The organism is Streptomyces kryoterrae, assembly GCF_054072135.1.
This window is the reverse complement of sequence record NZ_CM133358.1, coordinates 517,987-968,714: the sequence shown is the minus strand read 5'-3', so window position 1 is coordinate 968,714 and position 450,728 is coordinate 517,987. Positions and strand designations below refer to the sequence as shown.

Below are 450,728 nucleotides of genomic sequence, written 5' to 3'. Positions count from 1 at the left end.
CGCCGTGAACGGGCTGACCTTCGTGGTGCACTCGTCGGCGCCCCCTGCGCGCCCCCTGCGGGACATCTGGAAAGCCATTACCCCAGCAGCGGTGTTGTCCCTGCAGGAGTTCGACGACCGGGAAGGCGAGGCGATGCGGGCGGCGGGCATTGAGGTGATCATGGCGATGCACGGGTTGACACGGGGTGAGCTCCGGCCACCTCTGGTCTCCGAGCAACCCATCGGCGCATTGCAGGCACGGCACCTCGCCGGACCCAACCGCCGCCTCGGCTACGCCTACCCCGATCTGCCGGGACTCGACGTCCTGGCCCAGCCGCGCTTGGACGGCGTCCGCAAGGTATGCGCCGAACTGGACATGCCTGAGCCGGATGTCCGGACGGTCCCCCTCGATGCGCCGGGCGCCGCCGAAGCGGTGAAGGCGTGGCTTGCCGCCGACCCACCGGTCACGGGGATCTGCGCGTTCAACGACAATGTCGCCCTCGCTGTGCTGGGTGGCTTGAGTTACCTCGGGCTTCGCGCTCCGAAGGATCTGGCTGTGATCGGCGTCGACGACATCCCCGGCGCGGCCCTGGCCCAGCCACCGCTCACCACGATCGTCCGTGACACCGACGCCATCGCGCGGGGCCTGGCCCGCCGCGTCATCGACACGCTGGCCGGACAGGAGATTCCCGCCGAGCCCCTCCGGGACGAACTCCTGATTCGAGTCCGCGCATCCGTCTGACCGGTGCGCGGGTGCCTTCGGGTAGCCGGTGGTCACGCCTCTGTTGCAAAGGGCACTCGCGCTTTCGTGCCAGGGCCGTGTCGCGGGAGGATGCTGTCACTCCGGCCGCAGCATGTCAGTCGGGCATCTGGGGAGTCTGTCCATGATGCAGGGCTGATTCAAAGTCCTGGTGATCATGTGGTGTTGCGGGTAAGGGCAGTCCGATCAAGTCCAGTGGGCGGGCGAAGGGCCTGTAGGAGAGCTCGCGCAGGCCGACGGCGATGCTGTGGTGCCCAGCGACACATAAAATGCTGATCGCGAAGCTGTGCAGGGTGATCATGTTCTCCGGTCCGTGCCCGGTGTGGATCTTCGAAACGTCTTCGCCGAACGTGGTGTCTCTTACGTGGTGCACGGCCTCGATGCCCCATTGCGCGCGGGCGAGTTGGCCGATGGCCTGGGGAGATGCCGCACGCGCCGTCAGGTCGGCGATGGCGTAGACGGTCTCACTGGCGATTTTGCCGGTCTTGAGGTCGGTGCGATGCCGGTGGATGGGTGGAATCGGTGCGCGCCCGGCCTCGCGTCTTGAGCGGCCCTCGCTCCCCGGCCGCGGCCAGGATGCCGTCCAGGACCTGGCGCCCCGCATCGGCTCCGACCAGACGGTCACGGAACTCCGAGTAGTCGAACCCGGGATCCGTCAGCTCCAGCCCGAGGGCGTACTTGACGTCGATCCTGGCCCGCACCGCCTCGGCCGCCTGCCGGTCGGTCAGCCCCTCCACAAACTGCAACACCAGTACCAACGCCAGCTGCCCCGGCGACCTCGCGGGTTTCCACCGCGTCGCGAACAGCCCGGCGAACTCCTCGACTCGGAAGAGAACTCCCAGCTCATCACGGATTCGGATGGCCCAGCTCCCTTTCGGGAAGGCCGCCCGCGTCACCCGCCCCGTCTCCACCGGGACCTCCCCCGGCTCCTGAGGCCTCATAGACATGGACACCCACCCCATACGACAACGTCGGCCCCCAAGACCTATCGGGTCTTGGGGGCCGACGTCACGCCGAGACCGGAATATTAACCAACAGCATCAGGAATCGCTCCCGGGCGGGGGCCGTACGGATGTGGCCCCGAGCTGTCCTGGCGGATCGTTGGAAGGCCTCGTCGCATTGTTACCGCACGCCGGTGCGGATGGGGTGCTTGGGCGGCCGTCTCTCTGAGCAGCGTCGGCTGCCCGGGCCGACCGGATCGTCAAGCGGTCGCTGCCACCTCCGTCCGCTGCTGACGCCGCTTGCGTTGCAGGATCGGGTCTGGGACGGGCGCGGCCGCCACCAGTCGCCGCGTGTACTCGTGCTGCGGCTGGTGGCACACGTCGACGCTGGGTCCCTCTTCGACGATGCGGCCGTCCTGCAGCACCAGGGTGCGTGCCGCGAACTCCTTGACGACCGCGAGGTCGTGGGTGATGAACAGGTACGCACAGCCAAGGGTGTTCTGGAGTTCGGAAAGGAGCTCCAGCGCGGCGGCCTGGGTGGTGACGTCGAGTGCGCTGGTCGGCTCGTCGCAGATGATGAGCTTGGGTTGCCTGGCGACCGCTCGGGCGATGGCGATGCGCTGGCGCTGGCCTCCGCTGAACTGGGCGGGGTACCGGTCGGCGGCGTCCTCGGGCAGGCCGACTCGGCAGAGCAGGTCGGCGGTGTGCTCGCGGACTTCTCTACGTGAGCGGGTTGACCCGGCGAGGAGGGGTTCGGCCAGTGTCCGGCCCACAGGCAGGGCCGGGTTGAGCGAACCGTACGGGTTCTGGAAGATCGCCTGTATGTCGGTGGACAGTGCGCGCCGGGCGCGGCCGGTGAGACGGGTGATGTCCCGGCCACCGAGCAGTACGCGTCCGGCGCTGACCGGGGTCAGTCCCAGGACGGCCTTGCCGATGGTGGTCTTGCCCGAGCCGGACTCGCCCACGAGCGCGACCGTCTCGGCCTTACCAACCTCGAACGACACGTCCTCGATGATCGTGTTGGGGGGCTTGCGCAGGCCACGGGAGGGGTAGCGGACCGCGAGCCCTTCGACCTGGAGTATGGGTGTGCCGGTCACGCGATCCTGCTCTCGGTCGTCGCGATGCTGGGTGTGCTGTCGATGAGCTTCTTCGTGTACGGGTGCTGGGGCCGGTAGAAGATGTCCTCGACCGCCCCTTCTTCCACGATCCGGCCCTTCTCCATCACGGTCGCCCGGTCGCAGATGTCGGCCACCACTCCCAGGTCGTGCGTGATCAGGATGATCGCCATGCCGTGCTCGTCACGCAGTGACCGGAGCAGATCGAGGATGCCGGCCTGCACCGTGACGTCCAGTGCCGTGGTGGGCTCGTCGGCGATCAGCACCTTCGGTGACCCGGCCAGTGCCATGGCGATGGCGACCCGCTGGAGCATGCCGCCGGACAGCTCGTGCGGGTGCCGGCGCGCGAGGTCGTCCGGATCGCGCAGGTGGACGCTGGTCAGCAGTTCGCGAACCCGTTGCCTGACGGCGTCCTTCCCGCCCGACACGGAACCAGTACGGCGGACGACCTCGGACAGCTGTGAGCCGATGGTGAAGTACGGGTCGAGTGCCACCATGGGTTCCTGCGACACCAGGGCTATCTCGCTGCCGCGGATGCGCTGCAGTTCCCGCTCCGGCAGACCACTGATCCGGGTACCGGCCAGCCAGGCCGAGCCACCCGTCACCGCCCCGCCCGGGGCGAGCAGCCCGAGCAGCGACAGGCCCGTCACCGTCTTGCCGCTCCCGGATTCGCCCACGAGACCGAAGATCTCGCCGGCGTTCACGGTGAAGCTGACGGAGTCGACGACGGTACGCGGGCCCTGCGCGGTGGCGAAGGCGATCGAGTAGTCGCGCACCGTGAGCACTCCCGCGTCAGGCGGTGTGTGAGAGGTTTCGGCGGTGCCCGTGGCGACCGCCACGGGCACCGGCCGTCGCGACCGGCCGCCGGTTCCTCGCCTTCGTTCCTGAGTGAGGTCGCGCAGTCCGTCGCCGAGCAGCCCGAAGGCGAGGGACATGAGGCCGATCAGGCCGCCGGAGATGAACAGCAGCAAGGGGTTCTGCTCGATGACCTGCGAGGCCTCTCCGACCATGCCGCCCCAGCTCGGGGCGGGCGGCAGGGTGGCCAGACCGAGGAACCCGAGGCCGGTCTGCACCATGAGGGCGATGCCCGAGAAGAGGCACACCTGGACCAGGAGAAGCCCTACCAGGCCGGGGAAGATGTGCCGTGCCATGATCCGTGCCGGGCTGAGCCCGGAGACTCTGGCGGCGTCCACGAACAGTTCCTCCCGCAGGGCGATGCACGAGCTGCGGATGATCCGTGCGAGGCCAGCGGCTGAGAGGACGCCGAGCGTGAGCATGGCGGCGACGTTGCTCTGGCTGAAGATCGCCAGGACGGCGAGCATGAGGATGATCACGGGAACGGAGAGCATGACGTCCATCACGGCCACGATGACCCGGTCGGTCCAGCCGCGCAGGTAGCCGGCGAGGATGCCGAGTGACATGCCCAGAACGATGTAGACGCTCACGGCCACACCCACCCCCAGCAGGGCAGGCCGCCCGCCGTAGAGCAGCCGGCTCAGCACGTCGCGGCCGAGGTCGTCGGTGCCCAGCGGGTGGTCCGCCGATGGACCGCCGCGCGTGTGGAGCAGGTCCTGCGCCAGCGGCGGATGCGGTGCCAGGAGAGGGGCGAGGATCACGGCCGCAGTGATCGCAAGGACCACGGCGAGCGCAGCCGCAGTGAGAGGGCGGCGAAGTATCCCGGCGAAGGGGTTGGTCCACTTCCGTGATCGCACGCTCACGGGCGCATCCGCAGCGGTCATGCCACACGCACCTTCGGGTTCAGGAGGCTGTAGAGAACATCGACGAGAAGGTTCACGGCGATCACCAGCATGGTGAAAATGATGGCAGCGCCCTGAACGACCGGCAGATCGTGCTGGTTGGTCGCGTCCACAACCGTCGTCCCGAGCCCGGGCAGGGTGAAGATGTTCTCGACGAGAATCGTGCCGGGGATGTACGCGATCATCGTGAGGCCGATCGCGGTAGCCACCGGCAGCCCGCAACCGCGCAGGGCGTGCTTCCAGACGATGGACGCGGGCCGGACACCGGAGGCCCGCAGCGTTCTGATGTGGTCGAGGCCCAGGGTGGTCAGCATCGCGTCGCGGGTGATCTTGGCGATCAGGGCGACACCCCCGATCGAGAGAGCGATCACGGGCAGCACGAGGCCGTTCGCCCATTGCCCCGGTGACTGGGCGAACGGGGTGTACCCGGTGGCCGGGAAGATCGGGAACTTGACGGCGAACAGAGAGACGAGCATCAGCGCGAGCCAGAAGTTGGGCAGAGCACTGCCCAGCAGGGACACCACGTCGGTCAGCCGGCGGCTGAAGCGACCACGCGTCGCGCTGTACACGCCGAGCAGCACGCCGACCAGGGTCGAGAGCACGGTGGCCCCGATCACCAGGGTCAGCGTGACCGGCAGGCGTTGCTCGACCATCCCCAGCACGGACTCGCCGCTGAACAGCGAGCTGCCGAAGTCGCCGTGCAGGATGTCGCGCAGGTACAGCCAGTACTGCTCGACGAACGGCTTGTCCAGATGGAGCGCGGCCCTCAGCGCGTCGTACTGCTCCTTCGTCCCGTTGACCCCCAGGACCGTTCGTGCCGGGTCACCCGGCACGAACGACTCCAGGAGGGAGGTGATCGCCGAGACGACCACCAGGAGTGGGATGGACAGCGCCAGCCTGCGGAGAATGATGGGAAACATCTGTCCTCGTCAGTTAGAGACCCAGGTGACGTTCGAGGTCAGCTGGGCGGTGCCCACCGCGAACTTCACCCCGCGCAGCTTGTTGTTGTACATGACGATCGTGTCGGTGGAGGCCACCGGCAGCGCGAGCGCCTTCTGTACGATCACATCGGTGAGCTCCTTCGCCGCCGCGCCGCTGGACTGGGGGTCCGACTTGGCGAGCAGGGCGAACGCGGCATCGACGTCCTTGTCGCCCACACCGAAGACGTTCATGATGCCCGTCTTGGCGAAGCCCGCCTGCTGTGCGTAGAAGTTCGCACCACCACCCTGGCCGGGCGTGAGTACCGTGGCCGCGTACTTCTTCGACAGCAGGTCGTTGATCCAGCCACCGAAGTTGGCGGCGGCCTTCAGCTTCAAAGTCACACCCACCTTGGCGAGCTGATCCTGCACGGCCTGGAGCATCTTGGTCGTCGAGGGGTCGAACGACCCGTAGTTCACCGGGATGGTCAGCTTCGGGTATCCCGCCGCCTTCAGCAGCTGCTTGGCCTTGGCGGGGTCGTAGGCGTATGTCTTCTCGGCTTCGGTGCTGTAGCCGTCGTAGCCGGGCATCGCAGGCTGGGAGAGCGGCTTCCCGTAGTCGCCGTAGACCGCCTTGGTGATCGCGGCTCGGTCGATGGCGAAGTTCAGCGCCTGCCGCACCCGCTCATCGCGCAGTCCCGTGACGACGGTGCCTTCGCGGTCCAGCAGGAACAGGCCGGCCCAGGTGGTGGGGCTCTTGATCGTGGTGAGCGACGAGTCGCCCGCGACGGTCGGCGCCACGTCCGGGGTGCCGTACATGACGTCGATCTGCCCGGACTTCAGGGCCTGCGCTTGCGAGTTGACGTTCGGCATCACCTGGACGGTGATCTTCTTGAAGTGGATGGCGGCCTGGTCGTAGAAGTTCTTGTTCGGAAGGTAGACGTAGTGGTCGCTGGAGACCGACTGTTGGGCGCTGTATACGTACGGTCCGGCGCCGAAGGTCGTGGAGGCCAACTTCTTCGGGTTCTTCAGCCCCGCGGGGCTGATGATTGCGCCGCCCAGGAACTCGGGTGTGAACAGGGCGCCCATGTCGGGGTACGGCGTCGGGCTGCTGACCACCACGGTCGAGTTGTCCGGAGTCGAGAAGGTCAGGGGACGGAAGTAGGCCCCGGCGGGTCCGCTGCCCTTCTGGAAATACTTGATCGAGTTGACGACGTCGTTGGCGGTGATCGGCGTGCCGTCGGCGAACTTCGCCCCCTTACGCAGACTGAGCTGGAACTTGGTGTTCCCGCTGCCCACATAACCCCATTTGTCCGCCAGCCCGGCCGCCAGGGTGCCGTCGGCCTTGCGGCTCAGCAGCGAGGCGTAGGCCGGGTCCGTGTAGTTCAGGCCGGGCCCCACGGCGGCCTGGGCGGGGTCCATGCTGTTTGGCGCCGAATTCAACGCGATGGTCAGGTTCGCCGGGCCTGCGCTGCCGTTGCCGCCGGTGTTGCTGTTGCCTGCGCTGCAGGCGGCGAGCGTGAGTGCTGCCACCACGCCGATCGAGGAGTGGAGGACGGTTCTTCTCTTCATTGAGATCTCCGTGGGGTCGAGAGGGGGGCAGGGGGTGCGGCGGACGAAGTGGGACTCGATCGAGCCACCGAGGTGGGCGGACCGAGCGGCAGGTGTTGGACTGGGTGGCCGCTATGCCGCTACGAAGGAGCGGAGCCATGAGGATCCGCCGCGGTCGAGGAATCTCGGCGCGATAGCTGCAGGAGGTGACGTCGATGCAAAGGCGTTACCTCCAGCGAGCGTCACTCCCGGGGTACCGGGGCGCCACTTACACCTTTAAGTGAGAGTGCCCGTAAACTAACTGTGTCGCCTTCGCTGCGCAAGAGGTTCACGGAGGACGGTCGCGGTGACAGCATGGCGCGGGGCGGCAGGAGCGCGGAGGCGGCCGGTGAACCGCCGCGACAGTGGGGCCGATCAGGCGGACACTCGAACATGAACCCGAAGCGGGTCCTGGATGGGTTCGGCGGAGGTCTGCGCACCGTCGAGGGCGTCGACGATACGGCGGGCCAGGCCCCGCGCGATGGCGTCGGTGTCACGGACGATCGTGGTGAGCGGTGGCTGGGCCAGGGCCGCGCCGGGGATGTCGTCGACGCCGATCACTGCGAGATCCTGCGGTGCCCGCAGTCCCAGTGACCGCAGGGCGGCCAGAACGGCCAAGGCGACAGCGTCGTTGAACGCACAGATACCCGTCACCGGCGGACTGGCGGCGTGCCATGCCTTCACCGCCTCGACGGCACCGTCCGGATCGACGGGCACGGTCCGAACGTCTGGCTCCGGGAGGCCGAGTCCGGCGCACACCTCGCGCACACCGTCCAGTCGCGGACCGGCCAGGGCATCGAGCACCGCCAGATCCGGGTAGGCATAGCCGAGTCGGCGGTGCGTTTGGGCGAGGTGGCGGGCCTGCGCCATTCCGATCCGTTCTTCCGAAACGAGTGGAGCCTGGTGCCCGCTCCGTACCGAGCCGTGCACCGCCATGACGACCTCGATTCCCGCTGCCCGCATGATGCCGGCCTCCGCCTCGGCCTCCGGGAACGCGTCCAGCGCCAGAACCGCTGCAGGCGTCAAGGCTTTCCAGACTTCCCGCAGGGGCCGGGTGGGGTGGGTCGGCGAGTGCACGAGAAAGGTGAGTTCATGCTGGGCCAAGGCGCTGGTCAGCTGCTGGATGAGTCGCCCGAGAACGTGTTCGATCGGCCAGTCGGGCAGCAAGCCGAGCACGATGTCCGAGCGCCCCCTGCGCAGCGAGCGCGCTGCGGCCGACGGTGCGTAACCGAGCCGGGCGGCCGCTTCCCGCACCCTCCGCCGGGTGTCTTCGGGGATCTTCTGGTGTGGGGAGTTGTTGAGGACGTAACTCACCGTCGCGCGGGAGACCTTTGCCTCGCGCGCGACATCCGCACTGGTCACACGTTGCCGGTCGGATCTTCCCGACATCTATCGGCTCCCTCTGGCAGGTCTCTTGCCAAAATCAGCTGCTGCGGTTAGCTTTCCGCTCAGTTTACCTACACGTTTAAGTATCGCGCTTGAGTGACGTCGCGAACTTCTGCTCCTGGCCGGACCCGCCCCGCCAGGAATCCCCCGTCCCTGGTCGCCGGTGCTGACCGAGTGAGGCGCAGCCGCCGCACATCAACCGCCGCACACGCTCGCAGTCGACACATCCCGAAAGGCATCCGCGTGATCCGCCATCACGACTTCCGCTATACCGGCATGACGCTGCGCTCCACGGTGCACATCCCCGAAGGGCCGACGGGCACCCGCTGGCCCACAGTGGTATTCGTGCACGGCTTCACCTCCAACCGGATCGAACTGCCCAACTTCGTCGCCATGTCCCGGCTGTTGGAGGCCCACGGCATCGCCTCGGTCCGGTTCGACCTCTCGGGCCACGGTGAGAGCGACGGCGACTTCTTCGACGTCACGATCACCGGTGAGATCGCCGAGACCCGCGCGGTGCTCCAAACGGTCCAGACCTTCGACTTCGTCGACCCCGAACGGATCGGTCTGGTCGGTATGAGCATGGGCGGGGTGGTCGCCGGCATCGTCGCCGCCGAGGAACCGGGGATCGTCGCGCTGTGTCTGTGGTCTCCGGCCGCCGTCGCCCCCTTTGAGATCGGCAGCGGCTACCTCAAGGGTCGCAGGCTCGCTCCGGAGATCGCGGAGAAGGGTTACGTCGACGCCGACGGGCACCGCATGAGCCCCGCGCTCGTCGAGGACATCGCCGGTCTCGACGTCTACGGGCGCTCGAGCGGGTACGCCGGCCCGGTCCACATCCTGCACGGCGACAAGGACGACATTGGCCCCATCGAGTACGTGCGCCGCTATCTGGACCACTACGACGGCGACGCGCACCTCGAGGTCGTCGAGGGCGCGGACCACGCCTGGGGATCCGTCCCGCACCGCACCACGCTGCACCAGTCCACCCTGCGATTCCTCCGGGAGCACCTCAAGTGATGAAGACGTCCGGCAACGAGGAATCCCACACCATGGACACCACGACAACGGTCGTCGGACTGCGCACCGCGGACGACTCCGGTCTCGTGGCCACCCCATACCCGCAACCCCGTCTGTCCTGGTCTCTGGCGAGCGAACGGCCGGGCGTCCTCCAGCACGCCTACGAGATCCAGGTGTCGACCGCCCCCGCCTTCGACGACCCCGCGTCCAGCGGAGAGGTCGAGTCCGACCTGGTGACCGACCACACCTGGCCGGCCCCGCCGCTGCGCAGCCGCGAGGTCCGCTACTGGCGCGTCCGTGTCCGCACCGATCTCGGACGGACGGAATGGAGCGGACCCGCCCGCGTTGAGGCAGCGCTGCTCGACGACATGGACTGGACGGCCCGCCCCGTCCACGTTCCCAGTGACCGGGGCCATACATCCCCCGGCCCGGTACCGCTGCTCCGCCGGGAGTTCGACCTCCCGGCGGAGCCGGTATCCGCCCGCCTGTACGTGACCTCACTTGGCGTGCACCGCACCGCCGTCAACGGCCGTCCCGTCTCCGACGACCTGCTGGAACCGGGCTGGACCAGCTACCCCAACAGGCTGCTCTACGCCACCTACGACGTCACCGGCCTGCTCCGCCCGGGCACGAACGCCCTGTCCGCCGCGATCGGCGACGGCTGGTACCGCGGCCATCTCACCTGGCACAAGAACCGCAACGTCTACGGCGACACCACAGCTCTGCTCGCCCAGCTCGAAGTCACCCTGGCCGACGGCACCACCGTCACAGTCGCCACGGACGACCACTGGAGGGGTGCGTACGGCGGTCTGCTGGCGGCGGATCTGTACGACGGCTGCGAACACGATCTCCGTCACGAACCGGACGGCTGGCAGCTGCGGGGCTTCGTCGACGACGACTGGGAGCGGGTCACCGCTCTCCCCCTGCCCGCCGGGCTGTCGCAGCGGGCGCACCCGCCTGTGCGGGTCGTGCAGCTCATCCGGCCCGGGCTACGGACCCTGCCCGACGGCACGATCGCCGTCGACGCGGGCGAGAACATCACCGGCTGGCTCAGGCTCCGGGTGGGCGGCCCGGCGGGGAGCACGGTCACGGTCCGGCATGCCGAGGTTCTCGACGGCGACGGCCGCCTGCTGACTAGCATCCTGCGCGGCGCCCGTGCCACCGACCAGTACACCCTGGCCGGCGGTACGGCCGAACTGCGGCCGGAGTTCACCTTCCACGGCTTCCGGTACGCCGAGATCGTCGTCCCGCCGACCGTGACCGTCGAGTCGGTCGAGGTCGAGGTGGTGGCCAGCGATCTGCGCCGCATCGGCGAATTCCGCTGCTCCGACGAGCGCGTGAACACGCTGTACGCCAACGTCGTACGTTCGCAGCGCGGCAACTTCCTCGCTGTGCCCACGGACTGCCCGCAGCGCGACGAGCGGCTCGGCTGGACCGGGGACCTCATGGCCTTCGCCCCGACGGCCTGCGCCACCTTCGACAGCGGCTCGTTTCTCGACAGCTGGTTCACCGATCTCCGCATCGAGCAACGGCCGGACGGCTCGGTCCCGTTGGTTATCCCCGACGTCCCGCTCGGCGAGCTGCCACCGACCGAACTGCCGAAGGCCGGCGGCTCCGCGGGCTGGGGCGACGCCGCCACGGTCGTGCCGGCCGCCCTGTTCGAGGCATACGGCGGGCACGGCATGCTGGACCGGCACTACGCGGCGATGCGCGCGTGGGTCGGGTTCACCGTCGATCACCTGGACGACGACGGGACCTGGAGCGGCAACGCGCAACTCGGTGACTGGCTCGACCCGGCCGCACCACCGGAGGATCCGGCGCGCGCCACCACCGACTCCGGCTACGTCGCCACCGCGTTCGTCGCGCACAGCGCCCGGCTGCTCTCCGACGCGGCCCGCGAACTGGGCCACGTCGACGACGCCGACCGGTACGCGGACCTGCACCGGCGTACCGCCGAGGCCGCCTGGCGCAAGTGGGGCGACCATGCCCGCACCACCCAGACCGGCTGTGCGCTCGCCCTCGAATTCGGCATCGCGCCGGTCACCGAGCGCGCCGACGTGGGCAAGGCCCTCGCGAGTCTGGTGCGCGCCCGCGACGGTCGCATCGCCACGGGGTTCCTGGGCACCCCGTTCGTGCTGCCCGCCCTCACCGGCACCGGTCACACGGACGAGGCGTACCAACTGCTGCTCAACCCGGAGTGCCCGGGCTGGCTCTACCAGGTCGCCCGCGGCGCCACCACCATGTGGGAGCGGTGGGACGCCATCCAGCCCGACGGCACGATCGACGTCGAGAACGCGGGCATGATGCTGTCGTTCAACCACTACGCCTACGGTGCCGTCGCCACCTGGCTCTATCGGTCCGTCGCCGGACTGCGCCCCGCCTCTCCCGGCTACCGCACTCTCGAGATCGCGCCCCGCCCGGGCGGAACGCTCACCTCGGCCGACGCCTCGATCACCACTCCGTACGGTCCGGCGTCCGTCGCCTGGTCGATCAGCGACGACACCCTCACGGTGAGGGCCGTGCTGCCGCCCGGCACCACCGGGCTGTTCAGCGCCCCGGACGGCTGGCGCTGCGCGGAGGCCGTCGAGCGACTCGGATCCGGCAGCCATCTCCTGGCTCTGCGGCCGGCCACCCGCTCCTGAACGTCACCCACCCAAGGATCTCCACCATGGCGACCAATCACGATCACGAACCGGCCGAGTTGGGCCTCGACGAGAAGACCGCGCTGCTCTCGGGCCGGGACATGTGGTCGAGCAAGCCCGCCGAGCGAGCGGGGATCCCCTCCCTCGTGCTGAGCGACGGTCCGCACGGCGTCCGGCTCCAGCGCGCGGATGCCGACCACCTGGGCCTGCACGACAGTCACCCGGCGACCTGTTTCCCGCCGTCGGTCGCGCTGGCCTCCACCTGGGACGCGGAACTGATCGGCCGGGTGGGCGAGGCGCTCGGGCGGGAAGCGCGAGCACTGGGGGTCGACGTACTGCTGGGTCCCGGCGTCAACATCAAGCGCTCACCGTTGTGCGGCCGCAACTTCGAGTACTTCTCGGAGGACCCGTTGCTCAGCGGCGTACTGGGGGCGTCGCATGTGACCGGCGTGCAGAGCCAGGGCGTGGGTGCTTCGGTCAAGCACTTCGCGGCCAACAACCAGGAGACCGACCGCATGCGGGTGAGCGTCGACGTCGACGAACGCACCCTGCGTGAGATCTACTTCCCGGCGTTCGAGCGGATCGTGACCCAGGCCCGCCCGGCAACGGTCATGTGCGCCTACAACAAGCTCAACGGCATTCCCGCCGCCGAGAATCATTGGCTGCTCACCCAGGTGCTGCGCGAGGAGTGGGGCTTCGACGGACTGGTCCTCTCCGACTGGGGAGCCGTCGGTGACCGCGTCGCCGCGCTGATCGCCGGTACCGACCTGGAGATGCCCGGCACTCATCGTGACACCGACGCACTGGTCGCCGACGCGGTCCGTGCCGGCGAGCTGGACGAGACCGTCGTCGACACCGCTGTCGCCAGGCTGCGCACCCTCGCCGAGCGGGTCCGCGCCCAGGCCGACCCGGTGACAGTGGACTTCACCGCGCATCACCGGCTGGCCCGTGAGGTCGCCGCCGACGCCCTGGTGCTGTTGAAGAACCACGACCGGACCCTGCCGCTCTCTCCCAACGGCCGCATCGCCGTCATCGGCGAGTTCGCCACGACCCTGCGCTACCAGGGCGGCGGCAGCTCCCACGTCAACGCCACCCACGTGGACAGCGCGTTGGAGGAGTTGCGTGCGCTACTGCCCGACGCCCAGGTCGATTTCGCCGAGGGGTACCGCACCTCGGACCGTTTCGACGCCGCCCAACTGCTAGAGGACGCCGTAGCGTTGGCCGCAGCGGCGGACGTCGCCGTGCTCGTCGTCGGTCTGCCCGACGCCGACGAGTCGGAGGGCTACGACCGTGAGCACCTCCTGCTGCCGCCCGCGCAGGCCGAGTTGATCCGCGCCGTGGCAGGGGCCGCCCGCCGTACCGCCGTGGTGCTGGTCAACGGCGGTGTGGTCTCCCTGGAGAGCTGGCACGACGAGGTGGACGCCGTGGTCGAGGCCTGGCTGCCCGGTCAGGCCGGCGGCGGCGCCGTCGCCGATGTGCTCACCGGCCGGGTCAACCCTTCCGGCCGTCTCGCCGAGACCGTCCCGTACCGGTTGAACGACAACCCGTCGTTCCTCAACTTCCCCGGCGAGCAGGACCATGTCCGTTACGGAGAGGGCGTGATGGTCGGCTACCGCTACTACGAGACCGCCGATGTGGCCGTCCGCTACCCCTTCGGGCACGGCCTGAGCTACACCTCCTTCGGGCAGACCGACTTCCGGGTCACCCCCACCGGCCCTGACACCGCCACGGCGAGCTTCAGCGTCACGAACACCGGCGACCGCTTCGGCAAGCACGTGGTCCAGGTCTATGTGGCCGCGCCCGAACGGCCGGTCAGCAGCCCGGCCCGGGAACTGCGCGGCTTCGCCAAGGTGGCGCTCGCTCCGGGCGAGACCACGACCGTCGAAGTCGTCCTCGACCGCCGGGCCTTCGCCTACTGGGACATCACCCGCGCCGACTGGACCGTCGCCGCCGGGGACTATCAGGTGCAGCTCGCCGACAACGCCCACGAGGTCGTCGACACCGCCGTCCTGGTCCTGAAGGGCGACAACGTACTGCGGCCGCTCACCCTCGACTCCACCGCAGGCGAGTGGTTCGCCCACCCGACCGTCGGTCCTGCTCTGACGGCGGCGATGACATCCGGACTCGGCAAGGAACAGTCCGATGGAGTCGTGGAGGGAAACGACGGCGCGCTGCTCCTGCTGTCGTCCATGGCGATGCGCCAGTTCACCGGCTTCCTGCCCGCGCCGCTTCCCGGTGAGGTGCTGGAGCAGCTCATGAAGATGAGTGAGGTGTACGCGGAGACCGTCGGCGCCTGAGCCGTCGCGCCGGGTTCCGTGGAACCCGCCCCACAGACGAGCGGTCCGCTGTTCCCTGACACGACAGCGGGCCGCTCCTTACTACCGCAGGGCATCACGCGGGGCGCTACCGCAGGGCGGCGGCGAAGAAGTCGAGTGATCGGTCGACTTCGGCCAGAGGCGGGGTCCGGTTGAGGTGGCCGTGCGGCATGCCCGCGGCCACGTAGGCCGTCACCGGTACCTCGGATGCCGCCAACTGCCGCGCCAGGAGTTCACCGGAGGGTCGGAGATCGTCGTACTCGGAGAGCAGGAGACGTACCGGCGGGAGGCCGTGCAGCGCAGCCGCTCCCGGCAGTGCGTCGCGCGGAAGATCGGTGAGTCTGCCGACGTAGTTCTCCACCATGAACTCGATGTCGGCCGTGGTGAAACGCATCGTCGGCGGGAGAACGCCCATCTCTGCGGCCGTGGAAGCGTCCAGCGCCGGGACGGGGAAGTGTGCGAACGGGTAGGCGAGCAGCAGGAGGTCAGCTGGCGCCACCTCCTCGTCGCGGTCCCGAAGGGCTGCGGCCAGAGCCAGGGCCGCGCCCGCGCTCGCTCCGCCGAGGGCCACGGTCCGGACGCCGGCGGCCGGCTCGGTCCGGAGCCATCGCCACGCGGCGCACACGTCGTCCAACGGCACGGGATGGCGGACGCCGGCTGTGGCGAGCCGGTAGTCGACGGACACCACCAATGCCTGGGCCCGCGCCGCCAGTTCGGATGCCACGACGTGTGCCTCGGGCATGTCGAGGTCACCGGCGAGGAAGCCGCCGCCGTGCAGCCACAGCACGGCCGTGGAGCCGGGGTTCCGCGGTGTGTACGTCCTGACCGGCACCGGCCCGTGTGGTCCGGCGACCTCGCGATTCTCGACAGCGACATCAGGTTGTACCCATTCCGACGGATCCTCCGCGAACCGGCGGAACCGCGACCGGGCGTCCGGGTCTTCGAGGTCGGCGAACGTCAGGTCGGCTATGAGGTGCAGTCGCTCCGCGAGGAAGGGATCCAGGGGCATGCTCGTCAGCTCTCTGTGTGGTTCTCGGCCACGGGAAGGGATAGCAGGGGTGGGGGAGTTGGGACGGCCCGATTCGCTCGCCCGGCCACGATGACATCACGCGAGGGCCCCCGGCGGGAGTTGGGTCGTTTGTAAAGACAAACCAGTCCGCCGAGTGCTCTCAGAGTGCTCTCCGCAGGGTCGGCTTCCGGCGTCGAAGCGGAACCTCGAGCTCGTCGGTGATCTGAGTAGGCGTTTGATATTGATTCGTGCCGACCGTTTCAGCATGTTTTGCCTGATTTTAATGCCAACGGGCATGGCCTGAAATGCCTGGAAGGTCCCTACTGGGGACCCTCCAGCCCATTGCTGAACGGGGCGGAATTCGGGCGGCATGTTCGGACTGAACGGGCGGTCCGGTCGACACCCGGAGTGCGCGAATATGCCCCCTGTAGGGCGAAATGTCATGAAAGGCGCCGATATTAAAGATGACATGCCCATCTGAACATTCCTAAGCGCCCACCCGGAGCCGGGGCATTTCGCGGGCTCTGTGGAACTCGGCAGCCCAATCACGGCCGCTGGTGATCGAAGTCAAAGTTACTCCCGGGTTGGGACATTTCACCCTGGTGGCAAACTTAAACGAGTAAGTATGGTCACGGCAACACGACCGAAAGCTGAAGTGACCCAGCCCTCAAGGCCGAATCCAAGGAGTAGACGCATGACGATGACCCCACCGCCCGGCGCCGGGCCGACAGCCAGTGGCCGCGGCCACAAACGCCGTTCCCGTTGGCTGAACGGGAAGTTCCTGGTGCTCTTCCTCGCCGTCGCCACGCTGCTGGGCGGGGCCGCCCTGGCGGCCCCGCAGTTCCAGGAGAAGGCCAGCGCCATCAACGATGGCAGGGACATCACCTGGGACATCAACGGCGGCCGGGCCGCGTACGACACTATGATCAATGCGGTACGCCAGCGGGCAACCGGGGGAAGGGTCCTGCGAGAAGGAGTGCTGCAGACAAATCCCAACGCAAATCCCTCACGATCCGAGAACATCTTCGCCATCGACCTTCGGGCCAGCAATGTGCCCTCGAGTTCGGATGGGAACAACGTCCGCCTGATCATGCGGGCGCGGGACCTGTTCATCATCGGCTATCAGATCAGAGACGGACGCGGCAGTGGGACTCCTAACTACTTCCAGGGCGACACCCCTGGTCTTCCCAATGAGCTCAGCGACGAGTTCGCGTTTACGGGTAGCTACACTGATTTGGAGCGCGTTGGAAGCCGGAGCCGACGTGGCATGGCGTACAACGAAGCAGCGGTGACGTCGGCGTACACGAGCCTGCGAGACGACCGTAATCAGGCAGCGGTAGCCAGGTCGCTGATGCTCTTCATCATGACCATCGCGGAGGCTGCGAGGTTCGACCCGCTGGATCAGGCTTTCGGACAGGTCTTCGGCGGTCTTCCCGGTGGCGTCATTAGCGCTGCCGAGACAGAGCTGATGAACAGTTGGAGCAGGGCCTCGGGTCAGCTACTCAACGCCCTCAACAACGGGGCGGCCATCAACTTCCGGGTCGACGACCCGGAGACACCGGAAGTCGACTTCAGCGCGACTACGATTGCTGGGATGGCCCTGATTCTCGGCATCTGCCTCCTGAGCGTGTGATCCTGTAGACGGTGCCGTGGTTCGGGAAGTCGTGCGGGAAGTATTTCCACGGGATTCCCGTGCGGTTGACGTACAGGATCGCGTCGAAGACTTCGCGCAGTTCGACCGGGGCTGGTTGGCTGGCAGGGCGGGCCCCTGCCAGCGAGGTACGGACCGCCGCATGTTCGCGAGACATCATCGCTCTTTGGTCGGGTTGCGTCCTCCTGCTGGTGCCTCATCGGCGTCCGGGAGGCTCGGTACACGCCCTCCGGCAGAGGCCCCGAGCGGCGTTGCCCCGTCGGTGGCCGACGCTCCGCGCTTTGCCGACGCTCCGCGCCGACGTCCTCCTCCGTGGGCGGGTGTTTCCGGAGGCAGGCGGGGGACCCTCGACCACCGCCCGCCTCCGGCTCACACGCCCACGCCCACGCCCGGGGTCCCGGGGCCTCGCGGTGCGGGGCGAGGCTCGTCGGGGCCCTGGATCAGGGCGCGGGGTGTGAGTCGTGGGCGTGTCCCAGAAGGCGCCGGGCTCGTTCCAGGACGGGCTTGTCGACCATCCGGCCGTCGACCGTGGTGACGGAGTCCCCGGCGGTGACGACGGCGCGCGCCCACTCCAACTCGTCCTGCGACGGGGCGAATCCCCGGCCGACGGCCTCGACCTGGCCGGGGTGGATGCAGAGTTTGCCGGTGAAGCCGAGGCGGCGGGCGTGAGTGATGTCGTCGCGCAGGATTCCGGCGTCCTTCACCGCGGTGGTGACCCCGTCGACCGGTGAGCAGATACCTGCCGCCGCGGAGGCGGAGACGAGCCTGGAGCGCGCGTAGGCGAGGGCGGCATGGTCGTCCCACGCGACGCTGAGCTGTCCGGCGAGGTCGACGTTGCCGAAGGCCGCACGGGCGACGCCGATCGTGGCGCACACCTCCCAGGCACGTTCCACGCCTGCTGCCGTCTCGATGAGGGGGATGAGCTCGCAGCGCCCGGCGACGCGGGCGGCGATGTCAGCGAGTACGACCGGGTCCTCGGACTTGGGCACCATGACGGGGCAGCCATGGCGGCCCGCCTCCGTCAGGTCGGACTGGAACCACGGTGTTCCCGGCGGGTTGATCCGGAGGACCGCGGCGTTGCCCTGCGCGAGCCATGCGGCGGCACTGAGGCGGGCCTGTGTCTTGTCCTCGGCCGCCACAGCGTCTTCGAGGTCGATGATGACCACGTCAGCGCCACAGGCGGCGGCCTTGGCGAAGCGGTCGGGCCGGTGCCCGGGTACGAAGAGCCAGCTGCGGGCCGATGAGATGTAACTGCTGACGTCGGTCATGCGAAGGCCACCTCCGCCGTGGCGTGCCGGCCCTGTTGGCCAGTGGCGATGCGCAGTTGAGCCCCGTCGTTCGCCGGGGTGCCGGCGGCGAGGAGATGCTCGCCCGCGAAGGCGGGGCTCCGCAGACGGTAGGACAGGGACCGCACCTGACGGGTCGGTGTGTGGCGGCGGACGAGTTCCATCATGAGCAGCACCAGGAGTGGGCCATGGACCACCAGCCCCGGGTAGCCCTCCACATCCCGGGCGTAGGGCAGGTCGTAGTGGATGCGGTGGGCGTTGGAGGTGAGCGCGCTGAAGCGGAACAGCAGGGTCGGGTCCGGCTGGAGGGAGAGCTGCCACTCGTCATCGGCTCGGGGGCGCGCCGACGGTCCGAGCGCCGTGGGAGCGCTCTGCGCGGGGCCGCGGCCGGACCGGTAGACGATGTCCTGTTCCTCGACGAGACAGGTGCGGCCCTCCTGACGGAATTCGTTGCGCTGGGTCACGAAGAGCAGTTCGCCGGTTCGGCCGTGCTTGACCTCCAGGCCCTGCAGGCTGCTGACCCGCACTGCTTTCTCGCCGATGCGCAGGGGTTCGGAGATGGTGCAGCGTCCGCCGGCGAACATTCGCTGTCTGTCGGGGACAGGAGGCAGGAAGTGGCCGTGGGCAGGGTGGCCATCGGCTCCCAGGTCGCGCTGGGCGGGCCAGTCCAGAAAGTAGAGCCAGTGCCACAGGGCGGGCAGTGGGGCTCCGTTGGCCGCGACGGACTCGGGTTCGTCGAGCAGCGCCGAAAGCGCCGCGACAGGTTCTGGGAGCAGCGAGTCCTCACAGGTGACCTCGCCCGGTTGCCAGGACTCGGTGTGCACCTGGAGGGGGCTCTTCTTGAGATGCAACGGTCTGTCCTCGGGAACGGTGTGGTGGACGCCGGGCGCTGCGCCACTCGTCGGCCCGGTCGCCGACTGATGAGCTTGACATGATTGTAAGACAACGACAGGCTTGTCAATAGACTGACGATTGTGCGGCACTGTGGCGGTCACCCCGCGTGAGCCCGACACTGCGACGGACCTTCCCGGTGCGGCGGGTTCAGCGACGAACGCGCTGCTGATGCGGAGCAGTCGCCTCCTTGGCTCTGAACGTCCGGCAGTTCTGGGTGTGTGTCGAGACACCCCGCAGTGCACCCACTTCTGCCGAAGGGAATCACGTTGACGTCATCTCTCCAGCCCCTCAGCGGTCTGCGTATCGTCGAAGGCGCTTCCTTCGTGGCCGCGCCGTCGGCCGGCCTGGCTCTCGCTCAGCTCGGGGCGGACGTTATCCGCGTCGACCCTCCGGGCGGCGGGAGCGACTTCCTTCGGTGGCCGCTGTCCAGCACCGGGGAGAGTCTGTTCTGGGCCGGTCTCAACAAGGGGAAGCGGTCGGTGACCATCGATCACCGCAGTGACAGAGGGCGGGAACTGCTGCTCGCCCTCGCCACGGCGCCCGGAGGCGGGGCGGGGATCTTCCTGGACAACATGGTCGGCCGGCGACGGCCGACGTACGAGGAACTGCGCGCTCGGCGCGAGGACGTCATCCACGTGCACTTCCAGGGCAGGAGTGACGGGTCGCCGGCCGTCGACTACACGATCAACGCGGAAGTGGGAGTACCGCAGATGACCGGTCCCCAGGGCACGGAGCAGCCGGTCAACCACGTGCTGCCCGCCTGGGACCTGCTGTCCGGGATGGTCGCGGCCTCCGGGATTCTGGCCGCTGTCCTCCACCGCGAGCGGGAGGGGCAGGGGGCGCAGCTCGAACTCGCTCTGGCGGACGTGGCGTTGGCCGGCGTGGGCAACATGGGGTGGCTGGCGGAAGCGGAGATGCGGGGTGGGGCGCGAGTCAGGCACGGAAACCACATGTACGGCTCCTTCGGGGTGGACTTCGAGACCTCGGACGGCCGCCGGCTCATGGTGGTCGCTCTGACCGAGGGGCAGTGGCGCGCGCTTCGCGAAGTCACCGGGACGGGCGCCGTCTTCGCCGCCCTGGAGCCGGTCCTGGGCGCGGATCTGAATCAGGAGAGCGACCGGTACCAGTTGCGCGAGACCATCGCCGCCGTACTGAGGCCGTGGTTCGCCCAGCGGGACTTCGGCACGGTACGCGAACTGCTGGATCGCGCCAGGGTCCTGTGGAGTCCGTACCTGGACATGGCCGAGGCGGCTCGCGCGGCACGCGCTGACAAGACGTCGGTGGCGGTGGAAGTGGACCAGCCCGGTATCGGTTCCCTGCTGGCCACCGGCCGGCCGCTGCGGTGGGACGGAAGCGGGGCACCTCCCGTTCCGGCGCCACGCCTTGGCGAACACACCGAGGCCGTGCTGTCCGATCTCCTCGGCCTCTCGGGTCAGGAGATCGGCCGGCTGCACGATGCGGGCGTGATCGATGCGGGGAGCAGCCAGTGTCCGGAAAGGAGGGAGATCTGAACCGGTACCTCACTTGGTTGCCTCGCGACAGCTCGGGCCGCCCGGTGGGTCTGATCTTCCCGCGCGGTACGAGGCCGTACCCTTCCTGAACGTCCGTCGACAGCGGATACGGCCCATCGCCCGTAAATGAACCACGGGCCGGCTCAGGAGAAACAGGGGCGGTGACGGTTGCGGCACTACGCGTTCCACAGTTCGACACATGGAGCGCGAGGCCGACAACGAAACGGCTCTTGGCTGCAGAGCCACAGGACGGCTGTGGCGACCCCTCCGCCCGTCGGGTGACGTGTCCGCGGTCGTCGAAAGTGCCGATGCTGCGGGGCAGATCGTGTGTGATGCGGACGCCGCGCGGCGCTTCCCGGTGAGGCGGTTTCCTCTCCAACGCACTTTGAGGCGTGGAGAGCTGCACGGGCCGGGGAAACCGGTGCGGGGCGCGTCACTGCGTTGGCTGACGGCCGCGGAGGCATGGTTGCGGGAGTCTCCGGCCCTCGTCATTCGGCGCCGTCCCGTTGCTGGTCTCCCGTCGCGTGACCGGCCGACCCAAGGGCGCTGGCCCCGCCGCCGGGCAGCATCATCATCGCCCCCGAGTGCCCAGGGGTAGTCGTCTCGGTCCGGAAATAACTGTCAAAAATCGGTTCAAAATATAGCATGATGGACGATCCGGGGAACCAGGGTCGACCCGATCCCCGCGAGGAGCAGAAGCGGCTCCAGCTCTGCCTGTAGCCGCATCGGTGATGGGTACGCCCACCCGTCTCGGCAGGCGCCGCCGCATCGGCCGCCCTCGGATTCCCACCGAAACCCTTGACGGACAGGCATTGCAAGCATATTAATACGGTCTTACATTAGTCAGCTCTGCCAGAGGTATGGCAAAGGCACCCCTGAAGGAAAGCGACCGGCTGATGAACGTGCAGCGTCAGGGCGTATCCCAAGCGACCGCCCATCCTCCCGGTGGCGGTTCCGCACCGGCGGTAGGACCGGCCCGATCGGACCGGCTCACCGACTTCAAATACCGCTGGCCCGCGCGCTACCGAGCGAGCTGGGCGGCACTCGTGTTTCTCACCGTCACCGTAGTGTTCATCGCCCCGCGGACACTGAGCAGCGCGTCCTTGGGGCTGGTGACCGCGCTGGCGGGCGTGCTCGCGATCGCGGCGCTCGGGCAGACGTTGATCATCATGCTGGGCGCGATCGACCTGTCGGTCTCGGCGATCATGTCGCTGTCCGCCGGGATGGTCGTCCACTATGGTGGCCCCGGGGCGAACGCTCCCGTGGTGATCATGGCGGCGTTGGCCGTCTCGGTCGTGCTCAGCCTGCTGAACGGTGTGCTGATCACGGTGTTCCGGTTGAACGCGCTGATCGTGACGCTGGCGACGTTCGGGATCATCTCGGGCGGGATCAAGCTCTGGACCGGCGTCTCGCTGTCACTGACCGGGCAGGCACCCGAGTCCCTGACGAACGTGGCGCAGAAGACTTTGTTCGGCGTCAATGCCTGCTTCCTGTTCGCCCTCGTCGCCGCCGTCCTCCTCGCCGCGGTATTGGGGAAGACGCGCTTCGGCCGCCGCGTCGCTGCCGTCGGTGTCAACCGGCGGGCGGCGCGCGCGCTCGGCATCCGAGTCACTCTCGTAGAGCTGTCGACCTTCGCCCTGGCCGGGCTGCTCTACGGCATCGCGGCAGTCCTCCTTGCGGGCTACATCGGCACGCCGGACGTCGCCGCCGGGGCGCCGTACCAACTCGCCACGATCACGGTCGCTGGCATCGCGGGAGTCCTGTTCACCGGCGGACCGGCCAGTGTGGCAGGCGTCGTGAGCGCCGCTCTGTTCCTTCAGCTCCTGGACCAGGCGCTGTCCATCATCGGCCTCTCGGCCGGCGAGCGCGCGGTCATCCAGGGGCTCGCGCTCGTCATCGCCGTCGCCGCTATCACCCTCGGCCAGTACGGCGTCTCAGGGATCAGCCGCAGCCTCAAGCTGGTCGTACGCCGCGCTGGCTGATCACGCCCCGTTACCCGCTCAAGCGCAAAGGGATTAAGTCAATGACGATGGACAAGCCCTCCAACGAGCGTCCTCGCAGATCACGCCGTGGTTTCACGCTTGCCGCAGCCACCGCCGCTGTCACGCTCGCGCTGGCTGGATGTTCCAGTACGACGTCGAGCGATTCCTCCACCAAAGGGAAGACGGTGGCGCCCAGCGCGTCCATTTCCGTGAGCCCCGAGGCGGTGGCCGACACGATCAAGCGCACCTTCCTCAAGGACATCCCGCTCAGCTCGCTGAATCCCGCGGTGCAACGGTCGATGCAGGTCGCCGCTCAGCCCGTCACCCCCGCCATGCAGGCGAAGCTGACCGAGTGCCTGCAAACCAACGTCTGTGAGACCGGGCGCGGGTCGCTCACCATCGGGTTCCCGAACGACAACATCAACCCTTGGCGACAGACCTTCCGGGCCGAACTCACCGCGCAGGCCATCGCCTCCCCTGAGGTGTCCAAGTTCATATACAGCTATTCAGCCGATGTGGCCGGCTATCTGGCGAACTTCAAGAGCATGATCGCTCAGCGGCCGGATGTCATCGTCATGGACACGATCTGGGGCGGCGCCGTGCTGCCCGTGGTGCAGCAGGCCAAGGCAGCCGGAATCGTCGTCGTCCAGATAGAGACGCCGGTGCCCGACGCGGTTGCGAAGGCGGTCGACGTCTATGCGCCCGCCGACCTGTGCGGTGCCTACAAGGACGGCGCGAAGCAGGTGGCGCAGCTGGTCGGCAAACCGGGTACGTACGGGCTCTACACCGGTATCCCCGGCAACTCGAGCGCGGCGGCGTGGCAGCCGTGCCTCAACAAGGGGCTGACGGACGCCGGCTGGAAGAAGTCGATCGAGGGCTTCACACAGTGGACGCCGCAAGGCATGGCGCAGGCCGGCAACTCGCTCTACGCCTCGGGTAAGAACCCGGACGCGGTCGCCTACGACTACACGCTGGAGTACTTCGCCACGCCGTATCTGAAGGCGAACCGAACCCCGCCGATTCTGATGTCGGACGTCGTCAACTACGCCTACCTCAAGCAGGTCAAGGAGGCGCAGGCGGACGGCGTCAAGGCGACCGCGTTTGTTGCCAACAGCCGTGTGTGGTACGGCCGCATCGGTGTCACCGCGGGAATCATGAAGAAGCAGGGACAGAAGGTCGACCACCTCGTGTCGATCCCGTACCCGATGGTGAACATCAACGACGTGCTCCCGCTGTACGACCCGGCGATGCCGGCGAACGCGCCGCTTCCCACCCTCTTCACACCTGACCAGGAGTCGGCCGTTCTCGCGGAGGGTTCGTGATCCGCAGAGCCCTTGACGGTCCCGGCCGGGTCGGCGTTGTCCGATCCGGCCGGACCCGAACGTCGATCCACCCAGCGGAGGAGTTCCCGATGGAGAAAACCCGGCTGCCGCTGGCTGTCGATAAGGACGTCCGATCGTCGGCGGCCGTGACACTCACGGGCGTTTCGAAGTCCTTCCCCGGAGTTCGCGCCCTGTCCGACGTCGATTTCGACTGCCGTCCCGGCGAAGTCCACGCCCTGGTCGGCGAGAACGGTTCCGGGAAGTCGACGCTGATCAAGATCGCGTCCGGCGTCATCGAGCCCAACGAGGGCACCGTTCTCATCGGCGGCGAGAAACTGGGCACCGGTGGTGGTGTCAAGCGCGCCCGGCGCCTTGGCCTCATGACCGCCTACCAGGACACCTCGCTCGTTGCCGAGCTGAGTGTCGCCGACAACATCGCCCTCAGTTTCAATGCCGTTGGCAAGCCGAAGCCGACAGACCTGGACAAGATCCTCGCTCGCTTCCAACTCCCTTTCAAACAGTCTGACACGGTGGCCTCACTGGGCCCGGGCGCCCGGCAGCTCCTCGAAGTGGCGCGCGCGATGGCCCACCGCCCCCGCGTGCTGATGCTTGACGAGCCGACCGCCGCACTCGACATGCAACTGGCGGAACAGCTCGGGGAACTCATCAAGCTCTCGCGGGACGAGGGCACCGCCGTCGTCTACGTGAGTCACCGCTTGGCTGAGATCAGGCGTCTCGCCGATCGCCTCACCGTCCTGCGCGACGGCGTGATCCAGGGAACGTACGAATCGCAGGACTGGGAAATCGACGAGATCGTCGAACTCATGGTCGGCACCTCGACCGAACTCGAGTTCCCTTCCCGCGCGGCTCCTGCTTCGTCCCGTACCCGACTGGACGTTCGCGAGCTCCAGGGCCACGGGTTCGGGCCCGTGTCCATTCAGGTCCGGGCAGGCGAGATCGTGGGCGTCGCCGGCGCCGAGGGCAACGGGCAACGCGCGCTGCTTCGAGGCATCATCGGCATCGACCGCACCGGCGGGTCGTCCAGCGTCGACGGCAAGACACTCCATCGTGTCACTCCGGCAACGGCGCTCGACGCGGGCATCAGTTTCCAAAGCGGAGACCGGGCAGCCGAGTCGGTCTTCGCCCCCATGTCCGTCATGGACAACGCGACGATCCAGCTCGGCTCCGACGCCGGACCATCCGGACTGTCCCTGATCCGCAGGCTGCTCCCGGCCTTTCGCCGGGCGACGAACGAGCTGGGCATCGTGGCGGCCTCCCCGTACCAGCCCATCAGCGGCCTGTCCGGAGGCAACCAGCAGAAGACCGTCCTGGCCCGGCCCGCGCTGCGGCCGGCGAAGGTGCTTGTCGTCGACGAGCCGACGCAGGGCGTCGACGCCCACGCCCGCATGGACATCTATCGCGTGCTCTCCGACGCGGCCGCCGACGGAATCGGCGTCCTGGTCAACTCCTCCGACTCCGCCGAGCTCGCCGGACTCTGCGACCGGGTGTACGTCATGTCGCGGGGAACAGTCGTCAAGGAGCTGACCGGGCCGACGACCGAAAGCGAGATAGTCCGAAGCTTCGTCAGCGCGACCGACGTGGCGGAGGCCGACGGGCCGGCCGTAGCCGCAAGCGGCGGGCAACTCAGCCGGATGTTCAATCGACTTTCCGCACACCTGCCTATCGCTGTGCTCCTCGTGCTGATCACGGTTGTCGCCTTGTACGCGGGCGCACACTCGGACGTCTTCTGGACCAAAACCAACCTGGCCAACCTGCTCATTCTGACGCTGCCGCTGGGCTTCGTCGCCATCGGACAGCAAGTCACGATGATGGCCGGCCTGCTGGACATCTCGGTCGGCTCCATGATGAGTCTCACGGTCGTCCTGGCGTCGATGACCTTGTCCGACCTGCGACCATCGTCCGTCCTGGTCACGCTGGGCCTTCTGGCGCTGGCGGTCGCGATGGTCGGAGGGTTCAACAGCCTGCTCATCGAGGTCCTCAAAGTGACACCGATCGTGGCGACGGTGGCGACCATGGGAATCGTCCAGGGCATCGCCATCGTCTTGCGCCCACAGCCGGCCGGAACGATCGCGCCTCAGCTCCTGTCGTTGGTGTCGCAGGGCATCGGCTTCGTGCCGGCCGCGTTCATCGGCCTCGTCGCCATCGCGCTCGCCATGGAGTTCTGGCTCCACAGGGCGCGGCGGGGATTGGCCCTGCGAGCGGTCGGCTTCGACGGCGAATCCAGTCGTCGTGTCGGCGAGCGGGTCTCCGCCGTCCGCGCAGCCAGTCTTCTCGTCTGCGCCCTCGGGGCCGTCATCGGCGGCGTCTTCCTGGCAAGCCAGACCGGCCTGGGTTCCAATGATGTCGGAGCAGGCTATGTGCTTCCCTGCTTCGCCGCCGTCTTCCTCGGGGGAGCCGTCCTCTCCGGCGGCCGCGGCTCCTTCATCGGAGCCCTGCTAGGGGCACTGTTCCTGGGCCTGCTCAACAATGTGACACCGCTGCTCAATATTCCGGACGCCTGGCAGCAGATCATCTACGGAGGCATCCTGCTGTTCGCCATCGCGTCCTACGTAACCCTCGAACGAACTCGCAGTCGACGTCCCCGCCGACTGCCTGCCACGTAGCCGCGGAGGACGATCGTGACTCACCGCCTCACCACACTCATCCCCGGACGCACGTTCGTCGAGGCGCCGCGCTGGCACGACGATCGGATCTGGTTCTCCGAGCTGTACACGTTCAGCGTGATGTCCGCACGGGAGGACGGCTCGGACCTCCGCGTCGAGGCGACCGTCCCGGCGCAGCCCTCCGGACTAGCCTGGCTGCCCGACGGACGGTTGCTCATCGTGTCGATGCGTGATCGCAAGCTCTTGCGCCGCGAGACCGACGGCACCCTCGTGGTGCACGCCGACCTGAGCGAACACGTCGCCGACTTCTGCAACGAAGTCGTGGTCGACCGGCACGGCCGCGCCTACGTGGGCGACTTCGGGTTCGACCTCGACAACCATGCCCCGCTCGCGCCCGGATCGCTGCACCGGATCGACCCCGACGGCCGGATCACCCAGGTGGCCACCGATCTGTGGTTCCCGAACGGGAGCGTGATCACCGCGGACAACGTCTTCATCGTCAACGAGACGTTCGGAAACCGCATCTCCGCCTTCGACCTCACCGACGACGGCCGACTCGTCAACCGCCGCGTGTGGGCCCAGTTCGGGCCGTTGCCCGCGACGACGAACTTCGAGGACGCAGCAGCGGAGTTCCTCGTCAGCCCGGACGGTATGTGCATCGATGCCGAGGGCGCACTGTGGATCGCTGACCTCGCCTCGGAGAAACTCATGCGCCTGCGCGAGGGCGGCGACGTCATCGAGGAGATCTCGCCGGGCGAGATGCCGTTCTCATCCGTCCTCGGCGGCAGCGACGGCAAGACCATGTTCATCTGTGCCGCACCCAACTTCGACGAGGCCGAGCGGCGCACCACCACTCATGCCAAGATTCTGACCACGCGCGTGGCGGTGGGGACAGCGCTGGTGGACGCGGTGAGCCAGGTAGCCAGGTAGCCAGGTAGCCAGGTAGCCCGGTAACTCGTGACGCATGTCGGCGGCGGCAGGGAAGATGTGGTGACCACTCTGCCGCCGCGTCAGCTGCGGACGCTGAACCGCCCCATCACGGCGAGGAGATAGCCGCACGCACCGCGTTGATCAGCTCGACATTTACGTACCTGCGGGCGTTTCGCGTCTGCAGGATCGAGTCGAGCACGCTCTCTGGCTCGACGGCGGCGGCCTGGCAGGTGACCTGTATCGCCGATTTTGCTTGATCGGCCTCGTTCGCGTCGCCGGCCTTCTGCATCAATCAACCGATGCCACCGACCTCGGAGCAACTTCCGGTATCCCTGCTCGTGCCAACAGCCAATTGCAGACGAGTCAGCCCGAATGCCTGCGGGCGCGAGAGGAGGTGTTCAAGAGCAATTTGTGACGACCGACCTGAACACCCTCGTGACCTCAACGTACGTGAAGATCGACGAGCGGGCTAACTCGGCGCGGCGGCCCGGCCGGCTACCGAGGCAAGTCACTCCGACTTACTGTCCCCGGCCGTGATACAGACACTGACCGGCTTCCACGGCGATTCGCACCGGTTGGGCCACGCGCATGCGCGCCGCGGCTAGTGTTCCCCTCCCTGCGGCAGCAGTCGGGTACAACAAGCGGCTGCGGGCTGCGCCGCCGTAGCTCAAGCGCATCAGCCGGGTGCCGGCCAAGGACACCGACTTCTGGCACGGCACCGCGTGGATCACCGACTCGGCGCCGGTGCCCTGCGCTGCCTGCTGGCCCAGTGCCAAGCGCTCGATCGGCGGCTGAAGCCGAGCTCTGCTCCTCGACGACGACGGGATTCGCGGTCGCGACCGAACGTCGTACTTTTCAGGAGAACCCGGATGTTCGCCACGTCGTCGCCGCCGTCGCTCGGCCGAGTTCAACAGGCGCGCACGCCCAGCGCCGCTCTGACCCTGGCCGCCGCTCTGCTCGGTTTCTTCGCCATCACCCTCGATGCCGTGATCGTCAACGTGGCGCTGCCTGAAATGCGGTGCGATCTCGGTGGCGGCATGACGGGTCTGCAGTGGATGGTGGACGGTTACACCCTCGATGGTCGCCACTCTGCTGCTGTCCTCGGGCTCGTTGTCGGACCGGGTCGGTGCGCGCCGGGCGTTCGGGGCAGGTGTGGCAATGTTTGCGGCCGCCTCCGCGGCGTGCGGGCTGGCGCCCAGTCTGGGCGTGCTGGTGGCGGCCAGGCTGGTGCAGGGTGCGGCGGCCGCAGTGACCATGCCGGCCTCCATGGCGCTGCTGCGGGAGGCGTACCCAGAACCGGCCAAGCGAGCCCGTGCGGTCGCCTTGTGGGCCTTTGGAGGGTCCTTGGCCTCGGCAGCCGGCCCCGTCCTTGGGGGTGCGCTGACCCTGATCAGCTGGCGGTTGATCTTCTACGTCAACGTGCCCGTCTGCGCGATGACGCTGCTCCTACTTGCTCGCACCCAGCACTCACCGCGTCGCCCGGCACCGTTCGACTGGGCGGGGCAGACGATCGCGGTTCTGGCCATAGGCGGGCTCACCTATGGCGCCATCGAGGCCGGCGCCGGTGGCTTCGGCGCGCCCGGGTGGTCGCGGCGTTCGCGCTGGCGTTCGTGGCGCTGGCTGTCTTCTTGCTGTCCCAGGCACGCGGGACACACCCGATGGTGCCGCTCGATCTGTTCCGCTCTCGTACGGTGGTCGTCGCGATGGCCGCGGGCTTCGCTTTCATGGTCGGCTTCTACGGCATGCCGTTCCTGGTGAGCCTCTAATTCCGGCAGCAGCGCGGCATGTCCTCGCTAGCCGTCGGCCTGGCGTTCCTGCCGATGATGGTCCTCGGCATGTGTCTGACCCCGTTCTCCGCTCGTCTGGTGGAGAGGCTCGGCCCGAGGTTGCCGATCACGACCGGGTTGCTGTCCATGGCGGTGGGCCTGGCGTTGCTCGGTGTGCACCCGGCGTCGACTCCGGTCTGGGCACTGGCCCTGGTGATGATCCTGGTCGGTCGTCTGGCGGGGCCGCTGGTGAAGCCGCCCGGGATGGCGGTGCTGCTCGACAGTGTCTCAGCCCACCGTGCCGGAACGGTCAGTGGCGTCTGCAACACCAGCCGACAGGTCGGCGGCGCCCTCGCCGTGGCCGTCTTCGGCACGCTGCTGGCCAACCGGGCGACCTTCCTGCACGGTCTGCACATCAGCTTGCTGATCGCAGCGGTGGTGCTGCTGGCCACGGCCGCAGGGAGTCTGCTGCTCAAGCCCATCGGAGACGAGCGATGGCGTTCCGCCGGCGCACTGCCGCAGGGGCCAACTGTTCAGAACGCCAGACGAGCAGGCAGTCGCGCGACGGCGTGCCCGGTTCCGCAGTCCAGACGATGAGGTGCTGGTCGCGGTCGGTGGCGTAGGTGGGCGTGTCCCAGTCCAGGATGAGGTCACCGACGACCGGATGGCGGATCGCTTCGTGCCCACCACTCGGCCGGGCACCTGGTGGGCGGCCCGCCTCTGCCAGAGAAGTGCGCATACTTCGCACCCAAGGCTCTTCGGCCTGAGCGAAAAGGTCCTCTTCGGGGAAGTGCGGGAGTGCGGTGCACTCTCCCCGCGCGATCGCAGCCTGGTCTCCGTCACCACCCTGGTGCGCCCCACCGCACCGGGCAATCCGGCTTCAACTCGCGCAAGGCACTGGAGACCGGGCTGACCGGCGAAGAGCCGGCCGGGGGACTCTAACTCACCTGGCCTTCTACGCCGGTTGGCCCGCAACCATGAGGGCGAAGAGCCGATCGAGGGACGGCTGCTCCTCGAGACTCCAGATGCACCGCAACAGTTCTTCCGCACGCTCCTCGCCGAGACGTGGCTCGACCTGGCCGAGGAACTTTGCGGTGAGCTCGTCGTCGGTCATGGGGTTCTGCGGGTGCCCCTTGGGATTCGCGCCCACTAGAGTCAGTGTCCGCCCGTCCTTGAGTGCTACCTCGAACCGGCATGCCATCCGCCAGGGGAAGCTTGCCGTGTACGCCGGGTCTTCGATCAGTTCGATCGTGTTCGTGACCTCCAACAGGCTGGGGTCGAGGTAACGCTTGGCCTCGAACGTTGCCTCCGTGATCGTGCCGTCGACCAGTGCTGCGGCGATGAGATACGGACCACTGTGGTCGGCGGTTTCCCGACTCAACGGGCGCCACAAGGCTGGTTCTGCTGCCCGCGACACGACGGACTTGCGTTCCATGTAGACCCTCATCGTTGCGATATCACGTGGGTCGACTGTCTCGCGCATCTCCAGCGCAAGCTGAACCGGCAGCTGCATCTCGTAGCGCAACGGCAAGTGCTTGAAGTAGGTGCTCTCCACACGGAAGGCGTGCTCGGGGCTGCCGAACGGTCCGAGTGAGAACGTGTGGTCGAGCTGGCGCATGAATCCGCGAGCGCCTTCGAACGCCATCTCAGGCCCTGTGATGCCTGCTTCAGCGAGCATGGCCGCGAAAAGTCCATTGCGACTGCCGTTCGGCCCGGCCAGACCCTTCCAGTTGGAAATGGAACCCACCCGGGTCTCGTACAAACAGATGTTGGGGACCACGGCGAGCCGGATGGCGTTCGCCGTCTGCGCCCGGGAAAGTCCGAGAAGCCTGGCCGCGGCCGCCGAGGTCGCGATGCTGTGGAAGAGGGGATGGTCCCAGCCGTTGCCGCGGAGCACCACCTCATCGACGAGCTGGCCACAAACCTCGTACGCGATGACGATGCCCAGCAGGGCTTCCGGTCCGCTTGCACCGGCGACCTGAGCTGCTGCGAGAACCCCCCCGAGATTGTCACTGGGATGGGGCCCTGTGTCCCCGTGAGCGTTCGTCTTCTCGGTGCCGAAGTAGTCGTCGTTGAAGTCCAGGCAACGGGTGGCCGACCCGTTGACGAAAGCGGCCATGTCGGGTGTCGTCCGGATGGTGGTTCCCCAGAGGGTGGCGGGGCGCGAGCTGGTGGCTGTCGACGCGACCGCCCGAAGGGCGCCGACGACGTCGGTCTCCTGAGCACCGAGGGCGCATCCCACGGCATCGACAAGGCATCGCTTCGAGGCTCTGAGAGCGGCCTCGCTGACCTGGTCGTAACCCACCTCCGTTGCGAAGGAGGTGAATCCGCGGACGATGTTGTCGGCTATGTCGGTCTGAATGGCACCAGCAGTCATCTGGAGGACCTCGTGATGTTTGCGGGTTCGGTGTTGGACCCGGCAGTCTCGCCCGTTCGGGCGCTAACAACCTAGGCTAAGAGTGACAGTCCTGCAATGGTTTGACATTTCACTCTGGGGTGCCCGGCGTAGTGGCGCGCTTCCACGGCGACATGCGACGCCCTCTCTGATGCTCAGGACGCGGGCTCCCTACGCGAGACGCCGGCTGATCTCGGCGACGTCGGCGACGGATTCCAGATTCTGTGTCAGTTCGATGACAGCCTCCACCTGTTCGGGCGGGGGAGGGTACGCAGCGGCGGCTGCGCAGTCCCGGAACTTCGCTGACAGGTCGTCCCACGCGGTGGGCCGTTCCGGACTGCCCGGATAGCCGGCCCCGTGCCTGGCGAGAGTCCGGCCGTCTGTGGTCGTCATCTCAACGCGCCCCGGGGGCAGTTCGAGCTTCCAGTCAAGGGAACTGTCCTCGACGGGGACGACCTTGGCGGCCATGGCGCCAACTCGCCGGTCACGGAATCCCTCCTCGGTGAAATGCGCGACCCTCACCGACCCGTGAACGCCCGCCAGTGCAACGAGGTACGGGAGGCTGAACTTGGCGTCGACAAGTGTCTGCGGCGCCCTTCGGACGTCCAGAGGGGTGCACATGAGGTTGTGGTAGTCCCCCACGAAGACCCGAATCTCCTCGATGTCTTCTGGCTCCAGGTGGTGCTCGGCCATGAGCTCGATCGTTGCGTGAATATGACTGTGCGACGTTCCGACCGAGGGCCAGAGTTTGTACAGAGTGCCTGCTCCTCGGTAGTCGCTACCGAGTTCAGCCAGCATGGGCCCGCGGTCGTACTCACCGGCGAAGAAGGTGTTGAAGACGCCGGTCGGGCCTTCGAACAGCCGGTCAACGCCGGTCAGGCCCCTTTCGGCCAGCAGCGCGGCTGTGACGGCGCCTCGCGCCGAGAAACCCGCATAGACCCCTCTGAGGTCACTGCCCGTGCCGGCAACGACTTCCATGACCCCGGCGGACTGCTGGCTTGCGATGCCGAGCGCATGCTGGAGGATGGAGCTGGGCAGGCCCAGCACGCGGGACGCCGCGGCAGTCGCGGCATAGATGCCGAGAACGCTGGACAGGTTCCAGTCCCTGCGCCATCCGACGTGGCACCGCAGGCGGGCGAAGATGTCCTGTCCGGCAGCAACGGCAGCGAGCAGGTCGGCGCCGGTCACGGAGCCCCTGCGCTCAGCCACAGCCATGGCGGCCGGCACCACCGAGCTCGAGGCGTGCTGCCCCCAGGGCGTTTGGTCGTCGAAGTCCAGACAGTGGGCCAAGCCGCCGTTAGCGAAAGCGGCGTTCACCGCCGGGACCCGCAGGCCCAGCCCCCACACAGACGCTTCGCCTCGGCCGCCATCCCCCTTCACCAGGCCGAGCAGCGCTTGGGCCGCCGGTTCCACACCACTCGCGGCCAGGGCGACACCGGCGGTGTCGAGGATGCTCATCTTCGCCGCCTCGATCGCAGAGCTGTCCAGGGCGTCGATGGTGACGGTCGCCGCCATCGACGCGAAGTGGTGAGAGACGTCCGGTTCGGTCCTCGACACGATGCACCTCGACCCTTCGGGTATGCAAGATACTTCACAGTATGCCTATGGTCTGACAGTATGCGAGGTGTGATAATCATGACGTCTATTGAATGCTCCGTGCCTCAGCCTGGAGGGTGACCATGACCGTGGATCTCGCAAACAAGGCGGCGTTCGTCACCGGCGCTTCGAGCGGCATTGGGCGGGCCACCGCACTGGCCTTCGCGCGTGCTGGCGCTTCGGTGACGGCGGTCGACATTGACGAAGAGGGCGCAGCGGAAACTGTTCGCCAGATCGAGAAGGACGGTGGAAGGGCGATCGCCTTCACCTGCGACGTGACCTCCGAGGCGGCGGTCGAGGCGGCGGTCGAGGCGACCCTCCGCAACTTCGGCCGACTCGACGCGGCGTTCAACAACGCCGGGATCGAGCAGCCGGTCGCACCCCTCGCCGAGATCGGCGCGTCCAGCCTCGACCGGTTGATCGCGGTCAACCTCAAAAGCGTCTTTTTGTGCATGCAGAGCCAGGTGCCTGCGATGCTCGCAGGAGGCGGAGGCACGATCGTCAACACCGCCTCCGGCGCCGGTGTTGTCGGTATAGCGGGCCAGTCCGTCTATTGCGCGACCAAGTTCGGAGTGGTCGGCATGACCAAGGCGGCAGCTCTCGACTACGCCGCGCTCGGTGTGCGGATCAACGCCGTCTGCCCCGGGATCATCGAGACCCCGATGATGGACCGATTCACCGGGGGCACCGAAGACGGCCGTGTTCGGGTCATAGCGCAAGAACCGATCGGCCGGATGGGGTCCCCCGAAGAGATCGCCGACGCGGTTCTGTGGTTGTCGTCGGATGCGTCGTCCTTCGTGGTGGGCCACGCCATGGTCGTGGACGGCGGGCAGACGGTTTGACGCCGTCCGACCCGAGAGTGGTTCGGCTTGAACGAGAGGGAGATGTGGATGTCCAGGATCGGCTTCATCGGAGTGGGCGCGATGGGATCCTCGATTGCCGGCCGACTGGTGGACGGTCACGACCTCCTCGTCAGCGACCGGAATCCTGCTGCTGCCGCGGAGCTGGTGACTCGGGGCGCCCGGTTCGCGACACCCGAAGAGATCGCTGAGAAGTGCCGGACCGTCTTCCTGTGTCTTCCCGGCCCTCCCCAAGTGAAGGATCTGCTGCTGGGCCCCAAGGGTCTGGCATTCGGCCTCGCGGTGGGAACGGTCATCATCGACACCACCACGGGCACCCCCACCACGGACTCGGAACTGGTGGCAGCGCTCAGGGAACGGCAGGTGACCTACGTCGACTCCCCGATCGCCGGTGGCGTGCGAAAGGCACGCGAGGGAACTGCCACGCTCATGGTTGGTGCCGACCCCGAAGTCTTTGCCGGGATACAGGACCTGCTTCATGAAGTGACGGCCGAAGTGGTCAATGTCGGCCCGGTCGGTTCGGGTCACGCGATGAAACTCGTCAACAACCTGCTCAACGCGTGCAATCGCTTTGCCGCGTTGGAGACCATCCGGCTGGGGGTCGCGGCAGGGGTGAGGCAGGAGGTCGTCGTCGACGTCATCAACAAGTCGAGCGGCCGGAACTACGCCACGGAATACACGTTTCCGCAGCTGCTCTCGGGAGACGCGTACAAGCCACAGGGGTTCACCCTGCAGCTCATGCTCAAGGACATCCGCCTGGCAAACGAGCTTGCGGAGGCCCTTGGTCACACGACTCCGATCGGCAAGCTGGTGCAGGAGTTCACGCGCCAGGCGATCGAACGCTTCGGGCCCACCGCTGACCAGAGCCAGATGATGGCCGAGTGGTACGACGCATGACCGATACCGAATATGCGAACGCGATGACGCCCGACGCAATGCTGATCGACGGCGAATGGCGCCAAGCCTCCGACGGGGGCACCTTCGAGTCCGTCAATCCTGTGAGCGGACTGGTGTGGGCCACCTGCCCACTTGCCACGCGGCAAGACGTGGACGACGCCGTCGCCGCTGCGCGCCGCGCCTTCGAGGACGGGCCCTGGTCGACTTCCACCCCTCTCGAGCGAGCACGTCTTCTGCGCAGACTCGGTGACCTTGTCGCTGAGCATTCCGAGGAGCTTGCCAGGCTTCAGATCCAGGAGAACGGCAAGCTGTGGCGCGAGGTTGCCGATCAGGCCAAGGCACAGGCCAACGCTTGCTACTTCTTCGCCGGGCTTGCCGAGCATCCGATCGGCCATACCCTCGCCGTGAGCATTCCCGACATGCAGGCCTTCACGCTCCGCGAGCCGGTAGGTGTGGTAGCTGCGATCACTCCGTGGAACAGCCCCATCGCCCAGCTGATCGCCAAGCTCGCTCCCGCCCTGGCGGCCGGCTGCACCGTGGTCGCCAAGCCTTCGGAGATCACGCCCATCTCCACGCTCTATCTGGCCCGGCTGATCGAAAAGGCGGGATTCCCTCCAGGTGTCGTGAACATCGTCACTGGCGGCGGTGAGGCGGGGCGTCAGCTGGTGGAGCATCCGCAGGTTGACCACATCTCCTTCACTGGGTCGACTGCCGTGGGGAAGCGCATCGCGGCAACCGCCGGCTCCCGTATGGCGAGGGTGTCCTTGGAACTGGGAGGCAAGTCCCCCAACATCGTCTTCCCGGACACCGAACTCGCCAACGCCGTCAACGGAGTCATGGCGGGGATCTTCGCGGCGACCGGGCAAACCTGCATGGCGGGATCGCGAGTGCTCGTTCACGACTCCATCTACGACGAGTTCGCCGACGCACTTGCCAAGCGGGCGTCGGAGATCAAGATCGGTGATCCGATGGACCCTGCCAGTGAGATGGGCACCGTTGCGTGCCGGTCGCAGTACGACAAGGTTCTCGGGTACGTCGACATCGCTCTGGGAGAAGGCGCCCGCCTTGTCACCGGCGGGAAGCGTCCCGACGACCCTTCGCTGAGCCGTGGCCTGTTCATTGAGCCGACCGTGTTCACGGAGGTCACGAACGACATGCGGATCGCGCGTGAGGAGGTTTTCGGCCCGGTTGCGGCACTGATCCGGTTCCGAGACGAGGACGAGGCCGTGAAGATCGCCAACGACACCTCTTACGGTCTGGCCGCCGGCGTCTGGACAAAGGACGTGGCGCTGGCTCATCGGCTGATCCGACGGCTCCGGGCCGGCAGCGTCTGGATCAACAACTACCGCAAGGTCAACTATGTCGCCCCGTTCGGAGGCTTCAAGGAGTCGGGCGTCGGGCGAGAGAACGGTGCCGAGGCGATGCACGAGTACACCGAGGTGAAGACCGCGTGGATCGCGACCGGGGGAACGATCAAGGACCCGTTCAACCCACGCGCCTGACGAGCGGCGTACCCGCTCAGGGAAGACCCGAGGCCGGGACACGGTCGGAACACATCGAAACGAACGGAACCAGGAGCCACTGTGGATCTGAGCCTGAAAGGCAAGACCGCCCTGATCTCGGGAGCCAGCGCGGGCATTGGCCGAGAGACCGCGAAGACGCTGGCCCGCGAGGGGGGACAGACGATCGTGGTCGCCCGGCGAGCCCCTGAACTGGAGGCGTTGGCCGACGAGATCCGAGCAGCGGGGGACCCGGAACCCGTACTGATCGTTGACGACCTCCTTGATGACGGGGCCTTCGATCGTGTCACGACCAGAGTCATGGACGAGTTCGGCGGCGTCGACATCGTCGTCAACAACCTGGGGCAGGCTCGACCGTTCGACATGGAGACCACCGAAGAGGAATGGAGCGAAGCGTTCCGGCTCAACTTCACGACCCCAAGAAGGCTCACCACGCCTTTCGTGGCGGGCATGAGGGAGCGGGGGTTCGGACGAGTCGTCAATCTCACTGCAACGTCGGAGCCGCAGCATGTGAGTGGCTCACTCACATCCAAGGCGGCCGTGCTCATGTGGGCGAAGGGACTTTCCCGCCTTGTTGCAAAGGACGGTGTGACGGTCAACTGCGTGTCGCCCGGTTACCTGCTGACCGACCAGATAAAGAACAATTTCATCCCTCAGTTCGTCCCTACCGAGAAGGATCAGCAGGACTGGCTCGAGCGGGAGATCCCAACCGGCCGCTTCGGAGATCCCGCTGACGCGGCCAACCTCATCACTTTCCTGTGCTCTCCGCTGGCCGGGTACATCACGGGACAGCGGATCTATGTCGACGGTGGATGGAACCGGCACGTGTGACCGACATGGGGGTCTGACCCTGCGAACAGGCTCTGGTGTTGTCATGTGAGCCCGGTGCGTGGCGGCTTTGACAGCTCGAGGGCGCCCAGGATCGCGGCACGGTATGTGCTTCCAAGACCATGGAGTACGCCCCGCCATCCGTGGAGGCCGTGAATGCCGGCGCATCAACGCTGATCCGGCCCGCCCTTGACCAACTCCGTGAGCACCCGAGGCCATATCCGATGAGGTCCCAGAATGCTGGAGCGGTTGGCCGACGTGTTCCAACCCGTGAGATCCACGCGGCGGACGGCACGAAGCCATCCAGCCGGTCGGCACTGTCGAAAGCGTCCAGGTCGCTGACCGTTGCGGCGATGAACTCGGCGCCCAGCCTCGCACCATGCTGGGCAGGCTGCGGGTTACCTCGGCCGCAGGACGCTCGCGGAACCTCGCTTCGATGAGGCCCGTCCAGCTCGGCGAGGGCCGTTACACCCTTCGCGTGGCGGCCATCATGGCAGCGGCGAGCTACTCCTCCGGCAGTGCAGTGTGCTGGGTCTGGCGGTGTGAGCGAGTGTGGCGGCGCCCTTGGCGGATCGCAGGCCGGCGTCTGGTAGCCCGTCAAGGCATCAACGGACCCCCTCTCAGTGACTGCTTCAACTCTCAGGGTCTCGACTGCGGGTGCGAATCGCCCACTCATGCTGAGCATGAGGGAGGCTTGCCAAGCGAGATACAGCGTGACTATTGTCTGACTGAATCGCGGCCTGTAAAATCTCTAACCATGGTCGGGAACGACCCTGTCGATCGCAGCGCATCCTTAGGAGCGGCATGCAAGGGATCGTGTTTCGAGGCGAGCGCAAACTCGAACTGGTGACTTTTCCGGACCCGACACCGGGACCCAATGAGGTCGTCGTCCGGATCGAGGCGTCGGGGATGTGTGGGTCTGATCTGCACATGTACCGCGGATCCAGGGGTGGGACGCACGGCAAGATCGCTGGCCATGAACCCGCCGGCGTGATCGTCCATGCGGGCTCGGAGGTTCCTGGAAGCTGGATCGGCCGCTCGGTCATGGTTCACCACTACTTCGGCTGCGGCAAGTGCGACCAGTGCCACGCCGGCTGGACTCAGATGTGCCGCAACGGAGCTGTGGCCATGGGCAACACTGCACACGGATCGCACGCCGACCTGGTCAAGGTGTCGTTCAGTTCGATCCTGCCCATGCCTGATGGTTTGTCGTACCTGGCCGCAGCGGCCATCAGTTGCGGTACGGGAACGGCCTGGGGAGCGCTCAAGCGACTGAATCTGACGGGCGACGACACCATCGCGATCTTCGGCCAGGGCCCGGTCGGACTGGCCGCCACCCAGCTCGCCGTCGCCATGGGAGCCCGCGTGGTCGCCCTCGACATCTCGCCCGCCCGCCTGAAACGGGCGCACGAGTTCGGTGCGTGGCGGACGATCAACCCCGCGCAGGTGGAGTCGGTTGCCGACGCCGTCCGCGATGTCACTGGCGGTCGTGGCGTCTCCAAGAGCTTGGAGACCTCAGGTGCGTCATCTGCCGCGCAAGCCGCGCTTCACGTGTTGGACCTGTGGGGTGCCGCCTGCTGGGTCGGTGTCGGTTCGACCATCCACTTCGACCTCACGGAGCACCTGTACAAGCAGATCACCGCGACGACTTCGTGGACGATGTCCATCCCGGCGATGGAGGCCTGCGCCAACTTCGTCGTCGAACGGGGCGTCAACGTCGATGAGCTCTTCACTGAGCGCTGGAAGCTCACTGATTACGCGGACGCCTATGAACTGTTCGATAGGCAGACGTCAGGCAAGGGCGTTTTCACCCCGTAATGACCCCCTGTAAAAAGAAATCTAAATGACCCGTCGCGCCGATCAAAGATTGTCAGCGACGGCTCCGCAGGCACTCGTGTGATGGCGGCCCGCTTTTCCTGTAAACCGGGTGAAAATGTGGTCGATGCAGCACGCAATCCGTAGCAGCGGCGCAGAACGTGTTGCCGTGATGGATCGGACTTGGCTGACTCGCAGCGACGTAACTGCGTCGTTGTCAATCAGTGCGGCTTCCGCATTTTGTCCGGACGATTCAAACAGAGACACGTCAGTCGACGTGACGTATAGAAAGGGAAAATAGAATGGAAGGCCGCATGCCCGAACTCTCCGGGAAGAACGTCCTTATCACTGGCGCCCTCGGCACAATTGGGCAGGCGCTGGTCGCCCGCTATGCTGAAGAGGGCGCCAACATAATCGCGCTGGATCGTCCGGACGCGCCGGATCCGCAAAAGGTACTGGACGGCATCGCCCAGGGCGTGCGTTATTTCGGCTGCGATCTGAATGACTTGACCGGGCTGGAGACCAATGCGGCAGCGCTGGCCGACGAGGTCGGCGGAATCGACGTACTGGTCAACAATGCCGCGCTAGTCATCTTCAAGCAGCATGATGAGTTCACCATCCAGGAGTACGAGGACCAAGTTCGAGTGAACTCGTCTGCCGCCTTCGTCCTGTCACGTGTCTGCTCCAAGCAGATGAAGGCGAAGCGCTACGGGAAGATCGTCAACATCACCTCGCTGACACTGACAGGTCGATGGGATGGCTACGTGCCGTATATCGCCTCCAAGGGGGCCATGTACGGCCTGGTGAAAGGGCTTGCCCGCGAGCTCGGCGAATACCTGATCAACGTGAACGGCATCTCGCCTGGTGCCGTCGTCTCGGAGGCTGAATTCCGGGACCGAGGTGAAAAGCGCGAAGAGTATCACCAGTGGATACTCGAGAATCAAAGTATCAAGCGCCGAATCGAGGCCGTTGACATAGCCAACGCGGCCGTGTTCCTGTCGACTTCGATGTCGGACCTGATATCCGGCCAGAACATTCAAGTCGATGGCGGCTGGTAGTCGGCCGAGATGACTGGGGACCGGACACCAAGCCGTCCCGGAAGGATTATCGAGCCAGACAGAAAAGTCCTGCTGCGGTACCGGATCTCACCCGCCGACAGAGGGGCTTACTAGCTCGATATTTGTGACGGCTCGCCGGTTCAACCGGCGGGCCGTTTGGGTTTGTTCGGAGGTCGATGGGCAAGCTGAGGGGCTCATCTGCTGCGTCGGACGGGCGTCGGGTTCCACGGCCCCGGCGGGGTGATGCTGTTCGCAGGCAACGGTAGAGCGTTGGCCGGGCGGGGGTTGGGCAGGAGGGCGGCCGGCCCTGGTCGTTCATGATCGCCTCGGAACAGGGGCAGTGGGCTGCGAAGCGGAGGATGCGACAGTGTCCGGTGGCGACCGGTTGGGTGGCGGCGGAGAACCTCTCGCTTTGCCCGTCTTTGGGATGTTCTTTGCAGGGATTGAAACATCCAGGGAGGAAACTCTCCCTTCCGGAGGCGAAGTGGACGATGCGATTCTTTCGATGTGACCGGGCAGTGAGTCCCTCCACGGGGGAATTATGCGTGCCAGTGGTTACGGCCAGGCGCGTCCCATCGATCGACAGTAACTGAACCGTAGCTGCATTGCGGGAGGTTTTCCGTGCCTTGAGTGATCTAGGCAACCGCGGAATCCCCAATTTGGAATTTCTGTCGAATCCGGACAATTTGCGCAGGGTTGCATGCATGCTAACGAACGGCGGGGATCCAACTGCTCCCTGCTTGAATCATCTGTGAGAACGCTGAGGGGATCGACGAAGCATGATGACAAAATTCAGGATCCACCGGATCTGGCTAGCTCTAGCGCTATCGCTCCTGGTATCAGTACCCTTGTTCGCTCGGGCCAGTGCGACTGATCGAGGTACGGGATCCCTCGTCGGCGTGTGGCGTATGACCTCTCTGGAAGTTGGCACCGCGGGAAACCTCCAACCTGTGCCTTACTCCGGCCAGATCGTTTTCACCAAGGCCGGCACCATGTCGGTGCAGGCGATGAACCCCGACGTCAACGCTCCGGACACGCCATACACGAAGAATGGGTACGAGGCCTTCTACGGGACTTTCACCGTCAACAAAGCCGGCAGGACTTTTAACGTGGCTGTCAGATCGTCATTGGCGCGTGACCTCATCGGGCAGAGCCTGACGCGCGCGTATCGTGTAACGGGCAACACCCTCGTCCTGACGCCGCCGAATGCGGAAGAAGGCTGGCGTGCCACTTATAAGCGCCTCTGATCGGACAGGACCCGCTCACCAGCCTCGATTGCTAACGAGTCCCTTTCAGCTCTCGATGCTGTTGGCGAATCCGCCTTGGGTGACTCTTCTACTTCGCTCCGTTGATCAATCGATCGGCGGAGCGAAGTGCCGTTAAGTGACTGGCTCGGGTGGCTGCCCTGGGCGTTTGGGTAAGGTGGGCGTTGTTGCGGGCGAGATTCGGCGCGGCACCGGTGAGCTGGTGATCGAGACTGGTCTTCGCGAGCCCGCGATAGCGGTATCTGCGCAGGCTGCAGCGCCCGACGCTTTGGGAGATGGTGCCTTCGCCCCCGGCCTGGATTTTGTAGCGCTCCTTCCAGGTATCGGTCTGCTGCTCAGTGCGGATTTTGCGGATCATCACCTGATCCTGGGTGGTGGAAACGGTAGTGGCTACAATTGTGATCAGGTTCGGGGCGTCTGCCTCGCAGACACCTCAGGTTGCTATGCCGTCAATTTCACGCGATGAGTCCTACGTTCACGGCGCGGTCGCAGAGCCGCTTGTGTCAATCGTTGGCAACGGGTTCGGGGTCGGTGGTCAGAACGTGGTTCGAGCCGGCCGATGAGGTGCAGCAGGGTTCCGGCGACGCCGTAGTAGTCGTCCGAGCCGAAGCAGGAAACGAGCGCCCGGGCTTCCTCTCCTGTGACCGGCCTTGGCATCACGTCGAGTTGCTCGACGTGCCTGTCGATCTCTTCTCCGCTCACGTCCCAGTCGGGGAGCGGGTCATCGACGACGACCGTCCGCACTTCGGGTCTCATGGGCGAAAGATTGACTGTCTTCGTCACCGTGCGCAGGGCGTCGTCGCTGCTCAGGCTGCCGTTGCCGCAGCGAGCGACGGCACGGGGAACGCCTACTGTTCGTCGGAGAGTTCCCGCTTCTGGAGGCAGTGGTAGAGCTTTCCTCCGCGCCTGACTCCAGACCCTCCCGCGCAGCCACAGGAAGTTGAGGAACAGGAAGACGTTCGTGATGTAGTTCCGCTTGGTCTCCCTCGTGTAGCCCCGGAACGGACTACTGCGCGTTTACAGGCTGAGGAGCTCGTTCGGCGCGGTAGGTCGGCGAAAGCAGAATCGGATCAACGGGTCGGATTTTGGTCGACTCTTCGCGCTCCGCGGGGTCTGCTCACCCCTCCAAAACGGGCACGTGTGGCGACACGCTCGGCGCCGTCTTGGGAACCCAGAACACACGCGGTCGAACGCCACCAGGACTGCGGGGGTGCGGCCGTTGGCGGGTTGGGGGGTTAGCGGGAGACGCGGGCTGGGGGAGTCGTGGTGCGCGGCGGGCCGGCCCGGGGCGGGGCCGTGGCCTTGGTGCGCGCGGGACTGGCCGTAGGGGCGGGGGAGGTGGCGTGGTGCCAGCGGGTGCGCACTGCGGTCAGGGTGGCGAGTGCGCGGCGGCTGCCGGTGATGAGCTGGTGTGGGGTGTTGGCGGGGTCGTCGGTGTAGGTGGTGATCCGTTCGGCGACGGTGCGGGCGCGGGTGAGGAGGGCGCGCTGGAGGATTCGCTCGCCCCAGTACTCGGGGGATCCGGCGGGTGTGGAGACCAGGGCCATCAGCTCGCGGGGGGTGAGGGAATCGGTGATCAGTCCGCGGTGCTGGGCCTCGCCGAGGACGGTGACGGGGTCGACCATGTCGCCGCGGTGGACCAGCGCCGTGACGGACTGCCAGAGCGCGGCGTGCAGTGGAACGACGAAGTCCTCCGCCATCAGCCACCGCATCTGCTGCACCTCCTCCGGATGCGCGGTGGCGGTCGCCAGGAGAAGGCGTTCCTCGTTGAGGTCCTCCTCGCCGGCCTGCCGTACGACGTCTGCGGGCTGTGGAGTGCGGGGCAGGGAGCCGGGGTGCGGGGCGAACTGCCCGGCGAGGTCGTCCAGGACGCGGCCGAGCGCGTCGGCCTGCGCGAGGGTGGTGGTTGCCGGGTCGGGCCCGGCGGTGTCAGTGGCGATCCGTGCAAGGCGCTCGGCGTGCAGGCGCAGCGTCCGGCGGGCGTGGTCGGCGCGGATCATCCGGGTGTACGCCGCGACGTGCTTGGGGGTCGGGCAGAACTGGATGAGGGCGTGGAGGTAGGGGGCGCTCAGGCCGGGAGCGTTGGGGCGGGCGAGCTCCAGGACCTGGTTGAGCCAGGCGGTGTTTTTGGCGTGGTCGGCGGGGTCGGGCGGCGGAAGAGCACGGATCGCGGTGAACAGGCTGGCGTGGGAGTGATTGTCGAAGTGGCCGGCTACCAGCGTCCCGGTGTCGGCCAGACGTGGGGGTTCGAGGAGGAGCGCGCCGAGCAGCGCCTGCTCGGCGTAGTGGACCGGCTTCGGCGCTGGTACGAGGTCGAGGTCGTCGTCCTCGTCGGGATCAGGGGTGCGGGGCATCAGGCGGTGAGGGTGAAGTCGTCGGGATTGAAAGGCTTGTTGAGGTGCGGGGCGAGCAGATGCGCGGCCAGGCGCGGGGGGACGGCGTTGCCGATCTGCGAGAACTGCTGTCCCTTGTTCCCCTGCCACGGGTTGTCGGCGGGGAAGCTCTGCAGCACGCCCGCTTCCCGGGCGGAAATCTTGATCGGTTCCGGCGCCGGCTGCTGCTTGCCGTCCGGAAGGCCGGAGGTGGTGTCGGCGACCCAGGTGCACTCGTTGGCCCGGTGGCCGAAGAACAGCGTGCCGGCGGGCTCGTCGGCTCGGCGCACGGTGGCGTTGGCCTGGTTGTTGCTGCGCAGCGACCATGACCAGCGGTGCGCCTCGGCCGTGCACGTGGGGGCCGGTGTATCTGCGGGGCGGTTCTCGCGGGCACCGTGCCGGGCGGCCCTGCCGGAGCCCTCGCGCCGGGAGGCCGGGACGATCTCCGTGGCACGGGGTGTCCAGGTGCCGCGGGCGCGTGCGTCGGTGAGGGTCTTGCGGGAGCCGGAGGGGAAGGGTTCCGGGCCTCCGCCGGGTCCGCCGCCTGCGCAGACGGTGGGCACGGGACGGTCGGTGGCGCCCCAGCCGAGGGCGTTGGCCATGGACACCCAGCGGGCGCGGCCGGGGCCGAACAGGGACTCCGGCTCCGCGGCCTTGGCGTGGGTGGGCGAGGGGGGTTCGGCGGTGCGTGCGCGGGAGGCGAGCAGGATCGCCCGCCTCCTGGTCTGGGGGACGCCGTAGTCGGCTGCGTTGAGGATGCCCGTCCAGGTGGAGAATCCCCAGCTGCGCAGGATGGCCGCGTACTGCTGCCACAGCGGCAGGACGTCGGGGACTTCCTCCATGACCACCCATTCCGGTTCGCCCACGGTGTTCAGGGCGTGCAGGTAGCGCATGGGCTCGGCCGCGAGCAGGGACCGCTCGTCGCGGCAGGCGGCCAGCAGTGCGGCGCGGGTGTCGCGCCCGGCGGCGAGGTCGGCGACGGCTTGGTGGACGAAGGGCTGGTCGACCAGGCCGAGTCGCTTGCCAGCCATGCTCCACGCCTGGCACGGCGGACTCGCGATCAACCCGCGGGTTCTGCCGACGAACGGCCGGACCGGATACATCGCCACATCCGTCTGGATCGTCAACTGCCCTGCCGCGGCGCGGGTTTTGCACGCCCAGGCATCCCACTCCAGGCCGATGTCCCGCACGCCGAGCACCGACAGCGCGTGGCTCCAGCCGCCCGGACCCGCGAACAGATCCACAACGGTCAAGAGGCGAGTCCGAAGTCGTCCTGCACCGGCTCGGCGTCACCGCGGCATGCCCAGGGAGAGCAGCCGTCGATCACACCGTTCTCCAGTTCGTCCACTGCGGCGGCGCGGTCGTCGAGTTCCTCCTGTCGCGCTGCCCACTCGGCGCCCGTGACGTGGTCGACGGGGGCCTGGTCGAGAGGGGTGCGGGAGCGGTGCAGGAACGCCTGCCCGAGCAGCCGGTTGCCGGAGGCGTTCGCACGGGGGTTGCCCTGGCGGATGGCCGCGTCGAACGCGACCACGTCCTCCCATTCCTTCGGGCTCGTGTCCCGGATATTCCTCCACTGCGCGTTGCCGTGAAATGGGCAAGTTATTGAGAATTGAGACAGGGGTGTGACCTTTCTGGGAGGCAGGAAGATGCCAAGGGGCAGGTGGTAGTGCCGCAGCGTGCGGGGCGTTGTCACAGCGAGGTGGTATCCATGCCGCATGAATATTGATCAAGCCGACCCTGCTGCGCTGGCGGTACTTCGTGCGGCGTTCGGCGTGGATGATGGAGGCGAGTCGGCTCTTGGCTGGGAGGCAGTCCGTGCCTTCGAGGCAGAACACGGGATCGTGCTGCCCGAGCCGTATCGGACCTTCGTCGCGGAGATAATGGACGGTTCGCACTCCGGGCCGCCCGAGTACGGACTGCTGTCGGTGGCGGAGCTGCCGGACGACTGGGGCGATGACGAGCAGGAACGCGACCTGAGCAAGCCGTTCCCGCTGGCGGAGGCATGGATGTGGGAGGAAGACCCGAACCGGTCCGAGGATGCCGACGAACTCCTTGAACAGGTCTACAACCACGGCTCGGTCGTGCTCGGCACCCGACGGGTGCGCGATGAACTGGCATCTCATCGTCACGGGACCTCACCGAGGGCACGTCTGACTGATCAGCGACGTCGGTGCTGTCCCCTTCGGCGAGCAGTTCGGGTTCTCCACTGCTGAACCTGGCTTTGCCGGCTGGGTCCGCCATTGGGCGGCGAACAACCCCTGGTATGACGCTGCGTGACTCTTCAGGAGTGTGGCCTGTGGTGGTCCTCTCCAGTTCCGATCGACTTCATGAGCTCCGTGAGAGGGACGAAGCTGTCGGCCGTCCCCAGTTCCCTGGGCGTAGGGCCCGCTGGGGTGGGGGTGTCCGCGAGGCCTTCGGCGAGTGAAGGCAGGGCGGTCAGCGACGTGCGCAGGCCGTGGTGGTCGCGGTGGGAACGGGATGGGAGGCCGGACTGAGGAGCGGAGACTCCACGGGCGGTAGACGCGGTCAGCGGGAGGGCGCGCGACGCTGCTGGGACGGGCCGGCTGGCCGGCCTGGTGAGCCGGAACGGACCGCGGTGACCTGTGCGGGTGGTGCCGGTGGCGGGTGTTGGAGGACGGCGAGCCCGGTCAGCAGGCTGGTGTGACCGGCCTTGGTGAGATGAAGGCGCCAGCTTGCGAAACTCGTGTGGTTGACTTCGCGGCGGACCAGGCCCCGGGATTCCAGGGAGTTGGTCGTGGCCCGGGTGACGTGCAGATTTCCGTCGCAGAAGGCATAGGTGTGGCCGGCCTGCTCGGACAGGGAGACGGTGCCGAGGGAGACCTCGCGCAACACGGCGTACTGCAGCGGGGAGAGCCGCCCGGCCGGCGCCGTGACGGCGGTGGCGTTGTCGGCGGGCGGCAGGACGGGGGCCAGCGACTCGGCGGCGTGGGTGCACGCGGCGGGCACCTGGGCGAGCAGGCTGCGGGCGGCGTGCAGGGGCTTGCTGGCCGCGGCGGTGAGCCGGCGGTCCCATTCCGGCTTCTGCTTCCGGCTGAAGCCGGCGGCCGTGGGTGACGAGTCCGGCGACGATCTGCTCGGAGGCGAGCTCGACGTGGTGGACAGCGGTGACAAGCCGCGACGTCGTCTCGCGGAGCTCTCGGTGCGCGTGGGACATGACCCGGCACGTGCCGGCCCAGGGGCGCAGTCCGGAGGCGATCGCGTCGGCTGTGTCCGCGAGTTGCGCGAGCACACGCAGCTTCAGGGGGAGGCCGACATCGAAGGCGCACCACAGATCATCACGCAGCGCCATGGTCTTGCTGCCGAGCTCGAACAGGTCGCCGAGCGTGCCGCGGGCGGGAGGGATCACGCGGCCGTCCCGAAGTTACCCGGCTGCGGTGCGTGCTTGGCGACGGCGCGGGCGGTGATGCCCTGGGACGCGTGGGCGGAGGCCGCGGACAGCTGCTCGGCGCCGGGCTCCGCGTACCAGGGGCGTAGGTCGAGCATGGCGGCGCGCAGGCCGGTGGCGAAGACGAGGGCGGTGCCCTTGGGCAGGGCGCGGATCGCGTCCGCGGGCAGGATGCGTTCCTGGCGCATCGACACGCTGGTGGACTTGCCCGAATCGGAGGTCGAGGTCGAGGTGGTCTCCACGTCGTGGTCGCCGATGAGCCGGGACAGTTTGTCGGCGAAGTCGGGGTCGTCGATCCCGGAGCCGATCACCTTCACCGTGCTCGCGGACCACATGGCGTCCATGCCCGCGTCGCCCCACACCTTCTGGCCCTGCCGGTAGGACTGCAGGATGGTGATCGGGATGATCCCGCGCGAGCCCAAGTGGCTGTACAGGTCGGGCAGATCGGAGATTTTGCACACGTTGGCGGCCTCGTCGAGTATCGCGAGCATCGGCGGGTCGAGGCGTCCGCCGGCGCGTTCGGCCTGGGCGGTCGCGGCCCGCATGACGGAGTCCGCGCACGCGGCGATCAGCGCACCGGCTCCGCCGCCGCCGTCCTTGGACAGCAGGTAGAGGGTGTCGGCGCAGGTGACGAACGCGGACGGCCGGAACTCGGGGACGTCCTTCTGCGGGGTGACCCAGCGGGCGATCTCGGTGTTGAGGAGGGCGGCGGCGTACTGGCGGGCCGTCTCGTAGATGCCGTCCCGCGTTTCCGGCGGGCCTTCCACGGTTCCCTTGAGCTGGGCGGCGACCGCGGTGAAGGAGTGGTCGCGCAGGATGTCGAGCGGGGTGCGGTCGGCGGGGAACGCCAGCCACTGCATGACGTCGGTGACCGGCCGTTCGTCCAGGGCGGCGGCGAGGAAGAGCTGGGAGAGGATGTTGCTGCCGGCCTTGGACCAGAAGTCGCCCTGTTGGGAAGCGTCCACGGACGCGGTGAGGAAGTGCCCGGCCAGGCGGCCTGCGCCATCGAGGGTCTTGGCGTCGGCGAGCGGGTTCCACCACATCGCCCGTTCGGCGTGGGCGATCTGCTGCGGGTCCATCGACCACGTCCGGCCCACCTCCGCGCGGGCGGCGACGGTGGCCGTGTAGGCGTCGCCCGCCGCCTTGTTGGAGGTGAGCAGGACCGGGCCGGGCGCGTTGAGGACGGACGGGATCGCCAGCGAGGTGGTCTTGCCGGAACGAGGCGCCATGATCGCGACCGCGACGTCCTCGTACCCCATGCGGACCTCGTGGCGAGTGCCCTGGAGGTTGCCGAGCAGAATGCCGGTGTCGGCGGCGTCGATGTGCTTGACGCCCGTGAGACTCGGCCGCAGGGAGCGGGCCTTGGCGGTGATCGCCTTGGCCAGGAGCGGCTCGATGTCCCTCGGCTTCGCCATCCCGGCGGTCTTCTTCTTCCGGCCGCCGCCGGCGTTTGCGTGCCGGGACCACACGACCGCGACGGTGAGGGCAAGGACGATCACCGCGGTGGCGGGGATGATGCGGGTGGCGATGAGAAGGGACGTTTCTCCGGCCTGCGGCCAGAGCCGGTTGGGGTGGAGCAGCGCGTCGGTGGGCTGGTACGGCGCCCAGGGGCCGGAGCTGGTGGCCCGCGCGGCGAGGTTGCCGCACAGCCAGGCGAGATTGGACAGGGGGACGGCGATCGCAAGGGCACCGAGGAGCACCTTGAAGGCGATGTCGTAGCCGTCGCTGCTGGAGGAGGCGGAGGGACTGTTGGGCAAGGGCAGGGTTCCGGGGTAGGGGGGACCGGGTCAGCGCGTACGGCGGGACGGCTGCGGCTGGTGCGGCGGTGGAGGCTGCGCGGGGCGTGCGTGCCGGGCGGCGAGGTATCGGACGCGCTGTTCCAGCGGATCCGGCAGGTCGGCCGGACCGTCCGGCGCGGTGGCGGTCTGGATGTGGGGACGGATCCAGCGCGGCAGGGCCCGCAGATCGCGGCGCAGGGGTGCGGGATCGGCAAGGGCCCGGATGAGCGGGGTGATCAGGTGGGCTGGGGTGGTGGCGTCGAGGCGGGCCTGCCAGACCCAGTCCCCGGGGTTGTCACTGAACGAGGTCGTGATGAACCAACGGTCGGAGCCGTGAAGGACGAAGCGGTCCACCTGGACGTGTCCGTCGGGAGAGGCGAACATGCCGTCGTCGATCTGGTCCCAGTCGGCCTGCCGGAGCGCCTCGAAGGGATCGCTTACAGCCGTCCCGGCGGGTGCGCCATCGGGGACGGTCAGGGCGTCGGTCAGGGCCGCGATGATCTCGACCGGAGTGCGGGCATCGAAGCTCGCGGACCAGGCGGGCCAACCGGGTCCGGGGGCGTGGCGCAGGCTCCACCACGGTGCGTCGGGGGCCGGCTCCAGTCGCAGGAGGGTCTCTTGTCGGGGCTGGTGAGCATGACCCGGGGCGTCAGGGGGTCGTGGCTGTAACTCCAGCCACAGGCGCGGTGAAGGGGGACGGTGATCCAGGCGGGATCACCGCCGCCGGCCAGGTGGCGCGGCCCGACGAAGCCGACCTCCACGGCCTTCGGGGACTTCGGCACGCTCACCTCCGGGCCAAGGACGCCGGGGGAGCGGAGACCGAAGGAACGGGTCGAGGTGCGACGGCTTCCAGAAGCGGCGGGGTGTGCCGGGTGGCCGTGTGGATGGCGAGGATCACGGGGGCGTGCAGGGCCAGATCGTTCAGCGCGTGCCGCGCCTCGGCGTTGCGCGCGTCGATCAGGTCGTCGTATGCCTCTGTCCCCGGGCCGGCAGAGTGCGGCAGGCCGTCGAGGCGGTCGCCGTAGTCCTCTTCGAAGGCGTCGAGCTGGTCGAGAGCGGCTTCGGCGCTCGCCAGATGCCACGGCCAGGGGGACTGGACGGCTCGGGCGGGTAGCTGCTGGAGCTGGACTTCGGCGGTGGAGATCAGCTCGCGGGCGAAGGGGCGGATGAGAGTGGCGGCCGTCCAGGTGTCGGCGTCGCGGCGGGCGGCGCGCCGCCCGTAGGTCTCGTCGTCGTAGGGCCAGCAGTCGGGATCGGTGTGCTGGTCGGAGTAGGCGTCCCACGCGGCCAGGACCTGTTCGCCGGTGCGCAGGAACGCGGCGAGTCGGTCGAGGCGCTGCTGGTCGATGACGCTCGGAGGGAAGGGTGGGGAGGTCACAGGGGGTCTTTCATCAGTCATCGGGTGCGAGCCGCCGAGGCGGCGGCTGGGCCGCCGGGAGCGGCGGAGGGGGCGGTGTCCAGCCGCTGGCGACGTCGGGCTGCGCGCACTTGGGCCTGGATGTACTTGAGGCGCTGCTCGTGGGCGTCTGCAACATCCCTGCCGGTACGGCTGGTTCGCTCGTACTGGACGTCGTGGTGCCACCCTTGCTGGCCCCAGTCGCGCAGCAGCGGTTCGGGGCTGGTCAGGGCCGTGACGAACCCGGCAATGGCGTGCGCGGGTGTGTGTCCGTCGAGCCAGCCGTCCCAGACCGAGCGGCCGTCGAAGGCGGATTCGGCGGCACCGGCGGGGTACTCCCTGGTGCGGACCCGCCAGAAGAAGGAAGAGAGGGGCACGTCGTTGTTGAGGTGGCTGTATTCGGCGACCGCCCGCTGGTCGGGGGAGCGGGCCTCGAAGCCGGTGCCGTTCTCGCTCTGAGTGATCTTCCAGCCGGCGGCGCGGACGACGTCCCACGGTTCGGGCGCGTCCGCGGGTGCGGGGATGAGGAGCGTGTCGGTGAGTCCGGCCAGGATCTCGGCCGGGATCCGCCGGGTGAATCTGGCGGACCAGGCGCGGGAGTTGGGCGGCTGGACGGTGAGGCGCCACCAGTTGCCGGACGGGGCGAACTGGGGTGCGGCTTGCAGCCGGGCCTGCAGATCGGGGCTGGTGACCTCGGTCTCCGGGGACGCCGTGTCGGAGGTGATGGTCCAGCCGGCGGCGAGCAGGGCGTGGGTGACGTGGCGGGCGTCGCCGGGACCTGCGAGGTGCCGGGGGCTGGTGGAATGGAGGATCGTCGACTCGTGGTCGTGCCGGAAGGCGGCCAGCTGCCGCTCGGTCACCGGCATGTACCGCTCCCTGCGGTATCGCCGTGCCCGGTACGGATCGGGGGCTGTTCCAGCAAGCGCAGTGTCTGGTTGAGCGGGTGGCGCAGTTGGTCGACGGCCGTGGCGGCGTCGAGGTACTCGCGCACCAGGCTGGTCACGGTTGCGTCCCACGGGCCGTCCGCGTGCTGGGTCAGGCGGCGGGAGACTTCGCGCAGAACCTGGGCGAGGGTGCCGACAAGGGCGGGGGCGGCGTGGACAAGCGGGGCGAGTAGAACGGCGGCGCCGACGTTGTCGGGGCTGACGCGTAGATGGGCGGTGAGCCGGGCCAGGCTGTGGACAGCCCTGTGGATATCTTCCGCAGTAAGGGCGTCGTCCCAGGTCAGGTCGATCATGAACCTCCGTGTGGCCGAGGGGAGTTGGGGACAGGGGGTCGGACGGGACCGCCCGAGATGGGTCAGCGGCGTCGGGCGCCGGCCGTGGCGTACGGGCCGGTGGTGCCGGACGGGTTGCGGGTACCGGTGGTGGCGAAGCGGGCCCAGGTGGCGGCGCGGGCGGTGGTGATACGGGCCTGCTGCCAGGCGGAGAGCTGGGAGGGCAGGACCGACACGGACGTGGTGCGCACCCGGCTCGTGGGCGGGACGTGCCCGCGCGGACGCATCACCGGCTGCGGGTCGGCCAGCGCCGTGGCGAACGCCTCGACGAGGTGCAGCGGGGCGGTCGGGGTGAACACAGCGTCCCAGGTCTGCCCGTGTTCGGTGCGGGCTCCCGCCCACCACAGGGCCTGGCCGCGCTCGTCCTGCCGGTACTGCAGCCAGGTGTCGCGGCCGGGGTGGACGGCGGTGAACGTCTGGTCCTCACCCCGCTCGCTGGTCCAGCCCTGTTGCTCCAGCTGCGCCCAGGCGTTGGGCGCGTGCGCCAAGCGGGACCGGGTGAGGGCGTCAGTGACGCCAGCCACGATCTCCACCGGGGTTTGCCGGCCGAACGTGGCATGCCACGCCGGCTGAGAGCCGGTGGCCTTGCCGGAGATGGTCCAGCCGCCGGGATCGGTGTGCGGGTCGTAGCCGATGCGGACCGTGCGGTCGGGGCTGTCGAAGACGAACGGGCCACCTCGGTGGGAGGAGTCCTTCCAGCCGGAAGCACGCAGGAACTCGGTGACATGCCCGAGGTTGCCGCCGCCGGCGAGAGAGCGGGGCTCGATGAGGTAGTGCTGCTCTGCCTGTTCGCCCCCGGTGCGCGGTGTGCTCCAGCCGGTCCACTGTTTCCCGCTCACCTGCGTCTCCTCACGACCATGGCGGTCGGCACCGGCTTCGGCGCCGTCGTGGGAGCCGGAGCCACGGTGCTGGCGAGGGCGTTGAGGGCCTCGGTGTGTTCGTCGAGGTCCATGCCGATGTCATGGAGTTCGTTGGCGGCGCGGCCGATGGCGAGCCAGACCTCGGGCGGGAGGAGGCCATGCTCGGACGTGTCCTTGGCGAAGTGGGCCCCGGTGACCATCAGCGTGGTGAATCGGCCAAGGACGCCCTCGTCGCAGTCGAGGACTCGTCCCAGGATCTGGGCTGCCTGGCGCGACGGGGCCTGGGAGAGATGTTCGGCGAGCTGGGTGAGCTGTCGGGCGATGTCGTCAGCGAGGCGGACGGGGTAGGAGATCGGGTCGGTCACGGGCCTCCTGGAGGCAGACGGGTCGGGGTCAGGTGTGGTGGCCGAGGCGCCGGGATTCATCCAGCGCGGGCTCGGGGCGGCCGGTGGCCAGGGGGTTGGCCCTGCCCCGGGTGCTTGGGACGAAGGCGCGCAGGTATCGGCGGAAGAGGAAGACGGCCAGACGGGGTGGACGGTCAGCGGTGATCGGCGGCGGACTTCGGCGTGGTGCGAGGGGTACGGAAACCTCCTGGAACAGGGGTGATGAGCAGGCAACCCGGGGGGTGGTCAGCGGGCGTGGATGAGGGGCGTACGGCCGGTGGAAGGAAGCGGTGCAACGGGCAGTGAACCGGTGTGCCGACGGCCACGGGCTTCGGCGATCCGTGCTTCGAGCTGTGCCTGTTCGTCGTCGTAGCCGCGCGGGGTCTGGGTGATGCGGGTGTAGGGCGCGCAGCCGTGCAGCGGTGTTCCGATGGCCATCCGGGGCAGCGGGTCGTCGCAGGCGAGGCTGTGGGTGAACGCGGCGACGATGCCGGGCGGGGTGTGCGTGCTGAAGGCGGCCGTCCACCATCGGAATCCGTCGACCGTGCAGGTGGCGTGCCACGGGCGTGGCGCACGGTTGGGTGCGGGCTCCTCGGTGAAGTGGACCAGGCCGTCCGGTGACACGGTCGTGGGTGTTGCGGCAGTGGCATCTGTCGTCCACCCGGCCTCGTACAACGGGCCAAGAACAGCAGGCCGTTTGCGGGAGGCCGGGCGCGCCATGGCGTCGACGAGTGCGGTGACGTACTCGACGGGTATGTGCGCGCCGAGGAGTGCTGCCCAGTCCTCCCCGTGAGAGGTGGTGGCGCGCAGGCTCCAGGTCCAGGCTCCCCGGCGGTTGAGGACGACGTGCAGACGGCCGTCGGGGCTGGTCAGGGCGGTGTGCTGGTCGATAGTGGACACGTTCCGCCAGCTGTGGCCGCGTAGCAGCAACTCGGTCAGGTGTTCACAGTCGCCGCCGCCGGCGAGATAGCCGGGTGCCGCCAGGACATAGGGGGTGGGGTGGGGCATGGGCTCCTGTAGAACGGACAGAGGGCCGGGTCGAATTCAGCCGGCGCGACGAGAACGGCGGGGCCGGGACGGCTCGCCGGCCGCGGATGTGCGGGCGGGCGGTGCGGAGCGCTGAGCGCGGACCTCCGCAACGGCGCTTCGGTAGGCGACTTGGTCGAAGAGATAGTCCGGGATGGAGACGACGTACCCGGCTACCAGCAGCGTGGGAACGGCACGGGAGGCGAGCTGCTTCTTCTCGTCCTCCCCGAGGTGGGCGGGGGCCTCGTGCCAGACGTAGGCCGGACCTGCCGGGCCCGCGGGCCGGACGGTCTGGCGTTCGAAGCCGAGCTCGTCGAGCAGCGCGAGGAGCCGCTCGGGGGCGCCGGTGGGGGTGTCGGCGTGGACCGTGTCGGTCAGGGGCTTGCGGTAGATCTCGACGTCGGTGCCTTCGTCGTCGGCACGATTTCCCATGAGGGTGGAACTCCTGGTGTGGTGTTGCGGCTCCCGGAAAAGGGCGTGTCACCGGGTCCGGTGCGGGGCCCGGGCCGGTGAGGCGGGCGGCTGGGCCGGCGCCGTGTCCGGTGCGGACCGGCCAGGCGGGCGGGACAGCAGGACGCCGACGCCCAGCTCGGACAGCCGGTGGCCGACGGCACGGACGGACGCGGCCACCCGGGCCGAATCGCCGTCGGACAGCACGAACATGTGCCGGGCCTCGTCGAAGACGAAGCCGTACTCGGTCAGGGCCGTGGCGACGTCGTCGCGGTCGGGCTCGGCGGCCACGACATCCTCGCCGGACCAGGTCAGCACCACACGGCCCTGCTGGCCGGCCTGGGCGGTGGCGAGGCGGGAGGCGTTGTCCCGCACCTGGGCGAGGGCCGTGTCGTAGCGGGACAGCAGGCGGAGCGAGACGTGCTTGGCGGCACGGAAGGGGTCCTCGTCGACGGCGATACCGTCGGGTTCGCGGACCCCGTGGAACGCCTCGACGGGCAGGCCCTCGGGCGCCATGGCGGCGATGAGGAAGCCGTCGTCGTGGCCCTTGCGGTCCATGACGAACAGCCGGGTGCCGTCCGCGTGCCGGGTCAGGACGGCGCAGTGGTCGACGAGGTGCTCGGCCATGGCATCGGCGACCTGGTCCATGTCCCAGACATCGGCGGTCAGTTCGTCGTGGTCGGTGTCGCCGCCGCGGTCGGGGTGGTACTGGCTGCTCCACTGGCCGGGCAGTTCGCCGGCGAGGACGGCGGCGAAGGAGGCCAGGGAGTCATCGGGCGCGTGCAAAAGTCTCCTCGGGGAAAGGGGCGGGTCATCTCCGGCGGCCGGTGGGGACCGGCGCGGCGGGGAGAACACCGGGGCTGGTGGGGATACGGGGTGGCGAGCAGGCACAGACGGCGGAGGCTTCCGTCTCGCCTGGGCCGGTCTCGGCCGTGCACGGCCGCCGAGCGGGGTGGGGTGCATGCCGGTCGGCGAGCTCGGTGCGGGTGTGCGCGAGGTCGGACCGAACGATCTGGAGCCGCCCGTCGGCGAGGTAGCGCAGCCGCTTCGCGGTGTGCCGGTCGGACGGCTGGCCGAGCCCGTCGCAGAAGTCGGCTGCCGCGATCAGCACGTCGCCCAGGGCGGTCAGGACACCGTCGTGCGTGGCGGTCAACTCCGTGAGGACGTCGGCGGCTTCGTCCGTCGTGGCTGCCTCGCGCAGTCGCTCGGCGAGGTGTGCGACCTGGGCGCCGAGCGGGAGTTCGTATGGTTCGCGGCGGTCGGTGTCGAAGGCTTCGTCGCAGTCGACGTGGTAACCCACCGCGCGCAGCCGGGCGACGGCGCGGGTGGCGATCTGTTGTTCTTCGGCCTCGTGGAGGCCGGTGGGGAGGCGGTGGTAGCGCTCGTGGAGCCGGGTGACGAGGACGAACCCGGTGCGTTCCAGGATGCTGTGGGCTTCGGAGTCTCCTCCGCGGGCGAGGACTTCGCCGGAATGGACGTCGCACCGGAGGGTCAGCAGGCGGTCGGCCAGGGCCAAGGGCAGGAACCTTCTAGTGGGTTGGTCGAGCACGGGCGGACGCGGCCGGGGGTCGCGGGACGGGCTGTGCGGTGGTGGGAAGCGGCCGGTGGGGTGCGGTGGCCAGGTCTGCCGCGGTGGTGTCGAGGTCCTGCTGGATGCCGTACAAGCGGTGGGCGATCCACTCCAGCTGCTGCCGGGCTCGGTCGGCTCCGGGTGAGTCGGGCTGCAGGCCGAGGCGCTGTGCGGTGTGCTCGACGACCGCACGGACGGCGGCCAGCGGCCCGTCAGCCTCATCGCTCACCTGCGTGAGCAGCGCCGAGAACTGCATCGCAGCGCTCAGGACGACGGGCGGCGAGGACAGTGAGTCCGCTACGGCGGAGCGGAGCCTACGGGGTGCGGTGTTCGGGACGGGGAGCAGTCGGAGGTCGGATTCGATGCGCCGTGCCTCGTCCGACAGCCGGCGGAGCAGGGTGTGGGGCTGTTTCTGCCAGGTGCCGTCCTCGCGGATGAGGCTCGCGAGGAGGTCGAGGCGTCCGGGCTGGGCCTGGATGGCGAACCAGCGACAGCCCTGCTCGTCGCCGGGGACCCCGAGGTGCGCGGTGCGGGCGAGGCGGTGGGCGATCTCCGACCACTCGGGTCCGGTGAGCGCCCGGTCATCGGGGTGCAGACGAATTGCCGCGTGCCAGATGGCATCCCGGCCGCCGTGCCGGTCCGTGGTGGCGGGCCACTTCCAGCACGGGTCGTCCAGGTGCTCGGCCCACTCGTCGGACGTCCAGATGCCCGTACCGTCAGGGCGGTTTGAGGCGACGTAGTCCACGTGGCCCGGCCAGTGGGCGATCACCGTGTGCTCGGTTAGCCCCTCCTCGACGCAGACAGGACGGCCCAGGGACTCGGCGAGCGCCTCGGAGGCGAAGTCCCCCAGGGGCGCCACGCGCACGATCATGTACGCACCTCGGCGGCGCCTCGTCCGGCCAACTGGTGGATGTCCTGGCTGGCGGCAATCAGCGATCGCTCGCGGACCAGATCGGCGTGCACGGACACATCGCCGGGCGGCAGCAGGTCCAGTGCGCGGTCGATCGACTCCAGTGCGGCCTGGTGCCGGCCCAGTTGACGCAGCGCACCCGCTTCACGGAAGAGCACGATCGGATCGGTGCGCGCGGCGAAGGGAGGCCGGGTGGCGATGGCCAGCATCCGCTCCGCACGTCCGGGCAGGTAGTGGCCGAGCCACAGGCCGTCCAGCAGCACATGCAGTGTCTTGGGGTGATCACCGGCATCTGCGAGAACCTGGTCCATCAGGGTCAGGCCCTCGGTCTTGGACTGGCCCAGCAGCGCGAAGGCGTACAGGGCGCGGCTGTAGCAGTCCAGGCTCTCGCGGGCTGTGGGCGGCAGCTGGTCGACGAGCGACTGAAGGGTGGGGCAGCGGAAGTCGTAGCGCAGCGCGCTCAGATACAGGTGCCGGTAGGTCCGCGCGGTGATCGGGTCGGGCCCGGGCGTGCGGATCTGCTCCGGACGCAGCAGGCCGAGCACACTGCGTCCGGCGGACCGGGCCGTCCAGGCGGCGTCGGCGCACACCTGCGCCGATTCCTGCCAGGTGGCGTCGAGTTCCCGCAGGTCGCACGCGAGCCGGGCGGGCCACTGGCGACCGGCTGCGGCGTTCCGGGCCCGGCTGTCGGCACGGAGCAGGGTGAGGGCGCGTCCCGGGCGGCGGGCGGGGAGCGTCATCGGCCGCCCCGGGCGTCGGTGATGTGCACGAGCTGGTTGAGATGGGTGAGCGTGTACCAGCCGCAGTCGAAGGAGCCGCTGCCGACGGGCACCCTGGGCAGCACGTAGTCCTCCAGAGCGCGCCGGTGGATCAGGCAGTCGGGGCAGTGATGGGAGAGGTGGATCATGTAGCGGGGGTGGGCGGTGATGAAGGTGCGCTCCTGGCCCTTGGGGTTGCGCAGCCGCCAGCCGTCTTCATCCGTCGGCAGGTGCCAGGAGGGGGCGACGATCGTCATGACGTTGCCCGAGAGCCTGCCGTCGCCGACGCCTGTAGGGATCACGACCGTGTCGCCGTGGGTGAAGTGGGCGTGGGTGATGTCCCTTTCGGCGGTCAGAGTTTCCAGGGAGGGTCTCCAGGCGGAGGGTATGTGGGAGGGATGAGAGGCGTCGGGCACGGCAGCAGGTCCTTCCACGAAGAGCACTCGGTGGCGGTGGGAGGATCAATACTCCGGACGAACTCCGGTTTCGCTAACCGGGGACCGTCGGGTATACGCGCCGGTCGGCTACCGGTACGGGTTCTCGGTGCCGCGGTCGTTCGCGGTTGCGGCGTCGAGGAGTTCGGGCAGGTCGGTGCCCTCGGCATCCCTCTGGTCGATCCACCATCCGGCCCGGGTGATCGCGCGGATCTTCTCCTCCAGCACCGTCCAGTCGGCCTCGGTCCAGGTGCCCTCGGTGACCAGGGCGGCGTACGCGCGGGTGGCCAGCTGGTGGCGGGAGCGTTCGCCCCAGTCCCGGGCGCGTTCGGTGCCTTCCAGCGGCGGCATCTCGAACTGCTCGGCCCACACAGCGGCGGTCTGCTGTTCCTCGGCGCGCCTGGCGACGAGCCACTCCTCCTTGCCAGCACTGTCGGCGTCGCGGGCGGCCTTCCAGCAGGCAGAGCAGTCCCGGGAAGCGAGCCAGCGGGCGAAGCCGGCGCGCTGGTCGGCGGGGCGGTCGGACAGGTCGTGGACGACGTCGTGGGTACAGGTGTGGGTGACGGTCCAGTGCGTTCGGACCCCCGGGGAATTCCGTTTGACGGGCGTTACGTTCGAGGTCGGGCTGCTGGTCTGGGGCTTCAAATCGAGTGCCTTTCGTTGGCGGTTGGGGTGGTGGCCTGCGTCGTTGCGGAGGGTCGTGCATCAGATGCACGATTCATGCGGCGGACGGAGGCGGTCTGGAGTGCTTGGCGGTGGTCTCGGGGACGCTTCCGCCTTCTGCGTCGTCTCAGCGTGTCCTGCGGATGGCGTCTGTGGCCGCCGTGGCGATGGCGACGGGAGCGCTGGAGGGCTGGGGCAGGTGCAGCAAGGTGGTCCCCGGCAAGTGGCGGGACTCCGCGGTGAGGGTGAGCTGGAGTACGGCGCAGCCGGCGGTCGTGAGCTGCTGGACGCGGGTGACGGCTTGAGCCGTTTCGTCGCTGCCGTACCGGGCGTCGGTGACGATCACGAGGAGGCGGCCGGCGCCAGGGCGGCTGAGTTCGAGGCCGTGGTCGAGTGCGTCGATGGCGTCGCCGAGGTTGTGGTGGCCGCCCTTGGCATCGAACGTCGTCACGCGCTCTGGTGCTCGGTGGGTGGGTCGGGTCAATGCGGTCAGGTGCCTGTCATAGGCGATGGTGGCGGTAAGGGAGTCGGGGTCGGTCAGGGCTGCTGCGCGTGCCACGATCCAGGCAGCGGACGCGACGGGCGCGCAGGCGGCACGCATGGAGCCGGAGACGTCGACGGCGATACCCACACGCAGCGGTGGGGTGGGGGAGTTCCGGCGGCGGGTGTGGGTGAACGGTTCCGCGGTGGGGACCGACCCGGCCGCGCGCTGAGCGTCGCGGGCGAGGGCCGCGCGCATGTTGAGGCGGCCGGGCGGGGTGGGGCTGGTGGTCCGCTCCTCGGTCCGCTCGCGGTAGGCGGCGGCACGCAGGGCGCGGCTCAGGCGCGCGGCGGCACTCTGCTCGGCGGCGGTGGGCCTGCGGGTGCCGGTGACCGGGTTGCCGTAGGGCGCCGGTGTGCCGTCGGGGGTGACGGTGGTGCCACGGGCGTTGAAGACCGACTTGGCGGTGGCGGCGGCTTTGCGTCGCTGGCCGGCCCGCTGGGCGCGGTCCTGAGCCTGCGCCTTGGACTGCGCGGCCACGGCGTCGGTCGCTGCGGCCTGTGCCGCGAGGTCGGCGGCGTCGGTGGCTGCCGTGCTGTCCATGACGACCCCCACGGCGCCGGACAGCAGATCGGTGAGGTTCTCCGGCACGGGCAGGGCGGGGGCCGCGGTGTCCAGAGCGTCGCACCATTTTTGAGCGTGCGCGAGCATGGTCGTGGCGTCGTGGTCGGCGCACTGGTGGGCTGCGGTCCAGATGCGGGTGAGGGTGGCCAGCAGGTCTGCGCCCAGCACCTTTTCGCACAGATCGGCGACGGCCCGGGTCTCGCCGGCGTCCAGGATGCCGACGTCACGGCGGCCGAGGACCAGGGCCGCCACGCCGGCGGCGTGCTCGATGCCCTGGAGGGTGGGGTGGGCGATGTCGGGCATGACCAGGGTTCGGGCACTGGTGCGCAGGTACGTGCGGTCCGTGGGCCGCGTGATCAGGTGTGCGCCTTCGACGCGGCTCTCCTCCAGCAGGAGCGCGGCCTCGACGACACGGGGGTTCGCTCCGGCAGGCTGCGTCCAGACGGAGTGGGCCGCGTGCGCGGCCTCGTGGACGAACACTCCCCAGGCGGCGGGATACCGCTCCTCGTCGCCCACGATCCGCGGATGGATCTCGTGGGGCTGGAGCGGGGCGAACAGGCCGGCGTCGAACTCGACCTCGCCCAGAGTGGGGAAGAACGCGGCCGGTGCGCCGCTGCGCGTGCCGGGGCGGCAGGTGACGAGGAGGTCCTGGCGGCCGGAGAGGTCGACCAGCCGATCGCCGAGTTCGGCTCCCACGCGCAGCCACGCGTCCGGGGAGGAACGGGGTTGCGCGGGCGGGGCGCCGTCGTCGTCCCATCGCGCGAGGTCGGCGTCGTCGTCCCGGGTGGTGGCGGGGGACTGGACGTGGTGGTGGGCGCTCATCGCGAGCGGCCCCGGTGTGCGGAGACGGTGCTGCCCGGGGGCTGCCGGACGGCCGAGGCGGGGAGCTGCTTGCCGAGGGTGAGGGGCGCGATCTTCCTGACGCCGGCAGCCTTGATGACGGCGGCGGCGACGGCGTCGCGATCCTCCACAGGAGCGATGCCGACGAGGTTCGCGAGCGCGGCTTTAGTGCCGAGGACGGCCTCGGTCTTCTGGTAGCTGAGCAGCTCCCGCAGTTGGGGGGCCCATCCCAGCTCGCCGAGTTCGACCTGGTGGGCGAGGTGTCGGGCGACCCGGACCACCCGGGCATCGATCCTCAGCGCCAGGGCGAGGTCATAGTCCGTGCCGATCTGGATCTGCACGCTGAACCGGCTCGCGAGCGCCTCCGTCAACACCGCCCCGTGGACGCCGGGATTGTGGCCCGCCACCACGTAGAAGCCCGGCTCGGCCTTGATGGTCTCGCCCTTGTGGGCCTTGACCTGGATCTGCCTGCGCCCGTCCATCGCGGGATACAGCGCCGCCAGGACCTTCGGTGAGATCAAGGTGGCATCGTCGATCAGCAGGGCGCGGCCCTCGGTCATCGCGGTGACCAGCGGACCGTACTGGAAGACGTAGCCTCCCGCGTCATCCTGTGTGTACTCGCCGACCAAGTCGCCGACCGTGGTGTCGCCGTCACCGGCGACGGTGAGCAGGTCCGGGAACGCCGCCTCGACCAGACTCGTCTTGCCGGTGCCCGGAGGGCCGTAGAGCAGCACCGGCACGTCGGCGTCGCGCAAGCGATTCAACGCCTCGACGTCGGGCAGATCGGCCAGCTCCCGGGGGTGGTAGACCTGGCCCCCCGCGCGGCGGATCGGGCCGGGCTGCCTGGGCGCGGCTGCCGCGGGAAGGGTCGTGCGGGCCGTGGCCGCCTGGGCGAGGGGAGAGTGGGTGCCCGGTGGGCTGATCACAGCGGTCTGCGCGGCTGCGCCGGTTTTCACGTTCGCGCGGAACTCCGGTTGACCGGTTCCGCCTTGGTCGGCCTCGCCGCGTCGCACCAGGGTGAGGGCGGCGTTGCGGACGGCGCCGTGGGAGTGGCCCAGCTGCCTGGCCATGTCCCCGATGGTGAGCGTGTCCGCCGGCCGGTCGGCCAGCAGTCGGGCCACCTTGGCCCGTAGTTCGCCCCCCTTGGTGCGCGCTGGACTGGTAGGCGTTCCGGGTGTGGTCAAAACGAGGCCCCTTCAACAGGTGCGGGTGCGGGCGGGGTTGGCGATGCGCTGGAGAGGCTGGCCGCTCTCGGAGCGGATCACGGACTGTGCCGACATCGGCGAACGGGCCAACCGGGGCGTACCGTCGGCGCTCACCGGCCGACCGAGGGCTCGGTCCAGGTGCAGGAGATGGCCGGCGACGAGCAGCTCGCCGGCTGCCGAGCAGGCCCGTGCGTCCGCTCCGTACCGGGTTCCGTCGCTCGGCAGGCGCAGCCTGGCGTCTCTTCGAAGCCGGCCTGGAGCAGGATCCGCCGGGCGGCGGCGTTGTAGCCGGTGGTGGTGATCTCGCCGGTGATGGTGTGCCGGATCGTCATGAACGGCTCTGCTGGTGCTTCGGGCAAGGCGGATCTCCTATCGGTGGTGGCGGGAAAGCGGTGGGGTGTTGGGCGAAGGCGAGGCGGGCCCGGAGCTTCCAGCACATCAACGGTGCGTGGCTGGACCACGAACGATGGGCAATGACTGCCGACATGCTCCAGGGCGGGCCTCACCGCCCCGCAGCTACCTGACTCGCCTTTCCGCACGTTCTGATAGCCGGGTGTACCAACAACTCCCATATACAGGGTCTCCTTGTGTTGGGGTGCGGCGTGGGCCGCCGGTGGGGTCAGCGGGTGTGCGCGGGGCGCGGGTAGGGCTGGGTGAACTGCCGGGCGGCGCGGTCGAGCAGGTCTATGTGGCGTTGCGAGCACCGGGAGGCTTCGGTGGCCAGCGTGCTGTCGATGCGGGAGTCGAGGGTGCTGACGGCGTCCAGCCCGGCGGCGCGGGCGACAGCCAGGCGCAGCTCGGCGTCTACCCAGGCCCGCTGATCGGCCGAGGGGACCGGGGTGTTGTCGTCGCCGGGGCCGGCGAGGCGGGCCAGGTATTCGCTGGCGCCGCCGAGGATCTCGGGCAGCGGGATCTCGTCGGAGGCCATCCAGCGTCCGTGCTCCAGCAGCGTGACGATGGCACAGCGCAACACGGTCATCTCATCGAGGTGCGGCGAGGTGCAGATCTGGCAGCTCCAGTTGTGACAGTCCCACGAGGACGAGGACGAGGACGAGGACGGATCGGGGTCGGGCAAGGCAGAAGGGCCTTTCAGAGCGGGGCGGATGAGGAACGGGTTGGTCGTGACGTCCCCGGGGCGTCAGAGGCTCTGCCGGCGTACGCCGGCAGGCGGTGTGGGCTGGGCGGTCATCGCGGGGCTCGCGCGGCGTGCCGACGGCGGGGCGGCTGCGGCGGGGGGTGCGGGGCGCAGGTCCGGGTCGAGGTCGACCACGTAGCGGGCGGCGATGAGCATGTCCGCTGCCCAGCTGGCGTGTTCGTTTTCCCAGGCGCTGCCGAGGTCGAAGGGCAGCCGGACCCATTGCCCGCGCAGCGTCGGATACGTCAGGAACCCCGCGCGGGCCAGGATGCCGGCGGCGAACGCGTCGTAGTGTCCTTCGACTTCGATCTCGCCGCCTTCGCCGCGGGTGATGCGGATCGGATCGCTGGTCATGCTCACCGGCCCCGTCCCTGCCCGGAAGCCGGGGCGCCGCCGACGGCGGGCAGCGTCGCCGACGCGGAGGCGGCCAGGGCGGTGATGCGGGAAGGGCGTATGGCGGCGGCCTGCGCGATACGAGAACGCCGTACGGCCAGGTCGTTGCTGGTCGTCGGCCGGGGAGGAGCCGATGCGCGGTCGGGTTCGAGCGTACTGTCGGCCTGTACTCGGTAGCCGAGGCTGCGCAGGTCGTGAACGGCTTGGAGGGTGCGGCGCAGCCCGTCGCGTTCCGGCTCGGTGAGCCGGTACAGGCCCGGCGAAAAGGGAACGGGCTCGAATTGCTCGCGGACGAGGTACCAATCGGCCAGATGGGGAGTGAAGCTCGCGTCGGCGGTGGCGACGAAGCCGTGTTCGGGGTGAGTGCGCAAGTGGAAGTGGTGGGACAGAGGGGAATCCTTTCTGCTGGTCAGCGGCGTGGGGCTGGCGGACGGGAAGGGCGTGGCACGGCGAGCTGGGCGGAAGGAACGGGCTCGCTGCCGGGCGGCTGGGCGGGGCTGCCGGGCACAGCGGAACGGGCGATGCGCACGAACGCGTCGCGCGCGCCGAGCCAGGTCTCGATGGCCGGCACTGCCTGCAGCCCGAGTTGCATGCGAACCTCGGCCGGGGGCCGCAGACGCCACGGCTGGGCGGAGTCGGGGTGACGACGGTGCCGCCAGGCGTCGAGCGCGGCCTGGCTCCCGGCGAGTGTCTCGCTCAGTTGGGCCACGATGTCGGCGTCCGCGGAACGGTCCGAAACCGCGGCAGCGCACTGCTGGAGAAGGTCGGGTGCGTGAGTGAGGACCGGGTGGAGGGCCCGCCAAGCGCGCACGGCGAAGGCCCTGTTCGCTGTCGCCACCTCATCCCCGTCAAGGCGGGTGCCGTCGCTGGAGCGGCCGGACTCCCAGATCGCTGTCACGGCGTCGTACTCGGCACGGAGTTCGTCGAGTGCGGTGACCACGGCGTCCAGGCGTCGGGCGTGCAGGGCCTGGTGGTAGGCGGGCAGGAACGTGTCCATGATGGCGTTGGCCGCCCGGCCGGGCCGGCTGGGGAGAACGATGCTGTTCGGCGCGTAGGGGTTGTCGTAGCTGGTGTCGAACTCCAGAGGGGAGGCGAGCGCCCCGACCAGATAGCCGAGTCGGGGATACTCGCCCCGTTGGGCGAGCAGCAGTTCGACTCCGGTGTCGCTGGTGAGCTTCGCCGCGTACGGCACCCGCTGGTCCTCCACTGCCTGGACGAGTTCACCGCGGTCCCACAGCCAAGGCAGCAGGTCCCCCTGCCAGACGGGGTGGCTGTAGATCTCGACCTGGGCGGTCCGCCGGGCAGCAGTTCGGCGATCCGGTCGGCGATGTCGCCGAGGAACGCGTGCCCGCTGACGTTAACGGTGGTGCGGTGGCGGTGGGCGAGAGGCAGCAGCTTCACCGCGGTTGTCCGGATGTCCGGGCCGGGCGTGCTATAGGTGCCGTCGTTGCGTTTGGTGAATCCGGCCTGTTCCAGGGCGGTGTGGGCCCACTTGTACTGCTCGCCGTGGGCGATGGCGACCAGGCCGGCGGCGCGGCTGTAGGCGAGCGTGATCGCGGCAGGAGGGTTCGCAGGCAACTCCGGTTCCTTCGGTGGACTTCAGGGTCGGGCACGCTGCCGTGGCTGCTCGACGGCAGCCGGCTGGGTTCGTAGGCCGGTCGTTCGCGGCGTGGAGGGCCCGGGTGGTGTGGCCGTCGCGCGCAGGTCGGCGGCGGTGTTGCGCAGGCGGGCGCGGGCCGCGACGTATTTCTCGGCCGTCATGATCCGCAGAACCTCGCGGTCGTTGCGCAGATGCGAGTGGGCGAGGTCCGCCACGGCCTCGCGTTGGAAGCCGGTCGTGGCGTAGGTCAGGGCCTCGGCGAGGATGCCGAGGGCTTTCGCGATGCCGGCCGTGGCCCTGGTCAGCCGGACCAGGGCGGCGCGTTCAGGCGGGTGGACCGTGGCCGGTGTGGTGAAGCGTTCCTGCGCGCGTTCGGTGGCCTGCTGCAGATGGTGGGCCAGGACGGCAATGTCATCGGTGAGCGTGACCAGGTCGACGGCCCCGGGATCAGTGGGGAACTCGGCGGCCAGTTCGTCCAGACGCCGGGCCAGATGATCGAAGGTGGCCTGGGTGATCGAGGAGGACATCAGACCACCCCGGCCGTATCTCTCGGCTGCTGGGACGAGAGAGCAGCCCGCAGGGCGCGTCCGTAGCACCATGCGTGCCGTCGAGCACTGGCCTCCAGCACGTCGTAGGAGTCCTGGCGGGTCATCTGGCCGGGGTGTTTGCGGTAGCGGTAGACCGGGACGGGCAGCAGGATGCCCGGCGTGAGGCTGGTGACGCCGATCGCGGCCATGTAGTCCTCGCCCTGGACGAGCCCGCCCATCGGGGCGGCGCGCACGAGTTCGGTGCGGGCGAGGATCGTGGTCGGCCCGATCGGGATTGTGTCTGCAGGGTTCTTCCAGTACGTCCAGACGTCTCCGGCCTCGTGTCGGCCGGGCGGCGTGGGGCAGCGCCACAGGGAGGTCGTGCCGTCCGGGTGGAGATCCTGGCTGTATCCGGCACACCAGCCCACCCCCGTCGCCTCCAGCACATGCAGCCGCACGGCCATCGCGTGGTCGGGGAACATGTCGTCGTCATCCGCCCAGTTGACGTACTCGGTGCGCACCTCGTTCAGCGCGAGGTTGCGGGCGCACGCCGCCCCCACGGGGCGGGGCAGCGGCAGGACGCGGACACGGACATCGTCGGCGAGCGGGGCCGGCAGCCGGTCGGGAGCGGCGCCGTCGAGCGCGATGACCGCCTCCCAGGGCACTTCTTGGCGGGTGAGGCTTTCGTGCAGGGCCGTCAGATGGCCGAGCCGGTCGGGCCGCAGCTGGGTGGCGATGACGACCGTGATGTTGGCGGTTGGGGGGTGCAGGAGGTTCTCCGCGGCAGAAGGGGCGTGAAGGGTCAGCGGCGTGGTGCCGTCGGCGCGGGGGCGGAAGCCGGTGCCGGCGTGCTGGGTGTGGTGGCCCGGGGCGGCAGGGTGGCAGGGATCGGGTGGCCGGGGCGCCACCGGTAGGTTTCGTTGCTGAACCGGGCCCGCAGGTCGGTGTCCCAGGCCACGACGGGGCCGCGGTTTTCCGCGTCGAGCGGGATGACTTCGATGCCGTCGGGATGCAGGACGTATCCCCAGTCCAGGCCACCGTAGGACGTCTCGGTGACGGTCCACGGCTCGAGCTTGGCCGCTCCAACGGTGATCACGCGGACGTTGTCGAGCTTCGTGCTGGGGTGTTCGTCGCCGCCGACGAGTTCGGCGCGCACGGGTTCGGGGGCGCCGTCGAGGAGGTCGGTGCCCAGCTGGGACCAGCCCTCGGGCGCTTCATCGATCAGGTGTCGGCACAGTGCGTCGAGGTCGCCGGCGAAGCGGTACTGGTGGGCGCCGAGCAGCAAAGGGAGGTGGTGGCTGGGGTAGCCGTCCCAATGGACGTAGACGCCGGCATACCCGGTGTCGGTGGGGCGGGCGATGAAGGAACGGGTGGCCAGAATTTCTCCAAAGACGTTCGGACGGTGAGTAGTTGACGCCCAGCTCAGGGGCGGCGGCGCACGGGATGGATCGAGCCGCTGTCGGCGGCCCGGCGGTGCTGCTCGACGACGGTGGGCGCCGGGGCAGTCCCCTGGCCGGGCGGAGTGTCAGTGAGCCGGCCGGTGACGGCGGCCAGCGCACGCTTCAGGCTGCGCAGTGCGGCGTCGTGGCCGAGCGTGATGTCCAGCCGGCTCTCGGCAGGGGCGGCGGTGCCGGGGCGGGGCGCGAGCCGGTGGGCGTCGGCGAGGCCGGTCACGGCCGTGCTGAGGTGAGTTGCGGCACGGTTGGTGTGCGCGAGCGCGGCGGCCAACTGCGCCAGGTAGTCACGTCCCGTGGCGGTCGTCGCGAGGGGGCTGTCGGCCGACAGGCGTATCTCGCCCATGAGGCCGGAGGCGAGGTTGTACACGGAGACGAGCTGCTGGAGCAGGGGCGCGAGGGCCGCCTGCGGACTGCCGGTCTGGGGTGTGTCCAGGCCGGCGGCGGTCTGCTGGATGCGGCGCTGCCAGGTGGAGAGCTGGGTGTGGACGACGGCGTCGTCGGTAGGGCTCACCGGCGCCGTCCCGGGCTCGGCGTCGTGCGCGGAAGGGGCGGGTGGGAGCGCGGGCCGTCGGCGGCGTGCACGGTGATGTGGAAGTCGCGGTGGCGCAGGCGCTGCAGGCTCGTGACCAGCTGGCGCCTGGTCTGCTCGGCGGTGAGGGCGTCGGGCAGGTGGCATTCGCCGGTAGCCGGGTCGAGCAGGAAACCGCCGTACGCGATCAGTTCGATGAAAACGGGGATGTAGCCGGTGCGGATCCGGGGACGCTGCCGGTCGTCGAGGGTGACGTGGACCTGGAAGTGGCCAGGGCTGCTGCGCCGGATCGGGGTCGACGACGCGAGGCGGTAGTCGGTCACCAGCCGCCGGTGCAGTTCGGCGGCGGCCCGGACGGGATCGGCGGGCACAGCGAGGCCACGCGGGGCCTTCAGGCCCTGGACGTGCTGGTGGCTGGTGTTGGCGGGCAGCATCGGCAGCACCAGGTACTGGGCCGGGCGGTGCGGGCGGGGCATGACATACAGCTGCAGGCCGAAGTGGTGCGTCAGCACACTGCGCTGGACGGCGTCCGTCTGGAACGCCGCGTATGGCAGGGGGCCGCTGTCCCAGATCCGGTTGCTGGCCGGGTCCTCGGCGATGGGCACCGCGGTCGGGGAGGGTTGCCAGCCGGGCAGCCGCTCGGCGAGCCCGTGGGTGAACTCGGTTACGTGCAAGGGCGGTTCGGTTCCTTGTGCGGGCGGATCGTGTGAGGGGCGGCGGTCACGAGGAGGCGGACATGCCGTGGGCGTCGGTGCGGCGGCAGGTGTAGCCGAGCAGCGTCGCCTTGCCCGGCGCGGTGGGCACGGTGGCGACGTCGGAGCAGGTGAACGTGTACGTGAAGTACGGACTGTTGCTGGTGCCGAGCCAGGCCCGGTCGTCCTTGCTCGGTATGATCTCCAGCCCGGCGGCGACGGCGTCGCGCTGGGTGTGCGTGTGCGCGAAGACGACGAGGGCGCTGCCGTCGGCGGTCTTGAGCGCGTAGCTGTCGGTGAACTCCGGGGCGGCGGACGAGAATGCGGTGCTGCCCCGAGTGCCGAACTTGTGGATCGTCTTGTCGTGCACCTTGATCTGCCGTGTGGACGTCTTGGTGGCGGCGAAGACCTTCTTGCCACTCATGGCGCCGCCGGTGGCGAAGTTGTCGCCGGTGGCGGCGCGCAGGACACCGACCGGCGCGGCGACGGTCCTGGTGGAGGTGGCGTCGACCGCGCTCGCGTAGCCCTCGGCGTCCAAGGCGATCGTCGGGAGCTGCTTTTTGTCGTCGAGGTCGACGGAGGAGACCATCTCCCACCGCTTCGTCGTGGCCTGTTCGGCCATGACCAGGAGGCGGGGGTACTTGTCGTTCTTGGCGCTGTAGGTGACGGCGGCGAACCAGCGCTGCTGGCCGGCGGTGAACCGCGGGATGTAGACGGTGGTGCCGGCGATGTTGTACGACCACGGCTTGTACTTTTCGCGGTCTGCCTGGGGCAGGCCCTCGTCCTCCTTGTAGTCCGCGATGGACATCGCGTACAGCGGGCCGTCCTCGATGGTGTCGAGCAGCCGTCGGTTGTGGGTGGCGTTCGCCTCGTTGTTGATCTTGGAGTAGTGGGCGATCTGGGCGAGGGCCTCCTGCTTCGTCAGCGCCGGTACAGGGGTCGGCGTGGGAGAGGCGGTACGCGTGGCCTTGGCCGTGGCGTGGCCGGCGTCGGCGCTGCCGGAGGACGTGCAGGCGGACGCGGTGAGCGTGACAGCGACGGCGGCGGTGAGCCAGAGGGCGGTGTGGCGGGCGGACGTGTGAAGGGGAATGAGGTGCTCCGAATCGAAGAGGGGGGTGGGTCAGCGGGTACGGGAGGTGGCAGCGGAAGCCGCGGGCCGGGGCGGTGTGGCCGTGGCCGGTGCCGTTCGGGTGTCGGCGGCGGCCCGCAGTTGCTTCGCGGCGCGGGCGAGATGTGTACGGACCTCGCCCATACGGTCCACGAGCCCCTGGTGTGCGGTGGCGGTCGCCCGGGTGCGGGCGGGACTTGGGGGCTGATGGGTGAGGTCGGCGAGGTGGCCGAGGTGGTGGACGGCCGAGCCGAGGGCGGCGAGCGCGGCACCGGTGGGCTCGGCGGCGGCAGCGAGAGCGAGGGCGGTGCGCCGGCCGGTGGCCGTGACTTGGGCGGGGTAGCGGGTGGCGGCCCGGTGGTGGAACGCATGTTCCCCGGCCAGGTAGCAAAGATGACGGGCGAGGTGGCGGGTCTCGTCGTCGAGGATCTCGCTCAGCCCGGGATCGAGGCGGATCTGGTCGGGCAGCGGGAGGTGGTCCATCACGGTGTTGAGCCGGTCGGCCACGGTGTGGAGCAGCATCCGCTGGTCAAGGTCGGACAGCGACAACTCCGGGATTGTGGAAGCAGAGGGGCTACCGTCGTACGGGGGATGGCGGGTTCATGGGGGCCGGCGGCAGGCCGGGCCCGGTCGTGAGCGAGAGGGCCGGCGAGGTGGGAACGGTCGGTGTGGCGTGGCGGAAATTGACGCCGATGCCCTGAGCGGTGAGCAGCCGGACGGCGGTCTGGATCAGCAGGGCACGCCGGACGTCGGTGTACGAGGCGGGCAGCACGAACGCGAACTGATCAATGTTGTACGAGAAATGGCAGGTGAACAGCACCGTGCGGGCGTCCTTGGGCACTGAGTCGTACGGGGCGCCCACCACACCGTCGGGGTACCAGACCAGAGTGACGCTCTGGTCGACCTCCGGCGCGGCCCGCCGGTGCGGAGGCTCCGGCCGGGCACGGGCGTCACGGCGTACGACGTCCAGCGCGTGAAGATAGCGGGGCAGCAGGCGGCGCGCGACGGCGGAGGCGGCGCGGACCGGATCGTCGGTGACGCTGATGCCCATCGGATCGTTCACCACGCTGAAGTTGTGCTGTTTGACGCCCTGGGGCTTGAGCGCGGCCACCAGGAACCGGCGCGGGTTGCGCGGCCGGGCGGTGACGGAGAGTTGCGCGCCGTCGGGGCCGGTCAGCACCGCACCGTGTTCGAGGTCGTAGTCCAGCAGCGCCGAGTGGGCGGGGCCACAGTCCCAGAGCCGGTCGGCGGTCGGCCACTGGTCCTCGAAGGTCGGATAGGTCTGTTCCTCACTGCGCCAGGTGCCGGGCAGGCGCTCGGCGAGTGCGTCGGCGAAGGCGGACAGGAAGGTCGTGCGGGGCGTGGGCATGGGTTCCTGAGGTGCTGCGGCGGGTGGTTGAGCCGTCGGCGGTCAGCGCCGTGGTCCCGCGGACCCGGGCTGCGGCCCAGGCGGGGCCGGGGGCGTGCCGGGAGCGGTGCGGGTCTGCTTCCGGAGCGCGTCGGGGTCCGGGGGCGGGTCGTAGTGCGCGCGGAGGATCTTCAGATCCGCTTCGGTCGCCATGGCCAGTGCTGAAGCGATGCTGCTGGCGGCGCCGCGCAGCAGCCAGGGCGGTGACTCGGGTTCGGCTCCGCGGTTTTGGCCCTTCCACGTGGCTGTGGCGGCCAGGTGCTCGATGACCTCGTTGAGGAACGGCGTGACGGCGTCCAGCAGGGCGTTGAGGGCGGTGCTGAACTCGGCGGGAGTCTCGGCCGCGTCCAACGCCGTGGTGTAAGGGCTCAGGTCCGGGGTGGGGAAGGGCTCGGGCGGCAGGGTGTGCCGAGTGCGGAAGGCTTCGGCGTCGCGATCGGCCCAGCGGTACAGGTCGTCCCTGGTGGCGGAGCGGGTGTGGTGGGCGTGGATCTGGTCGGCGGTGCGGTCGACGTTGTCGTACAACTCGAAGTCGGGGTGCTGCAGGGGTACTCCAGGTCAGGTGTGTGTCAGCGGTGCCGTCGGGCCCTGTGCGCTGACGGGTGAGCTGATGGGCGTGGCGGAGGCAGGTACTGTCCGCGCGACAAGACGGCGGATCCCGTCGTCGACAGCTGCGTCGAGTGTTTCGGTGACCGGCAGGCCCGCGGCATGGAGCCGTCCGGCTGCTTCGAGGCCGCCGGAGTGCAGGACGGCTTGAGCGCCGACGGCTTGCGCGGCACGTCCGTCGTCGACGGCGTCGCCGATGAGGAGGACGGGGTGGGGGCGGAGGTGGGAAGGGAGGGTCTTGAGGTGGTCGGCGAGCACGTTTGCCTTGGTCCCGTCCGGGCCGCGGCGTCCGTCGATCCGGTCGAAGAAGCCGGTGATTCCCAGCCGTTGGACTTCACCGCGCAAGAGGTCTTCGGGATACAGGGAGAGGAGGGACTGGCTGTGTCCGAGGTCTCGCACACGGGCCAGGACCTGCTCGGCTCCGGTACGGAGTCGCGGTGGCCGGGAGCGCAGGAAGTTCGCGAAGTCCACCTGAGCCTGGGCCCATTCGCTGTCGGTGAGGGGCCGGTTCACCAGCCGGGTGTAGAAGCGGCGAATGGGCAGGACATGCTGTGCCTGGTAGGTGGCGAGGTCGATGGGGGCGGCTTGCAGCCTTTCGAGCGTGTGGTTCACGGCGTCGAGCAGGTCAGCCCGGTCGTCCCTTGAGAGTGCCGTTCCAGTCCCAGACGATGTGGATGGGCATAGGCGGTAATGGCTCCAGCGGGTCACAGGGGCTTGCGGAGGTAAAATCTCTATGCGTTGAAGTTCCGGTTCCGATTCCCAGGGTTGGATCGGCCGTGTTCCCTTGTGGGTGGGGGTTCTTCGCGTGCAGGCAAAGATTTGATGAACCGTCAGCGTGGGTGACGGTTCGTCGGTATGGTCGACTTATGGTCTGTCAGGGTGAACGACCGAGCGCATGAAGCTCGTCGCGCTGCGAGGCGGCGTTCCCGACGAGGTGTTGCGGACTGCTCAGGACGTCGAGGACTTCGAGCAGGAGATCGTCGACGAGTACGCGCTGGCGATGGCCGCCGGTGGGCTCAGTGACGGGCATATCCGCGGCACCCGGGCGACGGTCATCGAGTTCGCCCGGTCGCTGACCGGGCCGCTGTGGGAGGCGACCTTCGCGGAGGCGGACAGCTTCCTGGCAGAGCAGCGGCGGATGGGGCATGCGGTGAGCACCCGCGCGGGCAAGGCCGGAGCGCTGGCGCAGTTCTATGAGTTCGTGATCGCGCGCTATCAGGGGCAGATCCACCGGGCGACGGGCGTGGTCGTCGAGCAGCCGATCGATGAGTTCAACCGGCAGTCCGGCGCGTCGCTGGGAAAGGTTCGGGTGCCGCCCGCCGACGTAGAGGTCGACGAACTGTTCAACGGCTGGCGGCAGTCGATACCCGGGGCCCGCAAGTACCTTCCCGCTGCCAGGGATTACTTCGCCGCTTCGCTGTGGCGCCGCCTCGGGCTGCGGATGAATGAGACGGTCATGCTCGACATCCGTGACTGGCGCCCTGACCTGGGCGGGCTGGGCAAGTTCCACGTGCGGTTCGGGAAGGGCTCGCGCGGGCGCGGCTTCAAGGCGCGCCTGGTTCCGGCGATCAACGGCGCTGATCAGCTCGTCGACTGGTGGCTGGCCGAGGTCCGTCACCAGTTCGGCGACGACTGGGCCGATCCCGATGCGCCGATGCTCCCCTCGGAACGGGATGTTCCGGGAACTTCGCCCCCGGGGTAGCCTGCCGACGCCGTGCGTACGGAAGTTCCTGCGAAAAGCGTCAATATTCACTCGAACTTCCAGCTCTTTCAGTGCATGCGGGCGTCGGTGTCGAAGAGTGCCAGCTCGTGGGGGTGGAGTTGATGTTGGACGATGAAAGATCGTCCGGCGACCCGCCAGAGCCCGCGTCCGCGGTTGAGATGGGCGATGGCCTCGGTCTCCACGGCGGTCAGGCCCAACAGGGAAGCCGCGGCGTGGAGTTGGTCGGTTTCCTGGCGGTAGATGATGCGGGTGGAGCAGTCGGCGAGGAGGCCCTCGGCCAGCGCGCGGCCCCTCGATCCGGCGTCGCCGGCGGTGAGCAGGTCGGACAGGCGGTGGATCACCATCAGGTTGGCGATGCCGAGGCCGCGGGAGAGTTTCCACTGGGACTGCATGCGCTGGAGGAGTCCGGGGTGGCGCATGAGGCGCCAGGCTTCGTCGTAGACGATCCAGCGCCGTCCGCCGTGCGGATCGGAGAGCGCGGATTCCATCCATGCACTCGCGCAGGTCATGGCGAGGACGAGGGCAACGTCGTCGCCGGAGCCGCCGAGGTGGGACAGGTCGATGGTGAGCATCGGCGCGTTGGGGTCGAAGGCGACGGTGGAGGGGGCGTCGAACATCCCTGCGAGATCGCCGTGGACCAGTCTCCGCATGGCGTGGGCGAGGTCGCGGGAGGCGTCGCCGAGGTGGCCGGACATCGTGCCGCCGGCGGTGTCGAGTTCGGCTGGGTTGTTGAGGGTGGCGGCGATGTCGCCGAGCAGCGGGGTGCGTCCGGTGGCGGCTGCGCGGGTGACCACGGTGTCCAGGGCCACGTCGAGGCCGGTGTGTTCCATCGGCATCAGGTCGCGTCCGAGGACGGTGCGGGCCAGGGAGCCGAGCAGCAGCAGGCGGCGCTTGCGGATCTCACCGGCCCAGTCGGCTTCGGAGACGCTGTTGGGGCGGGGTGCGGCATCCAGCGGGTTCAGCTTGCCCGGCAGGCCGGGTCCGAGGGCGACGGAGGTGCCGCCGAGTGCGGCGGCGACGGGGGTCCACTCGCCTTTCGGGTCGCACGGGACGTAGATGCGGTATCCGAAGGCGACCGACCGGAGGGCGAAGCTCTTGGCGAGCGCGGACTTGCCCTGACCGATGACACCGGCCAGCAGGAGGTTCGGGTTGGTGAAGCCCTCGACCTTGCCGTACAGGGCGAACGGATCGAAACAGAAGCTCGCTTCGGCGTGGACGTCGCGGCCGATGTAGATGCCCTCGGCGCCGAGCCCGCCTTCGGCGAGAAACGGATATGCGCCGGACGCGGTGGCGGTGGTCATGCGGTGGGAGGGCAGCTTGAGCTTGTTGCCGCGGGCCGAGGCGGGTCCGGTCCGGCCCGCGGGCGGGTAGAGGGCGAGGGGTGTCTGCTGCTCGGCGGTCTCGGTCCCGCCCGGGTGCGGGGATGCCTCGGCGCGGGCCTTGGCGGCGGCTTCGGAGAGCTGACGGCGAGCGGCCTTGCGGGTGGCCCGGTCGGTGCCGTGCGGGGTGAACAGGGGGGAGGCCGAAGCGCGTCGGGCGCGTCGGGCGGGCCGGTGGGTCATGGCGGAGCGTGCTCGATTCGGCGCGGGGTCTAGAGAGTGCAGCTGGTGGTGTGGCCGTGCAGTGGCGTGGCGAGGTCGGTGGGGGTGGTCTTGCGGCGGATCGCGTGGGAGGCGGCCAGGTGCCGCTGGCAGATGGTCAGCACCAGCGGGCCGTCCGGGAGACGTTCTGGCCGGCACTCTTCGGCTCCGGGGCTTTCGTCGCCGGCGGGCACGGTGTGGAAGGCGTCGTGGACGGCGGCGGTGGCCTGCCACAACCGCAGGTGCGCGGCGGCCAGATGGCGTCCGGCGGCCGGATGTGGGGGCCGGGTGGAGTCGGTCAGCTGGTCGAGCAGTTGGTGGGCTGCGGTGAGGTGGGCGTGCAGCGTGTCCAGGTGCAGGCGGTCGGCCGGTGCGCCGGAGGTGGTGTGGGCGCGGGTGTGGTGGCGTAGACCGGCGGTGGCGGCGCGGAGGTAGGGGTGCGCGTCGGTGGGGCGGGGTGCGTTCAAGGGGGTCCTTGGTGCCGCGGAACGGCGAGGTCAGTGAGGGCGGGAACGGGCCCCGGGCGCTGCGGGGTTCGGTGGCGGCATAGGGGCGGGCACCGTGTGGCTGGTGGCAGCTGGAGCGGAGGGTGAGCGGGAGGGGCCGTCACAGTGCGGTGCGTGCGAGGGGCAGGGCGGCGAGGGTGAATGCCTCGGGCTGCTGGTAGTACAGCCGTCGCAGGTCGACCTGGGCGGTGACCGCGGCGGTTTCGATCTGCGCGCAGGCGGCGTCGAGGGCGGCGTCGGAGTCCGCGCTGACGGTGAGCAGGCCGGTCAGGGCGATGTCGGCGTGTCCGGCGATCAACTGGCGCTCCCGGACCTTGACGTCCGCGTACTCGACCGAGTCGGCTTCGGAATCCACCTGTCCGCGGCGGGCGCGTTCGTTGGCGTCGGCGATGATCGCGGCCTTCTTGCGCTGGACGTCGCGCAGTGCGGACTCGAGCCCCTGCGGCACGTATATAAGGGACAGGCTGCGGCGCACCCCGGCGGTGAACATCAGCCCGTGCAGGAACCCGGAAGTGGTCTCGGTGCGGGGCCAGTTCTCGATCCAGTACGTGGTGTGGCGGGCGCTGTCGGTGCCGAGGCGGTCGTACTCCTCGACCTGGACGACCGGCCCGGCCGCGTGCGGGTCCGCCTCGGCCCGCCCGTTCGGCGACCATTGCTGGAGAGCGGAGAGGGCGTGCGGGTCGTAGGCGGTGCGGATGACCGCGGCGATCTCCCGCGCATTGAGCCAGCCGGTCACCATCAGCCCCGCACTGCGCGCAGCGAGGGCGATGGCCGAGGTGGTCTGCTCCAGCACGGTGAACGCGCCAGGAAGTCCGCCGCCGGCCTGGCTGATGAGGCGCTTGGCGGCCTTGAGGTCCAGGCTGATGGCGAGGTATGCCTCGTGCGGGGCGGCGGCAGGTCCTGCGGAGGCGACGAGCTCGGAGTACACCTGCCCGGCGACGGGGGTGTCGGGCCGGCCGTGCTGGGTCCAGTGGCGGGCGAGGGTGTCGCCGGAGTCGGGGACAGTGCGTTCCAGGACCTGAACGGTGGCGACGTGTCCGGTGCGGGCGATGCCGGCCAGGGCCCTGCCCCAGCTCGCCACGTTCGCGTTCTGCGCGGCCGGATCGAGCAGCGCGAACGCGCGGCTGCTGACCCGGGCGACGGCGGTGAGCCGCTGGTGGTGCGGGTCGTGGACGGCGGCAGCCTGATTGGCGGAGTCGCCGGGTGTGACGACCTTCAACGAGGCGGCCGTGCCGGGCAGGTGCAGCACGCCGTCCTGGCGGGGCCGGGAGACCGGCCGGGCCAGCCACAGCGTTTGGCCGGTGCGGCGGCGCTGGGCGTAGCGAGCGACGACCGGTGCCCAGTCGATCAGTGACCTGCCGTTGCGGCGGATGGCGACCAGTGCGGTGACGACCGCCCACAGCGGGGTCAGGGCTATTGCGCCGAGCAGCCCGGTCGTGACCACCGTGATGAGCAGCAGAGCCAACGCAGCGGAGACGAGGGTGAGTTGGGGGAGGGAGAGGCCGAGGAGGATGCCGCGCCGGGAGCGGTGCGGGAATTTGACCGTGATCGGGGAGACGGAGAGTTCAGACAAGAGCCGGTTTCCGGGATGGCGCGGGGCGGAGCCGGGACGGCGCACCCGAATGCGGAGTGCGGGGCGCCGTCCCGGCGCGGGGATGGGTCAGAGGCCGGTGGGCGGAGGCGGTGGAGTACCGGGCCCGGCCGCACTCGCGGAGTTCGGCCCAGGCGGGGAGCCCTGCGGTGGAGGGGAGGCGGCTGCGGTCGGGGGTGCGGACATGAACCCGCTGCCCTGACCGGTGGATCCGCCACCGGACTGCGGTCCGGGGGTGCCGCCGAGGTGGCCGCTGGTGTCGTCTCGCGGGCTGGTCGGCGGGGGCTGCACAGCCTTCTCCAGACCGCTGGCGGCCCCTGCGCCTGCGGATGACGCGGCGTTCGAACCGCCCGAGTCCGTGCCGGTGTCCGATGTGGGGTTGGCGGCGATGTCGCCGGGGAAACCACCCACGTCCGGACCCTGGGGAGCGGCGCCCGCTCCGGCCGCAGCACCACCGACTCCGGCGGTCGTGACCGCGGCAGCGGCCTTCCGGCCGGCACGTTCGGCGTGCTGGCGGGCGATCTGCGCGCCTGCGCCACCAGAACGGTGCAGTGATTCGGCGTCCGAGCCTTCGGAGGCGGCCCAGTGCACAAACTTGAACGTGGCGTAGGGGCAGAGCAAAACGAGCGTCAGGATGACGATGCCGGCCATGACGTCGGCGAGGGCTGCGGTGCCGTCCTTGGCCTCGGTCTTGCCCATGGCCGCGATTCCGAGGACGAAGATCACGGTCATCAGGAGCTTGGAGACGACGAGGGTGGCGGTGGCTTCGATCCAGCCCTTGCGCCAGCGCCGGGCGACCTCCCAGCCGCCGCCGGCTCCGGCGAAGACGGCGAGGGTGACCATGACGAGGATGCCGACCTTGCGGACCATCATCACGCACCAGTAGAGGAAGGCGCCGATCGCGGCGCCGACACCGACGAAGACCGTCACCAGCCAGCCCAGGCCGGACAGGGAGGCGATCTGGCTCACCTTGACGATGCGCCGCACTGCCGTGGCGATGTCCAGGTTGGCGGCTTTGAACAGTCCGTCGGACAGGGCGTCGACCACTTCGATGGCGACGGTGGTGAAGGCGATCGCGGTGAAGGCGAACAGCACGCCGCCGGCGGTGCCCGTGAATGCCTGGATGAGGGCCTGGCCGTCGCGGCGGATCGCCGCTCTGACAAGTTGTGCGCAGAAGGTGGCGACGAGGACGATCAGCCCGATCGGCAGGATCATCTCGTAGTTGTCGCGGAACCACGTCGCGTTCAGGTCGACCTTGGTGGTGGTGTCGACCGCCTCGGCGGCCAGGTCGGCTGCGGCAGCGGCGAGTTCGCCCGCGCTCTTGGCCATCCAGTTGCCGATAGCTTCGCCAGGATTGGAAGCGAAACTGGCTGCGTCTCCGACGGCACAGAGCTTGTCCGCGAGGGGGAGGTCGCAGAAGCCCAAGGGAGTCACCCCTCCTTTCACAGGTGAGTTGGGGGCGTGTCAGGGCACGACGTGGGGGGCGATGGAGACCAGGGAGCAGTCGGCATTGGGGCGGCACTGCACGGCGAGGGTGATCGAGCGGTCCTCGGCGCCGGCTCCGCCCTTCTTCCAGGCGATCTGCTGCTTGCCGGTGACGGTGACGGCGTAGATGTACGCCTCGGTGATCGCCGACGGGTCGTCCGCCAGGGCCTGTTTGAACGCCGAGGGGTAGTGGGCCTCGGACACGGTGGCGGTGGCGTACTGGTCCTGGTCGGCCATGCGCGACCACAGCACCGGATCCGGCACCTGCGCGGTGAGGGAGGACCAGTCGGCGTACTTGGTCTCCGCCGTCAGCCACGCCCTCATGCCGGCGAGTTGCTGGTCACGGCTGGTGGCACGGGTGTCGTACGACCACAGCATCGCCGCCGCGGCCTGGGCGAAGGCCAGCGGGTCGGCCACCGGTGGCGGCTTTGCCACCGAACCGGCCCCGGCAGACGCAGTCAGGCCGGCGGAGGCCGAGGCGGTGCTGCTCGCGTCGTACGGAGTGCTGGACTTTCCGTCGCTGGTTTTGGTGCGGCTGGTGAACACGGCGACGGTGGTGGCGAGGGCGAGTAGGACGGCGAGGCCGATCGCGATGACTGTGATGCGCCGTCGGGTCGACCAGCCGAGGCCGTAGCCGGACAGGGAGGGGAATCGTTTGGGCATCAGTGGACTTGCGATCCCAGGGCGGAGAAGAACGCGACGATCCCGTTGGCCGCGCCGAGACCGAGGGCGGCGCCGGCCGAGACGACCGCGCCCTTCTTGCCGTTGGCCTCGGCCTGGTGGCCGCCGGTGTGATGGCCCCAGGCCCACACGCCGAGCGAGACGGCGAGCGCGCCGACCACGGCGACGATCGCGAACAAGTTGATCGAGTTGACGACGTTCTTCAGCACGGCGAGGCCGGGCAGGCCACTGCCCGAGGGCGTGATGCCGGGGTCGTAGGCCAGGTACTGCACGGTGTCGAGCAGGTGCAAAGGGAGGCTCCTTGCGCACGCCGAAGCCGACGCGCGGGAATCAAAGAAGAAGAGAGGAGGAGGGCGAGGCAGCGGCCTCGGGGAGGCGGGCCGACAGCCGTGCGGGGACCGGCCAGGGCAGGTCGGCGCACGAGAAGCGGCGCGCACGAGGGCCCAGCGGCGTTCGTGCCGGGCCCGGGGAGCGATCGCACTCCGGCCGGCGCCGCCTCAACGGCGCCTCGGCTCAGACTTCGAGCCGGCCGCCGGGGCGTCCTACTTCGGGATCGGCGGGGTGGGCGCGCCGTTGCTGCCGTACGGGTTCGCGCACTGGTAGATCACGTAGCCGCGGATCTTCTTGCCGTCGGACTTCCGGGTCACCGTGCCCCGGGTAAACCAGGTCTTCTGGCTGCGCTTGTACGCGAACTGGTCGTAGGCGATCTTGTCGTGCCGGTAGGCGACACCCAGAACAGCGCCGGTCTTCGACGGGGCCGTGCGTACCTTGACCGCGCTGCACGAGATGGTCGTGTGGCCGGTGTCGTACGCCTGCGCCGTGGAGGCGGTGGCCAGACCGCCGCCGGCGACGGCCAGGCCCATCGAGGCGGCCACAAGGGCATGCCGGACGCGGTGGTGAACAATCACGCAGATACTCCGTGGTGTTGAGAGATAAAGGGGAGGGAGATGAGGAACTCGTCCTGCCGGCGGGAATCGCCAGAGGAGTGAGGACGCGGCCCCGAGGGATGGAGCGGTGGGCAATCCCGCGCAGGTGCCGTGTCAGCGCTGTGCTGGTGATGGCGGAAGGACGCCCGGGCGGCGGCTAGAGGACACGGCGGGCGGCGAGGATGTCCCAGTCCGCCAGCGGCGTGATTCGAACAGGCTTTCCCGTTCTGGGGGCCTCGATCGCGAGTCCCGAGCCGATGAAAAGGCCGACGTGCTCGGGGCGAGTAGCACTGCCGCGGGAGAAGATCAGGTCACCGGGCTTCAGCGCCTTCGGGGAGACGGCCTTGCCCTCGCTGATCTGCGTGTACGTGGTGCGGGTGAGCTGGATCCCGGCGTGCGCGTACGCCTGCTGGGTCAGCGAACTGCAGTCGCAGCGGCCCATCGGATCCGGACCGCGTGGCGCTGTGCAGGTACCGCCCCACTGGTACATCGTGCCGAGCTGCTGCATCGCCCAGACGATCGCCGTACGTGCCTTCGGGTCGGCGTCCCCCGGGATCGAGTAGCCCTTGGGTACCGAGCCTTCGGGGATGGTGCCGTACCCGGAGCCGTCCTCGGTCGCCGTACACGATGTCGTGCTGGAGGTCGTGTCCGGGTCCGTGCCGGCGGCGTCGGGGAACGTCTGGGCGATCGCCTTCTGCAGGGCGGTCGCCAACTCCTCCCACTTCGCGTAGGCGTCGGGGTAGGCAGAGCGCTGGACCTTCTGCGCGGCCTGGGTGACGGTCAGCTGCTGCCAACCGTCCACCGCGAGCAGGTGCTCGTAGAACTGGGTGGAGGCGTAGACGGGGTCGCGGATCTCCTCGGCGGTGCCCCAGCCCTGGCTCGGGCGCTGCTGGAACAGCCCCAGCGAGTCGCGGTCGCCCGAGTTGAGGTTGCGCAGCCGCGATTCCTGCATCGCGGTGGCCAGCGCGATGATCTGGCCCTTCTTCGGCACGTGGAGGCTGATCCCGGTGGCCACGATGGTGCGGGCGTTGGGGACCTGCTCCTCGGGCAGGGACAGGCCCTCGACGTGGACGTCCTTGGCGGACGCACCATTGAGGATCTTGGTGACCTGCTCGACGACGGCGTCGGTGTCGACGTCGCCCACGCACGCGAAGGACGCGTAGGTGGTCTGCGCGGCCTCGCTGCTGGTGGCCATCAGCATGGCCGTGCCGGCGAGGAGGAGAGGGGAGAGGACGAAGACGCCGATGCCGGCGGCTATGCCCTTCAACCGGGGGCGCCTCCGGAGCGGCGCTTAGGCGTCATCTCATTTGGTTCGGTAGCCTGTCGGTCGTGGTTTCGATCGTTGAGCGGCTGGTGCCGGATGAGTTGTGGGAGTTGTTCCAGCGAGTGGTCCCGGAGGCGCCGTCGCGGCCTCAGGGTGGCGGCCGGCGCCGGTACGGCGACCGTGAAGTGCTGGCCGCAATCGTGTTCGTGGCCACGTCGGGCTGCACGTGGCAGCAGTTGCCGTCCGCGTCGTTCGGTCCGTCGGGAGCGACGGCCCATCGACGATTTACTGAGTGGTCGAAGGCTCGGGTGTGGGCCAAGCTCCACCGCCTGGTCCTCGACGAACTCGGCTCCCGCGGCGAGTTGGACTGGTCCCGCTGCGCGATCGACTCGGTGAACATGCGGGCTCTGAAAAGGGGGAGCTGACAGGCCCGAATCCTGTAGATCGGGGCAAGTACGGCTCGAAGATCCACCTGATCACCGAGCGGACCGGTCTGCCCCTGTCCGTCGGAATCTCCGGAGCGAACCTGCACGACAGTCAGGCGCTGATCCCGCTGGTGCAGGGGATACCGCCGATCCGCTCCAGGCGCGGACGCCGACGGCGCAGACCGGCCAAACTCCACGCCGACAAGGGATACGACTACAACCACCTGCGGCGATGGCTACGCGGACGTGGCATCCGGCACCGCATCGCCCGCAGAGGCATCGAGTCCTCGACCCGCCTGGGCCGCCACCGCTGGACCATAGAACGCACCATGTCCTGGCTCGCCGGATGCCGCAGACTGCACCGCCGCTACGAGCGCAAAGCCGAGCACTTCCTGGCCTTCACCAGCATCGCCTGCACCCTCATCTGCTACCGCAGACTCACCAAATGAGATGACGTCTAACGAGTTGGTGCGTGATAGCGGGTGAGACGTGCTGGTCCGTTGGAGGACCGGTGTTCAGACTTGAGCGGTGCGGTCGGAGACGAGGCCGGCGATGGCGCGGTAGGTGTCGGGCAGGCGGTCGCGCCGGTGGGTCCAGCGCGTCAGTTGCTTCCAACGTTTGTGATCGGCGAGGGCGTGTTCGACGGTGATGCGGTCGGATGAGTGCCAGTGGCGCTCGCGTTCCCACTGTTCGACTCTGCCGGGCAGTGCTCCGGGCCGCGGTTTTCTGGGCGGTGTGATTGCTTGCCCACGGTGGTCACGGCTCAGGCCGAGGTAGCCGTCGTCCAGGAGGACCTCGACGTCGGGGAAGTGCTGGAAGCAGACGGCGATGCCCTCGTTGCGGGCGGCCGTGGCGTCGTGCATACGTCCAGGCCGCAGGGCATCGGTCCACAACGTGCGGCCACGCCAGTCGGCGATGACGGTGGCCTTCATGGTGTTCTGCTTCTTCTTCCCGGAGACGAACGTGCGCCGTCCGCCCCGGTTGGCCGGTGGACGGCGGACCTGGATCTCGGTTGCGTCCAGGCGCAGCTCGATGCCTTCGGCCTGGGCGTAGGCGAACACATCCGGCAGCGTGCGTAATCGCAGGCCGGGACGGTCGGGGACCGCGCACCCCCGCTCGGCCAGGAGCGTGCGTATCTCTGCGATCGCGCGGGTGATGGTGGAGCGGTCGACGCCGAACAGCAGGCCCAGCACCGCGTGCGGCAGGTCATGGCGCAGATGGATCAGCGTGACCACCAGCCGGTCGACGAACACCAGTTGGTGGCGGGCGCCGGCTCCCGCGGCCCGCTTCCTGGTCCCACCTCGTGCAGCATGGCGGCGGCCCTCGAGCCCGGCCTGCCACGGCAGCGCCAACTCCTCCACCAGGAGCGCGAGATGACGCCGAGAGATCCCCGTGAACAGCCGATGCGCCAGCACCGCCCGATTGACCATGATCGCCACACCTGGATCATGCCACCGGCCAGGCAACGACGCCTCACCCGCTATCACGCACCAACTCGTAAGGGCTCGCAGAGAATCAACGTGTTGCTTCACGCATCCGGGCTCGTTCACCTGGTATGGGCATCCCTGACGCGACGCGTGATCAACTGGCTGTCAAGTTCAGGGTGTTGTTCCCGCATCTGGACGAGCGGCAGCGCCGGCTGCTGATGGGAGCCGAGGCCCGGGTCCTGGGGCACGGTGGTGTCCGAGTGGTCGCGCAGGCGGCTCAGGTCAGCGAGACCACGGTTCGCAAGGGCGTGGACGAGTTGGAGGCGGGTGAGGGACCGCTGGGGCGGGTTCGCCGTCCCGGCGGCGGGCGCAAGAAGGCCGCCGAGGTGGACCCGGGGCTGCGGCCGGCCCTGCTCGCACTGGTCGAGCCGGACGTACGCGGGGATCCGATATCGCCACTGCGCTGGACAACCAAGTCGACGAGGAAGCTTGCCGCCGAACTCACCCGCCAGGGGCACAAGGTGAGCGCGGACACGGTCGGGGACCTGCTCCGGGAGGAGGGCTTCAGCCTGCAGGCCAACGCGAAGACCATCGAGGGCGCACAACACCCGGACCGTGATGCCCAGTTCCACTACATCAACGACCAGGCCCGGGAACACATGCGTGCCGGGGACCCGGTGATCAGCGTGGACACCAAGAAGAAGGAGTTGGTCGGCGACTACAAGAACGCCGGGCGTCAGTGGCGGCCCGCGGGCGAACCCGTGCTGGTCAAAACGCATGACTTCCTGGACCGGCAGGGACCGGGCAAGGCGATCCCCTACGGCATCTACGACCTCGCGGCGAACACCGGCTGGGTCAACGTCGGCACCGACCACGACACCGCCGAATTCGCTGTCGCCTCGATCCGGCGCTGGTGGCAGGCCCGTGGCCGACACGACTACCCGCACGCCACCCGTGTTCTGATCACCGCGGACGCGGGCGGCTCCAACGGCTACCGCACCCGGGCCTGGAAGAGTGAACTGGCCGCTCTCGCCTCCGGGACGGGCCTGCAGATCACTGTCTGTCACCTACCGCCCGGGACCTCGAAGTGGAACAAGATCGAGCACCGGCTGTTCTCCCACATCACCATGAACTGGCGCGGCAGACCACTGACCAGCCATGAAGTCATCGTGGACAGCATCGCGGCGACCACCACCCGCACCGGTCTCAAAATCGAAGCCGAGCTCGACCCCGGCACCTACGACACCGGCGTGAAGGTCACCGACGCCGAGATCGACGCACTGGCAATGAACCGGCACCGCTTCCACGGCGACTGGAACTACACGCTCCGCCCCGCCGGTTCTCTCCCAGCCCCACGCCATGAGACAGAACCGGATGCCGCCATCGCCCCAACCGCCCGCCCGGCCGCGCCCCCGGACGGCGTTGACGCCCAATCTCTCCGCGACCCGGAGCTGACCGGCATGACCGCTGCCCAACTCGACACTCTGGTGCATGCGTTGCTCCCCGCGCTCGCGCAACGACGCGAGCAAACCCGCCACGAGCACCGGGGCGGCGAGCGCCGACGGAGGCGAGGTGCCGGCGCCAAGGACAAGCTCTCCGACACAGACCGCATCCTGGCCACCGTGCTCTGCCTCCGCAAGATCGGCACCCACGACCTGCTCGCCCGGCTCTTCGGCGTCACCGGAAGCACTCTCACACGGGCCGTCCAGGAAGCACGCCCGCTACTGGCCGAACACGATCACGCCATCCACCCCTCAACCGCCAGATTCCGCACCCCGACTGACGTGGCCGCCCACCTCGACCAGTACGGAACCCACTCCCTGAAGGAGATCAAACCCGCATGTTGATTCTCTGCGAGCCCTAAGTGGCCGGACCGCGACACCGGACGGACTCAGGTCTGGGGCCGGTGGATTCTGATGGACTGGACGACGACCTCCATGATGGGGCGGTCGTTGTGACCGGTAGGGATCATGGCGATAGCGTCGACGACTTCTTGCCCTTGGACCACTTCGCCGATGATCGTGTGCCGGTTGTTGAGTTGCGGCGCTGGCCTGACGGTGATGAAGAATTGCGAGCCGACGGTGTCCGGGGCTGTGGTGGCCATGGCCACCATGTAGGGCCGGTCGAAATTCAGAGCGGGGTGGAATTCGTCCGGAGCCGTCCAGCCTGGGTCTCCGGTCCCATCGGCTTGTGGATCGCCTCCCTGGATCATGAGGCCGTTGATCACGCGATGGAAGATGGTTCCGTTGTAGAGCGGCCCGAAGCCCAGTGCATCCGTCCGTGGGTCTAGCCACGTCCAGGTCCCCTGAGCCAGTCCGGTAAAGCTCGCGACCGTCTGCGGCGCGTACTCCGGAAACAGCCTCACGACAATCTGTCCCAGCGATGTATGCAGCGTCGCAGTCAGCTCTTCCATCATGGACTTCCATCCTGTCATCTGTGTTTCCACACAGGGAAACAGGGCATCTGTGCAGGTCAGCGCTGAGACACGCCGGTCGTACGATCGAACATCAGGCCTCGCTGCACCGAGCCCGGCTCGGTCTGCAGCACCTCGAAGTCGGTCGACGCGGTTCCGTATCGAGACTCTGCACGGAGTTCCGCGGCCAGGAACGCCCGGCTCGGTAGCGGTGTCGCACAGCAAGCGGGTTCCCGAGCGCTCCGACGCGACGGGGGCAATCCGTCGTGTGGAATCCGGCGGCTCAATACCGAAGATCATGGCGATGGTCAACGAGCTGGCGGTGGAATGGGAGGAGAAGGAGGCCGGCTCCACGTAACCCGGGCCTGCCCCCCCGTAGGTTGCGGGCCAGCGAAGGGGCTACGGCTGCCCGGTCCGCGAGCCCGGCTCGTACACCCGGCCTGCAGCGATCACCGCACGGATCTCCGTGAGGGCATCGAGGTCGGCCAGCGGGTCGCCGTCAACGACGAGCAGGTCCGCGCGGAACCCGGACGCGATGCGACCGGTTGAATCCCCGAGCCCGAGAGCATCGGCCGCATGGACGGTGGCCATGTCGACGATCTGGTCGTTCGGAATGCCCAGGTGCGCGTAGAACGGGAGGGCTCCTGCGAGGGACCGGTCGAACCCGGTCCGCTGCACTCCAGCGTCAGTCCCGGCGATGAGCCGGACACCGGCCTCGGCCATCTCCTGGACCTGCCCGAAAAGGACCTTCGCCCGCTCCTCGCCGAAGACACGCGGCACCATCTGCCAGTGCGGGCTGGTGGCCGGACACACAGCGATGCCCTGGTCGATGATCTTCTTCATGACGTCCTGGCGCAGGCCGAAGCCGTCCTCCGTCATCCAGGTGCAGTGTTCGACGGTGTCCACGCCGGCGTCCACAACCGCAGCGATGCCGTCTGCTCCGTGCGCATGCGCGGCCACCGGTACGCCGGCCTGATGCGCCTCGTCCACCAGGGCCCGCAGCTCATTTGCGGAGAGCTGGCTCTGCCAGCTCTCCGGCCCGTCCTTGGTCAAGCCGCCCCCGGACGCCATGACCTTGATCACGCCGGCACCCTGCGCCAGGTTGCGTCGCACCAGATCACGCACGGCGGCCTCGCCGGACACCTCGCCGCCCAGGAAGTGGCAGTGGCCTCCAGGCGAGGTCAACGGGATGCCCGCCGACACGATCCGGGGCCCGGGCTTGCGGCCACGGTCGATCTCCTCTCCCAGACGCAGAGCCAGGTAGTTGCGGTCGCCCAGGTCTCGAACGGTCGTCACACCGCTGGAGACGAGCTGGTCAGCGCGGCGGCGCATGTCCGCCAGCAACTGGTCGTCGTCCGCAGCGCTGAGCGAGGCCACCGGATCGGTGCCGCCGTCGAACACCAGGTGAACGTGGGCGTCGATGAGCCCGGGCACGACCGTCGCGTCGGGAAAAGCGAGATGCGTTTGGTCCGTGCCCGCGGCGTCGGCGAGCTGCGCGCGGGGTCCGACGGCGGCGATCGTGGCGTCCTCGACGAGGATGGCGCCGTCCTCCAGATATGTTCCGGAACCGGTCAGGACCCGGCCGGCGGTGATCAGCATGTCGTCTCGTCTCCTCGTTCCTGCACGGTCACGCGGTCAGCCGGAGCGCGTCCGACACCGCGATCAGCTGACGGACATCCTCGTCCCGGTCGTCGCCCTTCGGCATGGCCAGGGCGACCGCCTGCCCGGGTGCCGGAACATCGTTCTTGATCATGTCGGCGGCGGCCTGCAGACGCTGGGCCAGCTGGGCCGGCTCAAGATCCAGCAGGGTCATGCCGTCCTCCTTGCCCACCAGGTAGGGGCTGATGTCGACCAGGCCGTCTCGGCATTCCACTATCCGCCGGTGGTAGCGGCGATGGACACCACGTGCCCGCCACCGGTCCCAGAAACCCAACGAAGCGGGACGCAGTTCGTTCTGCGGATAGACCTCGATCAGAAGGTGCCACAGCGGGGCCAGCCGACGGTGGTCCCGGCGCCGGCGCAGCCACAGCCGCGTGGCGGTGATCCGGGCACGGGCCACCGAATAGGAGACGCCTGTGGCGAAGAGCAGACTCGACACCGTCAGCAGGACCGACACGCAGGTATTGACCGGATGCGGCACAGAGCCGCCGCTCCACCGGACGGCGACGAAGACCGCGCGGATCGCGCAGGCCACGGCCATCGCGCCCAGGCTGATCGCGGTCATCCACAAGCCCGTGGAGTAGGGCCGGCGGGACATGCGCGCATAGCGTGCGGACCACCATCCCGCAGCGCCTACCGCGTACATCAGATACAGGCCCGCGACGGTGTAGAAGAGGAAGATCTGGGGGACCGTCATGTCCACCGTGACATACGGCTTGCCGAGCTCCTGCTCCGGCACGGTCATGGCCGCGACGGTGATCGCCGCCGAGACCAGGGCCACGACGGCGGCTTCCCGCCGGGCACGCCGCCGCGCGGTCGGCCCGTCGGCCGAGTACAGGTAGAAGCACATCAGGAAGTAGACCGCCACCAGCAACAACAGGTTCTGAACGAGCCTCGCCATGCCGTACCCGGCCAGGGTCTCGATGCCATGGGCGCCCCCCGGCATGGCCGCTGGATAGGACAGCCCCACGCTCAGCAAGGCGAGGGCCACCGAGCGGGTGGGCGCGTCGTGCGGGGCGCGCGACCACAGGTAGAGCCGCCACACGACGACGGCCGTAATGATCAGCAGCAGGTACGTGCCCATGGACTACACCCACCCTCGCCGGTCGCCCAGCGCGGCCTGGACCCGACGTACCTCCGGGTCGTCTGACAGCGGGGGGAGCTCGTCAAGCACCGAGGACCACTCCAGGATGATGGTGGCCGCGAGTTCGACCGAGCATTCCTCCGCGTCCTCGTAGGAACAGCGGGCGGCGACTCGTCGGATCAGTTTGGGGTCCAGGACGGGAATGAGGGCCGACCAGACCTCGACGAAGTCGTCCGGGGTCACCTCTGCGGCCTCCTCCTGGTCGTCCTCCCACTCGGCGACGATGATGTGGAGGACCTCGTGGAGGATGATCTGCCGCTGGTGCAGCCGGGTCGTCTCCTGCTGGTAGAGGATCACGTCCATCTGCGGCGTATCGACCCACAGCCCCGAGGGCCCCGGCTTCTCCAGCGGAAAGGGACGCAAGACGATCGGGCGTCCGCGCCTCTCACTGAGCGCCCGGACCAGATCCTCCACGTCCAGGGGAGGCCGGACGCCGAGGTCGCGCAGCTCCTGCCGCAGCCGACGGTGAAGGTCGCGTTCCACGGTCCGCCTCTCAGCGACACGCCACCGCGCCAACCGCCGGCGGCTCACCTGCTCCCGCGCGGGCACCGGAGGTTCCGGAGCACCGCGACGTCTTTCTCCCGGAGGCATTGAGCAATCCCTTCGTACCGGCCGGTCGGAGCTCCTATCTCTGAGCCGGACCGTAGCCACCACGTGTCAACGATGTTCGAGTCCCCGGACGGCGCGCATGAAGGTGATCGCGGACGCCGAGACCAGCACCGACCGAAGGACATATGCCGACCCAGCGATCGAGCCGCGAGGACGCGCTCGATCCCCTGAGAACGCATGTGATCGCTGGCGCGAACGAATGGTCGGCCCGGTTGAAGCTCGTCGGTGAGACTCACGGGAACAGTCCTGGACCTTACGTGATACCCATATGAGATCAAGGCCGGAAAGCGACACATTGAAGATCAATGAGGAGTGATAGCGAGTGCCAATAAAATCTACTAAATCACCCATTCTTGAGTTTTGATCATGGCTCTGAGCTGCTGATTCCCTTGTGGTCGTTTTGGTCGCACTTCATGGACGGCGCGCGCTTCTGTTACCGGTTTGAGATATTCCGCAAGAGACTGACCTGGGCATCTAGTGCTAGCGCCGCACAGCTTCGAACCTGTTGGGCAGGTACCTGTGTGGAGGTGGTCACTTCTGTGCTGATCCGCGCGCCGCTCCGCATTACGGTCCGGGCGTGCCTAGCGATAAATTCAGCCAGACACATGAACACTCTGTGTTCTGGAGCGAATACCACTTGTGCACACTGACTACTCTGCGTCCCGATGGAAGCCCGCATGTAGTACCCGTCGGAGTCACCGTTGATGCCGACGCTGGAGTCGCCAGGGTTATCACACGCAAATCAAGCAAGAAGGTCGCCAACATCCAAGCGTTCCGCCCGGGCGAAGCCCACGTGGCCGTCTGCCAAGTCGACGGAGGACGCTGGGCCACCCTGGAAGGAACGGCCGAGGTACTCACCGACGCGGCAGCGGTCGACGACGCCGTGGCTCGCTACGCCGACCGGTACAAACGGAGGCCGACCTCGGACCCCGAGCGTGTGGTCATCGAGATAAGGATCGAGCGGACCATGGGACTGGCCGCACTTTCCCGACCTGCCGTCGACTGACCGTGCCGCGCGAGCTGAAAACCCTGAGTGAGCAGGGCGGGTGGAGCAAGCACGTCGGGTGCGACTGCCCCCGTCCGGTCGCCCCTGGGAACATGAGCGATACCCCGGGCTCCTTGTGGTCTCACCGCTGTATGTGGACGGACCTGCTTCTTCCGGTCGCACTGGGCAGGGAGCCCTGGGCCTGTCTGTCGGCTGGTCGGATCGGTGGATGGTGACGTGGAAATACGACGGGGACGAGGTGACGGGGCCGGTGCAGCACTTGGGGCAGGTGTCGGTGGCGAGCCGTGGGCCGACGCGGGGTTTTACCGGGCGGCGGGAGCAACGGCATCGGCCCGGTCTGGACTCGCCGGTGTCGAGGCCATGCTTCGCGCTGGAGCTGCGCGTCTCTCCTCTCGCGGGCGGAACACCGTCAACTGATCACGCCGGGTCCTCTCAGCGAGTCCGGTCGATGGAACCCGCTGGTCCGGAGTGGGTAGCCACCCAGTTGGCGAGGAGTTTGAGGCGGGGTGCTGGAGCTGCTTCGTGGACGTGGGTGCAGGCTGATCGCGATGCGGTGCAAGCCATTCGTCCTGTTGGCGAGTTGTGGGGAACCACGGCCGTGACAGACGGTGCTGGCGGGTGGCGCCGACGGACGGGTTACGGCCGGCCCGTGCCCGGTCCGAGGCCCCTCAGTTGTAGAAGTCGGCGATCCAGGTCGCGATCCTGATCCGGGCCGTGGCGCGGGTGGTGAAGGTGTGCCGGTGGACGTACTCGACTTTGAGCACGCTGTTGCACGTCTCGCTGACGGCGTTGTCGAAACAAGCCCAGAGGAGTGATGGACTTGCAAGGGGCTACGAATCTTCAGCGGGCCGGGCGCTTCGTAACTACCGTGGCTATGTGGCCACGAAGAACACACCTCCTGCGAGCCAAGCGCTCACGCCGATCTACCCGTACAACGAACCGGGCCAAGCTGTCCTCCTGCACGACGGCCTGATCGGTGGGCTCGGGAGGGCCGATGTTCCTGGTCGCGTCGAGCTCACGTGCTCGAACGGCTTCAACTTTGAGTGGGCAGTTGGCGATGGAGCATCGCCAGGCTTTGCCAACCGAGACGACGTTCCTTTGACGCTGCGCCGTCCTGTTGGTGACATGATCCTGCCTGGGGTCCCTCGGGACATCGGGGGCGGATGGTCGAACGGGGCGATGTTCGGCGACTCCGAGGCTCGCCTGACCCGAATCCTCGTCCATTGGTTCAACCTGCCCAACTGGCACGGCCCGGTGGCGCTGATCGAGAAGACGCCTCGCGGCGAGCACGAGTGGCCGGGCCGATGGTTGCTCAAAGCGAATGGCTGGAAGATCACCCTCGACGTTCGCCCCGACTACCGGCAGGCTTGGCGGGAACTCCACAAAACCGATGTGTACGTGATGACGCACATCATGGAGGTGCGTCGCGCCGATGGCGCCGCCTTCACAGCTGACGAGGCCGACTCGTTGCTGACCGCCCTACACGTCGGGATCTCGTTCGCGCTCGGCCGCTGGGCCGCCCCCATGCTGCCCGTCGGCGAAGACAACGACGAGCAAGTGGTGTGGGAGCAGTGGCGAACCGCCTTCTGCGATCCAGCCCGCCCGAACAGCGACGGCTGGTGGTACGACCAGGACCACGAGTCGTTAGGCGACTTCCTGAGCCTCGTGATCGATGCCTTCGCCGACCCAGACAAGCTCACGCCCCTGCGTTTCCAGATGATGTACGCCATCTCCTCTATGAGGAGCCGTGACTTCGTCGAGCCCCGGATCATCATGGGCACGGCTGGCTTGGAGCACATCATGTGGCAGAGCCTCGTCTTGAGCGGTGCCCTGACCGAGCGGGAGTACAAGCGGCGGCCAGCGCACGATCTGCTGCGCACTGTGCTGCGTGGTGCCCAGATACCGGTCGACATCAACCCTGACCTCCTGCCGGCGGCTGCACAGTACGCCGCCGACGTGAAGGCGAGGGAGAACAAGGAGGTCGATGGGGCCGACGTCGTGACCTGGGTCAGGAATCGGCTGGTGCATCCACAGGAGTCTCAGGAACGGGTCTACGGACTGGACGGGCTGACGCGGGACGCCTGGCTTCTCGCTCGCCAGTACCTCGTGCTGCTGATCCTCAACTCGCTGGGATACAACGGAAGTTACCGCGACCTCACACGAATCCGCGGCTGGGTAGGCGACGTAAGTCCTGTGCCTTGGGCCTGAGGAAACGGGCCAGCCTACCTGCGACCGAACGCGTACACCTCGTGAGTAAGCGGTAGCGCACGCCTGCCAGTTCACCGTCGTACAGCACCATCTCGCGACATCCTCACCGCCATCCGGCACTTCGATCAGATGCCAAGTCACTAGTGTCATGCGCCGGAAATCACGGGATTAAGTCTGTAACCTGTTTTCATGTCGCATCGGGGTCCGCGTGCTGTCGAGGTTGTGCTGTCCGAGGAGGAGCGCGCTGAATTGTCGCGTTGGGCGGGTGGTGGGGCGGGATCTCGTTCGGCCGAGCGCGCGCAGATCGTCCTGTCTTGTGCGGATGGTCAGTCAAGTTCCCAGGTGGCGGCCGACTTGGGCGTGAACGTGGCGACCGTGCGCAAGTGGCGCTCGCGGTTCGCAGCTCACCGGCTGGCAGGTCTGGCCGACGAACCACGGCCGGGCCGGCGCAAGCCGGACCTGGTCCTCACCGATGCTGAGCGCGCGGAGCTAACGCGCTGGGCGCGGCGGGCGAAGACCGCGCAGTTCCTGGCGCTGCGGGCGAGGATCGTGCTGCGGTGCGCGGACGGCGGGACGAACAAGGAGATCGCCGCCGAACTCGGCGTATCGCACGGAACGGTGAACCGCTGGCGGTCGAGGTTCATCCGCTTGCGGCTGGACGGGCTGACCGACGAGCCGCGTCCCGGCAGGCCGCCCTCGATCCTGCTGGACCAGGTCGAGGACGTGCTCACGGCGACACTGGAGTCCACCCCCGGCAAGGACACCCACTGGTCGCGGGCCTCAATGGCCAAGCACTCCGGACTGTCGAGGTCCACCATCGGGCGGATCTGGAAGAAATTCGACCTCAAGCCCCATCTCCAAGACGCGTTCAAGCTCTCTACCGACCCGCAGTTCATCGCGAAGGTCGTCGACGTCGTCGGCCTGTACCACCATCCGCCCGAGAAAGCGGTGGTGCTCTGCGTGGATGAGAAGAGCCAAATCCAGGCGCTGGACCGGTCCCAGCCGGTGCTGCCGATGATGCCGGGCATGCCCGAGCGGCGCACCCACGACTACTACCGGCACGGCATCACCAGCCTGTTCGCCGCCTTCAACATCGCCGACGGCAGCGTCATATCCCAGCTGCACCGCCGCCACAGGGCCATCGAGTTCAAGAAGTTCCTGGTCACGATCGACAAGGCGGTACCCGTCGGCCTCGACGTCCATCTGGTCTGTGACAACTACGCCACCCACAACACCGCTGAGATCGAGACATGGCTGGGGAAACACCCCCGCTTCCACGTCCACTTCACCCCCACTGGCTCCTCCTGGATGAACCAGGTCGAGCGGTGGTTCGGCCTGCTGACGGACAAGCTCATCCGCCGCGGCGTGCACACCTCCGTGAAGGCCCTGGAGCAAGACATCAGGGCCTGGATCGACGGATGGAACGAGAACCCCAAGCCCTTCACCTGGACCAAGACCGCCGACGAGATCCTCAACTCCCTCGCCGACTACCTCACCAAAATCAACCCACCGAGCACAGAAACCTGAGACAGACTTAAGCCCGTGATTTCCGGCGCATGACACTAGTGTGCTGCGCCAGAAATCCTGATGGTTAGTTCTGCTCTGTTTTCTGGCTGACGGTTCCGACCTTGGTGAGGTAGTCGGCGAGGGAGTTGAGGATCTCGTCGGCGGTCTTGGTCCAGGTGAAGGGCCGCGGGTTCTCGTTCCAGCTGTCGATCCACGCGGTGATGTCGTCTTCCAGGGCTTTCACGGACTTGTGGACGCCGCGGCGGATGAGCTTGTCGGTCAGCAGTCCGAACCACCGCTCGACCTGGTTCATCCAGGAGGAACCGGTGGGGGTGAAGTGGATGTGGAAGCGCGGGTGCCTGCTCAGCCACGTCTTGATCTCGGCGGTGTTGTGGGTGGCGTAGTTGTCACAGACCAGATGGACGTCGAGGCCGGCGGGCACCGCCTTGTCGATCCGGACCAGGAACTTCTTGAACTCAATCGCACGGTGGCGGCGGTGGAGTTGGGATATGACGGTGCCGTCAGTGATGTTGAAGGCGGCGAACAGGCTAGTGATGCCGTGCCGCAGATAGTCGTGGGTACGGCGTTCGGGCATGCCCGGCATCATCGGCAGGACCGGCTGCGAGCGGTCCAGTGCCTGGATCTGGGACTTCTCGTCCACGCAGAGCACAACCGCCTTCTCGGGCGGGTGGTGATACAGGCCGACGACGTCGACGACCTTGGCGACGAACCGCGGATCGGTGGACAGTTTGAAGGAGTCCTGCAGGTGGGGCTTGAGGTCGAACTTCTTCCAGATCCGGCCGATGGTCGACTTCGACAGGCCGGTGCGCTGGGCCATCGAGGCCCGTGACCAGTGCGTGTCCATGCCCGGAGTGGACTCCAGGGTGGCCACGACGACTTCCTCGACCCGGTCGAGGAGGATCGAGGGCGGTCGGCCCGAGCGGGGCTCGTCGTGCAGACCGTCGAGGCGTTCGGCAATGAACCGGGCCCGCCAGCGGTCCACGGTCGACCTGTCGATGCCGAGGTCGGCCGCGGCCTGCTGGTTCGTCCCGCCCTCCGCGCAGCGCAGCACGATCTTGGCTCGCAGCGCGAGGAACTGGGCGGTCTTCGCCCGCCGGGCCCACTGCGTCAACTGCCTGCGCTCAGCCTCGTCCAGGACCAGGTCGGCCTTCGGCCGGCCGATCCAGCCGGCGTCCTCAAGCCCGGCCATCCGCTCCGCGGCGAAAGCCCGACGCCACTTGCCCACCGTCTTGGCCTGGACACCGACGATCCGTGCCACACCTGCGTTTGACATGCCGTCAGCACACGCCAGGATGATGCGGGCCTTCTCGGCCGAGCGCCGGTGGGGCAATTCCGTCCGGCGCACCAACTCGGCACGCTCGGCCTCGGACAGCGTGATCTCCACAGCAGAAGGCCCGGGATGCGACATGGCAACAGGGTAGTAACTAACCATCAGGATTTCTGGCGCAGCACACTAGGAGAGCACTACGCCTCCTGCAGAACCGTTCGCAGAACTCGGTTCTGGCACAGATCTTGGGGAGCGGTCGCGGAGCGTCACCTTGGTGTTCGATTGTGAGGGGGCTGGGTTGCGTGAGACCGCGTACGCCTGGGTGCCCGGCAGCCGAAAGTGACGCTCCATCAACTCCCTGATGGTCTCTGCCGTGGTCGGCCGTGAGCGGTGATCGTGCCGGTCATGCAGACCAACGCGTCGTTCTGGGACTCACTCGTGTTCGACGGGATCGACGACGTGGCGGTGACCGCCTTGTTCGGTACGGTCGAGGTGGTGGCGCGGGGCCGGGCGGCCGGCGAGGAGTGTCCGGACTGTGGCCGCTTCTCGGACCGGGTGCACGACCGCTATCGCCGCAGGTTGAAGGATCTTCCTCTCGCTGAGCAGGGCTTCGTGATCCGGTTGGTGGTCCGGCGTTTCATCTGTGGGGCGGCGGACTGTCCGCGTCGGACGTTCGCCGAGCGGTTCTCACGGCTGGCTGCCCCGTACGCACGGTTCACCACTCGGCTCAACCATGCCCTGGAGCGGGTGGGGCTCGCGCTGGCCGGTCGGGCCGGCGCCCGGCTGGCAGCCCAGCTGGGCTTCGGCGCGGGAAGGATGACCTTATTGCGCAGGGTCATGGCATTGCCCGATCCCGCGTTCAGCACGCCACGTGTGCTGGGCGTGGACGACTTCGCGATCCGTCGCGGCCAGACCTATTCCACCGTCTTGACCAGCGTCGAAGACCATCGCGTGGTCGATGTGCTCCCGACGCGTGAAGCCGGGCCGCTGGCCGCCTGGCTGGTCCGTCACCCAGGCGTGGAGATCATCTGCCGGGACCGGGCGGGCGCCTACGCCGAGGGCGCCCGGCGCGGTGCCCCCGACGCTCTGCAGGTCGCCGACCGATTCCATCTGTGGCAGGGCCTCGGCCGGGCCGTGGAGACCTGCGTCGCCGCCCATCGCGACTGCCTGCGCAACCCATCGCCCAGCGGCATGCTGCCGGAGGTCACCGGACATGTTTCCGGTCGACCGCAGGACGAGCCGGAGCCCGCCGGCCGACGCGCTGAGCGAAAGAAGGCGGCACACGCCCTGGTTCACGAGCTCTTGGCCCAAGGCCACTCACGCCGGGCGATCGCCCGACACCTAGGCTGGGGCCTCAGCACCGTCCTCCGGTACGCGAACGCCGCACGCTGGCAGGACACCATCCGCGAGAACCGGCCCCGGCCCAGCAGACTGGACCCCTACAAGCCCTACCTGGAGCGACGCTTCGCCGAGGGATGCACCAGCGTCACCCGACTGCACGGCGAGCTCGTTGCCGACAACGCGCCCGTCACCTACCAGATGGTCCGCGCCCACATCGCCACCCTCCGCAGGGCTCCGGCCGGCGCGGCCCCGCGGCCGCCGTCGGTGCGGCAGGTGACCGGCTGGCTGACCCGGCACCCCATGACCTTGACCGAGGAAGACCGAGCCGGCCTGAAGGAGGTCCGGGCCCGCTGCCCCGAACTGGACAAGGTCGCCGGACATGTCCGCGGCTTCGGCGAGATACTCAGCGACCGCCTCGGCTCGACACTCCCCACCTGGATCGACGCAGTCGACGCCAGCCAGCTACCCGGCCTCACCGGCTTCGCACTGCACCTGCACCGAGACTTTGACGCCGTGACAGCCGGGCTCACCCTGAACTGGAACTCGGGCAGCATCGAGGGTGCCGTCAACCGCATCAAGAAGATCAAGAGGCAGCTCTACGGCCGAGCCGGATTTGAACTGCTCCGCAAAATGATTTTGCTTCAGTAGCTTTCGCGATGGTGTTGGTCTGTCGCCGGTCGGCACGTTGGAGGTCAGAGTTCGGTCGTCTAGATCCCGACAGGGTGCTCACTCGGGGGCAGCCACAGCTGAGGCTGGGAGTCCCGATGCCTCACCTCAGCCTGTTCATCCCAGTGAAATCGGTCATCTCCATCGGGCCACGCAACTTGCAGCACAGAGAAAGGAGGCCGCCGGTAGAACCCGATGGCCTGTCCGAAGAAAGTCCGGTACCAGCGCAGATCAACCTGCCTGAGCGCGACTTGGTGACCGTCGACAACGTCACGATGTCTCTGGCCGTCAGCCAGTACAGCGCCCGCAGCGGACTTCTCTCCAAGCCTGTTGAGAATGCGGTGCATGACGTGGATATCGAGTCCGAACATGGCCAGCTCAGGTGCGCTGTGAGTGTGCGCGAGGCCGATCGTGTAGGCGAATCCGGGACCGATGTCGTCCTCGGGAACCATCACGACGTGCCATCCGTGTCCCTGCACGTTCTCGATGATCGTCAGATCCATGCGATCTGCTTCGTCTCGGTCACCGTAGTCATGGCAGACGATGCAGCGGCACTGGAACGGATCATCAGTCATACGCGGAGGTTACGAGGTGAGTGTTCGAACCGGACAGCCGGGCTCATGACCACCCTTTCAATCGAACGACACTGTCACCCTCTGCGACCGCTCCCCAAGATCTGTGCCAGAACCCAGAACTCACGGACAGCCGGGACGGATTTGCGCGGTTCGAGTCGGGCGGAGAACTCCTTCAACCTGCCCACGGCGTACCAAACTGACGCTGCTTCCAGAAGGCCCATGGCGTCGACGGCCCCTTCAAATCGCTGCCGGCCAGCTGGTCCTCGCCGAACCAGCCTGGCCGATCTCGGACATCGCGTGCCTGTCGCACACCACACAGACGATGAGCGTCCGAGCGCTAACGTCCGGCAGTGATCAGATCTTCGAGCTGGAGCGCCAGCCCGGGACTGGGCTGGGGGATTGCCCCGAGCTCCTCAATGAGCTGGACGTCCAGGTCCTCCAACGCATCCTTGACCGCGGCCTCCGGTACAACCACTTGGTCATCTGGCAAGTCGATGAACACGGTGACTCCGCCGGCCTCTGAGGTCGTCTCGACGACTTCATGTGCGACTGGCGAGTACTGGCAGGGTTCGTGTTCGAGATAGACCATCTGCCTGGCCCAGTGCTGGGCATCGCGCCATTCGCCGCGGCGCAGGTGCAGCAGGTATAGGCACAGCGCTCCGGTGGCTTGGCCGCCGCCAGCCGCGAACTGGAGCCAGAACTGTGCTCCCTCCTCGTGGTCGGCCAGCATGAGCAGACAGGCGAAGGCGAGGGCGCCCCCGGGGTCGCGTGCGTCATCGAAGTGAGCCAGGCGACGGGCGGCATCATCATCGTGGATGACGCCCTGGCACAGGGCTCGGAGGTCGTGAGCCGCCCGCTCATGGAGCATCAGCGGTGCCCACGCTGAGCGGCCCCCCGAGACCATGGCGGGGGACGTTATCGCCTGCATCCAACGCAGTTCCAGCAGCTGCTCTGTGATGCGTTGCTGGGAGCCCTCAAGGTCGGCCGACGTGTAGGTGCCGGCGAAGATGCGAGCCCGAGCGAGCGCTTCTTCGATCGTGCGCGGGCGTTGCGAGCCCATGGTTAGTCACTCCTCATCATCGACGTCCCCGATTTCGTCGATCTCCAGTCCAAGGTCCGCAGCCAGCCGCCGCTTGGCAGCGCGGCGCGTCGAACGGACGGTCGCCTCGCAGATGCCCATGACCAGCGCAGTGCGTTTGGTATCGAAGCCGAGGGCGAACTGGAGCACCATCACATCAAACTGGCGCTCCGGTAAGCGGGCCATTGCCGCATAAAGGCCCAAGCCGTCCTCGAGTTCGGTAACCTGCGCACGGAACTCCTGGCGGAAGCTGTCCAGGATGGGATCGCAGGCCGCGCGTATGGCGCGTTCGAAGGCCAGTGTCGCCTGGGCGGCCGGATCGCGGCCCTGGGCTTCCAGCTCGCTGGCGACTCGCTCTTTGAGCAGGGTCCAGGCCAGAGCGCCGGGGTTCTCGTGGGAGGTCACCTTCTCCCAGATGACCGCCAGGAAGACGAAGGTGGTGTCCACCAGGCGGTCAGCGGCGACTTTGTCGCCCAACTGAACCTGGGCGTACTCGAAGTAGGCCTGGTGGTACAGCTCGTGGAAGGCCCAGAAGGCCGGCGGCATCATGTCGCTCGGTTCGCGCAGGGCGCGCTCATCGCGGTCATCCGGAGGCTGGGCGTTCATCGACGGCCTCCTTCGTCGAGCCCGGGCTGGTCGGGCCGAGCGACGGGCTGCTGTTGCTCGATGAGAGTCGCCGCACCGACCCGTACGCCGGCGCTCAGGAGGCGTCGGAAACCGGAACGCACGTCGGGCGCAAACGCCCGAGCCGCGGCGGCCGAGGCCAGCACAAGGCTGGCAACGTCGTCGAGTGTCACCTGGTGGTCCTCTTGATCTCATGCGGCGCCAGTCAGCAGTTCGTCCCCACTCGTCAACTTCCGGCACCTGGAGCCTCGTTACTCCTGCGAGAAGCAAACCGTGCATGAGGGCCAGTTCGTGCAGAGCGCCTCACCACCACTTTTTAACGGAGAGTAGCTTTCCGGTTACGGCAAATGCCGCACACGGGTTCGCACCATCCCCCGCCCGCTCGCGCCACCGCTTTCGCCACGCCTGTCACCTGTGCATCCATCGAAGCGGCCCCATGCCCGCCGCGGTTTGCGCAAACCCAGAGTGATCGTTCAAATACGCTCATGTGACGGAGGTCACGGGCTCACGGAGCAGCAGGAGCGCTCGGCAAGGTGTGGAGAGCTCCTGCAACTGCTGGTGACCAGCAATTGCAGTGCATTGGCAACCATCGTCTACGGCTCGTCGCTAGCCGTTCTTGGCGAACTCCATGAACGCCGACCAAGCGGCTGGCTGGATGGCCAGGACTCCGCGGCTGCGGGACTTGGTGTCCCGCACCATCACCTTCGTCGGGTCGTTGTCAGCTACTTCGACGCAGTTCTCCGTCCCTGTGTAGGTGCTCGTGCGCCAGTTCGGGGTCACAGGCTGCATGGTGGTGCTCTCCTAGTCGCATGGCATCTGATCGAAATGTTGGTTGGCAGTGAGGATGAGGTCGCGGACGGCGGTGCCGTAGACCGCGGACTGCCTCAAGAGGGCGAAGGCCTTGGTGTACAGCTCGATCTCTCGGGGCTGCGTGACGGAGAACTCTGCCGAGTAGGTCTCAACCAGGACGAGTTTGTCGTCGAACATCGAGAAGCCGTGACCGAGCCAGATCTCCGTGGCGGCTGCACGCGGGACGATGCCCAGACTCACGCGGGGCAACCCCATCAGGGCCAGGAGACGGTCGAGTTGAGCCCTCATAACCTCTGGTCCGCCGACGTTGGAGTACAGAGCCTGTTCGCCGAGGAGCACGTTGTAGATCCGGTTGCCCTCATACAGGTACCGCTGCCGTTCGAGTCGCTTGCCGACAGCGGCCTCGGTGTCGTTGGGGAACTCCAGGAAGCGGACGGCTTGTTGGAAGATCTCGGCGGCGTAGTCCGCTGTCTGGAAGGTTCCCCAGATCATGTTGGGGTGCCAGATTCTAAAGACCTTTGTCCTGGCGTAGACGGGCAGGGACTTCTTTTGCCGGGTCTCGGCGCCCGTCTGCACTTGTCGGCGCCACTCCAGCCACAGCTCGTCGATGTGGCGCACTGTGGCAATCAGGTCATCGATGTGCTGCTCTTGTCGGGTCGCCGTGCACCAGGCCCTGATGTCCTGCTCGCTAGCGTTCTGTTTCCCGTGCTCAAGGCGAGAGACCTTCGACTCCTGCCAGTCGAGTGTGCGCGCCAGGGCCCGGCCGCTGGTGAATCCGGCATCCTTCCGGAAGCCGCGCAGCCGGGCACCCAGTGCCTCGCGGGTTTCTTGTGCTTGGTTGCTCACGGATGGTTCAGGGCTTGTACTCGCGGTGCGGGGTGGCCAGGCCCCAGAGCAGGTCCCGGACACGAACACACTCGGCGACGAGGTCGGGAGTCTCGACCAGCTCGGACCCGAGCACGCGGCCGTCGTTGTCGAAGTGGCCCACGGCCAGGAGGCGGCCGTCGAACAACCACCAGTCGTTGCCGCCTGCGGGGAAGACCAGCTCGGGCGGTACGACGTGCCGAGACGCCCACCGGATCTCCTCGCCGGCCGCCTCATTGTGTGAGGTGGCGGCGTACTCCCACTGGATGTAGGGCGTGTGCGGTTGGGTGACGACGCGTACGCGCCGGACGGTCCTGCCCTCGCCGGTGACGCGCCGGATCAGCTGCGCCCACGGCTCCATGTACGAGTAGTCGACAGACTCTCCGCGGAGCCAGCTCTCGAACGGGCCGTCCTCGTCTGGGACCGAGTAGTCGTCCCTCAGCTCCAGATGGAAGGCGTCCTTCGTGAAGGTCTCAAAGAGCCGGTTGCGCTTGGCGCCGGAGATCAACTCCACGCGGTTCCTCCAGTAGGGCAGTGATCGCGGCTTTGGGAACCTCGACCACGGTCTCGTAGTCCGGAATCTCCATCTGGGACAGGGCCTCGGGATCGGTGACCTCCAGGCCCTGGACGACATACGTGCCAGCAGGCGTCAGGACCATGATCGGGTCCTCCAGACGCCTGAATTCGCCGGCTACCAGTCCGTCCTCCCTCAAAAACTCGAACAACTCCGTCGGTACCTCCACTGCCGTCTGCCCCTCAGGGATGTCGAGCTGCATCAGCAGGTCGTTCGCGAAGATCTTCCAGCCCTGGACGAGGTACGTGTCCCGGTCCGTGGCGTACAGGGTCGGGCAGTCGCCCACGGTGGAGTTCTTACCAAGGAACCGTAGCTGCATGGCGCTCTCCTGTCTGCTGCCTTGCGCTGGTTTGCGCGATACCTCGATGGTCAAGGCCCTGTTCGAGCCCGTCAATCCACTCGCTGCAAACTCGCGCAATCTTCTTGGGAGTTGGATGACAGCCGTTCTACGTTCGTTCTCGAACCCAACCCCGCGCAGGCAGCATCGAGGGGAGAAGCGTGGTGGTGAGCGTGACCGAGGAACCCGAGACCGGCGTCGATAACTTGCCCATCGATGTTGAGTCGATCTCAGGCATCACGGATGACGTGCTGAAGATGGAGCTGAGCACGTCGACCCGAGAAGACATCGACTTCAAGACGACGAGGGGCATCGGTCTCGTGAGTCTGCTCCTGGCCGAAGAACTGGGCGCGAACGACGATGATGAAGTCATGGACCTATTCCGGCAGGCGTACAAGCTGCTGGACCTGACCAACCGCCCCGGCGGACAGACACCGAGCTTCACTGCCTTCTTCTTCATGCGTGACGTAGCCAACCTCACCCGGCGCCTGACGTGGGTCTACGTCGAGAGGAACGGCGGGACACCACAGTGACTCAGAGAAAGCGGCCTGGTGTTGGAGACGAGGTTGAGTACAAGCCCGGATGTCGAGCGATCGTGACAGACGTCAGACATGGCGTGCTCATCCTCCGAGCCGCGGCCCGTTCCGAGTGGCTGGCCGACAATCCGGACCAGCTCGTTGTGACGCGGACTCGGCAGGAGCGCGCCGAGGCCGGGGCATGACCCGTCGCCAGTGGGTCAGAGGCACCTGTCTGCTCTGCCGTCGCGCCGATCAACTCGTGATCTTCATAGGCCCGGTCGAGGTAGGCGGCTCCTCGGCCCCGGCATTCGCTTGTGGCGACTGTTGCGAGTGGTGTCGCCAAGTCGTCTGCTCCTACAACCAGCGGTGGGACGCACGTCCGGCCGTATAGCTCCCACCCCGGCTTGGTTCCCCCGTGCGAGCCGGGGTGGGGCTCAGCCCAGGAGGTATCGGATGCACAAGCTGATCGTCAGTCCGTTCCTGGATGGCTATTTGGCCGTCCAGCCGGGGAGCGCTACCTGTGTGCGACTGCCGGCCGAGCGCTACGAGGAGTTACGGCTGCGTGCCGGTTCCGATGTGCCGGCCTGGCTGGTCGGGACCGCAGCCGAAGCCTGGGATCTCGACCTGGACGGTCAGGCCGCCCAGCAGACGCTCCTGGTGCGCGAGCCAACCGAACTCGCCTTTGCACGGGCGAGCTGGGAGATCAACCTCTACTGCAACTTCGGCTGCAAGCACTGCTATCTCGGCGAACGCCCGCTGGCTGGCCTGAGCTGGGACGACAAGGTCAGGCTCATCGACATCTTCCGCGACTCGGGCGTCCTCTGGCTCCAGATCACGGGCGGCGAGCCGACGGTGGATCCCGACTTCGAGGGCGCCTACCGGTACGCGTACCGCCAGGGGATGATGCTCACGGTCTCGACCAACGCTTCGCGCCTGTGGGAACCCGACCTGTTGCGCCTGTTCCGAGACTGCCCGCCGTACCGCGTAGTCGTCAGCATGTACGGCGCGACGGAGGAGTCCTTCGACGAACTGACCCAGCGCAAGGGCGCGTGGAAGAACTTCCAGCGCGGCATGGCCGCCGCGCGAAATGCCGGTCTGCCCCTGCGAGTGTCCGTCGTGGTCACGGAGGACAACGCCTACGAGGTCGACGTCATGGTGGACCTGGTGAAGGGCTGGGGCCTGGACCACCACGTCTACACCAACATGCAGCCGACCTTCTCAGGAACGGGCGAGCCGCTCCTCGTCCAGTCGACGGAATTCCTTCGCAAGCGGCCGGTCTTTCAGGGCTGCAACGCGGGAGTGACCTTCTTCCACGCCGACCCTCACGCCATGGTCTCGATCTGCAAGATCGGCCGCGACGACCAGATCAACCTTATGGCCGAAGGCATTGATGGCCTTCGCCGACTGGGAGCGATCTCCGATCGGCTCATGCTTCGCACCGGTGGCTGCACGGGCTGCTCGCTCTCCGGCTCATGCCGGGTGTGCCGGCCGCTCGCCAAGGTCTACCAGGAGGCGAAGGCACCACTGAACACCTACTGCCAGCACGGAGAAACCAAGGAGATGGTCCACTCATGAGTCCCGTTCCCGTCGAGATTCAGACCAGCCGCCCGCCGGCTATCCGCCCGGCTCTTCCGAGCTCTTTCGTCGCGACCAGGTCGCTCGTCATCGAGTCGGACGCCGATGCGCTGATGGAGGGCAGTGCCTGCTCTTGCGCGGCTGGCGACGACAACCCCAACTGATCACACCCGTTCAATTGCGCTCAGGCCCCGACGAATCCCCGTCGGGGCCTGAGCCTTGAGCGCGAGATGAGTACCCTGAGCACATGCGATTCCGCTGGGACTGGCTACGTCCAGTGGTGTCGGCGCCCTACGTGCCGACGATCGGACCGGTACACCCGTCCGTCCTCACAGAGGACCTGTTCACGGACACCCTGATCGCAGCCGCCACGGACCGATGGTTCTTGCGCTACGACAAGGACATCCGCTGGTCCGACAGCAAGGACGAGACTGTTCTCGTCGAGGACATCGTTCACAAGCCAGGCGAGACGCTGATCCCCACGCTGTCCCGGCGGGGCGCTGGAATGGTCAAAGTCCATGTCTACGGCATCGAGTCCAACAGCGTGCTCGCCGCCACCGAGCTCGCAAAGAAGCTGGCCGCCGAGCGCGGCGCGGAGAAGGCGCGGATCGTGCGTTTCCTCGGCTCCGAGTCTTCGGGCGGACGCGGTACACGCATCCAACTCCAAGATTTCAGCACGACCACCCTCCCTGCCCCCGATGGCCCTGTTCGTTCCTTCGGCGAGTGGCCGGCGAGTGTACGAGGCACCTTCGCTGACTTCGCTGAGGAGATGGCCGCGGACGGCTTCGCCTTCCTCTACGGACAGATACAGGCAGGGAATGTCGGCCCGGTACTGACCGCTGTCGTGAGCGGCAGGGTGGCTGGCGCCATCGGCCCCATGGAGATCCGGCCCGACGCGATCGGTTCTCCCCAATTGATGCCGCAGTACTTCGGCGTCCTCCAGGGGCATCGCGGTCATGGGCTTGGGCGTCTACTCTGGCGTGCAGCGATGCATTGGGGCCAGGTCAACGGGGCGGCTTACCAGCTCCTCCAGACGGAGGTCGGAGGTCCTTCGGATCGCCTCTGCCGGTCCGAAGGACTGACTTCGCTCGGCTTCACGTACTGGCACGCCGCTTGAAATTGGGACTAACGTCGGCACTCGGCGTCTATCTGGGCATCAGCTAGCACTTACGGACATCACGTTGGGTTCCCATCGAAGACCTTGCCCAGCTCGATCGTGCCGTTGAGGTCAGCGGCCGGTAAAGGCGGGTTCCCTTGTGCGTGATCCCTGCCGCGGCAAGGGGATCTCGCCAGTCACGTGAGCGGTAGCAGGAGCCGTTGTCGGTCAGCACCCGCTGGACGGTGATCGCGGCCTGGGTGAAGAACGTCCGGGCCCGGCCCCAGAAGGCGGTGGCGGTTTCCTTCTTCTCGCCGGTGGGGATCTCGCTGTAGGCGAGACGCAGCTGCATTGCAGGCAGCACAAAACCTTCTCGGCGTCGAGCCAACCTCGGACATTGACGTGTTCCAGGAAGCCGAGTAGCCGCAGCTCACAACTGCAGTTGCCCTGCTGCCCCGGGCCGTACTGCGTCGTGCACCCACCTGTTCGTGCGCGCTCAGCTCCGTGACTGATGAGTTCGTTTTCGGAAGCCTTCATCGACCGCCCCTGGCGATCAGCCCAATCGCGTCCCGAACTGTTCCCCTTGAGATAGGAGCGGTTACCAGCCTTGCCTTCGATCGCTTCATCGCCCTCGCCCCGGGCCTCGACGCGCTGCGCGACTTCGACTGCACACTCAACGCCTACCTCGCCTCAGTCCCCCGGACAGCGGCCCGCTCGACGGCTTCGTTGATTAGCGTCAGTACGCGGCCTGTCGTTGATCGCCTCGGTGACGCTCTTGCCGGTTCCGGGAAGCAGTTGCACGAAACAGGAGCGTCGGACGCCTTCGCACGGGGCGCGGGTCGCAGCTACGCTCCTTGGAGGTGCTCCGCGCGTCGTGGTCGGGGGAAGCGAATCCATGGCCGAAGTCAGAATCGAGACGGTGGTTCTCGATGCGTCAGGAAGTCGGCAGATCGGTACGCGTACGCGTACGCGTACGACGGCCGCTCTCGCCGAACGTGCCGGCGAGGTAGAGGAAGCCATCGTCCAGGCGTCTGCGATCGCGCAGCAGTCGCTGGCTCGGGTGCCTGTGCGTCAGGGCTGGCAGGTCACCAGCATGGACGTGTCCTTCGGGCTGACGTTGGCCGCAGAGGCCGGGGTCATTCTGTCCAAAGCGTCTGCGGAGGCGTCATTCGAGGTGACGCTCACCCTGGAGCGGTCCCAGGATCAGCCATGAAATCCAGGGGCTACTGGGTCGAGTTGTATCAGGACCGGCACCGGCTGGGCGGCGGGTTCCTGGTCACGCGCCGCTTCGTCCTGACTGCGTTGCACTGCTTGCGTGAATTGAACACAGTGGAAGAGGAACTGGACATCCTGTTGGCGGACGGTACCCGGCTCGGAGGCCAGGTTCGCAGGCGGGACAAGGATGCTGACCTTGCCCTGATAGAGATCGACGCGGGCCATCACGTCAGACAGCCGGTACCTGCTGCAGGTGTCGCGCGTGCGGGCATGCACTGGCGCAGTCCGTACCGGCCGGCTCGAAACGACGTCGAGCTCACCGGTCAGGTCGACAGCGTCGGGGTGAGCTACCTGTGTGAGGGGGGCGCGCTGATCGACGCCCTGCAGTTGACGGCCGATCAGCTTCTCGGTGACTACTCCGGCTACTCGGGTGGCCCCGTCGAGACTACGGTCGATGGTCGAGGCACAGTCGTGGCCGGCATTTTGCTGGAGCAGGTTCCCGATCGGGTCGACGCCGGCCGCAACACCAACGTGCTTTTCGCCGCCACTCTCAAAGAGGCGATGCAGCGCTTCGATCATTTCGACGTCCTGCATCTCATCGACGTGTTGCGCCCTGGGCCCTCCCAGCCCGATACACCCGTGCCGGTGGAGCCTGTGCAGGCGACGTCGGCGCGCCGACCGTCAGACCGAGTGGAGTCGGTGATCCAGGCGTTCCAGCAGCTGACTGACCAGAACGCTCTGGATCCTGTGCATATCGCCGAGCTTCGGTACCTCGCGTTGCAAAAGATCTTCAAGGACGATCCGGGCGTGGTGCGCCATGAATGACGTCCTCAAAGACGCAATCCGCTCCGCCGAGCGCGCGTTGCGCGGAGTGGACGCCGAGCGGCCCTCCGTGGAGCGCCAGATGGCGGATGTACAGGCGGATCTGGAACTGCTCAGCCGTCCGGCCGCAGCCGAGGATCTTGCCTATCTCGTCAGCCTGGCCGACGGACTCGGCTTGCATGACGCAGCCGGTGACCTTTTAGAAAGCGTCTCGTCTCACCTGAGACGGGACGCCCTGTCCCTGTCCAGCATGACTGAGTCCGAACTCAATCAGCTGGCTGTCGCTGTCGCCGAGCGCGGTCACCTGGCGACGGCAGCTCGTCTGCTCTCAGCCCTTGCGGGCGAACGCCCTGTGTCCGTGGTCTGCCTTGCCAACCAGGCGGCTGTGAAACTCCGTGCGGGAGATCTCACGGCGGCGGCCGACTACGCGGACCGCACGCGCAGTTCAGGCGAGGCAAGTTCACCCGGGGACCTGAGTGCCCGGTTCCTTGCGACCGCTGTGATGACCGAAGTCAGGCGAGAGGAAGGCCAGCACGAAGAGGCTGACCGCCTGGTCGACGAGCTCAGCGACATTGCCCGGCGGCTCGTCTCGCTCCTTGGCCGTGATCATCCCCGATCGCTGACGACGTTAGTCACCGTGGCGTCGGCGGAATGCGAATCGGCTGCCGTCGCGCACGATGTCGGGCGGTTGGCACGTGCGGCGGATGTGATCGCCATCGCGGTGCAACGGATCTCCGCGGTATTGGGCGGTGAGCATCCACGCGCGGTGTCCGCACTGAGGTGCTTGGCAGCGGCCGAATACGCGCTGGCGCGGGCAACCGACGACGCAGGCTGCATGGAGAGCGCGTTCTCGCTCGCCGCGGCCGCCATCGCGCGCACTGACCGCCGTCGGCTGCCGACGCAGCAGGATGCGGAAGAACTCCGACCGTCGGCGCCTGTCGGCAAATCCCCTGCGGAGCCCCGTACGGCTACGTCGTGGCGTGGTCCAGAGGTGCCCCCCTCCGGCGCGACGGCCCGTCGAAGTTCCGGGGTGGTTCCCTTCACCGGCCCTCGTGTGGCAGTGGGTGTTGAGACGGCGGAGGCGCAGGGCGCGCTGGTGCGCCCGTATGCCATAACGGGGGGCAGGACCCGCCCCGGAACGCCGATTGCCATCGAGGCGCTGGTGAGTACTGCTACGGGGCCATCGGCTTATGGTGCGCTGGCGCCGGAGCAGCAGCGGATTTTGCAGCTGTGTGAGGAAGTCAAATCCGTGGCTGAGGTCTCGGCACTGCTGGGCGTGCCACTGGGGGTGGCGAGAGTGCTGGTAGCCGATTTGGCGGCCGTTGGCCTGGTGGCGATCCATGAGCCGTCCTCCCGAGGAGAGGCTCCAGACGCGGCCTTGCTGCAGCGTGTACTCGATGGGCTGCGCAGACTCTGAAGGGTGAAGTCACCTACTAACCTTTTCGGGTTCCCTTGGGCTGGTGACCTTGGGTGATCACCGCGGTATGCCGGTGTATGCGGTACGCCGACGGTAGAGGCCTTACTGCTGAGCGGCGGGCCGTGCGTGAAGGGATTTGGCTGGAGGCCGGGCAGGGGTTCGCACGAGGTGACAGGACTTCCGACATCGCCAAGGACCTGCAGGTGAGTGAGCGTTCGGTGGAGCAATGGTGCCGGGCCTGGCATGAAGGCGGTGTGGAGGGTCTGAAGCTGAAGGGACTCGCGAAACTGCCGAAGCTGTCGGACGAACGGTTCGCCCTGCTGGAAAAGGAGCTGGCCAAAGGGGTGTGAACGACGGTGATATTCCCCAGTCCGAGCTCCGCGGAATTGGCCATGGCGAACGCGGAGTTGCTCCGCGATGACCAGGCTGACGGCGCCCTTCCCCGCTTACCCGATTCGCACGTACAGCGAGGACGACGGCGTCGACTTGGGGAATTGCGTGATCGCTCACACGTCCTTGGCAAACACGAGGTTTTCCTGGCTCGTCTCCTCACCCAGCGGCTGCGGACGCCCCCCTCTCCAACGGGATCGCGCCAGGTGCCAGCCGTTTATCTGAACCCGCGGCGCCGACTCGGCGGCTCGATCAATGAGGTAGACGACCTTGGCATATGGCACTACCCGCAGAGTCGCTTGCTGCGCGAGCAACTGCGCGAATTGTTCCAGGCAGTGGAGCCGGACGGCGAGTCCTATCGTGCCGCCTTCCATCGTTCGAGTTCCTTGCCTCCCTGACGCCTCTGGACACCGGGCATACCCTCGCGAGCCCGTCCGGCGAGTCTCTTGGCGATGAGGTGTTGGGGCGCGACCAGAACGGCCTGGCACTGGAGATCGAGCGAGATTCGACGATTCCTGGCCGTCCTCCTGGCCGGCCCCTTCAGTTCAGACGCTGAGCGGGCCAGGACGGCTGGCAACGCTCGAGGTGTTCCGTTCGCGGCATCATCCTTGGTGACCGGCGCACGCTCGGCTTCAGTAGTTCCCACAATCAGCCGTCCGGATGGTTGCCCGCGACGGCGGTCTCCGCACGCGGCTCTGCTCCAGGAGACATCAGCTGGCAACGCCATGCAGTCGATACGTCCCAGAGCTCGTTTCCCGACGTCGGATACATCGCCACACCGCATCCTGACGACCTGTCAGGAAAGTCAGCATCAGGTCAGCATTCGTCCTGCCAGAGGTGCCCACAGACGCCCACACTTTAGAAACACGGACGGCCGAGAAGGCACCCCTGCGGCAGCATCGTAGGGGCCGCGCCGCCAGCGATCCTGGTGGCTGGACAAGCTGACCACCGGTCCCGGACGCCCGGGACCGCCAGCTCGGATTTCCCCTGGTCAGCGCACCCTTCCCCGTGGCTTCAGCGGAGTTTCGGGCAGAGTCGGTGCGCGTAGCGGGGCGCCGTCGTAGCCCTTCACCTCGCCGAAACGGGTCCCCTTCGCCCAGTCCTCGCGAGCCTGTACGATCTCTTCTTGAGACCGGCCGACGAAGTTCCACCACATGATCAACTCCTCCTCGAACGGCTCACCGCCCAGGAGCATCACGCTCGCGTCGGACGCGGCGCGCAACGGGAGTTCGGTGCGACCGCAGCCGAGGTAGAGCATCGAGCCCGGCAGCACCGGCACCCCGTCGACGTGCACCTCCCCGGACATCGCCAGCACCCCGTACTCGAAGTCGGGTACGAGCGGGAGCCGTACGTCGGCGTCGGCGGCCAGCGTCAGGTCGGCGCCGACGATCGGGGTGTACGTCGTGCCGGGCGAGGCCGCGCCGTCGAGGTCGCCCAGGATCACGGTCGCCGTCATGCCGGGCGCTGTGACCGTGGGGAGGCCGGCGTGGTGTTCGAAGTGCGGGTCGGTGTGGCGGTGGCCGTCCGGCAGGGCGACCCACAGCTGTGCCCCGTGCAGGAACCGCGCGTGGGACCGCGGGCTCTCCTCGGAGTGGCTGATGGCCCGGCCGGAGGTCATGAGGCCCAGTTCGCGCGGGCGGATCGTCTGGAGGCTGCCGGTCGAGTCACGGTGCAGCACCTCGCCCTCGTGCAGCCAGCTCACCGTCTGAAGGCCCATGTGGGGGTGCGGCGGCACCTGCATGCCGGGCTCGTCGGCGATGTCGTCCGGCCCGTAGTGGTCGACGAAGGCCCACGCGGCGATCATGCGTCGGCCGAGGTTGGGCAGCAGACGACGTACCTCGGTGCCCTCCCCGAGCTTGACGCGCCGGGGGCTCAGCAGCTCACGCACGGGTTCGGCGACGACGAATCCACGGCCGCCACAGATGCTGGGCACGGGCGCGCGGTCAAGGTTGCTCATGGCGCACAACCTAGTCCGGGACCAAGCCTGTACGCACGGGACCGGGGTCTCGGGCTCCACTCATGGCTGCGCGGCGACACATGCCTTCCTTTTCTCGTTCGGTCAGTGAAAGTTTATTCACCAGGACCGCGTGTCTCGGCTAGCGTGTCGCGGGACCGCCATCGGCAGGCGTTCCTGAGGAGTCAACGATGAGTGCAGGCGAGTTTCCCGAGGTCAGGACGGCCGCAGGCGCGGTCCGTGGGCGCCGGGAGGGCGGCCTCGCGGTGTTTCGCGGGATCCCGTTCGCGCAGCCGCCGGTGGGGGAGCTGCGGTTCGCGGCGCCGCGGGCGGCAGAACGCTGGGACGGGGTACGGCAGGCCTTCACGTTCGGGCCGCCTCCGCCGCAGGAAGTGATGGTGAATCCAGGGACCCGGTTCACCGGGGACGACTGGCTGACCGTCAACGTCTGGACGCCCGAGGCGGATCCGGCGGCGCGTCGGCCGGTGATGGTGTGGATCTACGGCGGTGCCTACAAGCTGGGCTCCGCCGACGACCCCGACTACGAGGGCAGTCGCCTCTCCCGCGACGGAAACGTCGTCGTGGTCACCCTCAACTACCGGGTCGGCATCGAAGGGTTCGCCCGGATCGAGGGTGCCCCGGCCAACCGCGGGCTGCTCGACCAGGTCGCCGCCCTGGAGTGGGTGCGCGAGAACGTCACCGGGTTCGGCGGCGACCCCGACCAGGTCACCGTTTTCGGGGAGTCGGCGGGCGCCGGGTCGATCGCCGCGCTGCTGGTCATGCCCAGGGCGCGAGGACTGTTCCGGCGGGCGATCCTGCAGAGCGTGCCCGGCACGTACTTCTCGGACGCGCTGGCCGGGGACATCGCCGAGGCGCTGGCCGGAGAGCTCGGGCTGCGTCCGACGGTCGCCGACCTGTCGGGCGTGGACCCGCGCAAGCTGCCCGAGGCGGGGGCCGCGCTGAGCGCCCGGATGCGCGAGTACGTGCCGAGGTGGGGCGCGGTCGCCCTCACGCCGACCCCGTTCTCGCCCGTCGTCGACGGCGACGTCCTGCCCACCGCCCCGTGGGAGGCGCTGGCCGGCGGGGCCGCGCGGGACGTGGACCTGATCGTCGGACACACCCGGGACGAGTTCCGCCTCTTCCTCATGTTCGGCGGCCTGTTCGGCCGCGTGGACGAGGAGATGGCCGCGACCGTCCTGCGGCTGTTCGGACCCGGGCCCGACCCCGAACAGGCCTACCGTGCCGCGTTCCCGGGCGCCTCGGCGGAGTACCTGTTCGAACTCGTGCAGTCCGACTGGCTGTTCCGCATGCCGTCGTTGAACCTGGCCCGGGCGCAGGTGGCCGGCGGCGGCCGGGCCCACATGTACGAGCTGACCTGGCCCGCCCCGGTGAACGGCGGCGCCCTGGGCGCCTGTCACGGTCTGGACGTGCCGCTGACCTTCGGCAACTTCGGCGACACCGTCGGCGGCCTAGGCGGCATGCTGGTCGGGCCGACGCCGCCGCCCGAGACCGAGGCCCTGTCCGCCCGCTTCCGCTCCGCCTGGACCTCCTTCGCGGCGACGGGCGACCCGGGCTGGCCCGCGTACGACAACGAGCAGCGCCTCGTCCAGCTTCTCGACGCCGAACCGGCCGTCGCCGCCTACCCGGAGGAGGCCTCCCGGCGCCTGTGGGAGCGGCACACCTTCGGTGAGCTGCCGCTGACGACGGCGTAACGGATCGGCGGTCCTCGCAAGGGCCGCTACCGCGCGGCCAACAGCCGCAGCACCCGGTCGGAGACCGGCGCGGGCAGGGCACGCAGCGTGCGCACCAACGCCGTTGTCTGCCAGGGGAAGCAGGCCTGCGCCGGTTCCCGCTCCAGGGCGCGTACGACGTACCGCGCCGCGCGTTCCTGGCTGACCTGGAAGGGCTTGGGCAGGCCGTCCGCGCCGACCCGGTCCGTCCCCACGAAGCCCGGGTGGATCGAGGTGAACCGGATGCCCCTGGGCGCCAGTTCGACGCGCGCGGCGTCGACGAGGGTGCGCACGGCCGCCTTCGCCGCCGAGTACGGGCCCTGGCGGGGGATGCCCATCAGCCCCGCCAGGGAGTTGGTGTGGGCGATCAGACCACCGCCGCGCTGCTCGCCCAACTGCCCGATCAGCGGGACCAGATAGTTGACGACGACGTCGTAGTTCAACGCCATGATCCGTGACACGTCCGCCGTGCTCACCCGGTCCATGGCCATGTCCGGCCCCTGACCGGCGTTGAGCAGCGCGATGTCGACGGACCCGAACTCCGCGACGGCCGCCGCCACGACCCCGGCCGCCGCCTCCGGGTCCAGGGCGTCGGCGGCGATGTCGAGGCAGGCGCTGCCCAGGGCCCGTACCTCCTGGGCCACGACGGCCAGTTCGGGGGCGCGCCGGGCCGTGAGGACGAGCCGGTTGCCCGCCGGGGCGAGTTGCCGGGCCACCGCGGCCCCGATGCCGGAGGAGGCGCCGACGATCAGGACTGTCCGGCCGGTGATGGTGGTCGTGGCTGTGGCGGTCACAGGAAGTGGTGGCCCTCACCGCGGAAGGTGGGCACGGTGTCGACCACCGCGCCGCCGCTGACCAGGTGCAGATCACCGACGCGCTCGCACAGTTCACCGGCCTTGGCGTGCCGCAGCCACACCCGGTCCCCGATGTTCAGCACGCTGGCGGCCCTGCCCACCAGCGGGGTCTGTACCTCCCCGAAGGACTCGGTGGCGGTGACACGCAGCCCGGGAGGCCAGGCCAGCGTGGGCAGCCGGTCCTTGCCGAGCGGCCCGGACGCCACCCAGCCGCCGCCCAGGAGCGTCGCGACCGACGACGAGGGACGCCGTACGACGGGCAGTACGAAGTACGCGGCCGGGACGGGACGGAAGGCGCGGTAGAAGTCGAACAGCCCCGGACCGTACAGGCCGGAGCCCGCCGCGAGTTCGGTGACGGAGTCCTCGCGTGTCGTGGTCTCCAGGCTGCCCGTGCCGCCGCCGTTGACGAACCGCAGCGGTGTCACGGCCCGTACGGCCGCGACCGCGGCTTCCCGGCGGTGGCTCAGCTCCTCGACGGAGGAACGCTGCATCGCCCGGACCACGGCCCGCTTGATGGCGTTGCCGGGCTGGTTGTCGCCCATGCCGGCGACCTGACCCTCGTACCCCATGATGCCCGTCAGTTCGAAGCCCGGACGGGACACGATCTCGCGCGCGAACGCCTCCGCCTCCTGCGGGGTGTGCACCGGGGACCGGCGCGGCCCCAGGTGGAGCCGGCCGCCCGCGAGGCGCAGGGCCGCGTCCAGTTCCAGGCAGACCTGGATACGGGTCTCGCGGGGCCCGGTGGCGGCGTCGATCAGGTCGAGGTGCTCGACGCAGTCCACCATCAGGGTGATGCGGGACGCGAGGCGCTCGTCGGCGGCCAGCCGGCGCAGCGCCGTGCGGTCGGCGGTGGGGTAACCGACGACGATGTCGTCGAACTCCTCGGCCAGCCACAGGGCTTCGGGCAGCGTGAAGCCGAGGATGCCGTCGAATCCCGGGCGGTCCAGGGCGCGCCGGATGAGGGCGCGGGAGCGCAGGGACTTGCTGGCCAGCCGGATCGGCTTGCCGCCCGCGCGGCGTACCAGGTCGCGGGCGTTGGCGTCGAAGGCGTCCAGGTCGATGACGCCGAAGGGGGGTTCGAGGCCGGCGGTGGCCGCGCGCAGGCTGTCGAAATGGCTTTCTGTCGTGGGAGCCGAAGTGGCTCTGGGGGCGGTGGTGTTGACGGTCATCGTTGGGTGTCTCCTTGCTCGGGTACTGCCGCGGGAGCCGGGACGAGGCCCGTGCTGCGGCGCTTGGCCATGGCTGCCACCTTGGGGATCACGAAGCGCATCAGCCGGGGGAACACACCGGCGACCCGCTGTACGCGTCCGCCGATGGCGGGGTGGACGATTTCGACTGGCTTCTTCACGATGGCGTCGACGATCACCGAGGCGACCTTCTCGGGGGTGAGCGGCTTCTCGGCGAAGGTGATGACCGAGCTGGGATCGGCCATCTCCTGCTCCAGCATGGGGGTCCGGGTGCCGGGCGGATGGATGATGCTGAAGGTCACGGGCCCGTCGCGTTCCTCGATGGCCACACTGTGGTGGAAGGCGCGCAGCCCGTGCTTGGTCGCGCCGTAGGTCGTGTAGCCGGGCAGCGGCATGAACGAGCTCATGCTGCAGATGGTGATGATGTGCCCGTGGCCCTGGGCCCGCATCCGGGACAGGGCGGCCAGCATGCCGTTGATCGGACCGAGCAGGTTCACCTCCACCATGTGCCGGTGCTCGGCCGGCGACAACTGGCGTGCGTACCCGGTGTGGATGATCCCCGCGTTGTTGACGAGCACGTCGACGGGGCCGAGTTGGTCCGCCACGGCGTCCAACGCCACCTCCCACGCGCCCTCGTCGCGGATGTCCAGCTCGAACGCGCGGGCGGCGGGGCCCAGTTGACCGGCGATCCGGGTCGCGCCGGGCAGGTCGATGTCGGCGAGGGCGACCCGGTGGCCCCGGCGCACCGCCTCGCGCGCGGTCGCCGCACCGATGCCGCTCGCGGCGCCGGTGATCAGGACGACACTCACCGAGGTCTCCCGCCGCTGGGCCCCGTGTGCGGGGGACGGGCGCCGTCCGTTCGCTGTCCGTGCATGTGAACTCCCGGTTAAATAGGCCGAGTTGACGAGGGGCACGCTCAGGATGGCAGGACGTACGCCTCCAGTCGCGACCCGCTCAGCCGGGCCGCGTCCACCGGGTCGTCGGTCGGTGTGGTGGCCGCGTACAGGGTGTTGCCGTCGGGCCCGGCGACCAGACAGCTCAGGGTGCGCTGGCTGGTGGAGACGCGGTCCAGGATCGCGCCGCCGGGCCCGACCCGGACGCATTCGCCCCGCAGCGCGTTGGCGACCCACGCCGTGCCGTCCCGGCCCGGTGCGATGCCGTCGGGGGCGATGGGACTGGCGGAGCGGGCCGCGATCGCCGGGTGGTCGAGGAGGGCGGAGACGCGCCGGGTGACGCGGCCCGGCAGCCCGGGGTGGTTGAGGGCCCGCCACAGGGCGGACGGGATCAGCGGGGCCCAGGGCCGGGGTGGGCCGAGGCGCCCGTCGGGCAGTACGGGGAGCGCGGTGAGGCGCATCGCCAGGGTCTCGGCGACGAGCAGAGTCGACTCGTCGTCGAGCAGGAACAGGCCGTTCGGGAACACCAACGGCTCGCTCAGGCCCAGTAGTTCACCCTCTGGGGAGAAGCAGGCGAGGGGGGTCCGGGGCGGTCCCGGCGGAGCGTAGAGCATCGAGTTGGGCCGCCGCCGGACGAAGCCGTGGTAGTCGAAGCCGAAGTTGCCCACGTAGGCGCGGCCCAGCCGGTCGACGAACATGTCGTTGACCGAGCCCCCGGCGATGTCCTCGAGGTCGGCGTGCACGACCAGGGAGCCGTCCGGCTCGCGCCGGTACACACAGTTCCCGTCCATCGAGACGACCAGCATCCGTCCGTCGGGCAGCCAGCCCAGACCTCCGGCCCGGCCCGGGACGTCCGCCACCGTCTCGGGCTCCCCCCGGGTGTCCCAGCGGTGCACCGTCCCATGGGCGAGGTCGCAGAACCACAGGGCGTCGTCGTGCCAGCGCAGCGACTCCAGCACGCCGAATCCGTCCAGAACGACTGTGGCCCTCGGTCGCACCCCTGCCTCCTGAGGCTGCTCTTGCCAACGTTCGGTTCACGCTACGGTGGCTCAAAGCGGAGAAGTAAGTCAAGTGTCCTGGACAACTGACTTACTTCTCCTCGGCCGGTTGGTTATCCTGGCGAGCGAACCCACAGGTGGGACCGGTGCGGAGAGGAGAACGCGTGCCCCGCATGGCGGCGAGCGACCGGAGGGCGGAGCTCCTCGAGGCGGCGATCCGGGTCATGGCGCGCGACGGCGTGGCCAAGGCCACCACCCGCGCGGTGGTCACCGAGGCGGACATGACCCTCGGGGCCTTCCACTACTGCTTCGAGTCCAGGGCGCAGCTCCTCGAACTCGTCACCGAGACCCTCACCGAGCGGTACGTCGCCGAGGTCCGCGGCCTGTTCGCCCCGCACAAGGACATCCGCGACAGCGTCCTCGACAGCCTGCACGCGTTCTGGAAGGGCTTCGAGGCCAACCCCGGTGAGCATCAGATCAGTTACGAGCTCACCCAGTACGCGCTGCGCAATGCCGGCTTCGAGGGCGTCGCCGGCAAGCAGTACGAGATCTTCCTGCGCGCCTTCGTCGGCCTGCTCGAACTCGCCGCGGACAACGCCGGAATCGAGTGGACCCAACCCGTGCCGGTGCTCGCGCGGTACGTCCACTCGATGATCGACGGCCTCAACATGACCTGGCTCGTCGACCGCAACACCGCCGACAGCCAGGCCGCGCTGGAACTGCTCGCCGATCACCTGCTCCTGCACGCCCGGCCACGAGGCGTCCGAGCCACGACCCTGTCCGAGTCGTGAGCCGTCCGAGCCACGAATCGCCTGAGCCGTGAGCCGTGAGTCGCCTGACCTGAGCGAAAGGGTGTCCGCATGGCGTTCGCCGACTACCAGAACGAGATCTACCTGAACGGGCTCGGCGGTGTCCTGCCCTCCTTCCCGATGGAGTTCGCCGAGTTGGCGGACCGGGCCCGGTCCGCACTGCCCCCGTCCGTCTGGTCCTACGTCGCCGGGGGCGCCGGCGACGAGCACACCCAGCGGGCCAACGTCGCCGCCTTCACCCGCTGGGGGCTGATCCCGCGCATGTTCGTCGGTGCGGCCAGGCGCGACCTGACCGTGGAGATGTTCGGCACGACCCTCCCGTCGCCGGTGTTCCTCGCCCCGATCGGTGTCATCGGACTGTGCGCCCAGGACGGACACGGCGACCTGGCCACGGCCCGCGCCGCCGCCCGCACCGGAGTCCCGATGGTCGCCTCCACCCTGTCCGTCGACCCGCTGGAGGACGTGGCCGGCGAACTCGGTGACAGCCCCGGCTTCTTCCAGCTCTACACCCCGACCGACCGGAGCATCGCCGAGAGCCTCGTCGACCGTGCCGAGCGGGCCGGGTACCGGGGCATCGTCGTCACCCTCGACACCTGGATCACCGGCTGGCGCCCGAGGGACCTCGCGACCGCCAACTTCCCCCAGCTGCGCGGCCACTGCCTGGCCAACTACACGAGCGACCCGGCCTTCCGGTCCGGGCTCGGCAGCTCGCCCGAGGAGGATCCGCAGGCGGCGATCCTCCACTGGACCCAGGTCTTCGGCAACCCGCTCACCTGGGCCGACCTGGACTGGCTGCGCTCACTGACCGACCTCCCCCTGATCGTCAAGGGCATCTGCCACCCCGAGGACGCGCGCCGGGCCCGCGACGCGGGAGTGGACGGCATCTACTGCTCCAACCACGGCGGCCGGCAGGCCAACGGGGGCCTCCCCGCCCTCGACGCCCTGCCCGCCGTCGTCGAGGCGGCGGGCGAGCTGCCCGTCCTCTTCGACTCCGGTGTCCGCAGCGGCGCCGACATCGTCAAGGCCCTCGCCCTGGGCGCGACAGCGGTCGGAATCGGCCGCCCGTACGCCTACGGCTGCGCCCTCGGCGGCACCGACGGCATCGTCCACGTCCTGCGCGCCCTGCTCGCCGAGGCCGACCTGATCATGGCAGTGGACGGCTACCCGGCCCTCAAGGACCTCGTCCCCGAGGCGCTCCAGGCCGTCTGACCGCCCGGATATCCATTCAACGTTCAACCGATTGGTTGAACGGAGGTTCATCCCGCTGCCTCCACCCCGCTCCGTGCAGCCGACGCGAGGACCCTCTCGCCCGCGTCAGGATCGAACCCCCAGCACAGCTCCCCCCATCGAGAGGCCCCCAGAGTGTCCAGTTTCCTCAGCCGACGACGTGTACTCGCCACCGGAGCCGGAGCCGCCCTGGGCGTCGGCGCGCTCGGTGCCACCGGGACCCCCGCCGCCGCGGCCTCGTCCGCCGGTTCCCGCTCGGCCGGGCCCGCCGAGGAGACCCGGACGCTCGACGAGCTGTACCAGGCCGCGCTGGCCGAGGGCGGCAAGCTCGTCATCTACGCGGGCGGCGACGTCGACAGCCAGGGCAACGGCGTACGCGCGGGCTTCGCGGCCCGTTTCCCGGAGATCGACCTCAAGGTCGTCGTGGACTACAGCAAGTACCACGACGTCCGCGTCGACAACCAGTTCGCGACCGACACCCTCGTCCCGGACGTCGTACAGCTCCAGACCCTCCACGACTTCACCCGTTGGAAGGGGCAGGGCCGCCTGCTCAACTACAAGCCGGCGGGCTTCTCCAAGGTGTACAACGCCCTCAAGGACCCGCAGGGCGCCTGGACCGCCATCGCGGTGATCGGCTTCAGCTATATGTACAACGTCGCGGCGGTCGGCGCGGACGCCCCGAAGTCCCCGCTCGACCTGATCGACCCGAAGTGGAAGGGGCAGATCGCCTCGTCCTACCCGAACGACGACGACGCCGTCCTCTACCTCTTCAAGCTGTACGTCGACCACTACGGCTGGGACTGGGCCGCCAGGTTCGCCGCCCAGGACGTCCAGTTCGCCCGTGGCAGCCACACTCCCAGGCTGGCCGCCACGAGCGGGCAGAAGGCGCTCGGTGTCGGCGGCGGGGGCTCGCTCGTGGCGCCGTCCACGGCACCCGTCCGGTGGGGCGTCGCCGAGGGGCACCCGTTCATGGCCTGGGGCCAGCGGGCCGCGATCCTCAAGCAGGGCCGGAACACCACGGCCGCCAAGCTGTACCTCAACTGGCAGCTCTCCACCGCCCAGCAGCAGGGCGTCACCAACGGCTGGTCGATACGGACGGACATCACCCCCGCCGGTGGCCTGAAGCCCGTCTGGGAGTACCCGAACGCGAACCTCGACGGTTTCCCCCGCTTCATGGCCGACCGGGCGCAGGTCGAGCGCTGGAAGCAGACGTTCGCCCTGTACTTCGGCGAGGTGAAGGGGGATCCGACCCCGGGCGTGCTGGGCCTGCGCCCCGGGGCGTAGCCGAGAGTTGGAGGGGCCGGGAGGGGGCTGCTGGTCCCTCTCCCGGCCTCTCCGTTTCCTTGCATCTTCACACAAGCCATACAGGCGGTCGCTAGACTCGGGGCCCTGTCCGATTGGATCAGTCTGCCCAAGGGGATCTTCCGTGCCCGACCGTGTCCCCGTCCGTACGCCGCTGAGGGTTCGTGCCGGTCGGCTCACGCTGGAACACGTGTCGCATCTGGCGTTCTTCGTCATCGTGGTGTCCGCGCTGCTGCAACTCACCCGGCTCAACAGCGAGTTGTGCTGGTACATCGCGACGGTCAGCGGGTTGCTCGCGCTCACCTACACGGGCGGAGTGATGCGGTGGCACCGGCTCGGGAAGGTCGGGCGGGCGAGCTGGATTCCGCTGCTCCTCGCACTGTGGGGCCTGCTTCTCTTCCTCGTGCCGGCCGGGCTGACCTCCGCCTTCGTGTGGTGTGCCCTGCCGCTGGCGTGCGCCGCGCAGCGTGTGCTCGGCCGCCGGTCCGCGACCGCGGCGCTCGCCCTGATCACCCTGGTCCTCGTCACGGCCCTGGTCGGGGCCGGCGGCCGGTTCGTCATCGACACCGTGCTGGTGCCCGTGGCCGCCGTCTGGGGAACCGTCGCCCTCTACCGTGCCCAGCAACGGGACGCCGAGGCACGCCGGCGTCTCGTCGAGGAACTGCGCGACACACGTGACCTCGTCGCCCGTCAGCAGCGCCGGGCGGGCGTGCTGGCGGAGCGGACACGTATCGCCCGCGATCTGCACGACACCCTCGCCCAGGAACTCGCCGGCGGGCTGATGCTGCTTCAGGCCGCCGACCGTGACTGGGACGACCGGCCCGACGTGGCGCGCACGCGGGTGCGTGCGGTCGCCGACGGACTGGGCACCAACCTCACCGAGACCCGCCGCATGATCGGGGACCTCACCCCGTCCGCCGTCGCCGAGACCGGCCTCGAAGGTGCGCTGCGCGTCCTGTGCGCCCGTTCCCAGGCCGACGGGACCGCGGCCCGGGTACGGTTCCGGTCGGTCGGCGACCCCCAGCCCGTCCTCGACGAACACGTCGCCACCACCCTGTTCCGCGTCGCGCAGAGCACACTTGCGAACGTCCGCGAACACGCCCACGCGGTGAACGTGCAGGTCACCCTCAGCAGACAGCAGCTCGACCGGGTGGACCTCGAAGTCAGCGACGACGGTGTCGGGTTCGACCCGGCCGAGGTCCTCGCGCGTACGTCGCAGGGCCCCGGCCGCGGCTTCGGACTGCCCGCGGCGCGGGCCAGGCTGCGCGAGTACGGCGGTGACCTGGACGTCAGCGGCGCGCCGGGCCGGGGCACCCGGATCCGGGCCACGGTCTCCGCGCGGCCCCGGACCCAGGCGGCTGTCGGGCCCGTCCCCACGGCGACCGCCCGATGACCACGGCCCCGCCCGGCCCGGCCGAGTCGCTGCGCGTCCTGATCGCGGACGACCACGCCGTCGTGCGGGCCGGTCTGCGCGCGCTGCTGGAGGGCGAACCCGACATCAAGGTGATCGCCGAGGCCGGCAGCGGTGAGGAGGCTGTCGCTCTGGTCGCCCGGATGCTGCCCGATGTCGCGCTGATGGACCTCCGCTTCGGCAGTCCTGGGGGCGGGATCGACGGGATCGAGGCGATCCGCCGGCTCGCCGCCGAGGCGCCCGGTGTGGCGGTGGTGATGCTGACCAGCTATGCCGGACGGGCCGATGTCGTACGGGCGTTGGAGGCGGGCGCCCGGGGTTATGTGCTCAAGGCGGGTGCGCCCGAGGAGCTGTTCCGCGCGGTGCGCGGGGCCGCCGCCGGGGCGCTGGGGCTGGCACCGGAGATCGTCGGGGAACTCGTCGGGCAAGTGGTCAGCCCCGAGCACGAGTTGAGCGGGCGCGAGGTCGAGGTCGTACGGCTGATGGCCGAGGGGCTCAGCAACCGGGCCATCGCCGGGGCGCTGTTCCTGAGCGAGGCCACGGTCAAGACGCACCTCGTGCGCGTCTACCGCAAGCTGAAGGTCGACAACAGGGCGGCGGCGGTCTCGGAGGCCGTGCGCCGGGGCGTACTCGAACTCACCTGATGTGGAAGGGAGTTGGAGATGTGTCGGGGGTTGTCAGGCCGTCACCCCCGGGCGGTGAGCCAGTCCTCGTCCGCCCAGGCAGCCGTCTGAGGGATGTGTGATCCGTAGTCCCTCGACTCGTCGAGGCGGGCGCGGACACTCGCGTGCACCCGGGCGTTCGGGGGCAGCCGGCGGCGCCGGTAGGTCAGCAGGGCCCAGACCCAGCCCATCCGGTGCACCTTGCCCAGCGCGTACGCCGGGCCGACCGTCATCTCGCGCCGGTACGCGCCGGGCTTCAGCAGGAGGCCCTTGACCTCGGGGGGCAGGGCGCCGTCCACGACCCACTTGAGGGCGATGGTGGCGAGTCGGTGGTCGTCCTCGAAGGTGCCGCCGACGTCCGAGTGGACCCCCGCGAACCACACCTGCTCGACCCCGTCCGGCAGCGCCGGCTGCTCGCCCGGCGTGACCAGGTACTCGCGATAGGGCGTGCGCTTCTCGTCGATGGAGACCGCGTGCCGGACGTGGAGGGCGCCCGGCACCTGGCGGGTGTGCGGCCAGCGCAGGTTCCAGCGCAGGACGCCGGCCGCCTTCACGGAGTCCCAGATGCCCAGGTACTCGACCGGGATACCCGTCCGGGCCTCCACCTTGATGCTGAACGTGCCCGCGAAATGGTGGAGTTGGGCCCAGTCGTCGGCGGTGAAGGTCTTGTTCCTGGCGTAGACCGACACGGCGTACGGGACAAGGTTCTCCAGACCGGGCCGCAGCAGTCCGATCGCCTTGAGCATTCCGGTGAGCGCGCGGGCCGTGTAGGCGCCCCGGCTGAAGCCGAACACGTAGATGTGGTCGCCCGGTTCGTAGTGCCGCATCAGATACGTGTACGCCTCGGCGAGGTTGACCCTGATCCCGGAACCGAAGGCGAGCCCGAGGAGTTTCGACATCCGGCGGCCCAGGGCCGTCCAGGCGCCCGCCGCGGAGAACGTGCCGACACCGGGGTCGTAGTACGCGATCTGCCGGGCGGGATCGGAGAGGTCCAGCATCTCGTAGAGCCGCACGACGTTCGTGTTGCCCTTCGCTCTCAGCTGGTTGCCCGTGCCGTCCAGACAGATGACGAGGTTCTTGGCCATGGCGGGCCTCACCTTCACTGACGGATGCCAGGACATAAAGGGTACTAGGAAATATAATAGGAGAAATGCCCCATGGGGGCATGCTCGGGAGCGATGGTGTTCCGGAGGATCCATGGCCGGTTCGGTGATCCATCTCGAAGAGGCGGCCGACCCGCCACGCACCCACGCACTGGTCGTCGGAGTCGGCAAGTACCCGCACCTCGACGGCGGCGAGTCACCGGTCGCCGACTCCGACGGGATGCGCCAGCTCAGCTCACCCCCGCTCTCGGCCCGCGCCTTCGCCGACTGGCTGCTCGCCGACTACAACGACCCCGAACGCCCGCTCGGCAGCGTGGCCCTGCTGCTCAGCGAGGAGCACCCGACGCCGTTCACCGACCCCCGTACGCGGACCGAGCACCAGGTCGACGAGGCCACCATCGACAACCTCGTCACCGCGGTCGCCGACTGGTACGACCGGGGCGACAGCCATGTCGACAACCGGCTCCTCTTCTACTTCTGCGGACACGGCATCTCCCAGGGCGAGGACATGGCGCTGCTCGCCGCCGACATCTTCGCCGACCACCACAACCCCCTCAACGGAGCACTGGACTTCGCCGGCCTGATGAACGGACTCAAGCGCTGCAAGGCCGGCCAGCAGGTGTTCTTCGTCGACGCCTGCCGCTCCAACTCCGATGTCCTGATCGAGAGTTCGGGCACCCGGTTCGCCGGCCGCACCCCGCTCGGCGCCGGCGCCCGCCCACTGGACCTGCCCCGGCGCTTCCACATCCCGTACTACGCCACGCTGGCCGGCGAACGCTCGCACGCCCGGCCCGGACAGGTCAGCCTGTTCACCGAGGCCCTGCTGAAGAGCCTCGCCGGGGCCGCCAGCGACGACCCCGAGGGCGACTGGCAGGTCAACACCTCCCAACTTCTCACGGCGATCGACCACTTCATGCACCAGCCGCGCTTCGCCGGCGCCGTCACGGGCGTCCAGGTCCCCTCGGTCGGCGAACTGCCCGTCTTCGTCCTGCACCAGCTGCCCGGCACCCCTGTCGTCCCGGTGTACGTCGGCTGCGACCCTGCCGAGGACAACGCCGAAGCCGAGTTCGTGTGCCGGGAGGACGGACAGGGCGGCCGGGAACGGCTGCGGCGGCCGGCCGACGACATCGACACGGACGACCCCCAGTGCGAGTGGGCCATCGAACTCGGCTTCGGCAACTACGTCTTCGAGGCCCACCTCGGCGACCAGGAGGTGCGGACCAAGCCGGTCACCGTCCGGCCGGTGTTCCGGCGCGTGCAGCTGGGGAAGCCGTCATGAGCACCGGTCTGCGGATCACCGTGACGCTGAGCCTCCACGAGTCCGACCTGCCCGACGGGGCGAAGGTCGTCGGCGACATCCACCCGGCCGACGGCGCCGGCAGCGCCCACCGGGGCGTCCTCTTCCCCTGCGGGACCTCGGCACCGGCCGCCCGCTACGAGGTCGACCCCGGGCGCTACCTCGTGTCCGCCACCCTGCCCTCCGGCGTCGTGCTGTCCAAGGACGCCGAGGCGAGCGAGGGCAGGGACACCCACGTGACGCTGTGCACCGCGCGCTCGCCCTACGAGTCGCACTCCTGGCAGTACCTCATGGGCAACATCGAGCCGTACGGCGCCTACCACGACGGCAAGCCGATCCCGGTGCCCCGGTCCCGGGGGTCGCGCTCCGGGGTGTGGGCGACGGGTGGGGTCGTGCCGCCGGGGAACGCGGTCTGGGTCGGCGATCCGAAGCCGGAGAGCCGGCACTTCGCCACGATGCTCGCCCTGACCGACGGCCCCTCACCGGAACCCATCGCCCTCGACCTGGCCCGCTCGGCGCCGCACACCGTGCCCAGCCTCGACCTGGGGGACGCCACCGCCCGCCTCTACCGCTTCGGCCCGCACGGACCGCTCGACGAACAGGGCACGTCCACCCTCCAAGGGCCCACGGGCCACCGGCAGTTCCTGGTCGTCTCGCTGACCGGCGCCGAGTACGTCGTCACCCTCCCCGCGCCCTGGGGGAACGCGCAGATCGAGGTGCTGGTCAACGAGCGCCAAAGCCCGACCGGCAGCACCGTCTCGGTCGCCGTCCGCGACAGCCGGGTGGGACCCGCCCTCGGCTATATGACCCGGGGCGCCTTCGACACGGCGGCGGCGCTGGTCAAGGACGCCGAGGACCTGCTCTACGCCAAAATGGAGAACCCCCTCGCCGCGGTGGCCGGCGCCTATGTCCTGGTCGGCAGCGAGCTCACCGACGGACGGCACCGCTGGGACGTCTGGCTGGACCATCTGCGCCGTGAGTTCCCCTGGCTGAGCGACGGCTCGCTGCTGTGGGGCATGCGCCATCTGCGCCGTGCCCACACCGAGACCGAGCTGCGCGCGGCCCGGGACGCGCTGGTCGAGGCCTTCGACCGCGGCGTCCCGGTGTTCACGCTGGGCCTGAGCCGCCTCATCCACGGCCTCTCCGAGTTCCCCGACGACCCGGAGTGCGTCACCCGCCTCGACCAGGCCCGTCTGCTGTCCTACCGCGTGGACATGCGCGAGCCGTTCGTGATCGTCGGGCTGCGAGGAGTGCCCCGGTAGCGGGCGAAAGACCTGGTGAGGGAGGCCGCGATGATCCGCTTCACGATGCTGCCCGGTGAGGACGGCGACTGCCTGCTCCTGGAGTACGGCGACGACACGTTCGTCCGGCGGATCCTCGTCGACGGCGGTCGTGCGGGCACGTATCCGCTGATCAGACCGGTGCTCGCCGGTCTCGACGGGCTGGTGGACCTCCTGGTCGTCACCCATGTCGACCAGGACCACATCCTCGGAGTGCTCGCCCTGCTGGACGATCCGGAGCGGTCGGTGGAGATCGGGGACGTGTGGTTCAACGGCTTCGACCACCTGCTCGACACCGAGGGCTTCGGCGCACAGGACGGCGAGAAGCTCACCAGCGCGCTGCTGGCGCGGAAGGTGCCCTGGAACGACGCCTTCGGCGGGCGGGGCGCGGAGGTCGGGCGGCAGCTCGGGTGGTTCGACGACGGGTCCACGATGGAGGTGCTCTCGCCCGACCGCCGACAGCTGGAGCGGCTGGCCCCGGTGTGGGTGAAGGAGTGCGCCGCGCACGGACTGATCCCGGGCCGGGACCCGGACGAGCCGCCCGCCGTCCCCGGCTTCGAGCACTTCGGCGGCGCCGTGGACGTGGAACGGCTCGCCGCGACACCGTTCAAGGCGGACACCTCACCGACGAACGTCACCAGCATCGGACTGCTCTTCGAGTTCGAGGACCGGCGGATCATCCTCACCGGCGACGCGGACGACCGCCGGCTCGTCGACTCGATACGCCCCCGGGCCGAGGCGGCGGGCGGGCGGCTCCACGTCGACGTCCTCAAGGTCGCCCATCACGGCAGCGGCCACAACCTCTCCAACGATCTGCTCGACCTCCTCGACTGCGACCGCTATCTGATCTCCACGAGCGGCGCCCGGCACGACCACCCCGACGACATCGCCATGTCCCGGATCCTCCAGCACGGCGGAGCCCGCAAGGAGATCGTCTTCAACTACCGGAAGCGTGCCGCGCTCTGGGACGTGACCTCCCTCAAGAACCGCTTCGGCTACACGGTGACAGCGCCGGCGCCGGACGCGGCGGACGGCTTCGTGACCTTCGAACTCTGACACCGAGGTCGCTCGGATGGCGGCCCCGGCTTGACAGGCGGACGATGGAAGGGAGTGGAAGGAAACAGGGGGCCGACAGCCATGGAGGGGAATGGGAGGCAGCGGACATGCTGGAGATCAAGACGGTCGAGAAGCCGGACGAGCGGCGCGATTTCCCCCGGGGACACCTCGAAGCCGTACACATGACAGGCCTCGACTTCGCCGTGGGAACCTTCGAACCGGGCTGGCGGTGGTCCGAGTGCGTCGGGCCCGTCGTTGGCACGAAGAGCTGCGAGATCCACCACAACGGTTACGTCGTCCAGGGCCGGATGGGCATCCGCATGGACGACGGCGGCGAGGGCGAAGTCGGCCCCGGCGACGTCTTCGTGTGTCCGCCCGGGCACGACGCGTGGGTCATCGGCGACGAACAGGTCATCGTCCACGACTTCGCGGGAGGCATGGCAACGGATTACGCGAAGGCGCCGGGCAGCTGACCGGCGGCTCACACAGGGAGCAACCGGCCTATCAGCGCGCCGAGTTGGATGGCGTTGCGGCACTCGCGCATCTCCACCAGCTCGGCGTACGCGGGCGCGGCCGAGTCGCCCGTGCCCCACTGCGACCGCGCCTCGGGGTTCAACCAGTAGACCCGGCGCGCCCGTTCGGCCAGGTACCGCACGGCGGGCAGGTTCGGGTCGCTCATGTTCGTACGGGCGTCACCCAGCACGAACACGGTCGAGCGCGAACCGACCGCGTCGGCGTACCGCTGCGTGAACTCGCCCAGGGCGACGCCGTAGTCACTGCTGCCGTGCCAGCCCGTCAGGGTCGCCTCCGCGCGAATGCGCGCGCCCAGCCCCTCGGCGTCGGCGGCGCCGTGCACAAGGAGGCCGGTGACCTCGTCGACACGATTGACGAAGGCGAACACGCGGACCTTGCTGAACTGGTCGTGCAGCGCCTGTACCAGCAGCATCGTGAAGTCGGAGAACCCGGCGACCGAGCCCGACACATCGCACAGCAGCACCAGTTCGGGCCGGGCGGGCCGGCGTCGGCGCAGTACGGGCCGCATCGGCACCCCGCCCGTCGACAGCGACGCGCGTACCGTGCGCCGCAGGTCGATCGAGCCACGTGCGGCCTTGCGGCGGCGCGCCGCCAGCCGGGTGGCCAGCTTGCGGGCGAGGGGTTGAACCGTCCTGCGCAGCTCGGCCAGTTGGGTGCGCCCGGCGAGCAGGAAGTCGACCCGGTCGGCGGTCGGCGCCACCGCCCGCCGGGCGATCTCGTCCCGGCCGCGCCGCTCGGCCACCCGGCGCCGCGCCTCCGCGCCGACCAGCCGCCGGAAGTCCTCGATCCGCCGCCGGATCTCGTCGTCGAGCAACCGGTCGGCGAACCCCGGGTCCGCGGCCCCCTCCCGGAGACTCGCCCGCACCCGGGCCAGCAGCGTCTGCGGCCGGAGCCGGTCCAGCGTCTGGTAGGACGACCAGCCGTCCGACCCCGGCGAGGAGCCGTACCCGCCGAAACCGTCGACCGCCTCGGCGGCCAGCCGGGCCAGCAGCGCCTGGTCGTTCGCGGCCAGCGCGGCGGCGAGCCGGTCGCGCAGTTCGTCCCGCTCCGCGGGCTCCGTGCCGGGCGCTCCGACACTCCGGGGAAAGTACAGGTCGAAGACCGGATCGAACACCGGGCGCTGGTCCGTGCCGTGCAGCAGGGTCGCGGCCAGCCCTTCGCGCAGCAACTCCCGGTCCGCGAAGCCGAGTACGGCCACCGCCTGGGCCGCGTCCACGGTCTCCCCGGTGCCGATCCGTACACCGTGCGAGCGCAGCGCCTGGACGAGTCCCGTCAGCCGTTCGGCGACGTCGGCACCCGAACCGGCGTGCGCCGAGGGGGCGTTCACAGTGCGTCCAGGTCCAACTTGGCGCTCGCCTTGAGGATGTCGTCCTGGTGCTTGAGGAGGACGCCCAGGCTGTCCCGTACGACCGTCTCGTCGAGCGTGTCCGCGCCCAGAGCCAGCAGGGTGCGCGCCCAGTCGATCGTCTCGGAGACCGACGGCACCTTCCGCAGGTCCATCGCGCGCAGCGCGCCCACCACCCGCACCACCGACTCGGCCAGCGACGCGTCGAGTTCCGGCACCTTCAGCCGTACGATGCGGCGCTCCAACTCGGCATCCGGGAAACCGATGTGGAGGAAGAGGCAGCGCCGGCGCAGGGCCTCGGACAGCTCGCGGCTGGCGTTGGAGGTGAGAACGACGAAGGGGCGGCGGGTCGCGGTGATCGTGCCCAGCTCCGGGACCGTGACCTGGAAGTCGGAGAGCACCTCCAGGAGCAGGCCCTCCACCTCGACGTCCGCCTTGTCGGTCTCGTCGATCAGCAGGACCTTGGGGTCGTCGCCGCGAATCGCGGTCAGCAGGGGCCGGGGGAGCAGGAACTCCTCGCTGAAGATGTCCGTGCGCGCCGCGTCCCATGTCTCGTCGCGGCCCGCGCTGATGCGCAGGAGCTGCTTGGCGTGGTTCCACTCGTACAGCGCCCTGGACTCGTCGACGCCCTCGTAGCACTGAAGGCGGATCAGCTCGGCGCCGGCGATCTCGGCGACGGCCTTGGCCAGCTCGGTCTTGCCGACGCCCGCCGGGCCCTCCACCAGGAGCGGCTTGCCGAGGCGGTCGGCCAGGAAGACCGTGGTGGCGACGGCGGGCGAGGCCAGATATCCGGTCTCGGCGAGGCGTGTGGAGACGTCGTCGACGGATGTGAACAACGGGGCCTCCAGCGCGGGCGCGAACGGGTTATCGCCACTATCTAAGCGCTTGTTCACGGCTTGTGTCACGCGTGAATCCGCACGACGGCACTCACGACAGCACTCCGGAACGGGGGCCGACCGCCGAAGTGCCCGACCCCTCAAGCCCGTTCATGTCCGTTCACGTCCGTCAGGTGGATCCTTCACCGCTCACCAGGACCACCTCCAGGGTGCGCGGACCGTGCACTCCCTCGACCCGGTCCAGTTCGATGTCACTGGTCGCGGACGGACCGGAGATCCACGTCAACGGCCGTGCCGGGTCCAGGCGTTCAAAGGCCTGGGGCACGGAGGAGACGACCTGGCCGGGCACGCGGACGACGCAGATGTGGTGGTCGGGGACCAGGGTGATCCGGCGGCGGCCCTGGTCCGGGCCGCCGTCCAGGACGATGGTGCCGGTCTCGGCGATCGCGAGGGCGCAGGCCGTGACGACGCTGTCCACCTCGTCCAGGTCGTACGCGGTGCTCACCGCGCTGTCCTCGACCCGGGCGGTGTCCGCGGCCGACAGCCACTCCGGCGGGAGCCCCGGCGGCACGACCACAGCCGTCGAGCCGTGCGCGGCCAGTATCCCGGCGAGCAGCGCCGGAAGTTCGCCGGCGGTGCAGCGGTGCACGATCGCCCGGTAGTCCGCCAGGTTCTCGGCGAGGAGATCGACCGTCTCCTCGACGCTGCGGTTTCCGTGCTCGCGCGCATAGTCGCGGTCGACGGCCTGGTCGTACGGCGTGTCGTCGCGGGGCACGTCGGAGAGGGCGCGCCGCACCCGGGCCAGGATCAGGTCTCGGCTGTTCACTTGCGGGTGTCCTTTCCGCCGTTCGTGCGCTGCCACCAGTCGCGGAACGGCTCCGCCGGTACGGCCGGCAGATCGCGGGTGCCGCTCCAGGCCCTGCCGGGGCCGGGCAGGGTGCGGGGGTGGAAGCGCCGGGTGCGGGAGGCGAGGCGCTGGCCGGTGCGCAGGGCGCCGGGGTGGCTGAACGCCCAGCGCGCGGCACGCATCGCGGCCCGCTCGGCGGCGTGGCCCTTCGCGGGCTTCAGGACGACCTTGTTGCCCTCCCGCGTGGCCGGACCGCCCTCGACGACGCGTTCCCGCAGGTGCACCAGCACCTCGGGGATGTCGATGGCGACCGGGCAGACCTCGTAGCAGGCCCCGCACAGCGAGGAGGCGTACGGGAGCGAGGCGTCGATCTCGCTCGCGGTGCCCCGGAGCTGCGGGCTGAGGATCGCGCCGATCGGGCCGGGATAGACGGAGCCGTAGGCGTGACCGCCGGCCCGCTCGTACACCGGGCAGACGTTGAGACAGGCCGAGCAGCGGATGCAGCGCAGGGCCTGGCGGCCGACCTCGTCGGCGAGGGTGTCGGTGCGGCCGTTGTCGATCAGGACGAGGTGGAAGGTCTGCGGGCCGTCCCCGTCCGTCGTACCGGTCCAGGTCGACGTGTACGGGTTCATGCGCTCGGCGGTCGAGGAGCGGGGGAGGGTCTGGAGGAAGACCTCCAGGTCCTGCCAGGTCGGCACGATCTTCTCGATGCCGACGACCGAGATGAGCGTCTCGGGCAGGGTCAGGCACATCCGCCCGTTGCCCTCGGACTCGACCACGACCAGGGTGCCGGTCTCGGCGACCATGAAGTTGGCGCCGGAGACGCCCACCTTCGCGCGCAGGAACTTCTCCCGGAGGTGGAGCCGCGCCGCCTCGGCCAGTTCGGCGGGCGTGTCGGTGAGACCCTCGGGGGCCGGGCGGCCCCACTCGCTCATCTCGCGCGCGAAGATGTCCCGGATCTCACCCCGGTTGCGGTGGATCGCCGGGACGAGGATGTGCGAGGGCCGGTCCTTGCCCAACTGCACGATCAGCTCGGCGAGATCGGTCTCGTAGGCCGCGATGCCCTCGGCCTCCAGCGCCTCGTTCAGCCCGATCTCCTGCGTGGCCATCGACTTGACCTTGACGACCTCCGACTCGCCGGTCATCCGCACCAGGTCGATGACGATCCGGTTGGCCTCGTCGGCGTCGACGGCCCAGTGCACGACACCGCCCGCCGCCGTGACCGACTCCTCCAACTGGACGAGATAGCGGTCGAGATGGTGGAGCGTGTGGTCCTTGATCCGCTTGCCCGCCTCGCGCAGCTGGGCCCAGTCGGACACCTCGGCGACGGCTTTCGCCCGTTTGCCGCGGATGGTGTGGGTGGCGTGGCGCAGATTGGCGCGCAGGGTCTTGTTGTTGACCGCCTCGTGGGCCGCCTCCGGGAAGGCGGGCATCCCGACGAACGTACCGCCGCTCATACGCTCGGCTCCTCTTCCGTGCTCGCCAGGATCTCCGCGATGTGCACCGGCCGCATACCGGTGCTCAGCCTGGTCATGGTCCCGCCGATGTGCATGAGGCACGAGTTGTCGGCGGCGCACAGCACCTCCGCCCCGGTCGACTCGGCGTTGCGCACCTTGTCGGTGCCCATCGCCGCCGAGACATCGGCGTTCTTCAGCGCGAACGTCCCGCCGAAGCCACAGCACTCGTCGGCCCCGGGCAACTCGCGCAGCTCAAGGCCCTTGACGGACTGGAGCAGCCTGAGCGGCCGGTCGCCGAGCCCGAGGCTGCGCAGCCCGTGGCAGGTCGGGTGGTAGGTGACGGTGTGCGGGTAGTAGGCGCCCACGTCCGTCACCCCCAGCACATCCACCAGGAACTCCGTCAGCTCGTACGTCTTCGGGACCACGGGCGCCAGCGTGGCCGCGAGCCCGTCCCCGCGCCCCTCGGCCCGCGCCCGTTCACCCATCCGCGGATACAGCTCCCGCACCATCGCGCCGCACGACCCGGATGGCGTCACGATCGCCTCGTACCCCCCGAATACATCGGAGAAATGCCGGGCCAGCGGCTCGGCCTCGTGCCGGTACCCGGTGTTGTAGTGCGCCTGCCCGCAGCAGGTCTGCGCCATCGGGAAGTCGACCTCGACACCCAGCCTGGTCAGCAGTTTCACCACGGCGCGGCCCGTGTCCGGATACAGCGTGTCGTTGACACAGGTAAGGAACAAGGCGACACGCATCGCGGCTCCTAGCGATCGATCATCGGATGAGTGCAGGGTACGCGGAGGTCGCGCGGTGGGGGAATCCCCGTCTCACCGGACTTCGGTGAGACGGGCCTGAGCCGCACGCCAGGCCGCCGGGTCGCCGGAAGGCTCGTAGCGGGTCAGCGGCTGGGTACGGGCGAGCAGCCGGCGCATGTCCGTACGGTCGCCCACGAGTCCGTGGGCCCTCGCCTGGACGAGGACGTTGCCGAGCGCGGCGGCCTCGGCCGGACCCGCCACCACCGGCAACCCGCAGGCGTCGGCGGTGAGCTGGCACAGCAGCGCGTTGCGCGTCCCGCCCCCGACGATGTGCACGGCGTCGACACAGTGCCCGGCGAGCCGCTGGGCGTCCGCCACCGCCCGCCGATGGGCGAGGGCGAGGGAGTCGAGGATGCAGCGTGTGATCTCGCCAGGAGTCACCGGCACCGGCTGCCCGGAGAGCCGGCACGCCTCGGCGATCCGCTCCGGCATCCGGCCCGGCGCCAGGAACGCCGCGTCCCCCGCGTCCACGACGGACCGCAGCCCCGGCGCCTCGGCCGCCGCCCGCAACAGGTCGCCCAACTCCGGGTTCCCCCAGGCCCGTACGCACTCCTGGAGCAGCCACAGCCCCATGATGTTGCGCAGATAGCGGACCGTGCCGTCGAGCCCCAGCTCGTTGGTGAAGTTGGCGGCCCGGCTCTCCTCGGAGAGGACGGGCGCCTCCAGCTCCAGGCCCGCCAGGGACCAGGTGCCGGTGCAGATGTAGGCGAACCGCTCGTCCACCGCCGGAACGGCCGCCACCGCCGAGGCGGTGTCGTGCGACCCGACCGTGGTCACCGGCACCGGCCCGGTGAGCCCGGTCTCCTCCAGTACCTCGGCCCGCAGCACACCCGCCGGATCACCGGGCAGCCGCAGCGGCGCGAACAGCCCGAGGTCGATGTCCAGCTTCCGCGCGATGTCATGGGCCCAGTCGCGCGTGCGGGGATCGATCAGCTGGGTGGTGGAGGCGTTGGTCAGCTCGGTGCCGGCCTCGCCCGTCAGCCAGTACGCCAGCAGATCGGGGATGAGCAACAGCCGCTGCGCGGCGGCCAGTTGGCGGGTGTCTCGGGCCGCCGTCAGCTGGTAGAGGGTGTTGAAAGGCGCGTACTGCAACCCGGTCGCCGCGTACAGCTCGGCGGCCGGGACGGACGCCCACACCTTCTCCGCGACACCCTCGGTGCGGGCGTCCCGGTAGTGCACCGGGTTGCCCAGCAGGGCCCCGTCGGCGTCCAGCAGCCCGTAGTCCACGGCCCAGCTGTCGATGCCGACGGAGTCGAGTGCTCCACCGCAGTGGGTACCCGCCGCCCGGAGCCCGTCGAGCACACCCCCGTACAGCGCGAGAACGTCCCAGCGCAGCCCCTCGGGCACCCGCACGGGCCGGTTCACGAACCGGTGCGCCTCGGCCAGCTCCAGCGTGTCGGGCCCGACCCGGCCGACCATGACACGCCCACTGGACGCGCCGAGGTCGACCGCGGCGTACGACTTCACGGTCCGGGTCATCGCAGGAAGGCGGCGGCCACGCCGGCGTCGACCGGCACGTGCAGCCCGGTGGTGTGCGTGAGCTCACCGCCGGTCAGGGCGAAGACGGCGTTGGCGACGTGCGCGGGCAGCACCTCGCGCTTGAGGATGGTCCGCTGGGCGTAGAACTCGCCGAGCTTCTCCTCCTCGATGCCGTACGTCGCCGCACGCTGCGCGCCCCACCCACCGGCGAAGATCCCGGAACCGCGCACCACACCGTCGGGGTTGATGCCGTTGACCCGGATGCCGTGCTCGCCCAGTTCGGCGGCGAGCAGCCGCACCTGGTGCGCCTGGTCGGCCTTGGTGGCGGAGTAGGCGATGTTGTTCGGTCCGGCGAAGACGGCGTTCTTGGAGGCGATGTAGATGATGTCGCCGCCGAGCTCCTGCGCGATCATCATCCGCGCCGCCTCACGCGACACGAGGAACGAACCGCGCGCCATGATGTCGTGCTGCAGATCCCAGTCCCGCGCGGTGGTCTCCAGCAGCGGCTTGGAGATGGAGATCCCGGCGTTGTTGACGACGAGATCCACCCCGCCGAAGGCCAGCACGGCGGCCCGGAACGCCTCGGCGATCTGCTCCTCGCTCGTCACGTCGACGGTGACGGCGACGGCCTTGTCCGCCCCGCCCAGCTCCTCCGCCACAGCCTGGGCGTTCTCGGCGTTGAGGTCGGCGACGACGACACAGGCACCCTCGGCGACCAGCCGCTCGGCGATGGCCTTGCCGATCCCGCTGCCCGCACCGGTGACGAGAGCGACCCGAGTGGCCAGCGCCTTGGGCTTGGGCATCCGCTGGAGCTTCGCCTCCTCCAGCGCCCAGTACTCGATCCGGAACTTCTCGGACTCCTCGATCGGCGCGTACGTCGAGACCGCCTCGGCCCCGTGCATCACGTTGATCGCGTTGACGTAGAACTCGCCGGCCACCCGCGCGGTCTGCTTGTCCTTGCCGAAGCTGAACATGCCCACGCCGGGGATCAGCACGATCGCCGGGTCGGCGCCGCGCATCGCGGGGGAGTCGGGCAGGGCGTTGCGCCCGTAGTAGGCCGCGTACTCCTCGCGGTACTCGGCGTGCAGCTCCTTCAGCCGAGCGATGGCCTCGTCCAGGGGCGCGGCGGCCGGCAGGTCGAGGACGAGCGGCCTGACCTTGGTGCGCAGGAAGTGGTCCGGGCAGGAGGTGCCCAGAGCGGCGAGGCGCGGGTGCTCGCCGCGCGACACGAAGTCCAGCACGACGTCCGCGTCGCTGAAGTGTCCGACCTGAGGCTTGTCCTGCGAGGCGATGGCCCGCACGTACGGGGCGAGCGCGGCGGCCCGCTCACGCCGCTCCTCGGGCGCGAGGGCCGCGTACCCCTCGATCACCGGGCCGAACGGCTCGGCCTTCCCGCGCTCGGCGAGGAACGCCTCGGCGGTACGGATGATGTGCAGCGAGTTCTTCTCGCACTCCTCGGCGGTGTCGCCCCAGGCGGTGATGCCGTGCCCGCCGAGGATGCATCCGATCGCCTGCGGATTGGCGGCCTTCACGGCGGCGATGTCCAGGCCGAGCTGGAACCCGGGGCGCCGCCACGGCACCCAGACCACGCCGTCCCCGAAACACTCGGCGGTCAGCTTCTCGCCGTCGGCCGCGCAGGCGAGCGCGATACCGGAGTCGGGGTGGAGGTGATCCACGTGCGCGGCGTCGACGAGCCCGTGCATCGCGGTGTCGATGGAGGGCGCCGCCCCACCCTTGCCGTGCAGGCAGTAGTCGAACGCGGCGACCATCTCGTCCTCGCGCTCGACGCCCGGATAGACCCCCTTGAGCGCGTGCAGCCGGTCCAGCCGCAGCACGGCCAGCCCCCCCTCGGTCAGGGTCCCCAGGTCACCCCCGGACCCCTTGACCCACATCAGCTCGACATCACCACCGGTGACGGGATCGACGTCGGTCCCCTTGGCGGACGTATTGCCACCCGCGTAGTTCGTATTACGGGCGTCAGCACCAAGCCGACGGGACCGGGCGATGAGGGCGGCGGCTTCGGGATGGGTTGCCATGCGAGATCAATCCTTACGTAATGAATCAAACGAGGGGGAAGAGGAGCGCCCCGATAGGGGCGCGGGGCTGTATCAATTTGCGGCTACCGCCGCGTGGGCGCGACAAGCCACAACGAACCGGTGGTCCGCGACGAACCGAACCTGCCGGACGAGACGCGGAAGTCACGCCCCCCAACCGGCCTGCTCCCCACCAACCCGCTCCGCAACGATCTTCGCCCCCCACCCGGACCGGGCATACGCAGCGATCGGGTCCCCGTCCAGCCCCAGCTCCTCCCGAACCTCCACAAGCAACGGCCGCACATCCGTGTTGTACGCGTCCATCAACACCGCGTTGGCGGCCAGCACATCCCCGGCCCGCTGAGCGGCACCCAACGCCGACGCATCGACGAGGAGTGCCTTCGCCGTCGCCTCCTGCACGTTCATCACCGACCGGATGATCGCCGGAATCTTCGCCTCGATGTTGTGGCACTGGTCCAGCATGAACGCGACCTCGGGCACGAACCCGCCGCCCCGGATCACCTCGTACATGATCCGGAACAGCTGGAACGGGTCCGCCGAGCCGACCATCAGGTCGTCGTCCGCGTAGAACCGCGAGTTGAAGTCGAACGCGCCGAGCTTCCCCTCACGCAGCAGCGTCGCGACGATGAACTCGATGTTGGTCCCGGGCGCGTGATGCCCGGTGTCGACCACGACCTGGGCCTTCGGGCCGAGCTTGAGGCAGTGGGCGTACGCCGTGCCCCAGTCCGGGACGTCCGTCGCGTAGAAGGCCGGCTCGAAGAACTTGTACTCGAGGAGCATCCGCTGGTCGTCGCCGAGCCGCTCGTACACCGCGGCCAGCGCCTCGGAGAGCCGGTCCTGCCGATCGCGGATGTCGTCCTGACCGGGATAGTTCGTCCCGTCGGCGAACCACAGCTTCAGGTCCTTGGACCCCGTCGCGTCCATGATGTCGACGCACTCCAGCAAGTGACCGAGCGCCTTGCGGCGCACCACCGCGTCCGGGTGGCAGATGCTGCCGAGTTTGTAGTCGTCGTCCTGGAAGGTGTTCGAGTTGATCGCGCCCAGCTTCAGGCCGCGCTCCTCGGCGTACTTGGCAAGATTCGTGTATCCATCGGAGCCGTCGACCTTGTCCCACGGAATGTGCAGGGCGACGGTCGGGGCCACACCGGTGAAGGCGTGCACCTGTGCGGCGTCGTCCAGCTTCTCGAAGGGGTTGCGGGGGACGCCGGGCTGGGCGAACACCTTGAAACGGGTCCCCGAGTTCCCGTACGCCCACGACGGCGTTTCGATGGCCTGGGCCTTGAGAGCGGCCTTCACCGCGCTGAGCTCGGTCACTTCAGGACTCCTGTGACATCCGGTCGGAACGACTGCTGGGAATCAGCACGCGGAACGACGATCTGATGAAACGATTCAGAACGGGAAGCTATGAGCCCCCCGAAGGGGTGTCAAGCCCTCTGACCGATTCTGGCTACCGTGACTTGCCTGTGACCTTCGATTATCGAAAGAATTTCGATACGGACCCATTGACGTGACATGGCTCCCATGTCTAACGTCCCGGCAACCCAGTTGAAACCTTTCACGACGTCGTGAGGCCAGTCCCACCGGCGTCGTCGAGGAGCCCTCATGACCCACCCGTCCGACCCGGGGCCGGCCCCTGTGCTGGCACTCAAGGACATCTCGAAGTCCTTCGGTGCGGTGCGTGCCCTGCGGGACGTCTCCATGCAGCTGTTTCCCGGCGAGGTGCACGCACTCGCCGGTGAGAACGGCGCCGGCAAGTCGACCCTCATCAAGACGCTCGCCGGGGTGCACCGACCGGACGCCGGCCAGGTGCTGCTCGACGGCGCGCCCGTCGTCTTCCACGGCCCCGGCGACGCCCGCGACGCGGGTATCGCCGTGATCTACCAGGAACCCACGCTCTTCCCGGACCTCTCGATCGCCGAGAACATCTTCATGGGCCGCCAGCCCCGGCGCGCCCTCGGCCGGATCGACCACAAGGCCACCCACGCGGCGACCACCGCGCTGATGCGGCGACTCGGCGTCGAACTCGACCCCGACCGTCCCGCACGCGGCCTGTCCATCGCGGACCAGCAGATCGTGGAGATCGCCAAGGCGCTCTCCTTCGACGCCCGCGTCCTGATCATGGACGAGCCGACCGCGGCCCTCACCGGCAGCGAGGTGGCCCGCCTCTTCGGCGTCGTCCGCACCCTGCGCGAACAGGGCGCAGCCGTGCTGTTCATCTCGCACCGGCTGGAGGAGATCTTCAAGATCTGCCAGCAGGTGACGACCCTCCGTGACGGTGCCTGGATCGCCAGCGAGCCGCTGGAGGGCATGACGGAGGACGATCTCGTACGCCGGATGGTCGGCCGCGACCTCGACGAGCTCTACCCGAAGCAGGACGTGGAGGCCGGCGAGGTCGCGCTCAGCGTGCGTCGGCTGACTCGCGAGGGCGTCTTCACCGACGTCTCCTTCGAGGTCCGGCACGGCGAGATCGTGGGCCTCGCCGGACTCGTCGGCGCCGGCCGTACCGAGGTGGCCCGGGCCGTCTTCGGCATCGACCGCTGGGACGCCGGCGAGGTCGAGGTGGACGGCACCCTGCTGACCAACGGAGCGCCCTCCACGGCCATGGCCGCCGGGCTCGCCCTCGTCCCCGAGGACCGGCGCGCCCAGGGCCTGGTGATGGACATGTCCATCGAGCGGAACATCGGCCTCACCGGCCTGCGTACGACCGTCAGGGCCGGGCTCATGGACCGGGGCGCCGAGCGCAGCCGCTCCCTCGACTGGGCCGTCAGGCTCCAGGTGAAGTACGCCCGCATCGCCGACACCGTCAACACGCTGTCCGGCGGCAACCAGCAGAAGGTCGTCCTGGCCAAGTGGCTCGCCACCGGCCCCCGGGTACTGATCGTCGACGAGCCCACCCGAGGCATCGACGTCGGCACCAAGGCCGAGGTGCACCGTCTGCTCAGCGAGCTGGCCGCCGACGGGGTGGCCGTGCTGATGATCTCCTCCGACCTGCCCGAGATCCTCGGCATGGCCGACCGCGTGCTCGTGATGCACGAGGGCCGCCTCGCCGCCGAGATCCCGCGCTCCGAAGCAACCGAGGAAACGGTGATGGCCGCAGCCACCGGGAGGGCCGCCGCATGACGGTGACCGCTCCCAATCCCGCCCCCGCCGCCGAGGTGCCCAAGTCCAGTGGCACCCGGCTGGTGGACCGCGTGTTCAAGATGCGCGAACTCGCCATCCTGGTCGTCTTCCTGGTGATGATCGTCGTCACCCAGGCCGGCAACAGCGAGTTCCTGTCCGAGCAGGGCATCAAGGACCTGCTGCTGAACGCGACGATCCTGGTCCTGGTCGCCACCGGCCAGTCGCTGGTGGTCATCACCCGCAACGTCGACCTGTCGGTCGGCTCCACGCTCGGCATCAGCGCCTTCGCCGCCGGCCTCTACCTCCAGGACGGCGGAAACCCCGTCGTGGCCATCGCCCTGGCCGTCCTCCTCGGCATCGGCTTCGGGCTCCTCAACGGGCTCCTCGTCAGCTTCGGACAGGTACCCGCCCTCGTCGTCACCCTCGGCACGCTCTACATCATCCGCGGCATCGACTCCATCTGGGTCGGCTCCCGGCAGATCACGGCGGCCGACCTCCCGAACGGGTTCGTCGACTTCGGGTCGAGCGGTATCTCGGCGGTCCCGTATCTCGCGCTGATCGCCCTCGCCGTACTCGTCGCCACCGCCTACTACCTCCGGCAGTTCGGCAGCGGCCGTGAGCTGTACGCGCTCGGCTCCAACCCCGAGGCCGCCCGGCTCGCCGGCATCCCCGTGCGCGAGCGGATCCTCACCGCGTACACCTTCTGCGGTGGCCTGGCCGGACTCGCCGGCGCGCTCTACCTCGCGCGGTTCGGCAACGTCGACTCCAGCACGGGCAACGGGTACGAACTCACCGTCGTCAGCGCGGTCGTGGTCGGCGGTGTGGTCTTCACCGGAGGCTCGGGCAGCGTCTACGGGGCCGCGCTCGGCGCGCTGCTGCTGACCTCCATCAACAGCGTGCTGCCCGCCCTCGGCGTCAGCTCCGTGTGGGTCATGGCCATCAACGGCGTCCTGCTCATCCTCGCCATCGCGGTCGACCGGATCGTCGCCCTGCGCGTGGCCTCCGCCCTGAAGAAGAGGAACGCCCGCCATGGCTGACTCGTCGCTCGCGCGCGCCATCCGCGGGACCTCCCTGAACAGGTGGGACTCCGCCGTCGGTGTCCTCCTCGTCGTCGTCCTGCTGCTGTCCTTCGGGTTCGTGGACGGGTTCGGCAACGGGCTCAACCTGTCCTTCCTGATCGGCAACACCCTCCCGATCGCGCTCATCGCGCTGCCCATGACCCTCCTCGTCGTCTCTGGCGAGATCGATCTGTCCGTCGCCTCCACCGCCGGCCTCTCCGGCGCCGTGATGGGTGCCCTGTGGAACCAGGGCCTGACGATCGAGGTGATCATCCCGGTCTGTCTGCTCCTCGGAGTCGTCTGCGGGCTGGTCAACGGGCTGCTCGTCACCCGGCTCGGGCTGCCCTCCCTCGCCGTCACCATCGGCACCATGGCCGCCTACCGGGGCATCGCACAGATCGTGCTCGGCTCCGACGCGGTGACCGACTTCCCCACCCAGTACCTGGACTTCGCCGCCGGACGCATCGGGGACACCTTCATCCCGTACGCCCTGCTGCCCTTCCTCGTGCTGCTCGCGATCGCCGTGGTCGTGCTGCACGCCACCCCGTTCGGCCGCTCGCTGTTCGCGATCGGCGCGAACGAGGAGGCGGCCCGCTTCGCCGGCCTCCGGGTCAAGCGGCAGAAGCTGATCCTGTTCGCGGTGACCGGTCTCACGGCCTCCCTCACCGGGATCTTCTGGGCGCTGCACTACGCCAGCGCTCGCTACGACAACGCCACGGGGCTCGAACTCTCCGTCATCGCGGCCGTGTTGCTCGGGGGCATCGACTTCGACGGTGGCAAGGGAACGCTTGGTGGCGCCATCGCCGGGGTGTTTCTCCTCGGGGCGTTGCAGAACGTGATGAGCCTTCAGGATGTTTCGGCTCAATCACAGATTGTCGTCACGGGCATCCTGCTGGTGCTTTCCGTGCTCGGCCCTCGGGTTGCTCGGCAGGTCTCGTTGGCGAGGGCGTCCCAAAGGTTGACGTAGAAGGCCGTCTGCAAGCTGCGGGCCCGCTGTGGCTGGCCGCGCCCGCGCGGCGGAGCCGCACATGGATACAGCCCCGCGCCCCTGAAAGGGGCGCTCCTCCTCACCCTCTCTTGACAAGGAACCCTCATGCGTAAGTCATCCGTCCGCCGTGCCTCCGCGGCTCTCGCCGCGGCCACCTCGCTCGCTCTGGCGCTCACCGCCTGTGGCGGCACCACCAAGAACGACGTCAAGGACGAGGGCGCCTCGGCCGCCGCGACCGGCAAGGCCGACCCGAACGCGGCCACCAAGAAGGGCCTGACCGTCGGCTTCCTGCCGAAGGCGGTCAACAACCCGTACTTCACCTCCGCCGACAAGGGCGGCGAGACCGCGCTGAAGGCACTGGGCTCCAGCTACAAGGAGGTCGGCACCACCAGCGCCACGGACACCTCCGGGCAGGTCTCCTACGTCAACACCCTGACGCAGCAGCAGGTCGACGCGATCGCCGTGTCCGCGCAGGACCCGGGCGCCCTGTGCACCGCGCTCAAGCAGGCCATGAAGAACGACATCAAGGTCGTCACCTACGACTCGGACACCAAGGCGGACTGTCGCAACGCCGCCGTCTCGCAGGCCAGCGCCGAGGACCTGGGCCGTACCGAGGTGCAGCTGCTCGCCGAGCAGATCGGCTACAAGGGCGACATCGCGATCCTGTCCGCCGCCCAGACCGCGACGAACCAGAACATCTGGATCGACTTCATGAAGAAGGAGCTCGCGGACCCGAAGTACAAGGACATCAAGCTGGTCAAGGTCGCGTACGGCAACGACGACGCCCAGCAGTCCTTCCAGCAGACCCAGGGACTCCTCCAGGAGTACCCGAACCTGAAGGGGATCATCTCCCCGACCACCGTCGGCATCAAGGCCGCCGCCCAGTACCTGTCCGGCTCGAAGTACAAGGGCAAGGTCAAGCTGACCGGCCTCGGCACCCCCAACGACATGCGCAAGTACGTCAAGAACGGCACCGTCGAGGGCTTCGAGCTGTGGGACCCGGCGAAGCTCGGCGAGCTGGCCGCCTACACCGCTGTCGCGCTGGTGTCGGGTCAGATCACCGGCAAGGAGGGCGAGACCTTCAAGGCCGGCGACATGGGCTCGTACACCATCGGCAAGGACAGCGTGATCAGCCTCGGCAAGCCGACCGTGTTCACCAAGGACAACATCGACCAGTTCAACTTCTGATTGGCCAGGGGCTGTTGATGCAACGTGTGTGCTTTCTGCTGAAGGTCCGGGCGGACCGCCTCGACGAGTACCGCGAGCGGCACGCCGCCGTGTGGCCCGAGATGCTCGACGCGCTCTCGGCCACCGGCTGGCACAACTACTCGCTCTTCCTGCGCGAAGACGGCCTGCTGGTCGGCTACTTGGAGACCGAGGACTTCGCCGCCGCCCAGGCCGGCATGGAAGCCGCGGAGATCAACGCCCGTTGGCAGGCGGAGATGGCGCCGTTCTTCGAATCGCTGGACGGCGCCCGTCCCGACGAGGCCATGAAGCCCCTGACCGAGGTGTTCCACCTCGCCTGATCACCCAGCTACCCAGCTGATTCCTCTCGTTCCTTTCCTTACGCTCATTTCGCAAGACAACGGAGTCCCCGAGATGAAAAGACGTACGTTGCTGGGCGCCGCCCTCGCAGGCGCCGTGGTGACCCCCGCCTTCGCCGTCGGCAGCGCCCGCGCCGCGGACCCCGGTCCCTCGGTCACCCGGACCGGCACCACCACGCTCGACTCCCAGGCCGTGTTCTTCGTCTCCTACGACGGCCTGGTCAACAACAACTCGTTCCAGAAGAACGGCCTGCTGACCTACAAGGGCTACCAGTACGCCGTCTGGTACACCGCCGACAAGAACGCCGTCGTCGGCCGCCGCGTCCTCGGCGGCACCACCTGGTCGACGGTCCAGGTCGGGCACACCCTCAAGGCCGGCGACTCGCACAACGTCATCTCCATGGGCGTCTCCAGGACCGACGGCCGCCTCCACCTCAACATGGACTCGCACAGCGACGGCTTCACCTACGTCAAGTCGGTGGCCGGGCTCCTGGACAACCCGTCCGGGCTCAGCTGGACGGCGGCCCGATTCGGCACACCCCAGTCGACGCTCGACGGACTCGCGCTCACCACCCAGTTCACGTACCCGCAGTTCGTCTCGCTGCCCGACGGCAAGCTCCAGCTCAGCTACCGCGTCGGCATCTCCGGCAACGGCCGCAACGCGCTCGCCGAGTACGACGGCACCTCCTGGACCAACCTCGGCGAGTGGTCCAGCTCCACCGGCACGTACACCAGCGAACACGGCTCCTCCACGGTCCGCAACATGTACCTGCACGGCATCGACTACGACAGGAACGGCCGCCTGCACTCGTTCTTCACCTGGCGCGAGCAGAACGGCGCCGTCATGTGCAACAGCGGCGGCATCACCAACCACGACACCGGCTACGTCTACTCCGACGACCGGGGCCGCACCTGGCGCAACAACGCGGGCACCCTCGTCGGCACCACCGGCGGCTCCGACAAGGTCGCCGTGACGGACAGCGGCCTGGTGGTCGACGCGCTGAACCCGGATCACTCCCTGATGAACCAGGAGAGCCAGTTCACCGACTCGTCGGGGCTGCCGCACGCGATCATCAGCTACGTCCCCGGCCGTTTCGGCCAGTGCACCACCAACTACGTCACCAACCGCACCGCCAACGGCCGCGCCTTCCATCTGCGCAAGAACTCCGCCGGCACCTGGCAGAAGACCGAGATCCCGGTCCCGCTGAACTCCAGCCAGCGCACCAAGCTGGTCCTCGACAAGTACGACAACGCCTACGCGATCTTCCCGTTCGGGCGCATAGCCGGTGCCTCGAAGTCCTCCGGCTACACCGACTGGACCGTGCTGTTCGACGGCAGCGATCTGAACGCCTTCGGTGAGGTCGTGATCGACGAGACCCGGATCGCCCAGGACAACGTCCTGTCCGTCCTCTACCAGGAGACGTCGAGCGGTACGACCCCCTCGGCGCTCCATGTCGTCGACTTCCGGCTTCCCGCGTGACCGGAACGATCAGCGGATTAGTCAAGGGCGGGCAGGCCGCTAATGTAAAGGCCTGCCCGCCACCGTTCGTTTCCCTGGAGGTCCCCGCCTGATGGCCCAGCCGGTGGGTATCAAGGACGTAGCCCGCGCCGCCGGAGTTTCGGTGGGCACGGTCTCGAACGTCATCAACCGCCCGGACTCGGTCGCCACCGAGACCCGTGCCCGTGTGCTGTCCGCGATCGACCGCCTCGGCTACGTCCGCAGCGAGTCGGCCCGTCAGCTGCGCGCCGGGCGCAGCCGGATCATGGGGCTGCTCGTCCTGGACATGGGCAACCCCTTCTTCGTGGACGTGGCACGCGGTGCCGAGCGGGCCGCGCGGGACGCCGGGCTCGGTGTGATGGTCTGCAACAGCGCGCAGAGCGCCGGGGAGGAGGCCGACTACCTGTCGCTCTTCGCCGAGCAGCGGGTGCGCGGTGTGCTGCTGACCCCGGCCGACGCGACCGGCCGCAACATCGAGGCGTTCCGCCGTCACGGCATCCCGTTCGTCCTGGTCGACCGGGTCGCCGAGGGCACCACCGAGTGCTCGGTGTCCGTGGACGACGTCGCGGGCGGCGCACTGGCCGTCCGCCATCTCATCGACGCCGGACACCGCTCCATCGCGTACGTCAGCGGACCGCCCGGTTTCAACCAGGTGCGCGACCGCCGTACGGGCGCCATGAACGCGCTCGCCGAGGCCGGCCTCAGCCCCTCGGCCCTGCGCGAGCTGCCCACCGAGCGCCTCGACGTCGCTGCGGGCCGGGACGCCGGCGCCCGCCTCCTGGGTCTCGCCGACCGCCCGACCGCCGCCTTCTGCGCCAACGACCTGCTCGCCCTCGGAGTCCTGCAGGCCATGTACGCGGCCGGCGTCGGTGTCCCCGACGACCTCGCCATCGTCGGCTACGACGACATCGAGTTCGCCGCCGCCGCGGCCGTCCCCCTGACCTCCGTCCGCCAGCCCGCCGTGACCATGGGCGCCCTGGCCGCGGAACTCCTCCTGGAGGAGACCGAGACGGAGGCGGAGTCCGGCGGGAGGCGGCACTCCCACCGCAGGGTCGTGCTCCAGCCGGAGCTGGTGGTCCGGCGCTCCAGCCTTTCGGCGCGCTGAGCCCCCGTTCAGTAGCGGTTCCCGGGAATTTCTTGATCCACGGGGTCGGCCGGGCGAAGAATCTGTGCTGGACTGGACGACGGTTCGGAATCCGTACGTTCAAGGAGCCCTGTTGTCCGCCAGCTACCGGCAGGTCGGTGTCGTCCTCACCGACCGTCGCTTCACTGTCCCCCTCGACCACGACGACCCGGCCGGGGAGCGTATCGAGCTCTACGCCCGCGAGGTCGTCGCGAGCGACAGGGTGGACGCCGAACTGCCCTGGCTGGTCTATCTGCAGGGCGGCCCAGGCTTCGGGGCGAACCGTTTCATCGGCCGTGAGGCCTGGCTGGAGCGGGCTCTGCGGGAGTACCGGGTGCTGCTCCTCGACCAGCGCGGCACAGGTGCCTCCACACCCGCCAACCGCCAGACCCTTCCGTTGCGCGGCGGCCCCGGCGAACAGGCCGACTACCTGGCCCACTTCCGTGCCGACTCGATCGTCCGTGACTGCGAGGCCATCCGTCGCAAGGTCACAGGGGGCGCCCCCTGGGCTGTCCTCGGCCAGAGTTTCGGCGGCTTCTGCGCGGTCTCCTATCTGTCCAACGCGCCTGAGGGCCTGAGCACCGTCGTCATCACCGGCGGGCTGCCCTCCCTCGACGCGAGCGCCGACGACGTCTACCGGGCCGCCTACCCGCGCATCGAACGCAAGGTCGCCGCGCACTACGCCCGCTACCCGCAGGACGTCGAGCGGGCCCGGCAGATCGCCGAGCACCTCCTCCAGCACGACATCACCCTGCCGAACGGCTACCGGTTCACCGTCGAGGCGTTCCAGTCGCTGGGCATCATGCTCGGCCGCGGCGACGGCAGCCACCGGCTTCACTTCCTGCTGGAGGACGCCTTCGTCCGCACTCCGCAGGGCCCCGCCCTGTCCGACTCCTTCCAGGAGGAGGCCCAGGGGCTGCTGTCGTACGCGGGTCACCCGCTGTACGCGCTCCTCCACGAGGCGGTCTACGGCCAGGACGCGGGCCCCACGGACTGGGCCGCGGAGCGGGTGCGCCGCGAGTTCCCGCAGTTCGACGCCGCCAAGACGCTGACCGGCGACGGTCCGCTGCTGTTCACGGGCGAGTCCGTGCACCCCTGGATGTTCGACAACGACCCCGCCCTGCGCCCGCTGCGCGAGACCGCGGAGGACCTGGCCGGGGGGCGGGGCTGGCCGCCCCTGTACGAACCGGACCGGCTCGCCGTCAACGAGGTGCCGGTCGCGGCCGCCGTCTACCACGACGACATGTACGTCGACACCGCCCACTCCCTCCGGACGGCCCGCGCCGTCCGGGGCCTGCGCACCTGGGTGACGGACGAGTTCGAGCACGACGGAGTGCGGGCGGGCGGCCCCCGGGTGCTCGACCGGCTGCTCGCCCTGACCCGCGACGAGGTGTGACGACCACCGGTCGCTCAGGCGGCGACGGCGAGTCCGCCGACGCCGCGCAGCGGGCCCACGGCCCGTCCGTCCGGCAGGAGTTCACCCGTGTCGTCGAAGACGATGGTTCCGTTGCAGAGCAGGTTCCAGCCCTGCTCCGGGTGGGCGGTGACGATGACGGCCGCGTCATGGTCCGGACTGTCGACGGCCGGGCACGAAGGCTGATGGGTGCACATGGTCTCTCCCGCGTCTCAAGGGTCTGCCTCTGTAGTAGCGCAGGTTGTTTTCCTCTGTATGTGGAGACCCCGACACGCCGGGAAATTCATCTGTGAGGTGACGGTTCAGGCAGCCGCCAACTCCGGCCCCGGGGACCGGCGTTCGAGATGCAGCCGGAGTCCCTCCGGTATCACCGTCAGCCGTTCCGCCACCCGCAGCCGGTAGTCCGGGTCGGGCCTCAGGTCGTAGCGGCGCAGGAGTAGACCGAGGACGAGTGTCGCCTCGTGCAGGGCGAACTGGCGGCCGATGCACGCCCGGGCCCCGGTGCCCCAGGGTTTGAACGCGTGTGCGGGGCGGGAGCGCACGGCCGCCGCGTCGAAACGGTCCGGGTCGAAACGGTCGGCGTCGGCGCCCCAGACGGCCGGGTCGCGGTGCAGCAGCGGAGCGAGGACCAGCGTCCAGGCGCCCTCGCGCATCGGATGCTCGCCGCCGAGCACCGTGTCGTGCCGGGCCTCGCGGGCGAAGCCGGGCGCCGTCGGCCACAGCCGCAGCGACTCGTCGAGCACCCGGCGCACATAACGCAGCTTGGCGACCTGGTCGTAGCCGGGGACGGCCGCCCCGCCCCAGACCCGGTCCACCTCGGCGCGGGCGCGGGCGGCGACCTCCGGGTGCCGGGAGAGGTAGTGCAGGGCGAAGGAGAGCGCACCGGACGTGGTCTCGTGGCCCGCGATGAGGAAGGTGAGGACCTGCCGGCGCACGTTCTCCGGCGCCAGGCGTTCGCCGGTCTCCGGGTGGGCGGTGTCGAGCATGCGGTCGAGAAGGTCGCCCGTGCCGCCGCCCTCGCCGTCCGACGCCCGGCGGGCCCGTATGAGCTCGTCGACCGTGCGGTTCAGGTACGCCGTGCCGGCCTCGTTGCGGCGCGTGGCCCGGCGCAGCAGCAGTGGGGCGAGCGGGGCGGGGACGATGTTCAGATACTGCGCGTGGTTCAGACTCCCCACCATCGCCGTCACGAAGGGGTGCGGGCGCTCGCGCTCGAAGGAGCCGAAGTCGTGCCCGAAGCCGGTGCGCGCGATCGTCTCCAGGGTCAGCTTCGTCATGTCGCCGGGCACGTCCACCGCGCGGCCGGCGGCCAGTTCCCCGTCCCAGTGGGCCGTGAGCCGCTCGGCCACGGCGAGCATCATCGGGTGGTAGCCGGCCATCGCCTCGCGGCTGAAGCCGGGGGCGAGGACGTCGTGCGCCAGCTGCCAGTTGGGCTCGTCGTTGTACGCGGTGAACAGCCCGTCCCCGGCGACCGGACGGAGGTTGGCCACCCCGAGGCCCACATGTTTGGCGAAGCGTGACTCGTCCGCCAGATCGGCGGTGAGATCCGCGCCCCACACGAACACGATCTCCTTGCCGAACGCCCTGCGCCGGAAGATCGGCCCCAGGGGCAGCCCGATCCGCATCGAGTCCTGGAGGGGCGTACGGGGACGGACGCCGACCAGATCGCCGAGCAGCGGGATCCGGTGCGGCGGACGCGGGATCCGGTGCAGCTCCGGCCAGCCCAGCTCGGCACTGCGGAATCCCCTGGACGGAGCGCTCCGGGTCGCCGTCTCGGTCATGACGCCATCTCCCTTGATGCAGGGGCGTGTTGATGCTGTTGTACGTGGATTCAATAACGGGGTCAGTCTGATCCCGCTGTTGAATCGGCGTCAAGTAAAGTGCGGACATGGCCGCGGAAGAGGGTGCGCGCACGCGTCGCCGGCTCAGTACCGGGGAGCGCCGGGAGCAGCTCCTCGCGGTCGGCGCGCGGCTGTTCTCGGAGAGCCCGTACGACGATGTGTGGATCGAGCAGGTCGCCGAGATCGCCGGGGTCTCGCGCGGGCTGCTCTACCACTACTACCCGACCAAGCGGGACTTCTTCGCTGCCGTCGTGGAGCGCGAGAGCGAGCGCATGCTGCGCATGACGGCCACCGTGCCGGGCGTTCCCGCACGGGAGCAGCTCGACGCGAACCTCGACGCCTTCCTCGCGTACGTCGAGGAGCACGCGCACGGCTATCGCGCCTTCCACCGTGCCGACGCGTCCGGCGACCAGGCCGTGCGGAAGGTCTATCAGCGGGCACTGGCCGCGCAGGAGCGGCAGATCCTCGCGGCACTGACGGCCGACCCGGAGTTCGGGCGGCTGTCCGAGAAGCGGCCCGACCTGCGGCTCGCCGTCCGCGGCTGGCTGGCGTTCACGACCGCCGTGTGCCTGGAGTGGCTGCGCGGCTCGGACCTGTCCCGGCAGCAGGTACGGGACCTGTGCGCGCGGTCGCTGCTCGGCACCCTCGCGCCCTGAGCGGCTGTTCGCGGTCGGTCTCCTTGCGGGAGGTGGTTGGCGTACGCCCGGATCTTCGATAGGTTAGGCAAGGCTTACCTAAGGAGATCGGGATGGGTGACAGTCAGACCTGGACGGCCGCGCCCGCAGCGGCGGAACGCGCGCGTTCGGTACTCGCCGCCGCGTGGTCCTGCGCGGTGACCGCGGACGGCGGGCGCGAGGAGTTCGTCGGTGCGCACACCGTTGGCGAGGACGGCCGGGTGGTCCTGGACGTACCGGCGGACAGCGCGCTGCTCGCCGCCGCCGTCTGCGCCCCACGCGGCGAGCCGTCGGCCGTGCTGGAGTTCGCCGACGTCTCGCCCGTCCCCGTGCGCAGCCGGATCCGCGCCCGGCTGTGGATGGCCGGCTGGTTCTCCGCCGAAGGGGAGCGGCTCGCGTTCCGTCCGACGCGCGTGGTGCTGCGCCAGACCTCCGGTGCCGTCGTCGTCGACCTCGACGAGTTCGCCGCCGCCGCGCCCGACCCGCTGGCCACGGCCGAGGCGGGACTGCTGACCCACCTCGCCGACTGCCACGGCGACGCCGTCGAGCGACTCACCCGTCTGGTCGAGCCGGACAGCCTGCACGGCGCCGTCAAGGTCCAGCCGCTCGCCGTCGACCGGCACGGGCTCACCCTGCGCATCGAGCGCGCCCGCACCCACGGCGACGTACGGCTGGCGTTCCACCAGCCCGCCGACACCGTCTCCCAGCTCACCGAGCGCATGCACATCCTGCTCACCCGGGCCGGCGCCGCCTCCTGCCCCCGCGCGCTACAGCGGCAGCGCACAGACGACGACCGGTGACGCGAACGGCTCGCCCGCCAGCCGCAGTTCACCGCTCGCGCGGTCGACGTGGAAGACGCTGACCGTACTCGAGCGCTGGTTCGCCGCGAACAGCAGGTTCCCGTGCGGCGAGAGGGCGATGTGGCGCGGGAAGTCGCCCGCGACCGGCACCGTGCCGAGGAGCCGGAGACGGGCCCCGCCCGCCTCGACGGCGTACCGCGTCAGGCTGTTGTGCCCCCGGTTCGCCAGGTACGCGTACGTGACTTGGATCAGCCGGCACATACAAGAAAAGCAACGCGCGTTGCGCAGATTGCAACGCAGGCGGGCTTACCAGTCTCCGTCCTCCACCGGCTTCCCCGTCAGCGGCTCCACCTGTCCCGGTGACGGCGCCTGCCAGGGCTCGTGGTCGTCGCCGAGCCAGTCGCCGACCGGTTTCACGGCCGTCAGGGGGTCCGTGGGGGCAAGGTCCTCGGCGTCCTGGTCGAAGTAGTCGAACCAGGGCAGACCCGCCCGCGTGTACGCCGCGCGGTCCACGGGGGACGGGGGCGGGGCTTCGCCGGTGATACGGCGCCACTCGGGTGGCGTCACGAGGTGCACGAACACGCGTCCGGCAGGGCGCTCGGACCAGGCGGTGAGCGGCCGGTCGTCCCGGTAGACCTCCTGGCGCATGGAGCCGCCGACGCCCAGACCCATCGCCGCCCCCGACCGCTGCGGCCCCGCCGCGCCACCGGGCGCAGGCGGGGCGGCCATCGCCATGGGCGCCATGGGTACGGCCCCGCCGTACCCCCCGGTCGAAGCGATCGCCCGGGCCCGCTCCGCCCGGCGCTGCTCCTCCTCGCGCCACTTCGCCAGTTCCGCGTCGGTCAGCGGGAACGACCGGAGCTGTACGCCGCCCCACACCTCCTCGCCGGTGACCTGGCCCTCGACGGTCGCGCCCAGCCCGAGCGGCACCGCCACGAACTGGCGGACCGTGCCCCTGCCCGAGTTGATGCCATCGAGCCAGGGCTGACGCGGCAGCACCACGTAGTTCTGCGGCTTCCTGGACAGCCGGTCGCTCCACGGCTCGCCCGACACCGCGCACACCTTGCCCACACCGACCTGCAACGCGGCGGGCTGCGTCGTGCCCCCGAAGCTCAGCCACATCGCCTCGCGCAGATACACCGGCAGCAGCACCCCACCGCGCGCCCGCCAGGCCTCCGGCACCGTGTCGGCGTAGTCGGCGACCCGGCGGACCGGGAACTCGCCGAGCCCCGGCGGCAGTGGATGCGTGCCGGTCTCCGGCAGACGGAGGGTGCGGATGAACCGCACGGCCACACCGCCCGGCAGCCTGAGTGTGTTCCCGTCGATCCGCACACCGGAGTCACCCATGCGCAGCCCCCTCAATCCCGGTCGGTGCCAGTCGTTCTGTCCTGTGTGACTTCGTCACATAGAACGACGTGACACCGCCTTGTGGTTCCGGCCCGGAACGCGCACGTGCTTCACGTACTTCCGCAGCCGGGTCAACCAGGACATCCGCTCCCGCTCCTCACGGGTGCAGCGGTCCAGTTCCTCCAGCAGCCGTCGGGAGCGGTGCTCGGTGTCCAGCTCGTCGAGGATGCGGTTGACCTCGGTCAGGACGGCACCGTGCAGCTGCCACTGCCGCGCGTCCCGCTGGATCTCCGCGAGAAGCAGCTGGGCGAGCTTGTCGCGGGTGGCTGTCGCGGCCCGGAGCTCGGTGGTGAGGCGGCTCTCCGCCGACTCGGCGCTGACACTGACGTCGGTGGTGACGAGGACCGCGAAACTGACCACCGCGTCGGCGATCTCGGCCAGCAGCCGCTCCAGCGCGGCGCCCGTCTCCGGGGCGAACAGCCGCTCCGGCTCCCGTTCCTTGGCCAGGTCGGTGAGGCTGCGGGCGAGGACACGCAGGACGACCGTGCAGATCTCCAGCGTGTCCAGGCCGGTGCGCAGCACCACCCGGTGCAACAGGCCCTCCCGGACGCGCGGATTGAGCCGCAGGCTGTCCTCGGCCTGTTTCAGGGCCGCGTCCACCTCGACGATGTCGTGGTCGAGCCGGCGGGCCTCGTGCAGACGGGCGGTCGCGTGGTCCACGGGGGTGCGGCCGGCGGCCTCCTCACCCATACGCAGCATCAACTGCCGTACCCGGCGCGCCAGCCCCTCGATGGACTGGCCGGCCGCGTCCACCCACACCGGGGGAGCGAACAGCAGGTTGAAGGCGAGCCCGACGACCGCGCCGATCACGGTCTCCAGGACCCGGGCCCAGGCCGTGTCGCCGACCCGTGTGACGCCGAGCACCAGCATCGCGCTGATCGCCACCTCGGGCACGAACTCACTGACCCGCACCAGATGCCCGACCGCCAGCGAGGCCAGGATGATCAGCCCGAGGCTCCACCACGTCAGGCCCACCAGCACACTGAAGCCGATCGCGATGACGACCCCGGCGACCACGGAGTTCACCCGGCGGATGCCGGTGGTGATGGTGGCGTAGAGGGTGACCTGGACGACGAGGAGCGCGGTCAGCGGGGCAGTGAGCGGCGCGGCCTCGGGACTGAGACGGAGCGCGACGACGTACGCGATCGTCGCGGCCGCCGCCGACCGCAGCGACTGCACGACCACGGGCTCGCGGCGCTTTCGCACGAACCGGACGACGGACGCCGCCCACTCACCTGGTACCACGCGCATGCGCACACCTCCCTTCCCACAAAGGAACCGAGCCTACTCAGCGAAGCCCCCGAGCGCGCGGCAGGCGGAGGGAGGCATTCCTCACGCGATCAGGGAGTTTCCCTCGGTGACCAAAAAATTCTGGATCTCAGGGGCCGCCGGGTGATCTCCTGATGCGCATGATGGGCGACCTCGATTCCGTGCACACGCAGGCCCTCCGCCATGTCGCCGCCCTCTCCGCCGGCCCGGCTGTGCCCCCTGACCTCCGGGTCACCCTGAACTTCCACCCCGACCGGACGGTCCGTGAACTGCCTCTGCTGCGGGCGCTGGCCAAGGACGGCTTCTACCGCTCCCAGTTCGTCACCGGTACCAGCAACGGCGGGCTCACCGCCCATCCCGGCGGCGACCGCCGGCGCTGGGAGAGCCGGATGTTCGCCGGGGCGTACGACAGCGCGCCCGCCCAACAGCGTCCGGTGTACGGCGCGTTGAACTTCCGCCGTCAAGTCGTGGGCGCCGCACCGAGGTTCGGCTCAGCGCACTTCCGGCTGACCGGCGCCGCCCTCGCCCGGGCCACCTTCTGCTACCCGGACAGCGCGGCGGAACCCGACCACTTCGGGGTCGCCGCCGGTATGTCCCTCGTCGCCCTGGCCGAGGCGGACACACAGGACGCGCTCGACGACTACATCGAGGCCCAGGTGCACGGTCCCGTCGCGCTCGCCCGGGACGTGGAGGCGCTGGTCCTCGACGCGAGCTATCGCGGCACCCCGGTGGAGAAGGCGGCCCGCACCCTGCCCGTACCGCTCGAATGGCACCCCGGATACCGGCTCTCCGTAGGGGAGTTGCGCCGCCACGCCGACTACCGGGGACCCGAGTACGTCGAACTGGGCGCCCGGATCGCCGAGGACGGCCGCATCGACCCACGGATCATCGGCGACGCGGCACGCACCGGACGCCATGAACTCCAGCACCTGAAGATGGTGTGGCACTGCCTCGCCCGGTTCGGCGCGCCCGAGGGCGCGGGTACCGCCTGTTCCGCCTAGTTTCCCCCGCACCCCAGGTCTGTCCTGTGCGGGCCGGTCCGGCCGGCGGCACGTTCCGTACCCTGTTCCGGTGCCGTACGCAGGGCGCGGGCGCGGCTGGTCGAGACAGGGGGCGCGAACGGTGACGGATTCGTGGGAGCGGGCCGGACAGGTCCTCGTATCGGCGGGTCTGCCCCCGGACCGCCTGGTGGACTGCCGTGCGCTCACCGGCGGGACGTACAACACCGTCGAGGAGCTCCGGCTGGTCGACGGCGGCAGATACGTCCTGAAGGTCCCGCCGCCAAAAACGGTGCCGGGGCTGCGCCACGAGTCCCGACTACTGGTCTCCGAGGCGGAGTTCTACCGGGCCGCCGGCACGGTCGGCGTACCGGCGCCGAGTGTCGTCGCCCTCGGGGACGGGCACCTGCTGATGACCGCCTGCCCGGGTGATCCGTGGGACGACTCCACGACCGGCGCCGAGCGGGCCCTGCTGAGGGGGGAGCTGGGCGGCCTGGTGGCCCGCCTGCACCAGGTCACCGGGCCCGCCTTCGGCTACCCCTCAGGCGCCCTCGGCCCCCTCGCCCCCGACTGGCGTACGGCTTTCACGGCGATGCTCGACGCCGTGCTCGACGACGCCGTCCGCTACGACGCCTGGCTGCCGGTTCCGGTGGACGAGGTGGTCCGTATCGTCCGGGGCGCGTACGACGCCCTTGACGAGGTCACCGTTCCCCAGTTGGTCCACTTCGATCTCTGGCAGGGGAACATCCTGGTGGACCGTTCGACGGGGGCGCCCCGGATCGGCGGCCTCATCGACGGTGAGCGCATGTTCTGGGGCGACCCGGTGGCCGACTTCGTGTCACTGGCGCTGCTGGGGGACATCAGGGGCGACGAGGCGTTTCTGCGGGGTTATCGGGAAGCGGGAGGCCGGGTCGAGTTCGACGGGGCGACCTGCCGGCGGCTTGCTCTGTACCGCGCCTACCTGTACCTGATCATGCTGGCCGAGACGGTGCCGCGGGCTGTGGGGGAGGAGCGTGTGAAGTGGACGCGGGACGTGGTGGGACCCGCGCTGCTGGGTGCGTTGGACGATCTCCCACCCGCGCACCGCCCGTACTGATCCGCTTGGTGTCGAGTATGCGCTTCCAGCATGTCCTGCTCCGGTTGCGGATGCGCGCCCGGTGCAGGAGGCGGGTGAGGGCGTGACGGACCTGCCCGGTGGTGCCGGGACGCCGGACCGCGACTGCACAGACGCCGGTGAGGGAGCCGACAGGGCATGTACGAATGTGGAGTGCGCACGAAGTCAGACCGCGCCGCCGCTCTCCGCGACGTCCGGTGGCAGCCTGCGCTCCCGCGTCCAGGCCAGCAGGTCGTCCACCGGCCAGGTCGTGACCACCCGCCCGGCCGGTACGCCGCACTCCTCGGCGCGGGCACAGCCGTGGATCTGCCAGTCCAGCTGGCCGGGCGCGTGCGCGTCGGTGTCGATCGAGAACAGCACGCCCGCCGCCACGGCCTGCCGCAGCAGCCGGCGCGGCGGGTCCAGCCGCTCCGGCCGGCTGTTGATCTCCACGGCCGTGCCCGTCTCCGCGCAGGCGGCGAACACCGCGTCCGCGTCGAACTCCGACTCGGGCCGCTCACGCCCCCCGCCCCGCTTGCCCCGCCCGCCGCCACCACCCCGGGGCTCAGGCCCGACGAGCAGCCGCCCGGTGCAGTGTCCGAGCACGTCCGAGTGCGGATCGCGTACGGCGGCCACCATCCGGCGGGTCATCGAGCGTGCGTCCATGCGCAGCTTGGAGTGCACGGACACCACCACGACGTCCAGCAGGTCCAGGAGCTCCGGATCCTGGTCCAGGGAGCCGTCGTCGAGGATGTCGCACTCGATGCCGGTGAGCAGCCGGAACGGCTCCCAGGTCGCGTTGAGTTCCGCGACCAGGGCCAACTGTTCGCGCAACCGCTCGGCGGACAGACCGTGCGCCACCGTGAGACGAGGTGAGTGATCGGTGAGTACGGCCCACTCGTGCCCGAGCCGTGCGGCCGTGCGGCCCATCTCCTCGACCGGGCTGCCGCCGTCCGACCAGTCGGAGTGCAGATGACAGTCTCCGCGCAGCAGGGCCCGCAGCCGCTCCCCGTCCCCGAGAGGCGGGGTCATTCCCTGCTCGCGCTCCAGCTTCTCCAGGTAGCCGGGCACCTGTCCGGCGAGCGCCTCCCGCACCACCTGTGCGGTCTTCGGGCCGATGCCCTTGAGCGACTCCAGCGTGCCGGTGTCGGCCCGCTGCCGTATCTCGTCCGGGGGCAGCGTCGCCAGCACGTCGATCGCGGTGCGGAACGCGCGTACGCGATACGTCGGCGCCAGGGAGCGCTCCAGCAGGAAGGCGATCCGGTCCAGCGCCTCGACGGGATCCATCGCCATGGCCATCGTCACCTCCGCCTACAGCGTCGCGCGAGCTCGGCGGGTCCGCACCACGGAGGGGCGGAGGCAACCGTTCCGCCACCGTCCGTGGCCGGTACGTGATGGCCGGATTCGCTCTACGCTCGATGCATGACCGAAATAGCGAGCCCCTACATCTCCCATCCGCGGATCATGGTGCTCGGGGTACAGCCGGGCGTCCCGCCGTTCCGGATCGTGGAGATCGACGGCGAGGTGGCCGGAGCGGCCCGGACGCTCACCGATGTGCTGATGGTCGCCGCCGCGGCCGGCGTCCCGGTTCATGATCTCGACGATCCGGACACGGTCCGCTGGGTCGGCGGCGACAAACTCACCTGGACGAGGTCGAGGTAGCCGCTCCGGCGGGCCGCCGGGCTACACCTGCCGCTGCTTGGGCGCGTGCACCGCGCGGCTGAGCCGACGGCCGACGAGCAGGTAACCGATCAGCGCACCCGTGGTGTTGAGGATGACGTCGTCGACGTCGAAGGCGCGGCCGGTGATCATCGCACCCTGGGCCACCTCGACCATGAGCATGACGAACGCGGTCAGGAACACCACCCGCAGAACCCCCCGTGTCCGGGGCGCGATGACGGGCATCAGAATGCCGAAGGGCACGCCGAGCACCAGGTTTCCACCGATCTGCCGGATGGCGTCCCGCATTTCGGGCTGGTCCAGGTAGGCGCGCAGCGAGCGGCCCGGATGGAAGTTGGTGTGGGTCAGCGCCACGGACGCCGGAGACGGCTCCAGGGTCAGCCGGGCCAGCACCACGGCGAACGCCACCATGAACAAGAAGGCACAGAGAACCGCCAGCACCCGGGCCAGGAAGGCGAACGGCCGACGCTTCGGCGGAGCCTGCTCGGGCGGCGGCTCCGGGGCCGCCTTCGGTGCCCTCCGGATCTTCGAGGAGAACTTCGACGACCACCCCGACGACACCTTCGACGACCTGACTGTGGCCTTCGGAGGTGACTTGGGTGCGGACTTCGGCGGGATCTTGGGCGGCTTGCTCTCCGCCTTCGCCGGGCGCAGGCGCGCGGCGAGGGTGCGCGGAGCTGATCGGGCCATCAACGTCCTCCGGTGTTCAACTGGTCCCCGTGCAACGGCAGCTACCCCCGAACAGGCCGAGAATGCCGCTCCGGCCTGCCCGGATCCAGGATTCGGGCAGGCCGGCTCTCTCAGGTCCCGTACGTTACCTTCACGTCCGTGAAGCCGAGGGAGCCGAGCAGGCCCTTGAGCATGCTGGTCGTGTTCTGCTCGGCACGCACGGTCAGTTCGCTCTCCTTCGCAGCGTCGCCGATGTGCCGGGCCGCCAGCTTCTGGACGGCCTGTTCGTCGTTCGGGTTGTCGGAGAAGAGGTCGGTGATCCGGTCGAAGATTCCGCGCTGCTTGGAGACCGCATAGGAGCGGTCGGGGTCCAGCGCGGGCTTTCCGAGCGCCGCGTGCGGCAGCCGGAGCGTCGCGGAGGTGCGGTCCTTGTTGACCGTCACGTCGTTCTTGGCGAGCTTGCCGAGGTCGACATAGGCGTCGACCGTGCCGGCACCCACGTAGAGCACACGGGTGCCCTTGATCGCGTCGGGCAGGTACTTGGTGTCCTTCTCCAGGTCCACGACGATCTGGAAGTTGCCGGACGCCGCTTCGTAACGGCTCATGTCCTGGATGGATTCGAGGAGCGCGGGTCCTGAACGGTCGTGCGTCTCCTCGCCGAAGATGTCCCCCAGCCCCGGCAGCACCGCCAGCCGGAGCCCGGCCAGCAGCAGCGCGAACACCAGCACCACGCCACTGAGCACCTTGGCCCAGAGTGGCATGCGTCGCACGGCCTTGATGGGCGTCGTCATGGCGACGGACCTCCTTCTTCCTACGTACTGAACCGCATGCCCGCCAAATGCCCTGGCAGACCGTCCTGTTGACGTATCGCAACAATTGAGAGAGGCCTACCGGAGCGCCCGGTCGCCCGACACGCGCGACCACCACACCCCCTCGCCGTGTGTCAGCCCCGGCAACCGCAGCTCAGCCTCGCGCACCCGCCGCGCCGCCAGTGCACCGGTGAGGTGCCAGACGGCGCCGTCACCCGTGGTCCGGCCGAACTCCGCGCCGAGGGACGCGAGCAGACCGGTCACCGGCGCCAGCGCACTCGACGGGATCTCCAACTCGAAGGCATGGTACGGCTCGTACACCCGCGTCCCGGACCGCTCCAGGGCGCGGCGCAGTACCACCGGCGTGAGCGCCCGGAAGTCCGCGGCGGTGCTGAGCGGCCCGACGAACCCGGAGCGGACGAGGACGACCCGGCAGTCGGTGACCGGCCACGTCTGCGGGCCGGCCAGCAGACCGGCGTGGACGGAGTCCTCGATCGCCTGGTGGAACGCGCGGGGGAGCGCGCCGAGTTCGGTCTCGTACGTGAACACCGCGCCCGAACCGAGCGCCCCCGGCTCGACGCGCAGCCCGACCGTCGCGAAGCAGCGGGCGCGGTCGAGCCACGGATTCTCCTCGGACGCCGCGCCGGTGCCCGCGGGCCGCTCCAGGAACCGGACGCGGCTCGGCTCGAACTCGGCGTCGATGCCGAAGTCCTGGGCGAGGGTGGCGCCGAGGACCTCCTTCTGCACCTCGCCGTAGAGCAACAGCGCGGTGCTGCCGTCGGCCGCGGGCCGGGCGTGGGTCAGCGGGTCCTGGTCGGCCAGGGTCAGCAGGGCCGAGCGAAGGCGCGCCGACTGCTCCGGGCGCCGGGCCCGGACCAGGGTCTCCAGGGTCGGGGGCGCGAACTGCGGTGCTCGGGAGCCGAGTTCGCCGAGGCGGTCGCCGACCCGGACGGCGCCGAGACCGGTCAGGGCGCCGATGTTCCCGGCGGTGAGCGGGCCTCGGCGGCCGATCACCTCAAGGCCGGTGACCCGGCCGGGGACCTCGATGGTCCGGCCGTCGGCCTCCCGCCGCAGGAAGGTCAGCCGCTGACGCTCCGTCACCACACCCTCGTACAGCCGCAGATACGCCGTCCGCCCGCCGTCCGGTGTGGGGCGTACGGCGAACACCGTGCCGCGTGGGGCCGCCCCCGCGCCGGTCGGGGCGGGCCGGGGGACGAGCCGGGTCAGGGCCTCGACGAGTTCGGGTACGCCCTGGCCGCCGAGCGCGGAGCCGAAGAGGAGCGGGTGGAGCGAGCCGTCGGCCGTGCGGGCGGCCAGGGCCTTGTCCAGCTCGTCCGGGGTCGGCGCGGGGCCGTCCACCAGCGCCGCGAGAACGCCCGGGTCGACCTCGGCGATCGCCTCCGCCGAGGCCGCGGCCGTGAGGGGGCGGGGCCGGGTACGGGCGGCCGGAGTGCCGACGCCGTCGACGTCGGTGAGGGGGACGATGTACGGGGTCAGGCGGCGGCGGACGTCCGTGAGCAGGGCCTCGGACCGGGCGCCCGCACGGTCGATCTTGTTGACGAAGACCAGCGTGGGCAGCCGCAGCCGCCGCAGGGTCCTCATCAGCACGCGCGTCTGCGCCTGGACGCCCTCCACGGCGGACAACAGCAGCACCGCGCCGTCCAGGACCTCCAGAGCGCGTTCGACCTCGGCGATGAAGTCGGAGTGCCCCGGGGTGTCGATGAGGTTGATCCGGGTGTCGCCGGCCGTGAACGCGGCGACCGCCGAGCGGATGGTGATCCCGCGCTGCCGCTCGATCGCGCCGTCGTCCGTCCGGGTGTCACCGGCGTCGACGCTGCCGAGCCGGTCGATCGCGCCCGAGTCGAACAGCAGCCGCTCGGTGAGACTGGTCTTACCGGCGTCGACGTGGGCCAGAATCCCGATGTTCAGGGTGTGCTGGGGGTGCGGGGTCTGCGGGGTCTGCGAGGTGCGCATGGGTGGTCGAGTCCTCGGGAACGGTGATCCGGCATGGGCGGAGGGTTCCGAGGAATCGGCGCATTCCGTGCTCCTGAGGTCGGGGGGATTCGGCCGTGCTCATCATGGCGCGGCCCCGGCGGCCGGCCGCAACCGAATATCCCGGCCGGTGGCGGACCGGGAAGGTCAGTAGCATGGGCACCGGCCGAGCGGAATGATCATGCTAGGAGCAGATCGTGCGAGACATCGCCGTGTTCAGCGGTAGTGCCCACCCCGAACTGGCCGCCGAGGTCTGCGAGCACCTGGGGGTGCCCCTGCGGCCCACCCAGGTCAGCCGGTTCGCCAACGACTGCCTGGAGGTCCAGCTGCAGGCCAACTGCCGTGAGCGGGACGTCTTCCTGATCCAGCCACTGGTCACGCCGGTCCAGGAACACCTGGTCGAGCTGCTGATGATGTGCGACGCGGCGCGCGGGGCGTCGGCGGGGCGGATTTCGGTCGTCATGCCGCACTACGCCTACGCCCGCTCCGACAAGAAGGACATGCCCCGGATCTCGCTCGGCGGACGCCTCGTCGCGGACCTGCTGGTCGCGGCCGGCGCGAGCCGTGTCCTCGCGATGACCCTGCACTCCCCGCAGGTCCACGGCTTCTTCTCGGTCCCGGTCGACCATCTGCACGCCCTGCGCGAACTCGCCGAGCACTTCCGCCAGTACGACCTGTCCCGTACGACGGTCGTGTCGCCGGACCTCGGCAACGCCAAGGAGGCCGCGCATTTCGCCCGGCTGATCGGCGCCGAGGTGGCCGCCGGGGCCAAGCAGCGGTTCGCGGACGACCGGGTGAGCATCAGCTCCGTGATCGGCACGGTCGCCGGCCGGGACGTCATCGTGCTGGACGACGAGATCGCCAAGGGCAGTACGGTCCTCGAACTCCTCGAACGGCTGAGGGAGTTGGGGCCACGGTCCATCAGGGTCGCCTGCACCCACGGGCTGTTCGCGGCGGGCGCGCTCAAGCGGCTGAGCGAGCAGCCGGACGTGCTGGAGATCGTGTGCACCAACACCGTGCCGATCCCGGAGGAGGAGCGCACCGAGAAGCTTCGGGTGCTGTCGATCGCCCCGGCGCTCGCCGAGGCCGTGCGTCGCATTCACAACGGTGAGTCCGTCAGCGCCCTCTTCGACGCACCGGGAACCTGATGGGCAGGCCTGATGGACAGGGTCAGGTCACGAAGATCATGAAGGAGCCGTGCCGTGCCGTGCCGTGGTCGATGGTGGTCAGGTGCGGGTCATAACGTGCCGGACGCTGTCTCGGGCAGCTCCAGGGCCGCGTCCAGTGACGCCGCCGGTGGCAGCACCTTGGCCAGGCCGGTGACCTTGAGGACGCGCAGCGTGAGCGGGTGCGTGCAGACCAGGCGGAGGGTGCCTTCGTGGGCGAGCACCCGATGCCGGGCCCGGTACAGCAGACGCAGTCCCGAGCAGTCGAAGAACTCGACATCCGTCAGGTCGATCACGATCCGGGCGTCCGGGTGCCCGGTCGCCGCGTCCAGGTGCGGGATGATCTCGACGGCCGCGGCGATGTCGATCTCGCCGTGGAACTCCAGCACCGTGTGGCCGCGGTCCTGGTGGACGCGCAGATAGCGGGTGGGCGGTGGAGGATCCTGCTGCACGACGACATCGCCTCCAACCGGCTGTTGTGGTGGCGGAACCAGCCAGTCACCGGGGGCCGGGGTGACGTCGTGCGATGAGCGTAGACGTACTACCGGGCCCAGATGAGCGCAACTGAGTGTCCCGCCCTGCAAGTTACCCTCGTTAGAGTGAATTTGAGCATGTTCGATTGACATATGTCTTCGAAATTGAAGCGTGTCTCGCACGCGTCTTTCCGTGATCGGCGGGGAGGGGCTACGACAGTGCGTGCCAGGCCGTGGAGAGTGCCTGCCGGAACTGGTCCGCCTGGTGTGACGTGAGGTCGCGGATCATCCGTTCCTCCAGCTCCCGCACGGGCTCGGTGAAGCGGTCGAGCAGCTCGCGGCCGGCGTCGGTGAGCAGGATCAGCAGCTCCCTGCGATTGCGTGGATTGCGCTCCCGGCGCACGAGCCCCCGGTTCTCCAGGGACCGGACGAGGTCGGCGATGGACTGCGCGGTGACGAACGAGTCACGGGCCAGCTGGGCCGCGGAGAGGCCGTCGTGTCGCTCGAGGACAGTGAGCGAGGTGTACTGGAGTGCGGTGATGCCGGCCGGTCTGACCAGCTCGTCCAGATGGGAGCGCACGACGAGCTCCACCTGCTTGACCATGTAGAGCAGTGAGGGGGGTGCCTTGGTGCTGACCATGGATTCAGATTAGAGCATTGACAGGAAACCTGTCTGTAATCAGACTGCGGACCAACAGGAATCCTGTTGATTGAAATCTTGGCGATGAGGCTGAGGAGTGGTGATGACCACCTTCGAGATCGAACCCGGGCGACTGTTTGTCGGAGGACAGTGGCGCGAGGCGGCGGACGGAGCACGTACCGAGGTGGTCGACCCGTCCCGGGGCACGGTCGTCACGACCGTCGCGGAGGCGTCGGCGGCCGACGTGGACGCGGCCGTGCGTGCCGCGCGGGAGGCCTTCGACAACGGCCCGTGGGCCACGACGACCGGTCGTGAGCGCGGCCGGATCCTGAACCGGGTCGCCCAGCTGATCCGGGAGAACGCGGACGAGATCGCGCAGCTCGAGAGTCTCGACGTGGGCAAGCCGATCAGCCTGTGCCACGCCGTCGACGTGACCAACGCGGCCAACGACTACGAGTACTTCGCCGCCCTCGCCTTCTCCCTGGACGGCGCGACCCGCGAGACGGGCCACAACGCCCTCGCCTACACCAAGCGCGAGGCCATCGGCGTCGTCGCCGCGATCACACCCTTCAACTTCCCCCTGATCCTTGCCGGTACGAAGCTGGGACCGGCGCTGGCCGCCGGCAACACGGTGGTGCACAAGCCCGCCGACGAGACCCCGCTCAGCGCCCTCTACATGGCCAGGCTGTTCCAGGAGGCCGGTGTCCCGGACGGCGTCGTCAACGTCGTCACCGGCACCGGCCCGGTGGCCGGCGAGGCGCTGCTGCGGCACAACGGCGTCGACAAGATCGCCTTCACCGGCTCCACCGCCATCGGCCGCCACGTGGCGAGCGCCGCGGGCGAGGCGCTCAAGCCGGTCACCATGGAGCTGGGCGGCAACGCGGCGCACATCGTCTTCGAGGACGCCGACGTGGAGAAGGCGGTCGGCGCGGTCATCAAGGCCTTCGTCTTCAACACCGGCCAGTTCTGCATGAGCGGCCCGCGACTGCTGGTCGCGCGCCCGGTGTACGAGACCCTGATCGGCATCCTCGCCGACGCGGTGCCCGGGGTGCCGGTCGGAGACCCCCGGCAGCCCGAGACCGTGGTCGGGCCGATGGCGGGGGAGAAGCATCTGCGCAAGGTCGAGGAGTATGTCGCGCTGGCCCGCAAGGAGGGCGCCCGGATCGTCTGCGGCGGCGAGCGGCTCGACCTGGACGGCGGCTACTACTACAAGCCGACGGTGATCGCCGACCTGGCCAACGACTCCCGGGTCGTCCAGGAGGAGATCTTCGGCCCGGTCCTCACGGTCCAGCCCTTCGACTCCGAGGACGAGGCGGTCCAGCTCGCCAACTCCACGCCGTACGGCCTGGCTTCGGGCATCCAGACCACCAACCTGGCCCGTGCCCACCGCGTCGCGAACCGGCTCCAGGCGGGCATCGTCTGGATCAACGACTGGGCGATGCTCGACCCCGCGATCCCCTTCGGCGGTGTGAAGGACTCCGGTTTCGGCCGCGAGTACGGCCCCGAGGCGCTCGCCGCGTACACCAAGGTGAAGTCGGTAGTCGTCTCACTCGACTGAGTGCGCGCCCGACCCACCAGCTCGCCACCTCGTAAGCCCTTGAGCCCGTAAGGGAGTTCACGATGTCCATCACCACCCGCGCCGCGGTCGTCGAGTCCGGCGGTGCGCCCTTCACCCTCGCCGACGTCGAACTGGCCGAGCCCGCGCCCACCGAGGCGCTCGTACGTCTGGTCGCGACAGGCCTGTGCCACACCGACCTCGGTGTGGCGAGCGGCGGACTGCCCTTTCCGCTCCCCGGAGTTCTGGGACACGAGGGCGCCGGCGTCGTCGAGGCGGTCGGCTCCGCCGTCACCGGGATCGAGCCCGGCGACCACGTCGTCCTGTCCTTCACCTCCTGCGGCGGCTGCCGCAACTGCCGTGACGGGCACCCCGCCTACTGTGTGGCCTGGCTGCCGCTGAACCTCCTCGGGGGCCGGCGGGCCGACGGCACCGCTACGATCAGCCGTGACGGCACGGAGCTGGGCGGCCACTTCTTCGGCCAGTCTTCGTTCGCCGAACGGGCGTTGGTCGATCAGCGCAGCCTGGTCAAGGTCGACCCGGACGTACCGCTGGAGTCCATCGCCCCGCTGGGCTGCGGTGTCCAGACGGGTGTCGGCGCCGTCTGGAACGTGCTGAAGCCGGGCGTGGGCAGCACGGTTCTCGTCCTCGGCGCCGGTGCGGTGGGCCTCTCGGCGGTCATGGCGGCTGCGCTCACCCCCGCGACCAGGATCATCGCCGTGGACCGGGTCGGCGAACGCCTGGCGCTGGCCAAGGAGTTGGGTGCCACCCACACGATCAACGCTGGTGAGGCGGACCTCGGGGAGGCCGTCGCGAAGATCACCGACGGTCAGGGTGTCGACGGCATCGTCGAGACCACCGGCAACGTCGCCGTCCTGCGCCAGGGCGTCGACGCGCTCGCCCAGCGGGGCACGCTCGTGGTGGTCGGCGCCCCGCCCTTCGGCACCGAAGTCGCCCTGGACGTCAACGGGATGCTCGGCGGCAAGCGCGTCGTGGGCCTCACCCTCGGCGACGCCGAGACTCAGACGTTCATCCCGGCCCTGGTGGAACTGGTGAAGTCGGGCCGGCTCCCGGTGAACCGCCTGATCAGCACCTACCCCTTCGCGGACATCGACCAGGCCGTACGGGACATGGGCGCGGGCAAGACGATCAAGCCGGTACTGACCTTCGGCTGACCCTGCGATCCGCGTGAGGTTTCTTCGCCCCCGCCGCCCCTACCCGTCCCGTCCTCGGGGGCGCTGCCCCCGAACCCCCGCTCCTCAAACTCCCCCAGAGGGGGCCCCAAGGGGCTGATTTTCAGCCCGTCCGGCGTTTGAGGACGAGGCCCCTTCAGGGCCGAAGGGGGGTCTGGGGGCGCAGCCCCCAGGGACGGGACGGGTAGGGGCGGCGGGGGCGAAAACCTTTACCGGCTCCGGTGCAGCGCCACCAGCAACTGCCACACCTGGTGGGCGATCTCGTCCGACGTCGCCTCGATCCGCTCGTGCAGCCAGTCCGCCAGCACCCCGGCGAACGTGGCGGCCACAGCCGAGGCGACCAGGGGCGCGTCCGCCGCCCCCGCGAGCTCCCGCTCCGCGAGGCTCCGCGCCCGCAGGTCCCGGTGCAGTACCTGACCCAGCGGCCCCCCGCCGCCCGGGCTCAGCAGGGTCCGGTACAGCGCGGTGTGCGGGGTGAGGTCCGCGAAGAACTCCACCAGCGCGGCCGGGGCGATCACCGGGTCGGGCCGCCCGCGCCAGGCGTGCAGGGCGTCCACGGCCTCCCGTACGACATCGGCGCAGGCGTCGACGGCCAGCGCCTCCAGGTCGGGGTAGTGGACGTAGAACGTGGCCCGGCCGACCCCCGCCCGGCGCACCAGCGCGGCGACGCCGATCTCCGAGAGCGGGTGTTCGGCGCACTCCGCGAGGAGGGCCTCGCGGAGCTTCGCCCGGGTGCGGGCGGCTCGCGGGTCCTCGGGTGTGCCGCGTGTCACCGCGCGACGAGGACGGAGGCCAGGGCGATGGCGCCGGGCAGCGCCTGGGCGAACAGGATGCGCCGGTTCGCGGTCACGGCCCCGTAGACGCCCGCCACGATGATGCAGGCGAGGAAGAAGACCTGCGCCCGGAACCCGGTCGGATCGGCCGCGATCAGCCCCCAGACCAGCCCCGCCGCGAGAAACCCGTTGTAGAGCCCCTGGTTGGCGGCCATCGCGGCGGTCGCGCGGGCCATGTCCGCGTCGAACCCATGGAACTTGCGCCCCTGCGGGCGCTGCCACAGGAACATCTCCATCACCAGGATGTAGAGATGCAACGCGGCCACCAGACCGACCAGCACGTTCGCGACAGTCTCCATGCTCGGCAAACTCCTACGTCAGGCTTCTGAAAGCCACTTCTTGGACAGGTGCCCATCATGGACAGGCGCCCAGCATACATGGACAGCTGTCCAGTAAGTCGGCCGGGTTGTCAGACCGTGCCGCTAGCGTGCCGCGCATGACCGATCACCCGGCCCACACTCCGACGACCACCGTCCGCCGCGCCCGCGCCGACGGCATACCGGGCCTCGTCGCCTCCAGCACCGGCCTCTTCGCCGAGGACGCCGGCACCCGTGATCCGAGCGTCGACACGGACTGGCCGCGCGAGCACGCCGCCGCGTCCTTCACGGCGGCGCTGGACGACCCGGTGCGTCTGGTGCTGGCGGTCGAGCACGCCGGCGCGGTGGTCGGTCACCTGACGGGCTGCCTCGCCGAGCCCACGGCGAGGCAGCCGGTGAAGACTGCCACGCTGGTCAGCCTGTACGTCCGCCCCGCCCACCGGAGTCCGGGGGCCGGGGCGCGCATGGTGGAGGCCTTCGTCCGGTGGGCGGGTGAGCAGGGTGCCGAGCACGTCGAGGTGACCGCCTACGCGGCCTACACGGACGCCATACGTTTCTACGAGCGCAACGGCTTCGCGCCCCAGGCGGTGACCCTTCGCCGGGGCCTGTCGTCAGACGGCCCCCTCCGCCGCGTACACCCTCTCGCCCCCCACATAGGTGAGCGCCACCTTCGTCTCCCCGATCGCCTCCGGCGGGCCCGCGTACGGATCGCGGTCCAGGATCGTCAGGTCGGCCAGCGCCCCCGCGCGCACGCTGCCCGTGTCGTCCAGGTGGTTGGCGTAGGCCGAACCCGCTGTGTACGCCGTGAGCGCGTCCGTCAGGCCGATGCGTTCGGCGGGGAGGAACACCGGGGAGGACGGGGATCCCGGTGCCGTGCGGTTGACCGCGACGTGGATCGCCTGGAGCGGGTCGGGGCTGCTGACCGGCCAGTCGCTGCCTGCCGCCAGGACGGCCCCGGAGCGCAGCAGCGAGCCGAACGGGTACTGCCACGCGGCCCGTTCGGGGCCGAGGAAGGGGATCGTCAGGTCGTCCATCTGGGGTTCGTGCATGGCCCACAGCGCCTGGATGTTCGCGACCGCGCCCAGCCGGGCGAAGCGCGGTACGTCGTCCGGGTGCACCACCTGGAGGTGGGCCAGATGAGGCCGGGTGTCGCTCGGCCCGTTCGCGTCGCGTGCCGCCTCGACGGCGTCCAGGGCGTCGCGTACGGCCCGGTCGCCCAGCGCGTGGAAGTGGCACTGGAAACCTAGCGCGTCCAACTGGGTTACGTATGTGGGCAGTTCGGCCGCGTCCACAAAGCTCGTGCCCCGGTTGGCCGTGACGCAGCCGCACTTGTCGAGGTAGGGGTCGAGCAGCGCGGCCGTGCCCGTCTCGGCGACGCCGTCCAGCATCAGTTTCACGCTGCCCGCCCGGAACCTGCCATGACTCAACGCGGCCCGCCGCTCGACGAGTTCGGGGATCTGCTCGGCCCCGCGCGCCCGGTCCCACCACAGCGCGCCGACCACCCGTGCGGTCAGTGAACCGTCCCGGGCGGCGGCGAGGTACGTCTCGGCGGGGTTCTCCATCCCGAGGAACGAGCCGACCAGCGCGTCCTGCCAGGCCGTGACGCCGAGCGAGTGCAGCCGGCGTTGCGCGGACAGCAGGGCTGCCAGCCGCTCCGCTGCCGTGACCGGCGGGGTCAGCCGGCCCACGTACTCCATGGCTCCCTCCTGGAGCATGCCGGTCGGCTCGCCGGAGGCGTCCCGCTCGAAGCGGCCGTCCGCCGGGTCCGGGGTGTCCCGGGTGACGCCCGCGAGTTCGAGGGCGCGGCTGTTGACCCACGCCCCGTGATGGTCCCGGTTGGGCAGGTACACCGGCCGGTCGGGGACCACCGCGTCCAGCGACTCCCGGGTGGGGGCGCCCCCTTCGAAGGCCTCCATGGACCAGCCGCCGCCCGTGATCCACTCCCGCTCGGGGTGCGCGAGGGCGTACGCGCGGACGGTGGCCACCGTGTCCTCGGCGGTCTTGGCGCCGGTCAGATCGCACTGGGTCATTTCGAGGCCGGCCGGCAGCGGATGGACGTGGGCGTCCTGGAAACCGGGCAGGAGCAGCCGCCCGGCGAGATCGACGACCTCGGTCCCCGGCCCGATCAGATCGTGCACCTCGGCCCGGCCCACGGCGGTGATCCGGCCGCCGGTGACCGCGACGGCCGTGGGACTCCCGGGGGCGAAGACGGGTCCGCCGGTGAAGAGGAGGTCAGCGTGCATGTTGCGGATTCCTTGAGGTGTGGGGGAAGGAGAGGGGGCGATGGGTGCCCCAAAGGGAGGCGGGCTGTATCGGTCTGCGGCTCGCCGCGACGGGGGAGCGACCAGCCCCGACCGGGCCGCGGTGAATGAACCGCATACCCTGCGGAGCTCACCGCGCCGACGGCTGCTGTACGGCGAGGAGTTGGGGCGCGTCCGCGTCGGTGCCCCGGCCCGTGCGGAAGTACGGAGACTTGCGTCCCCACTTCGCCCAGGCCGCCGCGAGGAAACCGGACGCGACCATCAGCGACGGCACGAGAAGCAGGAACCAGCCGTTGTCCGGGCTGAGTTCGAGATGGTCGGCGGAGGTGTAGAAGGACCAGCCGAGATAGCCGCCGAGCCCCAGCAGTGTGCCCGCGCTCAGCGCGGGCAGCACCACCGCACGTACGCCGTCCCGCCAGTTCTCGCGCAGCAGACCCCGGAAACGCACGGCGGCGGCGAGTGCGGTGAGCGCGTACGACAGGGCGACGACCATGCCGATCGCGTTGACCGCCGCCAGGATCATGTCGGCGAGGCGCGGAAGGACCAGGGCGAGCCCGGCGACGGCCGCCGCCAGCGCGCCGATCATCAGCGTGCCGGCCGCCGGGGTGCCGTACCGGGGGCTGACCCGGGACCAGGCCGGGCCGAGTGTACGGTCGCGGCTCATCGCGAACATCGCGCGCGCCGTCGGGATCACCCCGGCCTGCAACGAGGCCACGGCCGAGAACATCAGCGCGACGAGCGGCAGCGCGGCCCATGGCTGGTCGGCGAGCCGGTTGCCGAAGAACGCCAGACCCTCGGCGCCGTGACCCGCCAACTCGCCCTCCGACAGCACCCGTTGGAAGGCGATCGAGCCGAGCAGGAACAGCCCGAGCATTGTCACGAGGGTGGTGATCCCGGCCCGCGAGGCCTGTCTCGGGTCCCGCACCTCCTCGTTCACACTGAACGCGGCCTCGAATCCCCAGTAGCAGAACACGGACAGCAGCATGCCCTGCGCGAGCGCCGACGCCGAGGGGATCTGGAAGGGGTCGAACCAGCGCAGGCTGAAGGGGTGCGGGCCGGCGAGGATGCCGTAGCCACAGAAGCCCAGCAGGACGACGTACTCGAAGATCAGCAGTCCGCCCTGGAGCCGGGCGGCCGTCCTGATGCCGGAGACCGCCGTCAGGGTGACGGCGACGAGGACCAGGATGCCCACGCCGGTCGTCTGCGCGGTCGACCCCGGGTCCAGGGTCAGCCCGGCCACCCGGTGCAGGCCCGCGTCGCCGGCCAGCTGGAGCACCGCCGAGCCGGTGACCGCCGTGGTGTACGCCAGGAACACCACCGAGGCCACGATGTTCACCCAGCCGGTCATGAAGCCGAGCCAGGGACTGAGCGAACGCCCCACCCACACATAGCCGTTGCCCGCGTTCGGCTCCACCCGGTTCAGCCGGGAGTAGGCGCCCGCGATGCCGAGGATCGGCAGGAACGCCAGCAGCATGATGGCGGGCAGATGCAGCCCGACCACCCCGGCCGTGACCCCGAGACCGATGCCGATGCTGGTGGTCGCCGCCGTGCTGGACGCGGCGATGGCGACGCCGTCCAGCATGCCGAGGGACTTGCGCAGCGCGGCCGGCGCGGGTGGGGCGGCTCCGTAGGGCTGGGGATCGGTCATGGCGGTCTCCGCTCACACCTGGGGGCCTCGGACGACCCCGGTGAACGCACATGAAACTGCCCGGGGCCTTAACAGGTCAACGGTGTTGTCATAAGGTGCCCGCACCGGCCACCGCAGCGGTCACCGCGCAGGAGGAAGCCCGTGAGCGAACGTGTCGTCCCGCCCGACGCCAGGCGGCGCAGGCGCCCCACCAAGCACGGCGTCGTCCTCTCCGAGGAACTGATCGTCGAGACGGCGATGCGGCTCCTCGGGGAACACGGCGCCGAAGCCCTCTCCGTGCGCCGTCTGGGCCGCGCCCTCGGCGCCGACCCGAGCGCCCTGTACCGCTACTTCCGCGACACCGACGACCTGCTGCTCGCCATCGCCGACGAACTGATCGGCCGTACGCTGCGCACCTGGCGCCCCAGCGGCGACTGGCGCGCCGACCTGCGGGACCTCGGCCTGCGGATGCACGCCGGAGCGCTCGCGCAGCCGCAGGCGGCGGTACTCAGCTCGTACCGGGTGACCGGACGGGCGTACGAGATCCAGGCCGTGGAGACCGCCCTCGGGGTGCTGCGCGGTGCCGGGTTCCCGGACGCCGAGGCGGTACGGATCTACCACGCCTTCGTCGACCAGGCGCTCGCCTTCGGCGCCCTCGACTCGGCGAACACGGCGCTGCCGAAGGCCGCGCGCGAGGCGGAGACGGCCGTGTGGCGGACGACCTACGCCAGGCTGCCCGCCGACACCCACCCGCACATCAACGCGACCGCCCGCCACCTCGTGATGGACATGCGGCACAGCTCCTACCCGGCGGCACTCGACCTCTTCCTGACGGCGGCGGCGGCCCGCCTCGCACAACTCAGCGCGTCCGACGACGCCCGGCCCGTGTGATTTCGGTGTGCGGGGTATCCGAACGGAAAAGGGCAGCGGCGAACCGGGCCGCCCCTGACCCCGTACGGAGGAAGCATGACCCTGGTGACAGCGGGCGTCGTGGTGCTGGACTGCGCCGACCCCGACAAGCTCGCCGCCTTCTACACGGAGCTGCTGGCGGCCGAGGAGACGGTCACGACCGCCAACCGCATCGAGATCAGGGGCGCCGACGGAATCCGGCTGGCGTTCCGCCGCGACATGAACGTCACCCCGCCGAGCTGGCCGCGCCCCGAGGACTCCTTCCAGGCCCACCTCGACTTCCGCGTGAGCGACCTCGACGAGGCGGAACGCACGGTGATCGCCCTCGGCGGACGCGCGCTGGAGACGAAGCACACCGGCGAGCCGCACGAGGAGCGCGGGTACGCCGACCCGGCCGGCCACACCTTCACCCTCCTACGGGGTGTGCCCACGGCCCCCAAGCAGCATTGATGGCTCGTCAGGACGGGGAGGGGCCGGACGGCACGCCGTCGGCCGCGGACCGGCGGACGCGCGTGACCGTGCTGGTGGCGCTGGGCGCCAACCTGCTGATCGCCGTCGCCAAGGCGGTGGGCGGCCTCCTCACCGGCTCGCCCGCACTTCTGTCCGAGGCCGCGCACTCGGTCGCCGACAGTCTCAACGAGGTCTTCCTGCTCGCCGCCCTGCGCCGCAGCCGCCGCCCCGCCGACCGACAACACCCCTTCGGCTACGGCAAGGAACGGTTCTTCTGGTCGCTGCTCGCGGCCGTCGGCATCTTCGTCATGGGCGGCTGCTTCTCCTTCTTCCAGGGCGTGGAGGCGCTCAGGAGCGATACGGAGGAGTCCTTCGGCGGCTATGTCGCGGGGCTGGTCGTGCTCGGGGTCGCGCTGCTCGCCGAGGGAGCCTCACTGCTGCGGGCCGTGCACCAGGCGCGCGGGGAGAGGGGGAAGGGCACAGCGGGCGGTACGGGTGGTGCTCTGCGGGACCCCGCCCTGCGTACGGTGATCGCCGAGGACGGCACCGCGGTGCTCGGCGTGACGTTCGCCATCGTGGGCATGGCCCTGCACATGGTCACCGGGCAGGTCGTCTGGGAGGCGTCGGCCTCCATCGCCATCGGCGTACTGCTCGTCTGCGTCGCCTTCTGGCTGGGCCGGGACGCGCGCGCCCAGCTCATCGGCGAGGCCGCCGACCCGGAACTGAGCCGCGAGATCCGGGCCCTGCTGGCGGACCAGCCCGAGATCGACAGCGTGGAGGCGCTCTTCACGATGAAGATGGGGCTCGACTCCACCCTGGTGGCCGCCCGGATCGACCTCGTCCCCGGCCTCGACAGCGAGCGGGTCGAGGAGGTCGCCGTACGCATCAAGCGCTCGGTCGCCCACGCGGTCCCCGAGGCCGGCGAGATCTTTCTCGACATCACCGACGCGGCGGCGAAGGAGGCAGCGGAAAGCCCCGCCGCGACGGGGGGACGCGGCGGGGCCTGAAGCTCGGGTGCCCGGAGGTGAAAAGTTCACTCCTCCGGGCATCGAACTTGTTTTCTGCCCGACCTGGATCAGTTCCCGTCGGCCGGTTCGAGGACGAACACGGGAATGTCGCGGTCGGTCTTCTTCTGGTAGTCGGCGTACGGGGGGTACGCGGCGACCGCCCGCTCCCACCACACGGACTTCTCCTCACCCGTCACCTCACGGGCGACCCTGTCCTGGCGCACCGGCCCGTCCTGGATGTCGACGTGCGGGTCGGCGAGGACGTTGAAGTACCAGACCGGATGCTTGGGGGCGCCACCCAGCGAGGCCACCACCGCGTACACGCCGTCGTGCTCCACCCGCATGAGCGGCGTCCTGCGGATCTTGCCGCTCCGGACGCCCCGGGTGGTGAGCAGGACGACCGGCAGGCCGGTGTCGAGCAGGGTCGTGCCCTCGGTGCCGCCGGAGCTCTCGTACAGCTCCACCTGCTCACGCACCCACTGTGTCGGACTGGCTTCGTACTCGCCCTCAAGAGGCATGGAGTTCGTCCCATCGTCTGGTCGCGTCGTCGTGTGTGACCGGTGTGTTCAAGGAGACAACACGGGGGCGGGGCGGATTCATCCGGGGATCGTCATCACGTCGGTCACACCACCATCCGCACCGCCAGCGCCATGATCACCGCACTGGACACGAGAGCCGTCACCAGTCGCCCGCGGCGGCCCGTCAGCGCCCGGCCGAGCAGCGCGCCGCCGGAGGCGATCAGCACCTGCCAGCCGGCCGAGGCGAGGAAGGCCGCCAGCACGAACACTCCCTGCTCCCAGGGGGACACGGCGTCCGAGGCCCGGCTGCCGAGGACCAGCGCGGCGAAGTAGATCACGGTGGTGGGGTTGAGCAGCGTGATGCCGACCAGCATGAGGTACGCCCGCAGCGGGCTCGGCGGTGTGGTGTCGGCCCGTACGGAGAGCAGACCGGCACGGTACTGCCGCAGGGCGCCGACCCCGCCCCGGACCGCGAGTGCGGCCAGCACCAGGGCGGCGGCCCAGCGCAGCGGCACCAGCACCGGCTGCAGGGCACCCGCCAGGGCTGTTCCGCCGAGCGCGGCCAGCAGGGCGTAGAGACCGTCGGCGGTGGCGATTCCCAGCGCCGCGCAGACACCGGTCCTGAGGGACGTACGTGCGGTGAGGGAGACGAGATAGGTCGCGACGGCTCCGACGGGGACGGCGATGCCGTACCCCGCGAGAAGCCCCGCGACGAGCGCGGCCGTCATGACCGGGGAAGCACGGGCCTCCGGCGGCGGCCGGGCTGCTGCTGGACCCGCACCGGACGAGCGGTGGTGAGGGACAGCGGCCGGCGGGCTTCGATCGTAGACATGGCGTGATCCTGAGGGCGGAGACCGGCCACCGGCAACTCATTTAGGGTTCCCGGATGACCGAGACGTCCGCACAGACCCCGAAACCCTTCCTCTACGTCATCGTCTGCGCCGCGGGAATCGCCTCCGACATCAGCGAGTTGATCACCGCCGCGCAGGAACGGGACTGGGCGGTCGGAGTCATCGCGACACCCCTCGCCATGGGGTTCTTCGACACGGACGCCGTCGAGGCGCGGACCGGACGCCCGATCCGGTCCGCCTGGCGCAGGCCCGGTGATCCGCGGCCGTTCCCGGCGCCCGACGCCGTGCTCGTCGCACCCGCGACCTTCAACACCGTCAACAAGTGGGCGGCCGGCATCGCCGACACCCTCGCCCTGGGCACCCTGTGCGAGGCGTCCGGGCTGGGGGTGCCGATCGCCGTACTGCCCTGCGTGGGCGACGCGTTGGCCGCCCATCCCGCCTACCGGGCGAGCCTGGAACGGCTGCGCGGCATGGGCGTGCGGTTCGCGCAGCCGTACGCCGGAGACGTCCAACAGGGCGGTGGGCGGCAGGAGTTCGGGTGGGAGCGGGGGCTGGAGCTGCTCGCCGCACGGTGATGTCCAAGGTGATCCGCCGGTCGCCACCCTCGTGACCCGTTCCGGTCAACGGGTCCGGCGGACGTACCCGTCGCTGCCCGGTGTCGACACATCGACATCCCTGCGGACGATGCTCAGCCGGTCGCCGAACGCCGCGCGGGCCTTGCGCAGCCCGGAGTCGGTGTACTCGATCACCACCACCCGGTCGTCGAACGCCTTCGCGTACTCACCGCACTCGTCGTACTCGCCGCACTCCTCCGCGACCGCGAAGTCCAGTCCTGTCCTCTTCCGGAGCCCGGCCAGTTCCACCGTGTTCTTCTGGCCGACGGCCAGTCCGCGGGCGTGCGCGTGCCGGGAGAGGAGGGTGATGAAGGCGGTGGCGTCGTCGGCGGTGAGAAGGCCGTCGGAGCGGGTGTAGCTGTCGTAGTTGTCGGGCTCGACCGCGTCGAAGCCCTTGTCCGCGCAGCCGTCGATCCACTTGTTCACCCGCGCCGCGATCCGCTTCCGCTTGGCCGCCGTGCCGGTGTCGAGCAGGGCCTCGTCCCAGTCGCCGTCGACGACGGTCTCGCCGCTCGCGTCGCGCAGCAGCAGATCGGCGGGCCACTCCTTCTCGTCGCCGGGCTGCGCCTGGAAGGCGTTGACGTAGCAGATGTTGTACAGGCCGGGCGCGGGAGCCGCCGTACGGTCGCGGCTGACGATGCGCACGCCCGCCGGGGGCGGGTAGGCGCCGCCGATCTGGTAGTCGAACCCGGCGTGCGGCGGCGGCAGTTCGACCTTGGCCGACGTGGTGGGGGAGGACGTGGACCCGGGCTCGGGCCCGTTCTCCGTCTCCGGCGAGCCACCGCACGCGGTCAGTCCCCACACGGCCGCGCATACGGCCGTCAGTGCGACGGCCACCGTCCGGATGCGTCCGGCGCGGGGTGCACCCTCGACGGGCATGTCCGCTCCATCGGTCGCGGGTACGACCACTACCGGCTGGCGCACCTCTGTGCAACGGGCACTCGGCTCGGCACAGCCAAGATCAAAGCGCCCGGCACGCCCGCCAGTCAAACAGGCCTCGGTGCGCGGACGTCCGCGCAGACCCAGTCACTTGACAGAAGCCCGCGGTCTGACATCCCGGACATGCTCAGGACGCGCCCTCGCACGCTCGTTCGCGCCGAGCCAAGGAAGGCACGTCATGCGTATCGGCATCATCGGCGCCGGAGCCCTCGGGCAGGCCCTCGCCGTCCGGTTCGTGGCCGCCGGGGCGGAGGTACTCCTGAGCGACAGCCGAGGCCCCCGGTCCCTGCGGGACCTCGCCGACTCGATCGGGCCGAGGCTCACTCCGGTGCGCGTGGCGGAGGCGGCCGACCCTGAGATCGTCGTGCTCGCGGTGCCCTGGCGGGAGCTGTCCGAGGTGGTGGCGGCGGCCGATGTGTCCGACTGGCAGGAACGGATCGTCATCGACACCACCAACCCGCTGGGCCCGCCCGACTTCCGGGCCGCCGACCTCCAGGGGCGGCCGTCCAGCGAGGTCGTCGCTGGTCTGGTGCCCGGGGCCCGCCTGGTGAAGGCGTTCAACACCCTGACGCCGGCGCTCATCGGCGTCGATCCGCGCACTCCCGCCGGACGCCGGGTGATATTTCTCTCCGGCAACCACGCGGGCGCCAACAACCGGGTCGCCCGGCTCGTCGAACACGTCGGCTGGGCGGCCGTGGACCTGGGTCCCCTGGCTGCTGGGGGCCGCCTCCAGCAGTTTCCCGGCGGCCCGCTGCCGACGCTCAGTCTGCTCCTCCAGCCCTGAACCGAGGGCCGGTCCAGGAGCACCGCGGGACCGCTGGACAGTCACCTCACGGTCTATTGTCAGGACATGATCGGAGACCGCAAACCGTCGGACTTACGCCACTCGTCGGCCCGCGCCGGCCAGTCGCTCGCAGCTGGTTCAGCAGGCGAACCGGTCGCGTCCGCCGTCCGTCCGGCCGGGTCCGCCGTATGAGTTCCTCCCGCCTCGGCGCGGAGTGGATAGTCGGCCGTGACCGCGAACTCGCCCTGCTGGCCGACCTGGTGAACCAGGTCACGGCCGACCTCGCCGACCCGCCAGAAGCCCTGTCCGGCGTCCTGGTGGTGACCGGCGGACCGGGCGCGGGCAAGAGCGTCCTGCTCGACGCCGTCGGCCGCACCGCCCTCGGGGCCGGACTGCGTGTCCTGCGCTGCCGTGGCTGCGAAGGCGAGTCCGGGCTGCCGTTCGCCGGACTGCATCAACTGCTGCGGCCCGTACTGGACCTCGCCGGTGAGCTGCCCGTACGCCAACGGGCCGCGCTGCTCGGTGTGTTCGGGCTGGACCCCGAGCAGGCACAGGACACGGTTCCCGACCCACTGCTCACCTCGCTCGGCGCCCTCACGCTGCTCTCCGACGCGGCGGGCCGGGGGCCGCTGCTGCTCGTGATCGACGACGCCCACTGGCTCGACGTGGGCACGCTCGACGGCCTCGCCTTCGTCGCCCGGCGCCTGGAAGGGGAGCCGGTCGCGATGGTGCTCGCCGCCCGGGACAACGCCGTACCCCGGCAGTTCGCCCGCGAAAGGCGGCAGTTGACCGTCGAGCCGCTGACCCCGGCCGCTGCCGGACGCCTGCTCGACCTCCAGCCCGAACCGCCCGTCGGACGGGCCCGCTCCCGCATCCTCGACCAGGCGGCCGGCGTCCCCCTCGCCCTCGTCGAGCTCGCCCGCGCGATCAGCCGCGACCCCGCCGCCGGACAGGACGGCGCCACCGACGCGCTGCCCCTCACCGACCGCCTGGAGGCGATCTTCGCCGCCGACCTGCCCGAACTCCCGGCGCCCACCCGCCGGTTGCTGCTTCTCGCGGCAGCCGCCGAGACGGCCGAACTGCCCGTCATCCTCTCCGCCGCCGGGGACACCGCCGCCCCCGTCGACTGGCGGCCCGCCGAACGCGCGGGACTCGTCCGCATCGACGACGGCCGGCTCCACTTCCGGCACCCGCTGATCCGCTCCGCCGTCTACCAGTCCGCGAGCTACGCCGAGCGCCACGCTGCCCACACCGCCCTGGCCGACGTCCTCGCCGGCGACCCCGACCGGCGAGCCTGGCATCTGGCCGCCGCCGTCTCGGGCGTCGACGAGGAGGCCGCCCAGGGACTGGAGGACAGCGCGGGCCGCGCGCAGCGCCGGGGCGGTTACGCGGCGGCCGCCGCCGCCCTCGAACGGGCGGCCCGGCTCAGCCCCGACCCCGACGCCCGCTCCAGGCGGCTGGTCCGGGCCGCGACCATGGCGATGTACGCCGGACACCCGCGCTGGGTGAGCGAGTTGGCCACCCGCGTCCTCACGCTCACCGACGACCCGGCGGTGCTCGCCGAGGCCTCGCTCCGGGCCGGCTGGGCGCTCGCGGTGACCACCCGCTTCGAGGACGCGCTCGGCTTCCTGCTGCCGGTCGCCGAGGCCGCCGTCGACACCGCTCCCGTCCTCGCCCTCGACGCCCTCGGCACGGCCACCACCCCCGCCTACCACTCCGGGGACCCCTCGTTCCGCGAGCGGATCCAGCGGATCACCGAACGGGTCCCGCCCCAGGACGACGAGGCGGGACGGGCGTGGGCGCTGGCCGGCTGCGATCCCGTACGCCACCGCGAACAGGCCCTCGCGCTGCTCAGGGGAACCGACTGGACCGAGAGCCTGCCCGAGACCGCGCACGGCGGCGCCCCGGACCGCAGACTGTCCCGGCTGGTCGTCGTGGGGGCCGCCGCCTGGGTCCTGGACGAGACCGCCGAGGCCGTCCGCCTGCTCGGCGCCGCCCTGGACCACCTGAGGCGTTCCCCGACGGCCGGCGCCAACGCCACCGTCGCCAACGCCCTCGGGCTGGCACTGTACGAGAGCGGCTCCTGGACGCAGGCCCGCACTGTCTTCGACGAGTCGTACCGGACGGCCGCCGAGGCGGGCCTGGAGATCGTGGCGGCCGGCTCGCCCGTCACCGGCGCCACCATCCTCGCCCTGCGCGGCGACACGGAGGCGGCCCGCGCGGCCGTGCAGCGCGCCGTCCACGGCATCGACCTGCCCAACTCCCGCAGCCTGCAGGTACGGACGCACTACGCGCTCGGTGCCGCCGCCCTGGCCGAGGGCGACCACGCCGCCGCCTACACCCGCTTCCGGGCCGTCTACACCCAGGACGCCGAGCCCGAGCCGGTGCACTTCCACGCCTCCGACTACTACCTGGCCGACCTCACCGCGGCGGCCGTACGCACCGGCCGCGCCGAGGAGGCCCGCCGGATCGTCGACGCGACCCGCCGTCGCCTCACCGCAGACGGGGTCTCGGCCCGCTTGGCCGCCGTACTGCACCGGGCGGACGCCCTGCTCAGCGAAGGGGACGAGGCGGAAGAGCACTTCACGGCCGCCCTCGCATCCCCGACCGGCGAACAGTGGCTGTTCGAGCGGGCGTTGGTCCGCCTCGACCACGCGGAGTGGCTTCGCCGCCGGCGCCGCTCGGTGGAGGCCCGCCCGCAGCTCACCGCCGCACTCGACGCCTTCGAGCGGCTCGGCGCCCGCCCCTGGACCGAACGCGCCCGTGCCGAACTGCGGGCCGCCGGCGTCACCCCCACCAGCGGCGCACCGCGCGACATCCTCGCCGAACTCACCCCGCAGCAGCTCCAGATCGCCCGCCTGGCCGCGGCGGGCCTCACCAACCGGGAGATCGGCGAACGCATCTTCCTCTCGCCCCGCACGGTCGGCTTCCACCTCTACCGCATCTTCCCCAAACTCGGCATCACGGGCCGCGCCCAACTCCGCGACACGCTGCCGGAGTCGGCGGAGACGGCGGACGGTACCCCGGGCCGGTGATCAGGTCGGGCGTTACGCTCCCTCTGACACCCCACTCGAAGGCAGGAGCAGCAACGATGCAGTACGTGAAGCTCGGTTCGACGGGCCTGGACGTGTCGCGGATCTGTCTGGGCTGCATGAGCTACGGCGTTCCCGACCGCGGCAACCACGCGTGGACCCTCGACGAGCAGGCGTCGCGCCCGCTGATCCGCCAGGCCCTCGACGCCGGGATCACCTTCTTCGACACGGCGAACGTCTACTCCGACGGCACCAGCGAGGAGATCGTCGGCAGGGCGCTCGCCGACTTCGCCCGCCGCGACGAGATCGTGCTGGCCACGAAGGTGCACGGCCGGATGAGGCCCGGACCCAACGGCGGCGGTCTGTCCCGCAAGGCGATCCTGACCGAGATCGACCACAGCCTCACCCGCCTCGGCACCGACTACGTCGACCTCTACCAGATCCACCGCTACGACCCCTCCACCCCGATCGAGGAGACGATGGAGGCCCTGCACGACGTCGTCAAGGCGGGCAAGGCCCGCTACATCGGGGCGAGTTCGATGTACGCCTGGCAGTTCTCCAAGGCCCAGTACACGGCCCGCGAGCACGGCTGGACCCGGTTCGTGTCGATGCAGAACCACTACAACCTCCTCTACCGCGAGGAGGAGCGCGAGATGCTGCCCCTCTGCGCCGACCAGGGCGTCGGCGTCCTGCCGTGGAGCCCGCTGGCCCGCGGCCGGCTCACCCGCGACTGGGACACCACCACCGGGCGCAGCGAAACCGACGACTTCGGCCGCACCCTCTATCCGGAGGGCGACCGCACGATCGTCGACGCCGTCGCCCGCATCGCCGCCCAGCGGGACGTCCCGCGGGCCCGGGTCGCCCTGGCCTGGCTGCTGCACCGGAGCCCGGTGACCGCCCCGATCGTCGGCGCCACCAAGCCGCACCACATCGACGACGCGGTGGCCGCCGTCGACCTCGGCCTGACCGACAGGGAGATCGAGGAACTCGGGCAGCCCTACACCCCGCATCCGATCAGCGGCCACTGACCGTCCGGCGGGCGCGAGGGCGTCAATGGGGTCCGGAGACCGGCCCGAACTCCGTACCGCACGGCCCCGCGCCCTCGCTCTCGCTCAGCCGGACCCGGTCGCCGTCCATGGAGATCGTGCGGTAGAAGTGGCCGATGCGCTCGGCCGAGCGGCCCACGTAGTGCCCGATGAACGAGCGCCGGAACCGGTCGGCGCTGCGGTTGGGCTGCGAGCCGTGCACCAGGCTGCCGTTGAAGAACAGGACGTCACCGGGGGCCATGTCGACCGGGACCGTGGCGAGTCCGGGCGGCGGGGGCACGTACTCCCGGGCGAAGGACACATCGGCGTCCGCCTCCTCCGGGCAGAACACGTCCATCCGGTGCGTGCCCGGCACGACCTCCAGGCCGCCGTTGTCCCGGTCGATCGACTCGCAGGCGATCCACGCGGCCACACACGTGCCCGGCTCGACCCGCAGAAAGAAGTTGTCCTGGTGCAGCGCCTGACCCCGGGCACCCGGCGGCTTGAAATAGAACATGCTCTGCGCGGCCAGCACCTCCTCGCCGAGCAGCACCTCAAGGACAGCGCGCAGCCGGGGATCCAACAGCCAGCCGAGGGACGGCTCGTGGAACTCGTGCGGCTGCATCACGCGCGGATACGCGTCCAACGGGTCGGCCGGGCGCCCGTCCTGCCCGGACGGACGCGGCTCGAAATGCCCCGGCACCGGACCGGCCGCGTGCAGTGCCGCGAACTCGGCGCGGAGCACGGCGATCTCGTCGTACCCGAACAGACCCCGCACAACGGTGAATCCGTCCTCCTCGAACCGTCGGCGCTCCTCCTCCGGCAGGATGGGAGCCTCGGCTGCACCGATGCCTGTGACTGTCATCGTCCACTCCTTCGATCCGCTGTCACCGGCCGCCAGACTAGGGTTGCCGCACCCCGGGGAGGATGCCCGTGAACGCTGACGGATTGCCCGACACCGCTGTCCTCGCCCCGCCGCCCGGTCTGGTGACCGTCGGGCGCTACGACGAGGGGCCCGGTTACGCCGTCAACCGGCCGCAGGGCGCCGACAGCTGGCTGTTCACCTGGACGACGGACGGCCACGGTCTGCTGACCCAGGGCACGGCCGAGGCGCGGGCCGGTGCCGGGGACCTGGTGGTCCTCGGTCCCGGGGTGCCCCACCGCTACCTGGTCCGGCCGGGTGCCCGGCACTGGCGGTTCTGGTGGGCGCACTGCGAGGCCCGCCCCTCCTGGCCGGCCTGGCTGAGCCCGTACGCCGTCGGCGACGGCATGTACGTCGTCGCCCAGGTTCCGGAAGCCCTGTACGACCGTATGGAGACCGCGTTCGCCCGCATGCTGTCGGACGCCCGCTGGCCGGGCAGCGACACCCGGCCGCCCGGATCCTCCTCCGCTTCCGGCGCCCCGGCCGCGCCCGACGGTCCGACAGCCGTCGCACACGGCGCCGCCGCCCGGGAGCTCGCCCTCTGTTCCCTGGAGGAAGTCGTCCTGCTCGCCTCGGCAGCCGCCCGCCCCCTGCCGGAACGGCCGGGAGTCGACCCCCGGGTGAGCAGGGCGGAAGCACTCATCGCCGCCGACCCCGCCGCCCCGCACACCGTCCGGTCGCTCGCCGAGGGGGTCGCGCTCTCGCCCTCCCGGTTCGCGCACCTGTTCACCGAGCAGCTCGGCCGGTCGCCGATGCGGGCGCTGCGCGAGGCCCGGCTGGGCCATGCGGCCCAGCTGCTGGAGGCCACCGACCTGCCGGTGGAACGCGTTGCCCTCGCCTCGGGTTTCGCCAGCCCGTTCCACTTCAACCGGGTGTTCCGCGAGCGTCACGGAACGCCGCCGGGCGCGTACCGGGCACTGTGCAGACGCGATCCGGCGGAAACCGCGCCCGCTATTGGTTTCACGGCTGCTCCCGTACGGAGAGGAGAAGGAACCGGTCAACTGCCATGACGACGCTCCGCGTTGCGGCGGCGGCCCGCGCGCCCGCAACCATGAGCTGCGGAAACGCACAAGAGGCGGGGACAGGACACTACGGGCGGGCGGTTTCGCGCCATCGGCGGAGAGTGTCCGTCAATGGTTGCGAAACGTCCCTGAGCGAAGTGAATACCGTTTGCAATGAGGATGTTGATACAGTGCCAATCCCTAAAGGTGCATCCCATTGACACGTCGTCAACCGCTTTAGGTCACAGTGCAATGCGGAAAACGGCGTGATCTCTTGTTACGGCTCGATGAGCTGTGCAAAGGTGTGCACGTCGGCGTGCGGACAATCTTTTCCCCCGCACGCACGCGACGCCCCCGCTGACTCCCCGCTCCAAAAGAGCTGTCCGCTGCGGGCGTTCGCGATACCGATCCCCTGTTTGGTCGGATCCTGTCGTTTTCGTCGGCAGGGTCGCATACCCCTTGGTATGGACTAAAACCCGCGTTGTCCGTGGAGGAATACAGACGTGAAAGACGCAGGCCTGTCGAATTCCCCTACGCCGGTTCCCGCGTACGACGCCTCGGATGTCGAACTCAGCGCGGAGCTGAAGAAGTGGACGGGGACGACACCCGCGCTCCATCCCGTCGGTGAACTGCTCGACCGGCACTGGGAAGCGGCCTTCGCCTATGCCCGTCTGTGCACCAGCGGCCCGCGCCCCGCCGGAATGCTCACCACCGCCGCGTTCACCCGTCTGTTCGGGGAATCCCTGCGCCAGAGCGGCCCCACCTCCGCCTGGCGGCCCCACCTCCTGGTCACCGTGCGCCGGCTGGCGGCGGAGTGGGAGGGCGATCACCGCCACGAAAGCCTGCACCCCGAGCTGCGCTCCAGACCCGGTGGCGCAAACCGCGTCGCCGCCCGCCTGCTGCCCGCGCCCGACCGGCGACTGCTCTCCAGGGCGTTCCAGAACCTCCCGCAGTCCGCGCGCTGCCTGCTGTGGCACGCCGAGGTCGAGGCCGAGCCGCTGGAGATACCCGCCGGTCTGCTGGGCCTGAGCGTGACGGACGCCGCCGTGGAACTCGGCCGGGCCCGCGGACGCCTGCGCGAGGAGTGCCTGCACGTCCACCGCGAGGTCGTGCCCCAGGAGGAGTGCCGCCGCTACATCCGGCTGATCGACGTCACCTGCCGCCGCCGCAGCTTCGACATCGACCCCGACCTCGCCAAGCACCTCGCCGACTGCATGCACTGCCGGTACGCCGCCGACCAGTTGAACCAGTTCAACGGCGACCTCGCCCTCGCGCTGGCCGAGGGGGTCCTCGGCTGGGGTGCGCGCGCCTATCTGGAGTCCCGCCCGGGGCGCGCCGCGGAGAGCGCCATCGTGGAGGTCGAGCAGGCCCCGGTCATCGAGATGGCCACGGTCGAGAGCGTGCTCCCGGTCCCGCGTGTCCTGGCCCAGGCCCCGCCCATGCCTACGAACCCGCCGGTCTCCACCGCGCTGGCCGTCCGCCCCGGTTCGCACCGGTCCGCGCACAAGGCGGCCCGGCGCGCGGTCCGCCGCCGCAACCGTGTCCTGGCCGCCGCGACCGTGAGCGCGCTGGTTCTCGTCCCGCTGGTCCTGTGGTCCGTCCTGGGTGCGGACGACGAGGACGGCTCGACGGCCGAGACCAGCCCCCCGGACACCGCCACCACCGGCTCCGACACGGCCGGCGACCCCTCCTGGATCGGTTCGGGAGAGACCACCAAGGGCGCCCTGCGCGGCCGACTGCACAACGTCGAGTCCGGACTGTGCATCGGCATCGTCGGCGGCAAGGCCGTCAAGGGCGCGGAGGCCGAGCTGACCAGCTGCTCGTCGGCGGCCGGCCAGGAATGGTCGTACGAGAAGGACGGCCTGCTGCGCAACGTCGCCGCCCCGGACCTCTGCCTCGACTCCCACCTCGGCTACTCGGTCCAGCTCGCCCCGTGCGCGGGCGCGTCCCAGCCAGGCGCCAAGAACGTGCGCTACGACTTCACCCTCCAGGGCACCCTGGTCCCGCGCTGGGACCAGGAGCTGGCGCTGACGCCCGCCGACACCGCGGACGAGGGCGACGCGCCGCTGGTCCTGAAGTCGCGCGAGGAGGCCGCCGACCAGCACTGGGTCTTCGACTCCTCGTCACCCTCGCTCCAGATGCAGGCCGTCAACTGGGACGCGGCAGCCGAGTCCACACCCCCTGCCGTCAAGAAGAGCCCCGAGCCCTCGACGACCCCGACACCGACCCCCAAGGCCACACAGGCCCAGCCGTCCCCGACACCGTCGGCGGCCACCCCGACCCCCTCGGCGTCGTACCCGACGACCGTGCCCTGTTACTACTACGGGTACTACAACTGCGGGAACGGCCAGAACACCGGCGGCGGCTACGGCGGCGGAAACTACGGCGGCGGCTACGGCTACGGCGGTGGATACGGCGGCTGGGGAGGCCGCTGACGAACGGGACCCGCCCGTCCCTCAGCTTCCGAGGACGACCAGCGAGCCCCACAACGCCACCACGGCCGGGATCAGCGCGGCCGGCACGGAGATCAGCCCGAGCCGGGTGAACTCCCCGATCCCGACGTCGTGCTCGTGCTGGTGCACGATGCGCCGCCACAGCAGGGTCGCCAGCGATCCGGCGTACGTCAGGTTCGGACCGATGTTCACCCCGAGCAGCACGGCGAGCACCGCACCGGGACCGGCCGTGGCGGTCAGCGGCAGCAGCACGAGCACCGCGGGCAGGTTGTTGATCAGATTGGCGAGGACGGCGGCCAGCGCGGCGATCCCGAGCAGCGCGGCCGGCCCGGTCCCGTCGGGCAGCGCCCGGCCGAGCGCGTCCGCGAGCCCGTTGTCCACGACCGCGCGGACGACGACGCCGAGTGCCAGCACGAACGCGAGGAACCCGGGCGCCGTGGCCCGCAGCACCGTCACCGGGGTTGCCTGCCGTCGCAGCAGCGCGCGGCCGGAGAGTACGAGCGCCCCCGCGAGCGCGGCCCACGCGGGATCGACGCCCAGCGCGGAGGCCACGACGAACCCGGCCAGCGTGCAGGCCACGGTGACGAGGGCGAACAGGGGGAGCGGGGGCGCGTCAGCCGTGTCCGGGCCCGGGCCCGTGTTCTTGTCCTTGTCCGAGGGTGGAGTGTCCGGCCTCGGCGCGGCCAGGTCGGCGGCGAAGAAGCGCCGGAACACCAGGTACTCGGCGCCGATCGCGACCAGCCAGGGCAGCGTCATCAGCGCGGCGAACCGGGTGAAGCTCAGGCCGCTCGCGCTGAACGCCAGCAGGTTGGTGAGATTGGAGACCGGCAGCAGCAGCGACGCCGTGTTCGACAGATGCGCGCAGGCGTAGCTGTGCGGCTTGGGCCTGACCCCGGTGCGGGTGGCCGTGGCGAACACCACCGGCGTGAGCAGCACGATGGTCGCGTCCAGGCTCAGTACCGCCGTGATCGCCGAGGCGAGCACGAAGACCGAGGTCAGCAGCCGCCCGGGCCGGTTCTTCGCCCACCGGGCCATCCACGCGCCGCAGGCCCGGAAGAGCCCCTCGACATCACAGAAGTGGGCCAGCACCAGCACCGCCGCGAGGAAGCCGACCACCGGCCCGAGTCGCTCGGCCTCCTCCCACGCGTGAGCCGGCGAGATCGCGCCGGTGACGACCACGAGCCCGGCGGCGGGAACCGCCACGGCCGCCTCCGGCAGCCCGAACGGGCGGACGACGGCGCAGGCCAGGACGGCGATGAGCAGCACGATGGAAAGGGCCTCGGCGGACGGGGCGTTCAGGGTTCGGTCCTCCGGGACAGGGATCTCGGTACCTCTTCATGAAAGCAGGCCCCGCCCACCGGCCCCCCGACCGGGTCAGGCTCCGGTGCCGGGACCGAAGACCGACAGGAACACCGACGACTTGTTCCCGCCGACCGGCACCTCGCCCCTTTCCCACGTCACCTTCAGCTGGTCCCGCTCGTCCGGTGGGGTCACCAACAGCTCGGCCGGAGTCGCCGTCTCGGCCTCGCTGAGCTCCGGGTTCGTGAAGCTCAGGCCTGCCCAGGCACTGTCGCCCGGCGCCAGATGGACGGTCGTCACCTTGGCGTCGGAACGCTTCGGGACGCGGCCCAGCTGTTTGCCGGCCGCGTCCACGAAGGCGACACCCGGGTAGCCGCGCAGGGTGCAGGCGCGGGCGGAGTCGTTGGTGAGGACGACGGGGAAGTTCTTCTGCCCGGCGCCCGGATTGGGGCGCCCGACCGAGGCGCGCAGCTCGGACGTACGGCAGCGGGTGTCGCCGGTCGACGGGACGGCCGTAGGGGGAGGGGCGGTCGACGGAGTGGTGATCGACGGGGCGTTCGTGCCGCCGCCGCTCTCGCTGCCGCAGGCCCCGAGCAGGACCGGTAACGCGATCACGCTCGCGAGCAGTGCGGCCCGGTGAGCCGGTCGGGCGGTACGGAAGGTCGACATGTCCACACTCCTGGAGGTCACTGCGCGCACGGCGTCTCCTGCACCGTCACGAGTGTCCTGTGGGACCGGAACCTAAAAGGCCCATGTGGCACCGATTCAAGCCGTCGTCAGTGGGCGGCGGAACTCACAGCTCGTCCGTCAGGGACAGTTCCGCCCAGATGGTCTTCCCGTCGGACGTGTGGCGGCTGCCCCACCGCTCGGTGAGCTGGGCGACCAGCAGCAGCCCGCGGCCCCCCTCGTCGAAGGTCCTGGCCCGCCGCAGGTGCGGGGCGGTGTGGCTGGAGTCGGAGACCTCGCAGATCAGGGTCGCCGCGTCATGGATGAGCCGCAGCCGGATGGGCTGCGAGCCGTAGCGGATGGCGTTGGTGACCAGCTCACTCACCACCAGTTCCGTGGTGAACGCGGCCTCGCTCAGATCCCAGACGTCCAGCTGCTCGCCGACCTGCTTGCGGATCGGCCCGACGAGTGCCGGGTCCGCCGGGATGTCCCACGTCGTGACCCGGGAGGCGGGCAGGCCCTGGGTGCGGGCCAGCAGCAGGGCTACGTCGTCGGCCGCGCCGCCCGGGGGGAGCAGGGTGTGCAGGATGCGGTCGCATGTCTCGTCGAGCGAGTCGGCGTACGCGGCCAGCGCGTCGCACAACAGCTGGTGACCGGCGTCGATGTCCCGCTCGCGGCTCTCGATCAGCCCGTCGGTGTAGAACGCGAGGACCGTGCCCTCGGGCAGGTCGAGTTCTGTGGATTCGAACGGCAGGCCGCCGAGGCCCAGCGGCGGACCCGCGGGCAGCCGCACCTGGCGGGGGGTGCCGCCCGGGGTGAGCATGACCGGCGGTGGATGTCCGGCGCGGGCCAGGGTGCAGCGCCGGGACACCGGGTCGTACACCGCGTACAGACAGGTCGCCCCGACCTCGCCGGGGCCGCCCTCGCTGCCGGCCTCGGCGGACAGCCGTACGACGAGGTCGTCGAGGTGGGTCAGCAGCTCGTCCGGGGCGAGGTCGATGTCGGCGAGCGTGCGTACGGCGGTGCGCAGTCTGCCCATGGTGGCGGAGGCCTGGATGCCGTGCCCGACCACGTCCCCGACGACCATCGCGACCCGCATCCCGGACAGCGGGATCACGTCGAACCAGTCGCCGCCCACCCCGGCCCGCGCCGCCGGGAGATAGCGCGAGGCGGCTTCGAGGGCGGCGGTGCGCGGCAGGGTCCGGGGGAGCAGACTGCGTTGCAGGGCGAGAGCGGTGTCGCGTTCGCGGGAGAACCGGCGGGCGTTGTCGATACAGACGGCGGCCCGGGCGGTCACCTCCTCGGCGAGCAGCGCGTCGTCGGCCGTGAACGGGTCGGGCCGCCGGTAGCGGGTCAGGACGGCGACACCGAGCGTCGTACCGCGCGCCGTGATCGGTACGGACATCATGGAGTGGATGCCGAACTCCTTGACCCGGTTGAGGCGGGCCTTGTTCCAGGCCAGCCGCTGTTCGAGGTCGTCGGAGGGCAGGGTGGCCACGATGGTGCGGCCCGCGAGGAGGGAGTCGGCCTGGGGCGAGAAGGCGGGGTACTCGTCCAGCTGTCCCGGCTTGGCCACGGCTTCGGGGCTGCCCGGGATGATCGACCGCTGGGCCGCCCGGCGCAGACTGAGCGGCGCCGTCAGCTCAGCCGGGCGGTGGTCGCCGCCGTGCTGCGGCGGATCCAGCAGATCGACGCTGACGAAGTCGGCGAGCGCCGGGACACAGACGTCCGCCAGCTCCTGCGCCGTCCGGGTGACGTCGAGGGTGGTGCCGATACGCACGCTCGCCTCGTTGACCAGCTGCAGCCGCTCCCGGGCGAGGTACTGGTCGGTGAAGTCGTGGGCCGCGAGACAGACCCCCCGCACCCGTCCCTCGGCGTCCTTGAGCGGCGCCAGTCGGGCCAGCCACGCGTGCGCGTGATCCTCGCCGCCGGTGCGCAGATAGGTCTGGACGTCCTTCGCCCGGCCGCTGGTCAGCACCTCGAGCATGTGCAGCTCCAGCTCCGCGCTGCGCTCCCGGCCCCCTATCTCGGCGATTCTGAGTCCCCGGACGCGCTCCAGCGGCAGTCCGATGACCCCGGCCATGGCGTCGTTGACGCCGTGCAGCCGCAGCCGGTCGTCGTAGACGGCCGTCGCACAGGGCGCCTGGGCCAGCGCGGCCTGCATCAGCGGCTCGTCCGCGGGCCGGGAGCCGTTCTCCAGGGGGGTGACGAGGAGCCAGTCGCCCCGGCCGCCGTCCGGGGCCGGCCGGTAGTGGGCGAGGAGCCAGGAGGACACCGTCCGGCCGTCACGGTGACGCAGCGCGAGAGTGCCGTGCCAGATCTCCTCCGCCGGCCGCCCGGGCTCCTCGGAACCGTCGACAGCCAGCAGGGAGGCGGCGGGACGGCCCAGCATCTCGGCCGCCGACCAGCCCAGCAGCCGACGAGCACCCTCGTTCCAGCCGGTCAGTGCGCCCCGTGCGTCGACGACGGCCCGTGCCGTGGCGGCATCGTCGAACGGGTACACCGGACTCATCGTCGCCACTCCATCGTGAACACTCACCGTGAGCAAAGGATGTCACTGGTGTTCCACACTAGTGCGTTCTGTCCCCGCATGGTCAGTAACACCCATGCCTCCGGGCCGCCACGAGGACCGCCGCGCGGGGCGTGATTCAGACCGTTGTGACAGGTGAGGCCGAAGTCCGTCACCGGAGTCTCGACGGGCGCATGTTCCGTACCGTCAGAATCTGTTTGTTAACGATCAGTTGTGAGTACTTCTGGGCCCTGATGAGGGAGAGTCGCCATGACGGTCACTCGCAGATCGGTGTTGGTCGCCGGTACGTCCGCCCCCGCGGCCGGTGCCCTGCTGGGCACCGGCCGCGGGGGCCGCCGCCGGCCGGACCGGCCGCCGAACCGTCCCGCTGCGGGACGGCTGGCGCTTCGCGCTGGTCGACCCTGGCGGGATCACCGACCCCACGGGCGCCTACGCGAACGCCGCCGACCCCGCCTACGACGACTCGGCGTGGCGGACGGTCGCCGTCCCCCGCGACTGGAGCATCGAACTCGCCCCGACCACCGACCACGGCACCACCAGCGGCACCGGCTTCTTCCCCGGCGGGAGAGCGCCGAGCGCTGTCAGGCGAGCACCCGAACCGCCTTCCACGGGGCGCTTGCCATGGTGCGGGCGGGAACGGAGGCCGGTCGGTTGAAGGTCACGGCCCGTTCGGCGGGGTTGCACACGGGCACGGTCGTGGTCCGTACGACGCCCGCACCCGACGAGGCGCTGACCCCGGCCGCGCCTTTCGTACCCGACCCGGGCCCGGGAGTCCCCACCTACCCTTTGGCGGACGCCAGTTACTCCGGCCGCCCGGACACCCTGCCCGCCGCGATGCTCGACGGCGTGCCGGGCAACGGCTGGTCCAATGCCTTCTACAAGTCGCCGACCGCGCTGCTGCCCGCGTTCAGCGGGGCCCGCGCCCAGGACTGGGTCTCGGTCGACTGGGGCCGGGTCCGCGACCTCACCCGGGTCGAGATCGCCTTCACGGTGGACGTGACACACAGCCTGCCCGCGTCGGTCACGGTGTCGGTGCGGGTCGGCGACCGGTACGTGCGGGTACCGGACGCGACCGTCCAGTGGTCCGACGCCTCCTACGCGCCCACGGCGATCACCTTCGCGGCGGTACGGGGCACCGGGCTGCGCCTGGACCTGACGAGCCGATACCCGGGGGAGGCGCGGGGCGCGGTACGCATCAGCCGTCTGGACGCACCGGCAGGCTGATTTTCGCCCCCGCCGCCCCTACCCGTCCCGTCCCTGGGGGCGCCGCCCCCAGACCCCCGCTTTCGGCCCTGAAGGGGCCTCGTCCTCAAACGCCGGACGGGCTGGAAGATCGAGCCCCGGCCGGCATCATCCAGCCCCTTGGGGGTCCCCCCTCTGGGGGAGTTTGAGGAGCGGGGGTTCGGGGGCAGCGCCCCCGAGGACGGGACGGGTAGGGGCGGCGGGGGCGAGCACCCCGTACGTGAGCCCAGTACGGTCCGCACCGTTGACGCGCCGTAGGACCTCGCACAACATGGCGACGTCCGCATCTGGGAGCGCTCCCACGGCAAGCGCCGCTCTTCCGGCACCCGCGCCCCCACCCTCACCCGAGGAGCTCCAGACGTGAAACGACGCAGAACCACCCTGCTCTCGGTGACCGCCCTCCTTGCGGCGGCACTCACCGCACTCCCCGCCGGACCGGCCGGCGCCGAGGAGATCGAACAGGTCAGGAACGGCACCTTCGACACCACCACCGCCCCCTGGTGGACGACCAGCAACGTCACCGCGGGCCTCTCCGACGGAGGCCTCTGCGCGGACGTACCCGGGGGCACCACCAACCGCTGGGACGCCGCCGTCGGCCAGAACGACATCACCCTCGTCAAGGGCGAGTCGTACCGCTTCACCTTCAGGGCGCTGGGCACGCCCAACGGACACGTCGTCCGGGCGATCGTCGGCCTGTCGGTGTCCCCGTACGACACCTACTTCGAGGTCAGCCCGCAGTTGAGCGTGTCGGGCGACGCGTACACGTACACGTTCACCGCACCCGCCGACACGGCCCAGGGCCAGGTCGGTTTCCAGCTCGGCGGCAGCACCGACCCCTTCCGGTTCTGCATGGACGACGTGTCGCTGGTGGGCGGGGTGCCGCCCGAGGTGTACGTGCCCGACACGGGACCCCGGGTACGGGTCAACCAGGTCGCCTATCTGCCCGCGGGCCCGAAGAACGCCACCCTGGTCACCGGCGCCACGCAGCCCCTGCCCTGGCAGCTGAAGAAGGCCGACGGGACGACGGTGGCCCACGGCAGGACCGTACCGCGCGGCACCGACGCCTCCTCCGGGCAGAACGTCCACTCGATCGACTTCGGCTCCTACCGCAAGCGCGGCACCGGCCTCACACTGGTCGCCGACGGCGAGACCAGCCGTCCCTTCGACATCGACGCGAGCGCCTACGACCGGCTGCGGCGGGACTCGCTGAAGTACTACTACACGCAGCGCAGCGGCATCGCGATCCGCGACGACCTGCGCCCGGGTTACGCCCGCCCCGCCGGCCATGTCGACGTGGCGCCCAACCAGGGCGACTCCCACGTGCCCTGTCAGCCGGGCGTGTGCGACTACAGCCTCGACGTCACCGGCGGCTGGTACGACGCCGGCGACCACGGCAAGTACGTCGTCAACGGCGGTATCTCCACGTGGGAGCTGCTGAGCACCTACGAGCGCGCCCTGCACGCCCGTACGGGGCAGCGGGACAAGCTCGGTGACGGCACGCTCGCCATCCCGGAGAGCGGCAACAAGGTGCCGGACGTCCTGGACGAGGCCCGCTGGGAGCTGGACTTCCTGCTGAGGATGCAGGTGCCGGACGGGCAGCCGCTGGCCGGTATGGCGCACCACAAGATCCATGACGAGCAGTGGACCGGGCTGCCGCTGCTGCCGAGCGACGACCCGCAGAAGCGCCAGTTGCACCCGCCGACCACCGAGGCCACCCTGAACCTGGCGGCCACGGCGGCGCAGGCGGCCCGGCTGTACCGGCCCTACGACCGCGCGTTCGCCGCGCGCGCCCTCGCGGTGGCGCGCAAGGCATGGACGGCCGCGCTGGCCCACCCCGACCTCCACGCCGACCCGAACGACGCGACCGGTGGCGGTGCCTACAACGACACCGACGCGCGGGACGAGTTCTACTGGGCCGCCGCCGAGCTGTATCTCACCACCGGTGAGAAGACGTTCGAGCGGCACATCCTGAACTCGCCGGTCCACACGGCCGACATCTTCGTGCCCCTCGGCTTCGACTGGGCCAGGACCGCCGCGGCCGGCCGGCTCGACCTGGCGACCGTGCCGAACCGGCTGCCCGGCCGGGACAAGGTCCGCCAGTCCGTGATCAAGGGCGCCGACGGCTATCTGACCACGCTGGCGGCACAGCCGTACGGCATGCCCTACGCCCCCGACGCCAACCTGTACGACTGGGGCTCCAACGCCCAGATCCTCAACAACGCCGTGGTCGTCGCCACCGCGTACGACATCAGCGGCGCCTCGAAGTACCGGGACGGTGCGCTCCAGAGCATGGACTACCTCTTCGGCCGCAACGCGCTGAACATGTCGTACGTGACGGGTTACGGCGAGGTCAACTCGCATCAGCAGCACAGCCGTTGGTACGCCCACCAGCTCGACCCGAGCCTGCCCGGCCCGCCGGCCGGCACGCTCGCCGGAGGCCCCAACTCGAGCATCCAGGACCCCTACGCGCAGAGCAGACTCCAGGGCTGCGTGGGCCAGTTCTGCTACATCGACGACATCCAGTCCTGGTCGACGAACGAGCACACGGTCAACTGGAACGCGGCCCTGGCCCGGATGGCGTCCTTCGTGGCAGACCAGGGATAGCCGGACAGCTGGGCCCTGCCTCGCCCCCTCGGTACCACCGCCTTACCTGTCTGAGCTGGGGATATTTACGGGTAAGTACCGGCGAGGTACCGTGGGGGCATGCCAGCTCTCAACGTGGAGTTCAGTGACCGCGAGCTAGAGGACCTGCGGCAGATAGCCAAGGAGCGCGGTACGTCCATGAAGGCCCTCGTGCGTGAGGCGGCGGCTGCCGACATCGCCCGCCACCGCGCCCTGCAGGAGGGCGCGGAGGAGTTCCGGCGGTTCTTCGCGGCCCACGCCGACGAGTTCGCCGCGGCGTTCCCCGAGGACGAACCGGTCGCGCCGGGGCGTCGGGGACGGGTCGCCTGACCGATGGCTCCCGTCATCCACATCGACGTGCCCTGGCTGCTCCAGCGCCACGAAGAGGTCCTGCCCGACCAGCCCACGGTCAACGACTTCTCCGCCCTGGTGGCCGCGGTGGCCCGCCACCGGGTCGACCCGCCGCGCCTCGGCGTGGACTCCGACCCGGCCTGGCGGGCCGCCGCGCTGCTGCACACCCTCGCGCTGCTCAAGCCGCTGCCGTCGGCCAACGCCCGCTTCGCCTGTGCCACCGCAGTGGCGTACATGTTCGTCAGCGACGTCGGCATCGATCCGCCCTACGGCGCCCTCGCCGACCTCGCCCGCGACCTGATCTCGGGAAAGGTCGACGTCTACGGCGCGGCCGACCGGCTGCGCTCCTGGCAGATCTGAGCGGATCCGGGCAGTCCGGCCGGCAGCCGGGCTGGGCCCGCCCTCGGGGCCGCCGACCGAGGGCGGGAAGAACGGGGTCGGCGGCCGTTTCGCGCGGGAGAGCCGCCTTTCCGCGCGGGGCCTTCGAGGAGGGCCGGTTCCAGTGGACTGCACCACCGCACGCGCCGGGAGCGTGCGCGGTGCACCGGCGCGTGCGCGCGGTTCACACGGGGCGCGGGGAATTATCGAAAGCCGGTACGGATGTCGGAAGTTTCCTCTGTTGCTGAGCTTCCTTAAGTGAATGGATGTTGCCCAAGTGCCTTGTTGGTCATGACCGACTTGTGCAATGGTGAACTACCTGTACAGGGGGAGTGGCCGGACTCGGTTCGCCGGTGGTGATTCGGTGGCGGTCCAGCGTCACGGTCGGGGCGGGGGACACCGCCGGGTACCTCTGTGAGTTACCCGCGCGTGGGAAGGAACCGCTCAGTGCCCCACCCCCACCCCCCTCGTCCGTCGCATCCCCCGTACTCCGGTGGGGTTCCGGGGGAATCGGACGAGAGTCTCGCCGCCCAGCTCAGAGGCAGACCGGAGGGCGAGAGCGGCGTGCCCGTCGCCCTGCTGACGGCGCGGCACTGGCAGGCGACCCACGAGTACGCGGTCATCTGCCTCGCCACCTCGGCCCGGACCTCCTCCATGGTCACCGCTGCCGCCTTCCATCAGGTCCTGGAACGGGTGATGCGGGCCGAGTCGGCCGTCGCGCTGCGCCCGCGGTTCCTCGTGGCCGTGCGCGACATCGTCAGGCAGTGGTCCGCCGACGACCGCATATCCGATGTGCTGCCGGACCTGACGAAACCGGCGGGCGGTCGCGGTATGCGCGCGGCGAAGGCCATGACGGCGGAAAACCGAAAGCTCGCGGAACGTTCGTTCCAGGCACTTCCCGGACTCGCCCAGTGTCTGCTGTGGCACACGGAGGTGGAGGCCGAGCCGATGAATGTCCCAGCCGTCCTTCTTGGCATGGACACGAATATGGCGGCGGCGTCGCTGGAACAGGCCCGCGAACAATTCCGCGAGGGTTGTGTACGCGCCCACCGGGAACTCGCGCCGTCCAAGGAATGCCGGTTCTACAACCGTCTTCTCGACATCCCCATCCGGCGCGGCGGCGCTCTGCTGCCCGATGTCCAGCAGCACCTGTCGGTGTGCCACTACTGCCGTTACGCCGCCGAGCAGTTGAGCCACTTCGAGGGCGGCCTGGGCACGTTGCTCGCCGAGGCGGTGCTCGGCTGGGGCGCCCGGCGTTATCTCGACTCGCGTCCGGGGCGCAGCCAGAGCGGCACACGGCTGCGGGGCCACGCACGGCATCGCGGCAGTGGTGGCGAGGGTGCCGGTGGCCGGGGGGTCGGCCTGGGGCGCCATCGTCTGCTGTCACGGATTCCCTCTCCGCGCCGCCCGCTCCCGGGCGGGACCGGAAACAGACGAACCCTGTTCACCAGCGTGGGCCTGGCCTCGGCCGTCGTCCTCGCGGTGGTGCTGGGCAGCGGACTGTGGCCGAAGGACGGCAGCGGCGCCGACCCGGCCGCCTCCTCCGGAGCGACCGCCGGACGCGGCACGGCGCCCGGCGCCACGCCGACCTCGCCCGCGGTGTCCTCCTCGCCGCCCGCGACGGGCAACCTCCCGACCGCCACCCGGCAGACCCGGCTGCGCAACGTCACCGCCGACCTGTGCCTCGACATCCGGGGCGGCAGGGCCACCGTCGGCGCCGTCGCCAGGCTCGCCTCCTGCTCGACCGCGTGGACCCAGATGTGGACGTACGAGGACGACGGTCTGTTGCGCAGTGTCGCCAACCCCGAGCTGTGCCTCGACTCGCACGCCGACGCCGGTGTCGTCATCCTCGGCCGCTGTGCCGCCGCGTCCGCCGATCGCGGCGACGACGTCCGCTACGACCTCACCGTGCGGGGCGAGTTGCTGCCCCGCTGGGAGGAGGGCCTCGCGGTCGCCCCCGCCTCCGACGACCCCGGCACGGACGTGGTCGTCAAGGTCCGCGACGGCTCCGCGAACCAACGCTGGCTCACCGACACAGCGACCGCCAGCCCCGATTCCCTGTCGAGAGGCGGCGCCCCGGGCAAGGCGGCCCAGGTCGACGCGGACCCGAGGTAGTGGCAGGCCCGGCCGACACCCACAGCCCGTCTGGGGGTCCCCCCTCTGGGGGAGTTCGAGGACAAGGCCCGTTCAGGGCCGAAGCGGGGGTCTGGGGGCGGCAGCCCCCAGGGATGGGGCGGGGTAAGGGCGGCGGGAGCGGACCACGCGGTCAGGCGCGGGTCACCGACCGGTGCAGGACCGCGGCCAGTTCGCGGGGGCGGGAGAACATCGGCCAGTGCCCGGTGTCCAGCTCGGCCAGTTCCCACCGGTCGCTCCTGAGCAGCTCGACCACGTCCTCGGACGGCTCCGGATCGTCGAGCAGACACTTCACGTAGGTCGCGGGAAGGTCGCCCAGCGAGCCCATGAGGACGGCCGGCTCGGTGAGGGTGTCCCCGGGGTGGGGTGTCGAGCCGTTCACGATCCGCGCGATCTGCTCGTCGGTGAGCCCCTGGCCCGCGAAGTGGTCCGGCGCCGGGGTCGGCCAGAAGCCGTCGTTCTCGGCGATGGACGCCTCCACCCCGGCACTGTCCCAGCCCCGGAGGAACGACCTGCCGTCGGCCGGGACACTCGCGTCGACGAACACCACCCGGCCCAGCCGCCCCCGATCCGCTCGGCGGCCTGCCCGACGGCTATCCCCGCGTAACTGTGCCCGGACGAGCACGGCGTCCCGCAGATCGAGGCGCCCGACCTCCTCGACGACGTCCCGCACATGCGTCTGCTGCCCGGCAGGCTCGCCCCGCCGCTCCGCCACCCCCGACAACGTCAACGGGTACACCCCGTGTCCGGCGGCGCGCAGCTCGACCACCACCTGGTCCCACGCCCACGCACCGAGCCGAACACCCGCGACCCACACGAATTCGCTCGTGCGGCACAACCTGACGCGCGGCCCGGGAGCCCCGTACGGAGCCGAATCGGAATGTTTCAGGCCGATTAAAAAGGCAGGTGGATCCAGCCACTCGGTCGTCTCAGGTGATCAACAGCCGCTCGGTTACGGGCTTCACGCGTTCGAATCACGTAACTTCACGCCACTGATTCAATACGCAAGGTTACCGAAACGCGTGGGGTCGAGATGAGTTTCGGCGCCGGACTCGGCAGACTCACGCTCGCCGATCCGGCCCGACCGGCTGGGATCGAGTACCCATGCGGACCGTTGACCTTCGATTCGCATCTTCGAACTGAGCGGAAGGATGCACACAATGCCGAACACCGCGCGCTGGGCAGCGACTCTGACCCTGACGGCCACCGCCGTCTGCGCCCCTCTCGCCGGGGCCGCCGTCGCCGCCCCCTCCGGGCTCTACGCACCCTCGGCCCTGGTGCTCACCATGGGTCACGGTGACACCGCGGCAGCCGTCACGCCCGAGCGTGCCGTCACCCTGACCTGTGCCCCGACGGCCTCGGGCACGCACCCGGCCGCGTCCGAGGCGTGCGCCGAACTCCGTGCTGCCGGCGGGGACTTCGACCTGCTGGCGGCGAAGGGCGACGTGAAGTGCACCAAGCAGTACGACCCCGTGGTCGTCACTGTCGAGGGTGTGTGGCGGGGCAAGCGGGTCTCCTTCGAGCGGACTTTCGCGAACGAGTGCGTGAAGAACACCTACGGGACGGCCGTCTTCACGTTCTAGGGACCGGGGTCGCGCGCTTCCGTGAGCAACGCAGGGTGCACGCGGATGGGGAGTGCGAACCCCTGTGTCGCGGAATGCCGCGCGATCTCGCAGCGGGGCCGGTCGGTGGTGTGGGGCCACCGGCCGGCCCATCGGCATGTGTACGCGAAGGCCGGACCCGTTCCCCCTACTCCGGCTCCGGGATGCGGGCGAGGGGCGGGAAGCGGTTCAGCAGGCGTGCGGCGCGCAGCAGACGGTGGAGGCGGGGTGTGTCGGAGACCAGACGCAGCCGCCCGCCGCGCTCGCGGGCACGAGTGTCGGCGCGGCACAGTTCGCGCAGGCCGGAGCAGTCGAAGAAACCGACGTGCCGGAGGTCGACCAGGACGTCGGGGCCGGGGCGCGAGGTCGCGGCGTCCAGATGCTCGGCGAGGAATCCCGCGGTCGCCAGATCGATCTCGCCGGAGACCTCGACCACGGTGAACGGCCCGTCCGTGTACGTACGGGCATACGGGTTGGCCGTCGGCGGGAGGGCTCCGGACGAGTCCGGGGCCGTGCGCTCGGGCGGCCCGGGGATGCGGTCGTCGGCTTCCGGCGTCATGGCTGCTCCACCTTGGCGGGGGCGCATTCGATCTAGGTAGCTACCCCGACTGGGTCCGGACCATCCCTGACACGCCGTCCACAAGATCTAATTCACTCGACAAGGTGAATTGCCGCCGTTTTCATTGACATTCCGTGCACTGTGCATTTAGTGCATCGGGTGTGCCTCGACAGCCGGAAGGGCCGCCGTCTCCCTACGGACGGCGGCCCCTCGGCCTCGGCAACCCGGGTGGATCACATGTGGACGACCGGTGCGGCGTTCTCGTCCTGGGCCGGGACACCGGGGCGGTACAGCAGGAAGGTGATCAGGGCGCCCGCGGCGAAGAAGCCCGCCGACCACCAGAAGGCGGTGGTGTAGCTCTCGATCGTCGACTGGGCCTGGACCAGCTTGTCGGCCGCGTTCCGGCCGGACAGGTAGTTGGTCGCGGCGCTCGCGGCGAGCGTGCTCAGCAGTGCCGTGCCGATCGAACCGCCCACCTGCTGCATGGTGTTGACCGTCGCGGAGGCCACTCCCGCGTCCTCGGCGCCGATGCCGCTGGTGGCCAGCTGCATCGCGGGCGGCATGATGGCGCCCATGCCCGCACCGATGACCAGCAGCTGCGGGAGCACGGCGGTGCTGAAGGACGAGCCGACACCGATACCGGTCAGCCAGACCATGCCGGCCGCGCCGAGAGCGAAGCCCGCCGGGATGATGATCTTGGGCCCGAAGCGGGGCACGAGCATGGTGGTCGACACCTGGGCCGCGACCATCAGGGCCGCCATCATCGGCATGAAGGCCAGGCCGGTCTTGGTCGGGCTGAAGCCGAGGTTCAGCTGCAGGTAGTAGGTGAGGAAGAGGAAGACGCCGAACATCGCCGCGCCGGAGATCAGCACCGTGAGGAAAGAGGCCGCACGGTCACGGTCGAGCAGGACGCGCATCGGCAGCAGCGGGTGCTTGGCGCGGGTCTGCCACTGGGTGAACGCCGCGAGGAGCAGGACGCCCGCGATCAGGAAGCCCCAGGTCTGCGGCGAGCTCCAGTCGTGCGACTCGGCGTTGGAGAAACCGTAGACGACGGAGAAGAGACCGGCGGAGACCAGTAGCGTGCCCGGGACGTCGATCTTGGAGTTGGCGGCGTCACGGTGGTTGCTCAGCAGCATCCAGCCGCCCACGAAGGCCACTACGGCGAAGACCAGGTTCACGTACAGCGTCCAGCGCCAGTCGAGCGCGTCGGTCAGCAGGCCGCCGAGCAGCAGGCCCACCGCGCCGCCGGCCCCGGCGATCGCGCCGTACACGCTGAACGCGCGGGCCTTTTCGCGCGCGTCGGTGAATGTCGTGTTGAGCAGCGAGAGTGCGGCGGGCGCGAGCAGCGCGCCGAAGACACCCTGGAGTGCCCGGGCGACGACCAGCATCTCGAAGCCGTTCGCGGCGCCGCCGAGGACGGAGGCGCCGGCGAATCCGGCGACACCGATGAGGAAGGCGGGCTTGCGGCCGAACAGGTCGGCGATCCGGCCGCCGAGCAGCAACAGGGAGGCGAAGGCCAGTGCGTACGCGGTGACGACCCACTGGCGGTTGCCGTCGGAGAAGCCGAGGTCGGCCTGTGCGGAGGGGAGCGCGATGTTCACGATGGTGGCGTCGAGGACGACCATCAGCTGCGCGATCCCGATGATCGCGAGGATCCACCACCGCTTCGCGTTCGGCGCGGCGGATCCCTGGTCCGTGTCGTGTGTGACGCCCTTCGGGGCGCCTTCGGTGAGGGACTGCGGCATCTGAGCACACTCCAGGGAAGGTCGCTCGTGAGTGGAGCGACGAGTGGTGACGAAAGGCGAAGAAGACCAGAGGTTACGAGTATGTAAACGAAACGGTTTCGTACTCTCGCCTCTTGAGATTAGACCACTTTCATCGAAACGGCAAAGTATCGATACGGGAAAGTATCGCTAGGGAGGATGTGCGGACGTGCGCAGCGGCAGGGCGACGGTCGACGGGGCCGAGCTGTACTACGAGGTACGCGGGGCCGGTCCGGCCCTGCTGATGATCAGCGGCGCCGGGGGAGACGCCGGCTACTGCTCCGGGATCGCCGAGGGCCTCGCCGACGCCTTCACGGTGATCACCTACGACCGGCGCGGCAACTCCCGCAGCACAGGTGGCGGCACCGCCCTCATGGCACTGTCCCGGCAGGCCGCCGACGCCCGCGAGCTCGTCGACGAACTCGCGGGCGGCCGGGCCCTGGTCGTCGGCAACAGCGGCGGCGCGATCATCGGTCTGACCCTGGCCGCGCGCCACCCGGAGTGCCTGGTGGGCCTCATCGCCCACGAGCCGCCCGCCGTGAACGTCCTCCCCGACGACGACCCCGGGCGCGGCTTCTTCGCCGGTTCGCCGGGACTCCGCCGGCCGCTGTCGCCCCGCCGGTGTCCCGGCGACGTCCGTCGCCTACGCCAGCTGCCGTCGCACCAGTTCGTGCAGCCGTCCGCCGGTGTCCGCCAGCAGTTGGGCCGGGGGGCCCTGCTGGGCGACCTTGCCGTCCTCCATCACGATCACCCGGTCCGCGTCCAGCACCGTCGACAGACGGTGCGCGATCACGATCCGGGTGGCGTTCAGCGCGCGGGTGCTCTCGATGACCGTGCGCTGGGTCTCGTTGTCCAGGGCGCTGGTCGCCTCGTCGAAGAAGAGGATGCGCGGCCTGCGGATCAGCGCCTGGGCGATCATCAGCCGCTGCCGCTGGCCGCCGGAGATCGCGCCGCTGCCCTGGACGATGGTGTGCAGGCCCATCGGCATCCGCCTGATGTCCTCGGCCAGGCCCGCCATCTCGGCGGCGGCCATCGCCTCCTCCGGCGTGTACGGCTCGGTGCCGCAGATGACGTCCAGGATCGAACCCGTCATCGGCTGGGCGTGCTGGAGGACGACACCGCACTGGCGCCGTACGGCCGACTGGTCGAGCGCGCCCAGGTCCTGGCCGTCGTACAGCACACTGCCCGAGACCGGTCTGTCGAAGCCGATCAGCAGGCGCAGCAGCGTCGACTTGCCGCAGCCGCTGGGGCCGACGATCGCCACGAACTCGCCCGCCCGCACCTGGAAGGACACGTCGTCCAGGACGAGCGGCCCGTCGTCCGCGTAGCGGAAGGAGAGGCGGCGGGCCTCGATTGCGCCGGTCAGCACGCCCGGCCGGGTGCTCGCGACGCGTACCTCGGGGGTCGCCTCAAGGACCGGCTTGATCTCCTCGTACAGCGGGAGCGCGGCCACGCCGGAGACGAAGGCGCCGGTCAGCTGGGTGACCGAGGTCAGGAGCATCGTCACCGAGGTGTTGAAGGTGAGGAAGGCCGCCGCGGACATCTCGCCGCGCGCCGGACCCGCGAGCAGCATGAACATCACCAGGGTGCAGACCGGCAGGTACACCGCGCCCAGCACGGTCGTGAGGTTCTTGATGCGGCCGACCTTCTGCTGCAGCTCGCGGCTGCGCGCGAACTCGCCCGCCCAGGCCGCGTACGCGTAGTTCTCGGCTGCCGCGACCCGTAGCTTGGGCAGGCCGCGCAGGGTCTGGAAGGCCTGGTTGTTCAGCTTGTTGGAGAGCGTGATCAGCCGCCGCTGCCAGCGCACCTGCCACAGCCCGAGCCCCAGGAACACGGCGGCGATCACCACGAGCATGCCGACCGCCGCCAGCGCCATCGGTACGCTGTACCAGAGAAGCAGGCCCAGATTCATCGCCGCGACCGTGACCGACTGCGTGACGACGGGGGCAACTCCCGCCAGCAGCTTGCGAATCGCGCTGATACCCATCGCCGCACTGGCCAGCTCACCGGTCGAGCGCTCGGTGAAGAACTTGGTCGGCAGCCGCAACAGCCGGTCCCAGACGGCCGGTTGGAGCGTCGCCTCGATCCGGCCCTCCATCCGGAGCAGGGTGAGGTTCTGCAGCAGGGTGAACGCCGCCGCCACCACACTGCTGATCATCACCGCCAGACAGAACTGGACGATCAGCGTGGTCTGCGCCTTCGGCACGAACTCGCCGAGCACCCTGCCGGTGGCCACGGGCACCAGCGCGCCGATCGCGATCGTCACCAGGCTGCTCAGCAGCAGGTTCACCACATCGCCCCGGCTGCCGCCCATGCTGAACCGGAGCAGTCGCAGCGGGCTCATTCCGCGTTCGGGCAGCGGGCGGTAGAACATCACCGCCCGCTCCTCGAACTCCGCCGCGTTCGCCTTCTCCACCGGCGTCTCGCGCCCCGACGAGGGCTGTACGGCCACGTATCCGCCGCGTCGCCACAGCAGCGCGACCGGTGCGCCCGACAGACTTCGGTGACCGATCAGCGGGCCCACGTTGTCGTGCCACCAGCGGCCGTCGAGCCGGACGGCCCGGGTGCGGACGCGGGAGGCGAGCGCGATCCGTTCGACCGGGTCGAGCCGGTCGCTCTCGGTGCCGCTCCGCGCCGGCTCGGCGAGCGTGATCCCGGCCGCCTCGGCGACCAGCTCGCAGGCCGCGTACGTGGCATCGGCGTCGGCGGCGGTCGTACGCTTCGCCGACGGCCTGCCGATCGACGCCAGCAGCGTCCGGTCGGCCTGGGCCCGGACGGCCTCGCCCGCCTTGATACCGGCCGCCGTACGGGTCTCATGGCCGCGTTCAAGCTGTTCGATCCACCGGTCGAGGGTGGCGAGCAGCCGGTGCTGCTGGTCGACCATGCCCTGCCAGACCCCGGGGTCCATCAGCAGGTCGGCGGCTGCCTCCGCGCCGTACAGTGCCCCGTACCGCACGCTGCCCGGTGGGACCTGCATCCAGAACACGTCGTCGTCGGTCGGCGCGGCGGCCCGTTCCGAGGCCATCGGCGCCTGGAAGAGGACGGACAGGCCGCGCCCGACGCCCAGGGCGAGGGCGTACTCCAGCGGGCTGGTCGCCGGGGGCACGTACTGGGCGTTGCCGTACTCGTCGTACGACCAGGTCTCGGTGCCCGGCGGCTGATGGAGCTCGCGCAGGCCGATGCGGTGCACCACGCAGTCGTGCACCGGGCGGGCGACCAGGGTGTGGTCCGGTCCGGTGACCGGGCCGAGCAGCAGGGCGCCCGCCTCCAGCCGGCCGATGTGGTGCCACTGGCCCTGTTCCACGGCGTCCACCGCGTACAGGTCGAGCGCGCCGGACGCGACCAGCCACAGCACCTGCGGGCCTTCGAGGTCGAGGCGGTTTCGTCCGGACAGGTCGAGGCGTGTCCCCATCTGCCCGAGTGCGGCCAGGACGATATCGACATCACTCCGGTGAACGGTTGTCATCTCATCGCTCCCTGACCAGCTCGGCATACGCCCCACCGGCCGCCACCAGGGCGTCGTGCCGCCCGCGTTCCACGATCGTGCCGTGCTGGAGGACGACGATCTCGTCGCTGTCGCGCACGGTGGAGAGCCGGTGGGCGATCACCACACAGGCGCAGCCGCGCCTGCGCAGGTTGTCGATCACGGTCTGCTCGGTCTCCGCGTCCAGCGCGCTGGTCACCTCGTCGAGGACGAGAATGCTGGGGTTGCGCACCAACGCCCGCGCGATCTCCAGGCGTTGGCGCTGTCCGCCGGAGAAGTTCCGCCCGTCCTGCTCGACCCGGCTGTGGATACCGCCCGGCCGGCGCGTGATGACGTCGTAGAGCGCGGCGTCCTCCAGGGCCGCCACCACCGACTCGTCCGGGATCGACGGGTCCCACAGCGCCACGTTGTCGCGGACGCTGCCCTCGAAGAGGAACACGTCCTGGTCGACGAAGGAGACCGATGCCGCCAGGGCTCCGCGCGGGATGTCCTCCAGACGCTGCCCGTCGATCCGGATGACGCCCTCCCAGGGCACGTACAGGCCCGAAATCAGCCTGGAGACGGTCGACTTGCCGCTGCCGGAGCCACCCACCAGCGCCACCTGCTGACCCGGACCGACGGTCAGGTCGAAGCCCGACAGCAGAGGCTGGTCGAGCGGGCTGTAGCCGAAGGTGATGTTCTGGAGCTCGACATGGCCGTGCAGCCGGCGGGTCGAGTCGCCGCCGCCCGGGCGGGCGTACAGCGGATCCGCCTGGAAGTTCTCGACGTCCTTGAGCCGCGCCACGTCCGCCGCGAAGTCCTGGATACGGCCCGCCACACCGTTGAGCCGGGTGAGGGGCGCGGTGAACCGCACGACCAGGGCCTGGAAGGCCACCAGCAGACCCACCGACATATGGCCCTCGACGGCCCGCAGCCCGCCGATCCACAGGATCAGCGCGCTGTTCAGTGTCGCGAGTGTCGGCGCGACCACCCCCAGCCAGGCACTCGGCACCCCCAGCCGCTGCTGCTCCTCCAGCGTGGTCGCGTGCTGTCCGGCCCACTTGCGGAAGTAGCCCTCCTCGCCGCCGGTCGCCTTCATCGTCTCGATCAACTGGAGCCCGGAGTAGGCGGTGTTGGTCAACCGGGCGGTGTCCGCGCGCAGTTTGGCGGTACGGGTCGCGCGCAGCCGGATCACCACCCGCATGGCCACGATGTTGAGCAGCGCCACGCCGATGCCGACGGCCGTCAGTTGCGGGTCGTACGTATAGAGGAGCACGGCGTACAGCACGACGACGATCGCGTCGACGCCCGCCGCCGCCAGGTCGCGGGCCAGCGTCTCCGACACCGCGTCGTTCGACTGGAGACGCTGGACCAGGTCGGCCGGACTGCGCTGGGAGAAGAAGGTGACCGGGAGGCGCAGCAGATGGCGCAGGAAGCGGGCGCTGCTCAGGGTCGAGGAGACGATGCGGCCGTGCAGCAGGTTCGCCTGCTGCAGCCAGGTCAGCACGAGGGTCAGTGCCACGCACGCGCCCATCGACGCGAACAGCACCTCCAGCATCGAGGTCTGCCCGCCGATCAGGAACGTGTCGATGTAGGTGCGGCTGAGCGCGGGCATCGCGGCGCCCACCGCCACCAGCAGCAGACTCGCCAGGATCGCGGCGGGCATCGTGCCCGAAGTGCCGCGCAGCCGGGCCGGCATGGCCCCCAGGACGCCCGGCCTGCGCCCGCCGCGCTCGAAGTCGGGGCCCGGTTCCATGACGAGGACGACACCGGTGAAACTGGAGTCGAAGTCCTCCATCGGCACGAACCGGCGTCCCTTGCCGGGGTCGTTGACGTACACCCCGCGCCGGCCGAGGCGTCGCCCGAAGCCGTCGAGGACGACGTAGTGGTTGAACTCCCAGAACAGGATCGCGGGCGCGTTCACCTCGGCGAGCGCGGCCGTGTCCATCTGCATGCCCTTGGCCGTCAGACCGTAACTCCGGGCCGCCTTCAGGAGGTTGCTGGCGCGCGAGCCGTCCCGCGAGACGCCGCAGGCGATGCGCAGCTCTTCGAGGGGGATGTGCCGCCCGTAGTGGGCGAGGACCATGGCGAGCGAGGCCGCGCCGCACTCCACGGCCTCCATCTGGAGAACGGTCGGCGTGCGCACGGACGTGCCGCCGCCTTTGGGGACCGTGCGACGGGGCGACGCCGAGCGGCGCCTGGCCCGGGAGTTCGGTGCGGCACTCACGGCAGCAGCCAATCGACGGGACGCTGGTCGGCCAGCCGGATCGAGCCCGAGGCCAGGGTCATGGAGGTGAGCGCGAACGGCGGCCCCTCGGCAGAGGACCACCGGTAACCGCTCTTCGTGGCCGACGACCTGTCCAGCTTCACCAGCACGGCGACCGGCCGGCCCTTCTTGGTGAACTGCTCGCCCAGCTGGCTGTCACCGAGGAACGCGCCGATCTGCTGCTCGGTCTGAGCGGCGCGGTCCACCGACTTCACATGGCCGCGCAGCACCCCGTACTGCTGGGTGGGTGCGGTCTGGACGGTCAGGTCGACGGCCGCGTTCGCGGGAATCGTGGCGGCGCTCTCGGCCGGGACGTACACCGTCGCGTACAGCGGGTCGCTCGCGCGGGCGACCTTCTCGATGGCCGCGATGTTCGTGCCCGTGCCGACGATCTGGCCGATCGTGGCGGCGAGCGCGGTGAGCCGGCCCGCGGCGACCGAGCGGACGAGCGACTCCCCGGAGGCCGTACGGACCTTCAGCACAGGGGAGTTGGCGGGCAGCCGGGCGCCCTCCTCGGCGAGGACCGCGGTGATCTGGCCGGAGACGGGGCTCTGCAGGACGTAACTGCCCTCCCCGTGCGTGAGGATGGCGGGCGCGCTGACCGCGGAGGAGACGGATCCCGTGACCGCCCACACGGACGCGGCGGCCATGACGACGACCGTGACAGTGAGGACCAGCCAGCCCTGGGGGCGAGCGAAGCGCACCGGAAGGTCCAGCTCCTCGGCCGACTGGAGCTTGGCGAGGGCCTGTTGGCGGAACTGCACGGGACTTTCCCTCATCTGCGAGCGGATGAATTCCGGCGGTGAGCCGACTGGTCCGAGCGGACCTGGTGAAGTCGGGTGCGGAAATCGCGTCCCGAAGAGGCGCGGGACTGTATCGACACGCGGCTCCGCCGAGAAGGGGGAGCGACCAGCCCCCCCCACCGGCCCGCGGCAGACGAACCGCACATCCAGCGGAGCGCCCGGACACCCGAGAGTCCCGGAACCGGGAAACGGTTCCGGGACTCAGCGGCGCAAGGCGTCGATCAGAGACCGGCGACCAGGCCGGTGACCGCACCGGTGTTCACGCCGGTGAGGCCCTCGACCGTGCCGGTGACCGTGCCGACCAGCGGAAGCGCGCCGGGGGCAACGCTGTCCACCAGGTTCGTGACGGTGCCGACGGCGTGCAGGGACAGACCGCCGGAGACGGCGTCGAGAGCGGAGTCCGACAGCTCGGCGGTCTCAACCTGGGGGGTGGAGTTCATGATGGAACTTCCCTTCATAGGGGGCTTCACAAGGGGGGAGCGGCCCTCTCTGGTGGGGCAGACGACGACCGCGACCGCAGGGCCACCCAGGCTCGTTTCCGGAACCTCGGCGGCCCCTGCGATGCGATGGATCAAAGCACGACCGCACAGCCCGCTTCCAATCAACCAACCGCCTCACCAGGGCATTTGAGACCCTCGGGCCCCACACGGTGAGGGTGTGCGCACGCCTTGGCGGCGACTTCTTCACATGGCGCACGGCTTCGGTGCACTTCCCCTCTTGCGGCCGGGCACGCGCGTCGGTCACCGGTACACGGCGGAATCGAACATTCCGCCACCAAAGGCGTGGTGTGTGACGAGCGCATGTGCGGAACCGTCGTATGCGGTGACCTGGCTGCGTATTCGCTGTGCAGATTCCCTGGAGCCGGGATTCGCGATGGATCGACCGACGCAACGCCATGACGCGATTACGGAAAGTGCTTTTCTGTGCGTCTCCTGTGTGTCAACTCGGTCCGCGAGCAGGTGCACCGCGCTTGCGCGGGCCGCGACTGCCGCCTCGACCACGACATCGGATCCGGTCGCCGCGCGCGGGAATTGCGTCGGCCCGTCGGCCCGTCGTCATGAGGGCGAAGACCCCCGCGTCGCCGACACCGCGATCACGCCCGAGAGTGTCCTGCGGCGGCCGTCGGTGTCTGCTCCGGCGCGGTGCCGACCAGGGGATTCGCGGCATCGTGCGGGGCTCGTCCGGCTCGTCGGCCGGCCGGCCGGGACCGGACGCCCGGGGCGCGAAGCAGGGGAAAAGGATCCTGTCCGGTTCGGCGGGCGTCATCGGCATATGGGTGGTTGTTCCCGGCAGCCGTCGGTCAGGCCCGGGCAATGGCCGATTCGCTGTTTCGCAAAGGGAGTTGGCAAATAATTTGAACGCCCCGAGCAACCCGTCCGTACCTACAGCCATCCAGGCGCCCCAGTCGGTCGCCGATGAACGATCGGCGGCTAAGACCCCGCCCCGCAGGAGGTCAGAAGTTGAGTCACAAGCGAGTTCCGAAGCGTAAGGCCGCGATAGCGGTGGGCAGTGTCGCGGCGATCGGAGCGGCGGCACTGTTGCTGCCCAACGCCATGGCGTCCCAGACCGACGCTGCGGACAGCGCGGCTCCGAAGACCCTGAAGGCGACGGATGCCTCCGATCTGGCCTCGCAGCTGCAGCAGTTGCTCGGGGATGCCTTCGCGGGCTCCTACTACGACGCCGACAAGCAGCAGCTGGTCATCAACGTCGTCGACGGCGACAACAACAACGTCATCATCCAGGCCAAGAAGGCCGGTGCCGCCGTCCGCGAGGTCGACAACAGCATCGCCGAGCTGAAGGCCGGCGCGCAGACGCTGAAGACCGAGGCGACCATCCCGGGCACCGCCTGGGCCCTCGACCCCCGGACCAACAAGATCCAGGTCACCGCGGACAGCACGGTCACGGGCGCCAACTGGAACACGATCGAGTCGACCGTCAAGAGCCTCGGCTCGGGCATGGCGACGATCAAGAAGACCGAGGGCACCTTCAAGACGTTCGTGGAGGGCGGCGACGCCATCTTCGGCGGCGGTGCCCGCTGCTCCCTCGGCTTCAACGTGGTGACGGGCGACGGCACCCCCGGCTTCCTGACCGCCGGACACTGCGGTGTGGCCGCGGCCGAGTGGTCGGACACGGAGGGCGGCGCACCCATCGCCACCGTCGAGACGGCCACCTTCCCGGGCGACGGTGACTTCGCACTCGTGAAGTACAACGACCCGGCGACCGTGGCGGCCAGCACCGTCGACGTCGGCAACGGTCAGACCGTCGACATCCTCCAGGCCGCCGAGGCCGCGGTTGGCCAGCAGGTCTTCCGTATGGGCTCCACGACGGGCCTCAACGACGGCGAGGTCACCGGCCTCGACGCCACCGTGAACTACGCCGAGGGCACGGTCACCGGCCTCATCCAGACCAACGTCTGCGCGGAGCCCGGCGACAGCGGCGGCTCGCTGTTCACCCAGGACGGCGGCGCGGTCGGCCTGACCTCCGGCGGCAGCGGCGACTGCACGGTCGGCGGCGAGACCTTCTTCCAGCCGGTCACCACGGCCCTGGCTGCCGTCGGCGCGACCCTCGGCGCGGGCGACGCCGGTGCGGGCGCGGGCGCTGGTGCGGCGGCGGGCGCCGGTGAGGAAGCCGGTGCGAGCGAAGACCCCGGACTCGGTGAAGAGGTCGGTGCGAGCGAAGTGCCCGGCGCGGGTCAGGAGGCCGGTGCTGGTCAGGAGGCCGGCGCTGGTCAGGAGGCCGGCGCTGGTGAAGAGGCCGGCGCCGGTGCGGAGGCCGGTGCGAGCGAAGAGCCCGGACTCGGTGAAGAGGTCGGCGGCGACGAACTCGGCGGCGTCGACGACCAGACCGGCAACGGCGCGGACGACGGCACCGGCCTGGAGAACAACGACAACCACTGACCGGCCACACCGGTAACACCAGTAGTCCCGGCCGCCACTGACACGGTCCGGCCCTCCGGCGGGAGGGCCGGACCGTTCCGCGTGCGCGGGGCTGTGGCGGGCGGCGGCCCATCAGCGCGGGCGCCGCTCCCGTGGCGCGTCCGTCAGTTCTCCGCCCGCGCCCTCAGCAGAAGCAGCGCGATGTCGTCCACCCGGTCCGTCACCCTCGCGCCGAACTCGACCAGCCCGTCGGCCAGTTCGTCCAGCGGCCGGTCCCCGTTCGCCGCGAGCCGCCGGCCGAGGGCGGCCAGCGTCTCGTCGATGTCGACGCCCGGGGACTCGATCAGCCCGTCGGTGTACAGGGCGAGGACACAGCCCGGCAACAGCTCTACCTCGGTCGGCGGGTACGTGGCCGAGGCGTCGATCCCCAGCAGGGGACCCCCGGCCAGGTCGAGCACCCGTACCTGCCCGTCCGGGTCTCTCAGCAACGGCTGCGGATGCCCCGCACGGGCCATCACGGCCCGGCCGGTGCCCGGATCGAGCCGTAGATACAGACAGCTCGCGAACAGCTCGGTGCCGAGGTCGATCAACAGCCGGTTGGTGCTGCTCATGACCTCCTCCGGCGCCTGACCGACGGTCGTGTACGCCCGTACGGCCGTACGGATCTGGCCCATCAGGCCGGCCGCCGTCACGTTGTGCCCCTGGACGTCCCCGATCACCGCCGAGGCCCGCCCGTGCGAGCACACCAGGTCGTAGAAGTCGCCGCCGATGTCCATGCCCTGGGTGGCGGGCAGATAGCGCGCGGCGGCCTCGAAGCCGGGCAGCGACGGCAGGGAGCTCGGCAGCAGGGCGGCCTGGAGACCGTGCGCGACCCGGTGCTTGGCGTCGTACAGCAGGGCCCGCTCCAGAGCCTGGGCGATCAGGCCGCCGAGACTGGTCAGGACGGCGCGCTCGTCGGCGGGGAACGCGTGCTGTTCGGCGTAGCCCAGCACACAGGTGCCCACCGGACGTCCGGACGCGATCAGCGGGAGAAACGCCCAGGCCGCCGTCGGACCGGACATCTCCCGCACCGCCGGATACGCCCGCTCCAGCTCCCCCCGGGACTCGAAGAAGGCGGGCACACCGGTGGTGAGGACCTGGTTCCCCGGGGTCTGCGCGGTCCGAGGCAACCCGTCGAACCGCTCCACGAGCTCTGGGTCGGCGTACCCGCGATGCCCCACCACGCGCATCCGCCCGCTCTGCGAGCCCAGCAGTACGAGCGTCTGACAGCCGGCCGCCGGCATGATCTCGTCCGCGGCCAGCTGGATGACATCCTGGACGCTCGCCGCCTCGGTGAGGGCCCCCGCCAGGGACAGCACCTGCGAGATCGTGACCAGGCTGGACGGGCCGCCCGGTCTGCGCCCCGCCCGGTCCAGTTCGGCCACCGCCCGCGCCCGGGTGATACGGACGCTCAGCCCGGTCGCGCTCGGATACAACCGGAACGACAACCAGTCGCCGGGCGGCCGCAGCGCCACGAACGAGGTGACATGCAGGCTGAACAGCGCGGCGCGGTAGCGGTCCTCGTACACCGGATCGTCGAGCCAGGGCAGCGCCCACAGCTGGGTGCCCAGCAGAGCGCTCGCGGGGACACCCAGCAGGCCCGCGGCGGCCTCGTTGACGAAACGGACCCGCCCGTGCAGGTCCAGCGAGCACAGCCCGTACGGCAGCCGCGCCACCATCCGTGCCGCCTCGACCGTGCCGAGGGGGTCGGCCGTGGGCGCCTCGGGCGAGATGGCCAGCAGATCCCTCTCGGGCCGCAGTTGACGGTGCTCGGCCGCGGCGCGCTCCAGACGCAGCGCCAGCCGGTCGCAGGCCGAGCTGAGCCGCTCCCGCTCCCGGTCCGACAGCTCCGGCGGGTGCGACCCGGGCCAGGTCACGAAGATCGACCCGTACACCGTCGAGGCGGTCGCCACCGGTACGGCGGCCAGGGCGAAGGGGTAGGGCAGCACGACGGCGACCCGCGGATACCGCCGGGCCATGTCCTCCTCGCCGCCCACCCAGATGAACCGCCGCTCGCGCGCGGCCTCGGCGACGGGGACCGGTGAGCCGATCCCGACCCGCTCCCAGGGTGCCGCGAACGCCCGGGGCAGCCCCGCCATGACGGCCATCTCCAGCACCGACCCGCCGGGGGCCAGCAGATACACCCCGCCGGCGAGGGCCCGGACGTCCTCCATCATCCCCGCCAGCGCCAGTGACAGCAGCGGCTTCCCGAACGAGGCCGAGCGGGCGTCTCCCCCCGGCCGTCCGCGCGCGGAGGCCCGTCCATCGGCCATCGGGGCCACCTCCTCGCCGGGCCGGGTACTTCCGACTCAAGGCTCTGTCCACTCGGCCCTTCGCGCACGGCGAGCGGGCTCCGGCACACCCAGGGGCCGACGGCCGCGGCAGGAAGGATCCGTGCTGGACACCTCTGCCGTCCCGGCTCGTGTCCCCGCGGTGGACACACATGTCCGGCGTGTAAAGCCCCACGTGTGCGCCCCGCGCATCCTGTTGGCCAGTTCTGCACGCCCTGGAGACGCGGCAAGAGGCGGAAGCCGAAAAGGGGGCACACGCGACAGCGGTGAACCCGGGCCGATGCGAGTGAAGGAGCGGCAGTGATCCGAGTACTTCTGGTGCACGACGCGTGTCTGATGCGATCGGTCCTGGCGGAGTGGCTGAGCAGAGAGTCCGACCTAGGGGTGTCCGACGCCTCCTGGCACAGCGCCGCGGGCAGAGTGCGTTCGCTGCGGCCCGATGTCTGCGCGGCCGACCTGGAGAGCCTGGACACCTACGGCATACCGCCGCTGGGCGAGTTACGGGACCGTGGGGCGGGCGCACCCGCCCCACGGCTGCTGGTACTGGCCAGCGCCGACAGGCCGGGCCTGCTGAAGCGGGCGGCGGAGGCGGGCGCGCTCGGCTACGTCGACAAGGACAGGGAGGGGGCGCCGGAGCGGCTGGTGTCCGCCATCCGGAAGGTCGCCGCGGGGAAACGTTTCGTCGACGACTCGCTCGGCTTCGGCTTCCTCAGAGCCACCCAGATTCCGCTCACCCCGCGTGAGCTGAGCGTCCTGTCACTCGCCGCGGAGGGGTCGTCCGTCGCGGAGATCGCCGGCAGCCTGCACCTGTCCCACGGGACCGTGCGCAACTACATGGCGGCCATCACCCGCAAGACCGGAGCCCGCAACCGCGTCGACGCCATCCGTATCTCGCAGGGCGAGGGCTGGCTGTGACGGCCTCGGCGGCGCCGCCGACCAGTTGCCCACCAGGTCCCGGTAGAGAGACGAGCGCTCCAGCAGTTCGTCGTGCGTCCCGTACGCGCAGCGCCGGCCGTCCATGACGAGGACACGGTCCGCGCGGCGCGCCGAGGCGATCCGGTGCGCCACCACGACCAGGGTGGTGCCGGCCCGGGAGGCGAAGGCCCGCTCGGCGCGTTCCTCGGCCTCCGGGTCCAGATGACAGGTCGCCTCGTCGAGGAGCGCCACACAGGCGTACGAGAGCCAGGCCCGGGTCAGCGCGATCAGTTGCCGCTCGCCCGCCGAGAGCGCGGCCGGGTCGACCAGGCTCCCGGGTCCGCCGTGCCGGGCGAGGAGCGGGGCGAGCCCGACCGCCTCGGCGGCGGCCAGCAGTTCGGACTCGGGCACGGGATCCGGCCGTAGACAGCCGAGGTTGTCGGCGAACGTCCCGCTGAACACGTACGCCTCCTGGGGTATGACGACCCGGTGCGCGTGGGCGGTGTCGCCGGGCACCGGGTGCCCGCACAGCCGGATCGCGCCGTGCTGGGGTTCGAGGAGTCCGGCGGCCAGGGAGACGAGGGTGGACTTGCCGATGCCACTGGGGCCGACGACGGCGAGCCGCGTGCCCGGGGGCAGGCTGAGGGTGAGGTTCTCCACCACGGGCGCACAGGTGGGGCCGTAGGCGAAGGTGAGGCCGGAGACGGTCAGGGCGGGCGCCCTCGCGGGGGTGTGGGCGGGGCGGGGGTCCGGACCGCTGCCGCCCTCCGCCGCCGGGCCGGGCGGCACCAGGCGGCGCAGTACCACCGCGAGCCGGGAGCCGCTGGTGCCCATGCCGTGGACCAGGTTCTGGAGGGCGGGCAGCAGGGACTGGGTGACATAGGCGAGCGCGCCGACCAGCGCACCGGGTGTGACGCCACTGCGCAACAGCCAGGGCGCGGTCAGCAGCAGCAGGACGATGGGGAGTTGGCCGCCGACGGCGATCGACGCCACGCGCGGTAGTCCCCAGCGGGCCAGTGAGCGGGCCGTCCGCAGTTCGGCCTCGACCCGTTCGCCGACATCGGCCGCCACCTGCTCCTCCGCGCCTCCCGCGGTCACGTCCCGCAGTCCCTCGCAGACGTCGCCGAGCCGGTCGGCGAGGCGTTCGTCGGCGACGAGGAACGCCTCCTGGCGGTGGGCCAGCGGGCGCATGCTCGCCGCGAAGAGGCCCACGCCGGCGACCAGCGGGGGCACGACCACCAGCAGCAGGGGCGGGGCCAGCGAGCCCAGTCCGATCAGCGCGCCCGCGGCTGTGAAGACGAACGAACGGGAGACCATCACCACCCCGGCGAAGGTGTCCCGGGCGATCTCCACCTGCTGGGTCAGCGCGGAGAGCGCCCCGCCCTCCGCCTCCCGGACCCCGCGCGCCACCACCCGCTCCACGAGCCGGTCCCGCAACGGTTCGACGAGCGAGGCGACCGCCCGGTACACCCGCCCCGTGCCGTAGGCCCCGACCGCGACCGCGAGCGCGGCGACGCCGAGCCACCCGAGTCCGACGCCCGTCCGGCCGCGCAGGAACCCCTCGTCGAGGGCGCGGGCGAGGGCATAGCCCATGAGGAAGGTCTGCGCGGTCTCCAGCAGGGACCACAGCACGAGCCGCGCCACGACCCGCCGCTGCTGCCGCAGAAACCGCAGTCCACGCGCGCGTAGGCCGTAGCTTCCGGCCGGCCGCCGCCGAGCGTCCTCACCCTCGCGCATCCGTGATCACCTCCTGGTGGCTGTCGGTGCGCTGCGGTCGTGCAGGTGTCCTGGTCGCGTGAGCGGGTGCTGGCGGCCTGCGGGAATCGCGGTCCGCGCGCGTAGGCCGTAGCTTCTGGCATGTCGCCGCCGGGCGCGTTCATTCTTCGGCATCCGCGAACACCTCCCGGTAGCCCTTCTCACGCCATAGCCGCGCATGGGTTCCCACCGCCCGCACCCGCCCTCCGTCCAGCCAGGCCACCGTGTCCGCGCGGGCCGCCGTGGAGACCCGGTGGGCGACGATCACCCGGGTGCTGCCGGGGGAGTGGTGCAGCAGTGCCTCGACCACCTGGTGTTCGGTGACCGTGTCGAGGCTGGAGAGCGCGTCGTCGAGGACGAGCAGCCTGCTGTCGCGGGCCAGTACCCGGGCGAGGCCGAGGCGCTGCCGCTCACCCCCGGAGAGGGGGGCGGCCCGGCTGGGGGTGGCGTAGCCGTCGGGCAGCCGGCGGACGAACGAGTCCGCGCGGGCGGCGGCGGCGCCGGCCCTGATCCGGTCGGGCGGCGCCGGCCGGACGCCGAAGCCGATCGTGTCCGCGACGGTGTCGCCCAGCAGCGCGGGGCGCTCGAAGGCGTAGCCGATCGCGCGGCGCAGCTCGTCGTGGTCCAGGTCGGGCAGTGGTACGCCGTCCAGCAGGACGGTGCCTTCGTCGGGGTCGGTGAGACGTCCCGCGAGGGCCGCGAGGAGGGACTTGCCCGTGCCGGAGCGGCCGACCACGGCGAGTGTGCTGCCCCCGGGCACGACCAGGTCGACCCCGTCCAGGATGGTCCGCCCGCCACGGCGGGCGGTGACCCCGCGCAGCTCCAGCCGACCCTGGCCCGGAGGCAGCCGGCGGCTGCCGTACGGCGTGACCGGCTCGGCCAGCACCTCGCCGAGGCGGCGGGCCGACGCGCGGGCCCGGACCAGCCCCGACAACTGCCCGACCAGGACGCCCACCCCGGCCGCCAGGACGGCGTACCGCGAGGCGGCGAGCATCTCGCCCACCGTCAGCCGGCCGCGGACCAGCAGGACGCCCGCCACGGCCACGACCCCCAACTGCAGCAACGGGGCCAGGGCGACCGCCCTGGCCGCCGCGCGTCCCTGGACGTGCCACATCCGGTGGCCCGCGCGGGTGAGCTCGGGCAGTGGCCGCAGGACCCGGGCCACCTCACGGTCCGCCGTCCCGCACGCGGCGATGGTGCGGGACCCGCCGATCGCCTCCGCGAGCGCACCGGCGATCCGCCCCTGGGCGTCCTGGTAGTCGGCCACGCACCGTGACGAGTCCTGGGTGAAGGTCCGCAGCAGCAGGGCCAGCAGGGGCGCCCCGGCGAGGAACACCGCCGCCAGCCACGGGTCGAGCAGGCCGAGCGCAACCACCGCTCCGACCGGTCCGGCGAGCGCGGCCAGCAGCGCGGCCAGGGCGGCGGGCGCGGTCCCGGCCTGCGCGGCGTTGCCCACCAGCCGGGCCACCAGCTCCCCGGACCCGAAACGCGCCCCGGCCCGTGGGCCCACGGCCAGCAGGTGCCCGGTCAGCCGGTGCCGCAGCCACGCCGTGGCGCGGGCACTCGTGGTCCCGCTCAGCACGGTCTCCACGGCGTCGAGGACGGCGAGCAGCAGTACGAGACCGGCGCACCACAGGACCCAGCGCATGGCGCCGGTGCCGTCCGGGTGCGCCAGCAGCACGTCGAGAGCCCGCCCCAGGGTCAGGGGCAGGGCCAGACTCAGACCCGTCGAGACCGTGGCGACCAGGAACAGGACCGCGCAGCGTGCCCCGGTGCGGCGCACGGTCGCGCGCAGCGGCGAGGCGGTGTCCGCGGCCGGGGCCGGTCGGTCGTGGGTGGTGGTTGTCGTCATCGGGGAACTCTCCGACGGGGGGTGACGGACCGCCGGGCGGCCCTCCCACGAGTGGGAGAGACCGCCCGGCGCCCCTGCGGGAGTGCTTAGAGACAGAGGGTCACGCTGGCCGCGCTGACGCAGGACAGCAGGCTGAGCGTGCTGTTGGCGCCCGTGGCGGCGGTCTCGTCGGACTCCATCGTCTGAAGGTCGAGCAGTGCCATGTCGATTCCTTTCGTTGGTCCCGGTGAGTTCCGGGATCTCCTGTGGGTACGGGTGTCGCGTCACGACTCCTGGTGCGGAGCCGCGTTCTGGGGCCGCCGTAGCGGCGGGAGGAAGGGCAGAGCGGCGGGGGCCGTCTCGTCGAGGGCCGCGCCGAGCGCGAGCAGACAGCCCGCGGTACCGGTGCCCAGGTCCATGGAGAGCCGCATCATCTGGTGCCCGGGGAAGGCCAGTTGGCCCTGGTACGACATCGCGTACCAGCCGAGCCCCGCGATCTGTTCCCGCAGCCGCGCCTCGGGGGCGCCGGTGCGGGCGAGATGCAGGATCATGCCTGCCCTGCCCTGGAACAGGCCGGGCTGTGCGTAGAAGCGCGAGGCGGCGGAGGTCAGGATCCGGTCCCGGGCCTCCTCGAAGCCCTCGCGCCCGTCGGAACGGGTCCGGGAGCGCCCCTCGGCCGCGTCGAGTGCCAGGTAGTCGTCGAGGACCAGGCCGATCCCCACGCTGCCTTCCGCGAGGTAGGGCATGGTCCGCCATCCCTCGTCGACCTCGAGACCGCCGCCCCGCTGGACGACGCAGCGGTCCAGGTCCCGGCGCAGCGCCGTGCCGGCCGCGTCGAGCAGCGCGGGGTCGCCTGTCGCCTCGTACTGCCGGAGGAACAGCAGCGCGGGCCCGCTCGCGCCCCGCAGGAGTCCGGCGCGGCGCTTCGGCGGGTCGGGGAGCGGCTCGTCCAGACGGCTCAGCAGGATGTCGGTGACGTCCTGGGCCCGCAGGGCGAACTCCGTCTCCCCGGTCGTGCGCGCCAGCCCGCCCAGGACCAGGCCCAGCCCGGCGAGGCCGCCGCGCAGGTCCGAGGAGAGCTTGTGCCACTTCTCCCGGAGGACGACGTCGATCAGGTCCAGCGCGCGCGGGCGGTGCCCGAGCAGGTCGAGGACATGGGCGACGCCCGCGAGACCGTCGTACAGACCCAGCGGTGTGCCCACCGGTACGGGGTCGGTGTGCGCCAGCAGCCAGCGCTCGCCCTCCTCGTACCGCTCCGCGCCCGCCCGGGACAGCGCGTACAGCACCCCGGCCGCGCCGTGCGCGACCCCGAGTCCGCCGCCGTCGGAGAACTGGGTGATGTCACCCGGGAAGAGCCGGTCGTCCCGTTCGGGGGTGGCCGAGGCGAGAATCGCCTTCACCATCGAGTCACGGCTGTACGGCCAGTCGCCGGGCTCCACAGGAGCGGCGGGCGGCGCGGGTGCGGGGCGGCCGGATCCCGGCTCGGACACGTCACGGGTGATCTCGGCGACCGCCTCGGCCAGGAACTTGGCCGGTACGTCCGGGAACTGGCCGGCGATCACTTCGGCCAGGTGGGCCGCCTTGCCACGGTCCACCACGAACAGGGTGGTCAGGGGCATGAAGAGCGCGAGCCGCAGACACGCCAGCGCGTACCGGTCGACGTCCAGGCCCCTGCGGTCGGGCGGGGCGAAGAACCCCGGGTGGGCCACGACCTGGCGGCCCCGCTCCTCGACCGGTGCCGCCGCCTCGAAGTCGACCAGGGACACCGACTCCTCGTCGGGCGCCACCATGATGTTGAAGATGTGCAGGTCGTTGAAGACGATCCCGCGCGCGTGCACCGCCTCGACGGTCTCCTCGACCGCACGGTGGATACGCAGCGCCCACCGGGTATAGGCGGCCACCGCCTCCGGATCGGGGTCGTGCGTGAGCAGCGGGTGGCGCTCGGCGAAGAACGAGTTGAGGGGGCGCCCCTCGATGAAGTCCATGACGAGGAAGCGGTGGTCCCCGAGCGTGAACCAGTCACGCACCTCGGGCACCGTCCCGAGCCCCGACACCCGCTCCAGCGCCGCACGCTCGCGCTCCAGCCGGGTGATCGCGTCCGCGCCGTCGGCCGCCAGCCCCGCGTGCGGACGCCCCTCCTTCAGGACGACACGGCGCTCGTCGCGCGTGTCGGTGCCGACATAGACACCGCCGCCGTTGGAGAAGTGCAGGGCCTTCTCGATGCGGTACGGCAGGTCGCTCACCGTCGTCGCGTTGCGGGCCGCGAGCTGCGTCTCCAGGAACGCGGGCAGCCGTACCCACTCCGGGACCTGGAAGGACGGCGCGCGCCGGTCCGGCACCAGCCGTCCCTCACCGTCCCGCACGGCCGGGACGAGCGAACCGCGCTCGTCGACCACGAAGGAGCGCGCGAACGCCCCGTAACGGACGTACAGCGGACCGTCGTGCCAGCGCAGATCGGTGAGGATGTAGGGGCCCTCGCAGCCCTCCAGCAGCGCGCCCAGCTCGGTCAGCACCTGGTGCAGGTGATCCTCGTCGGCCGGGTAGATCGTCACGAACTTCCCGCTGCCGTCGCGGCCCGCGTACTTGGTGTTGCGCAGGTGCAGCAGATGGGGGCCCGGCAGGAACTTGAAAGGGATACCGCGCGGCACGCAGTAGTCCCACACCGCCGCGGCGATCCGCTCCGCGTTCGCCCGGGTGGCGGAAGCGTGCACCTTCCAGCCCTGGGTGGGTCCGGGCAGCGGGTCGCCGTCCGCGCCGAGCGGCGTCAGCGCCAGCCAGTCGCCGATCCGCCCCGCCCGCCAGCCCGCCGGCACCGCACGGCCGGCCGTCTCGAACAGGGGAGCGGCCTGGCCGGCTGCGGACAGCCGGTCGGGCGTCTCGTAGAAGTGCTGGTCGGCGAGTGCGTACACCTCGTACCGCTGGTCCATGCCCGCCTCCTCGATGGCTTGCACCGAGCCTTCCAGTCCGTGCACGGGTCCCGACAGTCACGGCTGTCACGAGTGCACTGTGCGGAACGCATGGGTACGGCCGGGGCGAACGCCCGGAGCGTCAGGGGCTGCGCCCGCGCCCCATACGCGCTGTAATGACGACGTGGTCAGTGAGGAGGCGGGACGCGGATCGAGAACGGCGCGTGCCGAACTCGCCCTGAAGTCGCTCGCCGCCGACCTCGACCCCCGTGAGCGCCTCCGTCGGATCCTCGAACAGACGCTCGTCTTCGCGGGCGCGAGCGTCGCCGCCGTCTACACCCCGGGCGACACCGGTGACGTGCTGTGTCTCGTCGAGTCGGCCGGGGTGCCGCGGACGCTGTACGGCCTGCGCGACAGCTATCCCGTGGCCGCCCACTCGCCCGCCGCGGACGCCCACCGCACCGGGCGGCCGGTCTGGCTCGGCCCCGACGAACTCGCCGAGTGCGCCGAGTCCCGGCGGATGCCGGCCGGTGCCGTCCATCTGGCCGCCCTGCCCGTCCGCGCGGGCGCGGCGGCCGGTGACGGCGGCTGTCTGCTCGTCGTGACGGAAAGCCCCGGTGGCTTCGACGACAGCGCCCGGGGCTGCCTCGGACTGCTCGCCGAAGCCGTCGCCTGGCCCGCTCCGCTCGCCGCCTCGGACCCCGGTGAACTGGCGGCCGGCGCCTTCAGCCTCGCCATGGACAGCGGGCGCGTCGAGGTCGGCGACGAACTCCTCGAACTGTTCGCGCTCGACCGGGCGGACTTCGACGGCAAGGTCGAGACCCTGCTCGGGCTGACCGTGCCCGAGGACCTGCCCTCCCTGATGTCCGTCGTCGAGGCCGACCACATGTCCATCGGCGACCGGGAACTGGAGTTCCGGGTCCTCCAGCCCGCCGGCCCGCCGAGATGGCTGCGGCTGCGCGGGCGCCTCGTGATCGCCGGAGAGGGCCGGGCCGCCCGGCTCGTGGGCACGGTCGGTGACGCCTCCACCCTGCGCTCCGGTGTCACCGACGTGGCCCGCGTCCAGCGCCTCGCCGCCGCCCTGGCCACCGCAGGAACCGTCCGTGACGTCAGCCAGGCCGTCGTCACCGCGCTGCGCGAGCCGCTGCTGGCCGACCGGATCGCCCTCGCCGAACTGGACAACGAACGGCTCGTCGTCACCGTCCTCGACCCGCCCGAACCCGAGTCCTGGCCCGAGCTGTGGCGGCTGGAGTGGCGCTCCGAGTGGCCCGAGTCGCCCGTCCGCTCCATGCCGACGCTGGCCGCCGCCCTGCGCGAGGGCAGGGCCGCCATCTGGCCCGCGGGCACCGAACTGGAGCCCGCGCTCGACGGCGTCGGCCCCGGTGGTCTCGCCGTGCTGCCGCTGCCCGCGGGCGGCCGGATGGCCGGCATCTGCCTGATCGGCTGGGACAGCCCGCACGAGTTCGGCACCGACGAACGCGCCCTGCTCACCGCCGCCGCCGGTCTGGCCGGACAGGCGCTGACCCGCGCCCACGCCTTCGACGCCGAACACGAACTCGTCGGGATGCTCCAGCGCTCCCTGCTGCCCCGCCGCCTGCCCAGACTGCCCGGCGGGGTCGCCGAGGCCCGCTACCTCCCGACCACCGAGGGCCTGGAGGTCGGCGGCGACTGGTACGACGTGATCCCACTGCCCGACAACCACGTCGCCCTCGTCATCGGCGACGTCCAGGGGCACAACGCGGGCGCCGCCACCCTGATGGGCCAGATGCGCACCGCCCTGCGCGCGTACGCCGTCGAGGGCCACCCGCCGGACGTCGTCGTCTCCCACGCCAACCGTCTCCTTGTCGACATGGAGACCGACCTCTTCGCCACCTGCTGCTATGTCGAGGTCGACATGGAGGAGGGCACCGCCTGGTACGTCCGGGCCGGCCACCTTCCCCCCGTCGTCCGCCATCCCGACGGCACCACCGAGATCACCGAGTCCGACGTCGGCCCCCCGCTCGGCGTGCTGGCCCGGGCCGAGTACCCGATGAGCATGCTCCGCCTCCAGGCCGGTACCCTCATCGCCCTCACGACCGACGGTCTCGTCGAGTCCGCCCAGATCGACATCGAGGACGGCCTCGACGCCCTCGCCGCCGATCTCGCCGCCGCCGACCCCGCCCACCTCGGCCTGGTCGCCGACGCCCTGCTCGCGGGCGCCAACCGCAACGACGACGTGGCACTGCTCCTGCTGCGCTACGACGGCATGGAGCGGCGCCCGCTGCGGGAGAGCTGGACGGTGTGGCGGGTGCCCGAGGCGGTCCGGCACGCCCGCCGCTTCACCCGGCGCACCCTGCGCGCCTGGGGGGTGGCGGGGGAACCGGGCGTCCAGGAGAACCTGGACACCATCCTCCTCGTGGTCTCCGAGCTGGTCACCAACGCCCTCGTGCACACCGACGGCCAGGTCCGGCTCGACCTCACCCTCTTCAACGGCCGACTGCGCGTCGCCGTCGCGGACAACTCGCCCCGTACACCCATCAGACCGACGAACCTCGGCTGGGAGGCCACCGGCGGCCGGGGCATGCTCCTGGTCGAGGCCATGTCGGTGGCCTGGGGAACCGTCCCGGTCAGCGGCGGCAAACAGGTGTGGAGCGAGCTCGCGCTGGAGCCCTGAGGGCACGCGGGCGGGCCCCCGGGCCGGTCACGCTGCGGCACCGGATATTACGTCGTGGGAAATCGAAGCTAGGGTGAACGGATGAAGGCTCTCGTGCTCTCCGGCGGCGCCGGCACGCGGCTTCGGCCGATCACCCATACCTCGGCGAAGCAGCTCGTACCCGTGGCCAACAAAGCCGTGCTGTTCTACGGCCTGGAATCCCTCGCCGACGCGGGCATCACCGAGGTCGGCATGATCGTCGGTGACACGGCCGCCGAGATCGAGGAAGCGGTCGGCGACGGATCGAGGTTCGGCCTCAAAGTCACCTACATCCCGCAGGAAAAGCCCCTGGGCCTGGCCCACGCGGTGCTGATCGCACGGGACTTCCTCGGTGACGACGACTTCGTCATGTACCTCGGCGACAACTTCATCATCGGTGGCATCAGCGACCTCGTCGACGAGTTCCGCCGCCTTCGCCCCGACGCCCAGATCCTGCTCACCCGGGTGCCCGACCCGCGCTCCTTCGGCGTCGCCGAACTCGACGCGGACGGCCAGGTCATCGGCCTGGAGGAGAAGCCCGAACACCCCAAGAGCGACCTCGCGCTCGTCGGCGTGTACCTCTTCACCCCGGTGATCCACGACGCCGTACGCGCCATCAGCCCCTCCGGGCGCGGCGAGCTGGAGATCACCCACGCCATCCAGTACCTGATCGACGCCCGGTCCGACGTACGGTCCACGCTCATCCAGGGCTACTGGAAGGACACGGGGAACGTCACCGACATGCTGGAGGTCAACCGCATGGTCCTGGAGGGCCTGGAGCGGCGGATCGACGGCGACGTGGACACCGCGTCCGAGACCATAGGGCGGGTGGTGATCGAGGAGGGCGCGAGCATCAGCCGCTCACGCATCGTCGGCCCCGTCGTCATCGGCGCCGGAACCGTCGTCAGCGACTCCTACGTCGGGCCGTTCACCTCCGTCGCGGAGAACTGCCGGATCACCGACAGCGAGCTGGAGTTCTCCATCGTGCTGCGGGACTCGTCCATCGCCGGGGTGGGCCGCATCGAGTCCTCGCTCATCGGCAGGCACGTCGAGGTGACCCCGGCCCCCAGTGTTCCCAGCGCCCACCGACTCGTCCTCGGAGACCACAGCAAGGTGCAGATCCACTCATGAACCTCCTCGTCACCGGCGCCGCCGGATTCATCGGCTCCACGTACGTCCGCACCCTCCTCGCGTCCGACGCCCCCGACGCGCCCCGGATCACCGTGCTGGACAAGCTCACGTACGCGGGCACCCTGGAGAACCTCCCGGTCGGCCACCCCCGGCTGAAGTTCGTCCAGGGCGACATCTGCGACGCCGAACTCGTCGACAAGCTGATGGCCGAGGCCGACCAGGTCGTCCACTTCGCCGCCGAGTCCCACGTGGACCGCTCGATCGACGGCGCCGCCGACTTCGTCCGCACCAACGTCGTGGGCACCCAGGTGCTGCTGGACGCGGCCCTGCGCTACGGCGTCGGCCCCTTCGTGCACGTGTCCACCGACGAGGTGTACGGCTCGATCGAGTCCGGCTCCTGGCCGGAGGACCATCCGCTGGCCCCCAACTCGCCCTACTCGGCGTCGAAGGCGTCCTCGGACCTGCTCGCCCTCGCCTACCACCGCACCCACGGCCTGGACGTCCGCGTCACCCGCTGCTCCAACAACTACGGGCCGCACCAGTTCCCCGAGAAGGTCATCCCGCTCTTCGTCACCAACCTGCTGGACGGCAAGAAGGTCCCGCTCTACGGCGAGGGCCTCAACGTCCGCGACTGGCTGCACGTCGACGACCACTGCCAGGGCGTCGACCTGGTGCGCACCGGCGGCAGGCCCGGCGAGGTCTATAACATCGGCGGCGGCACGGAACTGAGCAACAAGGAACTCACCGGACTGCTCCTGGAGGCCTGCGGGGCCGACTGGGACAGCGTGGAGTACGTCGAGGACCGCAAGGGCCACGACCTGCGCTACTCCGTCGACTGGAGCAAGCTCCACGACGAGCTGGGCTACACCCCGCGCCACGACTTCGCCGCCGGACTCGCCGCCACCGTCGCCTGGTACCGCGACAACCGCGCCTGGTGGGAACCCCTCAAGCGACGCGTCGGCGCCGATGAGAAGGACGAGCGGGCCGGGAAGCAGGTCAGCGGATGAAGTGGCTGGTGACCGGCGCCGCCGGCATGCTCGGCCACGACACCGTCGGGGAACTCCTCCGACGCGGTGAGGACGTCGTGGGCCTCGCCCGCGCCGCCCTCGACATCACCGACCCGGACGACGTGCGCCGCGTCTTCGAGGAGCACCGGCCCGACCTGGTCGTCAACTGCGCCGCCCACACCGCCGTCGACGACGCCGAGACGGACGAGGAGACGGCTCTCCTGATCAACGGCGTCGGACCGCGCCTGCTCGCCCAGGCCTGCGCCGAGCACGGCGCCCGGCTGATCCATGTGTCCACCGACTACGTCTTCGACGGCGAGGCCCGCAGCACCCCGTACCCCGAGGACCACACCCCGGCCCCGCGCACGGCGTACGGCCGCACCAAACTCGCCGGTGAACAGGCCGTCCTGGCCACGCTTCCCGACGCGAGCGCCATCCTGCGCACGGCCTGGCTGTACGGCGCCCACGGCGGCAACTTCGTGCGTACGATGATCGACCTGGAGGCGCGTCGGGACACCCTCGACGTCGTCGACGACCAACGCGGCCAGCCCACCTGGAGCGCCGACGTCGCCGCACGGATCGCCGACCTGGGGCCCCTGACCGGCCCCGAGGCGAACGGTATCCTGCACGCCACCAACTCCGGCGAGGCCACCTGGTTCGAGCTGGCGCGTGAGGTGTTCCGCCTCATCGACGCCGACCCGGACCGCGTGCACCCCACCACCAGTGCGGCCTTCACCCGGCCCGCACCCCGGCCCGCGTACAGCGTCCTCGGCCACGGCCGCTGGCAGCAGACCGGTCTCGGACCTCTCCGAGACTGGCGTACCGCCCTGCACGAAGCACTGCCACACATCCGCAAGGAGATTTCCTAGTGAAACGCCATGAGTTCCTCCGGGAGCTCCACAAGGTCAGCGCGAACAGGAACTACCTGGAGATCGGCGTCAACGACGGCCGAAGCCTGACCCTGTCCCGGGTACCGAGCATCGCGATCGACCCCGCGTTCAAGGTGGTCTCGGAGATCCGCGCCGACGTCCACCTGGCGAAGGCGACCAGCGACGACTTCTTCGCCCGGGAGAACCCTCTCGCCCACCTCAAGGGCGGCCGGCACCCCCTGCGCAACCTGGCTCGCAACCGCAGCCCGTTCGGCTACTGGCAGCGCACCACGCTCGACCTGTCGTTCATCGACGGCATGCACCTGTTCGAGTACGCGCTGCGCGACTTCATCAACGTCGAGAAGCACTCGGACTGGGCCAGCGTCATCGTCCTCGACGACATGCTGCCGCGCAGCATCGACGAGGCCGCCCGCGACCGGCACACCAACGCCTGGACCGGCGACGTCTACAAGCTGATCGAGATCCTCGCCCGGTACCGTCCCGACCTGGTCACGGTCCTCGTCGACACGGCGCCCACCGGACAGCTCATCGTCTTCGGCGCCGACCCCGACAACACCGTGCTGAAGGACAAGTACGACGAGATCATCGCGGAGTTCGAGGTCCCGGACCCGCAGAAGGTGCCCGAGAGCGTCCTGGAGCGGACGCCCGCGATCAAGCCGGAGACGCTGGTCGAGGCCGCCTTCTGGGCCCCCCTCGTCAGGTCCCGCAACCGCGGCACCAAGCGCGGCAAGGGCCTGGAGCAGCTGCGCCGCAGCCTGGCGCCGCTGAGCACCAGCCGCTGACGCAGGACTGAGCGAAACCCGCGGCCCCGGCAGCTGATCAGCTGCCGGGGCCGCGGTGCGTTTCTGCGGGGGAGTTACCGGTTGCCGCGCAGCTCCGCGTAGTACGCCTTGCACTCCTCGTACGACGGCAGCAGCCCCGCCCGCTCCGCCTCCGCCAGCGTCGGCGCCTCGGCGTCCTTCTCCGACAGCACCGGCTCGATTCCCTCGGGCCAGGCGATCCCCAGCGCCGGGTCGAGCGGATGCACGCCGTGTTCGCGCCCCGGCGCGTACCCCGTCGAGCACAGGTACACCACGGTGGCGTCGTCGGTGAGCGCCATGAAGGCGTGCCCGAGGCCTTCCGCGAGGAACACGGCGTGCCGGGTCTCGTCGTCGAGCCGTACCGCCTCCCACCGCCCGTAGGTGGGTGAGCCGACCCGGATGTCCACCACCACGTCCAGGACCGCGCCGCGCACGCACGTCACGTACTTGGCCTGGCTCGGCGGTACGTCCGAGAAGTGCACCCCGCGTACGACGCCCCGGCGCGAGACCGAGCAGTTCGCCTGGGCCAGGGAGAGGTCGTAGCCGGTGGCCTCGCGGAACTCCTCGCCCCGGTACCACTCGTGGAAGGCGCCCCGGTCGTCCGGGAAGATCTTCGGCTCCAGTACCCAGGCGCCTTCGATGTCCAGTGCTCGCATGCTGTCAGGCTCCGTTTCCGCGTCGGAGCCCGGCCTTGCGCGCGATCTTCCCGAGGGCGCGCCGCACCTTGCGGACCAGCCGCTGCCCGGTGCTCGGCCCGGCCGGCCTGGTGGGCCGCACGACCTGCACACGGCCGCCCTTGGCGCTGAGACCGACGGACATCGCCAGGAAGCGCGGCTCGCCGGCCTCCGGGGCCAGGCACAGCGCGGGCTTCCACGTCCCGTCGGCCAGTGCGCCGCCGGGCAGCGTCGCCTCGACGAACGCCCCGGAACCGTCGGGGGCGCCGGACAGCGTGCCGGACACCTCCACGGGCTCGGCGACCGCCGACGAGGTCAGCCGCAGCAGTGCCTTGGTGTCGCCGGGCACGTGCAGGGGGAGGGCCACGCGCAGGCGGTCACCCGTGACGGTGACATCGTCGGGCTTGAGGCGGCCGAGGCCCACGCCCTTGACCGCGCGGTCGACGTCCAGGGACAGCGTGGCCTGCTTCGCGGTCCAGTACGGCAGGACGACGCGACCGGCGACCACACCGGCCGGCGGGACCGGACGGGGGTCCAGCTTCACCGGGCCGAGACGGCACTCACGGGTCCAGCCGCCCAGCTTGATCCGGACGAACACGTCGAACAGACCGCCGCCGAGCACCACACCGCCCGCCGCCGTGCCGGGGTCGACGGTGGCCGTGCCGCGCAGCACCAGCCGCACCTGCCCGTCCTCGTCGGCCGGGAGGGTCTCGCGGGTGAGCTCCACCGGCTGGAAGAACTGGGCGGCCGTGGTCCGCTCACGCACCAGGAAGTCCGCCGTCGCACTGCCGAACCGGGAGACCGTGGACGCGCCCACCCGGGCGATCGCGTCGTCGGCGTCGGTGGGCGTGCCGTCCAGGTCGGCGCCGTCGCTGTCGTCCTCGGCGGGGAACGTCATCGGCCTGCCGCGCGAGGTGAACTCGGCGGTGAAGCCGACGTGCAGGACACCGTCACGCCACTCGACGCTCTGCGGGGTGGCCGTGGGGGCGAGCGACGCCTCCCACTCGGCGAACGCGATCACGTCGTCCAGCCGGTCGGCGGCGATCAGCGCCGCCACGATCCGCTGCGCCTCCTGCATCCCGTTGGCGACACCCGGGCCGAAACGCTCGACGACGACCCCGCGGATCTCGTCGAACATCTCCTTGCGGTAGTCCTCCGGCAGCTTGAGCAGCCGGTTGCCGCGCATGCGCTCGACCATCTCGTTGCGCAGCCAGCGCCGGTAGAGGCGGTCGCGCACCACGCCGGGCTCGGTGTACCGCTCGACGACGTCGAGGGCCTCGCGCAGGTTGCGGAAGTAGCCGACCGGGTCGAAGCGCTGGAACCCCGCGTTCGAGGCGTCGTCGCGCTTGACGTGGTAGTAGCAGACGTAGTCGCTGAGCACGGACACGTTGTCCGCGCGCAGATAGGCCTCGGTCACGAAGACATGGTCCTCAAGACGCCGCCTGCCCTCGGGGAAACGCAGGCCGATGCGGTCGAGGAACGCGCGGCGGAGCATCTTGTGCGGGGTGAGGCTGTCGATCAGCGGGGCGTTCTCGACACCGGCCTTGGGGTGGTTGTGCCGGAACAGCTCGACCGGGACCGGGCGGCCCTTGCCGGCCATCTTGCCGACGATCACATCGGCGCCGTTGGCCACGCCGTACTCGTACATCCGCTCGAGAGCCTCGTCGCCGAGGTAGTCGTCGTTGTCGACGAACATCACGAACTCGCCCTGCGAGGCCTCGATGCCGACGTTGCGCGGCTTGCCCGACCAGCCCGAGTTCTCCTGGTGGATGACCTGGAAACGCGGTTCCTCCGCGGCGAGCTGGTCCAGCCGGGCCGGGGTCTCGTCGGTGGAACCGTCGTTGACGAAGATCACTTCGTACTCGTCGGCGGGCAGCGACTGCCGCAGCAGCGACGCGACGCAGTCCTCGATGTACGGTCCCGGGTTGTACACCGGAACGATGACGCTGACCTTGACCGGCATGCGGCTGGAAGCCCCCTTTTGGCTTTACTCCCCGTTTCCGCAAAGGCACGGTCCGGGCTGCCTGATACTAACCGGGCGAGGGTCCCCCACACCTGTCGGGGCGTGGCGGGGGAGCGCCCCAGCAGGCGTCTACGCTCGGGTGGTGCGCCTTCTGCTCCTCTCCGACACCCACCTCCCCAAACGCGCCAGGCGACTGCCTGCGGCGCTCCTCACCGAACTCCCGCTCGCCGATGTCGTCCTCCACGCCGGCGACTGGATCGACACGGCCACCCTCGATCTCCTGGAGGCCCGTTCCCGTCGTCTGATCGGCGTGTACGGCAACAACGACGGCCCCGACCTGCGCGCCAGACTCCCCGAGGTGGCGCACGCCGACCTCGGCGGTCTGCGCTTCGCGGTCGTCCACGAGACGGGTCCCGCCCAGGGCCGGGAGGCCCGCTGCGCCGCCCGCTTCCCCGACGTCGACGTGCTGGTGTTCGGCCACAGCCACATCCCGTGGGACAGCACCGCGGACACCGGCCTGCGGCTGCTGAACCCCGGCTCACCGACGGACCGGCGCCGTCAGCCGCACTGCACGTACATGACGGCGACGGTGACGGACGAGGGGCAGCTCGCCGACGTGGTGCTGTACAGGCTGCCGCCCCGTCAGGCCTGACCCGCCTTCGGCGGATGGATGGCGCCGCCCGTCGCCGTCAGTGCCACCCCGCTGCCGCCCCAGCGCAGGGCGACGATCTCGGCGGCCACGGACACCGCCACCTCCTCGGGCGTACGGGCACCCAGATCCAGCCCGATGGGGGAGCGCAGCCGGGACAGCTCCGGCTCGGTGAGGCCGGCCTCCGTCAGCCGTCTGTGACGGTCGTCGTGGGTACGCCGGCTGCCCATCGCCCCGACGTACGCGGCGGGCCGGCGCAGCGCCTCCGCCAGCAGCGGTACGTCGAACTTCGGGTCGTGGGTCAGGACGCAGACCACCGTGCGCTCGTCGGTGTCCGTGCCGCGCAGATAGCGGTGGGGCCAGTCGACGACCACCTCGACGCCCTCGGGGAAGCGCGTCGGGACGGCGAAGAGCGGGCGGGCGTCACAGACGGTGACCCGGTAGCCGAGGAAGACCCCGATCCGGGCCACGGCGGCGGCGTAGTCGATGGCGCCGAAGACGAGCATGCGGGGCGGGGGCGCGAAGGAGTGCAGGAACACGGTGACGGCGTCCTCGCGCCGCTCCCCATGGGGCCCGTAGTGTCGCAACCCCGTTGCTCCCAGGGCGAGTTCACCGCGTGCGTCGGCGGTGACGGCCACGTCGAGGCCGGTCGTGCCCAGCGTGCCGGACACCCGGTCGGGCCGGACGGCGAGCGTGGCGCCGCGCGCCGCCGGACCGTCGGTCACGGTCGCGACGGTCACCGGGCGGCCCGCCGCCACCGTCTCCGCGACCGACCCGAAGGAGGGATCGAGGGCGGGAGTGACAGGCCGTACCAGCACGGTGATCTCACCGCCGCAGGTCAGCCCCACCGCGAAGGCGTCCTCGTCGCTGTAGCCGAAGGTCTCGAGCCGTGCCTCCCCGCTCGCCACGACCTCCTGGGCCAGCTCGAACACCGCGCCCTCGACACATCCCCCGGACACGCTGCCCACCACCTCGTCGCCGGGCCCCACGGCCATCGCGGCCCCGGGGTCGCGGGGCGCGCTGCGGCTCACCGAGACGACGGTGGCGAGTCCGAACGGTTCGCCCGCCGCGTACCAGCGCCCGAGCGCGGGGAGAATGTCACGCACGATCCGCTCCTTTTGTCGCCCATGTGACTTGATGATCGCCCATGAGCGTCAAAAGCTGAAGGTTACTCATGAGTCAGTTGGTATTGACGACTCCTGATGCACGCGGGACTGTAATGCACATGTCGAAGTCGCGTGTGCATGTGCTCGGCGTACTGGTCCTGGTCACGGGTTTCCTGACCACTGTCGGCTCCCAGCCCGCTCGGGCCGACACCCTCTGGTTCGACTCTCCTACCTCCACCACCCTCACCGTCCAGAACGGTCGGTTCTCCGACGCTCTGGGCCGCGAGGTCGTGCTCCGCGGCTACAACGTCTCCGGCGAGACGAAGCTCAAGGAGAACAACGGACTGCCCTTCGCGTCGGTCGCCGACGCCAAGAAGTCCGCCACCGCGCTGCGAGCGCTCGGCGGCGGCAACAGCGTCCGCTTCCTGCTCTCCTGGGCGTACGCGGAGCCCGTGCGGGGCGCTACGAACAGTAGCTATCTGGCGGCCGCCACCGCTCAGATGGGCGCCTTCCTGGACGCGGGCATCCGCGTCTACCCCGACTTCCACCAGGACCTCTACTCCCGCTGGCTCTTCGACTCGGACAGCTGGTACACCGGCGACGGCGCCCCCAAGTGGGCCGTCGACCTCGGCAACTACCCGGACGAGTACTGCGGGATCTGCCTCCTCTGGGGGCAGAACATCACCTCGAACGCGGCCGTGAAGAACGCGACGTACGACTTCTGGCACAACACCTACGGGATCCAGGACTCGTTCCTCGACACCGCGCAGAAGACGATGACGTACCTCAAACAGAACCTGACGAGCGCCCAGTTCAGCGGTGTCGTCGGCTTCGACCCGTACAACGAACCGCATCCGGGGAATCTCGACTCGGGCCAGACCAGCCGGACCTGGGAGAAGGACGTGCTGTGGCCGTTCTTCGTGAAGTTCCGGGCCCGGATGGACGCGGCCGGCTGGCAGGACAAGCCCGCCTTCGTGGAACCGAACATGTTCTGGAACGCCAACATCGACTCCCAGAAGCAGGAGGGCGGCCTCCTGGACGCCGGTGCGGTCGGTGGGCGCTACGTCTTCAACACCCACTTCTACGACCAGAAGGCCATCTCCGGCATCCTGATGTGGGGCAATGCGGGGGACGGCCAGTACGTCACCGACTTCGGGACGGTCCGTGACCGGGCCGCCGCCCTCGGGACGACCGGGATCGTCAGCGAGTTCGGCCATCCGCTGAGCGGAACGGTGTCAGGCAAGGCGCCGACGGTCTACAAGGCGATGTACCAGGCCCTCGACTCCCGGGTGAAGGGCGCGAGTTGGTGGGCCAACGCCGGCGGATCGGGCCCGGTGCTCTCCGGCAGCCAGTGGCAGTGGGACATCTACAACGGCCGCCATCGGGAGCTGATGAACGACAACGCCGACAAATTGATCACCACCGGTGACGGCTGGAACGACGAGGACCTGTCCGCCGTACGCCTCGACGACTCCGGTACGGCGGTCCTGCGGCAGGACGCCCGGATGCTGGACCGCGTCTATCCGAGTGCCACGGCGGGGACGACACTCGCCTTCACCTACGAGGACCGCTCCCGGGACGGGTCCACGACCCTCACCTGGAACCCGGTGCCGAGTTCACTGCCGAACGTGTCCCAGCTGGTGGGCTCGGGGCAGTACGGGGTGCTGGTGTGGCGGTCGAAGGGCATCTCGGCGCCGACCGAACTCCATCTGCCGGCGTCCTTCCCGACCGCGACCACCACGGTCGTCTCCGACCTCGGCACGGTCTACGGCCCGCCCGCCTACGCCAGTACGACCCCGATCGCGGCGGGCACCGACCCCGGTGGCACGGGAAGCCGCCGCCTGCTGCTCACCGCGCCGGACTCGGGAGTCCTGCACTACGCGCTGGTGACCAACGGGGCGACGGCTCCTTCGGCGACCGTACTGAGCGCCGCACGGGCCGAACTGGCTTCGTGGGCCGCGCAGAAGTTCAGCTAGCCGATCAACCGGCGGTCAACTGACCTGAAAAAACGGGTCAGTTGGCCGCCGGGCCGGTCCAGTCCGCCTCGACATGGCCGAGGCGGACCCGCTGGGGGTGGTCGCCGACCGGTACGGACACCGTCTTCAGCCCGGTGGCGAAGTCGATGGCCGTGATCTGGTCGGCGCCGCTCTCGGAGATCACGCAGGACTTGCCGTCGCCGCTCACCGTGGCCCAGTAGGGCTTCGAGGCGGGGACGAGCGGGCCCTCCTGGAGGGTCGCACGGTCGACGACCGTCGCGTAGTCGTCCATGGTGCCGGCGACGCACAGCTTCGTGCCGTCCGGCTTCATCGAGATGCCGTGGTGGCGCGAGTCGTTGACGAACGTCGTGCGGTCGTCGCTGGTCGCCGGGTTCTTCGGCAGGGTCTTCGTCCGGGTGATCTTGTCGGTGGCGATGTCGTACTCGAAGAAGCCGTTGAAGAACGAGACCTGGAAGTACAGCTTCGACTCGTCGGGTGAGAAGGTGGCCGGGCGGACCGCGTCCGAGAAGTCCGTGAGGCCGATGGCGTCGAGCCGCTGCCGCATGTCGATCACCTTCACCTGCTTGAAGGTGGTCGCGTCGACGACCGTGATCTTCCGGTCGCCCTTCGTGAAGTCCTGCCACGGCGCGTCCTGATCGGTGTTGACGTCACCGATGGCCATGTTCCAGATGTACTTGCCGTCCTTGGTGAAGATGTTCTCGTGCGGCTTGTCGCCGGTGGCGAACGAACCGATCTGCGCGCCGGTGTTGATGTTCAGCACGTGCACGGTGTTGGAGATCGAGGCGGAGACCGCGACCCGGGTCCCGTCGGGGGAGACCGCCATGTGGTCGGAGCGGTAACCCGACACGGGGAAGCGCCAGTTGATCGCCCCGGTGGCGAGGTTGATCGACACGACGTCGGCGAAGCTCGGCCGGGAGACCACCACCGACTTGCCGTCCGGGGTGGAGTACATGTCGTCGACCAGCTGGTCGTGGCCCTCGCCGACTCCGTTGCGGATGGCCATGAAGTAGATCCACTTGATCGGGTCGGCGTTGATCGCGGCCAGCCGCGCCGCCTTGTCCGGTACGACGTTGATCCGGCCGATCTTGGCGAAGTCGCCGGTGGACTTGACGACGTCCGCGGTGCCTTCCCAGTTGTTGCCGACGAACAGCACCTCGCGCAGGCTCGCGGCGGTGGCGGTGGCGGTGGCGGTTGCATCGGAGTCGGTCACCGCGACGGCGGCCGACGCAGGGGCGGTGACGGTCAGGACGAGGGCGGCGGCCATGGCACAGAGGTACCTGGATCTGGAAGCAGGCATGAGTGCTCTCCCCTCCGGGAGTGGACAGATGAGCTGTGGCGGGTGCATGACATGTGGGGCAAAAGGGAGAACGCGGCTGCGGTCAGAAAACTGAACACGGTCACGTTCAGATTGGACTTACTGGAAAGTAAGGAGGGGGTGCCCTTCTCCACAAGACTCCGTGCAGGACAAACTTGGCCCCCGGACCGACGAAGGAGGGTTCATTGGCGGGCAGACTCAGGGCGCCGACCGGCCGTTACGCGGGCAAGACGGCCGAGGAACGGCAGACCGAAAGACGCCGGAGATTTCTGGACGCCGCACTCCAGATGTTCGGCGACACCCCGGGCTACCGCTCGACGACCGTCGCCGCGCTCAGTGAGTCGGCCGGCCTGTCGACGCGCCAGTTCTACGAGGAGTTCCGCACCCTCGAGGACGTCCTGGCCGCCCTTCACCTCCAGGTCAACGACTGGGCCGAGGCGGCGGCGCTCGGAGCGCTGGCCGAGGCCGAGGGTCTGCCCCTCGCCGAACGCGCCGACGCGATCTTCCGTGCCTACGCCGCCAACGTCACCGCCGACCCGCGCCGCATCCGGCTGACCTTCGTCGAGATCATCGGCGTCAGCGCCCGTCTGGAGGAACAGCGTCTCGCCCGCCGCTCCCGCTGGGTGAACCTCATCTGCACGGAGGCGGAGTCCGCCGTCGCCGGCGGAGAGGCGGCGCCACGCGACTACCAGCTCGCCGCTACGGCGTTCATCGGCAGCGTCAACGGCCTGCTGCACGACTGGAGCGCCGGATGGGTAAACGCCACGCTGGACGAGGTGGTGGACGAACTGGTGCGGATGCTGCTGGGCATCCTGCGACCGGCGGGCTGGCAGCCTCCGGGCCCCGAGGGCGCGGAGGGTGGCGGGGGGACCGGGGAATCCTGACGTCACCGGGCTTTCGCGGGCCGGGGTGTGGCAGTGCGGCCGGCGGTGCTCAATGGGCCGGCCGGTTCACCGACTCCAGTACGGGCCCTACGCCGTCCTGCGCGCCGATCCGGGCCGCGAGGGCGCGCGCCCGTTCTCCGTACGCGGGGCCACGGGTCACCCGCACAAGGGCCGAGGCCGGTACGGCGGTCGTCAGCCTCCGCAGCGGCTTCGGTCGCGGCCACCGGTGATCCGCGCCACCGTGCCGGCCACGCCGAACTCGCCGTCGCGTGATGATGCGCGCGCGACCGTGGAATCCACGCCGGCCAGGTCGAGATCGACCTGGCCACAGGCTGCCGCCTCGGCGATCATCCCCTCCATCAGCGTCCGGAAGGTCCCGGCCGGCGCCCGACGCTGGAACGCGCCGTAAACGGTCGACCGGAACCGTACTCTCGGAGCACGTCTCGCCAGGGGCACCCGGCTCTGAACCGCCGCATCACGGTGTTGGACAGCCGCCGCAAGTCAAGGGCCGGGCCCTGCTCGCCCACCGGCAAGAACGGCTCGGCCAACTCCCGCTGGGCATCCGGGAGATCACCACGCGCCACCCTCGGCAACTACCAGGCCCGGCCGTCCGGCACCGGCGAAACCCAAACCAATGATCCGAGCCTGGAACAGGCCTCAGGCGGACGGCATGAGCCTGACCGGTGGCTGCGCAGATCCCGTGACGAGGGCAACGCGGCCGGCCAGGTGTCCACTCACGCCTGGCTCGCCGGCTCCAGAGCGTTGGCGTTGCCTTCGAGCCAACTGACGTGCTGCACCACCTTGGTGATCTTCCAGCCGTCCGCGGTGCGCACCATGTGGTGGTCGTAGGAGCCGCGCATCAGGTAGAAGTCCCCGCCGGGAGCATCCTTCTTGTAGTGCTGGGCGTACATGTAGGAGTAGCAGATCGCGTTGTCGGGGTCGGTGTCGCCGAAGACGACCCGGTGGTTGGGGCTGATGTGCTGGCGCGCCGTCCACCCCTCCAGGCCTTGGGCGGCGAAGCCTATGAACTGGTCGAGGGGAAAGTCCGCGGCCGGCAGGCCGGCTTCGGAGAAGTCGACGTGGACGGGGTCGGTCATCGTGGACGCGTACGTCACCCAGTCGGCCTTGTCGATGGACACCGCGTAGGTGATCACCACGTCGATGATCGCGTTGCGATCTTCGAGTCGCTGGATCCGGGCTTCAAGGCTGCCTGCCGTCATGTTCTGTCCTCGTTGGTAACGTCAAGCCGCAAGGCGGAAGGGTTCCGCTGGGCCGACACGTGCCGCACATTGCTATTGACAGTCGGTAAGGTACTTCTTTATTGGAAGTAGCTTGTAAAAAGTAAGCGAGGGTCAAGGCCTTGTCAACTCTGCCGAACTCCGGTCTCTTCGCCGACGACTCACCTATCGGTGGTAGTGCTTGCGACACGCTGAGTGCGCCCCTTGCCGACGTCATGACTTTGCTGGGAAAGCGCTGGACCGGCGTGGTCCTTGGCACCCTCATGCAGGGACCGGTGTTCTTCGCCGACCTCAAACGCGGCATCCCCGGTATCAGCGACCGGATCCTCACCGAACGTCTCGTGGAACTGGCCGACCTCGGCCTCGTCACTCGCACCGTCGCCGACGGTCGGCCGATCCGCGTCCGCTATGAACTCACCGAACATGGCGCCGCCATCAGGCCGGCTCTGGCCGCGCTCGCGTCGTGGGCCGAGAACCACCTACGTCCCGCGGTCCAGCGTCCGCATCAGTGAGGCCACTGTCATACCTCTGTCGAAATGGGCGAGCAGCGCAACCGGTACGCGCTGATCCTCGACCTGATCTCCACCGCGCACGACCGCGTGCCCTTCCTCGGCCGCGCAGGACTGGGCGGCACCCTGTGCTCGCTGGGCCACCTCGGGGTGGTGGCGAACGGGACCCTGGCCCTCCTGATCGGTCGTCAGGGCCTCAGCGGCCGGCTTCGTCGCAGGCGGTCCGGATGAGGCGACGGGCGAGCTCCGCGGTGCGCTGGGCGGGGCCCTGGGGGCCGAGGACGGTGGCGGTGACGTAGACACCGGGACCGTCCGAGAGCGCGTGCAGCGTGCCGACCGGTTCCCCGGTGGTCGTGGCGGCGGGCAGCTCCACATGGCGGGACTCGATGCCCGCCTTGCGACAGCGGTTCTGCCTCATCCGGACGTAGGTGACGGAGGCGGGGCCGACACCGACCTGCACCGTCGCCAGACAGGGCGTCGTGCCCGTGCGGTCGGTGCGGTCGACGGCCTTTTGGTGGCGTCGTCGACGATGCGCGGGGCGAGCGAGGTGTCGTCCTCCCCAGTGCCTAAGGGCCTGGGAGGTGCCCCCAGCCGGGCCTGAGACATGATCCACTCCCGAGCTGACGGTCGTCGTCGCCCAGGCGCACGGCACGCACTCCATGGGGCCGCTCCCCGGCGGTTCTCCACCTCAGCGCCAGTCACGACCCGGCGCCCAGCCCAGCCCCGACGAGGTCAGGAAGCCTCCTCGTCCCATGCCTGCAGCATGGTCTGGTCGACGATCTTGCCGTCGCGCAGGGACATCATGGAGCCGACGAGGACGCGGACCCCGTCCGGGTACTCGCAGGACTCGGTGTAGGCGACCTGGTCGCCCTGGATGATGACCTGCTCCAGCTTGTGGGTCATGTCCCGGCTGCACACATCGTCCAGCATGGCGCCGATCTCGCCACGCCCGTGCTTGACCATCGGGTGGCTGGGCTGGGAGTTGCGGTCGACGACGCGCAGTTCGGCGTCCTCGGCGTAGAGCGACAGCAGTACCGTCGCGTCATGTGCTTCGATGCCCCGGCGCAGGGTTTCGATGTCGAATGCGGGGCTTGCCGCGGTGCCCATGGTGACCTCCTCCGAGGGCCGGGGCCCGATCGGGCGCGGGCCGCGAGGGACCTCTCCTCCTGAGCGTCCTCCGTTCGGAGAGGCTCGGCAAGCGCAGACGGAGGATGAGCCTGACGAGTGAGCGGGACGCGGTGCCCGTGTCCGGTGCGGGGCGCGCGCCGTTCATGAATACATGATCTCAACACGACGAATCGCTGCCGCCGTTGGTCTCGCCGTCGGCGTCACCGGCCTCGCCGCCCCGCTGGCGAGCGCGGCTCCCGCCGCCGACCAGAACGCGGGCAAGCTCAACCCCATCACCCAGCTCGACTCGCTTGCCGTGAGCGAGATCCCCGCCCAGTACCACGAGGACCTGCCCCGCGTCTCCAGCCAGCTGAACTCGCTCAACCGCCTGAGCGACCTCAACCAGCTGCACCAGCTGACCGACCTGGCCGCCCCTGTGACCGGCCTGCTGCCCGGTATCGAGGCCTGACGGACGTACTGATCGGGGGAGCGGGTACGAGGGCCGCCCGGCCGGACCGGGCGGCCCTCACTCATATCGCACGTGGTTTCTATCGCGGTTGGTTCGCTGCCGCCGACCGCGTGTCCAGGACAAGCCCGTGGTCCAAGACGGGCGTGTACAGGATCACACCGTGCTCCTCCCCGTCCTGCCGCCCCGATGACCCCGCCGCCACTCTCCCCGGATTCGCCGCGCTCCCGCACGAGGAGGCGCTCCGTCGTCGCCGACCACATGGCCCCGCTGCTCGCCGCACCCGGCCCCATCGCCTGCCGGGGGCCGCGCCCTGTGGGGCGCGTCCTCGGACGGGAGGGTGACGCCGTCCGTGCGGCCACCGGACTGCTGCCCTCGGCCGTCTCCCCGTACCCCGGCGGCGCCGGCTTCGACACCTCACCGACACGTCCGGGCGTCGCCACCCGACCCGCATCCGCGCCGGCTGCTGCCTCTACCGCACGATCCGCCCGGACGAGGCCCGCTCCACCAGCCCCCCGCACCTGCGACACCGAACGGTTGCGCAGGCTGGACAACTGGGCGCTCTCCAGGGCGAGTTCGCTCAGCCGGTGGTCGCCAGGAACTGCGTCGCCGCCAGCTCGGCGTACAGCGGATCCCCGGCGACGAGTTCGCGGTGGGTGCCGACCGCGCGGACGCGGCCCGCGTCCATCACGACGATCCGGTCCGCCATCGTCACCGTCGACAGCCGGTGGGCGACGACGAGAACGGTCGTCGTACGGGCGACATCCGCGACCGTGTCGCGCAGCGCCGCCTCGTTCACCGCGTCCAGCTGCGAGGTCGCCTCGTCGAGCAGAAGCAGCCGGGGGTGACGCAGCAACGCGCGGGCGATGGCCACCCGTTGGCGCTCGCCGCCCGACAGCTTGGTGCCGCGATGCCCGACCAGCGTGTCGAGACCGCGCGGCAGCCGGTCCACCAGACCGTCGAGCCGGGTCGTCTTCACCACGCGGGTGACCGCGTCCTCGTCCGCCTCCGGACTGCCCAGCAGCAGGTTGTCGCGCAGCGAGCCCGACAGCACGGGCGCGTCCTGCTCGACATAGCCGATGGCGGACCGGAGCTCGGTCAGATCCCAGTCGGAGACGTCCCGGCCGTCGACGGTGATGACACCGGACTCGGGGTCGTAGAACCGTTCGATGAGCGAGAAGACGGTGGTCTTGCCCGCGCCGGACGGGCCGACGAACGCCGTCATGCCCCGGGGCGGCACGGCGAACGTCACTCCGTGGTGGACGTACGGAAGATCGTCGTCGTAGCGGAAGCGGACCTCGTCGAAGGCGAGTGCCGCCGGTTCGGCGTCGGCGGCCGGGAGGGGCGCGGGGCGGGCCGACGACGGTTCGGCGGGCAGGGCGAGGGCTTCCTGGATGCGGGTGAGGGCCGCGGCGCCCGTCTGGTACTGGGTGATCGCGCCGACGACCTGCTGGATCGGCGACATCAGATAGAAGACGTAGAGGAGAAACGCCACCAGCGTGCCCACCTCGACCGCACCCGTCGCCACCCGCGCGCCGCCCACCGCGAGCACCGTGATGAAGGCGATCTGCATCGCGAGGCCTGCCGTGTTGCCCGCCGCGGCTGCCCACTTGGCGGCGCTCACGCTCTGCCGCCACGACTCCTCGGCCGCCGCGTGCAGTCGCTCCTCCTCCCGGTGCTCGGCGCCGGACGCCTTGATGGTGCGAAGTGCGCCCAGTACCCGTTCCAGCGAGGCGCCCATGACACCGACCGCGTCCTGCGCCCGCCGGCTCGCCTTGTTGATGCGCGGCACGATCACCCCGAGCACGGTCCCCGCCCCCACGATCACGGCGAGGGTGACACCCAGCAGCACCGGGTCCACCAGGCCCATCATCACGATCGTCGCCACCAGGGTGAGACCGCCGGTGCCGAGGCCGACGAGCGAGTCGGTGGTGACCTCGCGCAGCAGCGTCGTGTCCGAGGTGACCCGCGCCATCAGATCACCGGGCTCGGTCCGGTCCACGGCCGGAATCCGCAGCCGCAGCAGATAGGAGGACAGTGCCCGGCGAGCGCCCAGCACCACCGACTCGGCGGTGCGCCGCAGGACGTACGAACCGAGCCCGCCGAGTGCCGCGTTGGTGACGACCAGCGCCGACATCAGTATCAGCGCACCCGTGATCGTCCGGTCGTGGGACAGATCGTCGATCAGTCCCCGCGCCACCAACGGCAGCGCCAGCCCGGCGGCACCCGTGGCCAGCGACAGCAGGGCACCCGCCAGCAGGGTCCACCGGTGCGGCCGTACGTATCCGAGGAGCAGCCGCCAGGCGGGCGGCGGACCGGCGTTCGGCTCTGCGATGCTCACGGCGCTCCTGGGGAGGCGGACGGGCGGAACGTTCACCCTACGTCGGCGGCCGAGGCAGAGGCGAAGCGGTTCCACTCCCCGCGCTGCCCTGCCCGCTCCTTCCCTCGCCGCCAACACGCCGACGTGGTGCTGGTCGAGCCCTGCCCGCGGGGCACCTCGGCCCAGCACATCGCCGGCACGCCGGTCCACGTCCCGCACCGGCTGCTCGGCGCCGGTGGACCGGACGGCCTGGACGAGACCGAACTTGTCCGGGCCGTACGGGACTTCATGCGCTGACGTCCGTCGCGCCACGCCTCCCCCGCATGACCGCCACGGTGGACTGTGCGCGCTCCCGGACATGCCCATTGTCGTACCGGGGATACCCCTGAGGGTATCCCCGGTAGTGGGCTCGACCGTGAGCGTGCCGTTACCGATCAGTCGCACGTAGGGTCGGAGGGAAGAACCGAACATTGGCCGATGGAAGGGTCCAGCACCATGGCGCAGGAAGTACGCGGCGTGATCGCACCGGGCAGGAACGAACCGGTGCGGGTCGAGACGATCGTCGTGCCGGACCCCGGGCCGGGCGAGGCCGTGGTCCAGATCCAGGCCTGCGGGGTGTGTCACACCGACCTGCACTACAAGCAGGGCGGGATCAACGACGAGTTCCCCTTCCTGCTCGGTCACGAGGCGGCCGGGGTCGTGGAGTCGGTGGGGGAGGGCGTCACGGATGTCGCTCCCGGTGACTTCGTGATCCTCAACTGGCGTGCTGTATGCGGGAACTGCCGGGCCTGTCTGCGCGGGCGCCCGTGGTACTGCTTCAACACGCACAACGCCCAGCAGAAGATGACCCTGCTCGACGGCACCGAGCTGTCGCCCGCGCTGGGTATCGGCGCGTTCGCCGAGAAGACCCTCGTCGCGGCCGGGCAGTGCACCAAGGTCGACCCGTCCGTCTCGGCCGCTGTCGCGGGGCTGCTGGGGTGCGGGGTGATGGCCGGTATCGGCGCCGCCATCAACACCGGGAACGTCGGACGCGGTGACACGGTCGCCGTCATCGGCTGTGGCGGCGTGGGTGACGCGGCGATCGCCGGGGCCAACCTCGCGGGCGCCGCGAAGATCATCGCCGTCGACATCGACGACCGGAAACTGGCCACCGCCCGCACGATGGGCGCCACGCACACGGTCAACTCCAAGGAGACCGACCCGGTCGAGGCGATCCAGGAACTGACCGGCGGCTTCGGCGCCGACGTGGTCATCGAGGCGGTCGGCCGCCCGGAGACGTACAAGCAGGCCTTCTACGCCCGTGACCTGGCCGGGACGGTCGTGCTGGTCGGGGTGCCGACGCCGGAGATGAAGCTGGAGCTGCCGCTGATCGACGTCTTCGGGCGCGGTGGCTCGCTGAAGTCGTCCTGGTACGGCGACTGCCTGCCCTCCCGTGACTTCCCCATGCTCATCGACCTGCACCTCCAAGGCCGCCTGGACCTCGCCAAGTTCGTCACGGAGACCATCCAACTCGACGAGGTGGAGAAGGCGTTCGAGCGTATGCACGGCGGCGACGTCCTGCGTTCGGTGGTGGTGTTCTGATGGCCACCCGCATCGAACGCCTCGTCACCTCCGGGCAGTTCAGCCTCGACGGCGGCACCTGGGACGTCGACAACAACGTGTGGATCATCGGCGACGACCACGAGGCGATCGTCATCGACGCCGCCCATGACGCGGACGCCATCGCGGAGGCGGTCGGCGACCGGCGTCTGACCGCCATCGTGTGCACCCATGCCCACAACGACCACATCGACGCGGCGCCCGCCCTCGCCGAGCGCACCGGCGCCACCATCTGGCTGCACCGCGACGACCTGCCCCTGTGGAAGCAGACCCACCCGGACCGGGAACCCGACGCGTGGCTGGCCGACGGCCAGGTGATCGAGGCCGCAGGCGCCGATCTCACGGTCCTGCACACTCCCGGACACGCGCCGGGCGCGGTCTGCCTCTACGACGCGGGACTCGGCACCGTCTTCACCGGCGACACCCTCTTCAACGGCGGACCGGGTGCCACCGGCCGCTCCTACTCCCACTTCCCGACGATCATCGACTCGATCCGGGACCGGCTGCTCGCCCTTCCGCCCGGGACGAAGGTCCTCACCGGGCACGGCGACCCCACCACGATCGGGGCTGAGGCACCGCACCTCCAGGAGTGGATCGCCCGGGGCCACTGACGGCCGCACCACATGCGTGTGGGTGCCCTCCGCCGCAACGGAGGGCACCCACACGGCCGTGCACAACAGGTACGGACGTTCAGGCGGCGACCGGCAGACCCGGGGTCCGGGAGACCTGCCGGTCGGCGTCCACCGCGAACACCTCGCAGCCCTTGCGCGCGGCGGCCCACTCGATGCCCTCCACGCCCATCGCGAACGCCGCCGTGGCCGTGGCGTCCGCCTCGGTGAGCGTGGCGGCGACGACGGTCAGGCTCAGCAGCCCGGTCGCCGGGTGGCCGGTGCGGCCGTCGAGGATGTGGTCGCCCCGTTCGTAGCGGGCGGAGGTCGCCACACCCCCCTCGGCGATCTCCAGCACCGTGCACAGCTGGTCGGCGTGTTCGGGATGCCGTACTCCGACCCGCCAGGGGCGCCCGGCGGCGACCACGTCACCGCCGGCGTTCAGGCAGTACGTCCGTACGCCCGCCGCCTCCAGCAGATCCGCCGCCCGCTGGACCGCCCAGCCCTTCACCATCGCGCACGGGTCGAGGCCCCGGCCGGGCAGCCGTACGTCGAACGCGCCCCCGGTCGCGACCCGGTACTCCTCACACAGGCCGAGCACCTCGGTGAGGTCCGCGCTCAGCTCTCCCGACTCCAGCTCGCCCCGGTCGAGACGGGACACCTCGCTGTCGGGCTTGAAGGGGCTGAAGCGCGCGTCGACCTCGTGGAGCCAGGCGAACACGGCGTCCGCCGTCTCGGCCCGGACGTTCTCGTCGTCGATCCGCAGCGAGATCGGGAACCCCATGATGTGTTCGACGCGACGCATGCCCTCAGCCCTTCGCGTCGATGGCGGCCTGGAGAGACTCCTTGTAGCCGTCGCTGGTGATCGTCGCACCCGACACCGTGTCGATGTCGGCGCTCTGCGCGGCGAGCGTCTCCGAGATCAGGACCGGTACCGCGGCCGTGGTCTGGGGGTGGTTCGGCTGCTGGAGCATCTTCACGGACGCGATCGTGTCGCCCTCGAAGGTCACCTCGACCTGCACGGTGCCCTTCTCGGTGTCCACGGCGGTCCCCGAGACGACCTTGGACGCGGACTCCGCGGCAGGGGCCGAAGTGGACGCGGACGGCGACGGGGACGACGCGGCGGAGTCCGCCTGGGAGTCGATGGCGGCCTGGAGGGACTCCTTGTAGCCGTCGCTGGTGATGGTGGCGCCGGAGACGGTGTCGATGTCGGCGCTCTGCGCGGCCAGCGTCTCCTTGATCAGGACCGGCACGGCGGCCGTGGTCTGCGGATGGTTCGGCTGCTTCAGCACCCGCACCGAGGAGATCTTCGAACCCGCGAACGTCACCTCGACCTGGACGTCGCCCTTCTCGGTGGTCACGGTGGTACCCGCGACGACCGTGGACGACGAACCGGAGGACCCGGAGGACGAGGCCGAGGACGACGAGGACGGCGTCGAGGCGGGGGCGGAGGCCTCCGAGGACGTCGTGCCCAGCGACGGCTCGTAGAGCCAGACGGGGACCAGGCCCGCGATGCTCAGGACCAGAACAGGCAGTGCTCGATTCACGACGTTCCTCTTATCCGGCCAGGCTGAAGCGCTCGAAGTGGGTCTGCGACCTGGGCACGCCCAGTTCCCGCAGGTTGCGCAGCACCGCGTTCATCATGGGCGGCGGGCCGCACAGGAAGACGTCCCGGTCCGCGATGTCCGGCACCAGCCTGGCCAGCTCGGCCGGGGCCAGCTTGTCGGGGGCGACCGGCCCGCTCACCAGGTGCAGCTCGGCGCCCTTGGCGTGGGCGAGGTCGCGCAGCTCGTCGTAGAGGACGGCGTCCTGGTCCCTGGCCACCCGGTAGATGACCACGGCGTGGCCCTGGATCTCCTCCAGCAGCGCGCGGATGGGCGTGACGCCCACCCCGCCGGCGATGAGGACGGCCTCCGGCCGGGTGCGGTGCATCGCGGTGAAGGCGCCGTACGGGCCCTCGGCGAAGACACGAGTGCCGACCGGGATGTGCTTCAGGGCGGCGGTGCCGTCGCCGGCCACCTTCGCGGTGAGCCGAAGTGTCCTGCCGTCGGGCGCCGCCGACAGCGAGAACGGGTTCGCCTGCCACCAGCGGTCCTTGGTGAGGAACCGCCACAGGAAGAACTGGCCGGCGCGGGCCGGCAGCTTGTCGAGGTCGCGGCCCGTCATGTAGATCGACACGACGTTGTCGGCCTCGGGGACGACGGCCGAGACACGCAGCTGGTGACGGAGGTTCCTGCGCAGCGGCAGCACCACCCGGCCCAGGAACACCGAACCCAGCGCCACGCTCCACAGGGCCCACCAGTACGTGGTGGCGGCGGACGACGAGGTGAACGTCGTACCGACACCGACCTGGTGGGTGAACGCCAGGACGACCGCCACGTAGGTGTACAGGTGGATGAAGTGCCAGGTCTCGTAGGCGAGCCGGCGGCGGGCGTAGCGCGCGGAGACCGCGCCGATGACCATGATCAGGACGAGGGCGACGATCGCGCGCAGCACGCCCTCGGTGGTCTCGGCCAGCTCCACCAGCTCGTCGACCGGGCCCATGGACGTGCCCTCGGCGTAGCCGAAGGTGATGAACACGGCGTGGGACATCAGCGTCCACAGCAGCCCGAAGCCGACCCAGCGGTGCCAGGAGGTCAGCCGGTCCATGCCGATGCGGTGGTCCAGCCACGGCAGCCGGGCCACCAGCACCAGCTGGAAGGCCATGACGAGGGCGCCGTACAGCCCGGCGAGCCGGCCCATCACGATCAGCGCGTTCGACGCGAACCCGGCCTGGACGAAGAAGACGGTCACGACGGCCACGTTGGCGGCCAGCACGGCGTACAGGCCGGCGCGGGCCACCACTTTGGGTCGTATCGCCGTGGGGGGCGCGAGGGGCGATTGGACGGTCGTCACGGACGGTGCTCCTTGATCGGGTCCGGGGACACCGAGCATGACCGACGGTAGCTGTCGTTGAGCTGTCGTTGGACTTTCAAGTTCTTATCGATCTCGCGTTCGGAGGGGGAGAGGTATGGCGTCGCCAGTGTCGTGCAGCACTATGAGCACGTGGAAAAAGTACGACTTCTCGTTGTGGACGACGATCCGCCCATCGCCGACCTGGTCGCGACGGTCGCCCGCTACGAGGGCTGGGAGGCGGTCACCGCGTACTCCGGTGAGGAGGCGCTGACCAGGGCCGCCGAGTTCCATCCGGACATCGTGGTGCTCGACCTGATGCTCCCGGGCCTCGACGGCTTCGCCGTGCTCGACCGGCTGCGGTTGTCGGGCACGATGGTGCCCGTGGTCTTTCTCACCGCTCGTGACGGAGTGGCCGACCGGGTCGCGGGGCTCACCCGGGGCGGCGACGACTACCTGGTCAAACCCTTCGCCGTGGAGGAGCTGATGGCCCGGCTGCGGACCGTGCTGCGCCGCAGCGCCGGCCCCGCCTTCCTGCGGTCCGTGCTCCGGGTGGCCGACCTGACGATGGACGAGGACACCCGCGAGGTCCGCCGCGGCGACAAACGGCTCACCCTCACCCCGACCGAGTACGAGGTGCTGCGCTATCTGATGCGCAAGTCGCCGACCGTTCTCACCAAGGCACAGATCCTCGACCACGTCTGGGAGTACGGCTTCGGCGGCCGTTCCAACGTCGTGGAACTGGTCGTCAGCCGACTGCGCCGCAAGCTCGACGATCCCGACCAGCACGACGAACCGCTGATCCACACCGTGCGGGGCGTCGGCTACGTCGTCCGGCAGGTCGGCGAGTGATCCGCCGCTTCCGGCAGACCTACCGCAGGCTGCGGCTGGGTACGCGGCTGGCGCTGGGCATGGGCGTGCTCTCGCTGGCGGTGTTCGCCGTCGTCGGCGCGTCGCTCTCGATGTACATGCGGGAGTACCTGGTACGCCAGCTCAGCGACCAGATGACGCTCGTCCAGACCAGCCAGTCCAAGGACGTCGAGGAATACGGCAGCGTGCAGGGAAAACCGTACTGGGGCTGGTACACCGCCTCCTACACGGTCTCGGGCCCCGCACCCGTGCTGCGCGAGCCCGCCGATGTGCCGAAGGACTCCGCCGAACTCCTCGCCACGGCCGAGTACGTGCGCGCCACCGACACCGACCCCGTCCTGCGCACCGCGCGCATCGACGGGGAGGCCTACCGACTGCGCGCCTGCGAGGTCGAGCAGGGGGTCGTCCTGGTCACCGCGGCCCCCATGGACGACATAGAGAACACGATGGACCGGCTGGTCACGGTCCAGGTCGTCGCCTTCGCGCTCGCCCTGCTGGGCCTCGTGGTCTTCGGCCGCGCGGTGCTGCGGCGCGGTCTCAGGCCCCTCAGCGACATGGCCCACACCGCCCGCGGCATCACCTCGCACGACTTCACCGACTCCGCCCGGCTGCCCGTACGCGCCGACCGGGGCGACGGCGGCCCGGAGGTCGAGGAACTGCGCACCGCGTTCAACACCATGCTCGAACACATCGACGACTCGCTCGCCGTGCGCACCGAGGCCGAACAGCGCCTGCGCCGCTTCGTCGCCGACGCCTCGCACGAACTCCGTACACCCTTGATGTCGGTACGGGGCTATGCGGACCTCTTCCAGTACGCCGCCGCCAACGAGCCCGGCGAACGGGACCGGCACCTGGCCCGGCTGCGAGCCGAGGCGGCCCGGATGGGTGTCCTCCTCGACGACCTGCTGCTGCTCGCCCGGCTGGACGCGGCCCAGGTCGAGACACCGCTGCGCCCGGAGAGCGCCGACCTGGTGGAACTGGCCGGCCAGGCGGCGGACGCCTTCCGCGCGGGCCACCCGGAGCATCCGCTGACGGTGACGGCGGGCCCGCAGGAACTGCGGCTGCGTCTCGATCCGTTGCGTATCCGGCAGGTCCTGGACAACCTGCTGACCAACGCGGCCGTGCACACGCCCGCCGGCACAGGGGTGTCCCTGGACGTGACCGTCGACAAGGGCGGCGACGGCGCGTACGGCCACGCGGTGGTCCGGGTCGCCGACGCGGGTCCCGGCATCCCGGCCGCCGACCAGGACCGGGTCTTCGACCGCTTCTACCGCGTCGACAAGGCCCGCAGCCGGGACCGGGGCGGCAGCGGCCTCGGACTCGCGGTCGCGCTCTCCCTGGCCCGGGCACACGGCGGCACCCTCGACCTGACCAGCGGCCCCGGCTGTACCGCCTTCACCCTGCGCATCCCGCTCGACAGGACGACCCGACCGAAGAGAACGACCTGACAGAATGATTTAACTGAACAGCACGATGCAACTGAACAGAACGAATCAACTGAATAGACGACTCAGTCCGAACGGCTCAGCACGGACGATCTGAGGAGACCCCCCACTGTGAACGTACTGATCGTTTTCGCCCATCCTGAACTCTGCTCCTTCAACGGCGCGTTGAAGGTCAGAGCCGTGGACGTCCTGAAGCGGGCCGGGCACGAGGTCGTGGTCAGCGACCTCTACCGGCTCGGCTGGAAGGCCGCCGTCGATGCCGACGACTTCCCCGGAGTCTGGACCGACCCCGACTTCCTGGACGTCCCCGCCGAACAGGAACGCGTGTCGGCAGCCCATGAGACCCCACCCGACGTTCTCGCCGAACAGGAGAAGGTCGCCTGGTGCGATCTGATGATCCTCCAGTTCCCCCTGTGGTGGTCCGGCATGCCGGCCATCCTCAAGGGCTGGGTCGACCGCACGATGGCCCGCGGCTTCGCCTACGGGGAAGGGCTCGCCTACGACACCGGCCTGCTCGGGGGCAGACGCGCCCTGGTGTGCACGACCACCGGCACCCCTTCCGGCCTGTACGGCCCCGACGGCACCGACGACGACCTGGACCGCGCCCTCTGGCCCATCCAGCACGGCATCCTCAGCTGCCTGGGCTTCGACGTCCTACCGCCGTTCGTGGCCCGTGCCCCGGGGGAGACATCGGCGAAGCAGCGCGAGGAGTACCTCACGGAGTACGCGGAACGCCTGCTGGCCGTACGCCCTGAGGAACCGCGACCCGACAGGGGCGCGGGGAACCGTGCGACCGGCCCCCACCGGCCCGCGCCGAACGAACTGCCTGTCCCGTGAAGCGCTCAGCCGATGCCGTCACACCTTGCGGTACAGGTCGGTCAGGAGCTCGATAACTCCCGGGCCCGCAGGACGCGGATCGTCCCGCCACCGGCCGAGCCGCACCACGATCGGCTCAACATCCCGCACCGGCAGGCAGACCACCGCCGGAGGCGTCTCCGCGCTGCTCTTCCTGCCGGTCGGGTCTTCCTCGTCGTCGGCCGTCCGCCGCCCCCGGCGGAGACCGGCCCGGGCGTTCGGCTGATCATGAGCGTCCACCCGGTCCTGGCCCCCGTGGTCGGACACAGCGGCCTGGGGGAGGGGCTGGGCGCTGTCGAACGGGTGAGCATGGGGCGATCGTCGCCGCCAAAGCCGTGGGCGTCCCCACCTCGCGGAAGCGGCGCGTCCCCTCCCCAACTCCCGTGCGGGCTACTCCCGTACGAGGGAGGCCAGATGGCCGGTGACCGTGTCGACGATGTCCGTGCAGGCCTTCTCGTCGCCGAGGGCCAGGAAGTTGAGCGTCAGCCCGTCCGTCATCGCGGCCAGGTATCCGGCCAACACCGGGACGGGCACGCTCAGTTCGAAGCCCATGGTCTCGCGCAGCTGCTCCAGCAGTTCGGCGTACGTGGCGGCGTACAGCTCGTACTGCCGGCGGGCCAGATGCGCGAACCCCGGCTCGCGCAGGGCGTACTGGGTGAGTTCGTAGGTCAGCATGTGCTCGCCCGGGTGGGCGGCCACATGGTCCCAGTACGCCCTGAAGCCCGCCCGGATCGTCTCCTGGAGGGTGGGCTTCGGCCGGATCGCCTCGCGCACCACATCGACGTAGTGGTCCATGATCGTCGTGATGACCGACTCGATCAGGGCCTGCTTGGAGTCGAAGCAGTAGTGGAAGACGCTCAGCGACACGCCGGCCTCCGCCGCGATGGACCGGGTCGTCGTCCTGGGGACGCCGTCCCGGGTCATCGCGCGGATGGCCGCCTCGGTCAGCTGCCGACGCCGCTCGGCCGACGGCTTGCGTGCCATGAACTCCCCCTGGGTACGGAACTCAGCTGCTGTAGACACCTACTTCGTAGAGTGAGTATCCCCAGTCCGTGCCCCGACCCAGCCCGTGGACGCGCACATAGCGGGCCGGTATTCCCGAGAACTGTGCCGTGTCCAGGCCGCCGTCGCCGACGGTCGTGGACCACGCGGTCTGCCAGGTCGTGCCGTCGGTCGAGAGCTCGACGCGGTACGACTTGGCGAACGCCTTCTCCCAGTCGAGGGTGACCCGCTTGACCAGGTTCGTCGACCCGAGGTCGAGCTGCAGCCACTGGTCGTCGCTCCAGTCGCTCGCCCAGCGGCTGCCCGAGTCACCGTCCACGGCGCGGCCGGGCTGGTAGCTGGTGAACGGGTTCGACTCGGAGGAACTGGCCGTCGCGGTCACGCCCTTGGCGAGGTTCACCCCGGCCTTGTGGGTCTCCGAGGCGCCCCAGGTGTCGAGGTAGGACTCGGCGCCCCGGAACAGGTCGCTCACCGCGTCCGCGCCGCCGACCTGCTTGATGTCCTGGATCCAGTCCGGGATCATCCCGACGTGCGCCGCGCCGTCCGTGTTGATGTCCCAGGTCCGTGAACCGGTGGTCTGCCGGTCGATCACCGAGCCGCCGTCGACACTGGTGAAGGGGTACGTCACCGTCGTACCGGTGTCCGTGCCGCGCGGGGCGGGGTGGTCGCCGATGCCGTTGAAGTCGGTGCCGTAGCCGTAGCCCTTGTTGTACTTGGTGCGCAGGGCGTCGGTGCGCGCGGCCTCCGCGACGAACTCCTTGGAGGAGTGCATGTACTGGGCGATGAAGCCGCCGAGACCGTAGACCCGGTCGGTCCAGTTGAGGTCCATCCAGCTGTGCGAGGAGAGGATGCCCGGGTAGGCCTCCGACTCGAAGATGTCCATCGCCTGGCCGGCGGCCTTGACTCCCATGTGGTCGATCTCGAGCATCATCTTGCGCTTCATCATGCCGCGCACCGCGTACTCGCCGAGTGAGGTGAGCCCGCGCTTGTTGCACTGCGCGTCCGAGGAGTACGTGGGCAGTTCGGTGCCCGCCGGCAGGTCCTCCGTCGCGGTGGTCGCCGTGGCGCCGCCGATGGGGTTGTCGTGCATCGCGGTCGTGCACTTCTCCGTCTGCCAGAAAGTGCCCGTCGACAGGAACTGGCCGACGTTGATCGCCGTACCGAGACCGCCCTCGTCGAACCGCACGCCGCACAGCGCGTTGTCGAACTTGTGGCACAGGAACATGCTGCGCACACCCAGGCCGTACAGCTCGTCGAGACCCTTGTCGATGTCGGCCTTGCTGCACTGGGAGATGTCCAGGATCTGCTTGCAGCCGAAGGGCTCGGACGTCTCGACGCCGAGTACGACGGCCAGCTTGCCCTGCTTGATCACCTCACGGGCCTGCGCGCTGTCGGTGACGATCCGGAACCAGCCCTTGCCGGTGCCGCCGTACTGCGCGTCGATGAAGTCCTGGAGCTGGTACGTCAGTTTCGCCTGGAGACGGATGGACGTCATCTCGTCGCAGCCGCGGTCCTTGAACGGGTAGACCGAGCAGATCACGCCGTTGGTGACCAGGTCGTTGACCAGCACGCGCTGACCGCCGCGCCAGGCGCGCTCGATCCAGGCGTAGTAGTTCGCCTGGTGGGTCATCGAGTCGTACGCGGGCCAGTCCTTGAACGTCGGATAGCCGACCGGGTCGTGCTTGCCGTCGCCGCCGTGGGTGATGTAGTCGAAGATCGCGAGGGTGCCGTCCGGGTAGTGCTCCGGACAGTCCTTGAGGGCGTCGGCGATCCCGCTGGTGGAGAAGACCTTCCCGCAGATGAGCCGTCCGCCGAAGGCCTCGTTGGAGAACACGTGGTTGTGCGCGTCGACGAACCCCTGTACCTCGCCCTGGGAGTTGGTGCCCTTGAAGGGCTCGCCCGTGACGTTGATCTGGGAGTCGGGCGTCGGGCGCGCGGTCGGCGTCCACCAGTCCGTGCCGGCCGCCGAGCTGGGCCCGGTGCCGAGCATCAGCGCCAGGACGGCGAGGAGCAGGGGCAGCACGGTCAGGGGTCTGCGTCCGCGACGCGGGCGAGGGGGGAAAGCAGGCTCGGTCATCACTCACGTCCTCGCACAAGGGTTTGTCATGGCTCGCGCAACTCTGTGATGAGGATCGCTACAGCAAGGTGATGGAGTCAATAGTCCGGGACGCTTGACCTGATAACCGGATCGGCTCTAAAGGGCGTTTCTGTGCGTGAACCGCGCGATAACTTCCTGCCGACTGGGCGTGAACTGTGCGCAGGCATGGAGAACAATATTGTTGACAATGTTGTCCGTCTAGATTTAGCGTCGACAGGCACTCACTCAGGAGGGCACATGCCGAACCAAGCCCGTCCAGGCACCGGAGAGCAGGCCAAGCAGCACGCGCTGGAGCGGCTGCGGCAGGCGATCCTGCGCGGCGACATGTCGCCGGCCCAGCGGCTGGTGGAGAACGAACTCGCCGAGCAGTTCGGTGTGACACGGGCCAGCGTCCGGGCGGCGCTGATCGAGCTGGAGTCGGAGGGACTGGTCGAACGGATCCGCAACCGCGGCTCGCGGGTGCGGGTGGTGACCGTGGAGGAAGCGGTCGCCATCACCGAATGCCGGATGGTCCTCGAAGGGCTGTGCGCGGCCAAGGCGGCCGTGGCGGCCACCGACGACCAACTGGCCGAACTGACCGGCCTGGGCGAGGCGATGGCGAAGTCCGTCGCCGACGGCGAGCCGGTCACGTACTCCGAACTCAACCACGAACTGCACGCCCGGATCAGACAGTTCTCCGGCCAGCGGACGGCCGTGGAACTGCTGGAGAAGCTCAACGCCCAACTGGTGCGCCACCGTTTCCAGCTCGCGCTGCGACCGGGGCGTCCCCAGCAGTCCCTGGGCGAACACCTGGCCATGGTCGAGACGATCACGGCCAGGGACCCGCAGGCGGCCGAAGAGGCCGCTCGCGCCCATCTCACGAGCGTGATCGCCGCGTTGCGCGAATAACGCGATGCGGGAATGACGCCGCCGGGGTGGGCCGACCGATCCGTCCACCAAGGAGATCTCTGCCATGACACACGGTGCGGTGCCCGCCGCCGCTCGCTCGACGCTGGTGATCAGCGCACACGCCGGTGACTTCGTCTGGCGGGCGGGGGGTGCCATCGCGCTGGCGGCCTCGCGCGGCGAGAAGGTCGTCATCGCGTGCCTGTCGTACGGGGAACGCGGCGAGTCAGCCAAGGCCTGGCGGGAGGGCAGGTCGCTCGACGAGATCAAGGGGATGCGCCGGACCGAGGCCGAGCAGGCCGCCGCCGCGCTCGGCGCCGAGGTCCGCTTCCTCGACGCCGGCGACTACCCCCTCCTCGCCACACCCGAGCTGACCGACCGGCTCGTGGGCATCTACCGCGACACCCAGCCCGACGTCGTGCTCACCCATCCGCTGTCCGACCCCTACAACGCCGACCACCCCGCCGCCGCCCGCATGGCCCTGGACGCACGCATCCTCGCCCAGGCCATCGGGTACCCGGCCCCGGGCGAAGTCCTGGGCGCGCCACCGGTGTTCTTCTTCGAGCCGCACCAGCCGGAGATGTGCGACTTCACCCCACAGGTACTGCTCGACATCACCGAGGTGTTCGACACCAAGCGCAAGGCCATGGAGTGCCTGCCGGCCCAGCAGCACCTGTGGGACTACTACACCGACCTCGCGAAACGGCGCGGCGTCCAGCTCAAGCGCAACGCCGGCCCCAACCTCGGTCTGCCGCACACCACTTACGGCGAGGCCTATATGCGCCCCTACCCGCAGGTCACGGGGGAACTGGCATGAGCGGCGTGATCGTCACCGGCCCGCCGCGCGCGGCCGCCGGGGACGTCGAGGCGCTGGCCGGCCACGGCGTGGCCACCGTCCACGAGGCCCTGGGCCGCACCGGACTCCTCGGCCCGGCCCTGCGCCCCGTCCAGCAGGACGTGCGTATCGCGGGCACCGCCGTCACCGCGCTCTGCTGGCCCGGCGACAACCTCATGATCCACGCGGCCGTCGAACAGTGCGCCGAGGGCGACATCCTGGTCGTCACCACCACGTCCCCCTGCTCGGACGGACTGTTCGGCGAGCTGTTCGCCACCGCGCTGCGACGACGGGGCGTACGCGGCCTGGTCATCAACACCGGCGTACGCGACACCGCCGAACTGCGCGCGATGCGCTTTCCCGTCTGGTCGGCGGCGGTGTCCGCCCAGGGCACGGTCAAGGCGACCGGCGGCTCGGTCAACGTCCCCGTCGTGGTGGGCGGGCAGCAGATCCACCCCGGCGACGTCATCATCGCCGACGACGACGGCGTGCTGGTCGTACCCCGGCAGCGCTCCGCCGAGGCCGTCAAGGCGTCCGAGGCCCGCACCGCGAAGGAGGAGGCGTCCCGGCTCGCCTTCGCCGACGGCCAGTTGGGCCTGGACCGGTACGGGCTGCGCGAGACCCTCGTACGGCTGGGGGTGCGCTACCAGTCGTACGAGGAGTACGCGCACGTCGCCAACTCGGAGACCGGCGCGGGAGTCGACCCGGGCGCCGGACCGGGAACCCGCTCGTGAGCACGGGCCACCCGGAGGAGGGGCTGCGCTGCATGCTGATGCGGGGCGGCACCTCCAAGGGCGCCTACTTCCTCGCCGAGGACCTGCCGGCCGACCCCGCCGCCCGCGACGATGTGCTGCTGCGGGTCATGGGCAGCCCGGACCCCCGCCAGATCGACGGACTCGGCGGAGCGCACCCTCTCACCAGCAAGGTCGCCGTCGTCTCCCGCTCGGCCGACGAACAGGCAGACGTGGACTATCTGTTCCTCCAGGTCGGCGTCGACCAGCCGACGGTGACGGACCATCAGAACTGCGGGAACCTGCTCGCGGGAGTCGGCCCGTTCGCCGTGGAACGCGGACTGGTCGCGGCCGGGGAGGAGTTGACCTCCGTACGCATCCGCATGGTCAACAGCGGTGACCACGCCACCGCGGCCTTTCCCACCGAGGGCGGGCGGGTCGTCTACTCGGGCACGACCGAGATCTCCGGTGTTCCCGGCGCCGCCGCTCCGGTCACTATCGGCTTCGGGCGGGGGAGCGCACCCCTGCTGCCGACCGGCCGGACCCGCGACACCGTCGCCGGAACACCGGTGACCTGCGTCGACAACGGCATGCCGACCGTACTGATCGCCGCCTCCGCGCTCCAGGTCACCGGCTACGAGGACCCGGGGGACCTGGAGGAGAACGTCACCCTCAACGAACGCCTGCGCGAAATCCGGCTGGCGGCAGGGAAGTTGATGGGCCTCGGCGATGTCTCCGCCACGACCGTGCCCAAGCTCACCCTGCTCGCCCCGCCCGCCCACGGCGGCACCGTCACGACCCGCACCTTCATCCCGGTCCGCTGCCACACGGCGATCGGCGTGCTCGGTGCCGCGAGCGTCGCCGCCGGCCTGCGCCTGGCCGGCGGCGTCGGGGAGGGTGTGGCGCGCCTCCCCGCCCACGACGACGACCCGCTGCGCATCGAACACCCCACCGGATTCCTGGACGTCGAATCCGTCGTCGACACCGACGGCCCCGTCCCGGTCGCGCACCGCACGGCCGTCGTCCGCACCGCCCGCAAGATCTTCGACGGCACGGTCTTCCCCCGCCCCGCCGTCGCTCCCGCTCTCCCTCCCGCTGACAGGAGCCGCTGATGACCCCGCCGCTCGGCGACATCGCCCACCTCGGCCATGTCGAACTCCTCACCCCCGACCTCGACGCCAGCGTCCGGTTCTTCACCACGATCCTCGGCCTGACCGAGAACGGCCGCTCCGGCGACTCGGTGTACCTGAGGACCTGGGACGACTACGAGCACCACAGCCTCACCCTCACCGCCCACTCGACCTCGGGCATCCGCCGCACCGCACTGCGTGCCTCCAGCGAGGAGGCCCTGCGGCGCAGGGCCAAGGAGGCCGAGAACGCGGGCCGCCCCGGCCGCTGGGCCGAGGACGAACCCGGCCTCGGCCCGCTCTACGTCACCACCGACCCCGACGGCCACGAGATCGCCCTGTACTGGGAGAGCGAGTGGTACCAGGCGCCGCCCGAACTGCGGCCCGGCCTCAAGAACCAGCCCCAGGCCAAACCCGCGACGGGCGTCGGCGTACGCCGTCTCGACCACGTCAACTTCCTCGCCGCCGCGGTCGAACCGAACGCCGGTTTCATCCAGCACGTCCTCGGCGCCCGCCCCACCGAGCAGGTCGTCCTCGACGAAGGGCGCCTGGCCGCCCAGTGGCTGACGTTCACCAACAAGTCGTACGACATCGTCTACACGGAGGACTGGTCCGGCTCCAACGGCCGCCTCCACCACATCGCGTTCGCCACGGACACCCGGGAGGACATCCTGCGCGCCGCCGACCTGTGTCTGGACAACGGCGTGCACATCGAGACCGGCCCGCACAAGCACGCCATCCAGCAGACGTTCTTCCTGTACGTCTACGAGCCGGGCGGCAACCGCATCGAGCTGTGCAACCCGCTCACCCGCCTGGTGCTGGCCCCCGACTGGCCGCTGATCACCTGGACCCAGGCCGAGCGCGCCAAGGGGCAGGCGTGGGGCCTGAAGACCATCGACTCCTTCCACACGCACGGCACGCCTCCGCTCGACTGACGTACTTGTCCGACCCCCTCCGACCTGCGGCGTGAGCCGTGACCGGCGACGGCACGGCTCACCCCGCCCATGAGATTGTTGACAAAAACGTTGACACTCATCTCGGCGGCTCCCTACGGTCGAGCACATCTCCCGCTCTCCCCAGGGACTCTCCCGCCGGACGATAGGAAACAAAGATGTCTCCGTCCCCCGCCCCGCCCGCTCGCGGCGGCAGACTGGCCGTGCTCGTCGTCGGCCTGTGCTGGCTGGTCGTCTTCTTCGACGGCCTCGACATGTTCGTCTACGGCGCCGAACTGCCCCACATGCTGGAGCACAAGGCTCTTGGACTCGTCCCCGACCAGGCCGGCGACCTCGGCAGCTACGCCACCTTCGGTATGCTCATCGGCGCCCTGTCCGCGGGTACGGTCACCGACTGGATCGGGCGCAAGAAGGTGATCCTCACCTGCACCGCGGTGTTCTCGCTGGCGTCGGCCCTGTGCGCGCTCGCCCCCAGCCTCGGGGTGTTCGGCCTCGGCCGCTTCATCGCCGGTCTCGGCCTCGGCGGTCTGCTGCCCACGACGATCACGATGGTCTCCGAGTACGCCCCGCGCGGCCGGGGCGCCCTGATCGTCGGCACGCTGATGACCGCGCACCAGGCCGGCGGCATCATGGCGGGCTTCCTGGGCCTGTGGACGAGCGGCCCCGACGGGTGGCGCGTCGCCTACTGGGTCTGCGTGATCCCGCTGCTCGTCGGAGTCCCGCTGGTCGCGAAGTTCCTGCCCGAGTCGATGCGCTTCCTGATGGCCAGGGGCCACGTCGAGGAGGCCCGGGCCCTCGCCGACCGCTACGACGTCGAACTGCCGGCTGCCGCAACGGAGCGCCCCGCCACCGGGGACCGCTGGAGTGCCGTCGCGGCGCTCTTCCGCGGCAACCTGTGGCGCGCGACCGTCCTCTTCTGGCTGGCCTCCTTCTGCGGCCTGCTCCTCGTCTACGGGGTCAGCAACTGGCTGCCGACCATGATGCGCGGCGCGGGCTACGAACTCGGCTCGTCCCTGTCCTTCCTCATCGTCATCAACCTCGGCGGCATCGTGGGGATGCTGGTCGCCGGCCGCTGCGCCGACCACTACGGCGCCGCCCGCATCGCCACCGTCTGGTTCGCGTGCACCGCGGCCGGCGTCTACCTGCTCGGCATCCACATGGCGCTGCCGCTCACCTACGTCGTGGTCTTCCTCACCGGCATGTTCCTCTTCAGCGCCCAGGCCATGATCTACGCGACGGTGGCGGGCCGCTCCACCGACGCCGACCGGGCGACGGCGGTGGGCTGGGTCTCCGGCATCGGCCGCTTCGGCGCGGTGTTCGGACCGTGGCTGGGCGGCCGGTTGGTGGCGAGCGGTTCGGAAGGCTGGGGGTTCACGGCGTTCGCCATCGCGGCGGTACTCGCCACGGTGTTCGTCGCGCTGACCCACGTGAAGGCCCGTCCGGCTCGTCCAGGGCCCACCGAGGCACATCCGAAGCGTCCGGTGTCCGAGAGCCGAGGCTGATGACGCCCAGGCACTTTCAGTCCGTCCGGCGTTTGAGGACGAGGCCCGTTCAGGGCCGAAGGCGGGGGTCCGGGGGCGGCAGCCCCCGGGGATGGGACGGGTAGGGGCGGCGGGGGCGAAAAAAAGTCGAGCGCACCCACCTGTCACAACCACCGCCCGAGCGGTGTCTTGAGGCCGAACCCCGTTGAAGGGGCACCGTCCAAGCGCAGGAGACACCATGAGCGGCAACACCGATGTGGTCGTGATCGGCGGCGGCTACGCCGGCGTCATGGCGGCCAACCGTCTGACGCAGCGCGCAGACGTGACCGTCACCCTGATCAACCCGCGCCCGACCTTCGTCGACCGGATCCGCCTGCACCAGTTCGTGGCCGGCACCCACGAGGCGGTCGCCGACTACCGCAGGCTCCTGGCCGACAGCGTCCGGCTGGTGGTGGACACCGTGACACGGATCGACGCGGCCGGGCGCGCCCTGACGCTGGCGAGCGGCGACACCGTGGGCTACGACCACCTGGTCTACGCGGTGGGCAGCGGCAGCGCCGACCCGCGTGTACCCGGCGCCGCCGAGTTCGCCTACCCGATCGCCGGCCTGGAGGAGGCGCGGCGGCTGCGGCCGGTCCTCGACGCAGCGCCCGTCTCGGCACCGGTGACCGTGGTCGGCGCCGGGCCGACCGGCATCGAGACGGCGGCCGAGCTCGCGGAACAGGGCCGCACCGTGACCCTGGTGTGCGGCGGGCTGCTCGGCCCGTCCCTGCATCCGCGGGGGCGCCGCTCGGTGGCCGGGCGGCTCGCCGCACTCGGGGTGAGCGTGCTCGACGGCCCCGACACGAAGGTGACGGAGGTGACCCGCGACGCCGTACGGCTCGCCGGCGGGCGGGAGTTGCCGAGCAGGGTGACGATCTGGACCGCCGGATTCGGGGTGCCGGACCTGGCCGCGCGCAGCGGACTGCGCACCGATGCCCTGGGCCGTCTGCTCACCGACGAGACCCTGACGAGCGTCGACGACGAGCGCATCGTCGCGGCCGGGGACTCGGCGGCCCCCTCGGACCTGCCGTTCCGGATGAGCTGCCAGGCCGCGGTCCAACTGGGCCCGCAGGCCGCCGAGACGGTGCTGAGCCGGATCGCGGGTGAGCGGCCCGCGTCCATCGACGTGGGGTTCACCGGCACGTGCATCAGCCTGGGCCGTCGCGCCGGCGTCTTTCAGCTCATGGGCAGGGACGACACCGCCAAGAGGTACTACCTCGGCGGCCGGTCGGGCGCGAAGATCAAGGAGCTCATCTGCAGGGGCATCCCCTGGCAGCTGTCGTACGAGGCACGCAAGCCCGGTGCGCGCACCTGGTGGTCCAAGGACCCCAAGCGCGGGCAGCTGCTTGAGGCGGAGCCCGACCAGAAGCGGACCAGCGCCGAGCGGGCAGTCTGAGTCACTGCCCGGCGTGCCACAGCGGAACGCCGGGCAGTGTCCCCCTGCCGACCGACCCGATCGAGCGGCAGTCGACCACGACGGAAACGAAAAGGACCATGCTGTGGACGTACGCCTGAGAACCGTCGGCGACCGGGGCCGCCGCCCACGCCAAAAGCGGGCCGGAACATGAGCGAGCACACCACCGCCCCGGAACCCGCGCCGGCCACCGACCCGGCGACCGAGACGTTCGTCGCGCACCGCAACCTGCTCTTCACCGTCGCCTACGAGATGCTCGGCTCGGCCGCCGACGCCGAGGACGTCCTTCAGGAGACCTGGCTGCGCTGGGTCGAGGTCGATCTCGCGCAGGTCCGCGACCAGCGCGCCTACCTGGTCCGGATCACGACCCGGCAGTCCCTCAACCGGCTGCGCACGATGAGCCGCCGCAAGGAGGCGTACGTCGGCCAGTGGCTGCCCGAACCACTGCTCACCGCGCCGGACGTGGCCGAGGACGTCGAACTGGCCGAGAGCGTCTCGATGGCCCTGATGCTCGTCCTCGAAACCCTCTCGCCGACGGAACGTGCCGTCTTCGTGCTCCGCGAGGTCTTCGACACGGGATACGACGAGATCGCCGCCGCCGTCGACAAGAGTCCCGCGGCCGTCCGCCAGATCGCCCACCGCGCCCGACGGCACGTCGACGCCCGGCGCCCCCGCCAGGCGGTTACCCCCGACGAGAGCCGGGCCGTCCTGGAATCGTTCCAGCGTGTGCTGGAGACCGGGGACCCGCAGACCCTCCTCGACGTGCTGGCCCCGGACGTCGTCCTGGTGAACGACGGCGGCGGGATCAAACAGGCAGCGCTCCGGCCGATCACCGGCGCCGAGAAGGTCGCCCGCTTCCTGGTCGGCACGCTCGGCAAGAACAAGAGCCCGATCACCGTCGCCCCCACCATGGTCAACGGCGCCCTGGCACTCGTCGTACACCTGGACGGCGAGCTCGACGGCATCATGGCGATGCGCGTCGAGGACGCCCTTGTCACCGGCCTCTACTACGTCCGCAACCCGGAAAAACTGACCCGGGCCGAAACGGAGACCCCGCTCACCCTGCGCTGACGCCGGCGGCCACCGGCGCGGCTCTCAGCGGTCCGCCGTGGCCTGCCGTACGTGCTGGGCGATGAAGGCGTAGATCTCCCGGCCCTTGTCGTCGTCGTTGAGGTCGTAGGCGTGATCGACCCCCGCCACGTCATGGTGCTCGACCAGCGAGCCCACCTGCCGCAGCCGCTCGGCATAACGCACGCCCTCCGCCCGGAGACGGTCGTGGGCGGCCGTGACGACCAGGGCCGGGGCGATGCCCTTGAGGTCCGCGGTCTCCTTCGGGTGGGCGGGGGAGACGAGCCGGTCGGTACGCTCGCGCGGGTCCGGCACGTACGCGCTGTCGAACACCTCGCCCATCCACGGGCGCAGCATCGGCTTGGCGATCGCCGCCCGTTTGTCCTTCGCGGCGGTCGCCAGGTCGAGCGGCGCGTAGTGCAGGACCTGCAGGGCGATCGAGGGGCCGTCCTCCTCCAGGGCCTGGCGGGCCACGGCCGCGGCGAGACCGCCGCCGGCGCTCTGCCCGCCCACGGTGAGCCGGGTGCCGTCCCAGCCGTGCTCGGCGCCGTGCTCGGCGATCCACCGGACCACCTCGTACGACTGCCGGGGCGGGGCAGGGAAGGGATGCTGCGGAGCGACGACGTAGTCCACGTTGACGACCACCACACCCGCCAGCGCGGCGACGGCACGGCAGAAGGCGTCGTCCGTCTCCGTCACCGGCATGATGAATCCGCCGCCGTGGAAGTTGACGTGGACCGGCGGGGCCGGGTTCTCGGTCGTCGGCCGGTAGACCACGACCCGGGCCGGGGCGACCGCGGCCGGAATCGTCAACTCACTTGTGACGCGCGGGAATTCGGGAAGGCGGGCGTGGGACGCGGCGGCGGAACCCCGGCCGCTGGGCCGTCGGTCCGCCAGCATGACGAGACGCTGCAGCGTTTTGGCGATGAGGGAGGCCACCGCAGGCCTGGCGAGGAGGGACATGCGGTTCCGTTCGGTCGGGCTATTGCCAGGAATCCTGTCGATCGACAGGATGACATTAAACATGGCCGACCGGTACAGGGGAAGCGGCTACGCCTTGTACGCGACCCCGCCGTACACGTCCGTCGGCTCCGGCGAGGTGCCGGGCTCCGGGCGCCACAGGGGGCAGGAGACGATGCCGGGCTCCACCGGTTCCAGACCCTCGTAGAGCGCGGAGAGCTTGTCGGGGCTGCGCAGCACGTACGGGATCGCCCCCGTGTCGTCGTACCCCTCCTGGGCGCGCTTGAGTTCCTCGTCGGTGTCCGTGCTGTCGTAGTGCACGAAGTAGCTGCCCGGAGGCAGGGCCGCCTGGAGGCGGCGCGTGATCGACTTGGCCTCCTCCCAGTCGTGGATGTGGCCGAGGATGCCCATCAGCATCAGCGCCACCGGCCTGTCGAAGTCCAGGAACCGGCCCGCCGTCTCGATGATCTTCTCGGGTTCGCGCAGATCCGCGTCCACGTAGTCCGTGCTGCCCTCGGGAGTGCTGGTGAGCAGGGCCTGGGCGTGCCGCAGGACGAGCGGGTCGTTGTCGACGTAGACGATGCGCGACTCGGGGGCCACCTTCTGGGCGACCTGGTGCGTGTTGTCGTACGTCGGCAGGCCGGTGCCGATGTCGAGGAACTGGCGGACACCGCGCTCACGGGCCACGAAGGTGACGGCGCGGATGAGATAGGTGCGCGAGGCCCGGGCCATCGTCTCGATGTTGGGGGCGATCTCGCGGTACTCGTCGCCCGCCACGCGGTCGACCTCGTAGTTGTCCTTGCCGCCCATCCAGTAGTTCCAGATGCGGGCGGAGTGCGGCACCGTGGTGTCGATCTTGGACAGTGCTTCCTGGTCGGGGGTGGGCCGGCCGTCTGTCATCGGCGTTCTCCTGACTTGCCTCGCGCGGACTTCGCTAACCTATCGGCAACTGCCGGTCCGAATGCCGGAGTTGGGGCTAATGGGGCGCAGGCGCACGGATGCGGCGACGCCGGTCGGTGGCCAAGCCGGTCGGTGGCCACGCCGGTCGTGGCGGAGGCGACGTTCACGCTCACCACGGGAACGTGCTGGGCGAGCGTCCGGAACACCCGGGCGTAGGCGAGGGCGGCGGCAGCGGTCTCCGACCCGTCGTCACCGTGCCGGCCGCCGAACCCACTGCCGTGCTCGACATCGTTCTCACCGCCGGTGAGGTGGAGCATGGCGCCCTCGCGTTCCGCGACCGCCTCGGCGAAGTCGAGAGCCTGGATCCAGGTCACCCGGGACCGTCCGTGACGCAACGGCCCGTACACGAGCTCCCCGATGATGCCGCCGTCGATGACGAGCCGGCCCGGCTCGGCCAGCAGGTCGCGGTACGGCCGGGCGGGATCGAGATGGTGCAGCCCGCCCGGCGGTTGCCGTAACGGGAAGCCGAGCAGGGCCAGTTCGGCGATCAGCCGGGCGCGGTGAACACCCTCGTGGCCCTCGACGACCAGGGTCCGGTACGGGGTGACGGCCTCCGTGACGGATTCCGTCACGGTCTGCGGAAGGTTCGTCACGTGGGTGTCCCCGTCCTGGGGGAGCGGCCCGGCAGGGGAGTGCCGGCACGTCCGGGCGGCATGGCTCGACCCGGGGCGCGAGGCGGCGTACGCATGCCGCTCCCTTCGGACTTCACAGTGGTGCGGGCGGAGTGGTGCGCGCGGTGGGGCGTCAACTCCCCCAGTGTGTACGGGACCTCCGCACGGCGGGAGTGCGCGTGCGGGTTGTCCGGTTGTGCGGGTGTGGTGGTGCGCCGTACGCGGGCCGCTCGCACGGGAGGCGTACCGCGGGCGGAGATGTCAGGCGATCAGGAAGTCGGCCTGGCCCGACTTGGCGCCCTCCAGGAACGCCACCATCTCGTCCCGGGAGTAGACCAGCGCGGGCCCGTCCGGGTCCTTGGACTGCCGGAACGCGACACTGCCGTCGGGCAGTCGCTTGGTCTCGACGCAACTTCCGCCGTTGGTGCCGCTCCAGGGCTTGTGCCAGCCCTCGGAGCCGAGTTCGGACGCGGGCATGCCGCTGTGGATGGGGCCGTTGGTTGCCATGATTCACAACTCCTTACGCAGTGCTGCCAGGATCTCCCTGGTGCGAGCGACCGGCTCCGCCTGAACGGACATCCGGTCCAGTACCTCCAGGTACGTCACGACGTCGGCGGGCTGGTCGAAGTACTGCGCGCCGGCGAGGCTCTCCGTGTAGACGACGTCGGGCAGTTCGGAGAAGCCGAAGCGGAAGTAGTGGAAGGGGCCGAAGGCTCCCGGGTGCGGGCCCGCGGCGAACCGCATGATCTGGAGCCGGACCTTCGGGTACTCCAACACCTCACTGAGACGGTCGATCTGAGCCCGCATCACCTCGGCCCCGCCCACGGGCCTGCGCAGCACGGTCTCGTCCAGTACGGCCCAGACGGCGGGCGCCTCGGGCTTGTCGAGCAGGTCCTGGCGCCTCAGCCGCAGGGCGACGCGGCGCCGGATGTCCTCGGGACTCTCGTTGGGGAAGCCGACGCGCAGCAGCGCGACGGCGTAGTCCTCGGTCTGCAACAGGCCGGGAACGTAGTGGGGTTCGTAGAGCCGGATGACGCTGGCTTCGCTCTCCAGGCTCACATACGCGCTGAACCAGTCCGGCAGTACGTCGCGGTACGAGTACCACCAGCCCGGCTGGTTGGCCTCCCGGGCGAGGTGAACGAAGTCCTCGATCTCCTTGGCCAGGACCCCGTAGGTGCGCAGCAGCTCCTTCACGTAGGGGATGCGGAGGCCGACCTCGGCCTTCTCCATCCGGCGGACCGTCAACGGCGTGACCTCGATGGCCCGTGCGGCGTCCTCGAACGACACCCCGGCCCGCTCCCGCAGATGCCTCAGCCGCTTGCCGAGGACCATCCGAAGGACGGTGGGGGCACTTCCGCCTGAGCGGTTGTCGCTCACGTGGGACCTCCGGGGACCGCCGTCACAGCGGGCAGTGTGCCACGTCTTCGGTTGACACCGACAGGCCTTTGCGCTTCATTCTGAAATTATCAGAACGAAGGTTGCGAGCTGTGTCTGTCGGTCACCATAGTGACCGAGTGACCCGCCGCACATCGGGCGGCGCGTCACCCCCACGCCGACGTGATGCGAGACCTGGATGGCCGCCGTGACGAACGGACAACCGAGAAGCCCCGGCAGGGGTGCGGGCGGAACCAACAAGGCGCTGGCGAGCGCGCTCAAGGACGCCGGCTGCTCGTACGCGTCACTCGCGCACCGCGTCAACGAACTGGGCCGCCGGCAGGGCGTGGACACCAACTACGACAAGGCGTCGGTCACCCGCTGGCTACAGGGCCAGCAACCCCGGGGCGGTACACCCGAGTTGATCGCCGCCGTGCTGTGCGAGCGCCTGGCCCGCACGCTCTCCCCGGCGGACCTGGGCTTCGTACCCGACCGGCAACGCCCCGTCGTGGGCAGGGCACTTGTGTACGGCGAGGACGTCGCGGACACCCTGCACACCCTGGCGGAACTCGGCTCCACGGACGTCTCCCGGCGCACTCTCCTCGGCGCGGTCCCCTTCGTCGCGGGCGCCCTGGCGAACCCTCAGCGCGCTTGGCTGCTCTGGCTGTTGGAGAGGGACGGGACGCCCGACGGGGCCGGTGGGGCGGGCGGCGTCCGTGCCATGCCGGCCGCCGTGCCGCCTCCCGGATGTGCCGGCCCCGTGGAGCAGGTCCACGCGATGATCGGCATGTTCGACGAGATGGACAACCACTACGGGGGCGGCGGGGTCCGCACCAGCATCGTGCACTACCTGTCCACCGAGATCATCCCCATGCTCCAGCAACGTGGCCTCGCTCCGGCCCGGTTGCGCGAGCTGTTCGCCGCCGCGGCCCGCCTCGCGGCGATGGCCGGCTGGAGCTCGTACGACGCGGGGGAGTACGGACTCGCGCAGCGCTACATGACCCAGGGGCTGCGGCTCTGTGCCGAGGGGCGCGACCGGGTGCTCGGCGGGCAGATCCTGGCCGGGCTGTCCCATCTGGCGACCAGCCTGGGGCGTCCCGACGAGGGAGTGTGTCTGGCCCGGGCCGGCCTCGCGACGGCAAAGGGGTCGGGCAGCCCGCTCGGCCTGATGCGCCTGTACGCCATGTCCGCCCGGGGCCACGCGGCGCTGGGCCGCGCGCGTGAGACCTCCGACGCCCTGCGCGCGGCCGGGCGGCAACTGGCCGCGAGCCGGGGCAGCGCCCAGGAGTCCCCCTGGGTGCGCTTCCTGGACCACCACTACCTGGAGGCGGAATCGGCGGTGTGTTTCCGGGACCTGGGCTGGGCGGCACAGGCGGAGGACACCGCGAGACAGTCCGTACGCGCCCACGCCGACCGCCGTCGGCGCCAGGCCATCAGCCGCTCGGTGCTGGCGACGGCCCATCTGCAGCAGCACCGCCTCGATGAGGCGCTCGGCACGGCGACGGAGGCGCTCGACGCGCTGAGCGGCGTCCACAGCGAACGCTCGATCCAGGCACTGCGGGACTTCCGCGGACGGCTCGCCCCGCACCGCGCGGAGCCGATGGTGCAGGAGTTCGAACGCAGGTCGCGACCGGTGCTGGGAGCGGTGGCGTGACCGGCGCAGGCGCCACCACGCACGTGCAACCGGACAACCCCCGCACTCCCTGGCCCGACAGGCCCTCGGTGCTGTTGTCTTCGACAACAGCACCGAGGCGACGGAAGGAGTCTCCATGACGGCACTCACGGCGCCCACGGCGTCCCCGCCTTCGTAAGGGCGTGAAGGCCATCCGGGGCAGGAGAACGGTATGAGGAGCGCACCGCCCATGCAGACCGCACGAGGCTCGGCAGCCGAGCCGAAACAGGCCGTCCTGGCCGCCGAACTGGTGCGCCGGGCCGAGGAGGACCAGCGGCTGACCCGGCTGGCCCGTGAGACGCCCACGGCGCTCAACCGGCACTACGTCACCCGTTGCCGCGGTGCCAACGCCGACGCCCTGAGGGCGGTCGTGGCCCGGCGCGGCTGGCCGGAGGCCGGTCAGGTCGGGGAGCCCGCCTCGACTGCGGCCCTGATGATCCTGTTGCACACCGCCGACCTGGGCTTCCAGCTCACCTGTCGCGACCTGATCGCGGAAGCCGTGGCGGACGGCGGCTGTCCGGCCGTGCACCACGCCTACATCGCCGACCACTGCGCGGTCGAGCTGGGCCAGCCGCAGTTCTACGGCACCCGTATCGACGCCGACACCCTCTGCCCGTACCCGATCCGCCACCCCGAGACGGTCGAGGAGCGCCGTGCGGACGTGGGTCTGGCCCCGCTGGCGGAACATCTGCCCGCGTTGCGGCATGTCGTGAGCGGAAAACCGGACAGGGGGTGTCCGGTATCAGCGACACCCTGGGCGTGACACCGGTTCCCGAGCCGGGCCGGCCGGGACCGCACTCACGCACGGAGGAGACACGGACATGCCGAGCACGACGGACAGCCCCCTGGACAGGCAGCAGCAGGAAGCGGCTCCGGGCGGGAGACTGGCGGGCAGGGTCGCCCTGGTCGCCGGGGCGACCCGAGGGGCCGGCCGCGGTATCGCGGTGGAACTCGGTGCCGCCGGTGCCACCGTCTACGTGACCGGCCGCAGCACCCGGCGGCAGCGCTCCGAGTACGACCGGCCGGAGACCATCGAGGACACCGCCGACCTGGTCACCGCGGCGGGCGGCCACGGCATCGCCGTACCCACCGACCATCTCGACCCGGCGCGGGTGAAGGCGCTCGTGGACCGGGTCGCCGAGGAGCAGGGCAGGCTCGACGTCCTGGTCAACGACGTCTGGGGCGGCGAGAACCTCTTCGAGTGGGAGAGCCCGGTGTGGGAGCACGACCTCGACAACGGCCTGCGGCTGCTGCGACTGGCCGTCGAGACCCACGCGATCACCAGCCACCACGCCCTGCCCCTGCTGCTGCGCAACCCCGGTGGTCTGGTCGTCGAGATGACCGACGGCACCGCCGACTACAACCGGGACAACTACCGGCTCTCCTTCTTCTACGACCTCGCCAAGTCGTCCGTCCTGCGCATGGGCTTCGCGCTCGGCCATGAACTCGGCCCGCGCGGTGCCACCGCCGTGGCCCTCACGCCCGGCTGGCTGCGCTCCGAGATGATGCTCGACCACTTCGGCGTCCGTGAGGAGAACTGGCGGGACGCCCTGGAACGCTTCCCGCACTTCGCCATCTCGGAGACCCCGCGTTTCGTGGGCCGCGCCGTGACGGCCCTGGCGGCCGACCCCGACGTGGCCCGCTGGAACGGAAAGTCCTTCTCCAGCGGAGAACTCGCCCAGGTCTACGGCTTCACCGACCTCGACGGCAGCCGGCCGGACGCCTGGCGCTACATGGTCGAGGTCCAGGACGCGGGGAAACCGGCGGACGCGTCCGGATACCGCTAGGGATCCAGGGACGCGCGGACGCAGGCGTCCGCGTCAGTCGCGGTTGCCGGGTTCGCCGGTGATCCCGGGTACCGGCAGGACCGGCCGGCGGGCGGAGTGGCCCGGTGGCAGGGCCAGATCCCTGCGTAGGCCGCGTAGTATCCCTCGCGTCCGGACCGCCGGCGTTCCAGCAGCGTCTGCCGGACCCGCGGTTCTCGGTCCGGTCGCACAGGAACGTCTCCATCTCCAGCAGCGTGGCGACCCACTCCCTGGCCTCCGCCACCACCACGGGGTCGCCCAGCAGAAGCAGGGTTTCCCCGTACGGGTTCCGGGCGACGGTGGCCTCGGCGATGAGCGGTGCCGCCTCCTCGGGCGTCAGCGGATGCGGATGCGGGCCGTCGCCGAGGCTCGCCGCGACCCGGTGGGCGCCGATGACGACACCTGTGATGTGAGAGCGGGGAGTTGCTGAATGAACGCGGACATGTACGCACGTTGTCCGCCCAGTTGATCGGCGGGACAGTACGGTCGGACCATGACATGACTCGGCGCTTCGACGGGCAGGAGACGGGGACGGTGAGGACGGGGGCCGGCCAGGGGAATGTCACCGTTTCGTCCCGGCTCGGGCGGTCCTACAACCGATGCCCCGGAACGCCGGTCCAGTAAGCAGAGAACGTTCATGACAACCCGCACACAGCACGTAGGAGAGAGGCACCGACATGGGGGACGTACGCAGACGAGGGGCCGTCGCGCTCGGGATCGCGGGGCTGGTGGCGCCGCTCACGATTGTGCTCGGTACCGCGCCGGCGCAGGCCGCGAGCTGTACGACGCAGACCGGCCCGTACCAGAAGAAGGTGGAGAAGTTCCTCGGGCGGCCCGTCGACGGGGTGCAGTCCTCCGCTGACTGCAAGGCCATCCAGAGCTTCCAGAAGAAGCACGGCATCACCCCCAGCGCGGGCTACGCGGGTTCCGTCACCTGGGGCGTGATGGACCTGATGCTGAAGCAGCGGGCCGTCGGCAACAAGCCCAACAAGGAAGGCAAGTGCCCGACCAACAAGGGCCGTATCGCCTGCGTCAACCTCACGCTCCAGCTGAGCTGGGTCCAGGACGGCAGCCGGCTGGTCTACGGCCCGGTGCCGGTCCGCACCGGCCGCGACGGTTTCGAGACCCGCACCGGACTGAAGAAGATCTACTGGCGGGACATCGACCACGTCTCGTCCATCTACAACGTCCCGATGCCGTACAGCCAGTTCTTCGACCAGGGGCAGGCCTTCCACTCGGTCGGCCTCAGCATGTGGAACCCGCCGGGCTCGCACGGCTGCGTCAACATGACGAAGACGACCGCCAAGAAGTACTGGTCGCTGCTGAAGAACGGCGACGACGTCTTCGTGTACGGGCGCAAGCCGGGCACCTGAGGCACCCGGCCGTTCCTCTTCTCCCGCCCCCGGCCTCACGCCTCGGGCGCGTCCCCGAAGTCGGGGATCGGCAGCCTCGCCCCGCCCTGCCGCGCCGAGTCGTGCGCCACGATGCCCGGCAGGGTGTAGCGGGCGGCCACCCACGCGTTCACCGACGGCAGGGTGCGGGTGTTCACCGCCGTCACGAAGTCGTCCACCAGGAAGTGGTGACTGCCCTCGTGGCCGTTGTGCAGCTCGTCGAACTCCCTCGGCAGCCGCGAGCGGTCGTGCACCGGAGCCGAGCCGGACGTGAACGCGGCCCGCAGGTCAGGCGCGATGTGCTGAAGTGACGGATCGTCAGGAGCCATGGTGGGCTTGGGTTCCAGCAGCTCGCTGATGTCCGTGACCCCCTTCTTGTCCTGCCAGAAGGCGACCGTGGCGAGCTGCTCCATGCTCGCGTCCGTGCCGAAGAACCGGAACCGCGACTCCCGGATCTGCGAGGGGTAGCCGACCCGGCGGAACTCGTTCGTACGGAACGAACCGCCGCCCGCGACCTCGAACAGCGCGCTCGCGTTGGAGTAGTCGTTGCCGAACTGGCTGATCTCCTTGTCGAACACGCCGTCGCCGCGTTCGTCGCGCACCCCGATCGCCGACACGCTCACGGCGTGCGTCCGCCAGGCACCGAGCACCCCGCCCACCGAGTGCGTCGGGTACAGGAGCGGGGGATAGCTGGCGGTCGCCTTCCAGTTCTCGCCGCCGCTGTACTGGTAGGCCTCGTAGAACCCGAGGTCCATGTCGTGGACGTAGTCGCCCTCGGCGTAGAAGATCCTGCCGAAGGCGCCCTCGGCGATCTGGTTGCGGGCGTGGACGGTCGCCGGGTTGTACTGACTCGTCTCCCCCATCATGTAGGTGAGCCCGGTGGCCCGTACGGCGTCGATGATCGCGCCGATCTCCGCCGCGGTGACCGCCATCGGCACCGCCGAGTACACGTGTTTGCCGGCGCCGAGGCCCTGCAGGACCAGCGGGCCGTGCGTCCAGCGCTGGGTGAAGATCGCCACCGCGTCGACCGCGGGCGATTCCAGCATCTCTTCGTACGAAGGGAACGTGCCCGACAGGCCTTCCGTCGCGGCCAGTTGCTCCGCGCGCTCCGGAAGGAGGTCGGTCACATACACCTCGCCCACGCCCGGATGGGCGAGGAACAGCTTGGCGAACTGGCCGGAGAACTGCCCGGCGCCCACGATGCCGAGGGAGAACGTCATGTTGTGCGTGCCCTTCTTCTGTTTCCTTGGTTGTCCGACCGGTGACTCGGGTGTCGTCACTGGTCGAGGATCAGGTTGATCTGGCTGTTGGTCCGGTCGAGGCTGGTCACGGACCTGCCGTTGCCGAAGATGTCCTGCATGGCCGGGTGCATCAACGCGTACACGTCCGCCGCGTAGTTGGTGATCGGGTAGGAGAAGGTGGCGAACTCCTTCCCGCCCGCCTTCTCGTCGGCGACCGGCGTGGTGAACGCCGAGACGTCGATGCCCTTCTTCTTGTACGCGGCCACCGCTGCCTTCGTGCCGTCGGGCGTGGCCGGGAAGACGATCCCGTAACTCCCCACCTTCTGCTGACACTTGGCCGATGCCAGGTATGCGACCCACTTCTTGGCGCCCGGCATGTTGTGGGCGTCCTTGGTGATGGAGTCGGCGAGGCCGTTCATCATCGTCGCGCGTCTGCCCGTCGGGCCGGCCGGAGTGACGGCGGTGGCGATGTCCAGGTCCTTGAAGCCGGCGTACGACGAGATCATCCAGGCACCGTCGAGCGCCGCTGCCGCCCGGCCCGACGAGATCTGGGTGTTGGCCTGGTTGGACTGGGAGTTGTAGTCCGTGAAGGGGACCATGTAGCCCTTCTTCGCCAGGCCGAAGTACCACTTGATCACCGACTGGAAGGTGCTGCTGTCGTACTGGTACTCGGTGCCCCAGCGCTGCTCGTTCGTGTAGGTCCAGCCCGCCGAGGCGGCGAAGGTGCTCCACTGGGTCTGGCCGTCGCCGTCGCCGCCGCCGTTGGTGGCCAGGCCGTACACCTTGACGTTGTCCTTGTCGAAGCCGGCCTCGTCGCCCCGTTTGCCGTTCCTGTCGACGGTGAGGTGCGCGATCGCCTTCTCGAAGGTGCCGCCGTCCTTGGGGTTCCAGGAGAGGCCGTTCAGCTGTGCGGCCGTGAGACCGGCGGCCTTCGCCAGCTTCCGGTTGTAGAAGAGGGCGACGGTGTCCCAGTCCTTCGGAGTGCCGTAGCGGTGGCCGTCCTGCCCCATCCAGTTGGCGGCGAGGCCGGGCTGGTAGGCGGAGTCGTCGATGCCGAGGTCGTCGAGCGGTTCGAGGACCTTCAGGTCGGCGAACTGGCCGAACTTCTGGATGTGGTCGGTGAACACGTCCGGCTGGGTGCCGGCGATGAAGCTCGCGGTGAGCTTGGTCCAGTAGTCGTCCCAGCCCAGCTGGGTGATCTTCACCGTCAGGCCGGGGTTCTCCCGCTCGAAGTCCTTCGCGCAGGCCTCGTAGGCGGGCTGCTGGTTGGCGTCCCACAGCCAGTAGGTCACCGTGTCCGCCGACGAGCCGGCCGCTCCGCCCTGCGCGCAACCGGTCACGAGGGACAGTGCCAGGGCTCCGGTCAGTGCGACGACCGTACGAATTCGCATGTCCGTCCTCTCGGTCGATCGGTTGACCAGGTGGTCGGTCGGCGCGGTCACTTGATGCCCGTGAAGCCGACGGAGCTCACGATGCGGCGTGCGAAGCACCCGAACAGCACGAGCATCGGCAGCGCGGCGATCAGCGTCGCCGCCATCAGCCCCGACCAGTCGACGCCCGTCTGCGGGGTCTGTGCCCGGAAGATCGCCAGCGCCACCGTGAGCACGCGCGAACTGTCGCTGTACGACACCATCAGCGGCCAGAAGTAGTCGTTCCAGGCGGTGATGTACGTCAGGATCGCGAGCGTGAGCACCGGCGTGGACGCCATCGGCAGCAGCACCCGGAAGAACACGCGGACCTTGCCGGCGCCGTCGAGCAGCGCCGCCTCCTCGACCTCGCGCGGGATGTTCATGAAGAACTGGCGCAGGAAGAACACCGCGAACGGCGTCATGAACATCGTCGGCAGCGAGATCCCCAACAGGCTGTCCACCAGGCCGAGTTGCTTGATGAGGACGAAGTTCGGCAGCAGGGTGAAGATCGCCGGGACCATCAGCCCCGCCAGGAACAGCCCGAAGACCGTGTCCCGGCCGCGCCAGCGCAGCCGGGCGAAGGCATAGGCGGCCATCGCCGAGAAGAAGATCTGGCAGCCGGTGATCAGGGTCGACACGACGACCGAGTTGAGGAGGTAGCGCCAGAAGTCCAGGCCACCGCCCGCGCCGCCCTGTGCGATGGCCTCCTTGGTGGACTGCAGGCCGAGCGCCCGCTCGAAACCGCCGGTCGTCGGGTGCACCGGCAGAGGGTTCGTCGGGTCTGCGGCGAGCCCCGCGTTGGTGGACAGCGCGGTGCGCAGGATCCAGTAGAACGGCAGCAGGGTGACCAGCACGATCACGGCCATCACCGCCCAGGCGGCGATCCGCCCGAGGGAGGGTGTGGGCCGCACCGGCCGTACGGCCGCCTTGGCGGGTGTCGGGGTCGTGGCGGGTGTCGTCAGGGTTGCCATCGCGTGCTCCTTCTCCCGGTCAGCCGAGGTCGGTGTGGCCGGCCCGGGTGAGCCGGTACTGGAGGAAGGTGATCGCGCTCAGCACGACCAGCAGGGCCACGGACATCGCGGACGCGTAGCCGAACTGGAAGCGGCCGAAGGCGGAGCCGTAGATGTAGAACTGCAGGACGTTGGTGGCGTTGGCCGGACCGCCCGCCGTCGTCACCGCGACCGTGTCGAACACCTGGAACGAGCCGATCACCGTCATGATCAGGACCACCGCGAGGACCGGTCGCAGCAACGGCATGGTGATGCGCCAGAACATCCGCCACTCGCTCGCCCCGTCCACCTTGGCCGCCTCGTACATGTCGGCCGGGATGGCCTGGAGGCCCGCGAAGAGCAGCAGCGCGGTGTAGCCGACGTGCCGCCACACGTTGATCAGCGCGATCGTCGGGATCGCCCAGGTCTCGTCCGCGAGGAACGGGATCCGGTCGAAGCCGAGGCCGGCGACGATCTCGTTGCCGATACCGAGCTGGGTGTCGAGGATCCAGAGCCAGACGATGCCCGCGACGACGTTCGACATCAGATACGGGGTGAGCACGATCCCGCGCAGCACCGCGGACCGGGTCAGCCGCTGGAGCAGTACGGCGACGGCGAGCGCCGACACCGTCTGCACACCGATGTTGATGGCGACGTACTCGACGGTGACCGTCAACGAGTCCCAGAAGATGGGATCGTTGACCATCCGGACGTAGTTGTCGAGGCCCACCCACTCGGCCGGGGTCAGCAGGTTGAAGCGGGTGAAGCTCAGGTAGACGCCCCGCAGCGTCGGCCAGAGCAGGAACACCAGGAAGCCCAGCATCGCCGGGGCGACGAAGAGCGCCGCGAGCGCGCCGTCGCCGCGTGGTCGACGCAGGGGAGGGCTGGTGGAGGCGACGGTCATGGAGCGACTCCCTCGTCTGCTCGTCGGCGGCTCGTCCTCAGGGCACTTACTTTCGAGGTGGAACAATCCATCCGTCAAGATGCGGGCAGACATCTTTTCCAGGTGCGGAATCCAGCCGTATGGTGACCTTGCTGGTCTACGTTACTTCCATGGCAAAAGAAAAGGTGAGGGGTTCGACGTCATGACCGCAGTGACCGACGGCTGGCCGCCGCTGAGTCCCGGCGAGCGCTCGGTGGCGATCGAGGTGCTCGTCAACGGCCCCCTGTCCCGCGCCGAACTCGCCCGGCGGCTCGACCTCTCCGCCGGCAGCCTCACCCGGCTGACCAAACCGCTGCTCGAATCAGGACTGCTCGTCGAGGTGCCCGACGCCGGCTCCCCGGCCGAGGTGCGCCAGGGGCGCCCCTCGCAGCCGCTCGACGTCGTCGCCGAGTCCCGCGCCTTCCTCGGCTTCAAGATCACCGAGGATATGGTCTACAGCGTCGTCACCACACTGCGCAGCGTCGTCGTCGCCCGCCTCGACCGGCCCCTCGCCAGCCACGATCCGGCCCAGGTGGCCGACCTGGTCGGCGAGATGACCGCCGAACTGACCGCCGCCCACCCCGCGGTGTCAGGCATCGGGATCGGCGTCGGCGGACGCGTCGATAACCGCTCCGTGGTCGCCGACTCCGTCTTCCTCGACTGGCACGACGTCCCGTTCGCCGAACTCGTCGAGGAACGCACCGGACTGCGGGTGGTCGTCGAGAACGATGTCACCGCCCTGGTCGAGGCCGAGAGCTGGTTCGGCGCGGGCCGCGGCCTCGACCGCTTCGCGGTCCTCACCATAGGAGCGGGCCTCGGCTACGGCCTGGTCAGCGGCGGTCGGCGCGTGCAGTCGTCCGAGGACGGCCGCGGCATCGGGCGCCGCTGGATCGTCAACCCGAACGGCCCGCTCACCCCCGACGGAGAGCGTGGAAGCGCCATCTCCCTGCTCACCATCCCCAGCATCCGCTACCAGATCCGCGCCGCCACCGGCCACGACATGACGTACGACGAGATCCTCGCCCGAGCCGCCGCCGGTGACCCCATGACGGCCCGCGTCGTCGACGAGGCGGCCCGCGCGCTGGGCACACTGGTCGCCCAGATCGCCAACTTCGCGATGCCCGAGAAGATCCTGCTCGCCGGCGAGGGGGTCGGGCTCGTCGAAGCGGCGGGCGCCGCCGTCCAGGAGAGCATCCTCGCCAACCGGCATCCGCTCGCGGACCCGGTGAACCTGGAGACCAAGGTCTCCGACTTCCACGACTGGGCGCGCGGGGCCGCCGTCCTCGCACTTCAGGTGCTGGTACTGGGGGCTGCCGACAGATGAACGCCGACGCGGAAGTGGTAGATATCGGGCGGTGGACGTGATCAGCAACACGGTCACCAATGTCGGAATAATCCGTATTAATCTATTTGGTCTTCACTCGGAGCGGCATATGCTTCACAGCATGTCCACCACTCTTCAATCCGCCCCTGATCGCTCGGCAGCTGACGTCAACGAAGAGATCCGGGCACTCTGGCTCCGGTCGGGCGGGATCCTCAACAGTGAGCAGCGGCTGACCTATCAGCAGCTCGTCGCCGAGTGGGCCGCGGCCTCCCCGCACCCCGGGCGCGACGCGTAACCACTTTCGTTCGACATCCGGGCAGCAGGGCCGGGGCCGCGCACCGCGCGTCAGCCCCGGCCTCTTGTGTGTCTCAGCTCCACGTGGCCGAGTACGACCGGCGGTAGTCCCGCCGGTCCTGTTCGACCCGGAACCATCGCGTGGCGACCAGGGCGATCAGACTGCCGCCCACGATCAGCAGTCCGGGCCCCACGTTCTTCGGGTCCGCGAGCCGGTCCAGCAACGCCTCCCCCGCGGTACCGCCCGTCACCGGCGCCACCGAGCCCGGCTGGGCCTCCCCGGGGGCGACGGCGCTCTGCGTGGCGGTCGCGGACGGCGCCGGAGCGGCCGCCTGGCCAGGCTGGCCGATCAGCCGGACGTTGAGCGCGGCCAGCGCCTTGGTCACCGGCTGGAAGAACGTCGTACCGCCGGTCTTGCAGTCGCCGTTGCCGCCCGAGGTGATCCCGAGTGCGATGCCCTCGGAGAACAACGGGCCGCCGCTGTCACCCGCCTCGGCGCACACGGTGGTCTCGATCAGGCCCGACACCGTGCCCTCCGGGTAGTTGACCGTGGCGTTGAGCCCCGTCACCTTGCCGTCGCGCAGCCCGGTGGTGCTGCCGCTGCGGAACACCTTCTGGCCGACGGTCGGATCGGCCGCACCCGTGATGCGTACGCCCCGACCGTTGCCGATGGCGACGACATCGGCGCCGTCACCGGCCGATCCGCCGTTGTACTGCACCAGCGAGTAGTCGTTGATCGGGAAGCTGTCGCTGATCGTCTTGCCGATCTCCGTCGAGCCCCCGGTGTCCGCGAACCACACCGAACCGTTGGGCCCGCAGTGACCGGCCGTGAGGATGAAGTCGGCCGAACCGTTGGTCACGTTGAAGCCCGCCGAGCAGCGTCCGCCGGTCGACAGGATCGGCTGCGCCGCGTTGATACGGGTGGTGAAGGTGCCACCGCTCCGCTCCATGCGCACGGAACCGCCGATGCTCTTGGCGACCGCGGCCAGCTTCGCCCAGTCGGCGGCCGACACGGTGGTGTCGGCCTGGACGACCACCTCGTTCTTCGTGTAGTCGACCGCCCATGCCGTGCCCGCCACACGCGGCGCCGAACGCAGCGTCTGCGTCGCCGACTTGAGGTCGTTCATGCTGTGGTCCACGACCTTGGCGCGGGCGCCCGCCTTCTCGACCTCGGCCGCCGCCGCGGCATCGGTCACCGCGACGACCGGCTTCCCGTCGGCCGCGATCCAGCTGCCCGCCGTCCGGTCGGTGCCGAGCTCGCTGACGAGCTCGCTGCCGGTGGTGCCGGCCGCCTGGGCGGAGCTGAAGGGCAGGTTGACTTGTGGGGGCTCGGTCGCCACGGCCTGGGTGACCATTAATCCGCCGAGGATGACTCCGCCGACGGCCGCCAGCCGTGTCGCTCGCCGGACGATCCGTCGTCGTGCGTGCCTCATCAATGGCTCCCGAACCCTGAACGCGCGGTATCGACACCGCGGGGCCCTCCGGTCGTTGAGTGACCCTCACTTCCATACGTGGCGAGAGGTCTTCGTGTTCACCGACTCCAAGATCCCGTTCGGGTCGGCCGGCCGAGGGCTGATCGTGTCAGGCCTTGCGGGCCACTCCGCAGTACATGGCGACCTCCGCCGGCTCGCCCTCCCCGGGCCGGAGTCCGTCCGGGCGCCAGTGCGAGCACGACACGACTCCCGGCTCCAAAAGGTCCAGTCCGTCGAAGAAACGTGCCACCTCGTCGGGGCTGCGCTGGGTCAGCCGGGGTGTGCCGTGCGCGTTCCAGTACCGGACCGCCGCGTCCACCTCGGCCGTCGCGGGTCCGGTGATGGTGTGCGAGAGCGCGAGATGGCTGCCCGGGGGAAGGGCGTCCAGCAGGCGTCGTACGACACCGTGCGGGTCCTCCTCGTCGTCGAGGAAGATGACCACCCCGAGCAGCATCAGGGCGACGGGCCGGGTGAGGTCCAGGGTGCGCGCGGCCTGTTCGAGGATCGCGTCGACGTTGCGCAGGTCCTCGTCGACATGGTCGGTGCGCCCCTCGGGGGTGCTGGTGAGAAGGGCGCGGGCGTGCACCATGACGAGCGGATCGTTGTCCACGTACACGACCCGGGTGTCCGGCGCGATCTTCTGGGCCACCTCGTGCGTGTTGTCGGCGGTCGGCAGTCCCGTCCCGATGTCGAGAAACTGCCGTATCCCGCACTCGGCGACCAGATGGCGCACAGCCCGCCCCAGGAAGAGGCGGTCCGCGCGGGCGTACTCGCCGATACCCGGGTGCAGTTCACGGATCCGGTCACCCGCCGCCCGGTCGACCTCGTAGTGGTCCCGGCCGCCGAGCCAGTAGTTCCAGATCCGGGCCGTGTGCGGCTGTCGCGAGTTGATGCGGGCGTGCAGCGACGCGGCCGGCGAGTTCTCGGGCACGGGGGCAGCTCCAGGGCACCTGCGGGAGAGTGTCAACCGGCAATCTAGACAAGGTTGTTGATGTTGGCGAGGGTCCTGACGGATCAGTTGTGAGCAGCTCCGAACAGCTGTCCCCGGCTGCGTTCGTCGCCCCATACGGATCCCGTGTCCACATACGGCCGCAGCAGCGCGGTGAGTGTCGCGTCACCGCGGCCGTTCAGCTCGTGGGAGGCGATGCTGCGGGCGATTCCGGCGAGGAAGTCGGCCAGCTGTACGCGGGTGTCGTCCCGGGCGACGACGAGGCGCAGCCCGCCGATCCGGGCGGTGTCCTTGAGCCACCCGATGCGCTCGTCCGTCAGCATGTTCTGCCGGTCGTGCACCAGCAGGACGGACCGTCCGTCGGCACTCCAGTAGGCGGCCGTCCGCACGATCGCGGGCAGCAGCGGGTTGAGTACGGGGATCAGGGCGGGGGCGGCGAGCAGCCGGGCCCGGTGGTCCGCGGCGCGGGAGCGGGCGCCGCCGAGCAGTCCCAGTACGTCCGCCGCCTCCGGGTCCCGGAGCTTTGACGCCTGCGGGGTCAGGGAGTCGACCGCGCGGAAGAACGCGTCGACGGGCGCCCCGGGTGCGCCGTCGGTGTCGCCGCGCACCCGGAGCAGGGCGTTGGCCGCCGCCAGGAACCCCTTCCACCGCTCGGCCCCGAAGGCGTCGGCGCCCGCACGGCAGAGGGGAAGGGCGCCGGCCGGGTCGCCGAGGAGCAGGCCGAGGACCCGCTCCACCATGAAGAAGGTCTTCTCCGTGAGATGGACGTACGCCCGCCCGTGCAGCGGTCCCGAGGGGGCGAGCAGCCACTCGAGGACCGCCCGGTGCTTCTCCCGCAGCAGATGGTTCGCCTTGTACTCCTCGGCGGGCGACCGGATCCGGTCGCGAATCTCACGGACGGCCGCCGCCGCCGACTCCATGGGCACGTCCACGCTGGCGTGCGCGAAGACGTCGGTGTTACCACCGGTCAGGTTCTCGCCGTCCGACCCCGACTCGTCGCAGGCGATCTCGACTTCCGTGCACTGCCGGGTCACACCGTGCCCCTCGTACGAACCATGTCTTGACATATAACCGAAACCGCTCGTACCGTACAGCGAATATTTAGAATCGTGAATCATATTCATAAATATGAACAAAGGGTTTCCCTATGTATGGGATGGGATGTGTGGGATGTCTGGGAGAGGCATGAACTTCCAAGGAGTGCTGTTCTTCCCGGTCACGCCCTTCGCGGCGGACGGATCGCTGGACCGGGAACGCCTCGCCCAGCACATCGAGGCCGGGGTCGCCGCCGGTGCCGGCGGGGTGTTCGTGGCTTGCGGCACCGGCGAGTTCCACGCGCTGACGCCCGTCGAGATCGGGGAGGCGACCGGGATCGCGGTCGCCACGACCGCCGGCCGAGTCCCCGTGCTGGCCGCCGCGGGCGGTCCGGTGCCCGTCGCCCTCGACCAGGCGGCCCGGATCCGGGAGGCCGGCGCCGACGGCGTCCTGTTGCTGCCGCCGTACCTGGTGACCGCACCACAGCAGGGGCTCGTGCGGTACGCGCGTGAGGTCACGTCGGCCGCCGGACTGCCGGTGATCTTCTACCAGCGCGGCACCGCCCGCCTCACCGAGGCGTCGGCCGCCGAGATCGCGAGCATGCCCGGGGTCGCCGGCCTCAAGGACGGCATCGGCGACCTCGAACACATGCACCGCATCGTGCGCACCGTAAGGGCGCTGCCCGGCGGCGAGGACTTCGCCTTCTTCAACGGCCTCCCGACCGCCGAGATGACAGCCGCCGCCTACCGGGGCGTCGGCGTCGACCTGTACTCGTCCGCCGTGTTCGCCTTCGCCCCGGAGATCGCCACCGCGTTCCACCGGGCGCTGGGAGAGAGCGACGAGGCCCTGGTCACGAAGCTCCTCGACGAGTTCTACGGCCCACTCGTCCGACTCCGCGACGAGGTACCGGGATACGCGGTGTCGCTGATCAAGGCCGGCGTGACCCTCCGGGGCCTGGACGTCGGCGGCGTACGGGCACCCCTGCTGGACCCGACGCCGGAGCACGTGGCCCGACTGGCGGAACTCATCGACCACGGTCTGCGGGCGGCCGGCGCATGAACGGCGGTACGTGGTGAAGGTGCCGACCGGCCCGGCCGGAGTCCCGGCGCCTAAACTCGTCCGCATGGACGACACCAGCACCCTGGACCGGCTCGGCGCGGGCAAATACCTGCTGATCACCAGCTTCCGCAAGAACGGCACGTCCGTCGCGACCCCGGTCTGGGTGGTGCGGGACGGGGACGCGCTCGGCGCCTGGTCGGTGGCGGACTCCTGGAAGGTGAAGCGGATCCGCGACCGCGCCGACGTCCTTGTCGGCCCCTGCGACGTCCGCGGCAACCCGACCGGCGAGTCGGTGCCCGGCACCGCCGAGCTCCTCGACCAGCCCGCGACCGACGTCTACCGGCAACTCCTCGCCCGCAAGTACGGCGCGGTGGGCCGCCTCACCCTGTTCGGCAGCCGACTGCGGCGCGGCAGGACGGGCACGGTCGGAATCCGGATCACTCTCGTGAACAGCTGAAGGTGGGACCGCGCCCCGCAGGGGCAGCGGTCCCACCTTCGAATCCCGCCCCTACGAGGCGTCCAGCACCGTTCCCAGGAACTCGGGCCCAGGCGCCGGCTCGCCCGTCTCCTCGTCGAAGTCGGCCACCCGCAGCCGCACCGACTCCGCCGGCTCCGTCACCGCGTCCGCGACCGTCGGCAGGCTCAGGTCCGCCGTCAACTCGCCCGGCGGGACGGACACGTACAGATGGAGCCCGTCGACCTTGGACAACGGCCGCTCCGGCAGCGGCGACTCACCGGTGACGTCCGCAAGCCACGCCGGGTCGACGTCCGTCGTGGACAGTTCGGTGCCGCCGGTGACCGGCAGCACCTCCAGAACGGAGTACATGTCGGCGCGGGAGGGCGCCGACAGTGTCGCGCGCCAGGTCAGCCGTTGTCCCTCGGTGACCCGGTCCGCGACCGGGGTGATGGTGACCGTGGGCCGGGGATCGTCGTTCTCGACGGTCACCCCGCCGCTGTACGAGCCGACGACCGCACCGCGCACCGCCTTCACGAACACGCTGCGCCAGACGTCGTAGTCGTACAGCGTGTCGCCCTTCACCGTCACCGCCACGTCGATGCTCTGCTCGCCCTGTCGCACCGTGACCAGTCGGCTGGTCATCGTGTCCGTCCCGGGATTCTGGACGTAGAGCCGGACCGTGCCGCCACCCTGCCCGGCGATCCGGACCGGCACCCGGTAGGTACGGGTTCCAAAGTCGCCTTCCTTGACGGTCAGCCGTCCCAGGTCGACGCGCGGCAGCGTGGCCGGGCGCACCGCGGGTGTGCCGGGGCGCCAGCCCCAGGTGTCGATCAGCCAGGCCTGTCCCGCAGGGCTGCGCGGAGTCAGCTCCACGCTCCGCACCCTGCGCAGGTCGACCCCGGCCCGGGCGGCGGCGGACAGCGGTACGCGGACCTCCCGCGCCCAGTACGAGGCCGTGCGCGGGCTTCCGGGCAGCCCGTCCACCCGGATCCGGCCGAGCGTGGCGCGCTTGCCGGCGGTGTCGGTGACGGACACGTCCAGCTGCGTTCCGGTGCTGTTGGGCGGCACGATGACGCGCAGGGCGAGAGCCTTGGCGCCGCCGAGGGACACCGGTCGCCCGGGGCTCACCCGCACCGCGGTCCCGGGCTGCGACCACTTGAGTGCGACCGCCCGGCGACCCACCTCCCGCTCCGTCATCCAGCCCGCGAAGTGCGGGGACTGGCCGGCGTCCGCGGCCAGGCACCTGACCGAAGGACGGTCGTCCACCGCCGAACACAGTCGTCCGCCGCCGCCCTGCACGGTCACCGCGCCGTCCGGCAGGATGCCGGCCGAACGGTTTCCGCCCACCGCGTGCGTGAGGACGCGCGCCGGGTCGGCGGACGGCGCCCGCAGGCCGGAGCCGTCGAGCAGCGGACGTACCCGGTCGTCGCCCGCGACGAACAGCCGGGCCGCCGCCGCGATGTAGGAGGCGCCCGCCCTGTGCTGCTGGTCGGCGGTGAGCCGGGTCCTGGTGCCCATGTCGCACACCGGGTCCCGGCCGTCCGGGTCCGACCAGAAGTCGTCCTCCGCCGGTGCCTGCGCCTGCCCCGGCGTCCACTCGGTGTTGAAGTAGTTGTGGTTGGCGCCGATCACGTAGACCGCGCTGTGCAGGGCGGCGCCGCGGCTGATCCCACGGGTGCCGTCCACGGCCAACTCGCCCTGGAGATCGGACACGTCGCCGTCGCAGCCGGGCAGAATCGTCATCGACGGCACGTCGGCGACCGGGTTCTGTCCGAAGATCGTCGGGCCGATGAGGACGGTGCCCCGGATGTTCCAGCGCACCGGGCCGCCGTACCCGTCCTGGCCGGCCGCCGGCCGGTACAGGCTGTCCATCGCGGCCCGGTTGACGCCCTCGCCGCCCCGTGAGTGGCCGACCAGCAGCACCCGGGAGAGGTCGGCGGGCGGTGCGGTCCGTACGATCGCCGGTGCCGAGGGCCGGTTCGCCGCCCAGCCCGCCCAGCGGGCGAGATGCTGCCGGACGAGGGAGGAGCGTGCCTGGGCCCCGGCGTCCTCGAGCGCCGAGTCCTGGGCGTTGATGCCGTTGGCGGAGATCGACACCGTCACATAGCCCTGGGACGCCAGGAGCTTCTGGTCGCGCAGATAGCCCCGGTAGCTCGGAATCTGCTTCTCGCCGGCCGGGCAGGGCCAGTCGCCGGTGACATCGTTGCTGCCGGGCTTGTAGCAGGTGGAGTGGCGTCCGTGCAGGAACAGCGCGAGCGGCCTGCGGCCGGTGGCCCCGCTCGGGGCGACCACCACGGCCTTCATCTCCACCGGCACGGGCATCCCGGGCAGTTTCACCGAGTCGAGCGTGTACTCACCCGAGACCGTACGGTACGAGCCCGGCTTGCCGGGGTCGACGGGACTGGCCGGCGCCGGGGCGGGCGGGGCGACCGGTGCGCGGCGCCGGTCCGGGACCGCCGCGAGGCCCGCCGCGTCCAACCGGCGTCCACCGGCGTGTACTTGGAGGTCCTGGAACGCCCTGGCCCCCTTGAGGCCGCCGGTCTTCAGGGCCACTTCCAGGGGAAGCCGGAACGTCCGGCCGTCATGCGCGGCCAAGGGCCGGCCGAGCAACCGGCCGCCCGCGTAGAACTCGACGCGCGCGTCACCCGTCGGTACCGGTCTGCCGGAGTGCCAGACGAGCTGCCGCTCCGCACCGTCACCGGTGAACGTCCATCCCGGGGGCAGCTGTTGGGCCGCCACCTGTGACCGGGCCGGCTGCTGCGCCTGTGCCCATCCGGGCGAGCTTCCCATCACCGCGAGTACCACCGCAGCGGTGACCCGTATTCGCCGCGCACGTAGCAACGGTCTCCTCCTCCTGGCCTTGCTGGGGAGCCCCGGGTTCCCGACGGCCCCTCTCGCCTCGAAGGACGGGACCAAGGACCTGTGGGTTGCCTGTGGAGGAGGATCGATGGACGTGCGTGGCGCGGCGGTTGGCGAAGCGGAGGGCGGGTGTGCCTTCAGTGCGCGATGAGGTGATGAAGTGTCAGATCCAGGCCCGGTACGGCTCGTCGAGCAGCTGGAACACCGGCTCGCCGCGCACCGGGTCCTTCGCCGTGGACAGCCGGACCCGGTCCCCGCTGTGGATGCCGGCGGCCGGGCCCATCACCCGGCCTCGCACGACGAAGCCCTCGGCCATCTCGACCAGCGACACATTCCGCGCGGCCGGCGTGTTCCGGTTGACCACCGTGGCGTGCCGGACCGTGCCCGTGCCCTCGCTGCGCTCCGTGCGCAGGTCGCTGCCCGCGCAGACCGGGCAGAGCAGCCGGTGGTACATGGCGCTGGCGCACCAGCCGCAGCGCTGGAAGACGAGGGTGTTCGCGTCGGCCGGGGCGTCGAGCAGGCCCGTGGCGGAACCGATGGTCATCGGACGAGTGGCGCCTAGTGAGTGGTACACGGTGTCATCTCCCTGCGCTCGGCCTGAAATCCGACGTGCGCGGTTCGCCGTGCCACCGTGCACGACCTCAGGGTATGGCACTCAGTGTCACGCGTAAAGGCACTGCGTACCCTCAATTCTCGGGCGGGGTGGTGAGCGCGGACTCGATCTTCTGGACGACCCGCCACATCGGCGCCCCGCGTCGCGAGACGACGACCACCACGTCCTCGGACTCGGGTGCGGGCTCGTGCCGGCCGGGAGCCGAGGGCGGAGTGCCGAACGCGGCCTTCACGTAGTCAAGGGCGTGGTCGACGGCCGTGGTCGCGTCGCCGTGTCCGTCCGAGCGCAGCCAGGAGCGAAGCGCGTTGTTGTGGGCCGCGACGACGGACGCCGCGATCACGTCGGCCTGGAGCGTCCCGTCGGGCCGGCCGGCGAAACGCCCGCGCAGATAGGCGGCCAGGGCTCGCTCGTACCGCCAGACCACCGACAGTTCGGAGGCCCGCAGCCCGGGGACCTTCTTGGTGAGGCGGTAGCGCTGGACGGAGAAGGCCGGGTTCTCAGCGTACATGAGCAGGACCATACGGGCGGCGTCGCACACCCGTCCGACCGGTTCCGTGTCCTCCGCGCTGTCGGCCAGGTATGCCGTCATGTCGGCGAGGCACCGCTCGTGGTCGGGGAAGACCACGTCCTCCTTGGAGGGGAAGTAGCGGAAGAACGACCGGCGCCCGACCCCGGCCAGCGCCACGATGTCGTCCACGGTGGTCTGCTCGTAGCCCCGCTCCAGGAACAGCTGGAAGGCCGCCGCGACCAGGGCGTCCCGCATGGGCGGTTTGGTCATGGTCGGGAAACTAGCATCAGACCGGGGCCGATGGCACTCAGTGCGCTGCGTGGGGGGAACTGAGTGCACTCCGGGTATCCCGCTGCGGGCCGGCAGGCCGCCCAGGGCCACGTCACGGGTCGACGAGCCGGGAGACCATCGAACATCTGCTCCGCAAAACCGGCGCCGCCTCCGAGCCGAGGCCACCGCCCTCGAGGTCCGCGACGGCCTGCCGCGCCCGGCCCCGGACCACTTCGTCGTCCGTGTTTCGCCCTGAGCCGGGGCGGAACCGGACGCAGGCTTCCCGCAACCTCTGCCCGCCGTGCTGAACCGGGTGGCATCCGAACGCGTATCACTTCACGGAGCCGACGGCACTGCCGTACGCGGCCCGTGTGAAGTCCGTACGCAGGACAACGCTGGGAAGGGGAGCAGAGTGTCGACATCGCCCGCACCGGGCCGGCCGGAAGGCCGCCGACCCCTGGAGCCGACGCGCGTGGTGCGCCGTCGCCGCACCGAGTCACTGGCGCAGCTCATGCGGGAGCACGAGGAGGCGATGGCCGGAATCCCGGAGGGCTACGAGTCCGTGCCTCTGCCCCGGCCCACGCCCCGCCCGGCTCCCGGTGCCGAGGACGCGACGCAGGAGCTGCCTCCCGTGTCCCGCCGCCGACGTGCCGAACGGACGAAACGCACCGACAGGGGCTTCGGGTTCGGCCCGAACCTGCGCCGGGCCGCTGTCGTGGTCGCCGTCGGTGCGGCGGCCCTGGTCGGCTTCGGGTCGGCCCTGCTGCTCCCGGGCAGCGCCGAGGGCGACGAGGTCCGGCCGGCGCCCTCGGTCACCCCGGCCGCCACCCCCGCCCCGTCGGCGCCCGTCGCGGCCGACCCGGACGGCCGGGGCACCCTGCGTGAGGGAGCCAGCGGCCCCGAGGTGACGGACCTGCAGGAACGTCTGCTGCGCATTCCGGACGTCTACACCCACGGCGCCACGAGCGGCAGTTACGACACCGCCCTCACCGAGGCCGTGGCCCGCTTCCAGCTCTGGTACGGCATCCGTGGCGACGAGTCGGGCGTCTACGGCGACGACACGCGCAAGGACCTGGAGTCCCGTACGGGGTCCTGAACGCCCTGGTGACGGCCGGCCGGCCGTCACCAGACAGCGCCGACCCGGCGGGCGGGCTCAGCGGGCGGCGTGGGTGTCGACCAGAGCCTGGGTGACCGCGCGGATGCTGCGGGCGATGTGCTGGAGCTGGAGCACCTCGGCGGCGTACATCTTGATCGTGTGCTCGATGACCGACTCGCTCAGGCCGAGGCCGGGCAGGTCGGCGCGGGCCGTCTGGAGGGCGGTGCGGGCGACGCGGATCTCGTGCTGGACCTGGATGTGCGCGTGGCGGGCCAGCAGGACGGGGTGACGCATCAGCGTGGGGTAGCCCGCGTAGCGCGTCGGTACCAGCTCGCGCAGCCACTTGACCGCCGAGCGCTCCCAGTCGTAGCTGCCGGGAATCTTGACCTGACAGGGCCAGTCCGGGCTGATCCGTGTGGTCATCGTGGACGTCATGGGCATGGTCATCGCTTCCGGGAGTGCGGCGTCGACAGGGTGGTGCGACGGGATTCAGCGGCCCCGGCCCAGGGGATGGCCGGGGCCGCAACGGGCGTTCGCGCAGGCGGCACCCGTCCGGACACCCGCGGCGCCGACGCGGGTAGGAGACGGCGGCAGCGGGTGCGCAGGCGTGGATCGCGTTCCGGAGTCCCACCGGGACGCGATCCGTGAGCAGTATTTATATATGCCGTCCGGTTTGCAAGAAGTATGAAAAAATTCATGCACAAAACGGGATGAACACCCATACGACCCGTACGAGGACACGGACGGCCGATTTAGTCCCGGAGGAAGAACTGGTGCAGGTCGGCGCTCTGCTCGTACTCCTCCAGGCGCCCCTGGGTCCGCTCCGGATCGGCGTCCGTCATGGCCTGGAGCAGCGCGGCCGACAGCACCGCGGGCCCGGCGTACGAGTCGAACACCAGCCGGGAGCCCGTACCGGTGGCGAAGGCGATGTCGGCCTCGTCGGCCAGCGGGCCGAGGGCCAGATCGGTGATCAGGGCCACCCGCAGCCCGGCCCGCCGGGCGACCCGCACCGCGGTGAGCGTCTCCTGCGCGTGCCGGGGCATCGAGTAGGCCAGCACCCAGGTGCCTCCCGCCTCCCGCGACTGGAGGAGCGCGTCGTAGGCGACACTGCCGCCCCGGGTCACCAGCCGGACGTCGGGATGGATACGGCGGGCGGCGTAGGCGAAGTACTCGGCCAGCGACCCGGAGATCCGCAGGCCGAGCACGGTCAGCGGAGTCGAGCGCGACAGGCTCCGGCCGACCTCGATCACCCGGTCCGGGTCGGCGAAGTCGCGCCGCAGATTCTCCAGGTTCGCGATCTCGGCGTCCACCGCCGCCTGGAGTTCGTTGCTGCGGTTCTCCTCCGCCGTGCCCGGCGCGTTCGCGAGGGTGCTGAGCGCGATGGCCTGGAGCCGCTCGCGCAGCGCGGGGTAGCCGCTGAAGCCGACGGCCGCCGCGAACCGGGTCACCGACGGCTGGCTCACGCCCACCCGGTCCGCCAGGTCCGTGATCGACAGGAACGCGGCCTCGGTGATGTGCTCGATCAGATACTGCGCGATGCGCCGCTGCCCGGGGGAGAGCCGGGGCCCGTCGAACAACTCCCGCAGCCGGGAGGCCGGGGCCGCTTCCACCTCCGGGGCCGTCTTCCCCGAGGTGATCGCGGACGCCTGGGCGCGTGCCTGCTGCGGCGATGGCACCGATGTGCCTCGTTCGTCTCCCACAGCGACTCAACATAGCCCACCGTTCACCTGTGGAAGATCGTGATCGAGTGGCCGACCTCGTCGACCTCGTGGCTGCTGTGGATCAGCCGCGCCAGTCGCCCCCGCGCCTTGGCGACCGACGAGTCCGACACCACGAGCAGCCCGCGTACCTTCCGTTCGGGCCGGAGGCGCGGATCGGACGCGTGGATCCCGTAGTACGACGGCACGCCGCTGCCCTTGTAGACCAGCCAGACCCGCTGCCCCGCGTACCGGTCCCGCAGCCGGTCCGCGAGGCGTCCGAGATCCTGCCCCCAGTCGACGTTGGAGTCGTGCAGCCGCTCGTGTGTCTTCGCGGTACCGCCGAACGCCTCGTTGGCGTACGGCAGATAGAACGGGAACGTCCGCAGCGAACTGACCGCCACGAACGCCAGCAGCCCCGCCGCCACGACCGGCACCCACCGGCGCCGCACCGCCGGCACACCGACCGCCACCACCGCCCCGAACATCGGGACGAAGATGGCGTACCGCACCCCGAAGTCCCGCTGCCCGTGCATGGCCGCGGCCAGCAGCACCGCCGCCGGAAGCAGCAAGTAGGGCGCGGCGGGACGCAGATGACGGATCGTCAAGAACGCGGCCGTGCCCGCCACCCAGAGCGCCAGCATGCCGAGCGGTGTCTTCACCAGGAGCGCGGCCGGCAGGTAGTACCAGAGGGAACCCTCGTAGTGCCGCCCGAAGAGGAAGCCCTCCCAGTGCGCGTTCTCCAGGCCGAACTGGATCCGCAACCCGTCGCGGTAGGCCTCCGGGAAGGGCAGCAGGCCGGTCAGCAGGCCCCGCAGCCCGTGCACGGCCGGAACCTCGCCAACGGACGGCGTCCAGCGCAGCCGAGGGTCCACGACGAGATACGACGCCCATACGACGGCCACCGCGACCAGCGCCACCAGGGCCGCACCCGCGACCGCCCGCGCGAGCGGCTTCAGCCGCGCTCCCGGAGCCGTCGTACGCCGGGAATGCCACACCGACAGGCCGGCCAGCAGGAGCAGCACGGGGACGGCGGCGAGGGTGTTCATCTTGGTGGCCACGGCAGCCCCGAGCGCCGCTCCGGCGAGCGGAAGACACAGCCGGGGCCGCCACCGTGCCCGCCACAGCAGCCACACCGACGTCAGCACGAACCCGGCCGCCGGTACATCGAGCGTCGCCAGTGAGCCGTGCGCGATGACGTCCGGCGAGAACGTGTAGAGGGTGAGCGCTCCCAATCCGCCCACCGCACCGGCGAGTTCACGGCCGAAGGCGAACACCACCAGCCCGAAGAGCAGCGTCAGCGCGATCACCGGCAGCCGCGCCCACAGCATCAGCCGCCAGGGGTCGTTGCCGGACTCGTAGAGCAGATGGCGGCCCACATGGCTCTGGTCACCGTCGTAGCCCCGGTCGAAGTGCGGGCCGGCGGCGGCCACCCCGGCGGCGACGATCAGCTTGCCCAGCGGCGGGTGCTCGGGGTTGAGGCGCAGGCTGTGCTCGTGGAGGTAGACGGCCGCCGTGCCGACGTACACCGGCTCGTCGATGGTGGGTGTCTGCTCCACCGCCGTGGTGACCATCGCCACGGCCATCTGGAGGAGCAGGACGGCCACGGCGAGCAGGACCAGCGGACGGCGGTGGCGTCCGGGACGGGCGAGCAGCCGCGCGCGTCCGGTCGGGGTCCCCGGCGTGGCGGGAGTGGCACCGGGGAGCACCTCCTCCGGAGCCTCGGAGCCGGGCGGGCTCCCCGCGTCGGGGGGAGTCCTGAGGTCGGGAACCGTGTGCCGATCGTGCGTCATCGTCCGCCCCGCGGTGACGCCGACCGCGCGGCGGGAGTGATCCGGAGCCGGGCCATGGCCCTACTCTCGCATCAGCTCCCGCCTCGCGGCGCGCGTTACCGCTTCAGGAGTCGTACCGACAGCCCCTTGGCCGTGTAGACGGGTACGGCGCGGATCTTGTCGGAGTTCACCACGACACGGGTGAAGTGGCCATGGATCGCCGAAGCGGCTATGACGGGGACAACGCTGCCCACGGCCGGCGGGTTCTTGGCGTCGAGGGTCAGCGACAGGAGGTTGCCCTTCCCGAGCTGCACCTGCCGGGCCACCGTCACGACCTCCTTGTGACGGTCCTTGCGCAGCGTGACCGCCAGCGTTCCCGCGTCCTGGACGTACGAGCCGTGCAGCTGAACGGGCTCGGTCACCAGCAGCGTCCCGGCCTGCACGCGGACGTCGCCGCGGCCCAGCGCGTGGGACGAGGCCGAGACCAGCGTGCCGGCCTTGAGGACCGTCCCGCCCGTGTAGGTGTTCTGGCCGGTCAGGGTGAGCTTGCCGGTGCCGGTCTTCGTCAGCCTGCCCCGGCCGTCGATGTCGTTGCGCCAGGCGTCGGCCGCACCGAAGCCGTGGGCCGCCGCGTCGAGCGTGACGGTCACGTCGGACTCGAAGGAGCCGTAGCCGTCGGCCGCTGCGAACAGGTTGAGCCGTCCCCACTGCTCGAAGCCGTCGAGCAGGACGTACCCGGAGGGCAGCGCGGTCGAGCGCAGCACCGCCCGGCGCTGGTCGGCCGTCAGGTACGGAAGCCGCGTCTCCAGCAGTACCTCGGCGCCCTTCGGCACGGTCAGCGGCGTCGAGCGGCCCTGCCGGTTCAGGACGTACGTCAGCTTGGGCGTCACCAGGGCGCGGTTCGCGGCGCGGTCGGCGTACTTGTCGTGGGCGTCGGAGTGCGCGTAGGCGAACAGTGTGTCCGCCGTCGTGCCCGTCCTGGCCTGGAAGTACTCGGCGGCCTGCTTGCGCGCGGCGGCCTTGAGCGCGGTGTTCTCCGGCTTGTACAGCACGGCGGCGGCCAGCGCGGTGGCCATGATCCGGCCGCCGATGACGTCGACCGTGGAGTGCATGCCGGACATGATCCGGGTGTGGCTCAGCTCGAAGGCACGGGTCACGATCTCCTGGAAGCGCTCCGGGACCGCGTACGCGTACGCCAGGGCCGCCAGGTGGAAGGCGTTGGTGTGACCGCTGGGGAAACCGCCGTCCTCGGCCGGGACGTCGCTGCGCTGCCGCAGCAGCTGCGTCACGACGACGACATCGGAGTCGTAGACCGGGTAACCGAGTCCGTCGACCTGTCCGGTGTCGACGACCTGGCTGTCCTCGTTCATCCGCCACGGACGCGGGTACTGGAAGCTGAACTTGGCGGGGTTGCTGGAGGTGAAGTCCCCACGCACGGTGTCGACGAGCTTGGCCACCTGGCCGAGGTCCGAGTCGTACGAGCCGGCGCCCAACGCGGAGCCCGCGGGCGCGTCGGCCGGGACGGCGTCGTTGATCTTGGCCGCCGGGATGCTGTGCGGGGCCGTGGTGATCGAGGTGACCGCCTTGGCGCCCGAACGGTACAACTCGGCCAGCGGGCCCAGCCCGTTGATGATGGCGTAGCTCTGGTGCTGGCGGTCGTAGACGAACGCCTCCCTCGCCTGCGCCTCCGTGCGCAGCCCCGTGAGCTGGATGCTGTACCGCATGTTGGCGCGCAGGACCGCGGGCTGCAGCGGCGTGCCCGTGTTCCAGGCGTCGCCGGTCTTCCACACCTGGGCGAAGCCGCCGAGGGCGCGGATGACCGCGTTGGTCTCGGGTGTCGAGTTGGCGACGATGTTCGTGCTGTAGTCGTCGACGAACGCGAGAGGCGCGGTGGCGGTCGTCGTGTCGGCGGCTGCCGCGAGAGACGTGGTCGCGGCCTTCGCGTCGGCCGCTGCCAGCCAGCTGACGGCGGTCGGTGCGGCGAGCAGAGCCGCCGACGCGCCGAGGGAGGTACGGAGGAACCCGCGTCTGTCCGCGAGTTCACGGCCACGGGCCGACGAGGTGGCGTGGGGCCCGGCTGCTGACGGCATGCGATGCCTCTCTTGAGTTCTTCGGCCCTGCGGCCGGGAGGGTGGTGGTGCCGACGACCGGCTCTCGGGCAGCACAGGAGACGTGCCGACCGTGCGCGGTCTGCGGTGAGGGTGAGTCGTACGGGTGAAGATCTACGGTCGGGCCATGTCCGGCCGGGGGGTACTCGGTGTCAGGGACGTGTCATACGAGTGAACGGGCCAGCGCCACGGAGCCCACCACCGGCGGCACCCGCAACGGCCGTAGCCGGGCACCCGGGAGGAGTATGGCAAGTGACGCCAGCAGCGCGTCGTGCAGGGCGGGTTGGGCGAGCACCGTACCGCCCGAGACCACCACGTCGTCGACGGGGACCCCGCGCCTGGCGAGGCGCACCACGAGTGACGCGAGGGCACGGCCCCCCTCGGCGATCACCTCTCCGGCGATCAGGGAGCCCCTCGCGGCGGCCTCGAACACCACGGGAGCGTGCCGTCCCCATTCGGCGGAGACGTCCGTGGCGCTCTCCAGCGCCGCGCCCAGCGCGGGCACCTCACTCACCCCGAAGGCGGAAACGAGCCCCTCGGCGAGCGGGTCGGGCGCCTCGCCCCGGTCATGGGCGGCCCAGACGGCCCGCGCGGCCTCGCGCACGAGACCCGCCGCCCCTCCTTCGTCACCGAGTGCCGCGCCCCAGCCGCCGACCTGGACGAGAGTGCCGTCGGGGCGTCGTCCGACGGCCACCGAGCCGGTGCCGGCGACCAGCCCGACACCCTTGTCCAGTCCCGCCGCCGGGACCAGCAGTTCGGCGTCGCCGACGACCAGACACGGCACACCGAGACGTTGCCGAAGGACGGAGCGGATCTCCTCGCACTGCCGGGGCGTCTCGCAGGCGTGGGCGCCCACAGCGACGGCGGACGGGCGCACGCCCGCGGGCAGGGCGCCGGCGACCAGTGCGGCCAGCCAGTCGGCGGCGGCCACGGGGTCGTGCGGCCGCCAGCCGCTGCTCGGGCGGACGTGCTCGGCGACCGGATCGTCTCCGGCGCAGGCGCGCAGGTGCGTCTTGGTACCGCCCACGTCGATACCCACGACGAGCGGGCGTGGGAAGGGGGAGTCCTGCACGGAAACCTCTTTCGTCGTTGCGCTGTGGCGCGACGGTGGGCGAACCGTGCCTGGAGCAGGGAAAACCTGACGTACGGAAGGGCTAGGGAAGCCCCGGGACGGGCCTCTGGGCGGACACGGCAGGCGAGTACCGTGACATTCGTTAGGAAGTTAACTAACGAAGTACAGTGCGTGTCAAGAGGTATCGCGCACCCGACCGCAGTGGTGGCCCGACCGGGCCGGAACGCGGCGGGAAACCGCGATACCAGGGCATCCCATCGCCGCATCCCACGACATCGAGCTACCGGGGGAGCGCGGCCCTCGACCTTGGGGAGACTGTGGAACACGACGTGGCGAAGGCCCCCCGCCTGACCGAGAGCGGGAGCGCGGTGTTCGCCGTGCTGGCCGGGGCGGGCACGGCCACCCGGCCGCAGCTCGCGAGTCTGGCGGGCCTGTCGAAGCCGACCGTGTCCTCCGCCGTGGCGGAGCTGGAGAGCGCCGGGCTCGCCGCCCACTCGGGCATCGCCTCCGGGGGTACGGGCCGTTCCGCCGCCGTATACGGACTCGGTCCCGCGGCCGGCTCCGTACTCGCCGTCGACCTCGGCCCGGCCCTGACCCGGGTGCGCGGCTGCGCCCTGGACGGCACCCTGCTCGCCGAGGCCACCGGTTCCCGCGAGGAGGCCGCCGACGTGGTGCGCGAAGCGCTGTCCGCGCTTCCCGCCGACGCTCCGCTGCGCACCATCGTCGTGGCCGTCGGTGACGTCACCGCGCGCGCCGAGGAGGGCACCGTACGTCCGGCGACCGCCAAGGCGGGACCCGTCTTCGACGCGGTGGCCGTGGCGCTGCCGCCCGAGGTGCCCGTCCACCTCGAGAACAACGTCAACTGCGCCGCGCTCGCCGAGCTGCACGAAGGCGCGGCGCGCGGTTGGCACACCTTCGGCTATCTGCGGATCGGTGTCGGTATCGGTCTCGGCATCGTCGTGGGGGGCCACGTGCTGGCCGGGGCGAACGGGGCGGCCGGAGAGCTCGCCCGGCTGCCCTACCCCTGGGACGACGGCCAGGAGCCCCGCCACGAGGCCCTGGAGGAGTACATCGGCGCCCGCTCCCTGCTGCGCCGGGCCGCCGACGCCTGGCCGGAATCCGATGGTTTGTGCCCCCGCAACATCGAACAACTGTTCGCTCTGGCTGGACAGGGGGACGCCACGGCCCGCGCCATCGTCGACCGGCACGCGGTGGACGTGGGTCGGCTGGCCGCCGCGGTGACCGCCGTACTGGACCCCGGGCTGCTCGTCCTGGGCGGCAGCACCGGCGCGTTTCCGCAGCTCCTTCCTGGTGTGCGGGCCGAACTGGAGCGGCTGAGCTGGCCCACCGAAGTGGTCAGCAGTCAGGTCGGTGATCTCGGCACCGTGGTGGGCGCGGCGCGGCTCGCGGTCGCCAGAGGAGTCCAAACCGTGACCGAGGCGGCGCGGAAGAAGGATTGACGGTTTCGGACTCGGTCTGCCAATGTCCGGACAAGCGCTTTCTAAGTCGGCCGGGACGCCGGCTTGGGGCGAGCCTCCCGCCCGTACTCGACGTACGGCAACCGCACGAGGGCGTGCCCGTGCGGTGACGGCCAGAACGGCTGGGGATCCCGCCCCGCGTGGACGACGCGGCCGGGCGAGGCCGCTCCCCCGGAAAGCAAATTTTCCTGCAAACTGCACCCGTGCCGCCTCGGTCGGCGCCGTGCTACGTCCCCTACCGAAAAAAAGGGATCGAAGATGACCACTGTGGGTGTGCGGCGCTCCAGCCGACTCGGCCGCGGCGGTATGCGCCGCCTGGTTCCCCTCGCTGCCGTTGCCACGGCAGGTGCCCTGCTGCTCTCCGCCTGCGGTGGGGGGTCCGACTCGGGCGGCACGTCCAAGTCGCTGACGTTCTGGATCTCCACGGTTCCGGGGCAGGACGCGGGCTGGAAGAAGGTGGTGGCGCAGTACAAGAAGGAAACCGGCGTCAATCTCAAGCTCGTCAACATCCCCTACGACGGCTACGCGACGAAGCTGCACAACGCCGCGCAGGCGAACTCACTGCCCGACGTGGCGGCCGTCCCGGCGCTGGACCCGATCTGGTCGAACAAACTGATCGACCTCGCTTCCATCGCCAACAAGAAGAGCAACAACATCAACGCCAACTTCCTGGCGAAGGACTCCTCCGGGAAGGTGCTGGCCATCCCCTCGGACGTCACCGCGTCCGGCCTGTACATCAACAAGAGCCTGTTCGAGAAGGCCGGCGTCGCCTTCCCGACCTCGCCCCAGAAGACCTGGACCTGGACCGACTTCATCGCCGCGGCGAACAAGGTCCGCGAGAAGACCAAGGCCAAGTACTCCCTCACGTTCGACCAGTCGCCGTCGCGGCTGCGCGCCATGGTGTACGAGATGGGCGGGCAGTACGTCCACGCGGACGACTCCGGCAAGTTCTCGGTGGACGAGGCGACCAAGAAGGCCGTGAACACCTTCGTCGGGTGGAACGACGACAAGACCATGCCGAAGTCGGTGTGGACCAGCGGCGCCGACCCGTCCGCCATGTTCCAGAGCGGTGACGTCGTCGCCTACTGGTCCGGCGTGTGGCAGGTTCCCGCCTTCGCGGAGAGCATCAAGAAGTTCGAGTGGGCGAGCGTCCCGACCCCGGCCCAGCCGGTGCAGGCCAGCGACGTGAACGCCGGTGGCAACATCGTCGGCTTCAACAACAACGCCGACGCGGCCACCGCCGCGCAGAAGTTCCTGTCCTGGCTGTACGAGCCGGCCCACTACCAGACGCTGTGCGAGGCGTCCGGTTTCCTGCCGGTCGAGAGCGGTCTGAGCCCGAAGTACCCCTTCGAGTCCGAGGCGGCGCAGGCGGCGTACAAGCTCTACAACGAGGCGATCCCGCTCTACGCCCCCATCTCCGGCTACTTCAACGGCGCGCAGACGAACTGGGTGCTGAAGGGCAAGAGCCTCACCGAGGACCCGACCAAGACGGAGCTCGGCAAGGCGATCAACGGCCAGCAGTCGGCCGACAAGGCCCTGGAGAACATCGTCGCCGGCTACAACCAGCAGGTCGGCGGCTGATCGTAGGCCGACGGGCCGGGCGGCGGGGTCTCGATCCCGCCGCCCGCCCCGGCCGCCCAGCCAGGCCGGGCTCATGGCGTGAGCCCACAGGAATCCATTCCACCAGCACGGAGTCAGGAAGATGACAAAACGCGCCTCGGACGTGACCGCGAGCCCACCGAGCTCGTCCAGGAGACGCAATAAGTACACTCTTGCGCCGCTCGTCCTCATCGCGGCCAATGTGGTGCTCTTCGCGCTGTTCTTCGTCTGGCCGGCGGTAATCGGGCTCGTCTACTCGTTCACGAACTACACAGGAGTCGGGGCGTTCCAGTTCATCGGGCTGGACAACTACCACAACCTGCTCGGGGACTCCACCTTCTACGACGCCCTGAGCCGGACGCTGCTGTACGCCGTGCTCTTCGTGCCGCTGAACTTCGCGGTCTCGCTGCTCGCCGCCAACCTGCTGGTGAGCAAGAACGCCAAGGGCGGGTCGGTCGCCCGGGTCATCTTCTTCATCCCGTGGCTGCTGTCGCCCATCGTCGTGGGTGTCCTGTGGCGGTGGATGTTCGGTGAGAACTTCGGACTGGTCAACTACGTCATCGAGAAGTTCGGCGGCAGCGCCGTTCCGTGGCAGTCGAACGCGGACCTGTCGCTGATAGTGGTCGTGATGGCGGCCTCCTGGGCCTGGACGGGCTTCTCGATGCTGCTGTTCATCGCGGCGATCAAGAACGTACCGGTGTCCTACTACGAGGCGGCCTCGCTCGACGGCGCCGGCCCCTGGCGCCAGTTCTTCAGCATCACGCTGCCGAGCATCGCGCCCACCTCGTTCATCGTCATCCTGCTCAACACGATCAACGCCATGAAGGAATACCCGGTGTTCGTCGCCCTCAACAACGGCGGACCCGGCACGTCGAACAACCTGCTCGTCCAGTACATCTACGAGACCGGCTTCAAACGCGGCCAGATCGGCTATGCGAGCGCCGCGTCATTCGTGCTCATGATCATCCTGATGGCCGTCGCGATCATCCAGCTGATCGTCAACCGGCGGGTGGAGAACCGATGACAACCACAGACATGCCACGCCCGCTCGACGCCGATGCCAAGCGGCCCGCCGCCAAGAAGCGGTCCCGCGGGGCAGCCGGCGGCGGGCTCCGGCGGGCGGTGGCCCCGACGACACTGCTGTGGATCATGGCGTGCCTGTACGGGTTTCCGGTGCTGTGGTTCGTCCTCAGCTCCTTCAAGCCGTCCAGCGACCTGTTCTCCTATCCGCTGACACTGGTGCCGCACAACCCCACCCTGTCGGGTTTCAAGGCGGCGTGGGACAGCGCCAACTTCTCCCAGTACTTCATCAACACGGCCATCGTGTGTGTGATCACGACGATCCTCACGGTGGGAGTCAGCTGCTGCACCGGGTACGCGCTGGCCAAGTACGACAACAAATGGCTCAAGGCGTTCTTCATCTGCATCCTGGCCACCACGATGCTGCCCGGCGAGGTCATGCTCGCCCCGGAGTTCCTGGTGGTCCGCAACCTCGGCCTCTACAACTCGTTCGCCGGCATCATCCTCCCGGCCGTGCTCACCGCGACCGGCTGCTTCATGTTCCGCCAGTTCTTCCTGACGGTTCCCGACGAACTCGTGGAAGCCGCACGCATCGACGGCGCGCGCGAGCTGTCGATCTTCCTGCGGATCATGGTGCCGATCTCCCGGCCCATCATGCTGACCCTCGCCATCCTGTCCTTCCAGTGGCGGTGGAACGACTACATCTGGCCGCTCCTGATGCTCAACGACCCCAACAAGTTCACCGTGCAGATCGGCATCCAGAGCATCGTCGGCGCGCAGAACATCAACTGGTCGGTGCTGCTCGGTGCCTCGGTCATCTCCATGATCCCGCTGATCCTCGTCTTCCTGGTCTTCCAGCGCTACGTCATGGGCGCCGACATCAACGCCGGACTGAAGGACTGACCTTGCCCACCCCGCTCGACCACGAGTTCGTCCGGTCGGCGGCGCTCGCCGCCGACCGGCTGGCCACTCCGCTTGCGGCCCGCCCCGACGAGGAACCCGCCGGTGTGACCCACCGTGATCTGGCACGCCGGGTGAAGACTCTGGTCGCTGCGTACCGTTCCCCGGACTCGGCACTGCACGGCAACGGGCAGGCCGTCGCCGCCGCGACGACCCACCTCCGCGCCCTGAGGGCCGCGCAGACCACCACCGGTCTCTTCGCCGGCGGCGACAACGTGCAGTCCCCGCCGGACTCCGCCTTCACCGTCAACGACGTGTGCGACGCGCATGTCCTCGCCGCCGGCGCGGGGCCGGAACTGCGCGACGTCACGGCCGCGCTCGCCGAGATCGCCGGCGCCGCCTCCGGCAGTCTCCTGACGGGTGGGGTGCACACCCCGAACCACCGCTGGGAGCTGTGCGCGGCGCTGGCCCGGCTGCACCGGTCGTTCCCCGACGACCGGCTGCTCGACCGCGTCGAGGAGTGGCTCGCCGAGGGCGTCGACATCGACACGGAGGGCCTGTACTCGGAACGCAGTGCCGTCTACGCGTCCCTCGTGACCAACCCGTCGCTGCTGTTGCTGGCCGAGGTGCTCGGGCGTACCGACCTGCTGGACGCCGTCGAACGCAACCTCGCCACGACCCTGGACCTGATCAGACCGGACGGCATGGTGGAGACCGTCCACTCGCGCCGCCAGGACCAGAGGCTTTCGTTCCCGCTGTGGCCCTACCTGCCGCACTACCGGCTGCTCGCGATCCGCACCGGCCGGGGGGACTTCGCCCGCGCGGCCCGCCTGGCGGCCGCCGACGGCATCGACGACCCCGACATGCTCGCCCAGACCCTCCTCACCCCGGACCTGTGCCGCACCCTGCCGGCCCCGGACGCGGAGAAGCTTCCGCGCGACCGGTACCTCCCCACCGCACGCCTCGCCGCACACGCCTCGGCCACCGCGCACACGGTGGTGTACGGCGGCTCCGACGTGCCCGAGCACCGGCGCATCCGTTCGGGCCTCGCCTGCAACCCCACCTTCCTGCGCCTGTTCGCCGGCGACGCCGTCCTCGACGCGGTCCGTCTCTCGCGGGGGTTCTTCGACCTGGGCCCGTTCCGTGCCGCCGACATGGAACAGCTTGCCGACAGCCGGTACCGGCTCACCCAAACCCTCACAACCGCCTACTACCAGCCGCTCCCGAAGGACCGGAGGCGCGACGACGGCGCCTACCGTCTGGTGGACGAGGGCCGCTTCTCCGCGGCGATGGCTTTCCCCGACCGCCCTCAGGACGAGGTCTCCCACACGACCCGAGTCGAGGTCGACCTGCGGGAGGACGGTGCCGACCTGCGGATCGACATCAGCGGCCCACCGGTGCCATGGGCCCTCGAACTGACCTTCCGGCCGGGCGGCGAGCCGCAGGGCGCCGTACCGCTCGGCGACGGAAGCTGGTGCCTGACGACCGAGCCGTTGACCTACCGCGTCGGCGACGACGAGATCCGGGTCGAGGCCGCCGTCGAGACGGGCGAACCGCTCGCCGGACCGGACCGGAGCGACGTACTGCGCTACGACCCGGGGCAGGACTACACCGTGGTCGGCGGCACCGACGCGACGACCGGGAACCGCGTCTACCTCGGTGGACTCGGCCCGCACACACTGACCGTCGCGCTGCGCGCCCGCCGGCCCGCCCCCGTCGCGTGACTCCGACGAACCACGCCATGGCCACCCCAGGCATGAAGGGCTGATCCCCGTGCACCTCACGTCCCCTCCCGTGCACCTCCCGCACCAGCGCGGCCCCTTGCACGACCTGCCCGACACCCCCGAGGCGTACGACGCGGTCCTCGCCGACGTCGTCGAGCAGTCCCTCGCGCGCATCACGCCCGAGGGCAACCTCGAACACCCCGACTGCGTCGACGACATCGGCGACACCTCGCTCGGCATCACCTCGCTCCTCGCGCTCGCCTGGCAGCGCGGCAAGGACCCGCGCCTGCCCGAGGCAGTGGCCCGCAGCCTCGCCTTCCACCTGCGCGAGCGCGTCTACGTCGAGGACAACCCCGGCTACCCGAACCTCAGGGTGCGCAACTCCGGTCTGCCGTACGCCCGTTACGTGCTGGAGTCCGGCGCCCACCCCATCGGCGACTGGCCGAGCACGGTGTGGGCGCTGCTCCAGGCGGTGAACATCCTGGACGCGGCCGAGGGGCTCGTCGCCGACGAACAGCGCGCGGAACTGGTCGAGTTGGCGCACGGCTACTGGCGCCGGCTGACCGAGGCGACCTTCTTCAACCCGCAGGAGGCCGGCAACCAGGCCATCGGCTGCGTTGTCGGCGGCCTGATGCTGGCCCCCCATCTTCCCTCGGAAGAGGGCGAGTCGGTGCGCTCGCGCGCGATCTCGCTGTACGTCGAGAAGATCCGCGCCCACCGGGTGAGCGACCGGGGCGCGGCCCTGCCGCCCGAGCACGGCGGCGCCTACGACAACAACTACGGCCCGATCTCCCTCTCCTTCCTCGCCCAGGCGCATCGGGTCAGCGGCGAGGAGATCTTCGCCGAGGACGGCGAGGCGCTGGCCCGCTACATCGACGCCCGCCTGACGAACGGCGGCTACGACAACGGCGGCCCCCGCTACAGCGAACAGCACTCCGCCTTCGAATCGGTCCTCGGCCTGCGCTACTTCGGCCACCGCGTCGGCGCCGACCTCGGCCGCTACCGGGGCGACAGCCGCTGGGCCCGCCACGCGGTCAAGCAGGACGGTGGCATCGACGGCCACTTCGCGTGGATGCTCATCTGGCAGATCCAGGACACCACGCCCTGGCACCGCACCCCCTCGACCGAACCGCTGCGCCACCAACTCCGCGCCGGCACGGTCTCGGTGGCCTTCGACGACAGGATGACCCCGTCACTGGTCGAGGCGGCGGGCACGTACTACCTCCCGGCGGCGGTGGGCCGCCAGCACGGCTTCGGCCCGGTGACGGACGGGTTCCTGCTCTGCCGCCCGATGGGCGAGGTCCGGGTACGCGATCTGCGCACCGCCGACCTCGCGGCCAAGCTGGTCACCAAGCCCGTCGTCGGCCGCGACCACGTCCTGCGCCACACCCGGTCCCTGTACGTCACGGACGGCACGACCCTGTGGGTCACGGTCGCCGTCGAACACCTCGACGGCACCCCGTACCTGCTCGCCGGTCTCCCGTACGCCACGGACGACGGCGACCGGGTCCGCCGGACGGCGGAGGCCTCCGGCGTGACCTCCGCGGGCCCCCTGCGCCTGACACACCCACAGGCGGAGGGCGTGGACCACTTCGACGCCCGCACGGAGTCGACCCAGGAGCAGGCGGCCTTCGCCCTCGCCGCCGACCCGCGCGGCTACGGCAACCCCGACGAGGGCTGGCGCCACCTGGTCACCTCCACGGCACTGGAGGCCGACCCGGCCCCCGGCGCACCGGAGGGGCTGAGCGTCTTCGCCGTCCGGTACGGCGGTGACGGCGACGCCGGGTTCGCGCCCGCCTTCGAGGCCACGCCCGAAGGCCTGCGGGTGCGCACCGAGGCGTTCACGGCCCTGATCGGCGAGGCGGCGGGCGACGCCCACGGCGAACCGGAGCTGACACTCGTCGGCCGAGGAAGCAGGGAAGGCCGACAAGAAGGCTGAGCAGGACCGCACAGGAAGTGCTACGAGGCCGAGCAGCCCACCCGTGCGCTGCTCGGCCTCGTCGTGTCACCCGGCAGCCGGGTACCGCAGCGATCCCGGCACCACCAGATCCGCCCGGTCCCGGCTCGCGGCGACCAGGTCGGCGTTGCGCTGGTCCGTGCCCCGCACCCACGCGACGGCCGTGTCGTGGTCCTTGCCGAACTCCTCGTGCCGGGCGACGAGCCGACGGACGCGCTCGCCCTCGGCCAGCTCGCAGAACCACACCTCGTCGAGCTGGGACCGCACCCGCGCCCACGAACCCTCCGTCAGGAGAAGGTAGTTGCCCTCGGTGACGACAAGCCGCGCCGACGGAAACACCGGGATCGCGCCCGCGACCGGCTGCTCCAGCACCCGTTCGAACCCCGGCGCGTAGACAATCTCCCCCTCGCTCGCCCCCTTGTCGTCCTCACGCAGCCGTCGCAGCAGCGCCGCGTACCCCGCCGCGTCGAACGTCTCCGGCGCGCCCTTGCGGTCTCGCAGGCCCAGCCGTGCCAGCTCGACGTCCGCGAGATGGAACCCGTCCATCGGCACATGGGCGACCCAGGGCGCGCCGTCGCCGTTCAGCGCCCGGACGAGCCGCTCGGCGAGCGTCGTCTTGCCGGCGCCGGGACTCCCGGCGACACCGAGGACGGCACGCCGGTCGTCCCGGACCAGCTCGCGGGCCCGGCCGAGGAGTTCGTCGAAAGTGGGTGCGGGGGAGGAGAGGGGGCGTTCCACGCGGCCGAGTCTCTCACCCGGACAGCCCTTCGTAGGCCGCCGCCAGCATCAGGAAGGCCCGGTCGTCGCCGAGTCCGTCCGCGTCGAGCATGCGGTTCATGACGTACGCGACCGTCAGGCGCGCGTCCATGTCGACCAGGACCATCGAACCGCCCCAGCCGCCCCAGAAACACGTGCGGGGATTGGGGAGTTGGCCGTTGTGCAGGGCGTACCCCAGGCCCCAGCGGATGGGCACGCCCAGGATCGAGTCCGTCCCGGCGAACTGTTCCTCCAGGGCGCGTTCACAGCCTGTCTCCGACAGGAGCCGTACGCCTCGTGCGGTGCCGCCGCAGGACAGGACCGACTGGACGGCGGCGACCGAACGGGCGTTGCCGTAGCCGCCCACGGCCGGGAGTTCGGCGCGCCGCCAGGCCTCGGTGTTGGCGGTGGCGGACGGGACGTGCGGGTTGCCGGGGCGGTCGCGCGCCAGGGCGGCGTTCGGATCGAGCACCCGCTCGGGCGGCGCGATGACGGGCGCGACGCGGTGGTCGTGCTCGGCGGGCAGTCCGATGTGGAAGTCGGCGCCCAGCGGTCCGGCGATCTCCTCGGCGAAGAAGGCACCGAGAGTCCGGCCGGTGACCCGGCGGACCACCTCGCCGACAAGGTGGCCGAAGGTGATGCCGTGGTAACCGGCCTCGGCGCCGGGTTTCCAGGCCGGGGCCTGGGCGGCGAGCCGGGCGGTGGCGGTCGGCCAGTCGTAGAGGTCCTCGACCGTCATCGGCACGTCCCAGACGGGCAGGCCCGCCGTGTGGCCCAGCAGATGCCGTACCAGGACGTCGTCCTTGCCGTTCGCGGCGAACTCGGGCCAGTAGCGGGCGACCGGCGCGTCCAGGTCGAGTTCGCCGCGCTCGGCGAGGACCAGGGCGCACAGCGCCGTCATCGTCTTCGTCGTGGACCACGTGCTGGTGAGCGTGTCACGCTCCCACGGCACGGTACGCGCCTCGTCGAGGTGGCCGCCCCACAGGTCGGCCACCGGTTCACCGTCGAGGAACACCGCCACGGACGCACCCACGTCCTTGTCGTCGAGCGACGCCGCCAACGCCGCGCGTACGGGGGTGAACCGGTCGGTGCACGAGCCGAATGTCTCCACCATGCCGCGACCGTAGCCAGGCCCACGGCGACACAGCCACCGATTATTTCCGGCCCCGCGCCCGGCTCAGGTCCGGTCGATGTGCACGCTCGTCGACTTCACCCGGGCCGTCGCCTCCACACCGACCTCGAGGCCCAGCTCCTCCACGGCCTCCCGGGTCAGCAGCGACACCAGCCGGTGCGGACCCGCCTGGATCTCGACCTGAGCGGCGACATCGCCGAGCTTCACCGCCGTGACGATGCCGGCGAAGGCGTTACGGGCGGAGGTGTACGACGGCTCCTCCTCGCCGGAGCCGGTGCCCGCGCCGGAGTTGGCCAGCTCGATCGAGAAGGCGGCCAGATCCCGTCCGTCGATCAGCCGCCGCCCGCCCTCGTCGCGGTGGGTCTTCACCCGGCCCGCATCCGCCCACCGCCTCGCGGTGTCGGGGCTCACGCCCAGCAGACGGGCGGCCTGACCAATGGTGTAGGACTGCATACGCGCCAACCTAGCTCGTTCCCCGATCTCGCAAAATGAGCAACCGCGCTCCTCCCGGCGTACTGAAGTGGTAGGGAACGCACGAAATACAGCCACGCCCGGAGGTACCTCACCCGTGAGCATCACCAAAACGGCCCCGCCCGGGGCCGGCCACCGCGAAACGGAGGCCCCGCCGGACGAGGCGGAGGGCAGCGCGACGGGCGAGCGGCAGGGCTGGCAGTTCAGCTCGCCGCTCGTCCTGACCATGCTGATGATCCTGGTGGTCGCCCTGCAGGGGCCGATCCGCCGGGCGGTGTCCGCGCCGGTGATGCAGAGCTGGATGACGGTGTTCGTCGCCGTCGTCGTACAGGCCCTGCCCTTCCTCGTCCTCGGGGTGCTGCTGTCGGCCATGCTCGCCGTGTTCGTACCGCCGTCGTTCTTCGTGCGCGCCCTGCCCAGCCGGCCCGCGCTCGCGGTGCCGGTCGCGGGGATGGCCGGGGCGATCCTGCCCGGCTGCGAGTGCGCGTCCGTGCCGGTGGCCGGCTCACTGGTGCGGCGGGGCGTCGCCCCGGCGGCGGCGCTGGCGTTCCTGCTCTCCGCCCCGGCGATCAACCCGATCGTGCTGACCGCGACGGCCATCGCGTTCCCCGGCCGGCCGGAGATGGTCGTCGCCCGGTTCGTCGCGAGCCTGCTCGTGGCGTGCGCGATGGGCTGGCTCTGGCAGCGGCTCGGCCGCACCGACTGGCTGCGCCCGCCGGCCCACCCGTCGGACGAGGGCCTCGGCAAGGGCGCCGCGTTCTGGAGCTCTGTACGGCACGACGTGATGCACGCGGGCGGCTTTCTGGTCGTCGGCGCGATGGCCGCCGCCACCCTGAAGTCCATGGTGCCGGCGAGCTGGCTGAGCCTCGCGGCGGACAACCCGGTGGTGTCGGTCCTCGCGCTCGCCGTCCTCGCGGTGCTGCTGTCGATCTGCTCGGAGGCGGACGCGTTCGTCGCCGCGTCCCTGACCCAGTTCTCGCTCACGGCCAGGCTGGCGTTCCTCGTGGTCGGCCCGATGATCGACCTGAAACTCTTCGCCATGCAGACGGCCACCTTCGGCCGCGGGTTCGCCCTCCGCTTCGCGCCGGCCACCTTCGTCATGGGAGTGGCGTCGGCGGTCCTCGTCGGGGCGGTGCTGCTGTGAACCGGCAGGCACAGGCCGTCGTCCTGTTCCTGGTCGGCGGAGCGATGGTGCACGCCGGCACCACCGACCTCTACCTGCGCTACGTCAAGGCAGGCCTCCAGCCGATGGTCGTCGGCGCCGGCGCGGTGCTGATGGTGGCCGCGCTGGCGACGGTCTGGTACGAGCGGAAAGGCTCAAAAACCGGCCCCGACAACGAAGTTCACGTACACGACAAGGAAGTTCGCGGACACGACAGGGAGGTGCACGTACCCGACGAGGGAGTTCACGTCCACCGTGAACCGCGCGTGTCGTGGCTCCTGGTGCTGCCCCTGTTCGCGCTGATCCTGGTGGCCCCGCCCGCCCTGGGCTCCTACAGCGCCCTGCGCACGGGTACGGCCCTCCAGGCGCCGCTGGCCTACCCGCCCATGCCCTCCGGTGACCCCGTACGCCTCAGCCTGGTCGACTACGCGGGCCGTGCGGCCTACGACCACGGACGCTCGCTGGGCAACCGGCGGATCGTGATCACCGGGTTCGTCGCACTCGACGGCAAGGGCACCCCGTACCTCGTGCGGATGGCCCTCAACTGCTGCGCGGCGGACGCCCAGCCGGTGAAGATCGGGCTGACCGGCCGGATCCCCCCGGTGCTGCAACCGGACACCTGGCTCGAACTCACCGGCACCTACACCGACCGGCAGACCAAGGACCCGGTGAACAAGGGACGCATCCCGTTCCTCGACATCGCCGAGGCCAGGCCGGTCCCGACCCCGCGCGATCCGTACGACGAGAGCTGGAACAACTGAGGCCCGGGTCGGGGAGTCCGGTCAGGGCTGGATCAGACCGCGCTCGTACGCCTTGACCAGCCGCTGCGGAACCATGTGCTCGACCCCGTCGACAGTGACCGGCACCAGCTGGGCCGTGGTCGCCTTCCACTGGGCACGGCGGTGGCGGGTGTTGCTGCGGGACATCTTCCGCTTGGGAACGGCCATGGGGATCCTCCTCGGTCGGCAGGCGAGACAGGACGCTACATGAAAATGGATCCCATTAACAGTTGAGTGCGGTCGGACCGGACGCCTTTCAGGGGGCCATCCGCAGGGAGCCCTGCGGATCATGGGGATACGGCGGCGCCTGTGGCCCTTCCCCGGCCAGCCAGTCGGCGACGCACCGGGCGATCGGCTGCCCGGTGTCCATCTCGACGAAGCCGAACTGCCCCGACTGGTTGCATTCGAGGAACCACCAGACACCGTCCAGATCCTCCGCGAAATCGAAGGCCCCATAGGCGAGTTCGGCCTCCCGCAGATACCGCTGCACGGCCTCGGCGACCGGCGCCGGCACGTCGACCGGCCGCCACGGCTCGTCCGAGGGCGCGAAGCGGACATCGATGTCGTCAGGGTGCGCGTCCGGCGCGACGGCCTTGCGGGCGGCGAGGATCCGGTCGCCGACCATCGTCAGACGGATGTCGGCCCGCTTCTCGACCCGGCGTTGCAGCAGGGTCGGCCCGAAGGCGACGGCGGTGAAGTCGACATCGGGTGCCACCCGGCTCGTCGGCACCACCCTGGGCGGCTCCTGCGGATGTGATCCGGACACGGGCTTGACGACCAGATCGGGAAATCGCCGGGCGAAGTCCCGGGCGGCCTGCGGGAACGTGGTGATCAGCGTGGCCGGGACGTGCAGCCGGCTGCGCTGTGCGAGACGCAGTTGCCAGGGCTTGTGGCGGGCCCGGGCGGCGGCGTCGGGATGGTTCATCCAGCGCGCGCCGGTGCCCCGGAGCATGCCGTAGAAGGCCTGCGAGGTCTCCTCGGTGAGCCAGCCGGACGGTGCGGCGGCCCGCGCCCCCGGAACCCCGGGCCTGCGCACCCAGACGGACCGCAGCCCCTCCATGTCCACCACCCTGCCACCGGCGGAAAGATGCCCGCGGAAGGCGCCGTTCGCGTACTCGCCGGACAGGGCGACCTCGCCCGGCAGATCGGCGGGATCGAGCCGGACCACGGGAATGCCGGTGCCGTTCAGCCGGGCCACCACGAGATCCGCCGTCACATCCTCCTCGGACGTCAGGACCAGGACCGTCATCGCGGCCGGTCCACGTCAGTCATCGAAGTGCGTCTTGGAACCGGCGGTTGACGTGGTGGACCCGAATTCGCGCATCACGGCATGGTCGTGAGCGGCAATCCGCCCACCTGGCAACACATTCAACTGCAGTGCGCAGTCATAGCTGTACGGAGTGCTCACCTCCAACTGTTCAGCTGGGCGCGCGTAGTTCAGGACGAACAGCTGCATCGCTTCTCCTCGATCGGCGACGACGTCGGTCAAGTGGATGGTGGAGCTCCGGTAATACAACTGTCCCGTCCCGCTTGCCCCGCCTCCAAGGAGTTATACGAATCGAACGAGTGAATGGTTGCCTCCCGTTGTCGGCAACTGCGTCCGGGCAGCCTTTCGCGAGCCACCACCCACGCTCGCGGGTCGTAGGGGCAGGGCCGCGGGGACCCGGCCACGGACGGGTCAGTGGCGCCCCAGGCCGCCGCTGCCGAAGGAACCGCTGGAACCGGGATCCCAGCGCCCCCGCTGCTGGTCCTCCCGACGCTTCGTCGACGCGTGATGAAGATCATGCGGCATGAGCCGCTCCCGCTCCTGAGCCGCACGCGGCATCTCGTCGGGTTCTCTCATCTCACGGACCTCGTGCACGGGGCCGGAAGGCGGAAGTGTGGGTTGTTCGTCGGGGCGGGGCCGGGCGGATTCCCGGTCCCGGACCCGCATGCCGAACCAGAAGGCCCAGATCAGTGCACCAGCTATGAACAGGCCCGCGACAAATGCGGCCGTTACGTTGAGTAGATCGCTCGACGCGGCCAGTAGTTCAGACGTTGTCGTACTCATATACCGATTATCGCCGACAGTGTATGAATGCGCGTCTGAAAAGAGACTGTGGAATCCCTGTCTTTTTCTTGTCGGTCAGGGCTTCACGGCGACGCCACCGAATTGCGGAAGGTTGGCCGCGGAACCGCTCTCCGGGCGCCACCGCGCACAGGAGACGAGCCCCGGGTCGAGAAGGTCCAGGCCGTCGAAGAAAGCGGTGACCTCGGCGCGGGGGCGGGCGGTGATCGGCGGGGTGGCGTTCTCGTTCCAGAACTTCATCGCCTCGATGTTTCCCTCACCGTCGAGGTCCGCGTCGGTCGTCGGATGGGTCAGGACCAGATAACTTCCCGAGGGCACCGACGCCATGATCCGGCGCACGATGTCCTGCGCCTGGCCCGTGTCGAGCACGAAGTTCAGGATGCCGAGCATCATGACGGCGACGGGCCGCTCGAAGTCGAGGGTCTCCGACGCGCGCTGCACGATGCCGTCGGGGCGGTGGATGTCCGCGTCGATGTAGTCGGTGGCCCCCTCGCTCGTGCCGGTCAGCAGCGTACGGGCGTGCGCGAGCACGATCGGGTCGTTGTCGACGTACACGATCCGTGACTCGGGCGCGAGGCGCTGGGCGATCTCATGGGTGTTGTCGACCGTCGGCAGCCCTGTCCCGATGTCCAGGAACTGCCGCACTCCCCGCTCCGCCACCAGGAAGCGCACGGCTCGCCCGAGGAAGGCGCGGTCCGCGCGGGCCACGCTGCGGATCAGCGGGAACATGGCGTCGATGTGGTCGCCGACCCCCTGGTCGACGAGGTAGTTGTCCTTGCCGCCGATCCAGTAGTTCCACACCCGCGCGTTGTGGGCCACCGAGGTGTCCAGCCGGCCGCGTCCCTCTGACGTGCTGCCCTGCTCGCTCACGTCGCTCCCTCTCGTCACTTCCCTTGCCCCGCAAGGACATTGACGAGCACACGGGCCGTCAACATCGTTCGCGCCTACGAGGGTGATCTTATGGCCGGGCCCTTCGCGTCCGGCGCCGGAGGCGAAGGAACGGGGCTGCCGCAGGCCGGCGCCGGCCTCTACTCTCGCCGAACAGGCCCCAGGGGAGCGGGAGAGAGACCGATGGATGACTACGACTACGACCTCGGTACCCACGGGCGGACCGTGACGACGTCGTCCCCCGTGGCCCAGCTGTGGTTCGACCGGGGCCTGGTGTGGACGTACGGCTTCCACCACGAGGAGGCCGTCGTCTGTTTCGAGGCCGCCGCGGCGGCGGACCCCGATTGCGCCATGGCCCACTGGGGCATCGCCTACGCCCTCGGCCCGAACTACAACAAACCCTGGGAGTTCTTCGACGGCGAGGACCTCGCACGGACCGTCGCCCGTACCCACGCCGCCGTCGAACTCGCGCAGCGGAAGGCGGCCGGTGCCACGCCCGCCGAACAGGCCCTGATCGGCGCCCTGCGAGCCCGCTACCCGCAGTCGGTGGCCGTCGAGGACTGCTCGGTGTGGAACGAGCCCTACGCGGACAGGATGCGGACGGCGTACGAACTCGCCCCCGACGACCTCGACATCGCCGCGCTGTACGCCGACGCGCTGATGAACCTGACGCCCTGGCAGCTGTGGGACGTGCGCACGGGCGAGCCGGCCGAGGGTGCCCGCACACTCACCGCGAAGGCCGTCCTGGAACGGGCGATCGCGACCGGGCCCGGCGCGCGCCACCCAGGCCTCCTGCACCTCTACATCCACCTGATGGAGATGTCCGCCGCCCCGGAGACCGCCCTGCCCGCCGCGGACCGGCTGCGCGGCCTGGTCCCGGACGCCGGCCACCTGCAGCACATGCCCACACATCTGGACGTCCTCTGCGGCGACTACCGGCGCGTGGTGGCGGACAACGGCGCGGCGATCGTCGCCGACGAGAAGTTCCGTGCACGGTCCGGCGCGATGAACTTCTACACCCTCTACCGGGCGCACAACCACCACTTCAGGATCTACGGCGCGATGTTCCTGGGACAGTCCAGGACCGCGCTGGAGGCCGCCGCGCAACTCGAGGCCGCCATCCCGGACGAGCTTCTGCGGGTACAGAGCCCGCCCATGGCCGACTGGCTGGAGGGCTTCCTCGCCATGCGCGTCCATGTACTGATCCGCTTCGGCCGCTGGTCGGACATCCTCGAACTACCCCTGCCCGCCGATCCGTTGCTGTACTGCGTGACAACGGCCATGCTCCGGTACGCCCGAGGGGTCGCCCTCTCCGCCACCGGCCGGATCGCCGACGCCGAGGCCGAGCGCGACCTGTTCCGCGTGGCGCTCACCCGGATCCCGGAGACCCGCATGCTGTTCAACAACACCTGCCCCGACATCCTCGCCGTCGCGTCGGCGATGCTCGACGGCGAACTGGAGTACCGCAAGGGCAACCACGAGGCCGCCTTCGCAGCGCTGGAGCGCTCGATCGACCTGGACGACAACCTCCCCTACGACGAGCCCTGGGGCTGGATGCAGCCCACCCGGCACGCCTACGGCGCCCTGCTCCTCGAACAGGGCCGGGTCGCCGAGGCGGAAGCCGTCTACCGGGCCGACCTCGGCCTCGACGAGACCCTGCCGCGCGCTGTCCAGCATCCCGGCAACGTCTGGGCCCTGCACGGGTTCCACGAATGCCTCGTCCGCCTGGGCAGGGACGGGGAGGCGCGGATCGTGGCCCAGCAGCTGAAGATCGCGCTCGCCCTGGCGGACGTCCCGATCGAGGCGTCCTGCTTCTGCCGGCTGGACGTCAACACCGCAGGCGGGGAAGCCGGTTGCTGCTGAGAGGGCGCCGTACGCGGCAGGTCTGCCCCCGAGGACGCCCTCTTCTGCCTCCTACCGTGCCGCCGAGTCCGGTGGGGTCGGGCGAATCCTGGGCAAGGAGGTCGGTGCCGGACGGTCAGCCGTGGGCGTGCAGGCCGTCGAGGAGCGGGTGGTGACTGTGCCGCCAGCCCCCGACGACCCGTCGCGCGTCGGCCAGATGCGGATGCCCGGCGGGGAGACCGGCGTGCTCGTGCTCGACGGGCGCCGGCCACAGGCGTACGGCGAGCAGCGCGGCGGCCAGGGCGACGGCGCCCAGGGTGAGCACCGCTGAACGGAGCCCGGCCGTCGCGCCGAGCCATCCGGCCAGCGGGTAGGTGAGCAGCCAGCAGCTGTGCGAGAGGGAGAACTGGGCCGCGAACGCGGACGTCCGCTGCTCGGCGGGCGCCGCCCGGCGGATCAGCCGCCCGGTCGGGGTGAGCACCATCGAGCAGGCGGCACCGAACGCGGCCCAGGCGGCCAGCAGCGCGGGCCAGCGCCAACTGCCGCCGCCCGCCGCGGTGACGGCGCCGAGAACGACGAAGACCGGGGTGAGCAGCAGCCCTCCCCGCAGCATCACCGCACGGTCCGGAACGCGGTCGAGCACCCGGGGCAGGAGCAGCGCCACGACCATGGAGCCCGCTCCGAACGCGCCGAGCGCGAGCGGTACGTCGCCGGCGTTCCGGCCGAGCTGGTCGCGGACGTACACGACCGTGTTGACGGTGACCATGGCGCCGGCGGCGGCCACCGCCAGATCGAGGGCGAGCAGGGCGCGCAACTGTGGAACGGCGAGGAAGAGGCGGGCGCCCGCGGTCGCCCTCGAACGGACACTGCCGCTCGGTGGGACGGGGGTGACGGGGGTGGAGAAGGAACTGGCGGGCTTGGGCAGGACGGCGGAGGCGACCAGGGCGGCCGAGGCCAGGAAGCCGGCCACCGTGCCCAGGAACAGCCAGTTGTAGGTGATCAGTGACAGCAGTGCGGCGGCGAGGGCCGGGCTGAACAGACTCTCCAGGTCGTAGGCGAGCCGGGACAGGGACAGGGCCCGGGTGTAGTCGCGTTCGGCGGGCAGTACGTCCGGCAGGGCGGACTGGAACGTGGGGGTGAACGTGGCCGACGCCGCCTGGAGTACGAAGATCAGGACGTACACCTGCCAGATCTGGTCCACGAACGGCAGCAGCAGCGCGACCCCGGCCCGGGTGAGATCCGCCCCCACCAGCAGCGCGCGGCGCGGCAGCCGGTCGGCGAGAGCGCCGACGGCCGGGGCGATCACCACGTACGCCACCATCTTGACGGCCAGGGCAGTGCCGAGCACCGATCCGGCGTCGGCGCCCGCGAGGTCGTAGGCGAGCAGGGCGAGGGCGACCGTCGCCAGGCCGGTGCCGGTCAGGGCGACGACCTGGGCGGCGAAGAGGCGGCGGTAGGTGCGGTTGCGGAGTACGGCGAGCATGCGGCGATCCCTTGGCCGGTCGGGGAGCGGGCGCGGTCCGACTCCACTGTAGCCATAGGTGCGCACCTGTGCACATGTCGATGCGGGAATCGGTACGGCGACACCCTCGACGGGTCCGTCCTGCCTCTACGCTGAGGTCATGCCTGCTCGCGAGACCTTGCCCACTGCGGCCGACACGCACCTGCGTGCCCCGGACGGCGCGCGACTCGCGGAGGCGACCGAGGTGTTCGCGCTGCTGTCCGACGCGACGCGGCTGCATCTGCTGTGGCTGCTCGCGCAGGGCGAGTCGGACGTCGGCTCGCTGACGGAACGGTGCGAGGCGTCGCGGACGGCGGTCAGTCAGCATCTGGCGAAGCTGCGGCTCGCGGGGCTGGTGGACACGCGGCGCGAGGGCCGGTACGTCCACTACAGCCTGCGCGACGGGCATCTGCGGCGCCTGGTGATGGAGGCGCTGAGCCACGCCGACCACAGGGTCAGCGGCAGGGCGCCGCACGACTGAGGGGCGGCGGGATGGTTCTCGCCCCTGCCGCCCCTACCCGTCCCGTCCCTGGGTGCTGCCGCCCCCGGACCCCCGCTGTCGGCCCTGAACGGGCCTCGTCCTCAAACTCCCCCAGAGGGGGGACCCTCAACGGGCCGGAGGTTCCTGGGCCCGCGCTGGACTCAGGCCGTAAACGGGCGGGTGGGCGGGAAACAGGGCCTGGGGTATCGGCCTTACCTGCTACTCCTGGTCGCACCCCGGCGTCGTACGAGATAGGCAGCCGCACCCGCCGCCACGACCACAGCCGCTCCGATGCCGATCCAGGCACCCGCGGACATCCCGCCGTCGTCGCTCGTCGCCTCCGTCGCCTCGGCCGTGGGTGTCGGTGACGCGGACGGCGATGCCGACGGAGACGGAGACGCGGACGGCGACTCGGACGCCGTCTCGCTCGGCGATGGGCTCACCGCCTTCGCGCCCGGCGCCGCAGCCTTCAGCTTGAGGACCGGCGCGGGCTGCTCACTGCTCTCGTCCAGTTCGATCCAGCGGTCGATCTTGCCGTCGCTGTAGGTCTGCAACGACTTGAAGGCGAGTTCCTTCACGTCGGGGAGTTGTCGAACGACGACGGAGTACTCGGCGTTCACGCCGGCCTTCAGGGCCGGGCCCTTGATCGTGTAGCCGTCGTCGGCGGCCGTGAACTTCCAGCCCTTGGGGCCCTCGCCGTAGGTCACGTCGCCGGGCGCGATGCCCTTGGGCAGGATCACGCGGACCGCGGCGATACCGGCGGTGTCGGACTCCGCTTCCGCGTCGAAGGAGATCTCGACGTTCTCGGCGAGAGCCTGGGCCTTGTCGGACTCGACCTCCACATGGGCGGCGGCCGGCCCGGCGGTGAGAAGGACGAGGGCGCCGGCGGCGGCTGCCAGGAGGGTCAGGCGTCGCGCGGTGCCGTGCTGGGTGGGGGCAGTGAACATGGGTGTCTCCGGGTCTTTCCGGGCGTGCGGTGGCACGGAACGGCCGACCTGCGCCGGGCCGTTCCCGCAGGGTCAGTTGGCGAGAACGAGCCACGCCGACGGAGGACCCCGCCGTACCACCACGTCCGCGAGCAGCGCACCCCTGAGCGGCGGCGGCTCCGTCCGTCGCGGGCGGCGCACCCGCGCTCCGCGCTCCGCCGGCATCGGCCGGCCGTCGAGCAGCGCCCGTACGGTGGCGATCCGCGTCCGCACCGCCTCGACGGCCCCGGTCAGGCCGTGCGCCAGCGACCAGCAGGCCGCGTCCGCGCGGTGCAGCAGCACCGCGACGAGTACGGCGGCCACGGCATGCAGGACCGTCATGGCGGCCGAGTGGTGCAGGCCCTCGGGCCAGGCCCCATGGGCGGGCATCGGATGGTGCGCATGTGCGGGCATGGCCGTGGCCGGCATCGCCGGGTGGCGCGAGTGGGCGGCCGACAGCCACAGATGCAGTCCGGTCTGTGCCGCCGCGCTCGTCACCACCACCGCGGCAAGTGAACGCGGGCGCCGGGTTCCGACCAGCCCCACGGCGAACAGCAGTACCGCCGCCGCCACGCTCGACCGCCACGGGGCGGGCCCCTCGGCGACCAGATGATGCGCGCTGACCCCGAGCACCGTGCCGACGACCGCGAACACCGCTGCCCGGAACACGGGCAGGGGCGCGGAGTGCGTCGTCGGCGTACGGAGCATGGTCATGGCCCGCCCATCATCAACCATGCGGCGGCAGGGAAGGGAACGGGTCTCAGGAATTTCTCATTCCCTTCCCATGGCGGCCCCAGGCATTGGTAACAGGATGGTCAAGCACCCAAGGGGGGAGTTGGGGTTCTGTACGCCGGGGGGCAAGGAGGCACGGTCATGGTCCTGGTCGGTCCGGAAGTACGCCGAGTAGCTCGTGGGTTGAGGCGGCGGGTACGGCGGTTCGCGGAGCCGCCTGTGCCGCGGTCGGCCCACCGGCTCGTCCCGGACCCGGTGTTCGTCATCTCCTCCGTGCGCTCCGGCTCCACGCTCCTGCGGGTCCTGCTCAACAGCCACCCGCGGATCCGGGCGCCGCACGAGATGCACCTGCGCACCCTGGCGGTCGACCTCACCAAGCCGTACACCAGCAAGGCCATGGCCCAACTCGATCTCGACCAGCGCGAGTTGGAATACCTGCTGTGGGACCGCATCCTGCACCGGGAACTCGTGCGCAGCGGTAAACAGATCATCGTGGACAAGACTCCGGGCAACGCCGGCTTCTGGGAGCGGCTCGCGGAGGGCTGGCCGAAGGCCCGCTACATCTTCCTGCTGCGCCACCCCGCGTCGATGGTGAGCAGCTTGATCAACAACCGTCCCGACCGCGAACTCGGCGCGACCGTACGGGAGGTGCGCATGTACGTCGAGGCGGTCGAAGCGGCCAGGAACGGGCTGGACGGCCTCACGGTCCGCTACGAGGACCTCACGGAACGGCCCGAGGCGGTCACCCGGGAGATCTGCGGGTATCTCGGTGTGCCCTGGACACCGAAGATGCTCGACTACCGGAAGGGCGACCACGGCCCCTTCGTGCCGTTCATCGGCGACTGGAGCGAGAACATCAAGTCCGGGAGGATCCAGCGGGCCCGTCCGCTGCCGGACGCCGAGGACGTCCCGGAGACGTTGCGCGACCTCGCCCGCGCCTGGGGGTATCCCTGTTGAGCTGCTCGCACGGCGCTCACGGTTCCCGGCGTCTACAGCCGCCGGACCTCGCGCACGCCATCGGCAAGACGGCCCTCGTGCCGCGGGGCACGTCCGTGGCCACGCCGGCCGGCTTCGCCGCGCGGCAGACTCTCCGTGTTCACCGCGGTGGGCCCGGCGGCCTGGGGTGCGGCGGCGGACGCGGCCGTGTCGGCGATGTCGTCCGCGGACGCGGCCGTGACCATGGTCCTCGTCCTGCACGCCGCCACACCCCTCTGAGTCCACCCCGCACGTGCTGGGCGGCCCTGCTTCTCAGTCGCCGCCGAACGCCCTCAGGATGCGCTCGGCGGCCAGGGTGGCCGTCAACTCGCCGTCCCTGACCTGTTGTTCGAGACCGGGGGTGACGGCACGTACGGCCTCGTCGGTGTGCAGGCGGCCCAGCAGTTCGTCGCGGACCATCGTCCAGGTCCAGTCGACCTGCTGGTCACGCCGTTTGGCGGCGAGGCGGCCGGTCGAGTCGAGCAGGGTGCGGTGCTGTTCCAGGCGGTCCCAGACGGTGTCCAGGCCGGTCGACTCACGGGCGCTGCACGTCAGCACGGGCGGCGTCCAGGCCGCGTCCCTGCCGTGCATGAGGCGCAGGGCGCCCGCCAACTCCCGTGCGGCGGCCTGGGCGTCGCGCTCGTGCGGGCCGTCGGCCTTGTTGACGGCGAGCACGTCCGCGAGCTCCAGGACGCCTTTCTTGATGCCCTGCAACTGGTCGCCGGTGCGGGCCAGCGTCAGCAGCAGGAACGAGTCGACCATGTTGGCGACGGCGGTCTCGGACTGGCCGACCCCGACCGTCTCCACCAGCACCACGTCGTAGCCCGCCGCCTCCATCACCACGATCGACTCACGTGTCGCCTTGGCGACCCCGCCCAGCGTGCCCGCGGTGGGGGAGGGCCGGATGAAGGCCGCCGGGTCCACGGCCAGGCGTTCCATCCGGGTCTTGTCACCGAGGATCGAGCCGCCCGTACGGCTGGACGACGGGTCCACCGCGAGCACCGCCACCCGGTGCCCGAGCCCGGTCAGCATCGTGCCGAACGCGTCGATGAACGTCGACTTCCCGACCCCCGGCACCCCGCTGACCCCGATCCGCCGGGCCCGGCCGCTGTGCGGGAGCAGCGCCGTCAGCAACTCCTGTGCCGGCGCCCGGTGCCCGGGCCGCGTCGACTCGACGAGGGTGATGGCCCGCGCCACGATCGCCCGCTTCCCGTCGAGCACGCCCTTGACGTACGCGTCGAGATCGATCACAGGTCGTGCCCGAGGTCGGCCGAGAGCCGCTCGACGAGGTCGTACGCCGCGTCCGGGATCACCGTCCCGGGCGGGAACACGGCCGCCGCGCCCATCTCCAGGAGGGTCGGCACGTCCTGCGGCGGGATCACCCCGCCGACGACGATCATGATGTCCCCCCGGCCCTCGGCCGCCAGCTCCTCGCGCAGCGCCGGTACGAGGGTGAGGTGCCCGGCGGCCAGCGAGGACACCCCGACGATGTGGACGTCCGCCTCCACCGCCTGCCGGGCCACCTCGCCCGGCGTCTGGAACAGCGGGCCGACGTCGACGTCGAAGCCGAGGTCGGCGAAGGCGGTGGCGATCACCTTCTGGCCGCGGTCGTGGCCGTCCTGGCCCATCTTGGCGACCAGGATGCGCGGCCGACGCCCCTCGGCCTCCTCGAAGGCGTCCACCAGGGTGCGGGTGCGGTCGACGGACGGGGACTCGCCTGCTTCGTTGCGGTACACCCCGGCGATCGTACGGATCTGGCCCGAGTGCCGCCCGTACACCTTCTCCAGCGCGTCCGAGATCTCCCCGACCGTCGCCTTCGCGCGGGCGGCGTTCACCGCCAGCTCCAGCAGGTTGCCCTCACCGCCCGCCGCCCGGGTCAGCGCGTCCAGCGAGTCCTGGCAGGCCCGCTCGTCGCGCTCGGCGCGCAGCCGCCGCAGCTTCTCGATCTGCTGGGTGCGCACGGAGGAGTTGTCGACCTTGAGGACGTCGATCTGCTCGTCGGTCTCCACACGGTACTTGTTGACGCCGATCACCGGCTGGCGCCCCGAGTCGATGCGCGCCTGGGTGCGCGCCGCGGCCTCCTCGATGCGCAGCTTGGGGATGCCCGCGTCGATGGCCTTGGCCATGCCGCCCGCCGCCTCGACCTCCTCGATGTGCTGCCAGGCCCGGCGCGCGAGGTCGTACGTCAGCTTCTCCACGTACGCGCTGCCGCCCCACGGGTCGATGACCCGGGTCGTGCCCGACTCCTGCTGGATCAGCAGCTGGGTGTTGCGGGCGATGCGCGCCGAGAAGTCGGTGGGCAGCGCGAGCGCCTCGTCCAGGGCGTTGGTGTGCAGCGACTGGGTGTGGCCCTGTGTCGCCGCCATCGCCTCCACGGCCGTACGCGTCACGTTGTTGAACACGTCCTGCGCGGTCAGCGACCAGCCCGAGGTCTGCGAATGGGTGCGCAGGGAAAGGGACTTGGCGTTCTGCGGGTCGAACTGCCTGACCAGCTTCGACCACAACAGCCGGGCCGCACGCAACTTGGCGATCTCCATGAAGAAGTTCATGCCGATCGCCCAGAAGAAGGAGAGCCGGGGCGCGAACGCGTCGACGTCCAGGCCTACTTCACGGCCCGCCCGGATGTACTCGACCCCGTCCGCGAGCGTGTACGCCAGCTCCAGGTCGGCCGTCGCACCCGCCTCCTGGATGTGATAGCCGGAGATCGAGATGGAGTTGTAGCGGGGCATCCGCTGCGAGGTGTACGCGAAGATGTCGGAGATGATCCGCATCGACGGCTTCGGCGGATAGATGTAGGTGTTGCGGACCATGAACTCCTTGAGGATGTCGTTCTGGATGGTCCCGGCCAGCTTCTCGGGCGGCACGCCCTGTTCCTCCGCCGCCACGATGTACAGCGCGAGGACGGGCAGCACCGCGCCGTTCATCGTCATCGACACGGTCATCCTGTCCAGCGGGATGCCGTCGAAGAGCTGCCGCATGTCGTAGATCGAGTCGATCGCCACGCCCGCCATGCCGACGTCACCGGTCACGCGCGGGTGGTCGCTGTCGTACCCCCGGTGCGTGGGCAGGTCGAAGGCGACCGACAGGCCCTTCTGGCCGGCCGCGAGGTTGCGGCGGTAGAAGGCGTTCGATTCCTCGGCGGTGGAGAAACCCGCGTACTGGCGGATCGTCCAGGGCTGGTTGACGTACATCGTCGGGTACGGGCCGCGCAGATAGGGGGCGGCACCCGGGTACGTCGACAGGAAGTCCAGACCCTCCAGGTCACGGCCGGTGTAGAGCGGCTTGACCGCGATGCCCTCCGGGGTCTCCCAGAAGGCCCCGTCCGCGCCGGTGGTCGCCTTCACGGCCGTACGCCAGTCGTCGGCGTCGGCATGGGCGGTCGGGGTCCCCAGTTCGATTCCGGAGAAGTCGGGGATTCCCATCAGGACGCTCCCATACGGTCGAGGGTGGCGGAGAGCACGGCGACGGCGTCGCAGCCCGCGAAGACGTACGCGTCGACGTCCGTGTACTGCCCGGGACGGCCGGCGAGGAACACCTGTGAGGCGCCGGCGGCCTTCAGTTCCGCGGCGACGGTCGCGGCCTGCTCCGCGTACAGCGTGTCACTGGAGCAGAGGCAGGCCTCGGTTGCGCCGCTCTCCTCGAAGGTGCCCTCCGTGACGGGCTCGATGCCGCCGGCCCGGAAGAGGTTCGAGACGAAGGTCGACCGCGCGCTGTGGGCGGCGGCCGGGCCGATGGTCGCCAGATAGACGCGCGGCCGGGATCCGGTGGCGGCGAGGTGGGCGTCGGAGCGGGCGCGCAGAGCCTCGTACGCCTCGTCGCGCCGCACCCGGGGGAGCCCTCCGGACGGCGGTACCGGCGCCGGCTCGCGGTCCGGGAGGCGCTCGGCGAGGTTCGGGAACTCGCTGACCCCGGTGATGGGCTCGCGCCGCTTGGCCAGCTTGGCCGAGCGGGCCGCCCAGGTGGTGGCCAGCGCCTCACCCAGCCGGCCCGAACGGAGGGCGGGCGCAAGGCCGCCCAGGCCCTCGATCCACTGGAAGAACTCCCAGCCCGCGTGCGCGAGTTCGTCGGTGAGGCGTTCCACGTACCAGGAGCCGCCCGCCGGGTCGATCACCCGCGCCAGATGCGACTCCTCGACCAGGATCGTCGAGGTGTTGCGGGCGATCCGGCGCGCGAACGCGTCCGGCAGGCCCAGTGCGTGGTCGAAGGGGAGCACGGTGACCGAGTCGGCGCCGCCGACCCCGGCGGCCAGCGTGGCCACCGTCGTGCGCAGCATGTTCACCCATGGGTCGCGGCGCGACATCATCACCGGCGAGGTCACGGCGTGCTGCACCTGCGCCCCCGCCGCCGGCGCCCCGGACACCTCGGCGACCCGGGCCCACAGCCGGCGGGCCGCGCGCAGTTTGGCGATCGTCAGGAACTGGTCGGCGGTGGCCGCGAACCGGAACTCCAGCTGTGCACAGGCCTGTTCGACGGACAGCCCGGCTTCGGTCAGCTCCCGCAGGTACGCGACACCGGTCGCCAGGGACGCGCCCAGCTCCTGCGCGGCGGAGCCGCCGGCCTCGTGGTACGGCAGCGCGTCCACGGTCAGCGCGCGCAGCCCCGGGTACTGCTCGGCGCACAGCCGCGCCAGCTCGATGACCGGCGCGAAGGCCAACTCCTCACCCGTGCGGGCCTCGTGGCCCAGTGGGTCACCGCCGAGGTTGCCGCGCGCCACCTCCCCGGCGACGCCCCGCTCCTCGTACAGCCGCAGCAACTCCCGTGCCGCGGGCTCGACTTCCCGTCCGGCGTCGAGGACGACGGGGGCCAGATCGAGATAGACGCCGTCGAGGGCCCGGGCGAGCGACGACACCGGGATCGCGTCCGGGCCGACGGTCAGCCAGAGCGAGGTGGCGCCGTTCTCCAGGTCCCCGAGCACCGCGTCGCCGACGAGGGTCGCGTGCCGTTGCCGTACGTCCCAGCCTCCGACGGTGTTCCCCTCGGGGCGTCCGCCGCGTACGAAGGGGGCGAAGCCGGGGAAGCCGGGCTCGGGAGCCTCGTCGTGCGCCGTGTAGAGCGGGCGGGTGGTGAGCCCGTCCTCCAGCGTGGTGGACAGAGCGTCCTCGGCTGTCGCGGCGGATACCTCCTTGCCCGCTTTGCGTAGGACGCCTTCCACCAGGCGCTGCCACTGTTCATGGGTCGTGGAAGGGAACTCGGCGGCCAGTGAGAGCCCGTCGTTGGGCAGGACTGTCATGCCCGGATGCTAGGGCAGAGAGGTCGAACCGCAGCAGAGGCCCAGGCTGTGACCTTGACCTCGGCGCAACTGTGACCTCGGCCTCACGACGGTTCCGGCCCCTGCGAGGCAGGTGGGAAGGGCCTTTCTCGACCCTCCACCGGCCGGGATCGTCGCCCATGGCGGCCCGGCGCGTCAATGGGGCACCGCATCGCGGAGACCGTCCGGGAATGCCAGGCTGCGGGGTGACAATCGGCTTCGCCGGACCCGTACGCACACGAATCAGAGAGCACCCCATGAGGATTCACCTGACCAGCGTCTTCGTCGACGACCAGGACAAGGCCCTGCGCTTCTACACGGACGTGCTGGGCTTCGCGAAGAAGACCGAGGTCCCGCTGGGCGAGTACCGGTGGCTGACCGTGGTCTCGTCCGAGGATCCCGACGGGACCGAACTGCTGCTGGAACCCTCCGGCCATCCCGCGGTGCGGCCGTACAGGGACGCGCTGGTCAAGGACGGGATCCCGGCCGCCGCGTTCGCCGTGGACGACGTGCACGCGGAGTACGACCGGCTGCGGGGTCTGGGTGTGCGATTCACCCAGGAACCACTGGAGATGGGCCCGGTCACCACCGCGGTGCTGGACGACACCTGCGGCAACCTGATCCAGCTCGTGCACCAGGCGTAGGACCTTATTCGGTGGCGCACCGTGTCGACGCGCGCGACCATGCCCCCCATGGACTCGCGTGAGCACGACAACGGGACAACGGCGACTCGGTGGACGGTCGCGACCGTCTATGACGACATGTGGGTCGACCCGGACGACGATCCCCGCGAGACCGACACCGAGATCGTCGACGAACGCGGCACGCTGATCGAGGGCCTGCGCCACTACCGCCTCACCGTGGAGATGAAGTGCGCCGGTCTGGACGCCGAACAGATGGCCCGAAGGTCCGTACCGCCGTCCACGATGTCCCTGCTCGGGCTGGTGCGGCACCTCACCGAGGACGAACGGCACTTCCGCCGGGTCATGGCCGGCGAGGACGCGCCCAAGCTGTACCGCACCGACGACGACCGCGACGGCGACTGGAACGGCGCGGTCGCCGATCCGGCGGTCGTGGAGGACGCCTGGAAGCAGTGGCGGACGGAGACGGAACTCACCGACCGGTTCGTCGCGGGCGTCGCCGACCTCGGCACCACGAACGCCGGCTTCTCCGACCTGGGCGCCGAGCCCGGCGGGCAGCTGCAGCTTCGTGACGTCCTGGCGGCGCACGTCAACGAGTACGCGCGGCACTGCGGCCACGCGGACCTTCTGCGCGAGTGCATCGACGGCCGGGTGGGTCAATGACCGGTTGATCAACTCGTCAACGGATCAACGGATCAACCGGTCGGCGACGCGCGGTGTCGCCTCCGAGACGGACCCGTGGAACAACTCGTCGCGCCACCGATGAGTTTTCGCCGGAGGATCGGTCGGAAGAGGTGACAGCGTTCCCGCTCCAGGAGGTACCCCATGACCACCGACGGTTTCACCACGTGTCTCTGGTTCGACGGCCAGGCCGAGGAAGCCGCCCACTTCTACGTCTCGGTCTTCAAGAACTCGGCCCTCGGCAGGATCGGCTACTACAACGAGGCCGGCCCCGCCCCCGCCGGCGGCGTGCTGGCCGTCGACTTCGTGGCCAACGGCCAGAAGTTCGTCGCCCTGAACGGCGGCCCGCAGTTCACGTTCAGCGAGGCCGTCTCCTTCCAGATCTTCTGCGCCGACCAGCAGGAGGTCGACCACTACTGGGCGAAGCTCACCGAGGGCGGCGGCGAGGGCGGCCCCTGCGGGTGGCTCAAGGACAAGTACGGACTGTCCTGGCAGGTCATCCCGGAGGGCCTGATCGAGATGATCGGCGACCCGGACCAGGAGAAGGCCGTCCGCACCACCAAGGCCATGTACGCGATGGGCAAGCTGGACATCGCCACCCTGCAAAAGGCGTACGCGGGGGAGTAGGCGAGCCCGGTCGGTGCCGGGCCGCTCCCCGTCCCGGGCGGCTCAGGCCCGCCGGCCGCTGTGCTCGGCGAGGATCTCCCCGATCACATGCCGGGAGTTCGCCGCGAGCACCGGATTCGTCTCCCGGTAGTACGGCAGCTGGATCAGCGAGATCGACAGCGCCCAGCCACGCCCGCGCGCCCACTCGGCGTCGTCGGCGCCGACGGCCTCGCGGAAGGTGTCACGGACGTCGGCGGGCAGCAGGTTCCAGGCCACGATCAGATCGACGGCCGGATCGCCGACCCCGGTACAGCCGAAGTCGATCACCGCACTCAGCCGTCCCTCGGTGACCAGCACGTTGCCCGGGGAGAGGTCCGCGTGCGCCCAGACCGGCGCTCCCGCGTGCTCAGGAACCCGCATGGCCTCCTCCCACAGCATGGTCGCCACCTCCGTGTCCACCTCCTCCGTCAGCTGAGCGAGGGCCGCGCGCGTGGCCGTGTCCCGCGCCGCCAGTGGAACGGCCCGGTAGTGGGACGGGCCGTTCGCGGCGTCGACGCGACGCAGAGCGCGGAGGAAACCGGCGAGCTCCTCGGCCAGGGTCTCGGGAGCTTCGAGGGCGTCGACCGCCGGGTTCCGCCCGTCCAGCCAGCCGTACACGGACCAGGGCCACAGGAACCCCCCGTCGGCGCCGCCCCGGCCGAGCGGTTCGGGTACGGCGACCGGCAGCCGCGGCCCCGGCAGGGACAGCCAGCGCTGCTCGTGCTCGATGCTGCCCACCGCGCCGGGATGCCTGGGCAGCCGGACCACCAGGTCACCGCCGAGCCGGAACATGGCGTTCTCGGTCCCGGCGGACTCCAGCCGCTCCAGCGGCAGACCCGCCCACTCGGGAAACTGCCGGGCGATCAGGCGCTGGACGAGCGGGGCATCGATCTCCGCCTCGTCCGCATGCGTCTTCAGGGCACACATGGTGACCATCCCAGCCGCCGGCGGGCCACCAGTCCACCGATTTTCGGCGGGACGGAAACACAGGCGCCGGCGCGGGGTCGTCCGGTGCGAACGCCCCGCGGCCGACGCTCGGTTCACGGCGTCATGCCGTTGGTGCACGCGGCACCGGGCTCGGGGGTCTGCTCGCCCTGGACGTACTTGTCGAGGAACTTCGCGACCCGCGGGTCCGACGCCTTGTCCACCTTGAGCTGGTGCTCCCAGGCGCTCAGCACGATCGGCGACGACTGGTCCTCGTACGGACTCATGAAGGTGTACGACGTGTTGGTCACCTTCTCGGAGAGCGTCTCCACGTCCGCCTTGGCAGCCTTGTCGTTGTACGTGATCCAGACGGCGCCGTGTTCGAGGGCGTGCACCGCGTTCTCGTTGGGGACCACCTTGGTGTAGACCTGACGGTCGCAGTTCACCCACACCTGGTTGTGGTCTCCGCCCACGGGCGGGCTCATCTTGTAGGTGACGGCCTTGGCGACGTGGTTCTGGGTGAGCTTGGACCAGCTCTTCACGCCCGAGATCGGCGCCGCCTTCGCCTCCTCCTTGTCCTGGGCCGAGTCGACGAGGAGCCAGCCGCCGCCGGCCAGGCCGACGAGTATGACGGCGGTCGCGCCGAGCGTGAGCAGACGCATACGGCGCTCACGGGCCTGCTCGGTCCTGCGCAGCTCCTCCATGTGGGCGCGGCGGGCCGCGGTCTTCGCCTTGGCGTTGGATGTACCCATGGGATGTCCTTCTCCGTGCCGTGCCCGTCTTCGGGCACGGCGCTGCAAGCTGGGGTGATGTTCGTGGTCGTGGCTGAGCGGATCGGCCCGAGGAAGGCGCGGGCCCGACCACGGCCTAGACCCGGAGCAGTTGCAGCTCGTGGAGATCGGGAGGGCGGGCGGCGCCAGGGGTCCGTGACGGGCCGAGCGGCAGCCGGGCGGGGGCCGTGCTCGGCTGGTCCAGCGCGGCGGGCCGGTCCGCGCCGATGAACGGGGCGTGGTTGAGGACGCCGAGGTGCCCGGGGGCGTGACAGCCGTGGTGCGGGCCCTCCTGGCAGGGATCCCGGTCGGCGATGTGCACCACGTGCGCAGACGTCGACCGGGCGGGCCCGGTGTCCGGCGAGGGCAGGGCGCCGGCGCAGGAGAACGCGAACGTCGCGAGCACGAGGACCAGGACACCCAGCAGGTGCGGGAGGCCGCCGCGGACATGCCGCGTCGCTGGGCGACGCACCCGCGCAGCGGACATCTGGACACCTGGAGGTAGGGGAGCAGCCGAGGAGAGACGAGCGCCGATGAAATTATCAGACCGCAGGGGTGTGTTATCGCCGCGCCCCGTCGGGGTGCGGCTCCTCCGATCTGTAACAGGGTGGGCCGCTCGGCGCGCGTCCCGGACGAAGCCTGGCTAGCGTGAGGATCCGGACACCCGACGAGATCGACCAGACCGGAGAGGCCGGAGCCATGGCCGTGCAACCTGAGGGAACCCCCTGTTGGGCCGACGCGATGTTCAGCGATGTCGAGGGAGCCAAGAGCTTCTACGGCGAGGTGCTGGGCTGGACCTTCGGCGAGTCGTCGTCGGAGTACGGCAACTACACACAGGCGTACGCAGACGGCAAGGCGGTCGCCGCGGTCGTCCCGCCGATGCCCGGGCAGGAGGGGCAGTCGGCGTGGTGCCTGTACCTCGCCTCCCCGGACGCCGCCGCCACCGCCGTGAAGATCCGTGACAACGGCGGCGAGCTGCTGATGGAACCGATGCAGGTGGGCGAGTTCGGCACCATGTGCCTGGCCCGCGACCCCAGCGGTGTCGCCTTCGGTATCTGGCAGGGCGGTGTCCACGAGGGCTTCGAAGCGGGACCGGAGAAGCCCGGCGCGTACTGCTGGGCCGAGGTCTTCACCCGCGAGACCGAGAAGTCGGACACCTTCTTCCAGACCGTCTTCGGCTACTCGGCCAAGCAGATGCAGGACGACGCCATCGACTTCCGTATGTACAACCTCGGCGACGACACGGTCCTCGGCCGGATGCGGATGACGGACGACTTCCCGCCCGAGATGCCGCCGTACATCAACGTGTACTTCACCGTCGGCAACTGCGACGACGCCGTCGCCACGGCCACCAAGCTCGGCGCAGTGCTGCGCTTCGGGCCCATGGACAGCCCGTTCGGCCGGTTCGCCGCGATGAGCGATCCGCAGGGCGCCAACTTCTCCGTCATCGACGTCACGACGACGGCGGGCGAGATGCCCAAGTCGACGGACGTGGGCTGAGGGAGGCGGGCCGACGCAGACCGGGAGCCCGCCGCACGCATGGCATGATCGAGCGCATGCGTGAACGAGTGGTGGCCGCGTGCGACGGGGCTTCGAAGGGAAATCCAGGACCGGCCGGCTGGGCCTGGGTGGTGGCCGACGGCTCGGAGAGTCCCACTCGCTGGGAGGCCGGGCCGCTCGGCCGGGCCACCAACAACGTCGCCGAACTCACCGCGCTGGAGCGGCTGTTGACGGCCGTCGCGCCGGACGTACCGCTGGAGATCCGGATGGACTCCCAGTACGCGATGAAGGCCGTCACCACCTGGCTGCCCGGCTGGAAGCGCAAGGGCTGGAAGACGTCCGCGGGCAAGCCGGTCGCCAACCAGGAACTCGTCGTCCGTATCGACGAACTGCTCGACGGCCGCTCGGTCGAGTTCCGCTATGTGCCCGCACACCAGGTCGACGGCGACAAGCTCAACGACTTCGCCGACCGCGCCGCCAGCCAGGCCGCGATCGCGCAGCTGTCGGCCGGCAGCGACCTCGGCTCCCCGGAACCCCCGGCCTCGCCCGACACCCCCCGCTCCTCGGCCCCGAAGACGTCCGGCACGAAGACCGCCAAGGCGCGAAGCGGCAACCCCAGCCGCACCCTCAAGGCGAAGTTCCCCGGCCGCTGCGTCTGCGGACGGGCCTACGCGGCCGGCGAGACCATCGCCAAGAACACCCAGGGCTGGGGTCACCCGGAGTGCCGCACGGCCGACGCCTGAGCGCACCCGACCGCACCGGCCGTCCCGTGTTGGACGGCATTTCGGTGTACCCACATCCTGCTACTCTCCGACGCGAACTGACCACCTTCCGTAATCGCTAGGGGTGTGTGTGAAGGTCGCCTGTGTCGGAGGCGGGCCCGCCGGCCTGTATCTCTCGATCCTGCTGAAGCTGCGGGATCCGTCCCACGACATCACCGTGTACGAGCGTGACCCGGCGGGCTCGACCTACGGCTGGGGCGTCACCTACTGGCGCGCACTGCTCGACAAGCTCCATGAGCACGACCCCGAGTCCGCGCGGGCCATCGGTGACGCCTCGGTGTCCTGGAACCACGGAGTCGCCCACGTGGGCGACAGCGCGACCCGGCACCCGGGCGACGAGGGCTTCGGCATCGGCCGCCACAAGCTCCTCGACATCCTCGCCGACCGGGCCCGACAACTCGGCGTACGGCTGGAGTTCGAGCACGGGATCACCGACGCCGGCGCACTGGCCGACGCCGACCTCGTCGTGGCCGCCGACGGCGTCAACAGCGCGCTGCGCGAACAGCGCACCGAACACTTCGGCGCCAATCTGAGGGCCGGCCGCAACCGGTACATCTGGCTCGGCACCACCAAGGTCTTCGACGCCTTCACCTTCGGCTTCAAGGAGACGGAGCACGGCTGGATCTGGTGCTACGGCTACGGCTACAGCCAGGACCACAGCACCTGCGTCGTCGAGTGCTCCCCCGAGACCTGGAGCGGCCTCGGCCTCGACCGGGCGAACGAGGCCGACGGCCTGGCCCTCCTGGAGAAGCTCTTCGGCGACCTGCTGGACGGCCACCCCCTGATCGGCCGCTCGGCCGACGACGGCGCCGCCCAGTGGCTGAACTTCCGCACCCTCACCAACCGCGCCTGGCACCACGGCAACCTCGTCCTGCTGGGCGACGCCGCCCACACCACGCACTACTCCATCGGAGCCGGCACCACCCTCGCCCTGGAGGACGCCCTCGCCCTGGCCGAAGCCCTCCACACCCACCCCGACCTCCCCGCGGCCCTCGCCGCCTACGAGGAGCGGCGCAAGTCGGAACTGCTCTCCATCCAGAGCGCGGCCCGCTACAGCGCCCAGTGGTACGAGAACCTGCCGCGCTATATCCGGCTGCCCCCGGACCGGATGTTCGCCCTGCTCGGCCAGCGCCACTCGCCCCTGCTGCCCTATGTGCCGCCGCAGCTGTACTACGGCATCGACCGGGCGGCGGGACGCCTCGAAGCGCTGCGCCGGTTCAAGCGATGGCTCGGCCCGAAACTCGCCCGGACCGCGCAGACCCGCGCGCTGGCCTCCCGTACCGAGGACGAGGCCGGGGTCTCCGGCAAATAGCCTGGTCACGGCCGGTGTTATTGGGTGAATGGCGATTCACCGCTATGGTGAATCGCCATTCACCCCATTTTTTGTCGCGCAGAGCGGCCGGCCGCTGGAGTGCCGATGGACGAGCCTGTCCCGATACCCGCCCCACGCAAGATGCCCGCCCCGCGGCCCCTGCGCGAACGGATGACCGTTCCGGCGCTGGCGTTCGGCGGGATGCTGATGGCGGTCATGCAGACCGTGGTCGTCCCGCTGCTGCCCGACCTGCCCCGGCTGACCGGCGCCTCACCCGGCGCGGTCTCCTGGATGGTGACCGCGACCCTGCTGTCCGGCGCCGTGCTCACCCCGGTGCTGGGCCGCGCCGGTGACATGTACGGCAAGCGGCGGGTACTGATCGCGGCCCTCGGGCTGATGGTCCTCGGCTCCGTCATGTGCGCCCTGTCCTCCGACATCGGCGTGCTCATCACGGCACGCGCCCTTCAGGGCGCCGCGTCCGCCGTCATCCCCCTGTCGATCAGCATCCTGCGCGACGAACTGCCGCCCGGGCGCACGGGAAGCGCGGTCGCGCTGATGAGCGCGACCGTCGGGATCGGCGCCGCCCTGGGGCTGCCGCTCGCCGCGCTGATCGTCCAGTACGCGAACTGGCACGTCATGTTCTGGGCGACCGCCGGCCTCGGTGCGGCGGGTGTGACGGCGGTGTGGTGGGCGGTGCGTGAGTCGCCCGTGCGGGAACCGGGGCGCTTCGACGTGGTGGGCGCGCTGGGGCTGGCCGTCGGGCTGGTGTGTCTGCTCCTCGGCATCGTCGAGGGCGGCGAGTGGGGGTGGGGCAGTCCGCGTGTCCTGGGACTGTTCCTCGGCACCGTCGGGGTGCTCGGCCTGTGGTGGTGCCACCAACTGCGCACCCGGCAGCCCCTGGTGGACCTGCGGCTGGTGTCCCGGCCCCGGGTCGGTCTGGCCCATGTCGCCGCCCTGCTGACCGGGTTCGCCTTCTACTCCAACTCCCTGGTGACCGCCCAGCTGGTCCAGGCGCCCGAGGCCACCGGGTACGGGCTCGGCCTGTCCATCGTCCAGACCGGCCTCGTCCTGCTGCCCGGCGGCATCGTCATGCTGGTGTTCTCGCCGATCTCCGCCCGGGTCTCGGCGGCGTACGGGCCGCGCGTCACCCTGGCCATCGGCACGGCGGTCATCGCGCTCGGCTATGTGGTGCGCATCGCGGACAGCCGCGACCTGTGGATGATCATCGTGGGCGCCGCCGTCGTCGGTATGGGCACCACCTTCGCGTACTCGGCGCTGCCCATGCTGATCCTGGGGGCCGTACCGCCCGGCCAGACCGCCTCCGCCAACGGCGTCAACGTCCTGATGCGCACGATCGGCCAGGCCATGTGCAGTGCCGCCGTCGTCGCCGTGCTGGTACGCCACACCAGCCCGGTCGGCGGTGCCCCGGTGCCCACCCTGCACGGCTATCTGCTGGCCTTCGGGATGGCCGGCGTCGTCGCCCTGCTGGCCTGCACGGCGGCCCTGACCATCCCCCGCGACCCGGTCACCGGCGGCACCCGGCGCGCCCGTGACCGCACACCGGGTGCCCGGGACGAGGCGCTGGAGGGAGCATGAGCGCCGTGCACACCCCACCGCCGACCGGCACCGAGCCGCCCTCGTCCACGCCGCCGCGCCGGGACGCCGAGCAGACCAGGGACGCCATCCTGCGCGCCGCCCGGTACCTCCTCGCCCGCCACGCCCAGGCGGACATCACGCTCAAGGCGGTCGCCGAACGCGCCGGTGTCAGCCCGCCGTTGATCCTGAAGTACTTCGGCAACAAGGACGCTCTCTTCGCCCGCGTCATGTCCTTCGAGGAGGACGCCGACGCCCTCCTCGACGCACCCCTGGACGGCCTCGGCCGCCACATGGTCCGCCATCTCCTCACCGGCCAGACCGAGCGCGGCGCCGACCCCGTCCTGCGGATCGTGTTCGCCCCCTTCCAGGGCGACCGGGGCGACATCATGCGCGCCAACTTCCGCACCCAGGTGAGCGACCGCCTCGCCGGCCGCCTCCCCGGCGCCGACCCGGGCCTGCGCGCCGAGCTGGCCGTCGCCACCCTGCTCGGCCTGGGCGTCATGTACGGCATCGCCCGCGGAACACACCTGCGGGAGGCGACGATCGACGACATCGTGGACCGGTACGCCCCCACCGTGCAGGCCCTGCTCACCGTTCCTACGGACTGAGCGGGCGTGAGCCCGTTCAGCCGCGCGCCCCGAACGGTCTCGGGCGTACGGGTCCCCGGCGTACTCCACCCCGGGGCGGCGACACGCCTCCTGTGCGTGGTCCGGACCCGGGAGGCCCCCGCGGCCGGAGGCCGCTGATGGGCACAGCCCTCACGACCTGGCCATACGGGAACGGCCAGAGGCGACGGGGAGGCCCTGAACCATCACTCCGGTAAAGCAGGGGCCCCACACGCCGGCACCGCACTCGGCGTCCCGGATCGAACGATCACGCCAACCCAAACGGCCCAGGCCGGCGCAAGCCCGTAAGCCGACCATCACACGATCGAGCTAATTCGACCTCGTACACACTCCTTGCCGAGCAGCTACCACCCCTTGACGGGGCCCGGGCAGGCCCCGTCCGACCGGACCTGCCGACGGGTGACAGACTGACGTCATGGACGAGCGTGTAATCGGTAGGTCGGGTCAGCGGGCGTCGGTCATCGGCCTCGGAACGTGGCAGCTGGGCGCCGACTGGGGCGACGTGGAGGACAAGGACGCCCTCGCGGTGCTGGACGCGGCGGTCGAGTCGGGAGTGACCTTCTTCGACACCGCCGACGTGTACGGCGACGGACGCAGCGAGCAGACCATCGCCACCTTCCTGCGCGACAGGCCCGAGCTGGATGTGCTGGTCGCGACCAAGATGGGCCGTCGGGTCGACCAGCTCCCGGAGAACTACGTCCTCGACAACTTCCGTGCCTGGAACGACCGTTCGCGGCGCAACCTCGGTGTCGACCGGATCGACCTGGTCCAGCTGCACTGCCCGCCGACCCCCGTCTACTCCTCCGACGAGGTCTTCGACGCCCTGGACACCCTGGTCGACGAGGGGCGCGTCGCGCGGTACGGCGTCAGTGTCGAGACCTCCGCGGAGGCGCTCACCGCGATCGCCCGCCCGGGCGTGACCAGCGTGCAGATCATCCTCAACGCGTTCCGCATGAAGCCCCTCGCCGAGGTGCTCCCGGCCGCGCAGAAGGCGGGCGTCGGCATCATCGCCCGGGTCCCGCTCGCCTCGGGCCTGCTGTCGGGCAAGTACACCAAGGACACGGTGTTCCCCGAGAACGACCACCGCACCTACAACCGCCACGGCGAGTCCTTCGACCAGGGCGAGACCTTCTCCGGTGTCGACTACGCGACCGGCGTCGAGGCGGCGGCCGAGTTCTCCGCCCTGGCCCCGGAGGGATACACCCCGGCGCAGCTGGCCCTGCGCTGGATCCTCCAGCAGCCTGGTGTGACCACGGTGATCCCGGGCGCCCGCTCGGCCGAGCAGGCCCGCGCCAACGCGGCCGCCGCCGCCCTGCCGCCGTTGTCACAGGAGACGGTGGCCGCGATCCGGGACCTCTACGACCGCCGGATCAAGGCGCAGGTGGAGAGCCGCTGGTAGCGGATCGGCGTAAGCGCGTCACGGCTCCAGGAGCAGCTGGCGTTCCTGTTCCTGGTCGCCGGAGACGGTGCCCCGGTCCTGAGCGGTGAACGCACCGGAGAGGGTGTCACCCGCGCGGCGGACGGCCTCGGGTGTGCCCTGAACGGTGACCGTCACGGGCGCCGACAGCGGCGACCTGGCGGGCTGACCGGGCTCAAGGTTCTCGGTACCGACGGTGAACGCGGCCGTGTGCACGGTCGACTGCCCGTCGTCGTCCCCCGGGGACTCGTCCGCGGGGCCGAAGGCCGACTCCAAAGCTCGTACGACCGTCTGCGCGTCGGCGGCATTGCCGCCGCTGACCGTCAGGGTGAGCTGCGTATCGGACATGGTCGGACCTCCTCTTCGACGTGGTCACTGTGGTGCCCCTCGGGTAACCCCTTCGCCGATCGGCCAAACCGGGCGGCCGCCAACTGATCGAATCGGGCTCCACGGGGAACCCGGATTCGGACAGGTACGGCAGGACGCGGAGGCCAGGAGGAACCATGGCGGACACCGAGAGCGAGGCCGGCGCGCTCGACCGGGGGCGGGACGAGACCAAGGAGGAGCGGGCCGACCGCAAGTGGGGCGAGCTCATCCAGGAGGTCCGGGTCGCCCAGACGGGTGTGCAGATCCTGTTCGGCTTTCTGCTGACCGTCGTGTTCACCCCGAGATACGAGCAGCTGGACGCCACGGAGCACACGATCTACATCATCACCGTCGTGCTGGGCGCCGCCACCACCGGCGCCCTCATCAGTCCGGTCGCCCTGCACCGGATCGTCTCCGGCCGGCAGGTGAAACCCGAGGCCGTGCGCTGGGCGTCGCGCCTGACCTTCACGGGTCTGGTGCTGTTGCTCGCGACGATGACCTCGGCGCTGCTGCTGGTCCTCAGGGTGGCCACCCATGACGCGTACGTGCCCTGGCTGGTCGGGGGGATCTTCGCCTGGTACCTGGCAAGCTGGTTCGTGCTGCCGCTCTGGACGCGCTACCGCTACACCTCGGACTGAGCCCGCACCGCAGCGAGCTGCCGGTCGTGGACGCGGCTCAGCACGAGCAGCGAGAGCGTCGCCCCGATCAGCGCGCAGAACATGTCCCACTGGGTGTCCCACACGTCGCCCTGCGTGGCCAGGAAGTCGTCGGCCGCGGCGCCGCCGATCACGGCCGCCGCCCACTCGAACATCTCGAACAGCGCGCTGAAGGCCAGGCAGGCGCACACGGTCAGCGGCGCGAGCCAGCGGCTGCCGCGCAGCGGTGACGTACGGCTCAGCAGCTCCCGTACGAGCAGGGCGGGCACGAAGCCCTGCATGAGGTGGCCGAGGCGGTCGTACGGGTTGCGGTCGAGGCCGAACGTGTCGCGCGCCCAGTCGCCCAGCGGGACCTGCGCGTAGGTGTAGTGGCCGCCCACCATCAGGACGAGCGCGTGCAGCGCGAGCAGACAGCACAGCAGGTTCGTGAGCGGGAAGCGCCGCCAGGTCAGGACGAGCACGGGCAGCCCGATCAGGATCCAGACCGTCTCCAGGAACCAGGTCATCAGGTCGTGCGGCTGCCACACCGAGACCGCGAGCGCGACGGTCACCAGCCCGGCGAGCAGCACCGGAAGGTGCCGCCGCGGGGCGTCGGTGGCCGTCGGGAGGGTGCGGGGGGTGTTGTCGACTGCGGGCATCGGAACGCTCCTTGTGATGGGAACATCATCGTGGCGGAGCGTTCCGGTCCCGGGCATGAGTAGGCGTACTCAGCCCGGGGCGCCCGGGTCCTCAGGTGTCACGCGGGTGAGGTGCGTGCTCCGCGCAGCGCCGTGATGCACGAGGCGATGGCCTCCTGGAGCTCCTCCAGCTGCTGGACCATGTCCTCCTCGGCGAACTCCTGGACGTCGTCGAAGGTCAGCTCCTCGAACGCCTTCGTGGCCTTGGTCAGGCTGCTGTAGAACTTCGTCCGCCGTTCCTGGACGCGCAGTTCGGGATCGGCCTCGACGGCCTCGACGACGAGGTTCTTGAGGGTGTCGTAGGCCTCGCTCGCCCACTCGCCGGTGTCCTCGTCCTCGTCCAGCTCGTCGAGGAGGGACAGATGCCGCTCGGCCTCCTGGCGCAGGTCGACGGGCGCCTCGATGGTCTGTCCGGCGGGCGTCCTGACCTGGCCGGACTCGGCGATCTGACGGACGTATCCGACCCGGTCGGCCGACCGGGACTCGGAGGCCACGGCCTTCTTCAGATCGTCGGTGCGGACGATGTCGCGTGCCAACTCGGCCTGGAGATCCGGGTCTTCCTTGATCCGGTCGAGCAGTGCGTGCCGGGCGGCGCGGGCGGTCGAGGGGTCGGCCATGATCGCGGCCCGCAGCGCGGTGGGGTTCTCCGCGACCTCCAGCGCCTTGGTCGGCCGGATGCCCTCCGCCTCGGCCGCCTCGGTGATGGCGGCGCCGCGCTCCGAGCCGGCGCTGGAACGGGAGCTGTAGTACGTGAGCCAGAGGTCGGCGCCCGGGAGTTCGACCTCCGCGCCCGGGGCCAGCGCCTCGAAGTGCGGGACGACACCGTCGTCGGCGGCCTTGTCCCAGGCCTTGTAGTAGCGCATGACGCGCTCGGGCGAGCAGTCGGCGAGAGCGGCGAACTCCTTGGCGGACACCTTCGGTGTCTCACCGGCGGGCTGGCCACCGGGCCGCACACTCCGCGCCACCCGCAGCCCGAAGGCCCAGCCCCCGGTCCGCGCGTAGGCCCCGAACTCCTGCGCGTCGCGCGCCACGAGGGGGGACACATCGGCGGCGTCGAAGGCGGCGTCAACGGCCTCGTCGGGCCCGGGGGACGGCTCGGACCACTCGGACCCGTCGAACTCCTCGGACACGGGGGCCACGGGGGCCACCTCGGGTGTCTCGGAGGGCTCAGGCATCTCCGGCGTTTCGGACGGGGCGATCGCTACGGTCACAGGTGACTCTCCCGGGCAGGCTGGACGGACTGCGAAGGTGCAGACAGGCAGCCTATATGCGCGCATTGACGATGCTTTGACAGGCCGGGCCCGCCGCCGGTCCCGGCCCGTCACCGGTTCCGCACACCCGCTGGTGGACACGTGTACCCGCTCATGGCTGTGCGCGGTTCACTCTCTGAAGGTCCGGAAAAAGGCGTCCAGCGCCTGCCGGTTCGCGGTGTCGTTCCAGTCGGCGGCGGGTGTCGTCCAGCGCAGCGAGTAGCCCGTGTTCGTGCCGGTGAGGTAACCCCGGCCGAGGGTACGTATCCGGGTGCCCTCGAAGTCGGACAGCCACTCCATGTCGGCGCCGCTCCGTCCGCGATAGGTCGTCGCCCGGATCTCGCCGATCCGCTGGAAGCCGATGTCCGCCCGGATCAGGACGGGTTCGACGTCGTCGCGCCACACGGCCACGGGGTCGGAGCGGAGCCGCTGGCTGTAGGTGACGGTCAGGGTCCGCGGGTCGTTGTCGGCCCCGAACACGATGCGGTAGGCGACGTTGCCGGGGGAGATGTCCTCGCTCAGCCGCTTCCACCCCTGGGGGAGGGCGACGGAGAACCCTTCCGGGGCGTTGTACACCCGGAACCCCGGGGGCAGCGCCTGGGCGGTGCCCCCGGTGGCCTCGGGAGTGGGGGTGGGCGCGGGTGACGCGGCCGGTGGTGCCGAGGGCGTCGGTGAGGGCGGTGCGGAGGGGGTGGTGCTCGGTTCGGGGGTCTGGTCGGGGACGGCGGTGTTCTGGCCGGTGGAGGGCAGGGACGGAACCGGGGCGACGACCGGCGGGGTGGTGTCCGCGCCGGACGCCGAGGCGTTGATGCCGGGCAGGTTGTCCGTCGTCGCGAGGACGGCGACGGTGACGGCGGCCAGTGCGGCACCGACGAGGACGATCCTGCGGGGACCGTGCCTGTTCAGGTTCCGGCCGGCGCGCCGCGCGGCGACGGCGGCACCGGTGCCGCGCAGCCGGGCGGAGGGCACCGGTTCGTCCGAGGTGTCGGGCTCGTCCCTGATGACGCGGAGCAGGGCGTCCCGCGCCACCGGAGCGGTCAGCCGTTCCCGGGCGTTCTTGCGCAGCAGCCCCTGGATGACCTGGGTGAGGGGGCCGGCGCGCACCGGGCTGCGCAGCGGCAGCCGGTCGACCGCCTTGAGCGTGGCGTCGGCCCGCCCCCGGTCACGGAAGGGCGGCCGGCCCTCGGCCATCGCGTAGAGGAGCGCGCCGAGCGCCCACAGGTCGTCGGACGGGTCGGGGCGCGCGCCGTGGGCCTGTTCGGGCGAGGCGTACGAGGGTGCGCCGACCCGGGACGCGGACGTGGCGCCCGCCAGGCCGAAGCCGGTCACCACGACCGGGCCCTGGTCCCGCACGAACACCTGGCCGGGGCTGAGTTCGGCGTGCACGATGCCCTCGCGGTGCGCGGCCTCCAGCGCGTCGAGCACTTCGAGGGCGATGCGTGCCGCTCGCACGTAGTTGAACGTGCCCTGCCGTTCGAGGAGTTCACTGAGCGGTGTGCCGTCGATCCACTGGGCGACCGTCCACAGTGTGCCGAACTCCTCGATGACGTCGATCACGGCGGCCACCCGGCCGGGCAGCACCAGCCCGAGGATCTCGGACGCGCGCGTCACCCGGGCGATGGCCCGGCGGGCGGTCTGCTCCCGGGGATCGGGCGGGAGCTGGATCTGGGTGAGGACGACCGGGCGCTCGGATGCGGTGTCCTCGCCGTACCAGGAGACCCGGTTCGTTTCGCGATCGACTACATCGAGGAGTCGGTACCTTCCGGCCACCAACTCGTGTGTGGAGACGTGCGCCTTGACCATGGCCATCCCTCGCTGAACACCTGGCTCTCACCTTTCCCAGTGGTACGAGGGGTGTGACGGGGTCTGTTCAAATATTCCGCAACTCCTGGGACCGATTTTCCTTTTATTCATCTGCGGCGGGCAGGTGTGCGAAGAAATGGGGGCATTCACCGGGCTTGAGGTGGCGGACCGCACACGATCTCCCCACCGGATCTCCGCCGTCCGCCTCACAGCTCGCGGCGCACCAGGAAGCCCAGGAGCGTCCGCAGCTCGTCGGCCGCCGGCCCCGCCAGGGGCAGGCCGGCCAGGCCGCTTTCGACCGCGGTGAGGTGCCGTCGGGCCTGGGCGAGGGCCGCCGTACGGCCGCCCGCCTCGGTGACGAGCGCCGCCGCGCGGCGCGCGAGGGCCTCGTCGGGCGTGTCCACGGACTCCAGCAGTGCGGCGAGCCGCCGGGCGGCCGGGACCGGCGCGTCGAGCGCGGCCAGTACCGGGTACGACTTCTTGCGCTCCCGGAGGTCGCCGTGGACGGGCTTGCCGGTGACGGCGGGGTCGCCCCAGATGCCCAGCACGTCGTCGACGATCTGGAAGGCGGTCCCGGCATGCCGTCCCACCCGCTCCAGCGCGGACGTCGTCGCCGGCGGGGCGCCGCCCAGCGCGGCTCCCAGCGAGAGCGCGCAGCCGAGGAGCGCGCCCGTCTTGCGCTCGGCCATCGTCCGGTACTCCTCGGGCCGCACCCGCTCGGGCCCGGTCCACGGGCGGGCGGCGAACAGCAGGTCGTCGGCCTGCCCGGACACCACGTCCGTCAGCGCCGCCGACAGTAGCCGTATCCCCGCCGGGCCGCCCGACGTCCGCGCGAGGGTCTCCACGGCCAACGCGAACAGCGCGTCGCCCGTGAGGACGGCCGGCCCGGTGCCGTACGCCTTCCACACCGTGGCCCGGCGGCGCCGCATCGGGTCGCCGTCCATGATGTCGTCGTGCAGCAGCGAGAAGGTGTGCACCAGTTCCACCGCGACTGCCGCCGCGACTCCGGAACGTCCGGGCGCCCCGGCCGCCTCCGCACCGAGCACGGCCAGCGCCTGCCGTACGCCCTTGCCGCCGGACGCGTCGACGGGCGCGCCGCCCACCTCGCACCAGCCGAAGGAGTACGCGGCCATCTCGCTCAGCCAGGGATGCAGCCGTTCGACGGCCTCGGTGAGCGCCGGACGCACCAGGTCACGGCACCGATCGAGGAGCTGGGACACGGACGGTGCCGCCGGTGCCAGGACCTCGGAGGCCGACGGCGTCATCGCGCGGCCTCCGTGTCCGTGTCGAGGCCGAGTTCGGTCTGCGCCCGCGCCACCATCGTGCGGGCGTGCCGCAGCCCTATGCGTTCCAGCTCGCGGGCCAGTTCGGCCAGTTCGGCGGCCGTCTCCGCACGGTCGCGGCCCAGACGGGCCAGCGACTTGGCGAGTCCGAGGCGGGACAGCGCCTCGCCACGCGGCTCGCTCATGGCGCGGAACTCCGCCAGGGCCTGGCGGTACAGGTCGCGGGCCTCGGCGTAACGCCCGGCGCGGTAGAGGACGTTGCCGCGCATCTTGTGGTTGTAGGCCAGCGCGCTCGACAGGTTCATCGCCGTGCAGCTCTCCTCCGCCTCCGAGAGCAGGGCGAGGGCGCGTGCGGTGTCCCCGTCGCGCACGGACACGATGTCGGCGAGCCCGCGTAGCGCCCAGGCGTGCCCACGCCGGTCGTCGGCCCGCGCGGAGATCTCCGCGGCCTCCTCGAACATGGCGTACGCGCTGTCGTACGAGCCGGTGTTGCGGTGCATCTGCGCGATGCCCTCCAGCGCCCACACCGTGTGCCGCGCCTCACCGCGCCTGCGCGCCTCGGCGAGCAACTGCTCGTGCAGTCGGCCGACCGCCTCGTAGTCGCCCTGGATACGGCCTGTCTCGGCCAGTCCCGCGAGCGAGTATCCGCGGACGACGATGTCGCCGCCGCGCTCGCCGAGTTCGGCCGCGAGCCCCAGCAGCCGCCGGGCCAGCGGGAACGCGCCGCGCTGACGGGCCAGGGTGCCGCCGCTCCACAGCGCCCACGCCATCGCCCCGGTGTCCCCGGCCGCCCGGGCCGCGCGGTAACTCGCCTTCCAGGCCCGGTCGGCGTCGCCCACCTGCCCCAGCCGCCGGTGCGCCTCCGCGACCGCGAGTCCGGAACGGGCGGCCTCGCCGCGCCGCCCGGCCCGCTCGGCGGCCGCCAACTGCTCGGTGCCCGCGGCGAGTACGTCGACCAGCGAGGAGTTCACCGAGAGGCTGGTGAGCGCGCCCTGGTACTCCGGGGCGAATGCCTTGCCGTACATGCAACCCTTTCGGTATACGCTCAGCGTATACATGGTGTGTATAGTGCGCCGGAAATTCGCCCCGGCCGGTCGGGCCGGGGCGGGGCGGCGCTGTGTTGTCGGCGGTGCCGTCGTTGTCGTCGGTCAAGACGTGAAGGACGGCGGTGAGGTTGCCTGTGCGACGTGGATCACTTTCCAGGACGCCGGTTCGCAGTCGCTCAGTGTTGCTGGGCCTTCTGCGGAGTCACCTCGCTCGGCCGCACCACGACGAACCCCTCACCCTGGAGCATCAGTTGGGCGGCCTCGCCGGAACCGCCGCGGATCATCGAGCCGAAGGACTGCGAACGGTGCAGCGACGTCTGGAGACTGGCCGTCCAGCCCACGACCGCGTCCGTGTCGACGTACACCGGGTACTGCGGCGACACCGGAATCACCAGCGGATTGCCCTCGCACACCAGCCCCAGCCGCCCCTGCCCGGTGAAGACGCTGTTGAACAGGCCCCCACCGCTGATCCCCGCCCCCTTCACGGTCTTGATCTCGTACGTCAGTGACGCGTCGAAACACAGCACGTTGCGGCCGTTGACCGTGAAGACGTCACCCGGGTCGATCTCGACGATGAAACAGTTCTGCGCCTCGTGCGCGAACCACGCCTCGCCCTGCCCGCGCACCGCCATCAGGGGCAGCCCCTCACCCGTGACGGCACGCTTCAGCATGCCGCCGACGCCCTGCCCCTTGCGCTCGAACTGGAGGTTCCCGCGGAAGGCGATCATCGCGCCCTGCCGCGCGAACATCTCGCCGTTGACCGCGTACTTGATGGACTTGGCGTTCTCGGCGGTCATGCCGGGCGCTGTGGCCGGCTGCACCATGTACTCACTGGAAAAGAGGTCACCCTTCATGCGGGCATCGTGTCCCGGAGGGCGTCCGTTCCGCCAGGAGAACGCGCGGAAAGAGCAGAACCCGGCCAAAGGAAGCCGGATGGCTCTTTGTGTCCGGACGGTCAGGCGGCGGCGGGGCCGGTGACGCTACGTTGTAGGGCAGGGCCAACTACGGTTCCTCACAAGGAGGTTGCCCGGTGACGCAGGACTCGTCCGCCCCCGGCACACGGACGCCGGAGAAGATCGACACGACGGTGCCGCACTCGGCCCGGATCTGGAACTACTGGCTCGGCGGCAGGGACAACTATCCGGTCGACCACGAGGCGGGCGACGCCTTCCGCGAGATCTTCCCCGGCATCACCGACCTCGCCGGAGACTCCCGCGCCTTCCTCGGCCGAGCCGTCCGCCAGTTGGCCGGCGAGGCCGGGATCCGGCAGTTCCTCGACATCGGCACCGGCCTGCCCACGGCGGACAACACCCACGAGATCGCCCAGCGGGTGGCCCCCGACGCCCGCATCGTCTACGTCGACAACGACCCCCTCGTCCTGACCCACGCCGAGGCCCTGCTCACCAGTTCCCCCGGGGGCGTGACCGACTATGTCGACGCCGACCTGCACGACCCCGACGCCGTCCTCCGGGAAGCGGCGCGGACCCTGGACCTCAGCCGGCCGGTCGCCCTCACGCTGATGCAGGTCAGCGGGCACATCGCCGACTACGACGAGGCGCGGGCCATAGTCCGCGCGCTGATGGACGCCCTGCCGTCGGGCAGTTTCCTCGCCTTCAACGACAGCGTGGACACCAACAAGGCCAACGCCGAGGCCACCCGCCTCTACAACGAGAGCGGGGCGGCCCCCTACTGCCTGCGGAGCCCCCGGCAACTCGCCGGATTCTTCGACGGTCTGGAACTGCTGGCCCCCGGTGTCGTCCCCATCACCGACTGGCGCCCCGATCCCGGGACGGCCGCCGCGACCGGAGAGGTGATCGCCCTGGGCGGCGTCGCACGCAAGCCGTAGGCGGGCGTGGACCACCGGAAGGGGTGTTCAGGCGCCGAAGAGCTGGGTCCAGTACGTGCCCGCCTTGCCGCCGCCCGCGAAACCGATGCCTATGTGTGTGAACTCCCGCTTGAGGATGTTGGCACGGTGTCCGGGGCTGTTCATCCAGCCCTCCACGACCTCGGCGGCGGAGCGCTGCCCGCATGCGATGTTCTCGCCGATCGTCCGCCGCGTGGACCCCGCCGCGGCGGCCCGGTCCCACGGCCGGCTGCCGTCTGGCCCGGTGTGCGAGTAGAACGCGCGGACCACCATGTCCGTACTGTGCGCCTGCGCGGCACGGGTGAGCGGGGCGTCGGTGGCCAGCGGCGGCAGCCCGGCCCGGGCCCGCTCCCGGTTGGTGAGGTCCGTGACCTCGGCGGCTGTTCGCGCCAGGTCTCCGGGCATGAGAGGCCGGGCCCAGAGGGCGGTCCAGTACGTGTCACCCGTGCGGGACCCGGCGTACGCCAGGCCGACCTGGGTGAACGCGGGGTCGTGCAGGGTGCACCGGGCCTGCTCGGTGCGCAGGCAGTAGTCGACGAACTCCTCGGGCGTACGCGGACCGGAGACCAGGTGCTCGCCGACGGTCAGATACGTGTACCCGGTGGCGGTGACGCGCTGGTGGACGGAGGTGCCGTCCCGGCTCTCGGTGCCCAGGCGGCCGGCCGAGGCCATGTCGGCGGCGTGCGCCCGAGCGGCGGCGCTGAGCCGCGCGTCGAGGGAGACGGGCGGCGAACCGGCAGTGGCCCGGGCGGAGTTGACGAGGGTGAGGAAGCCTTCTGCGGGCCCGATCGGCGTCACCGCCCCCGAACCCGGCCACGCTCCGGGGGCAGACGCGGCGGCCGGGGTAACCGACCCGGCAGTGCCGGCCGGTGGCGGGGTGCCCGTCGACCGGGACCGGCGCGAAGCCGCCGCCTCCGACAGCCGAGAGGCCGCGCCCGACAACCGGGAAGCGGCGTCGGACCAGCGTGACGGCGTAGCGAGGGACGGCGAGGCGGACCCTGCCGAGGCCGAAGCCGAGGCCCCGGAGGCGTCGTCCGCGACATCCACCCCGAAGTCCCGGGCGAGGCCCGCCAGCCCGTCCGCGTACCCCTGGCCCAGCGCGCGCAGCTTCCAGTCCGCGCCCCGCCGGTACAGCTCCGCCAGCAGCAGCACCGTCTCCCGCCGCGGGCGCGGCGGCGTGAACCGGGCGAGCGGGCGGCCTCCGGGGCCGGTGACGTGGAGTGTGGGTGCGGGGAGCCGGCCCAGCGCCGTACCGGGGTCGTCGGCGGTGACGACCACCGTCACGCGGGTGGCGCCGGGGTGCAGGGCCGCCGGGTCGACCGTGAGGGTGTCGCCGTGCAGCCTGGCTCCCGGTGCCGTCGGCTGGTTGTAGAACACGAAGTCGGCGTCGCCGCCGACCTTGCCGCCGTCGTCCGTCACGAGCGCGCTCACGTCGAAGGGGCCCGGCACCCGGAGTGTGAGGGTGCCGCCCGGAAGGGGCGTGTTGCCCCCGGGGACCAACTCGCTCATCGCGCCTGCCCTGGGGTCGTGGTTCGTGCCCCATGGGGCGTTGCCCCTGTAACGCCCGGCCAGGGTGTCGCGGTTCCCCGGCCGACGACGGCCGACCGGGGAACAGGCCGGCTACGCCTCCTGCACGCGCACCAGATGCACGGCCGTGCTGGACCAGTCGCCGGGGGCGAGGTCGAGCCGCATCCCGTACTCGCTCAGCACGTTCGCGTGGTGGACGGCACCCGTGCGCGCGTCCCGGTACCGGGCGCCCGGCGTCAGGCCCCGCAGCCGCACCGGAATCCGGGGGAGACCGTGCCGGGGGCCGTACCGGAAGCCCAGCACCAGGGCCTCGGCCGCGTCCTCGCCGACGTACTGCACGACCGTCGGCTCCTCCCCGAGCGGCCCCGACAGCCGGTACAGCTCACCGTGCTGCACCAGATGCCGCACCTTCTTGTACTCGGCGACCAGCGCCGCACCCTCCGCGAGCTCCTCCTCGGGCCAGCGCGTCAGGTCACCGCCGATGCCGAGCAGCCCGCACATCGCCGCATGGAAACGGAACCGCAGCGGCACCGAACGCGCCGTGAGCTGATTGGGGACGTCGGTCACCCACGCCGACATGGCGCGCGCCGGATACACCTGCCCGAAGCCGTGCTGGATCACCAGCCGGTCCACGGCGTCCGTGTTGTCGGACGTCCACGCCTGGTCCGTACGGGAGAGGATGCCGAGGTCGACCCGGCCGCCGCCACCGCTGCACGTCTCCACCCGCAGTCCCGGATGGTCGGCGCGCAGCCGGTCGATGACGCCGTACAGATTCGCCACGTACCGCGTCCACAGCCGGTCGTTGCCGTCCCGCTGCCCCGGCCAGCCCGACTCGCCGAACGCGCGGTTCATGTCCCACTTGAGGAAGTCGACCCCGTGGTCCCCGACCAGCCTGGTCAGCCAGCCGTACGCCCAGTCCGCCACCTCGTCCCGCGCGAAGTTCAGGACGAGCTGGTTGCGCATCTCGGTACGGGCCCGGCCGGGAACGTGCAGCACCCAGTCGGGGTGCTCGCGGTACAGCGTGCTGTCCGGATTGACCATCTCCGGCTCGACCCAGATCCCGAACCGCATCCCGAGCCGGTGCACGGAGTCGGCCAGCGGCCCGAGCCCGTCGGGGAAGCGTTCCGGAGTCGGTGTCCAGTCGCCCAGCCCCGCCCGGTCGCTGCGCCGCGCCCCGAACCAGCCGTCGTCGACGACATACAGCTCCACCCCGAGCAGGGCGGCCCGCTCGGCCAGCGCCTTCTGGCTCGCCTCGTCGACGTCGAACCCGGTGGCCTCCCACGAGTTGTAGAGCACCGGCGCCAACTCCCGTGCCCGCGGCAGCACATGGGTCGTCGTGTACGTGTGCCAGGCGCGGCTCGCCGCCCCGAACCCGCCGTCCGTGCACAGCCCGGCGAACACCGGCGCGGCGAACTCCTCGCCCGGAGCGAGCGGGATGCTCGTCCCCTCGTGACCGACGCCCCCGGTGAACCCGGCCAGCCCGTCGGGGGTGCGCTGCGCGGTGATGCGCCAACTCCCGCTCCAGGCAAGGGCCGCGCTCCACACCCGGCCGTGCTCCTCCGTCGCCTCGCCAGCGTCGAGCATCACCCACGGGTTGGCGTGATGGCTGGTGATACCGCGTCGGCTGGTCAGCACCGTCTCGCCGAACGGCAGTGTGTCGCGCCGCAGTTGACTCTCGGCCGACCACTGGCCGGTGACATGGCTGAGCCGGTAGTCGCGCAGCGGCGGCAGTGACCAGGCGGCGGAGTCGGCGCGCAGCAGGTCGACGTGCTCGTCACCGGCGTTGCGCACCACCGTCCGGCGTTCGACGACGTCCGTGTCGGCGCGGACCGTGTAGTGCAGCGCGACGTCGAGAGGATAGACGCGGTCGCGGAACTCCAGCACCAACTCGCTCACCCCGGACGCCGGTTCGAGGATCCGGTGGCCGGTCGGCACCCACTCGAAGCCGCGCGAGGAGTCCGCGTACCGGACCTGGAGGGAGGGCGGGCCGTAGCGGGTGCCGCCGTCGACGGGGAGTTCCTCGCCCACCGGAGGCCGGCCCTCGAAGCTGCTCGTCGTGTCCTGCGCCGAGGTGACGAGCGCGCCCGCCTCCGCCAGGGTCAGCCGGGGTCCCCACGCGAGATGACACGGCGCGCCGGTCTCGTCGATCCGCAGCGCGTACGACGTGCGCGGTGTGGTCAGCAGCCAGACCCCGGTGTCCGGGGAGTGGGAGATCAGCGGCATGGTGCCTCACGTTCGTGGAACTGGCGTTGCCCGGCGAAGCGAGCGAGACCATGGATCATGTGTCAACGGGATGCCTGTTTCGGCGTTTCGTAAGTCTAGATGCCTGTACGGAGATGGTTCATCTCATGGGGGCTTCTTTCATTGACAGGGGAAAATAAGCGATCTAGGTTCCGGGTCATGCCCCCGACCTACCGTGCCGAGGTGTTTCCGGCCCGTACGCCGGCCGCCTCGCAGATCTTCACCACGGTGCTGTCCCACGGCCCCCTCACCCGCGCAGACGTGGCCCGGCGTGCGGGGCTGTCCGCCGCCGCCGTCACGAAGGCGGTCCGTCCGCTGGTCGACGCCGGCTACCTGGTCGAGGGCGCGGACATCGAGACCCGCCCTGGACCGGGGCGCCCCGCGAACCTCGTACGTGTCGACGGCGGCCGGGCGCTGTTCATCGGCATCAAGATCACCGGCGACGAGATCTTCGGCGTGCTCACCGACCTGTGCTGTCGCGTCCGGGTCGCCCGGGACATACCGCTGACCGCCCGTACCCCCAAGGCGGTACTGGCGTCGGTCGCCGAGCTGGTCGGGGAGCTGCGCACCGAGGCGGACGGCTTCGGGGTGCCGGTCCTGGGCTGCGGGATCGCCGTCGCAGGGGAGGTCGACCGCGCCGAAGGAGCCGTACGCTACTCGCCCTTCCTGGGGTGGCGTGATGTGGCGCTCGCCGAACTCGCCGGCATGACCACGGGGCTGCCCGTCACGGTCGACAACGACGTGCGGGCGCTCACCGTCGCCGAGCAGTGGTTCGGCGCCGGGGTGGGGCTGTCCGACTTCGCCGTGGTGACCGTGGGCGCGGGCATCGGCTGCGGGCTGGTGGTCCACGGGCGCGTGGTCGCGGGGGTGCACGGGGTGGCCGGCGAGATCGGGCACATCGTCGTCGATCCGGCGGGCCCGCCCTGCCACTGCGGCCGGCGCGGCTGCCTGCAGGCGTTCGCGGGGGACGCGGAGATCGTCGCCAGGGTGCGGGAGGTCACGGGCACCTCGATCACCGACAGCGCCGGGGCCGTCGCCCTGGCCCACGCGGGCCACCCCGGAGCACGGGAGGTGTACGCACGGGCCGGTGAGGCGATCGGGCGGGGCATCGCCACCGTGGCCAACCTGCTCGGCCCCGAGCGCGTGATCATCTCCGGCGAGGGGCTGGCCGCGTACGACCTGTTCGCCGAGCAGATCCGCGACGCGTTCACCGCCACCGCCTTCGGCTCCGCCGCCCGCTGCGAGCTGCTGACCCGGCCGCTGCCCTTCGAGGAGTGGGCGCGCGGGGCGGCGGCGACGGCGATCCGGTCGTTCATCAGAGCGGATCAGTAGCCGACAGGCCAAGGGCAGGGGTGCGAGGTCAGCGGGCTTCCGGGGGCGGCTCCGCCGTGGTCGGCGCCTTCGAGGCCGCCGGGATCAACCCCTCCCGGTAGGCGACCGCCACCGCCTCCCCGCGGCTCGCGGCGCCCAGTTTCGCCAGGATGTTCGAGACGTGGACGCTGGCCGTCTTGCCGCTGATGAACAGTTCCTCACCGATCTGACGGTTGCTGCGGCCCAGTGCGAGCAGCCGCAGGACGTCCTGCTCGCGGGCGGTCAGGGGCGTCGAGGCGGCTCCGGGATCATCGGCGGAGGAGGGCTCCGTGAGCCGGCCGCGGCGGATCAGGGCGTCCACCTCCTTGAGCAGGGGCGCGGCGCCCAGACGTACCGCCGTCTCGCGGGCCGCGCGGGCCTGTGCGCCGGCCTCGTCGCGGCGGCCGTCGGCCAGCAGGGCCTCGGCGAACCGCCTTCTGCAGCGCGCCTGTTCGTAGATCTCGCCGAAGCCGAACGCCGTGACCGCCCGCTCCCAGGCCTCGGCTTCGGGACCGGCCGTCGCCCGTGCCCACTCCGCCTCGGCACGGGCCAGCCAGGCCAGCCCCTCCGGGCCCTGCGGGGCACCGTCGCGGCCGTTCGTCGCCCGGGACCGGGCCAGCTCCAGCAGCTCGGCCGCCGTGTCCGTCCAGCGCAGCGTCCCCGCCTCGTCGCCGGACCGGCGCAGTCGGACGGCCGTGTCGGCGACGGCGGCCAGGGCGAGCGCGGCGAGCCGGACCGCGACCTCGGGAAGCGACCCGGCGTCGTCGGTGAGCGCCTTCACCGTGCCGTGTACGCGCTCCACCGCTGCCTCCGGGTCCCCCGAAAGGGCGGCGGCGTCCGTGAGCACGATGCCCGCGACCAGCGTGGCCATCCAGTCGAACGGGCCGTCGAGGAGAGCCCGGGCGCGGTCGGCGGCGCCCAGGTCACCGCGTGCCAGTGCCACGTACAGCGAAGGCCCCGCCACGAAACCGGCAGCCGCGGGAAGCACTTCGGTGTCGGCCGCCGCCGCGCGGGCGCACTCGTCCCAACGGCCGAGCGTGTACAGCACCACGGACTGCAGATAGCGCATTTCCAGGGGATAGGGCGAGGAGAGGAGACCGGCGCGGCGGGCCCGGTCCAGGCCCTCGGAGAGCCACGGCAGGCTCTCCTCCAGCAGACCGGACTCGAAGCAGCCGATCGCGAGATTGAACAGCGCCCGCATCTCCACCGGCGAACAGCCCGCCCGCCGGGCCAGTTCACGGGCCTCCCGGAGCTTCTCGCGGCCCTCGGGCGTGCGACGGCCCCCTGCTTCGAGAGCTGTCACGGAGATCATGAGGTCGGCCTGCGCGTCGGTGGCCTGCAGCTCCTCGGCGACGGAGAGGGCCTGCCGGGCGACCCGCAGCGCGGCGTCGGTGTCGCCCATCTGCCGTGCCGCCATGACATGGGTGGCCGCCGCCCACACCCAGGTCCGCGACGGAGGCTCGGCCGGGATCAGGGCGAGAGCCTCGCTGCTGTACGCGAACGCGGCCGACAGATGGTCGATGCTCATCAGGTTGTCGGCGAGCGTGTAGCGGACGCGTGCCGCCAGCTCGGCGTCCGTGTCCTGGCCGACTCCGGCGAGCGCTGCCCGGGTGAGTGACACCGCGCGATGCGAGTCACCGGCGTGCGCCGCCGCGGCGGACGCCCGCAGCATCAGCGTCACCGTGTCCAGGCCGTCGCCCGTGGGACGGGCGCCCGCGTCCACCGCCGGCCAGATGTCGAGGGCGGCCTCCAGATGCCGTAGCTCCTCAGCGGGCGCGCCGACGCGGTGGGCGTGGTCGGCGGCCTCCAGCGACGCCGTGAGCGCCTCGGCCAGATCGTGGCTCTCCCGGTAGTGGTGGGCACGCTCCGCCGCGCTCTCGGCGGGGCGGCCCCGCCCGGCCAGCAGCCGCGCGAACGCCCCGTGCAGCCGCGACCGCTCTCCCGGCAGCAGATCGGCGTAGACGGCCTCACGGGCGAGCGCGTGCCGGAAGGAGTAGGTGTCGCCCGCACCGGGCACGAGGAGCTGCCGGCCGACCGCCTCCCGCAGCGCCGCCTCCAGTTCGTCCTCGGGCAGTCGGACGGCGTCGCTCAGCAGCTCGTGCTCGACGCGCCGCCCGGCGACCGCGGCCGTACGCAGCACCTGCTGGGCCGTGTCGGACAGTTGCTCGAAGCGGATGAGGAGAACGTCGGCGAGCCCGCTGGGTACGCCGCCGGACTCCGTGTCGGTGGCCGCGAGCAGCTCCTCCGCGTAGAACGCGTTGCCCTCGGCACGCTCGACGATGCGGCGCACTGTGGTGTCCGGAAGTGGCCGCTCGCCCAGGGCTCGTACCAGCCGGGCCACCTCGGCGTCGGCCATCGGGCGCAGCTCCAGCCGCTCCACGGCGGGCAGCCGCACCAGCTCCGCGAGGAGCGGGCGCAGCGGATGGCGGCGGTGGAGATCGTCCGCGCGGTACGAGGCGAACACCGCGAGCCGGTGGCCGGGCGCCCCGCCCGCGGGCGCCTGGAGCACACCCCGGCTGAGCAGGAACCGCAGCAGGTCCCGGGAGGACTGGTCGGCCCAGTGCAGGTCCTCCAGGACGAGCAGCAGCGGAGCGACCTCGGTGACGGCGGCCAGCAGCCCGGCCATCCCCTCGAACAGCCGCAGCCGCCCACCGGCGTCCCGCACCCCGTCCTCCGCGCCGTCACCGAGCAACCGCCCGACCACGGGATGCGCGGCGAACGCCCCCGCGAACCGCTCGTCGGCCGCCAGCACCCCCAGGATCTCGGTGAACGGCAGATACGGCAGACCGACGTCACCGAGATCGACACAGTGCCCCGTGAGCACGGTCATCCCGCTGGCGGAGGCCCGCCCGGCGGCCTCAGCCAGCACCCGCGTCTTGCCCACCCCGGCGTCCCCGGCGATGAGCACGGCACGCGGCTCACGGACGCGGGCGCGATCGAGCACGGCCGAGAGACGGGTCAGTTCGTCGTCGCGGCCGATGAGCGGGGTGTCGAACAGGTTCTGCGGCACAGCCGAATCCTGACATGCACCACTGACAGCCTTGACCTGCGGGCTCTCAGCGCAGAGTCTCCGCCCAGTTCGCCGGGACGCGTCCTGCCGGTCCCGGGGTGGGCTGGTCGGCCGGATGGGCGGCCGGGGGAGCGAGGGGCGGGCCGTCCTCGAACAGTTCGGACGTCTCGAAGTTCCAGAACCAGGCCTCGCCCGGCTCGTAACTGCGGATCACCGGATGGCCGGTGTCCCGGAAGTGGGCGGTGGCGTGCTTCGAGGGCGAGTCGTCGCAGCAGCCGATGTGTCCGCACTGGGCGCAGCGCCGCAGATGGAACCACCAGCCGCCGGCGGCGTCGCACTCGACACATCCCGCACCGCTGGGCGGGACGCTGGGGTCGATTCCGGTGTCCTTGGTCATGACGGCTCCTGAGCCGGGTCGAAGGCCCCGGCGGTGTCGGTGTCGGTGTCGGTATCGGGGTCGGGGTCGGCTGCGGTGAGGGGGAGCAGCACCTGGAAGCGGGTGTCGCCGGGTACGGACTCGACCTTCAGGTCACCGTGGTGTTTGTTGACGACGATCCGCCAGGAGATGTCGAGCCCCAGCCCCGTGCCCTCGCCCACCGGCTTGGTGGTGAAGAACGGGTCGAAGATCCGGCCCTTGATCTCCGCCGGCACTCCCGGCCCCGTGTCGCGGAACTCGACCAGCAGCCGGTCGTGGACCTGCGCCGTCCGCACGGTCAACGTCCCTTCCCCGCCCGCGCTGTTGATGGCGGAGACCGCGTTGTCGATCAGGTTGGTCCACACCTGGTTCAGCTCGGCTGGGTAGGCCGGGATCCTCGGCAGCGAGAGGTCGTACTCCTTCACGACCTTGACGCGCGAACCCATCTTCCCCGACAGCATCAGCAGCGTGCTGTCGAGGAGTTCGTGCACGTCGGCGACCTGGTAGGGGGCGCGGTCCAGCTGCGAGTACTGCTTGGCGGCGCCGACCAGATGCGAGATGCGTGTGGTGGAGTCCTCGATCTCGGACATCAACAGCTCGGTCTCGACCGTGTAGTTGAGCCACCCGATGGCTGCCTGGAGGATCTCCTCGTCGACGGCCGCCGCGACCTGCTCCAGCCAGTCGACGTCGAGGCCGCCCTGCACGAAGGTCGGCGCGATCTGCCAGCCGCCCTGGATGCCGTGGTCGTCGAGCCAGTCGGCGACCTCGTCCTCCCGGTCGGACGCTTCGAGCGGGCTCAGTGACCGCCCCTTCGCGACCCGCTCGGCCGTCCGCTCCTGAATGTCGACCAGGGCCTTCAGGGCGTCGCGGTGGTAGGGACCCGAGGCGATGATCCCGAGCTTCTGCCGCATGTGCGCCACCCGGTCCCGCAACGACGACGTGGCCCGTACGGCCGCGGCGGCCGGGTTGTTGAGCTCATGGGTCAGCCCGGCGGACAACGAGCCCAGCGCGAGCAGCCGTTCACGTTGCCCGACGGCCCGCTGCGTGGTCTGCGAACCGTAGAACAGCCCCTCCAGCAGATGGACCGCCATCGGGAAATACTCCTGCATGAACGCCGCGAACGAGTCGGATGGCAGCACGAAGAACCGGCTCGGTTCCGTGACCCGCATCGAGTTCTTGTACTGCTGCGCTTCCGGCTTCCCCAGATACGCCTGCATGGCTCCCGAGTACACGCCGGGCTGGGAGGTGCGGTTCACCTCGACGTCGTCGCTGCCGACCCGGCGCGACAGGACGACCGTGCCCTCGATCATCACGTAGAAGCAGGTGGCCTGGTCGCCCTCCGCGTACACCGGCCCCGGATCGAACAGTTCGACCCGGCCCTCGCTGCACAGCCTGCCGAGCTGCTCGGCGGTCAGCTTCTCGAACAGGAACAGGGCCCTGATCTCCGCGGGGCTGCACGGCATCAACCGGCCGCTCACGACTGCTCCAGATATCGGTGTACGAGCATCACGGCCATGGCTCCCTCTCCGACGGCGGACGCGACCCGCTTGGCGGACTCCGCGCGCGCGTCCCCGGCGACGAACACTCCGGGGATGTTGGTCTCCAGGTGGTACGGCGGCCTGTCCAGCTCCCAGTCCGCCGGTGGCCGCCCGTCGGCGGTCAGATCGGGCCCGGCGAGGATGAACCCGCGCTCGTCCCGCAGCACCGTTCCGTCCAGCCAGTCGGTCAGCGGGGCCGCGCCGATGAACACGAACAGCCACTGCGCGTCGACCAGTTCGGTCTGTCCGCTCGCCGTGTCGCGCAAGGTCAGCTGCTCCAGGTGGCCGTCGCCGTGCGCGGACTCGACGACCGTGCCGGCCCGCACCGAGATGTTCGGCGACTCGGCGATCTGCTGGATCAGGTAGTGCGACATCGACGCCGTGAGGTCCGCCCCGCGCACCAGCAGCGTGACCGACTTGGCGCCCCTGGACAGGTACATCGCCGCCTGCCCGGCCGAGTTGGCGCCGCCGACGATGTACACGTCGTGGCCCTGGCAGGCGGCGGCCTCGGTCAGCGCCGACCCGTAGAACACCCCGCAGCCCGACAGATCGACGGCCCCCGGCGCCTCCAGCTGCCGGTACGACACACCGGTCGCCAGGATCACGCTGTGCGCGGCGATCGCCGACCCGTCCGAGAACCGTACGAGCCGAGCCGCACCGCTCACCTCCAGACCGGTCACCTCGCGCGCGGAGAGGATCTCGGCGCCGAACTTGGTGGCCTGGCGCCGCGCCCGGTCGGTGAGCTGGGCGCCCGAGACCCCGTCCGGGAAGCCCAGGTAGTTCTCGATCCGCGAACTCTGCCCGGCCTGCCCGCCGGTCGCCGACCGCTCCACCAGCACCGTCCGCAGCCCCTCCGAGGCCCCGTACACGGCCGCGCCCAGCCCGGCCGGCCCGCCGCCGATGACGACCAGGTCGTAGAAGTCGGCCGTGGGCGTCGTCGCCAGCCCCACGTGCGCGGCCAGCTCCGGCACCTCCGGCTCGACGAGCGCCGTACCGTCCGCCGTGATCACGACCGGCAGCCGCTGCCCGTCCTGACCGCAGGCCGCGAGCAGCCGCCGCCCCTCGGGTTCCTCGGTGGAGTACCAGCGGTACGGCACCTGGTTGCGGGCCAGGAACTCCCGTACGTCCGACGAGCGGGCCGACCACCGGTGGCCGACCACCTTGGTGCTCGGCACCGGCCGGAAGTCACTGCGCCGCCAGGCCTCCAGGAGATCGTCGAGCACCGGATAGAGCTTCTCCTCCGGCGGATCCCAGGGCTTGAGGAGATAGTGGTCGAGGTCGACGACGTTGATCGCGTCGATCGCCGCGTCCGTGTCCGCGTACGCGGTGAGCAGCACGCGCCGCGCGCCCGGATACACGTCCAGGGCCTGTTCGAGGAACTCGATGCCGTTCATCTGCGGCATCCGGTAGTCGGCCAGGATCACCGCCACCAGATCACCGCGCAGCTTCAGCTCCCGCAGCGCGTCCAGCGCGGACTCGCCGGATTCCGCGCGCACGATGCGGTACGACTCGCCGTACCGCCGCCGCAGGTCACGGGCGACGGCCCGGGACACCCCGGGGTCGTCGTCCACGGTCATGATGACGGTCCGCGCTGCGTCCGCGGCCTGTGCCATACGTCTCCCACCCCGAGCGGTCGGAATCACCGGGCGGCGTCAGCCCGGTGCCGCGCCGCCTTCGCCCCATCGTATGTTCGATCGCCGCGCTTCGCTCCGGTCAGCTCTTCCGCGCGCCGAGCACGCAGAACTCGTTGCCCTCCGGGTCCAGAAGCGTGGTCCAGGACTGCTCGCCCTGGCCGATGTCCGCGTGGCGCGCTCCGAGGGCCAGCAGACGGCCGACCTCGGCCTGCTGGTCCTCGGGCCGGAAGTCGAGGTGCAGCCGGTTCTTGACGGACTTGGCCTCCGGGACCCGTACGAAGAGGAGGCCGGGCAGCTGGTCCGGTGTCGGCCGGATCTCGTACTCCTCGGGGGAGTCGTCGACGGCCGCCCAGCCGAGCGCCTCCGCCCACCAGCTCCCCAGGGCGGCCGGGTCCGCCGCGTCCACGATCACTTGTTCCCACTGCAAGGTCATGGGCACACGGTAGTGAACACTGGGCCCGGTAAGCATGATCACGACACGGAGGGAACCGTATGACGCGCCCGATCACGGCAGGGGTGGACGGAACGCCCGAAAGCCATGCAGCGCTGGCCTGGGCGGCCCGGGAGGCCGAACGCCGCAAGCTCCCGCTGCGGGTGGTGCATGCCTGGGAGATGGTGCCGGACCAGGCGTTCGGGGCCGGGACCCGGGAGACCCACGACCAGCGGGTGCGGGACGGCGTGGACGAGGCGGCGCGGAGCGTCGCCGAACACCGTCCGGAGCTGGACCTGACCGTCGACGTGATCGAGGGCAGCGTGGCGGACTCGCTCGCGGGGGCCGCGGCGGACGCCGAGATGCTGGTGCTCGGCTCCCGTGGGCACGGGGCCGTCGTCGGGTTCCTGCTCGGCTCCGTCGGGCAGCAGGTGATCGCCGAGTCCACGCGGCCCGTCGTCCTCGTCCGCGCGGAGGACCGCGCCTCCGACGAGGCCGCCGGCCGTGAGGTCGTCGTGGGCCAGCAGGGCGACCCGGAGGAGAGCGCGCCCGCCCTGCGGTTCGCGTTCGAGGCCGCGGCGGCCCGTGGCGCTGCCGTCCGCGCCGTACGGGCGTGGAGCCTGCCGCCGGTGTTCGCGTACAGCCCGGGCTCGCTGAAGCTCCTCGACGAGGCCGGAGGGATGGAACCGTACGAGAAGAACGCGCTGGCCGCCGCGCTGAAGCCGTGGCGCGAGCGCTTCCCCGAGGTGCCGGTCACCCAGCACGTGGAGATGGGCAGCGCGGGGGAGGTGCTGCTGTCGGTGGCCTCCCGGGCGCAGCTCCTGGTCGTCGGGCGGCGCGCCCGCCGCTCGGCCGTGGGCGCGCGGATCGGCTCGGTCGCCCACGGCGTACTGCACCACGCGCACTGCCCGGTGGCCGTCGTCCCGCACGGGTGACTCAGACGGACGGCGCCGCCTCGTCCGCCGCCAGGGGCAGCGCCTGGCGGGCCTTGGGCAGGATGTTGACGATGTAGTCCTGGACCGCCGTGTCCAGGCCGATGTCATGCTGCGCCCGCTCGGAGAGGAACCAGCGGTGTTCCAGGAGCTGGTGGTAGATCTCGGCGGGGTCCACGTTCCCGCGCAGCTCGCGCGGGACCTCCCGCACGGTCGGCCGGAACACCTCCCGCACCCAGCGGTGCGCGAGCACCTCCGGGCTGGCGCCGAGGGGGTCGCCCGGCTCGTAGTCGTCCTGGGAGGCCATCCAGCTCTCCAGGTCGCCGAGGAGCCGCCGCGCCTGGTTCTCCTCGGTGTCGAGCCCGGTCAGCCGCAGCAGCTGCCGCTGGTGATGGCCGGCGTCGACGACCTTCGGTACGAAGGTCACCGTGTCGCCGTTCGAGGAGTGCTCGATCTGCATCTCGGCCACGTCGAAGCCGAGCTCGTTGAGGCGCCGGATGCGGCGCTCGATGTAGTGGTACTTGCCCGCCGGGTAGACGGAGGTGCGGGTCAGCTCCTGCCACAGCCGCTGGTAGCGGGCGCAGATCTCCATGCCGAACTCGATCGGGTCCACGGAGGGGTGCAGCGCCCCGGACGCCTCCAGGTCCAGCAGCTCACCGCTGATGTTCACGCGGGCGAGGTCGAGGTCGTACTCGCGCTGGCCGTTGCTGAGCTGCGGGTGCAGATCGCCCGTCTCGGCGTCGACCAGGTACGCGGCGTACGCGCCCGCGTCGCGCCGGAAGAGGGTGTTGGACAGGGAGCAGTCGCCCCAGGCGAACCCGGCGAGGTGAAGGCGGACCAGCAGGACGGCCAGCGCGTCCATCAGGCGGTGCATGGTGGCCGGCCGCATCGTCGTCTCGAACATCGAGCGGTACGGCATGGAGCCGCCGAGGTGCCGGGTGATCAGCACCGGCTCCAGGGCGCCGCCCTCGTCGGTGGCTCGCCCGGTGACCACGGCCAGGGGGTCGACGGCCGGGATGCCGAGCCGGTCCAGGTCCCGCAGCAGCTCGTACTCGCGCAGGGCCGGGCGTTCCGCCAGTTCCTTGACGGCGATCACCTCGTCGCCGGCGCGCGCGTAGCGCACGACGTGCCGGGAGATGCCGCGCGGCAGCGGCACGAGGTAGCGGTCGGGCCACTCCTCCAGGGGGAGGTGCCACGGCAGTTCGAGCAGGAGTACCGGGTGCTCGGGATTGGTGGCGCTGATCTGCAATGCCATGGCTCGACCGTTCTCGTTCTGCTGGTGATCGTCACCTCACTGTAGAGCGCCGCCTCACAGGGCTCGCTCCCGCGCCTGCCGGGCCGCCTCGCGCACGCTGCCGTGGTGCACGGGCCCGTGGCCGGGCAGCAGGACATCGCCCGCGAGCTTCTCCAGCAGGTCCAGCGAGGCCACCGCACGCTCGCGCTCACGGTGGAACATGTCGGGCAGCAGCTGCGGGCCCTTGAGCCGGGCGGTCGGGTGCCCGCTGACCAGGGCGTCGCCGGAGACCACGACCCCGGCGTCCGGGAGGTGGAAGGCGCAGTGCCCGTCGGTGTGCCCCGGGGTGTGGACGGGGACGGGCCCGCCCGGCAGGTCGAGCACCTCGGGGAACGGCCTCGGCTCGGCGACCGGGACCTGTGCGGTGCCGCCGGAACGGATCGCGTGCACGGCCCAGGGGAGCACGCCGGGCCGCCAGCCGTTCCTGAGCACCTCCCCGACGCTCACCTGGTGCAGGAAGTCCCGGCGTGCGTGCGGGACTTCGGCCTCGTGCGTCAGCACCGGCGTGCCGTACGTGGAACGGAGGTGCTCGGCCGAGCCGATGTGGTCGTTGTGGGCGTGCGTCACGAGTATCGCCGCGACCGCCTCCGGTGAACTCCCCACCTGTGCGAGCGAGTCGAGGACCAGCTGCCGGTCGCCGGGGTATCCGGTGTCGATCAGGGTGGCGGCGTCCCCCTCGGTGAGGATCACCCAGTTGGTGTTGCTTCCGTGCACGAGGTAAATGCCATCGGCGACTTGCTGGACGTCTGCCCGCATGATCTTCCCGTTCTGCAGTTCGCTGCCGGATGACGCACAGCAAATCAGACAGCGGGGGAGCGGCCCACGACGGGGCGGGCCGCCGGGTGCGTCACTGCACCCCGCGCGGCCGGAACTGGATGCTGATGCGCGGCCCGGTGACACGTGTGCTCTTGGGGACGGCGTGCTCCCAGGTCCGCTGGCAGGAGCCGCCCATCACGATCAGGTCCCCGTGCCCCAGAGGGCGCCGCACCGTCTCGCCGCCGCGCACCGGCCGCAGCAGCAGGTCGCGCGGTGCGCCCACGGAGAGAATCGCGACCATGGTGTCCTCGCTCGCACCACGCCCGATCCGGTCCCCGTGCCAGGCGACACTGTCCCGTCCGTCGCGGTAGTAACAGAGCCCGGCCGTGGTGAACGGCTCCCCGAGCTCGGCCGCGTAGTGCGCGCCGAGCGCGTCCCGCGCCTGCGCCAGCACCGGGTGCGGCAGGGCGTCCGCCTCGCCGTAGAAGGCCAGCAGCCGAGGGACGTCCACGACGTGGTCGTACATCTTCCGGCGCTCGGCCCGCCAGGGGACCTCGGCCGCCAGTCGTTCGAACAGGGCGTCCGCTCCATGGAGCCAGCCGGCGAGTTCGTCGATCCAGGCGCCGTGACCCAGCGGCGTGCGGCGCGTTCCGGCCAGTGCGCCGAGCCGGAGTTCGTCGGTCTGGTCGAAGAGGGAACCTTGGAGATGCGCGGCCATGGCACCAGCGTACTCCCGAATTCGAATACATGTTCTTATTTGGGGAGTGGCTCGATCTCATCCCCTCGAACCCTTTGGATACATCGATGTATCGGATACATTCCTGTATCGAACGGAGGGCCGGACATGGCGGTCGAGGGAACGGCGGGGCGGGTGACCAAACGGCGCGTGCGGACGCGCGCCAATCTGCTGGAGGCCGCGTTCGCGGTGTTCGCCGCGAAGGGGTTCGGGCGGGTCTCGATCGAGGAGGTCTGTGAGGCCGCCGGCTACAGCAGAGGCGCCTTCTACTCGAACTTCGACAGCCTGGACGAGCTGTTCTTCGCCCTCTACGGAGAACGCGCCGGCCTGATCGCCGACCAGGTCGCGGGCGCGCTCGCGCTGGACGGCCCGGATCTCGACGTACCCGCGGCCGTCGACCGGGTCACCGAGGTGCTGCTGCTCGACCTGGACTGGCTGCTGGTCAAGACCGACTTCCTGGTCCACGCGGCCCGGGACCCCGCCGTCGCCCAGACCCTGCTGGAACACCGCGAGCGGCTGCGGCGGGCCGTCGCGGACAGGCTCGCCCGCGCCACCGGACACACCGAACTGCCCGTCGTACTCGGCGACACCGAGGGCGCCGCCCACGCGGTGATCGCCGCCTACGACGGGGTCACGACCCAACTGCTGCTGGACAAGGACGTCGAGCACGCGCGCGCGTGGCTCAAGCAGCTGCTCACCGCACTGCTCACCGACGGCAGCAGCGACAACCCGGCCGCGCGCAGCGGCGGATGAGAAAGGGAACGGTCGCCATGGATGCGGACGTCATCGTCGTCGGAGCCGGCCTCGCCGGACTGGTCGCGGCACACGAGCTGACCAGCAAGGGCCGGCGGGTCGCGCTCGTCGACCAGGAGAACGCCGCCAACCTCGGCGGGCAGGCCTTCTGGTCGTTCGGCGGGCTGTTCCTCGTCGACTCCCCGGAGCAGCGGCGGGTCGGCATCAAGGACTCCTTCGACCTCGCCTGGAGCGACTGGCAGGGCAGCGCCCAGTTCGACCGCGTCGACGACGAGGACTCCTGGGCGGTGAAATGGGCGCGCGCCTACGTCGAGTTCGCCGCGGGGGAGAAGCGGTCCTGGCTGGCCGGTCACGGCATCTCGTTCCTGCCGACGGTCGGCTGGGCCGAACGCGGCGACCTGCGCGCCCACGGGCACGGCAACTCCGTACCCCGCTTCCACGTCTCCTGGGGCACCGGCACCGGAGTCGTCGAACCCTTCGTGCTCAGCGCCAAGGAGGCGTCCCGAGCCGGACTGCTGACCTTCTACCACCGTCACCAGGTCGACGAACTCGTCGTCACGGAGGGCGCGGTGCGCGGCGTACGCGGCACGGTCCTCGCCGAGGACGACTCGCCGCGCGGAGTGGCGTCCAACCGGGACCGGCTCGGCGACTTCGAACTCACCGCCCAGGCCGTGATCGTCACCACCGGCGGCATCGGCGCCAACCACGACATCGTGCGCCGGTACTGGCCCGAGCGGCTCGGCACGGCGCCGGCCGACATGGTCACCGGTGTGCCCGCCTACGTCGACGGGCGGATGCTCGACATCAGCGCCCAGGCCGGAGTGCGTCTCGTCAACCGGGACCGCATGTGGCACTACACCGAGGGCATCCAGAACTGGAACCCGATCTGGCCCGGCCACGGCATCCGCATCCTGCCCGGCCCGTCCTCCATGTGGTTCGACGCGCTCGGCCGCCGCCTGCCCGACCCCTGCCTGCCCGGATACGACACCCTCGGCACCCTCAAGTACCTGCGCACCACCGAGGACATCGCCGAGCACGACCACTCCTGGTTCATCCTCACCCAGCGGATCATCGAGAAGGAGTTCGCCCTCTCGGGCTCCGAGCAGAACCCCGACATCACCGCCAAGAACCGCAAGGCGTTCCTCAAGGAGCGCATCCTCGGCAAGGGCGCCCCCGGCCCGGTGGCCGACTTCGTCAAGCACGGCGCGGACTTCGTGGTCGCCGACAACCTCGACCAACTCATCGGGAAAATGAACGAGTTGACGGACAAGCCGCTCCTCGACGTGGACGGGGTGCGCCGCCAGATCGAGGCCCGCGACCTCCAGATCGCCAACCCGTACAGCAAGGACGCGCAGGTTCAGGGAATCCGCAACTCCCGCCGCTACATCGGCGACCGGCTCGGCCGCACCGCCTCCCCGCACCGCATCCTCGACCCCGAGGCCGGCCCGCTCATCGGCGTCAAGCTCCACACCCTCACCCGCAAGACCCTCGGCGGTATCCAGACGGACCTGGACTCACGCGCGCTGGGCGCGACGGGCGAGCCCGTCGAGGGGCTGTACGCGGCCGGCGAGGTCGCCGGCTTCGGCGGCGGCGGCGTGCACGGCTACAACGCCCTGGAGGGCACGTTCCTCGGCGGCTGTCTCTTCTCGGGCCGCGCGGCCGGGCGGGCCGCGGCGCGGGCGACCGCCTAGGGTTCTCCGCCGGACGTCAGCAGTTCGGCCAGCACTGAGGCATGGCTCCGCTCAGGGGCCTTGGCGGCGGTGACAAGCGTCGCCGGGCCCTTGGCGGCCAGCTCACGCAGCGTGTGCAGGGGTTCGGCCGCCTCGGGCGCGGCCAGCTCCGCCTCGTAGCGGCGCCGGAACTCCTCGTAGGCGTCGGCCGCGTCCTCCTGGGAGTGGTACCAGCGGCGCAGCTCGGTCGACGGGGTCAGTGCCTTCGGCCACTCGTGGATCCGCGCCGCGTCCTTGGACAGGCCGCGCGGCCAGAGCCGGTCGACCAGGACGCGTACGCCGTCGTCCGGCTCGGGAGGTTCGTAGACGCGACGGACGCGGACGGTCACGAGGGCCTCCGGCGGGGTGGGGTACGGGTGCGGTGACCGAAAGAATGATGCGTTCGCCCGCCGGGGCTCGCAACTTGACCAGAAGGAGGAGGATTTCGTGCGGTGGCGCCTTTAGGGTGAAAACCCTGAAGATGATCACACCTAGCATCGTAGGAGTTCGTGTGAGACCCCCCAGGAAGTACGCAGGCACTCGCACCGCGGTCCTCCGTCGTGACGCCGTCGTCGCGACCGTGCCCGTCGCCCTCGCGGCCCTGCTGGCCGCCGCCGCACCCGCGAGCGCCGCGACGACAGGTGCCTCCGGTGTCGGAGACCCGTACTTCCCGCTGTCCGGAAACGGCGGCTACCACGTCGCCCACTACGACCTGAACCTGCGCTACGACCCCGTGAGCCGCCGCCTCGACGGCAAGGCCGTACTCACCGTCCGCGCCACCCAGAAGCTGACCCGCTTCAACCTCGACCTCAGCGGCCTGAAGGTCACCGCCCTCACCGTCGACCGCGTGAAGGCGCCTTTCCGGCGCTCCGGGCAGGAACTGATCGTCAGCCCGCGCCACGCCCTGCACAAGGACCAGACGTTCCAGGTAGCCGTCACCTACTCCGGTGTCCCCAAGGCGGTCACCGACCCGGACGGTTCGAAGGACGGCTGGATCGCCACCGACGACGGCGTGTTCGTCGCCGGTGAGCCGCAGGGCTCCATGAGCTGGTTCCCCGGCAACAACCACCCCAAGGACAAGGCCTCGTACGACTTTACGATCACCGTCCCCCAGGGACGCACGGCGGTGGCCAACGGCGTCCTCCTGGGCCAGAAGACCGCGGGCGGCAGGTCCGCCTTCCGGTGGCGCCAGTCGGAGCCGATGGCCGCCTACCTGGCCACGGCCACGGTCGGGAAGTTCAAGGTCGAGCAGTACACCACCCGCGGCGGCATCAAGGTCTACAACGCCGTCGATCCACGCGAGGCCTCCGACGCGGCGCCCGTGCTGAAGAAGCTGCCGTCCGTCCTGGACTGGGAGGCCAAGCTCTTCGGCCCCTACCCGTACAAGGCCGCCGGAGCCATCGTCGACCGCGCCCCGCAGGTCGGCTTCGCACTGGAGACGCAGACCCGTCCCGTCTACGACCAGGCGCCCGATCTCAGCACCCTGGTCCACGAGAGCGCCCACCAGTGGTTCGGCGACTCCGTCGCCCTCACCAGCTGGAAGGACATCTGGCTCAACGAGGGCTTCGCGACCTACACGGAGTGGCTGTACGCGGAACAGCACGGCGGCCCGAGCGCCCAGAAGACCTTCGACAACCTGTACGCCACGGCCAAGGACGACGACCTGTGGTCGTTCCCGCCCGCCGACCCCGGCAGCGGCGCGAACATATTCGGCAGGCCCGTCTACGACCGCGGCGCCATGGCCCTGCACAAGCTCCGCAAGACGGTCGGTGACCCCGCCTTCTTCAAGATCCTGCGCACCTGGGCCACCGACCACCGGGGCGGACACGGTACGACCGCCCAGTTCACCGCCCTCGCCGAGCGCGTCTCCGGCAAGGACCTGGACCAGCTGTTCCTGACCTGGATCGGCACGAAGGGCAAGCCCTCCGCGCCGTAGCACCGCCCGCCCCCCCGGGCTGCGGCCCGGGGAGGGCACCTCACTGCTCGCGCATGCCCCACGGCGAGCCGTACGCCGTCAGCAGGTCGAGGAAGGGCCGGGCCGGGAACGCCTCCGGGCCGAGGACACCCGAGCCGGACCAGGCGCCGGTGGCGACGAGTTCCAGGGCGACGACCGGATTGACGGCCGTCTGCCACACCACCGCCTGGGAGCCGTACTCCGCCATGGACCACTGGTTGTCGACCACGTGGTACAGGTACACCTCGCGGGGCGCCCCGTCCTTCGTGCCCTTGACCCAGGTACCCGCGCACGTCTTGCCGTGCATGCGCTCGCCCAGTGTCGCCGGGTCGGGCAGACACGCGGCGACGACGTCCCGGGGCGACACGGCGACCGGTCCCGCCGCGCCCGGGACGGTCACCGGGTCGGTGCGGTCCAGGCCGAGCAGGTGCAGTGTCCTGAGGGTCTGGATGAACTCCTCGCCCAGGCCGTACTTGAAGGTGACGCGGCGCGCGTCGATCCAGCGCGGCACGAGCAGCACCTCCTCGTGCTCGACGTTCACGCACTCCACCGGGCCGATGCCCTCGGGGAAGTCGAACACCTCCGGCTCGCTGAAGGGTTCCGTGGTGAACCAGCCCCGGCCGGACTCGTAGACGACCGGCGGGTTGAGGCACTCCTCGATCGTCGTCCAGATACTGAAGGACGGCGCGAAGTCGTAGCCGTCGACGGTGAGGTTCGCTCCGTCGCGGATGCCGATCTCCTCGATCTCGTCGAAGAGTTCGTCGGCCGCGTAGCGGGCGAACACATCGGACATGCCCGGCTCCACACCCATGCCGACCAGGGCCAGGACACCCGCCTTTGCCCACTCGTCCGCCGCCGCGAACTGGGCGTCGCCGAGCTTGACCCCGCACTCCTCGTACGGCCGCTCGGCATGCGGGCGCGACAGGGACATCGCCATGTCGAGGTAGGTCACCCCGGCGGCGCCGGCCGCGCGGAACAACGGCATCACGAAGCGCGGGTCGGTCGCGTTGAGCAGGACGTCGCACCCGTGCCGGGCCAGCAGCTCCGCCACCGCCGCCTCGTCGGACGCGTCGACCCGCTCCGCCACGAACCGCTCCCCGGCATCGAGCGCGGCAACCGCGGCCTCGGCCCGCGCCGGGTCGTAGTCGGCCACGACCATCAGGTCGAAGAAGGAGCGCCGGGCGGCGATCCGGGTGATCGCGGTCCCCACACCGCCGGCTCCCACGAGCAGCACACGCATGGCAAAACTCCCTTTTTGCGAAGGTTCCGATGCTGTTGTCCGCCGATCCAACGCCTCGCCGCCGTCTAAGGTCAATGGCGTTGGCATAAGAGTGAGAGGGGCCGCCGTGCCGAAGCAGGTAGTGCCGGAGGAGAAGCGGCGGCGCCGCCGTCCCACCAGGAGCGGCACCGTGCTGTCCGAGCGGCTGATCGTCGACACCGCCCTGCGGATGCTCCGCGAACACGGCAGCACCGGCCTCACCGCCCGCCGCCTGGGCCTGGCCCTGGATGCCGACCCCAGCACCCTCTACCGCTACTTCCGCGGCATGGACGACCTGACCCTCGCCATCGGCGACGCCCTCATCGGCCAGGCGCTGCACGGCTGGCGGCCCACCGGGGAGTGGCAGGCGGACCTGCGCGCCGTCGGGCTGCGCATCCACGCCGTGTACGTCGCCCATCCGCAGGCCGCCGTCCTGACCGCCAGCCGTGTCACGGGCCGCGCCAACGAACTGGCCGCCGACGAGGCCATCCTCGACGTCCTGCGCACGGCCGGCTTCCCGCTGCCGGAGACGGTGCGGATCTACCACGCCTTCATCGACCAGACGCTGGCCTTCGCCGCCCTCGACGCCGCCTCCCTGGCCCTGCCCCGCGCCAGCCTCACCGCCGACGAGGACATGTGGCGCTCGACCTACGCCCGCCTGCCCCGCAGCACCCACCCCCGGATCGCCGAGGCGGCCCCACTGCTCGCCTCCCGCATGGTCGCCAGCGCCTATCCGACGGCCCTCGACATGCTGCTGGACAGTGGCGCACGGACGCTCGCCGGAGAAGGCCCCGGCACCACCTGAGGCTCCTGTGATATTGAAAGCTGAGCCGATTGGATGTAGCGAGCAACCAGGAATCCCGTGGACCCCAGCAGCAGTACCGGCAACGACTCGGACCCTCAGCCGACCACGCCCGACGACGAGCCCCTCCCGGGCCGGCGCCGCTGGGCCATGGACACCCGGCCCCTGCGCCGCCCCGCCTACCGCAGACTGTGGTCCTCGACCGCAGTCACCGCCGTCGGCAGCCAGCTCACCGCCGTCGCCGTGCCCAAACAGATCTACGACATCACCGGCTCCTCCGCCTGGGTCGGCTACGCGAGCCTGGCCGGACTCCTGCCCCTGGTCGTGTTCGCCCTGTGGGGCGGTGCGATCGCCGACAGCATGGACCGCCGCAAGCTCCTGCTGATCACCAACACCGGCATCGCCGTCACCTCGCTGCTGTTCTGGATCCAGGCCCTCGTCGGCCTCGACTCGGTGGCGACCCTCATGGTCCTGCTCGCCCTCCAGCAGGCGTTCTTCGGCCTGAACTCACCGGCCCGCAGCGCCGTCGTCGCCCAGGTGGTGCCCGAGGAGGAACTCGCCGCCGCCAACGCGCTCGGCACGACCGTCATGCAGACCGGCCTGGTCGCGGGACCCCTCCTCGCAGGCACCCTCATACCCGTCATCGGCCTCGCCGAGCTGTATCTGATCGACGCGCTCGCCCTGTGCGTCACCCTGTGGTCCGTCGTACGGCTGCCTCCGCTCCCGCCGGGGCCGGCGGCCTCCCGGAAGGCGGGCGCACGCGAGATCGTCGCCGGGTTCCGCTACATCGCCCTGCACAAGGTTCTCCTGCTCTCCTTCCTCGCGGACATCGTCGCCATGGTCTTCGGCATGCCCCGCGCCCTGTTCCCGCAACTCGCCGCCCAGACGTACGCCCCGTACGGGGAGGGGCTCGCCCTCGGCCTGATGTTCGCGGCGATCCCGGTGGGCGCGGTGCTCGGCGGCCTGTTCTCCGGCACCTTTTCGCGGGCGCGGCGGCACGGCTGGATGGTGATCGGTTCGGTCGTCGCCTGGGGACTGGCGATCACGGGCTTCGGGCTGAGCACCAGCCTCTGGGTGGCGGTGGCGTTCCTGGCCGCCGCCGGCGTCGCCGACATGGTCTCCAGCGTCTTCCGGGTGGCGATCCTGCTGTCGGCCGCGACCGACGAGATGCGCGGCCGGATGCAGGGCGTCTTCACGGTCGTCGTCGTGGGCGGTCCCCGCCTGGCCGACCTGCTGCACGGCACCACGGCGTCCGCCCTTGGCCCCCGCACCGCCGTCGCCGGCGGCGGACTCCTGGTCGTCGCCGTCACTCTGGCCCTGACGGCCGCGATGCCGGCGCTGCGCCGCTACCGCGTCCGATGACCGGCACTCCTTACCCGGGCCCCCGCCTGTGCAGGGAGAAGTCCTCCATCAGCCTGCCCCGGGTCAGCTCCAGCCGATGGGCGAGGATCTCGGCGATGACCCGCACCAGCTGCAGCCCGAGGGCCGGTTCCTCCTCGCAGAGTTCGAGGACCGGGGCGGCGTCGAACTCGTAGGCGCGTACGGGGCTGAAGGCCTCGGCGCCGAAGTCCCACCGGTGGGGCGGGAAGAGCCAGGACCAGCCGAGCAGGTCGCCCGCGCCCAGGCTGGCCACGGTCACCCGCTGCACCGACGTCACCTGCTGGACCAGGGAGACCGCACCGGAGCGGACGACCCAGAAGCGGTCGGCGGTGTCACCCGCCTCGAAGATCCTGAAGTCCTCGGGAAAGGACACCTCCGTCGCGAGCGAGAGCAGACGCTCGCGGCGGGGCGGAGGAAGAGCGGTCAGCAGCTTTGTCGCTTTGGTCATGAGCAGGGCTCCTCGCCGGGGATCCGGAGGGAAGACGTCCGCCGCGGCAGCGCACTGCCCGGCTCCGGTGGCTTCCCCTCCCTCCATTTCAGCCGCTGCGGGCGCGCCGGGCACCTCGGCGGCGGAAATGAATCTGCTTTTTGACAGAAGAAGGCCCTGGCTGGACGGGGGAGACCAGCCAGGGCCGTAGGTGGTGGCACGCGGAGGGCGGTCGCCTCGCGGCGAAAGGCTCCATGGGGCTTCAGCCGAACGATCTTCCCCATGGGCTATAGGTGAGGCCCGGGGACACTGTCCCCTCCGCAGCCACGTACAGAAGAACGGTCGACCCCGCCGGGTTGTTCCGCATCGACGCTCACGCCGCCCGTGATCCACGTCACGCCCGGTTTCAAGAGTGCTCAGCCTTCGGACACCTGGGCCATCAGCGTCTGCAGATGAAGGCCGCGACGGGCGTCGAGGCCGCCGGAGACACCGTCGCGTACGGCGGTCGCGAACTCGCGGCGCAGCACCGGCCAGCTCTCCTCGTAGTCGAGTTCGGAGCTGTCGAACACCAACTCCGGCCCTGAACCGAAGAGTTCGACGCGGGCGACACCTTGCGCCACGTTCACCGAGCCGGACAGGGAGGCCTGACTGACCGCGCCGTTCTCGTGCTCGCAGGTGAGCTCGATCCAGCGGCGCGGATCCCCGGTCCCGCGCACACGCGCGATCCGCCCCACGGACGCGTCGAGCAGGTCGAGGACATGCGGCCCCAGATCGAGCAGCGCACCGTGTTCGAGCCGCCAGGGGGTCGTGAACGCGCCGCCCAGGAAGGCATCGCTCAGAAAGCACGCCCGTGCGCCGAACACGTCCGCCTCGCTCGCCGCCTCCAGGAACCGGCGGGTCTCGGGGTGGTAGCGGTTCGTCAGGGTGACCTGGGAGACGACCCCGGCCTCGTCGATCGCGTCCACCAGCCGCCGGGCCGCCCCGAGATCCTCGGCGATCGGCTTCTCCAGCAGCAGCGCCTTGCCCGCCTTCGCGGCGCGCAGGGCCAGCTCGGCCTGAACGGCGGGCGGTACGGCGAACGCCAACGCCTCGCAGGAGTCGAGCAGTTCCTCGAACCGGGCGGCGACCGGGGCCCCGTACGGCGCCGCCGTCTCCTGGGCCGCCTCCGGGCGGCGCGCCCAGACCCCGGCGAGCTCGGTCTCGGGCCCGGCGGCCAGCACGCGTGCGTGCACCCCCCGTGCCCAGGGGCCGGCCCCGACGAGACCGACCTTGACGGGCGGGTGCGACCACGGTGCGGCGGTACTGGTCACGGCAGGGTCCAATCCGTACGGGAGGCCGATACGGAGATCACTCTGCGGGCCCGTCCGCCGTACCGTCAACCAGCATCCGCGCCGCGTACGCGCCCTGTGCTCAGCGGAACACGTTGTCCGAGTCGTCCCAGTGCGCGAGCTCCTCCGCTGCCGCGTTCGGCCGGGGTGAGCGTGTCCTGGCCTGGTACATCGCGTCGATCTCGAAGGCGTAGTGCCGCACGATCGCGTCCCGGCGCAGCTTCATCGAGGGGGTCAGCAGGCCGTTGCTGAGGGCGAAGGGCTCCGCGAGGACCCGGAACACCCGGATCGACTCGGACCGCGACACCGTGCTGTTGGCGGCGCCGACGGCTCGTCCGATCTCCTCCCGCAGGGCGTTCTCCTCGCGCGCCTGGCGGTGCGGCATGTCCTCCTGAAGGGCCAGCGAGGCGCGCCAGTGGGCCAGGAACTCCGGGTCAAGGGTGATCAGGGCGCCCACGCACGGCCGGTTGTCGCCCACGATCACCGCCTGGTGCACCAGCGGGTGCATACGCAGCCGCTGCTCCAGGGCGGCCGGGGCGACGCTCTTGCCGCTGCTGGTGATGATGATGTCCTTCTTGCGCCCGGTGATCGTCAGATACCCCTCCGGGTCCAGCCGCCCGATGTCCCCGGTCGCCAGCCAGCCGCCCCGCAGCGCTTCCCGGGTTCCGGCGTCGTCGTTGACGTACCCCTGGAAGACGGAGCTGCCGTACACCAGGATCTCGCCGTCCTCGGCGACCCGGATCTCCGTGCCGGGCAGGGGCTGCCCGACCGTACCGAACTTCTCCCGGCCCACCGGCTGCGCGGTGACGCCGCCGCTGGTCTCGGTGAGGCCGTAGCCGTCGTGGACGAGGATGCCGATACCCGCGTAGAACAGGGCGAGTTCACGGTTGAGGGGCGAGCCGCCCGACACCGCGCCGCAGACGCGCCCGCCCAGGGCGGCACGCAGTTTGCGGTACACCGTCCTTTCGTAGAGGGCGTGTTGGAGCCGCAGGTCGAAACCGGGCCCGGAGCCCGTGCCCAGCCGCTGCCGTTCGACAGCCGTCGCGAAGTCCCGTGCGGTACCGACGGCCCGCTCGAACAGGGCGCCCCGTCCCGCTTTCTGGGCGCCGCGCAGGAAGTTCTTGTAGATCTTCTCGAACACCGACGGCACCGCGTACAGATACGTCGGCCGGAAGGAGAGCAGCGCCGCCGACAGCGCCTCCCCGCTCAGGTCGGGTTCGTGGCCCATCAGCATTCCGCCCCGCAGGCACAGGCCCTGGATCATCAGGCCGTACACGTGCGAGAAGGGCAGGAAGGCGAGGACCCTGGGCTGTACGCCGGGCGGTGCCGCCGTCTGTCTCCAGCCCGCGAGCAGGGTGTCGCAGGGGCTGGCCAGGCTGCGGTGGCTCAGGGCGCAGCCGCGGGGATGCCCGGTCGCGCCGGACGTGTACGCGACCACCGCGGCCGAGTCCGGCAGCACGATCCGGCGCATCGAGTCGACCGTGGTCGTCGGCACCGGCCGCCCCAGCTCCACGAGCTGGGACAGGGCGCCGTCGTCCAGCTGCCACACGTTGCGCAGCAGGGGCAGCGAGGTGCACACCGAGCCGACGGTCATGAGGCCCTGTTCGTCCTCGACGACGACGGCACTGCACTGCGAGTCCGCGAGGATCCAGGCGACCTGGTCGCGCGAGGAGGTCGGATAGATCGGTACGACCTCGGCGCCCACCGCCCAGAGCGCGTAGCAGAGCACCGTCCACTCGTAGCGGGTACGGGCCATGATGGCCACGCGGTGGCCCGGGGAGACGCCGGAGGCGATGAACCCCTTGGCCAGGTCGACCACCTCGTCCCGCAGTTCGGCGGCCGTCACCTGTGTCCAGACCTGTTCGGCCGGGTCGGGGCGGCGCACGAGCTGCGGCAGGTTCGGTTCACGGAGCGCCGTGTCGAAGACGCTGTCGGCGAGTCCGCCCGTCATCGGTGCGGCGACGGTGGGGGGAGCGAGGGCGAAGTCGCGCATGCGCTGCTCCTGGATCGTACTGACTGTGACCGCGCCGACGGATGGGGTTATCGACGGTGAACGAATCTAGCCCAGGTGAAGGGCTTTGTTGTCGGGAACTGCGAAGTCGCTTTCCCCGCGCAGGTTTCGGAAACGGTTTTCCACGAACCGCCCCTTATGTCGCGTCACTTCACCTCACTCGCTCCCCGGCGTCAGCCACACCGTGGCGAGCGGCGGCAACGTCAGCCGGACGCACGCCGACCGGGGCGCCACCGCCCCGGAGTTGCGGACGTCGCCGCCACCGTAGCGGGCGGCATCGGTGTTGAGGACCTCCCGCCAGACGGGGACCGAGCCGGGAACGTCGAGTCGGTAGTCGTGCCGGACCACCGGCGAGAAGTTGCTGACGGACAACAGGGGCCTTCCCTCCGCGTCGTGGCGGAGGAACGCGAAGACGTTGTCCTCGGCGGCGTCCCCGGCCACCCACCGGAAGCCGGCGGGGTCGGTGTCGCGCTGCCAGAGGGCGGGGGTGCGCCGGTAGACGGTGTTGAGATCGCGCACGAGATCGCGGACGCCCCGGTGGTCGGGCTCGGCCGCGTACTCCGTGTCCAGCAGCCACCAGTCCGGCCCGTCGGCCTCGGACCACTCGGAGCCCTGCGCGAACTCCTGCCCCATGAAAAGGAGTTGCTTGCCGGGATGGGCCCACATGAATCCGAGGTACGCGCGGTGGTTCGCCCGTTGCTGCCACCAGTCGCCCGGCATCTTCGACACCAACGACCGCTTCCCGTGGACGACTTCGTCGTGGGAGATCGGCAGGACGTAGTTCTCGCTGTACGCGTACACCATGGAGAACGTCATCTCGTGGTGGTGGTGTACGCGATGGACGGGCTCGTGCTGGACGTAGCCGAGCGAGTCGTGCATCCAGCCCATGTTCCACTTCAGCCCGAAGCCGAGCCCGCCACTGTCGGTGGGCCGGGTCACCCCGTCCCATGCGGTGGACTCCTCGGCGACCGTCAGCACTCCGGGCACCCGCCGGTACACGGTGGCGTTCATCTCCTGGAGGAAGGCGACGGCGTCCAGGTCCTCCCGCCCGCCGTGCACGTTCGGCGTCCACTGCCCGGAATCGCGCGAGTAGTCGAGGTAGAGCATCGAGGCGACCGCGTCGACACGCAGCCCGTCGAGGTGGAACTCCTCGCACCAGTACACGGCGTTGGCGACCAGGAAGTTCCGCACCTCGGTGCGCCCGAGGTCGAACTCGTACGTCCCCCAGTCCGGATGCTCGGCACGGCGCGCGTCGCCGGGCTCGTAGAGCGGCTCCCCGTCGAACCGGGCCAGCGCCCACTCGTCCTTGGGGAAGTGCGCCGGCACCCAGTCCAGCAGGACGCCGACACCGGCCCGGTGCAGTGCGTCGACCAGATACCGGAAGTCGTCGGGGGAACCCAGCCGGGCGGTCGGGGCGTAGTAGGAGGTGACCTGATACCCCCAGGACCCGCCGAAGGGGTGCTCGGCGACCGGCATCAACTGCACATGGGTGAAGCCCAGGTCCGCGACGTACGCGGGGAGTTCGTCGGCGAGTTGACGGTATGTCAACCCTGGTCGCCAGGAGGGGAGATGGACCTCGTACACGGAGAACGGCTCCTCGTGCACGGCCGTGCCGGCCCGGCGGGCGAGCCACTCCTCGTCGCCCCACTCGTAGTGGGAGGCGGTGACGACGGACGCCGTCGCGGGCGGTACCTCGGTGCGCCGGGCCATCGGGTCCGCCTTCATGACCCGGCCGCCGTCCCGGCCCACGACCTCGAACTTGTACCGCTCACCCTCACCCACACCGGGCACGAACAGCTCCCAGACCCCGGAGGAGCCCAGTGACCGCATCGGATACGCCGTACCGTCCCAGAAGGTGAAGTCCCCGGTCACCCGTACCCCGCGCGCGTTGGGCGCCCAGACGGCGAAGCGGGTGCCGGTGACGCCCTGGTGGGTCATCGGCTCGGAGCCCAGCGCCTTCCACAGCTCCTCGTGCCGGCCCTCCCGGATGAGATGCAGGTCCAGCTCACCGAGCGAGGGCAGGAAACGGTACGGATCCTCGACCTCCGACTCGCCGTCCTCGTACGACACCAGCAACGTGTAGTCGGGAATCGCGGCGGAGGAGGGATCGAAGGGGAGTACGGCGCTGAAGAAGCCGTCACCGTCGTCGTCGAGTCTGTTCGGCCGCCCGTCGACGAGCGCGCTCACGCCCCGCGCGTGCGGGCGCAGCGCACGGAGGACGACCCCGCCGCCGGGCCCGGGATGCGCGCCGAGCAGCGCGTGCGGGTCGTGATGGGTGCCGGCGAGCAGGCGCTGCCTGTCGCCGGGGTCCCACAAAGTGTCGGGCCTGCCCAGGGAGGGCGTGTCGGGGAGGGAGGGGTCGTGCAGGGCCACAGCGGTCAGCCTCCTCGGACGGCGAGTCGTTCGATCGCCGCCATGGGGACGGGGAGCCAGTCGGGGCGGTGCCGGGCCTCGTAGACGGCCTCGTACACGGCCCGGTCGGTCTCGTACGCGCGCAGCAGCCCGGGGTCGCGGCGCGGATCCCATCCGGCCCGGGCCGCGTACCCCGCGCAGTAGGCCTCCCGGCAGCGCAGCGCCCACTCGGGGCGCCACGGCAGACGGGTACGGGCGGCGTAGTCGAAGGAGCGCAGCATGCCGGCGATGTCCCGTATCGGCGACTGGGCGCTGCGGCGTTCCGCGAGCGGGCGGGACGGTTCGCCCTCGAAGTCGATCACGAACCAGTCCCCGCCGGTACCGCCGGTGCGCAACACCTGTCCGAGGTGCAGATCACCGTGGACGCGTTGCGCGGCCGGTCCGGTGTCGAACCCGGCCAGGGTGTCGAAGGCGGCACGCAGCCCCCGGGCGTACGGCCGCAACGCCGGTACGCAGTGCACGGCGGCATCCAGACGCTCGGTCATCGCCGCCGCCGTTCGTCTGCTGTGCCGCACGACGCGGGTGTCGCAGGGGAAGGCGGTCGCGAGGGCCAGGTGGACGTCGGCGGTGGCGCGCCCCAACTCGTAGGCCTCGTCGGTGAACGGGCGGCCCGTGGCGAGGGCACGCAGGGCCAGTGTCCAGCCGTCGGAGGCGCCGGGCAGGAAGGGCTGGAGAACCCCGAGGGTCGCGTCCTGCGGCAGATCGGTCCGGAACCAGGCGGCCGGGGCGGGTACCCGGGCGCAGCCCTGCCGGGCGAGGGCCGCGGGCACCTCCAGGTCGGGGTGGACACCCGGCTGGACGCGTCTGAGCACCTTCAGGATGAACGAGTCGCCGTACACGAGCGAGGAGTTGGACTGCTCGACGTCGAGGAGGCGCGGCGGGAGTCCGGCGGGCACGATGATGCCGGGGTCGGCCTCGAAGCGCAGGGGGCCGGTCGTTCCGGGCAGCCGGAGCCGCTCCAGGAGCAGTCCTGCCGCCCGGGGGTCCTGCAGGGCGTCGTAGACCCACTGGCCGGCCAGGGGCCCCTCGTGCGCACGGCCGATGAGGGCCCGGCCGAGGCGCGGCGACGGACTGTCCCGTACGCCGAGGAGCAGTTGGTAGCAGTCGCCGGGCGGGGGAGGCCCGCCGGGGGTGGGGACGGCCGTGTGGCCGGTGCGGACGATGAGGTGCAGGCAGCCCGGAAACAGCTCGGTCATCGACAGCAGGCCCAGGTCGGTGACGGGCCGGTCCTTGCCCGCGAACCACCGCTGCTGGGGCAGCCACTCGCGCAGCAGACCACCGAGCGAGGTCAGCGGCTCGGCGAGGGCCGTCCTGCTCGGGCGAAGAGATGCGGTCTTCGGCATGGTGACGTCTCCTTTCGCGGGCGGACACTCACGGTCGGGCGGTGCTCGGGGTGACTGGGGGCAGCCGGAACCAGTAGAAGCCGTGGCCTGCGAGGGTGAGGAGGTAGGGGAGTTCGCCGATGGCGGGGAAGCGGACTCCGCCGATGAGTTCGACGGGGTGTGCGCCGCTGAACGCCCGTAGGTCGAGTTCGGTGGGCTGGGCGAAGCGGGAGAAGTTGTGGACGCACAGGACGAGGTCGTCCTTGTGTTCGCGCAGGAAGGCGATGACGGCGGGGTTGGAGGAGGGGAGTTCGGTGTAGGAGCCGAGGCCGAAGGCGGGGTTCTGTTTGCGGATCTCGATCATGCGCCGGGTCCAGTGCAGGAGCGAGGACGGCGACGACATCGACGCTTCGACGTTGGTGACCTGGTAGCCGTAGACGGGGTCCATGATCGTGGGCAGGACGAGGCGGCCGGGGTCGCAGGAGGAGAATCCGGCGTTGCGGTCGGGGGTCCATTGCATGGGGGTGCGGACGGCGTCGCGGTCGCCGAGCCAGATGTTGTCGCCCATGCCGATCTCGTCGCCGTAGTAGAGGATCGGTGAGCCGGGCAGGGACAGCAGGAGCGCGGTGAACAGTTCGATCTGGTTGCGGTCGTTGTCCAGGAGCGGGGCCAGGCGCCTCCTGATCCCGATGTTGGCGCGCATGCGGGGGTCCTTGGCGTATTCGGCCCACATGTAGTCGCGTTCCTCGTCGGTGACCATTTCGAGGGTGAGCTCGTCGTGGTTGCGCAGGAAGATGCCCCACTGGCAGTTCGACGGGATCGCGGGGGTCTTCGCGAGGATCTCGGAGACCGGGTAGCGCGACTCACGGCGGACGGCCATGAAGATGCGGGGCATGACGGGGAAGTGGAACGCCATGTGGCATTCGTCGCCGCCGCTGCTGTAGTCGCCGAAGTAGTCGACGACGTCCTCGGGCCACTGGTTCGCCTCCGCCAGCAACACCGTGTCGGGATACATGGCGTCGATCTCGCGCCGGACCTGCTTCAGGAATTCATGAGTACGCGGCAAATTCTCGCAGTTGGTGCCCTCGGCCTGGTAGAGGTAGGGGACCGCGTCGAGACGGAATCCGTCGATTCCGAGGTCGAGCCAGAATCGTAGAGCCGCGAGAATTTCTTCCTGTACGGCCGGGTTCTCGTAGTTGAGGTCCGGCTGGTGGGAGAAGAAGCGGTGCCAGAAGTATTCCTTGCGGACCGGGTCGAAGGTCCAGTTGGAGGCTTCGGTGTCGACGAAGATGATGCGGGCGTCCTGGTACTGGTCGTCCTTCTTGGCCCATACGTAGTAGTCGCCGTAGGGGCCTTCGGGGTCGTTCCTGGATTCCTGGAACCAGGGGTGCTGGTCGCTGGTGTGGTTCATGACGAAGTCGATGATGACGCGCATGCCGCGTTGGTGGGCGGCGTCGACGAACTCGACGAAGTCGGCGAGGTCGCCGAACTCGGGGAGGACGGCGGTGTAGTCGGAGACGTCGTAGCCGCCGTCACGCAGGGGTGACTTGAAGAAGGGGGGCAGCCACAGGCAGTCGATGCCGAGCCACTGGAGGTAGTCGAGTTTGGCGGTGAGGCCTTTGAGGTCGCCGATTCCGTCGCCGTTGCTGTCCTGGAAGGAACGGACGAGGACCTCGTAGAAGACGGCGCGTTTGAACCACTCGGGGTCCCGGTCCTTGGCGGGAGTGTCCTCGAAGGTGTCGTGGACGGGATCGTTGACGGTCACGGGGTTACTGGCCTCCAGTCGAATGCCGCAGCAGGTGAAAGACGTGCGCGGGCGCCCTGCCCGGCTCCAGACGTACGTAGTTGGTGCGGCCCCAGTGGTATGTCTCGCCACTCAGTTCGTCCCGCACCGCAAGGGAACGCCCTTCGTCTTCCCGCCTGCCCAGGCCGAGTTGCGGCATGTCCAACGAGACCGTGGCTTCCTGGGTGTGGTGCGGGTCGAGGTTCACGACCACCAGAACCGTGTCCTCGCCGGTGCGCTTGCTGTACGCGATCACCGCGTCGTTGTCGGTCCGGTGGAAGCGCAGATTCCTGAGCCGGTGCAGGGCGGGGTGGTCTCGTCTGATCCGGTTCAGGGAGGCGATGAGCGGGGCGATCGACTGGCCGTTTCGCTCGGCCGATTCCCAGTCCCTGGACCGGAGTTGGTATTTCTCGGAGTCCAGGTATTCCTCGCTGCCCTCGCGCAGGGGGGCGTTCTCGCACAGTTCGTAGCCGCTGTAGACGCCCCAGGTGGGTGAGAGCGTCGCGGCCAGCACGGCCCGCACCTCGAACGCCGGACGGCCGCCCCGCTGAAGATACTCGTGCAGGATGTCGGGGGTGTTGACGAAGAAATTCGGCCGCATGTACGCCGCCGCCTCACCCGACAGCTCGGTGAGGTACTCGGTGAGCTCGGGCTTGGTGGTGCGCCAGGTGAAGTAGGTGTACGACTGCTGGAAGCCGACCTGGGCCAGCGTGTGCATCATCGCCGGCCGGGTGAACGCCTCCGCCAGGAAGATCACGTCCGGGTCGCTGCCGTTGATCTCCGCGATCACCCGCTCCCAGAACACGACCGGCTTGGTGTGCGGGTTGTCGACCCGGAAGATCCGCACCCCGTGTGCCATCCAGTGCCGCAGCACCCGCACCGTCTCGGCGACCAGACCCGGCAGGTCGGCGTCGAAGGCGATGGGATAGATGTCCTGGTACTTCTTCGGCGGGTTCTCCGCGTACGCGATCGTCCCGTCCGGGCGGTGATGGAAGAACTGCGGATACTTCCGCACCCACGGATGGTCCGGCGAGCACTGCAGCGCGAAGTCCAGCGCCACCTCCAGCCCGTGCCGGGCCGCCTCCGCGACGAAGAAGGCGAAGTCCTCCACCGTGCCCAGATCCGGGTGCACGGCGTCGTGCCCGCCCGCCTCGGAACCGATCGCCCACGGCACCCCCACGTCCCCCGCCGACGCGGACAGGGTGTTGTTGGGGCCCTTGCGGAAGGTGTGCCCGATCGGATGGATCGGCGGCAGGTACAGGACGTCGAAACCCATCGCGGCGATCGCCGGCAACCGCCGCGCCGCCGTCCGGAACGTCCCGTGCGGCTGCTCCGGCGTCCCCTCCGAACGCGGGAAGAACTCGTACCACGCCCCGTACAGGGCCCGCTCCCGCTCCACCACCAGCGCCAACGGCTCACTCGACGTCACCAGCTCACGCAACGGATGCCGACGCAGCACCTTGTCCACCGCCGGGGTCAGAGCTGGCGCGTATCGATCCGTGACAGGGAGTGAGTCGTCGCCCAGTGCGCGAGCGACGGTCAGCACGACAGCCCGGGCCGCCCGCTCCGGCACACCGACCGCGGCACGCTCGTACAGGAGTGCGCCTTCCTCCAGAACCAGCCCGACGTCGATCCCGGCCGGGATCTTGATGCCCGCGTGGTGCCGCCAGGTGCTGATCGGGTCGCTCCACGCCTCGACCCGGTAGGTCCAGTGGCCCGCCGCGTCCGGGGTGACGTCCGCGCCCCAGCGGTCGGTGCCGGGGGCCAGTTCGCGCATCGGCGTCCAGGGGCCCGGACGGCCTTCCGGGTCGCACAGCACGACGTTCGCGCCGACCGCGTCATGGCCCTCACGGAAGACCGTCGCGGTGACCTGGAAGGTCTCTCCCGCGACGGCCTTGGCCGGGCGTCTGCCGCTTTCGACGGCCGGGCGCACATCCCGTACCGGGATGCGGCCGATGGCCGGGGTCGGGCTCATGGGTCTCACCTCTGCCGTGTACGGGGTCGGGGTCGGGGCGGGCGGCGCTATCCCCCCGCTGTGGAGCGCTGGACGGCCGGTGCGGCGTGCCCGGTGAAACGGTCGCCGTGGCCCCATCCGGCCTGTTCCCGGAGGTAGGCGACCAGGCTCGTGCGCAGATAGCGTTCGGCGGCGTGCACGGCCTCCCGTGCGCACCGTTTCCCCATCAGCACGCACAGGGTGTAGCCCGAGTCCTCGAAACTGTCCCGCGCCGAACGGTCGGACGGGGACGCGAGCATGACGCGCTCCCACGCCCGGTACCTGTCCAGCTGTCGGGCGACCTCGGCTTTGGCGGGCAACAGCATGGCGCTGGTCCCCTTCCTCGTGACTCACTGCTTCTGCGTTTCTACGGCGAGACCTTCACTCATGGTGCATGTGCGAAGACCCGCCGTCTTGTTGGGTCTTCAACCATCACTGGTGGTGCTCGTGTTGCACGAATGGACTAGCGCTCGCACTCTGGAGTGACTCAGAAGCGAACAGTGCTCACGCTTCGCGTTCGGGGCCCGGCCCTGCAGAGCGTGGAGGAACGTGGGCCCGCCGTGAGGAGCCAACGAAGATGAAGACCGCAGAGTCCTGCTACTACCACCTCGACGTGGAGGTCTGTCCTGAACGGGTCGGGCAGGTGGGCCGCATCCTGGCCGCCCACCTCCGGCTCTGGGACCTGGAGCACCTCGCCGGATCCGTCTGCCACGGAACCGAGGTGCTGTTGCGCGCCATCGATGAGCACGCGACCGACAAGCAGGCGGTGATCGAGATGTGGTGGAACGGTCAGCACCTCATCACCGCCATCGCCGAGAACGACCGTGACCTGCGCCTCGACCAGGAACTCGGCAACTGCCTGGCGTGGATCGCCGCGATGAGCGACGGCTGGGGATGCTGTGTCACCGGCACCGGTGCCAAGGTCATCTGGTTCTCGCGCCGGGCCCGCGCCTGCGAGGGCGTCCCCCTGCTCCCGACTCCGCCCCCGCCGACGCTGCGGGAGGTGTGCCGGGTACCCCTGGAGGTCGCGGCCGACAGGGCGCCGGGCGTTCTCGTGAACGCGTAGGGGCGGTGGCCGGGGTGGCCGGCGGGCTCAGCGCGGAAGACGCGACGTCACCGTGAACTGCGCCCCGTCCGGATCACGCAGCACCGCCTCGTACGGCACGGAACCGGAGTCGTAGCGCAGGACGCTGCCGCCGTTGTTCTGCGCGGCCTTGACGCAGGCCGCCACGTCCTCGACCGCGAAGTGGACCTGCCAGTGCGGCCGGATCGTCGGGTCGGGGGCCGCCTCCAGCGCCCCCGAGACGATGCGGGCCACGACGTCGCCCCGGCTGCGCAGCACGACCTCGTTGCCCTCGTAGCGGACCTCGCAGCTGCCGGGCCGGTCCGAGGCCCACTCCAGGATCTCGCCGTAGAAGATGGCCGCGTCGAACGCGTCCCGGGTGTGCAGCCGCACGAACGTCGGCGCCGCCCGCCGCCAGGTCTCCCAGCCGGCGAGCAGCTCACCCTCCCAGATCCCGAAGATTGCCCCGTCGCGGTCGGCCAGCAGGGCGGCCCGGCCGGGAGGGAAGGAGAGCGGCCCGACCGCGGCCGTACCTCCGCGCTCCCGGACCCGGGCCACCGCGTCGTCCGCGCTCGGCACGGCGAAGTACGGGGTCCAGGCGACCACCATCTGCCATACGGAGGCCACCGCGGCGATTCCCGCGACCGGCGTTCCGTCCACCAGTGCGACCCGGAAGTGGTCGCCCAGGCGGGCCGAACGCCATCTCCAGCCCAGTACGGCGCTGTAGAACGCCTCGGTGGCCCGTGTGTCGCGGCTGGTGAGGCTCACCCAGCAGGGGGCGCCGAACACGGAACGGGTCGAGGAGACGACGTCCGTCGCGCCGCTGGGATGTGTCGGGTGGTTCATGGCACTCGTGTCCTGACTTCGTCGACCGGCAGGCACCGGTCGGGCACCAGTCTCCGACCGACCCCGTCCCGGTGCCTGTCGAGTACCCCGATCGGGTCTGTTGGCACCTGGTGTACGCCGCAATGAGCCAATCGCGGAAAGGATTCCGAACCGGGGGCCTGACAGGAAATACAAGTCCGAAATTCATGCCGTACGGAAAACGCCTCGGACCCGGGAGTGTGTTTCAACTCCGTCCCTCCGGTGCAACCGGGAGGGGGAGGACATGCTGCGGAATCCTTCCCGGGAGGGTTCGGCAGTGAGCCCGTCCCCCAGTCGCCCGGCCGTGAAGGACTCACCCGGGCGACTGCGGCGGGGACGGGGTCTACCGGCCCTCAACAGACGTCCGCGAGCATTTCCTCATGCCGTGTCCGGCCCCTTCCGGAGTGTTCGACGGGCGGCTCGGTGGACGATTCCTCGTCGAGCTCCTCGCGTATGCGTGCGCAGCAGGTGCTGAGCAGCCGGGAGACGTGCATCTGCGAGATGCCGAGTTGCGACGCGATCCGGCTCTGTGTCATCCCACCGAAGAACCGCAGGTAGAGGATGGTCCGCTCACGCTCGGGCAACGCCCGCAGGCACGGACTGACGGCCGTGCGGTCGACGATCAGGTCGAAGCCGGGGTCGGTCTTGCCGACGGTGTCCGTGAGCGCGTACCCGTCGGTGCGCGGCAGCTCCGCCTCCAGCGACAGCACGGAGAAGCACTCAAGGGCCTCCATGCCGGTACGCACCTCGCTCTCGCTCAGTTGCGCACAGGCGGCGATCTCGGCGACGGTCGGTGGCCGGCCCGAGACGGTGGCGGACAGCTCCCCGGAGGCGCTGCGCACCCGATTGCGCAGGTCCTGGACCCGCCGCGGCACATGCAGTGCCCACAGATGGTCGCGGAAGTGGCGCTTGATCTCGCCGGTGACGGTCGGTACGGCGTAGGCCTCGAAGGCGGCGCCGCGCTCGGGGTCGTAGTGGTCGACGGCCTTGACGAGTCCGACGGCCGCGACCTGGTAGAGGTCCTCCAAGGCCTCGCCACGTCCCCGGAACCGGACCGCGATCCGCTCCGACATGGGCAACCAGGCCCGTACGACGTCGTCCCGGAGGGCTTGGCGCTCGGGTCCTTCGGGCAGTCGGGCGAGCCGTTCGAAGTCGGCGGCCGTGTCGGGGGCGTCGTCATGCGGATGTTGCTTCGTTCTGGTGGCGACAAGCATCGCGCGCACCTTCCTCGCACTGGTGCTGGATGGACAGACACCGGGGGAGGGTGCGCTCACGGACCGGACGGAGGTCGGCCGAGATCCGGCGAACCGGCTCCCACGGGCGTGCCTCCAGTCCGAAGCACTACCTGACGAATTCCCGCTCCAGGCGACATGGAAACAAATCGACATAAAAAGTGACTCACTGTTTTCCGTTGGTTGCCACGCGAATTCACCACATGGAACATGCTGTATACATGTTCTTGGCTTCTCCATTCCTCGCCGAGCTTCTCGTCGCCCCGGCCCGGGGCGCGGCCCTGACCTGGACCCGCTCAGGCTGCTCGAAGCCGCGGCAGCCTCCTCGCTCCTGGCCGGGCTGGCCCGCTGAACGCTGGTCACGACCATGCACCGGAACGTGATGTGCGGCACGCGCACACCTGGTGTGGGACGGTCCTTCGGCGGATTTCCGCTGCACACCGCTTGATCAGTGATCAAGGGGACGAATTCGCTGGCCACAGCGCATTCCGCTCATTTGACTGTGCGGCGGGCGCAAGGATAGGAAGCAGCCATCCGAGGTCGAGAGGTGGACTGTGCACGAGCCGAACGTGGTCGGGGACTGGCACGAGTACGACGAGCATGCCGGCCTGCGTCTCCGCGTCCACCGCCTGGTGGCGGCCGAACCGCCGCGCGGGCGCGACGACGCAGCCGAGGGGCTGACCTACTTCAGCCTCCGGGTGACGGTCGAGAACCGCGGCGACCGGCATTTCGGCGTCCACCTGGAGGACGGCCAGATCGACGTCCGGCTCGGCCCCGACGGCGAGGGCGCCTTCATCGACTGGCGGAACTCGCAGTTCATCGAGGGCTTCGACGTCCACCCCCTGCGCCGTGCCACGGCCGTCCTGTACGCGGCCGGCCCGGAAGCGTCGCTTGCGCAGGTGGACGTACAGATCCAGCTGCGGGTCGAGGAGGAGTGGGCCGCCCGGCACCTCTGGGTGGGCGGGATCGGCCTGCCCGAGGACTTCACCGGCGCCGGCGCGCATCACGGCACCCTCCGCGACGGGGTGGCCCACCAGGCGAGCGACTTCCTCAAGGAGCAGCGGGACCTGAGGGAGCAGCGGGACCAGAAGGGCCAGACGGAACCCACCTGAGCGACCGACCCGAACGGACCGGCGTGCCGACAACGCTGCCGCCTGACGGGCCCGGCTTCCGTGCCCCGGTTCTCAGTGCGCGATGTTGTCGATCAGCTCGCGCGCGCCCTGCCGCAGCAACGCCACCGCCACGGATGTGCCGAGCGTGGCCGGGTCGAGGCGGCCCGCCCATTCGTGGGCGTTGAGCTGGACCTTGCCGTCCGCAGTGAACACGCAGGCGCGCAGGGAGAGTTCACCGTTGCGGGACACCTTCGCGTACCCGGCGATCGGGCTGTTGCAGTGCCCCTGGAGAACGTGCAGGAACATGCGCTCGGCTGTCGCCTCCCGATGCGTGTCCGGGTCGCCGAGGCCGCTGACCGCGTCGATCAGCTCGGTGTCGCCCTCGCGGCACTGGAGGGCGAGGATGCCGGCGCCGATCGGCGGCATCATCGTCTCCGGGGAGAGGATCTCGCTGACCACGTCCATCCGAGCGATGCGCTCCAGACCGGACACGGCGAGGAGCAGCGCGTCGGCCTCCCCGGCCGCGAGTTTCTCCAGCCGCCGGTTGGCGTTGCCGCGGAACGGCACGCACTCCAGGTGCGGGTGGGAGGCGGCCAGTTGGGCGATCCGGCGCACCGAGGACGTACCGATCCGGGTGCCGTCCGCCAGCTCGTCGAGGGTGCGGCCACCGGGGTGGATCAGGGCGTCGCGGATGTCGTCCCGCTTGAGGAACGCGGCGAACATCGTGCCCGCGGGGAGCGGGCGGTCGGCGGGCACGTCCTTGACGCAGTGCACCGCCAGATCGGCCTCACCGGCCAGCAGCGCGGCGTCGACCTCCTTGGTGAACGCACCCTTGCCCTCGACCTGGGACAGATCGCCCATCCACTTGTCGCCGGTCGTCTTCACGGGGACGACCTCGGTGCGCACCCGCGGATGTACGACGGCCAGTTCGGCGCGCACCCGTTCCACCTGGGCCAGTGCCATGGGCGAGTCGCGGGAGACGATACGGATCAGTTCAGGGACGGACATGCCGACACGATAGACCCTCCGGGGCGCCATCCCGGTCCGAACCGGTCGCTTCGCCCGGGGAGTTCGCACCCGGCGCGGAGACCACCGGGCGCCCCGCCGCCGGGCCCACGGCAGGTGCGGGCCGCCTGTCTGCGGGGCAGGAAGGACGCGAAGCCGCGACCCCGGCGCCGACGCCCATCACCCCCGGAACCCGTTCTCGGAGGGCGCGGCACACCGCCGAACGAGGTGGTCGTCCGGTACGACGCCTGCCACCGCGCTGGACACCGCTGTACCGATCGACCGCACGAGAGTGTCGAGGCTGTTCGCGGCGGCCGTCGCCGGGACCGGCACCGCCGCCATGACGAGCGCGGGTATCGCGCCGTAGGAGAGTCCGACACGCCTTCGATCGCGCGGGAGCGGCCCTGGCGGACATCGACATCGAGTTCGCCGACGAGGGCGTCACCGCGCCGAACGTCCTCGCCAACCGGACGCCGACGCCTTCCCGGACCCCGACCGCCCGGACCTCAGGCGGGACGCCCGCCGGTACGTCGCCTTCGGATCCGGCGTGCACCGGTGCCTGGGCCTGCCCCTGGTGAGGCTGGAACTGGAGGTCGTCCCCAGCACGCTCTACCGCCGCATCCCCGCCCTGCGCCTGGCCACCGACCTGGAGAACATCGCGTTCGCGCACGACGGGGCGCTGTACGGGGTCTACGAGCTGCCCGTCGAGTGGTGACCGCGAGACCGCGGACGGGCCCGGGGAGCCGCCTCCCGGGTCCCGTCCGCTCGCTCGTCCTACTCGTCGAAGGTGACGACGACCTTCTCGGCGGCACCGGGGGTGAGGGCGAGACCGAAGGCGGTGTCGACGTCGCTGAAGGGGATGCGGTGGCTGATGAGCTTGGCGAAGGTCTCGTGGTGCTCGACGAGTTCGGGGGTGACCTCGAAGATCTCGGTGGGGTAGCCCTGGGAGGCGATCAGGGTGAGTTCGCTGCGGAGCATGCCGCCGAGGTCGATCTGGTCGGACTTCTTCTGTACGGCGACCATGACGAGCTTGGCGCCCCATTTGGCGGAGTCGACGGTGGTGTTGAAGACGGCGGGGACACCGGCGGCGTCGATGTAGATGTCGGTCCCGGGGCGGGGCTGGCCGAGGGCGTTGGCGGCCTGGCCGTGGAGTTCCGTCAACCGCTCCGTCACGTTCTCGGTGCGGGAGTTGATGACGGCGTCGGCGCCGATGGCGAGGGCGGTCTCGAGTCGCTCGGGGATGACGTCGGCGACGACGACGTGCCTGACGCCGCGCAGCTTGAGCCAGATGGTGGCGCCGAGGCCGATGGGTCCGGCACCGAAGACGACGACGGTGTCCTCGGGGGTGGCTTCGGAGCGGTTGACGCAGTGCCGGGCGACCGCCATGGGTTCGTTCAGTGACGCGACGTCGAAGGGGACGGTGTCGGGGAAGACGGCGACCGTCCTGCCGACCTCGCAGTCGTCGAGGAGCAGGTACTGGCTCATCGCACCGTGTGCGCCGCCGCAGCCGATGATGCCGGACGACACGCCCTGCGGGTTGACGACGACGCGGTCGCCGACCTTCAAGCCCCGTACTTCCGAGCCGAGTTCGATGATCTCACCGGCGGGTTCGTGGCCCAGTGGGATGGCACGCCTGGTGCCGTCGGCGGTCGGCATGCCGCCGAGGTGGAGGAAGAAGGTGTCGGTGCCGCAGATGCCGCAGGCGCGGACACGCATGAGGGCGTCCTTGGGGCCGGGTACGGGACGTTCGACGTCGACGACCTCGACCTTGTCCTGCGCGGTATGTACGGACTTCATCGTGGTGGTCATGAGTAACTCGCCTTCTGGGTAACGGATTTACTGTTCGTGTGAGTGGGGCTTTGAGGGGCGGCCGGTGATCGGGCCGCAGTCGGTGTCCGGGCCGGCGTCGATCCCGATGCCGGGGGCACCGTCGGTCCTGGGCGATCGGGTCGGCCCGGATGCCGTGCTTCCGGTACATCACGTCCGGTCTCTCGGCACATGGGCGGCTCGCGGTACTTGTCCGCTTCATGAGACATGGGCGCTCATCCCGCAGCCTTCAGGGCGCGCAGCACGGCGTCGGCCATACCGCGCTCACCTCGCTCGTTGGGGTGAACCGGGGCCGCGTCCGCCGCCGGCATGAGGGGCTCGATCCAGCGGGTGTCCCGAGCCGCGCAGGCGTCACGGCCGAGGGACGGCCCGTAGGTGTCGACGTACACCGCCCCGGCGGCCTCGGCCCGCTTTTGCAGCGTGCTGTTGAGCTGCCGCTCCTTGGTGTCGAGGAACCGGACGTCCCCGGGGGCGAGGGTCATGTCGTCGTCGCAGCGCTTTCCCTCGGACGGCAGGATCGCCGGATAGCCGACGACGTACACCTCGGCCCGCGGCGCCCGGCGCTTCACCTCGGCGAGCGCGCCGGTCAGCCGCTCGCCCGCCACGTCGATCCGCCGCGCCACCTTGTCGGCGCCGTCGGAGTCGTACTCCCCGTGACAGGGCGCGTCGATCCCGGTGAACCTGCCGCTGCCGGTCAGCCGGTAGACGACGCCCTTCTTGACGCACTCCTGGATCGTGGCGGCGAAGCCGATGTCGTTGCCGCCCACGCCGATCGTGACCAGAGCGGTCCTCGCGGTGAGCGCGGAGAACTGGGCCGGGTTGACGCCGTTGTCCGTGGACTGGGCCGAGGAGAGGTCGGCGATCTTCGCGCCGCTGCAACTCATGTCGCGGAAGTCGGTCGTGTCCAGGGCCAGTTGCCGCGCGACCAGGGAGGGGTAGTTCCGGTCGGAACGGTCGCATCCCGCCGGGGTGGTGGCCTGGGTGGGAATCCCCGGGCCCGAGGTGTAGGAGTCGCCCAGTGCCACGTACGGGCCCTGTGGCAGCGCTGGGTCGTCGTCGCCGCGTCCGACGGCGATCACGGTGACCAGCACGCCGCATGCGACCGCCCCGGCCAGTCCGGCTCGTACAGAGTTCCTCATCGGTGTGTCCTGCCTTCCGTCTCCTCGGGCCGGCCGGGCCGGCACTGCTCGCTTCGGGGGCGCGTGGCCCGGGGGACGGTGGTGGGCGGTGAGCGGGACGGTCTCGGCGGCGCTGCCGGCCTCGTACGCCGGGGGAGTGGGCAGGGGGCTGCCCAGTGGTCACGAGGAGTCGCCGTAGAACCGGGGTGGGGTGTCCTCGGACCCGGCGCCGGACGGGGGGAGTTGTCCGATGCCGAGTCCGAGGGGCGCGCCGGTCCCCGTCCCCACGGGTTCGGCGCGGCGGGGCCGCCTTCGCTCAAGGCGGCCCCGGTCCGGGTGCCCGCGGCTCTTCGCCGCGCGGGCTTCGGTGACCTGGGCGGTCACCGGGGACGGTGGTCAGGTGGTGCGGGTCATGGGAACTCCTGCGGTCGTGGCGCGAGGGGTCCGTGGGGTCGCAGGGGTATTGCCGACGGCGACGGACTCCGGTTTGCTTGAGTCAGGCAAGCACATGTGAATTACTTGAGTCAAGCAAGCTAATGTCGAGTGGTGTCGAACGCGGAAGGGGACTGAGCTATTTTGCTTGAGTCACGCAAGCAGAATGTTAGGGTTGCGGACATGCCCACACCACCGTCGGCGGAAGTCCTCGCTTCGGCGGCGACGGACGTGGCCGAGATCGACCGGAATCTCAACCGGATCGCGCACCTGGCGTACCACGCCAGGCAGCACGGGCGACTGAGGGAACTGGCCGGCGTCCCGCTGGAGCGCTCCGCCGTGGTCCTCCTGCGGCAGATCGCCGACTCCGAACCCCTGCGCCCTGGAGAGCTGGCGAATCTGCTGGCCGTGGAGGCCTCGCACATCACCCGCCAGGTGCAGCAGCTCCAGAAGGCCGGTTACGTCACCCGCGTACCCGACCCCGACGACCGCCGTGCGCAGCGCATCCGGCTCACCCCGGCGGGCGCCGAGGCGGTCGTGCGTATCCGGGAGGTCAGTTGCCGCAGTATGCGGCGGGCCCTGGAGGGGTGGACGCCCCATGAACTCCGGCGGCTGACCGCCTTCGTGGACCGGATGGTCGACGATGTGCTCTCCGCCATCGACGCGGACGACGGCCGCGAGGCCGCCGTACCCCACCACACCCCCTGACCGCACCGGGCGGCGCGGCGTGCACCCCCACTCGCCGTGCCCTCCGATGTCACCGGACGGCCGACCGCCTTGGCGCGCGCGGTCGTCGAGACGTGAAGCGTGGATCCCATATGAACGGTCCTTCCAAGGCGAACATCTGCGAGAAACCGGCGCCGGTCCAGGGTCGCGAGCAACATGTCCTGGTCATCGTCGGCGATCCCGTGATCGCCGAACTGCTGTCGACGACGCTGGAGTTGGCGGGCTATCTGGTCTCCACGGCGTGTTCCGGGGCCGAGGCGCTGAGCCGGCTCGGGGGCTTCCGGTTCGACCTGGTGGTACTCGACCTGGCGCTGCCGGACCTGGACACGCTGGCGCGGCGGAATCGCGTCACCGGTGAACGCCCGGCGGTGCTCTTCCTGGCCGCACCCGACTCCCTGGGCGCGCTGCTCTCGGCGATGGGCCCGGTCGGGCGGGACTACGTGACCACGCCGTTCCGTATCGCCGAAGTCCTGGTCCGTGTACAGGTGTTGCTGCGCGACTGGAGCCCCGCACGGCAGCCGAGGGCACTGTCGTACGGCGAGCTGGCCCTGGACGACGCCACCTGCGAGGCGCGCCGCGGACCTCGTCCGCTCGATCTGACTCCGGCGGAGTACCGGCTGCTGCGCCACCTGCTGGTCAACTCCGGGAAGGTGCTGTCGAAGGAGGAGATCGCCCGGCATGTCTGGGGTGAGTACCGGGGCGGCAACGCGATCGAACAACTCGTCTCCCGGCTGCGCCGCAAGGTGAACCAGGAGACGCCGGCACTGATCCACACCCGCCGGGGGTTCGGCTACTGGCTCGGCGCCACCGCCCCCTGAGCAGGGATGGTCGACGACCGGCTCTCCCCGCTGCTCATGTACGCGGCACTCCTCGATCCACCCGACGGCGAACGCGGTGTGGAACGCCGGCCCGACATCCGAAGGGCCCTGTCGGTCGGGAGGGCGTCGATGGCGGAATTTACTTGAGTCACGCAACGAGATGGTAAACTTGAGGGTATGTCCACACCGCCACCCAAGACCCCTCCCGCCCCTAAGGATGTGGCAGAGATCGAGCGCGCTCTCACCCGCATCTCCTATCTGCTCAGCCGTGCCCGCCAGCACGACCGTCTGATGGCGATCGCCGGGGTCCCGCTCGACCGGGCCGCCACCGCGCTCCTGCGGCAGATCGCCGACTCCGAGCCGATGCGCCCCGGCGAACTCGCCAACCGGCTCGCGGTCGAGGCCTCCCATGTCACCCGCCAGGTGCAGCAGCTCCAGAAGGCCGGTTACGTCACCCGCGTACCCGACCCGGACGACCGTCGCGCCCAGCGCATCGAGCTGACCACCACGGGCGAGGTGGCCGTCGAGCGCGTCCGGGAGGCGAGCCGCCGCGGTATGCAGATGGCTCTCGGCGGCTGGTCCGCCGAGGAACTTCAGCAGCTCGCCGGCCTGTTCCACCGCATGGTCGACGACTTCCTCGCCTACTCCCTCGAAGACGACGGCGAGGCGGGCGTCGTCGAGCCCCTCCCCAGCGTCTGACACAGCACCTCGCGCCGTGTCGCACCGCGCCCGTGGTGCGATCACTCACTCCCCGTCGAGCACCAGCTCGACCGTGTGCCGGCCGGTTTCGGTCGCGGCGAGAACCGGGGCGCCCGGCCGGCCGTCCACCGTGCAGGAGCGCACCCGGTTCCCCGCGCCGGTCAGCGCGATGTCCAGGGTCAGGCTCCGCCAGCGCAGCCCGCGCAGTCGGACCGGCCCCCACCGCCGAGGCAGGCACGGTCTCAGCCGCACCGCGTCCGCCGACAACTCCAGGCCGACCAGACCCTCGTGGACAAGGCGCAGATACGCGGTCGCCGACCAGGTCTGATGCGGCTGCGAGACGAAGTGTTCGGCCCTGCCGCTCGCCCCGCTCTGCCAGCCCCCGTCCACCTTCCCGCTCACCGAGTCGTACACCTCGTAGAAGTCGCCCCCGCTGCCGGTGACGAGGTCCGCGAAGGACTCGACGGCGCGTGCGAACGGTTCGGTCCGGCCGGCGCCGGCCGCGGCCAGCCCGTACAGGCCGTGCACCATCGGCCAGACCATCACGTTGTGACGCCCGGGACGGCCGGCGCCGAACCGCGCGAAGTGCGGCCAGACGTTGACGATGCCGTGCGGCTGCCAGTGGATGCTGTCCAGGATCTGCCGCGCCCGCTGCCCGTCGGCCACGCCGAGCAGCAGCGCGAGCGCGAGCCCGGCGCCCTCCTGCGAGGTGTCGACGCGGCCCGCGAACGGACCGCCACCGTGCACGAGATACGCGTACGTGCCCGCGTCCGGCCGCCACAGATGCCGGTCGACCGCGACCCGCAGCCGCTCGGCCCCCGCACGCCACGACGTCGCCTCCGCAGGCCTGCCCAGCGCGTCGGCCATGGCCGCCAGAGCCGACCGGGCGCCGTAGTACAGGCAGTTCGTCGACAGGCACAGCAGGTCCGCGGCGTGCGGATGGTCCAGGACGAAGGACGAACGGACGCCCTCGGTCGAGGGCGGATCGGGATATCCGGAGATCCCGTCGTTCATGAACCCCGGCCCCCGGAAGAGCCCGTAGGCACGGTTGAAACTGTGCGTCTCGCGCGCCTCCATCGTGTGGACGGCCGTCTCGTGCGCCGTGGCCAGGAAATCCCGGTCGCCGGTGACGAGGTAGTGGTGCCAGGCGGCCACGATCCATACGACCTGGTCCCACCACTGGTTGTCCTGCTGCACGACCAGTCCGCCCGGCCCCCGGTCCACCACCGACCAGAGGGTGTTGCGCCCGAGGTCCGGCGTCAGCAGGGAGGCCGCGCTCCACGCGTTGACGGCCGCGTCCCGGGTCCACCGCTGCGGCGTCGGATAGCCGGCCCCGGCGCGTACGAGGGTGCCGGGAGGGTCGGTGAGCAGCCCGGCCTTGTCGTAGACCGCCGGATCCGCCGGGATGGTGTTGCGGTCGGACACGTCCGTCAGCGCGGACGCGTAGAGCCTGCCCAGCCGGCGCTGGGCGGCCGGGTCGTCGAAGGTGAGCGTGGGCATGCTGAACCCGATCGTGGGGACCACGGCGCGGGCGGTGGCCGGGGGTGGGCTGGCACCGGCGCGGGCCGCCGTGAGCGCCGTACCGCTCGCGGCCTTCAGGAACCCCCGTCGGTGAACCGGACCTCCCTTGCCGTCCCGGTCACCGGTGTCCTGCTCCGCAGCCGCCTTGCTCATTCCTCGCCGCTCCCTCTCCCGCCCGCGAGCCGTGTGCCTCCCGGAGCCCGGAGTAACGACGGCACCGCCCGGTCGGTGACGCGGCGGGTGAGGGGACCGGCGTCGGAGGGTGCTCGTGGGCGGCCGTTCGCGGCGGATCAGGCGATGCCTCCGTTGGCGCGCAGTACCTGGCCGTTGACCCAGTGGCCGTTCGGGCCGACCAGGAAGGACACGACCGAGGCGATGTCCCGCGGTGTCCCCAGGCGTTCCAGCGGGGGCTGGGCCGCCAGGCGGGCGACGGTCTCCTCGTCCTTCCCGTCGAGGAACAGGTCGGTGGCCGTCGGTCCGGGTGCGACGGCGTTGACGGTGATGTCCCGGCCGCGCATCTCCCGGGCGAGGATCAGCGTGAGGGCCTCGACGGCGCCCTTGCTCGCCGCGTAGGCGCCGTAGCCCGGGAAGGACAGACCGAGGACCGACGTGGAGAAGTTGACGAGCGCTCCGCCCGGACGCAGCCGGCGCGCCGCTTCCCGGTCGACGACGAACGTGCCCCGGATGTTGGTGCGGTGGAGGGCGTCGAGCTCGTCCAGGTCGAGTTCGGCTATCGGGGACAGCGCTATCCGGCCGGCCGCGTGGACGACGGCGTCGACGCCGCCGTACGTCCTCTCCGCGAGGTCGAACAGCGCGCTCACCTCGGCCTCCTCGGCGACATTGGCGCGGGCGGAGATCGCGGTGCCGCCGGCGGCCTCGATGGTGTGTACGGCTTCCTCGGCGGCCTCCTTGCCGCCCGCGTAGCCGACCACCACGGCGAAGCCGTCGGCGGCGAGCTGCTGGGCCACCTGGCGCCCTATGCCGCGCGAGCCGCCGGTGACGATCGCGGTGCGCGGGCCGGTGCGGGGAGTCCCGGACGGGGTGGTGCTGATCTGAGTGGTCATGACGGATCCCTTCGCCATCCTGCGTAGCAACGCTACGGTCGATTCGTATCGACGGTATCACGGAATCGTAGCGACGTTAAGAGGTGCTCGTAACGTCGCTACGAATGTCGTACCGTGAAGGGCATGGATGCGAGAGAGAAGATCCTGGACGCCGCCACGGAGCTGCTGGCCCGGGCGTCGGCCGCCGATGTGTCGACGCGCGCCGTGTGCGAGGCCGCCGGCGTGGGGGCGCCGATGCTCTACCGGCTCTTCGGCGACAAGGCCGGGCTGCTCGCGGCCGTGGTCGACCGGGGATTCGAGCAGTACCTCGCGTCCAAGCGCGCCGCCCGGCCCACCGCCGACCCGGTCGCAGACCTCAAGCGGGGCTGGGACAACCACATGCGTTTCGCGCTGGACCACCCGAACCACTACCGCCTGATGTACTCGCCCGAGCTCACCACGCCCCCCGCCGCCGCGAAGGAGGCCCACGACCTGCTGCACGGCGTGCTGGAGCGGTGCGCGGCGGCCGGGCTGCTGAGCGTCCCCCCGGAGGCCGCCACCCGGGTCGTCATGGCGGCGAACGTCGGCGCGGCCCTGTCCATGCTCACCAGGCCGGAGCAGTACCCCGACATCCGGTTCGCCGCCCGTCTGCGCGACTCGGTGATCGACTCCGTCACCCGCCCCGCCGGCGCCGGTGAACCGCGCGACACAGGCCGGGGGAGCGCCGTACCGACGGCGGCGGCCACCCTCGCGGCCCGGCTGCGGGCCGAACCCCCGCAACTGCTCACCGCGGTCGAGGCGGCCCTCCTCCAGCAGTGGCTGGAAACGCTCGCGGACTCCGGCGAGCCCACGGACTGACCATGGGCGACAGTCGAACACCCGCCTCTCGAACTGGATTTACCGTCCAGTAGGATCGCCCGGCACACCATCCGAGGAGGAAGCGTGCCCCGGTCCCAACGCTCACCCCTGCTGCTCGCCGGTCTGCTGGCCGCCGCGGGCGTCAACCACTTCGTCGCCCCCCGCACGTTCGACGCGATCGTGCCGCGCGCGCTGCCGGGTACGCCCAGGACCTGGACGTACGCCAGTGGCGTCGCCGAACTCGCGCTGGCGGCCGGGGTGGCGCTGCCGCGTACCCGGCGGGTCGCCGCGCTGGCCACCGCGGGCTTCTTCGTCGGGGTGTTCCCGGCCAACGTGAAGATGGCCGTCGACTGGCGCAACCGGCCCGCCGCCCTGCGGGCCGGGGCCATCGGGCGGCTGCCGCTCCAGGTGCCGCTCGTCCTGTGGGCACGCAGTGTCGCGAAGAACGGAGAGGGCCGGTCATGACAAAGGTGAACGTCGGCGACAAGATCGAGGACTTCGAGCTGCCCGACGAGAGCGGAGCGCCGCGTCGGCTCTCCGAACTGCTCGTCGACGGGCCGATCGTCCTCTTCTTCTATCCCGCGGCCCTTACCCCCGGCTGCACGGCCGAGGCCTGCCACTTCCGGGACCTGGCCGCCGAGTTCGCCGCCATCGGCGCGCGGCCGGTCGGGATCAGCGGGGACTCGGTCGACCGCCAGCAGGAGTTCGCGCAGAGCCACACGCTCGGTATGCCGCTCCTGTCGGACGCCGACGGAACGGTCCGTGAGCTGTTCGGCGTCAAGCGCGGGTTCTCGATGATGCCCACCAAGCGGGTCACCTTCGTCATAGCCCAGGACCGGACGGTCCTGGAGGTCGTGACGAGCGAGCTGCGGATGAACACCCACGCGGACCGTGCCCTCGCCGCACTCCGCGCCCACAAGAACTGACGTTCCCTTCCCGTCGTTCCCCGCCCGTCCTCCGCCTCATCGTGGCGCGGTGGGCGGGGTTCGCCGCGCCGGGGTGCGCCAGCGGGGTTGATGCCCCGGGGCCCAGGGACCATCCTGGGGCGTATGAAACAAGTCGCCGCCGCGGTGATCATCGATGTCCGAGGCATGGTGACGGGATGGAGCGAGGGTGCCCGGCGGTTGACGGGGCACGCGGCCGAGGCCGTCGTCGGACGTCCGGCCGCCGAACTCCTCGCCGAGGACCCGCCGCCGACGGCGATGACCGAGCTGGCCGGCGTGGTCGCGCTCCGCCACCGGGACGGCCACCGCGTCGAACTCACCGTCAGTGCGTGCGCCGTACTGGGCGAGGACGGCCACGTGCGGGGATTCGTCGTCACCGCCCTGCCCGAACCGGCGGCGCCCGAGCCGCGGACGGTCGCGCGGGGGCCCGCCTCGCTGGAGCGGGCCATCCGGCAGGCCTCCGTGTCGATGTCCGCCTTCGACACGGACCAGCGCTACACATGGCTCAACGGCGCGGCCTGTGACCTGATGGGGGTCGAGGAACAGGCCCTGATCGGGCAGTTCTACGGGGACGCGAACATCGTGCCCGACGACCGGATCAACCAGGGATTCCTGCTCAACCTGCGCGAGGTCACCCGCACGGGCGTCCCCGTACGCTACGAGGCCTTCGGCAAGGACGTGGACGACGGCCGGGAACACGCCTGGAGCCTCGAGATGTGGCCGGTGCGCGACGACCTGGGTGCCGTGGTCTCGGTGGGCATCGCCGCGTTCGACAGCAGCGAACAGCACTGGGCGCGGCGGCGGCTCGCCCTGCTCAACGAGGCGGCCGCGGCCATCGGCACCACCCTCGACGTCGTCCGCACCGCCGAGGAACTCGTCGAACTCGTCGTGCCCCGGTTCGCCGACTTCGTCAGCGTCGACCTGCTCGACTGGGTGCTCGGCGCGGACGAACCCACGCCCGCACAGGCCGACGAGGTCGTACTGCACCGGGTCGCCCACGGTTCCGTCACCGAGGGCACGCCGGAGGCCGTCATTCCGCTGGGCGCGAAGGACACCTATCCGCCGTTCACCCCGCCCGTGCGGGCGATCGCGGAGGGCCGGGCGGTGCTCGGGCGGGCCGGCGAGCAGGCGTTCGACGACTGGGTGGCGGAGCGCAACGCCCGCGAGCCCGTCGGCCGCCCGTACCGCAAGGGCGTCCACTCCATGGTCACCGTGCCGCTGCGGGCCCGTGGCACCACGCTGGGCGTCGCGGTCTTCCTGCGCATCGGCCGCCCGGACCCCTACACCGAGGACGACGTCGTCCTCGCCGAGGAACTGACCAGCCGCGCCGCCATCTGTGTCGACAACGCCCGCCGCTTCGCCCGTGAGCGCACGACCGCGCTGGCCCTCCAGCACAGCCTGCTGCCCCGGGGGCTGCCCGGCCAGGCGGCCGTCGAGGTCGCCCACCGCTACCTGCCCTGCGGATCGGTGGCCGGCATCGGCGGCGACTGGTTCGACGTCATCCCGCTGTCCGGCAGCCGGGTCGCCCTCTGCGTCGGCGACGTCGTCGGGCACGGCATCCAGTCCTCAGCGACCATGGGACGGCTCCGTACGGCCGTACGGACCCTCGCGGACGTCGATCTGCCGCCGGACGAACTCCTCACCCACCTCGACGACCTGGTCACCCATCTGGCCGACGAGGTGGACGGTGCCGATGTCGCCGAACTGGGCGCCACCTGCCTCTACGCCGTATACGACCCGGTCTCGCGCCGGCTCACCCTCGCCTCCGCCGGACACCCGCCGCCGGCCGTCGTACCGCCCGGCGGCGTCGCCGAGCTGATCGAGGTGACGGCGGGACCGCCGCTCGGCGTCGGCGGCCTGCCCTTCGAGGCGACCGAGCTGAAACTGCCCGAGGGGTCACTCCTCGCCCTCTACACCGACGGGCTGATCGAGGACCGCGACCGGGACATCGACCACGCCACCGCCGAGCTCTGCCGCGCGCTGAACCTGCCCGGCGCCTCGCTCGACGCCGTGTGCGACGCGGTGCTCAAGGCCGTGCTGCCCGAGCAGCCGGGCGACGACGTGGCCCTGCTGCTCGCCCGCACGCACGCGCTGGGCGCCGGCCGGGTGGCCACCTGGGACGTTCCGCCGGACCCCGCGCACGTGGCCGTCACCCGCCAGGCCGCCATGGAACAACTGGCCGCCTGGGGACTGGCGGAGGAGGCCTTCGTCACCGAACTGGTCGTCAGCGAACTCGTCACCAACGCCATCCGGTACGGCGAACCGCCCATCCAGCTCCGGCTGATCCGCGACCGCGCCCTCATCGTCGAGGTCTCCGACGGCAGCTCCACCTCACCGCACCTGCGCCGTGCGCACGTCTACGACGAGGGCGGCCGTGGCCTGCTGCTCGTCGCCCAGCTCACCCAGCGCTGGGGCAGCCGCCAGACGGGCACGGGCAAGACGATCTGGGCGGAGCAGCCGCTGCCGGCGGAGTGACGCGGACGACCGGTCCGGTTCAGTGACCGGTCGATTCCGGATCAGTGACCCGTCACTCGAAGTCGCACCCGGGGTTCGGCGCGTCCTCCGAGAAGGGCGAGCCGTGCGGCAGTACGTACAGGACGTCGAGTACGACAGGTGTGCTGCCGAGATTGCGGCCGATGTGGATGTTCCCGGGGCCGGCCGGCTCGCTGATGGCGCTGCCCTGCGGATACACGCCGTCGGACTCGCAGGTGGAGTCGAAGTGGCTGAGGGTGCCCTGCTTGACGAGGCCGTAGAGGGAGCCGTCGTGGTAGTGCCAGCCGGTGGCCTGGCCTGCGGGGATGGTGATCTCCCGCAGGGTGTAGTCGGTGTCGCCGATGGTGGTCCGGGCGAGTATGCGGCCCGACACTCCCGGCCCGGCCGGCGTGGCGTGGGCCGTGCCGCAGGCGAGCACCGCGGTGACCGTGACGGCCCCGGCCGTGGCGGTGCGAAGCAGGTTGCGCATGGTGGGGTCCCCTCGATGGCGAGAGCGTGAGCGCGTTGTGAGCAGGTCGACGTGATCTTAGGGTGTGCCGTGGGCGGCGGAAAGAGGGCAGGGGGCCCGCTGAACATGAACAGGACGCGCCGGTGTCTGCCCGTGCGTCACGTACGGGCAGACACCGGCGTTGGGGCGGGACGGATTTTCAGGCCGGCTCGGCCACTGTCTCGGCCGGGAGCCCTGTCCTCACCGTGCTGTCCGTTTCCGGCCGGTGCGGGCGCGGAATGCCCAGCGCGCACAGCGCGCCCGCGAACACCACGACCACGCCGACCCACACCGCCGGGTGCAGCCCGTCCACGAACCGCTGCGGCGACCCCGTGCCGCCGTGTGCCACGAACACCGTGCTCAGTACGGCGATACCGAGCGCCCCGCCGATCTCCTGGACGGTGGTGTTGGCGCCGGATGCCTTGCCCGCGTGCTCGCGGCTGACCGAGCCCAGCACGACCGCCGCCGTCGGCTGGAGCTGCTGGGTGTTCGCCTCCAGGTCGACGGCCAGCGTGTGCAGGGCGGTCGGGACGACCAGGTTGTCGAGCGCGACCATGAACATGGGCACGCTGCACGCGACGATCGCGACCCACAGCGGCACACGCCGGCCCGTGACCGACGGCGCGACGGCCGCGCCCTCAGCGACCGGGTTCTCTTCGGACGGCGTCATGGCGGGGGAGCCTCCTGGGCGGCGAGTGGATGAGTCAGCGGTGCGGTGGTGCGGCAGAAATGGGCAGGCGGGGCGGGGTCAGCCGGTCGGTGAGGTGCCGTCGGCGTCCGCGCGCTCCTGGGCGGCCAGCCGGTCGCGCGCGTCCGGCCAGTCGATGGGCAGGCCCGCCGCCGGGGTCTCCCAGAAGGTGAAGACCGAGCGGTTCATCGTGGAGCGCAGGCCGGTCATGACCGACTTGTGCGGCTCGGTCCGCGCGTATGCGTAGAGGGCCTGCTTGTCCTCCCAGGCCGACAGCGTCCAGAACGTGCGCTTCAGCGGCTCGGCGATCAGCGAGGCGCCGTACGCGCCGGGCGCGCTCTTCACCTGCTTCCACGCGGCGAGGGACCGCAGGAAGAAGCGGGGGACGTCGCGCAGGGAGCGGACTTCCAGACGGGACGCCATGACGAACACCGTCGCGTCCGACGTGGGCTCGTTGACAGTGGTCCAGGGCAGAGTGGGCATGTCTGCGGCCTTCTTCTGAGAGGCAGGGCGGAGTAGAGGCTCTTTTGGATACCTCCACTATCCATGTTAGACAGTGGAGGTATCCAATGACCAGAGCGGAGCCCGACCGATGCGAATGTCCGAGCTGAGCCGCCGCAGTGGTGTCTCTGTCACGACGATCAAGTACTACCTCCGCGAAGGTCTCCTCCCGGCCGGACGCCAGCTGTCGGCGACGCAGGCCGAGTACGACGAGAACCACCTGCGCAGACTCCGGCTGATCCGCGCGCTGATCGGCGTACGCGGCCTGTCCGTCAGCACCGCCCGGGAGGTGCTGGGCGCACTCACCGAGCACACCGCCGACACCCACCGCCTCCTGGGGCTCACGGTCGGGGCGATCCGGCTGGCCGACGAGGCCGAGGCGGACTCCCCGGAACCGGCCGAAGTCGACGCGCTGATCGAGGAGTTGGGCTGGGACGTGCACAAGTCCGCCCCCGCCCGCGCCATCCTGGCCGACACCCTCGCCTCGCTGCGCACCCTCGGCTCCCCGCTGGACCGGCGGATGCTCCTGCCGTACGCCCGGCTGGCCGAGGAGACCGCGGTCCTCGATCTCGACCAACTGGACGGAATCGAGGACCCGTTGGAGGTCGCCGAACGCGCGCTTGTACTCACCGTCCTCCTGGAACCCGCGCTCATGGCACTGCGGCGCATGGCCCAGCAGAACGAGTCGGCCCGACGGCACGCGGACGGGAAGGACGGGACGGACGGGGTCTACCGGGCGGACAACTGAACTGCTCTACCGGCCCAGTTCGCGCAGCAACCTGTCCGTCGCCGCCTCCTTTCCGGCGGAGAACGCGGCCTCGTGCGAGCCGATCCGGTCGTGGTACTGCTCCTTGGAGCGGAAGTGCGAGCCGCCAGGCCCCTCCTCGTCGAACCTGCGGGCCTCGCGCCGGATGATCTGGAACTCCTCGGGACAGCGGGCCGTTTCAGTGCGGCGGGCAGCAGGGCCGCCAGGTCTCCCACGGTGGTTGCTGTCCGGCCTGCGGTGAGCCATAGTCCGCGTCTTCGGGGACCGCGCCCAGGTCGAGCGAGGTGAGGCTGGTGCCGTCCGGCAGCGCGTTCGCGATCCCCTCGTACACCTGGACGGCGAGGGTGCCCGGATGGACGACGTACACCGTGTCCCGGACGCGGCGGTGCGGAAGGGGCGGACGAGTGACGGCGGATCCTTGCGCGGTGGCCGCACGACGGCCGCACTCCTCGACTGTGCAGGCAGCCAGGTCCTGGACCGTCGGGTGTTACCAGAGGGCCGTCGTGCTCAGCTCGAAGCCGTGCCGGTTCTCCATCTCGCCGGCGAGGATCAGTGCCTCGGTCGAGTCGAGGTCGAGTTCGTCGAAGGACACCTCGGGCGAGATCTCGCCCGTTGTGACGATCCGAGCCGGCGTCGGTCGGCGGGCCGGTACGCAATCGGGTCGGATGGACGGCAGCGTTTTTTGACTTACTTCACCACGCACGGCAGGGGTCAACCCGTCAGTAGGTGGGGGTAAAAATTCCGGTCTCCTGGTCCAGACATGCCGCTCCGCATGAGACGAGCTGTGTTCGGGAGTGGCCGCCCGAAGCACGCGGACGACAGTCTTGCCAGCTCACTGATCTTGGACAACCACTCTTCCGGAGAGTGGAAAGAAATCGTGGTTTACGGGCGTAGAACGCGAGGCGGAATATGTTACCGGCGGGTGAAGCCCTGGCCGGTGACATCAGCGTCGACGCTAATTCCGCGATTCGCCGCCGCGCCGGAATGTGCCAGGTGTCATATTCACTCGTCGCGCGAAGAACTTGCCGAAGTTCGTGACTTCGGTGAACCCGAGCTGGCGGGCGATGGTACCGACGGGCAGATCCGTGTGGACCAGCAGGCGCTTCGCCTCCAGGGCGACGCGGGCGTCGATCAGGTCCTTGGTGGAGGTGCCGGCGACGATGCGACAGGCCCGGGACAGCGTGCGGGGCGTGCAGTTGAGCGCGGCAGCGTAGTCCTCGACGAGCCGGGTCGTGCCGTAGGAGGCCTCCAGCTCGCGCCGGAAACGCAGGAACAGCTCAGCGTTCTCGCCGGAGGGGGTGTCGGCCTCCCGGTGGTCATTGCGCTGGTTGCGGCACATCTGGTCGATGTGCATCAGGGCGACCGCCAGCAGATGCTTGAGGATGTCCTCGCCGAGGCCCTGGTCCGGCCGCTCGAACTCCTCCCGCATCAGGGTCAGCAACCGCTTGAAGGTGGCCAGCTCGTCGTCGCGGAGCTGCCAGTGGCAGGGGCGCAGGACGTCGTCGAGCATTCCCATCTGGGCCCGCAGCCGCAGGGGAAAGGTCTCGGTGAACAGGACGAGGTGGGCTTCCAAGTTCGGCGCCGACGCGAACTGGATCACCTGGTTCGGCCGGATCCACAGCAGGGAGCCCGTCCGGCACGGGTAGCGCGTGGAGTCGATCGTGAAGTCTCCGGTTCCCGATCCGACCAGCATGATCTGGTGATAGGCGAGCCGGTGGGGCGCGGTGGCGAAGTCGATGGAGTCCTTCGCGCGCACCTCACTGAGCGAGGTCATGGCCATGCCGACCCCGGGTCTGCAGAGGGGGGTGTAGGGGATCACGGGGATCGGTAACGAAGCGAAATCGACCATGAGCGTTCCGGAATCGACCTTTCTCAGGCTTCTTTAAAAATCAATGATAGGCGTGGCCGCCCGTTGCCAGATCACTTCTGGCACATGCACGAGTAACCGCCCCCACATGATGTGCAGGTGAAGGGAAGTTGACGGGATGACCACTCACCCAGGCGCCCCCGAGCGCTCGGTTGTCGACCGGACGCTCAGCATCCTCGGCGTCTTCGACCGCGACAACCGCACCCTGACGCTGAGCGACATCAGCCGGCGATCCAATCTTCCGGTCGCCACGGTCCATCGCATCGTCAACAAGCTCCATGGCTGGGGCGCACTGGAACGAGGAGAAGAAGGCGGTTACAGCATCGGCCTTCGACTGTGGGAGACGGCGACGCTGGCCCCCCGCTACTCGGGCCTGGCCGAGGCCGCGCAGTCCCACCTCGTGGAACTCCAGGGCCAGTCCGGTGGCGCGGCGGTCCTCGCCCTGCGCGACGGAACGGAGAGCGTCTGTCTGTCCTTCCTCTCCAGCGACCCCGGTCTCACGGCGTACTGGGGTGACCCCGGCTGCCGGCTCCCCCTGCACGTGACAGCGACGGGCCTGGTCCTGCTGGCGAACGCGGGTGTCGTTCTGCAGGACGAGATCTGCGCCGGCCCGCTGCGGGCGTACACCGCCGCCACCATCACCAACGGCACCACGCTGAGGAATCATCTGAGCAGGACAAGGCGCGAAGGCTACGCGATGGTGTGCGGCACCCTGCGCGAGGGCCGGGGAGCGATCGCGGCCCCGGTGCGCGACGCGCGCGGCACAGTGGTGGCGTCGGTGGGCGTCGTGGGCCCGGTGAACATGCTCCAGCCGTCCCGGCTGGTCCCACTGGTCATGGCCACGGCCGAGGCGGTCTCCCAGCAGGACCGGACGGAAGGGTGGCGGATGGCGGGGGTGGGCGCGTAGCCCGCCCTACCCCACGTACGCCGTCCCGCCCCCGGCCGCCAATGCCCGCGCGATCAGCCGAGCGGCCCGCAGCCGTTCCGACTCCGGTACCGGGGGCAGGAGTTCCTCCCACAGGGCGAGGAACATGCCGCGCAACTGGGCCAGGCCGGCGGGGCGGGCCAACAGCCAGAAGCGGAGGTGGGCGCCGCCGTCCCACCGGTTGACGTGCACCCGGTTGACGTGCACCCGTGCGACGCCGTCCACAGCCAGGACGGCCCGCTCGGCGCGCTGCGGCAGCGGGCCCAGCTCGGCCGACCGGGCGGCGGGCAGGTCACCCAGGTCGTAGTGGTCGCGCGGCTGCAGCAGCACGACGGCGGGCAGCCGCACCTCGCCGACCGCGTCCAACCGCCAGTGTTCGTCCGCCCAGAGCGCGTCCGTGTGGGGCTTGCGCAGATCATGCAGTACTCGGGGCCCGGCCTCGCCGTCGCGATCCGGCTCGGGCAGCACCGGAGGCAGCAACGGCTCGATCCGCAGCTCTTCTTCGAACGGCTCGAAGGGGAAGGTCTCCCACGCGGTGACCGGGTCCCCGGGCGTCGGCAGCCGTTCCCCGGCAGGCAGGCGTCGGACGAAGGCACTGGGCTCGGGGACATCGGATGCGGCAGCGGTCATCGTCGCGGCCTGCCGGCCGCGCCCGCCGCGCCGAAGCCCTGCGACCAGCCCCCACGGACCCGCGGGTTGATGTACCGGGCGGCCGGCGAAGCGCGACGCCAGGTCGCCACGCCCGCCGAATACTGGCACGCTCACCAGCGAGACCGACACGACGGACCCACGATCGGAGCGTGCATGCGGACGGACCGGGCCACGAACGGCGAAGTACCGCCGACCGCACAGGAGTCGGTGGAGGCGGACACCGCCGGAGTGGAGGTGGCGCCCGTCGCCGGACACATCGGCGCCGAGATCTCGGGAGTCGACCTGACCGAGCCCCTCGACAACGCCGTGGTCGCCGCGATCAGAACGGCCGTCCTGCGCTGGAAGGTGGTGTTCTTCCGCGGCCAGCGGCTGGACCACGCCGGGCACATCGCCTTCGCGCGCCGGTTCGGCGAGCCGGTCGTCCTCGGCCGGCGCGGTGGCGCCTCACCGCCCGACTTCCCGGAGGTCGAGACGACCGCCGACCGGCTGGAGCTGGGCGGTCGCTACGGCATGGAGCACGCCGAGTGGCTGGAGCGGCGCCGCCACTCGTTGCTGCGCGGCTGGCACTGCGACCATGGCGCGCGTATCGACCCGCCCGCCGCGACGATCCTGCGCGCCGAGACGGTACCGCCGTACGGAGGTGACACCACCTGGTCCAACCTGGCCGCCGCGTACGCCGGACTCTCCGCGCCCGTACGGGAGTTCGTGGACGGCCTCAGGGCCGAGCACCGGCTCGGCGTCGGCTACCAGGCGCGGCCCGGCGACGACGCGTACCTCCGGCATCTGCTGGACCACCAGACCGCCTCGGTGCACCCGCTGGTGCGGGTCCACCCGGAGACGGGGGAGCGGGTGCTGTTCGTCAACGGCTACTACCTCGAACAGATCGTGGACGTCTCCCGGGCGGAGAGCCGGCTGCTCCTGGAGCTGCTCCTCGAACAGGCGACCAGGCCCGAGTACACGGTCCGATTCCGCTGGGAGCCCGGCAGCGTCGCCTTCTGGGACAACCGGGCCACCATCCACCTGGCCCCCAGCGACAACGCCCACCTCGGCCACCCCCGGGTCATGCACCGCGTGATGCTGACCGGCGACATCCCGGCCGGTGTGGACGGCAGGCCGTCGGAGCCCATCACCGGCACCGAACCCGGGCGGTGGTGAGGGCACTTCAGCCGGTGGCCGGCTGCCAGCCCAGCGCGGGACCGAGGCGGGTCGCGATGTCCGTGAGGATCTGGACGTAGTCCTCGTGGCCGAAGGTGAACGGCAGCGCGAAGGCCACCTCGTCGATCTCCTGGAACGCCACGTGCGCGTACAGGCGTTCGGCGATCTCCGCCGATGTGCCGACGAGGTCCGGCGCGAACATCAGCCGTGCCGGACCCTGCGGGGACGCGGTCCGCGGCAGCCGCTTCGCCGCGTACTCCTCGTACTTCGCGCGCTGCTCGGGTGAGGCACTGTCGGTGGGGATGACGACGAGGCCCTGGGAGACCCGGGCCCGGTCGCCGTCCGGGTGGTGGGCCCTGAAGGCCCGGACGCCCGCGAGCTGGATCTCGGCGAAGTCCGGCGACTCCTCGTCGCCCTCGGCCTTGACGACACTGCTGGTCAGGAAGTTCATACCGTGCTCACCGGCCCACTGCGCCGACCGCAGACTCCCACCGCCGTACCACAGCCGGCTTCCGAGCCCCGGGGAGTGGGGCTGCACCCGGTCGGAGAACACCTCGAACCCCTGCACCCCGCTGAAGTCGCTGGCAGCCTTCCCGCGTACGTGGTCCAGCAGCCGCTCGACCCGCTGGTAGCTGAAGTCCTCGGTGTCCGCCGTGTCGGGGTAGAGGGCGCCCTTGACGTGGTCGTAGTTCATCGGCGGGCCCACACTCAGACCCGGGTTGAGCCGGCCACCGGAGAGGATGTCGACGGTCGCCCAGTCCTCCGCCAGGCGCAGCGGGTTCTCCCAGCCGAGCGGGGTGACGGCGGTGCCCAGTTCGATCCGGCGGGTGCGCTGGGAGGCAGCCGCGAGAACGGCCACCGGGGAGGAGATCCCGTACTGGAGATGGCGGTGGCGCAGCCACGCGCTGTCGAAGCCCAGCCGCTCACCCAGCTCGATGATCTCCAGCGTCGACTCGTGCCCCGCCCGCGGATCGTCTCCGTCGAACAGCCCGATGGTGAGAAACCCCAGTTTGCGCAGCGGCTGTGAGGGGGTGGGCACGGGCTCCTCCAACGATCGTCGTACGGACGTTCACACATCGCCGATTGTGCCAGGCGGCCTGGTCAGCGGAATGACCACCTCGTCCTCGACCGGCGGATCCAGCTCCTGCCTGAGCTTGCCGGTCGCGGAGAAGCAGCGCAGCCGGACTTCCTCGGGGGACACGTCGAGGCGCAGGAAGCTCTTGAAGAACGGTGGGCTGTACGTCGCCGAACCGGGCGAGAACAGCTGTGTGTACGCCTTCCGGACCGGGAGCCGCAGATGCCGGGTGCGGCCGGGACGGCGGGCCGTGCCCAGCAGACCGGCGACCAGCCGGATGCGCCAGGTCAGCCGGACGGGCTCGCCCGGGGCCCGCGTCGGACGAATGCCCAGGCGCTCGGCGACCACGGCCGCCGCCTCGGCCTCGGTGAGGGTGAAGAAGCGGCGCAGGTGCAGCCGACGGCCGTAGACCCTGCTGTAGAAGGCCAGCGAGTCGCCGCGCAGGGGGTAGCAGCGGAAGTCGTCCTCGGTGACGTCGGCGACCGAGACGCGCTCGATGGTGTGGGTGGCGTGCATGAACGCACCGCCGCCGCCTGAGACCACATACTGGATGGTCCGGCCGTGCACGACCACCGGATAGCGCTGGTAGTTGTGGATGTCGCCGCCTATCGCGGCCACGAAGTTCCGCTCCGGATCGCGGACCAGGTCGTCGACCGTGCCGCCGCCCTCGATCGGGCAGGGGTGGTGCTCCCCGTCCACGTAGAGGGGCGACCCGGTGACCAGGATCTTCGGGACCGGACCCGAGGAGACCTCCCGCAGCCAGCGGCCCTGCTCGGCGTCGAGCGTCCCCAGCAGACCGGTGTCGATGCCTATGACGCGCACCGGTCCGGCGTCGATCGCCCAGTACGGGCCGGGCTGGACGGCCTGTTGGGCGGGGGCCGAGCGCAACTTGGCCGCCTCGGCCAGGCGTTGCTCGTCGACGGCGCTCGGCCGGTGCCACAGGAGCGAGCGCAGCCAGGCGGGGGTGAGCGGGCGGGGCGCGGGGGCCGCCGCGAGGGGCGGGGCATCGCAGAACACACGCATGAACCCGTTCAGGTCCTCGTACCAGTCGTGGTTGCCCGGTATCGCGTAGATGGGCGCCGGGTAGTCCTGGTAGGGGCGGAAGAACTTGGTGCCGTAGTCGTCGGTCGCCCCGACGGGGTAGATCACGTCACTGGCGAGCACGGTGAACGCCGTGTTCTGACTCATCGTCAGAAAGCCTGGTACGACAGCGTATTGGGGTGCGTCGCCCTCGCCGGTGTCGCCGATGACCATGAAGGAGAAGCGGTCCGGGTCGCTGCGCCGGATCACCTTGTCGGCGGGAGCGCCCGCGGCTGTCCGCTGTTCGGCCCAGCGGCTTCGGGTCCGGCCCGTGGGGTCGCCGAACCAGGAGGCCAGCACGCCGTTGCGGGCGGGCCACAGCGTCCGGGGGTTGAGCCATGAGAGCTTCTCGACCCGACGCGGCATCAACTCCGGGTAGCTGCCCGGTTTTTCGAGGCCCCAGCCGGCGCCCTCCGGGGTGTCGCGGGAGGAGTGAGTCCGTGAAGAGTCAACCATCGGGGCACCGTAGCAATGTCCTACAGGCGAAGATCCGTCCGGGGCGGGGCCGGTGTCCGCTGCCGGCTGGGAGAGCGCTGTCCCGTGTCCGGGGCCGCCGGCTGCTGCGGTATCCGCGCTGTCCGGTGTGTCTGCCACGTGGGTTCCTGCCGGGGGCTCCTTGCGCCCCACTCCCCGTCGCCGAGCACCAGCAGCGGGTCGAACATCACCACGACCGCGGCGAGCAGCAGGAAGATGATGGGGCCGATCAGCATCGGCAGCAGCAGCGAGGTCGGTGAGTCGCCGGCCCAGGTGTTGGCGGACGTCTCGTGCAGATGCACGCTGACGGCGGCCATACCCGTGTAGTGCATACCGCTGACGGCCACACCCATCACCAGACTCGCCCCGAGGCTGGTCAGGAAGCCCCGGATGGAGACGGCCGCCCACAGCGCGGCGGTCGCGGCGACGATGGCGATCACCAGGGAGAGCCCCACGGTCACCGCGTCGTAGTGGATCGTCCCGTTCAGATGGAGCGCCGCCATACCGAGGTAGTGCATCGCGGCGACGCCCAGACCGGTCACGATGCCGGCGGCGGAGAGCGCGGCGGGCGTGGCGCCGCGATAACCGACGACGAACACGCCGATACCGACAACGACGATCGCGACGGCGAGGCTGGTGACCGTCAGCCCGATGTCGTAGCGGACCGCAGTCTCCTCGACCTGGAACCCGATCATCGCGATGAAGTGCATGGTCCAGATTCCGCACCCGATGGCCGCCGCCCCCAGTGCCAGCCAACCCGGTTTCCATGAGTCCTGGTTGAGCAGCGTTCTGACCACGCAGCGCAACCCCAGGGCGCTTCCCAGGCAGGCCATGATGTAGGCGGCCACAGGTGTGACGAACCCGTAACTGAACCCGTCAATTGTTCCCTGCATATGCCAAATCCCCCCGAGACGCAATACGTTGAGAGGTGAAATTCTCTCCGCATGTGCGCACAAAGCAAGCAGTTACCGCGGGTACTCGGTGAATTTTGTTTGACTGATGGTCAAGATCGGTCGATAAGGGATGAAGTTCGGCCGGAATTATTGGTTCCGCTGGCGATGCTGCCGATTGACCCGCTGATAGCTATGCTGCGCGCCAAAGCGTTCAAACGAACATTCCGGTGCGCGCGTACGTCGGTGCGTCCGGACGTGAGGGAGCGAGCGGAATGCGCGAGCCGGTCGAACTGAGGCGGCAGCGGATCCTGGCCGCCGTGCGGGCGCGCGGCGCGGCCCGGGTGACCGATCTCGCCGCCGAGCTGGAGGTCTCGGTGGTCACCGTCCGCCGGGACGTGGAGGAACTCGCCCGCGAGGGCAGGCTGCGGCGCGGCCACGGCATCGCACGCTCCACCCTCCCGGTGCCGGACACCCGGTCCGCGCCGGTCACCGCGTCCGGGGACGGCGACACCGTCGTCGTGGTGGTACCCGCCCGCCACTCCTACCTCTACGAGACCCTGCACGGCGCCCGCCCCGTCCTGGAGGAGGCCGGCGTACGCATCGCTCTGCACATCGCCCCGCAGGTCGCGGGCGCGGAACAGCCACTGGTGGAGCGGGCGTTGGCGGACGGTGCCCGGGGTGTGCTGATCGCCCCCCGCTGGCGCGCCCTCGCCGCCGAGAAGGCCGACGCGAAGTGGCTGTGCGGGCTCGGCGTACCGACCGTCCTGATGGAGCGCAGACCGCGCCCCGGCGGCGCACTGCACGCTCTGGACTCCGTCTGCTCCGACCACTGGTACGGCGCGCATCTCGCGGTGGAACACCTGGTCGCCCTCGGTCACCGCAGGATCGTCTTCGCCGCCCGGGACGACAGCCCCACCGCACGGGCCCTGCGTGCCGCCGTCACCGAGATCGCCGGAGCCCATCCGGAACTCGACGCCTGGACCCTCACTCTCAGCTCGTCCGACGCGGGCCCCGACCGCACGGCCGGCGCGGACCGTCCGGCCGTCGACCTGCCCGGCGTCCTGCGCGAACTGGACGCCACGGCGTGCGTGCTGCACGGCGACGTGGACGCGCTGATGCTGGTCCAGGACCTGGCCGCACATGGCGTCCGGGTGCCGGACGACTGCTCGGTCGTCGCGTACGACGACGTCGTGGCCGCCCTCGGCGGTACCCCCCTCACCGCCGTGTCCCCGCCCAAGGGCGAGGTCGGCCGGGCCGCAGCCGAACTGCTCCTGCATCGGTTGCGGGACCCGCGCGGCAGCGGGGCGGCGCCCGTGCGCCGGATCGAGCTGCTGCCGGAACTGAAGGTGCGCGGGTCGACACGGGCGCTGACCTCCTCGGTCTCCACACCTGACGTCGATTGAGCGTTTGACCGCTTTATTTTCTTCTGATCGATATCTTGACCGTTTTCCTTGCGCCGATCAGGATTCCCGGTAGCCGTCGGTCCGTGCTCGCCGGGACCGTGCCGAACAGCGGCTCCCGCACCGGAGTTCCCGACCACCAAGGAGCAGTCGACCCCGTATGACCGTGTCCTCGCCGGGCCCCGGCTTCCGCCCCCGTGCCGCCCTGGCCATGTCCCCCGACGCCGCGACCGCCGTCCTCGACCCCGCCGCGCTGACCGCCCTCGCCGCCGTCTGCGACCTCGCCCCGCTCCCGGTGCTCGACGACTTCGGCACCGACCGCGCACGCGAGATCCTCGCCGGCGTCGACCTGCTCGTCACCGGCTGGGGCTGCCCCGTACTCGACGCCCGCGTCCTCGCGGCTGCCCCCCGGCTGCGGGCGATCGTGCACACGGCGGGCAGCGTCCGCCCGCATGTCACCGACGCCTGCTGGGAGCGCGGCGTCGAGGTGTCGTCCGCCGCCGCCGCCAACGCCCTGCCGGTCGCCGAGTACACCCTCGCGATGATCCTGCTCTCCGGCAAACAGGTCCTGGAACGGGCCCACGCCTACGCCGCCACCCACACCCGCGACAACTGGCTGCGCACCTCCCGCACGATCGGCAACTACCGCCGGACCGTCGGCATCGTCTCCGCCTCCCTGATCGGCCGCCGCGTCATCGAACTGCTGCGCCCCCACGACTTCGACATCCTGCTGTACGACCCCTGCGTCACCGACGCGGATGTGGCCGAACTCGGTGTGGAACGCGTCGAGTTGGACGCCCTGTTCGCCCGCTCGGACACGGTCAGCCTGCACACCCCGCTGCTGCCCACCACCCAGGGCCTGGTGAGCCGCGCCCTGCTCGATGCCATGCGCCCCGGCGCCGTGTTCATCAACACCGCCCGGGGAGGCGTCGTCGACCAGGACGCCCTCACCGACGCTGTCCGGGAACGCCGCATCCGCGCCGTGCTCGACGTCACCGACCCCGAAGTCCTGCCGCCCGAACACCCGTTGTGGAACTGCCCCGACGCATTCCTCACCCCCCACCTCGCCGGTTCCCAGGGCAACGAGTGGCGCCGCCTGGCCGACCTCGCCGTCGCCGAGACGGAACACTGGGCATCCGGCGCGGGCTTCCGCCATCCCGTCCGACGCGAAAGGCTGGCCTTCCTCGCATGAGCAGCACGCCCCGCATCAGCAGCATGCCTTTCGAATTCCCGCCCGAGGACCGCGAGTCGAGCCCTCACACCGGGTACACGAGGGCCCACTGGGAGGCCGTGGCGGATGGGCTGCTGGCTGCCGCGTGGCGCTGGAGCACCCCCGGTGGTGCCCTGCTCGACCTGCCCGGCGTCCCGTCTCGCTCGGGTGTGCGTTCCGACGGGCTCGAAGGCTACGCCCGCACCTTCCTGGCCGCCGCCTTCCGCGTGGCGGGCGCGGGCGGCGACGACCCGCACGGCTGGCTCGACCGGTACGCCCAGGGGCTCACGGCGGGCACCCTCACCCCCGGCCGCGACGACACCGAGTCCTGGCCGCTCATCCTCGACCACGACGTGCAGGGCCAGCCGATGGTCGAGTCGGCCTCCGTGGCCCTCGGCCTCAGGCTGACGGCGCCCTGGCTGTGGAAACGGCTCGACTCCGCCGTACAGGACCGGGCGGAGGCCTGGCTGCGCGGCTCGCTGCGGCACTCGCCCGCCCCGAACAACTGGTACCTCTTCCCCTATACGGTCGCCGGTTTCCTGGAGTCGGTCGGGCGCGGAGACGCGGAGACGGCCAGGGCGCGTGAGCGGGCCCTGGAGCTGATGGAGACCTGGTACCGGGGCGACGGCTGGTACGCCGACGGTGACGGCCGGGCCTTCGACCACTACAACGGCTGGGCTTTGCACCTGTACCCGGTACTCGACGCCCACCTGGGCGACGACTACGAACTGTCCGCCCGCTACGGCCCCCGCCTGCGCGAACACCTCGACGGATTCGCGCTGATGTTCGGCGCAGACGGTGCCCCGATCCACTTCGGCCGCTCCCTCTCGTACCGCTTCGCCGCCTCCGCCGCCGTCGGCCTCGGCGCCCTCACCGGCCACACCCCGCTCAGCCCGGGGACGAGCCGCCGGCTGATCAGCGGCAGCCTCCGCCACTTCCTGGACCGGGGCGCCCTGACCGAGGACGGCCTCCTGACCCTCGGCTGGCACGGCCCCCACCAGGCCACCCTGCAGACCTATTCGGGCCCGGCGTCCCCTTACTGGGCCTCGAAGGCGTTCGTCTCCCTGCTCGCCCCCGCCGACGCCCCCCTGTGGACGGCCCGTGAGGAGCCCGCGCCGGTCGAGGAGTGCGACCGGGTGCTGGCACTGCCCGCACCGGGGCTGCTGGTGCAGTCGACCCGCGCGGACGGGATCGTACGGCTGCACAACCACGGCAGCGACCACGTCCGCCCGCACGAGGGCGAGACGGCGGCAGAGGACGACCCGCACTACGGCCGCCAGGCCTACTCGACGCACTCCGGCCCGACGGCCCCCGCCAACCTCGCCGACAACCACCTCTCCGTGGAGACCGGCGGCCGGGGCAGTGTGCGCCGCCGAATCCACCCGCTGGGCGCGGGTCACGGCGACGGCTGGGGCTGGGCCGCGTCCTGGCACCGCCCGGTCTTCACCGCCGGGCCGCCCATGGTGCCGGGGCTGAAGGTGGAGAGCGTGACGGTGGTACGAGGCCGCCACGAGCTTCGGGTTCACCGTGTGACCGGCGCTCCGGCCGGGGCACGCGTCACACACACGGGCTGGGCGACCGGCCCCGAGGAGGAGGTGACGTCGGCGCTGCACGGCCTGTACGGCTGGACCCCCGAGGCCGAGGAGGCACGGGCCCCGCAGGGCACCGCCTACACCCGCTGGGCCCTCGTCCCACGACTGACCGGCGAGACGTCCGGCACCTCACTGCACGTCGCCCTGGCGGCCCTCACGGCCGACCCGGAACCCCTCGTACCCGAGCGCGTCGTCTCCGGGGTGGAGGTGACCGGCACGTCGGTCGAGGTGCGGTGGGCCGAGGACGGTGCCAGAACGACGATCACCTTCGAGCCGCTGACTGTGCGGCACGGTGCGCAGGCGCCCTGAAGGGGCGCGGGGCTGCGGCGATCTGCGGCTCCGCCGCGTGGGCGTGGGCGTGGGCGCGACGAGGTTCCACCGGCCCGCGGCCGAAGAGCCACACGACGGGTGGGGGGCCTCACGGCAACAGCTTGTCCATCGCCGCAGTCCCCTCCTCCGCCAGCTTCCGCTCCGCCCAGGCGAGACTGCGCGGAGTGAGGTCACGGCCCGTCGCGAGCACCAGGTCCTCGGCCGACGCGCCGTGCTCGGCACCGGTGTGCAGCAGGGCGTCGGGGGTCGTGGTGTCGTCGGAGGGAGAGGGCGAATCGGAGTGCTGGATCGACATGGCGTCTCCTTGCTCGACCGGACTCCTACCACCATGCACAGCCCACGCCCCGAGCGCACCCCGCACCGCGCCCGGGAGCCGTCACTCGAACCGTGACGTGTCTCCCGCGCCCCGGCGCACGATCACGGCCTCGCCGCTGGAGAAGTCGATGACGGTCGTCGGCTCGGTGCCGCAGTCCCCGGAGTCGACGACCGCGTCCACGACATGGTCGAGCCGCTCCTTGATCTCCCAGCCCTGCGTGAGCGGCTCCTTCTCGTCGGGAAGCAGCAGCGTGCTGGACAGCAGCGGTTCGCCCAGCTCGGCCAGCAGGGCCTGCACGACCGTGTGGTCGGGGATGCGTACGCCGACGGTCTTCTTCTTCGGGTGCAGCAGCTTGCGCGGCACCTCGCGCGTCGCCGGGAGGATGAACGTGTAGCTGCCCGGCGTGGACGCCTTCACGGCCCGGAACACGTCGTTGTCGACCTGCACGAACTGGCCGAGCTGCGCGAAGTTCTGGCACACGAGAGTGAAGTGGTGACGGTCGTCGAGCTGCCGGATCGACCGGATACGGTCGATGCCGTCACGGCTGCCGAGCTGGCACCCCAGCGCGAAGCAGGAGTCCGTCGGATACGCGATCAGCGCGCCGGAGCGGATGCTGTCGGCGACCTGACTGATCGTGCGGGGCTGCGGATTGTCGGGATGGACGTCGAAGTACCTTGCCATCCAACGAGCTTATGCCGTCGCGCCACCGAACCCGCGCAGACCCGGACCGGCGACCGGACAGCGGGGCTCCGGTCGTACCCCCCGTGCCCGCGTCCCCTCCGGCAGCCGAGGGGTGGCTGTCGCAGAGGGGGGTGTGAGTAGCCGGACGGTTCCGGGGCACTCGGCGACCATGAACACGGCAGACGCAGCAGCAGAGGCGGGACAGGTACTCGCCGCATCGAGCAACGTACTCAATGTGATCGCCGCCTTCGCCGGTGGCCTGGTCGTGGTGACCCTGCTGATCTGGGCCGTCCGGCTGGGAGTGAAGGCCAAGGAGGCGGAGTCGCCCCGGCCCAGGCCGGAGGAGCAGCCGAGGCTGCCGGAGACCGGGCCGGTGCACGAGGAGCGGGAGATGCGCGAGCCCAACGAGGTGCCGCACACCTCGGGGGAGGAGGTGCGGATCGATCCGCACAACCTCGATTCCTCCGGCTCGAAACGTGGCGAGGACCAGACCCGCCCGCGTTGGTCGTCCGGCAGCGGCGGCCCGGGTCGGAAGTGACCCTTCTGGTGGTTCGTGCGTGACCCTGCTCCTAGAGTGGGCCGCATGGGGGAGACACCGGACACACGGCCCACCTCGGAGTTCCACGCAGGCAATTTCTCCACGGCGGACGTCGGCCGGCTCGTGGCGGCCCTGGACGCGCAGGACGGGGCCGACGGCGTACGACGGCTGCGTGCCTGGGCGCAGAGCGCGCTGGACCCACGTCCGGGCGAACAAGTGATCGACGTGGGTAGTGGCGCGGGATCGCAGACCCTGGCCCTGGCGGCGGCCGTCGGCCCGTCCGGCGACGCTGTGGGCATCGAGGCGAACCCGGCGCTGCGCGAGGTCGCCGAGCAGCGGGCGGCGGTGGCCGGCAGCACGGCCCGCTTCCTGGACGGTGACGCGCTCGCCCTCCCGCTGCGCGACGCCACGGTGGACGCGGTGTGGTGCGAACGGGTCCTGCAACACCTGTCCGAACCGGACAAGGCCGTCGGCGAGATCGCGCGGGTCCTGCGCCCCGGCGGACGCGTGGTGCTCATCGACTCGGACTGGGCGACCGCCCTCCTGCACCCCGGTGATCCCGACGCGGTGGCCGCACTCATGGCGGGAGCCCTGGCCGCGGCGGCCAACCCGTACTCCGGACGCCGGCTTCCGGACCAGCTGTCCGCCGCGGGGCTGCTGATCGACGACCAGGGCTCGCAGGCATTGCTCCAGGACAACGAGGTGGTGCCCTGGCCCCTGGTCCGCATGATGGGCGAGTCGACCGTGCGGCGCGGACTGATGACCGAGGAGCAGCGCGACGGCCTGTACGCGGCGCTGACCGAGGCCGCGGAGCGGGGTGCCCTGCACATGTCGGTGACGATGTTCGCGGTCGTGGCGCACCGCCCGGCCTGACCTCCCCCGGGGGAGTCCGTCGACGCCCGGCGTGCGGCCGGTGTCGGGTCGTGTTGCGCTGTGAGGCCGAGGCCTGCGACGACGGACCCTGTGGCGGCGTGATGTGCTGGAGTGCGACGGCTGACCTGGTGGCGGGCGTGGGTATCTCTGCCGTGGGTGTGGCGAGCGTGGCGGCGGTGGCCCGGGCGGGCCGAGGCCGCGATCTGCCGCTGGCCGCACTGCCGTTGCTCCTGGGGGCCCACCAGATCGTCGAGTCCCTGGTCTGGCGCGCGGACGGCGGAACCGGCCCGGGAACCATGCTCTGGACCGCCATCGCCCTCCCGCTGCTCGCCCTGTGGGTGCCGGCGGCCGTGCTGTGCGCGGCGCCCAGGAGGGTGAGACACCGCCTCCTGCTGCCACTGGCCGTGGGCATCATGACCAGCACGGCATTCGCGTACGACCTGGCGACCCACCGGGTGACGGCGGACATCTGCGGCCACACGGTCGGGTACGGCATCCACCTGTCCCACTCCGGGCCGGTCATCACGGGCTATCTGCTCGCCACGGTCGGCTCCCTGCTGCTCTCCGGTGACCGCCGGCTGGTGCTGTTCGGGATCCTGGCCGGGGCGGGGGCGCCGGTGTGCTGGGCGCTGTGGCGACTGGAGTTCATGTCGACCTGGTGCGCCCTCGCCGCGCTCTGCTCCCTGGTCCTGCTGGGCTGGGCACGCGGACGCCCGCTGCCAGGGCACTGACGCGACCGGTCCCCACGGGAGCCGGCCGAGCCATGGGAGCCGTACGCCCTACTCGGTGTCGGCCCCGGCTCCGACGAGGGCACGGACCTCGAACTCCTCGAACGAGGAGGGTTCCTGACGGTTCGTCAGGACCGTGCCGAGCCAGCCGAGGAGGAAGCCCGCCGGGATGGAGACGATGCCGGGGTTCTGCAGCGGGAACCAGGCGAAGTCCGCCGACGGATAGACGGAGGAGGAGGTCGACGAGACCACCGGCGAGAACACGACCAGAAGCACCGAGCAGACCAGCCCGCCGCACAGGCTGAGCAGCGCGCCCCGGGAGTTGAAACGGCGCCAGAACAGGCTGTAGAGGAGTGTGGGCAGCAAGGCGGACGCGGCGATGGCGAACGCGAGGAAGGCGAGCGTCGAGACGTTGGTCTCCCACGACAGCAGGGCCAGTGCCATCCCCAGCATGCCGATGAGCACCGCCGCCAGCCGGGCCGCGCCCAGTTCCTCGGCCTGGGTGGCGCGCCCCTTGCGGATGACCTCGCCGTACAGGTCGTGGGCCAGGGACGAGGCCGCCGCGAGGGTGAGACCGGCCGCGACCGCGAGCAGCGTGACGAAGGCCAGGCACGACAGAAGCGCGGTGAGTATCCCGCCGCCGATGGACTGGGCGAGCAGCAGGACGGCCGCGTCGCCCTTCGGATCGGTGTCGATGATGGACTCGCGGCCCACGAGGGCGGTGGCACCCAGGCCGAGGATGCCGGCGGCCAGACAGACGAAGCCGACCAGGCCCGCGGCCCACACGACCGAGGAGCGCAGGACGTTGGAGGAGCGCGGGGCGAGCAGCCGCATCATCACGTGGGGGAGTGCGGCGAGTCCGAGCACGATGGCCAACTGGAGGCTGAGGAAGTCGAGTTTGCTGGTGGTGCTCGCGCCGTAGCGCAGACCCGGTTCCAGGAACCGCTGGCCGATGCCGCTGTTCTCGGTGGCGGCGTCCAGCAGCGCGTCGAAGCTCCAGTCGAAGCGGTGCAGCACCATGACGGCCGTGACGGCGACGCCGGAAACGAGCATCACGGCCTTGACGATCTGGATGAACGTCGCGCCGGGCATACCGCCGAGCGAGGCGTACACGATGACGATGGTGCCGATGACGACGACGCACAGGGTGCGGGTCGTGGTGCTCGGCACACCCGTGAACTGGGTCAACAGGGCGACACTGCCCACGAGTTGGGCCACCAGATAGAGGCAGCAGATGGTCAGCGTGCAGAGGGAGAGGGCGAGCCGGACCGCTCGTCCGCCCTGGGGCAGCCGTAGCGCCAGGGTGTCCCCGAGGGTGAACCTGCCGGAGTTGCGCAGTGGTTCGGCGATCACCAGGATCACCATCATCCAGGCGACCGTGGTGCCGCACAGGTACAACAGCCCGTCGTAGCCGGTGAGGGCGACCAGCCCAGTACTGCCCAGCAGGGTCGCGGCCGAGAGATAGTCCCCGCACATCGCCAGCCCGTTGCGCAGCGGCGACATCTCCCGGTTGCCGAGATAGAACTCGCCGACCTCGTCGCGCTGCGGGGCGATCAGCAGTGCGGCGAAGAGCGTGACCACGACGACCGACAGGAACAGTACGAAGGTCAGCTGCCGGCTGAACGGGTCGACGACACCGGCACCGATGGTCACCACCTGCGGTACTCCCTCGCGCTCCGGGGACGGACACCGGCCTGCTCGGCCGGACGGTGCTGCCCGGTCCGAGGCTGTTCCAACTGGGCGCGCAGCTCTCGGGCGACCGGATCGAAGCTGGTGCGCATGCGCAGTACATAGCGCCAGGCGGTCACCACCATCACCAGGAACTGCCCCAGTCCGAGCGCCAGTCCGAGGGTGAAATGACCGGCGAGCGGCTGATTCATGATGCCGGGCGCGAAGTTCGACAACAGGATGTACAGAAGGAACCCGCCGACGGAGAGTGCCGTCGACACCGCCGCGAAGCGGCGATACCCCTTCCGCATTGACTGAAATTCAGGATGGCTGTGTATCAGCCGTTCCGGAGTGGGTTCGGTGTATGTCGGGCCGTATACGGGCGGCTCGTCGGGCCGCGTGAAATAACTGGACATAAACGCACCTTCTCCGCTGCATTATGTCGCGCATCCAACTCTTCCGAACGTCGGTCATCCAGCTCACTCGGGGGACGGAAAAGGCCGGAGTCACGTTCTTGTGCGGACTTGGTGGGGGAATCGCGAATCCGGACGTATCGCCGAGTGAATGGGTGACGACGGGTCAGGAAGCGGATTATGGCAGCGGTGGTCCGGAACAATCAACGGGCTGTGAATCAGTATCGAGTACTGGCTCGTTCGCGCTCTTCGCGGGCGTTTTGTCGTCCGGCTCAACCTGCGGAAATCCGCCGCGGCTGGGTACAGTCCGCACTGTCCTCACCTCGGACTGTCTCAAATGTGCTGCCAGAGAGATGCGGCGGTCACGGTGTGGAGACGTGGTGAGGGGGAAGTCGAAGGGTAGGAAGGCCGGAGCGGACACACACGGAACAGCGGAGGGGCGATGGATTTCACCACGACAGTGATCGTGATCGTCGCGGTCCTGGCAGCGGCCGCGCTGGCCGTGGCGGGCACTGTGCTGGTCCGGCTGGTCCGCACCCGCCGGGACCTGCGCCGCGCGGGGCTGCCGACGGGCTCGCGCTGGGTCTTCTGGGGCGCGGTCGCCTACCTGGTGCTCCCGACCGACCTCGTGCCCGATCCCGTCTACCTGGACGACATCGGCGTGCTCCTGCTGGCGCTGCGCAGCATGCGCAACCAGGCGCGGGAGTTCGGCATCGGAGGGCAGTCCGAATCCGCTCTGACCGACGGCCCGGACCCGGTCGGCCGCCTCGGCAAATCCGGCTGAGGAACTGACGAGGGCTCGGCTCGCGGCACCCCGCGAGCCGAGCCCTGTCGCTGTTGCGGCCCTGCTTACGCCCCGTTCGCCCGGAGCATGTCCTCGCGCTCGACAAGCTTCACGCGCTCGCGCCCCTGGGGCTCACCCAGAGCCTTCTCCGCGGCGTCCAGCCGGTGCCAGCCCTCCCATGTGGTGAAGCGGACGTCCCGCTCGCCGAGAAACGCGTCCACCGCCTGCGGGGCGGGCGAAGCCGGCTCGGGCAGACGACCGCTCGCGTAGTCGTCCAGCAGATGGGCGACGGTCTCGTTGGCGTCGCCCTTCGTGTGCCCGATCAGTCCGACGGGGCCGCGCCGGATCCAGCCGGTGACGTACGTCGACGTGAGGTGCTCGCCGGTCTCCTCGATCACCCGGCCGCCCCGGTCGGGGACGGTGCCCGACTCGACGTCCCAGGGCAGCTTGGGCAGCTTGTCGGACAGATAACCCACGGCTCGGTAGACCGCGCTCACGTCCCAGTCCTTGAAGGCGCCGGTGCCCTTGACGTTGCCGGTGCCGTCGAGAGCGGTCCGTTCCGTACGCAGACCGACGACTTGGCCGTCCTCGCCGAGGATCTCGGTGGGCGACTCGAAGAAGTGCAGGAACAGTTTGTGCGGCCGGTCGCCGATGTCGCGGATGGCCCAGTTCTCCAGTGTCTTCGCGACCATGTCGGCCTGCTTGTTGCCACGCCGCGTCGCGATGGAGCCGTCGTCGTAGTCGATGTCCTCGGGATCGACGATGACCTCGATGTTGGGGGAGTGGTCCAGCTCGCGCAGCTCCATCGGGCTGAACTTCGCCTGCGCCGGGCCGCGGCGGCCGAAGACGTGCACCTCGAGCGCCTTGTTGGCCTTGAGGCCCGCATGGACGTTCGGCGGGATCTCGGTCGGCAGCAGCTCGTCCGCCGTCTTGGCGAGAATCCGCGCCACGTCGAGCGCGACGTTGCCGACCCCGAGGACCGCGACCTTCTCCGCGTCGAGGGGCCATGTACGCGGCACATCCGGGTGTCCGTCGTACCAGGAGACGAAGTCCGCGGCCCCGTACGAGCCGTCCAGCTCGACGCCGGGTATGTCGAGGGCCCGGTCGGCCGTGGCCCCCGTGGAGAAGATCACCGCGTCGTAGAAGGCGCGCAGATCGTCCAGGTTGATGTCGCCCGGGTAGTCGACATTGCCGAAGAGGCGGACCTGCGGCTTGTCGAGCACCTGGTGCAGGGCCGTGATGATGCCCTTGATGCGGGGGTGGTCGGGGGCGACGCCGTACCGGATCAGACCGAACGGGGCCGGCATCCGCTCGAAGAGGTCGATGGACACGCCGGGCTCCGCGGCCACTGCGGACTTCAGCAACGCGTCGGCGGCGTAGATCCCGGCGGGGCCGGCTCCGACAATGGCCACCCGCAGAGGGCGAGGCATGATCAGGTTCCCTTCGAGTGATGACAAGAGATCTTCGAAGGAAGCCTAAACTAAGGCAAGCCTAAGCTAGTACGGGGGTCAGGGTTATGAGCCCATAAACTGGACTTATGGGTCTGAGGGACCCCCGTGGACACCGTGTTTCCTGAGAGATTTCTATGAATCCGCGTGGCGCTTGAACGCCCGTGAGTCCGCCTGCGTATGGAGCTGGGGACCTTTCCATGTCGAATCGGCCAGGAAGCGGAGTACTTCCGTGGGACGTAACACGCGCAGACGCCCGACAGGCCCGCGCCGCGCCACCTTCGCGGCGGTCGCCCTCATGCTGGGCGGAGGTGGACTGGTCGTGGGGAACGTGTACGCCTCGGCCACCGAAGGAGGTCAGGGCGGCGACTCGGCTCAGCGGAGCGGGACCGACCGGACGCTGTCCTCGGGAGCCGCCACGATCGACTGCCCCGATGTCGGCGACCAGTTGGCGTTCGTACCGGACGAGGCCCGGTCGGAGGTCGACAACGAACTCGCCGCCCTGGACCAGCAGATCGCCGAGGCCTATCAGCGGCTGCAGGAGTCGACGCAGGCGATGCAGCAGGACAGCGGCTTCGCCGACTCGGCGATCATGAACCCGCTGAAGGAGAAGCGCGCCGCGACCATCGAACGCATCGCCATCGCCATCGACCGGGTGGGAGACCGCCCACAGGGCATCGAGGACCTGGCGGCCTGCGAGTTCCGTGCCTCCGGCAATCAGGCCGGGGAGTGGCAGGACCAGAACGGCGACCAGAACGGCGACAGCCAGGACGGTCAGGGCAACCAGGACGGCCAGGATCAGGGCGACGACCAGGGTGACGGTCAGGGCGACGACCAGAGCGGCCAGGAAGGCCAGCAGAGCGGCAACGGTGGCCAGGCGGGGAACGGGCCGGTGGCCGACGACTTCGCGGACATCACCGCCGTCCAGCCCAACGTGCAGTTCCCGTCCCCGGAGAACAACGCCTCCCGTGGCACCTTCGCCACCAGCTGCGGTGTGAACGCGAACGGACTGTTCAACTCGGACAACGTCATCGTGGCCCCCGGCGTCTCCAACGGCGCGCACCACTTCCACGACTACGTCGGCAACCAGTCCAACGACGCGTTCGCGAGCAACGACGACCTGGCCGCGGCGCAGACCAGTTGCGTGGACCAGGGCGACAGGTCCTCCTACTTCTGGCCCGTGCTGCGCCTGCAGAACGGTGCGCAGGAACAGGACGCCCAGTCTCCCGGCGGCGGCATCGAAGGCAACGCCGGTGAGATCGTCACGCCCGCGCAGGTCACGATGACGTTCGTGGGCAACCCGCGCGGCCAGGTCGTGGCCATGCCCAAGCTGCTGCGCATCATCACCGGTGACGCCAAGGCGTTCGTCAACGGCCCCGCCAACGTCAACGCCTCCTGGAGCTGCACCGGGTTCGAGGACCGCCAGCTCAAGGACAAGTACCCGCTGTGCCCCCAGGGCAGCGACGTGGTGCGCACGTTCAGGTTCCAGAGCTGCTGGGACGGCAGGAACATCGACAGCGCCAACCACCGCACCCACGTGGCGTTCGCCGACGCCGCCGGAAACTGCGGAGACGGCTTCCAGGCGATTCCGCAGCTGGTGCAGCGCATCGTCTACGACGTGGACGCGCCGAGCCTTCAGGACGGCGGCCGTACGGTGCCACTGTTCGCGGTCGACTCCTTCCCCGAGCAGCTGCACAAGCCGGTCACGGACCACGGCGACTTCATCAACGTCTTCGACGAGGACCTGATGCGGGAGATGGTCGACTGCATCAACACCGGCCGTCAGTGCGGCGCCGGCGCCTCGAACGGCGAGGACCCGGGAAACAGCCCGGCGCCGACTCCCGACCCGCCGTCCGGTGGGACCGACGAGCCGACCGCCGACCCCACGGTCACCCCGGGCGACGACGAGACCCCGGAGCCCACGGATTCCCCCTCGGCTCCCTCGTCGGCTCACCCCTCGTCCCAGCCGAGTGCGCAGGCACCGGACCCGGCGAGCGCCACTCCCACCAAGGAGCCCGTCGAAGCGGAGCCCAGGGCGTACACGTCACCGTCGGCCACCCAGCGGGCCGAGTCGGCCGCGTCGCCGACGGACGACGCTGACGGCCAGGCAGGCGGCGTGGCGACCGCAGACGAAGGCAACGGCAACGGTGGCGTCTCCGTCCCGCAGACCGAACCGCAGGCCGTCACCGGCGATCTCGCCGACACGGGAACCCAGCTGTGGCCGGCCGCGCTCGGAGCGCTTCTCCTGATAGCCGGCTTCCTGATGCTGCGCCGCATCCGGCAGGTATCACGATGACGACCCCGGGAGCCCCTGCTCAGGGTCCCTCTGCTCAGGGCCGGTAGGACTGCTGCGGCGGCGTGTCGGTCCGGCCGCCGGTACCGGCAGCGCCGCCGACGCCCTGCATCTGCTCCGCCTGTTCCCTGGTCACCTTCTGCTCCGCCCCGCAGAAGGTGCACTGGGTCGTGTACTTCGTCGAGAAGGGGAACAGGGGCACGAAGAACAGGGTGAACTTGGTGACGCGCTTCCGGAGCGCGTGCGCGGAGGGATTCCCGCACTGGCCGCACACCAGGGTGAGTATCGCGAGCTGGTAGAGGTATCCCTTGGTGCCAAAAATGATCATGTTGTAGGTCCTGTCGTCGGTGCGTCTGTTGTCGGCCCGGCCCCCCTCAGAAGGGGGTAGTGGATTATGTGCGTCCGGTTCATTGTGGGGGCATGCCCGAACCGCGGACCTTCCCTCTGTCTCCGACCGTTGAAGGCAGTGACGCCGACCGGTTACCCGGTCAGGCGCTCATCGCCGCCTGGCAGGTCGACGGTATCTTCCGGATCCAGATGCGGTGAGGAGGACCCGCAGGCCGTCCGTCCTGGGGCGGCCCCGCAAGGAAGCCCTCGACTCTTGAACCGTGCCGGCCGCGTGCTATGAGGTCCGGCGCATTCTGAAGCCGCCCAGCCGCCACCGGGCGGCCCCCCAGGTTGCTGGGTGGCTCCAGAATGTGCCGAAACCCAGAGACCGTGTCTTGTCCCCTGGCCTCTTTGTTCTCCTGACCCTTTTTCTCCTGGGCCATTTATGCTCTCAGGGCAGCAGACCCAGGCGGCGGGCGGTCATGACCGCCTCCAGGCGCGAATGGCATCCCAGCCTGCGCATCGCACTGCGCAGATAGCTCTTCACCGTTTCGGCCCGAAGGCCGAGTTCATCCGCCACGTCGGTGTTGGTCCGCCCCAGGGCGACGCACGACAGGACGTCGAGTTCTCGCGAAGAGAGAACCGGGTCGGCGGAGCGCCGTGAGGCGGGGGTTCCGGCGTCGGCCAGCTTGTCGCTCAGCGCGGCGACCCGGTCGCGCAGGTCGTTGTCCGTGAGGTGCTGGGCGAGAACCCGTAGCTCGGCGTACGCCTCGCGGATCGTCTCCCATCGAGGGGACGTCGGTGCGGGTGCGCGGTCGGCGGCCACCCCGGACCCGTCGAGACGGCCGAGGCGGCGCGCCACCTCGTCGCGCACGGCCAGGTTCTGTTCCAGGGCGCGGGCGGTGTCCATGACGGCGTCGACCGTCCGGTCGCCCAGCCCGACGGACTGGCGGACCGCGCCGTACATCACCGCCCGCACCGTCCGGTTCACCACGACGGGAGCTGCCACGACGGCACGAATGCCCTCGGCGGCGACCATCAGGTCGTAGTGATGGCTGATCCGCTTGGAGTTCGCGTAGTCGTTGACCGCGATGGGGCGGTGCAGAGCCACCGCCTTGCCGCCCAGCCCCATGCCGAACCCGAGGGTCAACCCCATGAGGGCTCTGGTCGAGTTCCCGGCGAACTCGGTGAGCTGGGCGTGCCGCCCTCTGGTCACGACGCCGCCGAAGGTGAGATCCACTCCGGTGGTGTGACGTAACGAGTCGATGGCCCGCCTGAGCTGGCGGTCGTCGTCCGAAACGGGGGGTGGTTTCGCTGTCATGCGTTTTCCTCGGTCTGCGCGGGAACCCAGTCTGCTCCCGACGTGCGTTGCTGTGCGGGGTCAGCGGCCGGTGGGGGGCGTGAGGACGCGGTCCTCGGTCCAGTCGACGGTCAGTTCCCGGCGGGTGAAGCGCCAGGCTCCTGTCGTACGCCGGTAGGAGTCGCGGTAACGGATGGAGCGCACGCGCAGTCTGGCGGCGTCGGCATCGGCGGCGTACATCTCGTGCGCGAGGCAGTCGGTCTCTCCCGAGGCGCTGTCCCCGGCCAGTTGGACCGTGTGGTTGCCGACGAAGTGCGTGGTGACGACGCACGGCGCCAGCACGGACAGCACGCTCGCCCAGCCGTCCCGCCCGTCGAGGACGAGGGGCGGACAGCTGGTGCCTGCCGGGGGGTTCAGGACCAGTTCGCCGTCCTTGTCGAACAGCGAGGCGAACAGCCTCGGGTTCTGCCGGTCCAGGGCGGACGCGTAGGTGTCGACGAGCCGGCGCAGATCCTGCCTGTCCCGCGCACCGTCCTGCCAGCCGGCGTTCGTTTCCGGTGAGTTGCTCGGATCGGTAGGTGTCACATGTACCGCCAGACGAATGTGGGGGGTGTTTCCGCGTGCCGAGGTCAGCTGCCGATGGTCTGCGAACGGGCTCGGAGCCGCCGGGTGCGCAGGGGGTGGCGCGCGGCCCTGGTGACGGGTCATACGGCTGTACATCCCGTTCTGTGGACCGGGAAGCGGCTTTCTACTGGCACCACCATGAGGCAAACCGTGTCACCCAGCTACCCCCGGATGAGGGGGTCCCGAGTGCGGGCCCGCCACTGCAGATGAAGCTGACGAGCGGTCAATTGCGTTTTGACACCAGGCTCTTGACGTCGAAGGGTGCTTGCAGAACTGTTCTCCTGGCGTCGGGTGAGCAGCCTCTCGGCGCACCAGGAGGGGCATGGAGCTGCCGTGAGGTGAGGAGTCGACCCGGTCGTGTTGCCGGCGGAAGACAGTGCGGAGGCCGCAGCTGCCCGCGCCGCGGTGCTGACGCTGCGCAGGGACAGCGGGATGCCTGTCGCGGGTGCGGCCTGGGTCGTCGGCCCGCAGTTGCTGTGGATCGGTGAGACCAGCGGCGTGAAGTCGCCGTGCCGCCGGGGGTTCTCCGTGCCGGCGGGCGCCGGACTGATCGGACAGGTGCTGACCACGCGTCGGCTCGCGACGGTGAGCGACTGTCCGTCGGCCCAGCAGATCAGCCATGAGTACAACTCCTTCGTCGCGGCGGAGGAGGTGCGGGCGATGGCGGCGGCGCCCGTGATCGTGGGAACCACGGTACGAGCCGCGCTCTTCGTGGGATCGCGTGAAGCCGTACGGCTGGGTGACCGCGTACTGACCGCGGTGACGGATGCCGCCCGCGACCTGGAGCAGTTCCTCGCGACCCACGAGCACACGCACCGGCTCCTCTCGGAGGAGCGGGCCGTGCGGAGTCCTGCCGCGCCTCACGACGCGGCGGCCTTGGAACAGGTGCACGAAGTCCACACCGCGCTGCTCGAGCTGACGGCGACGATCGGCGAGGGCCACCTCAAGGAACGCTTCCACGAGGTGTGTTCCCTGCTGGAGTCGGGCTGCTGCTCCGAGCGGACATCCCCTGGGCCGGCCCCGCGTCTGTCGCCGCGCGAACTGGACGTCCTCGTCGCGGTCGCCGCGGGCTGCACCAACCTGGAGATCTCCGACCGGCTCGACATCGGCCTGGAGACCGTGAAGGGCTACCTGCGCTCGGTGATGCGCAAGCTCGGCACCGGCACCCGGCTCGAAGCCGTCACCGCGGCCAGGAGGTCCGGCCTGCTTCCGTAGCGCCGGGCGCCGTCGGTCCCCTTCCGCGCCGTTCGTCTCAACCTCCGAAGCGCGACGAGCCGAGCGTCACCTGATGACCGACGAGGCTGATCTCGACGCCGTCCTCGGTGGCGCGCGCCGCCTCGAAGCCGACGCCCTCCGGGAGGCCGACCCGCCAGACGTTTCCGGCGCTTTCGACACCGGGCACCGTCAGGGAAAGTTCCGTGCCCTGCGCCAGAAGTGTCCCCGTGGCGTCCAGGGCCGTCCCGCCGACCGTCCCCGAGACCTTGACGCGTGCCGCCTGGCCGTTCGATCGGGGTGCCCGGGAGACCCGCAAGGGGCCGCCGTCGCGCGTGAGCCGGGACAACACGCCGGACAGTTCCTCGTACGAGAGGGTCAGGGTGCCGGTGACGAGGTTCGCTTCGGCACTGCGCGCCGTCAGCGATGTCACCCGCACATCACGCAGGTCCAGGTGGAGACGGTCGACGTGCAGATAGCCGCCCTGGAGGTTGGCCGTGGTGTCGATGGTGAACCGGGTCGCGGTCAGCTGCACATGGCCGAAGTGCTCACCGGCCGCCTGGGTCAGGAAGGGAAAGCCCTCGATCGTCACGCCCACGTGGCCGTCGGTGGTGTTGGCGTAGCCGTACTTCTCCTCCGCGAGCTGTGTGGCCTCCTTGTCGGCGTAGTGCACGGCGGCTCGGTCGGCGACTGTGAACAGCGCGGCGAGCACCACGACCGTGATCAGCAGAACCTTCACCCATCGACGTCTCACGAGTGTCGGACGGCGTCCAGCTCGGCCGACTCCTCGGCGGAGAGCACCAGGTCCACGGCGGCGGCGGAGTCGCGGATCGTCTCCGGGCGGCTGGCGCCGGGGATCGGCACGACCACCCGTGACTTGGCGAGCATCCAGGCCAGGCACACGCGCTGCGGGCTGACGCCGTGAGCCTCGGCGACGCGGGCGAAGGGGGCGTAAGTCGAACCGAGGCCGCCGGCCCGGGAGATACCGCCGAGGGGACTCCAGGGCAGGAAGGCGATGCCCAGCTCGTCGCAGAGCCGCAGTTCCGGCTCGCTGGAGCGGAAGGCCGGAGAGAACTGGTTCTGCACGGCGACGAGACGTCCGCCGAGGATCTCGTTCGCCTGCCGGATCTGGTCCGGGTCGGCGTTGGAGATTCCGGCCATACGGATCTTGCCCTCGTCCAGCAGGTCCCGGACCGCGCCGATCGACTCCTCGTACGGCACCTCGGGGTCGGGACGGTGGAACTGGTACAGCCCGATGGCCTCCACGCCCAGGCGGCGCAGTGAGGCTTCGCACGCCTTCTTGATGTGCGCGGGGGAGCCGTCCAGGGTCCACCTGCCGGCACCGGGACGCAGATGTCCGCCCTTGGTGGCGACCAGGACGTCCGGGCCGCGCTCGTGGGAGGCCAGCGCCTTGGCGATGAGGGATTCGTTGTGACCGACGTCGTCGGCGCCGAGGTGGTAGGCGTCCGCCGTGTCGATCAGGGTCAGGCCCGTGTCGAGCGCGGCGTGGATGGTGGCGAGGGAACGGGCCTCGGCCGGCCGTCCCTCGATCGACATGGGCATCCCGCCCAGACCGAGCGCGCTGACCTCCACGTCACCGATGCGTCGAGTGAGCATGTGTTCGTGACCTCTTCCGGGTGTCGCCAGGTAAGGGTGCGCGGCCCAGCCTTGCTCGCCGACGCGCTGAGGTCCAATAGAGGAATACGAACGCATTCAGCACCCGGGCAGCTGAATCGGGGTGCCGCCGCTGATAAAATGGGGTCACGCTTCGACACCGCCGGGGCCCGTGCCAAGGGGTACGGGCCCCGGCGCGTTGCAGGCGTCAGACCAGGAAGGTTCCTCATGAACGCCAGACCGTCGGGCCCCGGACACTCCCGTACAGGCAAGCCCCAGCAGGCTGCTCTGTCGCAGGGCGAGCTCTCCACGCCGAAGACGGTGGCCCCGGGTCTGCCGCCGGCCGCCTCCTTCGACGCGCTCGGGCTGCCGCCGGAGCTCATGGAGACGTTGACGGGCCTCGGGGTCACGGAGCCCTTCCCGATCCAGGCCACGACCCTGCCCAACGCGCTGGCCGGCCGTGACGTCCTGGGCCGCGCGCGGACCGGCTCCGGCAAGACGCTCGCCTTCGGGCTCGCGCTGCTCGTCCGTACGGCCGGCCGGCGAGCGGAGTCCAAGCGGCCGCTCGCCCTGGTGCTGGTGCCGACCCGGGAACTCGCACAGCAGGTGGGCGACGCGCTGGCACCGTACGCGCGGACACTGAACGTACGACTGGCGACGGTGGTCGGCGGGCTGTCGATCAACCGGCAGCAGGCGGAGCTGCGGACCGGCGCCGAGGTGGTCATCGCGACCCCGGGACGGCTGACCGACCTGGTGTCGCGCCGGGACTGCGTCCTGAACCACGTGCGGATCACGGTGCTGGACGAGGCGGACCAGATGTGCGACCTGGGGTTCCTGCCGCAGGTGTCGGACATCATGGACCAGCTCCCCTCCGAGGGACAGCGGCTGCTGTTCTCGGCGACACTCGACCGCAACGTCGACCAACTGGTACACGACCACCTGCACGACCCGGTGCTCGCCACGGTCGACCGGGTGGCGGGCTCGGTCGCCACGATGGAACACCACGTCCTGAACATCCACGCCGCCGACAAGTACGCGACCGCGACGGAGATCGCCGCACGGGACGGCCGGGTACTGATGTTCCTGGACACCAAGACCGGCGTGGACCAGTTCACCCGTCACCTGCGGGCCAGCGGGGTGCGGGCCGGCGCCCTGCACAGCGGGAAGTCGCAGCCGCAGCGCACGCACACGCTCGGCCAGTTCAAGGACGGTGAGATCACCGTGCTGGTGGCCACCAACGTCGCAGCGCGGGGCATTCACATCGACGCCCTGGACCTCGTCGTCAACGTGGACCCGCCGGCCGACGCCAAGGACTACCTGCACCGTGGCGGGCGCACGGCGCGTGCGGGCGAGTCCGGGAAGGTGGTCACCCTGGTCACCCCCAACCAGCGGCGCGACGTCAACCGGATGATGACCGACGCCGGGATTCGCCCGACGGTCGCACAGGTGCGCTCCGGCGAGGAGAAGCTGACCGCCATCACCGGCGCGAAGCGCCCGCCGACCGAGACGAAGACCACCACCGGCAACGCCCGCTTCCGGGGCATCGGCACCCGCCCGGGCCGCCCCGCCAAGGAGTCCCGCAAAGCCGCCGAGGCCCGCAAGACCGCGGACGCCCGGGCGGCGGCCCGGGTCCGCAAGGGCCGCTGACGCGGAGGCGAGAGGCTCGGCAGACCGGTCCCGACGTGCAGGAACCGCCGGATGCCCGCCTCGGCGACCAGGTAGGTGATGTTGCGGGCCCGAAGGCGCGGCTGCTGCGGGCGATGGTGACGATGCCGGGGAAAGACGTCCGTGTAGGCGTCACCGGCCGCTCTGTCGACGGGGTAGTTGTCCTTCCCGCCCAGCCAGTGGTTCCCGATGCGCGCCGAGTGCGGCACCGACGTGTCGATGTTCTGGTGTTCCGCCGGTCCGGGAGGGGCGGCCCTCCCGGTCATGGGCGGCGTTCCGTCCTTTGGCAGGGGGCGAGGATCGCTGGATCGGGCTGCTGACCGGTCGTCAGAGGGCGAACGACTCGGTCAGGCGCACGCTGTAGCCGTCCTCCTCCATCAGGACGACGGTGACGCCGAAGGGGGAGGGGTGGTCGATCTCGAGCGGGATGAAGGAGTAGTCGACCGCCGCCCGGACCGGCGGGATCAGTTCGCCGTCAGGCTGGGGTTCGGGCGCGGGGAGCCACCGCGGTTCGAGCGTGGCCTGGCCCTCGGCGGCCTGCTCGGTGTAGGGGAAGCGGTGCAGGGTGTGGCCGTCCTTCGTGGCGTGCACCAGGTTCAGGCACGGCGCGGGGTCGGTGACCGGCAACTCGCAGGAGGAAGCGACGTCCTGGGTCTCCCAGGCGAGGACGACCTCGTCGGCACCGGCCGCCGCGGCGATGTTCGACAGCTGGGCGATGCCGGTGAGCGCGTCCTTGCCGGTCTCGACGGGACGCAGCCAGATCAGGCCGACCAGTTCACCGCGGACCAGCGGCATGATGACCGGGCGGGGCACCGCCCCCTCGCCCGGGCCCGCGATGTACGCGTTCTTCATCGATACGGCCAGTGCGTCCCAGGTCTGCGTGTCCACGAACTTCCTCTCACCAACAGCACGTTCACGAATCAGGCGACCCTGTCATGGCAGCCACGCCGACGCCACCTCGTCCGTACGGGACGAGTGGCAGGAGCGGCCGGTCCGTGGCGACTCGCGGAATCCGCTCCAGGACGCCGCCCGCGAACACGTCGTACAACGGCAGCGTCTCCAGGTGCACGTATCCGATGTGGCAGTCGCACACCTCCGACGGACAGGCCCGCGGGCGCAGCGCGGCACGGTAGGAACCGTCGTACAGATTTCCCAGCTCGGCGCGGACGAAATGGCAGCGGCGCACCGCGCCCTCACCGTCCACCGAGAGCACCGACTCACCGGTGCGGCACGGCAGGCCCGCCGAGCGGTGCGGGTGGCGGCTGAACGGGAAGAGCGGGTCCAGCGCACTCCACTCACCGGCCTCCTCGTCCGTGTAGGTGTGCCCTTCGGCCGCGTTCACCCACAGATAGACATGGTCCGGCAGTTCGGCGCGCAGCCGTCGCGCGTGCTCCAGATGGTCCGTTACGCCGACGATGCCGACGCTGAAGCGGATTCCGAGCGCGGACAGCTCGTACGCCTTGGCAAGGAACCGTTCGTAGGGTGTCTGGCCCGGGTGGTAGGTGCACCACAGGGCGACGGTGTCGCGGTCCGCGTCCGCGAGCCAGTCGGTGCGGCAGCTCAGATTGGTCTGGATGGCGACCCGGCGGACGTGCGGCTGGTGCGAGAGTTCCACTAGGGCGCGCCGGTACCAGGAGCGGACCAGTCCCTCGCCCCACGGGGTGAAGAGCACCGAGAGGCCGTCCTCCCGCTGCTCGCACGCCCACGCCGTGAACCGTTCCAGTGCCGCGCGGTCGGTGCGCAGCTGCGCCGTGGTGTCGCGGCGCTTCGCGAACGGGCAGTAGGGGCAGTCGTAGTCGCAGGAGGAGAGCGGCCCTCGGTACAGCAGTGTCAGATCCACCGGACGCCTCTCACTTCGTCTCGTAGGCGGCCATGGCGTCGCGCACGCCCGGTGAGAAGAAGTCGGGGCCGATGGCGTCCGAGTGGGCCAGCCCCTCGGCGGACAGGCGCAGCCGCTCCGCCCGGTCGCCGTCGAGCCAGCCACGGGCGGCGAGGGTGTCCAGCTCGGCGGGGAAGTCGTCGTACGGGTCCGAACCGAACCGCAGCCGGTATTCGGCGACGGGCAGGCCCTCGGCCTGGAGCAGCGACTGCAGCAGATGCCGGCGCCGTGCCTCGTCCTCGTCGACCGGGCGCCCGTGCAGCGCGCGGGAGAAGTCCTCGGTGGCGGTGTAGTCGTCGATGATGCCGCGTATCTCCCGCATCGACACGGCGTAGTCGAAGGAGTAGTGCAGCCGGGAGGTGTACGAGCGGGCGCCGCAGCCCAGGCCGATCATGCCGTCGGTCTGGCAGGCGTAGTCGTCCGGGCCCTGCGGCGGCGCGTCCGAGCGCCGGAACATGCGCATCGACACCTGTTCGTAGCCCTGGGAGAGCAGATGGTCGCGGCCCTCCCGGTAGCGGCGCAGGCGCTGCTCGTCCCACTCCTGGTCGGACGCCGGCGGGTCGGTGTGACGGCCGAGGCCGGTGAGCGGGCGGATGTAGAGGGGGTACAGGTAGATCTCCTCGGGGCGCCAGGCTAGGGCCGCGTCGAGGGAGTAACGCCAACTGGCCGCCGTCTGCCCGTCGATGCCGTAGATCAGGTCGATGTTGAGGACGGGGACGGCGGCCTCGCGGATGCGGGTCAGCGCCGCCTCGACATCGGACCTGCGCTGCGGGCGTACGGCGGCCCGCGCCTCCTCCTCGACGAAGCTCTGCACGCCGAGGCTGAGACGGGTGGCGCCCCGCTCCGCCAGCACGGCCAGCCGGTCGGCCGTGGCCGTGGACGGCGACGCCTCCACGGACAGCGGGACGGCCCGCAGGTCCACGCCCATCTCCCGCTCGGCGATGTCGCACAGCCGCTCCAGCTCGGCGGCCTCCAGAAAGGTCGGAGTGCCGCCGCCGAACGCGGCGTTGACGAACCGCGGGGGCTGTGCGTCGCCCAGGGCCGCACGGACGGCGGCTGCCTGACGCTGAAGGGCGTCCAGGTAGCGGCCCGTCAGACCGTCCGGCGCGCCGATCCGGGTGAACAGGTTGCAGAAGCCGCAGCGGACCTCGCAGAACGGGATGTGCAGGTACAGGGACAGTGCTTGGCGAGACTCCCCGGCCCACAGGTCCGCGAGCCGGGGTCCGGGTGCGAGCGGCCGGTAGGCGGTCTTGTGCGGGTACGCGTACGTATAGCTCTGGTACGGCCGCGGCGGGACGGAGGAGTCCGCCGGGTTGTCCGCCGAGGTGACGGTCGGGCTGCTCATGCGGACGGCTCCAGGAAGAAGTGGCCGTAGGGCACGGTCCAGACGGATTCGTGACCGAGGCGGTGACCGGTGTAACCGTCGTCCCCGTAGGCGGTGCCGTGGTCGGAGCAGACGATGGCGAAGCAGCGGCGACGCGAACTCATCGCCGCGAACAACCGCCCGACATGACGGTCGACGTACTCCAGCGCGGCGGCATGGGTGAGCCGGCTGTCGCCCGCCTCGCGGGTCGCACCGGGGAGGTGGAACCAGTTCGGCTGGTGCAGCGCCGAGGCGTTCAGGAAGAGGAACAGCCGCTGTTCGGGCGGCAGTTCGGACACCGTCTTCTCCGCGCGCGCCACCTGCGCCTCGAAGGAGGTCGGGGAGGCCACGGAGAACTCCGGCTCCCAGTGGCTCTCCTGGAAGAACCCGGGCAGTACGTCGCCCAGGGCGCCCTGCTTGTTGAAGAAGCCGACGCCGCCGACGCACACCGTGCGGTAGCCGTGCGCGGCCAGGCCGGACACGAGGTCCGGGGTGTCGAAGACGTACGTACCCTCCGCTGTCGTCTCGCTGCCCGCGAACCGGGCCGCGAACAGGCGCCGGTGCGGACCCGGAGCCGCCGGTGTGGGCAGGAAGCCCGCGAACATCGCCTGGTGGGAGGCGTAGGTGAAACTCCCGGGCGCGTGCCGCTTCTCCCAGGTGCCGCCCGGCAGGTGCGCGGTCAGGTTGGGCAGCCGTCCGGCGGCGGCGAGTTCGACGGCCACGTCGTGGCGGAGGGTGTCCAGGGTGAGCAGCAGCAGGTCGTCGCGGCCCACCACCTGGTTCATGTCCGGCCCGTCGGCCGGGGCGGGAAGGGGCTCAGACGGTGGCATGGGTGTTCCTCGGCAGCTCGTGCGGTCGTACGGGTGATGCGGGTGGCCTCGGTGTCCCTGGCCGGCGGCCGGGGGAGAAGGAGACGGCCGCGGCGACCTGAGCGGCGTACGTGTCCAGGCCCTCCGCCCCGCTGCCGGGGAGGCCGGTGAGGCGGGGGAGCAGGTCACCGAACGCGTTGACCTCGCCGACGGCGAAGCGGCGCCAGCCGACGGCCGGCAGCAGATCGACACCGACGCACAGGGTGCCGGGGAAGCAGGCAGCGGCCCGCTCACTGGTTTCGAGGGCCGCGGCCCACCGGTCGCCGGCCAGTGCCCGTACGGCCGCCAGGTCGCCGCGGGTCCCGCCCAGGTGCAGATTGGTCAGCGGGGAACGGCTGGTGCGGACCACGGCGTGGGTGGCCCGGCCGCCCACGACCACGACGCGCAGATCCGCCGACCGGCCGCCGAGCGACGCCTTGGGCAGCCACCGCTCGATGTGCAGCCCGTCCGGGGCGAGCGTGTCGACGATCGCGGCGATCTCCCGCTCCTCGGTGTAGCGGCGCACGCGCAGGGAGTTGTGGAGCCGGCCCTCCTCGGTCCGCTCCACGGACGTGGTCGCGCGGATGCGGCCCGACGCGGTCGTCTCGATCGCCAGGACACCGGAGGCGGACGAGCCGTGCGCGAGCTTGACGAAGACGCGCCGCAGGCCCGCCTCCTCCATGAGGCTTCGTACGTCCGCCCAGTCCCGCACCGGTGCCACGCCTCCGGAGGTCGGGGACGGTGGCACCGGCACGCCCGCCCGGACGAGCCGGTCGTGGCACAGGCGTTTGTCGAACATCACGGCCAGATCCACCGGGTCGTCGAGCCGTCGCCCGCCCCGCAGCGAGGCCACGCACTCCAGGAACCGCCCGTACCAGCGCGCGGACCCCTCCACCCGCGTCGGATCGTCCACACCGCGCAACAGGGCGTCCACCTCGGCGCTCTCCCCGGGAGAGTCGAGGCGGACGAGCTCGTCGTCGGCGAAGTCGTGTCCGCCCTCGCGCAGCACCTCACGCCACTCCACCACGCGAGGCGTGCCGTGCCCGACGGCCTCGGTGGCCGCGGCGAAGAGACCCACCCGGCGGTTGTCCCCGTTGGCGACCACCGCCCACCTCGGCGGGGCGCTCCCCGTCTCCGTGTACCGCATGCCGCTCCCCATCCCCCTGTGTGCCTCGGTTGCCTCGTCCGGACGCCGGTGTGCTACTCGCCCACCGAGACGAAACGCCAGACCGTGCCGTCGTCGTCCTCGTCGGAGTCGGCGTCGTCGCGATCGGCGTCGACCTCGACACCGGCGGGCTCCAGCGTCTCCAGCAACCGGGTGCGCATCGCCTCACTGAGGTAGTTGTGGTGCAGGTCGAGCTTCTTCAGATGTGTCAACGGCTGGCCGGTCAGCAGCGCCGTCGCACCGTCGTCGGTGAGCACACCCATCGACACGTCGAGCACCTCCAGACGCGCCACCACCGGCGCGGACGCGAGTGCCGTACAGATCGCGTCCTGGATCTCGCTGTTGCGCAGGGCGAGCCGTGTGAGGCTCGGCAGCCTGGTGCCCGCGAAGAAGGGCTCCAGGTCGGCCACGTCGGCATCGCCGCCGTATTCGGACGTGCCGAGCCACAGGTCGAGTTCGACGAGGGCGGGCAGATCGCTGCCCGCGATGCCGCGCACCACCTCGACCGGCATGCCGCCGGTCTCCACGGTCAGTCTGCGCAGCCGCTCGTGACGGACGGCGGTGAAGACCAGCTCGTTGCCCCCGCGGACTCCGAACTCCTCCAGGCCGGGAAAGGCTTCCAGGAGGGGAGTGACGTCGCCCTGGTTGATCCAGGAGATCTCGCTCTCCTCCATCACGATGTCGGCCAGGAACAGGCCGCGCAGAGCGGGCAGTTGGCCGCGAGCCGCCACCAGAGCGCCGATCACGGCTTCGGGGCCGCTCTCGTACACGTCGCTCCACGCGCCGACGATCAGTGCGCGGACGTGCCGGGTGTCGACGGTCTCCAGGAAGCGGGCGAAGGCCTGCTCCCACTGCTCCTTGGAGTCGTAGGAGTCCACGGCGATGCGCCAGGCGACGGACTCGGGCGACGGAAGGGCGGACACGTCCGCCGACGCGTCACCGGCGTCGGGAAAGGTGAAGGCCGGCAGGCCGTGGAATTCCCCGAGGTGGCTACCGATGGTCATGCGTGCCTGCTCCCTGATGCTGAGACCGGTGGATCGGCTGTCGTGGTGCTGGTCCTGGCGCGCGCCGATCGCATCCAGGTAGAGGAGTTCTACCAAGCCGCACTGACAACGCCGCGAACAGGGGCCTCCCAGACGGCCCAACGGCCCTTCGCCGAGCCGCCGATGACCACCCGCCACACCCTGCCACGGCTGCCTGGCCGGGCCGCGAGGACCGATTGTCAGTGCCCGCCTCTACGGTCGTTCCATGGCACACGGAGTGCCGCATCGGGAGGGAGACCCATGTACCGGCAAGGAGACGTTCTGATCGTGGCGCTGGCCGAGGGCGCCGTCCCGGAGTACGCGGTCGACGCGGCGTCCGAACCGCGTGACGGCCGCGGCAGACTCGTCCTGGCCCTCGGTGAAGTCACCGGACACGCCCATGCGGTGGCCGGCCCGGGCCGCCTGATCCGGGAGGCCGGTGTGTTCGGGCCGATGCTGCTGCACGTACCCGAGGGCGCGCGTGTCGTGCACGAGGAGCACGCGGCGATCTCGCTCCCGAGGGGCTGGTACCGGGTGATCCGGCAGCGGGAGTACGTCCCGGGTTCGGTGCGCGTCGTCGCCGACTGACAGCGCCGGGGCACACGGGGGAAGCGAAGGACCGGGCGGCACGGGGATGCGGGCCGGCACAGCACTGGGGAGAGGAACGGCGTTGAAGGATCAGGGCAGTTGGCGGGCGGCGGCAGCAGCGACGGGACCGGGGGACCGGGTGGCGGCAGAGGACGGCGTCCGGCTCGCCTACCGGCGCGCGGGACTGCCGGTACCCGAGCGCATCCTGTGGGCGCGCTCGCCCCGTGAGGCGGTGCGGATGCTCATGACGGCCACTCACCCGGACGGCTCGGCACTCGGCCCCCTCGGCGCGGGTGTCCGCGACGCCGTGCTGGGCGCGCCCTGGGCTGCCGAACGGGCGTTGCTGCACGCGCGGTTGGGGCCGGAGCGGTGGAGCGGGCACTGGCGGGCCACGGGAGCGAGCCTGTGGGAGTCGACCCGCACCCTGGTCGACCGGGTGCGGGCGGGAATCGTCGAGGAACTCGCCGCCGACCGTCGGCAGGAGGCGCAGGTCCGCCTGCTGCTTCTGGACGCCGCGCTGGGACAGCACGACGCGGCCTGGCTGTGCGCGTTCGAGTCCGGCGACGACAGCCCCCTGGCGGGCCTCGCCGCGGTGGCGCGCGAGGCGGGCTGGTGGTGGCCCTACGAGAAGACGGCGATCGTCAGCGAACGCCCCCTGACCCTGTACCGCGACGAAGCGGGCCGCCTGGACCGCGGCGACGGCCCGGCGCTCGGCTACGCGGACGGGTTCGAGCTGTACGCCTGGCGCGGCATGCCCGTGCCACGGGACTTCCTGGACGAGCTCACCGCGCTGACCCCGGAGCGGATCCGCGCCGAGGAGAACGCCGAACTCCGCCGGGTGATGCTGGAGTACTACGGCTACGACCGGTACCTGGACGAGTCCGGCGCGAAACCCGTCCACCGTGACGAGACAGGGGTGCTGTGGCGGGTCCAACTCGTCGGCGACGAGGACGTGGTCATGGTCGAGGTGGTCAACTCCACCCCGGAACCTGACGGTACGAGCCGCACCTACTGGCTGAGGGTGCCGCCGACGACCCGCACGGCCCGGGAGGGAGTGGCCTGGACGTTCGGCATAGAAGCGGACGTGTACGAGCCGTTGCGGCAGACATGACCCAAATCCCGTGCCCGCAGAGGGCGGCGACCCGCTGGTCCTAGGCCTGTTCCAGTTTCTTGATCTGGGCGGAGACCAGTTCCCCCGGTACCTCGGCGGAGGAGCCGGTGCCGCTCACGGTGGAGAACAGCACGACCGTGGCGCCGCTGCGCACGATCACGAAGGCGTCCGAGGAGTCGTTCCGGGTGTGCAGGTCGAAGGCGACGGCGTCGTCGCCCGCGGCGGGCGCGGTGCCCGCCTTGGCGGTGGTACGGGCGGGTACGCCACCCTCGTAGGCGGTGCACTTCTCGAGTGCGGTGCGCAGGCCGTCGAGGATGCCCTCGGCGGTCGGCTGGTCGTAGGCCATCAGACCGATGGTGGTGGCGGAGCCGGCCGAGGAGCCGGAGGTGGTGTAGGCGAGGAGGCCGAGGAACTGCTTCGGAGCCGGGTCGGGGGAGGCGGTGCGCATGTTCTCCAGCGGCTGGCAGGCCGCAGGCCGGGCGGTGCCGCCGCCGGCGGGCTTCGCGGGGAAGTCGGTGATCTGGAAGCCGTCCACCTCGGTGCCGGACAGCGCGGCGGACTTCAACCGGGCGGCGTCGAGCGGGTCGGCGGGAGCCTCGGACGTCGGCGCGGGCGACGATGCCGATGCGGACGCGGAAACAGACGCGGACACGGACGGTGACGCGGACGGGGAGGTCTTCGCATCGGAGCCGCTGTCGGCGCCCCCGCAGCCGGCCACCAGAATCGCCGTGGACAGTAACGCCGCCAACTTGATCTGTCTGATGGGCACTTGATGACTCCTGAGCTCGATTCCGGTCGAGCGGATCATCATTGCTTCATATGTACCGTCAGTGGGCGTTTTTACCGACACGTGATCCTTGCCCGGGACCCGCGCGGATTTCGGGCGTGGCCCGGTAGCCACGGCACCAGGCCGGCGGCACCGGTGTGTCGGCTGTGCCGGCGCTTGCGTCAGGACACCTGTACCGGTGTGGTCTCCAGGAGATCGGTGGCCATCCGGCGGGCGGGGGCCTCGGTCTGGCGCGCGATGCGGTGGAAGGTCTCCTGGGCCGAGCGGGCCGGCCAGTCGGGGGGCAGATGGCCGGCGGGGAGCCGTGGATCCGCGCGGATGGTGTCCAGCCATTCGCTGATCACGCGCAGCCGGACGCCGATCGGGTCGTCGGAACCTGTGCCTGGCCAGGTGGACCAGCGCCTGTCGAAGTCGGCGTACCGGGCGCCGATGCTGTCCAGGTCCCAGGTGTCACGGATCATCAGGCCGAGGTCGGTGGCGTCGTCGGCCGAGGCATGGAAGATCTTGACGTGGGCGGCGAGGCCGAGCTCGGAGACGAGCGCGGAGGCGTCCACGTCGCCGGGTGCGATCCACAGTCCGCTGTACAGGGCGCCGAAGCCCGACCAGGTGAGCCGGGAGCGCAGATCGTGCCGCTGGCGCTGCCAGGACTCGGGCAGTGAGAAGCCGAGCAGTGTCCAGGTGCCGTCCCAGTCCTCGTTGACGGCCCCGGTCTGCCAGAGGCGTCGTCTGCCGTCCCGGAGGATCTGTTCCGTCTGGGCGGTCAGGCCGAAGTACATCCTGCGCCCCTGGCGCTGGCGCTGCAGCAGCCCTCGGTTGACCATGCGGGTGAGGGTGGACCTGACGGCGTGTTCCCCGACTCCGGCGCGGGCGAGTACATCGATGACGCTGCCCGAGTACACATGTCCGAGTCCCTCCTCCAGGACATAGCTGCCGAACAGGGCGAACATGAGCGACTGGGGGCGCGGCTGCGGTCCGGCGGGGGTTTCCTCCGCGGCCTGGGTGTTCTCGTCGTGCACGTCGGAAAGGGTACGGCCGCCCTGCGGATCCCCGACGTCAGGGGGTACGGGCGAGGTCACGGGGACGTCGGGCCGACGGGGCCACGGATTCTCATGCGGGGCTGCACGGGCGGAACTCCTTTTCGGCTGTGCCTCGTTGATGGTGACCGCGTCTGTCGAAGTTGTCGGGGCCTCTCTTGTCCTGAGTGCTGACATCGCGAACATAGGTGTGTACATTGCGGCCGTCAAGAAAGTGCACAACATTCGGGTCGTAGGTCCGCCCGACCAGCTCCGTCATCTCGGGGCGTTCACCCAATCCAGCGTTGCTTCCGTCAGGAGAGGCCCATGCAAAGGCGCATTTTCGGGCTTGCCGCAGTAGTGATCACGGTCGTCGGCGCGGCCGGATGCGGGTCGTCGGACCCGGCAGACAGTGGTTCGTCGTCCTCGGGCGGCAACAAGACCACGCAGGTCAAGGTCGGCATCATCCCCATCATCGATGTCGCTCCGCTCTATCTGGGCCAGAAGAAAGGCTTCTTCAGCAGCCGGGGCATCGAACTGGAGATGGTGAGCGCCCAGGGCGGCGCGGCGATCATCCCCGGTGTGGTGAGCGATCAGTTCCAGTTCGGGTTCAGCAACACCACGTCGCTGATGATCGCCCAGGTCAAGGGTGTACCGATCAAGTCCGTGGTCAACGGCGCGGCCTCCAACGGCAAGATCGGCGGCGACGTCACCGGTGTGGCCGTCAAGAAGGACAGCGCGATCAAGTCGGCCAAGGACCTCGCCGGGCGCACGGTGGCCGTCAACACCCTGCAGAACATCGGGTCCACCACGGTGCGCGAGTCGGTCCGGCTGGCCGGCGGCGATCCGTCGAAGGTCAAGTTCGTCGAAATGCCGTTCGACCAGATGCCGGCCGCACTGGACGCCGGGCGGGTGGACGCCGCCTGGATGGGCGATCCCGCGATGACGATCGCCAAGGCGCAGGGCGCCCGCGTGGTGGCCTCGCCGTTCGCCGAGACGGACCCGAAGCTCACCGTGGCGACCTACTTCACCTCCACCCAGCTCGTGAAACAGAAGCCGGACCTGGTCAAGAAGTTCGCCGCCGCCATGAGCGAGTCGCTCAAGTACGCCACCGACCACCCGGACGAGGCGCGCCAGATCCTCACCACCTACACCAAGCTCAGCGGCGATGTCCTGACCAAGGTCACGTTGCCCGACTGGCCGGCGGAGGTCGACATGGCCTCGCTGGAGAAGCTCGCCTCCCTCGGTGAGCAGGACGGCCTCTTCGACGGAAAGAAGCCCGACCTGAACGCCCTGTTCTCATGACCCGCACCGCCACCACCGAGGTGGGTGGCTCCGCCGGGACCGGCACCGGTCCCGGCGGAGCTACCGCCCGGCGGCTGCCGGAGCGGGCCGTCGCCCCGCTGCGCGGCCTGGCCGGACTCGCCGGGCTCGTCGTGGTGCTCGAAGTACTGCCGCACACCGGCCTGGTGTCGGCCGACTATCTGCCCCCGGCCTCGGAGACCGTCCGCGCCCTGTGGCACCTGCTCGCCGAACAGACGTTCTGGACCGCGCTCGGCGACACCCTCACCGGCTGGGGCCTGGGCCTGGCCATCTCCGTCGTGGCGGGTGTGGCCGCCGGGCTGGTCATCGGCTCCGTACCCGTACTGCGCGCGGTCACCGCCTCCACCATCGAGTTCCTGCGCCCCATCCCGTCCGTCGCCCTGATCCCCATAGCCGTCCTGCTGTACGGCGCCGACCTCAGATCGAAGCTGCTGCTCGTGGTGTACGCCTCCTTCTGGCAGGTCCTCGTCCAGGTCCTGGCCGGGATCCAGGACGTCGACCCGGTCGCGGACGACACCGCCCGCAGCTATCAGCTCGGCACCTGGGGACGGCTGCGCCACGTCATGTGGCCCACCGCCCTGCCGTACGTGATGACGGGCATACGGCTGGCCGCCACCGTCGCGCTCATCCTCGCCGTCACCGCCGAACTCGTCATCGGCGCACCCGGTCTCGGCCAGGAGATCGCCGTCGCGCAGACGTCCGGAGCCGTGCCGCAGGTCTACGCCCTGGTCCTGGTCACCGGGCTGCTCGGCGTCGCCGTCAACCTGGTCGCGCGAGCGGTCGAGCGACGGGCGCTGCACTGGCACCAGTCCGTACGCACAGAGGTGGCCGTATGAGCGTCCTCAGCGTCCTGCGGCGCGCCCTGCTCCTCCTGGGCCTGCCCGCCGTCCTCTTCGCCGTGTGGTGGTACGCCACCGCCGACAGCACCGACTTCTACGTCCCGCCGCTGTCCGCCATCCTGGAGGCCTTCGGGAAGGTCTGGACGTGGGAGCGGCTGCTGTCCGACGTCGTACCGAGCCTCCTGCGCCTCGCGACCGGCTATCTCCTCGCCGTGGTGATCGGAGTGGGGCTCGGCCTGCTGGTCGGTTTGCGGCGGGTCGTGCGGGACGTCCTGGAACCGGTCCTGGAACTCTTCCGGGCCATCCCGCCGCCCGTCCTCGTACCGGTGATCATGCTGTTCGCGGGCATCGGCGACACCATGAAGGTGATCGTCATCGTGAGCGGCTGCGTGTGGCCGATCCTGCTCAACACCGTGGAAGGCGTCCGCGCCGTGGACGAGGTGCTCAGCGACACCTGCCGGTCCTACGGCATCACCGGTACCGCACGCCTGCGGCATCTGGTGCTGCGCGCGGCGAGCCCGCAGATCGTCACGGGCATGCGCCAGGCCCTGTCGATCGGCATCATCCTCATGGTCATCAGCGAGATGTTCGCCGCCAGCAACGGCCTGGGCTTCACGATCGTGCAGTTCCAGCGCTCCTTCGCCATCCCTGAGATGTGGAGCGGCGTCCTGCTCCTCGGCATCCTCGGCTTCCTTCTCTCCCTGCTCTTCCGGTTCGCCGAGAACCGGGTCCTGGCCTGGTACCACGGCCTGCGCCGCGCCCAGCGCAACCCCTGAAACGGAGCCGTCGATGCTCGACGTACGCAACCTGCAGAAGATCTACACCGGACGGAACCGCAACGTCGAAGCCCTGCGGAACCTGACGTTCCACATCGACGCCGGTGAACTCGTCTGCCTGGTCGGGCCGTCGGGCTGCGGCAAGACGACGCTGCTGAAGTGCATGGCGGGACTGCTCGCCCCCACCGACGGCGAAGTACTCCTGGACGGACGCCCGGTCGTAGGACCCCCGCCCGGGATGGCGGTCGTCTTCCAGGAGTACGGCCGCTCCCTGTTCGCCTGGATGAACGTCCGCGACAACGTCGCCCTGCCCCTGCGCCGCAAGAAGCTCGGCAAGGCGCGGACACGGGAGCTGGTGGACCACGCACTCGAGGTCGTGGGCCTGGCCGACGCCCACCAGGCCTACCCCTGGCAGCTGTCGGGCGGTATGCAGCAGCGCGTCGCCATCGCCCGCGCCGTCGCCTTCGAACCGAAGGTGCTGCTGATGGACGAGCCCTTCGCGGCGGTCGACGCCCAGACGCGTGCCGAACTCGAGGATCTGATCCGGCACTTGTGGCAGGAGTTGGGGGTCACCGTCCTGTTCGTCACCCACGACATCGACGAGGCCGTCTACCTCGGCCAGCGCACCGTCATCCTGTCCAAGTCGCCGACCATCGTGCAGGAGGACCTCACCATCGACCTCCCCGACGAACGCGACCAGTTGCACACCCGCTCCAGCCCCCGCTTCGCCGAACTGCGCGCCCACGTCTACGAACAGATCCAACGGGCGAAACACCAGAGCGGCGACACGGTGACCCCGGTCGCGGACCGGACACCCGGGCCCGCGCTGCAGAAGACCGAACACTGAGCGGCCTCTTGGGGGAGCGGGACATGGAGCAGCCGACCGGGATCGAGGAGATCGAGGAACGGGTCGCTCTGGTCGACGAGGCCGTCCGGCCCATCGCGGAGCACCCGGTGGACATCACCGATCCCGACTGGGCCGAGAGGATGCGGCAGGGGCCCGCCCCACTGGACGAGGCTGGTGTGCGGGTGGAGGCCGAGGCGGCTCTGCGTGCCCTGATCGCGCTGTACGCACAGGGCGACGAGGCGCTTCGCGCGTCCGTGCGCGCGCTCTTCTCCCGCTACACCTCCTTCCGTTGGGCCACCCACCTGCCCGTCGAACCGACACCCGAAGGCTTCCGGCGGCGCCTGCTGCACATGTCCGCCGTCGACCAGGGCTCCGACACCCGTGACGAACTGCTCTCGCTGCGCGATCTGTGCGCGGACGCGCGGACGGCGGGGATCGACCTCGGACCGGTCCTACGTGAGGTGGCGGAACTGTCCAGCCCGGAGGACAAGTACGGGATGGGGTCCATGCGCGACATCCTGCTGGGCGTGGCCCGGCTCTGACCGTGCGAAGCCTCGGCTCTACCCCACCGGCAGTGCGACCGGCTGACCGGTCCGCAGCGATTCGTGGGCGGCCGGCACGATCCGCAAGGTGCGCAGGCCCGCCTCGCCGTCGGTGGACGGCCGCCGTCTCGTGCGTACGGCGTCGGGGAACTCGTCGAGCGTGGCGGCGTCCAGATCCGCCCCGCCCACCTCCCAACGGCCGCGCCCGGTGCCGGAGTCGAAGCCGCCGAGCAGTGGGGGGAAGGCGTCGAACCCCACGATCGCCCTCTCGGCGACGCAGGTCAGGGGGAGCCCGGCCCAGGTCGGGTGGTCCGGCGGATGACTCCAACCGGCGTCCACGACGGCTACCAGCCCGCCGGGATACCGGATGCTGACAAGCCCCGCGGTCTCGACGGCCGGTTCGGGGCCGCCGTCGTCGAGGACGCTGTTCGCCCGCGCGTACACCTCCGCCGCCTGCTCGCCCTCGAGCAGCGCGTCCACGAGGTCGGCCGGACGGACGGCGTGATCGGCCGGCGCTCCGCCGCCCGCCAGTTCCGGGTCGGCGAACCAGGGCTGCGAACGGGCGGGGCTCTAGCCGTTGCCGGCTCCGTGGACGCTGATCAGCCCGCCGGGGGTGACGGCGGGTCCGCGCGGGGCGATGATCGGGTCGCGGTCGCGGTCGCGGTCGGCCGCTCGCCCGCCGACCAGGTTTCCGACGAACGCGGGTGTGGTTCTCTACCGCCGGCGGCGCCCCGGCCATGTGTGGCTCTCCCGGCGCCGACCGCCCGTATGACGCGCCGGTTCCCTCGCCCGCGAACGGTTACGAGACGCGGCTCCGGTCGCGGCCGGTCGCGGATCGTCATCCTGGACACCGGTTCGGCGCCGTCCCCGCGGCCTCCGACGCGCACAACCCCCTTGGCCACGCCTCAGAACATCGCCCGGATGATCCCCACGGTGCGCGCCAGATGCGGTTCGGAGCGGTCGGCGCGGTGGGCGACGGCCAGCTCGATGCGGGCGTCGGCCCCGGCCAGCGGCAGATAGACGACGCCGTCGAGGGCCAGGGCGGTCACCGGTTCGGGCACGACCGCGACGCCGAGGCCGCCCGCCACGAGCGTGACCAGCGTCGAGGTCTCGCCCACCTCGTGGCGGATGTGCGGCTCGACCCCGGCGTCGCGCAGGAGGCCCAGTACGACGTCGTACATCACCGACCGGCGGTCGGCGGAGTGCACGATCAGGTCGGCACCGGCGAGGTCCGCGACACGCAGCCGTGACCGGCGGGCGAGCGGGTGGTCGACCGGTACGGCGACCACGAGCCGGTCCCGGCGCAGCGTGTGCACGGTGAGGGAGAGGTCGGCCGCCGCAGGGCGAAGCAGCGCGACGTCGATCGCTCCGGCGCGCAGCGCCTCGACCTGGTCGGGTGCGAGCATCTCGCCCCGGAAGGAGAACTCGACGCCGGGAAGCTCCTCCGCGAGCCGCCGCGAGAGCCTGGGCAGAAGGCTGTACGTCGCCGAGCCCACGCACCCGATCGCGAGGTGGCCCACCGAGCCGGCGGCGACGAGCCGTGCGTGCTGGGCGGCCTCCTCGACGCCGGCGAGGATCGCGCGCGCCCGATCGAGGTAGGCCCGGCCGGCCTCGGTGAGGTCGACGCGGCGTGTGGTGCGGTGGAGCAGCTCGACGCCGAGCTCGCCCTCCAGCTGGCGGATCTGCTGGGAGAGCGGCGGCTGGGCCATGTGCAGCCGCTCGGCGGCGCGACCGAAGTGACGCTCCTCGGCGACCGCCACGAAGTACCGGAGATGACGCAGATCCATATCTCACCCATATCAATCGGCTTGGATATGTGTACTTCAGAATATCGCGGCCCTGGACTAGCGTCGTGCCATGAGTGCTTATCTGTACGCCGCGACGCGGACACCGTTCGGGCGCTTCAACGGCGCGCTGGCCGGTGTCCGCCCCGACGACCTCGCCGCCGCCGCCATCACCTCGACGCTCGCCGCCGTGCCGGGCCTCGACCGCGCCGCGATCGACGACGTGGTGTGGGGCAACGCCAACGGCGCCGGCGAGGAGAACCGCAACGTCGGCCGCATGGCCGCGCTGCTCGCCGGGCTTCCGGTGAGCGTGCCCGGAACCACGGTCAACCGGCTGTGCGGTTCGAGCCTCGACGCGGCGATGACGGCCAGCCGGACGATCGAGTCCGGCGATGCCGAGGTGGTGCTGACCGGTGGCGTGGAGTCGATGACACGTGCGCCCTGGGTGCTGCCCAAGTCGGCGAAACCGTTCCCGGTCGGTGACGTCACCGCCGTCTCGACCACGCTCGGCTGGCGGCTGGTCAACCCGCGGATGCCGAAGGAGTGGACGGTCAGCCTCGGCGAGGCCAACGAGCGGCTCCGGGAGCGCTTCGGCATCTCCCGCGAGCGGCAGGACGAGTTCGCCGCCCGCTCCCACCAACTCGCCCACGAGGCATGGGAGTCGGGGTTCTACGACGATCTGGTGGTGCCGGTCGAGGGCGTCGGCCTGACGCGTGACGAGGGCATCAGGGCCGGGTCCACGCCGGCGGTGCTGGCAGGCCTCAAGCCGGTCTTCCGTACCCCGGAGCAGGGCGGCACCATCACCGCGGGCAACGCCAGTCCGCTCAACGACGGTGCCTCCGCGGTGCTGCTCGGCAGTGAGAGGGCCGCGGCCACGATCGGGGCCGACCCGATCGCCCGCATCGCCGGCCGCGGCGTGATGGCCCTGGAGCCGCAGGCCTTCGGCTACGCCCCGGTCGAGGCCGCGAACCGTGCGCTGGCCCGGGCCGGGATCGGCTGGGACCAGGTGGGCGCGGTCGAGCTCAACGAGGCCTTCGCCGTGCAGTCGCTCGCCTGCGTCGACGCGTGGAAGATCGACCCCGCCATCGTCAACCAGAACGGCGGCGCCATCGCCATCGGGCATCCGCTGGGCGCCTCGGGCGGTCGTGTCCTCGCCACACTGGCCAAGGTGCTGCGTGTGCGGAAGCAGCGCTACGGCGTCGCCGCGATCTGCATCGGGGTCGGCCAGGGGCTGGCCGTCGTACTCGAGAACTGCGATGTCACGGAGGCGGGCAAGTGAGCCGGGCGGAGATCGTCGAGAGCGCCGACGCGGCGGTCGCCGGGATCGAGGACGGGGCGACCGTCCTCGTCGGCGGCTTCGGCCTGGCCGGGATGCCGTTCGACCTGATCGACGCGCTCATCCGGCAGGGGGCGAAGGACCTCACGATCGTGTCCAACAACGCGGGCAACGGCGAGGTCGGACTGGCCGCGCTGCTGGCCGCCGGCCGGGTGCGCAAGGTGCTCTGCTCCTTTCCGCGCCAGGCCGACTCCTGGGTCTTCGACGGCCTCTACCGCGAGGGAAGGATCGAGCTGGAGGTGGTGCCGCAGGGCAACCTCGCCGAGCGGATGCGCGCCGCCGGTGCCGGCATCGGCGCGTTCTACTGCCCGACCGCGGTCGGCACACCGCTGGCCGAGGGCAAGGAGGAGCGGGAGATCGACGGCCGGAAGTACCTGCTGGAGTACCCCATCAAGGGCGACTACGCGCTGATCGGCGCGCATGTCGCGGATGCGCTGGGCAACCTCGTCTACCGGAAGACGGCCCGCAACTTCGGACCGGTCATGGCCACGGCCGCGACAACGACCATCGTCCAGGTCGACCAGGTCGTCGAGCCCGGGACGCTCGACCCCGAGGCCGTCGTCACCCCGTCCATCTACGTCGACCGGATCGTCCAGGTGACGGCCCGCCACTACACCGTCCAGGGGGCACGATGACCACCACGTCGACCGGCCCGGCGTACGCCGAGGCGCCGAGGAGCGCCGACCACCGGCTCTCGATGGACGAACTGGCCGCCGTCATCGCACGCGACATCCCGGCCGGCGCCTTCGTCAACCTCGGCATCGGGCAGCCCACCAGGATCGCCGACCATCTGCCGGACGGCTCCGGGGTGGTGCTGCACACCGAGAACGGCATGCTCAACATGGGCCCGAAGGCCGAGGGCGACGCCGTCGACCCCGACCTGACCAACGCCGGCAAGGTCCCGGTGACCGAGCTGCCGGGGGCTGCGTACTTCCACCACGCCGACTCCTTCGCCATGATGCGCGGCGGGCACCTCGATGTCTGCGTCCTCGGGGCCTACCAGGTCGCCTTCGACGGCGACCTCGCCAACTGGACCACCGGCAAGCCCGACGACATCCCCGCCGTCGGCGGCGCCATGGACCTCGCCATCGGCGCCAAGGACGTCTACGTGATGATGACGCTCTTCACCCGCTCCGGTGAGCCGAAGCTCGTGCCGCGGTGCGCCTACCCGCTCACCGGCATCGGCTGCGTCAGCCGCGTCTACACCGACCACGGCGTCTTCGACGTCGGCCCCGACGGCGTACGGATCCGGGAGACGTACGGCGTCGACGCCAAGGAGCTGGCGGAGCGACTCGGCATCACCCTGTCGCCGTCCACGTAACGGCAGGTGCGCCGGCCGGCCGAACCCGGTGGTGGGCCTGGAGGGAATCACGCCTTTGTCCGACGGACCGGAGCGCGGGGGCGGAAGCGCGACCGAGACGGCGTTGGCCGAGGCGTCGCCGAGCCGGCCGCACTCCAGGTCACGCGTTCTGCAGTGCGGGGACGGGGAGTTCGCCCGAGCCTCGGACGATCAGGTGGGTGGGGACGGTGACGGTTCGGGCGCGGGTGCGGTCGCCGTCGAGCCGGGTCAGGGCGGTGGTCGCCGCGGCCCTGCCGAGTTCTTCCGCGTCCTGGGCGACGACGGTCAGGGCCGGTTCGAGTGCCTCGGCGAGCGCCACCTCGTCGAAGGCGACGACGGCGACGTCCTTGCGTTTGCTGCGGGCCAGTTCGGCGACTATGCCCAGTGCCATGATGTTGTTGCCGGCGAACAGGGCCGTGGGCGGATCGGCCAGGCCGAGGAGACGGGCGGTCGCGGCCTCGGCGCCCAGCTGGTCATGGGCGTTGCTGACGAGTGAGCGGTCGTAGGGGATGTCGGCTTCCTGCAGCGCCGAGCGGTAGCCGGCCAGACGTTCGCGGCGGGTGTACAGCTTCAGCGGAAGGTCGCCGACGAAGCCGATGCGCCGGTGTCCGTGGCCGACGAGGTGGGCCACGCCGTCGTGGGCTCCGGCACGGTTGGAGCTGACGATGCTGTCCGTGGCGAGGCCGACTCCGGGTCGGTCGAGGAAGATCACGGGCAGGCCCGCCGTACGGTGGGACTTGAGGTGGGAGTGGTCGGCGCCGACGGACGGCACGACGATCAGGATGCTGACGCGGCGTGCCAGGAACTTGTCCGTCAGGGCGCGTTCGCGATCGGGTGCGTCCGCGGAGGAGCCCATGAGCAGGGTCAGTCCGCGTTCGCGGACGGTGTCCTCGATGGCTCGGGCAACGGCTCCGAAGAAGGGGTTGGCGAGGTCGGGAATGACCAGGCCGATCGTGGTGTCGGGTCCGCCGACGCGGATGTTGCGGGCCATGAGGTTGGGCTGGAAGCCGAGCTTGGCCACTGCGGCCAGTACCTGTGCCCTGGTCTGCGCGGAGGCGGGTCCGTCCTCGTTGAGGACTCGGGAGACCGTCTTCGCGCTGACGCCGACTTCGCGGGCGACGTCGGCCAGGGTGGGGCGGCGGTTCGCTGCCATGGAGGAAACCGTCTCCTGAGGGCTCTCGGTTCCGGCCGCGGCCTCGGCCGGAAACCGCGAGAGCGGTGTTGTGCTGTCAGGTGGCCTGGACTCCGGCGGCCTTCGCGGCCTCGGAATCCGCTACGACAGTATCTCCGGCCTCGTCGACGGTGAGTGCGCCGGTCATGATGGCGACGACCTCCGCCATGGAGTAGTCGGAGGGCTTGATCACGGCAGCGCGCCGGCCGAGGCGGTGCACGTGGATCCGGTCGGCGATCTCGAAGACGTGCGGCATGTTGTGGCTGATCAGAACGACCGGCATGCCCTTGTCCCGGACTCGGCGGATCAGATCGAGAACCTGACCGGACTCCTTGACGCCCAGGGCGGCGGTGGGCTCGTCCATGACGACGACGCTGCTCGCCCAGGCGACGGAGCGGGCGACCGCGACGGCCTGCCGCTGTCCGCCGGAGAGCGTCTCCACCGACTGCGTCAGTGAACGCAGGCCGATCTTCAGGTCGGCCATGTGCTCGGCCGCCTCCTGACGCATGCGCTTCTTGTCGAGCATGCGGAAGACATTGCCGAGGACACCGGGGCGTCGCAGCTCCCGCCCGAGGAACACGTTCGAGGCGATGTCCATCGAGGCGGCCACGGCGAGGTCCTGATACACCGTCTCGATGCCGTGGGCGCGTGCGCTCTGGGGCCCGGAGAAGACGATGGGTTCGCCGTTGAGGCGTATCTCGCCCGCGTCCGGGACCACCGCGCCGGTGAGGGCCTTGATGAGGCTCGTCTTGCCGGCTCCGTTGTCGCCGATGACGGCGAGGACCTCGCCGGGGAGCAGATCGAAGTCGGCGCCGTCGATGGCGGTGACCTGGCCGTACCGCTTGACCAGGCCGCGGGCCTGCAGCACGGGCGTGGGGGAGGAGATGGCGGTCATCGGGCCTTCTTCCGGGAGAGCTGGTCGACGGTCACCGCGAGGATCACCAGGACGCCGGTGATCAGGGTCTGGTAGATGGAGGCGACGCCCATCAGCTGCAGGCCGTTGCGGAACACGCCGACGATGAGGACACCGATGAAGGTGCCCAGCACCGAGCCGCGTCCGCCGAAGAGACTGGTGCCGCCGAGGACCACGGCGGTGATGCTGTCGAGGTTGTCGGTCTGCCCGGCCTGCGGATCGCCCACGCCGGTACGGGAGATGAGCAGCAGGGCGGCGATGCCGTAGAGGAGACCCGCCACGGTGTAGATGCCGATGGTGAGTCGGGAGGTACGGATGCCGTTCAGCCGGGCGGCCTCGGCGCTGTTGCCCAGGGCGTAGACGTGCCGGCCCCAGCCGGTGTTGCTCAGCGAGTAGGCGAGGAGGAGGAACAGGGCGATGGTGACGAGGGAGCCGTAGGTGATGTCCGTGTGGCCCAGCGGGAAGGTCTCGCCGAGGGCGGTGAGCGGGCCGGGCAGGTTGGTGACCGTCTGTTCCTCGGAGTAGATGTGGGTCAGCGCGAACGCCACGTTGAGCATGCCGAGGGTGACGATGAACGGCGGCAGCGGGATCTTCTGCACCAGCAGCCCGTTGAGCAGCCCGAAGCCACCGCAGACGGCGATGCCCAGAGCGATGGCGAGCAGCGGGGGCAGCGAGCCCTCGGCGGCCATCTTGGCGATCACGATGCTGCCGAACGCCATCACGGCGCCGCACGACAGGTCGATGCCCGCGGTGAGGATGATCAGGGTCTGCCCGATGGCGAGGGTGCCCACGACCATGACCTGCTGCACGATCAGCGAGAAGTTCCCGCCGGTCAGGAACTGGTCGCTCGAGAGGGAGAAGAAGGCACAGGCCAGGAGGAGGGCGACCAGGGGTCCGGTGGTCGGCGCCGTGAGCAGTCTGCGAGCCGTGGTCGGCGCTTTGAGCTCGGCGTACGGCGTGGTCGTGGCTGTCATGCGAAGTCCTTGTCGGAAGACAGATGTCCTTGTCGGCGGACGATGGCACTGGGCGGTCTGGTCAAGCCGGATGCGCGACACCGCCCCCGAAGGGGCGCGGGGCCGTGTCGCTGTGCGGCTTCGCCGCGGGGCGCGACCAGCCCCACCGGCCGGCGGCGGACGACCGCGCGTCCAAGCGGAGTGCCTGGCCTCGCCGCCGGGACAAGGGGAACGGCCGTCCCTGGCCGGGGAGGTGGGACGACCGCCCCGCTGAGGGGAGGGGCGGTGTCGAACGGTCCTCGGGCTGCTCAGCCCCAGCAGTTCTCCAGGCCGTAGGCGGTGTCCTTCGACGTGACACCGTCCTGCGCCTTGTCGCTGATCAGCGTGACGCCGGTGTCGGTGTAACCGGACGCCTTCTTGCCGTCCTTGGCGTACGACACGACGGCCTTGACGCCCTCGGCGGCCATCTTCAGCGGGTACTGCTGCGACGTCGCGGCGATCTTGCCGTCCTTGACCGCCTGGGTGCCGGTGCAGCCGCCGTCGACGGAGACGATCAGTACGTCCTTCTCCCGGCCCTTGGCCTTCAGCGCCGTGTACGCGCCCAGCGCGGCCGGTTCGTTGATGGTGTAGACGACGTTGATGTCGGGTTCCTTCTGGAGACAGTTCTCCATCGCCGTCTGGCCCTTGGCCTGGTCGCCGCCGGTGTCCTGGGCGCACACGACGTCCTTCTCGGCGGCGCCGAAGCCCTTGAGGAAGCCGTCGTGCCGCTGAACGCCGACGGAGACGCCCGGTGCCAGGTCGAGCGCGGCTATCTTCGCGGTCTTGCCCGCCATCGCGGCCTTGGCGTACTCGCCGATGAGCTCGCCGGCCTTGAGGTTGTCGGTGGCGAAGAGGGCGTCGACCGCGCTCTCCGGATCGGTCGGGGTGTCCAGGGCGATGACCAGAACGCCCTTGGCGCGGGCCTTCTCGATCGCGGGCACGATGGCCTTCGAGTCGCTCGGGGTGATCAGGATGCCCTTCACCCCGGCGGCGACCATGTTCTCGATGGCGGTGACCTGCCCGGCGTTGTCCCCGTCGAACTTGCCCGCGGCGGTGGAGAGTTGGGCGCCGTTCTCCTTGGCGGCCTTCTCCGCGCCCTCCTTCATCTTCACGAAGAACGGGTTGGTGTCGGTCTTGGTGATCAGACCGACCTTGACCTCGCCCGAGCCGGAACCCGACGAGCCCGATCCGGAGCCGGACCCGCAGGCCGTCAGGGTGAGTGCCGCGACGCCCGTGACCGCGGCGGCTCTGAGGAGGGACGAGGACAGGCGAGTGGTGCGAGACATGATCGACTCCTGTGGGATAGCGGGCGGCACGGGGGTTGGGATCAGAGCATGCCGCTCGGGGTGTCATCGTTGACTTATGTCATCGTTGACACTGCCTGGCCAGGATGATGGACTCCGGATCCCGGCAACGTCAATGCCTTCCACCCGTCACAAATCGGCAACGTCCCGGCCGCCGTCCCCGCGCAGCCGGTCAGCGGCCGTGCCGGCCGCCGCGTCGTTGCCCGGTCTTTCTGCGCGTTTCGAGTTCGTCCGAGCCTGTCCGAGCCATTCCGAGAGAGAGCAGCCCATGAGCCCGCGTCAGATCACTGTTCTGGGAGAGTGCGTCGCGGACGCCTTCGCCGAACCGGCGGCAAGCGCCTCGAACGGACTCGCTCTGCGGGTGCTGCCGGGCGGCGGACCCGCGAACACGGCGGTGGCCCTGGCCCGCCTCGGCACACCGGCTCGCTTCCTGGCACGCCTGTCCGGTGATGTGTTCGGCCGTATGTTCAGGGCTCACCTGGAGGCGTCCGGCGTCGATCTGTCGTACGCGGTCGCAGCCGCCGAGCCCAGCACGCTGGCCGTGGCGGAACTGGACGCCACCGGGCAGGCCGCGTTCTCGTTCCACGCGCAGAACACGGCCGACTGGCAGTGGACCTCGGCGGAACTGGGCAGGGTGGATCTCTCCGAGACGACCTGTGTGCACACCGGATCGCTGGCGCTGGTCCGTGACCCCGGCGGAGCGGTGGTGGAGGAGTTCCTGGCGGCAGCAGCAGGGCGGGCCACCGTCAGCATCGACCCCAACGTCAGGCCGCTGTTGGTGCGCCCCGAGGTCTACCGCGCCCGGCTGACGCACTGGTGCGCCCTCGCCGACATCCTGCGGCTGAGCGAGGACGACCTGGAACTCCTCCTGCCGCGCACCGCGCCCGATGAGGCGTGCGACATCTGGCACGCCGCGGGGGTACGGCTCGTCGTGATCACGCTCGGCGCCGGTGGCGCACTGGCCTCACTCGACGGTGAACGACTGCGGGTGCCCGCGGTGGCCACGCGGGTCGTCGACACCGTCGGAGCGGGGGACTCCTTCACCGCCGGCCTGCTGCACCACCTCGGCGCCCGTGGGCTCCTCGGTGGCCGACTGGCCGGGCTCGGTCTCGACGAGGTCGCGGAGGCCTGCCGGTTCGGCGCCCGTGTCGCGGCCCTGACCTGCTCGGTCGCCGGTCCCAATCCACCCTGGTGGAGCGAGCTGACGCAGCTCACGGCCACCGGCGGAGCCTGACGGTTCGAACGGGCCGTGCCGGGCAGAGCCGCCCGACCCGTTGACGTACCGGCCGGATTCCGCGCCCACACCTGATGCCACCGACCGACAAGGACACGTGACCATGAAGAAGACCCTGCTCGCCGAGTTCACCGCCCGCGAGGGAGCACAGGACGAGGTCGCCCGCCTGATCGGGGACTACGCCCGGAGCGTGCGTGAGGAGGAAGGCAACATCGCCTTCGACGTCTACACCAAGGCGGCCACCCCGCGTGCCTTCTGGATCTTCGAGGCGTACCGGGACGAGGAAGCCTTCCAGGCGCACCTGGACGCCCCCTACGGCGGCCCTTTCAACGCGGCCCTCGCCCCGCTGATCGAGGAGGACGCCTCGGTACTGACGTTCCTGAACCCACTGGCCACCAATCCGTGGCCGGCCGGCCAGGTCACAGGGCCGGAGCGGGTCGACTAGCCGATCACCCGGCCCAGTTCGATCCGGTCGATGTTCGGAGCCCACGCGGTCGCGTTCCCGAACGTCACCTTGTTGGAGCCCGCCTTCAGGTCGACGGGGACACCCAGCGTCCAGTAGTCGTCCCAGCCCCAGGTGTTCTTGAAGGTGACCGTCCGGGGCGCGCCCGTCCCCACGGTGAGGTCCGCCGTACGGGACATGATGTCCGTGTTGTAGGAGTGGCCGTTGTCGCGCCGCTCGTTGTGCGCGTAGCTGATGACCAGCATGTAACGGCCCGGCTCGGGCGCCCGCACCGTGAACTCGGCGGTGCTGGCGGGGCTGTTGCCGAGCCGGCCGATGTAGGAACCGGCGGAGGCGTGGGCCGAGCCGACGAGCTTGGCGCCACCCGCGAGGGTGGCCGAGGCGCCCTCGTAGGAGAGCGTGCCGATGGCCGAGCCGGTGCCCGAGACGTCGAGGGAGCGGACGGAGGCGGCCTTGGCCGTGACCGCGATGCGGTTGTTGCCCGCCACCAGGTACAGCCGCAGGGCCTTGCCGGGTACCGCCGTCACCTTCTGGCCGTGCAACTCCAGCCGCACCGGCGCCGAGGACCGCGGCACCACCGAGTAGTAGGCGTCGCGCGGTGCGTAGACGTCGAAGACCGCCCTGTCGCCGGAGCGCAGGACGAGGGCGCCCGTGCCGACCCCGGCGGACGAGGAGTAGTCGTAGGACGGTCGGCCGCTGATGTCCGCGAGCGTGGCCTCGTACGACGCCGAGGGCACGGCGGAGGTACGGGCGGTCAGGTCGATGCGGTCGAGGGTGACCTCGTTGTCGCCCTTGGCCAGTGTCAGGACGTGCCGGCCCGCCGGGAGGTCGACGGTGACGTCCTTCTTGGCGCGGTAGGCCCAGTTCTCGGTGGAGGGATAGGAGATCGTGGCCGGTGCCCGGCCGTCGACCGAGAGCTTCTGCGTGGCGGGTGTCCCGGACTGGTTGCCGTAGAGGATCGCCAGGTCGTAGGTCCCGGCCTTGGGTACGTCGACCGTGAAGTCGACCTTGCTGGTGGTCTGGTTGAGCGAGCCGACGTCCTTCGTCCCGGAGGCCGCGTAGCCGTTGGCGTTGCCGACCGTGCCCTGTGTGTTGACCTGGCCGTCGGTGATGGCCGCGTCCTCGGCCTCGTACGACGCCGACCAGGGGACGGACGCGGCGGACGGGGTGCCGGCGCCGCCGGGGGTGAGGACGATCCGGTACGCGGACATCTTGTGCAGGCCGCGCAGCGGGACGGTCACCGTGCCGTCGGCCGCGACCTTCACCTTCGTACGGGCGAGGACGCGGGGCGCCGCGTGCTGACCCTCGTAGCCGGACCAGGCGGCCTCGGCGACGGTCGCGGTGACCGTACGGCCGAAGGCGGACCGGGAGACGTTGCGTACGACTACGTCGGCGTCACCGGCCGAGCCGCCGAGCAGGATCTGCGCCTGGCGGCGTTTCCTGTCGTAGGAGGCCAGCCCTTGGAGGGTGTCGACGGTGTTGGCCTGCGGCGGGGTCACCCTGACCGTGTCGCCGGTCAGGCCCGCGTACCAACGGAAGAACCACCAGCCGCCGTCGGGGATGTTGTTGCGGACGACATTGCCGTCGAGGTTGCCGGCCGCGTCCCAGTAGGCCTGGTTGGCGTACACCTTGTTCCGCTCGAACATCGAGACCCACTGGGCGAGTTGGCCCGGGACGGACAGGTCACGGCGGTTCGCGTACTCATCGATGTTGATCTTCAGGGGGGCGATGCCGAGTTGGCGTTCGATCGAGCGGTAGTTGTCGTAGTTCCCCTGGAAGTTCTCCAGCGAGCTGGAGTCCAACTCGTGCCAGGTCATGACCTGGGGCAGGACGTTCTCCCGCTTGGCGAAGGCGAGGAAGTCGGTCAGCAGACGCGAGTGGTAGCCGGACTCGTTCGGGCCGGCGATCCTGGCGTACGGGTCGATCGCGCGGATGCGCTCGTACACCGTCTTCCAGTCCTTGAGGAAGCGGTCGCGGTTGACCTCGTACCGCGCCTGGTCGGACGTGCCGAGGTCGTACCAGATCTGGTCGGGCTCGTTGAAGGGGATGTAGACGAAGTGCTCGCTGTTCGGGTCGGCCGACACCTCCTGGACGATCTTGTCGACCTTGGGGAGATAGTCCTCGATACCGAGATCCTCGTACGGCCACTTCGCGTAGATGTCCTGCATCATCACGTTGATCTCGCCGCCGCCGTTGCGGAAGAACGACTTCGAGACGGTGAGCGCGTCCCCGTTGGGATGCTGGGCGCCGCCCTCCGGCTTCTGCGAGATGCTGGTGATCTTCAAGGGGGCCAGCATGGCGTCGCTGGGCACGCCGTCGTCGCTGAGCCCGTACAGGGTGCCGTTGGCGCCGAGCGTCACCGGGCCCTCGGACGCGGCGAGGTCGACGGTGACGCGCTGCGGGATGGGGGCATCTCCCGGTCGAGCGGAGCCGAGAGTGGGGGACGCTGCCGCGGGCCCCGCGGCGGGGAGGGTGCCTGCCATGGCGGCTGCTCCAAGTGTGGCTGTTGCGAGGACGGTTGCGGTACGGGAACTCGTGCGGGCTCGCGTGCGGGTGGGGGTGCTGAGGGACCTCCGGTTATTTGACGGCTCCACCGGTGAATCCGGACACGATCATTCGCTGGGCCAGCAGGAAGACGGCGACCATGTGCCGGCTCATCACCACGACGTGCGCGAAGGCGGGATGCCAGTCGTTGAGGTCGCCGTCGAGGCGGGTGGTCGGGTCGAGCTTCGTCCGCTCGGCGCCCGAGTCGGAGGGGAAGCGCCAGTCACCGGCGGTGGGGTCACTGCGGGCGGCTGCTGTCAGGGCGGCGGCGCATGTGACCGCCGGCGCGGGGAGGGCTCTTCTCGTCATGACGTGCCTTTCGCGAACGGGC

The 450,728-nt window shown here is 70.3% G+C and carries 411 protein-coding genes, 19 pseudogenes and 1 riboswitch (1 of these 431 running past the window's edge); of the genes and pseudogenes, 180 read left to right on the top strand and 250 right to left on the bottom strand.

Annotated elements, in window-relative coordinates:
* Nucleotides 1-721: the 3' portion of a LacI family DNA-binding transcriptional regulator gene (locus ACW4TU_RS03940; protein WP_457424648.1), read on the top strand. 260 nt of this gene lie to the left of the window's left edge; 721 of the gene's 981 nt are visible here — the last part of the coding sequence; its start codon lies off the left edge, out of view; the stop codon is at nt 719-721.
* Between the two features lie 115 nt (nt 722-836).
* On the opposite strand, the gene ACW4TU_RS03935 is transcribed toward ACW4TU_RS03940, so the two are convergent.
* From ACW4TU_RS03935 to ACW4TU_RS03905, 7 genes and pseudogenes are all read right to left on the bottom strand, one after another.
* On the bottom strand, nt 837-1,040 hold the full coding sequence (locus tag ACW4TU_RS03935; RefSeq protein ID WP_457424646.1) for a hypothetical protein: 204 nt from the start codon (nt 1,038-1,040) through the stop codon (nt 837-839).
* 195 nt (nt 1,041-1,235) lie between these two features.
* Nucleotides 1,236-1,686, bottom strand: a pseudogene (locus tag ACW4TU_RS03930) (transposase); the annotation flags it as partial.
* Between the two features lie 254 nt (nt 1,687-1,940).
* On the bottom strand, nt 1,941-2,777 hold the full coding sequence (locus ACW4TU_RS03925; protein WP_457424644.1) for an ABC transporter ATP-binding protein: 837 nt from the start codon (nt 2,775-2,777) through the stop codon (nt 1,941-1,943).
* Nucleotides 2,774-4,534 (bottom strand): dipeptide/oligopeptide/nickel ABC transporter permease/ATP-binding protein, encoded by a 1,761-nt coding sequence (locus ACW4TU_RS03920; RefSeq protein ID WP_457424642.1) that lies wholly within the window; start codon nt 4,532-4,534, stop codon nt 2,774-2,776. Before ACW4TU_RS03920 ends, ACW4TU_RS03925 begins: the two co-directional genes overlap by 4 nt.
* Nucleotides 4,531-5,472: an ABC transporter permease gene (locus tag ACW4TU_RS03915; protein ID WP_457424640.1), complete on the bottom strand. Its 942-nt coding sequence runs from the start codon at nt 5,470-5,472 to the stop codon at nt 4,531-4,533. Before ACW4TU_RS03915 ends, ACW4TU_RS03920 begins: the two co-directional genes overlap by 4 nt.
* 9 nt (nt 5,473-5,481) lie before the next feature.
* Nucleotides 5,482-7,041, bottom strand: coding sequence for an ABC transporter substrate-binding protein (locus ACW4TU_RS03910; RefSeq protein WP_457424638.1), 1,560 nt, complete (start codon nt 7,039-7,041; stop codon nt 5,482-5,484).
* A 393-nt stretch (nt 7,042-7,434) separates the two neighbouring features.
* Nucleotides 7,435-8,448: a LacI family DNA-binding transcriptional regulator gene (locus tag ACW4TU_RS03905; protein WP_457424636.1), complete on the bottom strand. Its 1,014-nt coding sequence runs from the start codon at nt 8,446-8,448 to the stop codon at nt 7,435-7,437.
* A 240-nt stretch (nt 8,449-8,688) separates the two neighbouring features.
* Between ACW4TU_RS03905 and ACW4TU_RS03900 the strand changes: the two genes are divergently transcribed.
* From ACW4TU_RS03900 to ACW4TU_RS03890, 3 genes are read left to right on the top strand one after another with little or no spacing between them, the layout of a single operon-like run.
* Nucleotides 8,689-9,462 (top strand): alpha/beta hydrolase, encoded by a 774-nt coding sequence (locus tag ACW4TU_RS03900; protein ID WP_457424634.1) that lies wholly within the window; start codon nt 8,689-8,691, stop codon nt 9,460-9,462.
* A gap of 32 nt (nt 9,463-9,494) precedes the next feature.
* Nucleotides 9,495-12,104: a family 78 glycoside hydrolase catalytic domain gene (locus tag ACW4TU_RS03895; protein WP_457424632.1), complete on the top strand. Its 2,610-nt coding sequence runs from the start codon at nt 9,495-9,497 to the stop codon at nt 12,102-12,104.
* Between the two features lie 26 nt (nt 12,105-12,130).
* On the top strand, nt 12,131-14,401 hold the full coding sequence (locus ACW4TU_RS03890; RefSeq protein WP_457424630.1) for a glycoside hydrolase family 3 C-terminal domain-containing protein: 2,271 nt from the start codon (nt 12,131-12,133) through the stop codon (nt 14,399-14,401).
* A 106-nt stretch (nt 14,402-14,507) separates the two neighbouring features.
* Here ACW4TU_RS03890 and ACW4TU_RS03885 read toward each other — a convergent pair whose 3' ends face one another.
* On the bottom strand, nt 14,508-15,428 hold the full coding sequence (locus ACW4TU_RS03885; protein ID WP_457424628.1) for an alpha/beta hydrolase fold domain-containing protein: 921 nt from the start codon (nt 15,426-15,428) through the stop codon (nt 14,508-14,510).
* 694 nt (nt 15,429-16,122) lie between these two features.
* Between ACW4TU_RS03885 and ACW4TU_RS03880 the strand changes: the two genes are divergently transcribed.
* The gene (locus tag ACW4TU_RS03880; protein ID WP_457424626.1) at nt 16,123-17,061 is read left to right on the top strand and encodes a ribosome-inactivating family protein; all 939 of its coding nucleotides are present in this window, start codon (nt 16,123-16,125) and stop codon (nt 17,059-17,061) included.
* Nucleotides 17,062-17,065: 4 nt separating this feature from the next.
* Here ACW4TU_RS03880 and ACW4TU_RS03875 read toward each other — a convergent pair.
* From ACW4TU_RS03875 to ACW4TU_RS03865, 3 genes and pseudogenes are all read right to left on the bottom strand, one after another.
* A pseudogene (locus tag ACW4TU_RS03875) lies at nt 17,066-17,239 on the bottom strand (transposase); the annotation flags it as partial.
* 280 nt (nt 17,240-17,519) lie between these two features.
* The gene (locus ACW4TU_RS03870; RefSeq protein WP_457424624.1) at nt 17,520-18,347 is read right to left on the bottom strand and encodes an HpcH/HpaI aldolase/citrate lyase family protein; all 828 of its coding nucleotides are present in this window, start codon (nt 18,345-18,347) and stop codon (nt 17,520-17,522) included.
* Complete coding sequence (locus tag ACW4TU_RS03865; RefSeq protein WP_457424622.1) at nt 18,344-19,216, bottom strand: HTD2 family dehydratase; 873 nt, start codon at nt 19,214-19,216, stop codon at nt 18,344-18,346. The genes ACW4TU_RS03870 and ACW4TU_RS03865 overlap by 4 nt, the downstream gene beginning before the upstream one ends.
* Nucleotides 19,217-19,525: 309 nt before the next feature.
* On the opposite strand from ACW4TU_RS03865, the gene ACW4TU_RS03860 reads away from it, so the two are divergent.
* From ACW4TU_RS03860 to ACW4TU_RS03840, 5 genes are all read left to right on the top strand, one after another.
* A complete protein-coding gene (locus tag ACW4TU_RS03860) occupies nt 19,526-20,770 on the top strand; it encodes a CoA transferase (protein ID WP_457424620.1) in 1,245 nt (414 codons plus the stop codon).
* Between the two features lie 860 nt (nt 20,771-21,630).
* Nucleotides 21,631-22,752, top strand: a complete 1,122-nt coding sequence (locus ACW4TU_RS03855; RefSeq protein ID WP_457424618.1) for an ABC transporter permease — start codon at nt 21,631-21,633, stop codon at nt 22,750-22,752.
* Nucleotides 22,753-22,937: 185 nt separating this feature from the next.
* Nucleotides 22,938-24,074: a substrate-binding domain-containing protein gene (locus ACW4TU_RS03850; RefSeq protein WP_457424616.1), complete on the top strand. Its 1,137-nt coding sequence runs from the start codon at nt 22,938-22,940 to the stop codon at nt 24,072-24,074.
* Between the two features lie 89 nt (nt 24,075-24,163).
* Nucleotides 24,164-26,698, top strand: a complete 2,535-nt coding sequence (locus ACW4TU_RS03845; protein ID WP_457424614.1) for an ATP-binding cassette domain-containing protein — start codon at nt 24,164-24,166, stop codon at nt 26,696-26,698.
* 15 nt (nt 26,699-26,713) lie between these two features.
* On the top strand, nt 26,714-27,628 hold the full coding sequence (locus ACW4TU_RS03840; protein ID WP_457424612.1) for an SMP-30/gluconolactonase/LRE family protein: 915 nt from the start codon (nt 26,714-26,716) through the stop codon (nt 27,626-27,628).
* A 106-nt stretch (nt 27,629-27,734) separates the two neighbouring features.
* Here the strand turns inward: ACW4TU_RS03840 and ACW4TU_RS03835 are convergent, their stop codons facing one another.
* Nucleotides 27,735-27,917, bottom strand: a complete 183-nt coding sequence (locus tag ACW4TU_RS03835) for a hypothetical protein (RefSeq protein ID WP_457424610.1) — start codon at nt 27,915-27,917, stop codon at nt 27,735-27,737.
* Between the two features lie 229 nt (nt 27,918-28,146).
* The gene (locus ACW4TU_RS03830; RefSeq protein ID WP_457424608.1) at nt 28,147-28,716 is read right to left on the bottom strand and encodes a hypothetical protein; all 570 of its coding nucleotides are present in this window, start codon (nt 28,714-28,716) and stop codon (nt 28,147-28,149) included.
* Here ACW4TU_RS03830 and ACW4TU_RS03825 point away from each other — a divergent pair.
* From ACW4TU_RS03825 to ACW4TU_RS03815, 3 genes and pseudogenes are all read left to right on the top strand, one after another.
* Nucleotides 28,706-29,056 (top strand): annotated as a pseudogene (locus ACW4TU_RS03825) (MFS transporter); the annotation flags it as partial. The gene ACW4TU_RS03830 and the pseudogene ACW4TU_RS03825 overlap by 11 nt on opposite strands.
* 182 nt (nt 29,057-29,238) lie before the next feature.
* Entirely contained in the window at nt 29,239-29,394 is a 156-nt protein-coding gene (locus tag ACW4TU_RS03820) for a hypothetical protein (RefSeq protein WP_457430759.1), read from the top strand.
* 18 nt (nt 29,395-29,412) lie between these two features.
* Nucleotides 29,413-29,991, top strand: coding sequence for an MFS transporter (locus tag ACW4TU_RS03815; protein WP_457424606.1), 579 nt, complete (start codon nt 29,413-29,415; stop codon nt 29,989-29,991).
* A gap of 19 nt (nt 29,992-30,010) precedes the next feature.
* Here ACW4TU_RS03815 and ACW4TU_RS03810 read toward each other — a convergent pair.
* The 3 genes and pseudogenes from ACW4TU_RS03810 to ACW4TU_RS03800 form a co-directional block, all read right to left on the bottom strand.
* Nucleotides 30,011-30,133 (bottom strand): annotated as a pseudogene (locus ACW4TU_RS03810) (hypothetical protein); the annotation flags it as partial.
* 216 nt (nt 30,134-30,349) lie between these two features.
* Nucleotides 30,350-31,771 (bottom strand): MmgE/PrpD family protein, encoded by a 1,422-nt coding sequence (locus tag ACW4TU_RS03805; RefSeq protein ID WP_457424604.1) that lies wholly within the window; start codon nt 31,769-31,771, stop codon nt 30,350-30,352.
* A 189-nt stretch (nt 31,772-31,960) separates the two neighbouring features.
* Entirely contained in the window at nt 31,961-33,346 is a 1,386-nt protein-coding gene (locus ACW4TU_RS03800) for an MmgE/PrpD family protein (protein WP_457424602.1), read from the bottom strand.
* 122 nt (nt 33,347-33,468) lie between these two features.
* On the opposite strand from ACW4TU_RS03800, the gene ACW4TU_RS03795 reads away from it, so the two are divergent.
* The 7 genes from ACW4TU_RS03795 to ACW4TU_RS03765 all read left to right on the top strand — a co-directional run bounded on the left by ACW4TU_RS03795 (nt 33,469) and on the right by ACW4TU_RS03765 (nt 41,610).
* Complete coding sequence (locus tag ACW4TU_RS03795) at nt 33,469-34,227, top strand: glucose 1-dehydrogenase (protein ID WP_457424600.1); 759 nt, start codon at nt 33,469-33,471, stop codon at nt 34,225-34,227.
* A gap of 48 nt (nt 34,228-34,275) precedes the next feature.
* Complete coding sequence (locus tag ACW4TU_RS03790; RefSeq protein WP_457424598.1) at nt 34,276-35,142, top strand: NAD(P)-dependent oxidoreductase; 867 nt, start codon at nt 34,276-34,278, stop codon at nt 35,140-35,142.
* Nucleotides 35,139-36,644, top strand: a complete 1,506-nt coding sequence (locus ACW4TU_RS03785) for an aldehyde dehydrogenase (protein WP_457424596.1) — start codon at nt 35,139-35,141, stop codon at nt 36,642-36,644. Before ACW4TU_RS03790 ends, ACW4TU_RS03785 begins: the two co-directional genes overlap by 4 nt.
* Nucleotides 36,645-36,725: 81 nt before the next feature.
* Complete coding sequence (locus tag ACW4TU_RS03780; RefSeq protein ID WP_457424594.1) at nt 36,726-37,493, top strand: SDR family NAD(P)-dependent oxidoreductase; 768 nt, start codon at nt 36,726-36,728, stop codon at nt 37,491-37,493.
* Between the two features lie 801 nt (nt 37,494-38,294).
* Nucleotides 38,295-39,308, top strand: coding sequence for a zinc-binding dehydrogenase (locus tag ACW4TU_RS03775; RefSeq protein WP_457424592.1), 1,014 nt, complete (start codon nt 38,295-38,297; stop codon nt 39,306-39,308).
* Nucleotides 39,309-39,619: 311 nt separating this feature from the next.
* Nucleotides 39,620-40,363, top strand: a complete 744-nt coding sequence (locus tag ACW4TU_RS03770) for an SDR family oxidoreductase (protein ID WP_457424590.1) — start codon at nt 39,620-39,622, stop codon at nt 40,361-40,363.
* 908 nt (nt 40,364-41,271) lie between these two features.
* Nucleotides 41,272-41,610 carry a lipocalin-like domain-containing protein gene (locus ACW4TU_RS03765; protein WP_457424588.1) on the top strand — a complete coding sequence of 113 codons (339 nt, stop codon included), beginning with the start codon at nt 41,272-41,274 and terminating at the stop codon, nt 41,608-41,610.
* Nucleotides 41,611-41,698: 88 nt separating this feature from the next.
* On the opposite strand, the pseudogene ACW4TU_RS03760 reads toward ACW4TU_RS03765, so the two are convergent.
* The 4 genes and pseudogenes from ACW4TU_RS03760 to ACW4TU_RS03745 form a co-directional block, all read right to left on the bottom strand.
* A pseudogene (locus tag ACW4TU_RS03760) lies at nt 41,699-41,998 on the bottom strand (transposase); the annotation flags it as partial.
* Nucleotides 41,999-42,863: 865 nt separating this feature from the next.
* Entirely contained in the window at nt 42,864-43,982 is a 1,119-nt protein-coding gene (locus ACW4TU_RS03755; RefSeq protein WP_457424586.1) for a DnaB-like helicase N-terminal domain-containing protein, read from the bottom strand.
* Nucleotides 43,982-45,253 (bottom strand): DNA cytosine methyltransferase, encoded by a 1,272-nt coding sequence (locus ACW4TU_RS03750; RefSeq protein WP_457424584.1) that lies wholly within the window; start codon nt 45,251-45,253, stop codon nt 43,982-43,984. The genes ACW4TU_RS03755 and ACW4TU_RS03750 overlap by 1 nt, the downstream gene beginning before the upstream one ends.
* Nucleotides 45,250-45,531: a hypothetical protein gene (locus ACW4TU_RS03745; protein ID WP_457424582.1), complete on the bottom strand. Its 282-nt coding sequence runs from the start codon at nt 45,529-45,531 to the stop codon at nt 45,250-45,252. Before ACW4TU_RS03745 ends, ACW4TU_RS03750 begins: the two co-directional genes overlap by 4 nt.
* Nucleotides 45,532-45,715: 184 nt before the next feature.
* Between ACW4TU_RS03745 and ACW4TU_RS03740 the strand changes: the two are divergent.
* Nucleotides 45,716-46,277, top strand: a pseudogene (locus ACW4TU_RS03740) (SMI1/KNR4 family protein).
* A 249-nt stretch (nt 46,278-46,526) separates the two neighbouring features.
* Here the strand turns inward: ACW4TU_RS03740 and ACW4TU_RS03735 are convergent.
* The 34 genes and pseudogenes from ACW4TU_RS03735 to ACW4TU_RS03570 form a co-directional block, all read right to left on the bottom strand.
* Nucleotides 46,527-47,132: a hypothetical protein gene (locus ACW4TU_RS03735; RefSeq protein ID WP_457424580.1), complete on the bottom strand. Its 606-nt coding sequence runs from the start codon at nt 47,130-47,132 to the stop codon at nt 46,527-46,529.
* A 231-nt stretch (nt 47,133-47,363) separates the two neighbouring features.
* A complete protein-coding gene (locus ACW4TU_RS03730; RefSeq protein ID WP_457430694.1) occupies nt 47,364-49,169 on the bottom strand; it encodes a type IV secretory system conjugative DNA transfer family protein in 1,806 nt (601 codons plus the stop codon).
* A gap of 24 nt (nt 49,170-49,193) precedes the next feature.
* Complete coding sequence (locus ACW4TU_RS03725; protein WP_457424578.1) at nt 49,194-49,568, bottom strand: SPDY domain-containing protein; 375 nt, start codon at nt 49,566-49,568, stop codon at nt 49,194-49,196.
* A gap of 135 nt (nt 49,569-49,703) precedes the next feature.
* A pseudogene (locus tag ACW4TU_RS03720) lies at nt 49,704-49,754 on the bottom strand (hypothetical protein); the annotation flags it as partial.
* 214 nt (nt 49,755-49,968) lie between these two features.
* The gene (locus ACW4TU_RS03715) at nt 49,969-50,562 is read right to left on the bottom strand and encodes a hypothetical protein (protein WP_457424576.1); all 594 of its coding nucleotides are present in this window, start codon (nt 50,560-50,562) and stop codon (nt 49,969-49,971) included.
* A 17-nt stretch (nt 50,563-50,579) separates the two neighbouring features.
* Nucleotides 50,580-51,446, bottom strand: coding sequence for an SPDY domain-containing protein (locus ACW4TU_RS03710; RefSeq protein WP_457424574.1), 867 nt, complete (start codon nt 51,444-51,446; stop codon nt 50,580-50,582).
* The gene (locus ACW4TU_RS03705; protein WP_457424572.1) at nt 51,437-51,817 is read right to left on the bottom strand and encodes a hypothetical protein; all 381 of its coding nucleotides are present in this window, start codon (nt 51,815-51,817) and stop codon (nt 51,437-51,439) included. The genes ACW4TU_RS03710 and ACW4TU_RS03705 overlap by 10 nt, the downstream gene beginning before the upstream one ends.
* Nucleotides 51,818-51,879: 62 nt before the next feature.
* Nucleotides 51,880-52,695, bottom strand: a complete 816-nt coding sequence (locus tag ACW4TU_RS03700; protein ID WP_457424570.1) for an SPDY domain-containing protein — start codon at nt 52,693-52,695, stop codon at nt 51,880-51,882.
* A complete protein-coding gene (locus ACW4TU_RS03695; RefSeq protein WP_457424568.1) occupies nt 52,692-53,081 on the bottom strand; it encodes a hypothetical protein in 390 nt (129 codons plus the stop codon). Before ACW4TU_RS03695 ends, ACW4TU_RS03700 begins: the two co-directional genes overlap by 4 nt.
* Before the next feature lie 264 nt (nt 53,082-53,345).
* Nucleotides 53,346-54,107 carry an SPDY domain-containing protein gene (locus tag ACW4TU_RS03690; protein ID WP_457424566.1) on the bottom strand — a complete coding sequence of 254 codons (762 nt, stop codon included), beginning with the start codon at nt 54,105-54,107 and terminating at the stop codon, nt 53,346-53,348.
* A gap of 36 nt (nt 54,108-54,143) precedes the next feature.
* The gene (locus ACW4TU_RS03685) at nt 54,144-54,557 is read right to left on the bottom strand and encodes a hypothetical protein (protein WP_457424564.1); all 414 of its coding nucleotides are present in this window, start codon (nt 54,555-54,557) and stop codon (nt 54,144-54,146) included.
* 48 nt (nt 54,558-54,605) lie between these two features.
* Nucleotides 54,606-55,361, bottom strand: a complete 756-nt coding sequence (locus ACW4TU_RS03680; RefSeq protein WP_457424562.1) for a hypothetical protein — start codon at nt 55,359-55,361, stop codon at nt 54,606-54,608.
* A gap of 25 nt (nt 55,362-55,386) precedes the next feature.
* A complete protein-coding gene (locus ACW4TU_RS03675) occupies nt 55,387-56,091 on the bottom strand; it encodes a hypothetical protein (protein ID WP_457424560.1) in 705 nt (234 codons plus the stop codon).
* 13 nt (nt 56,092-56,104) lie between these two features.
* A complete protein-coding gene (locus tag ACW4TU_RS03670) occupies nt 56,105-57,016 on the bottom strand; it encodes a hypothetical protein (protein ID WP_457424558.1) in 912 nt (303 codons plus the stop codon).
* Nucleotides 57,013-57,795, bottom strand: a complete 783-nt coding sequence (locus ACW4TU_RS03665; RefSeq protein ID WP_457424556.1) for a hypothetical protein — start codon at nt 57,793-57,795, stop codon at nt 57,013-57,015. The genes ACW4TU_RS03670 and ACW4TU_RS03665 overlap by 4 nt, the downstream gene beginning before the upstream one ends.
* Complete coding sequence (locus ACW4TU_RS03660) at nt 57,792-58,229, bottom strand: hypothetical protein (RefSeq protein ID WP_457424554.1); 438 nt, start codon at nt 58,227-58,229, stop codon at nt 57,792-57,794. The genes ACW4TU_RS03665 and ACW4TU_RS03660 overlap by 4 nt, the downstream gene beginning before the upstream one ends.
* Before the next feature lie 108 nt (nt 58,230-58,337).
* Complete coding sequence (locus tag ACW4TU_RS03655; protein WP_457430692.1) at nt 58,338-58,775, bottom strand: hypothetical protein; 438 nt, start codon at nt 58,773-58,775, stop codon at nt 58,338-58,340.
* 262 nt (nt 58,776-59,037) lie between these two features.
* Nucleotides 59,038-60,837 carry a hypothetical protein gene (locus ACW4TU_RS03650; RefSeq protein WP_457424552.1) on the bottom strand — a complete coding sequence of 600 codons (1,800 nt, stop codon included), beginning with the start codon at nt 60,835-60,837 and terminating at the stop codon, nt 59,038-59,040.
* A complete protein-coding gene (locus tag ACW4TU_RS03645; protein WP_457430690.1) occupies nt 60,834-61,976 on the bottom strand; it encodes an AAA family ATPase in 1,143 nt (380 codons plus the stop codon). The genes ACW4TU_RS03650 and ACW4TU_RS03645 overlap by 4 nt, the downstream gene beginning before the upstream one ends.
* A 194-nt stretch (nt 61,977-62,170) precedes the next feature.
* Nucleotides 62,171-62,392 carry a hypothetical protein gene (locus tag ACW4TU_RS03640; RefSeq protein WP_457430689.1) on the bottom strand — a complete coding sequence of 74 codons (222 nt, stop codon included), beginning with the start codon at nt 62,390-62,392 and terminating at the stop codon, nt 62,171-62,173.
* A gap of 287 nt (nt 62,393-62,679) precedes the next feature.
* Nucleotides 62,680-63,135 carry a hypothetical protein gene (locus tag ACW4TU_RS03635; RefSeq protein WP_457424550.1) on the bottom strand — a complete coding sequence of 152 codons (456 nt, stop codon included), beginning with the start codon at nt 63,133-63,135 and terminating at the stop codon, nt 62,680-62,682.
* A 63-nt stretch (nt 63,136-63,198) separates the two neighbouring features.
* Nucleotides 63,199-63,549, bottom strand: a complete 351-nt coding sequence (locus tag ACW4TU_RS03630) for a hypothetical protein (protein ID WP_457424548.1) — start codon at nt 63,547-63,549, stop codon at nt 63,199-63,201.
* Between the two features lie 2 nt (nt 63,550-63,551).
* The gene (locus ACW4TU_RS03625) at nt 63,552-63,959 is read right to left on the bottom strand and encodes a hypothetical protein (protein WP_457424546.1); all 408 of its coding nucleotides are present in this window, start codon (nt 63,957-63,959) and stop codon (nt 63,552-63,554) included.
* 38 nt (nt 63,960-63,997) lie between these two features.
* Nucleotides 63,998-64,795, bottom strand: coding sequence for a hypothetical protein (locus ACW4TU_RS03620; RefSeq protein WP_457424544.1), 798 nt, complete (start codon nt 64,793-64,795; stop codon nt 63,998-64,000).
* Between the two features lie 392 nt (nt 64,796-65,187).
* Nucleotides 65,188-65,715, bottom strand: a complete 528-nt coding sequence (locus tag ACW4TU_RS03615; RefSeq protein WP_457424542.1) for a hypothetical protein — start codon at nt 65,713-65,715, stop codon at nt 65,188-65,190.
* Nucleotides 65,715-66,407 (bottom strand): glycosyltransferase, encoded by a 693-nt coding sequence (locus ACW4TU_RS03610; RefSeq protein WP_457430687.1) that lies wholly within the window; start codon nt 66,405-66,407, stop codon nt 65,715-65,717. The genes ACW4TU_RS03615 and ACW4TU_RS03610 overlap by 1 nt, the downstream gene beginning before the upstream one ends.
* 110 nt (nt 66,408-66,517) lie before the next feature.
* Complete coding sequence (locus ACW4TU_RS03605; RefSeq protein ID WP_457424540.1) at nt 66,518-67,000, bottom strand: hypothetical protein; 483 nt, start codon at nt 66,998-67,000, stop codon at nt 66,518-66,520.
* Nucleotides 67,001-67,137: 137 nt separating this feature from the next.
* Nucleotides 67,138-67,683: a hypothetical protein gene (locus tag ACW4TU_RS03600; RefSeq protein WP_457424538.1), complete on the bottom strand. Its 546-nt coding sequence runs from the start codon at nt 67,681-67,683 to the stop codon at nt 67,138-67,140.
* The gene (locus tag ACW4TU_RS03595) at nt 67,680-68,375 is read right to left on the bottom strand and encodes a hypothetical protein (protein ID WP_457424536.1); all 696 of its coding nucleotides are present in this window, start codon (nt 68,373-68,375) and stop codon (nt 67,680-67,682) included. The genes ACW4TU_RS03600 and ACW4TU_RS03595 overlap by 4 nt, the downstream gene beginning before the upstream one ends.
* A 46-nt stretch (nt 68,376-68,421) precedes the next feature.
* Nucleotides 68,422-69,273, bottom strand: coding sequence for a DUF8094 domain-containing protein (locus ACW4TU_RS03590; RefSeq protein ID WP_473965365.1), 852 nt, complete (start codon nt 69,271-69,273; stop codon nt 68,422-68,424).
* A gap of 240 nt (nt 69,274-69,513) precedes the next feature.
* The gene (locus ACW4TU_RS03585; RefSeq protein ID WP_457424532.1) at nt 69,514-70,050 is read right to left on the bottom strand and encodes a hypothetical protein; all 537 of its coding nucleotides are present in this window, start codon (nt 70,048-70,050) and stop codon (nt 69,514-69,516) included.
* A 25-nt stretch (nt 70,051-70,075) separates the two neighbouring features.
* Nucleotides 70,076-70,870, bottom strand: coding sequence for a hypothetical protein (locus ACW4TU_RS03580; RefSeq protein ID WP_457424530.1), 795 nt, complete (start codon nt 70,868-70,870; stop codon nt 70,076-70,078).
* Between the two features lie 42 nt (nt 70,871-70,912).
* The gene (locus tag ACW4TU_RS03575; protein ID WP_457424528.1) at nt 70,913-71,434 is read right to left on the bottom strand and encodes a hypothetical protein; all 522 of its coding nucleotides are present in this window, start codon (nt 71,432-71,434) and stop codon (nt 70,913-70,915) included.
* A 33-nt stretch (nt 71,435-71,467) separates the two neighbouring features.
* Nucleotides 71,468-72,127, bottom strand: a complete 660-nt coding sequence (locus tag ACW4TU_RS03570) for an HAD family hydrolase (RefSeq protein ID WP_457424526.1) — start codon at nt 72,125-72,127, stop codon at nt 71,468-71,470.
* Nucleotides 72,128-72,410: 283 nt separating this feature from the next.
* On the opposite strand from ACW4TU_RS03570, the gene ACW4TU_RS03565 reads away from it, so the two are divergent.
* A complete protein-coding gene (locus ACW4TU_RS03565; RefSeq protein WP_457424524.1) occupies nt 72,411-73,217 on the top strand; it encodes a tyrosine-type recombinase/integrase in 807 nt (268 codons plus the stop codon).
* A 68-nt stretch (nt 73,218-73,285) separates the two neighbouring features.
* Here the strand turns inward: ACW4TU_RS03565 and ACW4TU_RS03560 are convergent, their stop codons facing one another.
* From ACW4TU_RS03560 to ACW4TU_RS03525, 8 genes are all read right to left on the bottom strand, one after another.
* Nucleotides 73,286-74,800, bottom strand: coding sequence for a VirB4 family type IV secretion system protein (locus ACW4TU_RS03560; protein WP_457424522.1), 1,515 nt, complete (start codon nt 74,798-74,800; stop codon nt 73,286-73,288).
* A 29-nt stretch (nt 74,801-74,829) separates the two neighbouring features.
* Nucleotides 74,830-75,285 (bottom strand): DUF6238 family protein, encoded by a 456-nt coding sequence (locus ACW4TU_RS03555; protein WP_457424520.1) that lies wholly within the window; start codon nt 75,283-75,285, stop codon nt 74,830-74,832.
* Between the two features lie 139 nt (nt 75,286-75,424).
* Entirely contained in the window at nt 75,425-76,897 is a 1,473-nt protein-coding gene (locus tag ACW4TU_RS03550) for an SCO6880 family protein (protein WP_457424518.1), read from the bottom strand.
* A gap of 87 nt (nt 76,898-76,984) precedes the next feature.
* Nucleotides 76,985-78,340 (bottom strand): SCO6881 family protein, encoded by a 1,356-nt coding sequence (locus ACW4TU_RS03545; protein WP_457430685.1) that lies wholly within the window; start codon nt 78,338-78,340, stop codon nt 76,985-76,987.
* A gap of 39 nt (nt 78,341-78,379) precedes the next feature.
* Nucleotides 78,380-79,063, bottom strand: coding sequence for a hypothetical protein (locus ACW4TU_RS03540; protein WP_457424516.1), 684 nt, complete (start codon nt 79,061-79,063; stop codon nt 78,380-78,382).
* The gene (locus ACW4TU_RS03535; protein ID WP_457424514.1) at nt 79,063-79,371 is read right to left on the bottom strand and encodes a DUF6112 family protein; all 309 of its coding nucleotides are present in this window, start codon (nt 79,369-79,371) and stop codon (nt 79,063-79,065) included. Before ACW4TU_RS03535 ends, ACW4TU_RS03540 begins: the two co-directional genes overlap by 1 nt.
* 252 nt (nt 79,372-79,623) lie before the next feature.
* The gene (locus tag ACW4TU_RS03530) at nt 79,624-79,989 is read right to left on the bottom strand and encodes a hypothetical protein (RefSeq protein ID WP_457424512.1); all 366 of its coding nucleotides are present in this window, start codon (nt 79,987-79,989) and stop codon (nt 79,624-79,626) included.
* Nucleotides 79,990-80,164: 175 nt separating this feature from the next.
* Nucleotides 80,165-81,274 (bottom strand): C40 family peptidase, encoded by a 1,110-nt coding sequence (locus tag ACW4TU_RS03525; protein ID WP_457424510.1) that lies wholly within the window; start codon nt 81,272-81,274, stop codon nt 80,165-80,167.
* Nucleotides 81,275-81,345: 71 nt separating this feature from the next.
* On the opposite strand from ACW4TU_RS03525, the gene ACW4TU_RS03520 reads away from it, so the two are divergent.
* Nucleotides 81,346-82,145, top strand: a protein-coding gene (locus tag ACW4TU_RS03520; RefSeq protein ID WP_457430684.1) for an IS5 family transposase whose coding sequence is annotated in 2 segments (ribosomal slippage) — nt 81,346-81,681 and nt 81,684-82,145 — 798 coding nt in all. Because the reading frame shifts where the segments join, the coding sequence is not laid out codon by codon here.
* Between the two features lie 66 nt (nt 82,146-82,211).
* Here the strand turns inward: ACW4TU_RS03520 and ACW4TU_RS03515 are convergent.
* Nucleotides 82,212-83,126, bottom strand: coding sequence for a transposase family protein (locus ACW4TU_RS03515; RefSeq protein WP_457424508.1), 915 nt, complete (start codon nt 83,124-83,126; stop codon nt 82,212-82,214).
* Between the two features lie 125 nt (nt 83,127-83,251).
* Here ACW4TU_RS03515 and ACW4TU_RS03510 point away from each other — a divergent pair, with 125 nt between their 5' ends.
* Nucleotides 83,252-84,970, top strand: a complete 1,719-nt coding sequence (locus ACW4TU_RS03510; RefSeq protein ID WP_457421470.1) for an ISAzo13 family transposase — start codon at nt 83,252-83,254, stop codon at nt 84,968-84,970.
* A 44-nt stretch (nt 84,971-85,014) separates the two neighbouring features.
* Here ACW4TU_RS03510 and ACW4TU_RS03505 read toward each other — a convergent pair whose 3' ends face one another.
* The 4 genes from ACW4TU_RS03505 to ACW4TU_RS03490 all read right to left on the bottom strand — a co-directional run bounded on the left by ACW4TU_RS03505 (nt 85,015) and on the right by ACW4TU_RS03490 (nt 88,822).
* Complete coding sequence (locus tag ACW4TU_RS03505; protein WP_457424506.1) at nt 85,015-85,539, bottom strand: peptidylprolyl isomerase; 525 nt, start codon at nt 85,537-85,539, stop codon at nt 85,015-85,017.
* A gap of 396 nt (nt 85,540-85,935) precedes the next feature.
* Nucleotides 85,936-87,135, bottom strand: coding sequence for an amidohydrolase family protein (locus tag ACW4TU_RS03500; protein ID WP_457424504.1), 1,200 nt, complete (start codon nt 87,133-87,135; stop codon nt 85,936-85,938).
* Nucleotides 87,136-87,163: 28 nt separating this feature from the next.
* Nucleotides 87,164-88,279, bottom strand: coding sequence for an MAB_1171c family putative transporter (locus tag ACW4TU_RS03495; protein ID WP_457424502.1), 1,116 nt, complete (start codon nt 88,277-88,279; stop codon nt 87,164-87,166).
* A gap of 3 nt (nt 88,280-88,282) precedes the next feature.
* Nucleotides 88,283-88,822, bottom strand: a complete 540-nt coding sequence (locus ACW4TU_RS03490) for a hypothetical protein (protein WP_457424500.1) — start codon at nt 88,820-88,822, stop codon at nt 88,283-88,285.
* Between the two features lie 703 nt (nt 88,823-89,525).
* On the opposite strand from ACW4TU_RS03490, the gene ACW4TU_RS03485 reads away from it, so the two are divergent.
* The 3 genes from ACW4TU_RS03485 (at nt 89,526) to ACW4TU_RS03475 (ending at nt 93,689) form a co-directional block, all read left to right on the top strand.
* The gene (locus tag ACW4TU_RS03485) at nt 89,526-89,954 is read left to right on the top strand and encodes a pyridoxamine 5'-phosphate oxidase family protein (protein ID WP_457424498.1); all 429 of its coding nucleotides are present in this window, start codon (nt 89,526-89,528) and stop codon (nt 89,952-89,954) included.
* Nucleotides 89,955-90,830: 876 nt separating this feature from the next.
* Nucleotides 90,831-92,162 carry a YopA family protein gene (locus tag ACW4TU_RS03480; RefSeq protein ID WP_457424496.1) on the top strand — a complete coding sequence of 444 codons (1,332 nt, stop codon included), beginning with the start codon at nt 90,831-90,833 and terminating at the stop codon, nt 92,160-92,162.
* 189 nt (nt 92,163-92,351) lie between these two features.
* Nucleotides 92,352-93,689: an IS630 family transposase gene (locus tag ACW4TU_RS03475; protein WP_457424494.1), complete on the top strand. Its 1,338-nt coding sequence runs from the start codon at nt 92,352-92,354 to the stop codon at nt 93,687-93,689.
* 64 nt (nt 93,690-93,753) lie between these two features.
* Here the strand turns inward: ACW4TU_RS03475 and ACW4TU_RS03470 are convergent, their stop codons facing one another.
* On the bottom strand, nt 93,754-95,097 hold the full coding sequence (locus tag ACW4TU_RS03470; RefSeq protein ID WP_457424492.1) for an IS630 family transposase: 1,344 nt from the start codon (nt 95,095-95,097) through the stop codon (nt 93,754-93,756).
* A gap of 264 nt (nt 95,098-95,361) precedes the next feature.
* Between ACW4TU_RS03470 and ACW4TU_RS03465 the strand changes: the two genes are divergently transcribed.
* Complete coding sequence (locus tag ACW4TU_RS03465) at nt 95,362-96,945, top strand: ISL3 family transposase (protein ID WP_457424490.1); 1,584 nt, start codon at nt 95,362-95,364, stop codon at nt 96,943-96,945.
* A gap of 59 nt (nt 96,946-97,004) precedes the next feature.
* Here ACW4TU_RS03465 and ACW4TU_RS03460 read toward each other — a convergent pair whose 3' ends face one another.
* The 7 genes from ACW4TU_RS03460 to ACW4TU_RS03430 form a co-directional block, all read right to left on the bottom strand.
* The gene (locus tag ACW4TU_RS03460; protein ID WP_457424488.1) at nt 97,005-97,538 is read right to left on the bottom strand and encodes a DUF4262 domain-containing protein; all 534 of its coding nucleotides are present in this window, start codon (nt 97,536-97,538) and stop codon (nt 97,005-97,007) included.
* 337 nt (nt 97,539-97,875) lie between these two features.
* A complete protein-coding gene (locus tag ACW4TU_RS03455; RefSeq protein WP_457424486.1) occupies nt 97,876-98,598 on the bottom strand; it encodes a hypothetical protein in 723 nt (240 codons plus the stop codon).
* 6 nt (nt 98,599-98,604) lie between these two features.
* Complete coding sequence (locus tag ACW4TU_RS03450) at nt 98,605-99,222, bottom strand: RNA polymerase sigma factor (RefSeq protein ID WP_457424484.1); 618 nt, start codon at nt 99,220-99,222, stop codon at nt 98,605-98,607.
* 624 nt (nt 99,223-99,846) lie between these two features.
* On the bottom strand, nt 99,847-100,029 hold the full coding sequence (locus tag ACW4TU_RS03445) for a DUF397 domain-containing protein (protein ID WP_457424482.1): 183 nt from the start codon (nt 100,027-100,029) through the stop codon (nt 99,847-99,849).
* Between the two features lie 12 nt (nt 100,030-100,041).
* Nucleotides 100,042-100,896 carry a helix-turn-helix domain-containing protein gene (locus ACW4TU_RS03440; RefSeq protein WP_457424480.1) on the bottom strand — a complete coding sequence of 285 codons (855 nt, stop codon included), beginning with the start codon at nt 100,894-100,896 and terminating at the stop codon, nt 100,042-100,044.
* A gap of 7 nt (nt 100,897-100,903) precedes the next feature.
* Entirely contained in the window at nt 100,904-101,428 is a 525-nt protein-coding gene (locus ACW4TU_RS03435) for a DUF6879 family protein (protein ID WP_457424478.1), read from the bottom strand.
* Nucleotides 101,388-101,807 (bottom strand): hypothetical protein, encoded by a 420-nt coding sequence (locus tag ACW4TU_RS03430; protein ID WP_457424476.1) that lies wholly within the window; start codon nt 101,805-101,807, stop codon nt 101,388-101,390. Before ACW4TU_RS03430 ends, ACW4TU_RS03435 begins: the two co-directional genes overlap by 41 nt.
* Nucleotides 101,808-101,998: 191 nt before the next feature.
* Between ACW4TU_RS03430 and ACW4TU_RS03425 the strand changes: the two genes are divergently transcribed.
* The 3 genes from ACW4TU_RS03425 (at nt 101,999) to ACW4TU_RS03415 (ending at nt 105,035) form a co-directional block, all read left to right on the top strand.
* A complete protein-coding gene (locus tag ACW4TU_RS03425; protein ID WP_457424474.1) occupies nt 101,999-102,358 on the top strand; it encodes a hypothetical protein in 360 nt (119 codons plus the stop codon).
* Nucleotides 102,359-102,796: 438 nt separating this feature from the next.
* On the top strand, nt 102,797-103,918 hold the full coding sequence (locus tag ACW4TU_RS03420; RefSeq protein WP_457424472.1) for a radical SAM protein: 1,122 nt from the start codon (nt 102,797-102,799) through the stop codon (nt 103,916-103,918).
* Nucleotides 103,919-104,165: 247 nt separating this feature from the next.
* Nucleotides 104,166-105,035 carry a GNAT family N-acetyltransferase gene (locus ACW4TU_RS03415; RefSeq protein ID WP_457424470.1) on the top strand — a complete coding sequence of 290 codons (870 nt, stop codon included), beginning with the start codon at nt 104,166-104,168 and terminating at the stop codon, nt 105,033-105,035.
* A gap of 106 nt (nt 105,036-105,141) precedes the next feature.
* On the opposite strand, the pseudogene ACW4TU_RS03410 reads toward ACW4TU_RS03415, so the two are convergent.
* Nucleotides 105,142-105,357, bottom strand: a pseudogene (locus tag ACW4TU_RS03410) (DDE-type integrase/transposase/recombinase); the annotation flags it as partial.
* 552 nt (nt 105,358-105,909) lie between these two features.
* On the opposite strand from ACW4TU_RS03410, the gene ACW4TU_RS03405 reads away from it, so the two are divergent.
* The 4 genes and pseudogenes from ACW4TU_RS03405 to ACW4TU_RS03390 all read left to right on the top strand — a co-directional run.
* A complete protein-coding gene (locus ACW4TU_RS03405; protein ID WP_457424468.1) occupies nt 105,910-106,227 on the top strand; it encodes a CU044_2847 family protein in 318 nt (105 codons plus the stop codon).
* The gene (locus ACW4TU_RS03400; protein ID WP_457424466.1) at nt 106,224-107,054 is read left to right on the top strand and encodes a S1 family peptidase; all 831 of its coding nucleotides are present in this window, start codon (nt 106,224-106,226) and stop codon (nt 107,052-107,054) included. Before ACW4TU_RS03405 ends, ACW4TU_RS03400 begins: the two co-directional genes overlap by 4 nt.
* Before the next feature lie 1,051 nt (nt 107,055-108,105).
* Nucleotides 108,106-108,468, top strand: a complete 363-nt coding sequence (locus tag ACW4TU_RS03395) for a DUF742 domain-containing protein (RefSeq protein ID WP_457430682.1) — start codon at nt 108,106-108,108, stop codon at nt 108,466-108,468.
* Nucleotides 108,469-108,545: 77 nt separating this feature from the next.
* A pseudogene (locus ACW4TU_RS03390) lies at nt 108,546-108,812 on the top strand (helix-turn-helix domain-containing protein); the annotation flags it as partial.
* Between the two features lie 162 nt (nt 108,813-108,974).
* Here the strand turns inward: ACW4TU_RS03390 and ACW4TU_RS03385 are convergent.
* Both ACW4TU_RS03385 and ACW4TU_RS03380 read right to left on the bottom strand, forming a co-directional pair.
* Entirely contained in the window at nt 108,975-109,232 is a 258-nt protein-coding gene (locus ACW4TU_RS03385) for a hypothetical protein (RefSeq protein ID WP_457424464.1), read from the bottom strand.
* Nucleotides 109,233-109,849: 617 nt separating this feature from the next.
* A complete protein-coding gene (locus tag ACW4TU_RS03380) occupies nt 109,850-110,815 on the bottom strand; it encodes a pirin family protein (RefSeq protein WP_457424462.1) in 966 nt (321 codons plus the stop codon).
* 188 nt (nt 110,816-111,003) lie between these two features.
* Between ACW4TU_RS03380 and ACW4TU_RS03375 the strand changes: the two genes are divergently transcribed.
* Nucleotides 111,004-112,524, top strand: coding sequence for a carboxylesterase/lipase family protein (locus tag ACW4TU_RS03375; protein WP_457424460.1), 1,521 nt, complete (start codon nt 111,004-111,006; stop codon nt 112,522-112,524).
* Between the two features lie 26 nt (nt 112,525-112,550).
* Here ACW4TU_RS03375 and ACW4TU_RS03370 read toward each other — a convergent pair whose 3' ends face one another.
* The 4 genes from ACW4TU_RS03370 to ACW4TU_RS03355 all read right to left on the bottom strand — a co-directional run bounded on the left by ACW4TU_RS03370 (nt 112,551) and on the right by ACW4TU_RS03355 (nt 116,474).
* Nucleotides 112,551-113,336 carry an SDR family NAD(P)-dependent oxidoreductase gene (locus tag ACW4TU_RS03370; RefSeq protein ID WP_457424458.1) on the bottom strand — a complete coding sequence of 262 codons (786 nt, stop codon included), beginning with the start codon at nt 113,334-113,336 and terminating at the stop codon, nt 112,551-112,553.
* Nucleotides 113,333-114,565 (bottom strand): amino acid deaminase/aldolase, encoded by a 1,233-nt coding sequence (locus ACW4TU_RS03365; protein ID WP_457424456.1) that lies wholly within the window; start codon nt 114,563-114,565, stop codon nt 113,333-113,335. Before ACW4TU_RS03365 ends, ACW4TU_RS03370 begins: the two co-directional genes overlap by 4 nt.
* Nucleotides 114,562-115,392, bottom strand: coding sequence for an SDR family NAD(P)-dependent oxidoreductase (locus tag ACW4TU_RS03360; protein WP_457424454.1), 831 nt, complete (start codon nt 115,390-115,392; stop codon nt 114,562-114,564). The genes ACW4TU_RS03365 and ACW4TU_RS03360 overlap by 4 nt, the downstream gene beginning before the upstream one ends.
* A 107-nt stretch (nt 115,393-115,499) precedes the next feature.
* A complete protein-coding gene (locus tag ACW4TU_RS03355) occupies nt 115,500-116,474 on the bottom strand; it encodes an SMP-30/gluconolactonase/LRE family protein (protein WP_457424452.1) in 975 nt (324 codons plus the stop codon).
* Nucleotides 116,475-116,647: 173 nt separating this feature from the next.
* Between ACW4TU_RS03355 and ACW4TU_RS03350 the strand changes: the two genes are divergently transcribed.
* The 5 genes from ACW4TU_RS03350 (at nt 116,648) to ACW4TU_RS03330 (ending at nt 121,867) form a co-directional block, all read left to right on the top strand.
* Nucleotides 116,648-117,265: a TetR/AcrR family transcriptional regulator gene (locus tag ACW4TU_RS03350; protein ID WP_457430680.1), complete on the top strand. Its 618-nt coding sequence runs from the start codon at nt 116,648-116,650 to the stop codon at nt 117,263-117,265.
* A gap of 69 nt (nt 117,266-117,334) precedes the next feature.
* The gene (locus ACW4TU_RS03345) at nt 117,335-118,492 is read left to right on the top strand and encodes an alpha-hydroxy-acid oxidizing protein (RefSeq protein WP_457424450.1); all 1,158 of its coding nucleotides are present in this window, start codon (nt 117,335-117,337) and stop codon (nt 118,490-118,492) included.
* A 153-nt stretch (nt 118,493-118,645) separates the two neighbouring features.
* Nucleotides 118,646-119,794 (top strand): ABC transporter substrate-binding protein, encoded by a 1,149-nt coding sequence (locus tag ACW4TU_RS03340; protein ID WP_457424448.1) that lies wholly within the window; start codon nt 118,646-118,648, stop codon nt 119,792-119,794.
* A 142-nt stretch (nt 119,795-119,936) separates the two neighbouring features.
* A complete protein-coding gene (locus ACW4TU_RS03335) occupies nt 119,937-121,205 on the top strand; it encodes a sensor histidine kinase (RefSeq protein WP_457424446.1) in 1,269 nt (422 codons plus the stop codon).
* Nucleotides 121,202-121,867 (top strand): response regulator transcription factor, encoded by a 666-nt coding sequence (locus tag ACW4TU_RS03330; RefSeq protein WP_457424444.1) that lies wholly within the window; start codon nt 121,202-121,204, stop codon nt 121,865-121,867. Before ACW4TU_RS03335 ends, ACW4TU_RS03330 begins: the two co-directional genes overlap by 4 nt.
* A gap of 41 nt (nt 121,868-121,908) precedes the next feature.
* On the opposite strand, the gene ACW4TU_RS03325 is transcribed toward ACW4TU_RS03330, so the two are convergent.
* Nucleotides 121,909-122,970, bottom strand: coding sequence for a DUF2235 domain-containing protein (locus ACW4TU_RS03325; RefSeq protein WP_457424442.1), 1,062 nt, complete (start codon nt 122,968-122,970; stop codon nt 121,909-121,911).
* A 112-nt stretch (nt 122,971-123,082) separates the two neighbouring features.
* Here ACW4TU_RS03325 and ACW4TU_RS03320 point away from each other — a divergent pair, with 112 nt between their 5' ends.
* From ACW4TU_RS03320 to ACW4TU_RS03305, 4 genes are all read left to right on the top strand, one after another.
* Nucleotides 123,083-124,267, top strand: a complete 1,185-nt coding sequence (locus ACW4TU_RS03320; protein ID WP_457424440.1) for a caspase family protein — start codon at nt 123,083-123,085, stop codon at nt 124,265-124,267.
* Nucleotides 124,264-125,547 (top strand): hypothetical protein, encoded by a 1,284-nt coding sequence (locus ACW4TU_RS03315; protein WP_457424438.1) that lies wholly within the window; start codon nt 124,264-124,266, stop codon nt 125,545-125,547. The genes ACW4TU_RS03320 and ACW4TU_RS03315 overlap by 4 nt, the downstream gene beginning before the upstream one ends.
* Before the next feature lie 30 nt (nt 125,548-125,577).
* A complete protein-coding gene (locus tag ACW4TU_RS03310) occupies nt 125,578-126,621 on the top strand; it encodes a ComEC/Rec2 family competence protein (protein ID WP_457424436.1) in 1,044 nt (347 codons plus the stop codon).
* Nucleotides 126,622-126,728: 107 nt separating this feature from the next.
* The gene (locus tag ACW4TU_RS03305; RefSeq protein ID WP_457424434.1) at nt 126,729-127,094 is read left to right on the top strand and encodes a cupin domain-containing protein; all 366 of its coding nucleotides are present in this window, start codon (nt 126,729-126,731) and stop codon (nt 127,092-127,094) included.
* Between the two features lie 8 nt (nt 127,095-127,102).
* Here ACW4TU_RS03305 and ACW4TU_RS03300 read toward each other — a convergent pair whose 3' ends face one another.
* The 8 genes from ACW4TU_RS03300 to rhaI form a co-directional block, all read right to left on the bottom strand.
* Complete coding sequence (locus ACW4TU_RS03300; protein ID WP_457424432.1) at nt 127,103-128,482, bottom strand: vWA domain-containing protein; 1,380 nt, start codon at nt 128,480-128,482, stop codon at nt 127,103-127,105.
* On the bottom strand, nt 128,479-129,336 hold the full coding sequence (locus ACW4TU_RS03295; RefSeq protein ID WP_457424430.1) for an AAA family ATPase: 858 nt from the start codon (nt 129,334-129,336) through the stop codon (nt 128,479-128,481). Before ACW4TU_RS03295 ends, ACW4TU_RS03300 begins: the two co-directional genes overlap by 4 nt.
* Nucleotides 129,337-129,505: 169 nt before the next feature.
* On the bottom strand, nt 129,506-130,162 hold the full coding sequence (locus tag ACW4TU_RS03290; RefSeq protein WP_457424428.1) for a LutC/YkgG family protein: 657 nt from the start codon (nt 130,160-130,162) through the stop codon (nt 129,506-129,508).
* On the bottom strand, nt 130,159-131,640 hold the full coding sequence (locus ACW4TU_RS03285; protein ID WP_457424426.1) for a LutB/LldF family L-lactate oxidation iron-sulfur protein: 1,482 nt from the start codon (nt 131,638-131,640) through the stop codon (nt 130,159-130,161). Before ACW4TU_RS03285 ends, ACW4TU_RS03290 begins: the two co-directional genes overlap by 4 nt.
* On the bottom strand, nt 131,637-132,392 hold the full coding sequence (locus ACW4TU_RS03280; protein WP_457424424.1) for a (Fe-S)-binding protein: 756 nt from the start codon (nt 132,390-132,392) through the stop codon (nt 131,637-131,639). Before ACW4TU_RS03280 ends, ACW4TU_RS03285 begins: the two co-directional genes overlap by 4 nt.
* Before the next feature lie 72 nt (nt 132,393-132,464).
* Nucleotides 132,465-133,931 carry a rhamnulokinase gene (locus ACW4TU_RS03275; protein WP_457424422.1) on the bottom strand — a complete coding sequence of 489 codons (1,467 nt, stop codon included), beginning with the start codon at nt 133,929-133,931 and terminating at the stop codon, nt 132,465-132,467.
* Nucleotides 133,928-135,967, bottom strand: a complete 2,040-nt coding sequence (locus ACW4TU_RS03270) for a bifunctional aldolase/short-chain dehydrogenase (RefSeq protein ID WP_457424420.1) — start codon at nt 135,965-135,967, stop codon at nt 133,928-133,930. Before ACW4TU_RS03270 ends, ACW4TU_RS03275 begins: the two co-directional genes overlap by 4 nt.
* A gap of 162 nt (nt 135,968-136,129) precedes the next feature.
* Nucleotides 136,130-137,299: an L-rhamnose isomerase gene (rhaI, locus tag ACW4TU_RS03265; RefSeq protein WP_457424418.1), complete on the bottom strand. Its 1,170-nt coding sequence runs from the start codon at nt 137,297-137,299 to the stop codon at nt 136,130-136,132.
* 288 nt (nt 137,300-137,587) lie between these two features.
* Between rhaI and ACW4TU_RS03260 the strand changes: the two genes are divergently transcribed.
* The 8 genes from ACW4TU_RS03260 to ACW4TU_RS03225 all read left to right on the top strand — a co-directional run bounded on the left by ACW4TU_RS03260 (nt 137,588) and on the right by ACW4TU_RS03225 (nt 146,712).
* Complete coding sequence (locus tag ACW4TU_RS03260; protein WP_457424416.1) at nt 137,588-139,105, top strand: sugar ABC transporter ATP-binding protein; 1,518 nt, start codon at nt 137,588-137,590, stop codon at nt 139,103-139,105.
* Nucleotides 139,102-140,142 carry an ABC transporter permease gene (locus ACW4TU_RS03255; RefSeq protein WP_457424414.1) on the top strand — a complete coding sequence of 347 codons (1,041 nt, stop codon included), beginning with the start codon at nt 139,102-139,104 and terminating at the stop codon, nt 140,140-140,142. Before ACW4TU_RS03260 ends, ACW4TU_RS03255 begins: the two co-directional genes overlap by 4 nt.
* Entirely contained in the window at nt 140,135-141,130 is a 996-nt protein-coding gene (locus ACW4TU_RS03250; protein ID WP_457424412.1) for an ABC transporter permease, read from the top strand. The genes ACW4TU_RS03255 and ACW4TU_RS03250 overlap by 8 nt, the downstream gene beginning before the upstream one ends.
* Nucleotides 141,131-141,256: 126 nt before the next feature.
* Complete coding sequence (gene rhaS / locus ACW4TU_RS03245) at nt 141,257-142,339, top strand: rhamnose ABC transporter substrate-binding protein (RefSeq protein WP_457424410.1); 1,083 nt, start codon at nt 141,257-141,259, stop codon at nt 142,337-142,339.
* A gap of 17 nt (nt 142,340-142,356) precedes the next feature.
* Complete coding sequence (locus tag ACW4TU_RS03240; protein WP_330286043.1) at nt 142,357-142,677, top strand: L-rhamnose mutarotase; 321 nt, start codon at nt 142,357-142,359, stop codon at nt 142,675-142,677.
* A gap of 73 nt (nt 142,678-142,750) precedes the next feature.
* On the top strand, nt 142,751-144,175 hold the full coding sequence (locus ACW4TU_RS03235) for a BNR repeat-containing protein (RefSeq protein WP_457424408.1): 1,425 nt from the start codon (nt 142,751-142,753) through the stop codon (nt 144,173-144,175).
* A gap of 91 nt (nt 144,176-144,266) precedes the next feature.
* Nucleotides 144,267-145,298 (top strand): LacI family DNA-binding transcriptional regulator, encoded by a 1,032-nt coding sequence (locus ACW4TU_RS03230; RefSeq protein ID WP_457424406.1) that lies wholly within the window; start codon nt 144,267-144,269, stop codon nt 145,296-145,298.
* 112 nt (nt 145,299-145,410) lie between these two features.
* Nucleotides 145,411-146,712 (top strand): alpha/beta fold hydrolase, encoded by a 1,302-nt coding sequence (locus tag ACW4TU_RS03225; RefSeq protein WP_457424404.1) that lies wholly within the window; start codon nt 145,411-145,413, stop codon nt 146,710-146,712.
* Between the two features lie 14 nt (nt 146,713-146,726).
* Here the strand turns inward: ACW4TU_RS03225 and ACW4TU_RS03220 are convergent, their stop codons facing one another.
* Nucleotides 146,727-146,927 (bottom strand): DUF5999 family protein, encoded by a 201-nt coding sequence (locus tag ACW4TU_RS03220; RefSeq protein WP_457424402.1) that lies wholly within the window; start codon nt 146,925-146,927, stop codon nt 146,727-146,729.
* Between the two features lie 105 nt (nt 146,928-147,032).
* Nucleotides 147,033-148,508, bottom strand: coding sequence for a cytochrome P450 (locus ACW4TU_RS03215; RefSeq protein WP_457424400.1), 1,476 nt, complete (start codon nt 148,506-148,508; stop codon nt 147,033-147,035).
* Between the two features lie 107 nt (nt 148,509-148,615).
* On the opposite strand from ACW4TU_RS03215, the gene ACW4TU_RS03210 reads away from it, so the two are divergent.
* Nucleotides 148,616-149,224: a TetR/AcrR family transcriptional regulator gene (locus ACW4TU_RS03210; protein WP_457424398.1), complete on the top strand. Its 609-nt coding sequence runs from the start codon at nt 148,616-148,618 to the stop codon at nt 149,222-149,224.
* Nucleotides 149,225-149,316: 92 nt separating this feature from the next.
* Nucleotides 149,317-150,042, top strand: a complete 726-nt coding sequence (locus ACW4TU_RS03205; RefSeq protein WP_457424396.1) for a DUF2470 domain-containing protein — start codon at nt 149,317-149,319, stop codon at nt 150,040-150,042.
* Here the strand turns inward: ACW4TU_RS03205 and ACW4TU_RS03200 are convergent.
* The 3 genes and pseudogenes from ACW4TU_RS03200 to ACW4TU_RS03190 form a co-directional block, all read right to left on the bottom strand.
* Nucleotides 150,010-150,279: pseudogene (locus ACW4TU_RS03200) on the bottom strand (lactonase family protein); the annotation flags it as partial. The gene ACW4TU_RS03205 and the pseudogene ACW4TU_RS03200 overlap by 33 nt on opposite strands.
* Nucleotides 150,280-150,348: 69 nt before the next feature.
* Nucleotides 150,349-151,389 carry a hypothetical protein gene (locus ACW4TU_RS03195; protein ID WP_457424394.1) on the bottom strand — a complete coding sequence of 347 codons (1,041 nt, stop codon included), beginning with the start codon at nt 151,387-151,389 and terminating at the stop codon, nt 150,349-150,351.
* A 54-nt stretch (nt 151,390-151,443) separates the two neighbouring features.
* Nucleotides 151,444-152,700 (bottom strand): FUSC family protein, encoded by a 1,257-nt coding sequence (locus ACW4TU_RS03190; RefSeq protein WP_457424392.1) that lies wholly within the window; start codon nt 152,698-152,700, stop codon nt 151,444-151,446.
* A 152-nt stretch (nt 152,701-152,852) separates the two neighbouring features.
* Between ACW4TU_RS03190 and ACW4TU_RS03185 the strand changes: the two genes are divergently transcribed.
* The gene (locus ACW4TU_RS03185; protein ID WP_457424390.1) at nt 152,853-153,719 is read left to right on the top strand and encodes a DUF3626 domain-containing protein; all 867 of its coding nucleotides are present in this window, start codon (nt 152,853-152,855) and stop codon (nt 153,717-153,719) included.
* 121 nt (nt 153,720-153,840) lie between these two features.
* Nucleotides 153,841-154,812 carry a phosphotransferase family protein gene (locus ACW4TU_RS03180; RefSeq protein ID WP_457424388.1) on the top strand — a complete coding sequence of 324 codons (972 nt, stop codon included), beginning with the start codon at nt 153,841-153,843 and terminating at the stop codon, nt 154,810-154,812.
* A 183-nt stretch (nt 154,813-154,995) separates the two neighbouring features.
* Here ACW4TU_RS03180 and ACW4TU_RS03175 read toward each other — a convergent pair whose 3' ends face one another.
* Nucleotides 154,996-156,108, bottom strand: coding sequence for a PHP domain-containing protein (locus ACW4TU_RS03175; protein WP_457424386.1), 1,113 nt, complete (start codon nt 156,106-156,108; stop codon nt 154,996-154,998).
* Between the two features lie 123 nt (nt 156,109-156,231).
* Here ACW4TU_RS03175 and ACW4TU_RS03170 point away from each other — a divergent pair, with 123 nt between their 5' ends.
* Complete coding sequence (locus ACW4TU_RS03170; RefSeq protein ID WP_457424384.1) at nt 156,232-156,471, top strand: hypothetical protein; 240 nt, start codon at nt 156,232-156,234, stop codon at nt 156,469-156,471.
* Between the two features lie 21 nt (nt 156,472-156,492).
* On the opposite strand, the gene ACW4TU_RS03165 is transcribed toward ACW4TU_RS03170, so the two are convergent.
* The 3 genes from ACW4TU_RS03165 to otr(A) all read right to left on the bottom strand — a co-directional run bounded on the left by ACW4TU_RS03165 (nt 156,493) and on the right by otr(A) (nt 159,941).
* Nucleotides 156,493-157,179 (bottom strand): VanZ family protein, encoded by a 687-nt coding sequence (locus ACW4TU_RS03165; RefSeq protein WP_457424382.1) that lies wholly within the window; start codon nt 157,177-157,179, stop codon nt 156,493-156,495.
* A gap of 110 nt (nt 157,180-157,289) precedes the next feature.
* Nucleotides 157,290-157,949, bottom strand: a complete 660-nt coding sequence (locus ACW4TU_RS03160) for a DUF4230 domain-containing protein (protein ID WP_457424380.1) — start codon at nt 157,947-157,949, stop codon at nt 157,290-157,292.
* A 96-nt stretch (nt 157,950-158,045) separates the two neighbouring features.
* Entirely contained in the window at nt 158,046-159,941 is a 1,896-nt protein-coding gene (gene otr(A), locus ACW4TU_RS03155; RefSeq protein ID WP_457424378.1) for a tetracycline resistance ribosomal protection protein Otr(A), read from the bottom strand.
* Between the two features lie 215 nt (nt 159,942-160,156).
* Here otr(A) and ACW4TU_RS03150 point away from each other — a divergent pair, with 215 nt between their 5' ends.
* Nucleotides 160,157-161,107, top strand: a complete 951-nt coding sequence (locus ACW4TU_RS03150; RefSeq protein WP_457424376.1) for a ribose-phosphate diphosphokinase — start codon at nt 160,157-160,159, stop codon at nt 161,105-161,107.
* 89 nt (nt 161,108-161,196) lie between these two features.
* On the opposite strand, the gene ACW4TU_RS03145 is transcribed toward ACW4TU_RS03150, so the two are convergent.
* Nucleotides 161,197-161,577 carry an anti-sigma factor antagonist gene (locus ACW4TU_RS03145; protein WP_457424374.1) on the bottom strand — a complete coding sequence of 127 codons (381 nt, stop codon included), beginning with the start codon at nt 161,575-161,577 and terminating at the stop codon, nt 161,197-161,199.
* 232 nt (nt 161,578-161,809) lie between these two features.
* Entirely contained in the window at nt 161,810-162,238 is a 429-nt protein-coding gene (locus ACW4TU_RS03140; RefSeq protein WP_457424372.1) for a MarR family winged helix-turn-helix transcriptional regulator, read from the bottom strand.
* A 103-nt stretch (nt 162,239-162,341) separates the two neighbouring features.
* On the opposite strand from ACW4TU_RS03140, the gene ACW4TU_RS03135 reads away from it, so the two are divergent.
* Nucleotides 162,342-163,796 carry an aldehyde dehydrogenase family protein gene (locus ACW4TU_RS03135; protein ID WP_457424370.1) on the top strand — a complete coding sequence of 485 codons (1,455 nt, stop codon included), beginning with the start codon at nt 162,342-162,344 and terminating at the stop codon, nt 163,794-163,796.
* Between the two features lie 62 nt (nt 163,797-163,858).
* Nucleotides 163,859-164,968, top strand: a complete 1,110-nt coding sequence (locus ACW4TU_RS03130; protein ID WP_457424368.1) for an NAD(P)-dependent alcohol dehydrogenase — start codon at nt 163,859-163,861, stop codon at nt 164,966-164,968.
* Nucleotides 164,969-165,195: 227 nt separating this feature from the next.
* Here the strand turns inward: ACW4TU_RS03130 and ACW4TU_RS03125 are convergent, their stop codons facing one another.
* The 3 genes from ACW4TU_RS03125 to ACW4TU_RS03115 all read right to left on the bottom strand — a co-directional run bounded on the left by ACW4TU_RS03125 (nt 165,196) and on the right by ACW4TU_RS03115 (nt 166,492).
* Nucleotides 165,196-165,759 (bottom strand): TetR/AcrR family transcriptional regulator, encoded by a 564-nt coding sequence (locus tag ACW4TU_RS03125; RefSeq protein WP_457424366.1) that lies wholly within the window; start codon nt 165,757-165,759, stop codon nt 165,196-165,198.
* Complete coding sequence (locus ACW4TU_RS03120; RefSeq protein WP_457424364.1) at nt 165,756-166,118, bottom strand: DUF1304 domain-containing protein; 363 nt, start codon at nt 166,116-166,118, stop codon at nt 165,756-165,758. The genes ACW4TU_RS03125 and ACW4TU_RS03120 overlap by 4 nt, the downstream gene beginning before the upstream one ends.
* Before the next feature lie 110 nt (nt 166,119-166,228).
* A complete protein-coding gene (locus ACW4TU_RS03115; RefSeq protein ID WP_457424362.1) occupies nt 166,229-166,492 on the bottom strand; it encodes a hypothetical protein in 264 nt (87 codons plus the stop codon).
* Here ACW4TU_RS03115 and ACW4TU_RS03110 point away from each other — a divergent pair.
* Nucleotides 166,445-166,657: pseudogene (locus ACW4TU_RS03110) on the top strand (GNAT family N-acetyltransferase); the annotation flags it as partial. The gene ACW4TU_RS03115 and the pseudogene ACW4TU_RS03110 sit on opposite strands and share 48 nt — an antisense overlap.
* Before the next feature lie 90 nt (nt 166,658-166,747).
* Here the strand turns inward: ACW4TU_RS03110 and ACW4TU_RS03105 are convergent.
* Together ACW4TU_RS03105 and ACW4TU_RS03100 are read right to left on the bottom strand one after the other, a co-directional pair.
* On the bottom strand, nt 166,748-168,379 hold the full coding sequence (locus ACW4TU_RS03105) for an amidohydrolase (protein WP_457424360.1): 1,632 nt from the start codon (nt 168,377-168,379) through the stop codon (nt 166,748-166,750).
* 148 nt (nt 168,380-168,527) lie between these two features.
* Nucleotides 168,528-170,045, bottom strand: coding sequence for an APC family permease (locus ACW4TU_RS03100; RefSeq protein ID WP_457424358.1), 1,518 nt, complete (start codon nt 170,043-170,045; stop codon nt 168,528-168,530).
* Nucleotides 170,046-170,186: 141 nt separating this feature from the next.
* On the opposite strand from ACW4TU_RS03100, the gene ACW4TU_RS03095 reads away from it, so the two are divergent.
* The 3 genes from ACW4TU_RS03095 to ACW4TU_RS03085 all read left to right on the top strand — a co-directional run bounded on the left by ACW4TU_RS03095 (nt 170,187) and on the right by ACW4TU_RS03085 (nt 172,390).
* Nucleotides 170,187-170,915, top strand: a complete 729-nt coding sequence (locus tag ACW4TU_RS03095; protein WP_457424356.1) for a TetR/AcrR family transcriptional regulator — start codon at nt 170,187-170,189, stop codon at nt 170,913-170,915.
* A gap of 75 nt (nt 170,916-170,990) precedes the next feature.
* Nucleotides 170,991-171,383 (top strand): VOC family protein, encoded by a 393-nt coding sequence (locus tag ACW4TU_RS03090; protein WP_457424354.1) that lies wholly within the window; start codon nt 170,991-170,993, stop codon nt 171,381-171,383.
* Nucleotides 171,383-172,390: a cation diffusion facilitator family transporter gene (locus ACW4TU_RS03085; RefSeq protein ID WP_457424352.1), complete on the top strand. Its 1,008-nt coding sequence runs from the start codon at nt 171,383-171,385 to the stop codon at nt 172,388-172,390. The genes ACW4TU_RS03090 and ACW4TU_RS03085 overlap by 1 nt, the downstream gene beginning before the upstream one ends.
* Nucleotides 172,391-172,458: 68 nt before the next feature.
* On the opposite strand, the gene ACW4TU_RS03080 is transcribed toward ACW4TU_RS03085, so the two are convergent.
* Nucleotides 172,459-172,908, bottom strand: a complete 450-nt coding sequence (locus ACW4TU_RS03080) for a nitroreductase family deazaflavin-dependent oxidoreductase (protein ID WP_457424350.1) — start codon at nt 172,906-172,908, stop codon at nt 172,459-172,461.
* A gap of 104 nt (nt 172,909-173,012) precedes the next feature.
* Nucleotides 173,013-173,636 carry a LysE family transporter gene (locus ACW4TU_RS03075; protein ID WP_457424348.1) on the bottom strand — a complete coding sequence of 208 codons (624 nt, stop codon included), beginning with the start codon at nt 173,634-173,636 and terminating at the stop codon, nt 173,013-173,015.
* Nucleotides 173,637-173,794: 158 nt separating this feature from the next.
* Here ACW4TU_RS03075 and ACW4TU_RS03070 point away from each other — a divergent pair, with 158 nt between their 5' ends.
* Nucleotides 173,795-174,334, top strand: a complete 540-nt coding sequence (locus ACW4TU_RS03070) for a flavoprotein (protein ID WP_457424346.1) — start codon at nt 173,795-173,797, stop codon at nt 174,332-174,334.
* Between the two features lie 45 nt (nt 174,335-174,379).
* Here the strand turns inward: ACW4TU_RS03070 and ACW4TU_RS03065 are convergent, their stop codons facing one another.
* Nucleotides 174,380-175,252, bottom strand: a complete 873-nt coding sequence (locus ACW4TU_RS03065; protein ID WP_457424344.1) for an endo alpha-1,4 polygalactosaminidase — start codon at nt 175,250-175,252, stop codon at nt 174,380-174,382.
* Between the two features lie 238 nt (nt 175,253-175,490).
* Between ACW4TU_RS03065 and ACW4TU_RS03060 the strand changes: the two genes are divergently transcribed.
* The 3 genes from ACW4TU_RS03060 (at nt 175,491) to ACW4TU_RS03050 (ending at nt 180,156) form a co-directional block, all read left to right on the top strand.
* Nucleotides 175,491-176,096, top strand: coding sequence for an NADPH-dependent F420 reductase (locus ACW4TU_RS03060; RefSeq protein ID WP_457424342.1), 606 nt, complete (start codon nt 175,491-175,493; stop codon nt 176,094-176,096).
* A 188-nt stretch (nt 176,097-176,284) separates the two neighbouring features.
* Nucleotides 176,285-179,131 (top strand): helix-turn-helix transcriptional regulator, encoded by a 2,847-nt coding sequence (locus ACW4TU_RS03055; RefSeq protein WP_457424340.1) that lies wholly within the window; start codon nt 176,285-176,287, stop codon nt 179,129-179,131.
* Nucleotides 179,132-179,187: 56 nt separating this feature from the next.
* Complete coding sequence (locus ACW4TU_RS03050; RefSeq protein ID WP_457424338.1) at nt 179,188-180,156, top strand: aldo/keto reductase; 969 nt, start codon at nt 179,188-179,190, stop codon at nt 180,154-180,156.
* A gap of 22 nt (nt 180,157-180,178) precedes the next feature.
* On the opposite strand, the gene ACW4TU_RS03045 is transcribed toward ACW4TU_RS03050, so the two are convergent.
* Nucleotides 180,179-181,018 (bottom strand): phytanoyl-CoA dioxygenase family protein, encoded by an 840-nt coding sequence (locus tag ACW4TU_RS03045; protein ID WP_457424336.1) that lies wholly within the window; start codon nt 181,016-181,018, stop codon nt 180,179-180,181.
* Nucleotides 181,019-181,080: 62 nt separating this feature from the next.
* On the opposite strand from ACW4TU_RS03045, the gene ACW4TU_RS03040 reads away from it, so the two are divergent.
* Nucleotides 181,081-182,085 (top strand): helix-turn-helix domain-containing protein, encoded by a 1,005-nt coding sequence (locus tag ACW4TU_RS03040; RefSeq protein ID WP_457424334.1) that lies wholly within the window; start codon nt 181,081-181,083, stop codon nt 182,083-182,085.
* Nucleotides 182,086-182,579: 494 nt separating this feature from the next.
* Complete coding sequence (locus ACW4TU_RS03035; protein WP_457424332.1) at nt 182,580-184,511, top strand: ricin-type beta-trefoil lectin domain protein; 1,932 nt, start codon at nt 182,580-182,582, stop codon at nt 184,509-184,511.
* A 21-nt stretch (nt 184,512-184,532) separates the two neighbouring features.
* On the opposite strand, the gene ACW4TU_RS03030 is transcribed toward ACW4TU_RS03035, so the two are convergent.
* From ACW4TU_RS03030 to ACW4TU_RS03020, 3 genes are all read right to left on the bottom strand, one after another.
* A complete protein-coding gene (locus tag ACW4TU_RS03030; RefSeq protein ID WP_457430678.1) occupies nt 184,533-185,828 on the bottom strand; it encodes an arsenic transporter in 1,296 nt (431 codons plus the stop codon).
* Nucleotides 185,829-185,903: 75 nt separating this feature from the next.
* Nucleotides 185,904-186,497 carry a DUF4232 domain-containing protein gene (locus ACW4TU_RS03025; protein WP_457424330.1) on the bottom strand — a complete coding sequence of 198 codons (594 nt, stop codon included), beginning with the start codon at nt 186,495-186,497 and terminating at the stop codon, nt 185,904-185,906.
* 124 nt (nt 186,498-186,621) lie between these two features.
* Complete coding sequence (locus ACW4TU_RS03020; protein WP_457424328.1) at nt 186,622-189,006, bottom strand: SpoIIE family protein phosphatase; 2,385 nt, start codon at nt 189,004-189,006, stop codon at nt 186,622-186,624.
* Nucleotides 189,007-189,328: 322 nt separating this feature from the next.
* Between ACW4TU_RS03020 and ACW4TU_RS03015 the strand changes: the two genes are divergently transcribed.
* The 6 genes and pseudogenes from ACW4TU_RS03015 (at nt 189,329) to ACW4TU_RS02990 (ending at nt 195,732) form a co-directional block, all read left to right on the top strand.
* Nucleotides 189,329-189,679: a hypothetical protein gene (locus ACW4TU_RS03015; protein WP_457430757.1), complete on the top strand. Its 351-nt coding sequence runs from the start codon at nt 189,329-189,331 to the stop codon at nt 189,677-189,679.
* Nucleotides 189,583-190,248, top strand: a pseudogene (locus ACW4TU_RS03010) (glycoside hydrolase family 2 TIM barrel-domain containing protein); the annotation flags it as partial. The gene ACW4TU_RS03015 and the pseudogene ACW4TU_RS03010, both read left to right, overlap by 97 nt.
* Nucleotides 190,249-190,626: 378 nt before the next feature.
* On the top strand, nt 190,627-192,870 hold the full coding sequence (locus ACW4TU_RS03005) for a glycoside hydrolase family 9 protein (RefSeq protein WP_457424326.1): 2,244 nt from the start codon (nt 190,627-190,629) through the stop codon (nt 192,868-192,870).
* A 99-nt stretch (nt 192,871-192,969) separates the two neighbouring features.
* Nucleotides 192,970-193,218, top strand: a complete 249-nt coding sequence (locus ACW4TU_RS03000; RefSeq protein WP_457424324.1) for a hypothetical protein — start codon at nt 192,970-192,972, stop codon at nt 193,216-193,218.
* 3 nt (nt 193,219-193,221) lie between these two features.
* The gene (locus tag ACW4TU_RS02995) at nt 193,222-193,599 is read left to right on the top strand and encodes a toxin Doc (RefSeq protein WP_457424322.1); all 378 of its coding nucleotides are present in this window, start codon (nt 193,222-193,224) and stop codon (nt 193,597-193,599) included.
* Nucleotides 193,600-194,181: 582 nt separating this feature from the next.
* The gene (locus ACW4TU_RS02990) at nt 194,182-195,732 is read left to right on the top strand and encodes an RICIN domain-containing protein (protein ID WP_457424320.1); all 1,551 of its coding nucleotides are present in this window, start codon (nt 194,182-194,184) and stop codon (nt 195,730-195,732) included.
* A gap of 151 nt (nt 195,733-195,883) precedes the next feature.
* Here ACW4TU_RS02990 and ACW4TU_RS02985 read toward each other — a convergent pair.
* Nucleotides 195,884-196,588: pseudogene (locus tag ACW4TU_RS02985) on the bottom strand (alpha/beta fold hydrolase).
* Nucleotides 196,589-196,910: 322 nt separating this feature from the next.
* On the opposite strand from ACW4TU_RS02985, the gene ACW4TU_RS02980 reads away from it, so the two are divergent.
* The gene (locus ACW4TU_RS02980; protein ID WP_457424318.1) at nt 196,911-197,333 is read left to right on the top strand and encodes a protease inhibitor; all 423 of its coding nucleotides are present in this window, start codon (nt 196,911-196,913) and stop codon (nt 197,331-197,333) included.
* Nucleotides 197,334-197,499: 166 nt separating this feature from the next.
* Here the strand turns inward: ACW4TU_RS02980 and ACW4TU_RS02975 are convergent, their stop codons facing one another.
* Nucleotides 197,500-197,910 (bottom strand): STAS domain-containing protein, encoded by a 411-nt coding sequence (locus ACW4TU_RS02975; RefSeq protein WP_457424316.1) that lies wholly within the window; start codon nt 197,908-197,910, stop codon nt 197,500-197,502.
* Nucleotides 197,911-198,143: 233 nt separating this feature from the next.
* Nucleotides 198,144-199,655 (bottom strand): MFS transporter, encoded by a 1,512-nt coding sequence (locus ACW4TU_RS02970; RefSeq protein WP_457424314.1) that lies wholly within the window; start codon nt 199,653-199,655, stop codon nt 198,144-198,146.
* 262 nt (nt 199,656-199,917) lie between these two features.
* Here ACW4TU_RS02970 and ACW4TU_RS02965 point away from each other — a divergent pair.
* Nucleotides 199,918-200,148: pseudogene (locus ACW4TU_RS02965) on the top strand (alpha/beta fold hydrolase); the annotation flags it as partial.
* A 168-nt stretch (nt 200,149-200,316) separates the two neighbouring features.
* Here ACW4TU_RS02965 and ACW4TU_RS02960 read toward each other — a convergent pair.
* The 4 genes from ACW4TU_RS02960 to ACW4TU_RS02945 form a co-directional block, all read right to left on the bottom strand.
* Entirely contained in the window at nt 200,317-203,139 is a 2,823-nt protein-coding gene (locus ACW4TU_RS02960) for an NHLP bacteriocin export ABC transporter permease/ATPase subunit (RefSeq protein ID WP_457424312.1), read from the bottom strand.
* A gap of 1 nt (nt 203,140) precedes the next feature.
* Entirely contained in the window at nt 203,141-205,258 is a 2,118-nt protein-coding gene (locus tag ACW4TU_RS02955) for an NHLP family bacteriocin export ABC transporter peptidase/permease/ATPase subunit (protein ID WP_457430677.1), read from the bottom strand.
* Between the two features lie 101 nt (nt 205,259-205,359).
* Nucleotides 205,360-206,166, bottom strand: a complete 807-nt coding sequence (locus tag ACW4TU_RS02950) for an HlyD family efflux transporter periplasmic adaptor subunit (RefSeq protein ID WP_457424310.1) — start codon at nt 206,164-206,166, stop codon at nt 205,360-205,362.
* A 260-nt stretch (nt 206,167-206,426) separates the two neighbouring features.
* A complete protein-coding gene (locus ACW4TU_RS02945) occupies nt 206,427-206,645 on the bottom strand; it encodes a type A2 lantipeptide (protein WP_457424308.1) in 219 nt (72 codons plus the stop codon).
* A gap of 1,020 nt (nt 206,646-207,665) precedes the next feature.
* Here ACW4TU_RS02945 and ACW4TU_RS02940 point away from each other — a divergent pair.
* On the top strand, nt 207,666-209,102 hold the full coding sequence (locus ACW4TU_RS02940) for a S1 family peptidase (protein WP_457424306.1): 1,437 nt from the start codon (nt 207,666-207,668) through the stop codon (nt 209,100-209,102).
* 143 nt (nt 209,103-209,245) lie between these two features.
* On the opposite strand, the gene ACW4TU_RS02935 is transcribed toward ACW4TU_RS02940, so the two are convergent.
* On the bottom strand, nt 209,246-211,393 hold the full coding sequence (locus tag ACW4TU_RS02935; protein ID WP_457424304.1) for a PP2C family protein-serine/threonine phosphatase: 2,148 nt from the start codon (nt 211,391-211,393) through the stop codon (nt 209,246-209,248).
* Between the two features lie 318 nt (nt 211,394-211,711).
* Between ACW4TU_RS02935 and ACW4TU_RS02930 the strand changes: the two genes are divergently transcribed.
* The gene (locus ACW4TU_RS02930) at nt 211,712-212,326 is read left to right on the top strand and encodes a LuxR C-terminal-related transcriptional regulator (protein WP_457424302.1); all 615 of its coding nucleotides are present in this window, start codon (nt 211,712-211,714) and stop codon (nt 212,324-212,326) included.
* Nucleotides 212,327-212,614: 288 nt separating this feature from the next.
* Here the strand turns inward: ACW4TU_RS02930 and ACW4TU_RS02925 are convergent.
* From ACW4TU_RS02925 to lanKC, 4 genes and pseudogenes are all read right to left on the bottom strand, one after another.
* Nucleotides 212,615-213,160 (bottom strand): annotated as a pseudogene (locus ACW4TU_RS02925) (ATP-binding cassette domain-containing protein); the annotation flags it as partial.
* A gap of 1,042 nt (nt 213,161-214,202) precedes the next feature.
* A complete protein-coding gene (locus ACW4TU_RS02920) occupies nt 214,203-215,933 on the bottom strand; it encodes an ABC transporter ATP-binding protein (protein WP_457424300.1) in 1,731 nt (576 codons plus the stop codon).
* A gap of 86 nt (nt 215,934-216,019) precedes the next feature.
* Nucleotides 216,020-216,136 carry a SapB/AmfS family lanthipeptide gene (locus ACW4TU_RS02915; RefSeq protein ID WP_329267574.1) on the bottom strand — a complete coding sequence of 39 codons (117 nt, stop codon included), beginning with the start codon at nt 216,134-216,136 and terminating at the stop codon, nt 216,020-216,022.
* A gap of 60 nt (nt 216,137-216,196) precedes the next feature.
* Nucleotides 216,197-218,839 carry a class III lanthionine synthetase LanKC gene (lanKC, locus tag ACW4TU_RS02910; RefSeq protein WP_457430675.1) on the bottom strand — a complete coding sequence of 881 codons (2,643 nt, stop codon included), beginning with the start codon at nt 218,837-218,839 and terminating at the stop codon, nt 216,197-216,199.
* 163 nt (nt 218,840-219,002) lie between these two features.
* Here lanKC and ACW4TU_RS02905 point away from each other — a divergent pair, with 163 nt between their 5' ends.
* The 5 genes from ACW4TU_RS02905 (at nt 219,003) to ACW4TU_RS02885 (ending at nt 225,299) form a co-directional block, all read left to right on the top strand.
* The gene (locus ACW4TU_RS02905; RefSeq protein WP_457424298.1) at nt 219,003-221,471 is read left to right on the top strand and encodes a SpoIIE family protein phosphatase; all 2,469 of its coding nucleotides are present in this window, start codon (nt 219,003-219,005) and stop codon (nt 221,469-221,471) included.
* A gap of 81 nt (nt 221,472-221,552) precedes the next feature.
* On the top strand, nt 221,553-222,620 hold the full coding sequence (locus ACW4TU_RS02900; RefSeq protein WP_457424296.1) for a glucose-1-phosphate thymidylyltransferase: 1,068 nt from the start codon (nt 221,553-221,555) through the stop codon (nt 222,618-222,620).
* A complete protein-coding gene (gene rfbB, locus ACW4TU_RS02895) occupies nt 222,617-223,627 on the top strand; it encodes a dTDP-glucose 4,6-dehydratase (RefSeq protein ID WP_457424294.1) in 1,011 nt (336 codons plus the stop codon). Before ACW4TU_RS02900 ends, rfbB begins: the two co-directional genes overlap by 4 nt.
* A complete protein-coding gene (gene rfbD, locus ACW4TU_RS02890; RefSeq protein ID WP_457424292.1) occupies nt 223,624-224,496 on the top strand; it encodes a dTDP-4-dehydrorhamnose reductase in 873 nt (290 codons plus the stop codon). Before rfbB ends, rfbD begins: the two co-directional genes overlap by 4 nt.
* Nucleotides 224,496-225,299 (top strand): class I SAM-dependent methyltransferase, encoded by an 804-nt coding sequence (locus ACW4TU_RS02885; RefSeq protein WP_329267565.1) that lies wholly within the window; start codon nt 224,496-224,498, stop codon nt 225,297-225,299. Before rfbD ends, ACW4TU_RS02885 begins: the two co-directional genes overlap by 1 nt.
* Nucleotides 225,300-225,373: 74 nt before the next feature.
* On the opposite strand, the gene rfbC is transcribed toward ACW4TU_RS02885, so the two are convergent.
* Entirely contained in the window at nt 225,374-225,973 is a 600-nt protein-coding gene (gene rfbC / locus ACW4TU_RS02880) for a dTDP-4-dehydrorhamnose 3,5-epimerase (protein WP_457424290.1), read from the bottom strand.
* A gap of 4 nt (nt 225,974-225,977) precedes the next feature.
* Nucleotides 225,978-227,954, bottom strand: a complete 1,977-nt coding sequence (locus ACW4TU_RS02875) for a glycosyltransferase family 2 protein (RefSeq protein WP_457424288.1) — start codon at nt 227,952-227,954, stop codon at nt 225,978-225,980.
* Between the two features lie 142 nt (nt 227,955-228,096).
* Between ACW4TU_RS02875 and ACW4TU_RS02870 the strand changes: the two genes are divergently transcribed.
* Complete coding sequence (locus ACW4TU_RS02870) at nt 228,097-228,606, top strand: metallophosphoesterase family protein (protein ID WP_457424286.1); 510 nt, start codon at nt 228,097-228,099, stop codon at nt 228,604-228,606.
* Here ACW4TU_RS02870 and ACW4TU_RS02865 read toward each other — a convergent pair.
* Nucleotides 228,597-229,709 (bottom strand): XdhC family protein, encoded by a 1,113-nt coding sequence (locus ACW4TU_RS02865; protein WP_457424284.1) that lies wholly within the window; start codon nt 229,707-229,709, stop codon nt 228,597-228,599. The genes ACW4TU_RS02870 and ACW4TU_RS02865 overlap by 10 nt on opposite strands.
* A gap of 113 nt (nt 229,710-229,822) precedes the next feature.
* Here ACW4TU_RS02865 and ACW4TU_RS02860 point away from each other — a divergent pair, with 113 nt between their 5' ends.
* Entirely contained in the window at nt 229,823-231,685 is a 1,863-nt protein-coding gene (locus ACW4TU_RS02860) for an endoglycosylceramidase (RefSeq protein ID WP_457424282.1), read from the top strand.
* A gap of 37 nt (nt 231,686-231,722) precedes the next feature.
* Here the strand turns inward: ACW4TU_RS02860 and ACW4TU_RS02855 are convergent, their stop codons facing one another.
* A complete protein-coding gene (locus ACW4TU_RS02855; RefSeq protein WP_457424280.1) occupies nt 231,723-233,003 on the bottom strand; it encodes a YncE family protein in 1,281 nt (426 codons plus the stop codon).
* A 203-nt stretch (nt 233,004-233,206) separates the two neighbouring features.
* On the opposite strand from ACW4TU_RS02855, the gene ACW4TU_RS02850 reads away from it, so the two are divergent.
* Nucleotides 233,207-233,905 carry a TetR/AcrR family transcriptional regulator gene (locus tag ACW4TU_RS02850; protein ID WP_457424278.1) on the top strand — a complete coding sequence of 233 codons (699 nt, stop codon included), beginning with the start codon at nt 233,207-233,209 and terminating at the stop codon, nt 233,903-233,905.
* A gap of 192 nt (nt 233,906-234,097) precedes the next feature.
* Here the strand turns inward: ACW4TU_RS02850 and ACW4TU_RS02845 are convergent, their stop codons facing one another.
* Nucleotides 234,098-234,256 carry a hypothetical protein gene (locus ACW4TU_RS02845; protein ID WP_457424276.1) on the bottom strand — a complete coding sequence of 53 codons (159 nt, stop codon included), beginning with the start codon at nt 234,254-234,256 and terminating at the stop codon, nt 234,098-234,100.
* Nucleotides 234,257-234,639: 383 nt separating this feature from the next.
* Nucleotides 234,640-235,125, bottom strand: coding sequence for a nuclear transport factor 2 family protein (locus ACW4TU_RS02835; RefSeq protein ID WP_457424274.1), 486 nt, complete (start codon nt 235,123-235,125; stop codon nt 234,640-234,642).
* A gap of 233 nt (nt 235,126-235,358) precedes the next feature.
* On the opposite strand from ACW4TU_RS02835, the gene ACW4TU_RS02830 reads away from it, so the two are divergent.
* Together ACW4TU_RS02830 and ACW4TU_RS02825 are read left to right on the top strand one after the other, a co-directional pair.
* Nucleotides 235,359-235,655 carry a winged helix-turn-helix transcriptional regulator gene (locus tag ACW4TU_RS02830; RefSeq protein WP_457424272.1) on the top strand — a complete coding sequence of 99 codons (297 nt, stop codon included), beginning with the start codon at nt 235,359-235,361 and terminating at the stop codon, nt 235,653-235,655.
* A 24-nt stretch (nt 235,656-235,679) separates the two neighbouring features.
* Nucleotides 235,680-235,883 (top strand): hypothetical protein, encoded by a 204-nt coding sequence (locus ACW4TU_RS02825; protein WP_457424270.1) that lies wholly within the window; start codon nt 235,680-235,682, stop codon nt 235,881-235,883.
* A gap of 64 nt (nt 235,884-235,947) precedes the next feature.
* On the opposite strand, the pseudogene ACW4TU_RS02820 reads toward ACW4TU_RS02825, so the two are convergent.
* Nucleotides 235,948-236,258: pseudogene (locus ACW4TU_RS02820) on the bottom strand (tetrahydrofolate dehydrogenase/cyclohydrolase catalytic domain-containing protein); the annotation flags it as partial.
* Nucleotides 236,259-236,280: 22 nt separating this feature from the next.
* Nucleotides 236,281-236,364: riboswitch (ZMP/ZTP riboswitch) on the bottom strand.
* A gap of 20 nt (nt 236,365-236,384) precedes the next feature.
* Nucleotides 236,385-236,759 (bottom strand): nuclear transport factor 2 family protein, encoded by a 375-nt coding sequence (locus tag ACW4TU_RS02815; RefSeq protein WP_457424268.1) that lies wholly within the window; start codon nt 236,757-236,759, stop codon nt 236,385-236,387.
* A gap of 172 nt (nt 236,760-236,931) precedes the next feature.
* Between ACW4TU_RS02815 and ACW4TU_RS02810 the strand changes: the two genes are divergently transcribed.
* Entirely contained in the window at nt 236,932-237,228 is a 297-nt protein-coding gene (locus ACW4TU_RS02810; protein WP_457424266.1) for a hypothetical protein, read from the top strand.
* A 577-nt stretch (nt 237,229-237,805) separates the two neighbouring features.
* Here ACW4TU_RS02810 and ACW4TU_RS02805 read toward each other — a convergent pair.
* Nucleotides 237,806-239,566, bottom strand: coding sequence for an ABC transporter ATP-binding protein (locus ACW4TU_RS02805; protein WP_457424264.1), 1,761 nt, complete (start codon nt 239,564-239,566; stop codon nt 237,806-237,808).
* A gap of 123 nt (nt 239,567-239,689) precedes the next feature.
* Between ACW4TU_RS02805 and ACW4TU_RS02800 the strand changes: the two genes are divergently transcribed.
* The 3 genes from ACW4TU_RS02800 (at nt 239,690) to ACW4TU_RS02790 (ending at nt 241,755) form a co-directional block, all read left to right on the top strand.
* A complete protein-coding gene (locus ACW4TU_RS02800) occupies nt 239,690-239,842 on the top strand; it encodes a hypothetical protein (protein WP_457424262.1) in 153 nt (50 codons plus the stop codon).
* A gap of 198 nt (nt 239,843-240,040) precedes the next feature.
* A complete protein-coding gene (locus tag ACW4TU_RS02795; RefSeq protein WP_457430671.1) occupies nt 240,041-241,126 on the top strand; it encodes an S-(hydroxymethyl)mycothiol dehydrogenase in 1,086 nt (361 codons plus the stop codon).
* Nucleotides 241,126-241,755, top strand: coding sequence for an MBL fold metallo-hydrolase (locus tag ACW4TU_RS02790; RefSeq protein ID WP_457424260.1), 630 nt, complete (start codon nt 241,126-241,128; stop codon nt 241,753-241,755). Before ACW4TU_RS02795 ends, ACW4TU_RS02790 begins: the two co-directional genes overlap by 1 nt.
* Before the next feature lie 79 nt (nt 241,756-241,834).
* Here the strand turns inward: ACW4TU_RS02790 and ACW4TU_RS02785 are convergent, their stop codons facing one another.
* Genes ACW4TU_RS02785 through ACW4TU_RS02775 form a run of 3 tightly spaced genes read right to left on the bottom strand, consistent with a single transcriptional unit; the run spans nt 241,835 to nt 244,647 of the window.
* On the bottom strand, nt 241,835-242,557 hold the full coding sequence (locus ACW4TU_RS02785) for an FAD:protein FMN transferase (RefSeq protein WP_457424258.1): 723 nt from the start codon (nt 242,555-242,557) through the stop codon (nt 241,835-241,837).
* Nucleotides 242,558-242,561: 4 nt separating this feature from the next.
* The gene (locus tag ACW4TU_RS02780; protein ID WP_457424256.1) at nt 242,562-243,299 is read right to left on the bottom strand and encodes an FMN-binding protein; all 738 of its coding nucleotides are present in this window, start codon (nt 243,297-243,299) and stop codon (nt 242,562-242,564) included.
* A 10-nt stretch (nt 243,300-243,309) separates the two neighbouring features.
* The gene (locus ACW4TU_RS02775) at nt 243,310-244,647 is read right to left on the bottom strand and encodes a ferredoxin reductase family protein (RefSeq protein WP_457424254.1); all 1,338 of its coding nucleotides are present in this window, start codon (nt 244,645-244,647) and stop codon (nt 243,310-243,312) included.
* A 150-nt stretch (nt 244,648-244,797) separates the two neighbouring features.
* Between ACW4TU_RS02775 and ACW4TU_RS02770 the strand changes: the two genes are divergently transcribed.
* The 3 genes from ACW4TU_RS02770 to ACW4TU_RS02760 all read left to right on the top strand — a co-directional run bounded on the left by ACW4TU_RS02770 (nt 244,798) and on the right by ACW4TU_RS02760 (nt 247,796).
* Nucleotides 244,798-245,496, top strand: a complete 699-nt coding sequence (locus ACW4TU_RS02770) for a response regulator transcription factor (protein ID WP_457424252.1) — start codon at nt 244,798-244,800, stop codon at nt 245,494-245,496.
* Complete coding sequence (locus tag ACW4TU_RS02765) at nt 245,493-246,962, top strand: sensor histidine kinase (protein WP_457424250.1); 1,470 nt, start codon at nt 245,493-245,495, stop codon at nt 246,960-246,962. The genes ACW4TU_RS02770 and ACW4TU_RS02765 overlap by 4 nt, the downstream gene beginning before the upstream one ends.
* A 108-nt stretch (nt 246,963-247,070) precedes the next feature.
* Complete coding sequence (locus ACW4TU_RS02760; RefSeq protein WP_457424248.1) at nt 247,071-247,796, top strand: NAD(P)H-dependent oxidoreductase; 726 nt, start codon at nt 247,071-247,073, stop codon at nt 247,794-247,796.
* A gap of 18 nt (nt 247,797-247,814) precedes the next feature.
* Here the strand turns inward: ACW4TU_RS02760 and ACW4TU_RS02755 are convergent, their stop codons facing one another.
* The 3 genes from ACW4TU_RS02755 to ACW4TU_RS02745 form a co-directional block, all read right to left on the bottom strand.
* Entirely contained in the window at nt 247,815-248,054 is a 240-nt protein-coding gene (locus tag ACW4TU_RS02755) for a hypothetical protein (RefSeq protein ID WP_457424246.1), read from the bottom strand.
* A gap of 150 nt (nt 248,055-248,204) precedes the next feature.
* Nucleotides 248,205-248,798 carry a TetR/AcrR family transcriptional regulator gene (locus ACW4TU_RS02750; protein WP_457424244.1) on the bottom strand — a complete coding sequence of 198 codons (594 nt, stop codon included), beginning with the start codon at nt 248,796-248,798 and terminating at the stop codon, nt 248,205-248,207.
* Between the two features lie 22 nt (nt 248,799-248,820).
* Entirely contained in the window at nt 248,821-250,893 is a 2,073-nt protein-coding gene (locus ACW4TU_RS02745; protein WP_457424242.1) for a discoidin domain-containing protein, read from the bottom strand.
* A gap of 258 nt (nt 250,894-251,151) precedes the next feature.
* Between ACW4TU_RS02745 and ACW4TU_RS02740 the strand changes: the two genes are divergently transcribed.
* The 8 genes from ACW4TU_RS02740 to ACW4TU_RS02705 all read left to right on the top strand — a co-directional run bounded on the left by ACW4TU_RS02740 (nt 251,152) and on the right by ACW4TU_RS02705 (nt 259,453).
* Nucleotides 251,152-251,802 carry a GntR family transcriptional regulator gene (locus tag ACW4TU_RS02740; RefSeq protein ID WP_457424240.1) on the top strand — a complete coding sequence of 217 codons (651 nt, stop codon included), beginning with the start codon at nt 251,152-251,154 and terminating at the stop codon, nt 251,800-251,802.
* A gap of 64 nt (nt 251,803-251,866) precedes the next feature.
* Complete coding sequence (locus ACW4TU_RS02735) at nt 251,867-252,616, top strand: PIG-L deacetylase family protein (RefSeq protein WP_457424238.1); 750 nt, start codon at nt 251,867-251,869, stop codon at nt 252,614-252,616.
* The gene (locus ACW4TU_RS02730; protein WP_457424236.1) at nt 252,613-253,368 is read left to right on the top strand and encodes a 4-carboxy-4-hydroxy-2-oxoadipate aldolase/oxaloacetate decarboxylase; all 756 of its coding nucleotides are present in this window, start codon (nt 252,613-252,615) and stop codon (nt 253,366-253,368) included. Before ACW4TU_RS02735 ends, ACW4TU_RS02730 begins: the two co-directional genes overlap by 4 nt.
* Nucleotides 253,369-253,400: 32 nt before the next feature.
* Nucleotides 253,401-254,477: a 4-oxalomesaconate tautomerase gene (locus tag ACW4TU_RS02725; RefSeq protein WP_457430669.1), complete on the top strand. Its 1,077-nt coding sequence runs from the start codon at nt 253,401-253,403 to the stop codon at nt 254,475-254,477.
* Entirely contained in the window at nt 254,477-255,427 is a 951-nt protein-coding gene (locus ACW4TU_RS02720; RefSeq protein ID WP_457424234.1) for a catechol 2,3-dioxygenase, read from the top strand. Before ACW4TU_RS02725 ends, ACW4TU_RS02720 begins: the two co-directional genes overlap by 1 nt.
* A gap of 176 nt (nt 255,428-255,603) precedes the next feature.
* Nucleotides 255,604-256,947, top strand: coding sequence for an MFS transporter (locus ACW4TU_RS02715; protein WP_457424232.1), 1,344 nt, complete (start codon nt 255,604-255,606; stop codon nt 256,945-256,947).
* A 217-nt stretch (nt 256,948-257,164) separates the two neighbouring features.
* Nucleotides 257,165-258,364 (top strand): NAD(P)/FAD-dependent oxidoreductase, encoded by a 1,200-nt coding sequence (locus ACW4TU_RS02710; RefSeq protein WP_457424230.1) that lies wholly within the window; start codon nt 257,165-257,167, stop codon nt 258,362-258,364.
* 168 nt (nt 258,365-258,532) lie between these two features.
* A complete protein-coding gene (locus ACW4TU_RS02705; RefSeq protein WP_457424228.1) occupies nt 258,533-259,453 on the top strand; it encodes an RNA polymerase sigma-70 factor in 921 nt (306 codons plus the stop codon).
* 24 nt (nt 259,454-259,477) lie between these two features.
* Here ACW4TU_RS02705 and ACW4TU_RS02700 read toward each other — a convergent pair whose 3' ends face one another.
* The 5 genes from ACW4TU_RS02700 to ACW4TU_RS02680 form a co-directional block, all read right to left on the bottom strand.
* Entirely contained in the window at nt 259,478-260,413 is a 936-nt protein-coding gene (locus ACW4TU_RS02700) for an alpha/beta hydrolase fold domain-containing protein (protein WP_457424226.1), read from the bottom strand.
* An 87-nt stretch (nt 260,414-260,500) separates the two neighbouring features.
* On the bottom strand, nt 260,501-261,310 hold the full coding sequence (locus ACW4TU_RS02695) for an SAM-dependent methyltransferase (RefSeq protein ID WP_457424224.1): 810 nt from the start codon (nt 261,308-261,310) through the stop codon (nt 260,501-260,503).
* Complete coding sequence (locus ACW4TU_RS02690) at nt 261,307-261,963, bottom strand: hypothetical protein (RefSeq protein ID WP_457424222.1); 657 nt, start codon at nt 261,961-261,963, stop codon at nt 261,307-261,309. Before ACW4TU_RS02690 ends, ACW4TU_RS02695 begins: the two co-directional genes overlap by 4 nt.
* Before the next feature lie 279 nt (nt 261,964-262,242).
* Nucleotides 262,243-262,488, bottom strand: coding sequence for a DUF397 domain-containing protein (locus ACW4TU_RS02685; protein WP_189150732.1), 246 nt, complete (start codon nt 262,486-262,488; stop codon nt 262,243-262,245).
* Between the two features lie 3 nt (nt 262,489-262,491).
* Nucleotides 262,492-263,313 (bottom strand): helix-turn-helix domain-containing protein, encoded by an 822-nt coding sequence (locus tag ACW4TU_RS02680; RefSeq protein ID WP_457424220.1) that lies wholly within the window; start codon nt 263,311-263,313, stop codon nt 262,492-262,494.
* A gap of 241 nt (nt 263,314-263,554) precedes the next feature.
* On the opposite strand from ACW4TU_RS02680, the gene ACW4TU_RS02675 reads away from it, so the two are divergent.
* The 4 genes from ACW4TU_RS02675 (at nt 263,555) to ACW4TU_RS02660 (ending at nt 268,205) form a co-directional block, all read left to right on the top strand.
* Nucleotides 263,555-265,009: an NsdA family TPR-like regulatory protein gene (locus ACW4TU_RS02675; protein WP_457424218.1), complete on the top strand. Its 1,455-nt coding sequence runs from the start codon at nt 263,555-263,557 to the stop codon at nt 265,007-265,009.
* Nucleotides 265,010-265,217: 208 nt separating this feature from the next.
* Entirely contained in the window at nt 265,218-265,790 is a 573-nt protein-coding gene (locus ACW4TU_RS02670) for a DUF6624 domain-containing protein (RefSeq protein WP_457424216.1), read from the top strand.
* Nucleotides 265,791-265,848: 58 nt separating this feature from the next.
* Entirely contained in the window at nt 265,849-266,814 is a 966-nt protein-coding gene (locus ACW4TU_RS02665) for an SDR family oxidoreductase (RefSeq protein ID WP_457424214.1), read from the top strand.
* Nucleotides 266,815-267,509: 695 nt separating this feature from the next.
* Entirely contained in the window at nt 267,510-268,205 is a 696-nt protein-coding gene (locus tag ACW4TU_RS02660) for a L,D-transpeptidase family protein (RefSeq protein ID WP_457424212.1), read from the top strand.
* A gap of 35 nt (nt 268,206-268,240) precedes the next feature.
* On the opposite strand, the gene ACW4TU_RS02655 is transcribed toward ACW4TU_RS02660, so the two are convergent.
* The 4 genes from ACW4TU_RS02655 to ACW4TU_RS02640 are packed head-to-tail and all read right to left on the bottom strand — an operon-like array spanning nt 268,241 to nt 272,766.
* Nucleotides 268,241-269,443 carry a Gfo/Idh/MocA family protein gene (locus tag ACW4TU_RS02655; protein WP_457424211.1) on the bottom strand — a complete coding sequence of 401 codons (1,203 nt, stop codon included), beginning with the start codon at nt 269,441-269,443 and terminating at the stop codon, nt 268,241-268,243.
* Nucleotides 269,444-269,499: 56 nt separating this feature from the next.
* Nucleotides 269,500-270,855 carry an ABC transporter substrate-binding protein gene (locus tag ACW4TU_RS02650; RefSeq protein WP_457424208.1) on the bottom strand — a complete coding sequence of 452 codons (1,356 nt, stop codon included), beginning with the start codon at nt 270,853-270,855 and terminating at the stop codon, nt 269,500-269,502.
* A gap of 47 nt (nt 270,856-270,902) precedes the next feature.
* A complete protein-coding gene (locus ACW4TU_RS02645) occupies nt 270,903-271,844 on the bottom strand; it encodes a carbohydrate ABC transporter permease (RefSeq protein ID WP_457424206.1) in 942 nt (313 codons plus the stop codon).
* 19 nt (nt 271,845-271,863) lie between these two features.
* Entirely contained in the window at nt 271,864-272,766 is a 903-nt protein-coding gene (locus tag ACW4TU_RS02640) for a carbohydrate ABC transporter permease (protein WP_457424204.1), read from the bottom strand.
* A 181-nt stretch (nt 272,767-272,947) separates the two neighbouring features.
* Here ACW4TU_RS02640 and ACW4TU_RS02635 point away from each other — a divergent pair, with 181 nt between their 5' ends.
* Together ACW4TU_RS02635 and ACW4TU_RS02630 are read left to right on the top strand one after the other, a co-directional pair.
* Nucleotides 272,948-274,108 (top strand): ROK family transcriptional regulator, encoded by a 1,161-nt coding sequence (locus tag ACW4TU_RS02635; RefSeq protein ID WP_457424202.1) that lies wholly within the window; start codon nt 272,948-272,950, stop codon nt 274,106-274,108.
* A gap of 109 nt (nt 274,109-274,217) precedes the next feature.
* The gene (locus ACW4TU_RS02630; protein WP_327699462.1) at nt 274,218-274,403 is read left to right on the top strand and encodes a hypothetical protein; all 186 of its coding nucleotides are present in this window, start codon (nt 274,218-274,220) and stop codon (nt 274,401-274,403) included.
* Between the two features lie 73 nt (nt 274,404-274,476).
* Here the strand turns inward: ACW4TU_RS02630 and ACW4TU_RS02625 are convergent, their stop codons facing one another.
* The 3 genes from ACW4TU_RS02625 to ACW4TU_RS02615 form a co-directional block, all read right to left on the bottom strand.
* Nucleotides 274,477-275,835, bottom strand: a complete 1,359-nt coding sequence (locus ACW4TU_RS02625; RefSeq protein WP_457424200.1) for a S1 family peptidase — start codon at nt 275,833-275,835, stop codon at nt 274,477-274,479.
* Between the two features lie 148 nt (nt 275,836-275,983).
* Nucleotides 275,984-276,805, bottom strand: a complete 822-nt coding sequence (locus ACW4TU_RS02620; RefSeq protein WP_457424198.1) for an SAM-dependent methyltransferase — start codon at nt 276,803-276,805, stop codon at nt 275,984-275,986.
* Nucleotides 276,806-276,888: 83 nt separating this feature from the next.
* The gene (locus tag ACW4TU_RS02615) at nt 276,889-277,857 is read right to left on the bottom strand and encodes a hypothetical protein (RefSeq protein ID WP_457424196.1); all 969 of its coding nucleotides are present in this window, start codon (nt 277,855-277,857) and stop codon (nt 276,889-276,891) included.
* Between the two features lie 151 nt (nt 277,858-278,008).
* On the opposite strand from ACW4TU_RS02615, the gene ACW4TU_RS02610 reads away from it, so the two are divergent.
* Nucleotides 278,009-278,917, top strand: coding sequence for a 5-dehydro-4-deoxyglucarate dehydratase (locus tag ACW4TU_RS02610; protein ID WP_457424194.1), 909 nt, complete (start codon nt 278,009-278,011; stop codon nt 278,915-278,917).
* Nucleotides 278,918-278,981: 64 nt separating this feature from the next.
* Nucleotides 278,982-279,374, top strand: coding sequence for a PPOX class F420-dependent oxidoreductase (locus tag ACW4TU_RS02605; RefSeq protein ID WP_457424192.1), 393 nt, complete (start codon nt 278,982-278,984; stop codon nt 279,372-279,374).
* Between the two features lie 51 nt (nt 279,375-279,425).
* On the opposite strand, the gene ACW4TU_RS02600 is transcribed toward ACW4TU_RS02605, so the two are convergent.
* From ACW4TU_RS02600 to ACW4TU_RS02590, 3 genes are all read right to left on the bottom strand, one after another.
* Nucleotides 279,426-282,215, bottom strand: coding sequence for an alpha/beta hydrolase (locus tag ACW4TU_RS02600; protein ID WP_457424190.1), 2,790 nt, complete (start codon nt 282,213-282,215; stop codon nt 279,426-279,428).
* A 181-nt stretch (nt 282,216-282,396) separates the two neighbouring features.
* On the bottom strand, nt 282,397-282,777 hold the full coding sequence (locus tag ACW4TU_RS02595) for a Zn-ribbon domain-containing OB-fold protein (RefSeq protein WP_457424188.1): 381 nt from the start codon (nt 282,775-282,777) through the stop codon (nt 282,397-282,399).
* 142 nt (nt 282,778-282,919) lie between these two features.
* Complete coding sequence (locus ACW4TU_RS02590; protein WP_457430667.1) at nt 282,920-283,609, bottom strand: TetR family transcriptional regulator; 690 nt, start codon at nt 283,607-283,609, stop codon at nt 282,920-282,922.
* 427 nt (nt 283,610-284,036) lie between these two features.
* Between ACW4TU_RS02590 and ACW4TU_RS02585 the strand changes: the two genes are divergently transcribed.
* The gene (locus tag ACW4TU_RS02585) at nt 284,037-284,720 is read left to right on the top strand and encodes a peptidoglycan-binding domain-containing protein (protein WP_457424186.1); all 684 of its coding nucleotides are present in this window, start codon (nt 284,037-284,039) and stop codon (nt 284,718-284,720) included.
* Between the two features lie 57 nt (nt 284,721-284,777).
* On the opposite strand, the gene ACW4TU_RS02580 is transcribed toward ACW4TU_RS02585, so the two are convergent.
* From ACW4TU_RS02580 to ACW4TU_RS02560, 5 genes are all read right to left on the bottom strand, one after another.
* The gene (locus ACW4TU_RS02580) at nt 284,778-285,167 is read right to left on the bottom strand and encodes a hypothetical protein (protein WP_457424184.1); all 390 of its coding nucleotides are present in this window, start codon (nt 285,165-285,167) and stop codon (nt 284,778-284,780) included.
* A gap of 305 nt (nt 285,168-285,472) precedes the next feature.
* Complete coding sequence (locus tag ACW4TU_RS02575; protein ID WP_457424182.1) at nt 285,473-286,396, bottom strand: MurR/RpiR family transcriptional regulator; 924 nt, start codon at nt 286,394-286,396, stop codon at nt 285,473-285,475.
* 47 nt (nt 286,397-286,443) lie between these two features.
* Nucleotides 286,444-288,210 (bottom strand): ArnT family glycosyltransferase, encoded by a 1,767-nt coding sequence (locus ACW4TU_RS02570; RefSeq protein WP_457424180.1) that lies wholly within the window; start codon nt 288,208-288,210, stop codon nt 286,444-286,446.
* Nucleotides 288,211-288,305: 95 nt separating this feature from the next.
* Nucleotides 288,306-290,279 carry a phosphatase PAP2 family protein gene (locus ACW4TU_RS02565; RefSeq protein ID WP_457424178.1) on the bottom strand — a complete coding sequence of 658 codons (1,974 nt, stop codon included), beginning with the start codon at nt 290,277-290,279 and terminating at the stop codon, nt 288,306-288,308.
* A 181-nt stretch (nt 290,280-290,460) separates the two neighbouring features.
* A complete protein-coding gene (locus ACW4TU_RS02560; RefSeq protein WP_457424176.1) occupies nt 290,461-291,369 on the bottom strand; it encodes an N-acetylglucosamine kinase in 909 nt (302 codons plus the stop codon).
* 329 nt (nt 291,370-291,698) lie between these two features.
* Here ACW4TU_RS02560 and ACW4TU_RS02555 point away from each other — a divergent pair, with 329 nt between their 5' ends.
* From ACW4TU_RS02555 to ACW4TU_RS02530, 6 genes are all read left to right on the top strand, one after another.
* On the top strand, nt 291,699-292,829 hold the full coding sequence (locus tag ACW4TU_RS02555) for an ROK family transcriptional regulator (RefSeq protein WP_457424174.1): 1,131 nt from the start codon (nt 291,699-291,701) through the stop codon (nt 292,827-292,829).
* A 276-nt stretch (nt 292,830-293,105) separates the two neighbouring features.
* Nucleotides 293,106-294,428 (top strand): extracellular solute-binding protein, encoded by a 1,323-nt coding sequence (locus tag ACW4TU_RS02550; RefSeq protein WP_457424172.1) that lies wholly within the window; start codon nt 293,106-293,108, stop codon nt 294,426-294,428.
* A 121-nt stretch (nt 294,429-294,549) separates the two neighbouring features.
* The gene (locus ACW4TU_RS02545; RefSeq protein WP_457424170.1) at nt 294,550-295,470 is read left to right on the top strand and encodes a carbohydrate ABC transporter permease; all 921 of its coding nucleotides are present in this window, start codon (nt 294,550-294,552) and stop codon (nt 295,468-295,470) included.
* A complete protein-coding gene (locus ACW4TU_RS02540) occupies nt 295,467-296,369 on the top strand; it encodes a carbohydrate ABC transporter permease (RefSeq protein WP_457424168.1) in 903 nt (300 codons plus the stop codon). The genes ACW4TU_RS02545 and ACW4TU_RS02540 overlap by 4 nt, the downstream gene beginning before the upstream one ends.
* Nucleotides 296,370-296,371: 2 nt before the next feature.
* Nucleotides 296,372-298,090: a hypothetical protein gene (locus tag ACW4TU_RS02535; RefSeq protein ID WP_457424166.1), complete on the top strand. Its 1,719-nt coding sequence runs from the start codon at nt 296,372-296,374 to the stop codon at nt 298,088-298,090.
* Between the two features lie 70 nt (nt 298,091-298,160).
* The gene (locus ACW4TU_RS02530) at nt 298,161-300,029 is read left to right on the top strand and encodes a hypothetical protein (protein ID WP_457430665.1); all 1,869 of its coding nucleotides are present in this window, start codon (nt 298,161-298,163) and stop codon (nt 300,027-300,029) included.
* 66 nt (nt 300,030-300,095) lie between these two features.
* Here the strand turns inward: ACW4TU_RS02530 and ACW4TU_RS02525 are convergent, their stop codons facing one another.
* The 3 genes from ACW4TU_RS02525 to ACW4TU_RS02515 all read right to left on the bottom strand — a co-directional run bounded on the left by ACW4TU_RS02525 (nt 300,096) and on the right by ACW4TU_RS02515 (nt 302,388).
* Nucleotides 300,096-300,785 (bottom strand): nucleoside/nucleotide kinase family protein, encoded by a 690-nt coding sequence (locus ACW4TU_RS02525; protein ID WP_457424164.1) that lies wholly within the window; start codon nt 300,783-300,785, stop codon nt 300,096-300,098.
* Between the two features lie 13 nt (nt 300,786-300,798).
* Nucleotides 300,799-301,917: a serine hydrolase domain-containing protein gene (locus ACW4TU_RS02520; protein ID WP_457424162.1), complete on the bottom strand. Its 1,119-nt coding sequence runs from the start codon at nt 301,915-301,917 to the stop codon at nt 300,799-300,801.
* Nucleotides 301,918-301,980: 63 nt separating this feature from the next.
* The gene (locus ACW4TU_RS02515; RefSeq protein ID WP_164417193.1) at nt 301,981-302,388 is read right to left on the bottom strand and encodes a TOBE domain-containing protein; all 408 of its coding nucleotides are present in this window, start codon (nt 302,386-302,388) and stop codon (nt 301,981-301,983) included.
* Between the two features lie 115 nt (nt 302,389-302,503).
* Here ACW4TU_RS02515 and ACW4TU_RS02510 point away from each other — a divergent pair, with 115 nt between their 5' ends.
* Both ACW4TU_RS02510 and ACW4TU_RS02505 read left to right on the top strand, forming a co-directional pair.
* A complete protein-coding gene (locus ACW4TU_RS02510; RefSeq protein WP_457424160.1) occupies nt 302,504-303,550 on the top strand; it encodes a permease in 1,047 nt (348 codons plus the stop codon).
* Nucleotides 303,547-304,329, top strand: a complete 783-nt coding sequence (locus ACW4TU_RS02505) for a TIGR03943 family putative permease subunit (protein WP_457424158.1) — start codon at nt 303,547-303,549, stop codon at nt 304,327-304,329. Before ACW4TU_RS02510 ends, ACW4TU_RS02505 begins: the two co-directional genes overlap by 4 nt.
* A 21-nt stretch (nt 304,330-304,350) precedes the next feature.
* Here the strand turns inward: ACW4TU_RS02505 and rpmF are convergent, their stop codons facing one another.
* From rpmF to ACW4TU_RS02480, 5 genes are all read right to left on the bottom strand, one after another.
* Nucleotides 304,351-304,515 carry a 50S ribosomal protein L32 gene (gene rpmF / locus ACW4TU_RS02500; RefSeq protein WP_164311920.1) on the bottom strand — a complete coding sequence of 55 codons (165 nt, stop codon included), beginning with the start codon at nt 304,513-304,515 and terminating at the stop codon, nt 304,351-304,353.
* 88 nt (nt 304,516-304,603) lie between these two features.
* The gene (tgmB, locus tag ACW4TU_RS02495) at nt 304,604-305,596 is read right to left on the bottom strand and encodes an ATP-grasp ribosomal peptide maturase (RefSeq protein ID WP_457424155.1); all 993 of its coding nucleotides are present in this window, start codon (nt 305,594-305,596) and stop codon (nt 304,604-304,606) included.
* Between the two features lie 15 nt (nt 305,597-305,611).
* On the bottom strand, nt 305,612-305,803 hold the full coding sequence (tgmA, locus tag ACW4TU_RS02490; RefSeq protein WP_457430664.1) for a putative ATP-grasp-modified RiPP: 192 nt from the start codon (nt 305,801-305,803) through the stop codon (nt 305,612-305,614).
* A gap of 222 nt (nt 305,804-306,025) precedes the next feature.
* Nucleotides 306,026-306,397: a DUF6479 family protein gene (locus tag ACW4TU_RS02485; protein WP_457424153.1), complete on the bottom strand. Its 372-nt coding sequence runs from the start codon at nt 306,395-306,397 to the stop codon at nt 306,026-306,028.
* Nucleotides 306,398-306,472: 75 nt separating this feature from the next.
* Nucleotides 306,473-307,285, bottom strand: coding sequence for an SAM-dependent methyltransferase (locus ACW4TU_RS02480; protein ID WP_457424151.1), 813 nt, complete (start codon nt 307,283-307,285; stop codon nt 306,473-306,475).
* 201 nt (nt 307,286-307,486) lie between these two features.
* Between ACW4TU_RS02480 and ACW4TU_RS02475 the strand changes: the two genes are divergently transcribed.
* The gene (locus ACW4TU_RS02475) at nt 307,487-309,166 is read left to right on the top strand and encodes a hypothetical protein (RefSeq protein ID WP_457424149.1); all 1,680 of its coding nucleotides are present in this window, start codon (nt 307,487-307,489) and stop codon (nt 309,164-309,166) included.
* Between the two features lie 115 nt (nt 309,167-309,281).
* On the opposite strand, the gene ACW4TU_RS02470 is transcribed toward ACW4TU_RS02475, so the two are convergent.
* On the bottom strand, nt 309,282-310,628 hold the full coding sequence (locus ACW4TU_RS02470) for an MFS transporter (protein WP_457424147.1): 1,347 nt from the start codon (nt 310,626-310,628) through the stop codon (nt 309,282-309,284).
* 139 nt (nt 310,629-310,767) lie between these two features.
* Here ACW4TU_RS02470 and ACW4TU_RS02465 point away from each other — a divergent pair, with 139 nt between their 5' ends.
* Complete coding sequence (locus tag ACW4TU_RS02465; RefSeq protein ID WP_457424145.1) at nt 310,768-311,127, top strand: ArsR/SmtB family transcription factor; 360 nt, start codon at nt 310,768-310,770, stop codon at nt 311,125-311,127.
* 212 nt (nt 311,128-311,339) lie between these two features.
* Here the strand turns inward: ACW4TU_RS02465 and ACW4TU_RS02460 are convergent, their stop codons facing one another.
* Both ACW4TU_RS02460 and ACW4TU_RS02455 read right to left on the bottom strand, forming a co-directional pair.
* Nucleotides 311,340-312,074 (bottom strand): DUF1775 domain-containing protein, encoded by a 735-nt coding sequence (locus tag ACW4TU_RS02460; RefSeq protein WP_457424143.1) that lies wholly within the window; start codon nt 312,072-312,074, stop codon nt 311,340-311,342.
* 72 nt (nt 312,075-312,146) lie between these two features.
* Nucleotides 312,147-312,827, bottom strand: coding sequence for a hypothetical protein (locus ACW4TU_RS02455; RefSeq protein ID WP_457424141.1), 681 nt, complete (start codon nt 312,825-312,827; stop codon nt 312,147-312,149).
* A 216-nt stretch (nt 312,828-313,043) separates the two neighbouring features.
* Between ACW4TU_RS02455 and ACW4TU_RS02450 the strand changes: the two genes are divergently transcribed.
* A complete protein-coding gene (locus tag ACW4TU_RS02450) occupies nt 313,044-313,781 on the top strand; it encodes a sulfotransferase family protein (RefSeq protein WP_457424139.1) in 738 nt (245 codons plus the stop codon).
* 20 nt (nt 313,782-313,801) lie between these two features.
* Nucleotides 313,802-314,039: pseudogene (locus ACW4TU_RS02445) on the top strand (M56 family peptidase); the annotation flags it as partial.
* Between the two features lie 33 nt (nt 314,040-314,072).
* Here ACW4TU_RS02445 and meaB read toward each other — a convergent pair.
* The 3 genes from meaB to ACW4TU_RS02430 are packed head-to-tail and all read right to left on the bottom strand — an operon-like array spanning nt 314,073 to nt 319,029.
* On the bottom strand, nt 314,073-315,050 hold the full coding sequence (gene meaB, locus ACW4TU_RS02440) for a methylmalonyl Co-A mutase-associated GTPase MeaB (protein WP_457424137.1): 978 nt from the start codon (nt 315,048-315,050) through the stop codon (nt 314,073-314,075).
* The gene (scpA, locus tag ACW4TU_RS02435; protein ID WP_457424135.1) at nt 315,047-317,221 is read right to left on the bottom strand and encodes a methylmalonyl-CoA mutase; all 2,175 of its coding nucleotides are present in this window, start codon (nt 317,219-317,221) and stop codon (nt 315,047-315,049) included. The genes meaB and scpA overlap by 4 nt, the downstream gene beginning before the upstream one ends.
* Nucleotides 317,221-319,029, bottom strand: coding sequence for a methylmalonyl-CoA mutase family protein (locus ACW4TU_RS02430; protein WP_457424133.1), 1,809 nt, complete (start codon nt 319,027-319,029; stop codon nt 317,221-317,223). The genes scpA and ACW4TU_RS02430 overlap by 1 nt, the downstream gene beginning before the upstream one ends.
* Before the next feature lie 275 nt (nt 319,030-319,304).
* Between ACW4TU_RS02430 and ACW4TU_RS02425 the strand changes: the two genes are divergently transcribed.
* From ACW4TU_RS02425 to ACW4TU_RS02415, 3 genes are all read left to right on the top strand, one after another.
* On the top strand, nt 319,305-319,691 hold the full coding sequence (locus ACW4TU_RS02425; protein ID WP_457424131.1) for a VOC family protein: 387 nt from the start codon (nt 319,305-319,307) through the stop codon (nt 319,689-319,691).
* Nucleotides 319,692-319,739: 48 nt separating this feature from the next.
* Nucleotides 319,740-320,351, top strand: a complete 612-nt coding sequence (locus tag ACW4TU_RS02420; protein ID WP_457424129.1) for a DinB family protein — start codon at nt 319,740-319,742, stop codon at nt 320,349-320,351.
* A 162-nt stretch (nt 320,352-320,513) separates the two neighbouring features.
* A complete protein-coding gene (locus ACW4TU_RS02415) occupies nt 320,514-320,996 on the top strand; it encodes a VOC family protein (protein ID WP_457424127.1) in 483 nt (160 codons plus the stop codon).
* A 42-nt stretch (nt 320,997-321,038) separates the two neighbouring features.
* Here the strand turns inward: ACW4TU_RS02415 and ACW4TU_RS02410 are convergent, their stop codons facing one another.
* The 3 genes from ACW4TU_RS02410 to ACW4TU_RS02400 form a co-directional block, all read right to left on the bottom strand.
* The gene (locus ACW4TU_RS02410) at nt 321,039-321,941 is read right to left on the bottom strand and encodes an aminoglycoside phosphotransferase family protein (protein WP_457424125.1); all 903 of its coding nucleotides are present in this window, start codon (nt 321,939-321,941) and stop codon (nt 321,039-321,041) included.
* A gap of 113 nt (nt 321,942-322,054) precedes the next feature.
* The gene (locus ACW4TU_RS02405; RefSeq protein ID WP_457424123.1) at nt 322,055-322,690 is read right to left on the bottom strand and encodes a DUF3105 domain-containing protein; all 636 of its coding nucleotides are present in this window, start codon (nt 322,688-322,690) and stop codon (nt 322,055-322,057) included.
* Between the two features lie 115 nt (nt 322,691-322,805).
* The gene (locus ACW4TU_RS02400; protein WP_457424121.1) at nt 322,806-323,195 is read right to left on the bottom strand and encodes a hypothetical protein; all 390 of its coding nucleotides are present in this window, start codon (nt 323,193-323,195) and stop codon (nt 322,806-322,808) included.
* 212 nt (nt 323,196-323,407) lie between these two features.
* Between ACW4TU_RS02400 and ACW4TU_RS02395 the strand changes: the two genes are divergently transcribed.
* The 6 genes from ACW4TU_RS02395 to ACW4TU_RS02370 all read left to right on the top strand — a co-directional run bounded on the left by ACW4TU_RS02395 (nt 323,408) and on the right by ACW4TU_RS02370 (nt 329,923).
* Complete coding sequence (locus tag ACW4TU_RS02395) at nt 323,408-324,208, top strand: VOC family protein (RefSeq protein WP_457430662.1); 801 nt, start codon at nt 323,408-323,410, stop codon at nt 324,206-324,208.
* A 44-nt stretch (nt 324,209-324,252) separates the two neighbouring features.
* Nucleotides 324,253-324,951 carry a ribonuclease H family protein gene (locus tag ACW4TU_RS02390; RefSeq protein WP_457424119.1) on the top strand — a complete coding sequence of 233 codons (699 nt, stop codon included), beginning with the start codon at nt 324,253-324,255 and terminating at the stop codon, nt 324,949-324,951.
* A 109-nt stretch (nt 324,952-325,060) separates the two neighbouring features.
* The gene (locus tag ACW4TU_RS02385; RefSeq protein WP_457424117.1) at nt 325,061-326,302 is read left to right on the top strand and encodes an FAD-dependent monooxygenase; all 1,242 of its coding nucleotides are present in this window, start codon (nt 325,061-325,063) and stop codon (nt 326,300-326,302) included.
* Nucleotides 326,303-326,407: 105 nt separating this feature from the next.
* Nucleotides 326,408-327,898, top strand: a complete 1,491-nt coding sequence (locus tag ACW4TU_RS02380; RefSeq protein ID WP_457424115.1) for an MFS transporter — start codon at nt 326,408-326,410, stop codon at nt 327,896-327,898.
* A complete protein-coding gene (locus ACW4TU_RS02375) occupies nt 327,895-328,506 on the top strand; it encodes a TetR/AcrR family transcriptional regulator (protein WP_457424113.1) in 612 nt (203 codons plus the stop codon). The genes ACW4TU_RS02380 and ACW4TU_RS02375 overlap by 4 nt, the downstream gene beginning before the upstream one ends.
* Nucleotides 328,507-328,939: 433 nt before the next feature.
* Nucleotides 328,940-329,923: an aldo/keto reductase gene (locus tag ACW4TU_RS02370; RefSeq protein ID WP_457424111.1), complete on the top strand. Its 984-nt coding sequence runs from the start codon at nt 328,940-328,942 to the stop codon at nt 329,921-329,923.
* An 18-nt stretch (nt 329,924-329,941) separates the two neighbouring features.
* Here ACW4TU_RS02370 and ACW4TU_RS02365 read toward each other — a convergent pair whose 3' ends face one another.
* Complete coding sequence (locus ACW4TU_RS02365; RefSeq protein ID WP_457424109.1) at nt 329,942-330,289, bottom strand: hypothetical protein; 348 nt, start codon at nt 330,287-330,289, stop codon at nt 329,942-329,944.
* A 155-nt stretch (nt 330,290-330,444) separates the two neighbouring features.
* On the opposite strand from ACW4TU_RS02365, the gene ACW4TU_RS02360 reads away from it, so the two are divergent.
* On the top strand, nt 330,445-330,945 hold the full coding sequence (locus ACW4TU_RS02360) for a DUF6328 family protein (RefSeq protein WP_457424107.1): 501 nt from the start codon (nt 330,445-330,447) through the stop codon (nt 330,943-330,945).
* On the opposite strand, the gene ACW4TU_RS02355 is transcribed toward ACW4TU_RS02360, so the two are convergent.
* The 6 genes from ACW4TU_RS02355 to ACW4TU_RS02330 all read right to left on the bottom strand — a co-directional run bounded on the left by ACW4TU_RS02355 (nt 330,930) and on the right by ACW4TU_RS02330 (nt 337,876).
* A complete protein-coding gene (locus ACW4TU_RS02355; protein ID WP_457424105.1) occupies nt 330,930-331,601 on the bottom strand; it encodes a DUF2238 domain-containing protein in 672 nt (223 codons plus the stop codon). The two genes, ACW4TU_RS02360 and ACW4TU_RS02355, sit on opposite strands and share 16 nt — an antisense overlap.
* Nucleotides 331,602-331,699: 98 nt before the next feature.
* Nucleotides 331,700-332,815, bottom strand: coding sequence for a hypothetical protein (locus tag ACW4TU_RS02350; RefSeq protein ID WP_457424103.1), 1,116 nt, complete (start codon nt 332,813-332,815; stop codon nt 331,700-331,702).
* A 204-nt stretch (nt 332,816-333,019) separates the two neighbouring features.
* Complete coding sequence (locus ACW4TU_RS02345) at nt 333,020-334,693, bottom strand: serine/threonine-protein kinase (RefSeq protein ID WP_457430660.1); 1,674 nt, start codon at nt 334,691-334,693, stop codon at nt 333,020-333,022.
* Nucleotides 334,694-334,899: 206 nt separating this feature from the next.
* Nucleotides 334,900-335,958, bottom strand: coding sequence for a polyprenyl synthetase family protein (locus tag ACW4TU_RS02340; protein ID WP_457424101.1), 1,059 nt, complete (start codon nt 335,956-335,958; stop codon nt 334,900-334,902).
* Nucleotides 335,955-337,001: a tetratricopeptide repeat protein gene (locus tag ACW4TU_RS02335; protein ID WP_457424099.1), complete on the bottom strand. Its 1,047-nt coding sequence runs from the start codon at nt 336,999-337,001 to the stop codon at nt 335,955-335,957. Before ACW4TU_RS02335 ends, ACW4TU_RS02340 begins: the two co-directional genes overlap by 4 nt.
* A 197-nt stretch (nt 337,002-337,198) precedes the next feature.
* A complete protein-coding gene (locus ACW4TU_RS02330) occupies nt 337,199-337,876 on the bottom strand; it encodes an AIM24 family protein (protein ID WP_457424097.1) in 678 nt (225 codons plus the stop codon).
* Nucleotides 337,877-338,052: 176 nt separating this feature from the next.
* Here ACW4TU_RS02330 and ACW4TU_RS02325 point away from each other — a divergent pair, with 176 nt between their 5' ends.
* Nucleotides 338,053-338,868 (top strand): SAM-dependent methyltransferase, encoded by an 816-nt coding sequence (locus ACW4TU_RS02325; protein WP_457424095.1) that lies wholly within the window; start codon nt 338,053-338,055, stop codon nt 338,866-338,868.
* A 27-nt stretch (nt 338,869-338,895) separates the two neighbouring features.
* Here ACW4TU_RS02325 and ACW4TU_RS02320 read toward each other — a convergent pair whose 3' ends face one another.
* Nucleotides 338,896-340,395 carry a CAP domain-containing protein gene (locus ACW4TU_RS02320; protein WP_457424093.1) on the bottom strand — a complete coding sequence of 500 codons (1,500 nt, stop codon included), beginning with the start codon at nt 340,393-340,395 and terminating at the stop codon, nt 338,896-338,898.
* 111 nt (nt 340,396-340,506) lie between these two features.
* Nucleotides 340,507-342,636, bottom strand: a complete 2,130-nt coding sequence (locus ACW4TU_RS02315; RefSeq protein WP_457424091.1) for an alpha-galactosidase — start codon at nt 342,634-342,636, stop codon at nt 340,507-340,509.
* A gap of 177 nt (nt 342,637-342,813) precedes the next feature.
* On the opposite strand from ACW4TU_RS02315, the gene ACW4TU_RS02310 reads away from it, so the two are divergent.
* On the top strand, nt 342,814-343,986 hold the full coding sequence (locus ACW4TU_RS02310; RefSeq protein WP_457424089.1) for an ROK family transcriptional regulator: 1,173 nt from the start codon (nt 342,814-342,816) through the stop codon (nt 343,984-343,986).
* 28 nt (nt 343,987-344,014) lie between these two features.
* On the opposite strand, the gene ACW4TU_RS02305 is transcribed toward ACW4TU_RS02310, so the two are convergent.
* From ACW4TU_RS02305 to ACW4TU_RS02285, 5 genes are all read right to left on the bottom strand, one after another.
* Nucleotides 344,015-347,014 (bottom strand): helix-turn-helix transcriptional regulator, encoded by a 3,000-nt coding sequence (locus ACW4TU_RS02305; protein WP_457424087.1) that lies wholly within the window; start codon nt 347,012-347,014, stop codon nt 344,015-344,017.
* A gap of 46 nt (nt 347,015-347,060) precedes the next feature.
* Nucleotides 347,061-347,411 (bottom strand): UBP-type zinc finger domain-containing protein, encoded by a 351-nt coding sequence (locus ACW4TU_RS02300; RefSeq protein ID WP_457424085.1) that lies wholly within the window; start codon nt 347,409-347,411, stop codon nt 347,061-347,063.
* Nucleotides 347,408-348,907, bottom strand: coding sequence for an ATP-binding protein (locus ACW4TU_RS02295; RefSeq protein ID WP_457424083.1), 1,500 nt, complete (start codon nt 348,905-348,907; stop codon nt 347,408-347,410). The genes ACW4TU_RS02300 and ACW4TU_RS02295 overlap by 4 nt, the downstream gene beginning before the upstream one ends.
* On the bottom strand, nt 348,904-350,580 hold the full coding sequence (locus tag ACW4TU_RS02290) for an NAD(P)/FAD-dependent oxidoreductase (protein ID WP_457424081.1): 1,677 nt from the start codon (nt 350,578-350,580) through the stop codon (nt 348,904-348,906). The genes ACW4TU_RS02295 and ACW4TU_RS02290 overlap by 4 nt, the downstream gene beginning before the upstream one ends.
* Before the next feature lie 100 nt (nt 350,581-350,680).
* Nucleotides 350,681-351,034: a VOC family protein gene (locus tag ACW4TU_RS02285; protein ID WP_457424079.1), complete on the bottom strand. Its 354-nt coding sequence runs from the start codon at nt 351,032-351,034 to the stop codon at nt 350,681-350,683.
* Between the two features lie 59 nt (nt 351,035-351,093).
* Here ACW4TU_RS02285 and ACW4TU_RS02280 point away from each other — a divergent pair, with 59 nt between their 5' ends.
* The gene (locus ACW4TU_RS02280) at nt 351,094-351,966 is read left to right on the top strand and encodes a universal stress protein (protein ID WP_457424077.1); all 873 of its coding nucleotides are present in this window, start codon (nt 351,094-351,096) and stop codon (nt 351,964-351,966) included.
* Nucleotide 351,967: 1 nt separating this feature from the next.
* On the opposite strand, the gene ACW4TU_RS02275 is transcribed toward ACW4TU_RS02280, so the two are convergent.
* The 3 genes from ACW4TU_RS02275 to ACW4TU_RS02265 form a co-directional block, all read right to left on the bottom strand.
* Entirely contained in the window at nt 351,968-353,218 is a 1,251-nt protein-coding gene (locus ACW4TU_RS02275; protein WP_457424075.1) for a DUF4032 domain-containing protein, read from the bottom strand.
* Nucleotides 353,219-353,272: 54 nt separating this feature from the next.
* Entirely contained in the window at nt 353,273-354,013 is a 741-nt protein-coding gene (locus ACW4TU_RS02270) for an MBL fold metallo-hydrolase (protein ID WP_457424073.1), read from the bottom strand.
* Nucleotides 354,014-354,104: 91 nt separating this feature from the next.
* Nucleotides 354,105-354,731, bottom strand: coding sequence for an alpha-ketoglutarate-dependent dioxygenase AlkB (locus ACW4TU_RS02265; RefSeq protein WP_457424071.1), 627 nt, complete (start codon nt 354,729-354,731; stop codon nt 354,105-354,107).
* A 126-nt stretch (nt 354,732-354,857) separates the two neighbouring features.
* Between ACW4TU_RS02265 and ACW4TU_RS02260 the strand changes: the two genes are divergently transcribed.
* Both ACW4TU_RS02260 and ACW4TU_RS02255 read left to right on the top strand, forming a co-directional pair.
* Nucleotides 354,858-355,502, top strand: coding sequence for a TetR/AcrR family transcriptional regulator (locus ACW4TU_RS02260; protein ID WP_457424069.1), 645 nt, complete (start codon nt 354,858-354,860; stop codon nt 355,500-355,502).
* A gap of 17 nt (nt 355,503-355,519) precedes the next feature.
* On the top strand, nt 355,520-357,193 hold the full coding sequence (locus ACW4TU_RS02255; protein ID WP_457424067.1) for an FAD-binding dehydrogenase: 1,674 nt from the start codon (nt 355,520-355,522) through the stop codon (nt 357,191-357,193).
* Here the strand turns inward: ACW4TU_RS02255 and ACW4TU_RS02250 are convergent.
* Complete coding sequence (locus tag ACW4TU_RS02250) at nt 357,190-357,561, bottom strand: DUF488 domain-containing protein (protein ID WP_457424065.1); 372 nt, start codon at nt 357,559-357,561, stop codon at nt 357,190-357,192. The genes ACW4TU_RS02255 and ACW4TU_RS02250 overlap by 4 nt on opposite strands.
* 161 nt (nt 357,562-357,722) lie before the next feature.
* Between ACW4TU_RS02250 and ACW4TU_RS02245 the strand changes: the two genes are divergently transcribed.
* On the top strand, nt 357,723-359,147 hold the full coding sequence (locus tag ACW4TU_RS02245) for a M1 family metallopeptidase (protein ID WP_457424063.1): 1,425 nt from the start codon (nt 357,723-357,725) through the stop codon (nt 359,145-359,147).
* Nucleotides 359,148-359,187: 40 nt separating this feature from the next.
* Here ACW4TU_RS02245 and ACW4TU_RS02240 read toward each other — a convergent pair whose 3' ends face one another.
* Complete coding sequence (locus ACW4TU_RS02240; protein WP_457424061.1) at nt 359,188-360,405, bottom strand: saccharopine dehydrogenase family protein; 1,218 nt, start codon at nt 360,403-360,405, stop codon at nt 359,188-359,190.
* Between the two features lie 106 nt (nt 360,406-360,511).
* Between ACW4TU_RS02240 and ACW4TU_RS02235 the strand changes: the two genes are divergently transcribed.
* Nucleotides 360,512-361,228 (top strand): TetR/AcrR family transcriptional regulator, encoded by a 717-nt coding sequence (locus ACW4TU_RS02235; protein WP_457424059.1) that lies wholly within the window; start codon nt 360,512-360,514, stop codon nt 361,226-361,228.
* Between the two features lie 57 nt (nt 361,229-361,285).
* Nucleotides 361,286-362,587 (top strand): MFS transporter, encoded by a 1,302-nt coding sequence (locus tag ACW4TU_RS02230; protein ID WP_457424057.1) that lies wholly within the window; start codon nt 361,286-361,288, stop codon nt 362,585-362,587.
* 10 nt (nt 362,588-362,597) lie between these two features.
* Here ACW4TU_RS02230 and ACW4TU_RS02225 read toward each other — a convergent pair whose 3' ends face one another.
* The 8 genes from ACW4TU_RS02225 to ACW4TU_RS02190 form a co-directional block, all read right to left on the bottom strand.
* On the bottom strand, nt 362,598-363,053 hold the full coding sequence (locus ACW4TU_RS02225) for a Crp/Fnr family transcriptional regulator (RefSeq protein ID WP_457424055.1): 456 nt from the start codon (nt 363,051-363,053) through the stop codon (nt 362,598-362,600).
* A gap of 395 nt (nt 363,054-363,448) precedes the next feature.
* The gene (locus ACW4TU_RS02220; RefSeq protein ID WP_457424053.1) at nt 363,449-364,342 is read right to left on the bottom strand and encodes a Gfo/Idh/MocA family protein; all 894 of its coding nucleotides are present in this window, start codon (nt 364,340-364,342) and stop codon (nt 363,449-363,451) included.
* Nucleotides 364,343-364,442: 100 nt separating this feature from the next.
* A complete protein-coding gene (locus ACW4TU_RS02215; RefSeq protein WP_457424051.1) occupies nt 364,443-366,353 on the bottom strand; it encodes an AMP-dependent synthetase/ligase in 1,911 nt (636 codons plus the stop codon).
* Between the two features lie 174 nt (nt 366,354-366,527).
* Nucleotides 366,528-368,744 carry a 1,4-alpha-glucan branching enzyme gene (gene glgB, locus ACW4TU_RS02210; protein WP_457424049.1) on the bottom strand — a complete coding sequence of 739 codons (2,217 nt, stop codon included), beginning with the start codon at nt 368,742-368,744 and terminating at the stop codon, nt 366,528-366,530.
* 5 nt (nt 368,745-368,749) lie between these two features.
* Nucleotides 368,750-370,126, bottom strand: a complete 1,377-nt coding sequence (locus ACW4TU_RS02205) for a maltokinase N-terminal cap-like domain-containing protein (RefSeq protein WP_457424047.1) — start codon at nt 370,124-370,126, stop codon at nt 368,750-368,752.
* A 28-nt stretch (nt 370,127-370,154) separates the two neighbouring features.
* Nucleotides 370,155-371,870 carry a maltose alpha-D-glucosyltransferase gene (treS, locus tag ACW4TU_RS02200; protein WP_457424045.1) on the bottom strand — a complete coding sequence of 572 codons (1,716 nt, stop codon included), beginning with the start codon at nt 371,868-371,870 and terminating at the stop codon, nt 370,155-370,157.
* 4 nt (nt 371,871-371,874) lie between these two features.
* Nucleotides 371,875-373,863, bottom strand: coding sequence for an alpha-1,4-glucan--maltose-1-phosphate maltosyltransferase (locus tag ACW4TU_RS02195; RefSeq protein WP_457424043.1), 1,989 nt, complete (start codon nt 373,861-373,863; stop codon nt 371,875-371,877).
* Between the two features lie 47 nt (nt 373,864-373,910).
* Complete coding sequence (locus ACW4TU_RS02190; protein ID WP_457424041.1) at nt 373,911-374,207, bottom strand: DUF5133 domain-containing protein; 297 nt, start codon at nt 374,205-374,207, stop codon at nt 373,911-373,913.
* A 251-nt stretch (nt 374,208-374,458) separates the two neighbouring features.
* On the opposite strand from ACW4TU_RS02190, the gene ACW4TU_RS02185 reads away from it, so the two are divergent.
* Nucleotides 374,459-374,947 (top strand): pep a2, encoded by a 489-nt coding sequence (locus tag ACW4TU_RS02185; protein WP_457424039.1) that lies wholly within the window; start codon nt 374,459-374,461, stop codon nt 374,945-374,947.
* Nucleotides 374,948-374,974: 27 nt separating this feature from the next.
* On the opposite strand, the gene ACW4TU_RS02180 is transcribed toward ACW4TU_RS02185, so the two are convergent.
* Entirely contained in the window at nt 374,975-375,790 is an 816-nt protein-coding gene (locus tag ACW4TU_RS02180; protein ID WP_457424037.1) for a VOC family protein, read from the bottom strand.
* 371 nt (nt 375,791-376,161) lie between these two features.
* Entirely contained in the window at nt 376,162-377,022 is an 861-nt protein-coding gene (locus ACW4TU_RS02175; RefSeq protein WP_457424035.1) for a SigB/SigF/SigG family RNA polymerase sigma factor, read from the bottom strand.
* A gap of 572 nt (nt 377,023-377,594) precedes the next feature.
* Here ACW4TU_RS02175 and ACW4TU_RS02170 point away from each other — a divergent pair.
* Nucleotides 377,595-378,152, top strand: a complete 558-nt coding sequence (locus ACW4TU_RS02170; RefSeq protein ID WP_457424033.1) for a hypothetical protein — start codon at nt 377,595-377,597, stop codon at nt 378,150-378,152.
* A 72-nt stretch (nt 378,153-378,224) separates the two neighbouring features.
* On the opposite strand, the gene hemC is transcribed toward ACW4TU_RS02170, so the two are convergent.
* Entirely contained in the window at nt 378,225-379,160 is a 936-nt protein-coding gene (gene hemC / locus ACW4TU_RS02165; RefSeq protein WP_457424031.1) for a hydroxymethylbilane synthase, read from the bottom strand.
* A 177-nt stretch (nt 379,161-379,337) separates the two neighbouring features.
* Nucleotides 379,338-379,499, bottom strand: a complete 162-nt coding sequence (locus ACW4TU_RS02160; protein WP_457424029.1) for a hypothetical protein — start codon at nt 379,497-379,499, stop codon at nt 379,338-379,340.
* A 127-nt stretch (nt 379,500-379,626) separates the two neighbouring features.
* On the opposite strand from ACW4TU_RS02160, the pseudogene ACW4TU_RS02155 reads away from it, so the two are divergent.
* Nucleotides 379,627-379,872, top strand: a pseudogene (locus tag ACW4TU_RS02155) (cytochrome P450); the annotation flags it as partial.
* Between the two features lie 59 nt (nt 379,873-379,931).
* Here ACW4TU_RS02155 and ACW4TU_RS02150 read toward each other — a convergent pair.
* Nucleotides 379,932-380,966 carry a zinc-dependent alcohol dehydrogenase gene (locus tag ACW4TU_RS02150; protein ID WP_457424027.1) on the bottom strand — a complete coding sequence of 345 codons (1,035 nt, stop codon included), beginning with the start codon at nt 380,964-380,966 and terminating at the stop codon, nt 379,932-379,934.
* A 233-nt stretch (nt 380,967-381,199) separates the two neighbouring features.
* Nucleotides 381,200-382,123 (bottom strand): SGNH/GDSL hydrolase family protein, encoded by a 924-nt coding sequence (locus ACW4TU_RS02145; protein ID WP_457424025.1) that lies wholly within the window; start codon nt 382,121-382,123, stop codon nt 381,200-381,202.
* A gap of 594 nt (nt 382,124-382,717) precedes the next feature.
* On the opposite strand from ACW4TU_RS02145, the gene ACW4TU_RS02140 reads away from it, so the two are divergent.
* From ACW4TU_RS02140 to ACW4TU_RS02130, 3 genes are all read left to right on the top strand, one after another.
* Nucleotides 382,718-383,242 carry a MarR family winged helix-turn-helix transcriptional regulator gene (locus ACW4TU_RS02140; RefSeq protein ID WP_457424023.1) on the top strand — a complete coding sequence of 175 codons (525 nt, stop codon included), beginning with the start codon at nt 382,718-382,720 and terminating at the stop codon, nt 383,240-383,242.
* Between the two features lie 110 nt (nt 383,243-383,352).
* Complete coding sequence (locus tag ACW4TU_RS02135) at nt 383,353-384,078, top strand: response regulator transcription factor (protein WP_457424021.1); 726 nt, start codon at nt 383,353-383,355, stop codon at nt 384,076-384,078.
* A 177-nt stretch (nt 384,079-384,255) separates the two neighbouring features.
* On the top strand, nt 384,256-384,777 hold the full coding sequence (locus tag ACW4TU_RS02130) for a MarR family winged helix-turn-helix transcriptional regulator (RefSeq protein ID WP_457424019.1): 522 nt from the start codon (nt 384,256-384,258) through the stop codon (nt 384,775-384,777).
* Between the two features lie 45 nt (nt 384,778-384,822).
* Here the strand turns inward: ACW4TU_RS02130 and ACW4TU_RS02125 are convergent, their stop codons facing one another.
* Both ACW4TU_RS02125 and ACW4TU_RS02120 read right to left on the bottom strand, forming a co-directional pair.
* Nucleotides 384,823-386,451, bottom strand: a complete 1,629-nt coding sequence (locus tag ACW4TU_RS02125) for an MGH1-like glycoside hydrolase domain-containing protein (protein WP_457424017.1) — start codon at nt 386,449-386,451, stop codon at nt 384,823-384,825.
* Between the two features lie 137 nt (nt 386,452-386,588).
* Entirely contained in the window at nt 386,589-387,362 is a 774-nt protein-coding gene (locus ACW4TU_RS02120; RefSeq protein ID WP_457424015.1) for an SDR family oxidoreductase, read from the bottom strand.
* A gap of 123 nt (nt 387,363-387,485) precedes the next feature.
* Here ACW4TU_RS02120 and ACW4TU_RS02115 point away from each other — a divergent pair, with 123 nt between their 5' ends.
* From ACW4TU_RS02115 to ACW4TU_RS02100, 4 genes are all read left to right on the top strand, one after another.
* Complete coding sequence (locus ACW4TU_RS02115) at nt 387,486-388,199, top strand: TetR/AcrR family transcriptional regulator (RefSeq protein ID WP_457424013.1); 714 nt, start codon at nt 387,486-387,488, stop codon at nt 388,197-388,199.
* A gap of 84 nt (nt 388,200-388,283) precedes the next feature.
* Nucleotides 388,284-388,664 (top strand): DoxX family protein, encoded by a 381-nt coding sequence (locus tag ACW4TU_RS02110; protein ID WP_457424011.1) that lies wholly within the window; start codon nt 388,284-388,286, stop codon nt 388,662-388,664.
* Complete coding sequence (locus ACW4TU_RS02105; protein ID WP_457424009.1) at nt 388,661-389,125, top strand: peroxiredoxin; 465 nt, start codon at nt 388,661-388,663, stop codon at nt 389,123-389,125. The genes ACW4TU_RS02110 and ACW4TU_RS02105 overlap by 4 nt, the downstream gene beginning before the upstream one ends.
* Before the next feature lie 123 nt (nt 389,126-389,248).
* Nucleotides 389,249-391,618 carry an ATP-binding SpoIIE family protein phosphatase gene (locus tag ACW4TU_RS02100; RefSeq protein WP_457424007.1) on the top strand — a complete coding sequence of 790 codons (2,370 nt, stop codon included), beginning with the start codon at nt 389,249-389,251 and terminating at the stop codon, nt 391,616-391,618.
* Nucleotides 391,619-391,670: 52 nt separating this feature from the next.
* Here ACW4TU_RS02100 and ACW4TU_RS02095 read toward each other — a convergent pair whose 3' ends face one another.
* The 3 genes from ACW4TU_RS02095 to ACW4TU_RS02085 form a co-directional block, all read right to left on the bottom strand.
* Nucleotides 391,671-392,105, bottom strand: a complete 435-nt coding sequence (locus tag ACW4TU_RS02095) for a cupin domain-containing protein (protein ID WP_457424005.1) — start codon at nt 392,103-392,105, stop codon at nt 391,671-391,673.
* 178 nt (nt 392,106-392,283) lie between these two features.
* Nucleotides 392,284-392,793, bottom strand: a complete 510-nt coding sequence (locus ACW4TU_RS02090; RefSeq protein WP_457424003.1) for an MFS transporter — start codon at nt 392,791-392,793, stop codon at nt 392,284-392,286.
* Between the two features lie 78 nt (nt 392,794-392,871).
* Nucleotides 392,872-393,294: a DUF3291 domain-containing protein gene (locus ACW4TU_RS02085; RefSeq protein ID WP_457424001.1), complete on the bottom strand. Its 423-nt coding sequence runs from the start codon at nt 393,292-393,294 to the stop codon at nt 392,872-392,874.
* A 109-nt stretch (nt 393,295-393,403) separates the two neighbouring features.
* Between ACW4TU_RS02085 and ACW4TU_RS02080 the strand changes: the two genes are divergently transcribed.
* Complete coding sequence (locus tag ACW4TU_RS02080) at nt 393,404-394,060, top strand: MerR family transcriptional regulator (protein ID WP_457423999.1); 657 nt, start codon at nt 393,404-393,406, stop codon at nt 394,058-394,060.
* Nucleotides 394,061-394,066: 6 nt separating this feature from the next.
* On the opposite strand, the gene ACW4TU_RS02075 is transcribed toward ACW4TU_RS02080, so the two are convergent.
* The 3 genes from ACW4TU_RS02075 to ACW4TU_RS02065 form a co-directional block, all read right to left on the bottom strand.
* Nucleotides 394,067-394,324: a hypothetical protein gene (locus tag ACW4TU_RS02075; protein WP_457423997.1), complete on the bottom strand. Its 258-nt coding sequence runs from the start codon at nt 394,322-394,324 to the stop codon at nt 394,067-394,069.
* Nucleotides 394,325-394,565: 241 nt separating this feature from the next.
* Complete coding sequence (locus ACW4TU_RS02070) at nt 394,566-394,781, bottom strand: phosphopantetheine-binding protein (RefSeq protein WP_457423995.1); 216 nt, start codon at nt 394,779-394,781, stop codon at nt 394,566-394,568.
* Nucleotides 394,782-395,033: 252 nt separating this feature from the next.
* Complete coding sequence (locus ACW4TU_RS02065) at nt 395,034-395,852, bottom strand: helix-turn-helix domain-containing protein (RefSeq protein ID WP_457423993.1); 819 nt, start codon at nt 395,850-395,852, stop codon at nt 395,034-395,036.
* A gap of 211 nt (nt 395,853-396,063) precedes the next feature.
* Here ACW4TU_RS02065 and ACW4TU_RS02060 point away from each other — a divergent pair, with 211 nt between their 5' ends.
* Complete coding sequence (locus ACW4TU_RS02060) at nt 396,064-396,852, top strand: IclR family transcriptional regulator (protein WP_457423991.1); 789 nt, start codon at nt 396,064-396,066, stop codon at nt 396,850-396,852.
* A 6-nt stretch (nt 396,853-396,858) separates the two neighbouring features.
* Here ACW4TU_RS02060 and ACW4TU_RS02055 read toward each other — a convergent pair whose 3' ends face one another.
* Nucleotides 396,859-397,500: a hypothetical protein gene (locus tag ACW4TU_RS02055; protein ID WP_457423989.1), complete on the bottom strand. Its 642-nt coding sequence runs from the start codon at nt 397,498-397,500 to the stop codon at nt 396,859-396,861.
* A 174-nt stretch (nt 397,501-397,674) separates the two neighbouring features.
* On the opposite strand from ACW4TU_RS02055, the gene ACW4TU_RS02050 reads away from it, so the two are divergent.
* Nucleotides 397,675-398,676 carry a TauD/TfdA dioxygenase family protein gene (locus ACW4TU_RS02050; protein ID WP_457423987.1) on the top strand — a complete coding sequence of 334 codons (1,002 nt, stop codon included), beginning with the start codon at nt 397,675-397,677 and terminating at the stop codon, nt 398,674-398,676.
* A gap of 7 nt (nt 398,677-398,683) precedes the next feature.
* On the opposite strand, the gene ACW4TU_RS02045 is transcribed toward ACW4TU_RS02050, so the two are convergent.
* From ACW4TU_RS02045 to ACW4TU_RS02035, 3 genes are read right to left on the bottom strand one after another with little or no spacing between them, the layout of a single operon-like run.
* The gene (locus ACW4TU_RS02045) at nt 398,684-399,715 is read right to left on the bottom strand and encodes an LLM class flavin-dependent oxidoreductase (RefSeq protein ID WP_457423985.1); all 1,032 of its coding nucleotides are present in this window, start codon (nt 399,713-399,715) and stop codon (nt 398,684-398,686) included.
* A 30-nt stretch (nt 399,716-399,745) separates the two neighbouring features.
* The gene (locus ACW4TU_RS02040) at nt 399,746-401,287 is read right to left on the bottom strand and encodes a metallophosphoesterase family protein (protein ID WP_457423983.1); all 1,542 of its coding nucleotides are present in this window, start codon (nt 401,285-401,287) and stop codon (nt 399,746-399,748) included.
* A 20-nt stretch (nt 401,288-401,307) separates the two neighbouring features.
* Nucleotides 401,308-402,198 carry an MHYT domain-containing protein gene (locus ACW4TU_RS02035; RefSeq protein WP_457423981.1) on the bottom strand — a complete coding sequence of 297 codons (891 nt, stop codon included), beginning with the start codon at nt 402,196-402,198 and terminating at the stop codon, nt 401,308-401,310.
* Nucleotides 402,199-402,470: 272 nt separating this feature from the next.
* Here ACW4TU_RS02035 and ACW4TU_RS02030 point away from each other — a divergent pair, with 272 nt between their 5' ends.
* From ACW4TU_RS02030 to ACW4TU_RS02020, 3 genes are all read left to right on the top strand, one after another.
* Complete coding sequence (locus ACW4TU_RS02030; protein ID WP_457423979.1) at nt 402,471-403,601, top strand: substrate-binding domain-containing protein; 1,131 nt, start codon at nt 402,471-402,473, stop codon at nt 403,599-403,601.
* A gap of 157 nt (nt 403,602-403,758) precedes the next feature.
* Nucleotides 403,759-404,790, top strand: a complete 1,032-nt coding sequence (locus ACW4TU_RS02025; RefSeq protein ID WP_457423977.1) for a hydroxyacid dehydrogenase — start codon at nt 403,759-403,761, stop codon at nt 404,788-404,790.
* Complete coding sequence (locus ACW4TU_RS02020) at nt 404,787-406,709, top strand: DUF2264 domain-containing protein (RefSeq protein WP_457423975.1); 1,923 nt, start codon at nt 404,787-404,789, stop codon at nt 406,707-406,709. The genes ACW4TU_RS02025 and ACW4TU_RS02020 overlap by 4 nt, the downstream gene beginning before the upstream one ends.
* 109 nt (nt 406,710-406,818) lie before the next feature.
* On the opposite strand, the gene ACW4TU_RS02015 is transcribed toward ACW4TU_RS02020, so the two are convergent.
* Both ACW4TU_RS02015 and ACW4TU_RS02010 read right to left on the bottom strand, forming a co-directional pair.
* Nucleotides 406,819-407,025 (bottom strand): hypothetical protein, encoded by a 207-nt coding sequence (locus tag ACW4TU_RS02015; RefSeq protein WP_457423973.1) that lies wholly within the window; start codon nt 407,023-407,025, stop codon nt 406,819-406,821.
* An 81-nt stretch (nt 407,026-407,106) separates the two neighbouring features.
* Complete coding sequence (locus tag ACW4TU_RS02010) at nt 407,107-407,727, bottom strand: L-threonylcarbamoyladenylate synthase (protein ID WP_457423971.1); 621 nt, start codon at nt 407,725-407,727, stop codon at nt 407,107-407,109.
* A gap of 169 nt (nt 407,728-407,896) precedes the next feature.
* On the opposite strand from ACW4TU_RS02010, the gene ACW4TU_RS02005 reads away from it, so the two are divergent.
* The 3 genes from ACW4TU_RS02005 to ACW4TU_RS01995 all read left to right on the top strand — a co-directional run bounded on the left by ACW4TU_RS02005 (nt 407,897) and on the right by ACW4TU_RS01995 (nt 409,869).
* Complete coding sequence (locus ACW4TU_RS02005) at nt 407,897-408,265, top strand: DUF6479 family protein (RefSeq protein ID WP_457423969.1); 369 nt, start codon at nt 407,897-407,899, stop codon at nt 408,263-408,265.
* 45 nt (nt 408,266-408,310) lie between these two features.
* Nucleotides 408,311-409,138, top strand: coding sequence for a methyltransferase domain-containing protein (locus ACW4TU_RS02000; RefSeq protein ID WP_457423967.1), 828 nt, complete (start codon nt 408,311-408,313; stop codon nt 409,136-409,138).
* 101 nt (nt 409,139-409,239) lie between these two features.
* Nucleotides 409,240-409,869, top strand: a complete 630-nt coding sequence (locus ACW4TU_RS01995; protein WP_457430659.1) for a DUF6629 family protein — start codon at nt 409,240-409,242, stop codon at nt 409,867-409,869.
* 48 nt (nt 409,870-409,917) lie between these two features.
* Here ACW4TU_RS01995 and ACW4TU_RS01990 read toward each other — a convergent pair whose 3' ends face one another.
* Nucleotides 409,918-411,522, bottom strand: a complete 1,605-nt coding sequence (locus ACW4TU_RS01990; RefSeq protein WP_457423965.1) for a solute symporter family protein — start codon at nt 411,520-411,522, stop codon at nt 409,918-409,920.
* A complete protein-coding gene (locus ACW4TU_RS01985; protein ID WP_457430657.1) occupies nt 411,516-411,872 on the bottom strand; it encodes a DUF485 domain-containing protein in 357 nt (118 codons plus the stop codon). Before ACW4TU_RS01985 ends, ACW4TU_RS01990 begins: the two co-directional genes overlap by 7 nt.
* A gap of 517 nt (nt 411,873-412,389) precedes the next feature.
* Between ACW4TU_RS01985 and ACW4TU_RS01980 the strand changes: the two genes are divergently transcribed.
* On the top strand, nt 412,390-412,731 hold the full coding sequence (locus ACW4TU_RS01980; protein WP_457423963.1) for a YkvA family protein: 342 nt from the start codon (nt 412,390-412,392) through the stop codon (nt 412,729-412,731).
* Between the two features lie 65 nt (nt 412,732-412,796).
* On the opposite strand, the gene ACW4TU_RS01975 is transcribed toward ACW4TU_RS01980, so the two are convergent.
* Nucleotides 412,797-414,161 carry an FAD-dependent oxidoreductase gene (locus tag ACW4TU_RS01975; RefSeq protein WP_457423961.1) on the bottom strand — a complete coding sequence of 455 codons (1,365 nt, stop codon included), beginning with the start codon at nt 414,159-414,161 and terminating at the stop codon, nt 412,797-412,799.
* Nucleotides 414,162-414,411: 250 nt separating this feature from the next.
* On the opposite strand from ACW4TU_RS01975, the gene ACW4TU_RS01970 reads away from it, so the two are divergent.
* On the top strand, nt 414,412-416,475 hold the full coding sequence (locus ACW4TU_RS01970) for a DUF1996 domain-containing protein (protein ID WP_457423959.1): 2,064 nt from the start codon (nt 414,412-414,414) through the stop codon (nt 416,473-416,475).
* A 34-nt stretch (nt 416,476-416,509) separates the two neighbouring features.
* Here ACW4TU_RS01970 and ACW4TU_RS01965 read toward each other — a convergent pair whose 3' ends face one another.
* The 3 genes from ACW4TU_RS01965 to ACW4TU_RS01955 all read right to left on the bottom strand — a co-directional run bounded on the left by ACW4TU_RS01965 (nt 416,510) and on the right by ACW4TU_RS01955 (nt 418,684).
* Nucleotides 416,510-416,800, bottom strand: coding sequence for a zinc-ribbon domain-containing protein (locus ACW4TU_RS01965; protein ID WP_457423957.1), 291 nt, complete (start codon nt 416,798-416,800; stop codon nt 416,510-416,512).
* 450 nt (nt 416,801-417,250) lie between these two features.
* The gene (locus ACW4TU_RS01960) at nt 417,251-418,120 is read right to left on the bottom strand and encodes a helix-turn-helix transcriptional regulator (protein WP_457423955.1); all 870 of its coding nucleotides are present in this window, start codon (nt 418,118-418,120) and stop codon (nt 417,251-417,253) included.
* A gap of 60 nt (nt 418,121-418,180) precedes the next feature.
* A complete protein-coding gene (locus tag ACW4TU_RS01955) occupies nt 418,181-418,684 on the bottom strand; it encodes a nuclear transport factor 2 family protein (protein WP_457423953.1) in 504 nt (167 codons plus the stop codon).
* Between the two features lie 396 nt (nt 418,685-419,080).
* Between ACW4TU_RS01955 and ACW4TU_RS01950 the strand changes: the two genes are divergently transcribed.
* On the top strand, nt 419,081-419,938 hold the full coding sequence (locus ACW4TU_RS01950; protein WP_457423951.1) for a helix-turn-helix transcriptional regulator: 858 nt from the start codon (nt 419,081-419,083) through the stop codon (nt 419,936-419,938).
* Between the two features lie 37 nt (nt 419,939-419,975).
* Here ACW4TU_RS01950 and ACW4TU_RS01945 read toward each other — a convergent pair whose 3' ends face one another.
* Together ACW4TU_RS01945 and ACW4TU_RS01940 are read right to left on the bottom strand one after the other, a co-directional pair.
* A complete protein-coding gene (locus ACW4TU_RS01945) occupies nt 419,976-420,674 on the bottom strand; it encodes an LmeA family phospholipid-binding protein (RefSeq protein WP_457423949.1) in 699 nt (232 codons plus the stop codon).
* An 11-nt stretch (nt 420,675-420,685) separates the two neighbouring features.
* Entirely contained in the window at nt 420,686-421,552 is an 867-nt protein-coding gene (locus ACW4TU_RS01940; protein ID WP_457423947.1) for an aldo/keto reductase, read from the bottom strand.
* Between the two features lie 225 nt (nt 421,553-421,777).
* Between ACW4TU_RS01940 and ACW4TU_RS01935 the strand changes: the two genes are divergently transcribed.
* Complete coding sequence (locus ACW4TU_RS01935) at nt 421,778-423,196, top strand: DEAD/DEAH box helicase (protein ID WP_457423945.1); 1,419 nt, start codon at nt 421,778-421,780, stop codon at nt 423,194-423,196.
* Nucleotides 423,197-423,270: 74 nt separating this feature from the next.
* Here ACW4TU_RS01935 and ACW4TU_RS01930 read toward each other — a convergent pair.
* The 7 genes and pseudogenes from ACW4TU_RS01930 to ACW4TU_RS01900 form a co-directional block, all read right to left on the bottom strand.
* A pseudogene (locus tag ACW4TU_RS01930) lies at nt 423,271-423,480 on the bottom strand (SAM-dependent methyltransferase); the annotation flags it as partial.
* Between the two features lie 61 nt (nt 423,481-423,541).
* Nucleotides 423,542-424,102, bottom strand: a complete 561-nt coding sequence (locus tag ACW4TU_RS01925) for a hypothetical protein (RefSeq protein ID WP_457423943.1) — start codon at nt 424,100-424,102, stop codon at nt 423,542-423,544.
* A 25-nt stretch (nt 424,103-424,127) separates the two neighbouring features.
* The gene (locus ACW4TU_RS01920) at nt 424,128-425,054 is read right to left on the bottom strand and encodes an STM4011 family radical SAM protein (RefSeq protein ID WP_457423941.1); all 927 of its coding nucleotides are present in this window, start codon (nt 425,052-425,054) and stop codon (nt 424,128-424,130) included.
* A 10-nt stretch (nt 425,055-425,064) separates the two neighbouring features.
* Complete coding sequence (locus ACW4TU_RS01915; protein ID WP_457423939.1) at nt 425,065-426,438, bottom strand: STM4012 family radical SAM protein; 1,374 nt, start codon at nt 426,436-426,438, stop codon at nt 425,065-425,067.
* On the bottom strand, nt 426,435-427,241 hold the full coding sequence (locus ACW4TU_RS01910; RefSeq protein WP_457430655.1) for an STM4013/SEN3800 family hydrolase: 807 nt from the start codon (nt 427,239-427,241) through the stop codon (nt 426,435-426,437). The genes ACW4TU_RS01915 and ACW4TU_RS01910 overlap by 4 nt, the downstream gene beginning before the upstream one ends.
* A gap of 31 nt (nt 427,242-427,272) precedes the next feature.
* On the bottom strand, nt 427,273-428,451 hold the full coding sequence (locus ACW4TU_RS01905; RefSeq protein WP_457423937.1) for an STM4014 family protein: 1,179 nt from the start codon (nt 428,449-428,451) through the stop codon (nt 427,273-427,275).
* A gap of 53 nt (nt 428,452-428,504) precedes the next feature.
* Complete coding sequence (locus tag ACW4TU_RS01900) at nt 428,505-429,473, bottom strand: STM4015 family protein (RefSeq protein ID WP_457423935.1); 969 nt, start codon at nt 429,471-429,473, stop codon at nt 428,505-428,507.
* A 279-nt stretch (nt 429,474-429,752) separates the two neighbouring features.
* Between ACW4TU_RS01900 and ACW4TU_RS01895 the strand changes: the two genes are divergently transcribed.
* Nucleotides 429,753-430,079: a hypothetical protein gene (locus ACW4TU_RS01895; RefSeq protein ID WP_457423933.1), complete on the top strand. Its 327-nt coding sequence runs from the start codon at nt 429,753-429,755 to the stop codon at nt 430,077-430,079.
* Between the two features lie 46 nt (nt 430,080-430,125).
* The gene (locus ACW4TU_RS01890) at nt 430,126-431,190 is read left to right on the top strand and encodes a DUF6745 domain-containing protein (RefSeq protein ID WP_457423931.1); all 1,065 of its coding nucleotides are present in this window, start codon (nt 430,126-430,128) and stop codon (nt 431,188-431,190) included.
* Nucleotides 431,191-431,230: 40 nt separating this feature from the next.
* Here the strand turns inward: ACW4TU_RS01890 and ACW4TU_RS01885 are convergent, their stop codons facing one another.
* Nucleotides 431,231-431,959 carry a hypothetical protein gene (locus ACW4TU_RS01885; protein WP_457423929.1) on the bottom strand — a complete coding sequence of 243 codons (729 nt, stop codon included), beginning with the start codon at nt 431,957-431,959 and terminating at the stop codon, nt 431,231-431,233.
* Between the two features lie 179 nt (nt 431,960-432,138).
* Entirely contained in the window at nt 432,139-432,924 is a 786-nt protein-coding gene (locus ACW4TU_RS01880; protein WP_457430653.1) for a PaaX family transcriptional regulator, read from the bottom strand.
* A gap of 393 nt (nt 432,925-433,317) precedes the next feature.
* On the opposite strand from ACW4TU_RS01880, the gene ACW4TU_RS01875 reads away from it, so the two are divergent.
* The 5 genes from ACW4TU_RS01875 to ACW4TU_RS01855 are packed head-to-tail and all read left to right on the top strand — an operon-like array spanning nt 433,318 to nt 437,317.
* Entirely contained in the window at nt 433,318-434,295 is a 978-nt protein-coding gene (locus ACW4TU_RS01875) for an ABC transporter substrate-binding protein (RefSeq protein WP_457423927.1), read from the top strand.
* A complete protein-coding gene (locus ACW4TU_RS01870; protein ID WP_457423925.1) occupies nt 434,292-435,149 on the top strand; it encodes an ABC transporter permease in 858 nt (285 codons plus the stop codon). The genes ACW4TU_RS01875 and ACW4TU_RS01870 overlap by 4 nt, the downstream gene beginning before the upstream one ends.
* Entirely contained in the window at nt 435,146-435,928 is a 783-nt protein-coding gene (locus ACW4TU_RS01865) for an ABC transporter permease (protein WP_457423923.1), read from the top strand. Before ACW4TU_RS01870 ends, ACW4TU_RS01865 begins: the two co-directional genes overlap by 4 nt.
* A 13-nt stretch (nt 435,929-435,941) precedes the next feature.
* On the top strand, nt 435,942-436,775 hold the full coding sequence (locus ACW4TU_RS01860) for an ABC transporter ATP-binding protein (RefSeq protein ID WP_457423921.1): 834 nt from the start codon (nt 435,942-435,944) through the stop codon (nt 436,773-436,775).
* A 23-nt stretch (nt 436,776-436,798) separates the two neighbouring features.
* Complete coding sequence (locus tag ACW4TU_RS01855; RefSeq protein WP_457423919.1) at nt 436,799-437,317, top strand: hypothetical protein; 519 nt, start codon at nt 436,799-436,801, stop codon at nt 437,315-437,317.
* Between the two features lie 18 nt (nt 437,318-437,335).
* On the opposite strand, the gene ACW4TU_RS01850 is transcribed toward ACW4TU_RS01855, so the two are convergent.
* Together ACW4TU_RS01850 and ACW4TU_RS01845 are read right to left on the bottom strand one after the other, a co-directional pair.
* Nucleotides 437,336-437,848 (bottom strand): Gfo/Idh/MocA family protein, encoded by a 513-nt coding sequence (locus tag ACW4TU_RS01850; RefSeq protein ID WP_457430651.1) that lies wholly within the window; start codon nt 437,846-437,848, stop codon nt 437,336-437,338.
* Nucleotides 437,849-438,222: 374 nt separating this feature from the next.
* Complete coding sequence (locus ACW4TU_RS01845) at nt 438,223-439,104, bottom strand: LysR substrate-binding domain-containing protein (protein ID WP_457423917.1); 882 nt, start codon at nt 439,102-439,104, stop codon at nt 438,223-438,225.
* 70 nt (nt 439,105-439,174) lie between these two features.
* Here ACW4TU_RS01845 and ACW4TU_RS01840 point away from each other — a divergent pair, with 70 nt between their 5' ends.
* The 3 genes from ACW4TU_RS01840 to ACW4TU_RS01830 are packed head-to-tail and all read left to right on the top strand — an operon-like array spanning nt 439,175 to nt 441,758.
* Complete coding sequence (locus tag ACW4TU_RS01840) at nt 439,175-440,380, top strand: thiolase family protein (protein ID WP_457423915.1); 1,206 nt, start codon at nt 439,175-439,177, stop codon at nt 440,378-440,380.
* Complete coding sequence (locus ACW4TU_RS01835) at nt 440,377-441,072, top strand: 3-oxoacid CoA-transferase subunit A (RefSeq protein WP_457423913.1); 696 nt, start codon at nt 440,377-440,379, stop codon at nt 441,070-441,072. Before ACW4TU_RS01840 ends, ACW4TU_RS01835 begins: the two co-directional genes overlap by 4 nt.
* Nucleotides 441,069-441,758 (top strand): 3-oxoacid CoA-transferase subunit B, encoded by a 690-nt coding sequence (locus tag ACW4TU_RS01830; protein WP_457423911.1) that lies wholly within the window; start codon nt 441,069-441,071, stop codon nt 441,756-441,758. Before ACW4TU_RS01835 ends, ACW4TU_RS01830 begins: the two co-directional genes overlap by 4 nt.
* A 139-nt stretch (nt 441,759-441,897) precedes the next feature.
* Here ACW4TU_RS01830 and ACW4TU_RS01825 read toward each other — a convergent pair whose 3' ends face one another.
* The 4 genes from ACW4TU_RS01825 to ACW4TU_RS01810 all read right to left on the bottom strand — a co-directional run bounded on the left by ACW4TU_RS01825 (nt 441,898) and on the right by ACW4TU_RS01810 (nt 446,138).
* Entirely contained in the window at nt 441,898-442,929 is a 1,032-nt protein-coding gene (locus ACW4TU_RS01825; protein ID WP_457423909.1) for a LacI family DNA-binding transcriptional regulator, read from the bottom strand.
* 76 nt (nt 442,930-443,005) lie between these two features.
* Entirely contained in the window at nt 443,006-443,842 is an 837-nt protein-coding gene (locus tag ACW4TU_RS01820) for an ATP-binding cassette domain-containing protein (RefSeq protein ID WP_457423907.1), read from the bottom strand.
* Entirely contained in the window at nt 443,839-444,834 is a 996-nt protein-coding gene (locus tag ACW4TU_RS01815; RefSeq protein WP_457423905.1) for an ABC transporter permease, read from the bottom strand. Before ACW4TU_RS01815 ends, ACW4TU_RS01820 begins: the two co-directional genes overlap by 4 nt.
* Nucleotides 444,835-445,121: 287 nt before the next feature.
* Entirely contained in the window at nt 445,122-446,138 is a 1,017-nt protein-coding gene (locus tag ACW4TU_RS01810; RefSeq protein ID WP_457423903.1) for a sugar ABC transporter substrate-binding protein, read from the bottom strand.
* Nucleotides 446,139-446,424: 286 nt separating this feature from the next.
* Here ACW4TU_RS01810 and ACW4TU_RS01805 point away from each other — a divergent pair, with 286 nt between their 5' ends.
* Both ACW4TU_RS01805 and ACW4TU_RS01800 read left to right on the top strand, forming a co-directional pair.
* A complete protein-coding gene (locus tag ACW4TU_RS01805; RefSeq protein WP_457423901.1) occupies nt 446,425-447,390 on the top strand; it encodes a carbohydrate kinase family protein in 966 nt (321 codons plus the stop codon).
* A gap of 103 nt (nt 447,391-447,493) precedes the next feature.
* The gene (locus ACW4TU_RS01800; protein WP_457423899.1) at nt 447,494-447,835 is read left to right on the top strand and encodes a putative quinol monooxygenase; all 342 of its coding nucleotides are present in this window, start codon (nt 447,494-447,496) and stop codon (nt 447,833-447,835) included.
* Here ACW4TU_RS01800 and ACW4TU_RS01795 read toward each other — a convergent pair.
* The gene (locus ACW4TU_RS01795; protein ID WP_457423897.1) at nt 447,832-450,336 is read right to left on the bottom strand and encodes a CBM35 domain-containing protein; all 2,505 of its coding nucleotides are present in this window, start codon (nt 450,334-450,336) and stop codon (nt 447,832-447,834) included. The two genes, ACW4TU_RS01800 and ACW4TU_RS01795, sit on opposite strands and share 4 nt — an antisense overlap.
* Before the next feature lie 94 nt (nt 450,337-450,430).
* Nucleotides 450,431-450,706 (bottom strand): hypothetical protein, encoded by a 276-nt coding sequence (locus ACW4TU_RS01790; RefSeq protein ID WP_457423895.1) that lies wholly within the window; start codon nt 450,704-450,706, stop codon nt 450,431-450,433.
* Between the last annotated feature and the right edge of the window lie 22 nt (nt 450,707-450,728).

What these genes read in the sequence shown, in the direction of transcription:
- ACW4TU_RS02900 (WP_457424296.1), top strand. Translation starts at nt 221,553, where the DNA reads ATGAAGGCTCTCGTGCTCTCCGGCGGCGCCGGCACGCGGCTTCGGCCG.
- ACW4TU_RS02015 (WP_457423973.1), bottom strand. Translation starts at nt 407,025, where the DNA reads ATGTCGATCCAGCACTCCGATTCGCCCTCTCCCTCCGACGACACCACG.
- scpA (WP_457424135.1), bottom strand. Translation starts at nt 317,221, where the DNA reads ATGGGAATCCCCGACTTCTCCGGAATCGAACTGGGGACCCCGACCGCC.
- ACW4TU_RS01980 (WP_457423963.1), top strand. Translation starts at nt 412,390, where the DNA reads ATGGATTTCACCACGACAGTGATCGTGATCGTCGCGGTCCTGGCAGCG.
- ACW4TU_RS02345 (WP_457430660.1), bottom strand. Translation starts at nt 334,693, where the DNA reads ATGGTCAAGGCGCACGTCTCCACACACGAGTTGGTGGCCGGAAGGTAC.
- ACW4TU_RS02745 (WP_457424242.1), bottom strand. Translation starts at nt 250,893, where the DNA reads ATGACCGAGCCTGCTTTCCCCCCTCGCCCGCGTCGCGGACGCAGACCC.
- ACW4TU_RS03260 (WP_457424416.1), top strand. Translation starts at nt 137,588, where the DNA reads ATGACCCACCCGTCCGACCCGGGGCCGGCCCCTGTGCTGGCACTCAAG.
- ACW4TU_RS02475 (WP_457424149.1), top strand. Translation starts at nt 307,487, where the DNA reads ATGGATGACTACGACTACGACCTCGGTACCCACGGGCGGACCGTGACG.
- ACW4TU_RS02370 (WP_457424111.1), top strand. Translation starts at nt 328,940, where the DNA reads ATGGACGAGCGTGTAATCGGTAGGTCGGGTCAGCGGGCGTCGGTCATC.
- ACW4TU_RS03405 (WP_457424468.1), top strand. Translation starts at nt 105,910, where the DNA reads ATGGCCGAAGTCAGAATCGAGACGGTGGTTCTCGATGCGTCAGGAAGT.
- ACW4TU_RS02830 (WP_457424272.1), top strand. Translation starts at nt 235,359, where the DNA reads ATGACTTTGCTGGGAAAGCGCTGGACCGGCGTGGTCCTTGGCACCCTC.
- ACW4TU_RS02705 (WP_457424228.1), top strand. Translation starts at nt 258,533, where the DNA reads ATGAGCGAGCACACCACCGCCCCGGAACCCGCGCCGGCCACCGACCCG.
- ACW4TU_RS03375 (WP_457424460.1), top strand. Translation starts at nt 111,004, where the DNA reads ATGAGTGCAGGCGAGTTTCCCGAGGTCAGGACGGCCGCAGGCGCGGTC.
- ACW4TU_RS02260 (WP_457424069.1), top strand. Translation starts at nt 354,858, where the DNA reads ATGGCGGTCGAGGGAACGGCGGGGCGGGTGACCAAACGGCGCGTGCGG.
- ACW4TU_RS02030 (WP_457423979.1), top strand. Translation starts at nt 402,471, where the DNA reads ATGCGCGAGCCGGTCGAACTGAGGCGGCAGCGGATCCTGGCCGCCGTG.
- ACW4TU_RS03305 (WP_457424434.1), top strand. Translation starts at nt 126,729, where the DNA reads ATGCTGGAGATCAAGACGGTCGAGAAGCCGGACGAGCGGCGCGATTTC.
- ACW4TU_RS03385 (WP_457424464.1), bottom strand. Translation starts at nt 109,232, where the DNA reads ATGGAAGGCGGCACGATAGGACTCGCCGTCCGGCTCCACTGCCTGGAA.
- ACW4TU_RS02010 (WP_457423971.1), bottom strand. Translation starts at nt 407,727, where the DNA reads ATGGCAAGGTACTTCGACGTCCATCCCGACAATCCGCAGCCCCGCACG.
- ACW4TU_RS01895 (WP_457423933.1), top strand. Translation starts at nt 429,753, where the DNA reads ATGTACCGGCAAGGAGACGTTCTGATCGTGGCGCTGGCCGAGGGCGCC.
- ACW4TU_RS03665 (WP_457424556.1), bottom strand. Translation starts at nt 57,795, where the DNA reads ATGACGCTCCCCGCCCGCCGCCCGGGACGCGCCCTCACCCTGCTCCGT.
- ACW4TU_RS01845 (WP_457423917.1), bottom strand. Translation starts at nt 439,104, where the DNA reads ATGGATCTGCGTCATCTCCGGTACTTCGTGGCGGTCGCCGAGGAGCGT.
- ACW4TU_RS02215 (WP_457424051.1), bottom strand. Translation starts at nt 366,353, where the DNA reads ATGCGCGACTTCGCCCTCGCTCCCCCCACCGTCGCCGCACCGATGACG.
- tgmA (WP_457430664.1), bottom strand. Translation starts at nt 305,803, where the DNA reads ATGCAGCTGTTCGTCCTGAACTACGCGCGCCCAGCTGAACAGTTGGAG.
- ACW4TU_RS03250 (WP_457424412.1), top strand. Translation starts at nt 140,135, where the DNA reads ATGGCTGACTCGTCGCTCGCGCGCGCCATCCGCGGGACCTCCCTGAAC.
- ACW4TU_RS03255 (WP_457424414.1), top strand. Translation starts at nt 139,102, where the DNA reads ATGACGGTGACCGCTCCCAATCCCGCCCCCGCCGCCGAGGTGCCCAAG.
- ACW4TU_RS03215 (WP_457424400.1), bottom strand. Translation starts at nt 148,508, where the DNA reads ATGACCGAGACGGCGACCCGGAGCGCTCCGTCCAGGGGATTCCGCAGT.
- ACW4TU_RS01905 (WP_457423937.1), bottom strand. Translation starts at nt 428,451, where the DNA reads ATGCGGTACACGGAGACGGGGAGCGCCCCGCCGAGGTGGGCGGTGGTC.
- ACW4TU_RS02160 (WP_457424029.1), bottom strand. Translation starts at nt 379,499, where the DNA reads ATGGCGGCGGTGCCGGTCCCGGCGACGGCCGCCGCGAACAGCCTCGAC.
- ACW4TU_RS02960 (WP_457424312.1), bottom strand. Translation starts at nt 203,139, where the DNA reads ATGACAACCGTTCACCGGAGTGATGTCGATATCGTCCTGGCCGCACTC.
- ACW4TU_RS02605 (WP_457424192.1), top strand. Translation starts at nt 278,982, where the DNA reads ATGGACGACACCAGCACCCTGGACCGGCTCGGCGCGGGCAAATACCTG.
- ACW4TU_RS03175 (WP_457424386.1), bottom strand. Translation starts at nt 156,108, where the DNA reads ATGGCCATGGCGATGGATCCCGTCGAGGCGCTGGACCGGATCGCCTTC.
- ACW4TU_RS02520 (WP_457424162.1), bottom strand. Translation starts at nt 301,917, where the DNA reads ATGGTGGAGACATTCGGCTCGTGCACCGACCGGTTCACCCCCGTACGC.
- ACW4TU_RS02570 (WP_457424180.1), bottom strand. Translation starts at nt 288,210, where the DNA reads ATGACGCACGATCGGCACACGGTTCCCGACCTCAGGACTCCCCCCGAC.
- ACW4TU_RS02610 (WP_457424194.1), top strand. Translation starts at nt 278,009, where the DNA reads ATGAACTTCCAAGGAGTGCTGTTCTTCCCGGTCACGCCCTTCGCGGCG.
- ACW4TU_RS03670 (WP_457424558.1), bottom strand. Translation starts at nt 57,016, where the DNA reads ATGATCGTGCGCGTGGCGCCCCTGGGGGACTTCGCCTCCGAGGCGCTC.
- ACW4TU_RS03430 (WP_457424476.1), bottom strand. Translation starts at nt 101,807, where the DNA reads ATGCAGCTACGGTTCCTTGGTAAGAACTCCACCGTGGGCGACTGCCCG.
- ACW4TU_RS02710 (WP_457424230.1), top strand. Translation starts at nt 257,165, where the DNA reads ATGAGCGGCAACACCGATGTGGTCGTGATCGGCGGCGGCTACGCCGGC.
- ACW4TU_RS03075 (WP_457424348.1), bottom strand. Translation starts at nt 173,636, where the DNA reads ATGACGGCCGCGCTCGTCGCGGGGCTTCTCGCGGGGTACGGCATCGCC.
- ACW4TU_RS03705 (WP_457424572.1), bottom strand. Translation starts at nt 51,817, where the DNA reads ATGATCGACCTGACCTGGGACGACGCCCTTACTGCGGAAGATATCCAC.
- ACW4TU_RS02700 (WP_457424226.1), bottom strand. Translation starts at nt 260,413, where the DNA reads ATGTCCCTCCTCGCCAGGCCTGCGGTGGCCTCCCTCATCGCCAAAACG.
- ACW4TU_RS02515 (WP_164417193.1), bottom strand. Translation starts at nt 302,388, where the DNA reads ATGCAGTCCTACACCATTGGTCAGGCCGCCCGTCTGCTGGGCGTGAGC.
- ACW4TU_RS03070 (WP_457424346.1), top strand. Translation starts at nt 173,795, where the DNA reads ATGACCGAGACGTCCGCACAGACCCCGAAACCCTTCCTCTACGTCATC.
- ACW4TU_RS01800 (WP_457423899.1), top strand. Translation starts at nt 447,494, where the DNA reads ATGAAGAAGACCCTGCTCGCCGAGTTCACCGCCCGCGAGGGAGCACAG.
- ACW4TU_RS02410 (WP_457424125.1), bottom strand. Translation starts at nt 321,941, where the DNA reads ATGTGTGCCCTGAAGACGCATGCGGACGAGGCGGAGATCGATGCCCCG.
- ACW4TU_RS03910 (WP_457424638.1), bottom strand. Translation starts at nt 7,041, where the DNA reads ATGAAGAGAAGAACCGTCCTCCACTCCTCGATCGGCGTGGTGGCAGCA.
- ACW4TU_RS03890 (WP_457424630.1), top strand. Translation starts at nt 12,131, where the DNA reads ATGGCGACCAATCACGATCACGAACCGGCCGAGTTGGGCCTCGACGAG.
- ACW4TU_RS02145 (WP_457424025.1), bottom strand. Translation starts at nt 382,123, where the DNA reads ATGAGGAACTCTGTACGAGCCGGACTGGCCGGGGCGGTCGCATGCGGC.
- ACW4TU_RS03885 (WP_457424628.1), bottom strand. Translation starts at nt 15,428, where the DNA reads ATGCCCCTGGATCCCTTCCTCGCGGAGCGACTGCACCTCATAGCCGAC.
- ACW4TU_RS03460 (WP_457424488.1), bottom strand. Translation starts at nt 97,538, where the DNA reads ATGACTGATGATCCGTTCCAGTGCCGCTGCATCGTCTGCCATGACTAC.
- ACW4TU_RS03345 (WP_457424450.1), top strand. Translation starts at nt 117,335, where the DNA reads ATGGCGTTCGCCGACTACCAGAACGAGATCTACCTGAACGGGCTCGGC.
- ACW4TU_RS03775 (WP_457424592.1), top strand. Translation starts at nt 38,295, where the DNA reads ATGCAAGGGATCGTGTTTCGAGGCGAGCGCAAACTCGAACTGGTGACT.
- ACW4TU_RS01940 (WP_457423947.1), bottom strand. Translation starts at nt 421,552, where the DNA reads ATGCTCACTCGACGCATCGGTGACGTGGAGGTCAGCGCGCTCGGTCTG.
- ACW4TU_RS02360 (WP_457424107.1), top strand. Translation starts at nt 330,445, where the DNA reads ATGGCGGACACCGAGAGCGAGGCCGGCGCGCTCGACCGGGGGCGGGAC.
- ACW4TU_RS03880 (WP_457424626.1), top strand. Translation starts at nt 16,123, where the DNA reads ATGACGATGACCCCACCGCCCGGCGCCGGGCCGACAGCCAGTGGCCGC.
- ACW4TU_RS02100 (WP_457424007.1), top strand. Translation starts at nt 389,249, where the DNA reads ATGAAACAAGTCGCCGCCGCGGTGATCATCGATGTCCGAGGCATGGTG.
- ACW4TU_RS02540 (WP_457424168.1), top strand. Translation starts at nt 295,467, where the DNA reads ATGACAACCACAGACATGCCACGCCCGCTCGACGCCGATGCCAAGCGG.
- ACW4TU_RS03725 (WP_457424578.1), bottom strand. Translation starts at nt 49,568, where the DNA reads ATGTTCGCCTCTCCCGACGGACACGTCCAGGTGGACCGCTTCGTCCTT.
- ACW4TU_RS02660 (WP_457424212.1), top strand. Translation starts at nt 267,510, where the DNA reads ATGGGGGACGTACGCAGACGAGGGGCCGTCGCGCTCGGGATCGCGGGG.
- ACW4TU_RS03475 (WP_457424494.1), top strand. Translation starts at nt 92,352, where the DNA reads ATGTCGCATCGGGGTCCGCGTGCTGTCGAGGTTGTGCTGTCCGAGGAG.
- ACW4TU_RS02085 (WP_457424001.1), bottom strand. Translation starts at nt 393,294, where the DNA reads ATGCCCACTCTGCCCTGGACCACTGTCAACGAGCCCACGTCGGACGCG.
- rfbB (WP_457424294.1), top strand. Translation starts at nt 222,617, where the DNA reads ATGAACCTCCTCGTCACCGGCGCCGCCGGATTCATCGGCTCCACGTAC.
- ACW4TU_RS02980 (WP_457424318.1), top strand. Translation starts at nt 196,911, where the DNA reads ATGCCGAACACCGCGCGCTGGGCAGCGACTCTGACCCTGACGGCCACC.
- ACW4TU_RS02390 (WP_457424119.1), top strand. Translation starts at nt 324,253, where the DNA reads ATGATCGAGCGCATGCGTGAACGAGTGGTGGCCGCGTGCGACGGGGCT.
- ACW4TU_RS02595 (WP_457424188.1), bottom strand. Translation starts at nt 282,777, where the DNA reads ATGACCATCGGTTCCGCCACGGGCCTGCTCGACGCCCCGGCCGACGCG.
- ACW4TU_RS03855 (WP_457424618.1), top strand. Translation starts at nt 21,631, where the DNA reads ATGGCAAAGGCACCCCTGAAGGAAAGCGACCGGCTGATGAACGTGCAG.
- ACW4TU_RS02860 (WP_457424282.1), top strand. Translation starts at nt 229,823, where the DNA reads ATGCACATGTCGAAGTCGCGTGTGCATGTGCTCGGCGTACTGGTCCTG.
- ACW4TU_RS03100 (WP_457424358.1), bottom strand. Translation starts at nt 170,045, where the DNA reads ATGACCGATCCCCAGCCCTACGGAGCCGCCCCACCCGCGCCGGCCGCG.
- lanKC (WP_457430675.1), bottom strand. Translation starts at nt 218,839, where the DNA reads ATGGACCAGCGGTACGAGGTGTACGCACTCGCCGACCAGCACTTCTAC.
- ACW4TU_RS02290 (WP_457424081.1), bottom strand. Translation starts at nt 350,580, where the DNA reads ATGGCACAGGCCGCGGACGCAGCGCGGACCGTCATCATGACCGTGGAC.
- ACW4TU_RS02120 (WP_457424015.1), bottom strand. Translation starts at nt 387,362, where the DNA reads ATGACCACTCAGATCAGCACCACCCCGTCCGGGACTCCCCGCACCGGC.
- ACW4TU_RS02665 (WP_457424214.1), top strand. Translation starts at nt 265,849, where the DNA reads ATGCCGAGCACGACGGACAGCCCCCTGGACAGGCAGCAGCAGGAAGCG.
- ACW4TU_RS02955 (WP_457430677.1), bottom strand. Translation starts at nt 205,258, where the DNA reads ATGGAGGCCGTGGAGTGCGGCGCGGCCTCGCTCGCCATGGTCCTCGCC.
- ACW4TU_RS03170 (WP_457424384.1), top strand. Translation starts at nt 156,232, where the DNA reads ATGACCGAAATAGCGAGCCCCTACATCTCCCATCCGCGGATCATGGTG.
- ACW4TU_RS02080 (WP_457423999.1), top strand. Translation starts at nt 393,404, where the DNA reads ATGCGAATGTCCGAGCTGAGCCGCCGCAGTGGTGTCTCTGTCACGACG.
- ACW4TU_RS02875 (WP_457424288.1), bottom strand. Translation starts at nt 227,954, where the DNA reads ATGCCGGTCAAGGTCAGCGTCATCGTTCCGGTGTACAACCCGGGACCG.
- ACW4TU_RS02650 (WP_457424208.1), bottom strand. Translation starts at nt 270,855, where the DNA reads ATGCGAATTCGTACGGTCGTCGCACTGACCGGAGCCCTGGCACTGTCC.
- ACW4TU_RS01855 (WP_457423919.1), top strand. Translation starts at nt 436,799, where the DNA reads ATGGAGCAGCCGACCGGGATCGAGGAGATCGAGGAACGGGTCGCTCTG.
- ACW4TU_RS02740 (WP_457424240.1), top strand. Translation starts at nt 251,152, where the DNA reads ATGCCGAACCAAGCCCGTCCAGGCACCGGAGAGCAGGCCAAGCAGCAC.
- ACW4TU_RS02635 (WP_457424202.1), top strand. Translation starts at nt 272,948, where the DNA reads ATGACCGCAGTGACCGACGGCTGGCCGCCGCTGAGTCCCGGCGAGCGC.
- ACW4TU_RS01910 (WP_457430655.1), bottom strand. Translation starts at nt 427,241, where the DNA reads ATGAACCAGGTGGTGGGCCGCGACGACCTGCTGCTGCTCACCCTGGAC.
- ACW4TU_RS03205 (WP_457424396.1), top strand. Translation starts at nt 149,317, where the DNA reads ATGGGTGACAGTCAGACCTGGACGGCCGCGCCCGCAGCGGCGGAACGC.
- ACW4TU_RS01865 (WP_457423923.1), top strand. Translation starts at nt 435,146, where the DNA reads ATGAGCGTCCTCAGCGTCCTGCGGCGCGCCCTGCTCCTCCTGGGCCTG.
- ACW4TU_RS01830 (WP_457423911.1), top strand. Translation starts at nt 441,069, where the DNA reads ATGACCACCACGTCGACCGGCCCGGCGTACGCCGAGGCGCCGAGGAGC.
- ACW4TU_RS03000 (WP_457424324.1), top strand. Translation starts at nt 192,970, where the DNA reads ATGCCAGCTCTCAACGTGGAGTTCAGTGACCGCGAGCTAGAGGACCTG.
- ACW4TU_RS03560 (WP_457424522.1), bottom strand. Translation starts at nt 74,800, where the DNA reads ATGACCCACCGGCCCGCCCGACGCGCCCGACGCGCTTCGGCCTCCCCC.
- rfbD (WP_457424292.1), top strand. Translation starts at nt 223,624, where the DNA reads ATGAAGTGGCTGGTGACCGGCGCCGCCGGCATGCTCGGCCACGACACC.
- ACW4TU_RS01915 (WP_457423939.1), bottom strand. Translation starts at nt 426,438, where the DNA reads ATGAGCAGCCCGACCGTCACCTCGGCGGACAACCCGGCGGACTCCTCC.
- ACW4TU_RS03805 (WP_457424604.1), bottom strand. Translation starts at nt 31,771, where the DNA reads ATGACTGCTGGTGCCATTCAGACCGACATAGCCGACAACATCGTCCGC.
- ACW4TU_RS01965 (WP_457423957.1), bottom strand. Translation starts at nt 416,800, where the DNA reads ATGATCATTTTTGGCACCAAGGGATACCTCTACCAGCTCGCGATACTC.
- ACW4TU_RS03415 (WP_457424470.1), top strand. Translation starts at nt 104,166, where the DNA reads ATGCGATTCCGCTGGGACTGGCTACGTCCAGTGGTGTCGGCGCCCTAC.
- ACW4TU_RS03330 (WP_457424444.1), top strand. Translation starts at nt 121,202, where the DNA reads ATGACCACGGCCCCGCCCGGCCCGGCCGAGTCGCTGCGCGTCCTGATC.
- ACW4TU_RS01795 (WP_457423897.1), bottom strand. Translation starts at nt 450,336, where the DNA reads ATGGCAGGCACCCTCCCCGCCGCGGGGCCCGCGGCAGCGTCCCCCACT.
- ACW4TU_RS03515 (WP_457424508.1), bottom strand. Translation starts at nt 83,126, where the DNA reads ATGGTCAATCGGGCGGTGCTGGCGCATCGGCTGTTCACGGGGATCTCT.
- ACW4TU_RS03080 (WP_457424350.1), bottom strand. Translation starts at nt 172,908, where the DNA reads ATGCCTCTTGAGGGCGAGTACGAAGCCAGTCCGACACAGTGGGTGCGT.
- ACW4TU_RS03285 (WP_457424426.1), bottom strand. Translation starts at nt 131,640, where the DNA reads ATGAGCGGCGGTACGTTCGTCGGGATGCCCGCCTTCCCGGAGGCGGCC.
- ACW4TU_RS02460 (WP_457424143.1), bottom strand. Translation starts at nt 312,074, where the DNA reads ATGTTCACTGCCCCCACCCAGCACGGCACCGCGCGACGCCTGACCCTC.
- ACW4TU_RS03040 (WP_457424334.1), top strand. Translation starts at nt 181,081, where the DNA reads ATGCCCGTGAACGCTGACGGATTGCCCGACACCGCTGTCCTCGCCCCG.
- ACW4TU_RS02055 (WP_457423989.1), bottom strand. Translation starts at nt 397,500, where the DNA reads ATGACCGCTGCCGCATCCGATGTCCCCGAGCCCAGTGCCTTCGTCCGA.
- ACW4TU_RS02035 (WP_457423981.1), bottom strand. Translation starts at nt 402,198, where the DNA reads ATGCAGGGAACAATTGACGGGTTCAGTTACGGGTTCGTCACACCTGTG.
- ACW4TU_RS03630 (WP_457424548.1), bottom strand. Translation starts at nt 63,549, where the DNA reads ATGACCAGCGATCCGATCCGCATCACCCGCGGCGAAGGCGGCGAGATC.
- ACW4TU_RS03270 (WP_457424420.1), bottom strand. Translation starts at nt 135,967, where the DNA reads ATGGCAACCCATCCCGAAGCCGCCGCCCTCATCGCCCGGTCCCGTCGG.
- ACW4TU_RS02795 (WP_457430671.1), top strand. Translation starts at nt 240,041, where the DNA reads ATGGCGCAGGAAGTACGCGGCGTGATCGCACCGGGCAGGAACGAACCG.
- ACW4TU_RS02205 (WP_457424047.1), bottom strand. Translation starts at nt 370,126, where the DNA reads ATGCCGAAGACCGCATCTCTTCGCCCGAGCAGGACGGCCCTCGCCGAG.
- ACW4TU_RS02105 (WP_457424009.1), top strand. Translation starts at nt 388,661, where the DNA reads ATGACAAAGGTGAACGTCGGCGACAAGATCGAGGACTTCGAGCTGCCC.
- ACW4TU_RS02455 (WP_457424141.1), bottom strand. Translation starts at nt 312,827, where the DNA reads ATGGTTGATGATGGGCGGGCCATGACCATGCTCCGTACGCCGACGACG.
- tgmB (WP_457424155.1), bottom strand. Translation starts at nt 305,596, where the DNA reads ATGACGGTCCTGGTCCTGACGTCCGAGGAGGATGTGACGGCGGATCTC.
- ACW4TU_RS03350 (WP_457430680.1), top strand. Translation starts at nt 116,648, where the DNA reads ATGGCGGCGAGCGACCGGAGGGCGGAGCTCCTCGAGGCGGCGATCCGG.
- ACW4TU_RS03835 (WP_457424610.1), bottom strand. Translation starts at nt 27,917, where the DNA reads ATGCAGAAGGCCGGCGACGCGAACGAGGCCGATCAAGCAAAATCGGCG.
- ACW4TU_RS03540 (WP_457424516.1), bottom strand. Translation starts at nt 79,063, where the DNA reads ATGCCCAAACGATTCCCCTCCCTGTCCGGCTACGGCCTCGGCTGGTCG.
- ACW4TU_RS03235 (WP_457424408.1), top strand. Translation starts at nt 142,751, where the DNA reads ATGAAAAGACGTACGTTGCTGGGCGCCGCCCTCGCAGGCGCCGTGGTG.
- ACW4TU_RS02785 (WP_457424258.1), bottom strand. Translation starts at nt 242,557, where the DNA reads ATGCGTCGCGTCGAACACATCATGGGGTTCCCGATCTCGCTGCGGATC.
- ACW4TU_RS02645 (WP_457424206.1), bottom strand. Translation starts at nt 271,844, where the DNA reads ATGGCAACCCTGACGACACCCGCCACGACCCCGACACCCGCCAAGGCG.
- ACW4TU_RS01995 (WP_457430659.1), top strand. Translation starts at nt 409,240, where the DNA reads ATGTGCTGGAGTGCGACGGCTGACCTGGTGGCGGGCGTGGGTATCTCT.
- ACW4TU_RS01875 (WP_457423927.1), top strand. Translation starts at nt 433,318, where the DNA reads ATGCAAAGGCGCATTTTCGGGCTTGCCGCAGTAGTGATCACGGTCGTC.
- ACW4TU_RS03140 (WP_457424372.1), bottom strand. Translation starts at nt 162,238, where the DNA reads ATGGTCAGCACCAAGGCACCCCCCTCACTGCTCTACATGGTCAAGCAG.
- ACW4TU_RS01960 (WP_457423955.1), bottom strand. Translation starts at nt 418,120, where the DNA reads ATGACAGCGAAACCACCCCCCGTTTCGGACGACGACCGCCAGCTCAGG.
- ACW4TU_RS03400 (WP_457424466.1), top strand. Translation starts at nt 106,224, where the DNA reads ATGAAATCCAGGGGCTACTGGGTCGAGTTGTATCAGGACCGGCACCGG.
- ACW4TU_RS03275 (WP_457424422.1), bottom strand. Translation starts at nt 133,931, where the DNA reads ATGACCCGGACCGTGAAGTCGTACGCCGCGGTCGACCTCGGCGCGTCC.
- ACW4TU_RS03815 (WP_457424606.1), top strand. Translation starts at nt 29,413, where the DNA reads ATGTCCTCGCTAGCCGTCGGCCTGGCGTTCCTGCCGATGATGGTCCTC.
- ACW4TU_RS03320 (WP_457424440.1), top strand. Translation starts at nt 123,083, where the DNA reads ATGGCCGGTTCGGTGATCCATCTCGAAGAGGCGGCCGACCCGCCACGC.
- ACW4TU_RS03500 (WP_457424504.1), bottom strand. Translation starts at nt 87,135, where the DNA reads ATGCTGATCACCGCCGGCCGGGTCCTGACCGGTTCCGGAACATATCTG.
- ACW4TU_RS02995 (WP_457424322.1), top strand. Translation starts at nt 193,222, where the DNA reads ATGGCTCCCGTCATCCACATCGACGTGCCCTGGCTGCTCCAGCGCCAC.
- ACW4TU_RS02090 (WP_457424003.1), bottom strand. Translation starts at nt 392,793, where the DNA reads ATGACGCCGTCCGAAGAGAACCCGGTCGCTGAGGGCGCGGCCGTCGCG.
- ACW4TU_RS03280 (WP_457424424.1), bottom strand. Translation starts at nt 132,392, where the DNA reads ATGCGTGTCGCCTTGTTCCTTACCTGTGTCAACGACACGCTGTATCCG.
- ACW4TU_RS02680 (WP_457424220.1), bottom strand. Translation starts at nt 263,313, where the DNA reads ATGGTCCTCGGCAAGCGGCTGAGGCATCTGCGGGAGCGGGCCGGGGTG.
- ACW4TU_RS03120 (WP_457424364.1), bottom strand. Translation starts at nt 166,118, where the DNA reads ATGGAGACTGTCGCGAACGTGCTGGTCGGTCTGGTGGCCGCGTTGCAT.
- ACW4TU_RS02550 (WP_457424172.1), top strand. Translation starts at nt 293,106, where the DNA reads ATGACCACTGTGGGTGTGCGGCGCTCCAGCCGACTCGGCCGCGGCGGT.
- ACW4TU_RS03240 (WP_330286043.1), top strand. Translation starts at nt 142,357, where the DNA reads ATGCAACGTGTGTGCTTTCTGCTGAAGGTCCGGGCGGACCGCCTCGAC.
- ACW4TU_RS02825 (WP_457424270.1), top strand. Translation starts at nt 235,680, where the DNA reads ATGGGCGAGCAGCGCAACCGGTACGCGCTGATCCTCGACCTGATCTCC.
- ACW4TU_RS03495 (WP_457424502.1), bottom strand. Translation starts at nt 88,279, where the DNA reads ATGGGCACGTACCTGCTGCTGATCATTACGGCCGTCGTCGTGTGGCGG.
- ACW4TU_RS02300 (WP_457424085.1), bottom strand. Translation starts at nt 347,411, where the DNA reads ATGACCAAGGACACCGGAATCGACCCCAGCGTCCCGCCCAGCGGTGCG.
- ACW4TU_RS03445 (WP_457424482.1), bottom strand. Translation starts at nt 100,029, where the DNA reads ATGCAGCCTGTGACCCCGAACTGGCGCACGAGCACCTACACAGGGACG.
- ACW4TU_RS02380 (WP_457424115.1), top strand. Translation starts at nt 326,408, where the DNA reads ATGGACGAGCCTGTCCCGATACCCGCCCCACGCAAGATGCCCGCCCCG.
- ACW4TU_RS02675 (WP_457424218.1), top strand. Translation starts at nt 263,555, where the DNA reads ATGGCCGCCGTGACGAACGGACAACCGAGAAGCCCCGGCAGGGGTGCG.
- ACW4TU_RS02195 (WP_457424043.1), bottom strand. Translation starts at nt 373,863, where the DNA reads ATGAGCCCGACCCCGGCCATCGGCCGCATCCCGGTACGGGATGTGCGC.
- ACW4TU_RS02430 (WP_457424133.1), bottom strand. Translation starts at nt 319,029, where the DNA reads ATGACAGTCCTGCCCAACGACGGGCTCTCACTGGCCGCCGAGTTCCCT.
- ACW4TU_RS02420 (WP_457424129.1), top strand. Translation starts at nt 319,740, where the DNA reads ATGGACTCGCGTGAGCACGACAACGGGACAACGGCGACTCGGTGGACG.
- ACW4TU_RS03065 (WP_457424344.1), bottom strand. Translation starts at nt 175,252, where the DNA reads ATGCCCGTCGAGGGTGCACCCCGCGCCGGACGCATCCGGACGGTGGCC.
- ACW4TU_RS03055 (WP_457424340.1), top strand. Translation starts at nt 176,285, where the DNA reads ATGAGTTCCTCCCGCCTCGGCGCGGAGTGGATAGTCGGCCGTGACCGC.
- ACW4TU_RS03845 (WP_457424614.1), top strand. Translation starts at nt 24,164, where the DNA reads ATGGAGAAAACCCGGCTGCCGCTGGCTGTCGATAAGGACGTCCGATCG.
- ACW4TU_RS03755 (WP_457424586.1), bottom strand. Translation starts at nt 43,982, where the DNA reads ATGCCCCGCACCCCTGATCCCGACGAGGACGACGACCTCGACCTCGTA.
- ACW4TU_RS03135 (WP_457424370.1), top strand. Translation starts at nt 162,342, where the DNA reads ATGACCACCTTCGAGATCGAACCCGGGCGACTGTTTGTCGGAGGACAG.
- ACW4TU_RS02310 (WP_457424089.1), top strand. Translation starts at nt 342,814, where the DNA reads ATGCCCCCGACCTACCGTGCCGAGGTGTTTCCGGCCCGTACGCCGGCC.
- ACW4TU_RS02970 (WP_457424314.1), bottom strand. Translation starts at nt 199,655, where the DNA reads ATGCCGCAGTCCCTCACCGAAGGCGCCCCGAAGGGCGTCACACACGAC.
- ACW4TU_RS02485 (WP_457424153.1), bottom strand. Translation starts at nt 306,397, where the DNA reads ATGAGTACGACAACGTCTGAACTACTGGCCGCGTCGAGCGATCTACTC.
- ACW4TU_RS02655 (WP_457424211.1), bottom strand. Translation starts at nt 269,443, where the DNA reads ATGACGTTCTCCCTCGGCATCGTGGGCGCCGGGCAGTTCTCCGGCCAG.
- ACW4TU_RS02185 (WP_457424039.1), top strand. Translation starts at nt 374,459, where the DNA reads ATGAAGACCGCAGAGTCCTGCTACTACCACCTCGACGTGGAGGTCTGT.
- ACW4TU_RS03650 (WP_457424552.1), bottom strand. Translation starts at nt 60,837, where the DNA reads ATGAGCGCCCACCACCACGTCCAGTCCCCCGCCACCACCCGGGACGAC.
- ACW4TU_RS03160 (WP_457424380.1), bottom strand. Translation starts at nt 157,949, where the DNA reads ATGACGACGCCCATCAAGGCCGTGCGACGCATGCCACTCTGGGCCAAG.
- ACW4TU_RS02340 (WP_457424101.1), bottom strand. Translation starts at nt 335,958, where the DNA reads ATGACGCCGTCGGCCTCCGAGGTCCTGGCACCGGCGGCACCGTCCGTG.
- ACW4TU_RS02270 (WP_457424073.1), bottom strand. Translation starts at nt 354,013, where the DNA reads ATGCGGGCAGACGTCCAGCAAGTCGCCGATGGCATTTACCTCGTGCAC.
- ACW4TU_RS02975 (WP_457424316.1), bottom strand. Translation starts at nt 197,910, where the DNA reads ATGACGCCGGAAGCCGACGACCGCATCCCCGGGCCGCCCGAGCGCACG.
- ACW4TU_RS02715 (WP_457424232.1), top strand. Translation starts at nt 255,604, where the DNA reads ATGTCTCCGTCCCCCGCCCCGCCCGCTCGCGGCGGCAGACTGGCCGTG.
- ACW4TU_RS03195 (WP_457424394.1), bottom strand. Translation starts at nt 151,389, where the DNA reads ATGGGTGACTCCGGTGTGCGGATCGACGGGAACACACTCAGGCTGCCG.
- ACW4TU_RS03690 (WP_457424566.1), bottom strand. Translation starts at nt 54,107, where the DNA reads ATGCCCCACCCCACCCCCTATGTCCTGGCGGCACCCGGCTATCTCGCC.
- ACW4TU_RS02065 (WP_457423993.1), bottom strand. Translation starts at nt 395,852, where the DNA reads ATGACCTCGCTCAGTGAGGTGCGCGCGAAGGACTCCATCGACTTCGCC.
- ACW4TU_RS02425 (WP_457424131.1), top strand. Translation starts at nt 319,305, where the DNA reads ATGAGGATTCACCTGACCAGCGTCTTCGTCGACGACCAGGACAAGGCC.
- ACW4TU_RS02400 (WP_457424121.1), bottom strand. Translation starts at nt 323,195, where the DNA reads ATGTCCGCTGCGCGGGTGCGTCGCCCAGCGACGCGGCATGTCCGCGGC.
- ACW4TU_RS03060 (WP_457424342.1), top strand. Translation starts at nt 175,491, where the DNA reads ATGCGTATCGGCATCATCGGCGCCGGAGCCCTCGGGCAGGCCCTCGCC.
- ACW4TU_RS03920 (WP_457424642.1), bottom strand. Translation starts at nt 4,534, where the DNA reads ATGACCGCTGCGGATGCGCCCGTGAGCGTGCGATCACGGAAGTGGACC.
- ACW4TU_RS02225 (WP_457424055.1), bottom strand. Translation starts at nt 363,053, where the DNA reads ATGACCAAAGCGACAAAGCTGCTGACCGCTCTTCCTCCGCCCCGCCGC.
- ACW4TU_RS02025 (WP_457423977.1), top strand. Translation starts at nt 403,759, where the DNA reads ATGACCGTGTCCTCGCCGGGCCCCGGCTTCCGCCCCCGTGCCGCCCTG.
- ACW4TU_RS02685 (WP_189150732.1), bottom strand. Translation starts at nt 262,488, where the DNA reads ATGGCAACCAACGGCCCCATCCACAGCGGCATGCCCGCGTCCGAACTC.
- ACW4TU_RS03580 (WP_457424530.1), bottom strand. Translation starts at nt 70,870, where the DNA reads ATGCCCACGCCCCGCACGACCTTCCTGTCCGCCTTCGCCGACGCACTC.
- ACW4TU_RS02625 (WP_457424200.1), bottom strand. Translation starts at nt 275,835, where the DNA reads ATGAGGCACGCACGACGACGGATCGTCCGGCGAGCGACACGGCTGGCG.
- ACW4TU_RS02135 (WP_457424021.1), top strand. Translation starts at nt 383,353, where the DNA reads ATGAACGGTCCTTCCAAGGCGAACATCTGCGAGAAACCGGCGCCGGTC.
- ACW4TU_RS02935 (WP_457424304.1), bottom strand. Translation starts at nt 211,393, where the DNA reads ATGGCCGATGGACGGGCCTCCGCGCGCGGACGGCCGGGGGGAGACGCC.
- ACW4TU_RS02020 (WP_457423975.1), top strand. Translation starts at nt 404,787, where the DNA reads ATGAGCAGCACGCCCCGCATCAGCAGCATGCCTTTCGAATTCCCGCCC.
- ACW4TU_RS03505 (WP_457424506.1), bottom strand. Translation starts at nt 85,539, where the DNA reads ATGATGGAAGAGCTGACTGCGACGCTGCATACATCGCTGGGACAGATT.
- ACW4TU_RS03365 (WP_457424456.1), bottom strand. Translation starts at nt 114,565, where the DNA reads ATGACCGTCAACACCACCGCCCCCAGAGCCACTTCGGCTCCCACGACA.
- ACW4TU_RS02280 (WP_457424077.1), top strand. Translation starts at nt 351,094, where the DNA reads ATGACGCGCCCGATCACGGCAGGGGTGGACGGAACGCCCGAAAGCCAT.
- ACW4TU_RS02315 (WP_457424091.1), bottom strand. Translation starts at nt 342,636, where the DNA reads ATGCCGCTGATCTCCCACTCCCCGGACACCGGGGTCTGGCTGCTGACC.
- ACW4TU_RS03185 (WP_457424390.1), top strand. Translation starts at nt 152,853, where the DNA reads ATGCGCATGATGGGCGACCTCGATTCCGTGCACACGCAGGCCCTCCGC.
- ACW4TU_RS03210 (WP_457424398.1), top strand. Translation starts at nt 148,616, where the DNA reads ATGGCCGCGGAAGAGGGTGCGCGCACGCGTCGCCGGCTCAGTACCGGG.
- ACW4TU_RS01825 (WP_457423909.1), bottom strand. Translation starts at nt 442,929, where the DNA reads ATGGCAGCGAACCGCCGCCCCACCCTGGCCGACGTCGCCCGCGAAGTC.
- ACW4TU_RS03565 (WP_457424524.1), top strand. Translation starts at nt 72,411, where the DNA reads ATGAAGCTCGTCGCGCTGCGAGGCGGCGTTCCCGACGAGGTGTTGCGG.
- ACW4TU_RS02075 (WP_457423997.1), bottom strand. Translation starts at nt 394,324, where the DNA reads ATGGCTCACCGCAGGCCGGACAGCAACCACCGTGGGAGACCTGGCGGC.
- ACW4TU_RS02835 (WP_457424274.1), bottom strand. Translation starts at nt 235,125, where the DNA reads ATGACGGCAGGCAGCCTTGAAGCCCGGATCCAGCGACTCGAAGATCGC.
- ACW4TU_RS03045 (WP_457424336.1), bottom strand. Translation starts at nt 181,018, where the DNA reads ATGACAGTCACAGGCATCGGTGCAGCCGAGGCTCCCATCCTGCCGGAG.
- ACW4TU_RS02730 (WP_457424236.1), top strand. Translation starts at nt 252,613, where the DNA reads ATGAGCGGCGTGATCGTCACCGGCCCGCCGCGCGCGGCCGCCGGGGAC.
- ACW4TU_RS02375 (WP_457424113.1), top strand. Translation starts at nt 327,895, where the DNA reads ATGAGCGCCGTGCACACCCCACCGCCGACCGGCACCGAGCCGCCCTCG.
- ACW4TU_RS02720 (WP_457424234.1), top strand. Translation starts at nt 254,477, where the DNA reads ATGACCCCGCCGCTCGGCGACATCGCCCACCTCGGCCATGTCGAACTC.
- ACW4TU_RS02190 (WP_457424041.1), bottom strand. Translation starts at nt 374,207, where the DNA reads ATGCTGTTGCCCGCCAAAGCCGAGGTCGCCCGACAGCTGGACAGGTAC.
- ACW4TU_RS03905 (WP_457424636.1), bottom strand. Translation starts at nt 8,448, where the DNA reads ATGTCGGGAAGATCCGACCGGCAACGTGTGACCAGTGCGGATGTCGCG.
- ACW4TU_RS02240 (WP_457424061.1), bottom strand. Translation starts at nt 360,405, where the DNA reads ATGCGTGTGCTGCTCGTGGGAGCCGGCGGTGTGGGGACCGCGATCACC.
- ACW4TU_RS02140 (WP_457424023.1), top strand. Translation starts at nt 382,718, where the DNA reads ATGCCCACACCACCGTCGGCGGAAGTCCTCGCTTCGGCGGCGACGGAC.
- ACW4TU_RS02320 (WP_457424093.1), bottom strand. Translation starts at nt 340,395, where the DNA reads ATGAGCGAGTTGGTCCCCGGGGGCAACACGCCCCTTCCGGGCGGCACC.
- ACW4TU_RS02695 (WP_457424224.1), bottom strand. Translation starts at nt 261,310, where the DNA reads ATGACAGACGGCCGGCCCACCCCCGACCAGGAAGCACTGTCCAAGATC.
- ACW4TU_RS03640 (WP_457430689.1), bottom strand. Translation starts at nt 62,392, where the DNA reads ATGACGATCCGGCACACCATCACCGGCGAGATCACCACCACCGGCTAC.
- ACW4TU_RS01805 (WP_457423901.1), top strand. Translation starts at nt 446,425, where the DNA reads ATGAGCCCGCGTCAGATCACTGTTCTGGGAGAGTGCGTCGCGGACGCC.
- ACW4TU_RS03785 (WP_457424596.1), top strand. Translation starts at nt 35,139, where the DNA reads ATGACCGATACCGAATATGCGAACGCGATGACGCCCGACGCAATGCTG.
- ACW4TU_RS02405 (WP_457424123.1), bottom strand. Translation starts at nt 322,690, where the DNA reads ATGGGTACATCCAACGCCAAGGCGAAGACCGCGGCCCGCCGCGCCCAC.
- ACW4TU_RS01860 (WP_457423921.1), top strand. Translation starts at nt 435,942, where the DNA reads ATGCTCGACGTACGCAACCTGCAGAAGATCTACACCGGACGGAACCGC.
- ACW4TU_RS01900 (WP_457423935.1), bottom strand. Translation starts at nt 429,473, where the DNA reads ATGACCATCGGTAGCCACCTCGGGGAATTCCACGGCCTGCCGGCCTTC.
- ACW4TU_RS03085 (WP_457424352.1), top strand. Translation starts at nt 171,383, where the DNA reads ATGGCTCGTCAGGACGGGGAGGGGCCGGACGGCACGCCGTCGGCCGCG.
- ACW4TU_RS02465 (WP_457424145.1), top strand. Translation starts at nt 310,768, where the DNA reads ATGCCTGCTCGCGAGACCTTGCCCACTGCGGCCGACACGCACCTGCGT.
- ACW4TU_RS03770 (WP_457424590.1), top strand. Translation starts at nt 39,620, where the DNA reads ATGCCCGAACTCTCCGGGAAGAACGTCCTTATCACTGGCGCCCTCGGC.
- ACW4TU_RS03790 (WP_457424598.1), top strand. Translation starts at nt 34,276, where the DNA reads ATGTCCAGGATCGGCTTCATCGGAGTGGGCGCGATGGGATCCTCGATT.
- ACW4TU_RS01975 (WP_457423961.1), bottom strand. Translation starts at nt 414,161, where the DNA reads ATGCCTCGCCCTCTGCGGGTGGCCATTGTCGGAGCCGGCCCCGCCGGG.
- ACW4TU_RS02335 (WP_457424099.1), bottom strand. Translation starts at nt 337,001, where the DNA reads ATGTACGGCAAGGCATTCGCCCCGGAGTACCAGGGCGCGCTCACCAGC.
- ACW4TU_RS03915 (WP_457424640.1), bottom strand. Translation starts at nt 5,472, where the DNA reads ATGTTTCCCATCATTCTCCGCAGGCTGGCGCTGTCCATCCCACTCCTG.
- ACW4TU_RS02855 (WP_457424280.1), bottom strand. Translation starts at nt 233,003, where the DNA reads ATGCCTGCTTCCAGATCCAGGTACCTCTGTGCCATGGCCGCCGCCCTC.
- ACW4TU_RS03450 (WP_457424484.1), bottom strand. Translation starts at nt 99,222, where the DNA reads ATGAACGCCCAGCCTCCGGATGACCGCGATGAGCGCGCCCTGCGCGAA.
- ACW4TU_RS02630 (WP_327699462.1), top strand. Translation starts at nt 274,218, where the DNA reads ATGCTTCACAGCATGTCCACCACTCTTCAATCCGCCCCTGATCGCTCG.
- ACW4TU_RS01840 (WP_457423915.1), top strand. Translation starts at nt 439,175, where the DNA reads ATGAGTGCTTATCTGTACGCCGCGACGCGGACACCGTTCGGGCGCTTC.
- ACW4TU_RS03870 (WP_457424624.1), bottom strand. Translation starts at nt 18,347, where the DNA reads ATGACCGACGTCAGCAGTTACATCTCATCGGCCCGCAGCTGGCTCTTC.
- ACW4TU_RS02040 (WP_457423983.1), bottom strand. Translation starts at nt 401,287, where the DNA reads ATGGTTGACTCTTCACGGACTCACTCCTCCCGCGACACCCCGGAGGGC.
- ACW4TU_RS03190 (WP_457424392.1), bottom strand. Translation starts at nt 152,700, where the DNA reads ATGCGCGTGGTACCAGGTGAGTGGGCGGCGTCCGTCGTCCGGTTCGTG.
- ACW4TU_RS01790 (WP_457423895.1), bottom strand. Translation starts at nt 450,706, where the DNA reads ATGACGAGAAGAGCCCTCCCCGCGCCGGCGGTCACATGCGCCGCCGCC.
- ACW4TU_RS03025 (WP_457424330.1), bottom strand. Translation starts at nt 186,497, where the DNA reads ATGTCGACCTTCCGTACCGCCCGACCGGCTCACCGGGCCGCACTGCTC.
- ACW4TU_RS03315 (WP_457424438.1), top strand. Translation starts at nt 124,264, where the DNA reads ATGAGCACCGGTCTGCGGATCACCGTGACGCTGAGCCTCCACGAGTCC.
- ACW4TU_RS02000 (WP_457423967.1), top strand. Translation starts at nt 408,311, where the DNA reads ATGGGGGAGACACCGGACACACGGCCCACCTCGGAGTTCCACGCAGGC.
- rfbC (WP_457424290.1), bottom strand. Translation starts at nt 225,973, where the DNA reads ATGCGAGCACTGGACATCGAAGGCGCCTGGGTACTGGAGCCGAAGATC.
- ACW4TU_RS02265 (WP_457424071.1), bottom strand. Translation starts at nt 354,731, where the DNA reads ATGGCCGCGCATCTCCAAGGTTCCCTCTTCGACCAGACCGACGAACTC.
- ACW4TU_RS02175 (WP_457424035.1), bottom strand. Translation starts at nt 377,022, where the DNA reads ATGCTTGTCGCCACCAGAACGAAGCAACATCCGCATGACGACGCCCCC.
- ACW4TU_RS03380 (WP_457424462.1), bottom strand. Translation starts at nt 110,815, where the DNA reads ATGAGCAACCTTGACCGCGCGCCCGTGCCCAGCATCTGTGGCGGCCGT.
- ACW4TU_RS03710 (WP_457424574.1), bottom strand. Translation starts at nt 51,446, where the DNA reads ATGCCGGTGACCGAGCGGCAGCTGGCCGCCTTCCGGCACGACCACGAG.
- ACW4TU_RS02285 (WP_457424079.1), bottom strand. Translation starts at nt 351,034, where the DNA reads ATGACCTTGCAGTGGGAACAAGTGATCGTGGACGCGGCGGACCCGGCC.
- ACW4TU_RS02915 (WP_329267574.1), bottom strand. Translation starts at nt 216,136, where the DNA reads ATGGCACTGCTCGACCTTCAGACGATGGAGTCCGACGAGACCGCCGCC.
- ACW4TU_RS03325 (WP_457424442.1), bottom strand. Translation starts at nt 122,970, where the DNA reads ATGGCCAAGAACCTCGTCATCTGTCTGGACGGCACGGGCAACCAGCTG.
- ACW4TU_RS02060 (WP_457423991.1), top strand. Translation starts at nt 396,064, where the DNA reads ATGACCACTCACCCAGGCGCCCCCGAGCGCTCGGTTGTCGACCGGACG.
- ACW4TU_RS03220 (WP_457424402.1), bottom strand. Translation starts at nt 146,927, where the DNA reads ATGTGCACCCATCAGCCTTCGTGCCCGGCCGTCGACAGTCCGGACCAT.
- ACW4TU_RS02330 (WP_457424097.1), bottom strand. Translation starts at nt 337,876, where the DNA reads ATGAAGGGTGACCTCTTTTCCAGTGAGTACATGGTGCAGCCGGCCACA.
- hemC (WP_457424031.1), bottom strand. Translation starts at nt 379,160, where the DNA reads ATGTCCGTCCCTGAACTGATCCGTATCGTCTCCCGCGACTCGCCCATG.
- ACW4TU_RS02945 (WP_457424308.1), bottom strand. Translation starts at nt 206,645, where the DNA reads ATGAACTCCACCCCCCAGGTTGAGACCGCCGAGCTGTCGGACTCCGCT.
- ACW4TU_RS01935 (WP_457423945.1), top strand. Translation starts at nt 421,778, where the DNA reads ATGAACGCCAGACCGTCGGGCCCCGGACACTCCCGTACAGGCAAGCCC.
- ACW4TU_RS02365 (WP_457424109.1), bottom strand. Translation starts at nt 330,289, where the DNA reads ATGTCCGATACGCAGCTCACCCTGACGGTCAGCGGCGGCAATGCCGCC.
- ACW4TU_RS03130 (WP_457424368.1), top strand. Translation starts at nt 163,859, where the DNA reads ATGTCCATCACCACCCGCGCCGCGGTCGTCGAGTCCGGCGGTGCGCCC.
- ACW4TU_RS02125 (WP_457424017.1), bottom strand. Translation starts at nt 386,451, where the DNA reads ATGAGCAAGGCGGCTGCGGAGCAGGACACCGGTGACCGGGACGGCAAG.
- ACW4TU_RS03020 (WP_457424328.1), bottom strand. Translation starts at nt 189,006, where the DNA reads ATGAGTCCGGTGTACCCGTTCGACGATGCCGCCACGGCACGGGCCGTC.
- ACW4TU_RS02590 (WP_457430667.1), bottom strand. Translation starts at nt 283,609, where the DNA reads ATGCGGGACGCCCTGGTCGCGGCGGCCTTCCAGCTGTTCCTGGAGCGG.
- ACW4TU_RS02815 (WP_457424268.1), bottom strand. Translation starts at nt 236,759, where the DNA reads ATGGGCACCGCGGCAAGCCCCGCATTCGACATCGAAACCCTGCGCCGG.
- ACW4TU_RS02750 (WP_457424244.1), bottom strand. Translation starts at nt 248,798, where the DNA reads ATGGCACGCAAGCCGTCGGCCGAGCGGCGTCGGCAGCTGACCGAGGCG.
- ACW4TU_RS02725 (WP_457430669.1), top strand. Translation starts at nt 253,401, where the DNA reads ATGCTGATGCGGGGCGGCACCTCCAAGGGCGCCTACTTCCTCGCCGAG.
- ACW4TU_RS03420 (WP_457424472.1), top strand. Translation starts at nt 102,797, where the DNA reads ATGCACAAGCTGATCGTCAGTCCGTTCCTGGATGGCTATTTGGCCGTC.
- ACW4TU_RS01880 (WP_457430653.1), bottom strand. Translation starts at nt 432,924, where the DNA reads ATGTTCGCCCTGTTCGGCAGCTATGTCCTGGAGGAGGGACTCGGACAT.
- ACW4TU_RS02095 (WP_457424005.1), bottom strand. Translation starts at nt 392,105, where the DNA reads ATGCGCAACCTGCTTCGCACCGCCACGGCCGGGGCCGTCACGGTCACC.
- ACW4TU_RS02355 (WP_457424105.1), bottom strand. Translation starts at nt 331,601, where the DNA reads ATGCCCGCAGTCGACAACACCCCCCGCACCCTCCCGACGGCCACCGAC.
- ACW4TU_RS02115 (WP_457424013.1), top strand. Translation starts at nt 387,486, where the DNA reads ATGGATGCGAGAGAGAAGATCCTGGACGCCGCCACGGAGCTGCTGGCC.
- ACW4TU_RS01870 (WP_457423925.1), top strand. Translation starts at nt 434,292, where the DNA reads ATGACCCGCACCGCCACCACCGAGGTGGGTGGCTCCGCCGGGACCGGC.
- ACW4TU_RS03090 (WP_457424354.1), top strand. Translation starts at nt 170,991, where the DNA reads ATGACCCTGGTGACAGCGGGCGTCGTGGTGCTGGACTGCGCCGACCCC.
- ACW4TU_RS02735 (WP_457424238.1), top strand. Translation starts at nt 251,867, where the DNA reads ATGACACACGGTGCGGTGCCCGCCGCCGCTCGCTCGACGCTGGTGATC.
- ACW4TU_RS02150 (WP_457424027.1), bottom strand. Translation starts at nt 380,966, where the DNA reads ATGACCACCACGATGAAGTCCGTACATACCGCGCAGGACAAGGTCGAG.
- ACW4TU_RS02790 (WP_457424260.1), top strand. Translation starts at nt 241,126, where the DNA reads ATGGCCACCCGCATCGAACGCCTCGTCACCTCCGGGCAGTTCAGCCTC.
- ACW4TU_RS03310 (WP_457424436.1), top strand. Translation starts at nt 125,578, where the DNA reads ATGATCCGCTTCACGATGCTGCCCGGTGAGGACGGCGACTGCCTGCTC.
- rpmF (WP_164311920.1), bottom strand. Translation starts at nt 304,515, where the DNA reads ATGGCCGTTCCCAAGCGGAAGATGTCCCGCAGCAACACCCGCCACCGC.
- ACW4TU_RS02920 (WP_457424300.1), bottom strand. Translation starts at nt 215,933, where the DNA reads ATGACGACAACCACCACCCACGACCGACCGGCCCCGGCCGCGGACACC.
- ACW4TU_RS02640 (WP_457424204.1), bottom strand. Translation starts at nt 272,766, where the DNA reads ATGACCGTCGCCTCCACCAGCCCTCCCCTGCGTCGACCACGCGGCGAC.
- ACW4TU_RS03470 (WP_457424492.1), bottom strand. Translation starts at nt 95,097, where the DNA reads ATGTCGCATCCCGGGCCTTCTGCTGTGGAGATCACGCTGTCCGAGGCC.
- ACW4TU_RS02130 (WP_457424019.1), top strand. Translation starts at nt 384,256, where the DNA reads ATGTCCACACCGCCACCCAAGACCCCTCCCGCCCCTAAGGATGTGGCA.
- ACW4TU_RS01820 (WP_457423907.1), bottom strand. Translation starts at nt 443,842, where the DNA reads ATGACCGCCATCTCCTCCCCCACGCCCGTGCTGCAGGCCCGCGGCCTG.
- ACW4TU_RS02845 (WP_457424276.1), bottom strand. Translation starts at nt 234,256, where the DNA reads ATGATCGCCGAGGCGGCAGCCTGTGGCCAGGTCGATCTCGACCTGGCC.
- ACW4TU_RS03455 (WP_457424486.1), bottom strand. Translation starts at nt 98,598, where the DNA reads ATGGGCTCGCAACGCCCGCGCACGATCGAAGAAGCGCTCGCTCGGGCT.
- ACW4TU_RS01810 (WP_457423903.1), bottom strand. Translation starts at nt 446,138, where the DNA reads ATGTCTCGCACCACTCGCCTGTCCTCGTCCCTCCTCAGAGCCGCCGCG.
- ACW4TU_RS02810 (WP_457424266.1), top strand. Translation starts at nt 236,932, where the DNA reads ATGATCTCAACACGACGAATCGCTGCCGCCGTTGGTCTCGCCGTCGGC.
- ACW4TU_RS03895 (WP_457424632.1), top strand. Translation starts at nt 9,495, where the DNA reads ATGGACACCACGACAACGGTCGTCGGACTGCGCACCGCGGACGACTCC.
- ACW4TU_RS03765 (WP_457424588.1), top strand. Translation starts at nt 41,272, where the DNA reads ATGACCTCTCTGGAAGTTGGCACCGCGGGAAACCTCCAACCTGTGCCT.
- ACW4TU_RS01815 (WP_457423905.1), bottom strand. Translation starts at nt 444,834, where the DNA reads ATGACAGCCACGACCACGCCGTACGCCGAGCTCAAAGCGCCGACCACG.
- ACW4TU_RS02050 (WP_457423987.1), top strand. Translation starts at nt 397,675, where the DNA reads ATGCGGACGGACCGGGCCACGAACGGCGAAGTACCGCCGACCGCACAG.
- ACW4TU_RS03685 (WP_457424564.1), bottom strand. Translation starts at nt 54,557, where the DNA reads ATGGGAAATCGTGCCGACGACGAAGGCACCGACGTCGAGATCTACCGC.
- ACW4TU_RS02565 (WP_457424178.1), bottom strand. Translation starts at nt 290,279, where the DNA reads ATGCCGTCAGCAGCCGGGCCCCACGCCACCTCGTCGGCCCGTGGCCGT.
- ACW4TU_RS02350 (WP_457424103.1), bottom strand. Translation starts at nt 332,815, where the DNA reads ATGCCTGAGCCCTCCGAGACACCCGAGGTGGCCCCCGTGGCCCCCGTG.
- ACW4TU_RS02275 (WP_457424075.1), bottom strand. Translation starts at nt 353,218, where the DNA reads ATGGCATTGCAGATCAGCGCCACCAATCCCGAGCACCCGGTACTCCTG.
- ACW4TU_RS02580 (WP_457424184.1), bottom strand. Translation starts at nt 285,167, where the DNA reads ATGACCATGCCCATGACGTCCACGATGACCACACGGATCAGCCCGGAC.
- ACW4TU_RS03050 (WP_457424338.1), top strand. Translation starts at nt 179,188, where the DNA reads ATGCAGTACGTGAAGCTCGGTTCGACGGGCCTGGACGTGTCGCGGATC.
- ACW4TU_RS02470 (WP_457424147.1), bottom strand. Translation starts at nt 310,628, where the DNA reads ATGCTCGCCGTACTCCGCAACCGCACCTACCGCCGCCTCTTCGCCGCC.
- ACW4TU_RS01890 (WP_457423931.1), top strand. Translation starts at nt 430,126, where the DNA reads ATGCGGGCCGGCACAGCACTGGGGAGAGGAACGGCGTTGAAGGATCAG.
- ACW4TU_RS02255 (WP_457424067.1), top strand. Translation starts at nt 355,520, where the DNA reads ATGGATGCGGACGTCATCGTCGTCGGAGCCGGCCTCGCCGGACTGGTC.
- rhaS (WP_457424410.1), top strand. Translation starts at nt 141,257, where the DNA reads ATGCGTAAGTCATCCGTCCGCCGTGCCTCCGCGGCTCTCGCCGCGGCC.
- ACW4TU_RS03935 (WP_457424646.1), bottom strand. Translation starts at nt 1,040, where the DNA reads ATGATCACCCTGCACAGCTTCGCGATCAGCATTTTATGTGTCGCTGGG.
- ACW4TU_RS03230 (WP_457424406.1), top strand. Translation starts at nt 144,267, where the DNA reads ATGGCCCAGCCGGTGGGTATCAAGGACGTAGCCCGCGCCGCCGGAGTT.
- ACW4TU_RS02395 (WP_457430662.1), top strand. Translation starts at nt 323,408, where the DNA reads ATGGCCGTGCAACCTGAGGGAACCCCCTGTTGGGCCGACGCGATGTTC.
- ACW4TU_RS03615 (WP_457424542.1), bottom strand. Translation starts at nt 65,715, where the DNA reads ATGTCCTCCTCGATCACCCAGGCCACCTTCGATCATCTGGCCCGGCGT.
- ACW4TU_RS03510 (WP_457421470.1), top strand. Translation starts at nt 83,252, where the DNA reads ATGGGCATCCCTGACGCGACGCGTGATCAACTGGCTGTCAAGTTCAGG.
- ACW4TU_RS02180 (WP_457424037.1), bottom strand. Translation starts at nt 375,790, where the DNA reads ATGAACCACCCGACACATCCCAGCGGCGCGACGGACGTCGTCTCCTCG.
- ACW4TU_RS02670 (WP_457424216.1), top strand. Translation starts at nt 265,218, where the DNA reads ATGCAGACCGCACGAGGCTCGGCAGCCGAGCCGAAACAGGCCGTCCTG.
- ACW4TU_RS03165 (WP_457424382.1), bottom strand. Translation starts at nt 157,179, where the DNA reads ATGGCCCGATCAGCTCCGCGCACCCTCGCCGCGCGCCTGCGCCCGGCG.
- ACW4TU_RS03105 (WP_457424360.1), bottom strand. Translation starts at nt 168,379, where the DNA reads ATGCACGCTGACCTCCTCTTCACCGGCGGACCCGTCTTCGCCCCCGGG.
- ACW4TU_RS02545 (WP_457424170.1), top strand. Translation starts at nt 294,550, where the DNA reads ATGACAAAACGCGCCTCGGACGTGACCGCGAGCCCACCGAGCTCGTCC.
- ACW4TU_RS02415 (WP_457424127.1), top strand. Translation starts at nt 320,514, where the DNA reads ATGACCACCGACGGTTTCACCACGTGTCTCTGGTTCGACGGCCAGGCC.
- ACW4TU_RS03795 (WP_457424600.1), top strand. Translation starts at nt 33,469, where the DNA reads ATGACCGTGGATCTCGCAAACAAGGCGGCGTTCGTCACCGGCGCTTCG.
- ACW4TU_RS03465 (WP_457424490.1), top strand. Translation starts at nt 95,362, where the DNA reads ATGCAGACCAACGCGTCGTTCTGGGACTCACTCGTGTTCGACGGGATC.
- ACW4TU_RS02005 (WP_457423969.1), top strand. Translation starts at nt 407,897, where the DNA reads ATGAACACGGCAGACGCAGCAGCAGAGGCGGGACAGGTACTCGCCGCA.